The organism is Cohnella massiliensis (genome assembly GCF_900169535.1).
Lineage (GTDB): Bacteria > Bacillota > Bacilli > Paenibacillales > Paenibacillaceae > Cohnella > Cohnella algarum.
In genome coordinates this window covers 910,261-1,371,633 of sequence record NZ_LT821259.1, presented here as the reverse complement: position 1 = coordinate 1,371,633, position 461,373 = coordinate 910,261, and the positions used below count along the sequence as shown (strand labels likewise).

The window sequence follows — 461,373 nt, the reverse complement described above, 5'->3', positions numbered from 1 at the left end:
CACGGCTGAACGGCGGGATTGATATGGGCGCTTCCGCCCGCCGAGGTTTCATCGGCGAGTGCGAGTCCATGCACGCCGCTTTCGAACACGTGCAGCTCGAACGGCACCTTGTGCCGGCTCATCGCCGCGGCGAAATTCAGCGCGTTCGAAACGTACACGAGCCCGTCGTCCGCCGTATGCCAAATGAAAGCGGGCGGCGTCCGCTCCGACACGTGCAGCGCCGGGCTCCAGCGATCCAGCAATCGTTCGTCCGGCTCGGACGTTCCGAACGAGGCGAGGCCGGCGAGCTCCCACACGCTTTTCGTCGTCTCGTCCGCCTCGTTCATCCCGGAGAGCAGCGCCGGGTAATCCGTTAGCGGGTAGCCGAGAACGAGCGCGTTCGGCCGCCAGCGCGAGGCGTCCCCGCCGAATTTTTCCCGCAAAAAGGACTCGTGCCAGTAGACGCCGAGGCTCGCCGCCAAATGGCCTCCCGCCGAAAATCCGCAGACGGCGATCCGGTCCGCGTCGACGAGCCATTCGTCGGCCCGTTCCTTGATCGTCAGGATGGCCTTGACGAGATCGAACAACGGCTGCGGCAGCGCCGAACGGGGATTGCCCTGCGGCAGCTCGGCGAAATCGCTTATCCTTTTGTTGAAATAAGTCGTATAGCGAAGGACGAACGCATGGTAGCCCTGGGCGGCGAACCGCAGCGCGACCGGCTCCGCTTCGCGGTCGGACGTGCGCAAGTAGGCGCCCCCGGGACAGATGACAACGGCCGGCCGTTTTCGGTCCGCCTGGAATTCCGGCGAGTTGTTCAGGACATAAGCATGCAATTGCACGTAGTCCGCGTCGTCCCATAGCGATATTTTTTCGATGATCATGCGGCGCACCTCCGGTTTGTTCCCGCCGTTTCGGCGTTTTTTGCCCCTTTCTATTGTAATCCTCTCGGGCGGCTTGCGCCAACGGCGCGGACGGGCATCCGCGAACGATGCGAACGTCTCGGCCTTGAACGGAGGTGCGGTCCCGACCTTCCCGGATCGCGGTCGAAAGGCTGAAAACGGCGTTTCCGGGGGATCGGATTCTTATCCGCCGCGAAGGCTTCGAGCCTTGACGGCTTTTTGCTTCATCGCCCGGACGATACGCTTCGATTCCGCGTCGACCCGGTTGGACTCGACGATTTTTTGCAGCGCCTTGTTGTAGGTGAAGTCGTCCAGCTCCCCGGCTTCCAGGCAGCTCATCGTCAACTCGGGAAACTTCGCATAGCATTCCGCCAGCGCCCAGGCCACCGCCATTCTCGCGTAGTAGCCCTCGTGGCGGATATGGGCGAGCCGCTGCAGCGCGTCGCCGATATGACGTTCGTCAACGAAGTAATCGAGCAGCATCACGACGCCGAAGCGGATTTCGAATTCCCGATCGGACCGCAAATACGGCTGCAAAAACTCCCATACGCGAGGCTTGTTCGCGCCCGCGAACTTTAACCCGACGCAAAAGCTGTCGCATATGGACCAGTTGTCGATTTTCGGAACAAAATCGGCCACCAGCCGAAGCCGCTCCTCGACGCCGGTTTTCGCATAGCCGATGACCATGCCTTGCAGCATCGTTTCCTCGAAATAGTCGTTGTCCGCGGAGGCGAGATACGACCGCCAATCCCCTTTGGCGATCGCCTTGGCCAGCTTGCGCAGCTCGGGCAGCCGCACGCCCAGCACGTTCCCGATATTCGGGATGAGCGACGCCGAAAAGGTTCGGTAGTTTTCGTCCGCCAGCTCCAGCAGCCGCTCCCGGATCGTCGTTTTCACAGCTTCAGCTCCTCGACCGGTCTTTTCGACTACTATACCTTATTTTTCCGAAAAAAATAAGGACATCCCGCTTTGCGGCGCAAGATGTCCCGGATTGCCTGCCTGCATCGTCCCCCGTTCCCGGCTTCCGCCCTCAAACGAGCGAATACACCCAATAATAAAACTCGTTCCAGGCCCGCGTCTCGCCGGCCTGAACATATTCCAGGCGAACGGCGATTTCGCTTTTCCCCTGCGTATAGGCGCCGGGAATTTCGAACTCGTCCTCCAGCCAGCGCTTGTACGGGTTGCGGTCGGCGTAATACCAGCTTCTCTCCTTGACGAGAACGCCGTCTATGTAAACGTTGGCTTTCTGCCTGCCCGTGATTTGGTCGGACCTTCGGCGCAGCCGGACCCCCTTGTTCTCCGGCGCGATCGAAGCGACGAATTCGCTCCAGCCTTCGACCTCGTGCCCCGTGTCCGAGACAAGCCGATCGTCGTCGTCCCCCTCGTAGCTCGATTCCAGCACGTAGTAGCCGCGGCTTCCCGCCGAGCGGTAGCCGTGGATTCCCTCGGACGCTTTGTTGCCGATGTCGACCTCGTCCGTGAGCGCCATGCCGGGCTCGTCGACCCCGTAATAAAACAGCGCGCCGGAATGCCGGATGTATTGATTGTTGAATTCCCCCGATTCGATTCCGAATCTCAGGCCGGTCCGGAACGGGTACCAGTCCCCGCTGCACAGCCTGACCATCGACCACGGATTGTCCGGAAGCCCGTCATACCCGCTCGACGGATTCATCTCCGGAGGCGTCGGAAACCCCCACCCGTAACAAATCCAGCTTTCCGAGCCGTCGCTCTCGACCTGCGGCGTCGCGATTCCGTCGATATGGACGCGCACGTCGCCCTCGCAGCTGATCTGGCCCGGCCGCCGGGCAAAGGCGGTAATTTGACCCGCGACAAGATGGCCCCTTCCGGCGATGTCGCCGATGATGCTGTCGGACCCGGAGGTCGCCCGCGAAGCATAATAAGGAGTCGAACGAAAATAACCGGCGCTGCCTTCGGGGTAGAGTCCGCCTTGTTCCGAAGCGACCGTCGTTTCCCAACCGGCGAACGAGGCGGAAGTCTCCCCTTTGTTGACCAGCTCGATGCGGGCGCTTCTCCAGTACGGCATCGGGAAAAAGTTGTAATACCCGCCGTCCGGCTTCCGGCCGTGCGACAACAGACCGATCGCGTGCATCCCGAGCTCGTTCCCGAAAAAAACGCCGAGCGGACATTCGATATCGGGCGTCGGATGGCCGTCCCAGGTCGCCCGGATCCACACGTTTTGCGGGTCGAACGGCTGCCCCGCATCCGGCTCCGCAAGGACGGAAACGACGCTGCCCGCCCCCAGCTCGTCCAGTACGGTTGCGGATTGACCGGGCGCAACAACCAGCTCCCGGCGGACGATCGCCTTCGACTCGACGGGCGGCTTCGGATCCGAGCCTACGCGGTTCCACATCCCGAGCAAGCGCTCGTAGCTTTCCCGGCCGGTAAACGTCGCGATTCCGTCGGGCGTGCTGTAACAATGATAGACGACATGCCCCCAGCCGCCGTCGCCTTTGGCTGCCCCTTTCAACCGTAGATCGGACGTAATCTTGCACGATTTCCGGAACGGCATCGGGACGAAGCTGCGCACGACGCGGATCGGTCCTCTGCCGTTGTCGTCCGGCCCGAGGTAAGCGTCGGCGAGGGGCCTGACGAACGGAAACTTTTCGCCGAATTCCGAATGCCGGATTTGAAACCGGGGGGTCTCCTCGTCGTCGAAGTAGAAGCGGAACGTCGGCTCCTCGCTTTCCGGATATCGATGCTGTACGAAATTGTAAATGCAGCCCGGCCCGTCGACGTCGAAAATGACCCATTCGTCGCGGTCCCGGTACAGCCACCAGTCCCAGTCCGCGTTAAATCCCTGCTTGTCGATGCTTCCTTCGTACCGGACCTGAACGCCGTCGCGCAGCAGCGGCAGCAAATCGAAGCGCTCCATGTTCGCCAGCCCTTTGGGCGGATACTCCGGTTTGGAAATCGGATTGGATACGGACACCCGGCAACCCTCCAGCTTCACGTTTTATCGTAGATTTGTTTTTCTTTTTTATCGTTTATTATTATATATTATCGATTAGGAGGAGTGTCAATCCATTTATAAAAGCAAATAATCAAGAAATGACTAAGCCTATTTGCCGTTCCGGCAAAATTCGAAGCATAAGAAACCTTTTTCGATCAAACAAATCGCGTTGCCGCCTTTGCCGTTCAGGAAATCGATCGCTTTCGTCACGCTGGGCACGGCAGGGTTCCCATAGTCATGCCAGCAGATGATGCCGCCTTTCCGGATTACCTTGCGGGCCAGCTCCGTGTCCTGAAGGACGCCGGTTTTCGAATGGTCGCCGTCGATATAAATCAAATCGGCGACCGGCAGCTCCGCCGGCGTCACGTCCCGCGATCCGTTGGGCTTTACGATCAGGCGGACGCGAGGGTCGTTTTTGACCAGCTCGCCGGGCTGCTTCGGAACCTCGCTCTGCTGGACCGGCAACGCGGTGCGGTGGCTCGGCGCGACGTCGATGCCGACATAGTTTTGGATCCACGGGCTGTTGTCGAGAAGGCATTTTGCCGTCTCTCCCCGCTGGATGCCGATCTCGATGACGGTTTTCGGAAAGAAGGTTCGCGAAAAAGCCAGCAGCGGCTCGACGTCCGTTCCCGTATACAGCGGGGGTTTTCCGGAAAAAGCGCCGCTCCCGAACATGCCGAAAAAGGTTTTTCTATGAATAACGTTCAATCGGACTCCTCCTCGATAGCTAGGATAGGACTTCCGATAGTTTATGCGCGCCGCCGCCTCAAGGACTAAACTTGTCCCCGCATGGCCGTCCGAATCCGCGGAAATGTTTCCCGAATACAAGTCGTTCGCAAATTCGCGACCGTGCCGACGGACAAACGGCCTCCGTCCCGAATGAACCCGGGACGAAGGCCGCTCGTTGTTTGTATTCGTTTCGCGTCAGCGCTTCGGCTCGACGACCGGGAACCAGCCCGGACTGTTGACGATGGCTTGCCAGAGCGGATCCGGTACGACGAGCTCGGCCTGGTCGTCCTTCGTCAGCGTCGTCCGAATGTCGTCCTCCCGGCCTTCCTCGACTTTCGCCACCCAGTCGGGCTCCACGATCAGTTCCCGGCCGAGGGCGACGAATTCGACGCCCGACCGCAGCGCTTTTGCCGCTTCATCCGGCGTGCGGATCGAACCGACGCCGATGACGGGCACGCGCCCGGCCGCGCGTTCGACGATCCATTCGATGCGCGGCTTGCTTGCGTCCGCTCCGCGGCGCGGCGCGGACCAGAATTCCTGCAGCGAGACGTGGAGGTAATCGAGCGACTGTTCGGCCAGCGCGTCGATGAGCCGGAACGTCTCGGCCATCGTCAGTCCCGGCTCCTCGGGTTCTTCCGGGGAAAACCGGTAGCCGACGGCGAACGGCCGCTTCGCATGCTCCCGCACCGCAGCTTTCACCGCGTCGACGACGGCGAGCGGAAACGCCAGGCGCTTTTCCGCGTCTCCGCCCCACCGGTCGTTGCGGCGGTTCGTATGCGGCGAGTAGAACTGCTGGATCAAGTAGCCGTTCGCGCCGTGAATTTCGACGCCGTCGAAGCCGGCTTCGATCGCCCGTCGCGCGGCGGCGCCGAAATCCCGGACGATCGCTTCGGCTTCGTCTTCCGTCAGCTCGCGCGGCACCGCCCCGTTTTCGGCCGGCACGGTGCCGGCGCTGACGACGTCGCCGTTCGGGACGAGATTCGGCGGGCAAGCGCGGCCGCCGTGGAAAATCTGGAGCACCGCCTTGGCCCCCTGCTCCCGAATGGCGGACGCCAGCCGCCGCAAGCTCGGGATCATGTCATCGCGGTCGGCCGCGAACTCGCCGGGAAAGCCTTTCCCGTTGGGCGTTACGTACGCGCAGGCGGTAACGACCATGCCGACCCCTTTCGAGCGGCGGGCGTAATAGGCGATTTCCGCATCCGTGACGGTCCCGTCCTCGTTTGAAGAAAAATTCGTCATCGGCGCCATGACGATCCGATTTTGGACGGCGATGCCGCTCCGGAGCGTTATGGGGCTCATCAAAGAACTAAATTTGGCATTCATGGCAGACGGTGTCCTCCCTGTGGTCTTTCTCAAGGTAATGTAAATATAGTTGTTTCAAACCGGCTTACTCATGCGCAAACGTGATGGAGGGAACGAACCTTTAGTTTGTCATGAGAAGGCGAAAACGACTCGGTCATCGCCATCCAATCGAGGGCACCAAACTGTTTCATTCATTCCTACAGTTTCCGTACTGTAATTATATGAGTAACAGATAGAGAATGTCAATCTGCCCGTCAATCGGACGAACCCCTCGCCTCGATCCGATGCCGGCAATCCCGCGCCGCTTACTTCCCTCTCGGCCATCGGAACGAAGGAACCTTGGCGACCATCGTTTGAAACAGTTTTGCCCATTGGGCTTCCCGCAATGCCATCGCCGGATCGCCGCGGTCCGCCATCGCTTCCTTGAGCGCGATTTTGAGCTGCGGAGCGGTAAAGATGCCCTTCAGCGCCTCCGCCAACGGCAGCCGCGGATCCCGCAACGCATAGGATGCGAACGCATGAAATGCCCGGTGCTGCCCGGGCCCGAGCAGCGGGCGCTCCTTGCGGACGATACGCAGGATCGCGCCGTCCACCTGCGGAGGCGGCGCGAAATGGGTACGCGGCACCTCTTTGATCAGCTTCAGCTCGAAGTTCATCCGCCAGGCCAGCACCCGCGGGTCGGCCGTCCGTTCGGCCGTAAAACGCCGGGCGGCGCCGTATTCGATCAGGAGCGCGCCTCCCCGAAACGAAACGCCATCGGATCCCATCAACTTCTCCATTACCGCCGTCGTGATCGAAAACGGAATGTTGGATACGACGCAAAAGGGGCGATTCGGCAGCTTCATCTCCCGGAAGTCCTTTTCCGCCACCGCGATCTTGGCCGATAGCTCCGCCTTTTTCCGCAGCGCTCCGGCGAAAGCCGGATCGTTTTCCACGGCGATCACTCTTCCCGCTTTCCCGGCGAGCGGAAACGTCAAAGCCCCCTTGCCGGCGCCAATATCCAGCACCAGGTCCTCCTGGCGGGGCGAAACGATCCCGATCATGTCTCCGATCGTTTTCGGGTTATGCAGCAGATGCTGGCCGGAGAAGTTCGGCCCGGACTTGCATTTTCTCGCCTTCCGGCGGCGTTTGTTTCCATGTTGCATCTCGTTTTCCTCCCGTTTTTCCTTTTTTTTGAAATGAAAAAAAACCGCAGGCTCGGGGCCTGCGGCGGAAAAACGGAAGGGACGCGCCCTTTTTTCTAAATGCCCAAGTAAAAACGATTTCGTCATCCTGTAAACAGGGCTTATCGTTTTTGTCGGCAACGATTCGGAGGAGGGTTCCGCATGAAACCGATCCTTTCCGAATCGCAAACAAACCTTGCCCGAACGGCAAGATTCGCCCGGAAGGCGTGACGGGTCCGGGAACGTTCCCGTGCGAACGCCGCATATCCGGCGATTCGAAGGGGATGCCGCTCCTTCCATATACGGATGAATGAAAACGCAAAGAAGAGAGGGACGCACCGCCCCCCTCTTGATCGCGCAAAATGGGTATCCTACAATGGGCAGACCGATTCCGTTTGCTCCGCGCGCAGGCAGAGCCTTTGAACGCTATTAAATTAATAGGTCAAAGCGTCGAAACGAAATCTTCCGTAATTAATAACACCCACTGTAGAACAACCCTCCGTTCCTAGAAGTTCTTTTTAGTATAGCATAAACGAGCGCATTGCGAAAGCGGCGTTGCCGCCCTTACCCTTTGACCGCCCCGGCCGCAAGGCCTTCGACGATCCGGTCGCTCAGGAACAGAAACGCGAGCAAAATCGGCAGCATGCTGATCACGAGCGTCGCGCCGATCGCCCCCCAGTCGGTCGTATATTGGCCGATAAAGTTCTGCACTCCGACCGTCAGCGTCTTGAAAGCGTCGGAGCTGATGAACGTATTGACGAAAATAAATTCGTTCCAGTTGTAAATCATGTTGATGATCCCGGTCGTCGCGACGACCGAGCCGGTCATCGGCAGCACGATCCGGAAAAACATCCGGTTCACGGAGCAGCCGTCGATGACCGCCGCTTCCTCCACTTCCTTCGGCAGCGCGTAGTAAAAACCGAGCAGGATCATGATCGTGATCGGCAGATTGAACGCCACGTAGGCCAGGATAAGCGACAGCGGATGGTCGATCAGATGCGCCCGGTTGAACATGCCGAACAGCGGAATGAGCGTCGAGTGAACGGGAATCATCATCGCCGTCATGAACAGCCCCAGCGCGAACGAGCTGCCCTTCCACCTCATCCTCGCGATCGCATAGGTGACGAAGCTTCCGAGCAGAATCGTCGCCGCCGTCGAAACGAGCGTAATCCAGACGCTGTTGAAAAAATAAACGTCGAGGTTGCCCGCGCTCCATACTTTGGCGTAATTTTCCCATTTCGGATCGGCCGGAAGCGCAAGCGGAGGAAGGCCGAACGCTTCCTGGTTGTTTTTGAGCGAAAACAGCAGCAGCCAGACGAGCGGAAACAGCTGAAAAACGGCGACGGCGGTCAGCGCGGCATACAGGAAGGCATACCCGAGCTTGCCGGCCGTTCCCGCTCCGGCCCTCCGATGCAAGGGCTCCGTTTTCGCCGCGATTTCGGACATCGGAACCACCCTCCTACGAATATTCGATTTTATCTTTCGAAGCCGTCAGCTTGCGGATGACCCAGGTAACGACAAGACAGATGACGAGCAGGAAAAAGCCGATCGCGCTGCCGTAGCCGAAGTCGTACGATTTGAACGCCTGGCGGTACATGTAGGACGCCATCACTTCGCTCGCGCCGTTCGGTCCCCCGTCCGTCATCACGTAGATGAGGTCGAAATATTTCAGCGAGCCGACGACCGCAAGGACGACCGTCACTTTGACGACCTCCATGGCGAGCGGAAGCTTGATTTTGCGGGCGATCTGGAAGGCGTTCGCTCCGTCGATTTTCGCCGCTTCGACGAGGGATGACGGAATCTGGACAAGCGCCGCGTAGTAAATGAGAATATAAAAGCCCGCGTACTGCCACAAAATCGGAACGAACAAGGCGTACAGGACGAGCGAGGGCTCGGCCAGCCAGGCGGGAGGATTCGCGACGCCGACGGATTCAAGCAGCCGGTTCAGGATCCCGCTGCTCGGATGAAACACTTTCAGCCACAGCTGCGCGATCGCGACGGAGGACAGCAGCATCGGGATCAAATACATTTTGCGAAACAGGTTGACGCCCCGAAGCTTCGCCGACAGCAGCAGCGCGACGATAAAATAGAGGACGAGGCTCGCGGTCGAAAATACGGCGAGCAGCAGCGAGTGTCCGGCGCTGTCCCAGAACGTGCGGTCCTGAAGCAAAGCCCGGTAATGATCCAGGCCGATAAACGTCATCGCCCCGATCCCGTTCCATTCGTTCAGCCCGTAGTAGCCGGTCAGCGCGATCGGAACGTACACGACGGCGAGAATCAGCAGCAGCGACGGCAGCACATACAGCGCGATGACCCTCTTGTCCGATAAAACTTTGTCCAACGGGGCCGACTCCTTTCTTGACGGCGAGCGCTTGCGCGGCGATACGCCTTCCGCGGCAAGCGCCCGATCCCGCATTCGTCACTTCGCTTCGGATACGGCCGCGTCGTGCTCCTCGGAAAATTGCTCCGGCGTTACCGCTTTGCCGAACAGCGACTGAATCGCGTTCAGATGCGTTTCCGCGGCGGCGGCCGGCATTTGCACGTCGGCGAACAGCGTGATGCTGCTGGCCCGGTTCATCTCGTTGAACAGGTCGACGTAAAGCTGCGGCAGTTGCAGCGCGGACGTATCCACCTTCGTCGCCGGAATGACGCCGGCTCCGGTTACGGACAGCTCGCCCCATTTTTGCACGAAATATTCCACGAACGCTTTCGCTTCGTCCTTCACCTTCGAGTTCTCCGCCACGAACAGTCCGACGCCCGGCCCGCCGACCCAGCTGTCGATATTCCCCTTGCCTCCGTCCGCCGTCGGGAACTTGAAGAAGCCGACGCTGTCGCGGAATTCCTTCGGGATGTCTTCGTTCGTCGTAAAATTCGGAAGCTCCCACGTGCCCATCATGTACATCGCGGCGTTGCCATTCAAAAACTCGGCTTTGCCTTCCTCGTTCGACAAGCCGTTGAAGCCCTTCACGAACGCCCCGGCGTCGACGAGCGCCTGCACCTCCGCGGCCGCCTTGACCAGGCTTTCGTCGCCGAACGAGCCGGAGCCGCCGATCGCGTTCGACAGCGCCTCTTGCCCCGCGAACCGGTCCGCCAAATACATGTACCAAAGCGAGCCGGTCCACCGGTCCTTGTTTCCGAGCGCGATCGGCGCGACGCCGTTGTCCGCGAGCGCGGCGACGACTTGCTTGAACTGCTCGTACGTTTCCGGTACTGCGAGGCTGTATTTTTCGAAGATCGCCTTGTTGTAGTAAACCGGCGTTATGTTGAATTCAAGCGGCAGGCCGTACGTTTTGCCATCGATGGCGTACGCCTCGGTCGTGCCGTTGACGAACTTGCCGCTCAATTCTCCGCCCAGCAAATCGTCCAGCGGCGTAAACAGTCCGCCTTCCACGTAAGGCTGAAGGAAGCCCGCCGCCCAGGTGACGCCGACGTCCGGCAGCTGGTTGGAAGCCGAAAGCACTTTCAATTTGTTTTTGTACTGCTCGTTTTCCAGCACTTCCGGTTTGATCGTCACGTTCGGAAACTCGGTTTCGTATTGTTCGATGATCTGGTTGACGATTTTGTTTTGTCCGGCGGAGATGCCTTCCGGCCACAGGTGCATGAAGCTGATCTCCACTTTGTCGGAACCGCTTTCATTTCCGCCGCTTGCCGTCGCCTCGGCGCTTCCTCCGCTGCCGCTCCCGGAGGCGTTCCCGGCTGCATCGCCGGCCGTGCCGTTGCCGCCGCCGCAGCCGGCCAGGGCAAGGGCCAGGGACAAGGTCAGCAACAGGATGTTCCCGCTTTTTTTGAACACGTTTACAACCCCTTTTCCGCAAACGATAAATTTGGTTTCCACTTCCTCATTCTAGCAACGGCGGGGCTGCGGGATAAGGTCACGGCGGTTAGGAAAAATACTACTTTTATTGGATCGTTTCTTCGGACTCCGCGACGCTCCTCCGGTATTGGCCGGGGCTTGCGCCCTCCAGCGAGCGGAACACCTTGACGAAGTATTTGGCGGTTTGATAGCCCGTCCGCTCCGCGATTTCGTTCACGGAGAGGCGCGTGCCGGCCAGCAGCTCCTTCGCCCTCTGCATTCGCCGCCGCGTCAAATATTCGCTGAACGTAAGTCCCGTCTGCTCCTTGAACAGCACGCTGAAATAGCTCGCGTTCACGTGCAGCAGCTCGGCAAGGTCCCGCAGCGTAATCGGCTCGTGCATATGCTCGCGGATATACCGCACCGCCTCCTGCACTTGCGGCCCGTACGCCCGTTCCTCGCCGGAGACGACGAGCAGCTTCGGATCGACCAGCTTCTCCATCCGTTCGATCCGGTGATGGTCTTCCTCCCGCTTCAGGGCCGTCTCGACCGCCTGGACAAGCCTCTTCTTGTCCAGCGGCTTCAGCAAGTAGTCGACGACCCCGTATTGCAGCGCGCGCCGGGCGTAATCGAATTCCGGATGGCCCGAAATGATCAGGACGACGGGCGGATGCGGAAGCCTGGCCACCCGTTCGACCAGCTCGAGGCCGCCGATTTGCGGCATCCGGACGTCGGTAATGAGCAAATTGGCCTCCTGACGTTCCAGCCATTCGAGCGCCTCCGCGCCGCTTGCCGCGGCGGCGACGCGGCAGCGTCCCGCTCCCCACGCCTCCAGCGCCTTGCGCACGCCTTCCCTCGTTCTCGGTTCGTCGTCGACAACCAGTATCGTTTTCATCCCGTTTTTTCCCTCCCGCGGTGGTCCGGTATTTCAAAAGAAACTTTCGTGCCGACGCCTGGCGCGCTTTCGACGATCAGGCCCTCTCCGGCCGACGCGTAATATAGGCGCAGCCTTTTTTCCACGTTGGCAAGACCGACGCCGCTGCCTTTGGACGAGCGGCCGCCCGCGCCTTGCGCAAGCGACTCCCGCAGCTCGCGGATTCGCTCCGCGTCGATGCCCGGACCGTTGTCCGCCACTTCGACGCGGATAAAGCCCGGCCGGTCCGATGGCTCGGCGCGAACGCCGACCTCTCCGCGGCCGAGCCGCTGCTCGACGCCGTGGAGAATCGCGTTCTCCACGAGCGGCTGAACGAGCAGCTTCGGAATCGGCGTGCGCCGGCTTTCCTCGTCCGCCTCGATGCGCCAGGCCAGCCGGTCCACCATCCGCATGTCCATAATTTTCAAATAGCGCTCCGCGTGGTCCAGCTCGTCTCCGACCGTCACCCATTCCTCCTCATCCGCCCGCGAGATGACGTATCGGAATAACCCGGACATGGCGACGACGATTTCGGCGAGCTCATCATCGCCATTGTCCTCCAGCGCCCAATAGAACGCTTCCAGCGTATTGAACAGAAAATGCGGATTGATTTGCGCCTGCAGCGCCTTCAGCTCCGTCCGGCTTTGCACGATTTCCTTCTCGTAAACGACCTCGATCAGCTCGTTCAGCGAGCCGACCATCTGGTTGTACGTATTGTTCAGTTCGTTGATTTCCATCGCGGAAAACGTGACGGAAATCGGCCTGAGCGTCCCGAGCTTGGCGTTGCGCATCGCCTTGATCAGGTTCAGGATCGGACGGGTAATCATCGTGGACAAAATGAACGTCAGCACCAGAAACAAAACCCCGCCGATCACGACGGCGACGAGCACGACCGTGCGGAGGACGGAAATGCCCTCGGTCGCGTAATCGACTGGCGTCAAAATGACGATCCGCCAGCCCGCCGCTTCGGACCGCCTCTCAATCGCCATGTAGTCCTCGCCGCCCACCCGGACGCTTTCTTCCTCGCCGGACCGTAAAATCCGCTCCGCGTCGGCGCCTTCCGGAAAATCGGAGGCGACGACCTGCCCCGCCCCGTCGAACAGGCCCATCCGTTCCCGATCGGGGCTGTCAACGCTTTCATTTTCGTCCGTCAGCTCGAAGTAGCTTTTCTCGACGCGCACCAGCAAATAGCCCGCATACGCGAACGACCGGTCGACCAGCCGCACGTTGCGGATCGCCACGACGGCGTCCGGGTCGCGGGGGTCGACGCCGAGCCAGGCGAGCCGTCCCTTGCCGGCATCCGCCGCCCGAATCCATGCCTCCGGCACGCGGCCGTTCAGGCTCCCTTCCGTAAGCGGAAAGAGCATCCGGTAATCGGTCGTATACAGCTCGAGCGACCGGATGCCGGTGGCGTACGCCTCGTTTTTCCGGATTTCCTGCTGCATCGACTGCCGCTCCGCAAAGCTCGTTTTGCGGCCGTCGAGCTCCTGCGCCATCCGCTCCTGGATCGTCGCGCTCGTCGCCACCTGCGCCGTGAACGTATCGACCTGCCGCAGCAGCACGTCCAGCTTCCCCGCGGCCTGAACCGCCGTCTGCCGGATGTGCTTTTCCGCGTTGTCGCGCAGCAAGGCGGATACCTGTCCGTAGGTGAAAAAACCGACCGCCCCGAGCACGATCAGCATGACTGCCATAAAGCCGAGAAAAATCTGGTTGCGCAGCGTATTCAACCGCCCGAGCCTGTTCATTGAATCAATCTCCCATTTTCCGTCTTTCGAGACTACTATACACAAGAAGGTCAAAAAAATGAAAGACCTTGACGCACGAACGGGCCGAAAAACGGGCGATAAACCAATAAAAAAGGAATGAACTCGATTTTCTCGGTTCATCCCTTTGCTTGCCATCCGTGACGTCAAGCCGCCGCGACGGCTTTCCGTTTTCCGACTCTCAGCGAAAAGACGAAGCAGAGCAGCAAAACCGCGCAGGCGAGCGCGTACGGGTAGTTGACGTTCAAATCGAACAAAAATCCCGCCACGATCGGCCCCGCGATATTGCCGAGACTCGTAAAGGCCGAGTTAAGGCCGGCAACGTAGCCCTGCTGATCCTCGGCAAGCCTCGACATCTGGGTCCCGATGGCCGGGCGCAAAATATCGATCGCCAGAAATACGATAAACGTAACGGCAAAAATCAACCAGAATTTGTGAACGAACAGCGTCATCAGAATAAACGCGCCGGCAAAGAAAAGACAAACCGAAATGACGCGCTTTTCGCCGAAACGGTTCAAAATCCAGCTGAACGCCGTCAGTTGGACCACGGCGCCGGCGATCGAGCCGAACGTGATGATGAAGGCGATATCTTTGGGCTCGAACCCGAACTTGTGATCGACAAACAGACCGAAAACCGTTTCGAAATTGGCCAAGCCGAAGGACATGACAAAGACGATGATCAAGCTCAAAAAATAAGGCTCCCGGTAAGAACGCGCAAGCTGGGAAAGGAGGCTTTCCCGCGGTTTCGCCGCAGAAGGAGCATCGAACTTCTCTTCTCTCGAAGGCAGCGATTCCCGGAGAACGACCAGCGTGACGAATGCCGCGATCAACCCCGCGACCGCCGCGGCGTAAAAGGGGGCGCGGATGCCGAATTCCGCGATATAGCCGCCGATGCCGGGCCCGATAATAAAGCCCGTCGTAATCGCTGCGTTAATGTACCCCATCCCTGCCGCGCGCTGTTCGTTCGTCGTGATATCCGCCGCGTACGCCATGACGGCCGGCATGATCATGGCGGCGCTGATGCCGCCGAGCATTCGGGAGACGAACAACAGAACCGGCGAGCTGGCCATGCCGAAAAGCGCTTCGGAGAAGGCGAACACGAGCATGCCGATCACGATCATCCGTTTTCTTCCGAACGAATCGGCCATTCGGCCCGCCAACGGGGAAAAGAGAAACTGCGTCAACGAAAACGTGGCGACGAGCAGGCCCATGAGGCTGCCGCCGATCCCCAATTCGTTCATGAACTTCGGCATGATCGGAATAATAAGTCCGATTCCGGTAAAAACCAGAAACAGATTCAACATCAGGATCAGCAGGGCGCCGCGATTTTTCAACAATAATGCCATTTTTTATTCCTCCATGCTTAAACCAAAATACTGAACGATTATTCTAGATGTTGCGAAAAAAAAAGCTATGCCGACGGTTGGGCAACGCCATGCAAAAACACGTCGATCGCCAACCGGTAAGCCTCCAGCGCCTCTTCCCGCTGCATGCTCCTGGTGTGCTGGCTTAACCCGTACAACAGGCTGTCCAGCATGACGGCCATTCCGGTCACGTTCATCGGTTTGAATTCGCCGTTGTCGATCCCCTGCTGCAGCAACTGTTCATTAAACTCGACATAACCCTTGATCAGTTGTTTGATCCGTTCCTCCACCTCCGGGTCTTTCACCGAGTTGTTGAAAAACTCGTCGACGGCTTTGGTCATCGGATGATTCAGCTGTTCGTGCGCCAGATGCTCAGCCATTCCGTACAGCTTGTCGGTGGCGTTCGAAAAGAGCGGCTCCTTGGTCAGCCATTTCTCCTCCCACTCCCGATCCGACTCCTCGATCAAGTGCAGAAACAGCCCTTCCTTGCTCTTGAAATGGTAATAGATGTTCCCCGCGCTGCAGCCGGTCGCCTTCACGATATCCTCAATGGAAGACGCGTTGTAGCCTTTATGGATAAACAGCGCCCTGGAGGCGTCGGCTATTTTTTTCTTCGTTTGCTCGCTTTGCAATTGCTTCTTGTTCAAGAAGCTTCCCCCTTTCCGCCATATTACTGAACGTTCATTCAGTATTATAGCTAATAAAATCGGCCCTGACAAATGCTTGGGCGCCTTATTACGATTTTTTTCGGAACGCTCTGCCCTCCTTGCTGCGGGTTCCATGGCCTTATCGCAAAAAAAGCTCCCCTCCCGAAGGAGAGGAACTTCAAGTGTAATTGGCGCCGGCGCGAACCGGTCAACGGCCGGCGCTTGTTTCGTACTCGCCGAACAACAGCTCTCCGAAACATTCGCTTCGGTGGAAGTCGGGCCGTTCGGAGTCGACCGGCTGCCAGCTTAAATAATGCGGATTCGGGGTCCGGTCGCCGCATTTGTAGAAATTTCCCCGCATGAGGACGCCCGGAGCGGGCCGGAAATCGGGGAACGATCGGCGCAGGAACGCGAACGGGATCCGGAAGGCAAGCTCCCATCGGACGCGTCCGGCGGCGGAATCGGACAGGCCGACCGCCGAGCGAATGCCGAACACGCTTCGGTCGATTTCGACCGGCCGCCGTTCTTCCCCGTTCGCTCCGAGTTGAAGCAGCAGCGCTCCCGCCGCGTTCAGCTCGAAGTTTAAGTAACGCGGATCTTGCCCGGGCAGCGGCTGCAGGAAAAACTCGACGCAGCTGTCCTCGTAGACGGGGGAGCCGTCCGCCATATGCCGAACGGTGGGAGACGCCTCGAATACGCGGAAGTTCACGTTCAGCGCCTCCTCGTCATAAAAGGCGCGAGCCTGCGTCTCGGGCGGATTCTCCGTGCGCAGCCATAGCCGGCGGCCGACGTCGATCGGCGGCAGCCGCTCCCATTCTTCCCCGCTCAAGGGTGCGGCGCCCGCACGAAAAGGCAGCGTATACCGATTGGTCATGAAAGATCCGTTACGGAACCGGAACCCATTCGCCGCGCCGGTCCGCCGATGCTCTTTCCGCCGTCACGATTTCGATGCTGGCCCTCGTGCTCTCCGGCGTTGCCGTATCGAGCGGCAAATCCCGGGCGATCGCTTCGGCGAACGCCTTCAGCTGGTAATAATAGCCTTGGTCGGCCGGAAGCTCGGCGTAATAGCCTGCCCCGTCGTTCGGGTTCACCTTGACGCGGCTGCCGTCGAACTGCGCGTTCCCGCGCTCGAAGTTGACTTTGTAGCCCATCTCGAAGCCGAAATCCCCATTTAACGTCCAATCGACGTGGGAGGAAACGATTTTGTCGTCGCCATAGCGGTAGTGAGTCGAAACAATGTCGTAGCCGCTGCCCGGAATGACGTTCCGCCCGTAGCAGGAGACCGCCTCCGGCTTGCCGAACAGCCAGTTGACCATGTCGGTATCGTGCACGTGCATATCGAGAAGAGCGCCTCCTCCCTGCTCATTCCTCAGCACCCAGGGCCCCCAGGACGGCGTGCCCCCGCCGCGGTAAAAGTAAGCGCTCGTCACGCGGCCGAACTTTTCGCTCGTGACAAGATCCTGCAGATACACATAAGCCGGCCAGAAGCGCAGGCATTGGCCGATCATAAGCCGCTTGCCGTTCGCTTCCGCCGCCGCGATCATCTCGTCGCATTCGGCGGCGTTCATCGCCATCGGCTTTTCGCACAGCACGTGAACGCCGCCGTTCAGGCATTGAACCGTCACATCGCGGTGGAGGAACGTCGGAAGCGTGATGTCGACGAGCGCCAACTCCTCGCGGTCCAGCATCTCCTGCACCGACGTATACTTGCGGAAACGGCCGTAATCGATTTCGTGCTCCGACGCCGTGTCGATATTTCCGCCGCTGCCTCCGCCGTTTAGCTTGGCCTCGTCGACGTCGCACAGCGCCACGACGCGAATGGGCGCGCCTTCCCGCTCCAGCCGCAAATAGTTCTCCAGGTGCGTCCTCCCCATAAATCCGAGCCCGATCAGTCCGATGTTCAGCATCAGCGTACCGTCCTTCCCAAAATCGCGTCCATCGACGCGGACGTATTGTAAACGATTTGCTGCGTATGGTGCGTATAAGGCGGAATCATTTCGGCAATGACGTAGCCGTCGTACCCGATCGCCTCCAGCGCGCGAACGACCTCCGGATAGTCGACGTCGCCCGCCAGCAGGTCGACGAAGCCGTGAAGGCCGCCCGCTTGCCGGCGATAATCCTTGAAATGAACCTTCTTGATCCGCTTGTTCAAAATCGAGATCCAGTGTTCGGGATAACCGGCGTACACGACGTTGCCGACATCGAAGTAAGACCCGACATAGTCGGAGCCGATCGTATCGATAAATCCGCGCATTTCGAGCGGGGAGAGCAGGAATTTGTTCCACACGTTTTCGATGCCGACCGAAACTTTCACCGCTTCCGCTTCCTTCGCCAGAGCCGAGAAAAAGTTCAGGGCGTTCTCATACGCCCGTTCGTAAGGCACGACGGGCGCATTCGGAAGAAAATCGACGCCCACGGCGCCGGGAACGATCAGAACGGTGTCGACGCCGAGCACGGCGGCAAACTCCAGCTGCTTTTTTGCGATATCAAGCGCTTTCTCGCGCACCTGCTTGCTCTCGCTCGTCGGCGGGTAATCCCAATACAGTCCGCTCGCAAGACTGGACAGCTCGATTCCGGCATTGTCGGCGAAACGGCGCAGGGCGAACACGTCTTTGGCCGAGCTTTCCAGTCCGAGCGGTCCCGTCTCGTTCAACGACAGTTCGATCCCGTCGAAACCGGCTTTATTGGCGAGCGCGATGCACTCCTCGATGCCCATCCCTTCCGGAAAAGACCAAATGTTGATTCCCTTTTTCATCGTGGCGGCAGCCTCCTTTAATCGGTTGTCACCGCTTATTATAGAGCCGCCGCCGCCGCCCGCCTTTAGCAAATCGGCCGGACCTTTTGCACAATCGGAATTGGAAATATAATAGAATGCAAATGGAACGAGGGTGCACGTTAGCGAGGGTTTGCGAGGAAAGGAAGGGACCGGCCGATGGAATTCGTTCGCCATACGCTCAAGGAAATGATCGCGGTGCGGAAGCTGATTTCGTTCCATTACTTCGAATTCGCCAAAGGCTACGTGTTCGAGGGCGAACAGCACGACTTCTGGGAGCTGCTGTACGTGGACAAGGGTTCCGTCGAGGTCCGGGCGGACGACCGCACGCACCAGCTCGAACAGGGAACGATCATTTTCCATAAGCCGGGAGAATTTCATACGGTGCGGGTCGGCCAGCAGCATAAGCCGCCCAATTTGTTCGTGCTTTCCTTCGAATGCTCCTCCCCGCATATGGCCCGATTCGAAAACCGGGTCGTTCGGCTCGGCACCCGGGAACGGAACTTGGTGTCGCTCCTGCTTCAGGAAGGCTTCCACTCCTTCGAGCCGCCGTACGACAATTCGCACGTTCACGAGCTGGTCAGCCGCACGGACGCTCCGTTCGCCAGCGAACAGGCGATGCGCAACAGCCTCGAGACGCTGCTGATCGCGCTGGTCCGGCAGCTGGACGACGCCAAACGGCAGGAGGCCCCGTCCTCGCGCAAGCCCGCCTCCTTCCAGACCGAGAAGGCGGAGCAGCAGACGGCCGAACGGATCGTCTCGTTCATGCGGTCGCGCCTCTCCGAGCCGCTTACGCTCGACCGGCTGTGCAAGGAGCATCATCTCGGCAAGAGCCGGTTGAAGGAGATTTTTCACGCGCAGGTCGGGACCGGTCCGATGGATTATTTCAAGCAGCTGAAAATCGAGGAAGCCAAGACGCTGATCCGCGAGCAGCAGTACAACTTCACGGAAATCGCCGCGATGCTCGGCTACAGCAGCATTCATTATTTCTCGCGGGACTTCAAGAAGGCAACCGGCATGCCGCCTTCCGAGTATGCCCGCTCGGCGAGGGCTCGGGTGAAATTATAGGCTTCGTTCCAACCGGCGCAGCTCCTCGATGCGGGCTTCGATCCGCTGCGGAATCTCCGCTTTCAATTGTTCCCAAGTTGCGAACAGGCCCGGATCCATGCGGTATTCCCGGAACTCCATGGAAGGCGCGAAGGCGCGCCTGGTCAATTCCGCGTTGACCAAACGGTCGATTTCTTCGTTCGATTCGTAAATTCCGTCAAAAGGTCCGGTGACGATGAGCCCTCTTTTGGGAGCTTCCGCTTTCGTGCATTCCAGCAAATCCGGAATCAGATAGACACAAGAAACCGGCTCTCAGATCGTTCTGATGAGCCGGTTTTTTTCTTCTATGCAACCTTGGTTAATTCGTTATATTAGTTAAATACCATGCCGCCATCGGTCAAAATGTTCTGGCCGGTAATGTAATCGGAGTTGGACGACGCCAGGAAGGAGACAAGGTTGGCGACATCCTCCGGAGTTTGCGTGCGGCCGAGAGCGATTCCCTCTGCGTACTTCTGGAAGGCTTCTCCCTTTTTGGTGCCCATAAATTTCGTCATTTCTTCGTCGATACGCTCCCACATGGAGGTTCCGACGATACCGGGGCAGTAAGAGTTTACGTTGATCTTAAATTTAGCCAGTTCTTTGGCGGCGGCTTGCGTCAGGCCTTTGACCGCGAACTTGGTGGCGGAGTACGGGCTCAACATTTCGAAGCCTTCCTGGCCGGCGATACTGCATGCGTTAATGATCTTGCCGCCCGTTCCTTGCTTGATCATTTGATTGGCGGCTGCGCGAATGCCGTAAATAACGCCTTTCACATTGATATCCAAGATGCGGTCGACAAGCTTCGGTTCCACTTGGGTAATCGGACCGAGTTGACCTTCGATCCCGGCATTATTAATAAACACGTCCACGCTGCCGAAAGTATCGACCGCTTTCTGAACCAGTGCCTCTTGATCCTCCAACTTGGCGACGTTTCCGACCATGGACGTCACGTTTATGCCTTTGTCCTGGAACTCTTTGACCGCTGCGTTCAATGCCGCTTCGTTAATGTCGCTAAGTACGATCGCAAAGCCGTCTTTGGCCAGACGCTCTGCCAAGCCTTTGCCTATTCCTTGAGCCGATCCCGTAATGACTGCGACTTTTTGTTTGCTCACCGATGTGACCTCCGAAATGTATATTTCTTTCCGATAATATAGGAAACGTTTCCGGAAATAATTATTTCACAGCTCATACCCCCTGTCAAGGTCGCATGCGAACAGGCCTGATCATTCTGAGCGATTCAGACGATTTGGCGATAATTATGTCCAAAATGGGCGTTAATCCATAGGGATTGGTGACGGAATCGTCTTCCTCTCCCGCTCGATGGTATAATAAATGAAAAATCAATCGAAAATGTGTGAAGGAAACGATTCCGAAAAGAGGGAAACGTACATGTCGAATAAGAAAAAAGTAACCATCGAGGACGTTGCCAAGCAGGCGGGAGTCGGAATTGCAACCGTCTCGCGCGCGCTTAATAATAGCGAAGGAATCAGCGAAAGCACCAAAGCCAAAATCATGCAAATCATCAAAGAGATGGGCTTTATTCCGAACACCTCTGCCCAGAGTTTAAAAGTCCGTCAGACCCATCAGATTGCCCTGGCGGTGCCGGACATTCGCAATGCCATTATCCCGGATATTGCCTGGGCCGTCGAACAAGCGGTAAAGCAGCACGGCTATAGGGTCGTCCAGATCAATACGCTAGGCAACGCTCAAACCGAAATCGAAATACTTCGAGAAATCAAGAAACTGCATGTCGACGGGCTCATTATTCTTCCTCTCGCCTACCCCAAGCAGCTCGAGGACCTCATCAACCATACTGGCGTGCCCGTTTCCGTGATCAACTACGGCAAGAAGATGAGCCCGGACCTCAAGGCGGATATCGTCGGCCTCGCTTATTCTGAAGGCAAGCTCGTCATGGAGCATCTGCAGCAGATCGGCCGGACTCGAATCGCTTATGCCGGCGCGCCGAAGAACAAGCTTGAAGAACGTTATTTGGCCTATGAGCAGTCGCTTCAAAGCGTCGATACTTCGCTTGTCTACTTCGGCGAAGATTTCAACTTCGAGACCGGACGGCAAGCTGCGAATTACTTCTATAGCCTGAAGCGAATGCCGGACGCGATTTATGCGGTGAACGACATGGTTGCGATCGGCATCGTCAACCGATTTAAGGAGCTGGGCGTGCGCGTGCCCGAAGACGTGGCCATCGTCGGCATCGACAACAATCTTTGGACGACGGTTACGTCGCCCCAGATCAGCTCCGTGTCCATTATGGGGACCGAAGTCGGGCGTCTTGCCGCCGAGCTTTTGCTGAAGCGCATAGAGGCGCAAGACGCTTCCGAATACGAACGCATCGAATTTGAACCCCGGCTCATCGTTCGCGAGTCCAGCGTCGTCATGAAGAAGTCCACCTGAATCTTTTTTCAATCAACGAAAAAACCGGCCCCAGATCTTCTGGGTATCCGGTTTTTGATTCGGGGGTTGTTTCTTGCGGTCAGATCGGAAATGCCTCTTCTTTCGAAACGCGAATCCTTTCACTGGGGAAAAATTTTTTGAAATAGTTCTCCACCTTGATATGCAAATCTTCGCTGTACCACTTCGATACATCATGCTCTTCGAACAGCCGGGGCATTCCTAACCGCGCGGAACGCTTCCCCCTCGAGCCGTCTCCGATCTGAAGCGTATCGATCCAAATCCGATCGGCGATTCCATCCAACAGCTTCGGGAATTCGGGGGTGAACGGCAAAACGGGAGAAATCGCAGCCTGAGTGAAAATTCCCGCATCGTGCACTTCTTTCAACGCTTGGATCCGCAATCCGATGCCGGGGGCAACGGGAGCAAAAATTCGCTTCATATCTTCCCGGTCGGTTTCGACCGTCATCGAGACGAGCAATTCGCATCTTTCCTTCAACTTCGCGAGCAGATCGATATCCCTTGCGACGAGCGGACCCCGAGTCTGGATTTGCAGCAAATCCGGCGGGCGTTCGATCATCTCCTCCAAAATCCCGCGGGTAAGCTTGACATCCCGTTCAACCGGTTGATAAGGGTCTGTCGCAGAGGACATAAAGATACGAACGGGTTTGTTGTTCCGTCTAAGCTTCATGATTTCTTTACGGTAATTTTCAACCGCGTTTGTTTTTACGTCCAACCATTCTCCCCACGAAGTTTCCTTGAACCTCTGAATCGGCATTTCCCTAACGTAACAATACTTGCAGGCAAACGCGCAGCCGCCGAACGGGTTCAAGGAATGCGTGAAGCCGATATCCAGGTAACCCTTCGCTTCGGTAAGAATGTTCCTGGAAAGGATTTCGTTCCTTACAGGGGGCTTGCTCATCGGTCTTCCCTTCTTTGCACGGGACTAAAAACCTGTCGATCCTTATTGTAATCTATTTTCGTCGAAAACATTAAAGACGATTCCGGGCTCGACTCACTCCTCCAACGAACGGACTGTTTTTCTTAGGAAGGTCGCAAGCGCCCCAATCAAAATGAAGCAACCGGACGCTGCAAGAACAAGAACCATCCCCGCTCCCGAACCCTACCTGTCTTGTAAACCGGGCTCCAGCCAACGATCCACCAATGGTCCCGTAACGATAAAAGAAAGCGGCGCTGTCAAAGCGTATAGTTGCCCGACAGCGGCAAAGACCCTCCCGTGCAAATGGCCGGGAACGTTGACTTGAATGAAGGAACTGAACAGTGCCCCCGTCATCGGCAGCGGCACCATAAGCAACAAAATGGAGACTCCCAGCAGCCAGTCATTCGCCGCGAAACCGAATATAACGAACATGACGGCGGTCAGAAGCGAACCGACGAACATCGGGATCAGGCGCTTGCGGAACGTAAGCCCGCTGATGACGAGCAGCGCGCCGCAAAGCGCCCCCGCATTCATGGCGCCAAGGAGCAAGGAAGTCAACCGGTCGCTGCCGGTTCGGGCGAGCAAATGAGGGATCGCCAGTTCCAGCGGACCGTTAAGCTGCAAATTCCACCATGCCATATATATAACGAGCGCGAGAAGCCCTTTTTGCCGGAAGATGTATGCAAACCCTTGAAACGCTTGCGCCCACAGCCCTTTCGCGTCCGAAGCCCCATCCGCCTCCCGCCTGCGCGTCTCTACGGAAATCGGCAGCAAAAGCGTCCCCGCAACAGCGGCCGCGAACGTCAAAAGATCAATCAGAATGATACCGGGAAGACCAACTGGCGCATAAAGCATGCCCGCCAAAAATGGGGCAAGGACGCTGGCGATCGGAAACATAAGCTCCTTCAGCCCATTGGCCTTATCCAACTCGCCCTCGGCTGCCTGCTCATACGTGACGGCAGCGATCGCCGGGACTTGCACGGCCGCAAACATCCCTTGAAGCGTAACGATCGTGTACAATTGCGAAAGCGGCAAATCCCCATCCGCAATGGCAAACAGCAACCAAAGCGTCCCCGCAGCCTGCCCGCAATCCGCGAAAATAATGAGCTTTTTCCGGTTGAACCGGTCAACCGCGAGCCCCAGCCATACACCTAACAATAACGCCGGCAATTCTTGAAACAGCGGGATGAGCAGCAGCGTCGTAACCGTGTCATATTCCTTTGCGAGCCAAATTCCAACCGCAATGCCGGACAGTCTGCTGCCTAACAAGGAAACGCCCTGCAATAAAAATAACGCGTATAGCGGCCTTTTTCGCCCAAGCACCGTTCAGCTTCTCCCCTTTAGCGCAAACAAAAAAAGCCTTCATAACGACATGAAAGCTTCCGACGGGATCCTCAGGATGCGCGCCTGTTTGCGTTACGTTAGCTTCGTTATGACGAATGTCGAACGACCGCGCAACCAAATAAGCCTCTGCCTTGGCTTACGATTCGACGCGTCGTTCTTATATTAGATTTGTTCAAATCCCGTCATAACGAAAGGTGAGGAGCATTTCGTATCGATTCCCCTTTGCAGTGCAGAACTTATTTACAATTAAATATACTACTCGTTTTGCCAACAGGCAATGCTTTCGGCCGCCGATCCTGGACTGTATTTGACGCAAGAACTTCCTTTGTGTTACATTGTGCATACACAAGATACACAATTTTAAAAGCGGAGGTAACGATATGCTGGCTTTGGATATCCGAAATTTAAATAAAAAATACGTGCATTTTCAGCTAAAAGACGTTTCTTTCCAACTGGAAAAGGGATATATCATGGGATTTATCGGAGCCAACGGAGCCGGAAAAACCACCACCATCAAATCCATATTGAATTTGATTCAAGCGGATAGCGGCGAGATCCGCGTTCTGGGCAAAAGCATGGCCGAGCACGAACTCGAGTTGAAACAGGAAATCGGCTCCGCTTTCGGAAACATCGATTTTTACACCCGCAGCAAAATCAAAACGTTAACGAATGTGGTCAAAACGTTCTATCGCAATTGGGATGATGAAACCTACTACAAGTATCTGAAAAAATTCAACTTGATCGAAGACAAAAAAATAGCCGAATTATCGACCGGAATGAAAGTCAAGTACAGTCTGGCGCTTGCTTTGTCCCACGGCGCAAAACTGCTTGTTCTGGATGAACCGACCAGCGGACTCGATCCGGTTGCCAGAGACGACCTGTTGGACACTTTCCAGGAGCTGGTGCAGGACGGTGAAATCAGCATCCTTTTTTCAACTCATATCACCTCCGACTTGGAAAAGTGCGCCGATTATATTACCTATATCCATAACGGACGAATTATCAACAGTTCCGAAAAAGAAGCATTCAGCGAAGCGTACCGTTTGTTGAATGGCAGCATGGAACAACTGGACTTGGTTAAAAGCCGACTCATTGCCTACAAAACCAATTCTTTCGGCTTTACCGGCTTGATTCATGCGAAAGACTTCGACCCGTCTTCAGGCATAAAATCGACCCTCCCGAATCTGGAAGAAATCATGATCTACTATTCGAAAATGGAGGGTACCTATGTATAGCTTATTGATGAAGGAACTGAAACTCGGCGTCAATCCTTTCTTTTATGTACTGCCCCTTTTGACAGGCGCCTTGATGTTAATCCCGGGATGGCTTTACTTCCTGGTCATCCTGTACTTTTGTTTTATCACCGTGCCGAATATGCTGGGAGGCTATAAAAGCCAGAACGATCTCATGTTCACCAGCATGCTGCCCGTATCGAAAAAAGACATCGTCAAGGCAAGGGTATCCTTTATTGTGATCTTGGAATTGCTGCACTTGGTAATCGCCGCCATCTATGGCATGATCAGCGTTCGTTTATATCCGAATCTGACCTACCTTTTCTTTTCGCCGTCGTTCGGCTTTTGGGGATTATGTTTCGTCATGCTAGCTATATTCAATATCATCTTGATCCCCATGTATTTCAAGACGGCGTATAAATACGGGGCGCCAACGATTGCCTCCACCCTGGCTGCCCTCCTGTTTGCCGGGAGCGCGGAATGGATCGGCATTCAAAACTCGTACGTGTTTGAACTTTTCAAGGGGACGGGCGCCGATCGCATCGCAATACATGCACTGATCCTGGCTGCGGGTATCGCGATATTTGCAATCGCTACGATAATTGCTTATCATATTGCCTACAAACGGTTCTTGAAAGTGGAATTGTAATGAACGTTGCCATTTCGAACACGTCCGAGAAACCTATCTACCAACAGCTCTACGAACAAATCGGCGCGCAAATTCTTAAGGGCGAGTTGGAAAGCGGGTATCCTCTCCCCCCTATCCGACAAGCGGCCACCGAGCTTCGAGTCAGTATTATTACCGTCAAAAAAGCCTGGGAAGAGCTCGAGCGGCTTGGTTTGATCTACACCGTGACCGGCAAAGGATGCTTTGTCAACGATCTCTCGCCCGGCGACAAGCTCCAAAAGCGCAATGAAATCATCTTGCAGCAGATGCTTATCGACGCTTCGTATTACAAATCCTTTGGTCTTACTTTAGAGGAGGTTGTCGAGCTGCTGAAGGAAATTTATTGATGCGATGAATCGCTGGCCAACGGTTGGTGCAGCCGAATAGCCTCTTTCCTGGCGATCCGGATTAATTGCGGCACGAAGCAGCAGAGCCCATAACCCGGCGGCTCCGCTTTTTCTGCTTCATATATTACTTACCCGCGCTCACCCGTTCTGCTTCCAAAACGTACACGATACACGATCCATATTCCCAAAACGGCTAACGTTAAAACGAAGTAAATGTTGCCGTACACATAGGAGTTCTTTTCTTCTACGAATGGATTCAAACTGAACGAAGCACCGTGGTCGACGATTTTGCTGTAAATGCCGGTGGCAATTGCCCCGGACAGAAAATTCAACATCGATAGCAGCCCCATACCGATACCGGTCTGTTCGTTCGGCAGCGTTCTGGAGATCGTATTGGACAATGCGATTTGGAAAAACATCAGCCCGACATTCCCGAATATAAGGAAAACGGCTACTAAGACGGGGGAACCTCCCAACGAAAAAAGATACATCAACGAGAAGCAAACAAAAAGCAGCACGCTCGCAATCGCGAGCAGTGTCGAATTTCCTTTGGCATCAGCAAGTTTCCCTGCTTTACGCCCCAATAACGCCGAGACGGCGGCTCCAGGCACCATGATGAAACCGATCAGCCCGGGGGATAGGTCATGGACGTCTGCCAACAGCTGCGGGGTAAGAAGCAGCAGACAATATCCGACAGAAACGCCCATTACTGCGATCGCGAGTCCTAGGGAATAATCGACGTTCCGAAACAGGGAAGGATTGACGAATGGCGACGTCGCTTTATGAATACGGACAACGAACAGAAGCAACGCTGCCGCGCTCATTGCAGCCGACAGCCCGTTCTCGAACGTAAGGGTTAGCAGTAAACCGGCCACCGTGCACGCAAGAAGTCCTCCGCCGATCCAATCGAGTTTTCCTCCTTTTCCCTGCTCGTCGTTGAGATATTTACGGTAGAAAGGCAGAGTGACGACAAGCAGCAGCGGCAGACAAAACAACCATCGCCAATGAGCGAAGCTGACAAGCGTTGCGGATACGACAGGCCCGATCGTCCCCCCGATCGCAAGCCCGGTTGCCGTAATGCCGAGCGCCCATCCCCGCCTCTCGGCAAAAAAACGTATCGGCACGATCATCGCCATCGCAGGAATGACTGCCGCACCGCATGCCTGCAATATTCTGCCCAGAAGAACCATCCAAAAAGCTCCGGAAACCAGTCCAATTAACGATCCGATACAGAAGAAGAGGATTCCGAACGTGACCAGGCTCTTTAATTTGATTAGATCGGCTAATTTACTATAAATAGCCGAACCGATCGCATAGATAAGAGAATAGATGGCGGATACCCAGCTTACCTGCGCGTAGGTGAGCTGAAACTCCGCGGCCATCTTCGGCAACACGATATTAAACATGGTCGCACTCATGGAAGACAGAATCATGGTGAATGCGAGGGTATAGATCAACTTATCGGATTTCATCGAAATTCCCCTTTCTTTTAGATACACGTTATTTTACAATCAAAAATAGATAATAAATAATACATGTTAATTTATGTTTCGATAACTTCGGGTATATGGATCAGGAGGGACAGCTTTGGAACTGCTGCAGTTACACTATTTTCGAACCGTTGCCGCATTGGAACATATGACCAAAGCAGCTGAACAGCTCCATGTTGCGCAGCCGGCACTTAGCAAAACAATCTCAAGGCTGGAGGAAGATCTTGGCGTTCCGTTGTTCGATCGCGCCAATCGGCAGATTCGGCTGAATCCTTTCGGCAAAGCCTACCTCGCGAAAGTCGAAGCAGCTTTATCTTTGTTGGAAGAGGGAAAAAAAGAAGTGAAGGATATGGCGGGGTTGGAGCGAGGGACAATCAGAATCGCCACGAATGCGCTAAACCGTCTCACGCCTGCGATTTCGGCTTTCCGCGAACGTTATCCGGACATCCGCTTCCGCATCAATCAGATTGCGCCTGCCGAGTCTTACCGCATTGAGATGCTCTTGGAGCAAGGCGACGCGGACCTCGGGTTCGGACCGTTATCGTCCCATAAACCGACCATTCGCGAATGCCCCGTACTGCATACAGAGGTCTATCTTGCCGTGCCCCATGGCCACCGGTTTGAGCGTCTGAGCGACATTGCCTTGGTGCAGGCCGCCGACGAGCCGTTCATCGAATATAAGCCCGGGCATCCGTTTCGTGAGGTTAATGACGCAATCAGCCGTCGAGCGGGAATTCAGCGGACAATCGTCTGTGAAGTAGAGGAGCCTGCCGCACTCGGCAGCCTCGTGCAAGCGGGCCTGGGGGTCGCATTCGTTCCGGGATGCAGAGGCGACGAAGTAACGCAGTACACTTTGCTGCCTATTCAAGGGACGGATAACAGGCGCGCCTTCTCCGTATTGTGGAATGAAGCTCGCTATTTACCTAAAGCCGTGCGTGAATTTCAACGGTTCCTTATCGAGTTCTTTTCTGATCAATAATGGAGAAAGTAAATGAATAGGCCAACCAGAAATTTCTGGTTGACCTAATAATAAAGCCCAGGGTTCAACCCCTGGGCTCATTCACCGGTTCGCTTATCAACTGCACTTGCTGTACCCGCAGTTCGAGCACGTCTTGCACCCCTCGACGTACAGCAGCGAGGCCGAGCCGCAGGACGGGCACAGGTCGGTAGACGTGTAAGCGACCGGCAGCGACCGGCCGGCGTAGCTTGCGACCGGCCCGCTTTCCGCCGCGGCCGCAAGCGGAGGCTCGCTCATGGCCGAGCCTTCGTGCCCCTCCTGCGCCGAGCCGGAGTGCAGCTCCAGCGCCTGGGCGACGGCGTCGGCGATCGATTCGACTCGGTTCGGGCCGAAGCCGACGGCTCCGGTCCCGCCGATGCCCTTCAGGTGCTTGATGAGCAGCTGCACCTTGTTGCCGTGGTCGCCGTACCGCAGGAACAGCGAGCAGACCCGGCCAAGCGCCTCGGCCATTGCGAATACGTCGGAGCCGGCTTTGCCGACGTTGAGGAAAATTTCGCCCGGCGTGCCGTCGATGTCGTTCACCGTAATGTAGGCCATGCCGAACGGCGTGTTGAACTTGTAGGTCGCGCCGCGCAGCACCTTCGGCCGGCTCTTGTACTGCTTGTCGAACACCTTCGCCTGCTGCGGAGTGACCGAGACGTTCAGCGTCCGATCGATTTCGCCGATCGCGGCCTCATCCGACTCAGCCGTCGCGGAAGCTTCCGCGACCGTGCCGCCCGCCGCGCCATGCGCGGTTTCGCTCGCCGAACCGGCAGCAGCGGCAATCGCTCCGCCGCCCTCCGGCGCCTCGGATTTCGGCGCGTCCTTTTCCCCGTCCTTCGTCGTGCTCAGCACCTGCACGTCCCGGCTGCCGTCGCGGTAGATGGTCACGCCCTTGCAGCCGAGCTCGAACGCCAGCTCATACAGCTTGGCGGTTTCTTCCACCGTGAAGTCGGCCGGACAGTTCGCCGTTTTCGAAATCGAGCTGTCGACCCAGCGCTGGATGGCCGCCTGCACGCGGATATGATCCTCGGCCGACAAATCCATCGCGGTCGCGAACCACGGCGGCAGGTCCTCGCCCGGATGCTCGTCCTTCCATTCCTGCGCGATCGGCACGTACTGCTTGTCGAAGCCGAGCCGGCTTTGCCGGAAATATTCGAACGCGAAATACGGCTCGATGCCGGTGGACGTGCCGACCATCGTCCCCGTGGAACCCGTCGGCGCCTGGGTGATGACGGTCACGTTCCGCATGCCTTTCGCCCGCACCGCTTCGGCGACTTCCGGGAACGTGCCGGCCATATTTTTCATGAAGCCGCTTTGCAGGTACTTTTCGGCGTCGAACTCGGGGAACGAGCCCTTCTCCGCCGCGATTTCCGCCGAAGCCAAATACGCTTCCCGCGCGATAAAGCCGTACAGCTTGTCGAGAAAGCCAAGGCTTTCCGGACTGCCGTAACGGATGCGCAGGCGGATCATCAGTTCCGCGAGCCCCATCGTCCCCAGGCCGACGCGGCGCTCCTTCTTCTGGTTCGCTTCATTTTCCGGGAAATGATACGGCGTTTTGTCGATGACGTTGTCCAGGAAGCGGGTCGAGTAGCGAACGACCTCCGCCAGCTCGTCCCAGGCGACGTCGTGCTTGTCGGCGTCGTAAAATTTGGACAGGTTGATCGCCGACAGGTTGCAGACGCCCCACGCGGGAAGGCCCTGTTCCCCGCAGTTGTGCGCGACGAAGCCGTTGGCTAAAAGCGAATGCGTAGCCGGCTCCGTGATATCGTACACGGTCACGGTTTCCCCCGGCGTTACGCTTTCCACCCGCGACACGAACTTTTCCGATTTGCGCGATTTGCGGGCGATGGACTCCAGCGCCTCTTGTTTGCGCCCGAGCATGCGGAACCCGATTTGTTCATGAAACTCGGCAATATTGTTGCCGCTCAGAATCAATTCGTAAAACGTTCCGCTCTCGTAAATCCGATGCTCGCCGGCCTTCGTCGTATATTCGAACCGAGCCTGGGACCGCTTCGTCCGCTCGTAAATCAAGCCGTGAATGCCATAGTTGAGCAGCAGCAGCTGGACGCCTTGGAGCAGCTTTTTCGAAGCGGAAGCGAGGCGTACGGTACGGTGCATCTCATCTCGCGTATACACCGTTCCGTCCGCGCTGAACAGCGCTTGGAGAAAAGCGGTGACGGTCGGCTTGGCCGCCGTGAACAACGCTTCGGGAACTTCTTTGCCGGCCGCTTTCTCTTGCTTCACCCCGAGCGACAGCAGGCGGTCCCGCAATTCTTTTCGCCACCAATACACTTGCTTTGTTCCATTGTCCCGCTCGTACACTTTGGCCTTGACGCCCGCAATCGCTTCGCCAGCCTCCACAAGCCGGCGGACGGCTTCCTCGTCTTCCCCTCCGAACACCATGCCGACGTCGCCTCGCTTCGAAATCCAGCCGTCGCCGGTCAGCCAGCCGAGAAAGTGCCCCCACTCCTCGCCAAGGTCGTCGCTTTCGGCGAACATGCCTTCCCCGGATTGAATGTAGACGTAATCGTCGGGAGTCAACTCCCGCGCTTCCTTCCAACCGTTATCCGTGTAAATGCGGTGATCCGGGGTCACTTTCAGCTCCATGCCGTTTTGAAGCGCGACGTTTACCGTCTCCTTCTCGCCGGTCGGAAATACGACGGCCGAACGCATCCGGACGCCCGGAATTTCGTACGACCGCCCGTTGACGACTTTAACCTGCTCCATGAGCCGGACGTCCGTTCCGACCCGGAAGGCTTCGCCGCCCATTTTCCGGTACAGATCTTCGATGCGCATAAGGCCGAATTCCGTCGTGATTCTCGTGTCCGGATGGAAACACGGATTCGTCGCGATGATCGGATTAAAATACCAGCTGTTCGACATCTCGTTGTAATATTCCATGAACACGACGCCCGGCTCGGCCGACTTCCAGGCGGATTCGATGATTTTGTTCCAGACGTCGCGCGCGCGGACGATCCGGTACGGAACGACCGGCTTGCCGAGCTTTTTCCACTTGTTCAGGTCGCCGTCCCACAGCTTGTCGTACTCGGGATCGGTCGTATCCGGAAAAACGAGCTCCCACTGGAGATCTTCCTTGACCGCCCGCATGAAGGCGTTGCTGACGCAAACGGACAGATTCGCGTTCGTCACCATGCCCGGCGTCTGCTTGACCGTAATAAACTCCTCGACGTCCGGATGCCAGTCGTTGATCATCAGCATGAGCGCGCCCCGCCGGCTTCCGCCCTGCTCGATCAGCCCCGTCGCGTAGCTGAACAGGCCGCCCCACGACACCGAACCGCTGGACGAGCCGTTCACGCCCTGCACGACCGCGCGGCGCGGACGCAGCGAGGACAGGTTAATGCCGACGCCGCCGCCCCGGGCCATGATTTCGGTCATTTCGGTCAGCGTGTGCATGATGCCGCCGCGGCTGTCGTGCGGGGACGGGATGACGTAGCAGTTGAAAAGCGTCAGCTCCTCGCTCGCGCCCGCTCCGGCCGCGATCCGTCCGCCGGGAACGAGCTTCCAGTCGTCCAGCAGCCAGCGGAATTTCCCGTTCCATTCCTTCCGTTTTTCCTCGGTCGCCTCGACCGAAGCCATCGCGCCGGCCAGACGGTCCCACATTTCCTCCGGGGTTTTCTCCACGGTCAGCGTCAGCTTGTCGACGTCGGATTCGACGAGTTCCCCGCTTCGCGTGCGAACCGTCGCTTTCCGGCCGTTGCGGCTTACGACTTCGCCGACTTCCTTCGCGGGAAATTTCGGATCGTCCTTGGTGAGAACGAGCACGACATCGCCCGGCTTCGTTTCGTCGGTATTGGCGTTTTTCCAGGCGTAACGGTCCAAAAAAATTTTTTCGCTGAGTCCCGTAAGGCGCTGCGCGTTCACCGTCGTTTTCATCCGTTGCATCCTCTCCCCGGCGTCCTTCCAAGCTTGCTTCGGGATCCGCTTCCCTGCGGCGGCGGTTTCCCGGGACGCTCCATATTCAATATATTGTGCGTGAAAAACATTGTACCATACCATATCTTGTATTTCTATCGACCGATCGGAGCATTCGTCCGTCCTGTTCCCGGAAGAAAACAAGCAGGGTCCCGAATGCTCCTATTTTCTCCCTTTTCCTTCCGAAGCGGGTTTGAAACGGTTCCGTTTGCTCATACTAAAATCAAAAGAGAAGAAGAGAAAGCCGCATCGCGCGAGAAGAGGAGGACAGCACCTTGCCTATCCAACCTGCCGAAGGGCCCGCCGGATCTCCGGCCCTTTCCGACGTTCCGATCCCCCAGCCGATCGCCGAAAACCGCGGGGTTACCGTTTCGGTTTCGGTCTCCGTCTCCGGTTCCGCTGCCGATCACGCCGGTCTCCCGGACAAAACGGCGCCGGCCCAGCCGCCGCGCAAACTGCACCCGCTTGTCGAACTTCACGTCGACCGTAGCTCGTTCGAGGAATTGGAGCGCCGGATCGAACGCAACGGCCCTTGGGACGACTGGTCGCTGTACCGGATGGCATGGGAGGCCGAGGAAGCGCGCCGCGTGTCCGATTTCCGCGAGCTGCAGTGCATGCGGCTGCTGCCCGGCTTCACCCCGCTCCCCCACCAGACCGAAACGGCGCGCCGCGTCCTGCACGAGATGAGAGGCAGGGCGATATTGGCGGACGAGGTCGGACTCGGCAAAACGATTGAAGCAGGGCTCGTGCTCAAGGAATATCTCGTTCGCGGTCTCGTTCGCCGCGTCCTGATCCTCGTTCCCGCCTCCCTCGTGCTTCAGTGGGTACGGGAGCTGAACGGCAAATTCGGCATTCCGGCGATCGCTCACAAGAAGCTTTATCATTGGAACAACGACATCGTCGTCGCTTCAATGGATACGGCCAAGCGCGACCCGCACCGCGCCTATTTGCGCGACAGCGAATACGACATGCTGATCATCGACGAGGCGCACAAGCTGAAAAACAAAAACACGGGCAACTATCAGTTCGTCAGCGAGCTCCGCAAAAAATATTGCCTGCTGCTGACCGCCACCCCCGTTCAGAACGATTTGTCGGAGCTGTACAACCTGATTACGCTGCTCAAGCCCGGCCAGCTCGGCGGCGAGGGCGAATTCGCCGCCAACTTCGTCGAAGGCCGCCGCCAGGCCAAAAACGAGGACAAGCTGCAAGCCGCGCTTGGCCAGGTCATGATCCGCAACCGCCGCAGCGACGGCGGCGTGGAATTTACGAAGCGCTCTGTCGCGAACGTCCCGCTTCGCCTGTCGGCGGACGAGCAGGCGCTGTACGACGGGGTGACGCAGTACGTCCGCGAGTACGCCAGGTCCGAACGCGGGGATCTGGCCAGCATGCTCTCGCTCGTCACGCTGCAGCGCGAGGTTTGCTCGAGCCGCGACGCCGTCTTTTTGACGCTGATCAATCTGTCCAAAAAAACGCCGCCCGACTCCCCGCTGCACAACCGGATCTGGGAACTGGTCGAGCTTATCCGCAACATCAAGTCGAATTCGAAAGCGGAAGCGACGATGCAGCTCGTCGAAAGCATCGGGGAAAAGGTGATCGTCTTCACCGAATACCGAGCGACGCAGGATTATCTCATCCGCTACTTCCAGGAGCGCGGACTGTCCGCCGTGCCTTACCGCGGAGGCATGAACCGGGGCAAAAAAGACTGGATGATGGACCTGTTCCGCCGCAGGGCGCAGGTGCTGGTTGCCACCGAAGCGGGAGGCGAAGGGATCAACCTGCAGTTTTGCCACCATATCGTCAACTTCGATTTGCCGTGGAATCCGATGCGGGTGGAGCAGCGGATCGGGCGGGTTCACCGGCTCGGCCAGACCGAGGACGTCAAAATTTTCAACCTGTGCACCGTCGGAACGATCGAAGAGCATATCGTGCACCTGCTCCACGAGAAAATCAACATGTTCCAGATGGTCATCGGCGAGCTCGACGAAATCGTGGAACGGATGGAACGCGAGGAATCGCTGGAGCGCAGATTGGCCAAAATGGTGCTCGAATCCGCCGACGAGCGGGACCTTCGCCTGCGGATCGACGGGCTGGGCGATTCGCTGCTCGCGCAGCGCAAATCCTAGAAACGGGAGCCATCGACACATGAACGCGAAGCAAGTGCAGCGCTTTGTAATGTCTTACCTGGAAGCAACGGGCAGCGACATTCTGGAAAAAAGCCCGGCGCACGTCGTCGTCCGGCTTTCGCCCGAAGCGGACCGGGCGCTGACGAACCGGCCGTACTACTGGAGCTTCGTCGACCGCACCGGCGCCGCGCCGGAAACGATGACGTATCGCTGGAGCTTCGGCCACCCCGCCGAAAAGGAAGCCGGCTCCTCGCCCGCGGACCCGCCCGGAAGCCAGCCCCCGGCGGGCGCCGCCATGCCGGCGATGCCGGCTTCCGGCCCGCGCGCGATCCCGGAGGACGTCTACTTCGGCTCGCGGCGGCTCGATCAATTTTTCGAATCCGTGCAAAAGGCCGGCCGCTGCGTCACGATGTTTGAGGAGCCTTCGAAGCGCGCCGCCGTCGGCCCGCTCGGATCGGTCCCTTATACCGCTTGGCTCGGGGCGAATTTCAAGGTCGGCTTCGAATGCGACATGAAGCGCGAGGAGCTGTTCGGCTGGGGCATCTCGCTTGCGACGGGCGTCATCGACGAAACGTTTCTCGATCGGCTTAGCGAAAAGCGCATGACCCCGCGGCTGCCGGCCAACGTGCATTTGCTGCCCAACGGGCTTTCGCTGCGCAAAGCGATGTCCCAATTGGAGCACGCGCTGGAACGCAAGCTGAAAACGTACGATTTCGCCTGGGCGGTCGAAGCCGAGGAACGGAGGGTCGACGAGCTCGACAGGCTCGAATCGTATTACCGGCCGATGATCGAACGCGCGGAGGGCGAGCAGAAGGAAGCGCTCCAGGCTAGACTCAAGCAGCGGGCCGAAGAAATCGACTGGCAGTATCGCCCGCGCGTAAGTATGTCCGTCATCAATTGCGGCATTTTTCATCTTCCCGGAATCGGGTAAAAGGGAAAAACGAGCAGCAATCGACATAACCGTCCCCATTCGGCGAAAAAACGCGGACACCGTTCAACAGCATCGGCGGGGCTTGTCCGCTAACATGGAAAGTAGGGCTTCGGGGCGCAGCCAGCCCCGCAGGCTTGGGGACATGACGTGGCCAGCATGACTCTGAACCCGGTTGATTCGGGCTTTCCCCTGCGATTTGGATAGCGGTCGCATTCATAAGGCGGTTCCGATCTGCGCGGTTCGATTGGCGCTTCGGTTGACGGTTCGATCGGTGGTTCCGATTGACTTTTCGGCGGCAGTTCGGTTAGCGGTTCGATTGGCGGTTCGATTGGCGGTTCGATTGGCGGTTCGATTGGCGGTTCGATTGGCGATTCGATTGACTTTTCGGTCGGCGGTTCGCCTGCCAATTTCCTGCGCGGTTATCGGATGGTGACGGCGCAGGTCAAAACCTGCAAACCCGCATCCTTTTTAAGCATAACGACCGACTAAGCGCAAAATTCCTGCGAAAGTGCAGGCTTTACCGGAGCCTATGCCCATTTTCTGCGTGATCGGCCAGAAAAACCTGCATTTTGGCATCAAAATGCTCCATACGCCCACGATTTGCAGGAAAAGGCTGACAATTGCAGGATTGTTGCGGACGTCGACGGATTCGATTTTTCTAACCAATACGCCGTTTCGCCTTATGAACAAACCTGTTCGTGTTCTCGGCGTCCGGCTCGATTGGGTCTCGTCCAACGAAAAAGCTGTGCTTGACCTTGCCAACAAACTTATTCGTACTCACATCATCGGCTAGATTGATTTCTCCAATGAATACGCTGTGCTTCACCTTACCAGCAAACCTGTTCGTACACTCATCATCGGCTAGATTGGATTTCATCCAACGAAAAAAGCCGCTTTTTCAAACTCGCCGGGCCTGGTTGGATTTTGTCCAACGAAAAACCTGACATAAGCGACTTTTTCGAAAAATCGGTCCGCTTGGTTGGATGATTTCCAGCGTAGGATCGAATTTTGTCCGATTTCCCTTTCCTGATTGGATATTTTCCAACGTAGCCCCTCATTATCGACGTAGGCAGGTGACGTGCAAATGAAAATCAGCAAAATGACGCGCGCCGCAACCGGATGGACGGCCGCCATCGCCCTGCTGTTGGCGGCGAATCTCCCCGCGACGACGGCTTCCGCGGCGGAACTGCCCGCTATAGCGGCTTCCGCGGGGGATCTCCTCGTGACGGCTGAGCCCGCGGCAGCTTTCCCCGCGGCGGCGGCACCCGCGGCTTCTCCCGCGGCGGCGATCCGCACCTCCGCCGCGCTTAGCGTCGCCCCGGCGAGCACTGACGGCGCGCCCGGCGCAGCCGCGGCCGCAAGCCTGGCCGCGGCTTCCTTCCGCTCGCCGCCGGACGTGCGCGCGCTTTCGCTCCGGCCGGCGGCCGAAGGAACGGCAGCGAAGCTTCGGGCCGCGGCGGCGGAATGGATGAACCGGCTGGCGCGGGAGCCGGCGTTCGCGGAATGGAAAGACGCGACGGCGGAAATCGCGCCGCTCGGTCCGGGAACGCATGCATGGCTCGCCACCGTGAGCAATAACGGCAAGCCGGTCGGCTACATGGTCATCTACGCCGCCGAAGACGGATCGTACCGGCTCGGCGAATACGGCGCCGGGCCGCAGCCGTTGTTCGACGCGGCCGCGCTGAGGCGCTCGCTGGAGGAAAACGGGCTCATCACCGCCTCCCAAGCGCGCGCCGAATCATACCGCGCGGTCCGGCATTATTTTCATCCGTTCGCGGCGATGTGGGAAGCGCGCGTCGGAAGCGAGACCTACTGGCTCGACGCCAAGACCGGCGAACTGCTGCCGATCGGCGTCTCGGGCTGGGACGAGCTGCGGCGCAAGCTGACGGCCGACGCAGCCTCTTACGTGCCAGGCGCTTCTCCGGATCCGAAAGCGGCTTCCGGCCGTTTCGTCCTTAACGAAACGTTCGATCCTTACGAACGCCTTCCCTGGCTCATGAACGAAAGTCCGTTCGACGGAGCGGACGACGCCAAAGTGAAAACCCGCTTGGAGCAGAGCGGCCATTTGCGGTTCGTCGTTTCCCCTTTCGGCGAATCGATGCTGTATGCCCAGCCCGTCGTCGGTTATCACCAGTGGTCCCCGCAGCGGCTGGATCTGGCAATCGACATGAACGGGATCCGCTTTATCCCGGCAGATACGCTGAAGAAACTAGGACTGTTTTATCTATAATAAAAAACGCTGTCCGTTATATGAAGAGGGTGTAAGGTGAGCCATTTTTACTAAGCAGCTTACGGAAGGGTGTGCTTGGCGGGTTGAGATGAGTCGCCACGACTCAACCGGATCGACAGCAGGCGGGCGATGGCGGCGAGATGAGTCATTTTTACTCAACTGCTTACGGATGCGTGCGCTTGGCAGGTTGAGATGAGTCGCCACGACTCAACCGGATCGGCAGCGGGCGCGCGATGGCGGCGAGATGAGTCATTTTTACTCAAATACGTACGGATGCGTGCGCTTGGCCAGTTGAGATGAGTCGCCACGACTCAACCGTATCGGCAGCGGGCGCGCGATGGCGGCGAGATGAGTCATTTTTACTCAAATACGTACGGATGCGTGTGCTTGGCGGGTTGAGATGAGTCGCCACGACTCAACCGATCGCGGAGGGGCCGAGCCGTCGGCGAGCGGTGCGCCTGTGCCGCGTAAGCTTGCGTTGAGCGCTTTCACACCGTGAAGAATTAAACTTCCTTAACTGCAAACAAGTTAAACAAGCCGCGGCGCTCCCGATTCACGAACCGGGAACGTGCGGCTTGTTTTTTTTCCGCTCCTGCCACCATAACTGAACGCCTACCGCGAGCAATCCGAACCAGCGGACGCCCCAAGGCTCGCGCGCCTGCTTCCGGCGCTGCTTTTGCTCTTTTTTGCTTTCCGCCGGAGTCGTCAAATATGCCGCAAACCGGTTGGTCAGCAGCTTCAGCCATTCCAATCCGTCGCCCATTCCATCCGCCTCCTTGTCGGCTCACTGCCTATAGGATGCCCCGCCGGAGACGTTTCCAAACGGCCAGAGTTTTACGCGAACCTGCATGAGAGCCACCTTCCCGAGCCAATCTAGAAAAAGCAAACCGCTAACGAAGGAAGGAAAAGCGATGAGGTCGTCCATGAACCGCGCGCTCCGAGCCGCCTTATCGGCGGCGTTTGCGCTCCTGCTTCTGTATTCGCCGGCCGCGGCTGCCGGCGCGAAAGACAGCGTGCCTTCGGCCGGGCTCACGACCGGCGCGAAAGACAGCGTGCCCGCCGCCGGGCCCATGGCCGGCGCAAAAGGCGGCCTGCCCCCGGCCGGGCCCGAGGGCGCAGGCGTCCCCGCGCGCGGGCTTTTGCCGCATTCGCTGCCCGCCGCGGACGTGCTGATCGATGCCGGACACGGCGGCATCGATTCCGGAACGCATTACAAAGAGGTAATGGAAAAGGATATCAACCTTGCCATCGCGCGCAAGCTTTACTTGATTTTGCGCAGCCACGGCGTGCGCGCCGTCCTGAACCGGACCGGCGATTATGCGCTGAGCGACGAAAACCGCTGGCACCGCGCTTCGCGCCACAGCCGGGATTTGTCCCAGCGCGGCAGCTTGACCGAGGAAATCGAGGCGCGAACGTTCGTCAGCATTCACGTCAATTGGTCGCCGAAAGGCAGCAAGCGCGGCCCTCTCGTCATTCACCAGAAAGAAGGCCGAAGCGCCCTGCTCGCTTCGTTCATCCAGCAGTCGCTGAACCGTCAGCAAAACACGAAAAGACTCCCGCAGGCGGGAGGCAAATATTACGTGCTGAACCGGATTCGGGTGCCGAGCGTCATCGTCGAAACGGGCTTCCTGAACCATGCGGGCGACCGGGCGATGCTGACGAGCTCGCACGGGCAAACCCGGGTGGCGGCGGCCATAGCCGAAGGCATTTTCGCTTATCGCTGCGTGACTACTTGAACCAGCCCTTCTCCTTGAACCGAGTGATAGCTTCGATCCGGTTGCTGACGCCCAGCTTGTCCAAAATGACCGAAATGTAGTTTCGCACGGTTCCGGTCGTAATGTACAGCTGGCTGGCGATTTCCTTCGTGTTTTTGCCGTCCGCGATCAGTCCGAGCACCCGCTTCTCCTGCTCGGTGAGCGGATTTTCTTCGCCGTACACCTCGTCCATCAGCTCCGGCGCGAAAATCCGCTGACCGGCCATCACCTGCCGGATCGAATTCGCCAGCTCCTCGCTCGGGCTGTCCTTCAGCAGATAAGCCGAGACGCCGGCTTTCAGCGCCCGGTTGAAGTATCCCGCGCGGGCGAAAGTGGTCAAGATCATCACCTTGCAGCCCGTGCCTTTCAGCTCCTCCGCCGCTTCCAGCCCGCTTTTGACCGGCATTTCGATGTCCATGATGCAGACGTCGGGCCGATGAAGCCGGGCCAGGGCGACGGCTTCCTCGCCGTTGGCGGCCCGGCCGACGACGCGCATATCCTCCTCGAGCTCGAGCAATGAAGCGAGAGCTCCCAGCAGCATCCGCTGATCTTCCGCAATGATCAAGGAAATCATGGCAAATCGTCCTCCTTCCCCGCGCCGGCCTGTCTCGTCAGGTTCGGCACTTTGATGATTAACGCGGCTCCGTTTCCCTGGCTCGATATAATCTCCAGGCTGCCGTTGACGAATTCGAGCCTTTCCGCCATTCCCCGCAAGCCATTGCCGCGGGCGCGGCCCTCTTTCCCGGTAAATCCGATCCCGTCATCCGTTACCCGGATCGTAAGCTCCGTCGGCGAAGGCTCGATATCGACGGAGCAGATGTCGGCGCGGCTGTGCTTGACGACGTTCGTGACCGCTTCCTTGAGACACATGGCCGCAACGTTTTCGTTCAGCATCGATATCGTATTCAAGTAAGGCTCGCCCGTCAGCCTGAATTCGATATGGGCCGCGGACAAAATCTGCTTCACCCGAAAGATTTCGTCGGACAGGCGCGAGCCGCGCATCTCCGTCACCAGCTCCCGGACTTCCTTAAGCGCGGTTCGGGCCGTCTGGCGGACATCCGCCAGCTCCGCCTGCGCGCGCCGCGGGTCCGCGTCGATCAGCTTGCCGGCGAGGTCGATTTTCAGCCCGATAAGCGACAGCTTCTGGCCGAGCGTATCGTGCAAATCCCGCGCGATCCGCTGCCGCTCCTCCTGCTTGACGAGCTCGGCGATCCGCTTGTTCGCGTCCTCCAACTGCACTTGCAGCTGTCCGCGTTTATTCCGGTAATACGTGCTGAACGGCAGCAAAATGACGGCGACGAGGCAGACGAACATAAACGGAAACTGGTTGAGAAACACCTGCTTCGATACGAAAATGCCGAAATTGACGCTGACGAACGTCGACAGCAGATGAATCGAGTACAGCGTAAAGAAACCGACCCTGTTTTGAATGTTGCCGATAAAAAAGGCGAGAAAAATCGAAAAATAAACGTAGCCGTATGCCATCGTCATCACGATCGAAATCACGATCTGGATGCTGGTCCAGAAATAGACCCACCATCCCTTGGTGACGAAGGACATCATGTAGCAGCCGAAAAAAAGAAAAATCATGACGATGCCGATGGCAATTTCGTACGGAGACGACGAGCGCAAAATGAAATAAAACGGCAGAATACAGAACACAACCCAAACATATGGGCTAAGTCCTGTATTCCTCGTGAAAATCTGGTACCATTTCTGCATGACGGCCCACCTTTGTGCCGGATGTCCGCTAGCCGGTCGCTCCTATTTTACCATATCCCGATTCCGCCGGGCCATCGAAGGCATTCGCCCCATAGACCCGGCAGCTCTCGCTTTCGCTATGCGGCGGCGTCGGGCCGGGCCGGACGGTTTCGCCACGCCTTGAAGCTGACGAACGTTTCCGCTTCTTCGTCCCACAGGTGAAACCGGAGCGACTGCAGGCTCGTGCGCAGCGTAATCGTCGTCGCCTTGTGCAGCGGAGGCGTCGCGTTGTGCGCCTCTTCCAAATAATAATTGGGCACCCTCGGATTCAAATGATGCACGTGATGATAGCCGATATTGCCCGTAATCCATTGCAGCGGCTTCGGAAGCTTGTAGAAGGAACTGCCTTCGACGGCGGCTTTCACATAGCTCCATTCGTCGTCATGCTCGTAGTACGATTCCTCGAATTGGTGCTGAACGTAAAACAGCCAAATGCCGAGCGAGCCGGAGACGAAAAAAACCGGCGCCTGCACGAGCAGGAACGCTTCCCAGCCGAGCGCCCACATGAGCAGCGCGTAAAGCGAGACGAGCGCGATATTGGTGACGTACGTGCTGATGCGCTCCTTGCGCCTCGCTCCTTTGCGGTTGAAGCGGTATTGGATCAGAAACAGCGCGATCGGGCCGAGGCCGAACAGGACGACAGGATTCCGGTACAGCCGGTAGGCGAGGCGGCGAATCCGGGAAGCCGCGGCGTACTCGTTCACCGTCATGACCCAAATATCGCCGATGCCCCGCTTTTCCAGATTGCCGCTCGTCGCATGGTGGATCGCGTGGGTGTTTTTCCATTGTTCGTAAGGGCAGAGCGTAATGACGCCGGCGATCGTTCCGACGATATCGTTGGCACGCCGGCTTTTGAAAAACGATTGATGGCAGCAATCGTGAAAAATAATGAACAAACGGATGACGAATCCGGCAGCCGCAATCGCGAAAACGAGCGTCAGCCAGTAGGAGACGGACAGGCTCAGGTAGGCGGCCGTCCACAGCAGCAGCAGCGGCACCGTCGTATTGAACAGCTGGCTCGCGCTTTTTCGCTTGTCGGTTTTCTCGAAAACGGCGACTTCTTTTCTCAAGCTTGCTTGCTTGGCTTTCATCATCGTACGATTCCTCCTCGTCAAAACGCGGGTCCCCGCGTGACGCGTCTATATTCTTATCGTAAGGAATCGGGCGTCGTCGTTGTAGTCATAAACGTCAGGAGACGGGGATGACAAATGTCATGGTTCGCCGGGCGCGCCCGGCAAAAAAAGGGGCCCGAAGGCGCCGGCAGCCGGCCATATCGCTGTCAGCCCGCCGCTTTTCGGACCAGGTCCGGCCCCAATTGCGACAGCGTGACGAACATGACTTTCTTTTGCAGCTGCGGGATGGCCGATTTCAGCGCGTCCGACGTAATGAGCCCGGGAGGGCCGACATGGCCGATGACGACGCATTTTTCGTCCTTTTCCAGCTTTTCCAGCACGACGTCGAGCTGCCGGGCGACGTGCCGGGCCGAATAGACGTCGTCTAGAAACACGTCGTTTCGGATCGTCGGCACGCCCAGCTCCGCGGCCACTTTCGAGACGACGGACCGATGGCTCGTGCGGCTGTCGAGAAAAAACAACCCTTTTTCCTTGCAAACCTGCAGCACGATTCTCATGACCCGCTCGTCCGCCGTCGCCCTGGAGCCCATATGGTTGTTCATGCCGACCGCATGGGGCACGTCCGCGATCGCCTTTTCGACGCGTTCGCGAATTTCCCCGTCGGACAGCGACGTCAAAATCGCGTTCGGGCCGAGCCACTTCGGATTCCCGCGAACCGGCTCCATCGGCATGTGCACGATGACGTCGTGGCCTTTGGCGTGCGCCTCCTCGGCATCGCGCCGGGTCGTCGGAAGAAAGGGCATGACCGCGACCGTCAGGCGAACCGGAAGCTCGAGCATCTGTTCCGTTCCTTTCATGCGGTTGCCGAAGTCGTCGATGACGATGGCGACTTGCCGCGGCGTTTCCGGGAAGCCCGGCAACGCGGGCGATGCCGGCGCAACGCTTGCCGGAAAGACCGTCCCCGCGATCAAAAAGGCCAAACCAAGCGACAGGGCGCGCCGCGAAAGTCCTTTTTTTCTCACCGTATCCACGTTCCTCCCCGGTTTTATTTGGAAGCCGTTCGGTTACATTTTGGCTCGCCGGGCCGCGAAATATTCCCGGGCCGATTTTTCCCGGGGGACGTTCGTGTATAATGGTAACAAGATTACGCGCGCAAGGAGGACGCCCGCCATCGAAGCTCTCATCCGCAAAATCAGATCCGAAGGCATCGTCATCGGCGATCAGGTGCTGAAAGTCGACTCGTTTCTGAACCATCGCGTAGACCCCGTTCTGATGGACGAAATCGGGGAAACGTTCGCCGGCCTCTTCCGCGAAGAGGGTATTACGCAGGTGCTGACCATCGAATCTTCGGGGATCGCCCCGGCCGTCATGACCGCCTTGAAGCTGAACGTTCCGCTCATCTTCGCGCGCAAGCGCAAATCGCTGACGCTGAACCGCGATCTTTTGACCGAAAAAGCCTACTCCTTCACCAAGCGGGAGGAGAACGAAATCACCGTCTCCAGAAATTATTTAAACGAACGCGACAACGTGCTCATCATCGACGACTTCCTGGCCAACGGACAAGCCGCGCTGGCGCTGGCGCGCATCGCGAAGCAGGCCGGCGCCCGGGTCGCCGGCATCGGCATCGTCATCGAAAAGTCGTTCCAATCCGGCCGCGCCGCGCTGCTGGAAGCCGGCTACCGGGTCGAATCGCTCGCGCGCGTCGCCTCTTTGGCGGACGGAGTCGTGACATTCGCGGAAAATCGTTAGGCAGACGAGGACTAGGCATTCATACAAGCGTAGACATTCATCCCTTCGTATATTGTAAAACACCCAGCGAAAGGAGATGAATGTCTTGTCTTCGTGTCCAGAAGATTCCCTCTGCCCGGCGCAAACCGTGTATGATCCGCCCGAAGTCGTCTACGAGGACTACTACCATCCGCAAGTCGTCAACGTCGTTCATCAGGTGGAAGTGATCCGCCGCCACCACTGCGTGCCGGTCCCCCACCACGTCGTATCCGTCACGGCGAAAGACGTTTTTTGCGGTTCGAATCCGCACGACTATCGCGGTTCCTCCCGCTCCCGGTCTTCCGGCCAGCGCAAAAAACGTTAATCCGGTGCGATTTTACGCGGCTCCCGCGCCGAGCCTTCGGGCTTGCACGGGAGCTGTCGTTTTTCGCCCAAAAGTTGACGTTAACGTTAAGGTGAACTAAAATGGATCATGGGAATGAAAGGAGGCAACGGCGCATGACGCAAACGTATAAAATCGACGACGTCGCCAAGGCGTGCGGTTTAACGAAACGAACGATCCGCTATTACGAAGAAATCGGATTGCTCCCGCCCCCCGAACGAAGCGAGGGCGGCATTCGGCTGTATACGCGCGAGCATATCGACCGGCTCAAGCGTCTGATCGACGCGCGCGACGTGCTCGGTTTTTCGCTGCAGGAGCTGCAGCATTATTTGGGCATTATTGAAGAGCTGGAGGACCATCGGAAAGGATACCGGGAGCTGGCCGACGACGGCCGGAAGTTGCGGAAGCTGCTCGAAATCGAACCGGTCGTCCGCCGCCAGCTTGACGTCATCGGAGAGAAGCTGGACAAAATGCTGCGAATGCGTCAGGAAATCGAGGAATTTCACGGGCGCGTCCGGGCCGGGATCGAACGGTTGGGCGGTGCGGAAGCTCAAGAAAAGAAAGATTGAACGCAAAACCCTTTTTAAGGAGAGAACATCATGCCATCCGAATTGGAAACACGACAACATCTTTTCAACCAGCCCAAAGCCGTTTGGGCGGTTTGTTTCGCCAGTATCATCGCGTTTATGGGAATCGGCCTCGTCGATCCGATTCTGCCCGCGATTGCGGCGCAAATGAACGCTTCGCCGAGCCAGGTCACCTCGCTGTTTACGAGCTACAACCTCGTCATGGCGGTCGCGATGCTCATTACCGGCGCCGTATCGTCCCGGCTCGGCATCAAATGGACGCTGCTGGCCGGCATCGTCATCATCGCCGCGTTCGCCGCGCTCGGCGGCGCCTCCGACAGCATCGGCGCGCTGATCGGACTGCGGGGCGGCTGGGGGCTCGGCAACGCCCTGTTCGTCGCCACGGCGCTGTCGGCGATCGTGTCGCTGTCGACGGTGGGCACTGCCAAGGCGATCATCTTGTATGAGGCGGCGATCGGGCTCGGCATTTCCGTAGGTCCTCTGCTCGGCGGCGAACTCGGTTCGATCAGCTGGCGGGGGCCTTTTTTCGGCGTCAGCATCCTGATGGCGCTGGCTTTTTTGCTCCTGCTTTTCATGATGCCGAAGTCGAAGCAGACGGCCAAAAAGAAAACGTCGCTCGCCGATCCGTTCCGCGCCCTGAAGCACCGGAGCCTGCTCATTCTCGGCATCACGGCGCTGCTGTACAACTTCGGATTTTTCACGCTGCTGGCGTACTCGCCGCTCGTCATGGAGGAAGTGATGGGCCTCGACGCCCACGGGCTCGGGTACGTCTTTCTCGGCTGGGGGCTCCTGCTCGCCTTCACTTCCGTCTTCGTCGCCCCCAAGCTGGAGTCGCGGTTCGGAACGGTCAAATCGATGTGCGCCATGCTTGTCCTGTTCGCGGCGACGCTGCTCGCGATGGGCATCTGGACGTCGACCGGCTGGCTGCTCGCGGCCGCGGTCATCGTGGCCGGCGCCTTCCTGGGCAGCAACAACACGCTCATTACGACGGCCGTTATGCAGGCCGCTCCGGTGGAACGGTCGACGGCGTCGGCGGCGTACAGCTTTTTGCGGTTTCTCGGCGGAGCGATCGCGCCGTGGCTCGCGGGGAAGCTCGCGGAGCGATACAACCCGCACGTCCCTTTCCTCGTCGGCGGCGGCTTCGTCCTCGCCTCCGTGCTGTTCATCCTGGCCAACCGCCGGCATTTGCGGCACATCGGCCAAGCGGGCTCCGCGCACTGACAAACGATCGCCCGATCATCCGGCCTCGATTCCGCAAGTAGTGCACCGGGTGCGCTACATGCCCGCCGCCACCGCCGTTTTCCCTCGATGTGGTGCACCGGGTGCGCTACTTGCCCGCCGCCACCGCCGTTTTCCCTCGATGTGGTGCACCGGGTGCGCTACTTGCCCGCCGCCACCACCGTTTTCCCTCGATGTGGTGCACTGGATGCACTACATGCCCGCCGCCACCGCCGTTTTCCCTCGATGTGGTGCACTGGATACACTACATGCCCGCCGCCACCGCCATTTCCCCTCGATGTGGTGCACCGGATGCACTACATGCCCGCCGCCGCCGCCGTTTTCCCTCGATGTGGTGCACTGGATGCACTACATGCCCGCCGCCACCGCCATTTCCCCTCGATGTGGTGCACCGGATGCACTACATGCCCGCCGCTGCCGCCGTTTTCCCTCGATGTGGTGCACTGGATGCACTACATGCCCGCCGCCACCGCCGTTTTCCCTCGATGTGGTGCACCGGGTGCGCTACTTGCCCGCCGCCACCGCCGTTTTCCCTCGATGTGGTGCACTGGATGCACTACATGCCCGCCGCCACCGCCGTTTTCCCTCGATGTGGTGCACCGGGTGCGCTACTTGCCCGCTTGGGAAATCCGCCATGTAGTCCTTCCAGTCCGCTTCTTGCCCGCCAACCCGCCGCTAACTCGCCGTACCACTCGCCATGTTGTCCGCTTGATAGCGGTTGTTAACGCCCAGCAAGCAGGCTCCGAACGCCGCCCACGAAACGACTTCGTCGTCCTAAAGGACAGAGAATGCCGTTTTTATCAAAAAACAGAGCCGCGCTGCTCCCGCCGCGCCGGCTCCGTTCATTTCAACCTAATCGTGCGCCAAAAGCTCCCGCTTCAGCGGCCCGTTGCCGGTCAGCGCCTTGACGAGCAGCCCGGCCGTTTCTTCGATATCGCCGTACGTGTTGACAATCGTGTCGATCGCGGCCTCGTACTCCTTGTGGACGAACGGGTGGAAATGGGAGACGAACACGACCGGCGTCCCCAGCTTCATCCAGCCGCCCATCATGTTCCGCGCCACCTCGTCGTGCAGCCGCACGACGTTGAGGCCGTAGCTCAGCAGGCTGCCGATCGAGCAGACGATCAGATCGAACGCGCCGTCCGCCGCCGCCTCGAACAGGCGGTCGGGTCCCGGATCGATCCACTGCTCGACGCGATCGCTGTAGACGCCGAGCTCGTCTTTCACCCGTGCGAGCATATCGGCGTAGCGCTCGGCGTTGTTCATGATGACGGCGTGCAGCACCCTCGTGTCCCGCTCGATCCGAAGGGGCAGCAGCCCCGCGCGATCCCGCACCGCCGTAATGCTCTCCTGCACGACGCGGACCGCGATTTCCCTGCCGTATGATCGGCGAACGGACGCGGAGCCGCCGCCGGGCGCGGCTTCCGTGTCCGAAGCCGGCTCGGCCGACGGCGCGGCTTCCGTGCCCGAAGCCGGCTCGGCCGACGGCGACAAGCTTCGCCCGCCCGCCGGCTCCCCGTCCGCGGCCGTCAGTCCCAGCTGCTCCTTCAGCGAAAGAACGCGGCACGCTCGATCCTTGAGCGCTTCCAGCGTCAGACGGCCGCTCGCCAGCCGCTTCTCCATCTCCCGGTAAAACCGGTCGTCGACGCGCGGGAACAGCAGCATGTCGCAGCCGTTCTCGATCGTGTCCGCGCAGGCGTCGTAGTAATTCATGAAGCCGACGACCCCGCCCATTTCGATCGCATCCGAGACGATCAGGCCTTCGAAGCCAAGCTCGCCCCGCAGCAGATCGACGAGCAGCCGCTTCGACACCGTCGCCGGCGGATACAGCCCGCGCCCGTCCGGCTCGTCGAACGCCGGCAGCGCGATGTGGCCCGGCATGACCGCCATAGCGCCTTGATCGATCAGCTCCTGAAACGCCCGCCCGGGCCCGCTTCTCCATTGGTCCGCCCCGAGCGGGCACACGGGCGTCGTCAAATGCTGATCCCACGTCGTAAAGCCGTCGCCCGGAAAATGCTTGATCGTCGCCATCATCCCGTTCTCCTGCAGGCCGCGCATGTAGGCTCCGGCCATCCGGATGACATGCTCCGGCGTACGGCCCGCGCTGCGCGAGGCGACGACCGGGCTGTCCGGTTCGACGGCCAAATCCGCCACCGGCGAAAACGTCCAGTTGTAGCCGATTTCCCCGGCTTCCAGCGCCGCGATTTTGCCTGTTTCGTACGCCAGTTCCTCCGAGCCCGTCTGGCTGATGCCCATCATGTGCGGGAACCGGGCGGCGCCGAGCACCATATCTCCCGGGCCGTTTTCCATGTCGCTGACGATCAGCGGCGGGACGGCGCAGCTCGCCTTGAACGCGCGAATCTGTTCGTCCAGCTCGGCGCGCGGCTTCGGGTGGAAAAACATCGCCCCGAACTCCTGCAGGTTGGCGGAGCCGATCCGCCCGAAATTCGGGCAAAGCACCTGGTTCAGCAGCCGGCGAACGTCCCAGCTTTCGACCGTTTCCCGGGCGCGCGGCGATATGGAGATTTTGAATTTCATCCGTGCCTCTCCTTTCATAGGCCGGTTCCGTTGCCCGAACGGCGACCGAACCGAAACTTGTCCAATCCTTATCCATCCGATATTTTCCGTCCACACTGAAAAGCGGGAGCAGCCGAGCCGACCGCATCCCGCCTTGCCTGACATAGGTTTACTGCAGCCCCGCGTCCTTCAGGGCCTGATCGTAAGCGGCGTTGTAGAATTCCGTAATCTGGTCGGCTCCCGCCTTCTTGAACGCGTCGAGCGCCTCCTGCTTGTTCTTCGCGAACTCCTCGTCCGTCTTGGACAGGATGATTTTCGCGGCCGACCGGGCGGCCAGTTCCTTCAGCTGGCTTTCCAGCTTCAGCAAGTCCTCGGTCAGCACCGGCGCGACGACCGTCGCTTCCTGCAAAATTTGCTCCTGGGTTTTGCCCTTGAGCGCCGTGTTCGAGTCGATCAGCTTGCCTTCTTCGATATACTTGGCGAATACGTCGCCCGGCTGGCTGACGCCGTAGTATTCGCTGAAATCCTTCTGCAGCGCGTTCAGGCTCTTCATAATCGCCTCGGAGGTGGAGAACAGGTCGACCGGCGTGTTCGTGGCCGGATCGACGACCGCGGAGCCGAGTGCGATCAGGTTGCGGTCGAGCGCGATGCCCGTCGATTCCCACTGCTGGCCGCCCGCCGTTTTCAGTGCAAACGTTTCTTCCTTGAGCTGCGGCTTGCCGTCCACCATATCCCAGTGCGTGCCTTCGATGCCGCTGTACATCGTCCTTGCGCCTTCGTACGAATACAAGTAGTTCAGGAACTGCATCGCCTTCTCCGGATGCTTCGAGCTCTTGGAAATACTGTAGCTCTTGTCTCCCCAGCCGATCGGATTGACGCCGCCGTTCCAGGCGAACTTGCCGGCCGGAACGACCATGAAGCCCTTGCCGTCTTTGGCGTACTGCGAGTTGAAATCGCCCATCGCCCAGTCGGCCGGTCCGGAGACGAGCTGCCCGGCGGTCGCCTTCGCCATATAGTCGTTGTTTTTCATCGTCAGCGCGTCCGGATCGAGCAGCCCTCTGCGGTTCGCCTTGTTGTAATAGTCCATCGCGAGCCAGTAGTTGGACGACTCGTCGGTCAGGATGTTGATGAAGTCGTCGGCTCCCGCCGCCTTTTGCATAAGGTCGGTGGTGACGGCCGTTTGCGACGTCTGAAAGACGAACGGAACGATATACGGCCACAGGCCCCAGTCCTGCCACATTGAAAACGCCGTACACCTTTTTGCCGTCTTCGGTCGTCGGGTGGTTTTTGACGATTTGCTCGATCACGTTGAGCAGGTCGTCCGTGTTGTTGATTTCGGGAGCGCCGATTTCCTTGTACCAATCCCAGCGCAGCGTCGGTCCGATCGTCAGCGGCTTCACGACGTCGCTCGGCTGCGGCTGCACCTGCGGCGGCAGGAAATACAGCTTGTTCTGGCCTTCGCTCCAGTTTTTGCGGCTGTAGTCGACGAGCGTCGGAACGTTGGCCGTAATGTCCTTGCCGAGCTCTGCCAGCATATCGTCCATCGGGATGACAAGATCGCCTTCGATCAGCTGGCGCCCGTATTTGTTCGGATCGGCGCGGACGATGTCCGGCAGATCCCCGCCGGCGAGCAAAACGTTGAATTTGTTTTCGTCGGCTTCGACATACTCGATCTTGACGCCGACTTTGTCCGCGATCGCTTGCGCGACCGCGCTGTCGGGGTACGTATTCCATTTCGTCCCCGATTCGATGACGAGCAGCCGCAGCGTCACGACCTCATCGGAGCCGCCGCTTGCGGATGCGCTCGCGGAAGCCGAAGCCGAAGCCGTCTCCGAGGCGCCTTGCGAGCTTGCCCCGTTTGTCGGCGAAGCGTTATTGCCGGAGCAAGCGGCCAGCAGCAGCGAGAGCGCGAGCAGAACCGGCGCCGCGGACTTTGCAAACCCTTTCATTTTCATCGTTTTTTCCCCTCCAACGATTGTTTGTATAATTATCGGCAGCGGGCGGGCCGCCAGGCCCGATTCCCGCGCCGGATAATCCTCCGTAAGCGAACGGCTGACCGAATCAAAATCAGCCCTTGACGGCCCCCAGCATGATACCCTTGACGAAGTACCTTTGGAGCAGCGGGTAGACGAGCACGATCGGCAGCGTCACGATCATCGTAATCGTCATCCGGATCGATTCGGGCGTCATCGCGCGGACCGTATCTCCCCGCGTCAGCTCTTGCGTGGACATGTTGGCGATCGCGTTCGACTGGTTGAGAAATTGATAGAGCATCAACTGAAGCGTTTGCAGTTTCGGATTTTCCACAAGGAAAAAGTTGTCGAACCACGTGTTCCATTGCCCGACGGCGGCGAACACGGCGATCGTGGCGATAATCGGCATCGACAGCGGAAAAATAAGCTTCGTGAAAATGGTGATGTAGCCGGCTCCGTCGATTTTGGCCGATTCCTCCAGCGACGCGGGGAGCTGCTCGATGAACGTTTTGACCAGAATGACGTTGAACCCGACCAGGGCGGTTGGCAAAATGTACAGCAAAAAGTTGTTTTGCAGCCCGTACGCCTTCATCGACAGGTACCATGGAATGAAGCCCGCGTTGAAATACATCGTGATGAGGACGAACCGGTAAATCGCGCGCCGGAACGGCAATTCCTGCTTGGTGATCAGATAGGCGAAGAAGGAGCAGCAGACGACGGTCAAAATGGTGCCGAGCACCGTTCTCGACAGCGACACGACCGCCGCGTCCTGCAAACCTTTCAGTGCGAACGTCGACTTGTAGCTTTCCAGCGAAAATCCCGCAGGCCACAAATATACGCCCTTTTGCGCCTCGATGGGATCGCTTAGCGAATAGATCAGAATGTAGTAGAAAGGATAAATCGTCACGATCACGAGCAACGACAAAATCGTATAGTTCGCGACGCTGAACAGCAGATCGGGAAGTTTAAGGCTTCGCTTGGTCATTTTTCATCTCTCCTTGAACTGGGCGCTGCCGTCAAACGATGCTTTCGCCGCGGATCCGTTTGGATAGGCCGTTTACCGTGAACAGCAGCAGGATGCTGATGACCGACTTGAAAATGCCGACGGCGGTCGAATACGAATAGTCGCTTGTCACGAGGCCGAGCCGGTAAACGTACAGGTCCAGCACCTCGATCCGGTCGGCGACCATGATGTTGTTGAACACCAGGTACTGCTCGAAGCCCGCCGACAGCAGGTTGCTGATCGAAAGCAGCAGCAGCACGAGAAACGTCGGCATGACGCTCGGAATCGTAATGTGCCAGATGCACCGGAAGCGTCCGGCCCCGTCGACCTTGGCCGCGTCGTACTGCTCGCCGTCGATGCTGACGATCGCCGCCAGGTAGATGATGGCGCTCCAGCCGACCGATTTCCAGACGAGAAGCAGCGTTTGCACCGTCCATACCCGCTCCGCGTTCCCGAGCACGTTGACCGTCGTCGGGCCGAAGCCGAGCTTTTCGATGATCTGGTTGACCGCGCCGTCGGCGCTGAACATGCTGAACGCGAGCGAGAACACGATGACCCAGCTGATATAGTTCGGCAGAGTCGACGTCGTTTGCACGAGACGTTTGAACCATCCGCTTTTCACTTCCGAGATGAGGATCGCCAGCACGAGCGGGAGCGGCGAGGTTAGGATGGACAGAAAACTGAGCGCCAGCGTGTTCGTGAGCACCCGCGCCATATTCGGATCGCTGAACAGCTCCGCGAAGTTTTCGAGCCCGACGAACGGCGTGCGGCTGAGCGGAATCCCCGGCTTGTAATCGAAAAAAGCGTAAATCCACCCGAACAGCGGCACATAGTGGAAGGCGAACGCCAGCGCGATGAACGGGATCGCCATCAACAGCAGCTTGAGGCCGTCTCGCCGGAACAGCTTCGATTTCTTTTTCAATTCCGGCTGACTGCGCGCGTAGGTGATTTCCATGGTCTTCTCCTTCTTTCTCCGGCTTCTACGCTTCAAGGATACCGCGGCCGAAGGCCCGTCAAAATGAACGATCTACCGAATCCGTTGAAAAAAATCCCCCGGTGTCCGCGCCGAGGTTGAACAATTTTAAGGCGAAGTTGAACGATTATGCAGCCGCGCGCGGAAAGAGCCGAGACGGCCGCCGCGATCGCGCCCCGCCGCATAAGGCCCCGCCTGCCTACCGGATCGCCGGCAGCCGCACGACGACCTCCGCTCCGATCGTCCGCGGGACGAACCGAAGGCCGTATTCCGGGCCGAAATAAAGCCGGATCCGCTTGTTCACGTTGTACAGCCCGATGCCGTTGCCCCCGCCGCCTCCCCCGACGGCGTCTTCCGACCGCTCGCCGGACGCGAGCATCCGGTTCAGGGCTTCGAGCAGCTCGGGGGCGATCCCTTCTCCCGAGTCGCTGACCGCAATGCGCAACTCCCCGTCCTCGCAGGCGGCGAAAATGCCGATATGAATGGAAAAATCCTCAGCCTGCCGCCCGGACGCGATCGCGTTCTCGACAAGCGGCTGCAAAATAAACCGCGGCACCTTGTATTCAAGGTCCCGTTCCGCGACGCTCAATTCGAATTCGACGCCGTTGTTGAACCGCCAGTTGATGATTTTGATGTAATTTTCCAGATAGTTCAGCTCGTCGCGCAGCGTGCACATCGCTTCCTTGCTCGCGAAAGCCGGCCGTAAAATGTTCCCGAGCGCCACGACGCTGCCGACGATGTTGTCGGCCTTGATCATGGAGGCCATCCACCGGATCATGTTGAGCGTGTTGTACAAAAAATGCGGGTTGATCTGGTACTGCAGCGCCTCGATTTCCAGCTCCCGCTTCGCTTCCTGCATCCGGTTGTTCTTGTCGATCAGGTCGACGATGCTGAGCGACATTTCGTTGAACCGCCGGACGACGGTCCCCAGCTCGTTGTTCGGGACCTCCTCGAACGTCACGCCAAGTTCGCCGCGGCTCATGTCCTTCATCTTGGCGGACAGTTTGTGAAGCGGCCGGAAAATTTTGCGCAGCCAGAAATACGAAACGAGGAACATCGCCAGCATGCTGAGCAAAAACACGGCGACCATCGTCCGCTGCGCCTGGAAAATTTGCGCCGAGTACAGGTTGAGCGGGATTTCCTTCATGATGTACCACCCCGCGTCCTGCAGCTTGTAATAGACGACCTGAACCTCCGTGCCGCCTACGACAGTGTCGCGGCTGCCGAAAATTTCCTCCTCGCCGCTCTCGCCCTGCGGGGGCCGGAACGGACTGCGCGTTCCGATCCGCTCGGGACGGCTGCTGGAAATGATGACGCCGTCCGAATCCGTCATATACATATCGCCGCCTTCGGCGTCGAGCTCGACCGCGTAGATCGAGGCCAAATACCGCTCGTCCACGTTAAAAATCAGGGTAGCGCTCGTTTTCGGGTCGTAAATCGCCCGCACGCCTCTCATCAGGCTGACGAGCGTGCCGTCGTTGGCCTCCGTCATGTAGGGGTTGTAGAACGATTTTTTGAGGCCGCCGACGATGATCGGCTCCGGGAACGATTCGAGCGTACGGCGATAAAACGCCGACCCGAAAAAGCTGTTCCCCCAGTCCTCCTTGGGATGGACGAGCGTCGTATCGGCGGTGCCCCCGATGGCGCCTTGGCTTTCCGAGGTCAGGTAGACGGAATGAACGAAGCCGTAGTTGCCGATGAACGTATTGATGCGGGCATGCAGCATGTTCTTGTAGTTCAGGAATTCGAGCTCGCTTTTGTCCGACAGATGGAGCAGCAGCTGCTGCATTTGCTCGTCCTGGAGAAACAGCTTGGACAGCCGGTCGATGTCGGCGAACAGCGCGCGGATGTTGTGATCGAGCTGCTGAAACTGCTGATAGAGCGACCTTTGGTTCTGGTCCTTGATCATGTTTTGCATGATCGAGTACATATAGTAGGAAGCCGCGGACAGCACGATCAGGCTGATGAGCATGAAGACCAGGATGAGCTGCGTCCGCAGGCTCTGAAGCTTGGCCGGCCACTTCATCGCTCGCTCCGGCACCCGGCCAGCCACTGCCTGCGGTACTCGTTGGGATTGAGACCGGTCACTTTTTTGAAAACCTTGCTAAAATACGTGTACTCCGGGGAAAACCCGACCTGAACCGCGATGTCGTACGATTTCAGCTGCGTGCCGGTCAGCAGCTCCTTCGCCCGTTCGATCCGGTACCGGTTCAGATAGTCCACGAACGTAATCTGCAGCTCCTTTTTAAACAGGTTGCTCAAGTAGCCGAAGCTCAGATTGACGTGGTCGGCCACCGTCTGCAGGCTTATATTTTCCGCATAATGGCGCTTGATGAACTGAATCGCCTTCGTAATTTCCCCGCTCATCTGCAATTGGCTCCGGGCCTGCTCGGCCATGTCGGACAAGTAGGCCGAGATCCGGTCGAGCATATCCGGCAGCGAATCGCATTGCTCCAGGTGCTCGGTGATGTTGAACAGCAGCGTTTTTTCGTTTTGCCGATCATCGTAAACGTTCGTCCCGACCCATTGGACAAATTGGAACAGACCGATTTCGATCGCCTTCCGCTCCTCCGTTAAACCGCTTTCAATCAACTCGACAAAACGCTCGTACTCCTTCAGCTTCATCGGCGACAGCAGCGCGCGAAGCGGCTCGAAGTTGCGGATCGCCTCCAGGCGAAGCCGGATCGGTTCCATATCGGCCGGCTGCTGCGGCTCGTGCATGAGGCCGGGGCCGGTCCAAAATTTCCGCTCCAGCGCTCGCCTGGAATCCGCGTGCAGCTTGGGCAGCGAGCCGAAGCCGCTCTGCACGCCGCTGCTGCCGAACGAAACCGAGCCGTTGAAGTAGGTGCGGATCGCTTCGCGGATCTGACCTAAAATGACGGTCGTCTCCCGCTTGATCGCCAGCTCCGAAGGCGTGTCGGGAAAATCGAACAGCAGCAGGTAATGCGTCTCGTCCAGGAAGAACGCCTCGCCCCGCTTGTGGCCGGACATGATCTCGCCCAGCAGATTCAGCAGCGTCATTTTGATCAGATGGCCGTGGCCGTCCTTGAACTTCCGCTTGAGCTCCCCGTAGCGGTCCACTTCCATCGTGCAGGCCACGGTCCGCGAGCCCGTCAGCCGCATGCCGCTCTGCTCGGCGAACCGCTCGAACTCTTCCGCTTTGAGAATGCCGTAAAAAAGGAAGTCCTTCAGCATCTTCTCCTTGATCAGGTCGAGGCTGGCGCCCAGCCCCCTGGAGCCGTCCGGCGAGCCCCCGCCGCCCAGTCGGTCCAGCTCCTCGCGAATGCCGTGCAGCGTCTCCGAGATCTCCTCCTCCGTCATCGTCAGCTTCAGAATGTAGCCCGAGACGCCCATCGCCATCGCCTTCCGGGCCAGCTCGAACTCCTCGAGGCACGACAGGACGACGATTCGGGTCGCCTTGTCGCGCTCGCGGATGTTCGCGATCAACTGCATGCCGTCCATGCGGGGCATTCGGATGTCGGTGATGACGACGTCGGGTTTATCCCGCAAATACCCGTCCCACGCTGCTTGTCCGTCGGGATAGTCAGCGGCGACCTCCATCCCGAACCGGTTCCAGTCGACCGAGCTTTTCAGTCCGATCCGCACGAGCATTTCGTCTTCCACGATCATCACTTTATACATGGCGCACTCCCTCCATCACCAGTATCCAATCGTTACCGCGTCCGCTCGAAGGGGCGTCGAACCGCTGCGTTCCGGCGTTGGGCCGTTCGCCGACCGGGCGGTAAACGCCTTCCCGCGGACAGTACCAGGACACCCTCGCCCGCTCGCCCGCGATCCGGCCCATGACGGCTTCGACGTACAGCCCGTTCGGGCAGTAAATCAGCGCGTAATCGGCGCCCCTCGCAGCCGCCATGTAATTGGATCCGGGCCAGTTGCGCGCGACGAGTCCCTGATCCGGAACGAGCTCGAGCAGGTTGCGGGATTCCAGCAGCGTCCGCAAATGGCGCATCTGCCGCGCGCCGGGACGGTCCAGCGCTTCCTTCCAGCCCATGATGAAAAACGGGCCCGGCTCGGCCATGTCCGCCGACGCATATTTGCCTTCGCACATCGACCATACCGAGTGATGGCCGTACGTATGGCCGAACGCGCCGGACAATACGGCGTAATAGGCCGCCCGGCGCACGTCGGCCTCGTCGAAATACCCCCGCGCCGGGTCGAACCCGACGGGGATGTCCTCGTAGCAGGGCTCGGCGTCGAGCGTCGGCTTGACGGGAAGGCGCTCGTAATCGGCCTGCACCCGCTTGTAGTTGTCGATCTCGGCCTCGCCGTGGCCCGACTGGATCATGTTGAAGTCCAGCCAGCTCTCCTCGTGAAGATGATGGGACGACGACTCCGCCCCCTTCGGGTGGAAGCTGATCAGATGGCTGCCGCCGTCCCCTTCCGCGAGCCCCGCGGCCATCCCCTCTATAACGGCAAAATGCCGTCGCGTAAGCAACGGCCGGTCTCCCCCAAGCACCCAGACGATATTCGCCCGCTCGCGATACCGCGATCCGAGCCATTTTCCGTACGTTCCGGCATTGTCGGGCGTGAATATTTCCGGCCCCTTGCCCCACATTCGGTTAAACTTGTCCCCCCAGGTCGGCAGCAGCGCCACGTACAGCCCGAGCGATGCGGCCGTGTCGACGATATAGTCGAGATGCGCCCAGTACGAATACTCACCCCTCGTATCCGGCCGCGCCGGGTCCGGCAGCCCGTTCGCATCCGTTTCGAGCGGCCTGCCGCCGTAGGCGTTATCCGTCGCGCCTTCGAACTCCGCCAGCGCCACCGTCTGGATTACCGTAAAGCCCTGTTCGGCCCGCTTCTCCAGATACAGCTTCGCGTCCTCCCGGTCAAGCCGGTGCGCCAGCTCCCAAGCGGTATCCCCCAGCCAAAAAAACGGCGTCCCGTCCTCCCGGACGAGAAACCTCCCGTTCTCGCTCACCCGCAGCCTCTGCAATGGTTTCGTCATGCGCTATCCTCCGTTTCGCTTTTTTCTCGGCCTCTTCGCAAGTCTCGCTGCCTTCTCTGCCTTCTCTGCCTTCTCTGCCTTCTCTGCCTTCTCTGCCTTCTCTGCCTTCGCTTCCCTTCGTTCCCTTCGCCATCTTCTCTGCCTTCGTTGGCGTCATTACCCTTCGTTGCCTCAGTTGCCATCGCTGCCATCGTCGTCCCTCGCTGCGCCTTCGTTGGATTTCATCCAACCGGGAGCGGCATTTTCGCTCTTCTCTCAACCTTCGTGGGATTTCATCCAACCAAAAACGAGCTTTTCGCGAAAAATCTCCTCTTCCCCGACTGCTCGTTGGACAAAATCCAACCTAGAGAGCTTTTTTCGCGATTCTCGCTCCGCTGATTGGATAAAATCCAACCTAGCCGGAGAGCGGCAAGGGCTCGTGCGAACTTCACCGCCTCACAGCGAACGCCCGTGCCAAACTCACCGCTCGACACCAAACGCTCGCGCCGTACTCACCGTCCGACATCCATCACCCGGCCAAACTCACCGCCCGGTGGCGAACGCCCGCGCCGGGTTCGCCACCATCAGCTTGCGAATTTGCTCTTCGGTCGCCCCCGCTTCCAGCAGCTTCGGCGTGAAGCTCTCCATAATGTGCGTCAGGCCGATCTCGCCGCCATAAGCCCGAAGCCTCGCCCTCGTCGTATCCAGCCCGAGCAGCAGGCGATCCTCCAGCCCGGCTTCCAGCATGCCGGCGATCCACCTCGCTTCCTCCTCGTCGCCATGATACTTGTACCGTCCGATCGTATCGTATTCGAGGTAAACGCCTCGCCGGGCAAGCCCGAGATGAACGTCGGGACGTTCGTGCTTGCGGTCGAGGTGGCAAACGATGATGCTGCCGGCGGGCACTCCCCTGCTCTCGTAAAAATCGCACAGCCAAACCGCCTGCTCCGGACTTTCGACGTGGCAGAGGATCGGCGTTCCCGTTTCCAAAGAGGCTTTCGCCGCCGCGGCGAACCACCGCTTGTCGGGATCCGCCATCCGCTCGCCGTCGACGGCGGTCTTGATCACGCCCGCCCTGGCAGCGATCCTCGCCGCCGCGGCCGGTTCGCGATCGTCGGTGCCTTCGAACATCCCGTCCCGCAGCTCGGCGATCATGACATCCGCCAGCTCATCTTGCGTCAGGAGGCGAATCCAGTGACCGTCAGGGTAGAAGGCCAGCTTGTGAAATCCGGTGGAAGCGACGATCCGGACGCCGCTTTCCGCCGATACGCGGGCCAGCCACCCGGCCATTCTCCCGCAGCCGAGCGGCTGCGCGTCGACGATCGCCCGGCCCCCGGCCTCCCGGAAGTCCGTCACCTCCCGCAAGGTCAGGCCGTAATCGTCGATGCGCAAATCCGGGTTCAGCGACTGCGGATGGCCCGCCGCCAAAAAAAGGTGCTCGTGGCTGTGACAATAGCCAAGATCGGCCGGATCGACGGGACCTGTCACGGTTTCAACGCAAGGTCGGCCGGCGGCCTTCTCCCGCGTCATGCGTTCCAGCCCCTTGCGCCGACGCCCGCCGTTTCGCTGACGCTGACCGTTTTCGACTCGCCCGGATCCAGCCAGAAAAAGTTGTCCCCCGCCACGAACGGCTCGGCCGAGTCCCGGTACAGCTCCACGCCGACAGCCGGGAACGCCCCGACGTTGACAACGGTCGCCGTGCCGGAGGCGTCGTCGGCCGCAACCTCGAGGGAGGTTTTCGGCAAGCGCATCAGCACGCCTTGGCGGGCGTCGAAATTCAGCCAATAAAACGTCCGGTACAGCGGCGAACCGCCTTCGTCGAGCAGTTCCGAGACGATCAGCGCGGGCGCCCGCTCCGGCGGTGCCGCCTTCAGCTCGAAACTGCCGACCCGGCTCGCCTCCGGCGCGCGGCCTTTGCCGGGAAACGTCTTCTCCGACACGAGCGCAAGCGCCGGATCGTACGCCCGGACGCGGACCGTCCAATCGCCGTCGAGCTCGCCGTTGTCATCCAGCACGTAGACCGGCAGCTCCTGATCCTCCTCCGGGCTGTTCAGCTTGCCGAACCGGACGACCGCGGCGAGCGGGGAGTTGGCGTCCTGCGCGAAGTAGTGGGCCATTTTCGGGGCGCCGTACCAGTCGACCGTCGCCCACGAGACGCCGATGTACACGTCGTTCAGCTTGTACGTGATGTTGCCCGTTTCGTGCGGCCAGCGGGTGCGGGCCTGCTCCATTTTGTGCCGCAGCGACGTCGCCTGCGCCAGCTGCGTGCCGGTCACGAACGCTTCGACCGAATCGCAGCGCGCGAACGACTCCGCGAACTCCGTCAAAATCCGCATCTCGTCGCGCGTATCGAATGCCGGGAGATGGTGGTAAAAGCTTTTGCCCGGCTCCGGCGGCCACTGTTCGAGCTCTTCCTTCGGCATGTAGCGGCGAACCGATTCGAGATTCGGCGCCGAAGCGAGCCCGTATTCGCCCAGAAGCACCGACTCCAGGTTCGCGTAATAGTCGAAGCTGTAAGCCGGCGTCCAACCGTTCCAGACGATATGGTCGTGCGTGCTGCCGCCCCACGGATCGGTCAGGTGAAAAGGCCGCGTCCCGTCCAGCTCCACGCTGAGCCGGCCCATCATATCCATCGAGGCGCTGTCGAGTCCGCTGCCGATCTCGTTGCCGCCGCCCCACATGACGAGCGAAGGATGATTTCGCAGGCGCAGCGTATTCAGCCGCACCGTCTCCTCCAGCGCGTCGGCGGGCTGATGCACGTGGCTGCCCCAGCATGTTGGCCATTCCTGCATGACGAGGATGCCTTTCCGGTCGCACAAATCGTAGAAATCGTCGGTTTCCGGCATCCCGCCGCCCCATGCCCGAAGCAGCTTCACATGCTGGGCGGCCGCCAGCGTCAGAAAATGATCGTATTTTTCCCTGGAAAAATCCATCAGCGCGTCCATCGTGCACCAGCCGCTGCCTTTGGCGAAAAACGGCTTCCCGTTGACGACGAACGTCCAATCGTACCGCTCCGGGTTCGAACCTTCCGGCAGGGGCGCCATTTCGATCGAGCGAATGCCGAACGTCGTCTCCAGGCTGTCGGGAAGTCCGCCGCCTTCCGGCGCGAACGACAGCTTCAGCCGGTAAAGCGGCTGCTCGCCCATATCGAGCGGCCACCAGAGGCGCGGGCTTTCGATCGCGGCCCGAATCCGCAGCTCGCGCCTGCGCTCGCTTTCGCCGACGCGCAGCTCGAACGTTTGCGCGGGACCGTCGAAGTTGTCGGGCTCGATCGTCCCGCGCAGCGTTCCCGACCAGCGGTCCGAGCGGCCCGTCAGGTCCAGGGAGATGTCGACGAGACCTTCGGCGGCGTTCGCGGCGCTCGTCGCGGCGACGAGCGGAGGGCCGATCTCGACTTCGGCCGCTCCCCGAATCCGAACCGGACGCCAAATGCCGACAGCCGGCAGGTTGACGTAATGCCAGCCGTAATTGCAATTGAACACGACCGTTTGGTGCCAGACGTTCCATTCGTTGCCGAGCGGAGCCGGATGCACCTTGACGATCAGCTCGTTTCGTTTCCGCAGCGGCTCCCCGAGCTCGACGTGCGGTCCGCCGAAGGCGCCGTTGTGATAGCCGAGCGGACGGCCGTTGAGCCATACTTCGCAAGCGGGCGATACGCCGTCGAACAGCAGCCTCGGCGCCTGCATCCCCGGCACCGCCTCGAACGTGCGGCGATACCACCACGTCCTGTGGCTGTACGCCTTGGCCAGGGGCGCATTTTCTCCGAACGACGGATCCGGCAGCTTGCCCGCTTCGACCAGCGCCGTATGCACGCTGCCCGGCACTCGCGCCGGAATGGCATCGGTCCAAGCTCCCCCGCCAAGCCGTTCCGCGTCCTCCCCTCCTTCGGCCAGCTCCCAAAGGCCGTCCAGCACGATCGTCGGGGGCGCCTCCGCATGCGGCGCCTTGCCTTTCGTCCATTCCGGCGCAGCGATCGGCCGGTCCAGCGGCGACGGCCCGGGCTTGAACCGCTTTCGTTCGATAACGTCAAGGCTGGAAATTGGTTCGGTCATGTTTCTCTCTCCTTAAGCCTGTTGATAGGCCAAAATCCGTTGCCCGCACTTGCTCGCACTCGCCCGCACTCACCCGTACAGCGGCCCGTACGCCGCGCAAGCCCGGTAATCGGCGCCTTCCGGGTCCTTCGTCCCGAACGCGCTCCACGCGCTCGGCCGGAACATCCGCTTCGTCTCCACGTTGTGCATGTTCACCGGAATTCTGAGCATGCTGGCCAGCGTGATCAAATCCGCCCCGATATGACCATAGCTGACGACGCAGTGGTTCGAGCCCCAATTCTCCATCACCGCGTATACGTCGTCGAATACGGGATCGCCCTCTACCCGCTTCGGCGCGAACCACGTCGTCGGCCACGTCGGCGTCGTCCGCTCGTCCAGCTTCGCGTGCACCTCCGGCGGCAGCTCGACCGTGTAGCCTTCGGCCAGCTGCAGCACCGGGCCGACGCCTTCGACGAGGTTGATCCGCGCCATCGTGACCGGCATGCCGCCCCGCGTCAAAAAGTCGGTCGAATGCCCGCCCCCGGCGAACTGATCCATATACGTCGGCCGCCACGACGTCGCGGCCAAGCAGCGCTCGATCTCGTCTTCGCCGATCTCCCAGTGCGGCTTCAGGACCGGCTTGCCGTCGCGCGTCTGCTCCCCGGTTCCGTCCAGCGCCGCCGGACCGGAGTTAATCAGGTGCAGGATGCCCCCCGCGGCCGCTCCTTCCAGCCGGTGGCCGGTCACCCGCTCGACCGCCTCCGGGCTCCAGAACGTCCGCACGTCGGCGAAAATTTGCGCCGTATTCGTCAAATAGTGGCCGAACAGCATCGTCACCGCGTTCAGGTTGTCGTTTTCCGTGGCGACGATATAGGGCTCCCGCGTCCCGTTCCAGTCGAACGAGCTGTTCAGCACCGCCTCGAGAAAATCCGCGCTCGGAAAATGATCCGTCCACTCCCGCTGCCCCTGAAATCCCGAGGCGATCGCGTTATAGCCGTACGCTTCTTCCTCGAAGCCCATGGCGGCGAGCCGGGGATTTCCGATCATCAGGTCGCGCGCGATGAGCGCCATTTGGACGACCGTCTCCCAATTCCGCTCCTTCCGCTCGTCGGACAGCGCGAGGTCCGCCGGGTTCGGGTCCGGCCCGACGCGGCATTTCTCCCGCACCCAGGCAAGCGCGCGTTCGAATTCCTCGCGGTCGTAGATGCCCTTGTCGATCCGCCGCGTCACTTCGGTCATGTCGACGTACGCGTTTTTCATGCCGAGGTACCGCTGGAAAAACCCGTCGTCGACGATGCAGCCCGCGATGCCCATCGATACCGAGCCGATCGACAGGTACGATTTGCCCTTCAGGAGCGCGACCGCAAGCCCCGCCCGCGCGAACTGCAGCAGCTTGCCGCGCACGTCCTCCGGCACCTCGCGCTCGTTCATGTCCTGGACGTGGCGGCCGTAAATTTTATAAACGGGCAGCCCCTTCTGGTTGTGCGCGGCATGCAGCGCTCCCATATAGACGGCCCCGGGACGTTCCGTGCCGTTGAAGCCCCACACCGCATGCGGCAACAGCGGGTTCGTCTCCATCGTCTCGAGCGGGTAGCACCAGCCCGAGGCGACGGTGACGATCAGGCCGACGCCTTCCTTCGCGAAGCGGTCGGAGCATTCCGCCGCCTCCCGAAAGCCGGAAATGCACGTTTCGTTCACGACGCATTCCACCGGCGAGCCGTCCGGATAGTTCAGCTCCGACGACAGCGCGCGGGCCGCGGCGAGCGCGAGCTCCATCGTCATGTCCTTCGTCGCCGCCTTGACCAGCTTGCGGCGGTCGATAATCGGCCGGATGCCGATTTTCGGAAAGCCGCCTGCGTACCGATGCTTCAAATCTGCCATAAGCTCATCCCCTTTTATTCAAACGCGCAAGCCTCGCTTTTTTCCAAATCGCGTTCTGCCGCCTTCGCTCGCGAAGGGCTGACGGGCAGACCGCGCCGGACAGCCTCTCCGCAGTCCCGGGCGGTCAGCCCGTCAGCCCATGCTGCGCCATTTTTCCGCGAATGAACGCGACGCCCTCCGCAACGAGCGCATCGCCGCTCGGCGCGAGCTGCCGCCATACCCACGTGTTCATGTTGTCGGTGACGTCGACAAACGACTCCAGCGCCGCGTAGCCGTCGTATTTCATTTCCCCGAGCGCGCGGAAGATCGCATCCCAGTCGACCAGCCCGGTCCCGGGAATGCCCCGGTCGTTTTCGCACAAGTGATAGTGAACGAGATCGTGGCCGGCCGCCTTCGTCGCGTCGTAAAAGCTCTTTTCCTCGATGTTCATATGATAGGTGTCCAAATGAATCTTGATATTCGGCTCGCCGATCCGCGCCTTGAGCGACAGCGCCTGCTCGCACGTGTTGACGAGATTCGACTCGTAGCGGTTGACCGGCTCGAGCCCGATTTGGACGCCGAGCTCCCGGGCGTAAACCGCCGCCTCCCGCAATCCTTCCGCCGCCCACTCCCGCTCCTGCTCTGTCGGCCTCGCGTTCGCGTTTTTGACGTGCTCGGAATAGACGACGCCGGACAGGTTCGTTTTGCCGATTTCGGCCGTCGCGCGCACGCAATCCTTCAGATAGGCGATCCCGGCCGCCCGCACGGCGGGGTCGAAGCTCGTAATGTCGGTGCCTTTCAGCAGCACGGTCGACGTTACGGCGTCGATGCCCGCGTCGGCCAGCCTTTTTTTCACCGCGGCCGCGTCGAACGTATCGAGCGTCATAAGCGGAAGTTCGATAAAATCAAGCTCCAGCCGGGCGACCCGGTCGATCAGGTCAAGCGTGGCGTTGCTCCATTGCGAGCACCAGGCGTATGCGTGAATGCCGAGTTTCATCGTAATTCCTCCCCGCATAAATATCGGATGACGTTCCGGGAAGCCATCAGTCCCATATTGTCGACCGCCTGAACCGTCGAAGCGGCGCAGTGCGAGCCGATGACGATGTTGTCCAGCCGCAGCAATCGTTCGTTCTCGGGCGGCTCCCGCTCGAAGACGTCGATGCCCGCTCCCCAAATGCGGCCGGACTGCAGGGCGTCCAGCAGGGCGTCCTCGTCGACGAGGCCGCCGCGCGCCGTATTGACGAGCACGGCGGTCCGCTTCATCCGCTCGAATCGTTCGCGGCCGATCAGATGGCGCGTTTGCTCCGTCAGCGGCACGTGCAGCGTAACGAAATCCGCTTCCGCCAGCAGCGCGTCGACATCCGGCGCGTAAACGACGCCGTATTCCGCTGCGAACGCTTCGTCGCGCACCGCGTCGAAGGCGACGATCCGCATGTCGAAGCCTTTGGCCCTGCGAACGACGGCTTTGCCGATCGCGCCGAGGCCGATCAGCCCGAGCGTCCGGCCGTGGACGTCGACGGTCGTCAGCTTCCGCCAGTTCCGCTCCCGGCACTCGCGGTCGATCGGCACCAGCTTCCGGGCCGCCGCAAGCAGCAGCGCGAACGTGTAATCCGCCACCGCCTCCGTGTTCGCGCCGACGGTCGTCGCCACCGCGATCCCGCGCTCGGCCGCATACGCCAAATCGATGTTGTCGGTGCCGACGCCGTATTTGGCGATGACTTTCAGCTTGTCGGCCTTCTCGAGCACGCCGCGGTCGAGCGGGTCGACGCCGACGATGACGGCGTCCGCGTCGCGGATGCTTGCGATCATTTCCTCGCGGTCCATGATCCGGCCGTGGGGATTGCGGACGACTTCGAGCCCGCTCGTCCGCAGCAGTTCGAACGGTTCGACGCTTGTCTGTCCGAAGGAACGCGGCGTCACCAGCACTTTTTTGGCCCCCATCGCTTCGTCCTCCTCCGTCAGTTCCACTTCGGATTGTCGACGACGGCGGGGCGTCCGTTTTGCTCGATGACGATTTTGCGGAAGCCCTTCGTCTCGATCGATCCGTAATCGTGGCCGGCGTCCGCGCGGAAGACGTAAAACGTAATGAGCGGCTCGGACCCGGTATTGATGCTGCGGTGCGCGTACCGTCCGGGAACGTAGACGGCCCTGCCGGGCGAAAACTCCTGAACGTCCCACTCTCCCTCCGGATTTTCCATCAGCATCAAGCCTCTGCCGCCGATGCAGTAATAGACCTCCGCCGTGTCGAGGATCGTATGAAAATGCCCCTTCGTCATGAAGTACTCGTTTCCGACCTTGCCCGGGGAGACGATGCTCGTCCCAAACGCGAGATTGCCGGCGGCCTCGGGTACGCCGAGATCGTAAAATTCGTACAGCAGCGGATCGCCCTCCCGGAGCAGCCCTTCAAGCGCGGCGTCGTCGGCGTACATGCCGCGCATTTGGGACAGCCGGCGCTTGAGCGAAGGCCTCGTGTCGGACAACCCGTTGTTCAGACTGAAATAGACGGCAAACGGTTGCAAGGGCGCGGAATCCCCCAGCCCGGCGTTTGCCGGTTTCATAGAGACCATCGGGGTCGTCGGGTTCATCGGGGCCCGCCCCGTTTCGTTCGTCATTGGCCCCTCTCCTTTCCGGCTCGGCCCGTCTGCAGGCTCATGGCGATTTCCTCCAGTTGCGAAAAGGTGTCGCGGTCGATTTCAAGATCGAAAACGTCCTGGATGACCTGCGTCCATCCGTGCAGAAAATACACCCAGCCGTCTTCGACATGAAGGCCGCGCCGGCTTCTTTGCGCTTCGGCCTGGCGCTTGAAGGTGAGGTCTCCCCGGTAGTTGAGCTCCCAGACGAGGCATCCTTCGGGAAAAACGGCATCGTCCGTCAGCGGCGAGCCGGGGCGGTCCTTGCCGAGGCCGGTCGCGTTGACGACGAGCGAATGGCTCGGCAGCTCGCGAAGCGTCCGGTCGTTGTCCGCGGGTTCGGGGCAAAGCCGGTATTCGAACTCTGTCTTGGCGTCAAGCTTGCCCAGCAGCCTCCGGGCGGAATCAAGGCGCGGCCGGCTCCGGTTGGTGATGACGATTTTGGCCGGGACGTTCGCTCCGTGCTCCTTTTTCGTCAAATACGAGGCGATGGCCAGCGCGCTGCCGCCGGCGCCCATCACGAGCGCTTCCCCGCCGCGCGACCAGAACCGTTCCGGGATGAACGCTTCCATCGCGAGCCCCCCGGACACGGGATCTTTGGCCGCGCCGAGCAGCCGGCCTCCTTTTTTGTAGATCGAGGACAATTCTTCGAACATCGTCGCGTATGGATCCAATTCGTCGAACAAGTCGCCCGCCGCGCGGTACAGGTCGATTTTGTGGGTCGTCACGAGCGCCCCCAGCGCCAGCGGATCGTTCTTGATAAAGGAGACGGCTTCGCGGTAAGCTTGCGGATCGGCATGAATCGGCAAATCGATCCCTTTGATGCGCGCGTCCAGGCCGAGCGCTTCGGCCCAGAGCGGGAACAGCTTCATAATCGAGGAGCCCGCGGTCGTCACGCCGATAAAATAAAACGTTGGCTTGTCGTTCGGCTCGTAGCTCACGTTGCGATCTTCCTTTCGTCGAGGGTCGTCTTTTTCAGGTTTCCGTACAGCGCCGCCATCCCTTCGACGGCCATCCTGTATTTCTTCGTCAAGCGGTCGTACGCGCCGCGCAGCGACAAGTCGGGCTCATAGCGCCGGTCGTACGCGATAAACGATTCGGCCGTCGCCGCGAGATCCGCATAATGCCCGATGCCGAAGCCCGCGATCGCCGCGACGGCCTGGAGCGCGGAATCGGCGTTTTTGAGCGCGGTTACCGGAAGGCCGAGCGCGTCCGCCTTGATCCGGGCGAACAGGCTTCCTTTGGCGCCTCCTCCGACCGCATGGACGCCGGAGTACGGAATGCCTCCGGACAAGCGTTCCAGCGTGTCCAGGTAGATCCGGTATTCGCAGGCGATCGACTCCATGATCGAGCGGAACATCGCCGCCTTGCCGTGCGACCAGTTGAGCCCGATCCAGCTTCCCCTCAGGTCCGTATCGTTCGGGCATACCCTGCCGCCGAAGTGGGGGACGAACAGCAGCCCGTCGCTTCCCGGCGCGATTTTTTCCGCCAACTCGCTCAGCTTTTCGTACGATAGCGGCTCTCCGCCATCCGCGCTGACCAGCTTCCGGTACCAGGACAGGCACTCGCCGCCTCCGCTTATGTAAGCGTGCGGAGCCCACAAACCCGGCAGCACCGACCGGGCGAAAATGAGCGTTTTCGTTTCCGCGTCCGGGCTGTAGCGATCGACGCAGCCGGCGAGAATCGAGGCGGTGCCCGCGATATCGAGCAGCCTCCCCGGGCGGACGAGCCCGCCCCCGAGCGCGGCGGCCGCGCTGTCGCCGCAGCCGGCGACGATCGGCACGCCTTCGGGCAATCCCGTCTCAAGCGCGTATTGGCCGGACAAGCTTCCGACGACATCCCACGGCCGGACGATGGCGGGAAGTTTGTCCCCGTCCATGCCGAACGCTTCGAGCAGCTCCTGCGACCACCGCATCCCGCTCACGTCCGCAAATCCCGAAAAATGCAAATGCGTGTAATCGATAAAAGCCTCGTCGGCTTTAAGCCCGGCCAGCCGGCCGGCCGCATACGCGCTGGGCACGACGAATTTGGCGATGCGCCGGTAGACGTCCGGCCGCTCCCGCTTCCACCACAGCTTTTTCGGCCCGTGCGCGTACGTCACCGGACTTCCCGTAAGGCGAATGAACCGCTCCTCGCCCCACGCCTTGATTTCCGGCATATGCTTCTCGCACCGCGTATCCAGCCAGGAGTCGTAAGGCGTGACGGCGTTCCAGCTCTCGTCGATTCCGAGGATGCCGGCCATCTGGCCGGCGAGGCCGATCGCGGCGACGCGTCCCGGTTCGACGGAGGCGGCATCGAGCGCTTCCCGGATGCCTTCCGTAACGGACCGGAACATTTCCTCCGGATTTTCCTCCACGCTGCCGCCCGGCCCCCGGATCAGCCGCGAGGGCCGAAACGAGGCGCCGGCGATGCGGCCGGTTTCGTCGACGATCGCCGTTTTCGTGCCTTGCGTGCCAATATCAGCGCTTACAAAGTAACGCATCGTCGCTCAAGCTCCTTTTCAGCGGAAGGCGATCAGCGTCTTGATGCCTTCCGAACTCATGGCTTCGGCCACGGCCTGCTCCATATCGGCGACGGCATAACGGCCCGTGATCAGCCGGTCCGCATCGACGATGCCGTTCGCGATAAACTGCAGCGTCTTCCGAAAATGACGGTTGTTCGCCTTCGTCGATCCGGTGGCGACAATCTGCTTATAATGAATAAGATTCGTGTTGACTTCGACATTTTCCTCGGTCTTCGGCAATCCGCCGAAAAAATTGATTCTTCCGTTCATCGCCGTCAGCTCGACGGCCGTTCGCTGGGATTCCGGCGACGGATTCGCCGTCACGCAAACGTCGACTCCCCTTCCGGCCGTCAGATCCGGGATGCTCTCCTTCAATTTCGACGCTTCGAGCAAAATGAGCGAATCGTCGATGCCGCGGGCAAGCTCGAGCCGTTTCGCGGAGCGATTCGCCAAAAACACCCTTCCGGCCCCGGCCCGCTTCGCCAGCAGCGCGTACATGATGCCGATCGTGCCCGCGCCGATCACGAGCACGTCGTCCCCGAGGCGAATCGGGCATTGGAGAATGCCGTTGTACACGCACGACAACGGTTCGATCAGCGCCGCCTGGTCGAACGTAACCCGGTCGGGAAGCGGAGCGACGTTGCCGAATCGCACCGCCGCCTCCGGGATGACGACATATTCGGCAAAGCCGCCGTCCAGCTGGACGCCGAGCGCCCTGTAGTCCGGACATAGATGCTGATCGCCCTGAACGCACAGATCGCAAATGCCGCAGCCGATGTTCGGCGCGACCGCGACTCTCATGCCGGCTTCGTACCCGCGCACGGACCGCCCGACTTCCGCGATCACGCCGCTGATCTCGTGTCCGAGCGTCCGCGGGCTGTCCGGACCGATGCCGGCGTAGCCGTTTCGGATCATCCGCAAATCGGTTCCGCAAATTCCCGCGCTTTTCACCTGAAGCAAAATTTCTCCGTCCGAGACGGACGGTTTCGGTATTTCGGCCACTCGGACATCGTGAGCGCCATACATTCGCGTCGCCATCATGGTCCGCATCCCACCTGTGTTCATTATCTTTTGTTGTTGTTTATTATTACATTTTGATAATATGATGATATTCGATGAGTGTCAACCGTTTTTCGGAGGAAAATTGTTTTATTATTGTTCTTAAATGATAATAAATGATATAATCGATTCAATCATTTCATTTGGAAGACTGAAACGGAGACGTTGTGATATGAGCGACAAAACTAACGATATTTTGTTCGCGGAGGAGCGGCGGGCCGAAATCGTCCGGCTCGTCAACGAGAGGAAAAAGGTGCTCGTCCCCGATCTGATCGAATTTTTCAAAGTGTCCCCCGCCACCATTCGCGGCGATTTGCGCGATCTGGAGGCGGACGGCCTCATCAAGCGGACGCACGGGGGCGCCATTCCGAGCGACTCCGCCAAAGTCGGCTTCGAGCCGGACACCGCGGCCAAGCATGTCGCCCATTTGGCGGAGAAACGCCTGATCGCGCATAAAGCGGCCGACATGGTCGAAGACGGGGACATCATCATCATCGATACCGGAACGACGACGCTGGAAATGGCCCGGCTGCTCAAGGACAAAACGAACGTTACCGCCATCGTCAACGACATGGAAATCGCCCTGTGCCTGGAAGCGTTTGCCGGCGTCAACGTCGTCGTCATCGGCGGAACGCTGCGCAAAAAATTCCACTGCACGGTCGGTCCCTTCGCCGCCAAGCTGCTGTCCGAGCTGAACGTCGATAAAGCGTTTCTCGGCACGAACGCCTTCAGCGTTCAGAAGGGCTGCACGACGCCGGACATCAACCAGGCGGAGATCAAAAAAATCATGGTCCGGGTCGCCTCCCGGGTAATCGTCCTGTGCGACGGCAGCAAAATCGGCAAAAACTCCTTCGTCCAGTTCGTCGGTCCGGACGAAATCGACGCCTTCGTGACCGACGACCGCGCCGATCGGACGCTGCTGGCCGAAATGGCCGAGCTTGGCCTGGAGGTCGTGGTCGCCGGCAAATAGCGGCAAGCGCTGACGCGATTCGCCCCCTGTCTTCGCCCGGGCGCGCTATTCCCCCACGCGGACGGCCTTGCGGGCCGCGAGCGAAGCGTTGCCGGCCTCGACCGCCATGACGGCCATTTTGCCGTCGCGGCCGGTTACGTACGGCTCGCGGTCTTCCAGGATGCACTTGACGAAGTCGGTATCCTCGGCCAAGTAGGCGTCCTTGAACAGCGAGCGCCAGCTCGTCGTGAACGGCCGGCGGAGCGCCCCGTCCCGGCTCGCCGTCACGATCGTTCGCTCATGCGTCTGCCCGAGAAAAATGACGCCCTCCGTCCCCACGATTTCGGCCCGGCTGTCGTAGCCGTATTGCACGCCCATCGCGCCGTCGACGCTGCCCGCCATGCCGTTGCGGAAACGGGCCGTCAACGCGACGTTGTCGTAAAAATCCGGGAACCGGTCCCGGATTTCCCCGCACCGGTAGTTGCCCCCGACCGCGTACACTTCCTCGATTTCGGAACCGGCAAACCAGCGGATCGTATCGATGTCGTGGCTGCACACCTCGGCCAGCGGCCCGTTGCTTTTGCGGATATCGTACATCCACGGCTGCGGCGTGCTCGGCCCTCGCGTAAGCGATTTCACGAGCACGACCTCGCCGATTGCCCCTTCCTCGATCTGCCTTTTCGCCTCCCGGTAACTGGCGTCGAACCGCCGCATGAACGCGAGCTGCAGCTTGACGCCGGCCGCGCCGCACGCCGCGATCATGTCGTCGCATTCACGCGCGTTCATCGCCATCGGCTTTTCGCACAGCACATGCTTGCCCGCCGCCGCCGCCGCCGCGACGATTTCCCGATGATAGACGGTCGGCGTCACGACGACAACCCCGCGCACCCGCTCGTCGGCGAGCAACTGCCGGTAATCGGTATAAAACGCATCGATCTCAAGCTCCCGCGCCGCCCGCTCGGCGGTTTCGCGGTTCGGATCGGCGACCGCGACAAGGCGTGCGTAAGGGACGCTTTTCCGAAAGTTGACCGCATGAATAAGTCCGGCCCTGCCCGCACCGATAATCCCGATTCCGATTCCCGAATTCCCCATCTCGGACCTCACCCCAAATGATTATTTTCTATCGTTTACTAATTTATATTATCATTTGTGGTGAAGTCAATAAAACTCAACAGCATTCAACAATATTTAATTCCGGTTTCACGCCGCATTTTTCTTTTTCAGCCAAATCGGCACCAAATAAAAGATCAAGAGCATCGCGAAAAAGTAAGTAAAAGCCGGCCACACCTCGATAAAAGCATGAACGACGATCAGGCTCGGTCCAACGTGCTTCGACATCGCGATCATGATCGCCCCGAAGGAAAACGCCAGCGGCTTGGCGTTTTTCAGCCCGAGCAGTTGGCCGAAGCCGGACATGGACAAAAACAGAAGAAGACTGTTTTTCAGAAAAAGGGAGGCCATCCAGAGAGCGATGACGAACGGATCGATATTCTCAAGAAAGTCGCCCAGCCGCACCGTCCGGATCAGTTCGAGCGACGGATACGTCAGCTGGGCGGTCAAATGCTTGCCGAACGTCAAATAGCAAGGAATCAAAACCGTCAGCACCATGACGAGCGATATCGCGCTGGCGGCTGCCATCGTGCGAAACGTTTTTTTCTTGTCCCTGAGGTACGGATAAAGAAACATGACGAACAGCGAGTCCTGGAAATAGGAAGGCGTGCCGACCGTGCCTTGAACGAGCTGCCGCAAATCCCAGTCCCGGATCAAGGCGCCGGCGATCGGCCAGATGTATTCCTTGCTCAGCATGAACGGAACCAGGACGAGCCCGATGACGATAAAAAACAGAAAGCCTTCCGCGCAGCGAAAAATGGACTCGATCCCCGTGCGGGCGGCCAGCGCGCAAACGGCTCCGAACAATGTCAAAATCGCCCATTCCGGCGTGTTGATGAAATACGAGTGAATCAAAAAGTCGCCCAACTCGCGCAAAATGGACGCGCCGACGTTCATCATGTAATAGAAGAGCAACAACATGACGATCGGATGGAGCCATTTGCCGATCAGCGATTTTCCGAAATGGGTAACGAACGCGTCCGGCCGGTAAGAAGCGATTTTAAGGGAACCCGCCAGCCCGAGCAAGGAGATCGCCCAGCCCAAAATAAGGCCGAGCCAGCCCGCATAACCGGACGTCTGAGTCAGGGCGCTGATGACAAACCCCGCGTTGGCGCCGTAATTGCTCAGGACCATAAACATCAGCAACTGGGATTGCGAAATCCGTTCCATGGCCTTCTCTCCCGCAAACTGGCTTTTTTTAGTTTCCCGACATCCACTTCATGACCGGTTCGAAAATGGGGAGCAAGGTAGGGTAAATATAAGGGATCGAATTCGTTTTGTCGCCGTAATACACGAACGCGACATAAACAAACGAGAAGGCGAAAACGCCGAACACGATCCCTTTCGTTCTTTTTTTTCGGGTATGTTTTTTCAAATAGCCCCATTCGACCCAAAAAATCGCGCCGTAGACCAGCACGATAAAGATCATTTACGCTCCTCCTCCCGGTCCCGGATCCAGAACGAATTGCCGACTCCGCCCGGCCTTTCGATGACGATATGGGCGCGGATTTCGAAATCCACGTCGTTCCGGTAGTGCTCGCGCCACCGATCCTTCCATCGATTCCAAATGGAGGGGTAGTACCATTCGACATACCGCCCCAATTGAAACATATCGACTCCGATCGTTTGGGAATAATCGAGCACGGCCAAAATGCGCCGTTCGATGTCCTTTCTCAAACGGGCCTGCAGCTGATCCACTTTTTTCGGGTCCAAAATGTCGATATCGGAGTTGGAGGAAGTGACGTCGTCGACGGCCTCGACATGGATTTGAAATACGATGCGGCCGTTTCGCGCTTTGACTTTAATGCCGGATTCGGCTTTCACGACCATAAAATCGACCAGCTTGCCGTCCGTCGGCGATTCGATCGTCACGAGCGCGTCCCGCATTTGCCCGTTAATCCACATGGCGCCCCTTTGTTGAATCGGATTCAGGCTTCCGACAAGCTTATAATCGGATAAAATACCGGAGCCTGTATTTTTCAGCACGTTCCCGGGCTTCCCTTTTTCGCTGACAAGGCGGCCGGCCGACACGTCGATTTTGCCGATGAGACCGTCTTTCACATCGGGGCCGCCGATCAGCAAGTCCCGGACCGTCGTATTGATCAACGAGCGCCGGGCCGCCAACTCCCGGATAATTTCGGTCGGAAATTGCTCGTAGATCGGGGTCATCATGATGATATTTCGCGCATCTCCTTCGCTAAGAAAAACATACGCCTTGGATTGGAAGGAAGGCTGGCGCATGACGAATTCCAGCAGGGGCTCGATTCCTCTGCGGGCAAACCGTTCGCCGACGATGAGGACCCGCGTATGTCCCCAGTTGATTTGGCGGGAAACCTCGGTTTGCATTTTCCGGTAGGCGGCGGCGATCGTCGGTCCGGTGCGGGTTACCGTCGCATACGGGTTGCCGTCTCCGCCGACATTTCCTTGCTGAATGCGCGTCAGCCGGTTCGGCAGCGGAAAGCCGAGCGTCAGGGTGATTTCGTCTTCTTTTTCCGCGGCATCGACCAGCATGACGGAAACGAACAGCCGGTCGTTCACTTCGACACGCGACCAGCAGCCGCCTAGCAAGAGCATAACGGCAAGCAGGGGCGACACCCGCAAGAGTCGAGCATGCCGCGGAGAACGAATCAACATGTCTAGTCTCCCTCCCAATGATCCGGCAATTGCGGAAGGTTGACCCCCTTTTCCCGCACGCCGGCTTCGGTTCCGTACAGCACCGGTCTTCTGCGCATTTTCCACCACGGCACCCGCACGAATACGTCCTTCAGTCCCTGAAACTGCATGGGCGCAATCGGGGACAGGTACGGCGTTCCGAAGGAGCGCAAGCTTACCAAATGGAGATACAGAAGGAATATGGCCACCATGACGCCGAACAGCCCGAAGCTGGCCGCCATAAACATGATCGGAAAACGAAGGAAGCGGAACGTCAGCCCGAGATCGTAGTGCGGAATAATGAACGAAGCGATGCCGGTTATCGAAACGACGATGACCATCGGCGCCGAGACGATGCCGGCTTCGACCGCCGCCTGCCCGATGATCAAAGCCCCGATGATCGAAATCGTCTGGCCGATCGCCTTCGGGATGCGCAATCCACCCTCGCGCAGGGCCTCGAACATCAGCTCCATGATCAGCGCTTCGACAAAGGCGGGAAACGGCGTTCCCTCCCTCGCGGCCGCCACGGTCGTCAGAAACGAAGGCGGAAGCATCTCGGGGTGAAACGTGCTGATGGCGATGTATACCGACGGGAACAGGAACGAGACGACGAGAAAAATGTAGCGGATCCAGCGAATCCAGGTCGCCGCGATAAACTTCTGATAATAATCCTCCGTCGATTGCAGCAGCATGCTGAGCGTTACCGGCAGCAGAAGCGGAATCGGCGTGCCGTCGACGAGAACCGCGATTCTTCCTTCCAAAACCCCGGCGGCGACGGTGTCGGGTCTTTCGGTGTACTGCAGCTGCGGAAACGGGGAATACGGATTGTCTTCCAAATACTCCTCCAGGTAGCTGGAGCCGAGCACCCCGTCGATCTTGATGCGGCCAAGGCGAAGTTTGACCTCGTCGACGAGCTCTTTTTTGCAAATTCCGTCGAGGTATACGAGCATGACCTTCGTATGCGTGTACTTTCCGAACCGCAGCTCCTCGGTTTTCAAGGCGGGATGCTTGATCTTTCGGCGGATCATCGTCAAATTCGTGTCCAGATCCTCGATAAAAGCCTCGCGCGGTCCCCGGATGACGCTTTCGTTGGCGGATTCCGAAATCGCCCGCTTGTCGATCTTGCGAAGCGGAAACAGGCAAACCTGCTCAAGCCCGTCCAGCAGCAGCGCCAGATGGCCTTCCAAAATCTGCTGAACCGTTTCGTTCATGCTTGCCGTCAGCCTGTAACTCGAAATCGGCACCTCCGGCATCTTCCTGATCCAGGAAAAGGGGCCTTCCGAAGCGTCGCGGTCGATGAGCGCTAGCCCGTTCTCGAGCATCGACTCGAACAGGCTGGAATCGACCATGTTCTGCACGAAAACGACGGCGCCGCTGCGTCCGCCGGCTGTCCGGAACGATTGAAACACGATGTCGGAGTTCCGGTCGAGCACGGTCCGCAGCCAATTCATCCTGGCTTTGAGCGTTCCGGATTCGGGTTCGGGCGCTGCCGGCTCGTAAGCGGCGCGAAGGGTCACCTTCGCCTTCGGTTTTCTTTTGAATCCGTTCAGCCACCACCGCATCGCTCGCGTCCCCCCCAACCCTTCGCAAAACATTAAACTGAGCTTGTCGTTAATGTTTTCCTTTTTCGCCGTTTTGATTCCAGCCCAGGCAAACGCCGGACGGCATCCTTGCAATGACTGGACTTTCCGGGGATCGTGAATATTGGCGACACTCAGAGCACGGCCACTGCGCTCGGTTTTAGGCGCTTGGCTGGGCGAGTGCGGTTACTGGCGCACGGTCGGGTGAGTGCGGTGCTAGGCGCTTGGCCGGGCGAAATGCGTAATTTTTACTCAAATGCATGTGGTTCTTGGCGCTTGGACGGGCGGGATGGGTAAATTTTACTCAACTGCATGTGGTTCTAGGCGCTTGGCCGGGCGAGATGCGTAATTTTTACTCAACTGCATGTGGTGCTAGGCGCTTGGCCGGGCGAAATGCGTAATTTTTACTCAACTGCATGTGGTGCTAGGAGCTTGGCTGGGCGAGATGCGTAATTTTTACTCAACTTGGCACGGTGCTAGGCGCTTGGCTGGGCGGGATGGGTAAATTTACTCAACTGCATGTGGCCGCATGGGCATGGGGGCGAAATTGAGTCGCCATAACTCAACCGGATTCCCGGGGGACGATCCGGATTCCCGAGCGAGAGGGGAGATGTTCGGAGAACTGTTTCGCGCTGCCCGAGCGGCGCGCCCGTGCCCCGCGAGCCAGTCCGGGTCCTTCGCAAAAAAGCCGACGCCCGCAGCCTTCTCGTCGACGGCCGCATGGCGTCGGCATCGTTTTTCCCTTCCTAGCTTATCCGGAACTCCATTTTCGCGACTTTGGCAAGATCGTTCCTAAACGCCTCCAATTCGAAGCTTTCCTCAATATGGTACACGCCCGGGGGGCATTCGTCGCAGTAAACTGATTTTGCGACCCGGACGGCCGTTATTGCGGTGGCTTCCGCTTCGCGCTTACCGTAGAGGAAACATTCGGCCCGTGCGCTTTCGCCTCCCTTCGTTCCCCGAGCGTCGATTTTGACTGCAAACATCGGTTCTCCTATTTTTACGGAAAGAAGACGATTCACCAAACCGTCCCGAATCGTCTTGCTCCGAAGCAAGCGAAGCGCTCCGAGCGTTTTCAGCCCGGCCAGCAGGCCGGTCAGCGGGGCGGAGTCGAACGCTAGGCGGGTGGAAACGGTCGGAACCCGAAGCGTCTGCGGCAAAATATGCTGATCGGCGAAATTGAAGCGATATGCCTTCCGTTTCCCGAGACGCCCGCCGAAATCGGCGGCATAGCCGTCGGTAAAGCTGTCGGCTTCGGCTGGCATGCCTTGTTTCGTGACGGCGAATTTCGCATTCAAGTTGTCGACGGTCCATTCGACGGCCGCTCTTCCGTGCGCGTCCCCAAGTCCGAGCATAACGGAAATGTCGATCGACTCCGTCCGGTCGAGCTGGCGATTCGCCTGGAGCGCAAGCAAATTGGTCAGGCCCGGTGCCAGTCCGACGCTCAGTACGGCCGACGCGCCGCCCTCTTCGGCCAGCGAATGAAGCGGACGGAGCCGGGAAAGAAACCCGTAGTCCGCGGATATATCGATATAATGGACGCCGTGCCGAAGGCACTCGCGTGCGAACGCGGTATCCGTCTGATCCAGGCACATGACGACCAGCTTCGTTTCCGAAAAAAACGACGGATCGGGGGAGCGGGTCAGGTCAATCTGCATCGGCAGGGCCCGGCCTTCCGTTTCCCGGCTCAAAGCTTCGGCCCGTTCCCGGCTTCTCCCGGCCGCATGCACCCGGCCCGGAAATGCCTGGGCCAGTTCCTTGCTGATCATGCCGCTTGCCCGTATCCCCCGATGACGACAATGCGGTTTTTCATGCCTCATTCTCCGATCTTGACGGTTGTGTTTCGACTAAGAGCGAACTTTCGCCCGCTGCAGCCTAAGCGCGTTCAGCACGACCGAGACCGAGCTCAACGCCATCGCCGCGCCGGCCACCCACGGGGCCAGCAGCCCGATGGCGGCCACCGGGATGCCGAGCGTGTTGTACCCGAGCGCCCAGAACAAATTTTGCTTGATGTTGCGCATCGTCTTGCGGCTCATTTCGATCGCGTCCGGGATGCCCGACAGATCGCCGCGCATGAGCGTCACGTCCGCCGCTTCCATCGCGACGTCCGTGCCGGTTCCGACGGCCATGCCGACGTTCGCCGTCGCAAGCGCCGGCGCGTCGTTGATGCCGTCCCCGACCATCGCGACCGTTCGGCCGAGCGCTTGCAGCTTGCGGACTTCCGCCGCCTTCTGCTCCGGCAGCACCTCCGCCCGCACTTCCGCGATGCCGACCTGATCCGCGATCGCCTTCGCCGTCCGCTCGTTGTCCCCCGTGATCATGATGACCTGAATGCCCATTTCGCGGAGCCTGGCGACGGCGGCTTTCGACGTTTCCTTGACCGTATCCGCGACCGCGACGATGCCCGCGAAGCGCCCGTCGACCGCCGCCAGCATCGCGGTCTTGCCCTGCCGCTCCAGCGCCTCCAGCTCTTCGTAAGCGCCGCTTGCGTCCACGTTAAGGCTCTCCATCAGGCGGCGCGTTCCGATCCAGATGCGCTTGCCCTCGATTACGGCCTTGACGCCGAAGCCCGGCAGCGCTTCGAAGGACGCCGCTTCCGGCAGCCCGATGCCGCGCTCCCGGATGCCGGCGACGATCGCCTCCGCAAGCGGATGCTCCGACGCTTTTTCCGCCGCGCCGACGAGGCGGAGAAATTCCGTTTCGTCGCCTGCGGCCCGAACGTCCGTCAGCTCCGGCTTCCCTTTCGTCACGGTTCCGGTTTTGTCCAGCACGACCGTGTCGATTTTATGGGTTTGCTCCAGATGCTCGCCGCCCTTGAACAGGATGCCGAGCTCCGCGGCCCGGCCCGATCCGGCCATGATCGAAGTTGGCGTAGCCAGGCCCAGCGCGCAGGGACAGGCGATGACGAGAATCGCGATCGCGTTCTCGAGCGCTTCCGAAAGATCTCCCGGCGCCGCGAAGAAGTACCACGCGACAAAAGCGGCCGCGGCGATGGCGACGACGATCGGAACGAAGATGCCGGAGATGACGTCCGCGATGCGCTGAATCGGAGCTTTCGAGCCTTGCGCCTCCTCGACGACCCGGATAATTTGCGCGAGCGCCGAATCCTTGCCGACCTTCGTCGCCCGGAAACGCAGCGCGCCGTTTTTGTTGATCGTCGCCCCGAACACGGCGTCCCCGGCTTTTTTGGCGACGGGAAGGCTTTCCCCCGTCAGCATGGATTCGTCCACCGCCGATTCGCCGTCGAGCACTTCGCCGTCCACCGGTATCTTCTCGCCGGGACGCACGAGCACGATATCGCCGCGGACGACTTCCTCCACGGGGACCTGCCGCTCCTCTCCGTCCCGAACGACGACCGCCGTTTTCGCCCGGAGCTTCATCAGCGAACGGATCGCTTCCGACGTGCGGCCTTTGGCAAGCGTTTCGAACCATTTGCCGAGCAGCACGAGGGTAATCAGAATCGCGCTCGTTTCAAAATACAGCGACGGAGCGTGATGGGCGCCTCCTCCGCTTGTCGACCAGTCGATCGTCAAATACACGCTGTAAAAATAGGCGGCCGAGGTGCCCAGCGCGACGAGCACGTCCATGTTCGCGCTTTTGTTCCGAAGCGCCTTGTAGGCCCCGACATAAAACGCTTTTCCGATATAGAACTGCACCGGCGTGGCTAAAACGAGCTGAACCCACGGATTCATCAGCAAATCCGGGATATATATCCACGAGGTGAACGAAAAATGCGCGACCATGCTCCACAGCAGCGGCAGCGAGAGCAGCGCCGACGCGATAAGCTTTCCTTTTTGCCGCCTAAGCTCTTTGTCCCGGCGATCGTCCGGCTTGTCGCCCTCCCGCTCCGCAACCGCCTTGTAGCCGAGCTGTTCGACTTTGCGCTGCATGTCCGCCACGGATACCGCTCCCGGCGCGTACTCGATCCGGGCGGTTTCCATCGCGAAATTGACGGAAGCGCTCGCGACGCCGGGCATTTTGCTTATTCCTTTTTCGATTCGGTTCGCGCAGGCGGCGCAGGTCATTCCTTCGAGCTTGAACCGGGCGATTTCTTTTTCCGCGTCCGCGGCCGAGATCGAGTCCATGTTCGGTTCCATGATGTTTTCCTCCTCGTCTTGCTTCACTCCATATACCCCTATACCCTATATTGAAAACCAAGCAAAAACGCCTTTCGGCGTTTTTCTACTTCATCAGCTTCTGGATCGTCGTCATCAGCTCCGATACGACGTCCTCGTCGCCTTCCTGGATCCGCTCGATGACGCAGCTTTTCATATGGTGCTCCAGCAAAAGCTTTCCTACTCCGTTCAGCGCGGCCTGCACCGAGGCGATCTGGTGAAGGACGTCGTCGCAATACGTATCCTTCTCGATCAGTCCCTTGATGCCGCGCACCTGGCCCTCGATCCGGTTCAGCCGGCTGATCAGGCTGCTCTTGACTTTATCCGAATGGTGACTTTTTCGCGTCGTTCCGCATTCGCTGCCGCACCCCTGCTCGCCATGTTCGCCATGTTCGCCATGTTCGCCATGCCCATGCTTTGCGGCTTCGGCCGCGATTTCGTTTGTTTCGCGTTCGGCCGGTTCCGATTTCGCCATTATGCTCGCCTCCGCTTCGCTTCCATAACGCCTGCCAACGCGAGGGCGTTACGAAGTTTTGTTCGATTCTTGATTCTTACTATATACCCCCCACCCCTATATGTCAAGCTAATCCGAACCGCTATGCGCGCGCCCTTATTTCCGGAACAGGCCAATATTGGAAGCTCCTACTTTGTCCATCATCCTGATCGAGCTTAATTGGACGCGGTGCGGCATCCGGCCCATTCAATCCGAAAACTGCGGGGAGACATTCAGTAAACGACTTTCCGTCAGCATTGCTTTGGCTTTCCGGCGCTCTTGCTCGAAAGGCGATTCGTCCACTCCAACCATTGCGGGTTTTCATACATTATCATGATCGGGCAAGGGCAGACATTAGTAGAGGTGGAATGTTATGAATACGCGAAACATAACCCTATCCGTCATCGGGCTTGGTTATGTCGGCCTTCCGCTGGCCCTTCTGTTTCTGGAGAAGGGGTACAGGGTTATCGGCATTGACAGGGATCCCCGCAAAATCGAAATGCTGAAGCGGGGAGAAAGCTATCTGCCCGATCTGACGGACGAGACCGTTCGCTCCGCGTTGGATCGGGGCTTTGTAATCGCCGCCGATTACGATGCGCTGGCCGGGGCCGAAGCCGTCGTTATTTGCGTTCCCACCCCGCTGGACGAACGGCACGAACCGGATTTGAGCTATTTGATGGAGGCCGCGAGGAAATTGAAAGACAGGCTCCGGAGCGGGCAGCTTGTCGTTCTGGAAAGTTCGACTTACCCGGGAACGACAAGGAAAGCCTTGCTTCCGGTACTCGAGGAATCGGGGCTTGCGGCCGGCAAAGATTTTTATTTGGGATACTCTCCCGAGCGGGTCGATCCGGGCAACCGAACGCATTCGCTGCAAAATATCCCCAAAATCGTGAGCGGTGTCACCAAGCCCTGCCTGGAAAAAGTACGCGAACTTTACGGATCCGTGTTTGCCGACGTGATCGCCGTATCGACGACGGAAGCCGCCGAAATGACCAAGCTGCTTGAAAACGCCTACCGGTTCGTCAACATTTCTTTCATCAACGAACTGGCCATGATTTGCGACCAACTGAAGGTTGACGTTTGGGAAATTATCGACGCGGCAAAGACGAAGCCGTTCGGCTTCTCGGCCTTTTATCCGGGTCCGGGGATAGGCGGCCACTGCATTCCGGTAGATCCCATTTACCTGCAATGGGCCGTCCAGCAGCGCGGCATGGATACGGGCTTCATCGGTTTGTCCAGATCAGTCAATCACCGTATGCCCGCTTATATCGTCGAACAAATTCAAGCCAGGCTGTCTCCGCTGAAGCCAATAAGCGACTCCAGCATTCTTATATACGGAGTCGCTTATAAGCGCAATACGAACGACGTCCGGGATTCCGGGGCGCTGGAAATTTTGAAGCTGCTGAAAAAAACGGGCGCCGACGTCCGGTATCACGATCCCTATGTCCCTTCGATTCGGATTGAAGAGGAGCGCATGGAGAGCGTTCCGCTGACCGACGATAGCCTGGAGTCCTCAGATTGCGTCGTCGTGCTGACCGATCATTCCTGTATTCCCGCAGCACGGATGATGAAACGCGCGTCGCTCATTTACGATACCCGCAACGTATTCGGGGAATCGGCCGGCAAAGCCGCGATTTTCCGATTGGGAGGAGGCCGTTCATGAAAAGGCATCCGCATGTTTTTGTTCGCAAGGATCGGATCCTAAGCCTCGGCATCCCGCCTTGCAAAGAAGACCGGCAGCGAAAACGCTGCAGGTCGTTTTTTTTCGCTGTTGGAAGGCGATTCCTGCAAATCATGCCGGCTAGTAGGAAAAATCGGGTTTGTTCAAGATTCGCGCCGAAATGTCACGTTCAAACGGAAACGTATCCCCGCTCCTTCAAATATTCGATCGTTTTCGCCGCGCTCTCCTCCGCCGTCTCGTGTTCGGTATCGAGGACCAACTCCGGACGGTCCGGCTCCTCGTACGGATCCGAAATCCCGGTGAACGCCGGGATGCTTCCGGCCAGCGCCTTCCGGTACAATCCTTTTACGTCCCGCCGAATGCACTCCTCGAGCGGGCATTTGACATAAACTTCAACGAAAGGGTCGATTTCGCTGCGCAAAAAAGCCCGCATCGAACGATAAGGCGAAATGAACGAAGCCAGCACCACGACGCCGTGGCGCGTCAGCAGCTTGGCGACGTAGGATACGCGCTCGATGTTCCGAATCCGGTCTTCCCGGGAAAAGCCGAGATCCGGACACAGCCGGCTCCGGACTTCATCTCCGTCCAGGCGTTCCACCGGAACGCCCGCTTCGGAAAGCTTCCGCTCGACGAGCCGGCAAATCGTCGTTTTGCCCGCGCCGGACAAGCCGGTCAGCCAAACGGTTGCGCCTTTGCCCAAACGAATCCCTCCTCCTGACCGCTAGATGGATTAGCGGCGAGATCGTCAACGGCTCTCGAGCTCGCCGATCAGCGCCGCGATAGCCGCTCCCCTGCGTTCCCACGAATTGGCCAGCGCGAATCGCCTGCGCTCTTCGCCGTCTCCCGGCGATTCGAGCCGCCTCGATACCGCTTGGACGAATGACGGCCGGTCGGGCGCAATGTCGACGTGCGGCGCCATCAGTCCGCATTCCGGCAAAGCGGCGGACACGACCGGCTTTCCGGCCGCCAAATATTCGTAGGCTTTGACCGGATTCACCGCAAGCGTAAGCGGCGTAACGCGAAACGGGATGACGCAAACGGAAAAGCTCCGGATATAGCCGGGCAGCTCCTCGTGCGGCTTTAGCCCGACGAACCGGACGGAGCCGGCCGTCGGCCCGTATTTCCGTCCGAATTCCGGGCCGACCGCAACGACTTCGGCATCCGGAAGACGAGCCAGCTCGCGCACGAGCGGCACGTCGATCCACGGCGCCCACGCGCCGATGTAACCGATGCGCCGCTTCCCCGGCTCCGATACCGCGGGGTCCGCTTCTGCGCCCGGCGGGCCTGCGTGCAAGTTCATCGCCCGATCGTACCCGTTGCGGACGAGCTCGATCCGCTTGTCCGGATAGCTGCGCGCAAGCCGCTCCTTAAGCCGCGCGGACGAGCAGACGACGGCATCCGCCGCCGCGACCGCTTCTTTTTCGTAACGCAGCCATTCGGCCATCTCGTCCGCGCAATCGTAAACGAGCCAGTCGGGCGCGTAATCCCGCGTGGCTTCGCGAACCCGAAACGGAAGGCTGCACCAGACGCCGATCTTCCCGCGAGCGGAACGGCGGATGGCCGGCCATTGTTCCGATAACCAACGTTCATGATCGTGAACGACATGCAAATCGGGCTCGACCGTCTGAACGGGACGGGCCGCTTGCGTCCGGTTGCAGAAATAAACTTTATGCCCGGCCGCCGCCAACCGCCGCATCAGCTGCTGCGGACGCTGCTTCATCCAATGCCAATCCAGCGTCGGCGGATAGATCACCACGCTCATTTGCCCCAACCTTTCGGAAAACGATGACGTTTTTCGCCGCTCGAACATATCGTATAAAAGCCGTACACTCTATTTGCGCCGGAGGTTTCGATGCTCGTATTCATATTGGACGCCGCGGACGGCAAGCTCGCGCAGCGAACGGAGGACGGCATCGCGGCCGCTTGCGCCGGCTGCCGCTTCGTCCGGGTCGCTGCCGGCGCGGCGGCGACGATGAACCGCGTGCTTACGGATTACGCCGAACCCTTTTTCGCGACGTTTACGGCCGGAGATGCCGTGCAGCCCGAATTTTTCGAGCTCGTTGCGCGATCGCTGCCTTCGCTCGGCCCGAAGGACGCCGGAATCGTCGCGCTTCTAGCCGCGCGGAAGCCGAATCCGGCGGAAGAACCGAGCGCTCCGATCGTTTGGCGCACGGAAGCGGTCCGTTCGTCCGGGGGATTCGCCGAGCCGGACCTGCTGCCTTTCGAGCGGTACGTACTGCTGGAAAAAAAACTGCGGCTCGACCCATTTCATACGTGGAAAACGGTGCCCGCCGACGGCTTTCTTCCGAAGCCGCGGCGAAATTTGGGCTGGCACAAGACCGCGCGGGAATGGCGCGAGCTGAAGCCTCTGCTTTCAGGAACGAATACATCGCCTCTCGAGAACGAGCGGCCCTTGCTGTCGATCGTCCTCTGCACGTACAATAACGCGGACGTTCTGCTTTGGGCCGTACGCAGCGTGCGCGTCCAGACCTTTCGCGATTGGGAACTGATCGTAGCGGACGACGGCTCGACCGACCGCACGCGGCGGATACTTGACGAACATCCGCTGCTTATGGATTCGCGTGTGCGCGTGCTACGAATCGAACGCAACCGCGGCAAGGCGCGCCGCCTTGAATTCGGCTTTATCGGCCGCCAGAGGCCAATGGCTGATGGAACTCGACGCGGACGACTGGCTGGCGCCGGATTGCGCCTCCGCCATTGCGGCTCGCGCCCGGGACGACGACCGGGCGGGCGCCATCTACGCCGACTGCGTCGAATGGCGGGAACTGTCCGGCAAACGACTGGTCTACGCCGGAACCCGAAGCATTGCGGAGCCTCTCGACGCCTGGCGGCTGCTGGAACAGCCCTTTCCGCTCGCGCCGAGAGCTTTTCGCATCGCATTGCTGAGACGGCTGGGAGGATGGCTGGTGACGGATCCGTTCGACGGCCGATTGTACGAAGATTTGCAGATGCTTGCCCGCGTCGTGCAGGAGCGGCCTTTGCTCCGGATTCCCCGAGCCTTATACCACAGGCGTATTCGGTTAACCAGTATAACCCAGCGAAGCAAGGCGAGCTATCCGGCGTGGAAGGCATGGATGCGCGAAACCTTGCTTCGGGAGCGGCCGGATCGTTAGGCCAACACGCGCACGAACTCCGTGTTTGGGATCAGGACGCTGACCGGGCCCGTGACCGACGAATAACTGGAACTGACCGCATTTACCGTCAATACCCCGTTGCCGACTCCCAGAAGCGTGCCTTGGATAAAATCATTCGTCATGAACACCTCGACGCTCCGGCCGATATATTGCGCAATCGCCGTTTCAAAATCCAATTGTTCGCACCTCCCGCGTCAAGCGATAAAATTGATGTTTTCAAAAAGAATAAACACAATGTCGCCCGTCGGCTCCAAAATTTGCACGAAATTCGTCCCGACCGCAACCACCGTTCCGGAAACCGAACCGGCGTCCGTATCGACCGTAATGGTCGTGCCGACCCGGCCCTGCAGCGTCGCGGACAGACCCGCGTATTCCTCGGCAATCGTCCCGACGACGGTTTGGATTTGCTGGATGGCCGCGTTGGCCGTGCCGAGCTGCGAACCGAGCGTGCCGATTTGCGACGACAGTGTGCCGTTTTGGGATTGAAGCGCGCCGATTTCCGAAGCGAGCGACGCGTTCCGGGCTTCGAGCGCTCCGACCCTTTGGGCGAGGCTGCCGGACTGGTTGTTCAGCGCTCCGACTTGTTGGCCCAGCGAGCCAACCTGGGATTGAAGCGTGCCGACTTGCGAAGTCAGCGTCCCGACCTGCGTATTCAACGATCCGACCTGCGTCGTCAGCGCGCCGACTTGCGTCGCGAGCGCGGCGATCTGTCCCTCTTTTGCCTGAAGCGACTCCACCTGATCCCGAAACGCGTCGACCTTGAACGCGAGATGATGGAATTTCTTTCTCAGCGCGCGCAGCGCTTTAAGAAAGAAGGAACGAGACGACTTCACACGCCCGTGAATGACCCGTTTTTTCTTCTTCGGTTTAGGCTTTTTGCAAGCTTTGTCGATTGTCAACCGAAACTCACTCCTCCCAAATCGATTTCCGTAGCAGGTTATGTGGATGATTGTACGATGGCAACTCGTCTATCCGAAGATGAGGAAACAACCCATCCGCAAGCGCACAATTGGCTGCCGCCGTGGACAAACGACCATATGGGAAAACGCCTGTTCACATAAACTGAAGCAGACTCGCGCGCGCGAAAAATGCCGGAGCCGATGGGGAGGTTGCGAAGTTGACCGCTGAACGAACGGATTTTGCGACAAATTATTTAAGCCGTCAACACTATTACAGGACGTTGCTTGCGAGACCGCCGGAGACGACGGCGCTGACGCTGATGAAAATATTGGGGGAAAACACATACAAGGCGATCGTCGTTTACCCGGAAGCCGTCGATTGGGAACCGCAGCAACGGCCGCAGCATTTGCTCCGGGAAATGGCCGCCAGGGGGTATCTCTGCTTTTTCTGCGAAAGCTCCAAGGAACCTTTCGAAGCGCGTCAAATCGAGCCGAATCTGTATGTGCTGCGCCGGGGGGAAGCCGAGCTGCTTTCCGCTCTCCGAAGCCAATCGGTCATCGTTCTGTGCACGTGGATCATGCAAATGGCGCTGGGCGAGCTGTTTCCCCATCGAACCGTCTGGTACGACATCCTGGACGATTTGACGTTTTTCTCCCAATATGACGAAGGCATGCTGCAAAAGCACCGGGAATTGCTGCAAAGAGCCGACGTCGTGACTTATTCCGCGCGCAAGCTCCTTTCCTACGCGGAAAGCAGGGCGGATGCCCTTTACTTGCCGAACGCGGCGCGGCTTGAAGATTTCGCGGACATTCCGGCCGAAGCCCCGGACGATTTGAAACCGATTCTGGCATCGGGCTCCCCGATCATCGGGTATTTCGGCGCGATCGAACCGTGGTTCGACGCGAAGCTGGTCGCCAAGCTGGCGCAAAAACGGCCCGACTGGCAGTTTGTCCTGATCGGCAAAATCGGGATCGATCCCGGAAAGCTCGCGCAAAGCAATATTCATCTGATGGGCTTCAAAATGTACAAGCAAATCAGGCATTACGCCCGTTATTTCCACGCCGCCGTCATCCCTTTCCTCGTGAACGAGGTGACCGACCGCGTGTCGCCCGTCAAATTTTTCGAATATGCCGCTTTGGGACTGCCGGTCGTATCCGCCCCGATCGCGGAAATGACCCCTTACGCTTCCCCATGGATGCGCATCGCGAGCGGAGCGAACGCTTTTTTGGCCGAGCTCGACCACTGCCTGAAGGAGGAAACCGCCCGCCTGGCGAAAACGGAAGCCGTTCGCTTCGCCCGGGAACAGACGTGGGCGAAGCGTCTCGAGAAGGTGGAAGAACGATTGACGGCGGCGGCGAACGCCTGGAAAGCCTATGCCAACTACGATCCGGCGGGAAAAGTGGCGGTCATGGCGACGACGTTTCTCGATTTCGAGGGGGAACGGTTTTATTCCGGCGGCGCTGAGCGGTATTTGATCGACCTGGGCCGATTGTGCGAGCGAATGGGTCTCGGCTTCGTCATTTACCAATACGGAAATTATCCTTGGGTGCGGCGGATTCGCGATATCGATGTCGTGTCGTTGTCCAGAGGAGGCCAGCACGCGAGGGAATTCACCTTTTCCTCCGTTAAAATGTTCAACCGGCTGTTTCGGGAGCAAACCGCCGAACGCGCCCTTCTGGCCGTCTATTCCGCTTATTTCAACTCCTGGCCGCACGGAACGGCTACGCCCAGCATCGGCATCATTCACGGCGTCTGCTGGGATAATCCTGCTGCGAAGTACAAAGACGGCAGCGCGTTCTGGGAAATTAACCGGCGCTTCATCGAAGGTGCCCGGATCTGCGGCGAGCTTGTCTCCGTCGACACCAATTCGGCCAACTGGTTTCAAACGATCGATTACGAGCTGGGCCGGAAAATCAAAGTCATTCCGAACTACGTCGACGCCGAAGCGTTCTCGCCTCGGAAAGGCTTTCTCGAACCCCGCGACCGCACGGTCATCTTGTACCCGCGGCGGCTGTACAAACCGCGCGGCTTGTATATGACGCTGGATGCGGTCGATCGAATTCTGGAAAAGTACCCGTCCGTCGACTTCCATTTCGTCGGCAACGGGGACGCGGCCGACACGGTTCACGTGGAGGAAAAAATCCGCAAATGGGGAAACCGGATCCGGCTTTATTCATTGCCGCTCGAGGAGATGGCAAGCGCCTACCGGCAGGCCGACATCGCGCTGATTCCGACGCTGTTCAGCGAAGGCACGAGCCTTTCTTGCCTGGAGGCGATGGCGTGCGGCAACGCGGTCATCGCGACGCGCATCGGCGGACTGCCCGACCTGGTCATCCACGACTATAACGGGCTGCTGATCGAGCCGAATACCGAAGCTCTCGTCGCGGCGATCGAGGAGCTGCTGAACGCCCCCGTCAAGATGGCCGTGCTGAAACGGCGCGCAGCCGAGGTTGCGAGCGTTTTTTCCAAGCGGCGCTGGGAAAGCAAGTGGTCCGACATCATCCGCCCGATGGTCGAGGCGAGCTCTCGAAAACCCGGGAGTAGCGCCGGAAAAGCGCGTCAAATCGAAATCTACCTGAACGATGTTCCGGCCGGCAACGGGAAGCTGGGAGCGACGATCGTTTCGCTTTTGAGCAGGGGGCATCTCGTTTATTTGCGGCTTAAAACCGTCGCGCCGGCGGCCTTGCTTTCGTTCGGCCGCCTGCAGTGGATGAATTGGAGTACGGCCGTGCATTCGAAACCGGACCTGATTTTGGCGTTAAAGGAGATTCGGGACGATATCGGCCGCCCGGTCGACGGCGTTTTGAATGCGAAGGGGGAATGGGAATGGACGTCATCGTATCCGCGATCGCTTTTCGAACCGGATCCACGTTAGTCCAGCGTTTGTTCAATGCCCGCCCCGCCACCTTGATTTGGGGGGAGCACGGGGGCATCGTCAGCGAATTCGTCAAAATCGGCGTCCTGGCGAAGCATTTTTCGGTTCACGGCAAGGCGGAAAGGGAGGCTTATTTCGCCAGCGGCGAAAATCCGAACACCTGGATCGCCAACATGTCGCCGGACGAACGCGCCGTGGACGAGGCGGTCGTCGCGGCGCTCAGGGCGTGCCTCAAGACGCTGTATGACGACCGGGGCATGAAGCACGATCGCATCGGCTTCAAGGAAGTCCGATACGGGAAAGCCGAAATCGAGCTGCTGAAGGCGTGCTTTCCGAACGCGGTCGTCGTGCTTCTCGTCCGGCATCCGGCTGACGTATGGAAAAGCGAAACCTCCTATTGGTCGGACGACGCCCGCCGGTTCGGGGAAACGTGGAACGCCCGGGCGCTGGAATACGCCTCGCTTTGCGATCCCGCGCGCGGCATCCATCTCGTTCGCTACGAGGACATTGCGGGCCGCGAGGAGCGCACGCTCCGGCTGCTGTCCGAGCTTGCGGACGTTCCGGTCGCGGCGCTCGAAAGCGTGCTCGGCGTCAATCTGAACAGCACCCGCGCCGAGCGATCCGGGAAGGATATCGCGGTTATTGCGGAAACTTGCCGCGAGGGCATGCGGTTGTTCGGCTACGCGTCGGACGAAATTAATCCCCTGCCCCGCGGATAGGATCTTTTGATTTTAGCGGCCCGGGAGACGCTGCCCGAGCCGCTTTTTCCGCATCAATCGAAATCCTTCCCGACCCACTCGTCTTCCGGTATGCCCAGATCCTCGCCGGAGAAACGCTGCTCCCGGAACGGATCGGCGTAGTTGTGGAAGCCGTTGCGTTCCCAGAAGCCCGGGCGGTCCTCCTTCATGAACTCGATGCCGCGAATCCATTTGGCGCTTTTCCAGAAATACAGGTGCGGTACGACGAGGCGCAGCGGCCAGCCGTGCTTGTCCGTCAGCGGTTTGCCGTCGAAATGGTAGGCGAGCAGCACTTCGTCGCCCAGCAGATCTTCCAGCGGCAAATTCGTCTCGTAGTCGTTGTCCCCGTGAATCATGACATACTTCGCTTCCGGCTTGACGTCCGCCAAGCGGAGCAAATCGCGGAATCGCACGCCTTCCCATTCGGTATCGAACTTGGACCAGCGGGTCACGCAGTGGATATCGGCGACGACCCGGGTTTTCGGCAGCGCGAGAATCTCCTCGAAGGTAAACGAACGCGCCTCCGCGACTTCCCCGAATATGCGCAAATCCCACCGCTCCAGATCGTAAACCGGCACTTCGCCTTCGTGAAGGATCGGAAACCGCTCGGTCAGCACTTGGCCCGGCGGCAGTCTGCCCTCGAGCCCCGCCGGCGCTTGCGGCGCCTTCGTTTTTTTGATTCGGTCGGCTTTCATGCTCATCCGTTTCATCCTCCTTGACGGAAGCTTCCGTTCGCTATGCGAGCGTACCTATCGTAACCAAATTCGACGCTTTTCGTCAAATTGTTCACCGTACAACTTGCCGCGGCAGCCCGTGATAGACCGGCTTTTCCGGATTTCCTCCCGACTTGCGAACGTTTGCGCGGTATTGCCCGGGCGTCAATCCCGTCCACTTTTTGAAGGCGTTTTGAAATGCGCTCGGCTCCGAAAAGTGCAGCGCGTAAGCGATATCGCCGACGGAAAGCCCGCCTTGTCGCAAATAGCCTTCGGCCAGCTCCTTCCGTACCCGAACGGATAATTCCTGAAAGGTCGTGTTTTCTTCTTTTAACCGGTTTTGCAGCGTTCTTGCGCTCGTGCCGAAAAATTCGGCCGTATCCTGCAAAGTCGGCAACGAAAAGGGCAAGCTTTTTTTTATCCGGCGCGCGACCTGCTCCGAAAATCGGCTCATGCGGGCCAAGTCGCCGCTTGTTTCCTGCGCCAGGCTTTCGAAAATGGAGAGCAGACGGGAATCGGAATACAGCACCGGCACGTTCAGCAACTCTTTTTTCAAGCGCAACACGTCATCTTCCGCGGCGAAAACGGGATCGATCCCGAACGCCTCCCTGTACGGTCCGATATCCGCCGGCGCCTCATGCGCGAACCGGACTTCCAGCAGCGGGACGTTCACGTTGCTTAATTTTCCGATCAGTTGATAGACCGAACTCGCCATATCCTCGACGCAATGACGGGAAAAGGTTCCCGGGTATTGCAGGACCGGCCGGATATAGGCGTCTTCCCCGCGCGTCTCGCAGATCAGGTTAAACCCGCTGCAAAGGATGTCGTTATACCGCCGGTAAGCGGCGAGTGCGTCGGCTACCGTGCGGGAGTGCATCATCACGTAGCCGAGAATGCCCATGTCCGCAAACTCCATCATCTGCCCCTGGCGCAAGCCGAAAAACTCGTCCCGCGTATACTCCGCGGCCGCCCGAACGATGCGCTCCAGCTCCTCTCCCGCGATGCGCGCCTCCGCGTCTTGCAACATCGCGGGGTCGATCGATGCGTATTCGCAAAAACGGTCCGTATCGGATCCCCTGCGCGCGATCGATTTCATAATCGGGTAGAGCATGGAAACGGCGACTCCCCGGTTTGTCATCCTCGGTTCCTCCTTGCGCGAAATCGCAGCTTTTTTTGCGCTGCCGATCATTTATCCGGGCCTCGCCAGCGCCTTATGATGATTGTATCAAAAGATTCAATGGGGAAACATGAGGAGGAACGCGCAAATGAAAACAAAAATTGTCGTCGTCGCCGGACATCCCGATCCGCAAAGCTTCTGCTCGGCCTTGTCCGATGCCTATATGGAAGGGGCCTCCGGCAGCGGAGCCGAGGTGCGGAAAATCGATTTGAGCCGAATCCGCTTCGATCCGAATTTGCGTTTCGGGTATCGGCAAAGAACGGAGCTGGAGGAAGAACTGATCGAAGCGCAAAAATGGATTCGCTGGGCCGACCACCTCGTATTCGTCTATCCGACATGGTGGGGGGCGATGCCCGCCGTTTTGAAGGGGTTTATCGATCGCGTTTTTTTGCCGGGCTTCGCTTTCAAATACCGGAAGGATTCTCTGCTGTGGGATAAGCTTTTGACCGGAAAGTCCGCCCATCTCATCGTTACGATGGACACTCCGATCTGGTACAATCGGTGGATCTACAGGCGGGCGGGCATTCAGGTTATGAAGCGCAACATTTTGCAGTTTTGCGGAATTTCGCCCGTGCGCGTCACCGAGCTGAGTCCGGTCAAGCCGTCGACCGAGGAATTGAGGCGCAAATGGCTGGATCGGGCGAAGCGGCTCGGTGCCAAAGCGGCCGGCATCAAATGATCCGGAATACGGGGAGATCCTCGACAAAATGAACGGGAAGCTCCGGGAACGCAGCCGCGAGCCGGCCGGCCAAAGCTTTCATGCCGGGCGCTTCGCTTTCCGCGTGGCCCAGCATGACGAGCGCTTTGCCGCGTCCTTGCCGCGCCGCGTCTCTGACGTATTCCGGCGTTTCCCATTCCGGACCTTCCCCGGCCACGATCAGATCCAGCCGTTCGTTCTCGAATAACGGGATCGCCGTCGCGCCTCCGCCCCGGTAGCCGACGAGCACCCCCACTCGCTTGCACAAGGCCGCGAGGTCTCCGGCAACGCGCACGTACGGAATGCCCAGCCTTGTTTTCGCGTATTCCGCGGCTTCCTGCGCGTGCATCGGCGGAATCTCCAAAATCGCGGCGGCCGGCAGCTGCTTTTCCACGTATGCCTGCCAGCCGAGCGCCTCGATCAAGCCTTCCGTAATGCCGTCGGGCTGGCGGCGGTGCGCGTAGTCGTGATAGCGAAAAACGGCGATGCCCGCGTCCTGCAGCAGCTTCGCTTTTTCCCGATAAACCGGGTCGTGCTTAAGCCATTCCTCTTTGCCGCGATGGCTGAAAAAGATTCCCTCATGGGAGACGATCAAATTGGCGCCCAAGGCGATCGCCCTCTCCACGACATGCCAGGTCGCGGCGAATGCGGTGACGATTCCCTTGACGGCCGCGTCCGGATCTCCCGGATCGAGCTTGTCCACGGTCGGATCGATCGGGCCGACATCCGCCGTCAACCATTCCAGCACATCCCGAATCACGATCGAATGCGGCATCGCGATCCTCCTCTCGTTCGTTTACTTTATCCTAGCATGACCGCCTCCGAAGAGCCATGGACAGATCGATCCGATTTTTACCCGAAATGCTCCAGCACGATTTTGCCGATCGTCCGGCCCGACTCCACTTTGGCATGAGCCTTGCGCAACTGATCCGCGCCGATCGGCGTCAGCCTCTCCGTCATCGTCGTGCGAAGCGCTCCCGCATCCGCCAGCCGGGCGACCTCGTTCAACAGCCGGTGCTGCTCGACCATATCCTCCGTCCCGTATTTCGGACGCGTGAACATGAATTCCCATGCAAAGGATGCGCTCTTATCTTTAAGCAGCGTCAAATCCAACGTCTCCTTCGTCTCCACGATGGAGCAGATTTTGCCTTGCGGCGCGATCGCTTCCGCCATGTTCCGCCAATGCTTCTCCGTAGCGTTCAGGCAGAAAATATAGTCGACGGTTTGCCGCCCGATCGCCTGCAGTTGGGGGACGAAGCCTTCGTAATGATTGATGATATGGTCCGCACCCAGCACGGCCGCCCAATCCGCCGACTCCGGGCGCGAAGCCGTTCCGACGACGGTCAGTCCGGCAACTTTCGCGAGCTGAACGGCAATGGAGCCCACGCCGCCCGCGGCGCCGATGATTAAAATCGCCTTGCCGGCATTGTCTTCCTTGCTCCGGGAAATGCCGAGCCGCTCGAACAGCCCTTCCCAAGCGGTGATGGCCGTCAGCGGCAGCGCCGCCGCCTCGGCGAAATCCAGCGACGAGGGCTTCCTTCCGACAATCCGCTCGTCGACGAGATGAAATTCGCTGTTGCCGCCCGGGCGCGTAATGCTTCCCACATAGTAGACTTCGTCGCCCGGTTGAAACAAGACGCATTCCGGCCCCGTTTGCTCGACCACTCCCGCCACGTCCCAGCCCAGCACTTTGGGCGAAGATTCCGTTCTGTTCTTGGGCGCCCTGACCTTCGTATCGACCGGATTGACCGAAACGGCCTTCACTTTGACCAGCAGATCCCTTCCGGTCGGAACGGGCTTCGCAAGCTCGAGGTCGATCAGGCTTTCGGGATGCTCGATCGGAAGATAGTTATACAGGCCTACCGCTTTCATCGTGGTCATGTTATCCACTCCTTCGTCGGATGTCTTGGTTTCTGTTGTCATTCTAAAGAAGAAGTTCTAGAATGAGAAGTACGTACATTCGTGTTGTATTGTATCTATTTGTATACCATTGGATGACTAGGAGGGTTTTCTCATGCGCGATCGGAAAAGCGGTTACGGAATTTGTCCGAACGAGGAGGGCTGTCCGGTGGAATATACGCTCGACGTCATCGGGGGAAAATGGAAGGGCGTGCTGCTGTATCATCTCATCGAAGGGGCCAAAAGGTTCAGCGAACTTCGCAAAATATGTCCGGCCATCACCCAGCGGATGCTGACGCTGCAGTTGCGGGAATTGGAAGAGGACGGCATCGTTCATCGCGAGGTGTACAAGCAGGTTCCGCCTAAGGTCGAATATTCCTTGACGGAATTCGGGCGGACGCTCGTTCCGATTATTTTGCTCATGAAGAAATGGGGAGAAACGTACAAGGCGGAACCGGTCGGACGCAAGGCCGGAGCGCCGGAGCACGTCGAAGCGTAATTCGCATTGGCGAACGGCGGGGGGGCGGGCGCATGCGGCGCGAATGCAGTGCACCCGGTGCGCTACATGGGGCGAGCCCGGGGCCGAATATGCGAATGTAGTGCACCCGTCGCGCTACATGGGTGGAATTCGGCGCTGCGGACGCGCATAGATTGCCGGTCGAGCTGCAATTGGCGCCGGAAATGCCGGAAACCGCCTCGCGCGGCTGTTCGAACTTAGCCCGCGGAACGGTCCCGTTTCTTCGATCGTTTTTTCCCGACAATGACGAGCTTATTCTCTTGCTCCACATACTCCGCGTACGCAATATCGCGAATATCGGCATAACCGCGACTTTTGGCCAACTCCCGAATGCCGTCCTCGGAAATCGCTTTCCCCCGGAACGCTTCCTTCAGGATGTTTCCCGCTTCGATGACCGGGATCGCCGGAGCCCCCTCCGATTTCGGAACGACGCTGATTTTCCCGTTTGGCTCGTAAAGCGCGTATTCGGCCTCGTCCAGCCGAAAGATGCCGTTTTCGCGCAGCATCGACATCAGCTGGTTGAAATGCTTGCACGCACGGAGCAGCTTCAGGTTGACTTCTCCCCGGTCGATGAGGAGCACCGTTCGCCCCTCCGCCAGCCGCCGCATTTGCGTGAAACGGATCGACAGCTTTTCGATGCTGAACGAAAGCAGCGCCCATACGGCCAGCGCGAACAGCAGATGCGCGAGCTTGACCTTGTCGTCGTAAATCGTGCTGCCGACAAGCTCGCCAAGCAGAATGGACGTGAAAAAATCGAGCGGCGTCACCTGGCCCAGTTGCTTTCTGCCGATGACGAACGTAATGAGCCACAAGCCGACGAAGCCGATCAGCAGCTTGACGAGGATCATCCCGAACATCGTAAACCACGCTCCTCTTCCATCCGGTTCGGAAATACGGACGAGCCTTGCCGTAAGAGGAAGTTAACCGAATCGCGAAAAACGTAAACAGGACGCTTGCGCTTACCCTTCGTAGGCCTGACGAAGCGCCTCCATGTCCAGCTTTTTCATTTGAAGCATCGCCTTCATGACCCGATTCGTCGCCGCGGCATCGGGACCGCCGACCAGCTCGGTCAGGTTGGCGGGCACGATTTGCCAGGACACCCCGAACTTGTCCTTCAGCCAGCCGCATACTTGGGCTTTCTCGTCTCCGCCTTCGGACAGCTTGTCCCAGTAATAATCGATCTCTTCCTGCGATTCGCAATGGACGATAAAGGAGATGGCCTCCGTAAAGGCAAATTCGCGGCCTCCGTTTAAGGCAACGAAATGCTGGCCGTCCAGCCTGAAATCCACGGTCATGACTTGCCCTTCCGAAATCCCGTCGGTCTCATGCCTTTCTTGGCCGTATCGGGTGACGTTATCGATGCCGGAATTCTTGAATATCGACGTATAAAACGTTGCCGCTTCCTCCGCCTGATGAGCGAACCACAGATTCGGGGCAATCGTTTGGATTTTGCGTGTCATCGCGTCTCCTCCGTCGGAAAGGAAAGTTTTTTATGCAGTATACCATTCCGGGGAGAGACGCGTTTCTTACCGATTGCGATTATGCCGGGCGTTGAAAAAATCGGCCATTTTGCCGGCAAGCTCGCCCGGCGCCGTCATGACGGCCGAATGGTCCTGGCCGGGCAGCGTGCCGTATTCGCCGCTCGCAAGCAGCTCGCTTAAGGTCCTTGCCGCATCGCGGAAAAACGGCTCGCTATTTTCGCCGACAACGACGATGGCCGGAATCTCCGCATGCCAACGGTCGGTAAAGGGCCGGCCCTGCTGGGTGTCGCCCATGACCGTTCCGTCATAAGCCAACGTATGCGCCATGCTCTCCATGACCTGCCAGGAAGGGTCCGGCCCGGAAACCGGACCGGCCGCCGATTTTCAGTCTGTTTTCAGTCTTCGATCTCCCAAGCCGGGTTCCAGACGATTTCCCACAAATGCCCGTCGGGATCCATAAAATGACCGGAATAGCCGCCCCAGAACGCGTCCTGGGCAGGCGCCACGATTTCGGCTCCCGCTCGTCTTGCCTGCTCCATGATCGCGTCCACTTCTTCCTTGCTGCTCACGTTGTGGCCGATCGTAAATTCGGTGGAGCTGCGCGGAGCGAGAGGAAGATTCGTTTCGTGGGCGAGATCCTTGCGGCTCCAGATCGCGAGCTTCACGCCCGCCTGCAAGTCGAAAAACGCAACCGCTCCATGCTCGAACTCCCGGCCCACGATGCCTTCCGTCGGCAGGCCCAATCCGTCGCGATAAAACGCCAGCGATTTTTCCAGGTCGTCTACTCCCAAGGTAAGGACGGAAATGCGAGGTTTCATGGCTTCGTTTTGCCTCCTTGGTAAATTCGGATTATTGCCATTATCGCCTGTTTAAGGCTGTTCGAATTGAAAAAAACGGACAAGTTCGCTTGGTTCCGTTCTTTTAAAAACCTTCCGACTCACGACCTATCGGCCGGAACGTCGCCGTCTGCGCCCTGACGGTCGGCGTTGCCATCTATACCGACCGTCGCGAAGCAAAAAGCGAAAAAGCGCGTTTTCATTCGCCCGGCACAGACCTGAACGAATGAAAACGAGCCGGCGGCTCCTCCTCATTTTTGCGCAAAGCCCATCTCGGCCGAAATCCGCATCGCCGTTTCTCTCACCCGTTCGCCGACCGACTGGAACTTGATGGCGGGCAAATCCTTGCTCAGCGCCGTCAAGCTGACGGAAGCGACGACCGAACCGGAAGGCCCGTAAACCGGCGCTCCGATGCAGCGGATGCCCTCCTCCATCTGCTCGTCCTCGATCGAATATCCGTGCTCCCGAATGAACCGGATATCCTCCGCCAGGCTTTCGGCCGTTCGCGCGCGCTCGGCCTCCGGCAAATCCGGAATGGCGGCGATCGCCTGGGCGAGTTCCGTTTCCGACATGCCGAAGGCGAGCGCCTTGCCCACGCCGGACGAATGCAGCGGCAGCGCTTGTCCCGCCATCGTCGCGAACCGGACGAAGCCGCTGCCTTCGCTCTTGTCGATGTAAACGGGCTGACGGCTGACCAAAACGGCCAAATGGGCGGTATACGGCGTTCCCTCGACAAGCTTGTCCAAATGCGGCCGGGCGACCTGCTTGATGTCGCTTTGCCGGTAATAATTCATTCCCCAGGACAAAACCCCGTGACCGAGCGCGTATTTGCCGTCGTCCAGCTTCTCGACGAGCGAATGCTTCTCGAGCGTGTTCAAAATGACGAACGCGGTCGATTTCGGAATGCCGAGCTCCGCATGAATGTCGGGGATGCCCATCTTTCCGTTCGCCGCGATCCCGTTCAGGATCGCGATTGCCTTTTCGATCGCCGGAACGGAATAAGGTTTATTTTCTTTGGCCATGTTCGCGCCCCTCGCTTACCGAGCGACGAATCGTTCGATAAATTGGATATAGACCTGCGTCGCAAGCGCAAGCTCCTCGATTTCGACGTACTCGACGTCCCCGTGGGCGGTCGACGCGTCCGGGCCGTGGCAAATGACCGGAATCCCGAGCGCCCTCGCGAAAATGCCGGCGTCCGTCACCGTCTTTTTGCCGACGAGCGGAACGTCGATGCCGCGCACGCTGCCGATGGCCTCCACCATCGCGGCCACCGCCGGGCTTTGCTTGTCGATCCGGTAACCGTCCCTCACCTTCTCGAGCTCCAGTCCGATCCGGATGCCGTTCCGCTCCGCGATCGGGGCCAGCAGCGCGCGAAATTCGGCTTCGACAGCCTCCAGATTTTCCTCCGGTCCGTACCGCCTTACGCCGACCAGTTCCGCCGTCGTCGGAAACTGATTATAAAATTTCCCGCTTTGCACGGAGCCGATAAAGTAAGAGCCGCAGCCGATATCTTCAAAATAAACCCGTTCCAGTTCCTTGTTCTTCGCGTCGAGCGCCAGAACGATTTCGGCGGCGGCGGTCATCGGATGCGGGGTTCCCGCAGGGGTATACAGCTGATGGCTCGTCTCCCCTTCGCGCCGGACCTCGATCCGAAACGTCGCGGAGCCGAGCTGGGCGACCGTGCATTCCTTCGTGGCCGTTTCCATGACGATGCCGGCGTCCGCCTCGAGCGGGACCCGCTCGGTCAGGGCGATCAAATCCTCTCCCCGTCCCCCCGGGCTTTCGTGCAAGCTGCTTGCGACGATCAACAGTTTGACCGGCAGATGCGATCCATGCTCGCGAACGACCCGGACGACCTCGAGAATGCTGGCCAGCGAGCCCTTCATGTCGCACGTGCCGCGACCGTATACCCTGCCGCTTTCGATCTTGGCCGGCCCGTCGTGCCCGAGGGGGACGACATCCATATGTCCGCTGAACAGAACGGTTTTGGCCCGTTCCGCGTGACGGCCGGAAGCAGCCGCTTCGGCATAGGCGGGCGTTTCATAGGCGGCCACGAGAGTCGGATTGCCGGGATAAAACTCGTACCGCGTCAGCTCGCAGCCCGCCTGGCGGAGCATCTCCCCGTACCGGTCCGCCATCGCTTTCGTATTTCCGGTTGCGCTCGGGATGCGCACGAGCTCCAGCGTGTCCCGCACCACATGTTCCGTTTGCGCGTAATTCATTAAGCTGACCATGCTATCGGGTCCCTGCCTTTTCGAATGAAAATTCGCTTTCGATTCCATATGCTGAACGATATTCCATGTTTTAAAATCGAAGTCCCGGATTCAACTTCTTCCCACGATCGGAGGCACGAACCGAGCGTCCTGCTTCGTCGCCGGACGAAGGAAATCGAGGTCGCAGCCTTCGTCGGCCTGCAGCACGTGATCGGTAAACAGCTTCAGATAGCCCCTCGGATGTCTCGCCTTGAACGGCGGAAGCTCCCGGTGCCGCTCGGCGATCGTCTCTTCGGACAGCAGCACGTTGAGCACGCCCCGCTCGACGTCGACCTCGACGAGATCCCCGTTTCGCACGATGGCCAAATTGCCGCCGACGGCCGCCTCGGGCGAAGCGTGCAAAATGACCGTGCCGTAGCTCGTGCCGCTCATTCTGGCGTCGCTGATCCGGACCATATCCTCGACGCCTTGCTTGAGAAGCTTGGTCGGAATCGGAATTTCCCCCCACTCCGGCATGCCGAGCGCCGCAGGTCCGCAATTTCGCAAAATGAGCACGGTCGACGCCTCGACATCCAGGTCGTCGCTCTCGATCTCCCGCAGCAGCTGCTCGTAGCTGTCGAACACGTATGCTTTGCCCCGATGCTTCCACAGCTCCCGCGAGCTGGCCGACAGCTTCAAAATCGCCCCGGCCGGCGCCAGATTGCCTTTCAGCACGCGGATGCCGGACTCCTTCTTGAAAGGCTTGTCCAACGTCGCGATGATGCGCGGGCTTTCCGGCTTGCGCGTGTATACCTCTTTCAGCGGCTTGCCGAGCGCGGTCAGGCAATCGCCGTCGAGCGCCGGCATCAGTTCATGGACGACTCCCGACAGCCCCCCCGCGCGGAAGTATTCGTCCATGCCGTATTCGCCGCTCGGCTGCAGGTTCACGAGGAGCGGAACGCTCTCCGACAGCTCCTGATATTGCTGCAGGTCGATCCGGATTCCGAGCCGGCCGGCGATCGCCGTCAAATGCAGTACCGCGTTGGACGATCCCCCGAGCGCGGCGAGCAGCTTGATCGCGTTGCGGAACGCCGCTTCCGTCATCAGCCTGGAAGGGGTCAGCCCTTCCTTGACCATGTCTACGATCCGGGCGCCCGTTCGCTCGGCCGCGATTCTTCGTCTCGAGTCGGTGGCCGGGATGTCCGACGTCCCGGGGAGCATCATGCCCATCATTTCCGAGACGCTTTTCATCGTGGAGGCGGTTCCCATGACCGGGCAGCCGCCAAACGAGCAGGAAATGCCCTTCTCCAGCTCCTTCATGTCCTCGTCCGACAGCAACCCGGCTTTGTGCATCTCCGTATACTTCCATAAATCCGTTCCGTAGTTGACGGCTTTCCCTTTGAAATAAGCCGTCGACCGGTGGCCGGCCGCGAGCTGCAGCGTCGGAAGGTCGCAGCTCGCGGCTGCCATCAGCTGCGCCGGCGTCGTCTTGTCGCATTCGCACAGCAGCACGATTCCGTCGAGCGGCAGCGAACGGATCATCTCTTCCACGTCCATCGACATCAGATTGCGCAGCGGCAGGTCGGACGGTTTATTGAAATCGGCCGAGGCGGTGATCGTATGCATTTCGACGGGGTAGCCCCCCGCCATCAGCACGCCTTTCTTCACGAATTCGACCAGTTCCTTGTGAGGGGCGTTGCAGCTGTTCAAATCGTTCCAGGAATTAAAAATGCCGATGATCGGCTTGCCCTCGTAAGATTCCGGATCGTGCCCGCAAGCGCGCATCGCGGAAGCGTGCTGGAACCTCGTTTCGAACGAGTCGTGTTGAAACCACTGTTGACTCCGCAATTGCATATTCGGCCGCTCCTTGCCAAGTAAGTATTCGGAATGCGTGATGAACTTAATATATTGAATAGTATTCAAAATACTAAATATGAGCCCAATCTAGCACAGCCGCCATGCGTTGTCAATTGCCGCCGTCGCGTCGAAAGAAGCGCCGTTCACTAACCGGAGATCGTCTGCTCCAGCTCTTTCGCCCGCTCCAGCGCCTCTGCGGCAGCCTGGCGCTCCTCGTCGCCGAGAGCGAGCTGCCGCGCTTTCGACAACAGTTTGCCCGCAAGCGTATAGTCGTCCATGGAGACCGCCGCGTCGGCCCGGAGCACGAGCGCCTTGAAGCGAAGGGCGGCGGATGCTGCGGGTTCGGCCTTCGCAAGCGCGGCGTCCAGCACTTTCGCGGAAGCCGCGGCGTCGAGTTTCGCGTACGCCAACGAATAAGCGGTTTCGAAAGCTCTTGCCAGCTGCGAGTCCGGTTCGCTTTGCAAGCCGCTCGATGGGGAAGCGTCCGGGACTTCGAGCGTTTGTCCGATCATCAGGTGGTTGCCGCCGGGATCGACAAGGTTGAACCTGCGGTCCGCGGCCAGCGTATTCAATTTCGTTATTCTCGGGATGCCTTTGGAGAGGAGTTTTCCGTACGTTTTTTTCAGGTTGCCCGCCATCTCGCGATAGACGTCATCGACATCCGGCACGCGGATGTAGCACATGCCGTAAGATTCGGAAGGATTAAACCCTTTGATCGTAAAAAAGTGCAGCACTATACCTCTGCAGGAGACGCAAGCATACGCATTCGGCCTCGTTTGCCGATACGTGATCTCAAAGCCCAACGCGCGGTAAAAGTCCAGCTGCTCGTCGATGGATCGGCACGGAAGGATGGGGATGGCAAAAGGGGTCGGTCTGCTCTCGGCCATAAAGACGGTTCTCCTTTCGGGAGTTCTCTCCCTGCGAAGTTAACTTGCAGCTTTAGCATACGACATTTATGCAAATGCCAAGGTTCAACCCTTCATCTGTCGTTAAATATAGCTTAGCTTGCGATAATCCGTCATCTGCTTCAAGCTTGCTCCGGAAGGTTTCCGGTTCTTGGACCGAGGCTGCCGACACATTGCCGGTCTTGCCCGGCAATGGGCTGCGCACGGGTTAAGCGAATCAACCTCGAAGCAAGGGGCCACGGAGTCCCGCTCGATCAACGTGCACAAGGCGATGTTTCTGCGCGCATCCTAAAATCAAAGCCCCGGTTTCGGCATAACCGAAACGCAGGGCTTTAATGAATTTTCGTACTCGAATTCAGTTTGCCGGAGGACTCCACTTCATGGCGAGATACGGCGGAAATTCCCCCGTTGTTTCGAAGACCGGCCGCCATCCCCAGGCTGAAACCTCCGAACTTCTCGTATCCGCGTATATACTTCGAATAAAAACGGATCATCCTCCAAGGGCTAAATCAGCTCCGATCTTTGCAGGAGCCTTTGGAACATGACCGCCGCCTCAGCCCGCGTTAAGCGATCCTGAGGAGCGAGCTTCGTTCCGTTTTTGCCGGTGACGATTTCGGCTTGCAGGACATCCGCCGCATCCGGCTTTGCCCAAACGGATACGTCCTCGGTATCGGCGAACGGTTGCAGCAACGCGTCCGCTTCTTGCGGCGGCAGCTTCGCTTTTAACCCGGTTAGCATCATGGCCTTGGCCATGATTGCCATTGCCTGCTCGCGGGTAATTTCATCCTCCGGATGGAACAGACCGTCTCCGTAACCGTTAATCAGCCTGTAGGCATAGGCGGTTTTCACGGCCCCGTTATACCACTCCGTATTGTTCACATCGGCAAAACCCGATTCGCCAGCCTCTATCTTCAGTCCCAAAGCCCGAACCATCATGGCGGCGAACTCCGCGCGCGTTACGTTGTGGTCCGGATTGAAAGAGCCGCTTCCGTTACCGCCAACAACCATTCTCGAGCCCATGTCGTTTACGGCTCTCTTTGCCCAGTGGTCGGCAACATCCGCAAATTCGACCGGATTCCAGACGACTGCATACGTACTGTTGGTCAGACTGTTGATTACCGCGACATACTTCCCGTCCTGCTCTTCAACCTTGGTGGGCACATGACGAACGGTCCCATCCGATTCGATAACGATGCCGGTCGTAATTCTGCTCGGATCGGTACCTGGTGGAACCGTGACGGTCCGTTCAACGTAAGCATTGAAACGGCTGACGTCGACCGTTTGTCCGTTGAGCGTCGCTGTAACGATAAATTCCAACGGCGGAACGACGATGGCGAATCCGTCTCGTACTTCCGCATTCTGAACGATGCTTACCGTAGTTGCCGCCGGCACGGCAATATGAATTTGAATTTTGATTTCCTGAAGTTCTATGGCTTGTCCGAGCTGTTCGGAAATCCGGTCGATCTCGAGGAGCTGCGCGGGCAGCGTGTAAGCTGCGTTATCGGTCTTGATGACGAGCACCGCTTGCCTGCGCTCCATATTTTTGATCATCTGACCGTTAATCTCCCCGATCACCGTATCGAAATCGGATTTTACCGGAATGGTGACGATCGCGCCATTTCCTTCCGATGCAAGCTTCTCCTCCAGTTTTTCCGGATCGACCGTGATCGTCGTGACGGTTCGATTATTGACCGTCGTTGTCGTCGCTCTGCCCGCGTTTTCGATTTTGCCGTTTACGAGAATCTCGACATTTGAATCGGAAGTATCGCTTGTACCTGTTGAAGGCATGTCCGCGACGCCAGCGGACGGCGTCCACGGCGTGACGGACGGGGAAGCGGCCGATTCTTCGCCGCTGCCTGCAGCGTTCAATGCCCTTACCGTAAAGGTGTAAGGCAGGCCATTCGTCAATCCGGTGACGATAATGGGGCTTCCGGTCCCTACTGCCGTGATTCCGCCCGGAAACGCCGTGACCTCGAATCCGGTAATCGGGGTGCCTCCATCGTCGCTCGGAACCGTAAACGTAACGGTTGCTTGTTCGCTGCCTGCCATCGCTTCAACGTTCGTCGGAGCGGACGGAACAGTCATGGGCGTCGCGTTCGCTTCGCGGGACGGCGCACTCAACCCTCCCCTATTGACGGCTTTAACGACAAAATAGTAGGTCGTGCCGTTTTCCAAATCCGGAACGTTGGCATAGGCCTCGTTAACCGTCGCGACCGGTTCGCTGCCGTATTGCCCTGAAGTCGTCCCCATATAGACGTTGTAGAAAGATGCGCTTTCCACGGCTTGCCAGGTCAAGGCGACTTTTCGGTCTTCCCCTCTAGCCGCTAGATTTTGCGGGTTTGCGGGCGCGTTCGGCCGATTGACCGTTTGCGTTACCGTAAACGTCACGTCCGTCATTTTGTCCGCCGTTATGGTGATAGCAGCCGTATATGTTCCGGCAGTCAATCCGTTTTTGGCTTTTACGTTAAAGCTTGTCGCCGGATCGCCGCTGTTCAGCGTTGCCGCCGGCTGCGTAAGTTCAAAGGAGTTTGCGCCGCTGCCGCTTATCGTCGCCGACAGATTCGTCAAGTCTCCCGTGCCCGTGTTAATGATGCTGATCGTCTTCGTCTCCTGGGCCCCGGCTGCATATCCTTCCGTTAACGGCGTCGCCGATTGATCGGGAATCGCGGCGATTAAATACGTGGGCGTAGCCGTTACCGTAATCGTTGCCGTGCCAAACTTACTGCCGTCAAACGTTGATGTTGCGGTAATGGCGTACTTCCCTGGCACAGCATCCGGAACGACCGAAACTTTACCCGTACTGTCAACCGACACTTTTCCGCGAGAGTCGCTGCTCGTCCACATTACCGTTTGAGCTGCTCCGCCCACTACGGTTACCGCCGCCGTCAGTTGTTCGCTTCCTCCTTGCGCAATGACTGCGTCAGTCGGACTTACCGTTACGCTGGTTACAGCCGGTACTTGGGGGGATTTCAATACCCTAACCGTATACGCCTGGTGCGTGCCGTCCGCCGCCGTCACCGTGTACGTCACTGGATTGGTAAAATCCTGAGCGATGCCTGATTTTGGCGACACGCTCGCTCCCGTGTGCGCGATCGTCGGCACCAAATTCGTCAGGTCCGTTCCGTACGGCACCGTCAGCTCGATCTCATGATTTGCTTCGTCCACCGTTCCGACGACCGCAGGCGTCAACTCGTTGAACGCGAACGACGCGATCGCCTTCGCCGGGTTCAGACCCACCGCTACCGTCACCGCGTACGCCTACTGCGTGCCGTCCGCCGCCGTCACCGTGTACGTCACTGGATTGGTAAAATCCTGAGCGATGCCTGATTTTGGCGACACGCTCGCTCCCGTGTGCGCGATCGTCGGCACCAAATTCGTCAGGTCCGTTCCGTACGGCACCGTCAGCTCGATCTCATGATTTGCTTCGTCCACCGTTCCGACGACCGCAGGCGTCAACTCGTTGAACGCGAACGACGCGATCGCCTTCGCCGGGTTCAGACCCACCGCTACCGTCACCGCGTACGCCTGCTGCGTGCCGTCCGCCGCCGTCACCGTGTACGTCACCGGACTCGTAAAGTCCTGCGCAACGCCCGTATTCGGCGACACGCTCGCACCCGTGTGCGAGATGGTCGGCACCAACGAGGTGACATCCGTTCCGTACGGCACCGTCAGCTCGATCTCATGATTTGCTTCGTCCACCGTTCCGACGACCGCAGGCGTCAACCCGTTGAACGCGAACGACGCGATCGCCTTCGCCGGGTTCTGCCCCACCGATACTGTGACCGTGTACGCCTGCTGCGTACCATCTTCCGCCGTGACCGTGTACGTCACCGGACTCGTAAAATCCTGAGCAACGCCCGTATTCGGCGACACGCTCGCACCCGTGTGCGAGATCGTTGGCACCAAATTCGTCAGGTCCGTTCCGTACGGCACCGTCAGCTCGATCTCATGATTTGCTTCGTCCACCGTTCCGACGACCGCAGGCGTCAACCCGTTGAACGCGAACGACGCGATCGCCTTCGCCGGACTTTCCGCGACTTCCGTAGTCAACGATACCACGTTTGAATAACCCGCATTGCTGCCGCCTGTCACTTGCAAGCGAAAATCGTAATCAGATCCCGAAGTTAAACCTGTAACGGTAGCTGCCGTATCATCCGGCGCGATCGGTACTGTAGTACTCGAAGCCGTCCAAGCATCCTGTCCGGCGGGAGACTGCTGAAGGGCCACCTCCGTCGCGCCCTTTACCGTTGTCCATTCAAAAGAAGCGGTTGTTTCCTGCACATCGTTTTTTTTCAACATGGGAGGAGTGTTCAAAGGATCGCTATAGGAAACGGTCCCATCGCCGCTTACCCTGAACGTCACGCTCCCGGTAACGCCGACATCAAAGCTGGTCATGACGATGTCATATCTGGTTCCTTGCTCGAGCTGAATTTGAACGATTTTGGAAAGATAGTTTTGAGCTTCAGAATCAATGTCGTCGTTTCCCGCAATTAAGTTGCTCTGCGGACTTGATTCAATAAATTCGTCTTTATAAAGAAACAGCGTGGTATCCGGGGGGATACTCGATGGAAGGTCCGCGGAAATCACTCCAATGTCGTAAAGGCCGGAAATCGACGGAACAATGCTTTGAACGAAATAGTTTCTTTCATAGGAAGGGTCGGAGGGCTGATTAGGCTCTACGATCGTTCCATCGCTCCATGTATTCGAATCTTCATCAAACATCCATGTGGCGCTGAAAGCTTTAAAATAGATGACTTCGGATTCGCCGTTTTCATAACTGACATCACCCGGCATTTTCGGCCTGATAAACGTGTGGTCCGTGCTTAAAGTTCCGCTGAAATCGGTGTCCGCAGCCCTTGAGACCGAAAGAAACTGCGGCAAAACGCCGAATATGCAGATCAATGCGATCAACGTGCAGGCCATCCATTTACGGAACATTTTCTTCAACTTAAACCCTCCACTAGAAATCCCGGTTGTCGGCGGTTTCATGCGAATCCCCCTTTAGTGCCGATCACGGAATATAACGTGTCATTCCCGTTGATTGACAATGACTGGCCATTGCAAAACGCCCACCCTTGGGGAGCATAATTGCCTGAAAACATGCGGATTTCGCCAATATACTGATCGCTCATTCGATTTCCCCTTCCGATGGCCGCGCTAAAAGCGGACGTTTCGCCAAGTCACATTCAATATACCTACTTCCGCTTAACAAACTCTTAAAAACTAAAGCTCAAGTTCTGCGCCTTTAGTCATATGGCGGGGCAAGACGGAGCAAATCCACTCAACTGAACGCAGCTTTAGGCTTACGGCACGCGGAAAAAGAGCTGCGCCCCTGTCATGAACATCATGACGGGGCGCAGCCCGGCCTAGCGTAATTTTTATATCGTTTCGTCCCCGTTCCCCGTCTCCCGGAAAATCGAGGCTTCGTACGGAGCCAGGAAGCCGTGCGTTCTCGACTTGACATTGCTCAGCGCAAGCCGCCCGTTCTCGGGCATCCGCGCCGGCACCGGCTCTCTGGTGAAGTTGCACAGGACGGTCCACTTCTCGCCGCCGAGGCTGCGAACGTAGCCGCCGATTTGCTCGGAATCCGCGTACAATTCGCAGAAATCGCCGTACACGAGCGCCCGGTTCTCCCTGCGCAAGCGGATCAACCGCTTGTAAAACCACAGTACCGAATCCTCCTCGCGCTCCTGGCGCTCCGCGTTGATTTCCGGATAGTTGGGGTTGATCCTGAGCCACGGCTTGCCGGCCGTAAACCCGGCATTTTTTCCCCCGCTCCATTGCATCGGGGTTCGGCCGTGATCCCGGCTCCGTTTCGCGAGATAAGCCAGCATCTCCTCTTCGGAACGGCCCGACTCAAGCCCTTCCCGATACAAGCGCAGGCTCATAATATCGTCGTAGTCGCCGATGCCGTCCATCGGGCAATTCGTCATGCCCAGCTCCTGCCCCTGATAAATAAACGGCGTCCCCCGCATCAAAAAATAATACGCCGCGAGCATTTGCGCCGATTCGGTCCGATACTCCCCGTCGTCGCCGAATTTGCTGACGGAGCGAACGTGATCGTGGTTTTCCAGATACAGCGCCATCCAGCCGTACTTTTCCGTTTCCCGCTGCCAGCCGGCCAAAGCCCGCTTGAAGTCGGTCAGCCGCCAGGGATGATAAACCGCCTTCGGCCCCGGCTTCATGTCGAGGTCGACGTGATCGAACTGAAACAGCATCGAAAACACGCCGTCCCGTTCGTCCAAATAATCCGGCACCTGCGAGAGCGGCACGCCCGGCGCTTCGGCCACGGTTACCGCATTTCGGGGCTCCAGCACCTCCCGCTTCATCTCCCGCAAAAAATCGAGAATGCCGGGCTGGTTGAGGCTCCCCCCGTTCAGCGAGGCCAGCTCCCGTCCTTCTTCCGCGGGAAGCTGCGGAAATCGCTGGTTTTTTTTGATAAACGTGATCGCATCCACCCGGAATCCGGCGACGCCGCGGTCCATCCACCATTCCATCATCCGGTATACCGCCTGGCGCACCTCGGGGTTTTCCCAGTTCAAATCGGGCTGCTTTCGCGAAAAAGCGTGGAAATAGTACTCGCCGGTCGCCTCGTCATACTCCCATGCCGAGCCGCCGAAGTTGGACTCCCAGTTCGTCGGCGCCTTGCCGTCCGCCCCGGGAGGTTTCCAAATGTACCAGTCCCGTTTCGGATTGTCTCTGGAGCTGCGCGATTCGACGAACCAGGCATGCTCATCCGAGGTATGGTTGGCCACAAGATCCATGACGATGCGGATGCCGCGAGCGGCCGCCTGTCCCAGCAGTTCGTCCATATCCTCCAAGGTGCCGAATTCGTCCAGAATGCGATGATAATCCCGAATATCGTAGCCGTTGTCGTCGTTCGGAGAATCGTACACGGGACAAATCCAGATGACGTCGATGCCGAGATCGCGAAGATAGTCCAGCCTCGAAATGACGCCTTGCAGATCGCCGATGCCGTCCCCGTTCGAATCTTGGAAGCTTCGCGGATATATTTGATAGACAATGCTCTCTTTCCACCAGGCCGGTCCGGTTTCCATCCGTTCTTTTCCTCCCGTTTCGCCTTCGTTATCCGACGTTCGTTCAGGCGGTTTCTTCGCCCGCCCGGTTCAAGCTCCGGGCCAGTTCCCATTTCCGGAGGGAAACGATTCGCAGCGGTCCGTCCCCCACGAAGCGGACGCCCGTCGCTCCCGCGCCCGGATAGATTCGCGCGGTCATCGCGATTTCCCCGTCCTGGGCGAACACCTCGACCGAAGAACGGTCGACGAACACTCTCAGGCGGAGCAAACCGTCCGCCCCGACCATCACCGGAGCGCGCCGGACGCCGCCCGGTCCTTGGCCGGAGCGCTCGCGGTCCAGCAGCAGCTTCCCGCTTTCGCGATCGTAGAGAACGACCGTCTCTTCTCCGGCCGCCGGGTCGACGCGAAGCTTGACTCCCGCGCTTTTCGTCTGCCCGACGTCCAGCAGCAGTTCCAGCTCGAAGCAGTCGCCCGAAATGCCGGGCAGCTCGGTTTCGCCCTCGACCGTCACCCTCTCGCGGACAGTAGGAGAAGAACGCAGGGCGGACAGCTCGGGAACAGGAACCGTAAGCAGCCGCCCGCGCTCGTAACGAAGCTCGCGGGGAAGCGTCATGGCCCCCGCCCATTGCCTCCGCTGTTCCGGCATCTCGCTTTCCCACATCGCCATCCAGGCGATCATGATTCGGCGGCCCTTCCCGTCGAGAAGCGTCTGCGGCGCGTAAAAATCGAACCCGTAGTCGAGCATCGCAAACTCGCCGTGCTCGAACTTTCCGGTTTCGTAGTCGAGACGCCCTTCCAGATAGCCGGCCTGATGCAGGTTCAAATATTTATCCCCGTCCGGCTTCATCCCCTGCGGCGAAAGAACGAGCACGTCCCTTCCGTCCAGAGAGAACAGGTCGGGGCATTCCCACATGTAGCCGTTTCCCTCCCGGCCTCCCGCCATCACGCTTATGAAACGCCAGCTTTTCAAATCCTCCGAGCGGTAGAGCAGCGCTTGCCCCTTGTGGTCCTTCGTGCGGGAACCGAGCACGGCGTAGTACGCGCCGCCATGCCGCCATACCTTCGGGTCCCGGAAATGAAACGGGTGAATGTCGCCCTCCGGCGCCTCCGAGATGACGGGATTTTCCTTCCATTTTTCGAAACGAACGCCGTCCTCGCTGACCGCCAGGCACTGCACCTGCTTCAAATCCGCATCCCGGTCGTCCCCGGTCCAAACATTGCCCGTATAGAGAAGATGGAGCTTGCCGTCCTTCTCGATCGCGCTTCCCGAAAAACAGCCGTCGCGGTCGTAATCGTCCCCGGGCGCGAGCGCGATCGGAAGGCGGCGCCAATGGACGAGATCGGCGCTGGCGACGTGCCCCCAGTGCATATTGTCCCAAATCGGAGAGTAAGGATGATGCTGATAAAACAAATGATATTCCCCGCGGTAAAAACAGAAGCCGTTGGGGTCGTTCATCCAAAAGGCGGGCGGCGCCACGTGGTATCGGGGGCGCCACGGATCCGACGCCGCCCGGTCTCGAACGGTCCGCAGCGACCGTTCGGCCGCCGCTATCCGTTCCTGATGCTGATCGGTCATTTTGCCACACCTCTTGCCTTATTTTACTGCTCCGTCCATGACGCCTTTGATGATGTGCCGCTGCATGGCCAGATAAAAAAGAATGATCGGGATGATCGACAGAACGAGAGCGGCCATCGCTTCGCTGTAGTTGGACGTATATTTGCCGAAGAAATAGAACGTGGACAACGGCAGGGTCCGGTTCGCGTCGGAAAGCAGGACGAGCGAAGGCAGCAGGAAGTCGTTCCAGATCCACAGCACGTCCAAAATCGCGAGCGTCGTCGTTATCGGCGCCAGGATCGGGAAGACGACGCGCACGAACACCTGGATGCGGGTAGCCCCGTCGACGAACGCCGCCAGTTCGAGATCCTTCGGAATCCCTTTGATGAATCCGTGATACATGAACGTGGCCAGCGGAATGCCGAACCCGGCATAGTAAAAGCAAAGCATCCATTTGCTGTTCAGCAGGCCCAGCTCCCCGTAAATCGTGACGAACGGGATCATTAGCGACTGGAACGGAACGATCATGGACGCAACCAGCGCCATGAGCACGCCAGAGCTGAATTTCGATTTCCACCGGACGAGATAATAGGCGAGCATCGCCGCCGTCAAAATGATCAGCGCGACCGACACGACGGTCACGAGCAGTGAATTGCCGAGAGCGTGGAAGAAGTCCATCTTCCGGATCGCGCTGGCGTAATTGTCGAAGTTGAACTCGGCCGGCAGCGAGAGCGGATCGCTTACGACTTTGAGCCGGGTTTTGAACGAGTTGATCAGGATAAGCGCAAACGGAAAAATAAACAGGACGAAAAGCGCCAGGACAAGCAAAAAGGTCGTCAGGCTCCGGATCGTTTTCAGGAGGCGCATCACGATTCGACCTCCAATCGTTTCATCGCGCCCACCTGAAGCAGCGCAATGGCGGCGACGATGACGAAAAGGACGATCGCTTTCGCCTGCCCGACGCCGAAATGCTGAAATTTAAAGGCTTCGTTATAAACATGCATGGCGATCATTTCCGTGGAACGGTACGGACCGCCGCTCGTCAGCGAAAGGTTCGTGTCGTAAACCATGAAGCTGCGCTGCAGCGTCAAAAACAGGCTGATCGTAAACGCCGAAGCCATGAGCGGGATTTTGACCCGGAGCAGCTGGCCCCACCAGGAGGCGCCGTCCAGCGAAGCGGCTTCGAGCAGCGACTTGTCGACGCCCTGGATGCCCGCGATGTATATCAGCATCATGTAGCCGGCATTTTGCCAGACTCCAACGATGATCAGCGCCCAGAGCGCTTTTTGCGGGTCGCCGAGCCAGGAGCTGGACAGCAGGCCGATATCGAGCTCCTTCCCGAAATAAACCATGACGCGGGAGAAGACGAACTGCCAAACGAAACCGAGAATGATGCCTCCGATCAGATTGGGCGTAAAAAATCCGAGCCGGAAAAAGTTTTGTCCCTTCATTCCGCTGGTCACGAGCAGCGCCAGAAGGAACGCGAGCACGTTCGTCAGAACGAGGCTGAAGAACACGTATTTGAGCGTAAGAAGCATTGAATCCCAAAACAGCGGATCGTTAAACGCCGCGGCATAATTAGCAAAGCCGCTGAAGTCCGCCGTGATCGTCCCGCCCGCCGAATCGGTGAACGTCATGTATACGCCGACGAAAAACGGAACGGCCATGACGAGCGCGAATATGAGAAGCGGGATAAAGCCAAAGGTCAGAAAGGATTTGATTTTGTTCGAAAGCGTATCTTCGGTGTACACGGAAGCGAAAACCTCCTACCGGAAGGGGAAGAGGACAAACGCATGGCTTGTCCCGTTCCGGCCGTCCGTTTATTGAACGCTGGCCCAGTAAACGGCCAATTCCTTGGCCAAAGCGGTCCGATCGATGGTGCCGGCCAAATATTTCTGCATGATCGCTCCCATCTTCGGCCAGCCGTCGGCCGGATAGAAGTTGTTCATCCATTCCAGCGTTTGATCGTTATCCATATAAGCGATGACGGATTGCGAAATCATGTCCTCGGGCATGACCGAAAAATTGTCGTATACCGGCACGTAGTTGAACTTGTTGACGTAAGCGTCCTGCCCTTCCGGATCGCTGACAAGCCAGTTCAGGAAGTCCTTGGCGGCCTGCTGCTGCTCCGGAGTCGACGTCGACGCGTCGACTGCCCAGTATTGCGGCACGCCTACGGAAATTTGGGAATTGCCGTAATCGTCCGCATTGTTGCTGATCGGAAGCGGCAGGAACCCGTATTCCGCGCCGGGGTTGGCTTCCTTCAACTGCGGATACGCCCAGTTGCCCATGAACCACAAGCCGACTTCTCCGCCCGCCAACGCCAGCGTGCCATCGTCGTATACCGGCGCAAGCGGCGCATCCTTCGTCGAATTGTATTCCTTCATCAGGTCGATCGTGTCGACCCAGCCGTTAAACACGGCGTTGGATGCGAGATCCGTTTGGCCCGATTTGAGGCTGTCCATAAACGCGTGGCGCTCTTCGGACTGAGGGGATTGCGTCGTGAACAGGATATTCGTCAAATGGGCCCCCAGGGACCAGTCCATCGGGGAGACGTGCAGCGCTTCGACGCCCGAAGCTTTGACCTGATCGAACAACGATTTCAGATCGTCCCGGGTTTTGACGGAGGCCGGGTCGAAGTCGCCGCCGACCGCCTTGTCCAGTACTGCCTTATTGTAGATAAACCCGAACGCCTCGACTGTCGCCGGCATGCCCAGCACCTTCGAATCGTCGGTCACGAAATCGAGCGTTCCCGATTGCGCGTGGCTTACCCAGGGCTGATCCGACAGATCGGCCAGCTTCGATTTCATCTCGGGAAATTCCTGGCCCAGCATCATGACGGTCGGCGCATTGCCGGAAGCGTACAGCGTCGTCAGCCGTTCGTATGCCGTTTGGGTGCCGAGCGGAATAATATTGATATCGACGTTCTTCTCTTCGGCGTATTGACCGACGACTTCTTCGAACTGCTCGGCGATTTCAGGCTTGCCGATCAGGATGGAAAAGCCGGCCCCGCCTCCTCCGGAAGAAGCGCTTTCTTCGCTGCCATTACCGTTGCCGCCGCAAGCCGTAAGTATGGTGCCGAGCACAAGCGTCAAGGCGGCAAGCAGCAGAACCTTTTTCTTCATTTCCAATCCTTCCCCTCACAAAAAGTCTTGATGTTGTAAATGCTTTCAGACTGTATTTTAAAGTCGGACACTTGATATGTCAATCGTTTTCATATAATTATTCATTTTTAATCCAAAAACATGATTAATCCTCGCAAAAAACGCTTAATTTCAGCGTGTTTTCGGTAATTTAAATGTATGTTAAGGTTTTCATATATTGTATTCCCAAAGCCCCTCCCGTTCATGATATAATTAAGAAAATCAAAGGCCGCATGCAAAGGAAGGAAACTGAAGATGTCCAATATCAAGGAAGTAGCGAAAGCAGCCGGAGTCTCGGTGACGACCGTCTCCCGAGTCATTAACAACCGGGGCTACATCAACAAGGACACCAGGCAAAAGGTTGAAGCGGCGATGGCTTCGCTCGACTATCATCCGAACCAGATCGCCCGCGCCCTGCAAAGAAGCCAATCCGATTTGATCGGCATCATCGTGCCCGATTCGAATCACCCCTTCTTCGCGGAACTCATTCATTACGTGGAAACCTATGCCAACGATCTCCAATACAAGATCCTGATCTGCAATTCGCTCGGAAATTCGGAGAAGGAAGCCCGCTACATCAGCATGCTGAGGCAAAACCGGGTGGACGGCATCATCATGTGCGGCCACTCCCTGAATCTGGAGCAGTACAAGAAAGTGAATCTGCCGATCATTTCGTTCGACCGGATTATCTCCTCCAACATTCCGTATGTCGGAGCCGACAATTTTCTCGGAGGAGAGCTTGCGACCGAACACCTGATTTCCCGCGGCTGCCGGAAGCTGCTTCATATTTCCGGCCCGCTCAAGATCGATCTGCTGCCGAACCGTCGCACCGACGCGTTCCGGCTCGTCTGCATGAAGCACGACATTCCGCACCGGGTGATCGAAGGAGAACCGTACAAGCTGACCTTCGAATATTATTGGGACTTCGTCGAACGCGAGGTATCCAAACATTTGCCCGAGTACGACGGCGTATTTTGCAGCAACGACATTTTGGCCTATGCGCTTTACATTTATGCGGTTCAGCACGGCATTCGCGTGCCCGAACAGCTCAAAATCGTCGGCTACGACTACCACAGCTTCACGAGAATGCTTCAAACTCCGAAGCTGACGACGATCCGGCAGCCGATCGAACGAATCGGGAAGGCGCTATGCTCCAACCTGATTCAGCTGATCGAGGGGAACACCGAGTTGAGCAACACGGTCGTGGACGTCGAACTCGTGAAAGGGGAAACGACCTGACCTGGGACGGCCTTCGCCGGAATCAGCTCCGCAGTCCGTTATCCGTTCTGTACACAGCCCAAAAAGAGCCCCCGCCGCCGGCAGGAGCTCTTTTTTGGGCGTTGCGGCCTGGAAACGGCCGCCATCGCCTCTCTCCGATCGCGTCAGTCCCACTCCAGTTCGACCAGAACCGGACCTTCCCCGCCGCGCGTCGTTATGGCCATCACCGAATAAAATGCCGCTTGTTCTTCCGCCGCGGCCGGCACTCCGTCTACGTAGACCGCGGTCGGCTTGGCGTCCGCGCGAAATTCCGTCCTGTCGAACCGAACCGGACGCTCGGCCCGATTCGGCCTATCTACAAAGCCCTCTTCCTCCCGTACACGAAATAAAGCGTGATCGCGGACATGATCATCAGGATGACGGTATAGACCAGCGTCAGCGCCCTCGTGTCGGCCAGCGCCTGCGCGTCCGTGCTGTTTTTGATCACGATGCCGAGCGGCTGGTAAAGCGGATGATACAAAAAGACGGTCAGGTCGTAATCGGCCAAAATGCCGTTGAAGTTCAGCGCCAGCACGGCGAGCGTCGACGGCAGGATGATCGGCAGAAGCACCCGGCGGAACGTGTAGAAGGGCTTCGCTCCCAAATTGCGCGCCGCATCCTCCAGATTGCCGTCAAGGCTGAAAAACGACGCCTTCACCATCCGCAGCGTGAACGGGATGTGCACGATCACGTAACCGAAGAACAGCATCCATGCCGTTCCCACCAGCACCGCGTTCCCGATGACGAGCCGCGGCACATTGAACGTGACGATCAGCCCGATGGCGATCAGCGTGGCCGGCAGCATCCATGGGATGAGCAGCGCGTATTCCAGCGCCGTCGCCCACTTGTTTTTGTATTTGTGCAAAATCCGCGAGGCGGCCAACGCCAGAGCCACGACGGCAACCGACGCCGCCGCGGCGTACGCGACGCTCACCAGGTACGGCTTGAACGCGCTCATGCTCGAAAAGACGAGCGCATAGTTGTCCAGCGTGAAGCTGCCTGCCCCGAGCGTGCCCGTGGCGATGCTGCGCGCGTCGGTGAACGAGAAGACGACGATCAGCACGACCGGAATGACGTAGATGAGGAACAGCACGTAAGCCAGCGCGTGTACGGCGACGTTGCCGATCTTGCTGTCGATCTTCTGCTTGACGAGCTCCGACTTCACTTTCGATACCGACATGAAGTTGCCCTTGCGCTCGAGCCGGATCATGATCGTCAGCAAAATCAGCGTGGCAAGGCCGAGGACGAGCGCCAGCAGCGCCGCCAGATCCCGCGAAGTCATGCTTTTGGAAAAGGTCAAAATCATCGGCGTAATCGTCTGGAACTCGGCGCCGCCCAGAATAAGCGGAGCCGACGTCGCGGAGAGCCCCGTCAGGAACACGAGAATCGTCAGCGCGAACAGGGTCGGCTTGAGCACCGGCAGAACGACCTTGCGTAAAATGGTAAAGGAAGAGGCGCCCATGTTCCTCGCCGCTTCGACCGTCTGAAAATCGATTTTGCGGATCGCATTGCCCAGAAACAGCACATGGTTCGACGTGCAGGCGAACGTCATGACGAACAGCACCGCCCAGTAGCCGTGAAACCACGCCGGATCGAAGGACGGAAACAGGCTCGCCAGCACCCTGGTGATGAAACCGTTTTCACCATAAACGAACTTGTACCCGGAGACGAGCACGACGCCGCCGTAGATCAGCGTGGTAAAATAGCCGAGGCGAAGCCATTTCGCGCCCTTGACGTCGAAATATTCGGTGATGAGCACCAGCGCGATGCCGACGACGTTGACGGTAACGACCAGCGACACGGCCAGCAAAAAGCTGTTGGACAAGCTCGTCATCGCCCGCTTGGACGACAGCAGCTTTTCCACCGGCTCGAGCGAAAAAGAACCGCCCTTAAAGAAAATTTCGTAATAAACGTTCAGGTTCGGGTATATCAGGAAGGCGATGACGAACCATGCGATCAGACCGTACAGGATCAGTGCGGTCGGATGAATCGACTTCAGCCTCTTGCTCCAAGTTTGCGCGCTCAAAGCCCTGCCTCCCGTCCCCCGTATTGCAAAATGTCGCCGGCCCGGATGTACACGTCGACTTCGTCGCCGATCGTCCGCTGCTCGAGCCCGCTCTCCTTCTCGATCGTCTTCAGCAGGCCGCCGCCGGCCATCCGCAGGACGTACTTGCTGTACAGCCCGTAAAATTCGCGCTCGGCGATCGTTCCTTTAAGCTGCGCGGCGTCCGGCCCGGACAGCGGCAGCAGGCTCACCTTCTCGTTGCGGATGTAGGCCGCGCGGTCCGGGGCGATCGCTTCCCGCAGGCGTTCGCTGCTTTGGATCAGCTCCGGCTCGATGCGGTTGATATCGCCGACGAAATTGCACACGAATTCGGTCTGCGACCGGTTGTACACCTCTTGCGGAGTGCCGACCTGCTCGAGGTTGCCGCCGTTGAACACGGCGATGCGGTCGGACAGCGTCAGCGCCTCCTCCTGATCGTGCGTCACGTAAATCGTCGTAATGCCGAACTGCTTTTGCAGATGCTTCAGCTCGTTTCGAAGCTGTACCCGCAGCTTGGCATCCAGGTTCGACAGCGGTTCGTCTAGCGCCAGGATCGCCGGCTTCAGCACGAGCGCCCGCGCGATCGCGACGCGCTGCTGCTGGCCGCCGGACAGTTCGGACACTTTCTTGAACAGCTGGTCGTCCTTCAAATCCACCTTGCGGGCGATTTCGCGCACGTCCCGGTCCGTCTCGGCCTTGGTCGCTTTTCTGACGCGCATGCCGAAGGCGATATTTTCATACACGTTCATGGTCGGAAACAGCGCGTAGCTCTGGAACACCATGCCGATGCCCCGCTTCTCGATCGGGACGTCGGTGATATTCCGGCCTCCCAGCAGAATGCTCCCGCCCGAAGGCGCGATGAATCCGACGAGGCTGCGGAGAATCGTCGTCTTGCCGCAGCCGGAAGGACCGAGGAAGGTGAAAAACTCGCCTTCCTCGATCGTCAGATTCAAATTTTTCACCGCATGGAACGATCCGAAATGAATTTGCACATCGCGAAATGTAATCATCGTTACCTCGTCTTGTTTCGTATTTCGCTGCGGTTACGGCATGATTTGAAGTTCGATCTTCTCGACCCACAAGTCGATGTTTTCCGCGATAAACGCCCAGTCGAACGGCTGCGCCTTCAGATCCGCGAACAGTTCCTTGACGGAATCGTTCGCTTGTTCGGCCGCCTTCGTATTCGCGGGCATCGCGTTGAACTCCGCGGCGAACTCGCCCTGCACTTCGGCGCTGCCCATCCACTCGACGAACCGTTCCGCCGTTTCCTGCTTCTTCGTGCCCTTCACGATCGCCGCATGCTCCACGATCATCGGAACGCCGATTTCCGGGCTCACGATGCCGGCTTTCACGTTATATTGCTCTTCCTTCGCGGCCAGCGTGCCGGAGACGAGCGCTCCGAGCGGCGTCTTCCCGCTCGCCAGGTTCGCGTAAAAATCTTCTCCTTCGACGGCCCGAACGCCGTTGTCGTACAGCTGTTTGATTTCGTTCCAGCCTTCCTCGGAAATGCCGAGATCGCCGTTCGGATCCTGGTACCGGGTCAGAATGCCCGCCACGACGAGCCGCGGCGTATTTTGGCCGAGCAGGGTCGGGGCTTCGTATTTCCCTTTGAACGCGTCGTTCTTGTACAAGTCCGTCCAATCCTTCGGCGCCGTCTCCGGCGTGAACGCGTCGGGATTGTAGCCGAGCAGGATCGCCTGCTTCACGAGCCCGTGATAGTAGCCCTCCGGATCGTTCAGGCCTTCCTCGACTTCCGCAGCCCATTGCGGCACGTACGGAGTCAGCACGTCTTCCTTTTTCAAGTTCTCGTACAGCATGTTGTTCAAGCCGTAGACGACGTCCGCCGTCGGATTGTTCTTCTCCGCGATGAGCCGGTTCGTCAAATCGGCGCCGCCCGCTCCGACGAGTTCGATGTCGAATCCTGCGCTCTTCGCCTTCTCGATCAGCCATTCGCCCCGGCCGTCGGAATTCGCGTTCGTGTAGACGACCAGGCTTTCGTTGGCCGCCGGCGCGGAAGCCGACGCCGATGCGGCAGGGGAGCCCGAAGCGGGCGAAGTCGACGCGTTTCCTCCGTTGCCGTTGCCGCCGCCGCAGGCTGCGACCGTCAGGCTGAGCGTTGCAAACAGTGCCGCCGTGATCCATTTTTTCATGGGGTTACCGCTCCTTTTGTTCATTGAAATTATAGGTGCATGACGAGACCGTCATAAGCCGTAACGATGCCGTACGGGCTGAAAATGGCGTCGAACTCTTCGTGGAGAAGCTTGGAATTGTGGCTGAAATGGGTGACGGCGATTCGCCCTTCGGGCTTCAGAACGCCCAGCCGGCGAAACTCGCTCTGCGCCTCCAGCACCGTCTCCACGCACATGTGGTTGCGGTCCCGGGAGTTGCCGGTATAGCCGTGCGTGCAGTCGAGAATCGCGCCGTCGAGCTCCCGCTCCCGCAGCCATTCCCAGGTCGCCTCCGGAAACCATCCCGAATCGTGCCCGTACAGCAGCTTTTTGCCGCCCTTCTCGAGGACGTACAGCAGGCACGTCTCCATCCGGTCGTGGTCCGCCAGCAGCGGCGTCACCTTCGCGTCGCCGGCATCGAACGTCTCGAACGGGCGCAGCAGATGGAACGCGAACCGTCCCCCTTCGAAGCGGCCGATCGCAGCTCGCGTATTGTGCATGACGGCATCGTTCCCGTAAATGTGCAGCGGATGCTCCAGGCCGTGGGCGATGCCTTCCCGACGGCACTCCAGATCGTACGCGTTAAAGTGGTCGGAATGCGTATGGGTGACGAGCAGATGTTCGATCGCTCCGAAATCGATGCCGTCGCGAAGCGCCTGCATGTACGAATCGGGCGAATAATCGAACTTGATCGTATCGTCGACGATGGCCGAGCTGCGCGTGCGAATGTTCCGCCCGCCGAGCTTGCGAGCCTTGTCGCAAAACTCGCAGCGGCAGAACGCGTTCGGAAACCCTTCCGCCGCCGCCGTGCCGAGAAAATGAATTTTCATCAAAAATTCCCTCTGTCCGTCACTGATTTTCTCTCGATAATTTCCGTTTGAATCTTGACCGTCAGTTGCTTCTCCTTGGACCGGTTTACGCGCTTCATCAACAGTTCGACGGCCGAACGGGCGAGCCGTTCCGTATCCTGCCGGACCGTCGTCAGCGGAACCGGCGTCAGCGCCGACAGCTTGATGTCGGAAAAGCCGACGATCGACAGCTTGTCCGGCACCGGAACGTTCAGGTGCAGCGCCGTGAACAAGGAGGAAATCGCAATGTGGTCGTCCCCGCACATGACCGCCGTCATCTGCGGATTGCCGCCGATGAACTCCGCCTGCTCCGGGTCGCTTTCGCTCGCGCGGCTCGGATCGCAGGGCGTGCTCCGGAAGTGGATGTACTCGTTCTTGACCGGAATGCCGTGATCGAGCAGCGCCTGGATGTAGCCTTGGTACCGTTCCTCCCGGCTCGTGATGTTCTCGATCGCGTTGGACGTATAGCCGATCTCCCGGTGCCCTTTGGCGATCAAATACTGCGCCATCTGGTACGAGCCCTGAAAATGATCGTGGTACACGCAATCGATCTGCACCTCGCGGAAAATGCGGTCGATGATCACGATCGGAATTTGCTCCAGCTTCAGCCGCAGCACCTGGTCGCTGCACGTTTTGCGGCCCTGGGGGAACAGAATCAGGCCGTCGACGCCTCCGTCGACCAGCTTTTGCAGGCAGCGATCCTCGTCGTCCTTGTCCTTGCTGATTTTCAGGATCAGATCGCCGTCATGCTTGCGCACCTCGCCTTCGACGGCCGCGATGATGCGGGACGTGTAATCCGACATGTGGGGCAGGATGAGCGCGATCTGCCGGCCCTTCGCCCACCCGGGCGGGATCGGCGGCCGTCTCTCCGAAACCCTGCCGGCGGCAGGCTCCCCTTGGCCTTCCCGTTTGCCGGCCAGAAACGTTCCCCTTCTCGGCAGGCGATACACCAGGCCTTGCTCGGCCAGCCGCTCCAGCGCCAGCTTGCTCGTCATCCGGCTGACGCCGAACAGCTTCGCGAGCTCCCCTTCCGAAGGAACGGGATCGTGCGGCTGAAGCTTGCGCTCCGCGATAATGGCCATCACCTTGTCGGCGACTTGCAAATACAGCTGCTGCTTCGGTTTCGGAGACGAAGATTCTGGCTTCATGTCATGACATTCCTCGTTCTGTCTTTAGACTTCCGGGCCGGCGCTTGATCTGCGTTGTTTATCTCGAGCTCGATTAATTCGAACTTACTATATGTCACTGACACATTCAATGATATGTCCGTTAAGGGGGTGTTAAAAATGATTAACTCTATGTAAAATCGAGGTTTTTCCGGGATATGACATGCAAAAAGGCATATCAGTAACATGCTTGCGGCGACATTTCACCCGACTGGAAAAGCTTTTATTCGCCAAGCCGGATACCCGGTTCTTGAACGGCCGATCCGTTCGCCAAGCCGGAACCTTATCCGAAACGCTCCGTACAAGTAAGTAAACGTTCGAACGATTCCGGACCAAAGTTTCGTTTGGAAACTGGGCGCAAGTCCGGAGTCATTGCATAAAATTTCTGTTAATGTTACTTTGGTCGCATATATCTTGCAAAGCGGTAAAATAGAATGTATCCGCGCGAAATCTTGAAACCGAGGTATCCTTCAGCCTATGACGATAAACTTGACGGAACGGACAGACATCTGGTACTGCAAAGCGGAGCGGGAAGCCGCACGGTATTTTAAAGAGCTTCAGTCGCAGGTAGCGGACAAAGCGTTCGCGCCGGCCCTGACGAAAGATATCCAAGCGTGGAAAAGGAACCATGTCCGCCGCGATTCGTTCGTCTCTTTTTTCGCCGGCAAAAAGAACGGCCCCGATCCTGCCGATTATCGCAAATATATCGGATGGCTGGACCGGGCGGGCAAATTGGACGATTATTTGGATCGCAGCATCTCCTACATTTATTTGCGCGATTTGGGCAAGGACCTAGCCTCGCCCGAGACGCAAGCCCGAATCGGGCGCGTCGCGGCCGACGTCAAGGCACGGCTGCTTCGGCCCGCGGGAGCCAACCGGAAAGACGGGTCGGAGTTTTTCAGCCTGGCGGCGCTGTACCGATGGGCCCAAAAAGAAGGGATCGAGCAGGCGATCATTTGGGTCGTCGGCAAGCTGAAGAGCGTGGCCGACCATATTCCCGAGGAGATGAACGCGGAGGAAACCCGGAGGAAACTGGCCAAAATCATTCTCGGCGTCGTGCTGCACGTCCTTGACGGGCTGGAAGGCGCAGCGGAACCCGCGGAACGCTCCCGCAGATTGGACGAAGCCGTCCGGTTGGGTTATTTTTACGGCCTGACTTATCCTTTTATCGACGATCTTCTGGATTCCAACGTATTGGACGCCCGGCAGAAGGAGCAGTATTCCCGGATGATCCGCGCCACGCTTGTCCGGGGGACGGTTCCGAAGCTCGGAGACTGGACCGAAAGCCGCGCCGAACTGATCCGTTACATCCACGGCGAGCTTCGCGACGCCTACGAATATATTCGCAATTATCAACGCGCGGACACCCGGGATACGTTTCTGGAGCAATCCTACGTGTTTTTCGAAGCCCAGGAAGCGGACCGGGCAAAAAAGCTTTCGAATCCGTCGTATACGAACGAAGAGCTGTATTTGCCGATCATCATCAAATCCGCATCCTCCCGCTTGATCGTCCGTTCCGTCATCGGCGCTCCGAAGGACGAAGGCTTCGAATCCCGGACGTTCCATTACGGCTTGTACAACCAGCTTGCCGACGATTTCGCGGACATGTTCGAAGACATGCAAAACGGAGCGGTGACCCCTTATACGTATTACCTTAAATACCATCGCGAGCGGCCGGATTTGATCAATCCGTTCGAGCTGTACTGGGCGGTCATTTCCCATTTGATCCGTCACGTGTACAAGTCGGACGCCAAAACCCGCGAAGTCTTGCTGGATCGCGCCGTCAACGGGCTCAAACGCTACAAAAAACGCGCCGGCCCCGAGAAATATAACGAATTGATGGGAATTCTTTTAGGCGAAAACCCGGAATTCAACCGGCTTATCCAGCACGTCGTCGGCAAAGCGGAGGACGTGGACTTCTTCGACAAGCTCGTTCGGGATCAGTGGCTAACCGTCATGAAAAACGAGCGGAAGGAGAAGGAAATCTTTTTCGATCAACTCGAAAAAGCCCGCCAGCGCATCAACGATCTGCTGCGCATTTCCAGGCCCGAGCTGCCGTCCGTGCAGCAGCTGCTTTTCGATACGGCCAATTACAGTCTCGAAGGAAGCGGCAAACGCATTCGCCCGATTCTGGCCTGGGTCATGGGCGTAAACGAATACGGCTTGCAGGCCTCAGCGCTGGCGCCGATATTCCGATCGCTCGAATTCATGCATACGGCGTCCCTCATTTTTGACGACCTGCCGTCGCAGGACAATTCCTCCACGCGCAGGGGACGGCCGACGCTTCACCGGGTGCACGACAGCGCGGTTGCGGAATTGACCGGGCTTTTTCTGATCCAGAAGGCCATGGAAGAGCTGGCTTCGCTGCAGGGCTTCGACAACGGCGCCGTGCTCGCGCTGATTCGGTACTCGTCGCAAAAAGCGAGCGAGATCTGCACGGGGCAGGCGATGGATCTTCAGTCGAAAGGCAAAGCGCTGACGTTGGAGCAGCTGAACCGGATCTGCTTTTACAAAACGGGGCTCGCCTTCGAGGTTTCCCTCGTAAGCCCCGCTATTCTCGCCCAGGCAAGCGAGGCCGAAATCGCGATCCTCAAGAAAATCGCCTATCACGCGGGCATCGCCTTTCAAATCAAAGACGACCTGCTGGACGGAGAAGGCAATGCGCGCCTGCTCGGCAAACCCGTCGGCAAGGACGAGGAAAACAACACCTCGACGTTCGTCACGGTTCTCGGCGCGGAAGGCGCGAGCAAAGCGATGTGGGAACACTACTGCCTGGCCATGGAGGCGCTGGGCGAGCTGCCGCGGAATATCGGTTTTCTGAGGTATTTGCTGGATTACATGATTCATCGGGACCGCTGATCGCGCCGAGGGGAAGCGGCGATGGATCGCCCTCCTGCGGCAAAGCAAAGCCTCGCGGCGAAGCTTGGTTGGATTTTCTCTAATCAAAACCGGCTTTTTCGCGAAACTTTTCGGCTTCGTTGGATTTTGTCCAATCTGGCGAAGCCTTTTCGGCGTTTTCATCCAAATTCCAAGTTTCTCGTTGGATAAAGTCCACTCTAGACAACGATTTCCCCGTTTTCCGTTCCCTTGATTGGACAAAATCCAACATAGACCTCCTTCTGCTTGAATGGTCACCCGCCTCTTCGCCGGCCCCTAAGCTCCACGCACAGCTCGGGACGTCCTCGCGGCGCCGGATCAGTCCCGTTCCGCGACCCAAAACATCCCGATATGAAAAAAGCCTCGCGGTTATCCGAAGATAGCCCTCGAGGCTTTATTCGTTATCGTTCCTTCGGTTCCAGCGCCTTAAGCACCTCGCCCACGCCGTACGAATTGCCGATCGGGCCGTAGCCGAGGGCGAGCTCTCCGTTGATCGCGTAGACATGGTTGTTCTCGACGGCCTTCAGTCGGCTCCATACTTCGCTGTCCTCCCATTGATCGGTCAGAGCGGGCACGGATTTGTCGCCGTAGTTGAAGTAGCCGAGGAACAAATGATCCGGGTCGAGGGCGGCAAGGCCCTCGAGCGATAGCTCCGCGCCCTCCGCGATATCGGCGGATTCGGGCGGCGCGAGCCCCAAACCTTCGTAGTAAGGCGTCAAGTAGTTCATCCCTTGAAGGTAGACCTGCTTCTCCCTCGCTTGGACGAAGGCGACCGTTCCCTCGAGACCGGCCAGCTTCTCTTTGGCCGACTGGAGTTTTGCGTTGTAATCGGAAATATAGCTCTCCGCTACGTCCTCCTGGCCGAGAATCTCCCCGAACTTCGTCACGACCGACGGCCAATCGCCCCATACGTCCGTCGCTTGTTCGTCCAAGATGACGGTCGGCGCGATCTTCTCGAGTTCGGCGACGATATCCTGGTTGATCGCGTTGCCGCCTATAATCAAGTCGGGCCCGTAGGCGAGCAGGGCTTCAAGGTTCACCTTCGTATTTTCCCCTACGATCTCCAGCTCCTGCACCTTGTCGACGTAAGGCTTGTAGCTGTCCGTATGGATGACGGAGGTTTTCTCGCTGAACGGCAGCGCCAGCCCGACGGATTCCAGATTGAACAACAGAAGGGAATCCCCGTAGCCCCAGTGGACGACGGCAACCCGCTGCGGCTGCTCCTCGATCGCGATGTCGCCGTTGGCCGCGGAGATCGTTCTCGGGAACGCGGCGGTCACCGAAGAAGCGGCGCCTTCCCCTGTTCCTTCCGCAGGCGGCGATGCGGATGAAGCAGGCGTTCCGTTCGGCGCCGGGCTGCCCGAGGGCGAAGAATCGGCGTTCGAATTCGCGTTTCCGCATGCGGCGACAAGCAGCATGACGCAGAAGAGGGCCAGCATCGCGGCCCATGAATTGGATCGGTTCGGCATGTCAAGCATCCTTTCTCTACCCCAACTTATTGTTGATAATGTTTCTCATTATCACTCCCATTGATAACATTACCACCATGTCCGCCCTATGGAAATGGAGATTTTCCCGAACTTAAGATGGACTATTTCGCCTTCGTTGCAAGCCGACTTTGCCCGGTGGCAAGCCTTTATGCTTCTTGAAGAGACGGCTGAAGTAATAGGCGTCGGCATAGCCCACGCTCCGGGCGACGGCGGAAACGGGGAACCGGCCCGTGACAAGAAGCTCGTTGGCCCGGTTCATCCGGTACCGGATCAAATAGTCGATCGGGCCCATGCCGGTATATTTCTGAAACAGATAGGAAAAATACTTGGCCTTCATATGGTAGCGTCCGGCGAGCATGTCCAGCGTCAGCGGCTCCATGTAGTGCGTTCGAATGAAGCCGATCGCGTCGTCGATCATCTCGTAGCTTTCCTTGTTCCGGACGAGCCGTTCCGACAGCAGCAAAGTGTTCAGCAGCCGGTAAAACAACGCCTTCTTCTCCAAAAGGCTCATGCTCCCCGGAGAAGACGAAGCCGCGAGCAGCTGCTCGAGCAGCCGAACGAGTTCCGGATCCGAGCCGACGCGGAGCATCGTCACGTCCGTCAGCCTCCGCAAGTCCCCGGATGCCCCGGCTGCGGGCAAGTAATGCACGAGGCCGTATTCGAAGCCCTCGCCCCCGACCTCGATTTCAAGCCGCATGTCCAGGCCGCCAAGAAGCACGGTTCCCGGCTCCAGACGGTAGCGTTCCTTCCCGTTGAAAATGAAGTCGGCCTCTCCCCGCAGCCCCATCACGACCCCGCACATCGTTGTCGGGCGATGGACATGGCCGGCGTAAACCGTGCCTGCCGTCAGTTCCGTGCGATAAACGCCGAACACGTCGAGCGGCACTCTCGCGAATTCCGTCGCCAATTCTTCGTAAGGCAGCGCCATGTCCCCGCCTCCAATTCGTTGATGTTTCCCCCATTCTACCTTACCGAAACGAACCTCGGCAATCTGCCCGTTCCCGGAAACGACTCGCTTCCCGATAGAATCGGCGATCGCAAAAAGGGCCGTCCCCAAGTCCGAAGACTTTGAGACAGCCCTGTCATGTCGGCGCCTTGCGATTCCTCGCGTCTCGAAAATTAACGCTTGGCCGCTTTTACGATTTATAACCGAAATCGGGAATGGAATGCCATCTCTTTCTCAGCTCGTGCGCCGCGGCTTTCGGTTTGCGGTCGCGGGTGAAGACCCCTTTCTTGTTGCCCTGAACCCGAATGATATTTTGGCTCGTATTGAAGTCGGCAAAGTTCCAGACGTGCTCCCCGACGAAATTGGCGCATTCGTCGAACGCTTCATGGTTCGCTTGCAAAAACGCGACCTGGAATTCCTCGGTGAACATGACGGGATCGACATCGTGGAACCCGGCGATCGTATCCGCGCCATACTCCGTCATGAGGATCGGCTTATCCGGACAGCGCTTGGTCCAACCCTCGAATTCCCGGCGCAGCTTGGCTTTGGCCAGCTCCCACTCCCCGCCTTCCACATACCAGCCGTAATAGCGGTTCAAGCACAGAACATCCGCCAAGTCCGATACTTTGCAATGCTCGGGACTTCCCTCCTGCAAGGTCACCACGGTGACGGGGCGCTTTTGCGGGTCGCATTCCTTCGCAAGCCGGAAGAGCGGCTCGAAGTACTCGTACGCCCCGTCCTCCGCCGTCGCGGGTTCGTTGGCGATCGACCACATGACGACGCATGCATGGTTTTTATCCCTCGCGATCAACTCGCGAATCGCCTGCCGGTGGGCCTCATGGGTTTTGATTTCCTCCCACGTGTTCCGCTTCGGGCCGTTCGAGTGAATCGCGATAAAGTTCAAATGCAGGCCGACGGCCGCCACCTCGTCGATGACGACAAGCCCTTCCCGGTCGGCCAACCGCATAAGCTCCTCCGAATACGGATAGTGGGACGTGCGGAACGAGTTGGCGCCGATCCATTTCATCAACCGAAAATCCGTCACGTTGGCCGGTTCGTTAAATCCTCTGCCGTGAATCGGGGAGTCCTCATGCTTGCCGAAGCCTTTGAAATAAAACGGTTTTCCGTTGATGAGGAACTTGCCTTCCTTCACTTCCACGGTCCGGATTCCGAAGGGCAGCTCGTACTCGTCGACCGGCTCGCCGCTTTGCAGCAGCTCGATTTTCAGCCTGTACAAGTACGCGTTCAGCGGTTCCCAGAGCTTCGCATCCGCGACCATCAGGCTACCGCCGGCCCCCTCGCCTTCCGCGACAACCGCCCCGTCCTCATCCAGAATGCTGACACGTGTCTCCGCCTCGCCGCTGAGATCCACCCTATAGCTTACCGCGGCGAAACCGTCAGCCCGCACGTCGGATACGATTTCAACGTCCCGAACGTAGGTCCAGGGCGTCGTATAGATTTTCACCGGCCGGTGAAGTCCCGCATAATTGAAGAAGTCGAAATTCGGACGATTGCGAACAATTCTGCCTAGCCCCTCAACCTCTTGCTCCGTATAGTTGCCGACGGGCAACGTCGATTCGTCCAGCACGTTATAAACGGCAACGGTAAGCCGATTTTTTCCCGCGGTCAGCAGCCCGTTGATTTCCGCCTCGAACGGCGTAAACCCGCCGACATGCCGGGCGGCAAGCGTACCGTTGACGTAAACCTTCGCTTCATGCGTGGCCGAGCCGAACCGGAGAACGATCCGCTCCGAGGAAAGCGCGTTCGGCACGACAAATTCCCGTTCGTACCAAACCCAGCCGACATGATGGCGAATCTCGGCGGTTACGCCTGCATCATTGTATGAAGAAGGAACCGCCATTGGGATGGTGTCGGAGAGCGGCCGTTCAAACCATTTATCGGCGAATCCGTTGCCGGAATCGAGCTTGAAATTCCAAATTCCGTTTAAATCGATGACAGACCGGGAAGCGGTCACAATCGGGTAGAGCATCGGGGTCCCTCCTATTTGGAATCGATGATTTTCTGAATGCGTTCCTGGGCATTTTTAACGGTGGTCTCCAGGTCCTGACCCGACAGCATCATCGCGTCGAATTCCTCCACGAACGCTTTTTCCAGCTCCGCATGGAAAGGCACCGCGACCGCCGCCGTCGTTTGCTTCGTATTTTCAAGGACGTAAAGCAGCGATTCCTTGTCGATCATTTCCGGGGTCTTCGTGCCGGCAATGATGGTGTCGACGATTTCGTTCAAATCCGCTTTTTTCCAGGATGGAAAGTACTTCCCTTGCAGCGCGATTCCTTCCGTCGTATACCACCGGATAAACGCATAGGCTTCCTCCTTGTGCTTCGATTTGCTGTAGATCCCCAACACATCGCCGCTCGCATTGCCCGAAATCGGATCTTCCTTGTTCGCCTTCGGAAGGGGAGCGAACACCGTTTTGAACGTTGCCGGCACCTGCTCCGTCCCCCCGGCCTCCGGAACGAGGAACGAGCCCATCGAAAGCATGCTGGCGTCCTGATTGAAATACTGCGGGCGGTAGTTCAATTTCTGGCTGACGACTTCCGCATACGGCGTTGCGGAGCCTTCCTTCTCCCCTTGCAGCCGAAGCTCCAGCGACTTGCGAACGTACGGCGTATCCGCGTTCGCTTTCGTTCCGTCGTCCGTCGTCAGATTCGCACCGACGGCTTGATTCATATTCTGAATAAAGTACGCTACCGTGGCCCAACTATGGAAATAGGTGCCGTATCTCGTTTTGCCGCCTTCGGTTTTCGTCATCGCCTTGGCATATTGCATGAACTCGTCCCACGTCCAATCCTTCGGAAGCTCGAGCCCCGCCTCCCGGAGATGGTTTTCATTGATGAGCACCAGGGGCATAACGGATTTGCCCGGCAGCCCGTACGTTTTTCCCGCGATCCTTGTGTCCAGCGTATACTCGTCTTCGAGAACGACTCCCTCTTGTTCCAGGTAACCGTCCAGCGGTTCCAGCATGCCGAGCTCCATGCGCTGGTTAAGGAAATTCATATTGCTGAACATGACCACATCCAGCGCTTCCCCGGAGGCGGCGGCGAGATCGAGCTTTTTGTAATATTCGTTGGAATTGTTGTCTTCCGCGGAAACGAACTCCACTTTGATATCCGGGTATTTCTTTTCGAATTCCGCGATGACGACATCCCAGTTGTCGGTTTTCTTCGGATACCAGGTATGAAGCTTGATGGTTGCGATTGCGGCACCCTCCGCCGCGCCGCCGTTCGAGCCGGCCCCCTGGCTGTTTTCCCCCGAACCCGAAGAACATCCCGAACCGATGAGCGCAAGGATTGCGGACGCGACGAGCAAGCGGCTCCACTTTTTTTTCAACATGCGACTACCCCCTGTTTTTGAAAAATAGTTATCCTTTGACACTTCCCGAGGCCACGCCTTCGATGACTTGTTTTTGGCCTGCGACGAAGATGATCAACAACGGTAAAATAGCGGATACGGCTCCCGCCATCATGAGCGAATAAAATTCGCCGTTAAAATCGGCAAATTTGCGGATGCCGAGCTGCAGCGTGAACAACGAATCGGTGCGGAGGAAAATGAGCGGATTCTGATAGTCGTTCCAGGTCCAGATGAACCGGAGAATCATGTAGGTCGCAAGCGCGGGCTTGACCAACGGCAGTCCGATCCGGAAAAAAATCGTCCAGTGATTCGCTCCGTCGATTCTGGCGGACTCGATGATTTCGTTATGGACCCCCATGAAAAACTGCCGCAGCAAAAACGTGCCCAGCACCCCCGAAGCGCCCAGCAGCACGAGGCCAAGGTGGTTATCGAACAGTCCGATCCAGCGAAACATAATAAATTGCGGCACGAGAATCGCCTGATGCGGAATCATGTACGTGGCGAGCACCAGCATAAAGACCGCGTCTCGTCCTTTGAAATGGACCTTTGAAAATCCGTAGGCCGCCATGGCGGAAATGATCAGAGACAACGCGGTCGTCAGCAAGGTCACTTTGATGCTGTTCAAATAATAAAGCCCGAACGGGATGCTGCCCAGCCACACTTGGCTGTAGTTTTCGACGATCTTCCAGGTGCTCGGGATCCATTGAATCGGGTACGTCATCACCTCGAGCTCCGGCTTGAACGACGCCGACAGCATCCAGAGGAACGGCAGGATAAAGAAGATGCCCGCGATGCCCATAAGCGCCGTGATGACGACCCGATTCAGGCGAATGGAATTCATGTGTCAAGACCTCCTAGTAATTGACCCACTTCTTCTGACCGACCCATTGGATCAAGGTCACGAACAAGATCAGAATCAAGAGAACGATGCCCATGGCGGACGCATAGCCGGATTCCAGATTCACGAATGCCGCCTCATACAGGTAGAAGACGATGACGGAGGTCGAACCGGCCGGCCCGCCGTTCGTCAACACCATGATCAGGTCGAAAACCTTGAACGATCCCACAACCCCCGTAATGAGCAGGAAAAAGGTCGTCGGCGAAAGCATGGGCAGCGTAATGTTGAAAAATTGGCGAACCGGCGAAGCGCCGTCCACGTCGGCCGCTTCGTACAGATCCTTGGGAATGCTTTGCAGCCCGGCGAGATAGATAATCATGTTAAAGCCGAGCGAGGTCCAAACCATGATGACCATGACGGCCAGCAGCGCGTAATTCGGATCCGCCAGCCACATCGGCGGATTCTCGATGCCGATCGACCGCAGGAAACCGTTAATCGGGCCGCTGTTCGGGTGGAACAGCACTCTCCACAGCAACGCGATCGCCACGATGCTCGAAATAAACGGCATAAAATAGATGACTTTAAAAACGTTTTTGAAATACGTTCCCTTGTTGATCAAAGCGGCCAACGCCATCGCTATGAACATCGACGCCGGAACGACCGCGATCAGCACGAGGTTGTTTCGCAAGGAGCGATGAAACGCCTCGTCCCGAAACAGATCGATGTAGTTGTCCAATCCGACGAACTTCAGTCCGCCGATGCCCGCGATGAAATTCCAGTCCGTGAAACTGATCGCGCCCGATAGCAGAATCGGAACGACGACCAGCGTCATCGTCAGAACCAGCATCGGCAAAATAAACAAATAACCGGTAACGGTTTCGTAAAGCCTTCGTTTTCGAATCCGTCGGGCAAGATCATTGCCGAATCCCCGTTCAACATTTCCTTCCATTGCCTGCCGCACCCTCGTCACCTCGTTGTCGTTCTCTGTTCCTCTCTCATTATAGGTCCGGCGAATCCGGCAAGCATGAAACGAATTTTTCTAAACGAAAAAGATTTTTGCGATATTTTTTTCCGCATAGCAAAAAATGTTGAATGATTCCTTCCGCGGAATGCTTTAGTATTGCTTTATAATGTAACCGATTACTTCATGGGCGAGGTGGCAAAAAGCGAATGGGGATCCGAACCAACTTAAAGCCTGTGTCCTTGCGGCAGAAACTGATGCTGACTTCGATTGCTTGCCTTGTGCTTCCCGCGATCGGCATGCTGTACACGACCGGAGTCTACTCCAAGATCATTATTCGCGAGCACACGCTGGGAAAAGCCATGCAATCTCTCATGATCGTGCAGTCTCAAGTGGAAGCGATACTGGAGGAAATCGTTTCCATATCCAACTTCGTCCAATTCGATCCGGAAATCAAAACGCTATTGGAAGAGGCGAAAGGCAGCCCGGTCGCCGCGAGGCAGCTGACGACCCGGTTGGAGCAAATCGCCGGCGAGAAGCGGGACCTGCGCCTGACCTTGCTGACGAGGGACGGCCGGGCATATTCCGACTATTCGTTTTACGACTTCGAGCCGCAACGCTTTTTCCGGCAGGACTGGTTTTCGAGGGCGGAACGCCTGACGGCTTACGAGACGTTATTTCTGGGCGGACTGGAAAACTACCTGCCTCCGCTGTACCCGGAACAGAAATATGTGTATATGACCGCGCGGGCATTAACCGAGACGCTCGATCATCCGCCCTTCGCTTACCTGATCGTAAGCCGTACGGAAAACTCCATCCGGGAGCTCTTTGCCGGCATGGAAGAGGACGTGTTTCTGCTGGACGAAAACGATCGAATTCTTTCGAATCGAAATGCCGAATGGATTGGAGACCGGTTCGGGAACGTGCTGCCGCGGGAGGCGCTTTCTTCGCCGGAAATCATTCACGTCGACGGAGAAAATCAATTGTTTCTTTCGCTCCCGCTTCGTTTCGCGGGATGGAGGCTCGTGAGCGTGGCTCCTTACGAGCAGCTTACGGAAAAGTTGAACGGCTTGTATCGAACGATGTTATTTCTGCAAGCCATGTTCGCGATCGGCTTTTTGCTCGCGCTCACCTATTTATTGCGGCGCTTTACGAAGCCGGTTCTGGCGCTCGGGGAAGCGGCGAAAAAAGTCGAATCGGGAGATTTGAACGTTCGTTCCAACATTCGCGGACCTGACGAAATCGGCCGGCTCGGCCGTTCGTTCGACTTTATGCTCGATCGCATCCAGCAAATCCTGGCGCAGGTGAAGATGGAGCAGGAACTGAAGCGGCAGGCGGAAATGGCGCTGCTGCAGGCGCAAGTTCATCCGCATTTTCTTTTTAACGTCCTGAGCTCGATCCGCCTGAAGCTGTTGATGAAGGGCGACGAAGAAACCGCGCTCGTCGTCGGCTCGCTCTCCTCGCTGCTTCGGGCGAGCCTTTCCAAGCAGGATGAATTCGTCGCCCTTTACGCGGAAATCGAAACGGCCAAACAATATACGGACTTAATGAAGTTTGCGATGCGTTTCCCGATCGAGACCCGTTGGGAAATTCATGGGGACCCGTTTTCCGTTGCCGTTCCCCGCTTTATTTTGCAGCCGATCATCGAGAACGCTTATAAGCACGGCTTTGCCCAAAACGGCGGGAGGATCTCGATCAAGACGGAAGCCGCCGGTTCGGCCTTGCGAATAACGGTCGAAGATAACGGCCTGGGCATGACTCCCGAGACGCTCGCGGAATTGGAAAAGCGTCTTAACTATCGAAAGCGGGAACTGATCGAGCAAATGATATCCAACGAACGGGTCTCGCCGTCCGGCATCGGACTTTATAATGTTTACAGCCGATTGAAGCTGGTATACGGGGAGCGGTTTGAAATGAAAATTCAAAGCGTGCGCGGCCGGCGCACGACCGTGGAACTGCTGTTGCCGATCGGGCAAGAGGAGGAGGGCGGCCATCATGTTTAAAGTTCTCGTCGCCGACGATCATTATCCGGTTCTGGATTATTTAAGCGCCGGCATTTCCTGGCCCGCGCTCGGTCTGGAATTGGCGGCGACTTGTTCCAACGGCGGCGAAGCCTGGGAAGCTTGCCGGATCCATCGTCCGGACATTCTCGTAACGGATATCGGAATGCCCGTGATGGACGGATTGGAATTAATCGAAAAGGCGCGCGCGATCAACCCTCGGCTGAAAGCGGTCATCTTGTCCTGCCATGAAGATTTTCACTATGCGCAGCGGGCCGTAAAGCTGAACGTTAGCGATTATATTTTGAAGGAAAGCCTTCGGATCGACCAGGTCGTTGCCGTACTTAGCCGGTTGGCGAACCAATTGACCGAGGAAAAGCGCTCGGAAGACGACCGGCACCAGCTCAAAAACGTGGTTCGGCAAAATCTTTCCGCCATTCGCGCCGGTCTTATCCGCAAATTCCTCGAACAGCCGGTCTGGAACGAAGCGGAATGGGCGAACGAATGGCAAAATCTCGGCATTCAACTCCGAAACGGCGTTCCCTATCTTCCGGTTGCCGCCTGGCCGGAACGGGCCGCCGAATTGGAAATCCGGTTCGGCGGGCCGGTCAACATGCAGTTCGTCATCGATAACGCCTTGCAGGAATTAGTCCGCTACGACGGAAGCTTTCTGTTCGTTCCGAACGAACGACAGTACCTGTTCCTGTTCCCTTTCCCGCATACATTAAAGCGAAATCTTCATGAGGATATTCGAGTCGAACTGCTTCGCGTCCAGCAACAGATGCAGCGGCATCTGCGAGTCGGGATTTCGTTTATTTGCGGCGAAGTCATCCGGGATTTGATTCAATTGAAAAAAGAAATTCAAAAGCTGTTCGACGCGAAAACGTTCCGCTTCTATGCGGGCGAGCGCGTATATGCGAAAATCCGGCCCGTGCAGACGACGCAAGAGGATATCTTCCTCCATTATTCCAAAGCCCTGCAAGCGCTGAAAGACTGCATTCTGGCCGGAGACAACGCCCGGATTGCGTTTGCCGTCAAGGAATGGAAGCAGTTTATCGAAGACAGGGCCTACCCGGTCGAAGCCGTCCAAAGCTGGGTGCTCAAAATAACGATGGAACTCCAGCTCAAGTACGCGGTCATGCAGAACTTCGTCACGAACTTCAACGCCGAGCTGCTTCAGCGGAAAATCGCTTCGATCGAAACGCTGGACCACCTGTTGGAATGGCTTTGCGCGTTTCTCGAGCAAAAATCCGTCGAAATCCGGTCGCTTCGGGAACAAACCGTGCGCAGGGAAATCGCGGAAGCCCAGCGATACGTCCAAACCCATTTGGGCGAGAAGATCGCGATGGAGGAAATGGCCCATCGGTTGAATTTGAACCCGTCTCATTTCAGCCGGATTTTCAAGCAGGAAACCGGGGAAACGTTCGTCGAATTCGTCACCCGCACGAAAATGGAACGGGCGCGGGAGCTGTTGAACCAATCCGATCTGAACGTCGCGGAAATTTCCCAACGGCTCGGCTACGAGCATACGAGTTATTTCATCAAGCTTTTCCGGAATTATGCCGGCATGTCCCCGAACGAATTCCGCAAATCGATTTAGCCTGTCTCCCGGCTCGTCAAGCCGCCGCATCGGCGGTTCGCAAACGGCGGATGGCGAGCGCGGAGACGAGGATGACGTACAGGCTGGTCATGGCGTAAAACAGGCCGATTTCGGCGGCGGGCAAGCTCTGCTGGCTGAGCACCCCCATGCCGATGGTCAGCAGCGAGTGCGGGAAAATCAGGCCGAGCTTGGCCACGTACAGGCCCAACCCGATGAAAACGGCGCTCGCGCCGATGCCGATCGGCACCGCAAAGCTGTGGATCCGCATGGACAACCAAAGCTGAACGGAGCCGATGGCAACGGAGGCCCACCAGCCGCGAACGGCCCAGCCGGCGAGAGCCGCAGGCAATTCGGAGCCGAGGCCGAAGCCGAGGCCCGCGCCGATGTAGAGCAGCGCGAACAAAATTTGTACGAAGCCCAGCAAAACCGCGGTCACCGCCAATTTCGCGATGAAAAGGTGGGCGGCGGGAACGGGAGCGGTAAGGAGCAAATGCCAGTTTTTGTTCGCATGTTCCAGTCTGCATAAATAGGCGCAGAGGATGGCGACAAGGATCGGCAAAAAAAACTCCCCGTAAAACAAGCCGACTTGGGTCCACAAGCTGTACCAGCCGTTTTGCAAAGCGCCCTGGTTGAAGGCATAGTTGGCGCAGCCGATCAGCATGCTGATCGCCGGCAGCGATACGAGAATAAGCCAAATGCGGGAGCGGCGCAGCTTGAGCCATTCCGCCCGGATGGAGCGTGCGAGCATAAAATCCCTCCTGGTTCGGGAAATAGGAAACGGGCTTTGCGCGAATCATATTTCTTGCCGGGAAACGTGGATGCTGCCGGCGATATACGCCGCTGCCCCCATCGCAAGCGCGGCAAGCGCGTGCGAGGGAGAGATGTCGCGCAGCACGTATCTCATCGTCTCGTCGATGTAGCCGAACGTGACCGGGCTTAAGCCCGTGAAGTAGGACCAGATGAGCCCGGCGCGTATTCCGGCGGGGAATAAGTCCGCCGTCATGCCGGCGAAGCCGCCGAGCATGCCGAGCGCCAGCGCGAACGCCTGGTTTTTGACGGCGAGCGACAGCCATTGCTGCAGCGCGACGATCGCCGCGGTGGCGAGCATCGTCCCGGCCGCGTACCGGAGCAGCAGCGCGACCGGCACGGCTTCGGCCCAGCCCCGGGCCATGCCGAATGCCGCGATGCCCGCCGCCTGCAGCGCGACGGCAACCGCCAGAAGCAGGCAAGCCGCAATGTATTTGGCGGCATAGATGCGGCTTCGGGCGACGGCAGCGGACATGAGCAGCTTCCATGTCTGGCCCTTATGCTCCATGTCGCATATGCGGGATACGATAACGGCCGACAAGATGGGCAGGAACAGGCCGTTCATCGAGGCGACCGTGGCAATGGCGGCGGGCCAGCCGGCATTGTCCGGGCGGCGGGCGATCGACATGCTGAGCGACGCGAAAGCCCAGCCCAGCTCCACGGCCAGGAACAGCGCGAACATGAGCGTCAGCCGCTTGCGGCGCAGCTTGTAAAATTCAAGTCGGATCGCGTGCATCACAGACTGCTCTCCTTCCCCGTAAGCTCCAGAAAGATGCTCTCCAGGCTGCGCTTGCGCTCCTCGATGCGGACGACGTCGATGCCGGCGCCGACGAGCGCCCGGTTGCAGTGCGCGACCTGCGCGTCGCTCCATTCGCGAAACGTCAAGTACCCGTCGCCGCCGCCGGATGGCGCCAGCCCTTCGGCGGCCAGCAGCCGCGCCGCTGCTTCGTTGTTTTGCGTTCGCACGGCGATATGGGAACGGCTGCGGCTTTTCAGCTCCTCCATGCTGCCTTGGAAAGCCAGCTGCCCGTCGCTGATGATGCCGACCGACGTGGCTGTCTGCTCGATCTCCGACAGCAAATGGCTCGACAGCAGCACGGTGATGCCGTATTGCTGCGGCAACGACCGGATCAGCTCGCGAATCTCGCCGATGCCGGCCGGATCGAGACCGTTCGTCGGCTCGTCGAGCACGAGCAACTTCGGGAAGGCCATGAGCGCCATGGCGATGCCGAGCCGCTGCTTCATGCCGAGCGAATAATGGCCGACTTTCTTGTCCTTTTGCTTTTCGAGGCGGACGATTCGCAGCGCCTCCGTCACGTTGCGCTCCGGCACGTTGCGCAGCCGCTGCATGACCCGCATATTTTCCAGGCCGGTCAGGTGGTGGTAAGCCGAGGGCGACTCGATCAGCGAGCCCGTCCTGGCGAGGATGGAACGGCGGTGCTTGCGCAGATCCTGGCCGAAGACGAGGATCTGGCCGGATGTCGGCTTCGCGAGGCCGAGCAGCATTTTCAGCGTGGTGGACTTGCCGGCGCCGTTCGGCCCGAGGAAGCCGTAGATTTCCCCTTCGTACACGGTCAGGTCGACCTGGCGGACCCGGTAAGCGTCGCCGTACTTTTTGGACAGTCCGTTTGTGGATATAATCGCGTTCATGTTCCGAATTCACTCCCGTCTGGATGGACCCCTGCGTCGTATGCGTCGTATTTCGAACCCAAGTATGACACGGTGTTCCTACGCCGAGCTGAAGCCTGCCTTACGGCAGCCTTAAATCCGTCCGGGGGCATGGTTCTCGGCCGGCGCGGCCCGGTATAATGGTGACAGAGAAGGAGGGCCGTCCATGATGGAGGAATGGAGAGGAAAAAAGATACTGCTGGCTGACGACGATCCCGACATTCGGCAGATGATCGACGGCTTTTTGCGCAAGGACGGTTTCTTTCGCATCTATCATGCCGCAAGCAGCGAGGAAGCGCTGGCCGTTTGCCGGTCCCAGAAGCCGGATGCCGCCATACTGGACGTCATGCTGCCGGACGGAGACGGGTTTGCCCTGCTGACCGCGATTCGGCGATTTTCGCAGATTCCCGACCTGTTCCTGTCCGCAAGAGGCGAGGATGAAGATCGGCTGCTCGGGCTCGGACTCGGCGCGGACGATTACATGGTCAAGCCGTTCCTGCCGCGCGAGCTGTCGCTTCGGCTATCCGCCGTCTTGCGCCGCGTGTACGCCGCTCCGACGGAGGGGCGGCATCCGGCTTTCCGGCTCGGCGGTTACACGGTCGATTTGGACGGCGCCGCGGTGCGGGGACCGGACGGCGAGCAGCCGTTGACGGCCAAAGAGCGGGCGCTGCTGCTCAAGCTCTATGAAAACCGGGGACGCATCGTCACGAGCGACGCGCTTTGCCAGGCCGTTTGGGGAGATGAGTATGACAGCTATGAAAACACGTTGATGGTGCACATTCGCCGGATTCGCGAGAAAATCGAAGCCGCGCCGTCGGCGCCGCGGTATTTGCTGACCGTCCGAGGGCTCGGCTACAAGCTGGAGGCGGCGGAATGAACATGGACGGAGCGGCCCCTATGGAGACGGAAGAATGAGGTTGGACGGGGCGGCCCCTATCTTGCGGCGGTTCGTCGGCGCGACCCTCTGCATCTCCGTCTTGTTGCTTGCCGTCAATTTCGTCATGCTGGGCGCGTGGCTGTTCAAGGGGATGCGCGGCGGACAACCGCCCGCCGACACCGTACGTCTGACGGCGGAAGGGCTGACGGCGGACGGCGGCGGCTTCGCGCTGAGCGCGGAGGCGGAGCGGCAATTGAAAGCGAGCCGCGCCTGGGCCATGCTGCTGGACGCAAGCGGGACCGCCGTCTGGAGCTACGCGCTGCCGGACGAACTGCCCCGCGTCTACTCGCTTGCCGACGTGGCGCGAATGTCCCGACACTATCTGATGGACTATCCCGTTTTCGTCTGGGAGCACGAAAGCGGGTTGCTCGTCGTCGGTTATCCCAAGGGCAGCATCGCCAAGTACGCCGTCGACTTTCCTGTCTCCTGGCTGCACGAGTTGCCATTCCGCTCCGTCGTCCTGGTCATCGCCAACCTTGCCTTGGCGCTTCTGTTGTCGCTTGCGATCGGCGCGCTGCTCATCCGGTCGATCCGGCCGCTGATCCGCGGAATCCATGCGCTGCCGCACGACCGAGGCGTTGAAATCCAACCGCGCGGCATGCTCGCTTCTCTCGCGAGCAGCATCAACGCCACCTCCGCGCTGCTGCAGCGGAAAAACGCCGCTCTCAAAACGAGAGACGAAGCGCGCTCCAACTGGATCGCCGGCATTTCCCACGATATCCGCACGCCGCTCTCGTTGGTGCTCGGCTATGCGAGCGAGCTGGAGGACAGCGCCGACGTGCCGTCCGAGCAGCGAAGAAAAGCCGGCATTATCCGGCGCCAGGCCGAGAAGCTGCGCTCGCTCGTCAGCGATCTGAACCTGGTATCGATGCTGGAGTACGAGATGCAGCCGCTCGATGTCAAGCCGATCCGCCTCGCGGCGCTGGCGCGCCGGGCAGCGTCGGACGTATTGAACAACGGGCTGGACGAACGGTTCGCGCTCGAGCTGGACGTTCCCGGCGAGCGGACTGTCGCAGCCGGAGATGAGCGACTGCTGCTGCGGGCCGTGCTCAACCTGCTGCACAACAGCATCGATCACAATCCGCAAGGCTGCCGGATCGTGCTGCGGACGAGCGAGTCGCCGGAACGCGGCACCTGCTCCCTGATCGTAGCCGACGACGGCAAGGGAGTCGCGGCCGGCGACCTGTCCGGCTTGCTGGAGCTGCCGTACGCCTCGACGCAGCGGCGCCGCGCGGCGAACGGCCGCGGGCTCGGCTTGCCGATGGTAGCCCGCATCGCCAGGGCGCATGGCGGCGAGCTGCGGCTGGCAAGCAGCCCCGAGCAGGGAATGCAGGCGGAGATCGAGCTGCCGGCCGCCCCGCCTCCGCTTCCGCTGCGGAATCAGGATAAATCTTAATGGGGATGGTCGCTCGTCATAAGAACAAACCGCAAAAAAAAGCAACAAGACTCCGCTTCGGAGTGCTTGTTGCTTCCGGTTCAGTGCTTGCCTAAACGCCGCTCAATGCGACGGATGCATCGCCCGGTGCGACACGATGACGCGGCGGATGAACAAGGCCATCGCCAGCCCGAACAACGTCACGATCAGGGCGAAATGAAACACGTTCTGAGAGCCCGACGCCATCGCGTTCGCCACCTCGGCGGCCTCGTTCGGAGCCGCTGACGCGCCGAGATACCGCTCCATGCCGTGCGTCAAGATGCTGATCGCGACGGCGGTTCCGACCGCGCCCGCCACCTGCTGCAACGTGTTCATGACCGCGGTGCCGTGCGGGTAAAGTTCCGGCGGCAGCTGGTTCAGACCGTTCGTCTGCGCCGGCATGAATACCATCGAAATGCCGATCATGAGGCAAATATGCAGCGAGATCATGAGCGCGACCGAGGAAGCCGGAGTGACGCCGGAGAAAAACCATAACGCGGCCGCCACGACGACAAGCCCGGGCAGGACAAGCCACTTCGGACCGTATTTGTCGAACAGCTTGCCCATGCGAGGCGAAAGGAACCCGTTCAGCGCGCTGCCCGGCAGCAGCATCAGGCCCGCGGCAAATGCCGAAAGTTCCATGCCTTTCTGGAAATACATCGGCAAAATGATCATGCTGGACAAAATGATCATCATGCAGGTAAGCACAAGCAGCAGTCCTACGATAAACATCGGGTACTTAAACACGCGCAAATTCATCATCGGCTCTCGCATGAACAGCTGACGAAGCACGAACAGCGCAAGCGCGGCGAGACCGATGGCGATCGATGCGACGACGACCGGATTCGTCCATCCCTCCTCCCCTTCGCCCGCTTTGCTGAAGCCGAAAACGACGCCTCCAAAGCCGAGCGTAGACAGGAGGACGGACAGCAGGTCGATGCGCGGTTTCGTCACTTCGGTGACGTTCTCCAGATTTTTCAGGCCGACGAGCAAGCCGAACACGAGGAACGGAAGCGACAACCAGAAAATGAAATGCCAAGTCAAATATTCGATCATAATGCCCGCCACGGTCGGCCCGGTCGCCGGAGCGAACATGATGACGAGACCGACGAATCCCATCGCCGCGCCGCGTTTCTCCGGCGGATAGACGACCAGAATCGTATTGAACATGAGCGGAATCAAGAGCCCCATTCCGACCGCCTGCAGGACGCGCGCGATCATCAGCATCTCGAAATTGAACGCGAGCGCCGCGATCAAGGTTCCGATGATGGAACTCGTCACCGAGGCGATGAACAGCTGCCTCGTCGTGAACCATTGCAGGAGCAATCCGGACAGCGGCATCAGAATACCCAGCGTCAGCAGGAACCCCGTCGTCAGCCACTGCGCCGTCGCCACCGAAATTTGGAACACCTCCATCAGATTGCTTATGGCGATGTTGAGCGCCGTTTCGCTGAACATGCCGATAAAGCCGCAGATCAGCAAAGACGCCATGATCGCGCGAGTATTGTACTTTTTCATGAATTCTCTCCCTCTACCCTATCCGTAGGTTTATTTACGCGGAGCTTTTTCTGCACCGCTATCTGTTAATTTAATGGTTACAGTTTAATAAGTCAATAACAACCTTTATTCTTTTTCCTCCGATGTAAGTATATAAGGAATGCGCGGATAACATTTCTCATGGATTGCTGAAATAACGGGAAAAGGCTTGCCGATCTTTTTCACTTTAATTTTCTTTCGCGCACATCTTTGGTTCCCGAAAGCGAATCCGGATCTGGCCGAGGCGGCCGCCCTCCCGGAGTCTTACGTTTGCTTTACCGGATGTCTGGTCTTCTTTGCCGGACGTGAGTTTTGCAGGACGGATACGTTTGCCGCAGTATGCCTGTTGATTGACCAAATTTTGTGGCGTGGACAATGGGGGGCTAGTCCATTCCCGATCGAAAACCGGCATTATCCTCCTCTGCCGGCCCATCGGTTTGATCGACGGATTGTTCGGTTGAAAGGACGGCAAGCAGCGCGCTAACGGATGGCAGAGACCTTATTTCGTCGAAATTCAGGTTTAGGAGAATGTAACGGAACTGGAGTACGCTATTAACGAAAATTCGACGCGTAAACGGGGGAAAATGAGGAAATAAGGGCGCTCAGCTCCATTACATTTTGAAAATGCACGATTTTGTCAAAATAGCGAACCCCATCTCCGTTAGCGGAAGAAAATGAGCCTTAAGCGAGAAGCGATTTGTTGGCTGCCATTTCGTGGTTAATCAACAAGCCTGGCTCCGCAAAGCCGGGACACCGTCTTTCCGGTTGTCGTCGTCAGAGGCAGCCCGTGATTTCGAAGCCAGTCATGACTTCCTCCAATACCGTTATTTCGGATGACGAGCCGATTCCGGCCTCTCCCAAACGAAATAACGGCCTCAACGGGCCGTTATGTCCCTGCGTTGCGGGATATTTCGCCAATAGCAGCCTCGACAGACCACTATTTCGGATGACGAGCCGATTCGGCCTCCCCCAAACGAAATAACGGCCTCAGCGGGCCGTTATGTCCCTGCGTTGCGGGATATTTCGCAATTAGCGGCCTTGACAGACCGCTATTTCGGATGACGAGCCGATTCCGGCCTCCCCCAAACGAAATAACGGCCTCAACGGGGCCGTTATTTCACCGTATTGCGGGATATTTCGCCAATAGCGGCCTTGACAGACCGCTATTTCGGATGACGAGCCGATTCCAGCCTCGATCGACCGTTATTTCGGAATGACGGACCGTATCCAGCCTTCCTCAAACGAAGCTCGCATCGCCTCCGTCAAACTCCGGATTGCGCCGGATTGCCGACCGCAGCAAACGGGTCTGCCAAAGCAAAGTTAAGCAATAAGAACTACACCACTCGGATCCTTTTCGGCGCGCCTTCGTAAATGCAGCTCCCGTCGCGATCGATTCGGCAGTAACCCGGCTCCATGTGCGCGTCGATGCGATGCCCGCGGAACGTATAGCCAATCAATGTCACGCGGCCCTCGGCCGGCGGCCGGGGGAATGCCAGGAGACTGCCGTCGAGCTGCGGCCGCATGCCCGCCATGCCGAATAGGATAGCCTGGACTCCGGCCAAACCCGAAATGTTATTGGCACGCTTGTGGGCAGGCGTCATGGGACGGTCGCAATAATGTTCTTGCGGGAAATAAGGCAAGTGGCTCCCCATCCACAAATGCCGCTTGAGCACATCCCAGGCCAAGTCCGGGTGGCCGGTCTCCCACAACGTTTGCGCCAGAATGGGACCCTCGCCGGCGAAGCTTCCGCCTCCCGACCAATCCGGGTCGTTCAATTCATAGTGCAGCTCGTCTTCGGCGGAAACGCTGGATACGCCATACGGCCCGAGAAACTTCCCATCTTGCAAATGGGACAACAATGCCTTCGCCATCTCCGGAGTGCAAGCCCCCATGCGCAGCGCGTCGTATGCCTGGATCGAATAGACGAGCTCGCGATGTCCGTCCGGGTATACGCTATGAAACCAGCCGGCGGATTCGTCCCACAATTCCTCGCGAATCGCTTCCCGAATCCGGTCCGCTCGCTCCTTCCACCCGGCCGCCCCCTCCATTCCGAAAAATGCCGCCAGCTCGCCCAGCCGCTCGTAACACCACGCCCGTTCGGCGTTCGGGCTGCAAACGACATGTTCGTAGCCGCTGCCGCGCATTTCCAGCAAATGATGCTGCTCCCCGTAATCCAGCAGATCTCCGTGCCGGGACAGACGACGCTCATCCACTTCCAGCACCCGCCGAAGGACGGAAAACCATTCGCGATCGGCCCCATGCTGGCAGAACGTCGACCATGCGAAATGAACGAACGACCACAGACTGTAGGAGTAAGCGAACGGCTTGTCTCCCGTTCCGTCGGGAGCGAAGCTGATGTGCCGGTCGATTCCCCCTTCTTCCATAAAACGCAGGTACTCCATCGATTTGTCCGCGCCGAGCAGCATCGTCAGCACTTGCCCCGCGTAACCCGCGGCATCCCACGGATAGCTGTTGATGCCTCCTCCGTCCATTCCGGATACGGAAGGCAGCGGCTGGATTTTGAAGAGCGGATGCTCCCACAGGCAGATCAGTCCGCTGATCAGCGAACGCCGGTAATAGTCTTCCAGTCCGGGGATATCGCTCTCCAGCCGCGGCACTCTTTCTTCCGCTTGGCGAATTCGCTGCCGCCACCGCACGGTCGTCTCGTCTTCCCGCTCGGCCAGGCTCGGTTCCGCGACATCCGATTCGGCATCGGCTCCGGCGTCGGTCAGCACGACGGCCAATCGACAGACGGCCTCTTCGCCATGATCCGGATGAAAAGCAAGGCCTTCATGCCGCAGCAAGATTCGAACCGCTTCGCTCTCCCAGATCCCGTCGCCCCGGCTTGTCGGCAGTCGTCCCCCGGAAGGGGGGACGAAATTCCATTCGCCGAGCGGGACCTTTCTCACCCGACCGGGATCCAATCGCGGGACGATTCGCAACGGGACGGCTCTTCCGCTGCGGTTTCTCGCCCGGATGACGAGGACGAAGCCGGCGGCTCCGGACAGCGGGACCAACTCGCTGACGACGGAGAATGACAGCGTCTTGCCCTCTCTCCGCCAATGGTAGGTCCCCCTTCGCACGATGCGGTCCGGCCGCCAGACGATTGCGGCCGGCAGCAGGCCGCAATCGTCCTTGCCCAGACTTCCGGCATCGTCGATCAAGCGGTCATCCGCCTCCAGCCGTACGCTCAGAAGCAGCTCGCCTGCCGCATATGGGGGAGAAAAACATCCGATAACGCCCATAACCGTCCCGTGCAGCGGCGACGTCACTCCGAACAGGCTGCCGACGCCGATATGATTGGGAGGCGCCGTGCTTTTGCGAAGATCGAATGCATACCGTTCCAATGGATCGTTCACGTCTAATTCACCTTTCCTTCGCGGGCATCCGGCAGAAGGCCCGGTTACGGTTTGGCCAGATGCGGAATAATCTCCTCGATCATCCTGTCGGCGAATGCCGCGTCGATCTGTCTGCCGGATAATGCCCTTACCATGTTCTCCAGCGCTTTCAAGCCAATAAGCAATTTCCTCCGGTCCGTTTGCCGCATCAGGTAATCGGCCATGGCCAGCAGGCTGTGCAAGACGAGCCTGTTTCGAATCCAGCCCATTTGACCGGCATATTTCAGGACGGACTTCAGTTGGGACAAGTCCATTTGCACTTCCAGCACATACTGCCCGACGGCTTCGTTGCCCGCATGGTCCAAAGCTTCGGCCGCGATGGTATGGCTGCCGATGGACAGCTCCATCGGTTCCAGAACGAACGCCAGGGCGACCGCTTCCCCGTCGAGCGTGGCGTTGCCGCTCGCGATGCCGCTCAACGCATCGGCCAGCGATACGCTCACCTGGATCCGGTCGGTAAGACCGAACGTCGGACCGGGAACGGTTCCCGCGGGGCCGATCGCCGAAGCGGAGATCTCGATCGTCGGAGGCGTCAGGTCGATCTTCACCTGCGTCTGCCGGACGACCTCCTGATTGCCGGCTCGGTCGATGCTGTAATAGCGAATCGTATGCGCGCCTTCGCCGTCGACCGCGATCGTATTGCCTTCGGCAAAAGGCCCATCGTTCAGGCTGTACATCGTCTTCGCCACGCTGCCCCTGTCGTCCGTCGCGGTCAGCGTAATCGTCTGGGCCTGACGGTGCCAGCCCGGCTGCGCATCGTCGACGGTCGTGGGAGGCGTCGTATCGATCGGAACGTTGCGGAACGTAATGTTGCCCGACTTCGCATAGACGCCGAAGTACCCCGATTCCGCGATGCGGCCGTCTCCTTCGTCGAGAAAATCCATGACCGGATATCCGTTGACGCGGAGCGTCAGCCTCACGCCCCCGGCCTCGTTCACGGCCGCCGTCTGCACCAGCATATCCTGGCCGAACGTAAAGTAGCGGTTGGGAATGGCCTCTCCGCCGATTCCGAGCTGTCCTTCGATGAAGCCGAACAGCACGGTTCGCACGCCGGCATTGAATCGCTGAACCTCGATGATGTCCGGCTTGAACGTGATCATATACGCTTCGTTGCCGGCATCGAAGATGCTCAGGTCCGGCTGCCGGTTCCGCAGGCTGATCGAAGGCCAGCCGACAATGCTTTCGATGTTCATGAAGAAGACAAGCTGGTCGTCTCCGTACGTTCTTCCCTGGTACGTGGCGAATCCGCTGGGCGTTACTCCGGGGGTAAACAGCGTTATCGAGTTTTCGTCCCCGGACTTGGTTCCGTGGCCGTCGAGAAGCCAGGCATCGAAATCCGCGATCGCGTCGTTTAGAGCCGTGCCCTCGTAATCGATGACCTGTACGGCGAACGATTCGGTCACGACGGCTCCTTCATAAGCGGCCGTCACGTCGATGATCGACGCGCCGGGGAGATGAGCGGCGAGCCATCCGTCGCCATCGACCGATACGATGTCGGGATCGCGGCTGGCGAATTGCAGCGTCGCGTTCGAAAGGATTTGTCCGTACAGAGAAAGCACGATCGTCTCCAATCGCTTGGACGAGTCCAGCAGGACGTGAACCGGAGTTTCATGGGGACGCGCCGGTTCGATCCGGTCCAACCGGTCGTCGACATATACGTTTACTGTCGCCGTCACGGTCGTGTTTCCTGCCGTGACCGCCACGGTAACCTTCGATTTTCCGGAGCCTGCGGCCGTCAGCTTTCCTTGTCCGTCCACGAGGACGACGCCGGCATCTTCCGATCCGTACTCGATCCGGGTCACGTTGCCGAGGTCGAACGGCTCCCCCTTGGGCGTCAGCACCGCGATCGGCAAATCGAAAAACTCGCCGCTATTCAAATTGACCGTTTCCGGAGCCGCTACCTCGCCTAGCCGCATTTCCCCGATATCCCGGTACTCCGCCTCCAATCCCGATCGCGCGATAATATCCAGCGCTTCCTGCGGCCATTGGCCGTTCGGATAAACGCGGGTATCCGTAATCCGGATATCGACGCCGCTGTTCTGCAAATAGGCCGTCGTGGTGTAGTTGCCGTCCAGCGTGATTTCGCGGATCGAATTCGTCCAGATGTGCAGCCACCGCGGCACGAATTGGTTCTCCCAGAAGGTCGATTTGCGCAGATCGACCACGTTGCGGTCGATTCGCCAAAAGGTCGACCCTTCGTCCGGGTACAGCGCGCCCGATTGATTCATCTGGTTTTTGATATAATTTTCCGCGATGACGTTTGGCGAATCCGCCGTGCCTCCCGTTCCTCCGAGCGTATAGACGGCCCCGCCGTCGTAGAGGCCTGCTCCGAGCAGGTCGTAGATGAAATTGCGCTCGATTCTCACGTTCCGTATGGCCGACGTCGGAATAAATTGCCAGCCGTAGCCGATATGAATGCCGCTGTACGGAATGTTGAATATCTCGTTGTGGCTGATGTCCATATCGACCGGAAATCCGGCCGAAATGGCCGAAGCCGAACGATATTCGACCCCGATGTCGTGAATATAGTTGTTGACGACGTCGTTGTTCTTCATGAGCAGCCGGCTGTCCGGCGGATCGAAGATGGCGGGGTCGTTGCGGGTCGGTTCCCCGATAGTGACCGCCCCGCCCGAAAGATCATAGAACTTGTTGCCGCGGATCATGCTGTTGCGAACGCCTTGAACCATCTTCAAAGCAGTGGAACCGAGCTTGCTGAATTCGTTCCGCTCGAAGACGATGCCGTTCGCTCTTCTGACCGTTATGGCGGCATCGGGAAGGGTGTCGATGCCGTTCGTGCGGATGTGATTGTTCTGGGCGTCCGGGTGGCCTATGCTTCCGTTCGGATGCAGCCAGGTCGTATAAGCAAAGCTCAACCCTTCGAACCGAACGTCCCGGATCGGCGCATCCAGGCTGCTGCCCTCCGCCGTTATCAATTTCTCCAGAACCGGAGCGATAACCTCGGCCGAAGCGAGATCCTCTCCTTCCCTCGGTTTGTAATAGAACGTATCGGTCGTCCGGTCAAGATACCATTCGCCTTCCTCGTCGAGCAGCTCGTAGGCGTTCTCGTAATACCAGGGCGCCTTGGCCGAATGGCTTCCTTTATGCGTAACGTAATACCAGCCGGGCTGCTTCATCTTGATCGTCGCAATCCCGTTCTCCGCGGTGATCGATTCCACGCCCATGCGCGAATTGGTCCACAATGATTTGTATACCATTTCCATATCGGATATGTTCCCCCACTCGGCCAGAAACGTATCCGTCGTCGTATGGCCGACCACGCCGTCGTCCCACGTCGCGTTTGAAAGTCCGCCTGCGCTTCGCGCCCGTATGCCCCGCACGCCGTTGACGTACAATTGGCGGGTTTCGATATCGCCGCCCGCGTAGGCGCGGTAAATGTTCTTCTCCGGATCGTGCAGCGTCCATCCCGTGATCGCCTTGCCGCCGCCGATCACCGCCTTCTCGCCGGAATAAGCCTGATAGACGATGCGGTAGCCGTTCGAGCCCGAATCCCGTTCGTCCAGCGCAAACGTATCGTTCAGCGCGTACGTTCCGCCGCGAAGAATGACCCTCACGTCCCCGATCAGCGGACGCTGAATCGCCCGGACGGCATCGCGAGCCCGCTCCAGCGTCCCGAACGGGGCCGCCTCCGTCCCCGGATTGCCGTCGTCGCCGTCAGGAGACACGTAATAGTCCGCTTGCACGGTTCGCGGAACGACCGTTACGGCGCATTCCGCGCGAAACTCGCCATCGTTCGACACGGCGGCAATGACGGCCGTGCCCGTTCCGACGAGGAACGCTTCCCCTTCCTCGTTGACGACGGCGACGGTTTCGTCGCTCGAACTCCAACGCACGCCCCGATCCGTCGCATTCGCCGGCTGCACGATCGCTTCAAGATCGAGGATGGAATCGACCGGGTGCGTCGCTTCGGCTGCGTTCAATTCGATTCCCGTAACCGGCTGGTAAAAGACTTCGACGGCTGCGGAGGCGCTCAGGCTCCCATCCGCCGACGTTGCCGTGATCGTCGCCTCCCCGGCGCTTTTGCCCGTGACGATTCCGTTCATATCCACCTCGGCGACGCCCGGATCGCTCGAGCTCCATTCGACGCATCGAAAAGCGGCGTTATCCGGCATGATCCTCGCGGTCGCCTGCTGCCGGTTCCCGACGGACAGCCGGAACTCCGCCGGCTCCAGCCCGATCGTTTCGACGGCGCGGTAGTCGTAAGCGGCGATCCAATCCAGATAGATCGCCCCGCTCTCCGTTCGATAGATTCCGAACTGCAATTGTTCGATCCGGGCGACGGGGTTGAGAAACGGAAGCCGCGTTCGGACGATCGACCCGTCGATGAAGAAATTGTAGGTCCCGGCATCGGCGTCAAGCTCGAGCCGGAACTCGTACCAGCGGCCGGGCTCGTAAGGCTGAACCCGCTGCCATGTCGTGCCGACGAGCACCGCTAAATATCCGTCGTTGTAAAACGCGACTTGCGCAACCGACTGCCCGTTCGTTCCGATGACCGATGCGGGGTATGCCATCGCGTTGTTTTGCATCGCCATCGCCCGGACGACGAGCGTCGTTTTGGAGGCGGGCTGCAAAAGGACGTTCCTTGCATAGAAGCTCGAGTCCGTCGGAATCGGCTTGACGATATGCATGGCCTGGCCGGATGTCGACGGAGCTTCGGCGATTACCGCGAAAGCCCCGTCGGTTGTCGTGAACGACCAGCCGGCAGGCGGCGATCCGATCGGCTGGCGGTTGAACGTCTCGTGCAGCAATTCGCCTAGCACGATGTCCGAAGGCTGCACCTGGACGACGCTCGTCGCCCGGATGCCGCCGTCCGATGCCGTGGCCGCGATGACGGCTTCGCCCGAGCTTGCCGCGGTCACGATCCCGTTCGCATCCACTTTCGCCGCGAGCGGATTGCTCGAACTCCATTCGACTGAACGGAACGTCGCGTCCGCCGGCTCGAACGATACGGCCAAGCCCAAGCGATCGCCGACCTCGAGAAGGGTGGAAGCCGGCTGTACCGTCAGTTGTTGCACGGCGCGATAGGGGCTGATGCCGATGCTGTCGTAATACGCGGTGCCGGCGTCGGTCCGGAAAATGCCGATCTGCAATTGCGCGATAACCGCGGACGTTTGAAAGCCGATTCGCGCTTTCGTCAGCACGCCGTCAATCGAAATATCGTAGGTCTGCGAAACCGTATCAAGCGCCAGGGTAAAATCGTACCAGCGGCCTGCTTCGTAGCGCTGGAGAGGGATCCATCTCGTTCCTTCCAAATACGAAATGTAGCCGTTGCTATTGAAGCCGAACTGGACGAGCGCCTGTCCGTTTCCGCCCAGAAGCGAAGGCGCGTAGACGAGCGCATTCGTCTGCATTGCCATGACCCGAACGCTTACGGACGCTTTCTCCAATCCCGACGGAAAAGGGGTCCTCGCATAAAAGCTGACGTCCGTGGCAGCCGCCTTGCTGATCTGCATGCTTTTGCGGGTCGAATCCGGAACTTCCGCCACGATAGCAAACGCCTCTTCCAACTGGGTATACGACCACCCTGCCGGCCGTTCGCCGGTCGCCAACGAATCGAATGTTTCGTTCATGACGTCTCCTCCTTCGTTTCCGGTTCGAGAGACTTGGCGCTAACGGCAACGAGACGCAAGTCGCTGCCGCCAACTCCGCAACGCTCGCCCAACTTTCGGCTTCTAGCTTCTTGCGCTTGCTTTTGCCCTCCTATGATGAAGCGGCATTACGGCATTACCGCATTACCGCGATGCCTTCCAGGCGTCGATCTGCTTCTGCTTCTCAGCGATGATGGCATCCGCCCCGGCCGCCTTCAGCCGGTCCAAAAATTGCGGCAAATACTTTTCCGGATCGACGGAGCCCGTCAGCAATCCCGGAGTATACTCGTCGAGCACCGATTGGGTTTGCGCGATTTCCGCTTTGACCGGTTCGATATCGAAGTTGAATCCGAGCAGCTTGGAACGTTCCGCCCGATTGTTGAGATCGATCGTTTGCTGCCAGACGTCGTCGGGCTGCTCCGGCAGCAGGTACGCGTTAAACTGGTTGCCGAACGACCAGGACTTGTTCGGGAAGTAGCCGCTGTCGGCAATCGGTTCGATGCGGTCGGCGCCTGTCTTCTTGTAATGCTTGTTCTCGATGCCGAAGCTGAGCAAGTTGTACAGTTCCTTGTCCGTGTTCATCAGCTCGATGAGCATCATCGCCCGCTCGGGGTTTTTGGACGTCCGGCTGATCGCTTGCAGCGTAATCGAAATATTCGCCGTCGTGACGAACGGCCGGTCCAGCACGTGCTGCGCGACGTCATTCCCGCCTACAAGCGCTTTCATCTCCGCGTTTCCGCCAGGCTTGATATTGTTCCACATGCTGAGCGACAGGCTTCCGTCGGAGGTGCTGCCGACCTGGGCGGTCGCCACGTCCTTGTTGATATAGCCCTTCTCGTACCAGTCGCGGATCAGCTTGATATGCTCCAGGAAGGACGGCTCGGTATACTGGTTGATGACCTTCAGGCTGTCGTCGCCGATTTTGACGGTTCCGGGCGACATCGGGGACAGGATCGAATCGAAGCCGTAATAAGTCAGCATATCTTTCCAAATGCCCGCCTTCGACATGTAAAACGGCGTGCTGTTGCTGCTCTCTCCGTCTTTCATGCTTTTAAGCAGGGGCTCCAGTTCCTCCAGCTTGTTCACGCCGGTCAGGTCGAACGCATATTTGTCGAGCATCCGCTGCTGCACGACGACGCCGTTTTGCCTGGCCACGATTTGATAGTTCGGGACGCCGTAGATGCGCTTGTCGACCGTGACCGCCTCCCAGAAGTCTTCGGGAATGGACGCGAACGTCTGCGGAGCGTACGTCTTGATCAAATCGTCGAGCGGAATAAACGCCCCTTTGGCCACGCTCCCGTAAAAATCCCCGCCAAGCGAGGAGGAAGCGAAGGCGAGATCGAACGTTTCTCCTGCCGCGATCATCGTTTTGATTTTCGTATCGTATACGCCGCCGTCAATAAAACGAAGCTCCACTTCCGCGTTGATTTTCTCTTTTACGATTTTATTGAACGCTTCCTGAACGGCGGCCCCGTCCGTCTGCGGCGATGCCCTTAGCAGCCAGACCAGCTTCGCAGGAGGCAGCGCATCCGGCGTTTCGCTCGCTCCGGTCTGAACCGGCGTTTGCGTTTCCGCTGCCGGCTTCTCGTTCGACGTGCCGCACCCGGCCAAAGCCGCGAATGCCAACGCCAAGGCAATACCAAGGAACCCCGCCTTTTTTCCGACTTTCATTCCGTTTCCTCCCTGATTTGTATTGCGCACTACCATTCTATTCATCGCGGACTACCCTTTGACCGCTCCATCCGCCAATCCTTTGACAAAGTATTTTTGGAAAAAGGGGAATACGAGCAGCATCGGCCCGGCCACGACAAGCGCCATCGCCATGCGCGCCGCTTCCGACGGGAAGTCGGCGATTTCCACGATGCCCGTATCCAGCGCCGTTCTAAGCAATTCCTGGATATTGGCCATCATGACGTACAGGAGCAATTGCAGCGGATATAAATTCGTACTGTCGATATACAGCAGCCCGAGAAACCAGTCGTTCCAATATCTCAGCACCGTAAGCAATCCGATCGTCGCCAGCGCCGGCTTGCTCATCGGGATGATCAAGGTGAACAAAATGCGTTTTTCGCTGCAACCGTCCACCGTCGCCGCTTCGATGATCTCGTGGGACAGCTGCGAGAAGTAGGTCCGCAGCATAATGATGAACCAGGGAGCGGCGAGATAGGGCAAAATCAACACCCAGAGCGTATCCTTCATCTGAAGATAATTCGAAATGACAATGTAAGTGGGAACGAGTCCTCCGTGAAACAGCATCGTAAAGACGACATAAAACATCAGCTTGCCCCGATGGATGTAATCTCTTCTGGACAATGGATACGCAATCATGGACATGACCAGCAGAGAAAGAAACGTTCCGGTTATCGTGACGAACAACGAAACGCCGTAAGCCCGAAAAATGCGCTCCGACGCCATGAACACATACTCGTACGCCTCCAGATTGATGTCTTGGGGCCAAAACGAATACCCCGTCGCCGCGATTCTCTCCCCGGAGGACAGCGAGATCGAGACCATGAGCGCAATGGGCGCAATGCAGGCGATGGACAGCAGCAACAGCGGGATGTGCGCGATCCATCTGGCCGTTCGGGATCGGGTTCCGGACATGCCGCGTCCCTCCTTTAGATCGACTATGTTAGAATAAAGCGTTTTCTTTGCTGTGTTTCCGAATCAGCACATTGACCAGCACGATGAGCACGAACCCGACGACAGATTGATACAGCCCGACTGCCGAAGCCATGCCGATATCGCCGATCGTTCGCAAAGAACGGTACACATAGGTATCGATGACGTCCGTCGTCGAGTAAAGAATGCCGCTATCCTGCGTGACCATATAGAAGAGCCCGAACTCGGCGTGAAAGATGTTCCCGAGGCTGATCAGGAACATGATAATGACCAAGGGAGCCAGCATCGGCACCGTTAAATACCGGCGCATTTGGCCGTTCGTCGCCCCGTCCACCGCCGCCGCTTCGTAGTAGGTTCGGTCAAACCCCATAATTCCCGCGTAATAGATGATCGCGCCGTGGCCGACATACTTCCAGAAGTGCACCGCCGTCAAAACGAAGGGCCAGACCTGAGGCTCGGAGTACCACGAAACCGCTTCCAATCCTAACCATTCCATGCCTTTGTTCAGGATGCCCAGGTCGATGTTCAAGAACGCGTACACGATCAGGGCGACGACCGGCCACGATAGAAAATAAGGAAAGAACATCGTGGTCTGGTAAAATTGTTTCAGCCATTTTCGATGGACCTCGCTGAGCAGAATCGCCACGGCGACGGAGCCGATCGTGCCGACGACGATAAAGATGAAGTTCAGGCCGATCGTGTTCCTCGTTACTCTCCACGCATCGGCGGAAGTAAAGAAGAATTTGAAATTGTCGAAGGCCGCCCATTCGCTGCCCCACACTCCGAGGTCGTAGCGAAAATTTTTGAACGCGAGCACGATACCGCCCATGGGGAGGTATTGAAACGTAAACAACAGGAGGATGGCCGGCAACGCCAACCATGTGAGCTGTCTGGCCTGTCTTCTTCGATAAACCATCCCTTTCCTTTTAACTTTAACTTTCTCTTTCCCGGCGCCTGCCGGTTTTTCCGCTGCCGCTTCATTCAACATTCAACATTCACCACCATCCCTATAACGAGTGCGGCTCACTACACAATATAGGGAAGCCGGGCGGCGATTTGCCACTTGCAATTTCAAGGATTTATCGCTTTGAGTATGTCAATTTCCCGGAATCCCATGCCGGACGCGTCCGCTTACATCGGACCGGGGCGCTTCATTTGCTCGACGACCGCATGCATGCGGTATTCGTTGGGCGTCACGCCGAACTCGTTTTTGAATGCCTTGTAAAAGCTCGCTTCGTTGTGGAAGCCGGACGAGGCCGCGATTTCCCGAACGCTCTTGTCCGTCGATTTCAGCAGATAACGAACCTTCTCCATGCGGAGATCGAAAATGTATCTCGATATCGATTTCTGCGCCGCTTCCTTGAACAGTTCGCTCAAATGGCCGACCGACAACCTGAACTCCGCCGCGATGGCTTTCGGGCTCAGCTCCTCGTCGGTCAGGTGAAGATGAATGTAGCCGATAACCGATTCGACGATGACCTGATGCTTGGTCGCAACCGATTGGGAGGATTGCCGGACGACCGTCTCGAACAGTTGATCGAAATGGCGCCGGATTTCCTCGAGCGTATCCGACTGCAAAATGACGCCGTGAAACCGGTCCATATCGAGTTCGATTTTTTCGAACCGGCTGCGGTTCATTTCGTGCAACGTTCTGCCGATGGCCAGAGAGAGCTGCAGCAGCGACAGAGAGAGGCGTTGATTGTCGCAGCAGCCCAGCGAAGCGATAAACTGGGCAAACGCCTCCTTCATCGCTTCGGCGTTTTGGGCTTTGATCGCTTCCGTCAGCTTGCGTTCCGCCGTTTCGGGATAGTCGGACTTGTCGTCCCGTTCCGGGATATCGCCGACTTCGATGAGGCAGCCGCTTCCCAGGGACATCTGATATTGCCGAAGCCGCTGGGTGTTTTTGAACAGTTCCGACAGCCTCGAGATATCGCCGGAGGATTGGCCGATGATGGCCGAAATCGTCATCATTCGGCTAACCCGATTGACCAGAGACTGTATCATACGAATCTGCTCCCGCAAATGTTTCATCGCATCCCCCATGCCTTGAACGTCCGTGCCGAGCAAGTAAGCGTACTCGCCGTCGCCTAGATCCGTTTTCGCGCAGGCCGCCCAAGCGCCGAACACCTCGTCGGCGATGTTGAACAACGAAAGCTTTACCAGCTGCCTCTCGGAGTTGGGCATTCTCGCATACAGCCGGGTCTGGTCGAAGGTCAGCAGGACGAGTGCGTAGGATCTGCCCGCCTGGCATATGGCCTCCAGTTCGCGCAGCGCCTCCCCCATGACCGGCGGTTTCGCCGATACGGATTCCGTCAGCAGCGATTTCAGCACATTTTCCTTGATCAGCTCTCGCGTCGACGTTTTATAGACCTCATACTGCCGGATGCTCGAGTGAAACGCCTTTGCGATATAGTCGGTCTCGTCTTTGGCGTCGCTCATTTCTCCGGCAACCGACATGACCTTCTTCACCAGATTGGCGATCGGGGAATAAAAAACGCGCGAAAGCGCCACCGATACGGCAACGGCGGCGAGCATCGCCAATACCGCGTATATAATGGTCTGCCGCCTCGTGTCGAGAATGAAATGAAAAAGACTGTCGTACGGCGCATCGCTGACAAAAGTCCAATCCGTTCCCGGAATGGCATGCGAGGAGATGACCCTCTTCTGCCCGTCCTCGGTCGCGATCGTGCGGCTTTCCTTTCCGCCGGCCGTTTCCGGCTGCCTCGCGATCGGCCACTCGATCGACTCGAAGGGCCGATATCGTTCTCTCGCATCGACGATCACCCGTCCGCTGCCGTCGACGATCATATAATGGGTATCGTCGTCGATCCATTTGAGCAGCTCGCCGCGCAGCCAATCCATCTTCACGTTCAGGATCAGCGCGCCGTCTTCGAGCACGTTGCCGCCCCTTTTCTCGAACATGTAGTAGGTGAAAACGGGGATAAGCGTATCGTTCTCGTTCAGGATCCGGGGAACCGGCTTCAATACGGGCAACGATCCCCCGTCCTTCAGCATGTTCTGCAAATCCCGGTCTTCCTCGGCTCCGATATAATGGTATTGTTGAAGTCGGTGATTGTACAAAACGGCGGAGTGCAGCATCGGGTTGTTGACGATAATGTTGTGAAACGCATGGACGTACTTGATCCGGTCGAAATCGTTCAGTTCCTTGGCCTGCATCAGCAATATGTTGCCCGGCGTGAAATATTGCGTGATGGAGAGAGTTCTTACCGTCTCATTCATATACTCGATGTTGTATGTCAACTGAGCAAGCAGCTTTTGATTGAGTTCGTAGGCGTTGTCAAAGCCGATCTGCTCGAATTTGTCGTACAGTAATTTGGACAAAAGAGCGACCATCAGCAGCATCGCTATCGCCATGTACGCGATCATCTTCATGAACGATTTCGAAATGTTCAGGCGCATCAAGCGGATCATCGAACCGCCTCCCGCTGTTCGGAATGGAAAACCGTATTTGTGGATCGGAATTTAGAGAGAAGCAGCCTCAAAGAAAGCGGAAGCAGCGGAAAATCGTGCAAGGCGGAGTTGGCCGGATCGCGTACTCGTTTGAGTCTATAGTGGATTATAAGGGAAAGGAACGAATTTTAAAACCTGCCAAAAATATTGCGAATTCAAAGTTTTTGGTGTTTTTTGTCCGGTTCGTGCGGCGCGGATGGGATGGTTCGCCTGCAAATTAAAAATACAGGGGAATATGCCGACATATAACCTGTATGGAGATGTCATCCATGAATGAAACAAGGCGTTCTTGGGGGATATGGACCGCAAATTCCAGGATACATCCTTTGAAAACAAGGACTTCTTGACAAGAAATATCGAATATTTCGCGCTCATTCTTGAGAAACGGATCTAGCATTCTTTCCTTGAGGAGTTACCCGAATAATGCGGCATTGAACAGGCATTGCGAAATCCGCCGTTTCGCAACGCCTGTTTTAAAGTCCGCAGTCTCCCTAAGCCGAAGCGGGGAAGCGGTTGGTCTTAAACCCTCGTCATACGTATCGCCATATAGGGTCTTCCTGGCAGCTCGATGCGAAACGCTCCTTCATACGGCTCGGGCAGCCGATCGATCGTCATGTTCCACGTATCGATCATTCAAATCGTCGTCGGAATTCTGGGGCAAATCGAGAATTTGCACGTCCTGATCGGAGGAAACCAGGGAATTCAAGTATTTCCGATGTAAAAATCGACCACCCCGGGGCGCTTCAAGGAATATCGCGGACAGAAAAACGGCAGCCCCGAAGTCCGTCGACTTCGAGACTGCCCCCTGCTGCTTGATTCAAAGCGAAGGACGCTTTGCAGATCGTTTGACCATGCCGAATCCGTTCTTACTCGGGAAGCCGCGGCGCCATTTCGAACACGGACAGCGAGATCAGCCGGAAATCCTCATCGTCGGCCTCCAGCGAGAGCCCGGTCGATTCCGGATCGGGAAAAATCAGGTCGGTGACGACCGCTTGCCCTTCGCAAGCGAATACTTCGACGGAAGCCCGATCGACGAAAATCCTTAGATCGATCCGACCGCCCCGCGGGCGAAGCGCCGCCGTGTGCACGCCCCGGAACTGCTCGTGGAACTCATGCTTTCCGGATCGCGTTCGATCGACATACACTTCTTCGCGATCCGCGTCGACGCCGACGACCGTCTCCTGGTCTCCCCCCATCCTTACCTTGAAGGCAAAGGAGCGGCCGGCTTCGGCTTCGGCGACCAGCTCGTAGCTGTCCAGCCGCAGCGCTTGCAGCGCAGCTTCGGCCTCCCGCCGCGTCGCGCCCGCGAGAGTCAGCACCGGAACGCGGGCGCGTTCCAGTTCCCGGACGGGTCTTTGCGCCAGGATGACGACGCCGTCCCTGTCTTCGAGCGCAAGCTCCCTCGGCACCGTCATCGCTCCGCGGAACATGTCCGCCGGCGTTAAATTCGCGTACTTCCAGTTGCTCATCCAGCCGATCGTCAGACGCCGCCCGTCCTCCGGAGGAATGTCGGACCAGCTGACGCCGGCGTAATGGTCCCGGCCGCCGTCCAGCCAGCGCACCTCCTTGGAGTCCGCGTCCGGCACGAACGAGATCCCGTCGAAATCTCCGGTAAAATACTGCATTCTCGATCCTTCCGGGAAAGCCGGATCGTCGCCGACGCTGACGAGCATCACCCATCGGGTTCGGGCGGGATCCCCGTCTACCGCGAGCGGGAACAGATCGGGGCACTCCCATACCCCGCCGTGAAATCCCAGGCCGTCGCCGAATTCGCTTCCGAACGTCCACGCCTTCAAATCGGGGGAATGATACAGGCAAACCGTCTGCCCGCAAGCCAAAATCATGACCCAGCGCCGGGTCTCCACATGCCAGAACACCTTGGGATCGCGGAAATCGGCATAAACGTCGTGCGCGAGCACCGGATTGCCTTCGTATTTCGTCCAGGTGCGGCCTTTGTCCGCGCTGAAGGCCAGGCATTGCGTCTGAACCGGGGGGGTCCCTTCGGCTTCGCAATGCCGGGTATAGATCGCGACAAGCCCGGGCTCCTCCCCGAAAAAACCGGTCGTATTCCGCCAATCGACCACCGCGCTTCCCGAGAAGATCGTCCCGTTCTCGTCGGGTGCGAGCGCGATGCCGAACTCTTCCCAGTGAACGAGGTCCTTGCTTGCGGCGTGGCCCCAATGCATCGGTCCCCACGTCATTCCGCCGGGGTGGTGCTGATAAAACAGATGATATTCCCCGGCAAAATACACCAGTCCGTTCGGATCGTTCATCCATTTTTCCTTCGGCGAATAATGGTACCTTCCTCTATAGTTTTGCTTGGCGACGGTCGACATCCGGCGTCTCTCCTTTGCTCCCTCGGTCGGGTCTCGTTTTTGTCTTGATTCGTCATTACCGCCGGGGCCGCGGTCATGGATTCGCGGCTCTGTCGTAGCCGGTTTGCTTGATTTCGAGCCATTCCTTCAGCCCCAGCCGGTCAAGCTCCTTCAGATAGCCGTCCCACTGCTCGTCGATCTTCCCGTTCTGATACCATTCGGTCCGCATTCTCAGGACGTAGGCGAACAGATCCGTTTCGATCGTCGTCAGACGCTCCAGCTCTTCGATCGAATGAAAGACGTTCGGCATGGAAAAGTCCGATTGCATATGGGGCGCCATCACTTCCTTGACGATCCGCATGCGCTCCTTGGCGTCGTCCGGCAAGGTGGTGTACTTGCCATAGTAGCTGTCCAGAATCGCGAGCGGACCGCCGACGCTCGTCTTGTCCCGCAGTTCCACCGGAGCGGTCCCGTTCAGCGGCAGATGCTTCAGCATGTTTTTCTCCGCGTCGTATTCGAAGATATTCTGCTGCGTTTCGTCGCCATACGTTCCCCAGTTGTTCTGGACGGATTGGATCGGGTCGTACATTTGGTCGACCCACTTGGCCGTCGTCTCCAGGTTCTTGTTGGCGCTCGTGATGACCATCCGGCCGCGGTGAAAGCCGAGCGCGTTCGTTTGGGCCACGTTGACGCGCCCGTCCGGTCCGGCAAGCGGAGACATCACGGCGTAGCTGTCGTTGTCGCCCGTAATGTTCGCCTTGTCCCACGAGAAGTACACGCCGTACTTTTGGTCTTTTCCTTTGGCGACATACGTGTTCCAGTCTTGCGTAATCGCTTCAACGTCGATCAAACCTTCCTTGTACAGCTCGCCGATATAGCCGACGGCGTTCCTGTACCCTTCTTCGGCGGGCGCAAAGACGACCTTGCCTTCGTTCGTGACGACCGCATGATCCGGATTTTCCCCGAGGCCGAACGAGCCGAAGAGAAAGACCAGATCCTCGGCGCCCGGCTTATTGATAAAGGACAGCGGAATTTCGTCCGCCTGCCCGTTCCCGTTCGGATCCCGGGTCTTGAACGCGATCAGCACATCCTTCAGTTCCTCCGTCGTCTTCGGCATTTCAAGCCCGAGCTTGTCGAGCCATTCGACATTGATCCACGGGACGGCGTCGACCGCCTGAATCCGCTCCTTGCCGCTGCCGAGCTCTTCGATCCAAGGAAAGGCGTAGATGTTCCCGTCCGGCGCGGTAATCATCGACTTGTACTCCGGGGCTTCTTCCAACACCTTCTTGAAGTTGGGCATATGCCGGTCGATCAGGTCGTTCAGCGGAATGATCGCCCCGTCTTTGGCCAGCTTGAGCAGCTCATAGTCGCCGTACCCGGCATCGAAAATCGCGTCGGGAAAATCGCCGCTCGCCATGGCGAGATTCCGCTTTTCCACGAACGCGTCTTTCGTATAGTTGATCCAGTCGATGCGGACGTTCATTTTCTCCTCCAGCCGCTTGTTGATCAGCTTTTCGTTTGGATCCGCCGGCGCGAGCGGCGAGCTTTGGGTCATGAACGTCAGCGTGACTTTGCCGCTTGGGTCCTGGCTGGGCGAACTGCCGCTCTCCTTGCCGCTGCAGGCCGACAGCAGAAGCGCGGAAGCGATGACGGCCGCGGACGCGGATTTGAGGGCGAATCTCGTTTTTCGGTTATTTTCCATGCAGATGGACCTCCCGATCGGTTGTTTTTTTCATAAGCATCTATGTGCGCAGCCGGGCCTTATTTCAGGGATCCGACCATGACGCCTTTTTCGAAATATTTCTGGAAGAACGGGTACATCACGACAAGCGGCAGGCTGGAAATGACGATCGCCGCGTATTTGATAATCTCGGACAGTCGCTTGAGTTCCGCCATCGCGAGCCGGTCGGAAATCATGCCGGGATCGACCTGGTTCTGGATCAGGATCGACCGCAGAACGAGCTGCAGCGGGTGCAATTTCGGGTCGTCCAGGTAGATCATCGCGTCGAAGTAGGCGTTCCACTGCCCGACGAAGGCGTACAGCGCAAGCACGAATACGATCGGCTTGGAAAGCGGGAGGACGATATGGAAAAAAATCTTCGCCTCGGAAGCGCCGTCGACGTTGGCGGCCTCCTTCAGCTCGACCGGCACGCCTCTGAAGAACGTCCGCGCCAGGATGATGTTCCACACATTGACCGATCCGGGAATGATCACCGCCCAGACCGTATCGAGCAGGCCGAGATTTTTGACCAGCAGGTACGTGGGAACGAGCCCGCCTCCGAAAAACATCGTGATCAGGAAAAAGGTCATGAAATACCCGCGTCCTTTCAACCGGCGATCCGACAGCGCGTAGCCCGCGAATACGGATACGGTTACGGTGACGAAGGCGAAGGAGACCGAGTACAGCACGGCGTTTCCGAACCCCCGGACCATGGCCGGATTGCCCAGAATCTTCCGGTAGCCGTCCAGAGACCAGTCCGAGACGTTGAACGACAAGCCGCGGCTCAGCAGCACGGAAGGATCCATGAAGGAAGCCACCGCGATGTACGCGAGCGGAACGACGACGAGCAGGACGGCCGCGGACAGACCGACGGCGTTTACGGCAAGCAGGAGGCGGTCGGTTCGGGAATGTTTGACAGGCATTGGGGTTTTGCTCCTTTCTTCAGTAGAGACCTTCGCCCTCGTTCAGCCTTTTGACGATAAAGTTGACGGCGGCAAGCAAAATGACGTTGATGACGGAATTGAACAGCCCCACGGCGGAGGAATAGGCGTAATCCCCCGACTGCAAGCCCAGCTTGTACACGTAGGTCGGAATGATCTCGGACGCTGGCAAATTCGCGGCCGTCTGCATCAGATAAGCCTTCTCGAACCCGATCGACATGATGCCGCCCGCGGCCAAAATGAACACGATCGCCATGATCGGCCGGATGGTCGGCAGATCGATATGCCGGATTCGCTGCAGCAGGCTGGCGCCGTCCAGATTCGCCGCGTGGTGCAGTTCGGGGTCCACGTTCGCCAGCGCGGCAACGTAAATAATGGAGGACCAGCCGGCCGTCGTCCAAATATCCGATAAAATGTATAGCCACCGGAAATATTCGGGGTTCGACATAAACATGATCGGCTTGTCCGCGAACCAGGCGAGCAGTTGGTTGACAGGCCCGGTCGGCGACAGAAAGATGAACAGCATGCCGACGATGACGACGACGGAGATGAAGTTCGGGGCGTACAAAAAAAGCTGAATGTTCTTCTTGACCCTTGCCTTGCGAATCTGGTTCAACATGAGCGCAAGCAGGATCGGGACGGGAAAACCGAGAACGAGCCCGTACAAGCTTAATTTAAGCGTATTCATAAAAATGACGTCGAAATTCGGCGACGAGAAAAGCTTGTCGAAATGCTTGAGCCCTACCCAATCGCTCCCCCATATCCCCTTGATCGGGTTGAAATCCTTGAAGGCGATGACCGCGCCGTACATCGGGCCGTATTTGAAAATCAAGGTCAGGATCAGGGCCGGCGCCAGAAGCAAATAAAGAAAGCCTACCTTGCTCGTTTGCTGCAATCGGATACCTCCGTTCTCGCTAAGTTTGCATTCACACTTCAGTAAGGGCTTTCAACAACAACAAAATCCGTTCGCGCTTCCCGTTTCGTCCTCCGGTTCAAAACCAATATTAGTAAAGGACAAGCGGCAATGTCAATACATTTTGTAAAAATTTAATTTCACAAATGACAAATTAATAATCGAAGTACTAGTGCAAAATATCGATGATTTTGATAGAAAAATCAACAAAATGCCTATTCCCTTGGGAAATCAGGCGATAGGATCGGAGGTTTGATCAAATTTCGGCTTCATCCGTAAAGACCCTCGAATTTTCCGAATGTCAATTTTCGCCAACTTTTAATTGTTTAAATGTAAATATAATTGTGCATTTGTAAACTTTATATTGCTATTTTGCACGAACTGTTATACATTTGAAGGAGACTAGCGGCATCAGGGAAGACCAGGCACGCAGATCTCATCGAGGTGGAACGATGGCGAAGGAGAAAGTAACGATTCAAGACATCGCCGACGCTTTGGGCATTTCCCGGAATACGGCCTCCAAGGCGCTGAACGGCAACGAGAACATTCCGGCGGAGACCCGCAATAAAGTGATCAAAAAGGCGATCGAATTGAAATACAAGCAATTCGCGTTGATGGAAAGCGAGAACCTGTTGCCCAAAAACTCGGGCAACATCGCGCTGCTGACGGCGAACCTGCCCAATACCTCCCACTTCGGCTCGGCTCTCATCAGCGGCCTGGAGAAAAGAATCAGCGCGGAAGGCTATAATTTGTCCATCCACATCGTCCGGGACATCGACATTGCGTCCCGGTCGCTGCCGAACAACTTCGATCCGTCCAACGTGGACGGGATCGTCTGCATCGAGCTGTTCGACCTGGCGTACAGCAAGCTCGTGACGCAGCTCGGGATTCCGACCATTTTTGTCGACTGCTCGGCCTTCGTTTGCTACCCGGATTTTCCGGCCGACATTCTGCTGATGGAGAACGAGCACAGCATCTATTCGCTGGCCCGGAAGCTGATCGAAAGCGGTTGCGAAAGCTTCGGGTTCGTAGGGGACGTTCAGCATTGCCTCAGCTTTCACGAGAGATGGGTCGGCTTTAACCGCGCGCTGTCCGAGGCGGGCATCAAGCTCGACCTCGACCAATGCATCGTGGACGACGATCGCCTTTTCTTCTCCGAGCCCGATTGGATGGAGGAGCGGCTGGACCGGATGGCCAAGCTCCCCTCGGTCTTTGTGTGCGCCAACGATTTTATCGCCGTCGGCTTAATGAAAGCGCTCAAAAACCGGCAGCTTTCCATTCCGCAGGATACCGTCGTTTGCGGCTTCGACAACGCGCCCGAATCCGTCATCGTGGAGCCTCATCTGACTACCGTCCATATCTATAGCAACGAAATGGGCATCAAGGCTGCGGAGATGCTGCTTTCCCGCATTCAAGATCCGAATCAGCCGTATCAAATTTCCCATATTTACACCCGGCCGATCGTCCGGGAGACGACCCCGAGCATCGCCTGGCCTTGAGCCCCGCCGTTAAAAAGACAGAACAAGCAAAAACGATTTCGTCGTCCTGAAGACAGGGAATGTCGTTTTGATCGGAAACGATTCATTCCGCGCAAAGACGCCCATGCCGCCAACGGCGGCATGGGCGTTGAAAAGATTCATTTCCTGTCGAACTCTTTTGGCCGTCGAGCCCGTTCATGAACTTAAGCGTTGACAGCGCCAAGTCCCACCTTTTTAAGAAGTTCCGTCAAGTCGGTTTTTTCCTCCTTGTTTAAGGGCGATAAAATCCGGGAAATCGCTTCGACGTGCTGAGGGAAAATTTCTTGAAACAGACGCTGCCCTTTGTCGGTTAATACGACATTAGAAATCCGCCGGTCTGTCGGACTGGGGTGCCTCTTTACAAATTCGTTTTTTTCCAGCTTGTCCACAACGTAAGTAATGCTTCCGCTGGGAATGGAAAAGGTTTCGCTGATTTTTTGAATGGTGTGAGGGCCCTTGTTGTAAAGAAGTTCCAGAATCATGAAATTTTCCATGCTTATTCCATATCTTTCGATATCTTTTGCGATTAGATTAAAAACGGTTTTGCTGGCTTTGAGCCAGACGCGGAAAAGCCGCAAATCCGTTTGACTTTTTTCGTCTCCTTGGATCAATTCCACCGCTCCCTCTGTCCGTTCCTTCCTTTCTACGGTTAACTTCGTTTATTGTATAAAGGATAATCGACTTCCGTCGGAACTTCAATCATAAAGATTCTAAGTTCTCGATCCGAAGCATGAAGGGAAATTTCTCCGCTTTGTCCCGTTTGAATGACAATAAAATCTTTATGCATAAAATGGAGAGGCAGATCCGTTTCCGTTGTTAAACATCCGTCGCCTCTGATCGCCAGTCCGGCTAACGTTCGATTTTGCGCAAGACGATGGCTATAGACTGCTCCTTTAGGAATACGGATATCCCACATTCGGGCATCCGTTACGATCTTCATCGGCGAATCGTTTCCCAATATAGTTTTGATCGTCACGCCGTCTTTGACCCCTGCGGGGAATTCCTCGGCGTGATAGTGCGAATAAGTCGGCGTCCTTTTTACCGCTTGGCTTAAATGCGGTTCAAACCAAATTTGAAAGCTTTCCGACGGTTCCTTTAACGCTTCCGCATGGTGCACGCCGGAGCCTGTTTGCATGAGTTGGGCTCCTTCTGCTTCGACGACGCTTTCCGTACCAAGCGTATCGCGGTGATACGTGTTCCCATTAATCACATAAGTGATGATTTCGAATCCCCGATGCGGATGGAAGCCGATTTCCGCGGGCCCCTCCGAATGTCCCCACGCCCAATAAAATAATGGCCCTAACCGGCTTATGAGCGAGCCTTCGCCAGGAAAGCCTATCGGCTTTTGCTCGCGAATCTTTCCGTCGTCGAATTGTCCGTTCGCTTGGTCGCGAGGATGAATGATCTTCATTTGCATCGTTAGCTTCACTTCCTTTGAAAAAGGTTATCCCCATAACGTTTCGAAATGGATCCCAAACACGATCAACCCTAATAGGAGCAAAATGATCGGCATCATCATTTGTCGAACCTGATCTTTGATTTTAAGATGCGTAACGATCGCTCCGATCATCGTGATCACGATAAGTAAGCTGCCCCAAGCTGCCAAAGTTTCATTCCAAATGCCCGCAATCGTCAATCCTCCCGAGACGAGTTCGACTAATCCCGTGAATACTCGAAACCAGCCCGGATAACCGTAATGCTTGAATCCTTCCACCATTTGTTTGGACCCAAACTTCATCATTCCGAACATGATAAAACCTAACCCTAAAATCACTTGCAAAACAATTGAAAAAATGTTCATTCCCCATTCTCCTTTTACTCTAACACAAGATATCCTAATCTTAGGATAATATTATCCTATCATTAGGGTATTTACGTTGTCAACAATCCATGTTCTGTCAACGGGAACGAAAACAGCGGATACGGGATTGTCGACGATGCTTTGCGAAGAAAAAAGAGACCTGCCTCCTTTACGGGATGCGGTCTCTGGTGTTCTCGCCGGTCAAATCGCCTAAGGGTAATTTCTCTTCCCCGCTTCGGTTAATCAATGCTTTTTAAGGATTCAATCATATGGATCCGGTTTACTTTTGTCCGAAGCAGCAAGTTCGACAGGACGGTAAGCAAATAAGCAAGGACAACGGCTACGAGCAGGATCGGCACATTTAATTGATCCGGGATTTGCTGATGGGAGCTCGACAGCGCCTGTACGATCACCCCATATAGATAGCCGCTTATCGGCAAGGCGGCAACGATCGCAAAAGCGGTTAGAATATTATTTTCAAAAAAGATAAGCCGATTGATTTTACTTTTCTGGTAGCCTAATACCTTAAGCGTCGCAAGCTCGCGATTTCGTTCGTAAATGTTGATGTTGGATATCGTGTAGATCGCGCCGAAGGACAGAATAACGGCGCATACGATAAACATGATGAAAATAAAACTGTTTTGCTGCAAAATAAATCGGGCCGATTCCTTCAGATCGTTTTGATCGGCAATCGTTTCTACGCGTTGATCCTGCTCGAAGAAGTCGCGAACGTGGGCAAGATCCGCGGCGCTATCGGCTTTGACCAAAAGCGAGGTTGGGCGGTAGTCGATGCCAAAACTTTTTAAATAAGCGGGAGTGCAGTAAAACGACGGATTCGAGTACTGCGCGGATATGTGCAGCACCTTCATCTCGACCGTTTTATTTTTAAACTCGGGCGCCGTAAACCGGATGTGGACGGTATCCCCTTCCGCGATGCGATATTTGTCGGCATAGGATTGGGGGACCAGTACGCCGTTATTTTCCAAAAACAACTCATTTTCATTCTTGTCAAAAAATTGAATAAGGTCGTTCTCCTTTTCCGTCACGACTAAGGTGGCATTTTCCTGCTCTTTGTCTTTTATGAACGCGATTGGAAAGGAAGTTAAATCATAGCTGTTCCGGATTCCGGAGGGCAGGTTTGGCGAGCCCGTTAATGCCGCCGTTGCATAATCCACTTTTAAATCGTAAGAATAAACTTCTTCCACTTGGTTCGCTACTTTAAGCAATGCCGATTGAGTGCCGAAAGCCGTGATCAATAAAACCGTGCTGATCATCACGCCGATTGAACTCGCTATCGCTTTTGGTTTATTCAAAAAAATATTTCTGATAATGAGTTTGGAACTGTAGGAGAGAGGACGCCAAATTCCCGGCGCTCTTTCGATAAGCAGCTTCTTCATCTTCTTGGGCGGTTTTTGACGCATCGCCTGGGCCGCATTTTCTTTTAATATCGTTCTGCCGCTCAGGTAGCAGGAAAGAATTCCGAATGCGCTGGAGAAGAGGATCGGAGGGATGACGGAGAAGAGGGAAAACGAAAATGAAATGTCGGGCAGCGAATAAGCCCTCGCATTAGACATCGTTACGTAAGGAATGAAAACCAATCCGGCAATGACGGAGCCCAGAATAGATCCTGCGATGCCGATCGCCAAAGGGTATCCCATGTAATGGAGCATGATGCTTCTGTTTTTGACCCCCAAAGCCTTCATGATCCCCACTTGATTTCTTTGAGAATCGATCATCCTCGACATGGTCAGAAACAGAATGATGGCTTCGATGGTAAAGAGCAGCAAAGGAATGACCCTGCTCATCATTTTATTATTGTAAATCGTCTCGGTGATCTTGGAATAGCTGAAGGTCCGCTCTTTGCTTGCTTGGTTTAAATAGGGGAGGTGTCGGGATTGCCGTTCGATGGCTTGACTTAATTGATCGATATCGTAGCCTTCTTGCGCATCGACCATGATTTCATTATAGGCTAAGCCGCCTAACAGGTCCGATGCCGTCACTTCGGCTATATAAGCAAATCCGTGGGTTTTATGGTCCTGGGTTTCGTTCTTTTTTGCATATTCGACGTTTTCGCCCAAACCGCTGATGACGAACGTCACATCGTTTTCATTCACGCTTAAACGGAGCCGATCGCCAACATGAAAAAGATGTTCTTTTGCATAATGGGAATCTAATAAAATCTCCCCTTTCGATGACGGAACGGCGCCTTCTATCAACGTAGGCGTGTTTATTTCATTGTTCGCGGGGATCGAATGAATTTTTAACGAAGCTTTACTGTCTTCAAAAACTTGCACGGCATCGAAGGTGTACCGTCCTTCCAGTTTATCGATCCCTTCGATTTCGCTTAAACCGGCCGCGTCATCTTTGGAAATTTGACTGTAATAAACGTGCAAGTCGCTTAATCGATGATCGTTAAAATAATCCTTCGCATACGCATTGAGGTTGCTGCTGTAAGTGATCAGCCCCGCGTAGAAGAAAGCGCCTACGGCGACAACCAAAACCAGGGCCATAAATTGTCCGAACGATTGTTTCGTATCCCTTGCCAGTTTGAAAAATAATTTCATGCTCACCACTCAATCCCTTCGACGCTTTGTTTTTCCTCATTGATCTGAACGCTTTCGATCCTTCCGCTTTTGACTTTGATAATTTTGTCGGCCATGGGAGTGATAGCGGAATTATGCGTGACCAATACGACGCATTTTTTCGTTTCCTTGTTCAAATCCTGAAGAAGCTTCAACACCGTTTTTCCCGTTTCGTAATCCAAAGCGCCGGTCGGTTCGTCGCAGAGCAGGAGCAAGGGATTTTTGGCAACGGCTCTCGCGATCGCGACTCTTTGCTGTTCTCCTCCGGAGAGCTGGGAAGGGAAGTTTTTGATTCGATTTTTTAACCCAACCTTATTCAGGATTTCTTTAGCGTCCAGATGGTTTTTGCATACTTCGGCGGCAAATTCGACATTTTCCAACGCATTTAAATTCGGAATCAAATTATAAAATTGAAAAACGAAGCCCACTTTTTCGCCGCGATATTGCGTCAGCTTTTTGTCGTTGAATCGGGTTATTTCCTGACCGCCGACGATTACTTGACCGGAAGTCGCCGTATCCATCCCGCCAAGAATATTCAGAATCGTGCTTTTACCGGCACCGCTTGCGCCCAGAACGACGACGAATTCCCCTTCGGATATAGTAAAATCAACGCCATCCAAAGCCCTGATCGGGACTTCCCCTATCCGGTATTCCTTTGCTACGTTTCTGAATTCGATTAACGTTTTCACTTGGCCCATCTCCTTCATGAGTTCGAAATGATCGCTCGCGCATTACCAAGTTGATTATACGTGTAGAAATAAATGGAAGTATCCACCTGCGGGCTATTCCGGCGCTGGACAAAAGTCGGGCTCAAACGGAAGGAAATCCCGGACCATGCGAACAAAAAAATCGAAGTCCCCGTCAAACAGCGGCGGGGACTTCGATATTCATTTTCCGAGCGAATTCGTCGCTTGTTTTCGACGGGTTATTCAACATGAAATCGGAATGTGGATAACTCAAGCCTGTGGATAACCCGTCATTGTCCGCGGAATCCCCGTTTCGATGCGGGTTTTGGGACTGGATTTCGAATCTTCTTGCTTTCAGACGGGAGTGCTAATCGCTTTTGGGCAAACCCAAAGAAGACCCTGATTTTACAGGTTCCAATTTCGTCATGTTGAGGCGATGAATCGATCCGTCATGCCACTGGCTGAACGAGTATGAACCGTTCAGCCAACGCTCTAAGCTTGTGTTGCATGGTGTCGACGATGCCAGCGAGCGTCGGATTCGGCGCAAGCCGGATATGCTGGTATCGGCCGGAACCGACCACATTGGCGGGCACCCGGATCACCGTCCGGCGAATCGTTTGGACTTCGCACCGGTTGAGCGATTCCGGCATCAGCGTCTGTTTGAACCAGACCATCACGTTGTAGGCGATGGCTTTGATCCAGCTGAACAGCAAGTTCCGGAGCAGGGAATGCTGGCTGTTCTGCTCCACCGCATAACCTTCTTTCAATTCATCGATGCGATTCTCGATGTTGGCCCGCTTGTTGTACGAGCGAAGCAGCGGCAAAGGCTTGAGTTCGGCATTCGTGACGATGGCTTGGAAGGAATAGGTCGTAAGCGCCATCGTCAATTGGTCATCGGTCGTACGCTCGGTTTCGTGGGCTTCCCGGTAGATGACGCAGCGCCGTGCTTTCTCCCAGTTGGTGAGGAGAATCGGGATGTCGGCAGCAGCCCAACGATCGTCTTCGGTCGCAAACGTGATGTCCTCTTGTTTTTCCGCCAGCGTTTCCCAGAACGCAGGATGCTGCTGAAGGTAAGAAATGGCCTTCTTCACAGTGGCCTTCTTCGGCAGTTTGAAGATGTACTGCCACCCACGTTCTTCAGCGTACGCCATGACAGTGTCATCGGCAAAGCCGCAGTCGGCCCGGATGCCTTCGATGATCCATTCCGGCGGCAGCATCGCCTCGATTTCTTTAACGAACGAGAGCAGATCCTTCATGCCGTTCGTGTTGCCGGGATTCACTTGCAAGTGGATGAGCTCGCCGCTTCCGGCGATGAAGGCAACCCGGATTTTGTACGAGGGGCGTCCGTGGTAACGCGGATTGTAGCCGTTTGTTGCGCCTTCTTGTTCACCGAATAGCGTGATGACTGTATCGTCGATGTCGATCCAGACCAGACGCTTTTCACCCATCCGAGCATGGCGAGCCAGCAAATCCCGGTTTAAGGCGACAAGCTGAATCAAGTGGCTCCAGGAGAGCTTGCTCAAGAAGCCGCGGAAGGTGCTTTCGTCAGGAAAGCGGTCGATACCGGTAACGATCTGGTAAACTGGATCGGATTGAAGGGCATTCATATGAGAAAAACGCGTGTGGCCGAGCAGCGCGCAGTCCAGCAAATGATCGACAAGCTTAGAGGCCGGGTAGACACAGTTGGCTTTCTGCTCCAGATGGAAGTGATCTTCAATCAGGGCATCCAGACCGATGAGTTCCTTGAATCGAGCGAGGAACTGGAAGTTACCGGCTTCCGTGACGGTGTTGTTGTCGAACGTGACCGGTCTCAACTTCTTCACGATCTGTTTGATTCGGCGACGCTCCGCAAGAATTTCCATTCGGCGTTCGCGGCGTGTTTTTTGTTCTGGCGCATGGTTCGTTGCTTGTGGTACCATGTTGCTAAGGACACTCCCTCTCGTCGGTTATTCTGTGGTGGTTTAACCTTTGACAAGAGGCATGCAGTGTCCTGTTTATTTTGCGAAAAAATTAGCAACTTCTTATGACGGAAAAAACCTGTCACGGCCTGGATCTTTCACTTTTTGACGAGGTTACTTTCCGATTTCATGTTCAAATAACTTGCCGTATAGGCAATAAATTCGGAAACATGGTCAATGAAATCCATCGGTTCAACATGCATTCCGGATTGTTCCATGGCTTGTTTTTGGATCGGGGCGGGCGATGCCAGACCCGTTCTAATTCTCCGAAAAATCTTGTCCGATCGGATGTTCGATCGCGTTCTCTATCGAATGTTCAGCTTATGACAGTTGGCATGAGAAGGGCGCAATTACCGAATCGATCGTCGACGGATTCGCCTTTGCTTAAGCGCTGTAGGACAGGTAAAAAGGCATTGGGTAGCATCACCTGAAACCAGAGTATCCTGACAAACAAAAAAGGCCCTGCTCCGCGCAAAATCGCAGATCAGAAACCTACTGTTGATAAGTATGGTGCGGTCGAGAGGACTCGAACCTCCACGGCTGTTACACCACTAGAACCTGAAATTGGTGTACCGGTTTGGAGGTGAAAGAAAAAAGCGCACCTCCCTTAATCCCTTATGGGACAAGGGATTTCAGGTTTTTTCCAAAACTGTTCCAGCAGCAAAAAATCGCTGCTTTTTCGACGGTTTTTGGCGTGCTCATACGTCCAAATGTTTGATGCGCTTATCGGCCTTGACCGCGCACGTCTTTTCCCTCGCCAATAATTCCGAGAAAAGGATGTTGTCAACGTGTCAAACTCACCTGCAATATCATTTTCAGAAGCCGTCCATTTATTTCTTCAAGATTGCAAATTGCGCAATCTTACCGAAACGACCTACGAGTTTTACAAATTCGGACTTCGTACGCTAGAACAATTTATGGATGAAAACACCCTGGAATTCGCCCGACTGACCCCCTTCGACCTAAGCAATCGCTATATGAATTACTTGTTGGATCGAAAACTTGCCTCAGCTACGATTCGGGGCCGCATTAGTACATGCCAGGTATTTTTTAAATACCTCTGGCAAGAGGGTTACCTGGAGAACAATATTGCCGCCGACCTTAAATTGATTAAAGCTGCGAATCGAGCCATTTTCACCTTTTCTCAAGAGCAAATCGCCACTATTTTGCAGCAACCGGATACGACCACTTTTACTGGCTTACGCGATCATACGATGATGCTGGTGCTCCTGGAAACCGGCATAAGAGTCATGGAACTTACCAACATGAAAGTGGAAGGTATTGATTTCCAAAGCGGAACAATTCGAATTCCATCCGGCAAAGGGCGGAAGCCCCGCGTTGTTCCAATTCAGCGGACATGCTTGAATCAATTGAACCGCTACCTCCGGGAACGTGGAGAACAGCCCTTCAATGATTGCTGGATCACGCTAAACAATACTCCGCTCCGATTGGCGGCTGTCAAACGGATCATGATCGAACACTGCAAAGCTGCACACATTGAAGGAACACGGGGTTCCGCCCATACTTTCCGCCACACCATGGCCAAGACGTATTTGCTAAACGGCGGTGATGCGTTCTCGCTGATGCATATACTTGGCCACACCAACATCGAAATGACCCAACGTTATGTTGACCTTTTCAGTCAGGATTTGCATGAGCAGCATCAGAAAGCAAGCCCGATTGAAGCCATCCTGTCTGACAAAAGTGAAGACAGCGAGGTGGAAGCATGAGACGGCGCAATAATCTCCTGCAATCCGCAGTCGATCCGACGGCAGCAGAACCTTCTTTAAAAGCCATCACGTTCGAACAAGCCGCAAAGTCGTACTTATTGCATAAGCGTTCCCTGAACCTGTCGCCGCGCAGTCTAGAGTTTTATGAGGAAGCTCTTCGCCATTTCGAAAGGACGTTTCGCAACCAAAATATCCAGATGGATTTGCAACGAATGTCTGCACGACAAATCAAGGAACACTACATCGGCTATATGCTGGAACATGGCCTTGCCAGCCACACGATTAACAATCGAATCAGAGCCTGCAAAACCTTCTTCCGGTTCCTGTATGAAGAACGGATAATCAAACAGCCTATTTTTGACCAGTTGCGTTTGATTGCAGCAGAGAAAAAGATGATTCAAACCCTGACGAAGGAGCAAGTACTCGCTCTGCTCAACCAACCTGATCGAAATACATTTACAGGTCTCCGGGACTATACCATTATGATGCTGCTTCTTGAGACGGGTATGCGAATCAGCGAATGTCTGGCTCTTGAACTGGGCGATGTGCTCTTGAAGGATCGCGAACTCATTATTCGAATGGGAAAGGGAAGAAAAGCGCGGCGGGTTCCGATTCAAAAGACGTGCATTCAAATTCTGCAGCAATATATCGCTGCGCGGGGGGAACTTGACACAAAGGCGTTATTTGTAAATGTGGAAGATGAGCGGCTCGGGAAACGAACCATTCAAGAGAACATTAAGGAATATGGAAAAATGGCCGGAATTGAAGGCGTCCGTGTATCCCCGCATGCGTTTAGACATACGATGGCCAGATTCTATATCATCAACGGCGGGGACATCTTTACCTTACAGAAGATTTTGGGACATTCCACTTTGGACATGGTAAGGCATTATGTCGAATTGTTCAGTACGGATATTAAAGATCAACATCAGAAATACAGTCCTGTGGAGAATATGAATTGGGGACGTCGGACACGGTAGTTTAGGATAAAAAGGTCGCAGTATCTCTGATGAAAGTCTGATACGTCAAACCCTCCCCACCTTCGTTCTTTGCAATAGCTATGAGATAATCCTCCTCAGAATCAAATCAGGGGAGGATTTTTCATGTCCAGAGAAGATGTACAAAAGAAATGGGAAGCACGCATCGCCGCTTTCCGTTCCAGCGGAGAAAAAGCAACAAGGTGGTGCAAAACCAATCAGGTGGATCGTCGTCAGCTCTACGCTTGGATGAAAAGACTGAACGGATCATCCGCTGCTGCGGCAGCCAAACCAACCACCTTTATAAATGTTAAGGTTGCTCCCGAAACAGGGCCGGAGCAGCCCGCCTGCCTTCGAATCAGGCTCGGTGCAGCCGTTATTGAAGTTGACACCGGATTTAATCCCGCTTTGCTCCGCGATGTGGTGCAAGCTCTCGAGGCCGTATGCTAAGCGAGTTGACCGCCCAGCAAGTGTATCTGGCTTGCGGCAGCACCGATTTGCGCAAATCCATCGACGGACTTGCCGCTCTCGTCCAGGAAGGGCTTGGGCTGAATCCGTTCTCCCCTTGTTTGTTCGTCTTTTGCAACCGCGAGCGCAACAAGTTAAAGATCCTGTATTGGGAGCACAACGGCTTCTGGCTGTTTTACCGCAGACTTGAGCGCGGCACGTTTCAGTGGCCCAAGCATCATGGCGATCCGGTCACGGTTACTACACGCGAGCTCCGTTGGCTATTGGACGGACTTTCGCTCAGCCAGCGGCAAGCTCATCCGAAAGTGACCGCCGCTACAGTCATTTAGCAATGTATTCCTTACTTAATTCGACATATATACCGGCAGGCATCGCAGTCTTCGTGTCGAAGTCATTACATATGGAAAATCGAGCGGACACCCCAACAATTGAAGCACTAGAGCAGCAGATTGCCGAACTATCCGCCAAGCTCAAATGGTACGAGGAACAGTTCCGCTTGGCGCAGCACAAGCGCTTCGGCGCTTCCAGCGAACAGACGCACCCGGACCAGATGGAGCTGAATCTGTTCAACGAAGCCGAAGTGCTTGCAACGCCTGCGGGAGAACAGCCGCCAATGGAGCAGATCACTTACGCACGGCGCAAAACGTCCGGCAAACGTGAAGCGGACCTTTCCAATCTGCCGGTAGAAACGGTGACGTATACGCTGGAAGAAGGCGAGCAGGTATGTGCATGCTGCGGCGGATCGCTTCATGAGATGAGCACCGAGACGCGTAGCGAAATCGCCGTCGTACCGCCTCAAGTGAAGGTCATTCGCCATGTTCGGCAAGTGTACGCTTGCCGCCGCTGCGAACGCGAAGAAATCCAGACGCCTATCATAACGGCGCCGATACCCAAACCCGTTTACCCGGGAAGCTTGGCCTCGCCGTCCAGCCTGGCGTATGTCATGAGCCAGAAGTACGTGGACGGCTTGCCGCTGTATCGGCAAGAGCAGCAGTTCGCGCGTCTAGGGTACACGCTGTCCCGCCAGACGATGGCGAATTGGATGATCTATGGCGCGGAGCAATGGCTCGCGCCGATCGTCGCGGCCATGAAGGCGTACTTGCTTCGGCAGGAAGCGCTTCATGCGGATGAAACGACGCTGCAGGTGCTGCGCGAACCAGGGAAATCGGCCGAATCGACGTCGTACCTGTGGCTGTATCGCACCGGACGCGGCGTTTCGCCGGCTGTCATCTACGACTACCAGAAGACGCGGGGCGGCGAGCATCCCCGAAACTTCCTGTCTGGTTTCAAAGGTTATCTGCATGTGGACGGCTATCCGGGCTACCATAAAGTCGCCGGTGCAACGTTAGTCGGATGCTGGGCGCATGCAAGACGCAAATACGACGAGGCGCTGAAAGCAGCGCCGCAGGCGAAGGGGCAATCGGAAACAGTGGCTGGTCAGGGACTGGCATACTGCAACGCGCTCTTTGCCATCGAACGCGATCTAAAGGATGCTACGCCTGAAGAACGCCATGCCGAGCGCCAGAAGCGAAGTCTTCCGGTAGTAGAGGCTTATTCGGCGTGGCTTCGCCAGCAGCGATCCCGAACGCTGCCGAAAAGCCTGCTCGGACAAGCGATCGCCTACAGCTTGAACCAATGGGAGAAGCTGACCGCGTTCCTGAAGGATGGACGGCTCGAGATCGATAACAAACGCAGCGAGCGGTCGATTAAACCGTTCGTGATCGGGAGGAAGAACTGGTTGTTCGCCAATACGCCGCGAGGCGCAAAAGCGAGCGCCGCAATCTACAGCGTCATCGAGACGGCAAAGGAAAACGGACTGCATCCGTTTCAGTACTTGAAATACCTGTTCGAACAGTTGCCTCAACTGCCGGATTCACAAGATCTTGAGGCGTTGGAGCCGTTTTTGCCGTGGTCTTCATCGCTGCCGCTGACTTGCCACGTATTTTCATCATGAAATAAACATATTTCTGCCCCCACTGCATTTACAGGTGGGGGCTATTTGACGCTTACTTATAGACTCTGATACTGCGACCATAATACATTACTCAATAATACCATTCAATGATTAATAATTCTCTCGTTATTATCTCGTTACCACGCAATTTTTCAGCAAATTTATAGTACTACAACGAAAGTCCCGACTAAACAAGAATTTAACAAGCTTATCTTTCATTGAAAATATCTGTAAGTCAATATTCAACATCTAATTTCTCTCAAGTAAACTTTGCATTCTCCAAGATCTTACGGCTCTACTTACCGCATTATCTTTGTTACAAACTTTCCATTCATCCCAAAAATCTATTGTACCACTATTAGGCTTATTATTAGGCTCTGCAATCCTAATTCTACTTGGAAGTAAACTTGCATCTCCAACAACAAGTGCTTCTCCAGTATCAAGTACAGGTAATAGTTCTGTAAAACCTCCAAGATTATCTGGCAACAATCTTTTGATAACATTTTGGTCGTCGGCGTTTGATAACCTTAACGCAATAAAATTATTACACTGACTCAATATTGTTTTATTTACCTCAGATGGTCTTTGGCTGATTACAACTAATCCAACACCGTACTTCCTTCCTTCTTTTGCTATTCTTTCAAAATATCTTTGCGAAGAATCGTATGCACCAGAACCATTCACATTTTGAGGTATGTAGAGATGTGCTTCATCACAAAGTAAAGCAACCGGATGTCTATCTGACTTTTCGGTCCATTGTTGAATAGAAAAAATTAAACTCGCTACTCTACCCACAACTAAAGGTAGTATGTCAGAAGGAACTTCTGAGAAGTCAATTATCTTAACTCCACCCTTTTTATCTTGTTGATTATCTCTACCACAAATTAATGCAATTGCCAATTTATCGAGCCACCCTGTCAGTGTCAAGCTAGCGTGGGCAGTCATTTAAGATGCCTGGAACGCGAACCCCGAAGGAACCTCTTCCTTGTAAGCGCTTTGCTTCGTTCTTTCATCAAACACAAGTGATTTGTCAGAATTTTTTGCCGTTATCCGCGAAGTGCTTTGAGTGCCATACCCGTTGTGCTGCTTTGCTTCGGTCCTTGCAGCATGCGAATCATTCCAGCGATACAACCCTTGACCGGTTGCGTCACGTTCTTGAGCAATTGCCGCATGTTTATCGACTGCTGCGGCGTTGCCTGCTTACTCGCTTGTCCTTCAACCGTTCTTACCACCGTGCCCGCTTCTTGAATCCTCATCATCGTCCTCAGCATCGCCCTGACGCCTCGCTCACTCCAACTGTACCCGCCACGCTTCGTCCGCTTGGCGAATATACGCATCTGCGATTCCGCGCTTCCCATCGGGCGCATACCGCTTGTGTCGATCCCCTTCGCCTGGAGTGTTTTTCGGTAGTCGTCCAAATGCTTCTCATGCCGCTTTAGAAATCTTTTATACGGCTTCCAATCCTTCCGGTTCTCTTCCGCTATCTCTTGCTCCGACACCCCTCCGAGGCCCGCCATAAGCGCGGCTGCATCCTGTTTGGCCAAAGACCGTCTCACGGTCTCCCACACCTGCGGCAAATGACCAACAAAGCGTTTCAAATCACGCGCCACATGAAAGCGGTCCAGCATGTACAGACATTGGTGAAAGTAGGATGTACATTCCCCGATCCACGCCGCGCCGTCTCCGTTCACCACAAGCCACGTGTTCTCGTCGATTTCGTAACGCTCCACCAGAAAGTCCCCGAACCCTTCCCAGAAGTCGCCGCCGCTCGTATGCAGGTAATGCTGTTTGTTCTTCAGCTGTACCCGCTTGCCGTTCTTCTCCCAGCCTTCGTGTACGACTGCAATTGCGTTCTCCATCCCGCGCTTTTTGCTCCGCTGCAGCTTCGTGTACAGCCCATCCACTTCCACGAACAGCACGCGGGCAGCGCGCCGTTTCACCGCTGGCATCGGCTGTTGCGCACGCTCCATCAGTTTTTCCCTGATCGCTTGGTGGCTCAGCACATTGTAGCCCAAAAGCTGCTCCAGCCTCTTTGCGCTGTCCCGGTACGACGGTCCTTGGCTTGCGAATGCGATTGCTGTCTCTTCCAAATGCGGACTGACTTTCCCGCGCCCTTCGAATTGCAACAGCTGATCCAGCAGATACACGTGTTTGCCGCTTCTACGGTCACAGTACAATCTCCGCTTAAAGCGCACATTCCCGAACACTGTGTTGACGCTTGTTTCACGCTCGTCCTTTACTCGATAACGCTCTCGGTCCCGTTGCTCCAGGATCTGCTGATCCAGCGCCTCCAGTACCTGCTTCATCGCACGAGCGAATTCCTCCTGCATTTTCCGGAAAATCCATTGCTCAATCTCTTTCATCGTCGGCATTGTTGTGGTAAAGTGGCTCACAGGAGCTTCCTCCTTCTTGGTGTGTTGTGCGCAAACATCACTTTACCAAGGGAGAAGCTCTTTTTCTATATCCGCTTTTTCCAATTCCTACACCCACAGAGATTTTACACTATCAGCCACCCTAGTTCGTTTACTCGCGATGGAGGATTCATCATAAATGCTAGTCTACGATCAGATCTTTTATTTTCTAGTCTTGCAATAAACCTACTTAGTTTACCATGGAACTCACCTTGTTTTTCTCCCCTAGTGCCAGTTACCATCTCTGTATTCAGTCTATTCAATTCACTTAAGACTGAGTCAATACTATACGGAATTGGGCTATCTATAGTAAAATTTGTAATTAATTCCTGTTCACCAACATTCTCTAAATAGCTCAACTTTGCCGAAGTCACCGCTCTTGATAAAACCATTGATTGATTAGGCGCATTTTGATCACTTCTATCCACTAGCATGCTAGTCATATCTTCATAACTTAATAGCCAATACGGAAAATACAGAACTCCATCTTCAATATCTCCATCGGTTAATACCTCAGTTGGCCCTGCAACCTTATAATGTTTTATACCGTCATCGTTTAAGTTTTTATATTCACCATGGAGGTCAAACAATATTGCATTTGAGTTGGGTAATTCAGCAATCTGTTCTATTAATCTAGCGGTTGTCCAAGACTTCCCTGAACCTGTACTGCCCACTATCACCGCATGTCGTTGAAAGAATTTATTTGCATCTAAATATGCGGTAGCATTATCATCTAAAGTATAGTTACCGAGACTTAACGAATTTTCTTGCTCTCCTGTTTGAAATGAAATTGCTTGCATAAATCTTGACAATCTTTCGCCCTCGATTGGATAACATTCCGCATCAATTTCAGGAACAGTCTCAAGTGTTCTTCTAAACACATTAGTTTTCATTAATATTCTGTCAAAGAATGTACCAATTAATGTGATCCTTACTGTATTGTTTTCTTGAATTTCTTCACCATCAGTCTCATTTTCCGTTAGATTTTCAGGATCAGTTGTTTTTCTTATTATTTTATGTATTATCCCAATGAGATGTTGCCCTGCCCTACTGCTTCTCAAAGCAACCAAACGGTTTACTTGCATTTTCCTTAGTACTTCGACATTGTTTACGAGTAAAGTAACGCTGGCAGTATCTACTGCCATAACTTTTCCCAACAATTCATCTTCTGAATATTGAAAAATTGTCATTTCGTTGCCTCCTTACTTACATCACAAGTTTTATTAATTCTTCAAGAGACCAAAATGATAAATCTTCAACAATTTCTTCTGCATCGTGGTACACTATTCTCGTTCCACTATTGAATTCTTCGATACCAATAACATTAGGTGCTGTTGCACTTTTAATAAATCTCATTGCACTTTCTGACAATGACTTTGTGGCGATTAAAATGGGTATCCTTCCCTGTCTCAACCTGTCGTTTAATTTGGGTTGTATATGTCTATCATTAAACCCATATCCCACACACAATATTGAATTTGCTGTTTCAAAGGCTATATCCGCTCTAGCTATGATGCTTCTAAAAGGATCATTATGGGTATGCTCATACTTTCTTATTCCCGGCGTTACCATTAATGGGGTCATTGCAATCTTATCCTCTGATATAATATCTGGTATGCCTACTACATTAACTCCATCCAATAGAAACCAGTCGAGAGAACCATGGACTTTTAAAAGTTCGACTGGTTCAATTAAACGTCGATTAAATCCCTTAAAGGTCTTTTGGTATTCACCTGAAAAGCCCGTGTTAAAATTTAAAAATGCTTGCTCGATGGCATATTCCGCCAAACGATCATAATTAGTAGTAACTACTTTTATTGTTTGGTGAGCTGTTCTACTAAAAAATTGAAGTAGTCTACCGAGCGGTAGATTGATTTCTTTTTTCACGATTGAATTAAAAACTTCTAAATCTTGTCTTAGAATCAACTCTCTTGTACTATTGATTATTTTTTTCTCTAGTCTTTCTGATATGGTAACCCTATGTAAAGCTGTCTCAAGATCAGTACCTGATTCCAGCTCAGATTTGAATTCATTCCATTCTTGATGGTCTTCCAGATCCGGAGTTATGCTTTGCACAAGGTGCGTAGCCAATTGTGACATACCAGCAAAACCATAAGCAGCTGATGCGCCACTACCCAAAACAATTACAGGGACCAAAGATATACATCTTTGAATAAAGCTTAAACTTTTTTCAGATATTTTTGTGCTCAGACGGACCTCCCACTCTTTCTACGTTAATTTCTATTATTCGACGCCCTCCAACAATTACCATTGTAACAATATCAAAGTATTTTGTAAAATAATCATTGCTACTTATAATACGGTTCCCCCTGATTGATCCGCACTGCAAGATAATTCTGTTCTGACAGCATGAGCTACATGAGCTGATGCGAATAAGTTAGCCTCACGAAGCTCACTTCTTGTCGGCGCGTTTTAGCACTGCGTCAGACACCTCAAGCGAACGCCGATCACGAAGGCGATGCTGCTTTCCCTTAGGTGCCGAGCTCCAGTTGTGTGGCGTTCCTCCGACGACCACAGCTCGCCACTGCGGTCGCCCTTGCTGCCGCGCTGAGTAGCTCCGGCGCCTTCTAGTCGGGCACTTGTCAGCGCCACACGTTCGTATGGGCTGGCCGCTTCAATCAACTTACCGACGTCAACGATCCAAACCTGCATCCGCTCAAATCCTCCTGAACATTAAAAATCGACATTTCCCCAACGTATCGCAACCGCCGCACAACACAAATAAGCCCCTACCAACCATCCGAAACCTTTTTATGATCGGGTTAGTATAGGGACGCACAAGAGTATCACATCGATTTATATTTTGTCTTTACATGGGAATGTTTGTTCTTGTTCAGCCGAATGACTAGTGATATAATACCAATTAGAGAGGTGGTGATAATATGTCTGACAAATTAAAACCAGGAACTCCAGCACCAAAGTCTGGCCAATATAGTGTCGTCGGTCCAAGGGGTGGTGACAAAGGAAGAGAAATAACTTCGACCCAAGGGAAGCCTTTGCCTCCGACACAAAAACCAGGGGAAGGTTACAAACTGGTTGACCCCACCAAACATAAAAAATAAATGGAGGCCGACATGTACAGGAGTTATGCCTTCTCATGTACCGCTGTTAAAGAACTAACAAACATTCCTTAAACCATTCACCTTTATGTGGGGAGTGGTTTTTATTTCAAGGTTGAGGTATCATGATTACTTATTTCTGAGTTTTCCCCCGAAATAAATGTGTAAGCGGCGATGCCTTGGCATGCTGAATTTTCTTCTCCGGGTTCCAGAGATTCACATAACGTTTCACCATGTCCTGGGTCGTGTGCCCCAGAATCTCTTGAAGACTAAACGGATCGCCACCATTTAAAATATAAAGCTTCGCAAACGTATGCCGCAGCGTATGAGGACTTACCCGAACATCCTTGATTCCTGCCTTTGCCCCATACTCTTGAATGATATCCTGAACAGTTCGTATTTTCAGCGCTTGACCGTCGATTGTGACAAACAGCCAATCTGAGGCCAACTCTCCTCGAATTTTTATATACTTCATGAGAATCTTGCGAACTTCGTCGCTAAACGGAACATCGCGAGGCCGGCGGCTTTTTCCCAATACGCCGGTTAAAAAACACGATTTCATTTCAACTTGGTTCAATTTCAGGGCTATAACCTCTCCTAACCGCAATCCGGTGTCCAGCATTAAAGCTAACATCGCGTAATCTCGAAAACCTGTAAATTTTTGTTGATCAGGCTGGACCAGAAGCTGCATGATTTGTTCTTCCGTCAGAGAAAAAATCGTCGTCTGTTGCCCGGTTCGCGTCTTCAGCAGAACAGTCGGATTTTTCAAGATCCAGCCTTCTCGCTGGAGAAAGGAAAAGAATCGTTTCAGTGTTTGAATTCGATTATTGATGGTATTCAGCGCATAACCTTTTGTTTCCACCATGTACATCACAAAATGTTTGCGAATTGCCTCTACCGAAACGTCCTCCACACTGGGTGTCAGTCCCTGCTCCACCATCGCTCGTTTGTAACTGTCCAAATTTTCCTTTTCAAATTGGACGGTACGATCAGAAGCGGTTTCCGCCTGCTTCGCCCGAATGTAGATATCGACTGCCTCGTCCCAGCTTAATTTTGCTCCTGATCCTTTGAAGGATTCCATATCAATAACAAGGTTGTTTTTGCGTCTGATCGGCTTGAATGGTTCCTGTGGAAACGAAATCAAATTGCTGCTCATGTCGACTCCTCCCTCCTCATGAAATCGACTTCTCCACGATAGAGATCACGTTGAAATCACTCGCCCGTCGTTTCAACCGATACACTTGCTCCAGCCGTTCGGCCGCCTTCTGCCGCGCCAATGACTCCACTTCGAACCGCTTCTCGGCAACAACCGTAACCCGAAGGCGGAAGCCGTCCGTTTTCAATTCACATTCATAATGTTGGGCCAATGACCTCCTCCTCCCTCATCTGGCACTTGCGCCGCGCGACTTGGAATTTGAACGGCAAGTCAAGCAGTACGCCTGACCTTTGTACACCCGATCGTATATGTCCGGATCGACTTGAATGGTTTTCCCGCATTGTCGACATGTAAACGGAGTGCGCTTCATGCAAATCCCCCGTTCCATTGGCCGCCCCGGAGGACGGTTTTCAATTCCTCGCAATGAAAAAAGAGAAGATTCTTCTCGAACCTTCCCTTGGCGGAACACTTAATGGACATGATCGTACGAGGATGGGCAGGCAGTTCTCACGATTCAACGAAAAGATAAGGTCTTTCCCATTCGTTTACCATCGGCTTGCCTGAAAATAAAAAAAGGATCCGGTAAAGGAACCTTCTTCACAACTATCCATTTGAATCTATACAGCCCCGAAATATTAAATAGTATGCGGCTGGCTGTTCTGATACAGGACATCCGGATCCAAATCGATCTCCCCGGGCCAGACGATCGTTCCGGCATCTTGGTCTACCTTCACTTGTTTAAAAAAGTGTTCGTTTTTTAAAGGCTCAAACACAGGGCCGTGGATGAAGGGACGAATGTCCACGATTCGGCGCTCTCCCGATTCAAATTCAAGCATTAAATGGAAGGATTTCAACGGTTGAACATTGCGGATTCCATGCAACATCAACTCATCACCTCGCTCAGGACAAAGGCGGGATGCGAAACAACGTTTCTCCCGCTTGGGCTCGTTTCCAATTTTCCTGTAATTCCACTGTATGCATTTGCACCCACACTGTCAACCGGCTGGCGACGTTCGGCGGCAAATATCCCGCAATGACGTTTCCCGAAAAGTCCACGGCCGCGTTGTACGCACCCCGGACATGAATATGCGGCGGGGAATGGTCCTGGTAATACATATAGATTTTCATCCCGAGAAATTCGCAAATGATAGGCATGAGTCACACTCCCGCGTGATTCAAGTGTTGGATACTTTTGATCGCAAAGAAGCCGCCCCAAGGGGACGGCTCATTGTTTCCTGCGAAAACAGGCTGGCATATTTGCAAAGCAGCCGCTTTTCGGGCAAAGAAATACCCACCGGATCCAACGGGCATCACTCGGCGATCAAGAATTATGGGGAGTCTCCGCATTTCCGAACCGTTCGCCGTCAGGAATCTGGCTGGTCAATTCATCCAGACAGGCATACATGTGAAATCCGTCCAGAAACCCGCGCACGTACATCTCCTCTTTTTCGACGGACTCCTGAAAGGCCATTTGATCCTCCCATTCGCAAAACATGCGGCGCTGTTCTTCGGAGAATGTCTTATTGAGCTGTTCAAGCAGCTCGGAAGCCTGTTTCCATGCCGCCTTGTGCCTAGGATGCGCATGCATGCGCTGGCCGATCACATCGATTCGGTTGCGGACAGCCTGAATCAACCATGGAGGTACACCATCCACACCCATTTCTCCTTTCCTCGGAAGGTGTGTCGATCTTACCTCTGCTTCGACCGGCGTGGCAAGTCTTTTCTCGCGTAAAGGCTTCTATTTATCGTCTTATCGCCGCGCCTCGAATGACCAGTCGACGCTCTTTCCGTCAAAATGGCGTACCGTTTTCTCCACAACCGCACGGATGCGATTATCGTTCGGCGGGCCGCCGTCCCATCCCCGGTCGTAGTTGGCCAGATTGCGGTTGAATCCGGCAGACCGATCCGGATACACGATTAAACGGCTGATTCTCCCTTCAGCAATCCCGTACTTGGACGGATCCGAAAAAACTTGAGCTTGAACAAAATAACCGTCCACCTCGCCTTCGAACAACCGGCCCATGAACCATGGACCCTTCTCTTGAAATGACATGTTCATCCCTCCCCAATTGAAAAGGACACGATCGTTCACCGACCCGGTCCCTCTTAATCGTAAGGCTGGTTTTCTTTTACCTTGCCGCACTTGTCGCATTTCACCGTACACGTGCGGGGGTAGTTTAACTTTTCAATGCCGCTTAAATGCTTCGGATACTCCTCCACCTTGACGACGAGAAAAATACCGCCGCAAGCGCATTTGAACACACCACTCACCTCCTCCTTTCTGTTTCAAGCTTCTCTGTCATTCCATCCGGAAATCTTGGCCATTTAGCACCCCGCGCAATGCCCGTTCCAATTGCCTGTCCGTGGCATCCATGATAGATTGCGGATTGTATCCTTTGTCCCTCGCAAAAGCGGCAAGATCCCGACGGAAATTTACATCCGAAACACAATGAGACACGACCAGCACGGTGATCCAATCCTTCGGCAAAGAAATTGGGTTCTTCATCGCCCGCCCCCATTTCCGGTCAATGTTTATGGGTAAAACTTCAAAGCCTGCATTTCTTTCAATAGCTTTATTGCAGAGAAAAAATCCGCCAATAATTTCGGATTTCATCCAGTTCCCCGCTATGCCATAGACTTTTTCCGGCACGCGTTTCAAATTGCCATTGCCATTGGTTAAATCGATCACGGCGCACATAAACGGTAACCGGGTTGCCGTATTTATCTTTGGTATGCATTTGAACGACATTCTGACTGATTGGCATCGTTTCGATGAAGCCGGCGCACATAAACGGTAACCCGGTTGCCGTATTTATCTTTGGTATGCATTTGAACGACATTCTGACTGATTGGCATCGTTTCGATGAAGAATAAAAATTGGGACTGGTTCATCGAGTCCCCCCCCCCCCCGTTCGATGGAGTGAATCTTTCCGTCTTGTCATTTTGCAAACAACGCTTCGGTAGCTGCCAGACTCATTGACTACCCGGCGATCCCCGATCGCCCGGCCAATGGGAACGCTATTCATCATACCGTAAATGGCATCGCTGTCGGCGTTCGTGTAAAACAGGCGGCTGGACCGGACAAAAGCATCCGCCGCCGGACGGGATGTCGTACATGCGCATTCCTCCATAGACACGAAAAGAACCCCTGCGTACAGGAGTCCTTTTCGTGTAAAGTGATTAAGAGAAAAATAAACCCGAACTAATGCGTTCCGCCCGTGCCGAAGTCATCGTACGAGGACTGGTCGGCGTGGTAGAACACGATGTCTCCGTCCTTGAGTTGAAACGTCACGCCGTACGGATCGGTGAAGCTGCGCTGGAAGCCTTCCATTTGCCATTGGTTGTCGAGCGGCCCGTAAATGTATTGTAGATGCGGGACGCTTAAGTCTTTGTTGCGAATCGTTTCCAGGTTGAAGTTGACGATAATATAACCGTCTTTCAGGAAGACCGGGGAATTGTCGGTCAACCCGTTTTTTCGCCCGTACGCTGCCAAATTGAATCCTTTCGGCACGACATACGGCGCGGCGGGAAGGCTGTACTCGCCAAACCAGTGCTGCACCGATGCGTTCGCGCGCGCCGCATTCACACCGGCCGGCACATCCGTCGGACCCGTAAAGGTGCGAAGCTGCGGCGGCAGCAGCATGATGTCGTAGCCTCCGACATACGTGGGCTTCCGGGCATCTTTCAAATACTGGTCGACAAACGCCTGCTTCGTGCCGGAACCGCCGCCCAGGCTCCACAAAGTGTCGGCCGTACGGATCAACTCCTGCTGGGACACGTTTCGCAGCCGGGTATCGAGCGTAATCGTCCGCCGCTCCACATCATCGGCGGACCCGATCCGGATAAATTTTTTCGTGCCGGAGTGGTAGTACAGATCGACCTCCTGACGGTTCTTGCCCTTGCTGTCCACAAAATAGAACGTCGGGGTAATCCGGATGCCGTCGCCCGAACCGAACATGTTTCCTTTCGTCATGACTTCGAATTTCACATGATATCCCGTCTTCACCGTCACATTTTTCTTTCCCGCCTCCGGATGGCTTCCCTGACGAACCGGCAGCACAAACGGAGGCTGGTTGCCTCGCGCCGCGCCGTCGATGCCTTTCGTGCCGACCCAATAGACGTTGCCGGTTGGCGTCGCACTGCCCTTCTGCGTCCGGAACACCGTCTCCCAGTTGAAATCGGCGATGTCGGTGATGCGAAAATCGTACAGACGGCCGATCACTTCCACCGGAACGACCTGGGTGGCGACATGATTCGGCACGTCCAGATTGGCATTCATTTGCGTCGTAAAGCCGGATGCCGGGCTGTTCTCGGCAAAGGTGCGGAACAACACGTCATAGTTGCCTTCATCGACCCAAACCGGCAAATAGAACGTCATTTGCGCCTGGCCGACCGGAATCGACGTCCATGTTTCTTTCGGAATAAACGTGGATTTATCTGCGCTGTACACATCGAACGGGAACCATACCTGCTTGTCTTTCGTGTATTTGGCATAATCCCGGTCGCCGTACCCCTTGATCTCCCGGTGCTGTCCGCTGGTCGGCACCGTAACGGTAAACGGCCGGTCCAGGATGAGGGCGGATCGTCCCGCCGTCGATTTCGTTTTCTGGTTGTGGGCCCGATCGTCTGAAATGGCGGCGTAGTTCACCACAGGCGTATGCACGGTCACCGGATTGATGCCGCCAATTGGGAACGTTTTGTTCTCGCCGCCGCGTATGCCTTTGATCAAGGCATACGCGATGGCGCCCGAGCTTGGCTGGCTCGCTTTGTTCGTTTTGGAAGCGTCGATGAGGTAGCCTGCGCCATACAGCACATCCGGACCGATTGTCGGCGGAACCGGAATCGCGTCCGGCGCCGGTCCCTTTTCCTCGACCACCTGGCTGTCCATGATCGTGTTTCCGTTAAAGACCAGCGAGTCGTTTTTTACCTTGATTTTGCCGATCGCCTTCTCCGCTTCGTTTTTCCAATCCTCATCCGGAACGGCAGGTCGGCTGGAACCGCCGGAAATGGTTTGTCCGGGCAGCGTCACATTCGCATAAACGGGATCGGTGATATGCGAATCCAGCGAAGCGTCATGGGCGGCGGACACGGTTGGCGGCGAATACCCATTCGGTTGCAAGGTAACCGTTCCCGAAGGCAAGGCATAATTGGACACCGTTGCTTTTTGAATGCCGTACACTTCAAGATTTTGGATCGTCCAGAAACTATATTTGCGCTCTACCGTGTACGACTTGGTGACGGTTCGGGTGTCCGAACGCGGGACGGCAACGGTGGTCGGATTCCCGTTCGCATCCGGCGGACCGGCATGTATCTCTGTCCAGGTCAGCGTATACGTTTTGCTCACCTGAATCGGATAAGACTTCGTACCGGACATCTCCGTAAACGTGTTGCGATACAAGTACGATTTCGCAGTAGCATTGACATACAGACTTTCCGAAGTGGGAATGCCCTTCAGCACATCGAATTTTTCCGCGCCGCGCGTATCCGCCCGAATGACCGCCGTAACGTTCGGGTCCATCACCTCGGCCTGCCGGGATGCGCCCGGTGTTGCAGGTTCTCCGCCATCCGATTTTCGCACCGTATGGTCCGAAGTGGAATCGCCGGTGTTGCCGTCCGCATCTTTGACGACGACGGTGATCTGCACCGTCACCTTGTCGCCGGATGTAAACGGGATTTTGATCGGAATCGTTTTACTGGCCGATGTGCCGGAGAGCGATCCGGTTTTGTCGCCGGCATTTGCAAGCCTCGCATTTCGGATATCCGTAATCTCGTACGACTTCAGTTCTTTTAATGCCTTGGCTTCAAACACAAAATCCCCGTCGACTTCCGTGACCGTCTGGTCTACCGTCTCCGGCGCTTCGATCCGGGACGCGACGGTTACCGAGGAGGGGATTTTGTAGATGCCGACAAAGTTGGAGCCGCCTGCCGCTACGGTAATCGATCGTTCCCGCAGCTTGGGGTCCCCCTTTTCCTGAATAAACAACTTCTCGTCCGGCTTGTTGTTGTTCGTAATATAGGAACGGACAATTTCGTAGGTTTGGCCGTTTTGGGTAATTTGCTGTTCAAAAGTATGGTCGGCCTCTGCGCCGGCGGCGAACTTGCCTTTGTCGACTTCCTTCAGCTTGGTGCCGTCTTCCTTCTGGTAGATCGCTTTGACCGGATTGTCCTGTTCCTTGTATTCGGCGATAATGTCGGCTCCGCTCAAATATACATGGATATGACGGTCAAGCAGATTTTCCTGCCCCTTGTCCCGGACAAACTTCCTGGTCTCGGGATTGTTTTTGGACACGATATACGACCGGACGATCTCGTATGTTTTGCCGCCGGACTCGAATGTTTCCTTGAACGTATGCTCAATCTCTTCCCCGGCTTTATAATCGCCTTTATGGAAAGTGCAAGCCGGATCCGCAATCACCGTGCCCAATTCGGTTTTGCAGACGATATCGACCGGAAAATCCGGGCTGTCGTACGTCACGGGAACGCCGAAGTAATCATCCAGATCTTCAGGATGCGCCCACGGCTGCGCCTTCTTGATCGCATCCAGCGTGTAATACGGCCCACCGATTTGTTTGCCGTTTTGGGTAACGATCATGATCGCGTAGAGATAAAGCTGGTCGTTCTGCTGAATGCCTTCCAAACCATTGTCAGTCAGTGTCTTCGTGACCCTCGCTTCCGGGACTTCGAAAAACGTAGTAACCGGTGTTCCCGGCGCCGGATTCGACGGATACTGGTCCGTTTGTTCCAGCCCTTCGATCGGCGCCGAACCCTCTCCCGTAGGGTTGCAGTGTTTTCCTTCCGAATCGTACGTACAGACAGACGAATCTTCCCTTCGCACCGTCCAACCGACCGTTTTGTAGCGGATTCCCGACGAGGCCGCCGTACTTATAATGTTAAATGTTATTTTGCCGCTTGTAATCCGAACTTTGGGCACTTCGGCATGAACACGAAAGGAAAGAAAGGACAGCAAAAAAGTGCATGCAAGCAGCATGCACATCCCTATTTTGGTTCCTTTATTCATTTCTATTCTACCTTTCGGATGATAGAATTAAAAAACAAGCTCGCGCCCGGACTTACCTTTAAAGTCGTACCCCAGTCTCCTCCGACGTTTGTATCCATTACAATATCCGAATACCCTTCATACCAAACGCCTTTTTCAAAAGGAGTATCGTTAGGAACCCACATGTCATTTTCCAATTTCATATCACCGGGAAACCAGGTATCGTAAACAAGGGTTTTGTGTTGTTTGAAGTGGTTGAACTTGATTCTGAACTTGGATCGAACGTTAAATCCTCCGAATCCGTCCTGATAAATCATGGACGGCTCCGGATCAAGATAGCCTTCGATCGCGATTTCATTTTCTTTCACCCAGTCCACATATTTTTGGGCCGCTTTCAGTTTCCCGACATTGCCGTCCGACTGCACCTCGGCCAGCTTTTCCGCCCACGTATAATCGATCGTCCTGTAGTCGACATTGAGCCATAACGCTCCGAAAGCTTTTAACCGCCCCATCCAGATATCAATATTTTCTTTCTTGAATTCGGGCCAGTTGGCGTACATGTCAGCCGATACGGTCCTTTCCTTGACATCGGGATGAGAAAACGGATATTTCATTTCGTACATCTCATTCGGCACATCGGCCAAAATATACGGATAGTCCTTCGCGTTTTTCGGCAAGTCGGTGGTGCGAATGAGGCGTCCCCAGGGATCGTACTTGGCCTGCGGATCTTCTTTGGTGGTAATATACACCGTTGACGTCGCTTCGTCCCACTTCACTTCCGCACCCAACACTTCGCTGACAAACCGCAGCGGGACGAATGTTCTGCCGCCGCTCATGATCGCCTGCGTGTCAAAAGTGACTTCTTGATCATTGACGAGCGCCTTGTTCGCGCCGATGGTCAGCAGAATACGCCGATCGCCCCGTTCAATCGGCACGCTCATCGTTTCCGGTTCCCAGCCTACTTTGGCGTTCATTTTTTCAGCCACAAATCGCACGGGCACGAGCGTCCGGTTATTCTCGTCCACAAACGCCTGCGCATCGGGAAACCAAATTTTCTGTCCATCCAGCACCACGCTGACGAAGCTCGGGGCCGTTGCCGCGGCGCCGGACATGCCCGGCATGAGACCGAACAAAATGGCCGACACCAAGCTTGCGATCGCCCACTTACGCACTTCCATCCGCTCCTTTCGCGGTTTTTTCGGGAATATCAGGAAAATTTCGACTGTTTTTGTCTCCATCATATATCTGCATCCCTAACCTGTCCACCCTTATCCCCCACGATTGACACAGCTTAATGGACGGTATCCTTTCGCCGCGGCCGCTTTCTCGCTGGCGAATGTCTCCTCTACCGGATAGGGGTACGAACAGGTATCACGATAATACACCTTCATGCCGTCCTTCATCGCGCCGATGATGACCGGCTTTTTCAACACGCGGCTGCCGCCAAGCGCATAGTTGTTGTACCGCTTGCTGCCCAGCGGGATGCCTTGCACAAAGGCCATGACGCCGACATCATTAATCGTGTTGTTCCATTCTTCGGCGCTGATCGTCGGCAGCGTAAAGGTGTAGGAAATGCCGTGCCTCGAAACGTACCGGTTATACCGGTTGATCCGGTATGCCAGTTCGTTTTGAATCGCGCTCACAATCGTGCTGCGGCGTACTTGCTCGAACAGTTCCGGATCGCGCAGGAGCGGAATCGTGGTCTGTTGCCGGAGTTCCGACCGGAACCCTTCGCGCCAGGTCCGGCTGACCGCTTCATACGCGACCACGTAATCGTCCAACGTGAAGGACAGGCTGTTTCCCAGCGCATCGGCATAGGCGTACGGCTTTTTCGCCCACCATAAGGGCCGCATTTCCGTTTCGCCGGATGCGTTCGTAAATTCTTCTTCCGCATACACATAAAACCCGTCATATCCGATGATCGCAACCGCCGGAATGTAGCGATTCAGCACGCCCTGCGCGATGGGGTCGTCCGTGATGCCGAAGTTCATGTACAAAGTCCGGTAAAACGCGGCGATGGCCTCTTCCTTGTTCACCCGCATCCGTTTGATCGATTCGTATTGCGCTTCCTCCGCCTGGTTGACGTTGATCGGCAGCGACTGCGCCGCGTCGTCCACCGCCGCATCCAGCGCGGCGTCATAGCGCAGTTCCGTGATCATCGCCCGACGCTGCGTCTCGGCATCGATCCGATTGGCGACGAAAAACGGAAGCAAAACGAGCACCCCGACGACCGCCCAGTTAATCATCTTCATTGCGAACAACGCCTCCGTAAGGAATCACGATTTTTTCATTCGGACTGATGGCATTGTTCAAAAAATCGTGCAAAATCGTTCCGTTCGTCCGGTTCGTATTTTTCACCACGACATAAAACGTATCGCCCGCATGCAGCCTGTAGCGGCGAGACGGATCGTCCTTGCCGGCCGCGCTGTCCGGAAACAGCACCGGCAAAATCTGCGCATTGTAGAACATATCGTAGTGCACGTCATATTCGCCCCGGAATGTTTCCGGGCGCGATGGATCGTCGTAGACCGGATCGTACCGTTTTTGTCCGTGCTCCATCTGCACATCGAAAGTGTTTCCCGTCGCATGGATGGCTTGCAGGAAGTCATCGTACATGACCGGGGAAATGTACCCTTTGTCGCGCACCGCATCGACAAACGAAGTCGTCGCCCGCAGCACGACCAGTTCCGACACGTCATCCTGCTGGTCGAACGCGGCGGAAACCGGAAAGATATATAATAGAAGAATCGCCATCAGGACCGCAAACACTTTGAGAAAACTGTTCATCGCGCACCTCGCGACGTGAAGACGATTCGCCGCAACTGCCCGTCCGGACCGCGCTCGTAAACGGGAACATACCGGTCAGTCACGCGAATGCCGGATGCCGCAAGTTGATCCCGCTCGATCGTTGTGGCGTACCCGACGCCGTCCACCACCATTTCCGTTCCGATGTCCCCGATGCGGGCGAGCGATTGCAGCACTTCCGCGCCGGACACGCTGCCGTCTCCGCCAAGCGGGGACAGCGTCTGGTGAACGCTTCGATCCTGCGCGGTCCCGGTTGCAACGGCCGTTTCCAGCGCGGCCGCGCCGCTTTGAAACAGCAGCAGACCCGTGGTGGCCGCCATCGCAAAGACGAGAAAAGCGAAGCTCATGTCGATCATCGTTCGCACGGAATGACCCATGGACTGTCCTCCTTCCCGAAGAAAGAGACATGCCCGATCGCGCGAAGCGAAGGGCATGTCCCCCTTCTCCGTTCTTACTGCTGCCGGAACACGATTCCGCGAATGACGTTGCTGCTGTCCTTGACCAGTTGCGACCGGAATTTGCCGCTCGGGTTCACATAATTCACGTCGGCCTCGTTTACGGTATCATCGAGCCGGCCGGGAGCCGGACCGACAACCGACCCGTACGTAATGCTGTCCAGCGGAACGCCTAAATTGAGGACCTTGCCGTACCACTGACCGGCCGGATTTTTCCCGGTGATGATTTGGATGCCAAACTGATCTTCGCCGCTGAATTTGCGCAGCGCATTGACGACCTGGCTTCCGGAAAGAACCGTGTTGTCGTAGACGGTAAACTGCATCTGCGAAAGCTCCGTCTGCAGGTTGCTGAAATTGCTCTGCGCCGCTTTGGTGGAATCTTGCGCGGAAATAAAAAGGATGACGGCGAGCGTGATGAGAGCGACGGCCAAAAAAATGCCGGCCGCCATCACAATCGCTTTTTGCGCGTTGGACATGGGACACCTCTCCTTGTTCACATGGTTTGAAACACAAAAAGAGCCTTCCAACTTGAAAGGCTCCACCCTTAACGTGACTTGGTTACTGAATTCGCTGAATCTGCTCGTAATACACCGACATTTGATCCAGGCTGACATAAACGAACGGAAAAACGAGATAGCCAAATATGAGGGACATCATCGGCGCAAAGCCGATCATTCTTCCCCATCCCGCTTTCGCTTCGATCAGCCGCTCGTAATCCTGTTTGCGCTGCTCCTGGGCAAAAAGCCGTTCGGATTCCAGATCGTCGAACGCCTGCCGGATCGGAATGTTCTCCACCGCCAGCTGCAATTTTTCCACGGTGCGCACGAACGGCAAAAACGGCGCTTCTTCTTTCAATTGCTCGAGCGCCTGTACCGCACCGTGCTCATAATGCAGCAGGCAATGCTGAATCGGTTCCTTGAACAAGAACGCGAACCGCTCCATCCATTCCAGCAGATGCTCCACCGACATCCGGTCCATTTCCGCCAGCATGCCGATGACGGCATGGAGCTGATCGACTTCATGCTTCATCTCCATCTGCCGCATCCGCCGCTCGAACATCAGCACGCCGACCGGCGCATAGTAGCCGCCCCATCCCGCCAGAAGCGCCAGCAAGATTTCCCACCACTTCAGGTACTCGCCGTTCAAAGCTTCCAGTTTGCGCATGATGCGCTGCGCGGCGGCACGAAGCTGCGCTTCATCCCTGGCAAGTTGCGGATCCTTCCCGAGCTCCGCCATCACCTTCTCATTGGCGCGTTGGTTCATTCCTTTTACATCCGCGATGATCCGCCGGTCAAGCGCTGCCGCTTCCTTCGCTTTTTCTTCTTCCCCTGCAGGCAGCCGCCCGAACATCGTATCCGGCGTTGCTATAGCGTAGAGCACATGGTGTCTGGCAACCCCATGCAGCGCAACAAACAACCCCAGCGCAAGGACAAAAGCCAGTACGCCCAGCGCCACACGCTGCACCAAAAACCACTCCGGCCGAAGCGGCGAATTCGTTTCCTTGAGCAGCATGGCGATGCGCGCAGCTTCCCGCGTGCCGGGCGCCGGGGCCAACCGGTCGACGATCCATCGCATCCATGGCAGCTCGTACGCCTGCCGTTCCAACTTTCGCCGTTTTCTTTTGTGCTCGCCGCCCAGTTCCTGCATTTTACGAAGCAGGATATACGATCCGAGAATGATCAGCAGGATGGCGATTTTCGTCATCCATCCGAGCTTGCCTCCGTAGAAATCGTCCATTGCCGGAAAATAGCGGCTGGCCCAGCTTTCGATCGGCTTCGTAAACAAAAGCGGAATCAGTGCGATGGCGGTCAGTCCCTGCAGCAAATAGCTCAACTTTTCCCGTCGCAAAATGTCCAGATTCAGTTCGGTCGCAAGCCGTCCGAGCGCATGGAGGTACAACGACCCGTTTTGCACGATCTTGTCCCCGTATTCCTTGACCAAATACGAAAGTCCGGCCAGCCCCTTGAGAAAACGGTTCGGAGCGGTTTCATAATATTGCTCGAGCCTTTCTTCCGGATGGCTGGCGGTGAGCACGGAATGGATTTCCAGTCCGTGCAGCGCCATTTCGTACGGCGCGGCATCCGCCGCGTCGTAGATCGCTTCCTCCACCATCCGATGCCGATGGTAATGGTGGCGGATATCGGCCAAAAAATGACGAAGTTGGCGCAGCAGCCGGTTTTCCAGCCGATGGACCATACTGTCGGCCAATATCCCGTGACCGACCCAAACCCCGATGAAGAGCAACAGAAGCGTCGTCGGGTCGCGGATCCATACCATGAAGGGCACTGCGGCCGCAAGCAGTAAGCCCCATGCCGCCAGGGCGATCTTCATCGTCTCGAGCCGCAGTTTCCATTCGTCGTACAGCTGCAGCACCGACAGCCGTCTGCGGATGGTTGTCACGTAGGCGCGAAGCAGCGGCACCCGTTCGCAAGCCGCATACATCCGTTGCAAGCCGCTGTACACGGCCTGTTTGCCGGACGCTTTGCCGGGAAGCCGGAGTTCCTCGTATTCCCGTATCGAGCCCGCTCCCGTATTGCGGCGGGACAGCCATTGGAAGAGGATCACGGATAAGAGAAACAACACGACCGCCGCGCCAAGCAGAGTCGTCAAGAACGATTTACTGTCCATGCCGATCCCCCCAGTTGGCGGCAAGGAATGCCATGAAGGCCGCGCGGTCCGCTTCCGACATATGCTCCGACATTTCCTTCACGTTTCGGTTCGAAAGGGGAAGCGCCGCCTCGTACCGTCCATTCCGGAATTCGACCACATTCCGCTCTTCATACAGCTGCCGGTCCGTCGAACGGCGAAAATATTCGGTCGCCGTTTCCATAAACGCCGCCAGCTTGTCCTCCAGCGTCTCCGCTTCCCTGTAGGAATCGGGATAGCCCATCTCCCGGTCGAGCGGCACGCATTCGGTAATGCGTTCGATATAACGGTGGCCATTGTAATCGCGTTTCCAATGAATGTCGAAGTTGAGCACGCTGATCACCTGCTGCTCGGCGATTTTTTCGTTCCGGAACACGCCGGTTTTGAGCAGCGAATTCCTTAGCGAAAACACCAGATCGCGGAGCGTTTTCGCATGATGCGTAAACAGCGTGAACAAGGACGCGACCTGCGCCATCTGGATCATCCACGCCGCGACCGGATCGGTCGCCACTTCGCCGAGGATGTTCACGGTGCCGTCCGTTTTTTTCTGGATGTCGAGCCCGTCCTGACCGGAGATCGTTTCCGTTTCCCGAAAACTCAGGATGTTGCGATCTTTGTATATTTTCCGCAGGTGAAGCTCGAAGCTCATTTCCTGCACCCGTATCGGATACGTCGCGGGAATGTAACGCACCATCGCCATGAGCAGCGTCGTCTTCCCACTCCCCTGCGCGCCGGTGATTGCGGTGATCCGCGCGCCTTTGACGAGATACTGGATGAGCCGGATCGGCAGCTGCGCATTTTCATCCCGAATGAGCTGCTCAAGCGTCGCATTTTGCACATCGAATTTGCGCACAAAAAACGCCCACGATTCCGAGAACCGGGGGCGCAGCACGACGACGCGGGAACCGTCGGCCATTTCATTGACTTTAAAACCGCTTGCTTCCGACAGCTGTCCGGGATAATTGTGCTTGTATATATTTTGACAGACGCGTTTCAACTCTTGCTCCGATCCGAAGGACAGAAAGCTCAAATGAATGGACTTCCCTTTATAGAAAATCCAGACGCTGTCGTGGGACTTCGGCACTTCCCGCAGCAGCGAATTCGCCTGAAACTCCCATTCTTCTTCCCATACCGAAGGCGGCAAGCCGGAGACGCCGCCCGATACGCCATCGATTTTCATATCCCGGATTTCGTCCACGACGCTGAAGCCTTTGTAGTGCTGGTAGATGCGTTGAACCACGATGTGCAGCTTGTCCTCAAAGTTCAGCCGCCGCGCTTCTTTTTTGTAGATCTCGCGGATCTCTTCGGCGGTGATCCGATACGATTCGGTTTGCCCGTCCTCGATCCCGAGCTTGGGCCGGTCCAAATCGTATTTGCGAATCAGTTCGCCGAGCGCATCGTAGCGGTACCGTTTCTTGTACTGATAGAGTAAAATGTCGAACTGGTCTTGCGGTGAAAGCTCGTAAGGATCGTCAAACGGAAGGATTTGGTTGATGTTCGTTTCATCCAGCTTGTACATTTGAAGGATCAGATCGTACAAAAACTGCTTCACATACACTTTGTCTCTTATATCTCCGGACGTGCAGCCGCGCAGCGCTTTTTTGAGTTCCGCCCGCTTGTTTTTGCGGCGGCGAAATTGTTCTTCGGACAAACCGAGGTCGTGCAGGTTGCTGCTCGTCAAATCGTGCAGCGCCTGTTTCACGTAGTCCGTCATCGCCTCGATCGAATAGACCTGTTCCCCGGCCGGCCTCTCGGGCTTGCGTCCGCTCATCCAAAAATAAAGCAGCGCCGCGACCAGCGACAGAAGGAGGACAATGAAAAGCCCATTTACCAGGTAAATCAACCGTCACTCCCCCTTTCCGCCGAAAAACGGCTTGTTCAGCGCGGCCTGTTCGGCGATCGCCTGCGCCAACGCCCGCACGTTTCGCATGAAATCATGGTTGTCATGATCCCGCGGCGCGTTGCGGTTGCGAAACATAAAGTCGAGCGCGCGGCCCTCTTGTGCGGCATCCATAAAACCGGCGTTATGGGAAACCGGATACAGCGGAAAGCGCAGCTTGCAGCGGCGGGCGACGTTTTTGGCTGTAGACATGGAGCGCCGATCGTACTGGCCGAGAACGAGCAGCCGCTTCTTGCCGTTCAACAAAGGGCTGCTTTCCGGTGAACCGAAAAACCGCTCCAGGACAAAACGGTTTTGATTCAGGCAAACGACCACCGAATCGGCGTTTTGCAAGAGCGCTTGCGTCCATGCGGAGCCCATGCCGCTGCCGCCGTCGATCAGCGTCAGGTCGTAATAGCGCTTGGCCGTATCCAGGAGCGGCGGCAACAGTTGTTTAAGTCCCGGAATGAGCGCTCTGTCCGCTTTGTTCGAACCGGGCAGTAGATCGAGCCGGTCTTTGAGCAGCGGCACGGTGTAATCCCGGATCATCGTCGATGTCAGCTTGCGGTTTTGGGCGAGCCGCACAAGCGCATCGATGCCGGAATCGGTTGCGAATGCTTCGTCCCCGACTTGCGTTCGGCTCCGCACAAACGCCTGCTCGATGGCGGCCCGGCGGCTTTGCAGGTGGCCGAACAAAAGCAGCCGGGCGGAATATTCGAGACCGAGCAGACCGGCGGCGGCGATCAGGTTCGTCGTCGTGCCCGTTTGACCCGGCACCGGACTCCAGAACACGACGTTATGTCCCACGGCGATCCCTCCTTGCCCGCTTCCACGCGGCTTTGATCGTTCGTTCATCCAATCCGGACAGCTGTTTCGCCAGGGACATGACCGTACGCCGGTACGCTCCGGACAACCTTCTCGCATCGATACGGCTATGATGCTGGTCGTCGATTTGGGCGGCAAAATCCCGTTCGTCGTAAGGGATGCGATATACCGGCTCCAGCCACATGGCGGCATTAGGCGCAAGCCCGGCATCGATGTACGACTCCGTTATCGTGGCCTGCATGAAGGGAGACACCAGTTTATAGAACGGCAGCGGCTTCACGGCGGATTCAGCAGGACACAGCCGCTTCATCAGTTCGGCATTTTTATGCATCGCCAGTTTCTCGAAATTGCTGCACCAGACGCGTCTGTCATACGCCGGCAGTTCCTCCCCCTTGACGAACTCGGCATGATCCGTATCGAGCACAAGCACGTCGTAATCGGGCCAATCGCCTTCCGTTTGCTTCATGTAACGATCCAACTGGCCTAAGGTGATGAACCCCCCGGCGACATCGAAGCCTTCGAACTCGGTTACAAAAACGCCCGGACGCTCATCCGAAATCGGCAAATACCCTTGCGTCGATTGCGCCGTTGTCGAATCGACGAGCAGCACCTTTTGTCCGGCAGCAGCGAGCAGTTTGCCAAGCAAGAGCAACAGATGGCTTTTATCCGGCGCTCCGAAAAAGGCGATCTTTTTCATCGCGGCCTCCCTCACGATGCCGGAGCGCCGCTTGACGGCTGACCGAAAATGTCGTCCAACTTGTCTATCTGCGGAGTCTGATCGTCAGGCTTCGAGTTTTCCGGAAGCGGCCCGGCGCCGGGCCCGGAACTTTCCTGCTGCAAAATCGGCGCAGGCGATGACGAAGGATTCGGCGTCATCCCGCTTGTATGACCGTCTGATTGACTGCCCGCCTGCTGCCGCTCCGCCTGATCGTTCTTCCCCGCTTGCTGCACGGCTTGCTGTTGTGCCAATTGTTGCATCGCATTGTTTTGCTGCGTCGTCACGCGCTCGTTTTGCAGCTGCTGCTGAACCGTGACGTTGCCGCTGACAACGCGCATTTTATCCGCGTCGCTCATCGCTTTCAGATGGTTGTCCAGGGTGGCGCGAAGCTGACGGGCGAGCGCCGTTTTCGCTTCTTCCAGCACATTCGGATCGCGTTCCATCAGGTCGAGCACTTTCGGGTTGGACGGGTAGTTGGCCACCGCCGCCTCCTGCATCCCCGGATCGACATAAGGGAGCGCATACAGCCTCGCTCCGTTCAGGTACGCATCGATGATCGCGCTGGAAGCCATCAGGATTTCGGGTTCGTTCATTTCGAGCCAGACGGTCGCGCCCGCAAGTTCCCGGACTTTCTTTTTGCCGAGCACGATAAAATCTTCGCCGGTCGGAAAGCCGATGCGCACATCGACGAGCTGGCCTTTTTGCAGGTTCGTGGGAAGCCCGATGACATTGAACTCCTGCACCCGCAAATCCCGCGGAACGGGCTTGTCCGCAAACAGCATGGAAGCGACGATCGGTGTGTTCGGCTCCAGATCAATTTTGACGATTTTGCCGATCGCCTCCTCCGGCAGTTTCAGGCTGCCCGGGCCGGCCACAACGCTCGGCACCTCCACGCTGCGGACATCCCCGGACTGCAGCGCAGTCCCGGAAGAGACAGTGCGGCTTGCGACGAGAATCCGGGTTTTCGCTGCCTGTTTCAGCGTTTGCAATTGTTCGATTTGCTTTTCATAATGCGCCTGCAGCTGCTCCCGCAACCGTTTCTGCTCTCCCTGCTGCCGAAGGAAAAACACGAATGAGGCAAGCAGCAACGCAAATCCGACGCCGATCGCGGTCAGGACGACCGCTTTTCGGTAACGGTACATCAGTGACACCGGCCATTTCCCCTTTCAAAATCGTAATCCACCGAAAGGCTATTGCTTTTCATAAAACCAGTAGGTGCGCGTGTACAGATCGATTCCTTCTCTGCTCGGGATCCCAACGCTCGCTTTCCCGTTTCCATTCCAACCAAGCCGGTTGGCGGTCGCCACAGCCAGACGATCCGCCTCGCCTTTGTAAATCTCCGCTTGCGTCCCTTCAATCAGAACGTACAATCCGCCGCGGGCATTGATCGGGCATGCTTCTTTCGCTTCCAAAACTTTCATCCGTCTCCTTCCTTTCATCCGACCGGCAAGTGCGTTTGCGCCATTTCGATCAGCCGGGTCGTCCCAAAAACCAGCGCTTCAGTAAGCGACGTCCCGGGTCGGGGCGTTCCGGCTCCAGCCCCATCCAATGATCCGCAAGCTGTTTGATGCGCAGCCGATACGGACTGACCGGCGAACTGGCGATCCAGGTCCCGCTTCGAACCGCTTGGCCGACGGTCGGATCTTCCGGCAATTCCAGCAGCTCCCCCCATGGAAGCTGTTCGCGCCATTGTTCCTTAAGCTCTCGCTCGACCAGCCGATTCCATACCGTAACGATTTCGGGCGAGGGGTGGAGTCGGTCGATGAACGGTTTCATGTTCAGAAGGCTCTCCACACTGGCCGGCTCGTCGGTCGTCATCAGCATGAGCAGGTCGGCTTGCTCCAGCGCCAGCTTGACGCCCGCATCGAAATGGGCCGGAGTATCGATCAGGAGGAGATCCGTTTCCTCTTTCAGAAAGCGCAATACGACCGGCAGTTGCTCCGCTTCCATCCGAAACATTCCCGGCTGACTCGGCGCCGCGACAATCGAAAAGCCCATCTTCACGGAAAGAAGACAGGCCCGGCTTGCTTTCGGATCGTCGATCCGGCAAGCGAGATCGACGATCGTTTTATGCGGTTGGATGCGCAGCATCGAAGCCACGGTACCGTGCATCAGATCCAGATCGAGGACGCAAACCCGGCATCCTTCCTTTGCAAGCAGCGCGGCCAGATGCAAAACAAACGTCGTTTTGCCTACACCGCCTTTGGCCGCATAAACCGCCGCTATCGAAGGAAGTTCCCGGCTTCTTTGGGGAGTGGGGGGCGGCGGGGACTGCGGCCTCACTGGCGTCGCCAACCCGCTCGTCCATCGCGTGGATTCCTCATCCGTTGTGATGGTTTGTCCTTCCGCTTGGCTGTCCCGCGGCTCCCGATCCCCGACTTCCGGGGGCGCCGGCATTGCCGAAACGTTGTCTTGCAAGGGCGTCTTTTCCGGGTAGGCCGCAGGATCTTCATGCACCGCAGAAGTGATCTTGACGGAAGGGCGTTCCGCCAATCGCTGCCGCGCCGCTTTTCGTTGGGACAGCGTTTTGCCCGCATCCGGACGATGGCCCTGTTCGCTCACAGGCTCAGCGTCCGATAACCCCGGATCGCGGATCGAACCCGCCTGCTGCGGCTCCTCCCCGCCAGATGCTTCAGCCGTCGATTCCAACATTCTTCCGTACGATGGAAACGAAGCTGGCGCATCGGTTCCGGCCGGGTCGGACGGACCGCTTTCTTGGAAGCGCAGGAAACGGGCTAAGGCCCGGTCCGGTTCCTCCTTTTCCGTCACTATCCCGGCTGCGCCCAATGCGGCAAGCTCATCCTCCGCAACGTTTTCGTCGCGATCCGACAGCAGCACGATGGGAATCCCTTGACCCTTCAGCAGCCGGACATAGTCCTTCCATCTTCCGACCGCCGTATCGATGACGACAAGATCCGTTTCCCCGGGCATCCGCTCCGAATCATGAACGAATCTGACGTCGCACCCCGACTTTTGCAGCCGCTCGATCCACGCCTTCCGCCGGTGTTGATTGGGACGAAACAACACCACCCGCAAAACCACCGCCTCCTTCCCGCCAACAATGCGCTGGATATGCTTACGGCTCGGCCTCGAATCCCGCGAACACGCCATCCCAGTACCGGTCTTGATGTTCCCGAATCCAGTCGGCTGCCTCGACAAATCCCAGTTTCTCCGCACAGCGGGTAACGCCGGAGATGTCCAGCATATTGACCATTCCCGACGAGCGAACGGCCTTAAGTCCTTCCAACACGTTTTTCGGCACCTTTACCATTGCGGCCCCTTCCTCCCGACAATTTTGTGTCCCTTGTAAAAGACATCCAGCTTGACGCGCTCCGCCAAATAAAGCGCAAACTTTTCCGCTTCCCGGTACGTATCCCGCACGTCCATTTCCTGTACGGATCCGCCATGCTCCAGCACAACCGCAAACTTTTCGCCTTTCGGCTCGATGCGGACCTGATCGTTCACCCGCTGTTCATCCTTTCTTCTCTGCGGTTATCGTCACGGACATTCATGCTCATGACCCTTCCTCCGTTCCGCCGTTCGCGATCTCATAGTTGCGAATCAGCAATTCCTTCGCCGGCTGCCGTCCTTTCGACTGCTTGGCGATCGTGTATCGCGTTTCCACACCTTCGACGACAAACGGCGCGTACCATTCCCGGACCTGCGGATGGTCGTTGATGCTGAGCAGAAACTTGCCGCGAATGGAGCCGAGCAATTCCCGCAATTTCCGGTGATCCTCCTCCGTAAATTTGTAAAGATAGCCGGACAACCCCCAGTACGGCGGATCGCAATAAAAAAAGGCGTCCGGCGAATCGTAACGCGGGATCACCTCCTCGAACGAACGGTTCTCGATATACACGCCGATCAGCCGTTCGTGCGCAACCTTGAACTTTTCCTTGACGTTGGACAAATCGTAAGCCGGTTTGCTCCTTGTGTAGCCCCAATCGTCGGAAACATTGTATTTGCCGCCGAAATGGGAATAGACGCGATAATAGAAATCGTAGGCGCGGGTCACAGGGTCTCGTTCTTCATTCCGCCGCTTCAGGATGCGCTGGAATTCGTCGCGGGCATAAAGCGCCCACTCGAACCTTTGGGCCAGCGTCTCCCAATCCTCCTGGATGACGCGAAAGAAATTCACCAACTCGGAATTCACATCGGCAAATACTTCGACCTTCGACCGTTCTTTCCCGAACAGCACCCAGCCCCCGCCGCCGAATACTTCGGCGTACAATACATGCGGCGGAAAACGGCGGATAATCTGTTCGCGCAGCCGCGATTTACCGCCCTGCCATCGAATCGGGCTTTTAATCAATCGCATTCCCTCCTTCATTCTGCCGCCTTCTCATCCCGGCATGCGAGATGTCGCATGGGTTCATGACAGGCACGCCGGGACCAGCGGTCAACAATCCGGCCAGCAGCAGCTCCGTTACGGTTTGTCCGAAAATATGAACGTTCCCCTGGTCGACATCCAGCAGACGGGCATAGTCCAGCGCATGAGCAAGAGCCTTCTGCGGATCGTTGCAGCTTCCCAAATCGAAAAGATCCTTTCCCGGCAACAGTCCGATGACATGAATGGCTCCCCGAATTTCTTTGACATAAATCTCGATCTTGCGCACATGTTCCCCTCTCTTTCCGAACTGGGCCGGATTCAATGCGGAGTGTCTTTCTTTCGCATTTGATTTTGTCTCCCCGGCGAACCCATGCAGGCGATTCCAGAGTCTGCGTGAAATGCCCGGGCGATTTGCCGCGCCAAACGATAAGCCAGTTGTGGCGGCACAGCGTTTCCGACCTGACGATATTGGGCGCTTAAGCTTCCATAAAAAACAAAAGAATCGGGGAACGATTGAATCCGAGCGCATTCCCGCACCGTAAACCGCCGAGGACGAAGCACATTCGGATGAAAGTGCGCTCCGGCGTAAAATCCGGCTTGCGCTGTAATGGTCGGATTCGGCTTATGCCAAACTCCGGTTTTCTGGCGTCCTTTCAAGTACTTAAACCTCGAAGGAAGCACAGCTTGCAGCGCTTCCTGCGGAATAATACCCCGTTCATCCGCTTGCGAGATCAAGTTCAACACCTGCTCGGAATCGGCTGGAACGGGGCCGTGATTCGGATGCAATCCCGCCGATCGGCTGTGCGCCGTAATGGTATAGGCAGGCCGATCCCACCCGGCCGTCCGGTTTTCCTGCTTGTAGCTCCCTTGATTCCGGACGCTGGAAAACAAGTGACCATGGTGGTTCGGCGGCCACCCCGGATGCGCCAGGTCGACATCTTTTGCCAGATGCGCCGTAATCGTTTTGCTTGGCTGGTCCCATTCCTGAATGTTGCAATCGAACATGGCCACGCCTTTTGCCCGCATTGCGCAGCCGGTTTCGCATGGAAACCGGCGCCGGATTATCGAGAGCATGATTGGCAATCTCTGTTTCTTCGGACAGCGGATCGGGTAAATCGCCTATTGCATCCCGAAGGACCGGGCGGGTCGGATCGGCCTCCGGCCAAGTAAACGAGACGTCAAGATCGCGGCGAAACCCGACGATAAATACCCGTTCCCGTGTTTGCGCCACCCCGTAATGCCAGGCATTGAGCAATTTCCAATCCAGCGTATACCCCGCTTTTGCAAACAGCTCCAGGACGGTGTCAAAATGGACGCGCTGCTTTTTGCTGAGAAGCTCTTTGACATTCTCCATCAGGAGAAAACAAGGCTGGACTTCTTCAAGCAAACGAGCATACTCGTAGGGAAGCCGATTCCGCGGATCGTCCGGATCGTGCTTGCCTGCCACGCTAAACCCTTGACAGGGCGGGCCGCCGATCATGCCGAAAATCGTGTCGCTTCCCGTCCATTTGCGAAGCTCTGCTCCGGTCAGTTGGGATACGTCGGCCTTGACCGCTTTCGTATTCGAATGGTTGCGCTCAAAGGTAAGCAGGGCGGCGGCATCCACGTCAATCCCGACGCGGATATCGAATCCGGCCTGGGCAAATCCGCAGGACAAGCCGCCCGCCCCGCAAAACAGGTCGATGCAAGGCCCAAAAGTCATCAATATTCCCTCGGAAGCAGCGCCGTGGCCACCCAGCGATCGCCGTAATCGTCAAAAATGATCCATATTTTTTCCGGCAAGGCGGCCGGCAGCGTCCCGAGCGTTTTTCCGTCCCCATTGCCAATGAAAACGGTGCTGCCTTTGGGCTCAAACGTGAGAAAGGTGGACTTTGCGCGAAGTTCTTCCGCCTTCCGGAACAAGCTTTCGATGACCGGCTGCGAAAGACCGAGGGCCTTCACACCGCGCGTCATCACTTTTTGAATCGATTTTCCCATCGCTTGACTCCTCCTTCGTTTTTGAACACAAAAAAACGACCCCGCAAGAGATCGCAAGTCCGTTCTTGCCTTTGCATTCAACTGCAATACCTGTAGGAATCCGTCCGTTCGAACCTTCGCCAAAAGTCCGCGGCCTGCGTTTCGTCCGCCAGTTCAACGGCCAGCATTCCTCTTTCGCGGGCGGCGTCCAACTCGCGATAGACGACCGTTCCTCCGCTTTTGGCCACATCCCGCGCATACTGATCCAAATCGCCGTTATGCTCGCATTCGCGGAACCGCAAATGGACGATCATCCTGTCTCACCTCCCGTTTTCCCGGTCAAACCAAAACGATTCCGGATCGACGGATAACCCGTTTTGCGACATGCCCAAATGCAGATGCGGTCCGGTCGATTTTCCCGTACTGCCCACCCAGCCGATCACCTCCCCGCGTGTCACCTGCTGGCCGCGCCGGACGCCGATGCCGGACAAATGCCCGTAAAAGCTCTGGATGTTGCCATCATGCTGCAGGCGAACCAAATTGCCGTATCCGCTGCTGCCTGTGGTCGCCTGGGTTACGGTCCCGTTTTGGATGGCCATGACCGGCGTGCCCCGTTGCGCAGGGATGTCGATCCCGTCATGAAACGCGCCCGGCTCGCCGGTGACCGGATCGGTCCGGTAGCCGTACGGACTGGAAACGGCCGTGTAGCCAACGAGCGGCCACAGCCAGTTTCGGGACAGGATCAACATGGCGGCGTATTCCGCTTCCTTCGCATGAACGAGCGCCACGTCGCTCGGATTTAAAAACCATGCTTCCAGCGCCGCATCCGTCTCAAGCGATGCCGAGCGCAAATAGTTGGCGAGCGAGAAGATGGCATCGTACGGGTTATCCGGGTCGATCTCCCCGTCCCCGTCGCCGTCCACTTGATACGCATCCCATAACAGGCGGGGAAAGCCAAGTCCGCCGATCGAATCGATCCGCCAGGCTTTCTCCGCTCCGAAGTCGGTCGTGATTTTGTGAATCGCGGCGAGCCGCGCCCACAACGCCCGTTCGTTTTCGGCCTGTATATAGATCGGCAAGAGCGGTGCGGGAATATCGAACGTCTGATTGTCCGGAACCGGAATCCCCTCCATCGAAGAATCCGACGAACCGACCAGCGCGCCCAGCAGGACAAAAGCCAGCAGCAAAACGAGCAAAATCATCCCGAGTCCGGCGAATCCCAAACTCCCGACGACCCACCAGACCATCTTCTTCTTTACCGTTCCGCTAATGTCCATCGCGATCCCGCTTCGACGGCGCCCGTTTTTCGCCGGTTTGGATTCGCCGCTTCAAATCGTTGGCCAATACCGCCCCATCGTTTGCCGCGTTCATGGTCGTCTCCTCCCCTCGTGATTCGGTTATGCTTTTTCGTACTCGTGCATCATGACGGAGTCATCCAACACATAGCCGTTGAACGTGATCTCCAGCGCTTTGTCTCTCGCATGGCCGCGTTTCACCATATCCTCCACCACAAAACGGAGCAGCGCATCCTTTTTCACCAAACGCTCCATCTTTGCAGGATCGTACATGGGCTCGTACATGTGCACCCCTCCCTTCCGGATTTCCGTTACTTCAGCCTGTCGATGATTTTTTTCGCCGCAGCTTTCGCTTTCCTGGTCCGCTCCTTCGTGTTCTGCCACGACTGCCTGGCTTCCGTCACATGGTAGACGATCTCCTTCTTTGAGGACTCGTACATTTCATGCGGCGTCGGCGCCTGAAAGATGCCGAGCAATTGCTTCAGGATTTTCTTGCGGAACAAAAAGGCGCAGAAAAACAGCAGCGCCACAAAAATTTGCTGCAGCAGCAAGAGGCCGGAGCCGCGCGCTGCCACATCGGCGACCAGCAGCACAAACCCCATGTAAAAGCCGTAAACGACCTTGGTGCCGAGCGTGCCGATCAGCCAGCCAGCCCAGCGGCGCGCAAACGCAAACCCGCGTTCCGGAAACAGACCGAGCAGCAGCACGACGGGCGCCAGAATGAGAATCGCCAGCGCCATTTCCTGCGCCAAAATGAGGATGAAGGAAACCGTGCCGACAAAAAGAAGCAGCATGAGGGTCGCGGTCAAGGAGAGCGCCGCCACCAAACAGCGGATCGCCGCCGAGCCGCCCATGAACAGCGCCGCCGCCTCCGCATGATCGCCGTGGTCGATTTTCGCGTCGCCCATGACTTTGCGCAAAATATCCCGCTGCACACTGCCGGGCGCATATTGCCGCAGCCAGTGCGACCACGCGTCCCCGGACTGTACGCCGATGGTCACTTCCTCCTCTTCGGCCCGGTCCTGAATCGCCTCCACTTCCCCGGCGGTCATGCGTACCGCGTTCGCGTCCTGCCGGTTAAATTCGCCGATGATCCAGGGCCGGTCCACAAACAGCTTCCACAGCCGGTTCGACGTGGCCAAAAGCTGCTGATCCGCCGCGTTCGCCAGTCCCGCATCCAGCTGCTCTCCGGTTACCCGCTGGTACGGCGCGGCCAGCGTGCCCATCGTCACCTGCGTCAGGTTGTCCATCGTTTGCGATACCGCCCGGATGCTCTGCCCGGCATGGGTGAAAAACCAGTAGCTGCCGATCAGCACGACGATCGAACCGATTACGCCGGACATGAGCCGGGTCGTCTGGTTGTTCCAGTACCCGACTTTCACCATCCAGGCCGCCAGCAGCACGAGCGCCCACGGCAAAAATTTGCCGAACAGGCTCGTCCGCAGCCCGTCCATGATGGGGAGGATAAGCGACAGTTGTTCGTTGATGAGATCGGTGTGAAAACCGAGCTGCATCAGAAAAATGCAGAGCCGCGCAATAAAGGCGCTCAGCATGAACAAGATGTTGGCCATCCAGTTGAGCAACAGCGGAAACGGGTTGTTCAGCTTCGGACGCCATCCGCTCCATTCCACCAGATCATAGCCCAGGTCCCACGTATAGTTGTCGACCGGGTACTGGCGATAGTCGAGCGTCCGGTCGCCGGGTTCGATCCCCATTTCGCTTTCACCCGGCAGCAGTTGATCGAGCATGTCCGCGGGCGCTTCGGCAAAGGCGGTTGCCGGACCGAGCAGAGCAGCCAAACAGGCGAAAATCAGCGTGAGCAAAAACGCGCAGCGGCCTCGGCGTCTCAACGGTTCTCCCTCCTTTCCTTTACAGCGGAATCCGGCGTCGTGTTGAACACCGTGAGCAAATCGTCCGGCGTCGGCTCGATATGCACCCGCCCGATCCGGCCGGTAATGTCTTTCATGTAGCAGTCCCCGGCCTTCAGTTCGCGGAACGCCTGAATCATGTCCTCGTCGTCCGGATCGAGTCCCAGCAGCGTCAGGTTGTCGGCAATCGCCCGCGGATCTTCGGTCCGGAAACAAAAAATGGAGCCGAGATTGTTTCTCGTCTCCTCCTCCGATACGTCGCCCGGGTTTTGCGTCGCGAGCAGCGGCACCACCTGAAATGAACGGCCCATGCGGATAATTTCGTCGATCAGCAGCGCGCCCTCCGGAAACGCGCGCAACATCCACGACTCATCGATGCCGAAAATTTTGAGCTGGTCGTTCGGACTGTAAAACATGTACTCGCGCCCGAGCGCAGCCACCAAATACATGATGCCAAGGCCGAACCGCTCGTTCGGCGTGAGCGCCTGCTGCAGCCGTTCGCTGCGCTTTCTGGGCAGCGGCAATCCGGCCAGCGTAATGACGATAAACCGCGCGCCGCTCACGTTCGCGTTCTCTTCCCCGTCGCGGGCGAAAATAAACTTGCCGAACGGGCTGCGCGAGTACGACAGCAGCCGGTTCACGCAGCGCCGCGCCTCCACCCGGATCGCTTCCACGGGCGAGTCCGCCGCGATTTGCTCCAGTTCCCGCATGAACACGTGCAAGTCCCGTTTGCGCTGTTCGAACGTTCGTTCGACGGCCTCCATGATCGCGTCCGCGCGTTCGTCATTGCGCGTCCCCTCCAATAACAAGCTCAAAAAATCCAGCACGATCCCGTGCGCCCGTTCTTCGCTTTTCGACATACGGAACGGGTTGAACTTCGTCGCCGATTCGGCGGCAAAGTTCAGCCGGAGCATGTTTTCGCGAATGTCCGGGATCAGCGCGAAGCACGCGTCTTCGTTTTTCGGATCGATGGAGAAGACGATGCCGCCCTGATTGTATCCGTGGTAGAACAGCGTCTTCTTCAATACCGATTTGCCCGAACCGAGCGTGCCGACGATGACGATGGCGCCGGAGCGGTTCAGTTCCTTCGACATCGGCCGTTTCAGATCGAGCAGCACCGGAATGCGGTGCAGTGTCCGCCCGATGTAATCCCCTTCGGGATCGCCGATCTCCCGGGAACCGTGCAGCATGCCTGCCGCCAGAAACTTCGGGTCCATCGGAATGCGGTTTTGCTTGTCCATCGGCGAAGCCGGTAAAAAAAGCTGAAAAGCTTTCGCCTGATCGGCCGGAGAACGGACGATGCGAATTTGCCTTGTGGCGTACAATTGCAACAGCTGCGCCGCGCGTTCCTCCAGTTCCTTGCGGGAAGCGGCCGAGACGTTCAGCCAGGTGGACGACCAGACGAGCGGCATTCCCTTTTGCAGTTTGTTCTCCAGCACCCGGCCGCGCTTGCCCGCCCACTCCAGCGTGATCGGCGTTTCTTCCGCCGCTTCCTTGTACTCCCGCCGCTGGTCGCGAAGCACTTTGCGATTTCGCTGCAGTCCCCCTGCCGCCTCGTGCGGCGTCTGCACCTGAAAATGAAGGCTCACTTCGGCCGGAAACGGAAGGTCTTCGAGCGCGTACAGCCACTCGTCGCCGATGGCGTCAATTTCCTCCGGCACGTCGACGACCGAGAAAAACGCCTGAAAGCTTCGCGAGCTTTCTTCTTCCCGATCGTCATGGTACACAATGAACGTCTTCATTTTCTCCTCGCCCACCAAATCGGAGGCCAGCAGGATCGGCAACGATTTTTTCGGGCGCAGCAGCACTTTTTCTCCCCGCACCCGAACCTCACCCATCGTCTCCGGCGTCAGCACGAGTTCCGGTTCCTGCGCCAGCCCACGGAAAAAGCCGCGCCGCAGCAGCCACTCGATCTCTTGCGGACCGCATCGTTCGCCTTGCAAATGATGGTTCACCTGTTGAAATTGCAAGCTTTCGGCAGACTTCGCCATGTGAAGCCGCTCCAGCTCCAGTTCGCCGCGCTGGCGGTACCAGAACTGTTCGGTTACGCTTCGCCCCAGCGCGCCGGCGAGCGCCTTCAGCGTTTCCCCGGTTTTGCGCAGACCGGACAAATCCACTTCCGGAAGCTGCTTTTGCACGGCGGACAGCTGCAAAATGAGATAAAGCGACCGCTGCCACGGACGCCGTTCGGCAAACCGCTGCATGACCGCTTTCACGTATCGCTCATGCTCTTTGCCTTGCCCCGTTCGCCGCCGTTTCCAGCTGCCGGCATCCATCATCCGGGTGACGGACAGCAGTTGGCCGCTGCCGTGGTAGCTGTGCAAAAATTGCTGCATCTGGCCGACCGTGCCCCGCTTTTTCTCCGCGGACTGGTACGCATAGGCTTTAAGCGGAACTCGGTACACCGCCCACGGCTTCAGCAAGGTGTCAAACAGAAGGTTTTGTTCCCAGTACAGAACCGGGCATTTCAAGCCGTTTCACCTCCCTTCCGCGCATGAAGGGTCTTCCCGATCCGGCGATTTCCGCCGGGATTCACGGTTCGTCAAGCTTCCGGAACATGACCTTGCTGCATCCGCTAACCTTCCATATCTCCTTGTGGTTGTCTCTCTTCTCCCGAACCATTTGCAAAGGCGATGCCGTGGTCCAGGTCATCGTTTTCCGTTCCGTCCCTTCGAGCAAGGCAGGCGGTGCAATCGCTCGTCTGGCGGATCTCTTCAGCGGTGCGATCGACAGCTTGCCGCTTCGGCTGCGCCAGCGAATGCGAACCTTCGGGGGAAGGACAAGCATGTGCATCCCCTTCACCGTTCCGAGCAACCGCCCGCTTGCGCCGCGCCATTCCTCCAGGCCGTTTTTCGGCGCCATCCGTTCAAACGGGCGGCAATGCCCCACAATCCGGATGCGGCTTGTCCCTCCCGGCTGGCGGACCGCCTGCCAGCGGACGAACCATTTCGGCCGAATCAGAAAATGAAGAACGTCCCGCAAATACCGCGGCACCGTTTTGCCCGCCGGATCCAGCTTGACCGTGTAATAGGCGGCGGCGATCGGACCCAGCGCCATGATGATCGCGCGGTCAAACGGGAGCACCCAGGCAAGCACCGGAAACACGTAGCAGAAGACGAAAAAAACGACGATATACACGAGCCACATCACAACGCCGTCCTGCCGGATCGGCATCCAGAGGCGAATATCCCCCACGTGGTAAATGAGCGGCCGGACCCGGTACAAAGCGCGGTACGACTCCACTTTTTCGTGCTCGTCCATCCCGGCTTCAGCCCCCCGTCGTATCCGTCAGCCCATCGACGGAGATGCCGAGCGTCTTCAGCACATAGAGCGCAAGGTACTTGGCAATGCCGGGCGCGAACACAAAAATGCCGAGAATGACCGACAGCATAATGTGCGACCAGAGCCGGTTCGTCTCCCCGTTGGCATACATTTTGACGCCCCGGTAAATCGCAATCGTCAGAAAGACGGCTTGCAAAATTCGCTTCAGCACGAGAAGCCCCGTGTTGACGAAATCCCCTTCCATGCTTCCCCCTCCCTCGTTTCGTTTAGTAGCGCGTGCGGATGCTTACACCGAAAGGCCGCTCACAAAAAACTTCCCGTTCTCCTCCGTCACCGTCAGCTTCCACGCTTGCGGCCATCGGAAGCCGGTCGCCGCATCCTGCGCAATAAAGGTAGCCGTGACCGTATACGGACCGCTCCCGGTCGCCTCCAAACGCTCCAGCGACAGAAAGTGAATCCGGCCGGCAAGCGGTACGAGATGTGCTTCGGCAGTGATGTAATTGAGCAGGCTGGCCGCATCCTTCCCTTCGCACATCGCCTTGAGAAAACTTTCGATGGCCGGGCGCATCCGCTGTTTCACTTCGGCCGGAGCAACTGCCTCCCCGCTGCCCGAAGGCGGGACAGCGGGCGGATCATGCAGCGGACGAAGAAGCGGCAGACCGGTGACGACTGCGCCTTTGGAGACTTGCGCCCACACCGGCACCTCGACCTCCCAGTTCACCCGCTCCGGATTTCCGGCGATGACGTGCACCCGCACGATGAAGCGCGATCCGCCGCCGGTAGCCAGCGAAACGAACTCTGCAGCGGTCACTTGCTGCCGCTTCGTTTTTTGTTCGGCCTGCAATGCGGCGATGCGCGCCAGCGCCTCCGGGTTGACGTAAGGTTGCAGCCGTTCAAGCCGTGCCTCGGAGGGCTCCTCGCCGTCCCATTGCATCCATTCGCGGGCAAACCCGACGGCCGTTTCGATCGCCATTTGCCGCTCGGCGATTCGTTCCAGCAAACCCGGCGCCGGATCGGTTTCGCTACGCAGCAGCGTCCCCACGGCTCCCAGACACGAAACGGCCAGCATCGCCCACAGCAGAAGCTTGGGCAGCACGCGAAACGTCATCCGCCTCACCTCCTGATCAGGATCGGGGGCCGATCCCGGGGCTGCTTGCCCCAAAGCGGCTCGGGCGTGTCTGCAAGCGGCGGCAAGAGCGGCATGTCCCGCAAGCGGACCCGCTGTCCGCCGCTGCCGAGCCACCGCGCTTCCTCCGCCCCGTGTCGTTGCCATTCCCGTTCCGCAATCGCCCAAACGTTGGGGAGCCGCGCATAGCGGAACGTCCCTTTTTGCAGCGCCTCCCAAATCTCGATCAGCGTCCGGGGCCTGCTTTCGATTTTCGTTACAAAGAGCACCTGCACGGCGTCCACCTTCGCCCAGATCGTCGGCAGCAGGATCCCGTAATGGAGCATTTTTTCTTTCAGCCGCCACATCGTTTCCGTGCCGGTGTCGTACTCCAGATGAAACGCCAACCGGCCGGCGCCGGGAAACCGGTACATCCCGAAACCGTCCGGCTTGACCGGCGCGCTCTTTTTGCCCGACGGTTTGGTTTGCACGTACCGTTCCGCGGCCGATCGCGGATCGAGCCATTCGATCAAACCTTCGTCCGCACGGGGGAGGCTGGCTCGAATCAACTCCGTAAAAAAAGCGTTCGTGCCATAAAAATGCTCGATTTGCACCGGTCCCGCTTCCCACGCCTTCGCCCGAAACACCGCCTCGTCGCCGGCCAGGCCGGCCGCGCCCCTCGCTCCTTTGACTGTCAGCGTATACCCGACATGGTTCCGTTTCAGAAACGGGAGGGGAACGGAGCGGACCAGCCCTTCCGGCCTGAGCTGGCTCATGATGTTGTGCATCGTCTTCGGCCGGTAATGCAGGCTGATCCCCAGTTGCCCGGCGGTGAGCAGCGTATGGCGGTACAGCATGACGAGCGTTTCCTTTTTGGCTTCGTAGTACATCGGCGGCTCCTCCTTTCCCCCTCGGCATGTGTGAGATATCGTCGGGCACGAGCCGGCGCCCACTTGTCGCGACGCACCGCGCCGGATAGCCGCTTGGGGCATCGGCAATATTCCCTCGATCGTTCCCTCCAGACTGCCCTCGAACTTGCTCTCCAGACCGCCCTCCAACTTGCTTGCTGCGCCGGTCACTTGAAGATGGCCCCGTCTTCGATCGCAACAGTCGTTTCGGACAAGCCGAAACGTCTCATTTCCCGCTCGACGTCCTCGATGGCCCGTCCATCGTTTTGGTCCGAATACGCCCACGCTTCCCGGATCCGGTCTTCATACCGGACCGTCACCAGCTCGTTTTTGACAGTAAACAGCTCCACCCGTCCTTCGTGGCCTTTCGTGCGCACGATGGCGTGCAGTTCGGCCAGGTTCATCAGGTCGGCGTTCGTCACCTGGGGCTTCAGCCAGCGCGACAGTTTGTCCGCATCCGGCCCGCCCAGTTGCAAGAGCATGAGCGTGCCGACGTTGCCGAGAATGGCCTCCAGGATGCGGTCGGACAATTGCGACAAGTATTGCGTGGCCAAAAAAAGCGCGAGACCGAACTTGCGGTCTTCTGCAAGTATTTTCGTCAAAATGTCCGTCGCAAACAGATGGATCTCGTCGGCGAAAAAGAAGTGCGCCCTGGACTTGTGCTGCGGCCGTTTGCGGCAGGTGAAATGGTAATCGATGAAAAACAGGCTGGCCAATATTTTGAGCAAGTCCGGTACGCAGCCCGAGCCGTCGATCAGCACGATGTGGCCGTCATCCATCGCTTGCCGCGTATCGATGCTGCTGCGAAGCTGGCCGAGCATCCGCCGCGAGGTCGGGTACGTTGTCAACGCACCGAGCTTGTTCAGAATCGGACCGAGATGCTCGCCGACGTTTTTGATTTCGGCAAACTCGTGCGTCCAAAAGTGAACGAGGTGCATGTCCAGCTCCGGCAGCAGTTTTTGCCGGTACGCCTCGTTATGGAAAATGTCCACGATGCCCAGCACCGTTTGCGGCGGCACGGACAGGAGGCTGAGCACCGCATTCCGCAAGTAATGTTCAGCCCGTGGCCGCGAACCCGGAAACAATTGCTGCAGCGTCGTGACGAATTCCCCCGTCAGGCTTTCCCGCACTTCGGCATGCGCGGCTTGAAACAGGTTGAAGCCGCGCGGCCGTTCGGTGGCTCCGAGCGGAATGATGTGCAGCTTCGGGTACAGTTCCTTCGGAATGCAGCTGAGCAGCGTTTCGATCGCCCCGCCGTGCGGATCGAGAAACGTAAAGCCCGGCGCCTCATCCGGCTTTCGCTCCAAATCTTCGACCATGCGGCTCATGACCGAGAGCAGCGTCGTCGTTTTCCCCGAGCCGGTCGTCCCGGCGAGAAAGGCATGCTTGAGCATCTGGTTCACCGGCAAACAAATCTCCTGATCCGTTCCCGGCACGTTGCTTTTCCCGATAAACAGTCCTTGGATCAGCCCTACCGGCGCGGGCACGATTTTCGCATGCATCTTTTCCATATGCGCGGCGGCCGGATCGCCGAAAGCGGGAATGCGCAGCCAATAGCCGAGTTCTTCCGATGTAAACAATAGCCGCTTCGACGGCACGCCGGGCGCAAGCGTCGCTTTTTTGCCCCGAACGGGTCGCAGCACGATCCCGTTGCCGCTTCGCATCGATTGCAGCATGTCGTTCATCGCGTGCAATCTCGCTTTCGCGGCAGGAGAACGGATGAGCGCACGAAAGCCCGTCCATAGCCCGATTTCGTCCTCGTCCTGCTTGCTTTGCAAGGAACGCAGCACGTTCTGCTGATGGAGGGTCAGTTCCCGCGGCCTTCGTTTTTCCCTTTGGTTCGTTTGCATTTCCCGCCAGATGGCCCGTAGCGACACCGGCTCATTCGCGGGGGAACGCAGCCAGTTTTCGGCTTTGCGGACGCGGCGTTGCAAAAGCCGCTTGCCCGCCGGCGCAATTGAAAGTTCCAGCCATACCTCTTCGCCGGCTTTCAGTTCGCCACCGCCCATCGCCGCGATCATCTCGCCCACCGGATCCTTTCCTTCGGGACGAATGGCCGCGATCGACAACGCCCCTTTATAAGCCGGACGTCCTTCGGCGACAATCACGTGTTTGCCCGAACCGGCCTGAAACACAGGCGCTTCGACCGGGAGCAAATAGATCCCGTGCACCTGTGTCTGAAACCCGGTGCGAAAACCCAACCAGCGAATGTCGGGGACAGAAAAGTACAATCGTACGCGTCCGGCAGGTCCAACGCACCGGATCACGAAACGAAAGTATAACTGTCCATGCCGAAGACGCTGGAACTTGGGATGACCGAGCTGGCTGATATGCCGGGCAAAACGCGCCGCTTTGGAGAAATCCACCGGCGCGGCGTCCAGGGAGGGCATCACTTCGAACCAGAGCGTTTGCCTGTGCTTGCCTTGTCCCGGCTCGCACCAGCGCGGAAACAAAAAAGAGAGCATCGCGGCTCCCTCCCTTCCTTGCTTTGCGATTGCCGTATTACACCTCACCCTCCCTTCGAAAAAGTATCGGGAAGCCTTTATCCGCGATACTTTCGCAAATAAAAATGACAGGCGATTCCGGAGTGCCGGACGGCCTGTCTCACATTTTTCTACAGTACCAGATTAGCAGGTTTTTGTTTCCTTGTCGTCATACCTGAACCGGTAATTTATTTTACTTCAAGTGGTAGTCGAGTGGTAGTCGAGTGGCAATGGCGTCGCATCGGGAAACACATATCAAGCGATTGCTATTGCTGTTCCCATAAAGGTTCATCGTGCAACCCCAAAATGGAATCGTCTCCGCCCACAAAGCAATAGATCCGTTCCAATATTCGTTTGCGTTTGTCATAATACGTTTTCGATGATACGCCCAGCTTTTCCATGGCGTCTGCATTGGGGAGACGATGTCCGTACCGGTCCGAGACGAATTGCCGTTCTTCCGGTTGAAGCGATCGGATCGCGCCTTCCAGCACCTGGATTTTCAGTTCCAGCAGCGGAATTTCCGTCTCCCGCAACTGCAATCGCCGGATCACTTCGTGCAAGATGGCTTCATTTTTGTGCCCTTTTCCGTAAATGGCAACCTGTTCGAATTTTTTCGCCAATCCCGGAATGTGCTTTAATTGCTCTTTCATCTCAGCCAGCCGGGATTTCCATTCGGGCAGAGCGAGCAGCCAGCCTTCCACTTGTTCATAAGGAACACGGGACATCACCAGCCCCACCCCCGCTGCCGCAAACGCCGATGCACTCTGACATGCCAGTCGTGACGCATTAATTGGGCATAGTAAGCAAGAGGCAATTTCCGTTTTCCCGGTTGGGGATGTTGAAGCGGGCGAATGTGTACTTTGCACGTCGATACGCCGGATGGAGTCTCCTTTACCGAAGCACCAATCATAATCGAATCAAAATCCACGATAAGTTTCGCTCCTTTCATTTTCATGAATGAGCGCGCTCTTTAGTCCGATTGTATCTCCGCTTTCTCCATAGCGTCAGGTCGATCTTTTTATAGAACCTTTCGGGAAAAGGTTCTATTTTTTCTGGAACCCCCTCGGGGTATAGACCCGGAAAATTGATAGTGAAAAGAACAGGAGAGTTGGATTTAAGGAGTATCTTATGGAGGAGAAAATTGCAGGGGAACGATGAAACGTGCAGCACATCAACGGATACGACACTTTCCGGGCAAGCATCGACTTGGATACCTGCGCCGCTGGTACAGTACGATCAGATGATTTCCATATAAATGACAATAGCACCCCACCCGGTTTTGGGCGAAAGTGCTATTGTCGGCTTCCTGTTCCGGAGCAAAAGAACATCCTACAATATTCCTTTCATTTTCGCTTTTCTGGCGGCTTCCTTGCCGGTATGAACCTTTAATTTCCGGATCACCTGGTTCACATGTTTTTTGACGGTGCTTTCGGTAATATGCAGACGATCCCCGATTGCGGAACGGGTATGTCCATCGTGCATGAAACGAAGAACTTCGAATTCCGTTCGCGTTAAGCTTTGCCGCAATTCGTTTCTTTTCATCCGGACAAATTCAGACCGAAGCGCGCCCGCGGCGGAAGCATGGATGGAGGATCGGCCGGCATATGCGGCTCGAACGGCCTCCGGAATATCCTCGATCGCCGTCTTGACAATATAATTGAAAGCTCCGTTGCCAAACGCCTCGGAAATGATCTCGGCTTGATCCATCACCGTAAGCATGATCACTTTCGCCCTGCTGATGGAGACGATTTCGAGCGCCGCATCGAGCCCGTCGGCGGCGTTCCCGTCCAGCACCACATCCAGCAGCACCACATCAATGTCCAGCATGCCGGCAATGCGGATCGCACCCACTTTCGATCGGGCCGTTCCGACCAAAAACAAATCCGGTTCCCGGTTCACCGTTTCCGATATATATTCGTTCCACACCGGATCGTCTTCCACCAACAAAACTTTGATCTTGTTCATCGTATTCCTCCCATCGGTTCCATGGCGACGAATGGCGGAAGACCCGTTGGATGGGAAAATGGAGCGTACATGTCGTGCCGGTTCCGGTTTGACTCTGCACCTCGATCGATCCCTGATGTTGCCGCATCACTTCATGGCTGTAGAACAATCCCATTCCGTCGTTCGCTTCGTTCGATTTGGTGGTGAAACGGGGCTCGAAAATATGCGGCATCGATTCCGGCGCAATGCCGCAACCGGTATCACGAACGATGATGTCCATCGTTTCCGGCGACAGACTCGACGATATTGTCAAACTCCCTCCTTCGGACATCGCTTCGATGGCATTGAAGAATAGGTTTCTCAATACCTCCTGCAAGTGTGCCGGGTCGCAATACAAGACAATCGATTCATCCAGTTCTTTCCGAACAGCAAGTTTTTTGTTGCGGAATTCCCAAGCCAATCTGCACAACGTGTTTTCAACGAGTTCGGATAAAACGCAAGATTGCTCATACAGAACCAGTTGCTGTGAAGGATGACGAAAACGGACGGCGATGGCCATCATCCGCTCCGTCGCATCGATCAGATGCGATGCATCCCGGTAAAGCTCCTGTTGTTTGGTCCGTTGGACAAGAAAAAATATGCGCCTCGCCGCCACCTGCATTTTTCCGAGCTCGCTTTTGAAGGCATGATAGAACATGAATATAGCAGGCGTCTTCCCGTGCAGATCCGGGGAATCCGGATATTTCTCCAATCGCAGTCGAACGCCCAATATGCCATAGCGGACGGAAAACGCGTAAAAGCAAATGCAAGCCGCGGTGATAACGGCACGGTTTGCGTTGATGATCGGATGGAATCGGAGCAAGGGCAGAATGAAGTCGAATAACAGCACGGAACTGGTTGCCGGTACGATTATCCAACAGACCAAACGGTGTTGCTGACGGATCCTCTCGTCCGCTTCACGATAAACCAGCCTCAGACATACCGCGGCTGCCGTCATGTAATAGAGCGCGGCCCAGAACGGCATCGGATGCACATCGTCTTCAAGTCGGGAACCTGCCGAAGACAGAAAAAACATGGCCAGGACCGGTGTAAAGGCAACAGCGATTACGCATCGTTTCCATCTCCTCCGCCGTTGAAACCAACCCGTATAGCTCAAACCGAACATCAAGAGCAGATAAGGCGGCATGTACATGGCCAAGAAGCAAAGCCATCCCTTTACCCACTCCAACCCGTCAGTGATCGGATCGTATGCCAAGGACGCGGCTAAGGGAATGATCTTCTCATCCACTGCGGCAGACAACTCCCCGAATACGGAGAAAAAAGCGACTCCGCCAGCCCAGCGATTCTGCTCGCTTCTCGGTTGGGAAAACAGCAGAATTGCCGTCACCGACCATAATGATAGGACCAGCATAACCACATCAGATCCCTCCCTTGGCGAGGTTTTCCTATTCCCGGCTTCTTCGACGCCGTGGCTTGATTCCAACCGTTCCCAAACGACAAAAAAAGACACGTACCCTAACCGTGCCTTTCCCAAGAAGCCTGTCTTTTTAGGGTAACCCGGCGATCATAGCCTTGCGGCCGCAGACCCGTGGCTTTGCGTCCCCGTCTTTCGAGCGGGTTTGCCATTTTTCCTTCCTACAGCTTCCTATTCATTTGGACAATCAAGCGGATGTGTGCTTTGCTCCCCTCCTTTTTACGCATCAGATTTCATACGCGAGCACGATGTGCAGAGATGAGATGATTCTATTATACTGCAAATCTGTCATAAATGGTAACAGAAAATGGATATATAGGCCCAATCTTCACGGTCATTATCCTTAGTCGATTATCTGACAATAATTCGACGACTTATTACTGCTGTATGACAGCATTTAAATTTGGGTGGCACATGAAGTAAATTTGAGTTATAAGTGAATTTCTTAGTTGTGAGTCATGCCTTGCAAATCAGTACCTTGTTGAAACTCCATGAACATGATGTTCTTCTCGATTTCCACTTGGGTACTGAACGGAATCTGATGAAAATCGCCCAAAATAAAAGCATGCATAAAAGGGGGCATCGGATGGGCCGCCATTGGCCGCAGATATTGCAGGTAATCAAGATAGACCTTGGGCAATACCGTACCTGTTAGGGGGAGCTGCGGCGTATGTTTGCCCATATGAGACAGCGGGGCCGTGATCATGCCATACTTCCAGAAGGCCGGGAAGAACGTAAAGGCATCACCTTTCATTATTTCGTTGCGTCCCCATCCCATTCCCGTTGCTTCGCTTTTTGTTCTTGAAAAGTTCACCGCAATATCTTCCGGTGATTCTCCTCCGAAACGTTCCACGTGTCCTTGTACGATTTTGCGGCAGGCTTCTTCGACTTCGGCAGACACCGTGTTTGTTGATCCTATTATCGAGACGTTTCTCGTTGCTTCGTTCGTCAAAAACCTGGCGGTCCATTCGGGTAAAGAATCCTTATAGGTGTACAAGAAAGGAGTTCCCATATGCGCCGCAAATCCGTATGCCGGCAATGCTTCTACCGACTCTTCAACGGATATTAAAAATGTGTTTTTCGTTACCATCTCCGGCATGGTATCCGGCAATAAACGCTTCCGCCACTCTGCAATATGGATTGACTGCACAACAGGGTCAGAATGATGAAAATGCAAAGTAGTATAACCTCTGCCATGGAGTTGTTGGATAGCCGATGGGTTGAATTCGCCGATTAAAATAACGTGAGGCACATTCTTGCCGGCAGGCTGCAACCGGTTGATTTCATTCCATACCAGCTCCGACAGCGTTCCGTGATTGACAAACAAAATAGGAGCATTAATCGGAAAGTGAATAAGCGACACAGCTGGCACGATCGTACGAAAATCGTCACCGCTGACTAAAATAACTGAATTTGCGCGCCAACTTACCGTCCTGCTGGGATAGATCATTTGAGAAACTGCAATGGACAGCGCCTCCGGATCCGAAAGCGCAATACGTGTCGTATCTGGCGTATGATAAACCATAAAAACACCTCCACATCAGCCTATTCCGACGAATATGCGAATGTGTGCACCATTTTCACGCTATCCATCTAGATATCGAAAAAAAGAACCTTCTCGGCGAAGGTTCTGGAAATAAGGGGGTTTAGACCCCATTATCTATGTGGATGATTCCTGCGCATCATGAAAGGCATAATCACCAAATGAGACAACGGACAGATCAGAATCAGCAAGAAGAGCATGCCATTCCCGGTTGGCCCCGATGCTCTGCCGCTTAGGAGCAAGGCGGCAGCCAAAATAATCGGAAGCACGCAGCATAGGATCATCATCCAGTTGTGAGCCTTGCGGTTATGACCATGATCCGAATGATTGCTGTGATCGCTGTGATTACCGCAGCAACTCATCACTCATCATCCTTTCTGTTGCTTTAATTGTTGAATTTCCTGCAGCATCTGGCCATTTTGCTCCTTTAATGCATTCAGTTCCCGCGTCAATTGGTCCTCATTCCGATCCTTATGATCAGAATGATTACCTCTCATCATGAACATCATCGGAACCATCATAAGTGGGCACAACAGTAATGCAAGCCAAGACCAGTCCATCTTTCCATTCCTCCCTCGAAGAATCATCACTTCTGTTTGTTCCGCAATACATCTTTTATTCGCATAAATTCCTCTTCCGTTATTTCTCCACGCGCATAACGTTCAGCCGCAATCCGGTCCGCTTCTTTTTCACTTTTTCGCAAACCGGTATCGTGATGAATGGCCAACCTCGCGACCAGATAAATGACCCCAATAATAACCAGCAGGTTAACTACCCATCCGATCCAGCCCATTCCAAAGCCATATCCCATCATCATGGCTGTCTCGCTCCTTTCTTATCTTTAGTATAGGGCTTGCTGAACGGGTCACATTTTACGGCATCACGGGCAAGCGGAATGCAAGGGTCGACCAGAGCCATTGCAAAAAAGGCAAAAAGAGAACCCGGAGTCTCTTTTCGAGGTTCATGACCAGCAGTTGCAGCCCGATCACGGTCTTGCTCGTCCTCTGAAGACGCGCTCGAATACGGCCAAGCCCATAACTGCGCTTGCCTTCACCGAACTTGCCTTCCACTGCGTTGCGTGCGGCTGCATCTGCCTTCGCGATCTTCTTCTGCTCCTGCTGATCGGCGGACGGACGCCCCAACTGCGGTCCGCTCAGCCGAATTCCCTTCTCCTTGCAGTAGCGCAAGTTGTCGCGTGTGCGATAAATCTGGTCAGCCAGCACCGCTTTGGGATAATAGCCGAACCTGGCGCGGTAGTGTTCCACTGCATCCTGCAGCGTCTGACCTTCGTTGTAGCTGTCCCAAGACAGATACTCCCGGAAGGCATAGCCGTTCACCAGGCTAATCGCCAGCTTCGCGCCGAACTCGACGTTCGCCCGAGCTTTGCCACGCACGATCGGCCTCACGTGCGGCTGTGCGATACTGACAATCCGATCGGGTACGCTATGCGTTCGCTTGTCGTACATCGCTTGCTGCTGGCGATAGAGCTCTTGAATGACCAGCAGCTCCTTGTACATGCGACGCGGCAGTTGCGTCAGGCCGCCCGTCGTCTCGGCGAGTTCGGCGATGATGCGCAGATCACGGGAGACGAACCGCAACTGCTTGCCGATGGCTTTGCGCATCGTGCGCGGCTTCACGCGCCGCTGCTTGGCAATCGCCAGATAGGCTTTGCGGGAACGCTCTCGGGATGTTCTTGGCTTGCGAGGCTATCCGCGCTGCGGTTCATGCAGAATGTCGATCATTTTCTCCAGCTTTTCCCGGGCCTGATTCAGCAGAGACAGATCCGTCGGGTTGGCGATGACCGCCGTCGCGCAGGTGGCGTCCAGCAACAGTTCACCCTCGTTCGTCAGTTCCATCTGCTCAAGTTGCGGTACTGCGGACTCGTCCGATGCTGCGGCCGCTCCGTTACCGGGCTCATCGCCCTCATTGTCCGATGAATCATTCGCTTCACTCGACTTACGCGCTTCTTCCAGAGCGATCCATTCATTGACTTCATCGAGGATCTCGCCGCCCAGCCGCTTGCGGAAGTGTGTCATGAGCGAATGGTGAAACGGACGGCGGTACTGGTATTCGGGCAGACCGAGGAAGTGCTGCAGATACGGGTTCTCCAGAATCTGACGAAGCGTCTCACGATCATCGGTGCCCAGCCGCTCCTGGATGATTAGGGCGCCGAGCGCGACACGGATCGATACAGCCTTCTGACCCTTGAGGCTCTTTTTAAAGTTCTTCGCATACTTCTCTTCGAGTTTCCACCACGGAATCATTTGGGCGAGCAACACCCAGCGGTTATCTTCTGCGAGTTTCCCGCCGAACGGCAAAAAGAAGTCGCCTGGCAGGATCATCTGGCTCTCGGTTCGCTGATACAATTCGGACGCCTCCAAGTGCAAGGTTTTTCGCGGGTAAGTCCCTGTTTTCCTTGCACTTGAATTCGACAAAAGAGGTCCTAAACCCTTGTGGCTGTTGGACTTTTGATTCGTTCAGCAAGCCCTATGTACACGGTCGTTTGCTCGGACGAGTCAATCGTTGCCTGCGCGCCCTTCATTCCTTCCATGTGGTCGGCCTCAAGCGTAACCGTTGTCCCCGGCTTTAATGGTTCGCTGCCGGCGTCCTTGATATCTTCTTGGATCACCCACTTATGATTCGGTACTTTCTCGCCGCCGGTTGTTGGGGTATAAGTGACCGCATACGCTGTCGTATCATAAGCACCGACTACCGTTGCCTTTGCACCATCCATTCCCGGCATATGTTTGGCGTGGATAACGACTTCATCCCCCACTTTATAGGTCGGATTTTGAGCTTTCTTTAAGCCTTGTGGAACATCAGCAGAACCGGAATGCTCCATATCCATGTTCCCCATGTTGTTACCCATACCCGTATTTGTAGCATCGGCGTTATTAGGCTGATTGGTTGTATTGTTCTGGTTTCCACATGCGCTTAATGCGATCATACTTGCAATACCGAGCAGAACTAACGCTTTTCTCATGGGTGTCACGCACCTTTGCTTAGTTTCCTTGAATCCGCAACTCCATATTTTACCCAAAACCATTTTTGTGCTTACACAGGTCTTAGACCGGGATCATAACCTGCTTCCACGTGTCTCCTGCATCGTTCGTAATATAAAGTAGATTGTTGAAGGTAATAAAAGCAACCGTTTGAGATTGCATCGGGTTCTGTGCAACATATTCAATCATATCTCGATCCTCAAGATCAGGTAGGTTAACCGTCTCATTCTGTAATGTTTCCGGATTCACAAGCGTTAATTGGAAACCGCCCGCCCATAATGTTCCATCGTTATTGAAAAATAAAGATGTTGCTGGGCCGTCAACTCCGATCTTCTTAAAGGTTTGCCCATAATCGGTTGACAAGAAAGCCCCTTTGTTCGTGCCAATTGCAAGAGTCGATTCTTCGGTTGGATGAACCGCTAGCGCCTGTACCTGCCCTTCCAGTCCTGAGCTTTCACTCCGTGTCCAAGTTTGCGCTTGATCAAGCGAGTAATAAAGACCGGTCGAACTCATCTTCCCGTTGGAAGCTGGATTTAGGACGTAAATCGCGTGCGACTTGAATCCAACGCTCATGCCGTGAAAATCCATTTCCCCATACAAAGCCAATTGTTGAAACGACTGTTCTCCAACCGTGCTTTTAATAATTCCAAATGGGTCCTTCAATTTGGAGCCTGGCGCAGGATGACCGCTGCTATAGAATCCATCGTCCGTCGCGGAGAATCCCATGTAGTCGTGGTTCTGTCCTTCTACGGATGACCAATTTCCGTTTTCGTAATACCGAAGGCCTTCATGTGTAGCCAAAACTAATTTGTTACCGTCCGCCGTATAACTCATCCCATGGACATGCGTCATCTCGGCTGCATCAGATTTCGGTAGAGGTTTCACGTCCCGGGCAGTCGCCGCCCAGACAATGCCGCTAATGATTACCCCCAAAGTAGAAAGAATCGTCAACCAGCCTATTCCTTTCGTGACTTTCGACAGTTGATTCAATTTCTCACGGATTTCCTCATTATTAAATTGATCCAAATATTTTTTTTCTTTTCTCAAAATCACATAAGTAATCCATACGATTAAAAAAACGATGCTAATCCCAAGAAAAATAATAAACGAAAAATTCATTGGGAATATCCTCCATTAATCAAGAAGTTATGGTAACTCAAGCGGTTTTATTTGGGTCGTTAAGATAATCTGCGTCCGTCTCGCTCCCCGAAAAACAACTTCAGCCAAAAGCATTCCCCCCGCGACATCGGCGAGTACATGCTGTTTCATAAACAAGGTCGAGAGAATGATCGTAAAGGAAAAAGTATAGATAACAGCCACGTTCAGCCTATTTTTCATTTTACTATTCCAAATCGCCCTCATCATAAGATAGCTTGAAAAGACATGAATACTGGGAAAACAGTTGTACGGTTGGTCACGCCAATAAATAAATCTGACAAGTTGGCTTAGCGGATCATCCCCCGTCACAATCGGTCTCGGGACAGTCGTTTGGAAAACAGAATAAATGAGATAGCTAATAAGCGTCGATACAACGTATGTTCCTATCGACAGGTAATAAACTCTTCGATCTTTCGCATATAAGTATAGCAGACAGGCATAAATATAGAAGATCCATAACGCGTATGGAATTGCAAACACACTCAAGAACGGAATCTTCTGATCCAATGGGGTTGCCAAATGAAATACGGTCGAATGCGGTTTGTTCACCGCTGCATAAATAGTCCCGAGCAATGGAAAGATCAACAGCAAAGCGAGAGCTTGGTGTTTTCGTAATCTTGAGATCAAGTCTTTCCTCATCGCAACCCCATGCCTCTTCGTTTTTTTCTTCGCAACAGGGTTGCAATTAAACACAGAAACAGATTCATCAATAACCAGGTTATCCATATGGCGATCTCCCAGGCCGATCGTCGTTCAGGAGGCTCCGATTTGGTTTCTGCTTCTGCAGTTGCTTTTGAAGTTGGCCTCGGCTCTTGCTCAAGCCTCGATAATTGAACTGTACTTTTAAGGCCGCCGGTTGGCGATTCGATGGTTATGATTCCATTTTCATCCATGGAGACGATCGGTTCTTCACCTTTACGAACGATAACCCAAACCGCATCATTCGCTATAAAAGTTGAAGATGCCTGTTCCGATGCATTCGTTCGTGTCTCGTTTTTGTTCATCACAAGCTTCGTTTCGAAGCCTTCAAATCCATAATCAAGCAATGCCGTCATGTCCGAGAAAGCTTCCGTACTCGACTTGGATTTTAGAAGAACGCCGATGATTTCCGTGTTACCTCGCTTGGCGGAGCCGACCAAAGTATATCCGGCTTGATCCGTAAAGCCGTTTTTAATCCCGTTAGCGCCTTCATAGCTCCATAACAATTTATTGTGATTGACCAAGTTTGACTTCCATTCTTCCCCTTCCCATGGTTTGGTTTTTGTCGAGACGATCTCCCGAAACGTTGGATTTCTCATTGCATATCGAGCAATCAACGCCATATCCGACGCCGTCGTATAATGATCCGGATCATGCAAACCATGGGGATTTTGAAATTGCGTGTTCTCTACACCAATTCGTTCTTTTATAAATCGGTTCATTCGTTTGGCGAATTCCGCTTTACTGCCGTCTATATGTTCCGCAATCGCCGTGGCAGCATCGTTCCCGGAATTCATGAGAAGCCCGTAGATAAGATCGATCATGGGCTTCTGCTCTCCTTCCCCGAGATAGATCCGAGTCCCCTCTTCGTATCGAGCCTCCTTCGATACGGTTACGATTTCATCCGGCTTTGTCGTTTCCAAGGCAATGATCCCGGTAACGATCTTCGTGATACTGGCTGGATATTGGCGTTGATTTTCATTTTTCGAATACAGGACCGATCCCGTTTTCGCATCGATTAATATGGCGGATTCAGCATGAATATCCGGCTTTTTCCATTCTTCCGCTTGAGTCTTTATTGGATATGTGGTGAAAGTCAAAAGTACAAAACTGAATATAACGATCGTTCGAGTCCAAACAACCACTCAATCAAGCTCCTTCTCGTTAAATGCTTAAATGCAGTTTGATATTTTATACTACTTTTTGTAGTATTATAACGGAATCCTGAGGAGGTGAGATGAACCGATGAAGATTTCCAAACATTTGATGGTGGCGATGCTTCTGGCTATTATTTTGGTCGTGGCAGCCGGCTGCGGAAACAGCAGCAACAATACGCCGAGTCCTAGCCCGACGGTGACGAATTCGGACATGAGTTCCATGGATCCAGGGATGAAAATGGACGATACTTCAAAATAAGAAGTAAAATGAATGGACTCGGACAAATGTTGTCCGAGTTCTTTCGTTAGGTGATTCAATACTTAAACAATCAAATACTGCCGGGACATATGCTTTTGAATATAGATGGAGTGCCATAAAGAGAAAATATATAACGTCCAAAGTTTTCGCGAATAATCCCCTGCATCTTCCCTGTGCAACTTCAGCATGTTCCGGACATAATCCATCTGAATCCATTCGGAAATCCCGCTGTCGCTCATTTGTTCTACCATAATGTCACCCAATTCGCTATATAACCAATGCTTCAGAGGAACGGGGAACCCTAATTTGGGCCGGTCCAAAACGTGGGCCGGAACGATTCCTTCCATTGCTCGACGGAGTACGTATTTGGTTGTATGGTTCGAAATCCGATAAGCCGTCGGGATCTTACGAGCCACTTCAAATACTTCCTTGTCAAGAAAGGGAACACGAAGTTCAAGGCCGTGAGCCATGCTCATTTTGTCTGCCTTCAATAAGATGTTGCCTGGAAGCCATAAATTTAAATCGATCAGCTGCATTCGGGTGATATCATCCAAGTGCTGGCTTTGTTCATAAATCGGACGCGTTACTTCCGATGAAGGCTCCCATGAAGGAATCACACCGGGTCTAAACAATGAAACATTTCTTTTTTCAGCCTCATCAAAGATTCTGGCATTCCCGTAGAATCGACTCTCCAACGGGGTAAGCCCCCGCTGCAAATAATTTTTGCCGAAGAATCGAAAAGGAATTTTTCGAAGAATGAGTTCCAACTTGCTGCCCATCTCTTGCGGTATCCACGACATTGGTCTTAACGACAGAGGCTCTCGATATATTCGATAACCCCCGAACAATTCGTCGGCTCCTTCTCCTGACAAAACGACGGTCACTTGGCGTTTGGCCAACTTGGACAATCGATAAACGGCGATAGCCGATGGATCGGCGAGGGGCTCGTCCATATGCCAAACGGCCTTCAATGCATCCGCAAAGAATTGCTGAGGTGAGATCAACTCTTCATGATGCTCGGTTCCCAACGCATTTGCCGTACTTCGCGCGATGTTATTCTCGTTAATTGCTCCATGGAAACCGACTGAAAACGTCCTGGTTTCCTCTGCCTGAGAAAGGTACGATGCAATTGCGGTTGAATCGATTCCGCCGGACAAAAAGCAACCTCTGGCTACATCGCTCTGCCGATGCAAATCCACGGACTCTTTTAACTTGGCTCTTATCTCTTCAATGAACGTTTCAATGGGCCGATCCTCTGGCTCAAATTCCGGCTGCCAATATCGTTTTTTGACCACTTGCCCATTTCCGTTAATGAACATGAAATGACCCGGTTCCAACTTCCGTATCCCTTGGAACATCGTTAGAGGCTGCGGAACATATTGAAAGGTTAAGTAGTGCATCAAACTGTTGGTATCGACAGCAGGTTTTACATCATTTACCGCCAGAATACTTTTAATTTCCGAAGCAAATACATAATGGTACTGATCTTGGAAATAATAAAACGGCTTAATACCGAAAGGGTCTCTTGCAACAAATAAACGTTGTTTTCTGCGATCCCAAATCGCGAAACTGAACATTCCCCGCAAATGGTGCAAACACTCTTCCTCATATTCTTCATAGAGATGAAGGATAACTTCGGAGTCGGACCGGCTGCGGAACGTGTGCCCCTTATTTTCCAATTGATTTCGTAAGGATTTGTAATTATAAATTTCGCCATTAAAAACAAGCCAGAGGCTCTGATCCTCATTGGCCATCGGTTGGCTGCCGTCTTCGAGGTCGATGATCGATAGCCGGTTAAATCCCATCCCCATTCGTTCCATGGTTTTAATCCCGGTTTGATTCGGGCCGCGGTGCATCATTCGATCGGTCATATCTTTCACAAACGAGTAAGAAGGTTCATTGTTGCCGCCGAAAGATAACGTCCAATTGCTGGCGGGATTGCCTGTCCGAGAGTTGCTGAATATAATGACCGTATCACAGAAAAGGAAAAGGATGCCTCCCATGTATGTGGGCCTGCGGGAACAGGCTCACGGGATGCATCCCCCAAACAACATGGTCATTGTATCAAAGTATGAGCTGGATGAGAAGTCACCCGGCGTTTTTTGTTCGATGTGCAGAATTGGTTCCCTCTCCCTGCTGTGGAGAAGCGCTTAGTGTCATTGGCAGTCGGAAGCGGAAGCTCACCAGCGAGGACGGAGATCGCCGCTTGCTCGTCATTCGCCGGCTGCGTTGTACACAATGCCGGAAGATCCACCATGAGCTCCCGGATTGTGTGGTGCCGTACAAACGGTACGAATCGGCATGCGTGGAACAAGTCGTATCGGAACATGCGGCTCCATCTACGGTAGCGGCAGATGACGCGACTTTGCTTCGCTGGAAGAACTGGTTTCGCGAACAGACCACATACCTGCTCGGAGCTCTAAGATCTATCGCCATTCGCTTTCATCAGGACCCTGCGAAGAAGCCGTCCGTCTCTACGCAGACTGCACATCACCCTTTCGGACACTACGTCGGGGACGCCCCCGGCTGGCTGGCGCGAATTGTCCGCCCGGTCGCAAATTCAAATTTGTGGTTACATACCCGTTCTGCATTCTTGTCCGGCAAGATGCTGCGGTAGACTCATCTGGAAGTCTACCAAGCGAGGTGCAGAACAGATGAAAGATCAGAAGAAAGCAGAGGCCGTCGCGTCGGAACGCATGCAGCTCCTGTCACCGCTGCTGGCGGAAGGGCTGGACACCGCCAAAGCCAGCCAGATCAAGCGACAGATATGTGAGCAAACTGGACTCTCCGAGCGGACGCTGCGCCGGTATCTGGCCAAGTATCGCCAAGACGGCTTCGGCGGCCTGAAGCCACGAGGCAAGGGACGCCAGCCGTCAGAGGAGATCATTCCACCAGAAATTGTGGAGCAGGCCATTTTGCTGCGCCGGGAGGTGCCCGGCCGAAGCGTTGCCCAGCTCATTCAGATCCTGGAATGGGAAGGCCGTATAAAACCCGGGCAGATCAAGCGCAGCACGCTGCAGGAAAGATTAGCAGAGCGCGGTTACAGCACGCGCCATATGCGCATGTACGCCGAATCGGGCGTCGCCGCACGGCGGTTCCAAAAGCGCCATCGTAATCGCTTGTGGCACTCGGATATCAAGTATGGCCCGTACTTGCCCATCGGCCCCGGAGGTACCATGAAGCAGGTATTTCTGGTGACGTTTATCGACGACGCGACGCGGTTTGTGCTTCATGGCGAATTCTACCCGGTCATGGACAAGACCATCGTGGAGCACTGCTTCCGCCAAGCCATTCAGAAGTTCGGCGCTCCCGAGGCGGTCTATTTCGACAACGGCAAGCAGTACCGGACCAAATGGATGACGAGGGCATGCTCCAAGCTCGGGATCCGGCTGCTATTCGCGAGGCCCTACTCGCCGGAGGCGACCGGCAAGGTCGAACGGTTTAATCGCGTGGTGGATGCGTTCCTGAGCGAGTCCGCGCTTGAGAAACCGAAAACGCTCGAGCGGCTCAACGAACTGTTTGCCGTATGGCTGTCGGAGTGCTATCAGAACAAGCCGCATTCGGCGCTGGAGAACAAGCGTAGTCCGGAAACGGCGTACCGTAGCGACAAGCAAGCGCTTCGGTTCGTGGATCCGGACGAGCTCGCGAATGCATTCCTGCACTGCGAGACACGCAAGGTCGACAAATCCGGCTGCATCAGCTTCATGGACCGGAAGTACGAGGTCGGCCTGCCGTTCATCGGCTGCACGGTGGATGTGGTGTTCGACCCTGCGGACATCACCGAGCTTACGATCGAGTACGAAGGCCATATACCTTGGCGCGTGCGGGAACTCATCATCGGCGAACGCGCAGGCAAGCGGCCGCAGCTTCCGGAGCATATCGGTCCGCTGCCGGCAGATGCGTCAAGGCTGCTCGCGGCAGCGGAGGATCGCAGCAGGAGTCGCAAAGCGGAGCAGGCGCCGGCCGTGGCTTATCGCCGGATGACCAAGGAGGACGGTCATGTTTGAGTCCTTCTACGGCCTTACCCGCTCACCATTCTCCCGGGACATCTCGACCAGCGAGTTGTACGAATCGGTCACGCTCGAGGAAACGCTCGGGCGTCTGGAGTACGCTGCCCAGCGGCAGTGGTTTGCGGTTGTTACCGGCGATTGCGGCACGGGGAAGACGACGACGATTCGGCGGTTCACCGAAGTGCTGGATCCGGCAAAGTACAAGGTGCTCTACCTATCGGACTCTAAGCTGACGCCGCGGCATTTTTACAAGGGGTTGCTCGAACAACTCGGCTGCGAATCGAAGTTCTACCGCGGCGATGCCAAGCGCCAGCTGCACCGCGAGATTGAGCTTATGCGCGGTATTCATCGATTGCAGCCGGTTGTCGTCGTCGACGAGGCCCATCTGCTGGATCGCGAAATGCTGGAGGAAGTGCGTTTCCTGCTCAATTTCAAGATGGATGCACAGAGCCCTATGGCGCTCATCCTGGTCGGTCAAAGCGAGCTGTGGGATCGCCTGAATATGCAAGCGTATGCGGCGATCCGCCAGCGGATCGACCTGCAGTGCAAGCTGCCGCACTATGATCGTGCCCAGACCGGCGATTACATTAGGCGTCACATGACGTTCGCTGGCGCGGAGCATGACATCTTTACCGACAGCGCGATCGACGACATCTACCGATTCTCGAGCGGCGCCGCAAGGCTGATCAACAAAGTATGTACACATGCACTCATCTACGGCTCACAGAACAAACATCGGATCATTGACGATCATATGGTCAAGCGTGTCATCCAGGGAGAATTATCGTGATTCTCCCTTTTCCTTAAACATCAGGGGACAGATTGACCATCACCAGCAGGACAACTTACACCGTCAACTGGCGGGCATTATGCGTTGGCAGTAACAGTTCATAATTAACGTTAAGCAGCATCACGCCGGCAATTCCACACATGTAATCGTACTCCTCCACTTTCTTCACAATGCTAGTTTGCCTATGATTGTTTGATGGTTTGAATAATGGTCTGTTCTAACGAATCCGGAGATACAATGCCATAATTGATGTTACGGATCGTCCCTTTGGCATCGACAAAGTAAGTGGTAGGGTAAGATCGAACTTGATAAAGCTTGGAGACTTCGCCCTTTCGATCAAGCAGTACCGGAAACGGCAATCCAAACTTTCGAACAAATGCCGCAGCATCGGCAACATTATCGTCTGAAGTTGTATTTACGGCATAGAATTCAATTTGATTTTTATACTTGTCATAGAGACGGACCAAATCAGGCGCCTCCTTTTGACAAGGACCGCACCAGGAAGTCCAAAAATTGACTAACATCGGCTTCCCCTGTTGATCTGCTAATGCATAGGAAGTATCATCAAATCCTTGAAGGGTAAAATCCGGCGCTCGATAGCCTATTTTTGCCGTCTGTTCTTGGTTTGAACGGTTTGGCAGGACGATGGCGACAACGATCAAAATCACTACAATCGCCAAGAGCATCAGTTGCTTTTTCACTTGCCAATTTCCCCTCTCTTCTAAAAGCCGCGAAACCCGCCGTATATTCCGATCAATCGTCGCGTAATCATGCTCATTTGATCGGTATAGAGCAGGACCCCGGTTATGATCATCAGGACTCCGCCTATCTTCATGAATAGCGAGGCATGCCGGTTCAGCCACTTGATTCTGCCAACAAGGAAAGCCATCACCAAAAAGGGCACGGCAAAGCCCATTGAATAAATGGTCGTATACCCAATCGCTTTTGCCGGTTCGCTTACACCCATCGCGAGCACAGCCGCCAGTATTGGCCCAACACAGGGAGTCCAACCGGCAGCATACGTAATCCCGACGAGGAACGAACCAACATAGGAGACCGATTTCTGTTTAAAGATCCACCGCTTCTCCTTCATGATCAGCTTCGGTTTGAAGATCCCCAGCATGATCAGTCCCGTAATGACGATCAAAAGCCCCCCCAATTGTCTAATTAGATCTTGCCGCTCAGCGAACAAGCGGCCAATGAAGCTGGCGGATAAGCCCAGGGAATAAAAAATGATTGAAAATCCGGCGATAAAACATAACGCATGAGGCAGAACACTTCGCTTGACCGTTCCCCGTCCCTCTTGAAGTTCCTTAACGGAAACTCCTGACAGATAGGACAGATAGGTGGGGTATAAAGGCAAACAGCAAGGCGATAAAAAAGATAGTACACCGGCAACAAAAACGACCCCGAACGAAACGTCAGCCGTACCAAGCATAAGTGCCTCCATAGTTACTACATTTCGTAGTAGTAAGATTAAAAACAAAGCGGCTCAAGAACAGCCGCTCGTAACGATGCTGGCCAATAGCATCATAATCAAGGCAGAAAACATGAAAGGTATCGTTTCAAGTAAAGGTATTCTGAAAGTGGTTTTAGGGTCGATTAGTTGCTTTAAACGATAATTAATGGCTTGATCGGCAAAGCCGACACTTGCCGACACTTTAGAAAAAGTGTTAGAGCATTTAAGCAATACACTGGCAAGCTCGTAAGCGGAATTCATTCGTCGAACGGCATACTGATCGGCCTGCAGTTCAACGGATACTTCGACGAAGCGCGCCCACTGTTTAAGAATCGGAATAAAGGGAAGACTCTTCCTCATCATCGTTACCATTAATATCCGAAGAGGGTCAAGCTGCCTGCAGTGACTTCGTTCATGCCATAAAATAGCCTTAAGTTCACGTTCAGAAAAGCGCTCGACTAGTTCAGACGAAATGATGATTCTGGGGCGTAAAAAGCCGGAAGTTACGGCTAACAACCCTTGATGTCGAATGACCACAATCGGAAAACCCATTAATTGGAATGTTCGACTCGTTTGTTCAGTCAAATGTTGGTCTTGGTGCAGAAGGACAAATCGATTCCATTTATTAGCCTGCAAAATTTGCTGCGCAATGATCCAGAATGCTACACCAAAGCTGTAAAATATGGCAATATTTAGACCAACAAATACGGCTTGGTGCAAGATCGTTTGTTCACGAATCGCATTGACGCAATATTGAAGAAGTCCCCACTTGAGGTTATAGCCGCTAATTTCGTGTACAAGGTAAAGGATCATTTGCGACCAAGCGAACAAGCTCACCAACGTCATCAACAGGAAGATGAGATGATGCTTGCGGCTCTTCATGTGTTCTCCCGTTTCCATTCCTGAAGCCTTTTTTCCAACGTTTCAAGCAATTCGGGATCGGCTTGTTCGAAGGCATCCAAAAAATGATTCACCACCAGCGACCCATATTCCTGCACCAATCCATGCGTGACCGCTTTGGTTTGTTCCCGTAGAAACTCTTCTTTGCTTTGAGAAGGTTGATAATAACTGATTCGATTCCGGCCTTTTCCCGTCGTTGATTTCAACAGATGCCCTTTTTCATGCAATCGGTTCAACACGGTCATGACGGCTGTGTAGGATAGCTCCTCATCGAGAGAGGATTGGACTTCTTTCACATTAATATGGCCCGCTTTCCAAACAATATCCATAATTTGAGCCTCTAATGGCCCAAAGAATCGATTTAATCCCTCTTCGTTCAATTTCATTCGTTGTACTTTCATTTCAAGCCCTCCCTCCTCCCATCTTATCACACTTTTCGATCGTCTTCATAACCCGGTATACGCAAGGTTTCCTTTCCGCTCTCTTGGTTTGATGTTACTCCCCAAACCACAAAACCGGCAATGATCACCACAAATACAAGCAGAATAACCCGGGCAATTGTCGGTTTCTCTTCATCCATTATCATCAACCTTTTGATTTTATACTACAAATTGTAGTACCAACACATGCATACGTCAACCGTTCATTCGTGACATTTTGTTGTCTAGTCATCGTCCTCATCACTTCTTCACATTTGCTGTTTAAACTGAAAACATTCAAATTAAGATGAAGGGGTTGGACTGGATTGAAACAAAGATGGAAGTACAAAGTTGGAATTGTCATCGGCGCATTAGCAGTCGTTTTAGCGGGTTGTTCAAGCTCGATGGAAGGAATGGATCACTCCGGCATGAACATGGGAACCGAAAGCGCAGAACCATCATCGAACGCTTCCCTGACGGCTTCGCCGTCAGCCTCTCCTTCCGGCCAAACCGTGAAAACGGAAGTTCTGACGGGGAAAGAATTTAATTTGACAGCCGAAGCAAGCAACCAAGAGATCGCTCCTGGCAAAACATTGCCGGTATGGACGTTCAACAACTCCGTTCCCGGTCCGCAAATTCGCGTTAAGCAAGGGGACACGGTAAAAATCAATTTGAAAAACGAGCTGTCCGTCCCCGTAACGATTCATTGGCACGGCGTTCCCGTCCCTAATGCGATGGACGGCATTCCGGGCGTTACGCAAAACGCCGTTCAACCGGGTCAAACGTTCACCTATGAATTTAAAGCAAATGTTCCGGGAACGTATTGGTATCACTCTCACCAAGACAGCGTCAATCAGTTGGATCGCGGCTTGTACGGGTCCTTTATTGTTGAAGGAAATGACGATGAGAAGGTGGATCGGGATTACACCTTGATGCTCGACGAATGGATTAGCTCCGGAGAAACGATGGATATGTCCGGCGGAATGTCAGGTATGGATATGACTGACGGAGAGGACATGTCCGGTATGGATATGTCCAGCATGGATCACAACGGCATGGATATGGGTAACGACGCTTCTTCATCCTCGGACAGCAGCATGGGCACGATGTCCATGGGAGATGATATGAGCATGTACGACCTGTTCTCGATAAACGGGAAGTCCGGATCCCTTGTCGATCAGTTGCCTGTCAAAGAGGGCGATAAAGTCCGCATTCGGTTAATCAATGCCGGTTATATGTCTCACCAAATTCATTTGCATGGCCATGAATTCAAGATCATTTCGACAGATGGTCAACCGATCAATAATCCAGGGATTATTAAGGACAACGTCATCAACATTGCTCCGGGCGAACGGTATGACATTGAGTTTACGGCGAACAATCCGGGCCAATGGTTGATCGAAGATCATAGCGACAATAAAGCAGCTTCCGGAATGAAAGCCATGATTGTTTATGAAGGAGCTGCCGCGGGTTCCGATAAATCCAACGCTACCGAGAAGCTTGCAGCTGTAGATCTTACTCAATATGGTCAAGCCGGGAAGACGACATTCACCTTGGATCAAAAATACGACGTAGAGTATACGATGAATCTCAATACGGAAATGCAAAACGGGAATATGGTCTATACCATCAACGACAAAACATTTCCGAATACGGATCCGCTTAATGTGAAGAAAGGCGACACGGTGAAAGTGAAGCTTGTCAACAACTCGAAATCAGACGATCACCCGATGCATCTGCACGGACATTTCTTCCAGGTCCTTAGCAAGAACGGAAAGCCGTTGGAAGGCTCGCCTGTATTTAAGGACACGATCAATGTGAAACCTGGCGAAGAGTATGTCGTTGCCTTTAAAGCTGACAACCCGGGCAACTGGATGTTCCACTGCCACGATTTGCACCATGCTTCGGCCGGCATGGTCACGGAACTGAAATATACGGATTATAAGACCGATTTCGTAGCAGATCCGAATGCCGGCAATATGCCTGAATAACTTTCAAAAACGAAGGGAACGGTTTTAACCGCTCCCTTCGTTTTTCTTATGATACGGCTTTCCCGATCTTCTGCAGAACGGTTACGTCATTACCGAATTTACACATGGCATCGCAATCGCATCTCAAGTCCTTGAATAAGATATACGACAAGGTGACGGAGTCGATATGTCGGAATGACGGGCGTAACAATTGAGCTTTGATTTCTTTCTCCCTGCAATCTGGAGCCACTAAGTAAAAAGGAGCGGCTTTGGAAGGGATCGATAGTGATAAGTCGTTTAATCGCAAGATGCCCGAGTATATCGAGGTACTCTTCTCCACTTCAAAACCGCTGACAATTTGATGCGAGTCGTCCAACCACAGAACATCGATCAGCGAGACGGTATCCAAGACAGCATCCGGAATCCCTTTCAACTCCAATTTTTTGATGGACCATTCCCCAAGAGGCTGCTCATTCCATAAACGTTTATGGTCATTGCGTGCAATCCAGACTTGATATCCAAGAGAGCGGCCTAACTTGGCCAAATAATATTGCATCTCCGTATGCGCATGTTCCTCTTGTTCATCTGCTTGAACTTCTTTATGCCGTTTGTCTTTTGCCTTTGACCTTTTTTCGATCTCCCTCTCGATGATTTGAACCGAGTTTTCCTCTATAACCAGCCGATTGGTTCCAATTTCAAACAATAATCCCGCGATCGCGCCCAAATCCTTTGACAACAGGTTTCGATACTCAATATTTTTTGTTACGATCACTTCGCGCATTTCAAGGTATGCATCCCATGAACCCAACTTTTTCTTTTCTGAAAATAAGGCATTAAATCCATTCACGATAGCGGTATTAAAAGGAGGAAACCATGTCGGATGCAAAAAATAGAGAATATTCGCAACGGCAGGTCCCAATCCCTTGATTTGAAGAGCATTCAATTTCCCAATTTCAGCTATAACCTGCTCTTCTGCCGTTGCTTCCATGCACGCCTTCAAAAATCGGCCGAAAGCCTTTTGATTCGGTACATTCTCATAAATATCCGGGATTCGTAATTTCGGTTTCCAATAGAAAGCATGCGCAGCTCCTTCAAACACTTGCTTCTGTTCCGAAATGGCCGCCAGCACGATTTCAAGGCTGGAGCCCTTAAAATCATTTCCGAAGGTGCCGAGTTCGATCTCGAGAATAACTTTAGCCAGGCTCTTGCGGATGGTGCGAAACGCTTTCAGACGGTCATCGTTGTTGAGAAACCACGTATGATAAACCGACTCCGGATCTCGTTTGTATTCCTGAATAATGTCCTCCATTCGAAACCTTCTCCTTTGCCAACGTCCAGATATCTCCAACTAAAGTATAGCACGATAGGGGAATCTTTTTAAATGGCGTTGATCGGCAATTGAACGTAGACAATCGTCCCCCCTTCACTCCCTTTATTGTGGGCCCAAATTTGTCCGGAATGGGCTTCTACGATCGATTTGGCGATCGACAGGCCCAGACCGCTACCGCCGGATTGTCGGCTTCTGGATTTATCGGTACGGTAAAATCGTTCAAATACGTGAGGAATTTCGCGAGTCGGAATGCCGATTCCAGAATCCTCAATCGCTAGCGTGACGCGTTCTTCTCTCTTATGAGCATAGATTCTCACATATCCGCCTACATCCGTAAACTTCAAGGCATTGGAAAGCAGGTTGTTCCAGACCTGAATCATCCGGCTTTCATCCCAAGACACTTGGATATCCGGAATGTCATCAATGCTAAAGTGAATGGACTTCTCCATGAATGCGGCTTGATTGAGCTGAACAATTTTATCGATATGGTCCCGTAGGGAAAAGTTTGTTCGTTGTAGAAGAAAATCCGGGGATGAGAGTTCATTTAATTGTTCCAAGTCGTGCACCAAGTGGATTAATCGATTGATTTCGTCTTGGCAGGATTCCAGTCGTTCGGTTGTCGGTTCCCATATTCCATCCTTCATAGCCGATAGGAAACTTTTCAAGGTCGTTAGAGGCGTTCGCAATTCATGAGCGATGTTCTCGCTCATCGCTGTCCTGAGATCCTGTTGATACTGTAACTGTTCCGCCAGGTAATTTAAAGCTTGACCGAGCTCGGACATCTCATCTTTATTGGTTGACCGGACCCGGGTTTTCAAATCTCCATGAGATATCGCAAGCGCCGCCTGCTTCATCTTTACCAATGGGGATGATATGCGCCGGGCAACATATACGCTTAGCAATCCAGCTAAAATGATCGAGAAGACAATAGTCAACATTACCGACTGAATAATGGCTTGTTCCAAATGTTTGTTTAGCATTCCGTTGCTTTGGCTGTGTGCCGCTTCCTGCCCATAAAGTTGAAAGTGAAAATGGGTGGCATTCACAATGGCGATACTTGCAACAACTAAGATTGCCCCCGACCACAGCATTAAAAGCACGCTAATCCGAAACGAAAGTTTTTTGCTCATCGGAAATTACCCTCCAGAATAGCGGTAGCCAACGCCGTAAACGGTTTGTATGTACGTTGGCTTTTTAGGATCGGTTTCAATCTTTTGGCGAATATTTTTAATATGCTGATCAATGGTTCGCGTATCACCCTCGAAATCCAAGCTATGTATTTTCTCAATCAGTTCTTCCCGGCTAAAGGTCCGACAAGGATGACGAACGAATACCAATAGAAGCTTATATTCCGCTCCTGTCAGGGGAACGGGTTGATCCTTCAATAAAACTTCGTTACGAACAGAATCAACAACCAGCTCTCCATTCTTGGAGACAATCCGGTCTGCCAGTACATCTTCTTCGTTCGTTCGTCTAAGAACTGCACGGATACGTGCCAGTAATTCTGCCGGGTCAAACGGCTTTACGATGTAATCGTCCGCCCCGATTTCTAAACCATGGACTTGTTGTGATTTTGCCGATTTTGCCGTTAACATGATAATCGGAATCGAGCTTCGAGCCCTGATTTGTTGGCACAATACCTCGCCGCTTATATCCGGCAGCATCAAATCCAATAAAATCAAATCAACGGACGTACGCTCAAGGAGCGCCAGAGTTTGATGGCCTGATTCGGCTTCTTCAACTTGATACCCGCCATGTATTAAATAGGAAGTCACGACTTGACGAATTTTAGGTTCATCTTCAACGACCAATATCGTCCTCATTCTTTTCCTCCAATTGATTTCGCCATCGTTAATTATTGCCCTTGCTACGATAAATTGTAGTTTCAACGAATGATGCAGTCAAACGGGAAACAGAACTTGTCCGAAGCCGGCAAGTTCTGTTTCCCGATCTGAGGTCTGACCAACAATTCAAGCAGCGACCATCATATTTTTGCAAATCTCTGCACATTTAAAGCATGCTTCAGCACACTGTTGGCAATGAGCTTCCGAATGTTTTTTGCACTCGGTACCGCATGCTTCACAAATCTTGGCGCACAGTTCGCAAATCTGATGGACATACGGACTGTTTCGCGACATGGCTTCTGCTGCGAACGAACAGATAGCTGCGCACTCGACACCCAATCGAATACACTCTTTCATCATCGCCATATTGTTTTCGTTCAGACAAGCATCGTAACAATGGTTGCACGCCTGCATGCAGCGCAAGCATTCGTCAATACAGGCTTGATAACGTTGGTGCGACATTTTAAGTTCCTCCTTTGTTTTTTTTACTACAAATTGTAGTTATTCCCGGAAATCCAAAATCTATTTGCACCGTTTTCTTGGATACCTTTGGTTACTTCACATATTTGACGAGCGCCATTAGACCTCCCGGTTCGACCGAAGCATTCGTCGTATGGTGCAGCTCATGGCAATGGAATACCCATTCCCCCGGACTATCGGCAATAAAATCAATGTCGAAAGTTTCACCCGGATTGACGGTAACGGTATTCATAATTTGAGGTGAAGTCAGCGGATGACCATCTTTGGCAATGACTCGAAAATCGTGACCGTGCAAATGCATGGGATGTGTCCCATTGCTAATATTCGCAAGCCGAATTCGTATCAATTCTCCTTCCTTTACTTCAATGGGCTGGGTATCGGGAAAAGACTTTCCGTTAATCGTCCAGTAGTTGTAATCCATACCCATAACGGTGCTTCCCGCTTGATTATTCGGCGATTTCGAAGGCATTTCCATCATGCTGTGCAGTTGGCTCGATTTGTCTTTAAGGCCCTGCTCCATCATGCTTCGGATATCGCCTTTTTTCTTTAACGGCTTTGGTTCCCCTTTTGCCATTCCAGACATTTGATCATTGTTATTTGTTGCCGTGCCTCCAGCTTTATCGGGTATATTCCATCCGCCGAAGATCATGGCGTATTCGCGATCATGCTTGAGGGACTCCTTCTGCGGATCAATAATCAACAAACCGTACAAGCCTTTATCGATCTGCTGAATACTGTTGAAGTGGGAGTGGTACATGTACGTGCCGGCATGATTCGCGGTGAATTCATACGTAAAAGTCTCTCCGGGTTTTATGGCTTGCTGAGTGAATGACGGGACGCCATCCATCTTATTCGGAACGTGCAGTCCGTGCCAGTGAATCGAGGTCTCTTCGGGCAAGCTATTTTTAACGATGACCCGAATGGTATCCCCTTCGTTGGCGCGAATAACAGGCCCTGGCACAGTTCCATTAAAAGTATCAGCATCTGTTTGAACGCCTGAAACCAGTTCCCATTTGGCGACTTTGGCTTCCAGCTTATATTCGCGTACTTTACCTGTTGGTTGGACCGAATCCGTTTCAGCCAAAGCTGGCAAACTGCGCAGTTTTTTGGTCGTTAGTATGTCCGGGCTGGCTGCCTGAGCATGCATCGAGCCCTGGTTGGGAGTATTTATTTGTTTCGGGCTAGGTTTTGCATTCAACGAACGGGGTGTCGATTGGCTGCAGCCCGAAGATATAACTGAAGCAACGACAATTAGGAATAGTGGATTCCATTTCATATGCTAACCACTCCTCGATTTTGCTTGCCTGTAGTATGTGGAAACGGAGGAGGATTATGCGTCAGCTCGATCCTAAGATGTCGTTAACCGTAAGCGTCAAATAGCCCCCACCTGTATTCGGGATGGGGGCTGATCTATGCTTTTGTTATGAAAATACGCGACAAGTCAGTGGGAGCGATGTTGACCACGGTAAGAAGGGCTCTAACGCCTCCGGGTCACGAGGATCCTCCAATTGAGGCAACTGCTCGAATAGGTACTTTAGGTACTGAAACGGATGCAGCCCATTCTCCTTGGCCGTCTCGATGATGCTGTAAATTGTGGAGCTTGCTTTAGCACCGCGCGGTGTATTGGCGAACAGCCAATTCTTTCTCCCGATCACGAACGGTTTTATCGACCGTTCGCTTCGGTTGTTATCGATCTCCAACCGCCCGTCCTTTAGAAATACGTTCAGCTTGTCCCACTGATTTAGGCTGTAGGCGATTGCTTGTCCGACCAGACTTTTCGGCAGCGTTCTTGATCGCTGCTGACGAAGCCATGCCGAATAAGCCTCTACGACCGGAAGACTTCGCTTCTGGCGCTCGGCATGACGTTCTTCCGGCGTGACGTCCTTCAGATCGCGTTCGATTGCAAAGAGCGCGTTGCAGTATGCCAGTCCCTGACCGGCCACTGTTTCCGATTGCTTCTTCGATTCGGGCGGTGCTGCTTTGAGCGCCTCGTCGTACTTGCGTCTGGCATGCGCCCAGCATCCGACTAACGTTACACCGGCGACTTTATGGTAGCCCGGGTAGCCATCCACATGCAGATAGCCTTTAAACCCGGATAAGAAGTTCCGGGGATGCTCGCCGCCCCGCGTCTTCTGGTAGTCGTAGATGACAGCCGGCGAAACGCCGCGTCCGGTGCGATACAACCACAGGTACGACGTCGATTCGGCCGATTTCCCTGGTTCGCGCAGCACCTGCAGCGTCGTTTCATCCGCATGGAGCGCTTCCTGCCGAAGCAAGTACGCTTTCATGGCCGCGACGATCGGCGCGAGCCATTGCTCCGCGCCATAGATCATCCAATTCGCCATCGTCTGGCGGGACAGCGTGTACCCTAGACGCGCGAACTGCTGTAGAATAGGCGCAACCCGACCCATCCTTGAGGATAGTTAGACGGTCACGCCCTTCTCCGAACCGGACGTGCGCCTTTCGGCGCATCCGGCTCTCCATCTAAAGTGGCTTTGTGCTGCGCGATTTGCGGTTAGCCCTGTTCTTTACGTTGTTTCCTTTTGTAGCAGGAAATGCATAGCGCAGTCAGGTACTCGTTCCATTCTTCCTCGGAGTGTTCCAGATGTGAACTCGCATCTTGAAAGTATACATGCGTGTGCCTTTGCGTCAGCTTCCGTTTACACTCGGCACAGCGGCCCTTCTGTCGCTTCACCACGTCCGTTCGAAATGAAAACCAGTTGTCCCGTCCGAATAAGCGGTGGAGAAATCGTTTCTTGTGTACATTCAGAAGGTTTTTCAGCTTCCTGTCGCGTTCTAGCTGCGCTCGATCTTCTTTGATATACGGATGTTTTTGGGAACATTGATTGATGTATTCAATCTTGTAGTATTGCAGTCGATCCAGGATGTGCGCGCCCCCGTTCGCTTCATCTTTAAAACCGAAGTTGCGAGCGGCATATTTCCGATATTGGGGGTGATTCTGATTCATGTTATACGGAAACAGATAGGTTCCGGCGACTTGGACTCTGGATTGGCCTGTTCTTTGGGTGAGTCGATGCAGAACCAGCCACCACAAGAAATTGTCAATATCCCTGAATATTTCTTTGGAGTTTCCTCGTCGGAAATATTCGGCGAATCCCCGTATTTTGACGTTTAGCATCTGGATTGCTGTTTCGCCGGGAAGGTGCCGCAGCATTTTAGAATCTCGCGACATGATGCGTTTGAACTTCTGAATCGCTTTACGACTTGGTTTCACCAGCACCATTTGCTTGTCTTGCCGTCTCCATCTTCTGATGTTGAATCCCAGGAAGTCAAAACCGCTGTCAACGTGCGTCACCAGTGTTTTTTCGGCGGACAGTTCCAGTTTCAGGTTGTCCTGCAGGAAGCGCCTGACCTTCTCTTTCAGTCTTTCCGCATCTGCTTGGGTTTTGCACAAGATCACAGCGTCGTCTGCATATCGGATGATGAAACAGGGCAGGTCTGATTTCCTTCGCGCCCAATCCGTTCGGTTTTCATACAGATTGGCAATAAATTGGTCCAGCTCTGTGAGGTAAACGTTCGCCAGAAGGGGACTGCACAGGCTGCCTTGTGGAGTACCCATTTCCGTTTCCTGAAATTCTCCGTTGTGGAGGAGACCGGCATTCAGCATGTTTCGGATGAGTTTCAGCAGCTTTTTGTCATGGATGTTTTTGGCTAACAGACTCATCAGAATATCGTGGTCTACGTTGTCGAAAAAGCCTTTGATGTCCATCTCTATGGCCCAATGGTACTGCTGCTGCTCCGCGAGCCGGCGAATTCTTTCGATGGCATGGTGTGTGCAGCGAAACGGACGGAATCCATAGCTGTGGCGGTACTGTTTGCTTTCATAGATGGGTTCCAGTACACTGCGAACGACATCCTGGGCTACTCGGTCGGCGATCGTGGGTATTCCTAGCGGCCTCTGTTCTTGCGGTTTGTGCGGCTTCGGAATGAATATGCGCCGTACCGGTGATGACGTCAGGTGCCGGAAGATTTCCTTGACCTGTTGCCGTAGGCCCCGTATTTGCTCGTCAGACGTGTAGTCTTTTCTGGTTTTTCCATCGATCCCGGGAGTCTTGGAACCGGAGTTGCTGAGTACTTTGTCGATGGAAAGGTCAATGAGCACATTCCATCGAAGCAACTGGTGCAGTTTGGAAAAAGTACAGTTTTGAATCGCTCGCCGCGCCAAACGTGTTTGCGTTTCGAATCTCTTTCCTCGGTAGAAGGTCGGAGCGAAGGTGGAAATCGCAATCACCCCTTTGTCAGGATGGACAGGGGCTCTACTTTTGCAAATACGCCTCACTTTAGACTGGAACCCTTCGCCGTGTAAGGGGCTTTCCCCCTCTCGGACTACTACGGTTCCTCCGTCCCTGAATGTTCACGTCAACGAAGCGGTCCAGCCCGAGCGGGCCGAACATCCAGGTTCCCACGTTCACTGCATCGAATCTCGCTGCCTTAGGTCGTCACTATACGCGGGGAGAATCTGCATTCTTGCACCTCTGTAGAATACAGCCACCGATTCATCGGGTCGGCAGACCAAAGAGCAATAGTCTGCCGCTTCTACCACCCCATCCGTATCGTCCATCGATTTCGGATGTTTACCGTGACCGCGCTTCTGCCGTGACTTCGTTTGCACTGACCGTAGCAGGTCATCGAGGCTAGCCCTGCCTCTTGGGGAGATGGATTCCCCTCACAGGTACATTGTCGGGTGGGCTTCACACCTCGGATATGCTCGTATCTGACGCATGCCACCCTAGCCTGACCGGGTTGAGGTACCCCTGTCGCTTCCTTTTAAGGAAGCCTTTCTATGCAGCGCCTCGTGGCGCACGTTCTTGCCGATACAGCGGCAAGCCGTCCACGTACTTCTGGCTCATGACATACGCTAAGCTGGACGGCGAAGCCAAGCTTCCTGGGTATACAGGTTTGGGCATTGGCGCCGTTACAATTGGCGTTTGAATGTCTTCACGTTCGCAGCGGCGGCAAGCATACACATGCCGAACATGGCGAACGATCTTCACTTGTGGTGGCACGACGGCGATTTCACTGCGCGTCTCGGTGCTCATCTCGTGCAGCGAGAAGCCGCAGCATTCACATACCTGCTCGCCTTCCGCCAGTTGGTACGTCACCGTTTCTACCGGCAGCTTGGAGAGATCCGCTTCGCGTTTGCCCGTCTGTTTGCGCCGCGCGTACGTGATCTCTTCCATGGGCGGCTGTTCGCCGGCAGGCATTGCGAGCACTTCGGCTTCGTTGAACAGATTCAGCTCCATTTGGTCCGGATGCGTCTGCTCGCTGGAGGCGCCGAAGCGCTTGTGCTGGGCCAGGCGGAACTGTTCCTCGTACCATTTGAGCTTGGTGGATAGTTCGGCAACCTGTCGCTGGAGGGATTCAATTGTGGGGGATTCCGTTCGATTTTCCATACGTTATATTTTCGTCACGATGGAGGCGATGCCTGCCGATACATATGTCGAAACAGGTAAGGAATGGATTGCTAAATGACGGCAGCGGCGGTCACTTTGGGGTGAGCCTGCTGCTGGCTGAGCGAAAGTCCATCCAGCAGCCAGCGGAGCTCGCGGGTAGTGACCGTGACCGGTTCGCCGTGATCCTTGGGCCACTCAAACGTGCCGCGCTCGAGCCGGCGGTAGAACAGCCAGAAACCGTTGTGCTCCCAGTATAAGATTTTTAGTTTGTTACGCTCGCGGTTGCAAAAGACGTACAAGCATGGGGAGAATGGATTTAGCCCGAGTCCCTCTTGGACGAGAGCAGCCAGTCCGTCGATTGATTTTCGTAATGTCAAGATCAAACGAAAATTCCCCAAAAGAATCAATTGAAAGTTCCCCAATTTCATCGGTCAGCTTCTGATTCGCCCGTTGATTCGGGGCGAAACAAGCCGGCCTTTTTCTTCTCCTTAATTCTGTAGCTCTCTCCCTTGATGTTCACGGTGCTCGAGTGGTGAAGAAGGCGGTCGAGGATCGCCGTCGCAAGCACCTTGTCGCCGAAGATGTCTCCCCAAGCGCCGAACGTCTTGTTGGAGGTGAGGATGATGGAGCCGCGCTCATATCGTTCCGAGACAATCTGGAAGAAGAAATGTGCGGCAGTCTCGTCCATCTTCCGATAACCGATCTCGTCAATGATGAGCAGGTCCGGCTTGATGAACACTTTCATCTTCTGCTTAATCGTATTGGTCAGATGCGCCGTCTGCAGCGCCTGTACAAGATCGTGTGCTGTTATGAAGTAAACTGAATAGCGATGTTTAATCGCCTCCAAACCAATCGCCACGGCTAGATGCGTCTTACCGACGCCGGGCGGCCCTAGGAAGATGAGGTTCTCTTGGTGCTCAACGAATCGTAATGTGGACAGATCCCGAATCCGCCGTTCGTCAATCGACGGCTGGAAGACGAAGTCGAACTGGTCCAGCGTCTTTCGGAACGGCAGGTGCGCAAGACGCGTCCGCGTTTGGATGAATCGGTCATGCTTGGCAAGCAATTCTTCCGCCAGGAGATTGTCCAAAAACTCCAAATACGGTATATTCGCTTTAGACGCTTCTTCGGCATGCTGGTGGATGATCTCCGGAATGCGCACCCATCCAAAGTGACGCATGGCAGCTTCCAATCGTTCTTGCAGAATCATTGGAACATCGCCTGTTCCATGAGCGATTCATAGACCGAAAGCGAGCGTTCCAACACTTCTGGTGCGGTTTGCGGTACATAACGAGGCGTGGGCTCTCCAACCGGACGACTCGTGGCTGTACGGATCCCCTCGAAGTGTTTTTTATTGCTGACGACTTGATGTCTGCCTAACGACTTCGGATGTTCGGCAATGAGCTGGCCATTGAAATAGAAACGCAATGTGCCGTTCTTCTCGTCCTGGACTTCGACTGTAGCACCGACGTACGCGAACGGTACCGAGTAACGATTGGCGTCGTAAGACACGTAGCAATCCGCGGCCACCTTACGATGGAGCCGATCCGCGTAAGCGAAGGAGACCTCGGGAAGCGGCCGCAATTCTTCCTCTTCCCACAGCTCTGCCGGCACACGATGCGTAGTGCCGTGTACCCGCTGGTTCGCCACCGTATCGAGCCAGCGGCGTACTTGGTCGTTAAGATCCTGCAGCCCGGTAAAGCTGCGTATGCGCGGCCAAAAGTTCTTTCGCAAGTAACCGACGCCGTTCTCGACCTTGCCTTTCGTACGGGGCCGGTATGGCTTGCAGCGGCGCAGCACGAACCCGTAATGTCGAGCGAACCGCGCAAAGCGCTCGTTCCAGATAACCTCGCCATTGTCGGCTTGACCGCTCACAACGGTCTTCATGTTGTCGTAGAGGCACGTCTCTGTAACGCCGCCGAAGTATTCGAACGCCCTCGTATGGCAGCCCAGAAGTGTCTCCAGCCGTTCATCCTCCGTGAACTCCACATACATCGCCCGCGAGTAACCCAGCACCATGACAAACGCGTACAACCGCTTGTGTCCGTCGTCCAGCGCAACACGGAAATGTCCCCAGTCCACTTGAGCCTGTTGTCCCGGCTGCGTCTCGTAGCGTTCGGTAGCCTTGGACTGTACTGCTGGTCGTAAAGGCTGCATGAACATGCGCAGGATGGTGATGCCGCCGGTGTAACCGCGCTCACGAATCTCATCTCTCGCATTCAGGCATCCCTCCGCCATGCGGCTGCGAATGTAGTCCTTGTAATCGTCAAGCTTCCCCTCAACCGGCTTCCGCTTTGGGTAACTCCCCGGCTCATCTGCCTGCAGCCACTTCCTGACTGTCTTGCGATCTCGACCAAGTTCTTCAGCAATCTGCGTGATATTCATACCGCGTTGCAACATCTCTTTCATCCTGAAAAATTCCCCATTCTTAACCAATCTCGACTCTCCCCTCCGGGGAGTATGTCGGCTAGAGGTGGGGATTTTTCAACTGATGATATTGAGGATTTTACAACTGATCTTTACAGTAAGTCCGTGCTTCCGCAAGCCAAATATACCTGCCGGGTGGTTAGCTCGCTTAGCATACGACCTCCAAAGCTTGACTCACGTCGCGGAGCAAGGCTGGATTAAACCCGGCGTCGACCTCGATAACGGCTGCACCGACCCTAACGCGAAGAGGGCAAGCGGACAAATTGGCTTCCGGCTCAGAAGTGATTCTAGCTTTGACGAACGCAGTAGGCTTGGCAGCAGTAGTATCGGTAGGCGAATCGCTAAGTCTTTTCATCCAAGTGTAGAGCTGACGACGATTTACCTGATTGGCTTCGCACCACCTTGTTGCTTTTTCACCGCTGGAACGGAAAGCAGCGATGCGGGCTTCCCATTTCTTCTGTACATCTTCTCTGGCCATGAAAAATCCTCCCCTGATTTGAATAGCCTCTCGGCATTCGCCGAGGCAGATGGGACAAGGGTTTCCTTGCGCCATCTCGACTTCCTTCCTCCCACTTTCTGTGGGGGGATTTTTTATTTCAACCGGAACCCGAACTGGAAAAAATATTTCGGTTTTCGGCTGTTTCTTTGTCGAAAACACTTGACTTTTTAAAAATCGCTCCAAAATCGCGCGGGAAGGGGTTGAATTTCCCCTTACTACTCGTGATCGGAGTGTTGCCCTTGAAGCCTGCTTTTGTTTCTCATGCCGACTACCAGCGCGTCACCCTGGACCGACTGCGCCAGTATTACACGAACGGCGCTGCCGTGCTCGTACGACGGGATTGGCCTGTCATCTGGAAGTGTCTCATTTCGGACCTTTCCCATACCACGACGTTCCTTCGCGATCGTTACGCGGATCAGGGACCTGCCCCCCGCGACCCGGCTTCCATGCTCCGTTCGTACTTGCTCTTTCTACTCGTCAAACCCGAGATCGGCCTCACCAAATGGGTCGATGAGTTGCACCGTGTCCCACTCTACGCCATCCTCAGCGGCTTCGAACCCGGGGATATACCCGGCGTCGGGACGTTCTACGACTTCCTTTCACGTTTCTGGGATGCCGACGAGGACAACCTGAAACCGAAGAAGAAGCCTGTACGCCGTAAGCCGAAGCGCGGCAAGAAAGGGGAGAAAGCCCCGACCACCTCGCCCGGCAAAGTGGAACGGCTCGTCAAACGCCTGCTCCGTAGCGGCTTGCCGTTCCGGAAGCAGCCTTTTGATCGGCTCTTGGAATTCTTCCAATCTCAGATTGTAGCGGTGTCGGCCAAACTGAGTCTGCTGGGGGACCCACAGGCGCTCGCGATCGCCGGCGATGGCACGCCTGTCGTGACCGCTGCGTTCCCCCGCAGCAAACCGCTGTGTGATTGTCATGCCCGCGGCATAGCGAAATGCCACCACCCTCGCCTGTACTCCCAACCCGACTGCGACCTCGGGTGGGACAGCGCTCGAGAGAAGTACGTGAGCGGATACCACCTGTACATGCTGACTGCTGCTAACAGTCACCATGATCTGCCGCTGTATCCTCGGCTTCAACCCGCCTCGCGCCACGATGCAGTGAGCTTTGTAGTCAGTACCGTGGAATTTTCGCAACGTTTCACCTTGGGCATGGTGGAGAAGATGCTGCTGGATGCCGCTCATGATGCCTCCGCCATTTACGATCTGCTTCAGCACCAAGGCGTTCAGCCGTTCATTGATCTCAATAAACGGGCTACAAAATTTCTGCAAACCGTCAAGGATATGAAGATTTCCCCCAAAGGCATCCCGATCTGCCCGGCGGGCAAGCCCATGAAACCTTACGGCTACGACCATACCCGCAACCGGCAGAAATGGATGTGCCCGATGATGCAGGGCCGAACCACCAACACTTGCGCCACGCCATGCTCCGATGCTAAATACGGCCGCACCTACCACACGTGCGGTAAAGACAACCCGCGGCTGTTTCCGTCGGTGCTTCGCGGCTCCCAAACATGGAAGCTGATCTACAAACGCCGCACCTCGGTCGAGCGCTCCAAAAGCGCGAGAAAGTTGATTACAAGCTCGAAGCTGGCCGCCACCGCTCCACCAAGATGTGGTACATCCGCATCTACGGCATTATGATGTGCCAGCACATTGATGCTTGGTTTGTTCACCGCCACGAGGAGTTGGAGCGGCTACAGCCGCAACTGTTTCAGCATGCTTCTTAATCCCTGAATCGCTTCTTTTCGAAAATGCACCTCATCTTGTTTTGTTTGCCATGCCTATTTTTGAAAGTGACTTTCACATCCAGATTTTCCTGCTCATTTTTCATATCTACAGCCTCTTTTCTGATCCGATCTCCCCCTTAATTCCGAGAGTCTATTTGATTCTGAGGAGGATTATCTCACGGTTACCGCAAGGAACGAAGGTGGGGAAGGTTTGACGCTTACTGTTATAGAACACGTGATGTTCTATTGAGCAGACCCGATGTTCAAGCCAGGAGGACTCAGATCAAATTATTGGGGGATTGCGCGGCGGTATGCGAACTGTGTGCCCAGTTCATGTCTGAGAATAGCTTATTGATGAAATCGATCTGTGAATATTGCGCATATGTTTGTGAAGTCTGCGGAAACGAATGTCTGAAACATCGGGATCAGGAGTCTCAAATGTGCGGACAAATGTGCTTAAAATGCGCAAGGGAATGCCGTGCGATGGCCATGCAAATGAACTAATACAAAAGAACCGTTACCCAACTACATCGCTTGCAGGAGGGTGGCGGTTCGTATTAATTCACTTTTTTCAATCCTACAATCTCTCAATTCAATCGGCGGTTTTCTTCGATCATATCCGCCATTTTGAAGTTTAATTGTTGAACTTCACTTTGCAATGAATGATCGTCCGCATGTGTTGGGGATTTGTTCTTATCTTTGGATCCATGAGTTCCATGAGACATTCCCCGCATGCAGACGATCATCATCAATGGACAAGCTAACAATAGCACTAGCTGCAACCAGTTCAAATGAATCTCCTCCTCATCATTTATCGGGATAGGTTATTCCGTCTATGTTCGTATTCTTCATCGCTTATTTCGCCTTTGGCATAACGTTCTTTCAACACCATCAGAGGCCGATCTTCAATATTGCCATTCCTCATTAATTTTCGAACGACTATATAAACTGTAACGCCGATTGCAATAATCAATAGAAGCAAACCCACCAACATAACTATACACATCATGATCATCATCGAATTATCCATCATCATGGATCCATTCATCATCAAGCTCGACCTCCTTGAACTGAGTTGGGCTCGGTACGGCTCTGCACTTATTGTACCCGAACAATATGATGAAAATATGAGGGTTTCTGAAGTGTGCATTTTATTCTGAACGCGCACTTTCAACATTGAATGCGGACCGCCGTAACTTGAGGACTAACATCACAATGACGCACGCCATGATGATCGTCACGCTTGTCCACTGTCCCGCAGTCCAGTTCAACAAATATCGGGGAGAATCACCTCGTAAGAATTCCAGGCCAAAGCGCCCCGCAGCGTATAACATGTTGTATATGAGAAAGAGATATCCGGTTGGCAATTTTTTTGATTTTAAAGCGATCAGTATGGCGAAAACGACAAAATCCAATTGCCCCTCCCATATCTCGGCCGGCCATAACGGTTGTGAACCGTAGGCGTCGTATGCAAAAGTTCCCTTAGGGTAAACGATGCCAAATCCGGAATTCGTCGGAGAACCATATGCATCTCCGTTGAGAAAACATGCAATTCGGCCAATGCCCTGGCCAAAGATAATCGCTGGTACTAGTATATCCGCAAATTCCAAGAAGGAGATGGATTTTACTCGGGTATAAATGAATCCCGCGATAAGTCCGCCGACAAGCGCCCCTTGTATGGCAAGTCCACCCTCCCATATTTTCACGATCTGCCCAAGATGCTGAGAATAATAAGGCCATTGGAAAAAGAAAACATGCCAAATTCTTGCGCCAATAATTGAACCGATTACCGCATAGAAGAGCACTCCCAACACGTGCCCTTGATATTTGGTTCCACGGGCAAAATAATAAGCAATAGATGCGCCCAACAAGATAGCAACGGCAATTACGACACCATAAGATCGAAGAGCGAAATCGCCGATTCGAAACAATTCAACTCTCATTGAACTCACCACTTTCTCCGTTAGATTCGGATCTCGTTTCACGCTCTGGCACTTTTATCGTCATCATGATGAAACCAATGATAATAACGACAATGGCAATCCATTGATCCATCGTTAAGTTCAGCCATATGGAGGATTTGGGTTTCAGCAAGGAAACGAAAAGCGAAATGATCCCGTAGCCGATAAAACCATGGGAAGCCATCTTGCCTTGACCGATGGACAGTTTAATAATGTGCCATAGGAGCGGTAATAAGAGCAACAATTGATATGCATTAACCGGGTGATACCGGTATTCAGGATCGGATATTGAAATTCCCCAAGGCAACATCGTTCGAAGGCCGTATTGCCAATGGGTTACCAAGTAAATCATCACCGAAGAAATCAACACGATGGATAGAACATCTGACGCTTCTCTCCAGTCGGCCTTACTCCTCCACCATCGATGTAGTAAATACATCATCGCGCCTGCAAAGGCGATTCTCGAACCGAGAGTTGTTCCAGGGTAAAACAATAGCGAGAACGGATTTGTAAGAAGTTGCGGTTCAGAAAATAAAGGGCTTACTTTCCATATCAAGATGCCAATCAATAAGGCGTTGAAAATGATATCCAAATGTTGAAGCGCATGCAGCGATTTTTTTCGGACGACCATTCGAGCGATTGAAAATCCAATAAGCGCGGATACACCATAATAAAACCAATCAGCCCGAATGACAAACGGTCCAATTTGCAGTACGCCTGTCATGACACGCCCCCATGTAGCAATAAAGGTTTCATCATCTGCAGTCCTCCTCTTCCCGGGAAACCACTTTATCGATGTTTAATACTACACAAAGTAGTATTTAAAATCAAAGTTAGAACTGCCGAAGTTATTTTTAATTATTACGGATTGTAGTATTAAAACTCGGATTCGTCAATCCAGGGAATATGAATTTTCGCTGGCATACCAACTGCTTTACCAACTTACCAAAAATTACGCCTTCAAAACTGCAAAGTTAACGTGTTAGCATATGCCTCGCAGCACCCCCCACCAATTCAAAATGGGAACAGGAGGATGTTTGAGGATGAGTTTGAGAATGAAAAGAAAGCTTGCCGTTGGATTTCTTGTGGCAACATTTAGCTTGGGCGTAGGAATTTCGAGTCTAGCGGACCCCGTTAGCGCAGCTCCCGTAACCAACCAAAGCCAGGTAAGTTCCGTAAGACAAAATATTATTAACAAAGGCTTGAAGTACTTGGGAACCCCGTATGAATTCGGTTCGAGCCGCAGCAACACTCGTACGTTCGATTGCTCCGACTTTGTCCGTCAGGCTTACAAGGAAGGGGCAGGTATTACGCTTCCTCCCGATTCGCGAAGCCAAGGCGCATATGTCAAAAACAATGGCTACTATACGACAAACTGGAGAGATCTGAAACCCGGGGACATTATGTTTTTCATGTCTTATAAAGGCAGCAAAGATTCCGATTACAAGGGAATCGACAAGAGCAAAGAGCGTATTACGCACAACGGCATCTATTTGGGGAATGGGAAAATTCTGCAGACGTATTCCGTCAAATCCGGAGGCGTACGAATCGATTCGATCGCAGGGACCCAATGGGAAAAACGCTTCTTGTTTGGAGGAAGCGTCCTTAAATAACGGACAAGCCCGCCAACTCGCGTTGGTGGGCTTGTCCGTTATTCAGGCATAGTTCTTATCGGATGAGTGTTCATCCTCAATCATTGCTGCATAATTCTCACCGCTCGCCACACGTCGTGCGGTAACATAACGTTTCTCATAATACGAATCCGACAATTTGCTTATCGTGACACCTTTACTGCTCGAAGCGTGAGCGAATTTGCCACTCCCTAAATAGATGCCGGCGTGCGAAATTCCTTGCCCGTCCGTATTGAAAAACACGAGATCGCCCGGACGAAGTTCGTCCTTCGCCACCTTGGTCCCAACTTGTGCTTGCGACTTGGAAGTCCGGGGCAGCTGGGTATCAAACTGGTCGAAGATGTAACGAATGAATCCGGAACAGTCGAACCCTTTAACCGTTGTGCCTCCCCACTTGTATGGAGTGCCAACGACATCGTTCACGGCCTTGTTTAGCTCGGGTTCATCGGCAAAAACACTTCCGGCACTTGCAAACAACATGGTGGAACCTAACAACAACGCTGCGATTTGCTTTCTCAAAGCTGTTCTCCCTTCGTTGCCTACGAGGTTAGCTGAGGGTTCGGTAGAAGGTTCCCTATAATCCCTTGTTTTCAGGATTAATACACCCAAGACGGTTCCCCCGTTTTCCGACTTCGGAAATTCGGCAATATGATGATTTATTATTACACAGTGTAGTACAATTCGATTTTTTCTTTCGAAATCCTCCAATTACAAAATTAGAATATTATCATTTATTTTTTGCCTTATTCGTCTTTGTATTCAAATGTTCTACATAATCAAAGTATAAAATACAGACATATGAACATTATCGATCCGGCAGTGACTGCACATAGCTGTCGGACATTCGCAGCAACTGTAACGCATCGTCAAATTGTTTTGGTGTTGCAGCGGTTTCTTGCGCTTGGCCACCGCTAAATTTGTAAGAAATCCCGTCATCATAGCCGTCGACCGGTACAAATACCCCTTTGTCGGTAATCAATGAACCGGATGGCAAATAATAGCGCTCAGGCAATAAATTCGTGGAATGATTCAGCAAATCCTGACCGAAATGGATATTGCCTTTCATTGATATTCCAAGTAAGTTGGAAACTGTAGGAAAGATATCCGTTTGTCCTCCAACTGTAGGGATTATTTGCGGAGAGACGCCAGGAATCGAGATCATCAAAGGAATGTTTAACATGTCCTGAACATCATACTCGCGTCCATAAATTTCTTTCATTAGGTCCTTTTCGCGAGTGCTTAACGTGTATTTGGGAAGACCTAAATGATCTCCATATAGGATGACAACGCTGTTATCCCAAATTCCGGTATCCTTCAACTTCTCAACGAACTGGCCAAGCGCCTTATCCGCATAATTCTGGGCTCGGACATAGTTCCCGACCAGCGTATTTTCGAATCGAGCCGGGAGTTCCATATTGTACTTGCGTTTAGGCAAATTGTACGGATGATGGCCGGACATCGATAAAATTTGAACATAAAACGGGTTGCCGCTTTTCCGCATGTCAAGAAGCTTATCCGTCGTTTTTTGGTACAGCACTTCATCCGATGAACCGAACGCGACAATATCGCTGTTTCCGAAATAATCGTCATCATAATAAGTTTGCCATCCGAGCGCTTGATAAAGATTGTTTCGATTCCAGAAGCGTACGTCATTCGTATGAAATGTCGCTGTCTGATAGCCATTGGCTGCTAATAACTTTGGCATGCTTGGCAGCTGTTTATTGGAGTAGACCATTGTCGCAGCGTCCCATTTCGGCACGTAAAGCGACGTATTGACCACAAATTCGGAATCGGATGTATTACCTTGACCCACTTGTTGAAAGAAATGAGGGAAATATAAAGATTCCCTCACGAGTTTGTTCAAATTCGGAGTTACTTCCTGTCCATTGAGCTTCAGGTTGATTAGAAAGTTCTGAAACGACTCCAATTGGATCAGAATGACGTTTTTCCCTTTCGCTTGCCCCCAATATTGGGGAGTCGTCAAGTCGGGATTGTCGATGTGTTTGAGCTGATCAATAGAAGCTTGGGTAATCTCTTCATAAAGTGACGGTTTATCCTCCATGCTTGCAAACGCTGAATATACTTGGTAATTGAGAATATCCATCGCTTCAGCTTGTCTTAATTCGTTGATAATATCCTTGTTACTCCAAATTCCAAAGAACGAAAGAAAAATCGTTATACCCAACCCAATCCAGACGAATCTGTTTCTTTTCTTGACATTTTTTTTTGCTCCATTCCCGAAATCGACGACTCGCAAGCAACAAAATCAAAAACACTACGATATCGGAAAACAGGAACAAAAACGAAGCGTGCATGAGCGAAAAGACGCTGCCTTTCACTTCCGTTACTTGTCCGATCTGTTTTAGCGTTTGATAGGTCGGAATCACTCCGAAATATTTGTAATAAATCGTAACGGATATATACACTGCTGAAATAAGGAAATCCGCAATTAAATAGGGCTTGCTGAACGAAAGAAAAATCCAGTAGCAGCAAGGGTTTAGCGCCTCTTTTGTCGAATTCAAGTGCAAGGAAAACGGGTTTATCCCGTGAAAAACCGTGCACGTGGAGGCGTCCAGATTGTATCAGCGAACCGAGAGCCAAATGATCTTGCCAGGCGACTTCTTCCTTCCGTTCGGCGGGAAGCTTGCGGAAGATAACCGCTGGGTATTGCTGGCCCAGATGATTCCGTGGTGGAAGCTCGAAGAGAAGTATGCGAAGAACTTTAAGAAGAGCCTCAAGGGTCAAAAGGCCGTATCGATCCGTGTCGCGCTCGGCGCCCTCATTATTCAGGAGCGGCTCGGCACCGACGATCGGGAGACGCTTCGTCAGATTCTGGAGAACCCGTATCTGCAGTACTTCCTCGGTCTGCCGGAATACCAGTACCGCCGTCCGTTTCACCATTCTCTCATGACACACTTCCGCAAGCGGCTGGGCGGCGAGATCCTTGATGAAGTGAATGAGTGGATCGCCCTTGAAGAAGCGCGCAAGTCCAGCGAATCGGATGATTCATCGGACGACAATGAACCTGGCAGCGGAACTGCCGCAGCGTCCGACGAGCCGTCAGAACCGCAGCCGCGGCAGATGGAACTGACGAACGAGGGCGAACTGCTGCTGGATGCGACCTGCGCGCCGGCGGACATCGCCTACCCGACGGATCTGTCTCTTCTGAATCAGGCCAGAGAAAAGCTGGAGAAAATCATCGACATCCTGCATGAACCGGAACGCGGAAAGACTCGCAAGGCAAGAACATACCGGGAGCGTGCCCGCAAAGCCTATCTGGCGATTGCCAAGCAAAGGCGCGTGAAGCCGCGCACGATGCGCAAAGCAATCGGCAAGCAGTTGCGGTTCGTTTCCCGTGATCTGCGCATCATCGCCGAACTTGCCTCCACGGGCGGCCTGACGCGGCTGCCACGCCGCATGTACAAGGAACTTCTGGTCATTCAGGAATTGGTTCGCCAGCAGCAAGCGATGTACGACAAACGTACGCACAGCGTACCGGATCGGATCGTCAGTATCGCGCAGCCGCACGTGAGGCCGATCGTGCGCGGTAAAGCCCGCGCGAACGTCGAGTTCGGGGCGAAGCTGGCGATCAGCGTGGTGAACGGCTACGCATTCCGGGAGCAACTGTCCTGGGACAGCTTCAACGAAGGTCAGACGCTGCAGGCCGCAGTGGAACGCTACCGCGCTCGATTCGGCTATTATCCCAAAGCGGTGCTGGCCGATCAGATTTACCGCACGCGGGACAACTTGCGCTTCTGCAAGGAGAAGGGAATTCGACTGAGCGGACCGCAATTGGGGCGTCCGTCATCCGCCGATCAACAGGAGCAGAAGAAAATCGCCAAAGCGGATGCAGCCGCGCGCAATGCGGTGGAAGGCAAGTTCGGTGAAGGCAAGCGCAGCTATGGGCTTGGCCGTATTCGAGCGCACCTTCAGACGACCAGCGAGACCGTAATCGGGCTGCAACTGCTGGTGATGAACCTCGAAAAGAGACTCCGGGTTCTCTTTTTGCCCGTTTTGCAATGGCTATTGTCGAGGCTCGCAGTTCGTTTGCTCGTGTCACCGTAAAATGTGACCCGTTCAGCAAGCCCTAAATAGGCCAGAAATTTACGCCTCGAAAAGAACCGCTCAATTAAACAAAATAGTGCCCATATCGATGGAATGCCGGCAAACAGCGGAACCCAAGGCTCAGATCCGTTCCAGATGAAGTATCTGACCAAATACAATTTCACAAGCATAAGTAGGGCTTGCTGAACGGGTCACATTTTACGGCATCACGGGCAAGCGGAATGCAAGGGTCGACCAGAGCCATTGCAAAAAAGGCAAAAAGAGAACCCGGAGTCTCTTTTCGAGGTTCATGACCAGCAGTTGCAGCCCGATCACGGTCTCGCTCGTCCTCTGAAGACGCGCTCGAATACGGCCAAGCCCATAACTGCGCTTGCCTTCACCGAACTTGCCTTCCACTGCGTTGCGTGCGGCTGCATCTGCCTTCGCGATCTTCTTCTGCTCCTGCTGATCGGCGGACGGACGCCCCAACTGCGGTCCGCTCAGCCGAATTCCCTTCTCCTTGCAGTAGCGCAAGTTGTCGCGTGTGCGATAAATCTGGTCAGCCAGCACCGCTTTGGGATAATAGCCGAACCTGGCGCGGTAGTGTTCCACTGCATCCTGCAGCGTCTGACCTTCGTTGTAGCTGTCCCAAGACAGATACTCCCGGAAGGCATAGCCGTTCACCAGGCTAATCGCCAGCTTCGCGCCGAACTCGACGTTCGCCCGAGCTTTGCCACGCACGATCGGCCTCACGTGCGGCTGTGCGATACTGACAATCCGATCGGGTACGCTATGCGTTCGCTTGTCGTACATCGCTTGCTGCTGGCGATAGAGCTCTTGAATGACCAGCAGCTCCTTGTACATGCGACGCGGCAGTTGCGTCAGGCCGCCCGTCGTCTCGGCGAGTTCGGCGATGATGCGCAGATCACGGGAGACGAACCGCAACTGCTTGCCGATGGCTTTGCGCATCGTGCGCGGCTTCACGCGCCGCTGCTTGGCAATCGCCAGATAGGCTTTGCGGGAACGCTCTCGGTATGTTCTTGGCTTGCGAGTCTTTCCGCGCTGCGGTTCATGCAGAATGTCGATCATTTTCTCCAGCTTTTCTCTGGCCTGATTCAGAAGAGACAGATCTGTCGGGTAGGCGATGTCCGCCGGCGCGCAGGTGGCGTCCAGCAACAGTTCACCCTCGTTCGTCAGTTCCATCTGCCGAAGTTGCGGTTCTGCGGACTCGTCCGATGCTGCGGCCGCTCCGTTGCCGGGCTCATCGTCGTCATTGTCCGATGAATCATTCGCTTCACTCGACTTACGCGCTTCTTCCAGAGCGATCCATTCATTGACTTCATCGAGGATCTCGCCGCCCAGCCGCTTGCGGAAGTGTGTCATGAGCGAATGGTGAAACGGACGGCGGTACTGGTATTCGGGCAGACCGAGGAAGTACTGCAGATACGGGTTCTCCAGAATCTGACGAAGCGTCTCACGATCATCGGTGCCCAGCCGCTCTGGATGATTAGGGCGCCGAGTGCGACACGGATCGATACAGCCTTCTGACCCTTGAGGCTCTTTTTAAAGTTCTTCGCATACTTCTCTTCGAGTTTCCACCACGGAATCATTTGGGCGAGCAACACCCAGCGGTTATCTTCTGCGAGTTTCCCGCCGAACGGCAAAAAGAAGTCGCCTGGCAGGATCATCTGGCTCTCGGTTCGCTGATACAATTCGGACGCCTCCATGTGCAAGGTTTTTCGCGGGTAAGTCCCTGTTTTCCTTGCACTTGAATTCGACAAAAGAGGTCCTAAACCCTTGTGGCTGTTGGACTTTTGATTCGTTCAGCAAGCCCTAAGTACTGTAAATACAACAAATGGTTTGAAAACTGCCGATCCGATCCATCTTCTGTCAAACATTTTCTTTGTTCGTCCTTCCTGTGCTGATTCTTGTATTAAGGGGCTTCTTGTGATAAACTGAAAAGACCTATTTATTACTACAAATTGTAGTTTAAATGAACTATGAAATCAATTCATGAGGTACGCGATATGACAACCTGGTTGCATCTATTACGACAGAAGTGGTTTATGGTCATCCTTCTGATTGTCAACCTTTTCGGTACCGTTTACGGATATTGGTGGTACGGGGGGCAACTTCGGGAAACCCCCGCCCGTTTTATTCTTTTTGTTCCTGACAGTCCAACGGCGAGTTTATTTTTTGTATTTGTGCTCTTTGCATTTTTACAATCGCAAAAAATATCAGTAAGGGAAACGCCGTTCCGATGGCGAACACGGACGGCAAGATGAGTCCGTACGAGGACTGGATGGCCACCGGCATCAGCCAACCGAAAAACAGCAATACCATGGTAGGACAGAAGCCAAGCGAGAAGGCTACTCCCATTAAATATGCTCCGCCTCTTCCACCTGCTTGTTCAGATATTTTCTGAACGGCGGATGAAAGCCCAAATCCGAAAGATAACCGTCTAAACTTCAGAACTCCTAGAAAAAACAAGCCCATTAGAATAAATAAGGGACCGACCAATTTTCTGGCGTAGACAAAGACGGGAATCGAATCCGTCGAAATGCCCTGCCCGAAGATCCAAAATAGCAATCCGAAAGCGGAGTAGACCGTCATTTTCCCAATTAAATATAAAAGAAGCTCAATCCCTGCCAATTTATCGTTCAAATATTTGTTGCCAAAGTAAGTAATGCTTCCTAAGTTGGCGGTCAATTGACAAGGCGCGACCGAACCGGCAAATCCGAAAAATAGCGCCGCAAGAAAAGCAATCTTGGAGCCAATTGCGATATCGGCAAATGGAATACTTAATACTCTGCTGATTTCACTAAAAAAAGCGTACATCATCTTCAGTTCACCTTCCCAATAGTCACTTGATCATCGCAAACTACTACATTATGTAGTTAATCAGACTAAAAAACAATAGGTCTTTAATAAGGAAGGATTGATGCCACTATGAGGAAAACGTTGTTCGTCATAAACCTGCTGATGTTGGCTGCAATCCTTTCTATTCTTGCTTTAATGGCCTATGGAAAGAAAAATCTTGCTAAAGACTCCACAGTACAAGCAGCAACTGTTGCCGGGAAATCCGTCCCGCAACCTTCTATAGCCAATACTGGTCAAATGATTAAACCTAAACCAAAAAAATCGTCAACTCTTTTATCCGCTCCGCTGATTAAGCAGTTGCCCGAGTTGAGAAATGGATGCGAAATTACAGCGCTGACCATGTTGCTGCAATACGATGGTTTGAACATAGATAAAATGAAATTGGCAACGAAGCTGATTCGCGACAGTACCCCTATTCAATACGGACAGCACAGAAAAATATTGGCATGGGGTGATCCTGACAAGGGATTTGTTGGCGATATTACTGGCAAGACCATTGGATATGGCGTTTACCATAAGCCTCTCTATCAATTGTTGAAGACATACATAGAAACGGCAATCGATTTAAGCGGAAGCTCCTTAAATGAATTGGAACAACAACTATCTGACGGTTTTCCGGTCGTCGTATGGACGACCGTTAGTTATACAGCACCGGCTGATAAAGATTGGGTTACGTGGAAGTCACCGACCGGCACGGTCAAAGCAACTTTTAAAGAACATAGCGTATTGTTGGTCGGGTACGATAAAGATCATGTATATCTAAATGACCCGCTGAGCGGCAAAAAACAAGTGAAAGTCGAGAAAAGCACGTTTCTGTCTGGTTGGACAGCCCTTGGGAAACAAGCGATCTCTTACGAATAGACTGCTTGGAATTTTGTCTGCCCCCGCTCTAATAGACTCAGTTCTATTTTTTCTACCTGTCTCATACAGATTGATAGACAAAAGTGGGCAAGGGGGATTCCAAAAACATGAATCGCATCTCATTTCATAGAGGGTTATTTCTTGTTGTTTTTGCAGCATCTTTCTTTTCCACCATTCTTGTTTTCTCAATTAATCATCATGCTTCCATTCCAATGGCCAAAGCGTCAGGGATTTCCGTTTCTATCGTTCCAGCCGAAGGTTCTCCTATCGACGGAAAGGAATCCTTCGCTCCAAAGAATGAAGAAGTGAAAGTGGAATTAGCAAAGAACATTTCGACTTCTATTTCCAATCCGGCTATTTTCATCTACCATACTCATAACCGGGAGTCGTGGCTGCCCGAATTAGCAAATATTCAAAATGCGGATCAGGCATTCGACCCTAACATTAACGTTACGCTGCTAGGAACAAGGTTAGCGGAAAATCTAAAAAAATACGGGATCGAAGTCGTTCACTCCACTGAAGATTACGTTAGCGAAGTGAAAAGCTTCAATTATGCCCAATCTTATCAGTATTCAAAATTAAGTGTAAAAGAGGCTATGACTCGCAACAATGGAATTCGATTTCTCTTCGACCTTCATCGCGACTCCCAACCCCGGGAAGAGACGACAGTTACATTCAACAATCGAAACTATGCGCAAGTTTATTTTGTTATCGGTACAAACAATCCCAATTGGAAACAAAATATGAAGTTTGCCGAGCAGCTGCAAGAAGGTTTAAACACCCTTGTACCCCAACTTTCGAAAGGGATCTATCGCAAAGATAAATCAAGCGGGAACGGTGAATACAATCAGTCCTTCTCTGGAACCAGCGCATTGATTGAAATTGGCGGAGTGGGCAATACGCTGGAAGAAAGTTATCGCACGATCGATCTATTATCAAAGGTCATTCGTCAAGTGTGGAAAGAAAACACGGAGCAACCTTTACTGGCATCGAATCTATAAAACATTTGTTACTTTCTTACATGCTGATAAACACCGTAAACCACTACTAAAAAAAGAACATAACCCCCTGCTATGGTCAGTATCACTTTGAGGTTGGTATCCTGAATGAATTGATCGCCTAATAACGTTACCATGACCAGAAAAGGAATTTTTCCGGTTACTGTGGCGAGAAGGTATGGAATCCAGGAAATTCGAGTAATCGCCGCAAAAATGTTTACAGCTTGTGTGGGTACAATCGGTAGTAAACGAGCAAATAAAATGGCCATAAAGGCGTTTCGTTCAGCAAATGCTGCGAGCTGCCGAATGCCGTTCACCTTGGCTGCTCTAGATCTCCCTTCTTCCGTGAAAACATGCCGAATTAACCAGAACAGGATCAGCGATGCACTAACCGAGATGGCCACGTTTAGAAGACTGCCGGCTAAAGGGCCATATTTTGCGCCAAAAGCGGCTGCAACGATGCCATACGGAATTGCAGGTACAATGGCAACAATAAGTCCAATCAGCACAATGAATGCATCTTGGTATCCCAATGTGTTCGATTCCATCCATCGGATGAGCGGAGTTCGGAAACCGAGCATTAATCCTGCAGCGAGAATGTAACTCGCGATAAAACCTGCCTTTTTCAAGTTCTTCTTCCACCGCCCCGGATATTTACTACTGATTGTAGTATATAGATATGATAATATCCAGCGGGTACGCCAGAGTATGTTGTTACTCTTCTAATATCTTTCTTTTGGATAATTTTTCTCCAATGTGATGACGTTTCAAAATCACTTTTAATGTCGTGTAAAGCTCGTTCAAATATTTATCCGGTATTTGACTGAGTTGAGTCCATATAATTGTGTAAAATGGTAGACTTCCAAGAACAAAGGGAGCCATAGTCAAATCCCTCAGTTAGAATGATGGTGTCGATGCAACATTCAACAGGAGGAGAATTTGATATGGCTCAATACCAGATTAACTTAGATTCTCAGCTTTTGCATCAACTTTTCTTGGGAAATGCGCAAGATGCCGGTGTCGCAAAGTTGCTGGAATCGGTACTGAACCAAATCTTACAAGCGCAGGTGACCGAACAATTGGATGCGCAGCGTTATGAACGTACTGAACATCGGCGAGGTTATCGCAATGGCACCTATCCCCATCAACTACATACGCGCATCGGCACCATCACGTTGAGTGTACCGCGCATCCGTGGCGGCAAGTTTACGACGGAACTGTTTGCCCGTTACCAGCGCAGCGAACAAGCCTTAATCCTCACCATGATGGAAATGGTCGTTAACGGTGTCTCCACACGAAAAGTCTCTGAGGTCACCGAGGAGCTGTGCGGTACAGAGTTCTCGAAATCGACCGTTTCCGATCTATGCAAACGGCTGGATCCCATTGTGACAGCTTGGAACAACCGTCCGTTGTCGGACAGCCCATTTCCTTTTGTGCTGGTTGATGCACTCTACTTGAAAGTCCGGGAGGAAGGCCGTGTGCGATCCCGCGGCGTCATGCTCGGGATTGGTATCCATACCGACGGACATCGCGAAGTATTAGGCCTCATGCTGGGTGATACCGAGTCTGAAGAAAGCTGGACGGAATTCTTTAGCTGGCTGAAAACACGCGGCCTTCGGGGTGTAGACCTCATTGTCTCCGATGACCACGGCGGCCTGGTACGTTCCATCCGTAAACAGCTGCAAGGTGTGACCTGGCAACGCTGCCAGACTCACTTTATGCGCAATATCTTGGATGCTTCACCCAAAGACCTGAAAGAAGAGATTCATGCGCATGTGAGAGCGATTCTGGAAGCACCAGATCCACAAACTGCTCGTATGCTGCTTAATCAAACAATTGCCGCATACGGTGAGAAAGCGTCTAAGGCGATGCGGATTTTGGAAGCTGGTTTTGATGATGCTACTGCGGTACTGAGCTTGCCTGAAAAGTACCGTAAACGCCTTCGCACCACGAACAGCGTGGAACGCTTGAACGAAGAAATCCGCCGCCGGGAACGAGTAATTCGCATCTTCCCGAACCGGGAGTCCGTCATCCGGTTGATTGGCGCTTTGCTCATGGAACAGGATGAGAAATGGGCTGCCGGTAAGAAATATCTCGATATGGCCGAGTATCACGAATGGCGTGAGAACAGGCCGAAAACGACTGCCAAAGTGACATGAATTATGTAACACAATCTAACTGAGGGAATTTACACATAAATTTGGACTTGATCTTTGACTGGAAAGGGACTGATAAAATAACGATTCGGCTTCCTTGATTTCTACTGCTTTTTGTTTCCCTTTCTCGCTTAGTAAAAGGGTTACGGTTCGGCGATCGGAATCGGAGGTCGATCGAATAACATATTGATCTCTAACGAGAGCATCAACAAGTCTTGAAGGACTTCCACCTTCACATATCAATAACGCCCCAAGTTCTTTTAGAGAAAGTGGTCCAAATTCGCCAATAACCCGAATCGCTTCCGCTTGGGAGCCTGTAACGCCCACTGACTTCAAAATACTCTGGAATTGCCGGCCCCCTTCTCTTTCCATAGCCAGAATCATATATCGAATAGCTTCCAATTTCTTCATCGATCATCATTTCCTTTACTCAGTAAAACATTGGCCATCGGATCATGAACTGCCACCACAGGTGCAAAATGATGCATTCCGGACCATGTCTTCAGCTTTTTAATAGTTTGTAACGATAATGCAGGATGGGAAGCAATGCCATCAACAATACTACCATTTAAATGGTGCTGACTTAAAACTGCATCTCCCGCAAGACAAATCGGCCTGTCCTTATAAACAAGAAGCGACTGATGTCCTCTCGTATGTCCTGGGGTCGGAACCAAAATCATGGACTGGTCTTCAAAAAGATCGAATCCTGTCTCAAAAACACCTGCACCTTTTATCGGGGTAAAATCAATGAGATTATATTTAAAGTTCGGATAGTCAAAGTGTTCTTTATGATAACCGCCAAAAAAAGAAGCGCCGAACCGATGTGCGTCTCTCCATTCTCGTCTCGTGACGAAAAACGTGGCATGGGGAAAAAGGTGAACTCCTCCGATATGATCCGTATGTAAATGACTCAAAATGACGTATTTGATATCTTCGATTTTGAACCCCAATTCAACGATCCGTCTATCAATAGCATCCTCAGGCTTCACATCGTATTCAACAGTATTGGGAGTCCACCATGGAACGTAAGAAGGGTCATGGCAACGCGGATTCTCACCCGTATCGAACAGAACCAGTCCGTTTGAATGTTCAATTAAGAACGCATGGATCGGAATGGTGGTAGCCCAAGACTGTGAATAAAATACCCACAAACGGTTTTTCGAACCTTCAAAATGTTCTTTATGAACGCGCACTCGTCCAACTTCAATGGCATGAATCCTCATAATAAACCTCCCCTTAAAAAAATAGCCTCTCGGCATTCGCCGAGGCAGATGGCGCAAGGAAACCCTTGTCCCATCTGCCTCGGCGAATGCCGAGAGGCTATTCAAATCAGGGGAGGATTTTTCATGTCCAGAGAAGATGTACAAAAGAAATGGGAAGCACGCATCGCCGCTTTCCGTTCCAGCGGAGAAAAAGCAACAAGGTGGTGCAAAACCAATCAAGTGGATCGTCGTCAGCTCTACGCTTGGATGAAAAGACTGAGCGGATCATCCGCTGCTGCGGCAGCCAAACCAACCACCTTTATAAATGCTAAGGTTGCTCCCGAAACAGGGCCGGAGCAGCCCGCCTGCCTTCGAATCAGGCTTGGTGCAGCCGTTATTGAAGTTGACACCGGATTTAATCCCGCTTTGCTCCGCGATGTGGTGCAAGCTCTCGAGGCCGTATGCTAAGCGAGTTGACCGCCCGGCAAGTGTATCTGGCTTGCGGCAGCACGGATTTGCGCAAATCCATCGACGGACTTGCCGCTCTCGTCCAGGAAGGGCTTGGGCTGAATCCGTTCTCCCCTTGTTTGTTCGTCTTTTGCAACCGCGAGCGCAACAAGTTAAAGATCCTGTATTGGGAGCACAACGGCTTCTGGCTGTTTTACCGCAGACTTGAGCGCGGCACGTTTCAGTGGCCCAAGGATCATGGCGATCCGGTCACGGTTACTACACGCGAGCTCCGTTGGCTATTGGACGGACTTTCGCTCAGTCAGCGGCAAGCTCATCCGAAAGTGACCGCCGCTACAGTCATTTAGCAATGTATTCTTTACTTGATTCGACATATATACCGGCAGGCATCGCCTCCATCGTGACGAAAATATAACGTATGGAAAATCGAGCGGACACCCCAACAATTGAAGCACTCCAGCAGCAGATTGCCGAACTATCCGCCAAGCTCAAATGGTACGAGGAACAGTTCCGCTTGGCGCTGCACAAGCGCTTCGGCGCTTCCAGCGAGCAGACGCACCCGGACCAGATGGACCAGGTAGGCCGCGTTGGTAAAATGCGTGCCCTGATCACTATTGATGATTTCCGGCTTGCCATAACGAAAGGCGCGTTTCAGGCAGGTCAAAACAAAGCCCGTCTCCAAGGTGCTGGACAACTCGTAATCGATCACTTTCCGGCTGAACCAATCGAGGATGTTGAACAGATACATGAATCCTTTGCCCATCCGGATGTACGTCAGATCCACACCCCACACTTGATTCGGCCGATCGATGACGAGTCCGCGCAACAGATACGGCCTGCAGTATTTGGCATGCAGCAGCTTGCTCAGGTTCGGCTTCGGATAGATCGCTTCCAAGCCCATGAGCCGCATCAGACGTCGTATCCGTTTCGGATTGACCGCTAACCCTTGCTCACGCAAGACCGCGGTCATACGCCGATATCCGTAGGGATGCTTCGTGTATATCTCATCGATTCGATGCATGAGGCGAATGTTGTCTTCCGCGCTCCTTCGCTGTTGCGCGCGCTCCCGGTACACACTCGTGCGATGGACACTCAGCAATTCCGCCTGACGCTTCACGCTGATGCTCGGATGATTCCGTTCCATCATCGCTTGCCGGGCTTGTAGCGATTCATTTAAGGCCAGATTTTTTTTGAGCCAGTCCACCTCTACCGTGAGTTGGCCGACCAGCTTCTCTAGTGGTCTCTCAAATCTAATAGTATAGGTTGGATGAATATGGTATAGTTATGCCAAAAAGAGGAATCTATAAATGCATCCGATTAAAAACCCTATTCGCCTAACCGTGGAAGAACAAGCAAGCTTACGAGCTTTCGTCTCCAAAGGTAAATCATCCGCTCGTGCCATCAGACGAGCCCAGATCCTGCTGGCTGCCGATGAAAACAGACCGGACGGTCCATTAAAAGAACTGGAGATTGCAGAGCGTACCCAAGTTCATGTCAACACGATCCGTGCCGTTCGAAAAGCCTATGCGGAACAAGGCTGGGAAAGCGCCATCGGCAGGAAAAAACGCGTCACACCTCCGATCGCGCCAAAGGTAACCGGTGGGGTCGAGGCGAAAATCATCGCCCTTAGTTGCAGCACGCCGCCGAGTGGCAGGAGCAGATGGACATTGGAACTACTGGCCGATCGGGCGGTCGAACTGAAATACATCGATAGCATCTCTCACGAGACCGTCAGTCAGGTCTTAAAAAAACGAACTCAAACCCCATCTTCGTAAATGCTGGTGTATCCCTCCTGAGCAGAATGCGGCGTTTGTCGCGGCAATGGAGGATGTACTGGATGCCTATCAGTTGCCTTACGACGCCGACTGTCCCGTCATTTGTATGGACGAAAAACCTTATCAATTGCTCGATGAGGCCAGAGAACCGATTCCGATGAAACCGGCCAAGCCCCTGCGGGAAGACAGCGAGTACATCCGTCATGGAACCTGCAGCATTTTCATCTTCACGGAACCGTTAGCGGGCTGGCGTCATGTTGCGGTGCGCGAACAGCGAACCCGGGTCGACTGGGCGGAGCAAGTCCGGGAACTGCTGGACGTTCATTATCCTAACGTTCCGAAAATCAAATTGGTCATGGACAATTTAAACACCCATTCCATCGCTTCGCTCTACCAGGCGTTCGAGCCTGAAACCGCCCGCCGCTTGGCCAAACGATTGAAGATTCATTACACGCCCAAGCACGGCAGTTGGCTGAATATCGCGGAGATTGAACTCAGCGTGATGACGAGTCAATGTCTAGGACGACGCATCCCTTCCATCTCCGAATTGGCTCATGAACTGTCGGCATGGGAGCGTACCCGAAACCAAAGCCAAAAGGGCGTGGACTGGCAGTTCACTACCGACGAAGCAAGAATCAAACTAAAACGCCTTTACCCACAATTTAAGGATTGATGGGGTACTAGATGCTCTTGTTTGCTTTCGTATTCTTTCTTCAGTTTGTCCGTTTCACTGGCTTTCTTGTCAAACACCGTTGAGGCTCTCTCCAAAAATTCCGCTTTCCACCGGCTGATCATCACCGGATTGAGCTCGTACTTGGCGGCGATTTCGTTCACGGTCTGCATCTCCCGCAGCACTTCAAGAACGACCTTCGTCTTAAATTCTGAGGTAGATCGATTTCGCTTCTCCATGAGTCCATTATAACTTATTTTTCACTCCCTTGTGTCTCAGCTTATGGGAGCATTATAATCCGGGCTACCATAAAGTCGCCGGTGCAACGTTAGTCGGATGCTGGGCGCATGCAAGACGCAAATACGACGAGGCGCTGAAAGCAGCGCCGCAGGCGAAGGGGCAATCGGAAACAGTGGCTGGTCAGGGACTGGCATACTGCAACGCGCTCTTTGCCATCGAACGCGATCTAAAGGATGCTGCGCCGGAAGAACGCCATGCCGAGCGCCAGAAGCGAAGTCTTCCGGTAGTGGAGGCTTATTCGGCGTGGCTTCGCCAGCAGCGATCCCGAACGCTGTCGAAAAGCCTGCTCGGACAAGCAATCGCCTACAGCTTGAACCAGTGGGAGAAGCTGACCGCGTTCCTGAAGGATGGACGGCTCGAGATCGATAACAACCGCAGCGAGCGGTCGATTAAACCGTTCGTGATCGGGAGGAAGAACTGGTTGTTCGCCAATACGCCGCGAGGCGCAAAAGCGAGCGCCGCAATCTACAGCGTCATCGAGACGGCAAAGGAAAACGGACTGCATCCGTTTCAGTACTTGAAATACCTGTTCGAACAGTTGCCTCAACTGCCGGATTCCCAAGATCTCGAGGCGTTGGAGCCGTTTTTGCCGTGGTCTTCATCGCTGCCGCTGACTTGCCACGTATTTTCATCATGAAATAAACATATTTCTGCCCCCACTGCATTTACAGGTGGGGGCTATTTGACGCTTACCTTTCTCCCATGGCCTTACTCCTTTAATGGTAATAAAGCGTCAATTCGAGCACCATTAATGGCGCACTTTAACCCGTTGCAGTCGAAGCGCATTGAGAACGACGGAAACCGAACTTAACGCCATTGCCGCTCCAGCCACCCAAGGTGCCAACAAACCGATCGCGGCGATCGGAATGCCCAACGTGTTATAACCAAGCGCCCAGAACAGATTTTGGCGGATATTACTCATCGTTTTGCGACTCATGTAAATGGCATCCGGAATGCTCGAGAGATCGCCGCGCATGAGCGTCACGTCCGCCGCTTCCATCGCGACATCCGTTCCCGTGCCGATCGCCATGCCGATGTCTGCGGTTGCCAATGCCGGCGCATCGTTGATTCCGTCTCCCACCATGGCGACTTTCTTGCCTTGCGCTTGCAGCTTCTTCACTTCTTCCGCTTTGCCTTCCGGAAGGACTTCGGCCCGTACATGATCGATCCCGACCTGGGCGGCGATGGCTTTGGCCGTCCGTTCGTTGTCACCGGTGATCATAATGACCTGAATTCCCATTTCCTTCAGCCGACTGACGGCAGCTTTCGAAGTTTCCTTGATCGTATCGGCTACCGCCACCAAGCCAGCGTACTTGCCATTGATCGCAACAAGCATGGCCGTCTTCCCTGCTTCCTCCAGGCGTGCCATCGTTTCGTAAGCCGCACCGGCATCGACTGCAAATTTCTCCATCAACCTACGGGTGCCGATGAGCAGCTGCTTTCCTTCGACGGAAGCTTGGATGCCATAACCCGGTATGGCCTCGAAGGCTTCCGTCCTCGGCAATTCGATATTTCTCTCCTTGATGCCGGCAACAATGGCTTCCGCGAGTGGATGTTCTGAATTTATCTCCGCCACACCCACGAACCGGAGAAATTCGGATTCGTCACCTTCCGCTATCACGTCGGTAAGCTCAGGCTTCCCTTTCGTTACCGTGCCTGTTTTGTCCAAAATGATCGTATCAATCTTGTGGGTTTGTTCCAGATGCTCGCCGCCTTTGAACAGAATGCCGAATTCGGCAGCACGTCCGGAGCCGGCCATGATCGAAGTCGGTGTCGCCAAACCGAGCGCGCAAGGACATGCGATGACGAGAACTGCAATCGCTTTTTCCAGAGACCCAGCGAAATCTCCGGGTGTCACCAGGAAGTACCAGATTAAAAAGGCAATAATCGCAATGCCCACAACAATCGGAACGAAAATGCCGGAGATCTGATCCGCGACCCGTTGGATCGGCGCTTTGGATCCTTGGGCCTCTTCAACGACTTTTACGATTTGCGCAAGCGCTGTTTCTTTTCCAACCTTCGTTGCACGAATGCGAAGCATGCCGTTTTTATTGACCGTGGCCCCAATGACCGCATCGCCGACTCTTTTCTCAACGGGAAGGCTTTCACCGGTCAGCATCGATTCATCGACCGAAGACTCCCCTTCCATCACTTGTCCGTCCACCGGAACTTTATCCCCGGGACGAACCAGCACGATATCACCGACCAATACTTCATCCACCGGAAGTGTCAGTTCCTGACCGTCCCGGACAACTAAGGCTGTTCTGGCTTGCAATCCCATTAAAGACTTAATGGCTTCTGATGTACGGCCTTTCGCAAGAGCTTCAAACAATTTGCCCATCACGACCAACGTGATCAAGATTGCGCTCGTCTCATAATACAAGGATGGCTCGTGATGCATGGGACTTCTGTTTAAGTACCAATCCAACGTTAAATAGAAGCTGTAGAAATAAGCGGCGGACGTACCGAGTGAGACAAGGACATCCATATTGGCGCTTCCGTTACGGAGTGCTTTATAAGCTCCCACGTAGAAATGCCGGCCGATATAAAATTGTACCGGAGTCGCCAGAATCCATTGAAACCACGGATTCATAAATAATTCCGGCGTATAGATCCAGGATGTGAAGGAAAAATGCCCAACCATAGTCCACAAAAGCGGGAATGAAAGGATTGCTGAGATGAGCAATTTCCTTCTTTGATAACGGACTTCTTTCTCCCGGTGATCGCCCGTCGCTTCGTTTTCCTGTTTCAAGATCGCTTTATAGCCAAGTTGCTCGACCTTTTTTTTCATATCGGCGACGGACACATCGCCGGGCGAATATTCCACTCGAGCCGTTTCCAAAGCAAAGTTAACAGTGGCATTCGTCACGCCAGGCATTTTGCTTAGACCTTTCTCGATCCGGTTCGCGCATGCTGCGCATGTCATGCCCTCGAGTTGAAAATCGACAATCTCTTTCGCCGTATCATAACCCAATTTTCGGATCGTCTGTTCCATATGATCGACGTTTACTTTTTTCGGATTATAAATGATACTGGCCTTTTCCAATGCAAAATTCACATTTGCAGAGGTAACGCCATCCATCTTGCTTAAACCTTTCTCGATTCGATTGGCACACGCCGCGCATGTCATGCCGGTAATTTGTAAAGTCGCTTGCTTATTTTCACTTGCTGATGCCGTGTCCACAACCATCACCTCAACTTGGAAGAAATCATAATTTTTATGTTATAGCCGTTCCCATATTTTGTTCTGGCTATCATTACAATACCCCTGTACCCTATATATAACGTTTTAAAAAAGGGCCACTTTAGGTGACCCTTTAATTGTGAGGTTAAGCAACGTCATAGCCCTGTTCTTCGATGGCTTCTTTTACAGCGTCCAGTGTTAAGTTGCTTTCATCAAATTCCACGGTAACAGAATGGCCTTGCAAATCAACATGACCCGAAGCACCGATTTCCTTCAGCGCTTTTTCGATGGAATTTACACAGTGTTGGCAAGACATTCCGTTTACTTGCAGTTTAACTTGCATCGTATCTCATTCCTCCATTTTTATAACTACTTCATTAATTTATTTACGGTGACCAGCAGTTCGTCGATCACCTCATGCTCGCCCGCTTGAAGGCGTTCAACAACGCAGCTTTTCATATGTCCTTCAAGCAGCAGTTTGCCAACTCCGTTCAAAGCGGATTGAATGGCAGCAATTTGGTTTAAAACGTCGTCACAATAAGTATCCTTTTCGATCATCCCTTTTACACCTCGAATTTGCCCTTCGATGCGATTTAAACGGGAGATCAAATTGTTTTTTACCTTGTCCGAATGATGGCTTTTTCGTCCGTTCTCTGTAGAACAACAGTCTTGATCGATACCATTCATTTCGTTTGGGTCAGGATTTACCATTCAATCACCTCACATTAGAATAGTACTATACCCCCCTTATGTATGTCAACAGGGCGATTCCACTAATTAATCAGTCTCATTCCGAATGATAAAGAGGGAACCCTCAAGGTTCTTTCTAGAATTAGATACTTTTGTCTACACAAGCGGCCAGCCGCTTCTCGATATCGGAAGCAATGCTCATCAAGGCGTCGGTTTCTACCAGTCCGATCAACGCGGTTGGTTTCGGCATCCCAATCTTGGTCGTACTGTTTTCCACGTACACGGCCAGTTTGCAAGGGAGGAAGTAGCCGACCAAAGCATTTTCAGACAAAACTCGCTTGGCTTCTATGGGTTGCAGACCTCCAGAATCCAATAAGGCATGTCAAAATCGACATTCTTCTCCTGAAGCTTATCCTTCAGATCCAACCGCCATAGGACCCCGAACTTTTCTGCTTTTAGGTTTTCCGTAAGGGCTTCGATCGCTTGTTCAGGCGTTTTGGTTGTTTCAACTGTATAATGGAACATGGCTTAGCAGCCCTCCATTTCAATTTTTCTGTACAACAAGAACGTAATGATCACTGGTTGGGTAATCTGTTGCCAGGACAGTAAATCCCGCTTGCTCAAACAATTCGCCTAACTCTTCGGAACCGATTCGATGATGCAGCGGCGGCCCTTGTTCGGTCTCCTTCTTCTCCCACTCCAGGCATAGACATCGCCCGCCTTGGCGAAGAACTCTGTGAAATTTCGTTAAGTGCCTGATGAAGCGGCTCTGCTTCGTGCAGCACCAGAGAGGGGATTACCCTAACGACTGACTCCGCTTCCAGAGGTATTTGCTCAAGATGGCCTTCGATCAGCCTCACATTCTTTAGTTGCTGCTGCTCCGCCTTGCTGCGAACGACTTCCAACATTCTTGGCTCGACATCAAGCGCGTACACTGTCGCATACGTTCGGCCTGCGGCAGGAATCGTAAAGTACCCAGTCCCTGCTCCAAGATCCAAAATAGTTGCGTTCTCGTTTAAGGCCAGTTTCTCCAGCAAAGGCTCCGGAGGCAAAGCAACCTTGCGTTCGGGACTGTCCAGCTTGGCCATATGCTCGGGGTTAAATCGGCGCTCGTGCATGACGATCTGTCCTCCTTCGATATAAAGGCGGTGCAATAATGTTACTTGCGTACCAGCTTGCCGTTCCAGGCGCTAAGTCCGCCTTGGAGATGGGCAAGACCTTGATAACAGTTTTTCAGCAGGATTCTCGCAGCGTTTTTACTCCGCATACCGCTTCGACAGTAGAGAAGTAACTCCTGATTCTTGGGAATTTCGGAAAGCCGCCCGGACAATTGGGACAGCGGGATATTCTTGGCCCCGGCGATAAATCCTCCTTTAAATTCGTTCGGCTCGCGGACATCGATCACCAAAGGTTTGCCCGGCTTGACCATTTCGTTTTTGAAATCCTCGGCGTTTAGGTTCCGAAGTCCTTTGGTCGGCTTAAAGCGTGAGTAGACGAACCAAACCAAGAGCGCAATTGCGGCGATATTAATGATTGTACCCGTGTTCAATGAATTCACTCCCATTTTTGTTCTCTTCTTTGCATGTTAACTGAAGGAAGTTACCTCGAATCGCGTGCAACTGTCGGAATCCTCGCTTATGCAGAATTCGAGCGGCTTTATTGCTTTGATATCGGCTCGCGGACAAAATCAAGACGTCGTCGCGAGTCGAGAGCTCTTGGTGCCAAACATAGGGCAGTCGTCCGAGCGATATATTGATCGAGCCGGGAAAATGCCGTTCTTGATAGTCGAAAGCATCCCTGACATCGAGAATTTTCATATTCAGGTTATTTCGGGCAGCATCCAACCATTCATGGCCTTGTACATAGCGAAGCCAAGGAACAGGCCAATACACTCGCAGGACCCACAAGATCACGGCTCCTGCAAGGATATACAAGAGTGTTATCATATAAGGAGTCCTTTCTACTGCACTGCAGCAGCCTGATCACTCACTTCAGCTGCCGCAGTAGTTATTAAAACTCGTCAGACCAGCTTATCCGTCCAGGCGTTCAATCCGCCGGTCATATTCACTACGTTGAATCCCTTCTCGCTCAGCAGTTCGCAAGCCAGGCCACTTCGATTGCCGCTGCGGCAGATCACGATAGTCTCTTGCGACGGATCCAGCTCATGCAGTCGTTCGGAAAGCTGTCCAAGCGGAATGTGCTTGGATCCAGCGACATGACCGGCCGCCCATTCCTCGGGTTCGCGAACGTCAAGCATATTCAGCTTCTCTCCACTGTTCAATCTTGCCGCAACTTCCTGCGGCGTCGTTGTTTTCGGAATCTTGAATGCCATACGATATCTCTCCTCATCTTGGTTATGATTAAAACAGTTCCGTTAACGGCTCTTCACCAGCAGCTCGACGGCTTCCCGTACCATTTTGCCGGTATCTTGGTTGCCTGCTGCCTGCTCTGCTAAGATACATTGCTGCAAATTCTCGGCTACAATCTGCGCAATGGCCTTATCCGAAGCGTTGCGGACGGCGGATAGCTGCGCCACGACCTCCTTGCAAGACTTTCCTTCTTCCATTAACCGAAGTACGCCTCGTATCTGCCCTTCAATTCTTCTCAGACGCGTTTTCATCGAATCCGTGTAATTGTATTCCATGTTCACCTGCTCCTCTCTATAAACATACCGGTATAGGTATAGTATAGAGTAAAAAATAAAAGCTTACACCAATTAAATAGGGCTTGCTGAACGAATCAAAAGTCCAACAGCCACAAGGGTTTAGGACCTCTTTTGTCGAATTCAAGTGCAAGGAAAACAGGGACTTACCCGCGAAAAACCTTGCACATGGAGGCGTCCGAATTGTATCAGCGAACCGAGAGCCAGATGATCCTGCCAGGCGACTTCTTTTTGCCGTTCGGCGGGAAACTCGCAGAAGATAACCGCTGGGTGTTGCTCGCCCAAATGATTCCGTGGTGGAAACTCGAAGAGAAGTATGCGAAGAACTTTAAAAAGAGCCTCAAGGGTCAGAAGGCTGTATCGATCCGTGTCGCACTCGGCGCCCTAATCATCCAGAGCGGCTGGGCACCGATGATCGTGAGACGCTTCGTCAGATTCTGGAGAACCCGTATCTGCAGTACTTCCTCGGTCTGCCCGAATACCAGTACCGCCGTCCGTTTCACCATTCGCTCATGACACACTTCCGCAAGCGGCTGGGCGGCGAGATCCTCGATGAAGTCAATGAATGGATCGCTCTGGAAGAAGCGCGTAAGTCGAGTGAAGCGAATGATTCATCGGACAATGACGACGATGAGCCCGGCAACGGAGCGGCCGCAGCATCGGACGAGTCCGCAGAACCGCAACTTCGGCAGATGGAACTGACGAACGAGGGTGAACTGTTGCTGGACGCCACCTGCGCGCCGGCGGACATCGCCTACCCGACAGATCTGTCTCTTCTGAATCAGGCCAGAGAAAAGCTGGAGAAAATGATCGACATTCTGCATGAACCGCAGCGCGGAAAGACTCGCAAGCCAAGAACATACCGAGAGCGTTCCCGCAAAGCCTATCTGGCGATTGCCAAGCAAAGGCGCGTGAAGCCGCGCACGATGCGCAAAGCCATCGGCAAGCAGTTGCGGTTCGTCTCCCGTGATCTGCGCATCATCGCCGAACTCGCCGAGACGACGGGCGGCCTGACGCAACTGCCGCGTCGCATGTACAAGGAGCTGCTGGTCATTCAAGAGCTCTATCGCCAGCAGCAAGCGATGTACGACAAGCGAACGCATAGCGTACCCGATCGGATTGTCAGTATCGCACAGCCGCACGTGAGGCCGATCGTGCGTGGCAAAGCTCGGGCGAACGTCGAGTTCGGCGCGAAGCTGGCGATTAGCCTGGTGAACGGCTATGCCTTCCGGGAGTATCTGTCTTGGGACAGCTACAACGAAGGTCAGACGCTGCAGGATGCAGTGGAACACTACCGCGCCAGGTTCGGCTATTATCCCAAAGCGGTGCTGGCTGACCAGATTTATCGCACACGCGACAACTTGCGCTACTGCAAGGAGAAGGGAATTCGGCTGAGCGGACCGCAGTTGGGGCGTCCGTCCGCCGATCAGCAGGAGCAGAAGAAGATCGCGAAGGCAGATGCAGCCGCACGCAACGCAGTGGAAGGCAAGTTCGGTGAAGGCAAGCGCAGTTATGGGCTTGGCCGTATTCGAGCGCGTCTTCAGAGGACGAGCGAGACCGTGATCGGGCTGCAACTGCTGGTCATGAACCTCGAAAAGAGACTCCGGGTTCTCTTTTTGCCTTTTTTGCAATGGCTCTGGTCGACCCTTACATTCCGCTTGCCCGTGATGCCGTAAAATGTGACCCGTTCAGCAAGCCCCAATTAAATGTATCTTTCTGACACCATGTTAAAACAAAAATAAAAAACCCTTCCGAAGAAGAGTTTTGTTATAAAGGGTGGTGCGGTCGAGAGGACTCGAACCTCCACGGGGGGTTAGCCCACTGGAACCTGAAGTCGGCGTGTCTGGACCGAGACGCGCTAAATTCGGGACCGGGAAAAGCAGATGGAGCAAGGGTTCCTCATGTTGTGGAGACGCACCAGATTATTTGCCCAGTGGATGTCACTCGCCGAATCTGGCGCGGTTGAAAAGCGCATCGACCCTGCAATCGCCTCTGCTGCTTTTCCCTCCATTTTCTCATTGGAGGGTTCTTTCGTATGAGTACTTCGAGTCCAACCATTAATCCCCAAAACCTGCAAAGCTTCAACCAACCTGAATTCCAAGACCTGGTTCAACAATTCCTCCTCGCCGCCTCCTACCGCGGTTTATCCCCTCAAACGCTTACGTATTATTCCTTCCATCTGCTGGGACTGGAACGATTTCTTATATCCCGCCAAATACCGTTCCTCGCCACCAACTGCGTGATGGTCCTTCAGGATTGGCTTCAACAATTGACCAAGCAAGGATATGCCGGGCGTTCTATTCGTGGACGCTTTTATACTTGTCGGCAATTTCTTCGATTCGCATTTCCGGATACAGTTGGAGAAAGCTTCTCCGTAACCATGCCTTCGAATTCACAGGTCAACCCATACGAACCAATCTGCTTCACGGAAGCGGACGTGGAACGCATTCTTCATCAACCAAATCTCCGTCGATTCACTGGACTACGGGACTACACCATGATGCTGTTGTTGCTGGATACCGGTATTCGGCTTACCGAATTAAGCGCCCTGCTTATTTCTGATCTAGACTTTCAGGACGGCTTCATTCACATTGCCAGGGGAAAAGGCAACAAAAGCCGCTTCGTCCCCATTCAAAAAACTTGCGCCGCGGCGCTCCATACGTATCTGCAACTGCGCGGCGAAAAGCAGCATCATGCCTTATGGATTTCGGGTAGGGGGCAACCCCTTCAGCAAGACACGATCAAGCATTTAATTATCAAGCATTGCCGTGGCGCAGGTGTACGCGGTTCCGCCCATGCCTTCCGACGAACGATGGCCAAATCTTTTCTAATGAACGGTGGGAATGCCTACGCTCTGCAAGCCCTTTTAGGTCACAGCAATATCACCATGACCCGCCAATATGTGCCGCTCCAGCCTGCCGATGTGCGTCATCGACACGAAACATGCAGCCCCGTCGAATCGCTTCTCCGTTATGCCCAGAAATGTAAAGAAGAAAGGAAGTTGTCTCGTGAGCAATCCCGTTAAACGTCGTACCAATCGTATATCTGCCCAAACGGACCGATCGTTTTCCGCCAAACCATCCAACGAGGAATTGATCGGTCTCTTCCTTCAGGATTGCCAATTCCGGAACCTTAGCCAACGCTCTATTACTTATTATGACAGCACGTTGCATTACCTGCTGCAGGTATTGGAAGAGCAAAAGCAATGCGCGGACTTTGATCAAATCACTTCCGATACGCTGCAGCGCCATTTCCTCGGCTACATGCTGGAGAAGCAACTGGCCCCGCAAACGATCAACGGTCGTTTAAGCTGCTGCCGGATCTTTTTCCGGTTCTTGCATCGACATGGGCACATTCCAACAAATCCAGCAGCAGTCTTGACGTCTGTCAAAGCTCCCAAAGATGCGATCGCTACGTTTTCTCATGACGAACTTGTGCGGTTGCTGCGACAACCGGATCAATCTACTTTCACCGGTCTTCGCGACTACACCATCCTGTTGCTGTTGCTGGATACAGGCATTCGCATCGGCGAGCTTCTCAATTTGCGCGTGGACGATCTCCATATGCAGGAAATGGAGTTGACGGTCAAGGGAAAGGGTTCAAAAGAACGACGGGTTCCGTTCCAGAAAACTTGCGCCAAAGCGATTCGAGCTTATCTGTCCGAACGCGGAGAACTGCCGATCAGAGCTTTGTTTGTATCGATTGATAATCAGCCGCTGCGAATCCGTTCTTTGCAGGATCGAATCCACGATTATGGCCTGATGGCGAAAATCACGAGCGCGCGGGTTTCTCCACATACCTTCCGCCATACAATGGCGAAAATGTACATTCGCAGTGGCGGCGACCCTTTTTCTTTGCAACTCATTCTTGGCCATTCCTGTTTGGATATGGTTCAGATGTACGTTCGGCTTTTCAGTAACGAGGTGAAAGAACAGCACCAGAAATATAGCCCGGTTGAGTGCATGCAATCACGTCGAAAACGATAATGAAGCGGGGCTGACCCAAGTAGGATCTAACCCTACCGGAATAGCCCCTTTACAAAGATAATGTCCAATTTTATTGCATCAAGAAGTCGGCTTTCAACGGAGAGATGGATACTTATGCTTAACTTGTAGGGAGTGTCTCACTAACTGTGTAAACGGAATAACCTCGCTTTTTTTTGGATACCATAATGTTGCCTTTACTCCTATGCGGGATAGGGCAACGCAGGGGTGCGACCCGAGCAGCATAAGAGGTTTGGCGAGACGGCGATCGAATTCAGTAAATCGCCGTTTTTGTTGTTTTGCCGCCGCCTTGGAAAACCGAAAGCGATCAACCCCGGGGTGGGGGCAACGCCCCACCAATCTAACTGATTTCAACGGAAAAGGCGGCAAAACACGAATCCGTTCCATTCCAGAAAACATGCGCCAAGGTACTGTAAAATTACCTGAGAGAACGCGGCAACGTGCCAAGCGACGCTTTATTCATTACGATTGATAATTTGCCGCTCCAGCTTCGGTCTGTACAAGACTGCATTCGAGATTATGGACTTAGGGCTAAAATTTCCGGTGTTCGGATTTCTCCACACACGTTTCGCCACACCATGGCCAAACTCTATATCCGAAACGGCGGCGACCCGTTTTCGTTGCAACAAATACTAGGCCATTACTCGCTGGATTCGGTACAGATGTATGTGCGACTTTTCAGCAATGAAGTCAAGGAGCAGCATCGGAAATATAGTCCGGTAGAGCATATGCAAGCTCGGAGAAAGTGAGCAATTGAAAAATAGGCAAGTGCCGAGCAGGATACTCTCTGCACTTGCCTATCGGTTTACAGCAATGACTTTTGATAAGGATGGCGAATCAAGAAAATTTCAATTGCATCTTGGTTGTACCGATAAAATACTTTGTATGGATCCGACTTGCCCGGCCTAATAAGCGTCATTCTCATATGGACAGGCATTCCTTTAATCGAAACTCCTCTGCCTGGAAGAAAGACAGACACATCTTGCTTATAAAAATACAACTCAATGATTTCCACCAGATGCTCGGCAATTCCAGGCCAACCATTTTCCTCACGCCAAACATCCAGCTTAATAAGGGATTGTAACGCTGACTGTTTCCAAATTATTCTCATTGCTGACTGCGCCGTGCTAACTGTTCCAGCACTTCCTGCCTGGAAAGAGACGGATTATCCGCATTCATGGCATCCAGCAACAACTTTTCTTCTTCCGGATCCGTGACTTCATAATTCCCTGACTGGCTTATTTCATCAACCTCAAATAGCATAAACTTGCGGCTTCCAATTTGGATATAGGTATCGCCGCTGGTGATGGCGTTGGACAGCTCTTCGTTATTGAGTTTGAGCAGCTTCATGCCAAAGCCCCCTTAAGGAGTCATGAGATAATTATAACACATTGGGGCAGAAGCAAACCATTCCCAACTGGCTTATCGTGTACAGTGACGGTGACGCCGTGCCTTAATCGAAACGATCAGTTCACCGTTGCCAGCCATGACCTGAATTTCCGACAGTTCTTGAACCCATTACCGATTCGGTTCAAGATTGAAACAACACTCAAGGTTACCCCCTCGTGGTTCATCCCGCCTAGTCATGTTCTTACTGGGCAGTGTCGACAAACCGCCTATTAAGTAGACCTCAGCAACGAACTTCAGCGAAGAGGTCAAGCCTTTCTATGCGCTTGTCCAATGATAGCATATTTTGTAAGAGCTCCAATAGGCGAGCAGGCGAAACCAAAGATTTCAAGCCCTCTTGGAACCCCAACCTCTTGCTTGCGATCTGTTTAACGAGGACGCAAAAAAGGCCGTGAGCAGCATGCCTTTCTGCTCCTCATTAACGTCCTGCCACAGCCCCCAAACCCGCGTCCAGCGCGGTTTCTCGGTTCTCCCCTCGCAGCCGTCAGGGCGGGGTAAAACGAAATTCGATTTACGCTCTGTTCTTTCGCCCTAACTCGGGGCGAACGGAGTAATCCGTAAAGCCGACCACATTGCCCCACTCGTCGGCAACCTCAACCACCCAACCGGTCCCGGCCATGAAAGGCGGAGACAAAAGCGTAATTCCGCCGCTTTCCAAAGCCTGTGCCTTCTCCTTGGCATCGGCCACCTCCACCCATAACCTTGGGGCAAACGGGTCCGTAACGCTTTTTCGCTCCCGCTCTTCCCGCAAGACGAGTCCCGGCGTTTCTTCGCCAATCGCAAGGATTGCGATGCCTTTGGCGTCCATTCTGAATTTTAACGCGAATCCTAGCCCTTCCGCGTAATGGGCGATTGCGGAATCCAATTGCCCTACTGACAGTAAAACATTATCAATCCCCAGAAGACGCATCTTGCACCTCTCGCAAAATGTTTTTCTTTTCTTCTTCAGACAGTAAAGTCCACCGGATTCCCCGGATTGCACCCCCGAGCGCCAGGCAAGTATGCGTGCAATCTCGTTCTGGCGCCACAGCCTGCAGTCGGAACCATGCTTCGCCGACGCCCAGCGATTGCAGCGTTTCCAGCGTTTCGATTCCCTCCTTGCGCAGATCGGCGCTCAACTTCGGACCGATATTGACCGCTTGCTGAATATCCATCCTCCGTTAGTCCCCTTTCCGCCGTGGTGCCGCATCGGCCTTCGCAATGGTCCATTCCGTCAAGCCGAACAAATCGACAAGCTCGTCCAGAGCGTCGGCCAAGCGTCGCAACCGCTCCGGATCTTCGGCCACATAACGCAACCGGACCGGTCCGGCGAGCGGCGCCGCGGCGATTAACGCATTTCCCTGCGGCGTGACCCGGATGACTTTCCCCCTTGCGTCTTCTTGATCCGCAAACCGCTCGAGGAGTCCCTTGTTCACCAAGCTGTCAACAGCCTGGCCCAACGTTGCCGGGTGCAAAGAGAGCATCCCGCGCAATTCTTTCATACGCTGCGGGGACCGTTCCGCTGCAATCCGGAGAATGGCCAACTGCAATCCGGAAACATCAAACTCGCTGCGCAGTTCTTTGTTATAGGAGCTGACTGCCTCATCGTACCGGACCCATGCCCGCAAAAGCGATAACGTTTCTTTATTCATGAAATTATTATGGATCCATAATAATTGTTTGTCAATATGCCTCTTGTACGCCATGGTTTCGAAAATTGGTCGTTCGCGGAGTGCTTCATCAACCCGTACATGCGGTTTTCCCGCATACAGCTTGCCGACGCTCTTCACCCTAAGGTCGGGTTGGCCATAACTTATGGTAAAGGTGATTCTGGAGATCTCGAGCTTTTTCGATGATGGAGTTAGCCCTATAACCATGAGCGAAGTGGGGTATTGCGTTGGCACGCGCCCTTCCCTCCGCGGGGTTATATTGTTCTCTCTTCATTCATGCAGAGTCGAAGTCGGGCCATTGTTTCCACCCTGAAAATCGATTCAACACACCAGATCGATTTCGTAATCTTCGGAATCGTCAGCTTCGCCCGTCAGACAGGTAAAGCATGCATTCCATCCTGCAATCGCCGTTCCAATCGCCCAGATCGGTTGACTGCATTGACTGCAGCAAACTCCATCTTGTTTGGCTGCAACCGCCGCTTTCAGGCTGTTGATGATATCCTGTCTGTTTTCCATGGGGTTGTTTTTGAGATAGGATTCAGCGAATTTATCGATCGATATAGGAACCAATTGCATGACCTCCCAGACTTTGGAATGATAAAACGATTACGATTTACGCGCTCAAAAAAATCGGGCGCCGACGTCCTGTCGAGGATTGCCGTCACCCAACCGTACCGTTCGCCTTCCGGCAGTTTCTTGTATACCCGATGCCACTTATTCGGATCGGCAAGCATCGTTTCATCAAGCAGCGCCTCTGTTCCCATTTCTCAGGCACGCTGCGCCTCCTCGATCCTTGTCGGCTGAATCAGGAAAAATCGCTTCATGACAGGATTGTAATGAAGCGTTACCTCCTTCTGCGCATGCCGATGCCGAATGGACACCACATATTCCAGCAGCGGAACCATCACCAGGATGCCGTGGTCCAGACCGACTTCCGTCCGGACACTATACTTGTCCTCGATTTCGAGAAGCTGCTTCTGCTTTTCCAGCCCAACGGACCGGGCTTTGCCCTCCAGTTCCTGTCTTTTCTGCTCGGACAATCCTTTCCGCTCGCTGCGCCTCGTCATCTCCCGCGCAAGGTCTTCGTAATAGTCGGCAATCCGACGGATTTCCCGGTCCAGCTCCTCCTGTCTGACCCGCTGCCTCCTGCCTGTTTCCGCCTGCTGTTTCACATGATCGTAAGCGAGTTTTAATGCGGACGCCAAATCCATCGGACATGTAACCGGAGCGAAATGCACCGGCCTGTCGAGATAAGGAACCAGATGATGATACCGCATCATGTCCTCGCATACCTCCATCCGGTTCAAGTCGACCCAAACCTGCCTGAACTCTTCCTCTCTCTCGTCCGACACGTAGGCGACGCGAAAGGCGAAAGCGGCCCACACGCCGGTTATGGCACGCTCGCTGCTTAGCGAAAAAGCGCCGTTCTCCTTGTCCAGAAAGCGACGGATTTTGTCAAGAGCGCCGGACAGCACGGGCGGATCGATGTCGGCGAACCGGATCGTGCCGATCGCTTGCCGCTGGACGAGAGCGATCATTTGCTCGAACAAATAGCTGCCGAACGTGACGAACTCGGCCTGCGGATTTTCCTCGGCCACTTCAAAATCGAACGCCAGTTCCAGCTCCGTTCTTCCCTGAAACAAATCCCGATGCGTCTCCGGAACCATCACCTGACAGAGCGCATATTCCAGCGGAATGACGATGCCGCCGAGCGCCTCGATCACATCGGTTACGAATTTTTGCAGGTTCATCCCGCTGCCTCCCCCCACAATCCCTCCAAAGCGACGCGTTCTTCGCAGCATATTCCGGGTACTTTTGGAGGGAACCCCGTATTACCCGCTTAAGCAAACAACCTTGCGTCCAGTTCCTTGACCCGCTGCAGCTTCTGCTTGTTCTCAAGCAGCTGCTCGCCGATCTTGTCCATCTCCCGCTCCATCATCGTCTCATCCTCCGAACGTACCCATGCGTTCATCACAATATCGGAAAATTCTTCGCTTTCCTCGATATCACCCAGGATCAAATCGACTTCCCCGACGACAAGCTCGAACATATTGATCTTCCGGTCCAGCACGTGCAGCATATGATGCTCCAGCGTATGCTGCGCCGCCAGGTTATAGACGAACACATCGCGGATTTGTCCGATCCGGTGAATCCGGCCGATCCGCTGTTCGATCGCCATCGGATTCCACGGCAAGTCGAAATTGACCATCCCGTTGCAAAATTGCAGGTTTCGCCCTTCCCCGCCGACCTCCGTACTGACCAATACATCGGCTTCTTCCCGGAAAAAGGCGATTTCCCGCTCTTTATCCTTCCACAGCAAGCCGCCGTGAAACTCGGCCACTCGAAAGCCGCGGTCCCTGAGCGCGCGGGAAAGCACCTCCTGCGTCGAGCGATATTTGGTAAACACGATCATTTTGTCCTTAAACGAGGAGACGATATCGCAGAGCTCGGCGATTTTGGCGCTTTGCGCGTGTTCCTCCCGGGCGATCAACTCCGCGCGCTCGCAGTAATCCTGCAATATCGCCTGCTGCTTGGCATTCAGTTCCTTGTGGGCGGACAGCTTCTGCAACGATGCGGTCAGTGAAGTAAACGTACTCCCCATTTGCTCCTGCATGCTCTTGAGCATAAATCTGGAGAAGACCGGATGGTTGTCCATGTAATGCTTTCGGATAAACCCGCTGAGTTCGGCGTAAAGCCGCTGTTCCTGCTCCGACAGCCGCACCGTTTTCGTATAGGCCTTCCGTTTGGTAAACAGGACGTCGACATTGCTGCGCCGGTTGCGGATCATCACCTCGGCGAGCAGCGCTTTGAGCTTGTCCGCGTTTTTCACCTCGATGCCTTGATTGTCTTCCACAAAATGCTTTCGGAAATGCTGGTAGGTCTTGAGCTGTCCGGGCTTCAGCAGCGTTATCAGATTGTACAGTTCCTCCAGGCTGTTCTGCACCGGTGTCGCCGTCAAGAGCAGCATATACTTCTTTTTCAGGCTGTTGACGAACTGCCAGGCGACGGTGTTGCGGTTCTTGACATGATGCGCCTCATCGACAATGACCAGATCGTATTGCAGTTCGGAGATGATCCGGCTGTGGTTCAAACGTTTGGCCGTTGAGATGGAGGCGATGACCTTGGGGTAGCGGCTCCAGGCGTCCCCGCCCAGTTTGACGAATTCGGGGTCGTCCGACCGAACGAAGTCCTGGTTAAACTTGCGCTTCATCTCCTCGTGCCATTGGTTGATCAGTGAGGGAGGAACCAATACGAGGATTTTGCGGGCCAGCCCCCGCATGATATACTCCATCATGCAGATTCCCGCTTCGACCGTTTTGCCGAGTCCGACCTCATCGCACAAGAGCGCCCTTCCCTTGAGCCGCCCGATGACCGATTTGACGGTCTTCACCTGATATTCGAATGCCTGCAGTTCACGAATATGCGGCAGACAGATCAAATCGTCGGCTTTGGCCACAGCGAATTGCTTCGCGTTTTCGTATAAGTGAAACCATACTTCTTCCTGCCGCTTCAGACCGCGCATCGACCCCAGCACTTCCTCCATACGCTGCTTCCCGGAAATGTTCTCTTCGATGTCATCAAGCAGGCCGCGTGCTGATCGGGGCGGAGCCGTTACCCGTACCCGCCGTTCCGATTCAGCCCCAATGAACAAATAATCCGATTTTTCATAAGGGGAAAAGAAGCCCTTGATGCCCCTGCCCTGCAGCAGCTTCTCCGCCATATTGACCTTCAGCTTGCGCGATACGCCCTCGTCGCCCGCGAATTCGAATTCGACAGCATCGCTATCGCCATTCAACCCGTAAAGAGCGCTGAAAAAATGAACGAGCCCGGAATCCATTTCCATTGCATTCAGTTCCAAAAGCTCACGGGCCGGTTTAAACATATACAGGTTCACGGCATGATTCACGTCCCTCAACATTTGACTCCATTTTACCATGCAACGGACAAACAGGAAACGCAATCAGATCTGCTTTTTCATGAGATGCACTCCCGTACATCTTGCTCAGAAATCATCCTCAACATCTCCCTCAAAGACGATCCCCATGCGGCCAAACCATCGCTTTTCCCGACATTCCGGGCAACGTATCGGATCATCCCAACCGCGTTTTGCAAAATACTTTTGCTCCGAAGCTTCGAACAGGAACCGGCTTCCGCATTCCCGGCATTTGAGCCAAACCGGTTCGTATCTTTCAAGACTCGGCGCTTTCAAATTCAATTGTTTCCGCCAAGCAAGCAAAACGCTTTCTTCTTCACGATTCCACAGCACTTTCAATTCGGGAGCGAGAAACAGGTTCTTGTCAAAACGGAATCCGCGAATGTTGCGCAGATAAGGCGTCTTTCCGCAGTCCAGCGCATCGCAAGGATAGCGGGCGGGACACTCCCGTTTATGACAAATCCGGCCAAGGTACTTTCTGTCCGTGTTAAAAATGAATACTTCCCAGGCGTGCGTGGTAGACGAGATTTGCCGACAAAACCGGGCAAGTTGCGGAAGATCGTCCAGATTGGATAACACAACCGCCAGATCGATATCGCCGGGATAGGGATCGCCTGCCGCCATCGAACCGCATAAAACCACTTCCCGGACCGAGGACAGATTTTTCACCTTGCTTGCAAAACGCTGTGCCGCTTGAATAAAACGAATATTGTCATTCATAACCTTGTTCATTCCTTTTACGAGAATTTGACATGGCCAAATCTACATCCGAAACGGAGGCAGAGACGGATTATCCGCATTGGCATCCAACAATAACATTTCTTCTTCCTGCTCCATGGCTTCGTAATTCCCTGACTGGCTTATCTCGTCGAGGTTACCTCCAGAAATCGACCGTTCTTATGAAACGAAATATTTCGAATCTCATCTTCGGACGCAAGACCGCTAATCAATTCGCACTCGGTTACAACGGAAAAATAAATTTTCTGCTTGTCGACGGCGGCTTGCTTGATCAATTTCACAGGGACGGTTCACCATCGATCAAACCGACAGCAATGTTCGTATCCATTAAATACCCTTGCCCCGCCATCAGTGCCAATCCTCGCGCATTCGTCCGACCTCATCCTTTAATTCTTTGATCCGCTCAGAGGACAAGGCGCCTGCAGACTGAAGCAGATCATCTACACGATAATCGTCGAATTCATCCATTTCTACGGTATCGTGATTGAAATCAATGATCACTCTTGGATGTGTGAGGTTGGTTTAAGCAGTTTTTTTTGCAATTCCTTCGCTGTATCGGAATCCATTTTGTGTGGGAGCATAGGAAGGCACCTCGCTCTTATTTTTAGGATCATTATAACGAACTTCGGCCTGCAAACTTTCGTAGTCGGCAGAAACCAGATTCCATTTCAATTGCATTGCCTTCCCCGTTCGTTCCCGTTTACGAGCTATTTCTGAATCTCCTTTTTCAGGTTTAAGCCTCTGCCGGGTCTTGCTTGCTGCGAATTTTGTTTCACCGTATGGATATATCCTCACGATATCATGTAAAAGGTAAAAATAAAAACCCTTCCGAAGAAGAGTTTGATTGTAAGCATGGTGCGGTCGAGAGGACTCGAACCTCCACGTCATTGCTGACACAGGAACCTGAATCCTGCGCGTCTGCCAATTCCGCCACGACCGCATATAAAATTGTTGCTTGACTCTCGTTTCCCGGAGAGTTATGGTCGACACATCAGCCGCGCCTATGTCGGCCGCGCTAAAGATTTCTTTAGCGTGGTGCGCAAAACTTTTGAGGGAATTTCCGTGATTGGTGCGCCTTTCGCGTGTTTGGCGCAGTGGCCTTTTCGCGAAAGCCCAATCCGTGTGCGGCCTAAGAGCCGATGTACGCGTTAAATTGTTGCCGCGCCAAAACCTGAATCTAGCGCGTCTGCCAATTCCGCCACGACCGCAAGCAACATGATTGATTATAGCGGCATCGGGCGAAAATGTAAAGCGCAAGTTAAATTTGGCTAGTTTCATCGCAACTTCCGAAGGGGCAAAGGGGCGAGAAGGTACCCCCTCCCCCGGTCTTGCGCCGATTCGGCTTACTCCTCCGCCGCCTGCGCCAGCATGCTTTTTACGCCTCGCTCTTATGCGGCTGCAGAGCCGTCGAGCCGAATCCGAACAAAACGGCGGCGAAGACGACCAGTATGCCCGCATGCAGCGCGATTTCGGAAAAACCGAAGCCGGCCGAGCTTTTTTCGATCGCGTCGATCGCCCAGTATTGGGGCACGAAATAAGCGAGCTTTTGCATCCACTCCGGCATCATGGAAACCGGCCAGAAGCAGCCGCCGATCATGCAGGTCGGAACGAGGAGCAGCGAGTTCAGCAGTCCCCCCGACCGGCTGTTGCGGATGACGCCCGCGGCCGCCGTAGCCATGCCGACGCAAGCCAGCAGGAACAGCTCCACGATCAGAAATTGGACGGCGAACGGCAGTCCGAAATCATAGCCGACGACATAACGGGCGAACAGCAGGACGAGCACGACTTGGACGCTTCCCGCGAGAAAGCTGCCGAGGAAATTGCCGAACGTAATTTCCCATGAACGGACGGGAGCCGTGTACGCCCGGGCCATCGTTCGCAGCCTTCGGTCTTCCATCATAAGGTTCACCGTCGACGAAATGTTGATCATGAGAAACACCAGCAGCAGGCCCGTCGCAAAACGGGCGCCGTTATTCGGAACAAGGCCGAGATCGGTCGCGAAAAACGAGATTCGGTTTTTCTCCGCCTGCCGGAGAACCGATTCCAGCGCGGCGTTCCGGTCGTCTCCCGCAACGCCCGAAGCCGCAACCGTCCTCGCCAGATCCGCATACCGTCCGATGGCGGTTTCCGCCTGCAGCCGGATCGCGGCGGAAGCTTCGCTGACGCTCAACTGGAACAGCTCCGCTTCCGGCCGTTCGCCGTTCAGGAGCCGCTCGGTGAAGTCGGCCGGAATCCGGATGCCGGCCGTCGCTTCCCGATCGGCGACGCTTTGCTTCAGCGCGTCGACGGACGCCTCCTCCGACAGCCGGTAGGAGGCGTTTCCCGCGAATTCGCGAACGAGGTATTCGCCCGCGAACCCCCGGTCGCCGTTCGCGTAAGCGATCGTATAGACGTCGCTCCCGCCGCCTCCGACGACCGCAATGAGGACGGTCACGGCCGCGACCGGAAAAACGAGATGAATCAGCAGCCCTTTTTTCCCGTTCAGCATTCGTTTCAACAAGTTCCAAGCCAAATATACGCTGTTCATGAAGGATACCCTGCCTTTCGGTAGACGACGATCGCTCCGGCCATAAACGCGGCGGCGATGACGCCCAGGATCGCGACGGGCTGCCCGTCCGTCCGGCCCAGCATCGAATCGAGAAAGCTTTGGAAGCCCCAATGGCTGACGGTAAATTCCCCGATCCGCCGCAGCAAGCCTTCGGGAAGCCGGATGAATCCCCCGCTGAAAAAGGTCATGAGATTGATGACGATTTGAAAAATAACCAGCATCGGCCCCGAACCTTTCGCAAGCGAAAGGACGATGACCGCGAGACCGAACGAGAACAAGATGATGCACAGGCAAGCCGCCGCGATCGCCGCATACGACGTGCCCCAATCCACGCCCAGCACGAACCGGGTAAACGCGACGATAAATGCCGCCTGCAGGACGGCAAGCAGAAAGCTCCCTCCAAGCTTGCCCGCCAGGATGCGCCAGGCAGGCAGCGGCATCGAATGCAGGCGCGCCAGCGTGTTCCGTTCCTTTTCGAGGGCGAGGTTGATCCCGGTCGTCATGCCGGAATAGAGCAAAAACATGACGAGCATCGCGGCGGCGTAATATTGCATGGCCGAAAAATCGCTGCCCGCCGCAAGCTGCCCGACCTTCACCGCCCCGCCGAACGCGCCGCCCGAAGCCTCCGGGCTGTCCGGGCCCGTTCCCGCCGACGCCTGCGCGGGCAGGCCCTGCGGAGAGCCGGCTCCGAGCGCCAACGCGGCCGCCTGCCCGTCGTTCAGCCGCTCCAGAAGGCTGCCGAACATGGCCGTCGCGGCCAGATTTTTGCGGCTGTCCGCGCCGGAAATCAATTCCCACTGCGCCGCTTCGCCCGCTAGCAGCGCCTCGCCGAAGCCGGCGGGCACGACGACCGCGAAATCCGCCGTCCCCTCCCTCACGCGGCCGACCGCTTCTTCCCGGGTTGCCGCCTTCGTCAGCTCCAGCCGGCTTTCGAGCGCCGGCGACCGGAACGCGTCGTCCAGCAGGCCGCTCGTCTCGCCGCCGTCCTGCCTGACGATCGCCACCTCGACCCGTTCCAGCGTTTCGTCCCGAACCGTAAAGTCCGAATCGAGCGCCGTGCCGAGAATCGCGATCAGCAGCAGCGGCAGAAGAAGCTGCACGATCGCAAAAGCCGGCTGCCTGGCGACCCGGCGGATTTCAAACCCGACAATCGTCCAAAATGTCATGTTCCCGCCCCCTAGTCCCGCAAGCTGCGCCCCGTCAGAGCCAGGAAAAGCGTTTCGAGATCGGGCCCCGACTGCGTCAATGTCCGGATTCGGACCTGATGCTTGGACAAAATAAACAAAATATCCTGCAAATACGTTTGCGATGACGCCAAATAGACGTCCAGCGAATCGTCCCTTTTCGCGACCCGGACGACGCGGGGGTGCTGCCCGAGCTCCTCCACCGCCGCCTCCGGAATGTCCGGGGCCGCGATCGCGAGCTTCTCTTCCCCGGATACCTTGGCCCGAAGCTCCTCCTGCGTGCCGCAGGCGATGAGCCGCCCTTCGTCCATGATGCCGACCCGCGTCGAGATCGCCGCGACTTCTTCCATGTAATGGCTCGTGTAAATGACGGACGAGCCCATTTCGTTCAGCTTTCGCACCGAATCGAGAATATGGTTGCGCGATTGCGGATCGATGCCGACGGTCGGCTCGTCCATGATGATCAGCTTGGGCCGATGCGCGATGGCGCAAGCGATGTTCAAGCGGCGTTTCATTCCGCCGGAGAACGACTTCGGCTTGTCTTTTTTGCGGTCCTGCAGCCCGACGAACGCAAGCGCCTCCTCCGCCCGCTCTTTTAGAAGGGTTCCTTTCAACCCGTATAACCGGGCGAAAAAAACGACATTGTCCCAGGCCGACATATCTTCGTAAATCGCGAGGTCCTGGGGCACGAGCCCGATTCTTCGCTTGGCTTCCAGCGGCTGCTCCCGCACGGAGAAGCCCGCCAGGCGGATCGTGCCGCGATCGGGCTTCAGCAGCCCGGCCAGCATGTTGATCGTCGTGCTTTTCCCCGCCCCGTTCGGTCCGAGCAAGCCGAAAATCTCGCCCTCCCGGATGTCCAGATTCAAATGATCGACCGAAACCTTGCTCCCGTACTTTTTGACGACGCTGTCCAGTTCCACAAGACGCTGCACTCTTTTCCACTCCCCGTTTGCGTTTCATTGGCTTCATTATAGACCGGGCGCCGGCGCAGCGCAGGTGAAATGCGTCACCGGCTTCGCATGACTTAAGTCACGTTATGGTTTTTCTTGCCTTCGTCCTTCGGGCGGCATATGCTATACTTTTGAAAAACGGTCACGATCGACGAGGAAAAAATGGAACGCATGCAGCTTTATCTTCGCAGCCTGCACGTATTCGCGCCCGCCGTCTGCTCCCTGTATTTGGAGCCTTACGATTCGTACGGCTTGTTCACGCTTTTCGTTCTGCTTCAGCTTGGCATCGCCAACCTCGTATCGCGGGCTCCGGAACGCTGGACGCCCGCATTGGTGCTGCTGGAAATCGGGTACGGGGCCTGGATGAACGCCGCCTTCGGCGGAATGATGTATTTGGCGCTGCTGGCGCCGCTGCTCGTCTACGCGACCCGCGCGGCGTTCCCGTTCGCCTGGCCGCTCGCGCTGCTTCATGCCGCGCTCATGAACGCGGGCTTATGGGATCGTCCGGCGTCCGCCATCGCGACGGCCAATCTCGTGTTCGTTTTCGCCGGGCTCCTCCTGCTGCAAGTAAGGCGGGCGAAACGGAGCCAAACGGACGTCGAGGAGCTTTACGACGAACTGCGCCTTAAGCATGCGGAGCTGAACGAAGCGCGGAACCAGATGGTCGAATACGCCAAAAAAATCGAGGAAATTTCGCAGCTCGCCGAGCGGAACCGCATCTCCCGCGACATCCACGACGAGCTCGGCCACAAGCTGATTCGGCTGAAAATGATGTCGGACGCGGTCGTCCGCATTTTGCCGGATCGGCCCGGGCAGGGGCTGCAAATGGCGGTGTCGGTGCGGGACCAGCTCGCCGAAAGCATGGAGCTGCTGCGCAGCACGGTCCTCAAGCTGAAGCCGGAAGAGGGAGCGATGCGCTCGTATTCGCTGACCCGGCTGATCGAAGACATCGGCGAAGAACAAGGGACGAACGTGAGCTTTGCGATCGAAGGGATGCCTTACGCCCTGTATCCGAGCCTGGACTACATCTTGTACCGCAACGCCAAGGAAGCGGTATCGAACGCCATTCGGCACGGCGGGGCCACGGCTTTCGACATTACGCTCGCCTACGAGCCGAAGCGCGTCGTGCTGACCGTCGCGAACAACGGCGCCGTGCCGGACGAAGACCGCCCGTGGGGACTCGGGCTGACCGGCATGAAAGAACGCGCCGAGCTCGTGGGCGGCGAGCTTGCGGTCCGCCGGTCGCCCGGATTTGCGGTGACGACGGCGCTGCCGACCTACCGGACGTCGGCCCAATAACGAGAACGGAAAGAAGGAGTTCGTTTGATTCGCTTGCTCATCGCGGATGACGATCCGTTCATTCGCGAAAGTTTGAAGCTGATTTTGAATCTGGACCCGGAGCTTGAAGTCGCGGATACGTGCACGGACGGAGAGCAAGCGTGGAAAGCCGCAAGGCGGCTGGAAGGGATCGACGTCGTGCTGATGGACATTCGCATGCCGGGCTGCGACGGCGTGGAAGGAACGCGGCGCATCAAGCGGGATTGCCCCCGCGTTCGCGTGCTTATCCTGACGACGTTCGACGACGACGAGTACATCATCGAGGCGCTGCGCGCCGGGGCGAGCGGCTATTTGCTCAAAAATCTTCCCCCCGAGCGCATCGCCCAGGGCATCCGCACCGTCAGCGAAGGCAATTTGCTTATCCACCCGGATATCGCCGAAAAGCTCGCCTCGCTGATCGGGCCCGCGCCGAAGGCGCCTTCCGCGGCGGCGGGACCCGATCCGTTGCAAGTGCGCGGCCTGACCGAAGGCGAACGGGCCGTCGTCGCCAAAATCGCGGAAGGCCTCTCCAACAAAGAAATCGCCCGGGAACTGTTCCTGAGCGAAGGCACGGTCAAAAATATGGTCACGAGCATCCTGGGTAAGCTGGGCCTGCGCGATCGGACGCAAATTGCGATCTTTTATTGGAAAAACCGGCCGGCGGACTGAATCCGCCGGCGGGGGCGCCGTTTTCGCCGCCGCCCCGCGATCACGAGCGTTCGTCCGCCAGCTCGATCCATCGGGTCGCCCAATCCGCCACGTTCTCGAACAGAGGCGACAGCGCCCGTCCTTTATCCGTTAACGAATACTCGATCCGAACCGGGATCTCGGGGTAAACGTCCCGGCGAATGAGTCCTTCCGTCTCCAATTCCTTCAGCCGCTCCGAAAGCACCTTGCCGCTCAAGTTCGGCAGCAGGTTTTCGATTTCGCTGAAACGGCGAGGTCCGGGCATCAGCCGAAAAACGATAAGCGCCGTCCATCGCTTGCTCAGCATTTCCATGGCTTTCTCGAAACGTGGACACATTTCCGAGTTTTCCATCGCGATCATCCTTTCTTCCCTATATTATAAGGCTCCGCAAAATTTTAAACAACATAACGAAATACCACCCGGTTACGAATGGTAATAAGGAGATCTTGGGATAAAATAGCCATAATTGCGAAGCCTAGTCGAGACTACTTACATGGAGTGAATGCGATGAACAAAGCGTTGCGGCCCGTCGTGCTGCTGATCGCCGTCGTGTCCCTTTTGACGGCGGCCGTTTGGATGGAGGTTGCCCCGGTTTCCGCTCGCGGACAACAGCCGTTTAACTTCGGCTTCAAAAAAAGCCGAAACGGCAGTCTCCCCTCGATCGCCCAGGAAGGCTTTATCGACATCCTGAAGCGGCATGAGGCCGTCTTTCTGGGGAACACGAAAGAAAAAGAGCTTTACTTGACCTTCGACAACGGCTACGAGAACGGCTATACGGGCCGAATTCTCGATGTGCTGAAGGAAAAGCAGGTGCCTGCCGCTTTTTTCGTAACGGGGCATTTTGTCCGCGACCAGCCGGAATTGATCAAGCGAATGGCGGCGGAAGGCCATTTGATCGGCAACCATTCGTGGAGCCATCCGGATATGACCCGCTTGTCCGCCGAACAGATTCGCGCCGAATTGGACAAAGTCCGGCAGGAAGTGGCGAATTTGACGGGACGGCAGGAGATGAACTTCATGCGCCCGCCGAGAGGCGTCTTCAGCGAACCGATGCTCGCCGCTTGCCGGCAGCTCGGCTATACGAACGTCTTCTGGTCGGTCGCCTACAAGGATTGGGACGTCAATTCGCAGCGAGGCGGGAGTTACGCCTATGAAAGCGTCATGAGCCAGCTGCACCCGGGCGCCGTCATTTTGCTGCATTCCGTTTCCAGCGACAACGCGAAAGCTTTGGGCGACATCATCGACGCCGCCAAGCGGCAGGGGTACGCGTTCAAAAGCCTGGACCGGCTCGGCGAAAAAAGCTACGTTTGACGGTTCTCGCGGTTTCGGACGCCGAAGTCTGCGTTCATCCCCTACCTGGCGAAGCGGGCGCGATTGGGGTGGCGATGGAGACGGATCGAAGCCAAAAAACTCTACCGTGCCGAAGCCCAAAATGAGCGTGGCCGGAGAGTTCTGGGCGATTAGTCTGGTCTCCATCGTTATACTACGAAATTGGAAGTAAACGAATGGCTTTAACCGAGAATCCGACGCTTCGAGCGCCTTCAAACCAACGGCTTGTGCCTTCTTCCAGAATCCATCATTCAACTTATATAGACGGCACCTACCGCCGTCTTGCAAACATCTTCGACCTGATCTTCTTGGCGAATTCGAGATTGGCCGCTTGAATCTCTTCGGGGAACTCTTCGGGGTGTCTACGCTTCAGTTCCGCCGCATGGCGGCCGCGCCCGGTCTCCTCCAAGCGTTGAATGTAACCCCGCAAATAGCCTTTGGCATGCGCCGGTCCCCCTTCTTTGAGAACCGTCCATAACGGATCGGCATCGTCTCCGCTCCTCAGCATCATGTCGTCGTGCCACTCAGTCAAGCGGTAGACCGCTTCTCGGCATATATCCCGATGCTTAGCGGCAACATTGTGCTGTTCGTACGGGTCCTCGCGCAAGTTGTACAGCATCTCCCTGTCGAACAGGTGAAAGCCGTCATGATAGGTGCGAATATACAGCCAATCCCCGAAGCGGACGCTTCGTTGCGCGACGTGCGCGCATTGCGACAAGACCAGATATTCCCGCCCGGTATCGGCCCCTTCCGTCAGCGTCCTCGCATAACTCGCCCCATCCCATTCCGGCATCGGCTGGGCGCCGAGCAGTTCGGCCAAGGTAGGCGCCAAGTCCAAATGATAATGAAGCCCCTTATCCACCTCCCCGCGCCTGATGCCCGGACCGCGAACGATCATAGGCAAGCGGCAGGTTCCCTGATTTGCGGTGGAGTGCTCGCCGTAAATGCCGAGATGCCCCATATTTTCCCCGTGGTCGGCGGTAATGACGATCAGCAGTTCGTCCAACACTCCCTGCTCCTCCAGACTTGCCAACAACAGCCCGATATGCTCGTCCATATACCGGATGCCTGTATCGTAGCCGTCGATCATCGTTCGCATGTCGTCCATATTTTTAATTTCGCCGGGATTCCGGGGATAGCCGGGCTCGGTTTTGTTATTGTACGTCATCTCGACATGATCGATATTCAGCTCGTGCACGCTGTGAGGCCCTACCTTCTGCAAATGCCGCTCCAGCACCTCTTCGCTCAGCCATTCGGGAAGCGGCTCGTTCTCGAACGGGTTGCCGAAACCTCTCGGCGTCCGGTAAGGCGTATGCGGGTCCCAGAAATTGATATAGAGAAGCCAATTCTCCTGCGAAGCGGCATTGCGGCGAATCCAATCGAGCGCGACGGGAGCGACCCGGTCCGCGGACTCCATTCCGAAACCGCCCGTATCGTAAATCTCATTGAATCCGGCATAGAAGGCGAACGCGGAATGTCGGTAGGCGAACGGGCTGATTAGAACGGTTCTAAGCCCGCCGATGTGCTGTAGGTAAGAAGGCAAAGAGCCCCCGCGGGAGAGCCGGGTCGCAAATTCGCGGCCTGGGCCTTCCAGCTTCATATCGCCCGCCGTACCGCCGTGTCCGACGAGCCCGTTGCGAATGCCGAACTGTCCGCTCATGAGCGCTGTGCGGGAAGGCGCGCACGGGGCGTCGGACGTGTAGTAATTGGTAAAACGAACGCCTTCCCCGGCAATCCGGTCGATGTTCGGAGACGTTTGGCGGTGATAGCCGTAACAGCCCAAATGTTCGGGATTTGTCGAATCCAGATCGAGAATGAGAATCTTCAACTTGGTCGCACTCCTTTTCTCAAATCAGCCTTTGACCGCACCGGCCAGCCCGTTGACGAAGAGACGCTGCAAACTTAAGAACACAATAATGACGGGTACCAGCGTGATGACGCCTCCGGCAGCGATGCCGGACCAATCGACGACATTCTCGCCTTTGAGCGCATACAAGCCGACCGCCACCGTCCGCAGCTCCGGATTGCCGAGCGTCAGCACGAGCGGCATGAGGAACGAGTTCCAGCACCAGATGAACTGCATGACGACAACGCTGCCGACGACCGGCTTGGCGATCGGCAGCATGACAGTCCAGAACGTTCGGAGAAACCCGCATCCGTCGACAACGGCGGCTTCCCCGAGCTCCTTGGGCACCTGCCGGAAAAATCCGGCAAACAGGAGGACGAAGAGAATATTGCCGCCCCCCGCTTCCGCCAAGATGACGCCGAGGAGCGAGTTCAATAGCCCCATGTCTTTGATCAATTGAAAAATCGGGATGATTGCCGACTCGATCGGCACGAACACGCTTGCCGTCAGCACGCTGACGACAGTGGCTTTCCCTCTGAACGAATAGCGGCCGATCGCGTAGCCGCTGACGGCGGAGATCAGCAGCACAAGGAGAATGACGGACGCCGTAATGACGATGGAGTTGACGAAATAAAGCTCGAATCGGCCCGCCTGCCAGGCGCGTTCATAACTGGAGAAATCCAGCCGGGACGGCCACAAGCGGAAGTTGTTGCGGAAAAACTCCGACTCCGTTTTGAACGAGGCGGACAGCATCCAGAGCAGCGGATACAGCCAGACGAACGACAGGCCGATCAGGCCGAGCTGGAGCAGCAAACGAAGAGCTTTCACGACGCATCTTCCTCTCTATTTGGCGCGCCTTAAACGGCCTGCAAAAACATGCTGAACGAGTGCGATCAAAATAATCGCGAATCCAAAAAAGATTCCCGCGGCGGAAGAGTAGCCGAGGCGCGGCAACCCCATCTCGCTGGAAAAGGCATACCGGTATATATACGTAGACACGACATCCGTCTTGTAGAAGGGCCCTCCGCCCGTCATTGTCTGAATCAGATCGAATGCCCGAAGCGCCGCCGCAATGTCCAGCAGCGCGATGACGGCCCCGATCGGCGCGATATGCGGCAGCGTAATATAGCCAAACACTGTCGGACGATTGGCCCCGTCGATGCGGGCGGCTTCCTGCAGTTCTTTGGGTACGAGCTGCAAGGCGGTCAGCCAATAAATCATGTTCATCCCCATATGCTTCCAAACGTACACGACTATGGTAGTCAGCATCGCCCAACGGGCATCCGCCAGCCAATTGACAGGCCGGTTCAACAAATGAAGCTTCAGCAGCAAGCCGTTCAGGGGGCCGTTCGCGCCTAAAATAAACACCATAATAATGCCGATAATGGACGCGGTGGTGACAACCGGAATGAAGAAAATTGTCCGATAGAAGAGCACCCCCTTCAGCCTCGTGTTGTTCAGCAGGAGCGCCAGCAGCAAAGATCCGGCAAGCAGCAGGGGAACCGACCCGGCGGCGAAAACGAAGCTGTTCTTGAACGCGTTCCAAAAATAAGCGTCGCGGGCCAGCTCGAAGAAGTTGGCCAGCCCGACAAACGTCCGCTCGTTGCTTATGCCCGACCAGTCCAACGTGGCGTAATAGAAGCTTGCGACGATGGGCCAGCCTTGAAACAACGCATAGAACAGCAAGTTCGGGGCGAGAAAGATCCAGCACCAGACCGTTATTTTGCGGGCATTGGCCTTCATTGCGCCTTATAATCCTCCAGCGGCTTCCAGTCCGGGAAGACGAAGTCGTCCGCCGATACGTCGGCCCCCTTGCTTTTGGCAGCGTCAATCGCCGCCTGCCACGCCCCGGCAATCCGCTCGGACAATTCCGTCAGCGCCTGCTTCGGATTATCGACCGAACCCAATACGACCGCGGACAGCAATTCCCCCGCATTCGGATGCACGTCCTTGTACTCGGCGAATACGTTGGCCGTCTCCGGATTGCGCACGAGCGGATTCGGAACGATGCGGCCGTACTCCTTCGCCAGTTCGTAATACTGCTTCAACTGCGGCGCCTTCAAATGGTTCTCATTTACCCCTTTCACAACGGAGAAGCCGACTCCGTCCTCGACGTACTTCTCTTGATAAAACCCGCCTGTGTACAGTTCCTTCAGGTACAAGGCCGCCGCCTCGGGATGCTTCGATTGAGCGGAGATGCCGATCCACGGCTGACCGGTCGATAACGGCAGCGAGCCTTGGCGGCTCGATTCCGACAACGGCGGCGCCATGACGCCGTATTCGAGGTCGGGATTTTGCGCATTCCACACCCCGACGTTCCAGGCCCCCTGAATGATGAATCCGGCCTGGCCTTGCGCGAACAACGCCCGGGCTTCCGGCGCGGAGATGGTCGCCGTCTGGGGATGGAAGCTGCCGTCCTGCGCCAAGCCTTGAAACAGCTCGAACAAACGAACGACCGGTTCGCTGTCGTAGCTGGTCTTGCCGGTAACGAGACTGACGGGCGAATTGGCGTTCAATCCGCTGCCTCCCAGAGAAGACCACTCTTGAACGGTGGCGAGCCATCTTCCCGCTTGCTTTCCGCCTTCCACGATGCCGTAGTATTCGCCCTTTCCCGCTTCGGTGATTTTCTTGGCCGCCTCCCGAAAAGCCGAATAGGTGGCCGGGGGACGGTCGGGATCGAGACCGGCTTCTCGGAACAATTTCTTGTTGTAAAACACCAGGGTGCTGGATATCGACTGCCCCTCGGGAAGGGAATATATCTTGCCGCCGATCATCGTCGTCCCTTCCAGGAACGTTCCGTCGATGAACGCGTTTTTGAAATTGTCGTCAATATAAGGGTCCAGAGGCTGAAACCAGCCCTGCGCGACGGCGGTCGACAATTTCATCGTGGAAGGAACGGGGAACAAATCGGGCGCCTCGCCGGCTTTAATCGCGGTCAGCGCAGTATTGTTGAACTGATCGATCGTCAATTGGGTATATTCGATTTGAATATTCGGATGCGCGGCCTCGAATCGCTTGTGGAATTCCTCGCGAATTTTCTTCGAGCTGTCGCTCCAATCCATGACCCGAAGCACGATTTTATCCGAGCCGCCGGCAAGGGTCCGCCGCCTTGTCCTCCCCATTGCCGGCTTGTTCGCTCACCGGCGAGCATGCGCTCAGCAGCAGCAACAGCAACAGAACGGCCGCACCCGGAAGCAAAGAATTCGATTTGATCGTCATTTGCGCAGCACTTCCTTTTCATAAATTCTTACTATTTTACTTTGAATAGTTGTATATTATAAAGGAGCCGACGGATTGTAAATGTACGGATCAACGATCGCGTGTATAAAACACCAGTAAAAAACCGCGGTTTAACCATGGATTGTCAAATTACTTGGGAGGAGCGGAGGGTGGATGTTCCATATTCGCAGTGTACATTTCGACGATTTTATTCCGGGGTGGCGAAGCTACGAGATGCGGTTGCCGTACCATGTATTGGCTTTCGTAACGCAGGGGCAAGTTCTCTATAAATTGAACGGGCGGCATTACCGGCTGGAGCAGGGAGACATCCTTTTTATACCGAAGGGGACGTTGCGGGCTGCCGAAAACGACGAGAACGGCCCGCACCGGAAATTCACCGTTCTGTTCGAAGACGAGACGGCCGATCGCGTCTATATCCCCATCCTGGATAGGCAAGTTGCGCATCACCTTCGCCTCCGGAATTCCGACTACTTGGCAGGACGATTCATGCTGCTATATTACGGGCATAAGGGAGAATGGCCCATAGACCGGATGCTCTTCTTGAATTTGCTTCAAGAAGTGCTGCTGCTCGTCAGCAAGGAAGCGGAGCTTCAAACGATCTCCCCGGCCAAGCTGACGCAAGCCCAAAAAATACGGAACTATCTTCTCGAGAACTACCGCAAATCCATTCAAATAGACGAGCTTGCCGAGTTGATCGGCCGCTCGCCCAATTACACTTCCGCCTTATTCAAAGAAGCGACGGGTCAAACGCCCATCCAATTCGTGCTTCATCTGCGGATTGCGGAAGCTCGCCGGCTGCTGCTCCATTCCGATATGACGGTGGCGGAAATCTCGCATTATCTGGGGTTCTACGATCCCGCCTATTTCTATCGGACGTTTAAAAGGGCGGCGTCCGTCACCCCCTCCGAGTTTCGGGCGAGACACGGGAACGAGAGGTAACAATTTCGCATGTAATGAAAAAAAATGGAGATTCGTTGGGCCGGCTTGGCAACCGGCAGCCGCCGCACATATGCAGGTTTTGCCATCGCGGGCGGACCTGCAGTTAATGATCCGTCGGTTCCGGTTGCCGCGGATAAGCTCCGGCGAACTGTCAGCGATTAAAACAGCGGAGAAATCAGCCGAGCCCACACCTCATACGCGCGCTGCTTCCAATTCCGCCCTTCGAATTCGGCCGGGCTTATGGCCTCGCAATCCTCCAAATCCCGAAAAAAATCCCGCGCCAGGCAACCGACGACATTTCCGTCCCAAAACAACGCGTCGATTTCGAACTGTCCCCAGAAGCTCCGCATGTCCAGGTTCGCGCTGCCCGAGAAGGCCACGTCGTCCGAGATGATGACTTTCGAGTGGATAAAACCTTTTCGATAGCGGTAAAAGCGAATGCCGGACGGCTGCATCTCCCTTACGTAAGACATCGTTCCCGTATACACCAGTTTTTTGTCGGGCTTGCCCGGAAGCACGACGGCGACATCGACGCTTTTGGCGGCGGCCGTCTTGAGCGCCAACATCACCGCCGGATCGGGAATGAAATAGGGCGACTCGATATAAAGCCGCTTCTTTGCCGAAACGATAAAGGAAAAAATCAGCTCGTGAAGCCTTTTCGTCGGATCGCTTCGAATGATCTGCACGAATTCTTTGCCTATGCCGGGCTGATCGGGAAAATAGCCTTCCTCTTCGGGAAACCGCCCCATGACCCGAAGCCAATCCGCCAAAAACGTATATTGCAGCCAAAGCACCGCATCGCCGGCGATGGCGAAATGGGTATCCCGCCAGTAGCCGTATCGCCGGCTTCGTCCGAGATATTCTTCCCCGATGTTCAAACCTCCGAAAAATCCGATTTTCCCGTCCACGACGACGATTTTGCGATGATTGCGGTAATTGAGCCGCCTGCCGAGCAATGCGGAGCGGATGGGAAAAAAGCACCCCGTCTCCACGCCGCCCGCCCGAAGCCGCTTCAGGAACGACTTGTCCAGATGCCGGCTGCCCACGCCGTCGTAGATCAAACGCACCTTCACCCCTTCCCGGGCTTTCCGGACGAGCATCTGTTCGAACCGGTTTCCGAGCCGGTCGCTGCGGACGATGTAAAACAGAATATGAATGTGATGCCGCGCGGACGCGATCGCATCCAGCATCGCTTCGAAAGCCTGATCCCCTTTGCTGAATACCGTCGTTTCATTGCAGGCCGTTACGGGAAAACCGGTCATGCCGCGAAACAGCTTCGCTTGCCGCTGCCATTCGCTTTCGTTTCCCGAATGGGCGCCCGTCCGCTCCAGGCTCCGCTTCATGATGTCTTCCCGGATTCGTTCCAGCCTTTCGAACCCGCTGCCGGCGGCCGATCGGAAACCGGCATATTCTTTTGCGATCAGAAAATAAGCCAGCAAGCCGACGACCGGGACCAGAAACGAAAGCGCAAGCCAGGTCAAGGCTTTATAAGGCCGACGATATTCCGCGACGATGATAAAGGCAAGCTGGACGATAAACAGCGACAACAGCAGCACAACGATCCAGAGCAACAGTTCCGACGGACCTCCTTGGCCGATTCGATTTTCCTTTCGCTTAGTATGTATAGGGGAATTCCCTGATACGCAGGATTTGGGCGGAAGGATTTTGCAAGAAGGAGATTTTTCGAATGAACCAAAACCTTGAACATCGATCGCCGCTCGTCATCGGCATCGATGTCGGTTCGACACCGGTCAAAGCGACTGCGGTCGATCCTGCAACGAACCGGATTTTATGGTCGGACTATCAGCGTCATCACACGAAACAGGCCGAAAAAGTGCTGGAGCTTCTTGTCGCGATCGGCCAAGCGTTCCCGAATCCCAGGCAAGAGGATATTCGCGTATTCATGACCGGCTCCGGCAGCGGACCGATCGCCCCTCACGTCGGCGCCAAGTTCGTGCAGGAAGTGAACGCCGTCACGATGGCCGTCGAGCATCTTCACCCCGATGTCGGCAGCGTCATCGAGCTCGGCGGACAAGACGCGAAAATCATCATTTTTAAAGCGAACGAGGAAACCGGAGACAAGCAGGCGATCACGTCGATGAACGACAAATGCGCTTCCGGCACCGGCGCGACCATCGACAAATGCATCATTAAAGTCGGGATGCCGACGCATGAAGTCGGCAAGCTTCATTTCGGCGGCTCGAAGCTTCATCATGTCGCCGCCAAATGCGGCGTCTTGCCGAAACGGATATTGTCAATTTGGTCAAGAGCGGCATCCCTTCGGCGGAAATCATGTGCTCCCTGGCCGACGCGATCGTCATGCAGAACCTTTCCGTCCTGACTCGCGGGAACACGTTGCGCCACCGGGTGCTGCTGCTCGGCGGCCCCAACACTTACCTGCCGTTCTTGCAGGAATGCTGGCGGCTGCGAATCCCGCAAACGTGGCACGATCGCGGCTACGAGTATCCGCAAGACGTCCCTCTCGAGAGTTAATATTCGTTCCCCCGAATTCCCAATATTATGCCGCCTACGGCGCCGTCATGTACGGGCTTCACGAACCGGCCGACGTCGGCCGCTACGAAGGACTCGAGCGGCTCCGGGATTTTATTGCGCACGGCCGCAAAGCGAAGCTGGGGGAAAATGCCGGCCCCCCGCTTGTCGCGAGCGAATCGGAAATGGAACAATTCCGCCGTGCCTACTGCATCCCCCGATTTGCGCCCGCGACATTCGCTCCGGGCCAGAAAGTGCGGGCGGCGATCGGGCTGGACGGCGGCTCCACCTCTTCCAAAGCGGTGCTCGTCGACGAGGACGGCTCCATTCTGCTCAAGGAGTATCAACTGTCCAAAGGCAATCCCCTCGAAGACACCAAGGAGATGCTGAAACGGATTCGCGACAAGGTGAAGGAGCAAGGGGCCGAACTTGAAATCATCGGCTTCGGAGCGACGGGTTACGCGGCGGACGTGCTGGAAAAAACGCTGAAAGCCGACGTCAACATCGTGGAGACCGTCGCGCACATGATGAGCGCCGTTCATCAGTTCGGAGACGTCGACGTCAACTGCGATATCGGCGGGCAGGACATCAAGGTCCTGTTCATGAAAAACGGCGACTTCCGCAATTTTAGACTGTCCAACCAATGCTCGGCCGGCAACGGCATGCTGCTGCAGGCGATGGCGGACCAGTTCGGCATTCCGACCAGGAATATGCCGAAACGGCGTTCGCGGCCGAGCTAAGCCCGAAATACTCCTACGGCTGCGCCGTTTTTCTCGACGCGGACCGGGTGAATTTTCAGAAGGAAGGTTATTCCAAAGAGGAATTGCTCGCGGGGCTTGCTCTCGTCCTGCCGAAAAACGTCTGGCAATACGTCGTGCAAATCCCCCGGATGGCAGAGCTCGGGCGCGATCGGGGCGGCGATGGAGACGCTGCGCGTCGTCAAACGGCGCGGATATTCGACGTTTCTCGGCCTGGAGGCGGCCATCTATTTGAGCTACGTCTCCCGCAACGACGAATCGACCCGGTGCGGCTTTTGTCCGAACCATTGCAGCCGCACGTTTATCGATTCGAAGACCCCGGACGGACAGACCGCCCGGTACATCTCCGGTTTCAGCTGCGAAAAGGGAACCGTCGAGGACGAAAAGGCGGTCGTGGAGCTCAACAAGCGGCGGCAGGATCTTAAGAAGCACTACCCGAACCTGGTGGAATACGAAGCCCGCCGAATGTTTCAGCATATCTACGATCCGGATCCGATGCCCGGAAACGATCAGTTCGTCCGGGACACGCAGGTTCGCCGCGGTTTGCTCGGCTTGCGAAAAACGTCTTCCCTGCGTTCTTTCGAGCGTTCGCCGAAAGAAGCCGCCGAGCGGCGGGGCCGGATCCGCATCGGCATCCCGAAAGTGCTGAACATCTGGTCGACCGCTCCGTTTTGGCGGACGTATTTCGAGACGCTCGGCATCGATCCGAAAAACATCGTATTCAGCGACAATGCGATGACGGAGGACGAAAGCGACTTTGCCGCCGACCAGGGATGGAAGGCGCTGGATCTGTTCGATGCCGAAATGCAGGAGAAAGGCCGCCAAATCCTGGAGCAGGTCGAGCAGGAAAACCGCTTGGCCATCCTGCTGATCGGACGGCCCTACCATTCCGATCCGGGCCTGAACCACGGCGTGCTTGAGGAGTTTCAGGTGCTGGGCTATCCGGTGCTGTCCATGCGGTCGATTCCGAAGGACGAAGGCTGGCTGCAGCGGTTTTTCCGGGAGGATCTGCAGAGCGGGCGCGTCGAATATGAGCTGGAAGTCTCCGACGTATGGCCGGAAAATTTCAGCGCCAACAGCGTGCAAAAGGTATGGGCGGCCAAATTCGCCGCGCGGCATCCGAATGTGGCCGTTTTGGATCTGTCCAGCTTCAAATGCGGCCACGACGCCCCCACTTACGGGTTGATCGACTCGATCATCTCGGCGGCAGGCACGCCTTATTCGGCGCTTCACGATATCGACGCGAACAAGCCCTCCGGATCGATCAAAATCCGGGTCAAAATGTACGCGCACAGTTTGGGGCTTCACGAAGAACGGCTGCAGGATCTGGCCGACAGTAAAGCCGAGCTGCAGCGGCTGCTGGAACAAAAGCGCGACGAGCTGCTCAAGAAAACGATTTAAGGACCCAAAAGCATAACAGGAGGAATTGGGACAAATGGCATCGAAAGCATTGGAAACGATGGAAGAGGAGCTGCTCCAATTTCGGAAGACAAAGCAAGCACCACGATTCTGTTCGGCGGGCTGACGATGGCCCAGGATTATTTGGTGGAAGGCGCCTTGGCCGGCCTGGGCTACCGGGTGCGCCATCTGGACTGCCCCGACAACGACTCGCTCCGGTTCGGCAAGGAGTTCGGCAACCGCGGACAATGCAACCCGACTTATTTTACGGTCGGAAACCTGATCAAGCATTTGCAATACCTTCGCGATGCGGAAGGGAAATCCAAGGAAGAGATCGTTCGCGACTATTTGTTTGTCACGAGCGGTTCCCGCGGCCCATGCCGCTTCGGCACCTATGTGACCGAGTACCGCAAAGCGCTGCGCGACGCCGGCTTCGACGGCTTCCGCGTCCTGCTGTTTCAACAGACGGACGGGCTCAAGCAGGCGACCGGAGACGAATCGGCGCTCAAGCTGAACGCCGCGTTTTTCCTGGCTTTTCTGAAAGCCGTGCTGCTCGGCGACATCCTGAACGCGCTCGGCTACCGCATCCGCCCTTACGAAGCGGAGCCCGGTTCGACGGACGAGGCGCTCGAGCGCTGCAAGCGGCATTTGCACGCCGCGCTAAGCCGGCGAAAGGCGTTGATTCCGGCGCTTCTCCGGTGCCGCAAGGAATTGCGGGGCGTTCGGGTGAACCGGGCGCAGCCGAAGCCTAAAGTAAGCGTGATCGGAGAATTCTGGGCGATGACGACGGAAGGGGACGGCAACTACCATTTGCAGCGATTTCTCGAAAGCGAGGACGCGGAGGTCGACGTCCAGTCGGTTACGGCCTGGATTCTGTTTTTAATCTGGTCGGGCCGGTACGATACCAGGAAACGGATGAACTTGCGCGAGGCAGACGGCGGACGAAGCGGCCTGCAAGGGAAAAATCCGGTCAAACGGCTGTATTTGCTGGCGCTGGCCGACCGGGCGGTTCGGATTCTGTTTCAGACGTTTGCCCGGCTCATGGGGCTTCGCGGCTATCACTTGCCCGATATGGAAGAAATCGCGAAAGTCGCGCACGAGCACTACAACAACCAGCTTCGCGGCGGCGAGGGGCATATGGAGGTAGGCAAGCTGATCCTGAATGTCGTGAAACGGAAAGCGAACATGACGATCTCCGTCAAGCCGTTCGGCTGCATGCCGTCCTCCGGCGTCTCCGACGGCGTGCAGTCGCTGATTACCGAGAAATATCCCGAAGCGATCTTTCTGCCGGTCGAAACGACCGGCGACGGCGCGGTCAACGTGTACAGCCGAATTCAGATGATGCTGTTCAAGGCGAAGCAAGCCGCAAAAAAAGAATTCGAAGCCGCCCTGGCAAGCAAGGGATATTCGCGGGAGCGGTTGCCGAAAAGCGCGGGGATGACGGATCCGCTTCGCGCAAGCCGCCACGTCGTCGCCTGCACCGCCGCCAATGCAGTGTACGGTTCCCCCCGGCCGATCGGCTCGCTGCCGCTGCGATTCAAAAAACGAAAGGCGGAAACTTCGGGATTCTGAAAAGAGGATTTCGATCATGCAAAAAGCTCCTGATTTGCCGCAAGGGCAAAATCAGGAGCTTGTTCATGATAAAGTTGGTGCGGTCGAGAGGACTCGAACCTCCACGGCTGTTACACCACTAGAACCTGAATCTAGCGCGTCTGCCAATTCCGCCACGACCGCGAATCACAAAAATTATATTATCATGGCGGGACGGGCAAAGTCAACAGCTTTTTTGAAGTTCCAATTTTCAGTCAACGCTCGCTCCTCGCTCATTCGAACGTCGGCCGCGGCGCCGACGCTTCGGCGATCGCGTATTCGCGGCTCAGCTTGACGACGCGGCGGTTCGGGCGGCGAATGAGCATATGGGTATCGTCCCAGGCGACGACGATGCCGGTCACGTCGTTTATTTCCAGCGCATCCCGCACGACGCGCACCTTCGTGCCTTCGACCCGGTACTTGTCCAACGTTTCTTCGCTTACCATGTCGTTCGGATAACCTCCTTGCGGCGCAAATGGAACGAAGACCCGTCTTGCGGACGCCGAACGTCCGGACGGGTCTTCAAGCTATACGTTCAGCAGCGATTCAGCCTACATGCTCGCGCGTATCGTTCGTCTCGTACCAGTAGTCCAGCACCTTGCTGGACATGACGCGACTGCGGACATATTCGATCTGGCGCTCCGTGAAATGATCGGTCCAGGGAATGTCCAACTCGTCGCAGAGCTTGACGACCGTCAGAAGCTCGGACCAAGCTACATACCGTTTGTACCAGAAAAATTGCGGGTGCTCGATCATGTAAGGATACAGATCGTCGAATTCCGTGTGCTTGCAGTCGAGCGCGCGCTCGAAATGGTTCTTGGCATCATCCAGCTTCCTTGCGAAAAATTCAATCGGTTGATCGACGGCTGCCATTTGGTGCTCGCCTCCCCTCTGCAACTTCATTCTTATTATAAATCATATGGCGCCGGAAGGAAAAGAGAATCGGCTATGATTGGGCTTGGAATCGGCAGGAAGGAGGGCTCGCGCCCCGTTACTCGAATTTGATGACGTTGCCTTCGAGGGACGCGATTTTGACGAGCGATTCCACCCGGTATCCCATGTCCCGCAGCGTGCGCCCGCCGGCCTGGAACGTTTTCTCCAGGACGATGCCGATTCCCGCGACGGATGCCCCCGACTGCTCGACGATTTTGAGCAATCCCCGCGCCGCGTCCCCGTTCGCGATAATATCGTCGATAAACAGCACCGAATCCTCAGCGCTCAGCAAGTGCCGGGAAACGATCAAATCCGTCACGATTCCTTTCGTAAAGGAAGGGACGCGTTCGACATACGCGTCGTTGTCGCCGATCAGCGTCTTTTTGCGGCGGGCGAAAACAAGCGGTACGCCAAGCTTATATGCGGTAGCGAAGGCTGCCGGAATTCCCGAGGATTCCACCGTGATCACCTTCGTAATGGTCTCGCCGCGAAAACGGTTCGCGAACTCCTCGCCCATTTCCATCGTGAGCTGAGGATCGACGCCGTGATTCAGAAGCGAGTCGAGCTTCAGCACGTCGGAATTCATGACGGTCGCTTCCCGCAGAATCCTTTCCTTTAGAATATCCATCCGGTTTCCTCCGTCTCTTCTTTTCCGTTTAAAGTACCATATCCGTTACCTCCCGCGCAAGATACCGCCCTCGGAATCGTTCTCGGTTTTTGCCCTCGATTCGGCACGTTCCCCATGACTTTCGATGCGAGCCGGACGATTCGCGATAAGACAAAAGTAGGGAATTTGCCGAATGTCGAATTTTTGTGAAACTTTTCTAAGCCGAACGTAGTCCTAACTAGTAACAGGAAAAAAAGGGGGGGATTCGATGCGCAGAACCGAAAAATTCGGCGGACTTCTAATCGGAGCCGTGTCGGCTTCTTTGTTTCTCGTTTCTTGCAGCGGATCGATCGAGCCGCAAGCCGCCCCGTCCCCTTCCGGCGTTCCGTCGAACGAAATGCCCGCCCAGGATCGCGGGGGCGACGCGGCCTTGTCCGGGCCGCGGCCGCCGCTGCCATTGCCGTCTTCCTCCGGCGAGAGGGAGACCGTTCGCCCGAATCCGCGCGAAACGGGCGAAGCGTCCGCCGACTCCGGAGATGCCGTCCCCGCGTCGGCCTCCTCGGCTAAACCCGAAACGGAGGAGCTGCGGCAGCAAGGCGTCCAGGAAAGCCCCGCAGCGACGCCGGCCGCGCCGGATACCCGTCCGTCGTACGCCGGTCTTTCGCTCGGCATGAGCGTCAATGAAGTCATCGGACAGCTGGGAAGTCCGAACGACCGGTACCCGATCGCCGACCGTTCCGGCAACGTGCAAATGCACGAATACGACGGGCTGACCGTCGGCTACGACGCGTCGGGAGCAGCCGTTTATATCGAGATTACCGCGGCATCGGTGCCGACCGGAATCGAAGGGCTAACCGTCGGACAAGCCGAAGCCCGGGCCGCCGAAGCGCTTGGAATCGACGTTCCGTCCGATTCGAACGTGCTTCAGGCCTCCGCTGCCCAAGGCTGGGTCAAAGCGGACATCGATCCGTCGACGCGAACGGTTTTGTCCGTCAAATGGTTCAAGCAAAACTAGGCGCTCCGCAAATCCTTTTGTCATGCCCGTCCTCTTCCGCTCATACCTTGTTAAAAGAGAATTAGGACAAGGCAGGGTAAGGGGGCGCTGAAGCATGAAAGCATGGTTCCGCAGTTTTCAAATCGCCTTTACGTTTATCGGAACCGTGGTCGGCGCCGGATTCGCAACGGGAAAAGAAGTGCTGCAGTTTTTTACCCGGTTCGGCCATATAGGTGCGCTGCTCATTTTGATATCGACTCTGTTTTTCGTGTGGCTCGGCGCGAAGATGATGCTGCTGTCGGCGAAAATCAAGGCGAGGTCTTACGAGGATTTGAACAAATATCTGTTCGGAGATCGGGCGGGCGCCTGGGTCAGCCATGTCATGCTCGGCATTCTGTTATGCGTCAATTCCGTGATGCTGGCCGGAGCCGGTTCGATTTTCTCGGAACATATCCATATAAGCACCCAAAGCGGGATGCTGCTTACGTCGATCGCCTGCTTTTACCTGGTTCGAAAAGGCATCAACGCCATCATTTCGGTCAATTCGATCATCGTCCCCCTCATGCTGCTGTTCACGCTCTTGATCGTGGCCGACACCCTCAAAGGCCCGGGAATCGACAATTGGATAACGCTCGAAACCGGATTGTCCCCCGTCGCCGCCTGGATGTCCCCGTTCCTGTACGCATCTTTCAATCTGTCGATGTCGCAAGCGGTCCTAGTCCCGCTGGGGTCCCTCGTCGGGGACGCCAAAATCTTGCGCCGAGGCGCCATACTCGGCGGCATCGGAATCGGAACGATGCTGATGGCCGGCCATTTCGCCCTGTCGGCGCGCATGCCGGGCGTTCAGCAATTCGAAATTCCGATGGGCGGCATCGCCCGCGAGCTCGGGCCGTTGATCCATTGGATTTTCGTCTTTCTTATCTTTGCGGAAATCTTCACGACGCTCGTTGCCGACCTGTACGGGCTTACGCTGCAGGTGCAAAGAAGGATCAGCGCATCCCGAACGTGGATTACGCTGTCGCTTCTTCTATTCTGCTTCCTGCTGGGGCAAGTCGGGTTCGGCACGCTGCTGACGACGCTTTATCCGCTGTTCGGGATGCTCTCTCTCGGCTGGCTGCTGCTCATCATACGCAACCGGGATCTTAAGGCCAAGCCTCCGCTCCCGCCCCCAGCCTGATCTCGTCCGGCGAACCGTTACCCTTCCTTGCCGGGCGCCATATCGAGATAAATTTTCTTCAATTCGGAAATGACGCGATTGAGGGAGTACGCCTTCTTGGCCTTGTTCCAGGCGGCTCTCGCCATTTCGTAACGGAAATGCGGATCGACGATCATGTTGTCCAGCGCTTCGGCAAGCGCGTCCGGATCGTTCGGCGGAACGAGCCGGCCGTTCACGCCGTCCTCGATCTGCTCCGAAATCCCCCCGACGTCGGTTCCGACAAGGGCGAGCAAGCACAGCGCGGCCTCCGCGAATACGGAGCCGAACGCCTCCGCGCGCGACGGCAAAACAAACACGTCGAAAAACGGCATCAGCTCTTCCGGATGCAGCATATAGCCGTAAAAGATCGTATCCTCGTAAATGCCGAGCTGCTGAGCCAGCGACTCGAGCTCCTCGCGAATCGGACCGTCGCCGATAATGTGCAGGACGAACGGCCTTCCTCTGCGCCTCAGTTCCGCGCAGGCGCGCAGCAAAATATCGATTCCCTTGGCGGGGACCAGCCGGCATACCGTGACCAGCTGGGTGACCTCGTTGTCGTGCGAAATCGGCTTGAACCTTCTCTCGTCATAGCCGTTCGGCATGACCCTCACCGCTTCCGGCGCGGCCAGAAATTTGCCCATGTACCGGGCGAACGAATGCGACACCGTCATAAGCGCGTCCGTCTTGCGCTCCAATTCGCCGTACAGCGATGTGAGAAACCGATGCTCGGGCCCGCCTTCGGCAATGCGCCCGTTCAAAATGAGCTCCTTCTCGAAGCTGGAGTGAACGGTCATCAAAATCGGGGTATCCGGGTAAATGCGCCTCATCGCGAGCGCGGCCACCGGATGGTGCGCGTGAATCAAATCGTACGAGCCCTTGAGCCGCAGCCTGATCCACCAAATGTAGTCTTTAAGCGTTTGAATATATTTGTCGACGGTCGGGTTGCCCGCGAAATCGCGCCAATCGAACGTTTCGAACTCGATATCCTCCTGGCCCTTGTTGCGAATTCGCTTCGGCAGCGAAAACAATTCCATTTCCCAGCCGATTTTCCGGAACCGCTCGCCGATGTACGGCACCATGGAAGAGACGCCTCCCGGTTGCTCCGGGGGGAAAAAAAGCGCCTGCAGAATATTCATGGGCGACTCCTCCTTTCAACCCGCTACTCGCTCTATTAAAGTTATGATATATTAGAACATATGTTTCTGTAAAGGAAACCGCTGGGGGGCATCTATGAATTCCGCTGCGTTCTGGGAGAACAATTTAAACTTGCTGCATCCGTTCTCTTCGCTCATTTCTTTCATTTTGCTATTTCTGATGTTGTTCATGGCATACCGGCTTCATATGCAAACGCGGCGGCGAACGTATTTGGATTTGCTTGTCGCGCTTGCGCTCTGTCTTGCGCACCAGATTTTCGAACTGGCGATCGCAGTCGGCGGCGGCGAACAGGCGCTTCTCGTTTTCGTTTCCGACGCGCTGAACGTCGCTTCCTTCATCGTCGTCAACTTCTCCATATTTGAACTCTACCACAAAAAACGGTCCCGCACACGCGCTTGGTTCTACTCCTTGCTCGGCATCGGCGCTTCCATCGCCGTCACGGGACTGTTCGCGGGCACGGAATCCCTGGCGCAGCTTTGGGAAAACGGGACGAAAGCGGCCCCGGTTTTCGACATTTACCTGCTCGTCTTGTGCCCGCTGTTCGGGCTCATGTTCGCCCCCCATATCGGCCAGAGAGTCCGTTACGTCGTCAGCCTGGCCATCGCCGCGCTCCTTCATTTGCTGCAGCTGGCAAGCCGTTTTTTCGATCTCGGTTCTTTATTCTATTCATCGTTGTCGGCGCTTTTGCCAATCGCGTATTTTATCTTTTTGTTCATGATTTTGTTCGAGCGCGTCGTCGAAATTTTGCAATCGGCGTATCGTTCGTCAATTACGGACGGCCTTACAAGCCTGTTCAACCGGCGCTTCTTCTCCTCGCAGCTCGAACGCGCCTTGCGCGACGGCCTGCCGGTCGGCGCCATCTTTTGCGATATCGACAACTTCAAAAAGCTTAACGACACCCAGGGGCATCAGCAGGCGGACGTCGTGCTGAAGCAGGCGGCGGCGATTCTGATGGAGGAGACGGAAGATGTCGGGCTCGCCGGCCGCTACGGCGGGGAGGAGCTTGTGGCCTTTGTCTCGGCCGGTGGCGTTTCCCCCGAGAAAGTTGCCGAAGCGATCCGCGCCCGAATCGAGAAGGAAACGATCGTCACGGTCAGCGTGGGCGTAAGCCGCGCCGCCAAAGGCATCACTGCGGAGCAGCTCATGAAGCAGGCCGACGAAGCGATGTACCATTCCAAAAAAACGGGCAAAAACCGGGTCACGGATTTCGCCTCGCTCGTGTAATCCCCTTCCGGTCGTGTATACTGGTACCGACCAGCCATTCGATCGGAGAATTCCGAACGCCTTGAAGGAGAAGACCTGTATGACGCGACTTCCGCAACCTTTCGTCCGGCGCATCCGAGACCTGCTCGGAGAGCGGGAGGCCGGCGAATTTTTGCAAGCTTACGATCGGCCTCGGGCTTACGGCCTGCGCCTGAATCCGGGAAAGCTGAACCCGGACGACATCCGGTTTGCCGGGATTCGGGATCGCTTCGGGCTGCGAAGGGTGCCCTGGTGCGACACCGGCTACTACTACGACGAAAACGCCCGCCCGGGAAAGCACCCCTATCATGCCGCCGGGCTCTTTTACATCCAGGAGCCGTCGGCGATGATCGCCGCGGAGCTGCTCGATCCGCAACCGGGCGAAATCGTGCTCGATCTCGCCGCGGCGCCCGGGGGCAAGACGACCCAGATCGCCGCCCGCATGAAGGGGCGGGGCCTCCTCGTCGCCAACGAAATCCATCCGTCCCGCGCCAAAATTTTGGCCGAAAACGTAGAACGAATGGGCATCGCCAACGCGGTGGTCGTCAATTCCGCCCCGGGACCGCTCGCGGAGCGGTGGCCCGAGGCGTTCGACCGGATCATGCTGGACGCGCCCTGTTCCGGGGAGGGCATGTTCCGGAAGGATCCCGATGCGGCCGCCGAGTGGTCCGAGGAGGCGGTGGCCGGCTGCGCCGCCCGTCAGCGCGACATTTTGCGCGATGCAGCAGCGATGCTGCGGCCGGGCGGACGGCTCGTTTATTCGACTTGCACGTTCAATCGCGAGGAAAACGAACGAACGGTTCGCTGGCTGCTTGGCGAATTTCCGGAATTCGCGCTGCTCAAGGAAGAAAGATTATGGCCGCATCGGGTAGAGGGCGAAGGCCACTATGCCGCCGTGCTCGAGAAGCGTTCGCTCGACCGGGCGCCGCCCGAAAACAAGGGATCGAAATCTCGCGCCCGGAGCGCCGACCGGAAAGCGGCCAAAACCGACAAAGCGGCACCGACCGCCTTGCAGTTGTTCCATGCGTTTGCGAATGCGGCGCTGCCCGGCTTCCGCCTGCCCGCGGACGGCGTCCCCCTGCTGTTCGGGGACTCGCTCTACTGGCTGCCGCAGCCGGAAGGGTCCCCGCTGAGCGTCGCATCGCTGGACGGGCTGCGCACGCCCCGTCCCGGCCTGCACCTGGGCGACGCGGTCAAGGGCCGCTTCGAGCCGTCCCATGCGCTGGCCATGGCGCTGGACGCCTCCGCCGCGGCTTGCGCGGCGGACTATCCGGCCGATTCTCCGGAAGTCGCCGCGTACTTGCGGGGGGAGAGCCTGGCCGCAGGAAGCGAAGTCAAGGGCTGGGGCTTGCTCACGGCCGACGGCTGGCCGCTCGGCTGGTTCAAAGCGAGCGACCGTCAGCTCAAAAACCGGCTTCCCAAAGGGCTGCGCATGCTTTAGCCGATGCCGGTCGGCCCGGATTGCCGTTTGACGGATTTGACGGTTTTATTGGATTGGTTGGAAGAAGTAAATTTTTTGCAGTTCAGCTGTTTCGCCAAGACTTGGCGGTTTTGGCGGTTTTGGCGGTTTTGGCGGTTTTGGCGGTTTTGGCGGTTTTGGCGGTTTTGGCGGTTTTGGCGGTTTTGGCGGTTTTGGCGGTTTTGGCGGTTTTTCCGCTATCGCCCAAAATCAGCCGATCCGGGGTAAATGTCCAATTCGGGACTTCGCCTTCCTCATAGTATAGTGTAGACCGAAGAACGGGACAGTTTGCAAGCGCGGAACGCCCGCTTCGGCAACCAACAACACTTTCTCTTGAAGGAGGAATTTGCATGTCCGGTGTTGTCGGCGGCTACTACGCATCGGCAGCCTTCGTGCTGGTCCTGTTTATCCTGCTCGTCATCATCCTCAAAGCCGGTTACTGATAACCGGCGGAATTTCGCTTTCCGCAAAGCGGAAAAAGGAAGAAGGGGCTGTCTCGAAAGGTCAAAATTGACCTGAGAGGCGGCCTCTTCTGTCTTGAGGCAAGCCTCACGGGGCCGTTATTTGGCCGCAATGCGGGATATTTCGTGAATAAAGGCCTATCGAGGCCGTTATTGGCTCGCATTGCGGATTATTTCGCGAATAACGGCCTCCCGGGGCCGTTAATTCCGCCAACGGGCCGCTTTCGGCATCATTTAAACGAAATAACGGCCTATCGAGGCCGCTATTTACCCGTATTGCTGGAAATTTCGCGAATAACGGTCTCTCGGGGCCGTTATTGGCCCGCATTGCGGAATATTTCGTGAATAACGGCCTATCGGGGCCGTTAATTCCGCCGACGGGCCGTTGCCCGCCTCGTGAACCTGACGCTGGCCCAAGCATTTTTTCCTTCGGCCTCTTGACTCAGCCCGACCCTCGCCCGTAACCGCCCCTTAGACAAGATTGGCGTTTAGCGGACGGCGCCGCCGTTCGCCGGACGAATCACCTTCTCCTCCAGAACGACGGCCACGCCGTCCTCATTGTTGGAGACGGTCGTCTCGTCGGCGGCTTCCTTGACCGGGTCCGGAGAGTTCGCCATCGCGACCCCCAAACCCGCGAAACGAATCATCCCGATATCGTTGTAATAGTTGCCGATCGCGAGCACCTCCTCCGGACGGACGCCGCGCTGGCTTGCCAAATGCGCCAGGGCCGCGCCCTTGGTCGCCTCCTTGTGCTGCACGTCGAAGAAGTAATCCCCGCTCCGCACCGTTTGCAGCTCGTGCTCCCACGACGCCCACTCCTCTTCCATCCGGTCCAGCGCTTCCTTTTCCGCGAAGATCGATACTTTCAGCAGCCCTTCCGGCACGCCGCGGCTTTGCTCCCAGAGGATCGGCTTGACGAGCAACCGCTCGTACATGCCGGCGATTTCATCGGTCATGCTTTCTACGTATAGATCGAATGCCGTGTTCATGTCGAAATGAACGCCCGATTCGCGACAATAGGCCAAATACTTGCCGATTGCGTTCGCTTCGATGACGGACTCCCGGAGCGCTTTGCGCGATTTGCTTTCCACGATGCAAGCGCCGTTGTGGGTGACGAGCGTCCCTTCCAATCCGAGCGAATCCAGAACGGGAAGCGCGCTGTTCGAACCGCGCCCCGTGCAAAGCACGATTTCCGCCCCTCCGGCCGCGGCGGCCCGGACCGCGTCTCTTACGCGCGGGGTCAGCTCGTGTTCGTCGTTCAGCAGCGTCCCGTCAACGTCCAATGCAATTAAACGAAATGTCATCGTTCAAAACCCCTTCCGATACTCGCGAAGCCGCTCCATTTCCGCTTCCGTCAATTCCCGCCATTGCCCCGGTTCGAGAGCCGGGTCGAGCGACAGCGGCCCCATCGCCGACCGACGCAAGTACAACACCCGTTGGCCGACCGCCTCGAACATGCGCTTGACCTGATGAAACTTCCCTTCCTGGATCGTGAGCTCGATCCAGCTAAGCGCGGAGCGATGGCGCTCCGCAAGCTCCAGTTCCGCCCGCCGCAATTCGGGCGTCCGCCGGACCCGCTCCATCGCCTCGGCCATTTCGCGATCTCCGGGCTCGGCTCCGGGCGGAGCGGCCGCAAGCACGCGCAGCCGGGCCGGCAGCGTCACATACCCGTCGTCCAGCGTCACGCCGGCCGCGAACGCTTCCGCGTCCCGCTCCCCCGTCTCCCCCTCGATCAGCGCCCGGTACGTCTTCGGCACGTGCTTTCGCGGAGACAGCAAATCGTGCGCCAGCTTGCCGTCGTTCGTCAGCAGCAGCAAGCCTTCGGTATCCTTGTCCAGCCTGCCGACGGGAAAAGGCGCGCGCGCGCGAAGCTCGTCCGGCAGCAGATCGACGACCGTCCGATCGCGGCGGTCTTCCGTGGCGGAAACGAGTCCGGCCGGCTTGTTCATCATGACGTACACCGTTTCGCGGTATACGACCGGCTCTCCGTCGAGCGCGACCGCATCCTCTTCCGGCCGGATCTGCATGCCGGGATCCTTCGCCGCAACGCCGTTCACCGTGACCGATCCCTGGCGTACCCATTGCTTGACTTCGCTTCGCGAGCCGAAGCCGAGGTTGCCGAGCATTTTATCGAGTCTTATCGTTTTTTTCAACGTCGTTCACTTCTTTCTTCTCCGATCCGGATCGTTTCCTTGCATCTCTTAACTGTACGGGAGGAATCGGAACTTGTCCACTTTTCGGCGAACCTCGTCACTCTTCCTTTGGCACTCTTCCGTCCCCCATCCCCCGTCACCCGTCAACCGTTTCCCGCATGCAAGTCCGCAAGGTCCGCCCTGTTGTATAAATAAAGGAATTCAGCAAATGCGACGGGAGGAGAACGCTCCGCATGTCCAAGGCACAACCTGTTGGCGATTTTATGGCTGCTCAAATCCGGACGCCGAATGACCGCCAAAACCATCGCCGACCGGCTTGAAATGCATGTCCGCACCGTCTACCGCTATATCGACACCCTTTGCGCGAGCGGCGTTCCGATCATCGCCGATTCCGGACATAACGGCGGCTACCGGCTGCTAAGGCCGACGGACGAGACGCTGCTCTTTTTCGACAAGGAGGAACAGAAAGCGCTTGTGCACGCCGCGCAGTTCGCCGAGAAAGCGGGTTATCCGTACGAAGAGGCGTTAACGAGGGCGGTAGCAAAGCTCGCGGAAACGCTGACCGGACCGATTCAAAGCGTTTTCCCTTCGTTGCGGGACGCGCTCCTGCACATGTACCGGATCGACAACGTCTGGCTCAAGGCGCTTTCGTCCTTGCTTTATCCGGATATCGTGGACAAGGTGAGCGAACGGATGGCGCAGGCGCAAAGCTTTGCGCTCGACGAACTGGAGCAAGCCTTCGAAGCGCTGGGGCAGGAATTTCTGGCGCTCGTCGATTCCCTCGAGGACGTCGAAGCCGTCAAGGAATACCCGCATCCGACGTTCGGCACCTTGCGCGCGCCGCATTCGGAAATCGTCGAGCATATCGTCAATCACGGCACCTATCACCGGGGCAATTTGACCGCCATGCTTCGCCAGCTCGGCCATCAAGGCGTCCCGACCGATTACGTCTTTTATCTGTATCAGGTTTAGCGGGCCGTTCATCACGACCGGGATGAACCTTCTCTATTTCGCATCGTAAAAAACCTTCCGTTCGCGGCATCCGAAGGCCGGGAGCGGAAGGTTTTTGCATCTATTACGGGTTGGAGCTTTTGCCCGCGCGCACGAGCGCCTCCTGGATTTCCGCGGACAATTCGGTCAGTCCCCAAATATCCTCCTGCTCCCACAGCTCGTTGAAGCGGAGCTGGAACTGGGCCGCTTCCCGGATCCGGCGGAAAAAATAGAGGCTTTGAATGTCGTTCAGCACTTTGCGGACAATTCCCGACTTCTCTTCGAAGCCCTGCTGGGCCTCGACGATTTCCTGGCGGATGCTTGACATTTCGGTGTCGAGCAGAAAAGCGGCTTCCGCGGCTTTGTAAAGCCGCTCCTTCACGTCCTCGGGCAGCTGCTCGCGATATTTGTAATTGAGCGAATGCTCGATCGTCGCCCAAAAATTCATCGCGAGCGTGCGGATTTGAATTTCCGCAAGCACCGGCATCGAGCCGAGCGAAGTCTGGACCGGGTAAGTGACGATAAGATGATAACTCCGGTATCCGCTTTCTTTCGGATGATTGATATAATCCTTCTCGTAAACGATCGCCAAGTCTCTGCGCTTGCGTATGTGCTCCGCTACCGTGCTGATGTCCTCCACGAATTGGCACATAATCCGAATGCCCGCGATATCCTCGATTCCCGTTTCGATTTGGTCGAGCGGAACCGAAAGCCGTTTCGCCTTTTCCAGAATGCTGGAGATTCGTTTCACCCGGCCGGTCACGAACTCGATCGGAGCGTACTCTTCCCTTGCCTTCAGCTCGGTGCGCAGCGTCTTGAACTTCACTTTCAATTCCTCGACCGCCTGCTGGTACGGGAGCAAAAATTTATTCCAGTCTCTGCCGTCCATGCTGCCTCCTTTCCGCCGCTTTTACCGGTGATCCGCTCCGATCGCTTGGGCAATCCGTTCGAACCCGTCCTTGCGCAGCAGCTCCTTGAGCCCCCGGACAATCTCGCCGACGACGCCGGGGCCTTTGTAGATCATCGCCGTATACACCTCGACGAGGCTTGCACCCGCACGGATTTTATCGTAGGCGTCTTGCGCCGTGAAAATGCCTCCGGAGCCGACAATCGGCAGCTTCCCGCCCGTCATGGCGTAAAGCGTCCGGATCACCTCCGTCGAGCGCTTCGTCAACGGCCGGCCGCTCAAGCCGCCCGTTTCGCCGGCGTTCGCATGCGTGAGCCCGTTCCGCCCGATCGTCGTATTCGTCGCGATGATGCCGTCCATGCCGCTGATCCGGATCGCTTCCGCCATGTAGGCGAGCTGCTCCTCGCTGTTGTCGGGCGCGATTTTGACGACGATCGGCTTCGGCGTCCCTCCGGCTGTCCGCGCCTGGCGATCCCGCTCGTCGCGGACCGCGTCCAGCAGCCCCCGCAATTCGTCCCCGTGCTGCAGAAGCCGCAAGTCCGGCGTATTCGGCGAGCTGATGTTGACGACGAAAAAATCCCCGTGCGGGTACAGCAGCCTCAGGCACTCCCGGTAATCGTCCGCCGCATGCTCGTTGGGCGTCGCTTTGTTTTTCCCGATGTTGACCGCCAGCGGAATTTTCCGGCCTCCGAGACGGGCCAGACGCGCCGCCATCGCTTCGGCCCCTTCGTTGTTGAATCCCATCCGATTGATGAGCGCCTCGTCGGGCGGCAACCGGAACAGCCTCGGCAGATCGTTGCCGGGCTGGCCTTTCGGCGTTACCGTTCCGACTTCCATGAACGAAAGCCCGATGCTCGAAAAGCCGGGAACCGCCTTCGCGTTCTTGTCCAATCCGGCCGCCAGGCCCACGGGATGGGCGAAATGCAGCCCGAACAGGTCGATTTCGAGCTCCGGAGCCCGGCCGACGCCCCAAATTCCCGACAGAAGCGCCGTCGTTCCGGGAATCCGCCCCGCCGCGCCCAGGCCGTCGACGACGAGGTGATGCGCCTTTTCGGCGTCCATGCTGAAAAAAAATGGTTTGACCAACTTATACAACAACCGTCCGACACCCGCTTTGCACCAGAATAAAACCTTCGGGTATCAGTTTAGCCTTTTCTTCGGGAAAAGAAAAGGGAGCTTTGCGCCCGTAAGCCGCCCGGCCGGCCCCAAATCTGGCTTTTTGCGGAGGAACCGTTTACAATATAGATTAAGCATTATTTTATCCGTTATGAAAGGTTTGATATCGATGAGCGCACCGAAAAAGAAACCTTCCGCCATGCCCCAGGCAAAGCAGAAGGAGGAAGTCAACAAAAAGGGATTGATCTGGATCGGCGTAGCCTTCGGCGTCGTCGTCATTGTCGTCGGAACGCTGCTCGCGTTGAACATTTGACGGTTTTCCGCCGCGCTTCGTCATCCCAGCCAATTATAGGTTTTATGAGGGTTTGTCTCGTCCTGCGCCGGCGTTAGCCGGAAGCGTTCCTCGGGAATGCGCAGGGTCGTGGGCAGGCCCTCTTTGACGATGGTGACCTGCGTTCCGAGCGGAACCAAATCGTACAGCTCCTCCAGATCTTCCTTTCCCATTCGCACGCAGCCGAGCGAATCGTCCTTGCCGATGCTGTCCGGCTCGTCCGTGCCGTGGATCGCGTACAGCGTATCGGAGAGCGTCATCCCGCGGCTTCCGAACGCTCCGTCCGAGCGGCCGTTCGGATCGCGTACCTTCTCGGTGATGACGAACGTGCCTTCGGGCGTCTTGTCTCCGCCCAGGCCGACCGGATAGTTCCGGATGAGCACGTTTCCGCTGACGACCGCGAGTCGGTAATTTTTTTTATCGACGATGATTCGTAACGGATGCTCGGTCATCGAAGCGAGCGAACCCGCCGGCATGCCGATCCCTTGCGCCGTCGTTCCGCTGGCGTCGGGCCAGCCGACCGTCTTCGGAATGGCGCCGTCGACCTTCTCCAATTCCTCGCGAAGCTCCGCGAACCAGGCGCCCAAATCTTCCGACCAGCCGGCGACCGCATTGGCCGGATACGCGCCCGCGAGCTCTTCCGGAGACTTCGGCCAGCTTCCCGTCCGCTCCTTGTAATGGAGCATCGCCGAGCGCAGCATCAGCTTGCCTTCCTGCAACGGCTTCCAGTCCGCGACCGCTTGCTGCGGCTCGGTCGGATCCTGGGCCGTGCCGCATGGGCACCACCTCGGATCGTACCAATCGATCGCGGCGGCCGCATCGGAGCGGTACATCGCCACTTTGGCCAGCGGCTTCCCGCTTCCGACCCAGTCGGTCCACTTGCCGAGCGCCGGCGCCTGGACGAGCAGCGACTCCGTGCCCCCGGCCTCCGCGGTCAGCAGCTGGCCGAGGGCCTGCATGCCGTCCGCCTCGGGAGTCGCGGCGCCCGCCACGTAGGCGAAGCCGCCGCTTGGCGGAGCGGTGGCGGCCGGGGGCGCCGGTTCGGGCGCGGCCGGCGTTCCGGACGGCGAAGCCGCTGCCGGGGGCGCTTCGGCCTGCGCTTGCGGGGCCGTCCCGTCGGCTTCCGTCGGAGCCGCCGCCCGCCCGCCCGGCAGCGCGATCGCCGCCGCGACGACGAGCGCTGCGCCGAGTAGCGAAACGGCGCGGCGCAGGCGGCTGCGCCGTGCCGGCTTGGGCGCGGCCTCTCCCTGAACGGAAAGCAGCGGATTCGCCCGCGCCTCGAACGCTTCGTAGATGGGACCGGCCTGGCCGAAGCAGTAGTTGGCTTTCGCTTCCTCGCCGCGCGCGGCGTACTGCTTGCCGAGCAAATACCACGCCATCTGGTTATTTTCATGCTTCAGCAGGTAATCCTTCAAAGGCAACGAATCGGCCACATCCGGCACATTCTCGTAAAACTGCCGGATCTGGTCTTCCAATTGATCGTCTTTTCGCATCCGGAATCCCCCTCCGGTCTCTCGTTTCTCCTATATATCGGCGAAGAGAGAACGGAATTTCAGGCTGCCGGAAAATCCGCGACTTCCGATCTACCCGACGTCCGCTTGTTTGGGACCGATCAGCTCGAACACTTTAATGGGCAGGGATTTGCCCTTGAACATCCGATCCTCGCCCTCTCCGAAGGAAAAAACGTGTTTCGTTTTTTCATAGACGGCTTCGGACACCATCACCTGCCCCGGCTTCGTCTGCGATTCGATCCGCGCCGCGATGTTGACGTTGTCGCCGATCGCCGTGTAATCCACCCGCAAATACGAGCCGATATTGCCGACGACGACGTTGCCGGCGTGAATGCCGATGCCGACGTTCACTTCGCAGCCGTAGCGCTCCGCAATTTGCTCGCGGATCGACTTCATGCCCTCCTGGATTTCGAACGCCGTCTTGACCGCCAGCCGTTCGTGGTCCTCGACGTCGAGCGGCGCATTGAACAAAATCATCGCCGCGTCCCCGATAAATTTGTCGATCGTGCCGCGGTTGTCCAGCGTCGTCCGGGTGATCATGTCGAACATCGTGTTGAGGGTATCGACGAGTTCGGGAGGCGACAGCTTCTCCGAGAGGGGCGTAAACCCGCGAATATCGAGAAACAGGACGGTAATGTTTTTCGAAACGCCGCCCAGCTTGATGTCGATATCCTGCGAGACGATCTGCTTGACGAGATCCGGCGAAATGTAGCGGCCGAATTGCCGCGTGACGAAGCTTTTTTGCGAGCTTTCCAAATACGACTTGAGCGACACGTTCGCGAGATAAGCCAGCGTGACGGCAAGCAGCGCGGTCGTAACCGGAATATGCGTCTTGCCGGCCGCGTACAGAGCCTGCTGCCCGTAAACGATGCCCGCGCCGACGGCCAGGAAGATCAGGATGGAATAGACGTTTTTCGTCCGCCAAGGCAAATAGATGAAAAATAAAAACAGAACGAGGCCGGCCAGCAGAACGAGCCACCCGTCCGCGTAAGAAACGGAGGTGCCGTGCATAAGCTGGTTAACGATGTTGGCATGGACGTAAACGAGACTCATATGCTTCTCGATCGGCGTCGCCCCGGTATCCTGCGCCGACGCGTCGGACAGCCCGGCCGCCGTAAAGCCGACGAGCACGACCGCGTCCTTGAACACGCTCGGGTCGATTTCTCCGTTCAGCACCCGGCTGAACGACACGGTTTGCACGTCTTCGCTGGTCAGCTGGTAGTCGATCGTGATCGTGTTTTTGGCCGCGCGCTTGGAATCGAACAGCTTGTCCGGATCGGTCATATCCTCGTATTTGCTCAGGTCCGCCCCGGCCATTTCGGCAGCCAAAAGCCCGAGCGAAGGGACCGTCTCCCCGTCCCGGGTCCGGATGTTCAGCCACGTCTGCCGGATGACGCCGTCGGGGCTGACGACCCGATTGATATGAGCCAGGCGCGCGTTGTCGGCGAATTCGGGAATCGGCATCTGAATATCGTAGGCGGTAAGAAAATCTCCCTTCGATATCGTCGTCGTGCCGAACACGTCGCCTTCCGTTAGTCCGATAACGGGGAGAATAACGTTGTCATACTGCGCAAGCGCCTCCGAAAAAGCGGCGTCGTTGTCCGGATCCGAGCTCTCGGAAAAAACGATATCGAAGCCGATGGCGGCCGGCTCGAAGCCGGGCTGATTCAGCATATCCAAAAAAGGCGCGTAAATCGCCCGCTCCCAGGGGAACCTCCCCAGCTCGGCCAGCGAGTCGTCATCGATCGCGACGACGATAATATCTTTGGAGGGCAGGGCGGCGGATCTTGCCATATTCGCGTCGAATAGCAAATTATCGATCCGCTGGAGCCATTTTTCCTGATGGACGAAAAAGACGGCAATCAATAAAATCGCGTTAAGTACGATGGTCCACCTTTTCACGCGTTCGCGCAAGCGTTTCCCCACCTTTATGCAGATGCTGACAAGTGTTTTCCATTATATCGCGGTTACGTTAAGAAAACTTAAAAATCGACAAATTTCTCGGGACTCAACAAAAAAGCCCTCTCGGGCCGCACGCCCAAGAGAGCCAGATGACGCAAAATCAGTTATTGAAAGGCGAGTCCGAAATTTTGATCGAATCGGTCGGACAGCCGTCCGCGGCGTCCTGGAGGTCGTCGTACAAGCTTTCCGGGATTTCCGTGTTGCCGTGGTTTCCGTCGCCTTCATATATAACTTCGGCAAGACCCTCGTCGTCGTAATCGTAAATATCGGGGGCCGTTGCGCCGCATGCTCCGCAAGCGATGCATGTATCCTTATCTACGTAAGTGAATTTAGCCATGAATGTAACCTCCTCAAATCAATCCAGCCAAAAAGTTCATAATTTCAATATAATATAAATGCTATACGAGATCAAACAAAAAAAATCAATGGCTTGGATCACATTTCCTTATAAATTCGGGTCTTGAAGAGGGTCCTGTTCGCGCAAAAAATCGGTTTCGAGCGACGTTCCCCGTATTTTTTTGTTGCGAATGAGCGCGGACGGATCGTCCGTCAGCATTCCGGCCGTCAGCACGGCGTTTTCGCCGTATTTGTCGCGAAGCCGGTCCATGACCGTATGAAGCCGTTCCTTGCGCGGAGCTTCGCGGTAGCTGAACAAGTCCAGCTGCACCGGCGTTTCGCTTTTGGCCGACAGCCCTTGGAGCGTAATGCCGAGCAGGCGGATCGGCTCTCCCTCTTTCCAATGGATGTCCATCAGCCTGCAGGCCTCGCGGTAGACTTCTTCGGCGGATTCGATCGGCGCGTTCAAGGTCGTCGCACGCGTAATGGTTTTCATGTCGGGATCGCGAATGACGATTTGCACCGTCGAACAAAGCATCGATTTGCGGCGCAGTCTCCTCGTCGTCTGGTCGGCCAGATTGAGCAAGACCCGGCAATATTCTTCCCTCTTGGTCAAATCGGCGGGAAGCGTCGTCGTATGCCCGACCGATTTCGCGGCTTCCCGGATCGGCTCGACCGGCGAGTCGTCGATTCCGTTCGCCGCGCGCTTCATCCATTCGCCGTAAACGCCGAATTTATCCTTCAACAGCGCGACGTCGGCAGCCGCGAGCTGGCCGATCGTGCGGATGTTCATCTTTTCTAGTTTAACCGCGGTCTTTTTGCCGATACCATACAAAGTTTGACAGGGCTGGCCCCACAGCAAAGCCGGCACCTCGCGTCTTCGCAGCACGGTGATCGCGTTCGGCTTGCGCATGTCGGAAGCCATTTTCGCCAGCAGCTTGTTCGGCGCAACCCCGATGGAGCAAGGAAGGGACAGCTCTTCCCGGATTCGCCGCTGGATCGTTTCCGCGATTTCCATCGGCGTTCCGAATTGGCCGCTGCCCGTAATGTCCAGAAAGCACTCGTCGATGGACACCGCCTCCACTAGGGGCGTATAGCTGCCGGCGATGCGAAGAAAACCCCGGGAATATTTCCGGTACAAATCGAAATCCGGCGCGATGAGCGTAAGCTCCGGACAGGCGCGTTCCGCCTGCCGGACGGTCATCCCGGTGCGGACGCCTTTCGCCCGGGCTTCGTACGAGCTGGTCACGACGATGCCTTTGCGAAGCTCGACGCTGCCCGCCACGGCCGTCGCTTTGCCCGCGTAGCGTTCCGGGTCTTCAGCCGCGTGAACCGAGCAATAAAACGCGTTCATGTCGATATGCAAAATGATTCTCCGTTTCGGCTCGCTCACGCGGCATGACACCTCCGATTCGCTTTACGGCTTTCCTCCATTATAGTCCCGGCATACCTGCCCCGGCAACGAACCGGGCGTTTTCCGGGACGAACCCGGCCCAGGCGCGCGGGACGTTCGCTCTCTACATTTGAGGCAAGGCATGGTATAATAGTTTCACTTGTTTTGAAGGAGGCATCCCGTTTTTCATGTCTACGTCCATCAGCATTTTCGATACGACTCTTCGCGACGGCACGCAAGGCGAAGGCATCAGCCTGACAGCGGAAGACAAGCTTAAAATTGCGGTTAAACTCGACGCGCTCGGCGTTCATTATATTGAAGGCGGAAATCCGGGAAGCAACGGCAAGGACATCGAGTTTTTCAAAAGAGCCCGCGCGATGAACATGCAGGCGAAGCTGACCGCTTTCGGCAGCACCCGGCGCAAAAACAGCACCTGCGAACAGGACGCCAACCTGCGCCATCTGATCGAATCCGGCGCGAAGGCGGCTACCCTGGTCGGCAAGTCGTGGGATTTTCACGTCCATACGGCGCTGCAAACGACCTTGGATGAAAATTTGGCGATGATTTACGAGTCGCTTGCATTCGTGAAGCGCCACGACATGGAAGCGATTTTCGACGCGGAGCACTTTTTCGACGGCTTCAAGGCCAATCCCGAATATGCCCTCTCGGCGCTCCGGAAAGCGAAGGAAGCCGGCACGGACTGGATCGTGCTGTGCGATACGAACGGCGGTACGCTGCCGTCCGAAATTCATGAAATCGTATCGCGCGTCGCGGCCGAAATCCAGGCGCCGATCGGCATTCATACGCACAACGACTGCGAGCTTGCGGTCGCCAATACGCTGGCCGCGGTTTCAGCCGGCGCAAGGCAGGTACAAGGCACGATCAACGGGTACGGCGAACGCTGCGGCAATGCGAATTTGTGCTCGATTTTGCCCACCCTCCAGCTGAAAATGGGGTACGATTGCATAACGAACGAACAGCTTCAATCGCTTACGAGCGTAGCGCGCTACGTTGGGGAAATCGCCAACGTCATGTTGCCCGTCAATCAGCCTTATGTCGGAACGGCCGCTTTTGCCCACAAAGGCGGAATCCACGTGTCCGCCATCATGAAAGATTCCAAAACGTACGAGCATATCGAGCCCGGCCTTGTCGGCAACAAGCAGCGGATTCTCGTCTCCGAGCTCGCCGGCCAGAGCAACATCGTGTCCAAAGCGCAGGAGCTTGGTCTCGATATCGCTTCGCACAGCGACAAATCGCGGGAAATCATCGACCGGGTCAAGGAACTCGAACATCAAGGGTACCAATTCGAAGGCGCGGACGCGTCGCTCGAGCTGCTGTTGCGGGAAGCGTTCGATGACGCGGTCGAAGTGTTCGCGATCGAATCGTTCAAAATCATGGTGGAAAAAACGAACGCCGGCATGACCTCGGAAGCGATCGTGCGATTGCATGTCGGGGACAATCACGTATACACCGTCGCCGAAGGAAACGGCCCGGTCAACGCGCTCGACAACGCGCTGCGCAAGGCGCTCGTCCAATACTTCCCCGGCATCGCCGACATTCACCTGAGCGATTACAAGGTCCGGGTGCTTGACGAAAAGGACGCGACCGCGGCCAAGGTGCGCGTCCTGATCGAGTCGACGGACTTCAAGGACACGTGGAGTACGGTCGGCGTTTCGTCCAACGTCATCGAAGCCAGCTGGGAGGCGCTCGTGGACAGCATCCGGTATGCCCTGCTGGGCATGCCGAAAAGTGCGGCCACCCCCGGTATCCAGCTGGAAGCGCACGGCTTGATCAATCATTAAAAGCACAGCCCCATAACGAAGGCCCCGCGTCGGTTCGACGGGGGCCTTTCGATTATTGCCGCGTTAAGCGTCCACAACTTCCCGAATCATGTCCTCCCACTTTTCCAACGGTTGAATCCCTTCGATCCGTTCGCGCACGACGCCGTTTTTATCGATGATGAAGCTGATCGGGTACGAAAAAACTTTGTACAGGTCGCCGGCTTTGTTGTCCGTATCCATAATGACCGGAAACGTTATTTGCTTCTCTTTCACGAAATCCTTCGCTCCGCGCACCGTATCGTACTTCGTCGCGTTAACGGCGTACAAATCCAGCTTATCCTTGTATTTATCGTAAATCGCCTGCAAGTCCGGAGCTTCCAGATCGCAGGGGCCGCACCACGAAGCCCAGAAATTGATAATGAGCGCCTTGTCCCTCGGCCCTCCGACATCGTACTGCGTTTGCTCGTCTATTGTGGCCAGAGAGAACGAAGGGGCAAGGGAACCCTCCACCGGCTCGACCTTCAGCGCTTCTCCCCCGGCTCCGGAAGTGGCCGCCGCCGAATCGTTCCTGTCGGCCTCTCCGCCCGATTGGTTCCACCACAGGACTGCCGCAACGGCTATGATGACAAGACCCAATATCGCCAAATTTCGTTTCATTCTCATCGTTTCCCTCTTTCGCGAATCCTTGGTTGCCTCTCTATATTACATGATAAGCCGCCCCGATTCCAACCATACCTTTCCTTTCCCGTCCCGGCATGATTCGCGTTTCGCGGGGGTACATTAGACCTGTTCGTTATCGAAACGTCCGAGGAGGAGCCGTATGGCAACCGCAGCATCCAAAAACCGTACCGCCGCCGGCAGCGCCGGATCGATATCGCGCGAACGCCAAAATTCGGGCCAAAAGACGTCGTCCGGCCGGAAATCGAAAACATGGGAGTACATCGCGCTGGCTTCCGTTCCGGTCGTGCTCGTGCTCGGCAACTCGATGATCGTGCCGATTTTGCCCACCTTGCAGCGCGAGCTTGGCATTTCGTCGCTGCAGAGCAGCCTGGTCATTACCTTGTTTTCGTTGACCGCCGCTTTTTTCATTCCGATCGCCGGTTTTTTGTCGGACCGGTTCGGCCGCAAATCCGTCATGATCCCCGCATTGGTCATTTACGGAGGAGCGGGCATCTTATCGGGGTTTGCCGCCGTTTGGCACAGCTACTGGCTTTTGCTCGTTTCGAGAGCCATTCAAGGAATCGGAGCGGCCGGAACGACGCCGATCGTCATGGCTTTGACAGGCGACCTGTATAAGGATGCGGAGGAAAGCCAGGCGCTTGGCCTGATCGAAGCCGCCAACGGCTCGGGCAAGGTCGTCAGTCCCATTATCGGCTCGTTGTTCGCTCTTATCGTCTGGTACGCGGTCTTCTTTTCCTTCTCGGCCTTTTGCCTGCTCGCCTTGATTGCCATCCTGGTTTGGATTAAGGAGCCGAAACGGGAAGCCGAGCCGATGAAGCTCAAGGAGTATACTTCGAAAATCGGCCAAATTTTCCGCCAGCACGGGAGATGGCTGTATGCTTCGTTTTGGGCGGGTACCGCCGCGCTGTTCGTCTTGTTCGGCGTCTTGTTTTATTTGTCCAATACGCTGGAAGAAGCCCCCTACAAGATCGAAGGCGTTCGAAAAGGGTTCATTCTCGCCATTCCTTTGTTCGGGATGGTGACGGCCGCGTACGTGACGGGGCATATTATCAAGAAAAACGGCGTGCTGATCCGCTGGATGATGAATATCGGACTTGTCCTGATGACCGTTTCGCTTGCCCTGACGATTTGGCTGAACCAGAATATTTACGTGTTCATCGGCCTGCTGACGACAAGCAGCATCGGAACCGGCATGCTTCTTCCTTGCCTCACGACGATGATCACGGGCATCGTAGAAAAAACCGAACGGGGCATGCTTACGTCGCTCTACAGCAGCCTGCGGTTTTTCGGGGTCGCGCTCGGACCACCCTTGTTCGGATGGATGATGGGGATATCCGACCGGACGGTGTTTATTTCGGTATCGATCCTGGCCGCCGTTACGCTCGTGCTCGTGTTTTTGTTCGTAAAACCCGCCAAGCAAGTCAAATAAGGAAAGTTGCCGTTCGGCCTCGTCTTCCCTCATACTGGAGGGGAGAGGAGGTTCTTTCCATGACCGCGATCCGCCAAGCGAATATGAGCGAAGCCGCGCGCGAGAAGCTGATCCGCGATTGCCTCGCGCGCGCGCCATACGAAACATGCGGCATCCTGTTGGGCACGATCGAAAACGATCGCCTGTACGCGGACGAACATCGGCTCGTGCGAAACGCAAGCGCGGAGCCCTTCGCGACGTTTCGGTTCGATCCGGCCGATTGGGTTCGCGTTTATTACGACGCACAAAAAAACCAACGAAGCATCGTCGGTATTTTTCATTCCCACCCGCAGGGGTCCCCCACGCCGAGCGCTCTCGATCGGGCGGGTTGGGACGGCTGGGCCACTTATTGGATTGTATCGCTCGCCGACGGGCATGCGAACGTTCATGTTTTCGGTCGCACGCCATGGAACGAATGGACAAAAATCGCGACAAACCCGAAACCCCGGTAAGGTTAATGCCTGCTTAAATAGGCGTACAGGTCGCCGAGAGTCGATACTTGCTTCGCGCGAATAATTTCGAGCAGGCGGAACCACAGCTTGGCGGTCATGACCGAATCGTGAAGCGCATGATGTCGCACCGTAACTTCCACGTGATACGTCTCCAGCAATTCATCGAGCCCGTAGCTCATTCGTTTCGGTTCCAGCCATTTTGCCACCATCATCGTATCCAGCACGCGGTGGGTCAGATTGATTTTGGACGTTTTCCATAAGGCCGCATTCAAAAACTGCTTGTCGTGCCCGCTGCCGTGGGCAATCAGCACGCGCTTGCCGGCAAAATCCATAAAATCGTGCAAGCCTTGCACGAGCTCGGGAGCGTTTTCCGCCATTTCATTCGTAATGCCCGTCAATTCCGTAATATGGCGGGGAACTTTGCGCTTCGGATTGACGAGCGTATAGAACGGTTCGGCATCCTGCAGCTCCCCGCCCTTCGTCAGCACGCCCCCGATCGATAAAATTTCGTCCCCGTTATACGGGTGAAAACCGGTCGTTTCAAGATCGAACACGACGGTTTCCAGCTCGTCCAGCGGCGTGTCCAGCAGCGATTCCTTGCGCTGCTCGCGAGACATCGAACGGATGAACGCCACCTGCTGCGCATGGTTGGAACCGAGCATCGACGCGATCGCCGGGGTAATGCCGCCTTGCTTATACAAGTGCCACATTCGTCCCATCGGACTTTTGGGCTCTTTCATGATGTTCACCTCCCGCCGAAGCGGTCACGAATCCCCTTTTCCAGTTGGCGTTGAAGCTTCCTTCCGAGTCTCAACGCTTTCTTCAAAGGTTTGGTCCATTCCGACGCCAAAAGCTTGACCGGAACTTTGCCGGACCCGATCCATTGGCCGTCTTCCATCTTTGCCATGGACAGCAAACGCAAACGCAAAAATAACGTAAACGCTTCGTTCGCCGCGAGCTGCTCGCGCTCCGTAATCAGCCCGGCATCCGCGAGCGCCCGAATCCGCCCGAGCGTGCTCGTTTCCCGAATGTCGGCTTTGATGGCAAGCAAGCGGAACACGTTCACCATCGGAATATAAGCGCCGTATTTGATGTCAAGGCTGCCCGCCTCTTCCCCGTAGCTTTCGGTCAGCAATTGACCGAAAACGCCGATCAGCACTTTATGCCGCAGCGTATTTTCCATCATGCGGCGCGCGATAACCGGATTGTGCAGCACATCCCGGTAAAATCGGTTTTTCCATTGCGTCGCGAGCGCCTCGTTCCCGTAAACGAAACGGGCGTCCGCCACGATGAGCAAGTAACGCACATGCTCCCAGCTCGGTTCGTCGAACCAGCCGTCGAGCTTTGCTTCCCACCCCGTCATGGACAAGCACCATTCGGGATTCGAGGCGATGACATTCCCCTCGCAAGGAGGATACCCCGCCTCGACGAGCCGTTCGACCGCTACGCGTCCCAACTCCCGAAAATACGGCTCGCAGCGAGCGGCGTCGGCCGTTTCGCCCGGGTCCGCGTAGACGATCGCGCTGTCCTGATCGCTGCTCATCGTCTGCTCGCTCCTCCCGCCGCTGCCGAACAGCACGTAAGCGTAAGGCACGGGCGGATTTCCGAATCCGGTCCGTTCCAACTCGCTTTCGGCAAGTTCGAGCGCGCGGACGATGATGGCGTCGTGCAGCTCGTTCAATTGTTGAATCACTTGTATCCCCGGAGAAGAGGAGAGAACCGCCGACAAGCGGTTCTGCTCCTCTTCCCGAATCGATCTCAGCTCTTCCGGATTTCCGGCGCCGGTGACGTTAAGCAACCGCTCCTGCCTGTGCAGACTGGACATGCGGGCTTTTTCCCTCCTGTTGAACGCCGGTAATCAAGCGATAGGTATTGATCCGAACTTACACCGACGTCGTGCCTGGTTTTTTGATGGCTTCCGGATAGCCGTAGTTGCCGTGCTCGCTAAGGTCCAGACCGAGAATTTCTTGTTCTTCGGAGACGCGCAGGCCGATGACTTGCTTGATGACCCACAGGACGATAAACGAAGCAAGGAAGGCGAAGGCGCCGCAAACGACGACCGATTCGAATTGAACCCACAACTGTTCGCCGCCGCCGCCGTAGAACAGTCCGGGTCTGCCCGTTGCCGTTCTTTCGACAAGCTCCGGAGTCGCAAAGAAACCATTCGCCAGCGTACCCCAAACTCCTGCCGCTCCGTGCACGGACATTGCCGCAATCGGATCGTCGACTTTGATTTTTTCGAAGAAGTTCATGCAGAAGAAGACGAGTACGCCTGCGATCAGGCCGATCACGACGGCTGCCCAAGGCTCTACGAAGGCGCAGGATGCGGTGATGGCGACAAGGCCCGCCAGCGCGCCGTTCAGCGTAACGCCGATATCCGCTTTGCCTTTTACGATCCAGGAGATAAGCAGCGCGGCTACCGCGCCGCCCGCAGCGCCCAGTTGCGTCGTGAACGCGACGTAAGCAAAGAAGCCGTCGCCGATGCCGACCGTGGAACCTGCGTTGAATCCGAACCAGCCAACCCACAGAAGGAGAACGGCCAGGGACGTGTAGACTTGGTTGTGACCGAGAATTTCGTTGGCGGAACCGTCCTTGTTGTATTTGCCGATCCGCGGCTTGAGCAGAATCGTAGCGGCAAGCGCGGCCATCGCGCCGGTCAAGTGCACGACCGTGGAACCTGCGAAGTCTTGCGCGCCGTCCGCGAACAGCCAGCCGCCGCCCCAGATCCAGTGCGCGATAATCGGATAAATAACGCCGGCAAAAATAACCGTGAAGATCAGGTAAACCGACAGTTTGGCGCGTTCGGCGAATCCGCCCCAGGCGATCGACAGCGAGACCGCCGCGAAAGCAAGTTGGAAGACGAAGAACACGGCCGACGGATAGCTGTCTTCCGCGCCGGCCGTAATGGCCGGATTAAAGAAAAAGTTGCCGAGCCCGATAAACTTGTTCAGCCCTTCGCCCGCATCCCCACCGAATGCGAAGCCGTAGCCGACGGCCCAATAGACCAGGGAACAAAGACCTACCGTGAAAATCGTTTTGCCTGCAACGTGACCCGCGTTTTTCATTCGGGTCGAACCGGTCTCTAGCAGGATGAATCCGCCTTGCATAAGCAGGACGAGTATAGCGGCAACCATGATCCACAGTGCGTTTAGTCCCATCGCTGGCGACGGTTCACCATCCGCTGCGAACGCCATCGTCGGGAAAAGCACGAGTAAAGCCGCGATTGCCATTAGACTCTTCTTAACCATTTGCCGACCACTCCCCAAATTGTGATATTTCATAACATTTCAAGAAAGGCTTAGTGCCATTATAGTAAGAAGTTCACGATTTGACAATATGAAATTATGATAATTGTTAATGAAAAACGAAAAATACCTAACATTAGATTCGATTCAAGGCCCGAACGTTAAGAAATAACCTTATTTTCCAATGATTTTTTCACTTGAATAAGGATTTAGTCCTATATCGCATTTTTGTCGTTATTTCACAAAATATAGGCATTTCTCGATTTCTGACATGAATCTTATGTGACTTTTCCTTCCCCGTTTAAATTGCCGTAATTTCGTCAAATGTTCCAAAAGCATCACGTTTGACTGTATGGTTCCGGATCGGTATGATAACAATAGATAAGAATATGGATGTTATTAAGGAAAGAAGGTGGCTGTTGTGCGTCATGGATCGCCCGAAAAGAATCGCAACATGTATCGAATCGGGGAATTGGCCCGACTTGCCGGCATCAGTCCCCGAACCATCGATTATTACACAGGTTTGGGTCTCCTGTCCCCCGTCAAACGTTCCGGAGGAAATTATCGGCTGTACGACGATGAAACTTTGGAGCGAATACGCCGTATTGAACAGTTGAAAGCTCAGAAATTTTCCCTGGAGGAAATTCGGGAGAAATTCGCCGCGTTGAGCCGGGTAACTCCCGACGAGCAAGTGTCGCGCAAGCTGGCGGATTTGCAGAGCCATCTCGTTCAGCTGGAACGGGAAGTCAAGGAGCTGGAACCGGTGCTGGAGCAATTGAAGCCCCAGCAGGCCAAGCGCTTGTACCGGACCCTTTCCCCGCAAACGGCCGCCTGCGTCGAAGCCCTGCTGCTGCTTCTGAGCAAGAGCAACTTGATGTAAGCCGTCCGAGCCAATTTAATGGAGGTATCGACTATGAACTCTAACTGGATGTACATTCCGATTATTCTCGCTTTTCTATTGTCGCTATGGGCGCAATTCCGCGTCAGCGGAACGTTTAACCGCTTTTCGGAAACCCGGGCCAGCAGCGGAATGACCGGTTACGATGCCGCAAGACGAATGCTGGACCGCAACGGCCTGCACGACGTGCCGATCGAGCCCGTACCCGGCAAGCTGTCGGACCACTACGATCCGATCAACCGCGTCGTCCGCTTGTCGGAGCCGGTATATTACGAAAGCTCCATTTCCGCGATCTCCGTCGCTTGCCACGAAGTCGGCCACGCCATTCAGCACAAGGAGCATTATCCGGCGCTCGTGCTTCGCCACCGGATGTTCCCGGTCGTCAACATCGCGTCCGGCATCGCGCCCTTCCTGTTGATCGCCGGCTTCCTGTTCAGCTCGTTTAACCTGATCGGACTGGGCATCATCTTTTTCTCGGCTGCCGTAGCGTTCCAGCTTGTGACGCTGCCCGTCGAGTTCAACGCCAGCTCCAGAGCGCGCAGGCTGATGGTCGCCGAAGGGTTTATCGCCGGCGACGAAGAGCGCGGAGTCGCGAAAGTGCTCAATGCGGCGGCTCTCACCTACGTAGCGGCCGCGCTGGTCTCCCTGCTCGAACTGATCCGGCTGATTCTAATGTTCGTCAACAACCGCGAATAACGAAACGGCAAGGGGCTGTCCCAATGGTCGAACGGACCTAAGGGACGGCCCTTTTTTGCTTAAAGATAGACGAAGCAAAAGAAACCGCTCTTGGGCAAAACGGAAGCGGCGAGCAACCATTCGCCAAGAGAGAATGGAAGTGTCGAGCAGACCGTTATTTCGAATGACCAGCCGCTTCCGGCCTCAACGAAACGAGATAACGGCCTCCGCGGGCCGTTATCTCGTTAATCCTTTAATTTCGGGCATTCGATTGGGACTTGTCGTATTCGCTGCGGAAATATTCCAGGACGAAATGATGGAACAATCGGACGACCGGCGAAGGCTTCTCGCCGGCCCGGCGGATGAGGCCGATCGTTCGCGTCACGCGCGGCTCCTCGATTTTGACGACGGCCGGCATCATCGTTCCGGTGTGATGGAGCGCCATCTCCGGAAGCAAGCTGACGCCCATGCCGGCGGCAACGAGCCCGCGGATCGTGTCCGTTTCTTCTCCTTCAAATCCGATCCGCGGCAAAAATCCCGCCGCCTTGCAGGCCTCCCATACGATCGGACGCAAGGAGTACGGATTGCTGAACAACACGAAGTATTCATCCTTAAGCGCGCGCAAATGAATCGACTTCTCATTGGCGAGCGGATGATTTTGCGGAAGGATGGCGAACAATTCTTCCGTCAGGACGATTTCTCCCGTTACCGATTCGTTCTTTTCCGGGAAGGGAGAAATAAACGCCAAGTCCACCTCCGCTTCGACGATATCGCGAATCAGCGAAGCGTACATCCCCTGGCGGAAACGGAATTTGACCTGGGGATGGACTTTGCGAAAAGCCGCAATGACCTGGGGAATCAGCAGAATGCCGAGGCTGTGCGGAAAGCCGAGACGAATCTCGCCGGCTTCGGGGTCCACGAATTCGTGAATTTCCGTCACCGCGTTGTCCAGGTCCTGCAAAATGCACTCGGCCCGCTTCAGAAACAAATGGCCCACGGGCGTCAATTGCACGTTGCGCCCCCGCTGCATGAACAGCTGAACCCCCAACTCTTCCTCCAGCCGGTGAATTTGGCGGCTTACCGCCGATTGTGCCACGTGCAGTTCTTCAGCCGCTTTTGTCACATGCTGCAGTTTCGCAACGCGGATAAAATACTGCAGTTGTCGCAGTTCCAACTCAAGTCAAACTCCTTCCGCAATGTCCGGGATGAACTCTCGAACTTCCGCCGTCGTCAGCGGGCGATTTTTCCGCCCAATATTTTGTAAAAAACAAATCCCGCCGCAAGCCCCCCTATATGCGCCCAATAGCCGATATTCGGGACAAGGAAGGAATGGATAAGCCCCATGGCCAAAATAGCGTAGACGGTCGTACGGGACGCCTGGTCAAGCATCTGGCGCTGGAACACCGTCATGTACAGATAAGCGCCGTAAATGCCGTAAATCGCGCTGGAAGCCCCCACACCCACCCAAAAACCGGACCCCGCCAGCATAACCGCCGCCAGATTGCCGAACATGCCGGAAACGACGTAAAACAGCGCGAACCGGACATGGCCGAAAATCCGTTCGAGCGGCGGGGCGAACACGAACAGCGCGAACATGTTGAAGAGCAAATGGGACCAGCTTCCGTGAAGGAACAGCGCGGTAATGTAGCGCCACACCTGATTGAGGCCCTCGACGTTCGTCAAAGCGCCGAATTCGATCAGATGAAAGATCCCCGTCCCCCCGGTCGCCGTCAAGACGATAAACATGGCGATGCAGGCCGCGATCAGGAACGTATTCACCGGATAAAGCCGAATGTATTGGCGAAAGCTTTCGTAACGCAGGAAAATCAAATCGATCCGCTCCTTTTCCGACGGCGCCCGGTTTCCATGGAATGGACAACCGCGTTTCTCAACGATTATAATAAATTCGGCAAGCTTATCAAAGTCTGGGTTTTCCAGTCCGAACCCGGCTCTATTCCCTGGAGGAGGTAATTCCGAATATGAGTCAAGAACGCGCAGGCGCAGCAACGTTTAAAGGCAACCCGATTACGCTCATCGGCCCCGAGCTCAAAGCAGGCGATCAGGCACCCGACTTCGTCTTGAACAAAAATCTGCTGGAAACCGTCTCCCTCAAAGATTTCGCGGGCAAAATCAAGCTAATCAGCGTCGTGCCTTCGATCGATACCGGCGTATGCGACGCGCAAACGCGCCGCTTCAACGAAGAGGCTTCCAAGCTCGGCGACGATGTCGTCGTCCTGACGGTCAGCGCCGATCTCCCGTTCGCGCAAGCCCGCTGGTGCGGAGCGGCCGGAGTCGATCGCGTCGTCATGCTGTCCGACTACAAAGACAACAACTTCGGTAAATCATACGGCGTTTTGATCAAAGAGTTTCAACTTGATCTCCGCTCGATTTTCGTTCTCGACAAAAACGATCAAATTACGTACGTCGAAGTGCTGGGCGAAATGACGGAGCACCCGAATTACGAGTCCGCCGTCGCCGCCGTCAAAAGCTTGCTGTAATCGTAAACCCGAAGGAACATAACAAAAGCGAGGCAGGCCGCGCGCCTTCCTCGCTTTATTATCGTATGCCGATTAACGCTTGTAAGCGGCAAGCTTCTTATCGAGCACCGCATAAATCTCCTGTATGACCCGGTAATTGGCGCCAAGATCGCCAAGCGATCCGCGGGAGGCCGAATAGATATCGACGGCCGAATTTCCGGGGCCGGTTCCGACGACCTGGACGGTAATGTCCATCGTACGGCCGGACAGCGTGCGCTTTTCCATGACGATTTCGCCGATGGTCGGCACTTCATGCAAGACGCGGTAGCCTTGCATCTTCTTGAGGATCGAGCCGACCTCTTCCCAAGCGCGGTCCTTGGACAGACGATAATAATGGGATTTCAGTTTCGGATCTTTGGCCCTGTCGCCGGTATGCTCCTGACTTCGAAACAATCCGATGAGTATTCGCTTTAGCAATACACTCTCTCCCTCCGGGTGCCAACTGTGCCAATTCTAATCTTACCACGTCAGTCCCGGGGTGAAAACAGTGAGATGAGAAAACCCGCCTATGCCGTTCGACGTGCAAGTTTCTGAACCCGCTCTCGCAGGTGGGTGTCCGCATCCGAGTTTTTGAAGTCCCCTTTAGGGGGCGTGACAGCCGCTCGGTCATATGAGACTCCCGATGAAACAGCATTGGTTCAAAACAATAAGCGCCGTAACGTACATCGCAGGAAGTACTCCCATTATAACATGCACCGTTCAAAAGTAAACCCGGGACCTGCTGGCATCGCCGACTTATTTGCCCTTCTCCTCTTCGTCTTTCATCTCCGATTCGTCCAGCGGCAGATCGTCTTCCTGGCCTTGCGCCTGCTGCGCTTTCATCTGCATTTTCTGAATCGTATGATAAAAATTGAAGAACGCGACGACCGCGACGATGCTGCCCATGAAAAACGGAATCAAAAAGGTGAACTGGAAAAAGCTCAAATAGATGACGAATGCGCTTATAATCGCCGTCGACAGCGAGCGAAGCGGACGCCCGATCGTCAGGATCAAAGCGTTTTTGAGCAATTGAAACGTTTTCATATGAAAGTGGGACAGAAGCGAGAAAAACTGAAACAATGAAATGAACAGCAGAACCATCAGCGCGAGGAACAGGATCGCCACGACGCCGAACCCTTCCAAATCCCTTAAATACACCTGATAGTCAACGATAAGGATAAAGAACAGGACCGCATACAAAAGCCCCCCAAGCATCGCCTGAAGGTAATTTTGCTTGTAATTGCGGAAAAACGTTTTGAACAGAGGGACGTCCGTCTCCCCCATCACCCATTTCCGGGCGACCGAGAACATGGCCGAGGTCGCCGGAAAAAAAGTGAACGGGAGCAGGATGGCGATCAGGATCATCGTTGAAATAAATTGATCCGTCGTTTCCGATTGCAGCAGCACCAGAAACATATACCAAACCGGCAGGGAACAGACGATCCACAGCACGTTGGTCACGGACAAACGCATAATCCATTCGGAAATTTTGTAAAAACCGCCCATCATGCCCCGCATTTCCATAGGATTTCCTCCTAGATGACGTGATCTCGATTTAATCTGCCGTCGTTACCGCGCCGATGTCAAATGTTGACGAAATCCTCGCTTTGCGAACGTGTATTGCGCGTATCGTCTCGTTGATCGTTGCGTCTGCCGCGGGAACCGCCGTCGCGGAACGTAGACGAGGAGTCATCGCGCCAGCTGCGTCCGCTGTTGCCGCCGCCTTCGCGATACGGTCTGCGGTTGCCGCCGCCGTAGCCTCCGCGATATCCGCCTTGGCCTTGACCGCCGCCTTGCCGCCAGCCGCCGTCGCGATTGCCGCCGCCGGGACCGTTGTATCGGCGCCCTTGACCGCCGTAACCGCCGCCGCCGCGTCCGTCGAATTTGCGTTTCTTCGAGCGGATCGGATCTTCCGGCGTAAGCTCGACGGAGACGTCGTTCTTGTCGCCCGCGAGAAGCTTCATCGCGGCGGAGAGCAGCTGAATCGAATCGTACTGCTCGAGCAATTGCGTCGCCGCCCACTTGAACGAGGACAGGTCCTCCTCGTTGCCGATCGCTTCGATCAGCCGGTCCGCGATGACGCGCTGCTTGCCTTCCATCGCTTCGGCAACCGTCGGCAGCGCCTTCTTGGCGATGCGGATGCGGTTAACGCGCTCGATAAAATGCAGGTGATCCGTCTCGCGCGGCGTGACGAACGTCCAGGAAGTCCCTTCCTTGCCCGCGCGGCCCGTACGGCCGATGCGGTGAACGTAGCTTTCCGGATCTTGCGGCAAATCGAAGTTGATGACGTGGGTAACGCCCGAGATGTCGAGACCGCGCGCAGCGACGTCGGTTGCCACGAGCACGTCGATGCTTCCGTCGCGGAATTTGCGCATGACCGCGTCGCGCTGGTTCTGCGACAGATCCCCGTGCAGCCCGTCAGCCGCGTATCCGCGCTTCATGAGCGCTTCGGACAGCTCCGCCACGCGGCGCTTCGTGCGCCCGAAGACGATCGCCAATTCCGGCGGCTCCATGTCGAGCAGGCGGGAAAGGCCGTCAAACTTCATGCGCTCCTGAACTTCGATGTAGAACTGCTGGATGGAAGCATTCGTCTGGTGCGTCTTGGGAATGACCGAAATATGCTCGGGGTCGCGCAAAAACTGCTGGGCCAGCTTTTGGATGTTCGGAGGCATCGTCGCCGAGAACAGCAGCGTTTGACGCTCTTCCGGAACGAGCTTGAGGATGGATTGAATATCGTCCATAAAGCCCATGTCGAGCATTTCGTCCGCTTCGTCCAGGACGACCGTCTGAACGTCGTCAAGGCGGATCGTCTTCCGGTTAATGTGGTCGAGAAGCCGTCCCGGCGTCCCGATAATGATCTGCGGCTTGCGTCTCAAGCCCCGGATTTGCCGGCCGATGTCCTGGCCGCCGTAAATCGCCAAAGAGCGCAAACCTTTGAACCGTCCGAGCTTTTCGATTTCTTCCGCAACCTGAATGGCAAGCTCGCGGGTAGGCGCCATGATCAGCGTGACGATGCGATCTTCGTTGGCCGCGATGCGGCTGACGAGCGGAATGCCGAAGGCGGCCGTTTTGCCTGTGCCCGTCTGGGCCTGGCCGATCATATCCTTACCGCTTAGAGCGACCGGAATCGCCTGGGCCTGGATGGGAGTCGGTTCTTCGTAACCAAGTTCCGAAATGGCTTGCAGCACGTCGGGCTCCAAACCGAATTGTGAAAATGTACTCAAATTGTTTTCAAACTCCTTCTGTTATGGGCCTTCTTTAAAGCTAATTGCGTCCCAAAAAATATACATTCCATTATAACACACAATCGACATCCAACACCAGCAAAGGTAAAACCGCATGCCTTCCAAAGCGAAGGGAACCCTAAATCCATCGCACATCGAATCGTATCGGCGGAGGAAAATCGTTCCCGATGAAAACCATTTTGCACGAATTGCCGGCTGTCGGACTTATCGTTCTGTGCGCCGCGGTCATCTCCGCCGGGTTCCAGCTGCTGCTTATTCCCCAGGAAATGCTCAGCGGCGGCATATCCGGCGTCGCCATGATCGTCGGTTACGTAACGGGTCTCAACATCGGCTGGCTTTATTTTGCCTTAAACGTCCCCGTTCTATTGTGGGGCTGGAAAGCGCTCGGCAAACGTTTCGTTTTGCTCAGTCTCGTTTCCGTGATTTCCGTTTCGGTGTTCATGCAGCTCATCCCCGTACGCCCCTTTTCGGGGGAGCCCGTCTTATCCGCCGTATTCGGAGGCGTTCTGGTCGGAGCCGGCACCGCCGTTTCGCTTCGTTACGGAGGCTCTACCGGCGGGTTCGACATCATCGCCTCCATCATTTCCCGCTCGCGCAATTTGCCCGTCGGGGCGCTCCTGTTGGCGTTGAACGGAATCGTCGTCGCCGCCCTCGCCCTTTACGCCCGCAACGCGGATGCAGCCCTATATTCTATGCTGTCGATCTTCGCAACGGGAAAAGTAATTGACGCCGTTCACACGCCTCACCGGAAGGTTACGGCGTTCATCGTCACGAACCGGGCGGAGGAGCTCGCCGAAAAGCTCCTGCGAATTCCCCGCGGCGCGACCTTGCTGAAAACGAAAGGCGCGTTTACGAGCGCAGAACGGGATTTGCTGATGACGGTGACGACCCGTTACGAGCTTGCCGATTTGCGAAAGCTGGTCAAGGAAACGGACCCGCAAGCGTTCGTCAACGTCGTTCAGACAGTAGACGTCATCGGAGAGTTTCGGCAAAAACGCTAAGCGAGAACCGAACGGAGCGCCAAAGCGCCGGCACGCGTTCTATAGCATGCGCAATTTTCGGCGAAACGGAAAGGCTGCTTCCCATGGGCGGCGGATCGCCGGGGAGCAGCCTTTTCCTTTTATCCGAGCCGGCCGTTATGCTCAACGACGTAGCCTGCTCCTTTTACGGCACGGCGCTTTTCGATCAGCACAAGCTCGCGCACGTCCTGCTTGCCGACAAAATGCCGCTCGAGATGGACTTCGGCCTGCTCCATCGCTTCGGCGTCGGAATCGCCCATCACGATCATCGTGACGCCGGGCCGATCGCCGAACACTGCCTCCAGCTTGTACAAGTACATATAGGCGTCCCCGTTTCGGGCGACCGCCCGCCCCTATTGGGCGAGGCGAATCGCCAAGTTGTACAGATCCATGTCGATCGCTTTTTTCGTGGATACGACTTTGTCGATGTCCGTGACGACAAGTTCGCCTTTGATGATGCCGCAGGCTTTGGCGGAATCGCCCTCGGCGAGCTTTTGCACGGCGAAGTCGCCCAGCCGGCTGGCCAAAATCCGGTCGTTGTGCGTCGGCGTGCCGCCGCGCTGGATGTGCCCCAGCACCGTCACCCGCGGCTCGATTCCGCTATGCTCCGTGATCTCGCGGGCGATGTCCTCGCCCCGGCCGACGCCTTCGGCCACGATAATGATGCTGTGGCGCTTCCCGTTCTGGAAATTTTCCTTCATCCGCGTCGAAATCTCGCGAATGTCAAACGGGACTTCCGGCACGAGAATCGATTCCGCCCCGCTGGCAAGCCCGGCGTAAAGCGCAATGTCCCCGCAGTGACGGCCCATGACTTCGACGACGGAGGAGCGCTCGTGCGACGTCATCGTGTCGCGCAGCTTGTTGATCGCGTCGACGACGATGCTTACCGCCGTATCGAATCCGATCGTAAAGTCCGTGAACGGAATATCGTTGTCGATCGTCCCCGGCAGGCCCATCGTCTTGATGCCGAGCTTGCTCAGCTTGTTCGCGCCCTGATAGGAGCCGTCCCCGCCGATGACGACGAGGCCGTCGATTCCGTATTTACGAAGCACGTCCGCGCCCCGCTGCTGCCCTTCCGGCGTCATGAATTCCTTGCAGCGGGCCGTCTGCAAAACGGTGCCGCCGCGCTGGATGATGTCGCCCACGCTTCGCAGGTCCATCGGCCGCAGGTCTTCGTTAAGCAGCCCTTGGTATCCCCGTTGAACTCCGTATACTTCCAAGCCGCGGAAAAGCCCGCTCCGCACGACCGCCCTCACGGCCGCGTTCATCCCTTGCGAATCTCCGCCGCTGGTCAATACGGCAATTTTTTTCACTGCGCTCATGAACGATTCCTCCTAGAATTTCGTTGCAAACGGCCGCCGCTTTCGTTCGTGACGCTTGCAAATTTACATGGCCTTGCGAATGAAATGGCTGTTCAACCAGAAAAACAACCTTGTCCACGGACTGCCCTTCATCAAAATTCGGGCCGTGTGCTCGACTCTGCGCTGGCCCCGCACTTTCGGATCGGACAAATACAAGGCGAGCAAGCCTTCCACGATCATGCGGTGAAAGCCGGCAAACGGCAAATGATCGGCGGAAGCTCTTGCGGCCTGCACCATCCGGAGCATTCTGGCGTTGAGCTCGTCCTGATTCTCGTAATAGCTGCAAAAATTCAGGTCGCCGCCCTGTTCGTCCTCCGCCTGGTCGATCAGATAATCAAGCAAAATATGCAGCCCGTTGATGGCCGGAAAATAAGAGTCGCGGATTTCGCCGGCTTGCTTCGCGGTGAGCTTCTCGTCGCTGGCGGCGAGAAACAACATGAACATGCCGAGCGTCGACCCGGTCGCCGCGGCGAATTCGTTCCACAGCAGTTCCGGATAGCGGGGCGCGTGCTGCTGCCACCAGGCGAGCAGCTTGTCCTCCCGCAGCGGCTTGGCGATATGCTTGTACACTTGGAGATCGCCGTACAGGCTCACGAGCTCCCTGACGTCTTTCTGCACGAGGGAGTACGAAGGAAGGCGTTCGATGCAGGCTTGGCAGCGTCTGACGAGCGCTTCCAGGTAGCCGCCGTCGTTCTGCTCGGCGCGGAGCGCGTAATAATTCGTCAAGGGCGCACCGACCGTCACGGCATCCAGCATGCTGCGGTGAAGCAGCCGAAAATCGTCGGCGTCGAGCGACGTGCTGCGATCGCACAAGTTATCCAGGTAGTCGCTGATCGTCTGCAGCGCCACGATGAGCGGGATCAGCACATCCCTTTGCTCCAGGTTCGCGGCGGCGTAAACCGCCCCTCCCTGGCAATGGAACTCCTTATGGGCGATGCTGCCGAGCGCCTGCTTCCGCAATTCGGAGTCCGGAATGCTCTCCGCCATCCTCCGCCATCCTCCGAGATGTTCCTTTACGCCGGGAAGAATGTACTTGTAGACGCGATGCATCAGGGCAAAAGGACCCCGAGGAGAGCGGCCGGCAAGCAACGTTTGATTCATGCGGCGCAACCTCCACCTGCTAGCCTAAGCTCAGCTGTGTTTTCGTCGTTCTTCATCCATATCCTGCTGGGTCCGGTACCAAATATGCAAGTCGTTGATCCTGCTGGCCAGCTCGGCGATCGCGCCGTTCAGGCGGCAGGATTCCTCAAAGTCTTCCTCTTCGTACAGGCCTTCCTGCAGCCTCTTGATTTGCTCCTCGAACGCGAAAATCCGATCGGGGATCGTTCCCCGGATCCGTTCCCACGCCTCGAGAAGAAGCGATTGCCTCGACCGGCTCAAGCTTTCCCATGGAACGGCCAAACAAGGCAGCGTGATGCCCAGCCGTTCGCTTGCCGCGAACTGGCTCTCCACCCAAATTCGATCCTGAAGTTGTCCCATGCTCAACCCCTATTTCCGCATCATTCTTTAATTTATCATTTCGAATGGGCTAAATCCAGTGAAAAAGTATTGAAAACGCCTACTCAATCGTGACGAACCTGCTATAATACACGGGTAGAGATAAGGAGATGAAACGCTTGGGCTCGCAACAGGAAAGCGTCACCTTAAGACGTCTTTTTTTCTTTTTTATTCCGTTGGGCTTATCGGCGCTGCTGATCAACCTGTCGCACGTCATCGTCAACGGCACGCTCGCCCGCGCCGATCATCCGGAGCTGATCCTGGCGGGCTACGCTACGGCGATGAGCCTGCTGTCCGTCACCGAGAAGCCGGCCATCCTCTTTCGGGAAACGTGTTCCGCGCTCGTCCGCGACCGGCTGTCCTTTTCGGCCGTCCGGAAAGTGGCGTTTATCGTTTTCGGCGGATCGCTCGCCTTCGGTTTTATGATCGCGTTCACGCCGGTCGGCTATTGGGTGTTCGGCGGCGCGTACGGAGCGGAGCCGGAAGTGGCCGAATCCGCGGTGAACGTTTACCACGCGCTCATGTTCCTCAGCGTGTTTTCGGGCATACGCTGCTTATATCAAGGCGTTATCATCTACAAAATGCGCACGCGCTGGCTCACGATCGGCATGGTGATCCGCCTTGCGGCCATGTTTCTGATGTCGCAATATATGCTGCACGTTGGCGTGACCCATTCCCGGCAAGGAGCCGTTATTTTCGTATTCGGCATGATCATCGAGGCCGCCGTCAGCTGGTTCGAGGGAAGCAAACTTGCCCGCGGGCTGCCGAAGGAAGAGCCCGATTGCGACATCCGGCGACCGAAGCAGGTGCTTCGTTTCTACAGCCCGCTGTTGTTTTCCTCCCTCATTATCATGTGGGTGTCTCCGGTCATGAACGCCCTGCTGGGCCATACCGATCAGGGCACGCTTGCCATCGCTTCCTTTTCCGTCGCGGCGAGCTTCATGAACATGTTTCTCGGGTTCTTTTCCTATTTTCACCAAATTTCGTTGCAGTTTTATCGAACGCATCCCCTGCTCGTGCGCAAATTCGTCCTGCTGATGGCGTTCATACCGGGAACGCTCATTTCCTTGATGGCGTTTTCGCCGGCGGGTCCCTGGCTGCTCGCGAACGTCATCGGCGTGGAGGACCGGCTGCTGGAATCGTGCGTAAACGCGCTGCGCGCCTTCATCCCGTACGCGTTCGTCTTTCCGTGGCTGGATACGCTGAACGGCGTCATCTTGTCCCAGGGGCAAACGAAGCTCATGTTCGGCTCGCAAACGTCCAACGCGGTGCTGACGCTGATTCTGATCGTCACCCTGACGCTCTCGCTGCCCGGATGGACCGGCGCCCTCGGCGCGCTATCCCAATCCGGCGGCATTCTGGCCGAACTCGCGCTGCTTTACTTTCTGTTCAAACGAACCAACCGGCAGGCAAGGCTCGAAACCGGACTGCGGCCTCCGGCAAGGGGGGCCGGCGCATGAAAAAGCTGCAAACCGATTCCGTTCAGTTGGCCGTCCTGCGCTGCCTTCATTTCGCCAACTATGCGACGATGGCGCTCGTCGTGTCGTTTTTCCCGCTTTATTTCGACGACATCGGCTTCTCGAAGCTGCAAATCGGAGCCGTCTATTCGATCGGACCGATGCTCTCCATTTTTTCGAACCTGCTGGCGGGCATCATCAGCGACAAAACGAAAAGCCTGAAGCTCGTGCTGAACCTTATTTTCGTCGGGCAAATTATAGCGCTCGCCCTGCTGCTTCCCCAGCGGGAATTTGCCGTCGTCGCCGTTTTCATGGGGTTGTTTTATTTTTTCCAAACTCCCGTCAACACGATGATGGACAGCTTGAGCCTGCTTGCCTCCGAACGAATGAACCGGTCGTTCGCTTCGATCCGGATGTTCGGCTCCCTCGGCTATGCGGCATGCGCGGTCGTCTTCGGCTTCATCCTGAAAGCGACTGGCTCCGGCCTGACGTTGTGGATCGGCCTTGCCACCGTATGCTGCTCGCTTGCGCTGGCCATCGGGCTCGGAAACTTCCAAAGCTCGCTCAAAAAATTCGAATTCGGCGGGCTGATCGACATCATCCGAAAAAAGGAAACGCTCGTCTTCTTCCTGCTCGTGGGCCTCGTTTCCGTCGCCCATCGCATCAACGAAGGCTTTCTCGCCGTCGCAATGCGCGAACTGGGCGCCAGCGACTCGCTGATCGGCACGGCCTGGCTCGCTTCCGCCGTCAGCGAAATCCCGATGTTTTTCCTGCTGGCGAAATACGGCCATCGGTTTCGCGAGCTTCCGCTGCTGGCGTTCGCCAGCGTCTTCTACATGATTCGGATGGGGCTGCTCGGAATCATCGAGGAACCGTGGCTGTTCGTGCTCGTCCAAATGATGCACAGCATTACGTTCGGCATTTATTACATTACGGCGCTCCGCTATCTGCAATCGATCGTGCCGGACGAATTCCGCTCGTCGGGCCAAGCGCTGTACGCCGTCGTCTGGACCGGCCTGTCGGGGCTGGCCGCGGGTACGATCGGCGGCTGGATCTACGACGCCTTCGGGCAGCCGGCGGTCTTCCGGACGGCCGCGCTGTTCGCCTTGACCGCGGCGGTCGGTTTTTTGGCGGTGCACTTCATGCGGGGCAGACATTCGTAACGGCAAAAAAAAGGCTCTCCCGGCTAATCGACGATGGCGGGAGAGCCTTTTTTCTATTTCTTCATTTGTCCGTATATGTTAACCTGTTTCCGCCTGAACGCCTGCCCAATTGGCGACTTCGATCGGCTTTACTTGAATCCGCGAAATGCGCAGGTTGTCGGTTTCCTCGACGACGAACAGAAATCCGCCTTCCACTTCGACCGTCTGACGCTTCGACGGAGGGATTTCGATTTGCGAATACATCCAGCCGCCGATCGTATCGTAGTTGTCCGTCGGAATGTCGAGGCCGAAATAACTGTTCACCTCTTCGATCAGCATCATGCCGCTGATCGAATACGATTGGTCGTCCTTCTTTTCCAGGTCGGGACGCTCTTCGTCGAATTCGTCCTGGATTTCGCCGACGATTTCTTCCATAATATCCTCGAGCGTGACCAGGCCGGACGTTCCGCCGTATTCGTCGATCAAAATCGCGATCTGGGATTTTTTCTTCTGCATCAGCTTCAGCAGCGTGCTGATCGGCATGCTTTCCGGAACGGTCAGCATCGGCCGAAGCAAATCGCCGATATCGCGAACGGAGCCGTCGGTCGCTTTAAGCAGATCCTTGATGTGTACGAAGCCGATGATGTTATCCTTGTCGCCGTCGCAAAGCGGGTAACGGGTATGCATTTCCTTTAGCGCGATCGTTTTGTTTTCCTCGAAGGAAAGATTCGTATACAGGCAAATCATGTCCGTCCGGGGAATCATGATTTCGTGCGCGTTCGTTTCCGCGAATTCGAAAATATTGTCCACAAGCGTAAGCTCCGTGTTGTCGATCAATCCGCTTTCATGGCTTTCTTTCATCAAAATCCGGATTTCCTCTTCGGTGCGGGCCGAAGAAATTTCGCTTGCGGGCTCGATGCCGAACAGCTTCAAAATCGATCTGGATATGCCGTCCAAAAGCCATAAATACGGGCTCATCAATTTGCGGAAAACGATAAGCGGCGCCGCCGCGAGCTGCGTGATCTTCTCGGCTTGACGAACCGCCATCGTCCTGGGCGCAAGTTCCCCGAGAACGATATGCAGGGCCGCAACGATCAAAAAGGCGAAAACGATGGACAACGCTTGAATCCAGCCGTCCGATAAGCCTAACCAGTGAAGCGCGGGCGCAAGCACGCTCGCGATGACCGGTCCTCCGAGCCACCCGAGTCCAAGGGACGCCAGCGTGATGCCAAGCCGGCAAGCAAACAAATACGCGTCGAGTTTGTCCGCCAGGCGCGAGACGAATTTGGCTTTCGAATTCCCTTCCTGCGCAAGGGTATCGATTCGGGCGCCGCGAACTTTGACCATCGCAAACTCCATGGATACGAAGAAGCCGTTCAGGAAAACCAATATAAACACCAAGATTAGATCTACCGTTAACGGAAACGGGTCACTGTCCAAGCGCTTCCTATCCCCCCATTCGTCGGAGGATAGGTACACCTCCTTTGATGAAAAAATAGCCTCTCGGAATTAAAAACTCCGCACCGGCTTTGGCCCTTTGGCCAAGGTCTTTTATTGTTTCACCCCCAAAACAGGAGTGCGAACAAACATTCCTCTTGACATTTTCGAAACACCCCAATAATCGCCGAGAAGGCATTTTCTGCCTATCTCTTGAGAAATTGGGTGATCGTTTTGAAAGTTGTTTCTCGTTCTCACCAGGACTACTTGACTTTCGTAAGCAACCAACTTCGAAAGGAGTACGGCACACCGGAAGCGCTACTGTTTTTGCAGCACTTTTACAACGACCTGATCTTCTGGATCACGGCCATCGATCTGTCCGCCACCGCTTCCTTGATGCGTTCGGCTTACTCCTCCAATCCGAAAGGACGCAAGCCTCACGATCCCGCCGACATGCTCCGCTGCTTGCTCCTTATGACCAAGCTCGGGCTGAGCGTCGATGACGGAGTCGTCGCGCTGCGAACGACGCCGGTCTATGCCATTCTCTGCGGCTTTAAACCTGGTGAGACGCCGGGTGTCGGAACGTTCTACGACTTTTTCCCCCGGCTTTGGCGGGCATCCACTCCGCATAAGACCGGGCGCGTCAAACGCCGCTTGAAGAAGCCGCGGAAGAAGGGCAAAAAGAACGAAAAGCAAGAGCCCAAAAACCCCAAGATTACGGAGAAACTCGTCTCCCGCATCCTGCGCGAGGGCAAAATCCACTACGCCCCCAAGGAGCACGACCTGCTGCAACAGTTGTTCCAATCCCTGTTTGTCCTGCCTTCTGCGGCAAAAGGATTGCTTGGCGATACGAGCGCTTTCCGCGTCATCGGCGACGGATCTCCGGTTGAAACCGGCGCGCGTTCGTACGGCAAGTTCCTTTGCGATTGCCGCAAGTCGGGCAACTGGAAATGCTCCTGCAAACGGCAATTTTCCGATCCGGATGCCGATTGGGGCTGGGACAGCTATCGCGAGAAATATTACTACGGGCGTACGCTCTACATGTTCACCGCAGCCGACAGTCCTTACAATTTGCCCGTGTACCCGCGATTGTTTCGCGCCAGCCAACATGACTCGGTGTCATGGATCTGCGGCTACCGCGAGCTGCGTCACTGGTACTCGGACTGGAAGGTGGGAGAGGCGCTCCTGGATTCCGCCCACGACGCCCTCCCGATCTATACCATGCTGGAACATGATGATGTTTCCGCCATCATCGACCTGAATCACAGGCGTTCCGGGCATACGGTATACAATGAAATGAAAATTGGCTCCGATGGCGTTCCTGTCTGCCCCATTGGACGCAAGATGGTCTGCTGGGGCAAGTGTTCGGGGCGACAGCGCATCAAATGGCGCTGTCCCGCCAAAGTCGGCAAATGGGAATGCCCGACTCCCTGCTCGCCTTCCGATTATGGAAGAACCTTCTACACATCCACCGCGGATAACCCGCGCCTTTTTCCGCGCATCCGCCGCGACAGCAAGGAATGGAGAAAGCGTTATGCGCTGCGAACCGGCGTCGAACGCTGCATCAAGCGCCAGAAAGTCGATTACAGGCTGGAAGCTTCGCGCGGGCGCAGTTCCCGCCACTGGAACATTCGCGTGTACTTGATCGCCATGTGCCAGCATGCCGACGCGTGGCTGGAAGAAGCGAAGAAGCAGAAGCAGATCGCGTCTGTTGAACAATGGCTCAAAGAATTAACAGCCGCTTGATGCAAATTGGTTTGCATAGCATTTTTTAAAAAATGCCCTTTTGAGGGTTCTTTGGCATGCACATTCTTGAAATCAGCTTTCATACCTGCCATTTCATCGACATATCCGCCTCATTCACCCCTCATTCGGACTCAGAACCCTGCTTTATTTCCGAGCCTCTATGAAAAAAGATAAATGATGGAAAAAGCACACAGCTTTACTTTAGCTTAGACGTTTTGCGATGAACCGTCAACGAACGGATCGCCCCGCAAACGGCCGTAGTATCCATCTGTATTCGCGGTAATCCCCGTCCTATGCCGGTTTTTCGGACGGTACGGCTCGAAACGGCCCAAATCGTTCGACGAGCCGCCTATCTTGCCCTGTTTTGCCGGCGCCGGCGCTCCTGGTTTTGGCGGATTTTATCTTCCATTCCTTGCTCCGTCGCCTCGTAGAAGATGGTTCCGTGCAGCTTGTCCGGCAAATATTGCTGTTCGACATAGTGCCCGGGATAGTCGTGCGGATACCGGTAACCGACATGCCCCAGCTTCTGCGCGCCGCTGTAGTGGGCGTCCCTCAGGTGCATAGGCCCCTCGGAGGTTCCCGCCGTGTCCATGGCTTCCATCATCCGGCCGATCGTCGCGGCGATCGAGTTGGACTTGGGACTTTCAACCGCGAACAGGATCGCCTGCGCGATAATGTACTTGGCCTCCGGCCAGCCGATCCGGTGGTACGCTTCCATCGCGCTGACCGCTTGCACCATCGCTTGCGGATTGGCAAGGCCGATATCCTCGCTGCAAGCGACCGTCAACCGGCGGAGGAAGGTCATCGGATCCATGCCGAGCCTCTCGACCGCGTACAGGAACCAGTAGAGGGCAGCGTCGCTGGAGCCCCTCACGCTCTTATGAAAAGCGGACAGCACATCGTACTGCGTCGATTCGTCCGCTTGAACTTGCGGCTGGCGAATCGATTCCTCCGCGATTTCCAACGTAACGCGAACCGTCCCGTCTTCGCGGGAAGGCGTCGTGACCGCCGCCAGTTCGAGCGCCGTCAGCGCCCTGCGGATATCGCCGTTCGCCATCGCGGCAATGTGCAGCAGCGCTTCTTCGTCGACCTCCAGCTTCATGAAGCCGAGGCCTTTGACCGGATCCGCGAGCGCTCTTCGCATCGCGATCAGCGAATGCTCCTTCGTAAGCGCATGCAGCCTGAACAGCGTGGAACGGGAGAGCAAAGCCCCGTTGATCGAATGGTACGGATTTTCCGTCGTCGCGCCGATAAACACGATAATTCCCTTCTCGACGGCCGGCAGAAGGGCGTCTTGCCTGGCGCTGTTGAAGCGGTGAACTTCGTCGAGGAACAAAATCGTTTTGCGGCCGTACAGATTTTTATTGTCTTCGGCCCGATCGATCACTTCCCGCACGTCTTTGACCGAAGCGTCGACGGCATTCAACCGGACATAGTCCCCTTCCGTTTTTTTCGAAATAATATGAGCGAGCGTCGTTTTCCCCGAGCCCGGGGGTCCGAACAACAAAATCGAGGACACCGTATCGCCCTCGATCGCCCTCCGCAGCAGCTTGCCCGGACCTACGATATGCTCTTGGCCGATATATTCATCCAGCGTCTCCGGCCGCATCCGGTCGGCAAGACGTCTGGAGCGCGGCTCGGTTTCCGCGCCGATGCTGAACAAATCCATCGCTTATCCCGCCTTTCCTGTACTCTCCATCATACCAGATTCGGAGGCGGGCGTTCCAACCCGGGCGAAGAAGCCGCGCCATCGCTACAAACGCGAAAGGGCGGATGCGACGATCGCTCTTCGTTCCCGGATATAGTTGCGGATGACGTTCGGTTCTCCCAAAAACTGCTCGTACGGCCACTGCTGCAAACGATCCCTTCGGACGTACGGCGATATTGAGCCATGCATTTCCGCCGCCGCGCGCATGATGGTTTTTTCGGTAAACGTTTCGTCCAGCGCCTTCCGCAAAATCCGCTTGTAGCGCAGCATATAGGGACGGTGCTTCAACACCTTTTCGGTCAAATGATTGTAGCCGGCAATATCGACGAGGTCGCTCTCGACCGCCCTGCCGTAGCAGTTGCGCCCCCACGTTCCTTCGTAATCCCAGGGGACGATGCGCCACTTCCCGCTTGCATGGTGCCGGTACAAGGAATAATTTTGCTCGAACCCGTCGAAATTGCCGGTAAGGACGGCGCCGGCGAGCCACTTCAAGTAATTGTCGACATCCAGATTCCGGTCGAGGTAAGCCGCCAGCCGGCTTTCCGGGGTGCGGTGGATGCCGCGTATGAACGAAGCGAGCCTTGCTTTTTCGTCTTTTTCGCCGAATCGGTATTCGTACCCGGATAACTGCGAAGCGGAGTCCCGCACCCCGAAATCCGCCCGATTGTTGACCGCGTAAAAAAGCGATCGGGCTCCGATCCCTCTCCGTCGGAAAAAACCTCGCTCCACCGCTTCGATTTCCAAATAGACGCCGAGGGAAATGCCGTTTCGGACGAGCAGCACATGCTTCGTTCGCGGGCTGGGCACGCCAAGCCGTTCCAAAAACCAAAAGGAAAGCGCGTTCCGGATCATCGAAGGGTCGTCGAACTCCGCGTTGTAATGAAACGTTTGGCCTTTGCGGACCACCTCGTAGGAGCGCTTGGGGTACCCCCGCGTATGACCGCCGCGATAACGAATTTTCACCGGCGTCGTCCTGCCGTTCGTATGAAGCGCCGCTTGAACGTACCGATCCCTCCACAGATTCATCTCCAGCTGTTCGCTTTCGGCTTCTCCGATCGCGAGCGATCTTACGGGAATATGCATAACGACTCCGCCTTTCGTCATGGAAGCCACGGATACTCGCCTTGTTCAGCGTATGTCCCCGGGAAAAAAGCGGAAACGGCAGCTGTCACGGTTCGATTGCAAGAAAAAAGCCGACCGGTTTGCGAGGTCGGCCTTTTGATCGTTTCCGAAGCAACGGATCATTCATCGATGACTTCGGTTACCGAATGATCGTGACGACGTCCGCATCCGCATGGGCCTAGCGAGAGCGGACCCCACATCTGGCGCTGAACGCCGGCGTAGTACGTTCCCGTGCGGTGTCCCGCCGTGCGATTGCCCATCGTGCGATTGCCTCTTGTCTTATTGCCCGTTCCGCGATTTCCTCCTATCCGGTTCGCCGGCTTGCGATGGCTTTTACGGTGCTTTTTGCAGCCGCTTGCCTTTAAATTGCGGGCGCCTGCCTTTCGATTCGCGCCTCCTTTTTTTCTGCTGAAAACGCCCCAGGATTGATCGTTCACCCTTTCCACCTCCATATCGCGTGATAATCCAATCTATGAACGATCTTGTCCCACTGATAGAGACAAGCGTCATCCGGGCCGCAAAAAAGGCATCTTCTCTCTAGCTTTTGCGGAATCGCGAGATTCGGCGCACGGGTCCGAACCCGCGGCGATGGGCCGCTCCCGGCCTCGTTAAACGACGTAGCGGGAGATTCGGGCGAGTGACTGGAGCCGCAGGGCGCCGGCGAACTTTTGGGTGAAGACGGGAGGCAATGGAGTGCCATGAACGAAATGGGGGACTTTTCAAGCAAAAAGGGCGACCCAAACGGCTGGAATGGCTTGCCGAAAGGGTGCGCCCTCATCTTTGTGCGAGACATTAGATCGGGAAATCGGGGATTCGGATCGCGATCCTAAGCCGTCGGTCGGCTTCCGCGCTCCAGCAGCTCGCGAACGGCGACGCTGACCATAATCAGCCCCGCCACCGGCGGCACGAACGCGTTGCTGGCGGGCGGCTGCTGGGCCTTGCGAATTTCCTTGGGCGCCGTCTCGGGCACGATGCGCTGCGTGACGTCGTCGCGCGGCTTGAGCGGCTCCTCTTTGGAGAAGACAACCTTGACTCCTTTTTTGATGCCTTCCTTGCGAAGCTTCTGGCGAACGACGCGCGCGATCGGATCGACCGTCGTTTTCGAAATGTCGGCCACTTCGAAACGGGTCGGATCCATTTTATTCGCGGCGCCCATGCTCGAAATGATCGGTATTTTTCGCTCGAGGCACTGCTTGATCAAATGGATTTTGTAGGAAATCGTATCGGAAGCGTCCAGCACGTAATCCAGCGGAAACTTGAACAGCTCTTCGTACGTCTCCTCCGTATAAAACATGCGCAATGCGATCGCGTCGCAATCCGGATTGATCAGCTTGATGCGGTCGCGCATAAGCTCCGCTTTCGGCTGGCCGACCGTCGTCGTCAGGGCATGGATCTGCCGGTTAATGTTCGTAATGTCGACGACGTCCTTGTCGATCATCACGATCCGGCCGACGCCGGATCGGGCCAGCGCTTCCGCGGCGATGGAACCGACGCCGCCGATGCCCAGTACGGCGACGGTGCTCCCTTTCAAAATCTCCAACCCTTCCGGTCCGATGGCAAGTTCCGTTCTGGAGAATTGGTGCAGCATTTGGATGATTCCCCTTCCTTGTCGGCGAATGCCGCTGCAAATTGCCGAAGCCCAGCCTTTTCGGCCGTTGTCCGGCAGCGCGGTCCGATGGCCGTTGTCCGGCAGCGCGGTCCGATGGCCGTTGTCCGGCAGCGCGGTCCGACGGCGCAGTCCGGCGGCCTGTCGGCCGCCATCCTGAACCCGGCCGCTCAACTCCTGCGGCGCAGCTTCGCCCTTCGCTTGACGCGGCCGTCGGGCCGGCAGTTTAGCCTTGCGGCTGCTCCTGGTCGGCCGGCTCCTTGGCGTCAGCCGGAGCTTCGGCCTTGGCTTGCGCCGCCAGCGCCTTCGCGGACAAGCGGATATGCAGTTCTTCCAGCTGACGCGGCGCGACGGTCGACGGCGCGTCGGTGAGCAGGTCGGTCGCGCTCGCCGTTTTCGGGAAGGCGATCGTCTCGCGCAAGTTCGTCCGGCCGGCCAGCAGCATGATGAGCCGGTCGAGTCCGAAGGCGATGCCGCCGTGCGGAGGCGTGCCGTACTCGAAAGCGTCGAGGAAGAAGCCGAATTTCTCCTTCGCTTCTTCAAGCGTGAAGCCGAGCGCGTTGAACATTTTCTCCTGGACATCGCGGCGGTAAATCCGCATCGAGCCGCCGCCGACTTCGTAGCCGTTCAGGACGATATCGTACGCTTGCGCGCGGATTGCGCCCGGATCGGTGTCGAACAGGGGCAAATCCTCGTCCCGCGGACGGGTAAACGGATGGTGCAGCGCCACCCAGCGTTTGGCCTCCTCGTCCCACTCGACGAGCGGGAAGTCGACGACCCACAGGAATTTGAATTTGCTGCTGTCGATCAGGCCGAGGTCGCGTCCGACTTTCAGCCGCAGGTTGCCCATGACGTCCGCGGCGGTTTTCAGCTTGTCCGCGGAGAAGCAGAGCAGGTCGCCTTCTTCGACGTTCAAGCGTTCGGTGAGCGCCGCGATTTCCTCCGGCTTGAAAAACTTGACGATCGGCCCCTTCCACTCGCCGTCCTTGACCGTAATCCACGCGATGCCTTTGCCGCCGTAGCGGACCGCGAAAGGCTGCAGGTCGTCCAGCTCCTTGCGGCTCCAGCTCGCGCAGCCTTTGGCGTTCAGCGCCTTGACGACGCCGCCGGAACCGGCGACCGATGCGAACACCTTGACGTCGCTGTTTTTGACGATATCCGTGACGTCTTCGATTTCGAGACCGAACCGCAGGTCCGGCTTGTCGGAGCCGTATTTGTGAATCGCGTCGCGGTAGGTCAGCCGCTGGAACGGGGTTTCGATGTCGACGCCGATCGTTTCGCGGAACAGCTTCGCCATCAGCTGCTCCATCATCGTCAGCAGTTGATCCTGAGACAGGAACGACGTTTCGATGTCGACCTGCGTAAACTCGGGCTGGCGGTCGGCGCGCAGGTCTTCGTCGCGGAAGCAGCGGGCCACTTGGTAGTAACGCTCGAGCCCCCCGATCATCAAAAGCTGCTTGAACAGCTGCGGCGATTGCGGCAGCGCGAAAAATTCGCCCGGATGCACCCGGCTCGGCACGAGATAATCGCGCGCGCCTTCCGGCGTGCTCTTCGTCAAAATCGGCGTCTCGACGTCGAGGAACCCGTTTTCGTCCAGAAAATCGCGAAACACCTTCGTCGCTTTCGAACGAAGCCGGAGCGTCTGGTACATTTCCGGACGGCGCAAGTCGAGGTAGCGGTACCGAAGGCGCAGCGCTTCGTCCACTTCGACGCCGTCTTCGATCGGGAACGGAGGCGTCTTGGCCGCGTTGACGATTTCGACCTCCTGAACGCGGACTTCGATTTCGCCCGTCGCGAGATTCGGGTTGTACGTCTCGGGGTCGCGGTCGACGACCTCCCCTTTTATCGCAAGCACATATTCGTTGCGCGCGCGGCTGGCAACGGCAAGCGCGTCGGCGGAAAACTCCGGATTAAAGACGATTTGCACGATGCCGCTGCGGTCCCGCAGGTCGATGAACAAAATCCCCCCGAAATCCCGCCAGCCTTGCACCCAGCCGTTCAAAACGACGGTTTCCCCGACGTTCTTTTTCGTTAACGTTCCGCAATCGCGATCTTTAAGCATCATGTTCATTCTTCCCCTTTTTTGCTAGTAATCAAAGCTTGCACGTGCTCGGCCAGCCCCGCGAGCGGCACTTGCCGCTGCTCCTGGGTCGCCAGGTCCTTCAGCGAGATTTCGCCTTTGTCCAGCTCGTCGTCGCCGAGAATCGCCGCATAAGCCGCGCCGGCCCGATCCGCCGCCTTGAACTGCGTTTTCGGCTTCCGCCCCATATAATCGCGATCCGCGGCGAGCCCCGCGTCCCGCAGGCGCTGCACGACGCCGGCCGCTTCGCGTTCGGCGCGTTCGCCCAGCGCGATGACGTACACGTCCACCTGCGCTTCGGCTTCCGGCTTTACGCCCTGATGCTCGAGCAGCAGCAGCGTCCGTTCCAGACCGACCGCCAGGCCCACGCCCGGCCGGTCTTCGCCCCCGACCTCGGCGACAAGGCCGTTATAGCGCCCGCCGCCGCCGATCGTATCGATCGCGCCGATTCCTTGGGCTTTATACTCGAACGCCGTGTGGGTGTAGTAGTCCAAACCGCGCACGAGCCGATGATTGATCCGGTACGGCACGTTCATCGCGTCCAGACATTCCCGCACCCGGGCAAAGTGGCCGGCGCACGCTTCGTCCAAGCTGTCCAGAATGGAAGGCGCGTCCGCGAATTTCGGCTGGTCGACTTTGCAATCGAGCACCCGCAGCGGATTGCGCTCCATCCGCGTCTGGCAGTCCTTGCACAGGCTGTCCTTGATCGGCCGCAAAAACCCGAGCAGCTTCTCGCGGAACTCGGCGCGTACGGCCGGAGTGCCGACCGAGTTGATTTCCACCGAAATGTCTTTAAGGCCAAGCTCGCGATAAAACGCATACCCAAGGGAAATGACTTCCGCATCGAGCGCCGGATCGTCCGAACCGATCGCCTCGATGCCGAACTGATGAAACTGCCGGTATCGGCCCGCCTGGGCCCGCTCATAGCGGTACATCGGCCCGATGTAGTACAGCTTGGAAATGTCGGGCTCTCCGTACAGCTTGTTCTCGACGTACGACCGCACGACGCCCGCGGTTCCTTCCGGCCGAAGCGTCATGCTCCGCCCGCCGCGGTCGTCGAAGGTGTACATCTCTTTCTCGACGATATCCGTCGTTTCCCCGACTCCCCGCTGAAACAGCTCGGTCGCTTCGAACATCGGCGTGCGAATTTCCCGGAACCGGTACCTTCTGCAAATTTCTCTCGCCGTCTTTTCCACGTATTGCCACGCTTCGACGCTGCCGGGAAGCACGTCCTGCGTGCCCGGCGGTTTTTGAAATGCCATTTCGCATCCCCTTTCTCTCTTGCCGTTCCAGCCCGCAACGCAAATCGAAACGACCTCGTCGTCCGCAAGGGAAAATGCCGAACAAAAAAGGCTCCCGTCCCTCAGCCGCATTGCTGCCGCTCAAGGGACGAGAGCCTGTTCATGCTCCCGCGGTGCCACCCGTCATTCGAACGCCCGCGAACGGAAATCCGCCGCGCTGCGCTCGCGCTTCTCCGGTTAACGCCCGGCTACGCCTCGACACTACTGAACCGAGGCTCTTCATGCAGAGCGTTCGGCGTTCGCATCGGGTTCTCGGGGAGGTCGTTCGTCCGGTCGTAAACGGAAAGCTTGCAGCCAAGGCTTCCCTCTCTGAAGATCCGGTTCCGGAGTACTCGTTCCCGTCGTCGAATTGATGGCTGGATCCAATTATTCCTCATTTTAATATGATGCTACACGGCATGTCAAGTTATCCCCTCATACCCGGCAGGTCCGAAAAAAAGAAAATAACCTGCCGCTTACTGCGACAGGTCCAATTGAATTTATATTGAAAAAAGGGGGTCGAGAATTATAATAACCCGATTATTTTAAGGATTAATGAAAATCAAATTACATTTTCATTACAAAAAAGGAAGCGTTCTCTTTGTCCCCGGCGCGCAATGTTCGGATTTTCCGAACGATCCGCTAGCCCCTGCCGCCGGGAGGATGCCGCCTGCCGAGCGCGCCTCCGAATCCCGGGCTCCCCCCGGGCTCGTCCGCAAATTCGGCCCCGGCCTGCAAGGCCAGCGCTTCCCGGCGTTCCGCCGCCGTTCCTTCCCTCGCCCAACGCAACAGTTTCGCTTCTTTGCCGGATTGCCGCACCTGTCGTCACCCTTTCGCAAGGTTATCCGACAGTAGTGTTGCCTGCGCGCCGATTTTCCATCCGCATTCCGGTTCCGGCTCCGGACCGAAGCTAACTTCGGCTGTCGACGATCAGCGTCACCGGCCCGTCGTTGACGAGGGAGACCTCCATGTCCGCCCCGAAAACGCCGGTACGCACCTCGAGCCCTTTGGCGCGAAGCCGTTCGTTAAACCGTTCGTAAAGCTCGTTTGCCTTCTCCGGCCGCGCGGCGGAGGCGAAGCTGGGCCGGCGGCCGCTCCGGCAATCGCCGTAAAGCGTGAATTGCGAAACCGAAAGTATCGCTCCCCCGGCATCCATGACCGAGTCGTTCATTTTGCCGCTGCCGTCTTCGAAAATCCGCAAGCCCGACACCTTTTCGGCCATCCACCCGATATCCCGCTCTTCGTCCTCTTGTCCGATGCCGACGAGCAGCAAAAGCCCGGTCCCGATTTCCCCGACCGTCTCCCCGCCGACCCGCACGCTTGCCCGGCTTACCCGTTGCGCTACCACTTTCACGAAATTAGAACCTCCCGAGAGCCTTACTGCATCAACCGCTGGACCGAGAAAATGTCTTTCACGCGCTTGATTTTCTCGACGACCGATTGCAGATGATCCTTGTTGCGGATGAGGATCGTCAAGTGCATGATCGCCACCTTGTTCCGGTCCGAACGCCCCGAAACGGCGGCAATGTTCGTTTTGCTCTCCGACACGGCCTGCAGCACCTCGTTCAGCAGCCCGCGGCGGTCGTGGCCGAGAATTTCGATCTCGACGCTGTAATTCGCTTCGGTCGTCTCTTCCCATTCGACCTCGATGACCCGCGCCGCTTCCTCGCCTTCGGCCGCGACCGGTATGTTGGAGCAGTCCGCCCGATGCACGGACACGCCGCGGCCGCGCGTAATGTAGCCGACGATATCGTCGCCCGGAACCGGGCTGCAGCACCGCGCAAAGCGGACGAGCAAATTGTCCACGCCTTTGACGGATACGCCGCTCGACGGCCTCGGCTTCCGCTCCGCCGGCTGCGGCTTCATTTCCTTCACGTCGGAGGAAAGCTGGATCTGGCTTGCTTCTTCGGCTTCCTTGCGCAATTTCTCCGTCAGCTTCGTAATGACCTGCGCGGCGGTAATGCCGGAGAACCCGATGGCGGACATCATATCCTCGATGTCGTTGAACGTGAACTTTTTCGCGGTTTCCGTCAGTTTGTCGTCCGTCATCCACTCGGCAGGCTCGAGGCCGATGCGCTTCAGCTCGCGCTCGAGCAAATCCCATCCCTTGCGCACGCTCTCCTCGCGCTTTTCCTTCTTGAACCATTGCCGGATTTTGCTGCGGGCATGGGACGATTTGGCGATTTTGATCCAGTCCTGGCTCGGACCGTAGGAGTGCTTGGACGTCAAAATTTCGACGATGTCGCCCGTCTTCAGCTTATGGTCGAGCGGCACGATTCTGCCGTTCACCTTCGCTCCGATCGTTCGGTTCCCGACTTCGGTATGAACCCGATAGGCGAAATCGAGCGGAACGGAGCCGGCCGGCAACTCGAACACTTCGCCTTTCGGCGTGAACACGAACACGAGATCGGTGAAAAAGTCCATTTTCAGCGATTCCATGAATTCGGCCGCGTCGCGCGTATCCTGCTGCAGCTCGATGATTTCGCGGAAAAAATTCATTTTATCCTCGAACGAGCCCTGCACCGCTCCCGTTTCCTTGCCTTCCTTGTACGCCCAGTGGGCGGCGATGCCGTACTCGCTCGTCCGGTGCATCTCCCACGTGCGGATCTGGACCTCGGTCGGCTCGCCCGTCGGGCCGACGACCGTCGTATGCAGCGATTGGTACATGTTCGCTTTCGGCATCGCGATATAATCCTTGAACCGTCCGGGCATCGGCTTCCATAGCGTATGAATGATGCCTAGCGTCGCATAGCAATCCTTCACGTTGTCGACGAGAATGCGGATCGCCAGCAGGTCGTAGATTTCGTTGAACTGCTTGTTGCGGGTGGTCATCTTTTTGAAGACGCTGTAAATATGCTTCGGCCGGCCGGAAATGTCTCCCTGGATGCCCATTTCCTCGAGCTTCTCGCGGATGCGGCCGATGAGATCGGCGATATACTGCTCGCGCTCCGTGCGCTTTTTTTTCATCAGGTTGGCGATTCGGTAATATTGCTGGGGATTCAAATAGCGCAGGGCAATGTCTTCCATCTCCCACTTGAACGCGCTGATCCCGAGCCGATGCGCGATCGGGCAGTAGATTTCGAGCGTTTCGTGAGCGATGCGCCGTTGGCTTTCTTCGGATTGATATTTAAGAGTCCGCATGTTGTGCAGGCGGTCGGCCAGCTTGATCAAAATAACGCGGATATCGCTCGCCATCGCGACGAACATTTTCCGATAATTTTCGTTCTGCTGCTCTTCCTTGGAACGAAACTGGATTCTTTCGAGCTTCGTCAGCCCGTCCACCAAACCCGCGATCGTCTCGCCGAACCGCTCCTTCAAATCGTTCAGCGTAACCGTCGTATCCTCGACTACGTCATGCAGCAAGGCGGCCACGACCGTGACGACGTCCATTTGCATTTGAACCATAATTTCGGCAACGGCTACAGGATGCAATATATAAGGCTCGCCCGACTTCCGAGTCTGACCGTGATGCGCCTTGTCGGCAAACTCGTAAGCTTCGCGGACGCGCTGCAAGTCCTGGTCTTTCATGTATGCGGACGCTAATTCGAGCAAATGCTCCATGCCCATGTCCATTTCCTTTCCTTTTTGACGACAGGCGCCGCCCAGTCCTATGAAGTATTCCTTCCATTATGCCTCTCCGCGGCGGCAATCGTCAACCTGGGGGCGGATTCCGTCAGTGTCAAGCTAGCGTGGGCAGTCATTTAAGATGCCTGGAACGCGAACCCCGAAGGAACCTCTTCCTTGTAAGCGCTTTGCTTCGTTCTTTCATCAAACACAAGTGATTTGTCAGAATTTTTTGCCGTTATCCGCGAAGTGCTTTGAGTGCCATACCCGTTGTGCTGCTTTGCTTCGGTCCTTGCAGCATGCGAATCATTCCAGCGATACAACCCTTGACCGGTTGCGTCACGTTCTTGAGCAATTGCCGCATGTTTATCGACTGCTGCGGCGTTGCCTGCTTACTCGCTTGTCCTTCAACCGTTCTTACCACCGTGCCCGCTTCTTGAATCCTCATCATCGTCCTCAGCATCGCCCTGACGCCTCGCTCACTCCAACTGTACCCGCCACGCTTCGTCCGCTTGGCGAATATACGCATCTGCGATTCCGCGCTTCCCATCGGGCGCATACCGCTTGTGTCGATCCCCTTCGCCTGGAGTGTTTTTCGGTAGTCGTCCAAATGCTTCTCATGCCGCTTTAGAAATCTTTTATACGGCTTCCAATCCTTCCGGTTCTCTTCCCCTATCTCTTGCCCCACAACGCTTACCAGGACCGCCATAAGCGCGGCTGCATCCTGTTTGGCCAAAGACCGTCTCACGGTCTCCCACACCTGCGGCAAATGACCAACAAAGCGTTTCAAATCACGCGCCACATGAAAGCGGTCCAGCATGTACAGACATTGGTGAAAGTAGGATGTACATTCCCCGATCCACGCCGCGCCGTCTCCGTTCACCACAAGCCACGTGTTCTCGTCGATTTCGTAACGCTCCACCAGAAAGTCCCCGAACCCTTCCCAGAAGTCGCCGCCGCTCGTATGCAGGTAATGCTGTTTGTTCTTCAGCTGTACCCGCTTGCCGTTCTTCTCCCAGCCTTCGTGTACGACTGCAATTGCGTTCTCCATCCCGCGCTTTTTGCTCCGCTGCAGCTTCGTGTACAGCCCATCCACTTCCACGAACAGCACGCGGGCAGCGCGCCGTTTCACCGCTGGCATCGGCTGTTGCGCACGCTCCATCAGTTTTTCCCTGATCGCTTGGTGGCTCAGCACATTGTAGCCCAAAAGCTGCTCCAGCCTCTTTGCGCTGTCCCGGTACGACGGTCCTTGGCTTGCGAATGCGATTGCTGTCTCTTCCAAATGCGGACTGACTTTCCCGCGCCCTTCGAATTGCAACAGCTGATCCAGCAGATACACGTGTTTGCCGCTTCTACGGTCACAGTACAATCTCCGCTTAAAGCGCACATTCCCGAACACTGTGTTGACGCTTGTTTCACGCTCGTCCTTTACTCGATAACGCTCTCGGTCCCGTTGCTCCAGGATCTGCTGATCCAGCGCCTCCAGTACCTGCTTCATCGCACGAGCGAATTCCTCCTGCATTTTCCGGAAAATCCATTGCTCAATCTCTTTCATCGTCGGCATTGTTGTGGTAAAGTGGCTCACAGGAGCTTCCTCCTTCTTGGTGTGTTGTGCGCAAACATCACTTTACCAAGGGAGAAGCTCTTTTTCTATATCCGCTTTTTCCAATTCCTACACCCACAGAGATTTTACACTATCGCGGATTCCTCGGAACCTGGGCGCGCGGATAAGGAGGCGGATACACGATCGGCAATTCGAACGAAAACAGCGAACCTTCGCCCGGCTTGCTTTCGACTTTTGCCGTCGTTCCATGCTGTTCCAGCACGTTTTTGACAATGGACAGGCCGAGACCGCTGCCCGAGCGGGCGGATCTCGCTTTGTCGGACTTATAGAACCGTTCCCAAATCCGCTCCAGATTTTCCGACGGAATGCCGACGCCGTAATCCCGGACGCCGACAACCGCCGTCTTCTCTTTCCGTTCGATCGAGACTTCGATGGACCGGCCGTCCGGCGAGAACTGAATGGCGTTCAGCAGCAAATTGGACAGCACCTGATCGATCCGGTCCGGGTCGGCATACACCCAAACGTCTTCCGGCCCGGCATCCAGTTCGAAAGACAGGGAACGGCGGCGAAAATCCGGTTCAAGCGCGGCAAGCAGCCGGCGAACCCACTCCGTCAAATTGTAAGGAGCCGGCAAAAGCCCGGTTTGTCCGGCCTCCATCCTCGCCACTTCCAGCAAATCGTTGACGAGCCGGTTCATGCGCTGCGTTTGCTCGCGGATGAGCCCCAGGTAGGCGCCGCGTTTTTCCTCCGGAATGGCCCCGTCGATCATCGCCTCCACGTAGCCGCCGATCGACGTGAGCGGCGAGCGCAGATCGTGGGACACGTTGGCGAGAAACTCCCTGCGCATCCGGTCGAGACTGGCGAGTTCGCCCGACATTTCATTGAGCGAGACGGCCAGCTCTCCGATTTCGTCCCGCGGCTTTTCCTTCACCCGAACGTCGAACCGGCCCTTGGCGATAAGGCGGGCGGCCTCGCTCATGTTGCGCAGGCGAGCGGTCATGCCTCTGGACACCGCGAACACGATAATGACGGCCGTAATGAGCATGGATATAAAAATGTTCCGGTACAAGCCGTTGAACATGTTGATCTCCTGCCGGCGAACTCCGGACATCAAAACGACCGATCGGGCCGCAAGGTCGCTCGGACCGTTGATCGGCGTTACCGACCAGCGCAAATTCTCGTTTCCTTCCAGCGTCCGATCCGTAATGACGACGCCCTGGTCGAGCAGCGGCTGCAGTTGCTCCCGGTAGGCGGACAAATACTCGCCGTCCGGCCGCCCGGTATCGAGCAGCACGCCGCCCGAGCCGTCCACTACGTAAATGACTCTCCCGGGCGGGCCCGCCGTTGCCTGAAGCGCGGAGCGAAGCACGTTTTCGTCCCAATCTTCCCGGTATGCGGTGCGAACGAGCGCGGCGATCACGCTCAATTGGTCCCGCTCGAAGCGTTCGTTTCCGCTGCGCAGCTCCGAACGGACGAACCAGGTCGAGATGGCGGCCGTCACGCCGAACGAAATGAGCAACACGGCAAAAAAGGCAAGCAGCAGCTTGACGGTGATGCCATTCCACCGGATCATGCTCCGCTCACCTCGAATTTGTATCCAACCCCCCGTATCGTTTCGATGCGGCAGTGGTCCGACGTCCCGATTTTTTCGCGAATCCGTTTGATGTGCACGTCGACGGTGCGGGGGTCGCCTTCGAAATCGTATCCCCATACCCGGTCGATCAGCTGCTCGCGCGTAAGCACCCGATTCGGCATGGATGCAAGCAGATGAAGCAGCTCCATTTCCTTCGGCGGCAGCGTCATCTCCGTTTCCCCGCACTGCACGACGTAGCGGTCCAGGTCGATCGTCAGATCGGGCAAGCGCACGGGCTCCCTGGCAAACCCCGGCTTCGTCCGCCGCATGACCGCCTTGATGCGAGCCATCAGCTCCTTCGGGTCGAACGGCTTCACCATATAGTCGTCCGCTCCGAGCTCGAAGCTTTTGAGCTTGTCGTAGCTTTCCCCCTTGCCCGTCAGCACGATGATCGGCGTATCCCGTACCGTCCGAATGCGGCGGCAAACGCTCCAGCCGTCGGTTCCGGGCAGCATCAAATCCAAAATGACGAGGTCCGGCGGGAAAGCGACGAACTGATCGATTCCGTCCTCTCCGTCGTGAGCGACGGAAAAGTGGAAGCTCTCGCGTTTCAAATATAATCCGATCAAATCGCTAATATAAGGATCGTCCTCGATTACCAGGATGTTGGCGATGGCCATGCTTGGTAAAAACTCCTTTTCCCGCTGATCTGAATTAATGGCGAAGGGCTTCGACCGGATTCAGCCTGGACGCCCTTCTGGCCGGAAGAAACCCGAAAAGAACGCCCACGCCCATCGAAAACGCAACGGCCAAAACCATAATGTCCGCGGACGGAGAAGCGGGCGAATCCATCAGCTTGCCGGCAAAGTTCGAGCCGCTGGCTCCCACGATCACGCCGACGACGCCTCCGAGCCCCCCGATCATGGCCGCCTCGACGAGGAACTGGAACAAAATATCCCGCTGCTTCGCTCCCAGCGATTTCCGGATGCCGATTTCCCGCGTTCGTTCCGTTACCGAAACGAGCATCATGTTCATGATCCCGATGCCCCCGACAAGCAGGGAAATGGCGGCCACGTACGTCAGCATCGTCGACATCGACGTCGATACTTCCGTAATCGTCTCCAGCAGGTCGGCCTGGTTGAACACCGTATAGCTGTCTTCGTCCCCGCGGAAAAACGTCTGCAGATTGTACTCCAGCATCGTCTGGACAAAATCGACCTGGTTTTCGCTATCCGCCTGTACGTAAATGGTGCGGATCGCGTCCGTTTTCAGGCTGACGCGGGCCGTTTGCAGCGGAATGATGACGATGTTGTCGTTGGAGCCGGTGGAGGACGAGCCTTTCGATTCCAGCAAGCCTACGATTTTGTAGGGCGTCCCGTTCAGGGTAATTTGCTCGCCGACCGGGTTCGACATGCCGAGCTCTTCCGCCACTTCGGAGCCGACGACCGCTACCTTTTGGGAAAACGCCCCGTCGATGTCCTTGATGAACCGGCCCTGCGCGACCGAATAATCCCTGACGTCGGCGAACGACGGGGTGGAGGCGGTAACGGAAGCGGAATACGTCGTCGTCCCGTATTTTGCCGTCGCGCTGCCGGTAATGACCGGAGCGTACGCCTCCACGCCGTCGATATCGGCGATCGTTTCCGCATCTTCGAGCGAAATGCTCGTCACCGAGCCTCTTCCGACGACGTTGGCGGTCAGCATGTTCGTGCCGAGCCCCTGCATCTGGCTTTTCACCTGTTCGGCCGTGCCGTTGCCGATCGCGACCATGATCGTAACCGAAGCGATGCCGATCATGATCCCGAGCACGGTGAGCAGCGTCCGCATTTTCTGCGTGTAGACGCTGTGCCACGCCATTTTGATGCCTTGCGACAGCTTCATGAGGCTTCCGTCCTTTCCTCCGTTAGTCTGCCGTCGGAAATGCGCACGACCCGCTTCGCTTGCGCGGCCACGTTCGGGTCGTGCGTGATGAGCACGATCGTGTTTCCGTCACGATTGAGCTCTTTCAACAGCTCGATCACTTCCCGGCTTGTCTTGCTGTCCAGCGCGCCCGTCGGCTCGTCGGCCAGCAGGAGGGGCGGCCTTCCGGCAAGCGCGCGCGCGATCGCCACGCGCTGCTGCTGGCCGCCGGACAGCTGGTTGGGCAAATGGAACAGCTTTTCCCCAAGGCCTACTTTTTCCAGCGCTTCCTTGCAGCGCTCCCGCCGCTCCCGGGCCGACATGCCCCGATACACGAGCGGCAGCTCGACGTTGTCGATGACGCGCAGCTTCGGTAGCAGATGGTATTGCTGAAAGATGAAGCCGATTTTATGGTTGCGGATTTTGGCCAGCTTGTTGTCGCTCAGCTTCTCGACCTCGGCGCCGTCCAGAAAATAAGTGCCGCTCGTCGGCTGGTCGAGACAGCCGAGCACGTTCATCAGCGTGGATTTTCCGGAGCCCGACGGTCCGATGATCGCTACGAATTCGCCTTTGTTCACCGTGACCGAAACCCCGTCAAGCGCGAAAAACGTTTCCCCGGCCAGCTCGTATTGCTTGCAAATATTCTCCATTCGAATAAGGCATGGTTGTTCGCTTTTCTCGTTCATCTTATTGACCTCCGCGCGCGAAACCGCCGCCTCCGCCCCCGCCGGGGAAGCCGCCGCCTCCGCCGGAGAAGCCCGCGCCGCCGGCCGGGAACACGGTCGCGCCTCCCATGCCTCCCATGCCGCCCATCATTCCCGTCTGGGTCGTGCTCGTCGAACTGACGATTTGAATGAGGACGGTATCTCCTTCGCTCAGGCCGGAAAGCACTTCGACATACGAATCGGTCGTAATTCCTACCGTGATTTCCTTCAGCGTAAATTCGCCGTTTTGCTGGTTCATGCCGCCCATTCCCGCACCGCGGCCGCCCCCGCCGAAACCTGCCGGCGCTCCGCCAGGCACGGCTCCGCCCTCGGGCGCTCCGCTGGGCGCAGCTCCGTCCTCCGGCGCTCCGCTGGGCACGGCACCTTCCTCGGACGCTCCGCTTGCCGCGGTTCTTTCCGACTGCGCGACGTTTTGCGCCGCCGATCCGTCCCCGGACGCCTGCTCTTCGGCGCCCGTACCGCCTTGACCGGCCGCTGCGGCCGCCCGGTCCGGCATCTCGTCCGCTTCTGCGGATTCGCCGGAATCCGTGCCGGAATTAGTGCCGGCCGAAGCCGTCCCGTCGTTCGGCACGCGGACGAAATAGCGGCCGCCCATCGTTTCGACCGCGTCGACCGGCACCATCAGCGCGTCGTCTTTTTGCTCGATGATGATTTCGACCGATCCCGACATCCCCGGCAGCACGTTCTCGATTTCATTCAGCGTGACGATGACCGGAAACGTGGAAACGCCGTTGGAAGCCGTGCCGTTTTTGGAAATTTCCGTCACCGTGCCGGTAATTTGCTGATCGCTCAGAGCGTCAAGCGTCAGGTTGGCGGTTTGGCCGACTTTCAGCTTCGTAATATCCAGCTCGTCGGCGGATATCGTCATTTGCAGCTTGTCGTAGTTCACGATCGTGAAAGCTTCCAAACGGGCCGCAACGTCGTCCCCCGGCTTGATGTTGACGGCCGTTACCGTTCCGTCGATCGGCGCGACGAGCGGATCCGGCGCTTTGGCTTTTTCCTGATAGTCCTGAATTTCAAGCTCGGTTTGTTGAATGTTCAACTGCGCGCTTCGAATGCTCATTTCCGCGGCATCCAGCTCCGATTGCTCGGCCCCGGAAATTTGCAGGCTTTTCCACTTCTCTTGCGCGGTTTCGAGCGTCATCTTCTGCTGTTCGAGCGTAAGCTGCGCCTTGCTGAGCGAAAGGCTGACATCCTCCCCTTCGAACGTTGCGAGGACGTCGCCCTTTTTGACGACATCGTTTTCCGCGACCAGCACTTCCGCGACCGTTGCCGCTTCCGACACCAAAGCCGTATCGGTCTCGGACACTTCGACCGAACCGGAGCCGGCGACGCTTTGCGTGATCGTCCCTTTCGTCACTCTCGATTGCGTGTATGTAATGCCGCTCGACGCTTCCGCCGTATTGTTTTCCCGGTACCACCAGTAGCCTCCGCCCCCTGCGCCCGCAAGCAGCGCGACGACCGCGATCCATGTGATCCACTTTTTAATTCGATGTTTCTTCACCTTTTGAACCTCCCGCTCTTGGCCTGCTATGTACGACAACATAATTGGATACTAGCACCATCAAATGAACGGAAGATGAACGGGTCCTTAAGGCCAGATGAAAACTTTTCAAGCATTTCCGGTTTGCCGAATCCGAATCAAGCGGGGAAAAACCGGAAGTACGTTCCACGGGACGCAAAGCTTCGTCGGCTTTAGCGGGATTGCGCGAGGGGCGGCAGCATGCAGATGGATGACAGACTTCCTGGCGAGGATTGCGGGGGGAATGAGTGAGGATGCGCAGGAATGCGTAGATGGAGCGGGATCGCTCGGTGATAGGCATGATTCCATAGGATCGAGCGGGTTGCGCAGGGTTTGGCGAAGCTTGGTTGGATTTTATCCAGCCAAAATCGGCTTTTTCGCGAATCTTTCTGGCTTCGTTGGATTTTGTCCAATCTGGCAAGGCCTTTTCCGCATTTTCGCCCCAATTCCAGGTTCCTCGTTGGATAAAATCCACTCTAGCTCACGATTTCCCCGTTATCCGCTCCCTTGATTGGACAATATCCAACATAGGCTTCCCTCCGCCTGAACGGCCTCCCTCAACGGCCTTCCCTCAAAGGTCTTCCCTCCGCATGAGAGGTCTCCCTCTTCCCCCTAATTTTCCGCAAAACTCTTTAGCGAGGCGAATAACTTAAACATTCCGGTAGACAAAAAAACAACCGCCCGCTCCGGAATGGCCCGGAACGGGCGGCTTGACGGCGCGTTGCGCCGAGATCAAGGCAAACCTTAATACTGCACGAGCGATACGATGTTCGGGATGTCGGCCAGCTTCTCCCGGCCGTCCAGATAGCTCAGTTCGATCAGAAACGCGGCGCCGACGACGTCCGCGCCCAATTGCCGCAGCAATCCGCTCGTCGTGGCGATCGTGCCGCCGGTGGCCAGCAGGTCGTCGGCGATGAGCACCTTTTGCCCGGGTTGAATGCCGTCCTTGTGAACGGCCAGCTTGTCCTTGCCGTATTCCAGATCGTAACCCGCTTCGATCGTTTCGCCGGGCAGCTTGCCGCTTTTGCGGATCGGCACGAAGCCGACGCCGAGCGCGAGCGCGAGCGGAGCGCCGATAACGAAGCCGCGCGCCTCGGGACCGGCGACAACGTCGATGTCCATCCCGGATACCTGCTCCTTCAGCGCGTCGATCGCGGCCCGGTACGCTTCTCCGTCTTTAAGCAGCGTCGTGATGTCCTTGAAGCGGATGCCGGGCTGGGGGAAATCGGGAATGACCCGGATGTATTCCTTAAAATCCATGAATTTAAAATCTCCTTTGCGATTTCGCTTGTATGATAGCATTATACACCGGATCGAGAAGTCAAGCTATGCGCGAATTTCGGCAATTTTGCGGATTCGGTCGGCAAGCTCCCGCGAGCCGAGCGAGCCCAGCGCGGCGAGCTCGCCGTATTCCTTCTCCCGGCGGTAACGCGGCGATTGATCCAGTTCGCGGCGGGGAGGAGAAGCGTGAACAGTCACGTTCGATCGGTCGACGGTCAAAAATCCGAGCTCGGCGAACACATCCTGCATCATCCGTACGACGGAAAGCGGCCAGCCGACCGCTTCGGAAACTTGGCGCAGAAATCCGTCCGGGCCGTCGATCCATTTCGCTTGCTTTCGAAACAGCGTATAAACCCGGCCGAACTGCTGGCGGTCCGGAAACGCCCGAATCCGCGCGCCGGAGCCGGCGGGAGCAGCGTAGATGTACACCGCCTCGATCGGGCGGCGTTCCGCGGACAGCGCGGACTTTAAGCCTTCCGCGTCCTCGCGGCTTTGCGGCAACCCGGCCAAAACGAGCCGCACGGCGTCCTGCTGCCGCTTCTCCGTTTCGCTGCCGATGTCGGCTTCCGAAGCCGCGGCCGCGGACGGTTCCGAACCTGACGCTTCCCCGGCGGCGGCTTCGCCCGCCGTCCATTCCCGATAAAGCGCGTAAACCGCCCCCGTCCTGCCCGCTTCCTCGGCGGCGAGCAGTTCCCGCTTGGCTTCGGCGGAAGCGCAAAGCACGAGGCAGCGGCCTTCTTCCTTCGCCCGCAGCCGAACCCCTTGCACGAAATCGCGTTCCTTGCGGCAGTCGTAAACCGGGAAAGCGTCGAAGCGCCAATCCTGCAGCACGAGTTGAACCCGGCTCCGCCCGTTCCATTCGTTTACCGAAAGCTCGCCCAGCAAATCCACCGATACGTCGGGCAGCAGGCGGCCGGCCTCCTCCCCCATGCCGAAACCGACGGTTTCGAGGCGCCTTCCTTCCGCTTCGGCAACCAGGCGCAGATGCTTCCCCTCTTTGCCGATGGCGCGGGCTTCCGTCACGAAGGCGCCCCTAACGGCAAGGCGGGGAGCGGGGTTCGCGTTCCCGAAAGGCTCGAGCCGCTTCAGCGCTTCGGCCGCTTCGAGCGTCAGCTCCGCGGCGCCGCACACGAGGTCGGCCTTCTTTTTCGGCGTCCAATCGTCCGGCAGGATCCGCTCCCGGGCCAGTCTGGACATCTCGCGCTCCAGATCGGCCAGATGCTCCCGGCGCATGGTCAGTCCCGCCGCCGCCTGGTGCCCGCCGAAATGCTCCATCCATTCGGCGCATTCGGTTAGCGCCGCGTACAAATCGAAGCCGTCGATCGACCGCGCCGAGCCCTTGCAAAGACCGGTCGCCTCGTCCTCGGCCAATATTATCGCCGGTTTGTAGTGCCGCTCCACCATCTTGGCCGCCACGAGGCCGGCGATGCCGGCGTTCCATCCGCGTCCGGCGATCGCGATGACTTCCGGCGCGCGGCCTGAAAGCTCCTGCACCCTCTCCTGCCACATGTGCTCAGCCGCCTCCACCGTCTCGTCGACGAGCCGCTGCCGCTCCACGTTCAATTCGTCGAGCCGGAGAGCGAGTTCTCCCGCCTCGTTCTCGTCTTCCGTCACGAGCAGCCGCACCGCGCCGTCCGCCCTCTCCAATCTTCCGCCCGCGTTAAGGCGAGGCGCCAGCCCGAAAGCGATGCGTCCGCTCGACAGTTGTCCCGGTTCGGCTCCGGAAATGGAAGCGAGCGCGCGCACCCCCGGCGTCGGCGCCGCGTTCATCCGCTCGAGGCCCAAGCGAACGAGCGCCCGATTCTCCCCGACAAGCGGCATCAGGTCTGCGACCGTTCCGATCGCCGCGACGTCGGCAAGCTCCGGCTCCATCCGTCCGAGCAGCGCATGGGCCAGCTTGAATGCGACGCCGGCGCCGGAGAGGCCCTTGAACGGATAGCCGCAATCGGCCTGCTTCGGATTGACGAGCGCGACCGCCTCCGGCAAAACCGCCGGCGGCTCGTGATGATCGGTCACGACGACGTCGATCCCGAGGCTGCCCGCGTAAGCGATTTGTTCCACGGCGCTGATTCCGTTGTCCACCGTCACGATCAGGGTTACCCCGTTTTCCTTCGCCCGGTCGACGGCCGGAAGATTCAAGCCGTAGCCTTCCAGGCTCCGATGGGGGATATATGTATCGAATTGCCCGTTCAGCCGGCGGAGCAAACGGATCATGAGCGCCGTCGACGTTACGCCGTCGGCGTCGTAATCCCCGTACACGAGAATGCGCTCGCCGTCCCGCAGCGCCCGCCGGATTCGCTCCACCGCTTTGTCCATATGTTTCATGCCGAACGGATCGTGAAATTCATCCGTTCCTTCCCCCAAAAAAGCCGCGGCCGCCTCGGGCGAAGATAAGCCCCGGGATACGAGCAGGCGGGCGACCAGCAATGGCAGCTTCAACTTGCGGGCCAGCTCCGCGGCCCGGTCCTCGTCCGTCGTTCCCAAATCCCACCGGTAGTTCCTTTTCACCTTGATTTGTCCTCCTGACAACAACACCGCCGGCTCCGTGCGGCCGTCGCGACGTCAACTCTCGTCTGCATTCGGTTGCCGCGCCGGTTTCCGGCGGTGCTTTCAATCGCGTTACTGCATAAGAATCGGCAGCTCTTCTTCGTGATGATTGGATTTGTACGGGTAGCCCGGATCGAAAGGCTCGACCTGAATGCTTGCGTCCGATACGTGAAGGAATCGTTTCATCAGCTGCCTCCGCACCCTCATGGCGATATCGTGACCTTCGAATACCGAAATGCGCGGGTTCACCCGGATGACGGCTTCGACGATGACGTAATGACCGCATTCGCGGGCTTTCAGCCGATCGACAGTCACGACGCCGTCGACCCGCTGGATCGCTTCAAGCATCGCCAGGTGATCCGACTCGCCCAGCTCCCGGCCTTCCGAAGGACGCGTAACCTTGATCACGAGCTGGCTGCCCATCCGCAGGACGAACACCGCGATGACCGCCCCCGCGGCCGGATCCAGCATGTAGAGAACGGGCATATCGAACAGCTGCCCGGCCATGGCCCCGGCCGTGCCGACGATCGCCGTCAGCGAGGCGAAAATATCGGACCGTTGATCGCCTCGTGCCGGTTCGAACCGGATCCCGAGCTTGGCCTCGTGTCTTTTCTTGTATCGCACGAGTCCTTCCCGTACGACGATCCCGGCGACGATGACCGCGACGGCGCTCCAACCGGGAGCTTCCGTCACGCCTCTGACCATGGAACGCAGCGACGTCAGCCCGATTTCCAGCCCCGCCACAAGCAGAAGCGCGGACAGGATGACGCCGGATACCCTTTCCGCCGCCCTGCGCTCGGAAGCCGAGTCGTGGCGGGTAGGCTTTGCGCCATTGCGATAGGACATGCAGGAAAGCGCCGCCCCGGAAAAATCCGCGGCCGAATGGCAAGCGTCGGCGACCAGCGCTTTGCTGCCCGTCAAATATCCGGCCGCGCCCTTGGCAAGGGTTAACCCGAACAGACCCAGCATCGATACGAAAGCCCCGTGTTCGGCGGGTTGCGAACGCTGTTTCGCCATATGGTTTGCCTCCCCTTAGTCGAAGTCGATCGGTTACGGCGCGTTTTGGACTTTTGCGGGCTTGCGCTGCTTCGCGTTGCGGCGGAGCAAATACCAAAGCGGACTGGCGATGAAAATGGACGAGTAGGCGCCGCTGATCAAGCCGAAAATCATGGCGAGCGAGAACATTTTGATCGATTCGCTGCCGAACGCGAACAGACAGATCGCCGCGAACGCGACGGTAAGCACGGTATTGATCGAGCGGGTCAGCGTCTGGCTGACGCTCGTGTTGACGAGTTGAATAAGATCTTCGTGCGATTTGATTTTGGCGAAACGCAGGTTCTCGCGGATCCGGTCGAAAATAACGACCGTGTCGTTGATCGAATAGCCGATAACCGTCAAAACAGCCAGAATGAAGGGCAGATTGACTTCGAGACGGAAGACCGAGAACAGCGTGATGACGAAAAAGGCGTCGTAAACCAAGGCGACGACAGCCGAAACCGCAAACCGCCATTCGAAGCGGATGGTGATGTAGAGCAAAATGCCGATGCTGGCTACCAGAATTCCGATCAGGGCGTTTCTTTCTTGTTCTTTTGCGATTTCCACGTCGACGATATTGATTTCAAACGAGGCATTCTCGTCGAACTTACTGCGAAAATCCGATTGCAGTTTTTGCTGTTGGGCCTCGTCGAGCACGGCTTCGAAGCGGATCGACAGCCGGTTGTCTCCGGTCGTCAGCGTATATCCGCCCAGCTCCTCGGCGTCAAGAAACGTCCTGACTTCGCTCGCGTCGTACGATTTGGTCACCGCAACGTCGACCGAAGAGCCCGATTTGAAATCGATGCCGTAATTGAGTCCGAAGATTAATAGCGAAACGATCCCGATGACGGTCGTGACGATCGAGGCGATAAAGAAACCTTTGCTCTTGCGGACGAAATCGATGTTTCTGAAATTATAGCGCACGGATTTCACTCTCCTTTACGCCATAATAAGACGGTTTGTCGAAACGACCGCTCCGGACGAGCAGATGCAGCAGGAAACGCGGCAGAAACAGGTTCGTGACAATATTGATGACGATGCTCCACAGCTGAACGACTGCAAAACCTTTGACCGCCCCTTGCCCCATATAAAACAGGACGGCCGCAGCGATGATCCCCGTAATGTGCGCGTCGATTACGGTACGGAAGCTGTGCTTGTTTCCGGCCCGAAGGGACGAGGCCACGCTTTTGCCGGAACGAAGCTCGTCCTTGATCCGCTCGGCGGTAATGATGTTCGTATCGACCGCGACCCCGACCCCGAGGATGAACGCCGCGATGCCCGGAAGCGTTAGCGTCGCATCGATGAGCCAGAATACGACGAGCAGCAGCCAAACGAACACGATCAGGCAAATGCTGGCGATGACGCCGGGCAGCCGGTAAAAAATAAGCATGAAAAGCAAAATGGCAACGGAAGCGATTATGCCCGCGATCGCCGTCTCTTCCAGCGATTTCTGGCCGAGCGTCGCGCCGACGCTTTGCGTGTATTTCTCGGTAAGCTTCAGCGGCAAGGCGCCCAGATTGATGATTTCCGCCAGGTCCTGCGCCTCCGACAGCGTGCGCTGGCCGGTAATGACGGCATTGCCGTCCGTCAGCGGCTGATTAACGACAGGATCCGACAACAGTTCCCCATCCAGAAAAATCGCCAGGTTCTTGCCGACCAAGCGGGTGGAAATTTCGGCGAAATCTTCTTTGTCTTTCACCTGGATTGCGATCATCGGATTGTTGAATTCGTCGAATTGGACTTTGGCCGCGCCTTCCACGAAATCGCTGCCGTCCAGCTCGACCTTGCAATAGTCCGTCGCGCTCGTGCAGCCGTCGGCGCTGCGGAATTGGAGCTCCGCGGGTTTCTTCATCAGCTCGCGAACTTTGGCCTCGTCTGCGATGCCGGCGATTTTGACGCGGATGCGGTTGCTGCCCTCCGTCGTTACTTCCGGCTCGGCCACGCCCGTCTGGTCCGCGCGTTTGGCCAAGCTGTGAGCCGTTTGGGTCAGCGATTCCTTGGTGACCGTCCCGCCCTCCGTCAGAGGCTCCGCCTCGTACAGAATTTCAAATCCGCCTTTCAAGTCGAGCCCCAGCTTCGTCGAATTCAGCAGTCCCGGGCTCGTCCAAGCGATAAGCCCGAAACAGACGACTACGACGAACACAAATGCGAGCAGTCGTTTCATTTTGTACTGGCGTCCCCTTTCAATCTCAATGTTCCTATTATACCTACCGGCCAAAATGGAAGTCAATTTGGGCCGTCTCCGGGGCGGTCTCACAAAAAAAGGCAGCCGCGGAAAATCCCGTCGGCCGCCTTGTCCGTATGATGGGCGCATCGTGCCGCGCTTCCCGATCGTTATCGGAATTCTCCGCGATAGATGCGCAGCGTGATGAAATTCATAAATTGCGTAACCCGCAGCGACAGAATGTCGCTGACGATTTGATGGAGCGAGGGCGTCCCGGTCTTATGATACTTGTCGCTGACGCATTCCCACACTTCTTCGGCTTTCACTTCTTCGTAGCCGAGAAGCCGGAATTCGTCCGCCTTGCTTTCGCAAAGCTGCTTGACGATACGGTTCAATTCCGGGTCCCCGATCTGCGTTTCGGAATTATTTCCGTTCATGGCCGCTTCCTCCCTCTTTCCCGGCGCGATGCCGGAACCTTAGTTCATTATTCGCCCCCGTCCGGCCGATATCCTGCCGCCGGCGAAAATTGGCAGCGCGATTTTTTTCCCGGACGGACAAGCGCGAGGAATGAGCGGACAACTCCCGCATATGCATGTACCAAGTAACCTAACGGGGAGTCGAGGTGGGCTATGTCTGCACGCAAGCAAACGTTTATCCAAGGCGCGATGATTTTGCTCGCCGCCGGGCTGATCAACCGGCTGCTCGGCTTCGTCCCCCGGATCGCGCTGCCGCGCATCATCGGCGCCGAAGGCGTCGGTCTTACGCAGCTCGTGCTTCCGTTCATGACGGTCGTCCTGACCGTCATCATCGGCGGGCTGCCGCTTGCGGTCGCCAAGATGGTGGCGGAAGCCGACACGCAGGGCAGATCCGCCCAGGTCAGGCGAATCGTCCGGGTCGCGATGACGATCGCGGTGACGCTGAGCATCAGCGTGGCGGCCGCCTGCCTTGCGCTTTCGGATTGGATCGCCTATGAAATGATGACGGATTCCCGCGTCCGGAGCGTGTTTCTCGTCATGGTCCCCATATTGCCGCTCATTGCGGTTTCGTCGGTTTGGCGGGGATACTTTCAAGGCAAGCAAAACATGCTGCCGACGGCTTTCGCCTCGACCATTGAAACGATCGTTCGCATCGTTCTCACTCTGCTGTTCGCCTACATGTTCTTGCCGATGGGCTTGGAAGCCGCCGCCGCGGGCGCGATGCTCGGCATGGGCGCGGGCGAATTGGCCGGGCTGCTCGTGCTGGCGTATCAGCTGTACCGCGACCGCAAATCGGACGCGGAATCGATTCCCGCCGGGGACGCCCCCGATCGACCGCCGCCCGGCGGGACCGGCAACGGAGCGGAGCGCTCGCTCCTGCGCCGCATGCTCGGCATCACCGTTCCGGTTACCGGAAGCCGGCTGATCGGTTCGATGTCCTACTTGCTGGAATCGATCCTGACCACGCGGGCGCTCGTCGTCGCCGGACTGTCCGTCGCGGCCGCCACCGCGCAGTACGGGGCTTTGCAGGGCATGGTTCTGCCGCTGCTGATGCTTCCGGGCGCTCTGACGTATTCGCTGGCTGTCTCTCTCGTCCCCGCGTTGTCCGAAGCGGCGGCGCAAGGCGACTGGTCCGGCATCCAGAAGCGCCTTCACCAGTCGATGCGGCTTGCGGTCGTTACCGGGGCGCCGTTCGTCGCGCTGCTCGGGCTGTTTGCCCACCCTATCTGCTCGATTCTGTACGATGACGACTCGATGGCGGATATGCTGCGTTGGCTGGCTCCGGTCGCGGTGTTTTTGTACATGCAGGCACCGCTTCAAGCGGCGCTTCAGGCGCTTAACCGCCCCGGCACCGCGCTGTTCAACACGTTTGTCGGGGCCGTCATCAAGCTTGCCCTGATCGTTCAGCTCGCGGCCTTGCCCGAGTTCGGGATCAAGGGGGCGGTCATCGCCAGCTCCGTCAATATGGGCCTCGTCACGCTGCTGCATTGGATCAGCGTCGCGCGCCTGACCGGCTTCCGCTTGCTGCCGCTGGATTTCATCAAGGTGCTGGCGGCGATGACGCTGATGGGAGCGCTGGCCCTGTGGATTTGGAACACGCGCCTGCTTCCGTGGGATTTGTTGAATTTGGGCGCGGCTTTTCTCGGCTCGGTTTGCCTTTATTTGCTCGTTCTGATCGCGCTCGGGTTGATCGATCGCCACGACGTTTCGCGCGTGCCGATTGTCGGACGGCTGTTCCGTTGATTCGCGGTCCGTCCGGTTTTACGAACGATTGGCGGATTTGCGGCCGATGTAAAGTTTGGCGTTGTGGTCGATGCTGCAAAAAAACACGTCGTCAAAGGACCGAATGCCTCGGGAACGAAGCTCCTTTTTTAGCCAGAAACGGTTTTTCCCGAGCTTCTCCAGGTTTTCGTCCAGCACCTCGCCGTCCATGATCAGCGCGATCGGCAGCAATTCGTAACGGACTTTGGGAACGGTCGGTTCCGTCTCCTTGTCGCCGCCTTGTCCGCCGGCTGTGCCGGATTTTTTGTCCTTCGGAATGACGGACAGTTTCCCGTCGGATTCGAGAACCGCAAGCTCCACTTGCTCCACGCTGTCCACTTGATTTTCCCTGAGCTGGGTCATGAGGTCGTCCAAATTGTAGCGCTGGCTTCTCATTTCCCATGCGTTCAAGTGCCCGTTGCGGATCAGCACGCTCGGTTTGCCGTCGAACCATTCGCGAATGCGCCGGTTTTTTAACGTTACAAACGCAATCAGCAATTGAATGACAACCAGCAGGATGATCGGAATGACCGTTACTTTCATCGAACGGTCCGGATTTTCGATGGAAATGACCGCAATTTCCGCGATCATGATGGAAATGACCATATCGAATACCGACAGCTTGCCGATTTCCCGTTTCCCCATCAGCCTCAGCATGACAAATACGAAGACGTACATTATAACCGTGCGAAGAAGGATGGTCGCCAGTTCCATTTTCCGTCCTCCTATTCCTGATGCAGGTTGTAGTTTCACCGAGGCTACTTCCGCTCATTCGCCCGGCGCGGACGGAATTTATGGCATTTCGGTACTAGCCCGGAAGTCCAAGCCATAAGCTGGTACTAAACGATATGTGACAGGAGGGTACACGTATGAACCGCTTCCCGAAAGTGGCCGGAAACCGGATCGCTTCTCCCCTCGTTTCCGGGCTTCTCTGGTCGGTCATTTGGCTTGCGGCAGGGACTTTGCTGATTTCGCTGCTGCTTTATGCCACATCCCTGAACGAATCGGACCTCGTCAAATGGGTATTCGGCATTCACGGATTCGCTTCGCTGTGCGGCGGGTTCACGGCAGCGAGAAAATCGGGGGAAAAAGGATGGCGGATCGGCTTGATTACCGGACTGTTCTACGCGGTGCTCGTCCTGCTCGCCAGCTTTCTCGCCAACGATCTCGGCTGGAGCCTGCGCATCCCGATGATGGCCGGCATCGCCGCGCTTGCCGGGGCGGTCGGAGGAATGCTTGGCGTCAATACGGGCGGGCCTACGCCGGCTTCGAAAAGATAGCGGAGATGTTGCCGGCCGAACAAGCCGGGGAGCAAGAAACGGCGGCGCGGGGATCTCTCCCCGCGCCGCCGTTTCGCTTGCTGACCGCTATGTTGCCGCGAATTATTCGGCGCCTTCGGCAGGTGTGTCGGCCCGAGCCGTAACGTTGTTGATCGCGGAACGATCGAACGTCAGCTTGGTCACGTCGTTTACCTTCAGGACGACCTTATCGTCGGTAATCTCCTGGATGGAGCCGTGAAGGCCGCCGATCGTCGTGACTTTGTCGCCTTTCTTAAGGGCGCGCAGCATGTTGTTGCGCTCCTTCGTCTTCTTCTGTTGCGGACGAATCAGCAAGAAATAGAAAATGACGAACATGAGCACGAAAGGCAGAAGCGTCATCAGCAGGCCGCCTCCGCCTGCGTTGGTTTCACCGCTCAACCACATTGTAGTTCCCCCCTTTCTTTAAAAACCGCTCTCGTTGCGAGCCATGCCGTATTTTTCGAAAAATTCGTCCCGAAAATCTCCAAGCCGATCCTCCCGAATCGCCTGCCGGACCTGTTCCATCAACGAAACGAGGAAGTGCAGGTTATGAATCGTCGTCAGGCGGAGACCGAACATCTCGTCCGCCCTGACCAAATGGCGTATGTAAGCCCGGGAATAATTTCGGCAAGCGTAACAGGAGCATTCCGGGTCGATCGGACCGAAATCGCTGGCGTGCTTCGCATTTTTGATTACGAGTCGCCCCTGGCTGGTCATCATCGTCCCGTTGCGGGCGATTCGGGTCGGCAGGACGCAGTCGAACATGTCGATTCCGCGCATGCTGCCTTCCACCAGGCAATCCGGCGAACCCACGCCCATCAAATAGCGGGGCTTGTCCGACGGCAACAGCGGCACCGTCTCCTCCAACACCTCGTACATCAACGGTTTCGGCTCTCCCACGCTTAGTCCACCAATAGCATACCCCGGAAAATCAAGGGAAGTCAAATCGCGCGCGCTCTGCTTTCGCAAATCGGCATACATTCCCCCCTGAACGATCGCAAACAGCGCTTGATCGTGCGGTCTCGCGTGCGCTTTCAGGCACCGTTCCGCCCATCGGGTCGTTCTTTCCATCGAAGGCTTGACATACTCGTACTCCGCCGGATAAGGGGCGCACTCGTCAAACGCCATCATGATGTCGGGGCCGAGAGCATTCTGGATTTCCATCGCGACTTCGGGCGAAATGAACAGCTTGTCTCCGTTCAGATGCGAACGGAACTCCACGCCTTCTTCGCGGATTTTCCGCATTTCGCTTAACGAAAATACCTGAAACCCGCCGCTGTCGGTCAAAATCGCCCGATCCCAGTTCATGAACTTGTGCAAGCCTCCCGCTTCGCGGATCAGCTCGTGGCCGGGACGGAGGAACAGGTGGTACGTATTGCTTAAAATAATTTGCGCGCCCAACGTCTTCAATTCTTCCGGGCTCATGCCCTTAACCGTCGCCTGCGTGCCGACCGGCATGAACGTCGGGGTGTCGATGACGCCGTGCGGCGTATGAACGCGCCCGAGGCGGGCGCCGGTTTGCGCGCACGTTTTGATTAACTCGTAACGGATCGCTGCCATTTTGACCGAATGTCCTCCCTCAAGTAATAAACATGGCGTCGCCAAAGCTGAAAAAGCGGTATTCCCGGTCAACGGCTTCCTTATAAGCGTTCAAGATAAATTCGCGTCCGGCAAGCGCGCTTACCAGCATGACCAGGGTTGAGCGGGGGAGATGGAAATTCGTCAACAGCGCCGACACGAGCCGGAACTCGTACCCCGGATAAATGAAAATATCCGTCCAACCGCTGCACGCTTCGACAGGCTTGTCTTGAAACCGTTGTCCGATCGTTTCCAGCGTCCGCGCCGACGTCGTTCCGACGGCGACGATGCGGCCTCCGTCCCGGCGGGTCCGGTTGATCAGCTCGGCGCTTTGCTCGGAAACGTTGTACCACTCGGCATGCATCTCGTGCTCCCGGACGTTCTCCACGGACACGGGCCGGAACGTGCCGAGGCCCACATGAAGCGTGATCGGACACAAATTGACGCCCATCTCCCGCAATTCGTCCAGAAACGACTCGGTAAAATGCAGCCCCGCCGTCGGCGCGGCGGCCGAGCCTTCATGCCGGGCGTAGACGGTCTGATACCGATCGCGGTCTTCCAATCTTTCCTTAATATACGGAGGAAGGGGCATTTGCCCGAGTCGCTCCAGCAGTTCGTTGAAAATGCCTTCGTACTGAAACCGGAGCCTGCGGGCGCCCATGTCTCCTTCGGCTTCGACAAAAGCGGCGAGCAGCGGCTTGCCGCCCGGCGCTTCGGCTCCGAACCGCAGTTCGGTTCCTTGGCGAATCTTTTTCCCGGGTTTGACCAGCGTCTCCCACACGTCGCCTTCGAGCCGCTTGAGCAGCAGCACTTCCGCCTTGGCGCCCGTATCCGCCTTGAAGCCGAGAAGCCGGGCCGGGAGCACCTTCGTATCGTTCAGGACGAGCGTGTCTCCCGGACGCAAATACTGTTTTAAATCCGGAAAAGACTTATGCTCGACCGTCCCGTCCTCCCGATGCAGCACAAGCAGCCGGGACGAAGTCCGCTCCTTGAGGGGAGTCTGGGCAATCAGCCGCTCGGGCAAGTCAAAATCAAAATCGCCGACATTCATTCGCCGCCATCCTTCTCGATCGTCGCATTATTATAGTAGTATTTCAGAATCGCCTGGTAGTCATACCCTTGATCGGCCAGCCCTTTGGCTCCCCATTGGGACATGCCGAGGCCGTGGCCGAAGCCTTTGCCCGTAATGACGAATTGCGGATCGGCCGTCGCCGCCCGAAGCTCCCCGCTTCCGCTTAAAACAAACAGGTTGTCCTTGCTTCCTCCGCCGATCGTCGCTGCCGCTCCGTCCGCGCCCAACACCTGAAGCGAACCGGAGACTTCCGGGTACTGCCGCACTTCGCCGTCCGCGCCGGCAATCGCAAACCTTCCGGTTTCTTCGATGTCGATCAGCGTGCTCTTCGTGCCAAGCGCCCCGCGCCAATTGTCCGGCGCCCCGACGTCGACCGTCTTTCCGTTTGCTTTGATTTCGGTTACACGGCCGGAAGGGCCCTTCCCCGTTATCTCCAACGTTTGCAGAGTGCCTTGAATTCGCGTCGCTTCGGTCGCGCGCTTGTTGATCGAGGTTTTAAGCTCTTCGGCGGTAAACGGCCCCTCGATCCAGCTGTAATTCGTATACTCGGGCACTTTATCCAACGGCACGACGAGCATTCCCGCGCTTAACCGCTTGATCGGCTCGTTCGTTTCCGCAGGTCCCGGCCGGAACGCGACGTCGCTTCCCGTAACTTTGAGCAGCGGGAGCTCCGCGGCGTTTTTTTGGCCGCTGTCCGCCAGCAGGTCGCTGCGGATATACCCGACTTCGCCGGTCGAAAGCGCCGCTTTGTACCAGTCGAGCTTTCCCTCTTGCGGCCCCGAGTCCGGACTTTGGACCGCGGTGGAAAGAAACGAGTTGTCCCCGCGCCAAATTTCCGTTTTGTTGTCGGCCGTGATGCCGCCTGCATTCGAGGAGAATACCGCGTTGACGATTTTGCCTCCGGAGACGATGACTTCGCCGGAAGTCGCCTCCACCGCCGCGATCGCTTCTTCCGTTTCGGCGGAAATGCCGTTGTACGCCTGGCTGACCGTCGTATCCACGACGTGGGCGATTTGAAAATTCATGCCCAGCGAAAGCGCGTAGGATCGCGCCGCGACGGCCTGCGCCTTTTGCGCTTCGGCGGGCCAGCCGGCATAGATTTCGGAGGCGACGACGGAATACAGGTATTGATCGAGATCGACCTCGTTGACGACGGCCAGGCTTCCGTTAAGGATGCGGACTTCCATGCTGCCGCGATACGTCCGTTTGTTCCGCTCGGCCAATTGAATCCCGTTCTCGCCGGACGGATCCGCCCGCAGCATGGCTTCGGCCGAAAGAGCGTAAGTCGGCGCCGTCGCGCCGGCCGCATCGGTCAGATCCTGACGCAGCACGACATAGGGCTCGCTCGCATCCGGGGCGCGCGCCGCAAGTCCCGCGGCCGCGACCGTCTGCTGCAGCTTGGTCAGCTGGCTTTGGTCGGCGGCTTGTCCTGCCCGGACGACGTAAACCGGCTTGCCGCCGCTCAGCTTGCGGGCGACGAACGCCTCCACATTCGCGTTGCCGAATTGCACGGCGGCGTTCTGCGCTTCGAATTCGCTGGCGTAAGGCCCCGCTTCGAGCGCCAAAGGTCCGCCGACGGCGGCGGTCGTCAGCGATTCGACGCCGCCGGCGACTCCCGCGCCCGTCCATTTGGACAATGCGGACGCTGCCTGCGCGGCTGTCGAAAAGCCGCCCTCCGCGACCTGATAGACGGTCTTTCCCTGCTTGCTGAGCTTTGTCACGTATGCGCCGGCCGTCGATGCCTGCATCTTTTTGAGGACGGAGATCGCGGCGCTTGGATCCGCCGTCTCCAGCACGATCGCCCGGTATCCGTCCGGAGCGACCTTAACCGTCTGGCCCGGCGATACGGCGCTGATCGGCGCATTCCCTTGTCCGCTTGCGAAGACCAGGGCCATTCCATCCGCGGAGGACAGCGAGGCGACCGAAATCAGCGATTTGTATTTGCTTCCGATATCCGCAAAAATCGCGACGCGGATCGTATCCGGCACGTCCGCAGCGCCGTAGGCGATAGCGGCCGGCGCAAGCGATAGGGAGGCCAGCAGCGCGCCGAGCGCGGCCGTCCGCTTGAGCGGGCTCCATAACCGAAATGTCATGTTGGTCTTCCTCCGTCAATTAAGTTGCGTTCGATCGGCGCGCAATTGTTCGTCTGCATGTTCGCCGTTGTCGCAAAAGCCGATGAATCAGCGGCCGGCAAGCGGGTTGAACCGCTCTGAGATCCCGCGGGCCGCACTTCGTATCGCATCGCCGCTCATCCTTGCCCTTCCGGGACCGGAAGGCCCAAATGCCGATAGGCGGACGGCGTCACGACCCGTCCCCGAGGCGTCCGCTGCAAAAATCCGATCTGCATCAAATAGGGCTCGTACACGTCCTCGATCGTCTGGCCCTCTTCCCCGATGGAGGCGGCGATCGTATCCAGGCCGACCGGTCCTCCGCGATAGTTGGCAATCATGCCCTGCAGCAGCTTATGGTCGATCGCGTCGAGTCCCATCGGATCGACCTGGATCCGCTCGAGCGCTTCGCGGGCGATTGGCTCCGTAATGATGCCGTCTCCGCGCACTTGCGCATAATCTCGGACCCGCTTCAGCAAACGGTTCGCGATCCGCGGCGTTCCGCGCGAGCGCCGGGCGATCTCGGACGAAGCTTCGCCGACGATGCCGACGTTCAGCAGGTCGGACGTTCGGGAGACGATGTAAGACAACTCGTCCACCGTATAAAATTCGAGACGGCTGACGACGCCGAACCGGTCGCGCAAAGGCGCCGACAACAGGCCCGCCCGCGTCGTCGCGCCGATCAGCGTGAATTTCGGCAGGTCGAGCCGCACCGAGCGCGCGCTCGGACCTTTGCCGATGATGAAATCGAGCGCGAAATCTTCCATCGCCGGATACAGCACTTCTTCGACCGTCCGGTGCAGCCGGTGAATTTCGTCGATGAACAGCACGTCGTTTTCCTGCAAATTCGTTAAAATCGCGGCGAGATCGCCCGGCCGTTCGATGGCCGGTCCGCTGGTCGTCCGAATGCTGACGCCCAGCTCGTTGGCGATAATATTCGAGAGCGTCGTTTTGCCGAGTCCCGGAGGCCCGTACAACAGCACATGGTCCAGCGCTTCCTTGCGCATTTTGGCCGCTTCGATGTAAATCTTCAAATTTTCCTTCGCTTGCGATTGGCCGATGTACTCCGCCAAATACCGGGGACGCAAGCTGAATTCGACCGCCTGGTCCTCCATCATCAAATGAGCGGTGACAATCCGGTCTTCCACCCGTTAAGTCCCCCTCTGCCTCGTTATCCCTGGAACAATTGCTGCAACGCCTGCTTCATGAGCGCTTCAGGCGACTCGTCGGCCTTGATCCTGTCTTTGAGAACGTGCCACGCCCGATCCAGTTCGGCGTCGCGATAGCCGAGGCCCGCAAGCGCCTCGCGGGCGACCGCCCAGGCGGAATCGTTCCCGGCCTCGTCCGTCCTGCCCGTCGCGGGAACGCCCGCTGCGGCGGCAAACGCAAGGCCGTCCTGAACGGCGCCGAGCTTGTCCTTCAAATCCAATATCATCCGCTGCGCCGTTTTTTTGCCGATGCCGGGCAGCTTGGTCAAAAAGCTTAAATTTTCCTGCTGAATCGCCGCCGCAAGGGCGTCCGGACTTCCGCCGGACAAAATGCCCAGCGCCACTCGCGGCCCGATGCCGGAAACGTCCAGCAGCTTGCGGAACATGGCCTGCTCCTCGCGCGTCGCAAAGCCGAACAGCTGAATGGCGTCTTCCCGCACGTGGTGGTGGATGAACAGCATCGTGCTCTCTTCGTTGCGCCCGAGCGCATACGGGTTCGGCGTAAACACCCGGTAACCGACGTCCCTGACGTCGAGCACGACATACTCCGGTTCCACATGGACGATTCGCCCCCGCAGAAAATCGATCATCAACGCTTCACTCCGTTCATGCGTTCGTTCAAATTAAGGGAATGCGCGTGGCAGATCGCCACGGCGAGCGCGTCCGCGACGTCGTCCGGCTTCGGTACGGCGGAAAGCTTGAGCAGCCTTTTCACCATTTCCTGGACCTGCTTCTTCTCCGCTCCGCCATAACCGACGACGGATTGCTTCACCTGCATCGGCGTGTATTCTCCGACCGGGATGCCGCGCTGCGCCGCCGCCAGAAGAAATACGCCCCGCGCTTGCCCGACGGAGAACGCGTTGGTCACGTTTTTGCTGAAAAACAACTTTTCGACCGCGATCGTTTGAGGCTCGTATTTGTCCAACAATGCGCAAGAAGCTTCGTATATTTGAACCAATCTTTGCTCCGGCAACGTGTTCGCTTCCGTCTGAATGCTGCCATACTGAACGGGCACAAGCCGGTGACCGATTTTGTCCACGAACCCGAACCCCATAATCGCAATGCCTGGGTCGATGCCCAATACCCGCATGAGGGTTCCCCGCTCTCTGTCTTTGCCTATGTAACGTATTCTAGTAACACGCAATATTAAATTCGTCTATTCGTAGATTATATCAAATGAAAGCAAGAATGAGAACAAAGAGCCGAACATCCTTTCGATCCGGAGGCTCATAACAGGATTGAGCAGGGGAACGCAGGATTGCAGTAGGGTTGAGCGGGATGACTCTGAGGCTCGGCGAAGCTTGGCTGGATTTTATCCAACCAAAATCGGCTTTTTCGCGAAACTTTTCGGCTTCGTTGGATTTTGTCCAATCTGGCAAGGCCTTTTCGGTGCTTTCGTCCAAATTCAAGCTCCTCATTGGATAAAATCCACTCTAGACAACGGTTTCCGCGTTTTCCGCTCCCTTGATTGGACAAAATCCAACGTAAGCTCTCTCCGCAGAATCGGTCCCCTTCCGCCGTCCCCTAAGCTTCCACAAAACGCTTTCGCGAGGGGGAAGAACGTAAACGTTCGGATGATGCAAAAAAACCGTACCTGCAGCAGACACGGTGCCTGCATGAGGTACGGCAGTCGTAACCGGATAACGTCCGACAAGCGCCGAACGGTTGGGACGCTGGTGGTCCCCGCGAATAGAGCCGGAATCGCCATCCTTGGTTCGTTTCTTGCCTAGCGGACTCTATGGACCTGCACGTAGTGATCCACCGTGTCCACGATCCGAATGGTCGCCCGGTCCGTTTTGACGACTCCGTTGCTGTAGGTGACGGCAAACGTGAAGGTATATTCTCCTTCTTCAAGATCGACTAACGGGAAGCCGGCGTCCTCGCTTCGCAAGGTGCCGTTCCATAACGAGAGCCGGGGCGGATTCGTTCCGGACAACTCTTTCTTTAATCCCGAGCCGGCATCCGCTGTCACGCGGACCGGCTTAGTCGCGGACGCGCCCGTATCCGTCACGACGGCATCCAGCACGAACGCTTCTCCCGCCCAGAACCAATCGGCGGGCCTCTGGGCATCGGGATGCTTCGCGTTATAATTCAGGCGGTTCGCTTCCCATTCCTCCGTATGCGACACCCTTCCCGCAATCTCCAATGGCAGCACCGACAACGTCTTGGTAGCCGTAACGAATTCTTTGCCGTCGGATACGACCAGCTTGATCGTCCAAACGCCGACCGTCTCCATGCGAAGGGTCGGGCCTGTTGTCGGGTAAGGATAAGTCCAATGGTAATCGAAAACTTGAGCCGGTCCGGCCGGGGGCGCAATCGAGTACGTAATCGCAAGCGGATCCCGATCGGGGTCGTCGACCGCCGTTCGGAATGCAACCGTATCCCCCTCGTAGATCAATGTCGGATTCCAGCTGAAATCCCCGGTCGGCGGCTTGTTCGTGTCGATAAAGAAATATTTCGGCGCGCTCCAATCCGACCAGTCGTAACCGTCATGTACGCGAACTTGGACGTAAAGCAGCGTTTCTTCCGGCAAATCTGCCGTCGGAACCCAACTTGGCACTCCACCTGCTCTCGCTCCGGTGTCCAAAGCGACCACGCCCCCGCTGTTGGAGCGGACGACCTGCAGCTGATATTGCGTTTGCGGATCTCCATCGGGATCGCTATACGTCCAATGGAACGTCGGACGCAGGATATCGTAAACTGTCGGGTTATTCGCATTTGTGCTGGCCGGTTCGATCACGTTAGCGGAAGGCTTGCGGTTTACGACCGAGACGTTATTCGTCGCTTCGCCGTACAGCCCGTAGCTGTTAATGATCACCTGACGGATCTGGAACGTGCCCATGCTGTTGAACGTCTTCGTCCATTGTGTCCGCGAATCGCTCTGCAACGTTTCCGACCCGCCGGCCAAATTTTTAATCCAGTATTGATGCGCCAAGTTTTCCCGTGGCCCATCCTGCGGATCGCTCGCCGTTGAGTTAATCAAAAACGGCGTTCCCCGATACCCAACAACGGGATCGACCGTGAACCCAGGATTCGGCGGCAACACCGGAGAACCGGAAGCGACGATCAGATCGGAGTCCCAATCGCTCCATGCGCCGTACTCGTCCTTGACGGACAACTCCACGATGTAGCTGCCGGCGGTCAACCGGTGGGGCTGCGCGTACACATACGTCATCGAATTAGCGTTCCGGTACCGGTATTTCCGCTCAATGACGCCGCGCGTCGCCGCGTAGTTGATGCCGGTGTTCTCGGTCGAATACTGGCCGTTACTCGGATCATACCGGTCCGGATCGTATGACCGGTCCACATATGAAATCGTATGGTCCGGATTCAAAATCACGTCCTGATCCGCAATCGGTGCCCGGTGCACCCGGATTTTACCCGTGACCTCGTTCGATTCCTTGCGGTACGCGTCAAACGCGTTGTCCGGATACCGATGCTCCGGATGCGGATCGTCCTTCGTTTTAAACGTGAACGTGTACTCGCCCGGCCATGCGAACGACGTGATCGGATTGACAAAACGCTGCCCTCCGCTGTTCCACACGCCAACCGGCTGCAGGAACACATAGGGATTATGCGTGTACTTCCATTCCTCAAACGCGGTCAGTCGCGGATCGCCTTCCGGATCGTTATAGATGACGTCATACGTAATCGTCTCTCCAACCAGCACGACGCCCTCGATTGTTCCCGTTTGATTTCGGCCCGCATAGAAACCCGCGCTGATGAACGACACGTCCTCATGGCCGCGGCTGATGACGCCGAATCGGCCGGTCGGCCAGCCGGTTTCCGTAATGTTGGCCTGCCAAAGCTTATTCACGTACACGTCGAATCCGCTGCCGGTCGGGATCATCATGACCTCGTACGTGTTTCCGGAAACGATCGGATAGGCTTTGCTGAATACCGTGTGCGCCGATCCGCCGACCGTTTTCTTCACGCGCAGCTGGCCGTCTTCGAACTCGATGCTGTAATAGTTGTAGTCGTCCTGTACCCGGTACAGATACCCAACGCCTTTGCCCGTCGCGTTGTTCGGCATGAAATTGGCGCGAACCGTATTTCCGACGGGAACCGAGGCCCCGATCGCGATGTCCGGCGTCGGCTCGCCGGCCTCAAACAACTTCGGCTTCGAAAGCGATCCGGACGTTCTCAGCAAGTAAAGCTGATGTCCGCTCGCGTCGCCTCTCTGCTCGATCAAAAAGCTTTGATCGTCATGCGGATAAATATAGGCGGGCATAAACGGCAGCGCTGGCGTTGCGCCGCTCGCCATCACCCCGAACGTATCCGGATTGTACGATGCATAATGCACCTGATAGCCCGAGCCATTGTAATACATGCCGAACAGCGTCACGACATTATCGGAGCCGATAAACATTTTATCGACGCTGCCCTGGAACAAATTCCCGAACGGGTAAAGCGATTGAAGCAGCTGTCCGTCTGCATTGTAGACATGAACGACCGGGATTCGACTTGAGTTTTGCGTGCTGATCCAAATCCGATGGGCCGAATCTTTCCCCAAAATTTCCACAATTCCGCTGTTGTCGGGAATCGATATTGGCGTTTTGAAAGCCATCCCGGACAACGTATGCCGCTGAATCGAGTAGGAGCCATAATAATTATGAATACCGTAGCTCGTGCCCTCCGCATCGAACCCCAAAAACGTGTAGGGGCTATTGCTCTGAGTGCCGCTTGCAGGGTTCCCCAAATCAAAAGCGACCGAGAAGTCCCCCGTATTCCGGCTGAACTGATTATTTGTCCAGTAACCGTTTTTGTTCTCGAACGAGATCGCCCGGCCGAACCGCTGAGACACGCCGAGAATTGAACTTGGCACGCTGCCGTCTGTAATCGGGGCGGAGGCCACCCATTGACCGTAAAAGTTGTACTTGTTATTTTCGACGAAAATGCCATCCGGAAGTCCGGCAGCGGTATGAATCCCCGAATAAGACCCTGCGTCGTACACTATCCGGTGTTTTTCGGCCCCCGTATCCCGGTCCAAGGCAATAAGGTTGTATTTTTGGGGATTCCCGGGATCCATGACACCGACATAGACCGTATTGTTATGAATAAGGAGTTGACCGTCCGAACTGCCATAATGAATTCTCCCGCCTACCTCCCCCCGAGCAAAGCTAAGATTGTTTCCTAAATATTTCGACCATACAAGTCCGAACGATTTGTTATAAACGTAGAGTGAGCCCGTATAATCGGATCTTCTGGTTTCAATGTAGGTATACTTCTCGTCCTCCCTAATGGCGATGATGGCCTGGCCGGCCAATTGCGGAGGCGTTACCGTCTGGAAGGATGCGTTATTGTTTTGAAGCCCGGCAAAGGGAGCCTGATTCAAATTTTCTTCCAAACCTAACGAGTTAATCCCGTAGTAGTAGGTTGATCCCTGGAAAAAGTATCCGGCCTTCACTTGATTGTTCCGGTCATACAGCTGGTAAAACGGGAATTGAACGACTTGTCCAATGTTGCTGAGTTTAATGGTCGTCTTCGTCTTTAATATCCCGTTCTCCAGTTTCCAGTTGTTCTTGTTTCCGACCGCTCTCGTGTTCAGATTGACGAAGCGCCCGGTTGCGTAGAGATCCGACATGAGATAGGAAAACGTCTCGGGCGGATCCGTGATGCTGCCGCTCGTTTTCACGTCGATCGCCGGTGCCAGGTTTTTGATGTCGGCCGTCCGCTGCGCCTCCGGCTGCGAGTCCGAGTTTCCGCACTTGCCATAATCCTCGCAAACCGATTCGCGGAACAAATACTTGCCGACCCGCGTCGGCTTGAACGCATAGGAATCCACATTGGCCGTCGAATACGTCTGCCAGGCGTCGTTATCGAAGCCGTCGTTATTCGCATCGTACTTGTACTGGAACACGCGGGAGACGATCTTGTCGCCGTCCGGACTGTAAGCATTGCTTTTGACCGTCAGCGTTCCGAGCCGGGTTTCCTCCGGAGGCACCGAAAGCGTGACGATCGGAGGCTCGTCCGGAATGACCGTAATGTCATGCGTCGTCACGTCGGACCAGCGGCCTTCGTCGTCCTGAACCTTTAGCGTCACCGTTTCCGTGCCGGGAACTGGGTACTTATCTTGCTTGTTGGTCCAAACATAGTCCACAATGTCCCTGCCGATCGGACTGTAGGATCGGCTGCCGTCAATCGGAGAAGGCAGCGGTCGATTCTCTTTCACGACCGTCGGTGCATCGATAATCGCGATTGGCTTCGGATCAATGACGTTCAGCGTGGCCGAAGCCGTCGCCCGTTCGCCGTGCGAGTCCTCAACGGTCACGTACACCGTATGGGAGCCGATTCGATTCGCCGTGATGCCGCTAAACGATGAACTGGTTAAATTCATATTGTACTGCGAAGGCAGGCCGGCAAGCCATTCGGTGCTTTTGGTGAAGTCCCATCCGACAACCTCGACCCAATCGTCCGGATAGTCCGGATCGCTGATCGAGGTGATTTGGAGACTGACCACATCTCCCACATTTGCGTTTGGTTTGGACCAAGCGGCTTGAACAACCGGAGGGTGATTCACGTCCGGTTCCGGCGTCCCCCCGCCGCCCGAACTTTCATAGAAAAAGGTGACCCAGGATTCGGCCGATCCCTCGTACAGATTAACGGTGATCGATCCTTTGATGTTATTGAGCGCATCTGAATACCCGTTTCGACTTTGGTTCCGGCCGAGCAAAGTTCCGTGCGAATTGTTAGAGCTTATCGTTTCATTTGCTGGGAGCGAATCGACGTAAATTGACTTCTCCTCTACCTTGCTGAAACTGCCCGTTGAGCTTGTCCGAACCATGTGCCGGACATGAATCGTGCCCTCCACGTCATCCGGTGGCGGCGTCGGCGTAGGAGGCGGAGTGCCACCGCCGCCGCCATTTGGTTTGTAATAAAGGTGTAGTACGTAAGAATTATAAGTTCCGTCGTACGTGAATGCTGGTGGATTGCCCGATACGGCATTAGACAAAGAGGGCGATTTGTCGTCTTGCATTGTTTTGTCGTAGCCAAAATACGTGTAATTCTCATGAGCGGGTGGCGTCTTGCCGCTATAGGTGCTTCCTCTCACCATGACTTGATCATAGTTTCCGAAAATCGAATCAAGGCTGTTTCCGTTCGTATCCCAATATTTCACAATAAACTTAGGCGTTACTTTGATCTTCAGGAGCATGGGGAAATAGACCGTCAACGATTTCTTGTTCGTCCCTACATCGACATATTGTGGAGCAGCAGCGCCAATAACGGATGAATCGGTCAGTTTTAGGGTGAAGCTTACCGATGAAGTATTCAAGCCTTGTTTGGACGATTCTATGATGTTGGTCCCGTAACTTGAGCTAATATTTTCGGAATAGTTCTCCCACGCATCTACACGGGATTGTTTCCATACAGCTTGCCAATCGGGTGAAGTCGTATTGTAAAGTGCTCCTGTATAAGCAGAAACCTCGACGTCCTCAACTAATTTATTGTAAGGAAGATCAAAACTGTAATTGAAGGACACGCCGCCCGCAGCCCCAGCGGTTGTTCCCGGATTTACCGGCCACCAGGAGCCGTCGTCCCGAGTCTGCGTCGTATAGCTGAACATAGCAACGGCGTAAAAAATATTGCCGGAATTGGTTGTCATGTCCCCGATACTGTAGCCAGAAACATAGGACAAGGTGCTTGCCGCGTTTGCTCTCTGTACATTGTGAAAAGGTACTGGCGAAGTGATTCCCGAAAGGATCGCAAATACCAAAAGAAGGGAAAGATAGGCTTTCTTTTTCTTCATTCGGATGCCTAACCTCCGTTAACTTTTATAATAGGGATTCTGGATGAATACGTAATTTTTGCTGTCATAAAGAAGCTGAATGTACTTCACGTCGCTGATTTGGAGTTTGTTCCAATCCGGATCTCCATACAATTCATCTCCCGAATTCAATAACGGGTAGTATTCGATGTAGCTACCATCTGTATCTTTGGCAGACAGGTTAGGATTCTTTGCTCGACCTCTCGGAATTCCATCATCAGTAAGCAACCGGATGCGGATATGAGAAGTCCCTGAGTAGTGAATTTTGATATACTTCTTGCCCTCAATCGAAACGATGGAGAAGCCATAGAAAATCGAATCCCAAGAATCGGGCTTAGAAGGATCTTTCTTAAAGCCATAAGGAATCATGATGGGCAATTGGCTTTCTTTTATATCCCAAACCTCGGTTCGTGGAACCCCGGAAGAAGTAAGTACATTTGGGTGCTTACTGAAAAGATAGGTGTACTCTTCAACAGCCGCGCCCTTAATAACGTCGTCCACAACCGGCACATCCTTCTTCCCAATCCATACGTACTGATCTACACCATTCCACTCCACGGACTGCCCAAGCGCCTCCGAGACGAACCGCAGCGGCACGAGCGTCCGGTTGTTCTTCACGACGGCCGCCGAGTCGAACGTTACCGCCTTGCCGTCCACCGTTGCCGTTTTGCTTCCAATGATCAAAACGATCGTCTTCCCGTCCTGGGAAATCGTGATCTTGTTATTGGCATAGTCCACCTTCGCGCCAAGGTTTTCCGAAACGACGCGAATCGGCACCAGCACCCGCTGATTGGCATCGGCCTGCGGCCAGACGTCAGGAAACGCAAGACGTTTCCCGTCCAGCAGCACGTTTATGTTCGGAATCCCGTACGAAATAGACGAAGCTGCCCCCGCCGCAGGCACCGTCAGAAAGAACGTCAACAGCAGGCTCAGCGTAAATACGAATTTCCTTTTCATCCCATATCTCTCCCTTAATCGTCAACTATTTGTTTCCAATTATACCAAACGCATGCGCCCATATCGCCTGAAAAATCGACATTTATTGCGCTTCTTGCGCTTCGGAAACAGGCCGGCCTATTCAGTTCTCAATGTACGAATGCAACGCACGCCAAGGACGGACCCGAAAACGGCAAACAAAAAGAAGCACCCAAAGACGCCGTCGGGCGGTCTTCAGGTGCTTCCTGAACGATTTCAATATTTTGGTTACCCTTATTATAAAAAGGGATGCCGAAATTCGTCAAGCAAAATGCGATTTTAACCGATTAATGTTCCGTTCCGTTCACCGGCGTCATCACATCGGCCGTTTTTTGCCGGGCAAAGTCGCTGAACGTCGACAGCACGCTGTTGAATTCATCGCGGTCGGTCACGCGAATGCCTTGCGCCAATTCCTTTAGCCGCTCCTTGGACAAGCTGCTTTCAAGCGAACCGACATCGAGTTGGAAAAAAGTCCGAATCGCGTTTTCCTTCCGCGGCGGACCGTCGTACAGAGACAGATTGCCGTCTTCATCCATGCCGATCGTCGCCGTTTTGCGGCAAGCGGGCGAAAGATCGTCGACGGATTCCTCCATCACGACTCGTCCGCTTTGATCAAAAGAAGCGCTCCATTCCCGATGCGCTTTCAGCAGCTCGATCGTTTCCAGCGTCGTATGCCGCCCGAGCTTTCGAGATTCTTCTCCGCACAAGTAGACGCGATGCAAAACGATTTCCACTTCGCCTTCCCGTTTGGCTAACACCGCCATCGTCTGACCTCTAGGCGTCGTTTCGTCCTCGTACAAGGAGGGGGAGTTGTCCGACCAAGCCGGCAAATCGCCTCCATGACCGGGAGCTATGGCCGTCCAACCGCTCACGTATTGATACGAAAGATAGGCGCCGGCGAGGGTTGCCGCAAGGACAGCCCCCGCCCACATGCCCAAAGACCAAATCGGCCTGCGTTGACGTTTCAGACGCTTCTTTAAATTTTTCAGCCTTATGCCGAACACGGCGAATCCCCTTCTTTGCTGCTTTTATCCCTATTCTGCCCGGGGATTCCGTCATTATTCGCTAGTTGTTACCACTTGATCCAGGGTTGGCTCTTTTTCCTTCGTTGTTTAGGTTTCGATTCGGCCGCCTTCGATTTGACTTTCAGCTTTACGGTTTTCTTTTTGGCCGCGGTTGTCGCGGCGGGAGCCTCACCCTGTTCCTTCGAGACGGGACTTGGCTCCTCCACCGGACGGTCGCAATCGTCGTTCAAGCCCCCCAGCGGCGGCAAGGAAGGAATCGGCGGAATGCCGGAAAGCGGCTCATAAGCAACCGGATAGCCGTGACCGCCATAACTACCATAACTGCCGTAACCTCCATAGCCGCCATAGCCGCCATGCGGCGCGGCAAACGCCGGAGACACATTCGGGCCGGCAAACTCGGGAGCCGCGTTCGGCGCGATGGAAGCCGGAGAAAGGTTGGACGCAACCGAAACCGGGGATACGTTCGGCGATGCGAACGCCGGCGAGATGTTCGACGCGACCGAACCCGGAGATACATTGGACGCAAACAAAGCCGGAGAGACGTTTGGCGCAAACGAAGAAGGAGAAACATTAGGCGCAACCGAAGCCGGGGATACGTTCGGCGACGCGAACGCCGGCGAGATGTTCGATGCGACCGAAGCCGGAGATATGTTCGAAGCCGCCCCCATCGTCAATGCTCCCGGCCAGTTTTCTCCTGCCGCCGGTGCGACTGTACCGGGGAAATAGGATGTCCCCGCCCCCCCGACGGCGGCGTTCGGGCCGGCATGATCCGGATACCCGCCAAATGAAAACGGCGAGCTCATGGAGCCGGCGACCGGATAACCTCCGTTTGGCATCAACGAGGCCGGAGATACGGCCGGTCCCGTCCAGATCGGCGCTCCTTTGCATGGGTCGCATCCCCCTTTCGGCCACTGCGCAGCCGGGGACACGTTGGACGGGAATACGCCGGACGGGGACACGTTGGACAAGGCGGCATTTCCCGGAGAAACGTTCGCCGGCACCGCGCCGGGAGAAACGAACGGAGCCTCATGACCCGGATCGTAGCCTCCGCCGTATCCGCTATGGCCGTAAGGGTCGGTCCATCCGCCCTGCGTGCCGTAACCGCCATACGGATTTGCCGCTTCCGCCCCGACAGGGAAAGAAGAAGGTCCGAATGCGGCATTTTCGCTTGCGGGCGACACCTGCGCATGATCGTGCTCCCAGCCGTAGCCGAAGCTGCTTGGAGAAGCGAATGCGTCCGTTCCCCATCCGTAACCGTGTCCGAAGCCGCCTACGTTGTCCGGGCACGGCACATCCTGTACCGGAGCCGTGACTTCATAAGCCGGAACCGGAAAAGGCTTGAACAAATCGCCGTGCGGCTCGAAGTCGATTTTGGCCGATTGCCCTTCGAATACAGGCGCCGGAGCGGGGGAAACGTTCGGCTGGAGGTTGGGCTGGAGGTTGGGCTGGATATTAGGCTGAAGGTTGGGCTCGACATTCGCAAGAAGATTGGAAGGCGCGGTGAGGATGTCGGACTCGAGCGGCTTCTGCGAAGCTTTGGCCGGGGCCGGCGCGTGTTGGATCGGTTTCTCGGTTTTCCCGCCGGCTTCGGGCTTGACCTTGGCTTCCGGTTTCGCTCCGGTTTCGGGTTTCGCCCCGGTCTCCGTTTTCACCCCCGTCTCCGGCTTCGCTTCCGGTCCCGGTTTCACCCCCGCCTCCGGCTTCGCTCCGGTATCGGGCTTGACCCCCGTGCCGGCTTTGCCGCCGGTTCCCGGTATGACGCCCGTTTCGGCTTGCGCCTGCACTCCGGGGACGACGCCCGTGTTTTTCTTGCCCGGAGGCCACCAATTGCCTCCCGGATTCGCGGCTCCGCCGCCGATGACCGTCCCGCCTCCGGATTCCGCCATCGCTTGGCTTTGGCCGACCTTCGGGATGTTGACGACCTCTCCCGTCAGCAGAACGTTCGGATTTTTCAGTTGCGGATTCGCCTTGATAAGCGACTCCAGCGGAACGCCCCAAGCCTTGGACAGCTTCCACAGCGTATCGCCCTGTTGTACCGTATGCTGATGCATAATTTCGAACGTCGGCTGGGCAGGCATCGGAATTTTGACTTTCATGCCTGCGTCGATTTCCTCCGGGTTCGAAATTTCCGGATTCGCCGCAATCAGCTCCTCCAGAGATACGTTGTACTTTTTGGCGATGAAATACAACGTATCTCCTTTTTTCACCATATGGATTTTCACGCCGTTCCCTCCTGAGCGCATGATCGTTCACGTGCGGGCGAATGCCCTGGCACCACCATTACATCCTATGCAGGAGATGGGCGTTTGACATCTATGCGCGAATAAAAGTTCCGGGCGCATCCCAACGCGAAAAAAAACCGGAAGCCCCCGCTCGGGCCCCCGGTTGCCGCTTGCCATTTTGATTTAAAATGCCTGTACGCCTTCTACCGTCACGATTTTGCGGAATTCCTCCAGCAGCTTCGTCGTGATCGGACCGGCATGGCCGACGCCGATGACGCGGCCGTCCACTTCCCGAACGGGAATGACTTCGGCGGCGGTTCCGGTGAAAAACACCTCGTCCGCGGTGTACACGTCGTGCAGCGTGAACGGCTCCTCCTTGAGCGGATAGCCGAGCTTGCCGCACAGCTCCATGATCGCGCCCCGCGTGATGCCCTCCAGCGCCCCGACGTAGCAAGGCGGCGTGTAGACAGTTCCGCGTTTGACGATAAAGATGTTGTCGCTCGAACCTTCCGCCACGTAGCCTTGGGAGTTCAGCATGATCGCTTCCCCGACGCCCGCCAGGTTGGACTGGATTTTAACCAGCACGTTGTTCAGGTAGTTGAGCGACTTGATTTTCGGATTCAGCGCGTCGGGCAGATTGCGGCGGGGACTGACGGAAACGGAACGCAAGCCTTCGCGGTACGCTTCTTCGGGATAAATCGAAAGCTGCTCGACGATAATGATGACCCACGCCGCCGGACACCGCAGCGGATCAAGGCCCAAATTGCCGGGGCCGCGGGATACGACCAGCCGAATGTAGCCGTTTCTCATGTCGTTTTTGCGGATCGTCTCGACGAGCGCCTCCTGCATCTCCTCGTAGGAAAGCGGGATGTTCAGCATGATCGATTTGGCGGAATCGTACAGCCGGTCAAGGTGCTCCTTGCAGCGGAAAATGTTGCCTTCGTAGATCCGAATGCCTTCGAAAATGCCGTCCCCGTACAAAAATCCGTGATCGAAAACGGATATTTTCGCGTCTTCCTTCGTCACAAAACTGCCGTTCAAATAGATCCATTGCTCTGCCATCTTGTTCGACCCTCCGGAATTGGCAATTTGCTATGCTTCTTCGTAAGGATAGCTCGGGTACGAGCCCAATATGCGAACCTGGCAGCCGATCGCCTCGATTTCGGCGAGGGCCGCAGGGAGAAGCACGGTGTCCAGCGACATCTCGATATCGATAAAAAAGTAGTAGTTGCCCAGCTTCTTTTTCGTCGGGCGGGATTCGATCCGGGACAGATTGATCCGCCGCCAGGCGAACGCCGACAGCACCTGGTGCAGCGCGCCCGGATAGTCCTCCGGCAGCGTGATCAGGATGCTCGTCTTCCGCAGCGGCGCGGTATCGTCCTCGAAGGACCGCGGACCGACAAGCAAAAACCGGGTATAGTTGTTGTCGTGATCCGTCACGCCTTCTTCCAGCACATCCAAACCGTATTCGGCGGCGGCCGTTTTCGTGCCGATCGCGCACCAGCCGCGGTCCGGGTTTTCGGAAACGGTCCGAATCGCCTCCGCCGTGCTGCTGAGCGTCTCCAGCTCGGCATGCGGCAGGCGGGAGCGGAGAAAATCGTAGCACTGCGCCATCGCGACCGGATGGCTGAACACTTTTTGGATGCTTGCCGGGTTCCAGCCGCCTCCCTCGCCGCCTTTAAATTCATGCAGGCGGCCTACGAGATTTTGCACGGCGGGAAACACCCATTCCGCCCGAATCGGGAGATCGACTTCATGCACCAGCCAGTCGGTGTGAAGGCTGACGGAGCCGTCGATCGTGTTTTCGATCGGAATGACGCTCCAATCGGTATCTCCCCGGTCCGTCGATTTGAAGACGTCGGCGATCATTTTATGATAAACCAGCTCGACCGGCCGATTGCGAAAAAAATATCGCGCCGCTTCGTCCGAAAAGCTTCCTTTCGGAAGCGCGGCGACGGTCGGCTTCGATGAAGCGCTCACTTGCTTGCCTCCGTTTCCGGGGCCGGCAGCACCTGCTGCGGCTCCTTCCCAAAATCGGGATCATCCGATCCGATCGTCCGGATCTCCGGTCCCTTAAGGCTGATGTCCAGCCAACGGATCTCCACCTCGATGCCCTCGCGGGCCATCGCCTCGGTCACGAAGCGCTCCAGCTCCCCGTGACGGTCGGGAGCCGCCTCCGCGAGCGCGAGCAGCGTCGGGCCCGCGCCCGAAAGCACCGCCCCGAAAGCGCCATGCTCCGGCGCTTCGCGCAAAATCGTCTCCATGCCGGGGACGAGCGCCGCGCGGAACGGCTGATGCAGCCGGTCGCGCATCGCGTGGCGCAAGACGTCCAGCCGTCCCGTCGCCAGCGCCGCCGTAAGCAGCGAGCTGTGGCTCACGTTGAAGACGGCGTCGCCGAGCGTCAGCCGCTCCGGCAGCACGCCGCGGGCCTTTTTCGTCGAGAGCTCGAACGCCGGAATGACGACCATCGCCGCAAGGCCCCGCGGCGGATCGAACCGCACCGCTTCGGCGCGCTCGCCGTCCCAGGCGGCCGCGACGATGCCGCCGAACAGCGAAGCTCCGACGTTGTCCGGATGCTTCTCGATTTCCGTCGCCATCTGAAACAGCCGATCGTCGGACAGCTTGCCGCCGATCAGCGCGTTCGCGGCGACAAGCCCGCCTACGATCGCGGACGCGCTGCTGCCGAGCCCCCGGGTCAGCGGAATGTCGCTGCGGATCGCGATATGCAGCTCGGGCAGCTTCGCGCCCGCTTTTTCGAACACGGACTGCGCCACCTGATACACGATATTGGACTTGTCCGTCGCGACGCCGTCAAGGCCTTCGCCCAGGAGCGTTATCGTCGTCTCCTCGCCCGCGGCGCAAGGGCGCATGTCCACCCACGCGTACAAGGAAAGCGCCATCCCGAGCGTATCGAACCCGGGCCCCAGATTGGCCGTGCTGGCCGGAACCCGGACAACGACGCGGTCGCGGACGGCCGAATCGCTTCCGGAAACCAATGTATCGTTCGGATAACGCATATGAAAACTCCTTTAAATGTCATGTTGTGCGGGCACGAATGCCTTTCGGGCACGAAAGTTTTCGGGCATGAACGCCTGTGCGAGCGCGTTGCAAATGCCTTAACGAGCCTCTTCGCTTCAGCCCTCGACGCGGTATACGCTCTTGATTTCCCGGATGAAGGATAACGCCCCGAACGCCTTCAGCACGTCGCTCAGCGCCGCTTTGCTGACGCTGTGGGTCGTGATGATCAGCTCCGCACCGCCCGCTTCGGCGGTAACCGGCTGCATGACCGACTCGATGCTGACGTCGAACTTGGAAAACACCTGGGCGATTTGCGCCAGCACGCCTGCCCGATCCTCCACGTTCAGCAGCATGAAATATTTGGAGGCGATCTGTTCGTCGCTTTTCAGCTTCTTTTCTTTGTACGCGATTGCCGCCTGGCGTCCGTTGATGCCCAGCTTCGCGTTTTTGACGACGGCGACAAGATCGGCGACGACCGAAGTCGCCGTCGGCATCTCGCCCGCTCCCGGGCCGTAAAACATCGTTTCGCCGACCGCTTCGCCGTACACATACACCGCGTTGAACACGCCGTTCACCGAAGCGATCGGGTGGCTGCGCTTCACCATCGTCGGCTGCACGCTGACGCTGATGTAGTCGTCCTGCCGTTCGGCGATGCCGAGCAGCTTCACCTCGTAGCCCAACTGCTGGGCGTAGCGGATATCCTCCTGCGACACCGAGCTGATGCCTTTGACGTCGACGTCTTCGAGCGACACGTTGGCGCGAAAGCCGAGCGTCGACAAAATCGTCATTTTGCGGGCGGCATCGAGCCCTTCCACGTCGGACGTCGGGTCGGCTTCGGCGTAGCCGAGCGCCTGGGCTTCCTTCAGCACGTCGCCGTACGCCGCGCCTTCCTGGCTCATTTTCGTCAAAATATAGTTGGTCGTCCCGTTGACGATGCCCATGATTTTCGTAATCCGGTCCGAGGAAAAGCCTTCGATCAGCGTCCGGATAATCGGAATGCCGCCGGCCACGCTCGCTTCGTACAGCACGTCGCAGCCCTTCTCGTGGGCCTTCGCCAAAATCTCCTGGCCGTGCAGCGCCATCAGGTCCTTGTTGGCGGTGACGACGTGCTTGCCGCGGTCGAGCGCCTCCAGGATCAGCTTCCTCGTTTCTTCGATTCCGCCCATGACCTCGACGACGACGTCGATATTCGGATCGCGAACGATTTCCCACGGATCCTCCGTCAGCTTGGACGGCTCCACCGCGATGCTTCTCGATTTAAAGCGGTCCTTCACCAAAATTTTCTCGATCGAGATCGGGGATCCCGTCTGGCTTTGCAAATCGTCCTGGTGCCCTTGCACGATGCGAACGACGCCGGTGCCGACGGTCCCAAGACCGAGCAAGCCGACTTTTACCGGTTTGATCATGTGTACGTTTCCTCCTCGGGTAAGCCAGCGATTTCAGGCTTCATTCCTTTTTAAATATAACGGATCGCCGCGGCCGAAATCAGCTTCGGCCCACGACCGTCGCGCGCCGGACGCCGTCCAGCGATTTCAGCTTGTCGATCAATTCGCCCAGCGTTCCGGCCAGCTGCGAAGCGTCAATCGTCACGACCACGTTGGCAAGGCCCTGCAGCGGGATCGATTGCGAGATCGTCATCACGTTGCCGTCGTTCACCGCGAGCGTGCCGAGCACCTTCGACAGCACGCCGGAGCGGTGCTCCAAATCCATCGACAGCGTCGCGATGCGTTCGCGGGCCGTCTGCTCAAGCGGATATACGCCGTCCTTGTACTTGTAGAACGCGCTGCGGCTAAGGCCGACGCGTTCCGCCGCCTCGTGGACGGTGGCCGCTTCTCCGCGTCTCAGCAGCGCCTTTGCCTGCTCCGTTTTCAAAATGCCCTCCGGCAGCAGATCCTCGCGGACAACGAAATAACGCTCGGCCATTTTCCGTCCTCCCAGAAAAGACGAATGTCTGTTCATAGTGGACATTATACCGAAATCGGCGCTTTCCGGCAATAGGCTCGGAAACAAAAAAAGCCCGAACGCCGCAAAGGCGCCGGACCTGAAAGCTTTACTCGTCTTCGAACAAATACGCGTCCTTGCCGCCTTCGAAAAATTCGAACTCGAAGTCGCCGACCCGAATCGTGTCTCCGTCCCGGGCGCCGCGTTTGCGAAGCTCCGCGTCGACGCCGATATTGCGAAGAATGCGGGCGAACCGCATGACCGCTTCGTACGAACCGAACTGGGTCCGCTTCAGCAGCTTTTCGATCGATTCGCTTTCCACGACGTAGACTTCGTTGTCGCGGGAAATCGTAAATTCATGTTGATCGGGCTTGCGCTCCATCCGGTAAACGACGTTGTCCGCCGCTTCGGCAGCTTCGTCGTCCGCCGTCTCGGCTGCGTCCGGCAGCGATTCGAGCAGCTCGGCCGCCTTGTACAGCAATTCATTGACGCCCTGACGCGTAATCGAGGAAATCGGCATGATCAACGTGCCGGGACGGGCGGCTTCGACTTTTTCGCGAAATGGCGCCAGATGCTCCTCGGCCTCGGGAATGTCCATCTTGTTGGCCGCCACGATCTGCGGCCGATCGGCGAGCTTTTCGTTGTACAGCTTCAGCTCGTCGTTGATTTTCACCCAGTCGTCGAACGGGTCGCGCCCTTCCATCGCGGACATGTCCACGACGTGGATAATGACCCTCGTCCGCTCGACGTGGCGGAGAAATTCATGGCCCAGGCCTACGCCGGCATGCGCGCCTTCGATCAGCCCGGGAAGATCCGCCATGACAAAGCTGCGATCGTCGTCCAGCTCGACGACGCCGAGATTCGGCGTGATCGTCGTAAAGTGGTAGGCGCCGATTTTCGGGCGGGCGCCCGACACGACCGACAGGAGCGTCGATTTGCCGACGCTCGGAAAGCCGACGAGCCCGACGTCCGCCATCACCTTCAGCTCCAGCACGACCCACCGCTCCTGGCCTTCCTCGCCGTTTTCCGCGATGGCGGGCGCCGTGTTGGCCGGGCTCTTGAACCGAATGTTGCCCCGTCCGCCGCGGCCGCCCTTGGCGATGACCACTTCCTGATCGTGCCGGGTCATATCCGCGATCAGCTCGCCCGTGTCGTCATCGTACACGACGGTTCCGGGCGGCACCCGCACGATCAGATCCTCGGCGTTGGCGCCGTGCTGGGATTTGTTTCGCCCTTTCTCCCCGCGCTTCGCCTTGAAGTGCTTCTGGTACCGAAAGTCCATCAGCGTCCGAAGACCCTCGTCGACGCGAAACACGACGCTGCCGCCGTTGCCGCCGTCGCCCCCCGCGGGGCCGCCTTCCGGGACGTAAAGCTCGCGGCGGAACGCGACGAGCCCGTCCCCGCCGTCTCCGCCTTTTACAAATATTTTCGCCTTGTCTACAAACATGATGAATTCACTCCGTTATGCAGGCTGATCGATTCGTTCGTTAGGCGGAAAAGCGACGGTCCAGCGCAGGCGGCCGGCCTCTTCGCCGCCCCCGGCCTCCGAAGCTTCCTTGACGCTCCCGAAGCCGTCCAAAGCCCGCTCCATTTCTTGCGGGACGATGTCCCTCGCCGGCACTTCCCCGTCGAATTCCATGGACAATCGCGCCCGCCGCCCGTCCGCGCCGAAGTAAAGCCAAAGCGTGGGCGGCTCCTCGCGAGGGACCGCGGCATGAATTCGAACGACGTTCACCAGGGCGGCCACCGCGCCGGTGAGCTTGTCCGGGTCCGGACCCGCGAGCTCCGGCTTCCAGCCTTCCTCGATTTCCGCCTCCAGGCGAATCGTATGGCCCGCCGCGCGAAAAGACAGCAAGTAGACGGCCAGCCCCGGAATCCCGATCCGCGAAATGCGGCTGTCCTTCTCCATGCGCAATCTTATTCTGTCCACGACGTCAATGGCTTTATCGTATTTTTTCAACTTCAGGTAGCCGTACAAAATTTGCACTTCGTTCATCCAATCGTGCCGGTGCTGGCCCAGCATCTCGACGGCTGCGCGCTGGGTATGGGCGATCAGCCGATCGTGCCGGCGCCGGTCTTGCCGGCGGTCGGCGGCGACGAACAGAAGCGCGGCCAGGGCGCTCCACAGCACAAAAACGATCAAGGGCCACCATGCTTCCCGCCAGACGAACACCGCGGCGCCCGGAAGGAGATGTGAGACGGCCAGAGCTGCCGCCCACGCGATCCGATGGTTTGACATTATGCGACTTCCCCGCTTCGGTCATTTGAACCAAAAACCCCGGCTCACGCGGTGGCCGGGGTTCTGGGTGAGAATTATTAGCCTTCAAGAGCTGCGGCAACAGGCGCTTGTTCGGCAGGGTATACGCTGACTTTCTTGCGGTCGCGTCCCCAACGTTCGAACTTGACGACGCCTTCGACTTTCGCGAACAGCGTGTCGTCTTTGCCGATGCCGACGTTGTTGCCCGGGTGGATCTTCGTGCCGCGTTGGCGCACCAGGATGCTGCCCGCGGTGACGGCTTGACCGTCGGCGCGTTTCGCGCCGAGACGCTTCGAACGGCTATCGCGGCCGTTCTTCGTGGAGCCTACGCCCTTCTTCGAGGCGAACAACTGAAGATTCAGCTTCAACATGGATCTCAACCTCCTTTATTCGCTATTTTTTCTTTTATTTTCACGTACTTGCCGTATTCGTCCGCGATGGACTGCAACGCGACAAGCATGCCTTCCAGCAGCAGTTGCACTTGGCCGTTCCGTTCTTCGTCTTCTCCCGCCGGAGCGGTCGCCGACAAAAAACCGGAAACAACCTCCGCGTCGGGAACAAGCCCCGTCAGCTTCTCAATCGCATTGACCGCTCCGATCGTCACGGCCGATACGCCAGCGCAAACGATATCTCGTCCGGGGTCCGCGTATTTGGCGTGGCCGGTTACGGCAAAGCGTTCTATCCGACCGTCAGCCTTGCGAAAGATATTCACCGTAATCATCGGGCTCTACCAGCTTAAGCCTTGATCGATTCGATGGTCACTTTCGTGTACGGTTGACGATGACCTTGCTTTTTGCGGATGTTTTTCTTCGGTTTATACTTGAAGACGATGATCTTCTCGCCTTTGACGTGCTTCTCGACTTTAGCCGTTACGGATGCTCCGGAAACGAGCGGGGATCCGGTCACGAAGCCGTTGTCGCCGGATACGGCGAGAACGCGGTCGAACGTCACGCTGTCGCCTTCGTTAGCCGCCAGCTTCTCCACGAACAGAACGTCGCCGGCTTGCACTTTGTATTGCTTGCCGCCGGTTTCAATAATCGCGTACATTTGTGCACCTCCTCATGTCCAAGACTCGCCTCGATGGGTGCCGGACGCCGCGGCGAAGCGAGCTTCGCGGGCAATCCCGGTCTTCCGAACCCGTGGAGTGCGGTTACAGCATGCAATTCCACTAGAGCACTTTGCACGCACTATAGAATTCTACCACAGACCCTGCGCAATTACAACAAAAAGCTTAGCGAATGAAGATTTTCCCTTTGCCTTTGCAGGAAACGCACGTCTCGTAAAAAAACGATTCGACGTTGGCGCGCGCTTTTTTCCGGGTGAGCTCCAAAAGCCCGAGCCGCGTCCAGCCGAGCACCTGGCATTTCGTCCGGTCCCGTTTCATCGCGGCTTCGAGCTGCCGGACGACCTCGTCGCGGTGCCGCTCGGTTTCCATATCGATAAAATCGACGATGACGATGCCGCCGACGTCGCGCAGCCGAAGCAGGCGGGCGATTTCGACCGCCGCCTCCGCGTTCGTGCGGAATACCGTTTCTTCGAGGTCGACCGTGCCGGTGAATTTCCCCGTGTTGACATCGATGACCGTCAGCGCTTCGGTCTGGTCCCAGACGAGGTAGCCGCCGCTTTCCAGCCAAATCCGGTGCTGGAACGCCTTCTCGAGCTGCTCGTTGATGCCGAACTTGTCGTACAAGGCAACCGGATCGCGGTACAGCCGGAGCCGGTCTTCGAGCCCGGAGGCGGTCTTCAGCAAAAAGGAACGCGCATGGCGGAAAGCGTGCTCGTCATCGATGATGAGCTCTTCCGTATCCGGCGTAAACACGTCGCGGATCAAACGCTGCACGAGACCGAAATCCCGGTGCAGCTCGCTGGGCGGGGCGGCCGTTTCCGCCGCTTCGACGATCCCCTCCCAAATGCCGCGCAGCTCGTCCAAATCCTTCGCGAGCGAGTCCGCGCTTTCGCCTTCCGCGTTGGTGCGCAAAATGACGCCCTCTCCCGGCTTGCGCAGCTCCTCGGCCATATGCTTCAGCCGGACTCGTTCCTGCTCGTGCTCGATTTTTTTCGAAACGCCGACGTAATCCGCATACGGCATGTAGACAAGCGACCGACCGGGCAGCGAGAAATGCGTCGTCACTCGCGCCCCCTTGCCGCCGAGCGGCTCTTTCATCACCTGAACGATCCGCTCGTCCCCGACTTTAAGCAGATCCGCGATCGGCGGCTTTACTTTGGGCTGCTTGTCGAGGTGGGGATGCAGCACGTCGTCGACGTACAGGAACGCGTTTTTGGGCAGGCCGATATCGACGAAAGCCGCCTGCATGCCGGGAAGCACGTTGACGACCCGGCCTTTGTAAAAATTGCCGACCAGCGAAGAGCTCTCGGAACGCTCGACGCTGAATTCGGTCAGTTTTCCGTCTTCGACAAGGGCGGACTGCGTGATGTTGCGCGAACAATGAACGAGCAGCTGTTTCATGCCTGCCCCCCTCTCCCAAACCCGTTTCTCCTATTTTACCTGAAAAAGCGCAAGTCCGCATGCCCGTTTGTCAGCGTGCCGATAAAGCCGTCGATCATCGTCCCTTCCGGTACGACCCGGGCGATTTTTCCCCGGCTCATTACATAAACGAGGTGATAGCGCTCCTTCATCAGGAGATGGACGACAGAAGAGAGCGGCCGGTGCTCGGCGACGACGATCGGCTGCGCGAGCGTGCCTCCGTCGATCCGGCTTTCGAACCGTTTGGCGCGGTGAACGAGAAACCGAAGGAACACGTACGGAACGTTTTTTAAATACATCCAGTTCGAAGCGCATAAAAACAGGCCGATCAGCAGCAGGTTGAGCTGCAGAAGACCGCCTCGGAGCAGCGGATACACGGACAGCAGGACGACGAACGCGCTTAAACCCACGCTGCCTCTCGCCGTCCATAGCAGCGTCTTGTGGTACGGCAGCCGCAGGCTCATCCACGCCTGAACCATTCTTCCGCCGTCCAGCGGCAGGATCGGCGCCAGGTTGAACAGGGCGATCGTCGCGTTCGCCTTCAGGAAGTCGTCCACCCATAACGCGTCGACCAGCCCCGCTTGTCCCGCGACCCACGCCCCGCCGGCCAATATCGCGTTCTGCAGCGGCCCCGCAACCGCGACCCACACTTCCTCCTTCACCGGAGTCGTCCCCGCGCCTTCCGTCTCCATGACGCCGCCGAACGGAAGGAGCTTCACTTCTCGGACCGCCCAGCCGAAGCGAAGCGCCATGATCAAATGGCCGAGCTCGTGTACGAGCACGATGCCGAACAGCGTCGCCGCCTCCAAAAACCGTCCCGTCAGGACGGAGCCGATCATCAGGAGGACGAACAGAGGGTGCAGCTTGAACGAAATGCCCCGCCATTTAATCAAACGGCACCACTTCCGCCGGGTCGAGCGTTTTTCCGTTTTGCTTGATCGCAAAAAACAGCGTGCCTTCGCCCGCAAGGCTGCCGTCGCCCGTCCGTCCCGTCCCGAGCTCGCCGAGTTTTTGCCCCGCCTCCACCCAATCGCCCGGCTTCACCTCCGGGTCGATGACGTTCCCGTACACGGTGACGACGCGGTTGGCATGCTGCACCGATATCGTCGCCGCCCCCTCCTCGTCGGCCGTCACTTGCGTCACCCTTCCGGTATGCACCGCCGCTACCGGGCTGCCTTCCTCGGCCGCGATCCGCACGCCGTCTCCGCCTTCGCCGAACGTTTCGACCAAACGGCCGGCAAGCGGCGGCACGACCGCATCCCGGCTCCACTCCGCGCTTACGGGCCGCGATTGTTCCTGATGCCGGAAACTCGGCAAAAACGAAGGCGAACCTCCGAACGTGTTTCCATACCAGGTCTCGACCGCCCGGAAATCCATGTCGCGCGTCACCGCGTCCAGCGCCCACTCTTTCGCCTCGGCGCTTCCGGGAAGCTCCAGCCGCAAGCCCGCCCAAGCCGCCGCCAACAGGACCCCTGCGATCGCCGTTCGAATGAGCAGCCCTTTCATAAACCTTCCTAACGGATGATTAGGCCCTTTTCCGTAGGAAGAGTCGTTTTTATCCGTTTTCGCGCGTGCGCTCTCGCCGGGTTGGCTTCGCAAACCGGTAAGCCCGCTCGGCTCCCAATCGCCGCCGTTCAACCGGCGCTGCCTTTCCTTCCACCATCTTTCCGGATCGGCTTCGTCATGATTTTGACGTCTTCGTTCCCCGACGTTCTTCCGAGATTGCATCGAAATCGCCCCTTGTCCGCAAAAATGGTTTGTACCACGATATGGCGGACAAGCGAGCTTTAGACCAACGCAAAAAAAATACGCCCCCTCCCCGCCGGCGGCGGTTCGGGAAGGCGCAGACGGTCTGCGGTCAGTTGTCGTCCATCGAATATTTTTCCTGATGGGCCTTAATGCTGAAGACGAGGCCGATACAGATCATGTTCAGGATAAGCGACGTGCCCCCGTAGCTGATGAACGGAAGCGTAATCCCGGTAATCGGCATAATGCCGATCATCATTCCGATGTTCTGGAAAATTTGGAACACCATCATCGAAGCGATGCCGATAATAATGAACGACCCTCGCAAATCGTAGCACTGGTAAGCGATCAGGATCATTCGGTAGATAAAGATAAAATAAAGCAAAAGCAAAATGGCCGCGCCCTGGAACCCGAACTCCTCGCCGATGACGACGAAGATGGAATCCGAGTAGGTGTAGGGGATGAATTTCCGGTTTTTCGATTCGCCCTGCATGTACCCGTCGCCGGTCAAGCCGCCGGATCCGATCGCGATTTTGGCGTATTCGGACTGTCTTCGCTCGTCCGCCGAAGCCTGTTCCGGATGGATGTACGTATTGATGCGCTCGTACCAGTGGGATTTCTCGTGAGTGGAGAGAAATTCCTTGATTTCCGTATTGAACACGTTGAACAGCGTCACGAACAGCACGAGACCGGCCGCGACGGCGCCGAGTCCGATCAGCACGTACGTGTAGCGGACGTTTCCGATCCACAGCATGCCGAGCACGATAAAAATATAAATGATTGCGTTCCCGAGGTCCGGCTGAATCATAACGAGCGCGAACGGCACGATCGAGACTCCCGCAATGGAGAGAACGTCGGTGCGGAACCGAAGCGGATCCCCCTGACGCCTGCCCATGACGGCGGCTACGGCGATGATCAGGAAAAGCTTCATCAGTTCCGCCGGCTGAAACGTCAGCCCTCCCCCGAGATCGAACCAGCCGCGGGCCCCGTTGCGGGAAATCCCGAAGAAATAGACGAGAATCAGCGTCAAAATGCCGATCGCATACCAGACGTACCAGGTCTTTAAAAGAAGCTTGTAGTCGAACAGCGTGATCAAAAGAAGAACGACAAACCCGACGCCGTAAAAAATCATCGTCTTCACGTCGGAGTTGGCGAAGTTGGCGGCGTCGTTGATCGTCGCGCTGCGGACGACAAGCGTGCTGATCGCCATGAAGGCGAACAGGATGAGCAGCATCGGCCAATCGATATTTTTCAGTCGGTTCAGCAAGCGGAATCAACCCATTCCGAAAAACTTCTTGACCCGCCCGAACATGCCGCTTTTCTCTTCCAAATGCATGAGGGGAACCGTCTCCCCGAGAATGCGCCTGGCGATGTTGCGGTAAGCGATGGCCGCGCGGGAAGCGGGATTCATTACCGTAGGCTCGCCATGATTGGCGCCTTTGATGACGTTCTCGTCATCCGGCACGATTCCGATCAGGTCGATGGCGAGCACCTGGCAAATATCGTCGACCTCCAGCATGTCGCCGCTTTTGAGCATATTCGGGCGAATCCGATTAATGACGAGCTTGGGCGAGGCAATGCCTTTTTTCTCCAGTAGGCCGATAATCCGGTCCGCGTCGCGAACCGCGGCGTTTTCCGGGGTCGTGACGACGATCGCCTCGTCCGCGCCCGCGACCGCGTTCTGAAAGCCCTGTTCGATGCCGGCCGGACAGTCGATGATCACATAGTCGAAATCCGGCTTCAGTTCCTCGATCAGCTTGCGGACCTGTTCGGGGGATACGTCGTTTTTGTCTTTCGTTTGCGCGGCCGGAAGCATGTACAGCTCATCGAACCGCTTGTCCTTCACAAGCGCCTGGTTCAACCGGCAGCGCCCTTCCACGACGTCGATCAGATCGTAGATGATCCGGTTTTCGAGTCCCATGACGACATCCAAGTTGCGAAGGCCGATGTCCGTATCGACCATGCATACTTTTTTGCCCATTAGCGCCAGTGCCGTTCCCAGATTCGCCGACGTCGTCGTTTTGCCGACGCCGCCTTTGCCTGAAGTTACGACGATCGCTGCTCCCATCGTTTTACACTCCTTTGAAATGCAAGACTTGTTTGCGGTGGTGGTGCAAATGCGTCAGCTTGTCCATTTCCATCACACCGTCGCGCAAATAAGCATATTCCATCCAAGGTTCGGACGAAGTCCATTCTTCGGGCGGCCGGCTGATGACGTCCGCTATGCGAAGCTGCGTCGGCGTCATGCGCGACGCCGCGATGATCGCGCCGGTACCGTCCGGATAACCGGCGTGGGCGATTCCTCTAAGCGCTCCCATAATATAAATATCGCCGGTGCAGCGCACGGTGCCGCCCGGATTGACGTCGCCTATCAGCAGCAGATCGCCGACCAGCTCGATCGTCTGGCCCGAACGGACGATGGCGGCGATCGTGTGCATTTCGTTTCCGGGGGCTGCCTCTTCTTCCGTTTCCGCGTCGCTTTCGATGCTCTGGACCAGGAAATTGCCCTGTCTTCTGATAGCGGAACGAATCCGCTCCTTGTCTTCTTCGCCTAACTTGCGGGAACCGAGTTTGACGGTAATATGCACGATCGGCCCCGCCAGCTGCTGCTCGTGCTTGTCCAGCTTGGCTTGAAGCTCGTCCAACAGGGACACGAAGTCGCACTGGTCGTCAAGCAGGAAGACGAGCCCTTCTTTGACGCCTTTGATCGTAATCGCCGATTTGCCGTTCAATTTTACTCGCTCCTCCCTACGTTACCAATTCTGCCAGACCGGCCCGAATTCCTGCACGCTCCCCCGTCAGGCTCCGTTTTCGTCGGCGGAAGAGGCGATGTTTTTGACGAGCCATCTGCGAACCGGAATATATAGCAGAAGCGCGAGCAGCACCGAAATCAAAAGAGTAGGCACCATGTGCCAGTAGACCGCGAACGCGAACGTTACGTTAACCAATTGAAACAGCTCGTAAATGCCGAAAATCGCCAAATCGAGAATCGCGCTCCCGAGAGCGACGCAGCCGAGCGTAAGTCCGAGCGTGCGGGAACGACGTTCCGGAATAAGGCCGAACAGATAGCCGAGCAAAGCCATCGTAAAGCCGTAAGCTCCGATCAACTGGCCGTAGAACAGAATGTCCTCCAGAAGGCCAAAGCCGAGCCCGAAGAAAAAGGCCCGGTGCCGGTTCCCGAATAAAGCGACGAAGATCGTCATAAGGAATGGCAGATGAGGAAGCAGACGGTCGCTCCACCCCGGCGGTACGAGCCAGGGAAGAACGGAGGTCTGAAGCAGCAATAGCAGCAGCGTCGCCAATATCGTCCAATTCAGCCGCAGCTTCACGGAGCGTCCACATCCGGAGTCACCACGACGAACACATCGTTCAAGTGGTCAAACTTGGCGGCCGGCTCCACCTGAGCCGTTTGCGTAAGTCCGAAATCCCCGACCTGGCTGCTGACGACCGTGCCGATAATCAGCCCTTTGGGCAGCACGTTGCCGCTGCCGGACGTAATGATGATGTCGCCTTCCTTCACGACGTCGTTTTCGTCGATTTTGCTCATTTGCAGCACGTTTTTTTCCTTGTCGAAGTCCACGATGCCGAACGCCTCGTCCTCGCGGCCGAATACCGTCGCGGCAATCGAGATGGAATCCGTCGACGTCGCGCTCATTTCCGTAATCGGCGTCACCGTGGACGTGAACTCGGAAACGCGGCTGACGAGTCCGACGAGGCCGTCCACCGTCGTTACCGCCATTTTTTCCTTGATTCCGTCATGAGAGCCGAGATTGATCTTGATTGTCGGATCGTATGGATTAGAGCTGTTGGCTACCACCTGGGCTATCAAATACCGGTAATTGTTGTACAGTTCCTTCTGTCTTTCGGTAAAATTAAGCGCCTCTTGCAGGTACTCGTTCTGTTTCTCGATCAGATTGTAACGGATCTTGTCTTCCGTGTAGCGGGCAACGGTCTGCCGGAGCTCCTCGTTTTCCTTATACACGTCGGAAAGCCGGCTGAGGTCGCGAAAAAAATCCGCCACCGCCCCAACCGGCCGATAAAGCGCGCCTTGAAGGGTTCCGAATGCGTCGTTGATGAATTTCTCGGGCCAGGTCATCTTCTGCCTTCCGAACGTGTAGCCGAGAAGAGAGACGACCAGAATGACCCCGATCATCAAAATGAACAGACGCTTGTTGCGCATAATCTTAAAAATAGCCGTTCACCCGCTTTCCTTTCACCGGGCACTGCCTGACAACGATCAACGGCCGGATCGCCCGTTTCTCGTTTTGAATAGATGAATGTTCTCCAAGGCCCGCCCCGTCCCGATTGCGACGCAATCGAGCGGATTCTCGGCCACGATGACCGGCATTCCCGTTTCCCGGGCGAGCATTTTGTCCAGATTGCGCAGCAAACCGCCGCCTCCGGTCAGGACGATTCCGCGGTCCATAATATCGGCGGAAAGCTCGGGAGGACATTTCTCCAGCGTCACTTTGACCGCTTCGACGATGGCGTTAACCGTGTCGCCCAGCGCTTCCGTAATTTCGTCCGACGTAATGGCGAGCGTCTTCGGCAAGCCGCTGACGAGGTCGCGGCCGCGAATCTCGATCGATTCGACCCGTTCGAGCGGCAGCGCGGAGCCGATTTCCATTTTCAGCTGTTCGCTTGTCCGCTCCCCGATCATCAAGTTGTACAGGCGCTTGATGTATTGGATGATCGCCTCGTCCATCTCGTCTCCGGCCACCCGAATGGAACGGCTCGTCACGATGCCGCCCAGGGAGATGACCGCGACTTCGGTCGTGCCGCCGCCGATATCGACGACCATGCTGCCGGTCGGTTCCCAAACGGGCAGATCGGCGCCGATCGCGGCCGCGAACGGCTCTTCGATCGTGTAGGCTTCGCGGGCTCCGGCTTGCTTCGTCGCGTCTTCCACGGCCCGCTTCTCGACGGCGGTGATGCCGGACGGCACGCAGACCATGACGTTCGGATGCCGCGGAAACAAGGAGCGTTCCTTCTGCGCGCGGCGAATGAAATACTTGATCATCGTGGCCGTCGTTTCAAAATCGGCAATAACGCCATCCTTCATCGGACGAATGGCGCGGATGTTGCCGGGGGTGCGGCCGATCATTTTTTTGGCGGCTTCGCCCACGGCTTCGATTTTTTTCGTATCGGTACGAAGGGCGACCACGGAAGGCTCCCTCACGACAATTCCTTTTCCTTTGACATAAACGAGCGTGTTAGCGGTACCGAGGTCGATCCCCAGATCGCGAGTGAAACCACCGAACATATAGTTTAAACCTCCTGTTGGGACAATCCTATATATTATATTACATGCAGCCCGTCTCCTTCAAACTGATATAGCGATTGTCACCTATTACCAGGTGATCCAACAATTCGATGCCGATTAGCTCGCCCGCTTCCGTCAATCGGCGCGTCAGCAAAATGTCCTCCTGGCTCGGCGTCGGGTCGCCGCTCGGATGGTTGTGCGCGCACAAAATCGAGGCGCTGCTCCGCTGGATCGCGGCCCGGAACACTTCACGCGGATGCACGACCGAGGCGTTCAGGCTGCCGACCGACAGCGTTTTGCGGCCGATGACGTGATTTTTGGTGTTGAGGAACAAGCAAACGAAATGCTCCTCCCGCAGATGCCTCATTTCCTCCATCAGCAGATCGGCCGCGTCTTGCGGCCTCGTGATCCGAACCGTGTCCGGCATCTTCGATCGCGCGATCCGCCGTCCGAGCTCGATCGACGCTTGGAGCTGCAGGGCTTTCGCCGGGCCGATTCCCCGGATATGCGTGAAATCCTCCCAATTGCGTTCGGCAAGGTTCTTAAGGCCTCCGCAATCGTGCAGCATTCGCTGGGCCAGGTGGATGGCCGATTCGTCGCGGGTTCCGGTGCGAAGCAAGATCGCCAGCAGCTCGGCCGTGCTTAGCGCGGCGGGACCGTGCGCTTGCATGCGTTCGCGAGGTCGTTCGCCGGGGGGAAGTTCGCGCAGCAAATAGACGGATGGGTTCATTCGGATCCTCTTCTCGCTAGTCCGCGTCGGCCGCGGGTTTCGGCTAAACGTCGTCGGGCAATCGTTACGGAAATCGCAGGCCGAACGGCTCCAGCATGTCCGCGACAAGCGAAACCGGAAGCCCGACGACATTGAAGTAGCACCCCTCGATTCCTTCGACCAGCAAGGAACCGATTCCTTGAATGCCGTAGGCTCCAGCCTTGTAGTGCTTAATGGTTCTTTTGACGTTTTTACCGAATTCAATATCTTAAGCGGCGTTACATTCGATTGAATATCAGTTGCTACAGTAGAAATAAAGGATTTTGTTACTGCTCCGGCTTTATATGTAACGGTAGCCTTAGCTTTACCTCCACCACCAGAACCGTCTGGATCATCATCTCCTCCATCGTAATTTAATAATTGCTCAATATTGGCTTTCAAATATATTGTAGGTTCCCCATCTTTACTGACGATTATTTTATCGATCAGAATCTCGAGGTCTTTACGATTCAGTATTTCCTTAGCTATAATATCATCAAAAACTTGGAGAGCAGATACTGCCCCTTCTTTGAAACTGCTCGTTCTTTCCCTAACAGCGGTCAATTCCTCAATCTGTTTCGAGACGATATTGATCTGTTGACGTTTATCAGCTTCTATTTCAGCATAATTCTCGGATATGAGTTCCTCCATATCTGGATTCTTCGCAATATCCTTAATCCGTTGTGACATAGTCACTCTAAGTTCATTAGTAAGTTCCTGGAGTTCTTTATTTAGCCTCTTCAGGGAAAGTTCAAAGTTATCTTCTCGCTCAACATGATCTTTAAGTTTGGCATCGAATCCTTCGATGGCACTACTTAACTTTTCTCGAAGTACGGTAAGATGCGCTTTTATCGCAAGAACAAGTGTACGATCTAAGATATAGTGCGTTGCACAGCCTAGTTTTCCAACTCTCCTGTATGTTCCACATATGTAGGACTTATGTTTACCCTCCTTGTTAAGAGCAACCATCCCATGACCACAGTCAGCGCATTTTAGAAACCCCGAGAAAAGATTAATGTGTTTATAACCAGTGCCTCTATAGTTTTCATCAAGACGTTTATTGGCAATCCGTTGCGCTAATTCAAAATCCTCTTTGCTTACAATAGCTTCATGATTGTTTTCAAAAACATACTGCTTATCTGGTTCAACCTTCGACGCTCTCCCGTTGATTTCTGTTAGTTGAAATCTTCCCTGTCGAAGTGTCCCAATATAGAAATCGTTTCTGACAATCCGTTGAACCATTCTTTGAACCCAATTGGTCGTTACATCCTTCTTGTAGACTTTACCGGCATTTTCTTTATCCCTTTTTGCAACCATTGAAGGAGTTGGAATATTATTTTCGGTCAAGTAGATGCAAATCTTTCTATAACCATATCCCTGCAAATACATTTCAAATATTTTTCTAACAACCCATTCTGTATCTTCGTCAATAATAATCTTTTCACGATTAAGAGGGTCTCTCTTATAGCCATATGGAACGGAAGCAATATACTTCCCTTCCTTCATTTTCGTCTTGATGTTATCTTTTATTTTCCGACTAATATCTTTGACGTATCTCTCATTATACCACGTTTTTATCCCTAGTATCGAATCATCATCTGTTTCAGAATCATAGTTATCACTAATCAGTATTAACCTAACACCCTGACGTTTCATGTCTTCAAGAAAAAGCAAGGTTAATGCATTATGTCTACCGATACGAGATAAGTCCTTGACTGCCAAAATAACTTTATACCCGTTCTCGATTGCTATGTTAATTTCCTTTAACATGCGGTTAAAATCAGGTCTGTCAAAAGTATACCCACTAACATTATCGTCTTCAAACATTACAATATTGGAGACTAAGTCTTTAAACTTTTCAACAAAATAATCTTTAATCATTTTTTGCTGAGCGATAATTGTTGCATAGTTCGACTTATCTTCGTCACGACTAATTCGTGAATACCCAAAATAAAGAGTTCTAATCCTAGACGGATTAGAACTCATCGCTTGATCTTTTGAACTCACGCTATGCTGAACCATTGTTCTATACACCTCATCACAACTATTGTAGTGCTTATTGTACCTCAGCTAACCATGTCGGTTCAACACTTTGTTGTGAGAGGGCATTATCTAGAATCAGTTTTTCAAGACCGGATTTCATATCTTCTATACCAGAGATAAATGTTACAATCTTAAACTTCTTGGATTTCGCAACTTTCTTCAAAACAGCATATTCCTCAGAATCTTTTTGATTTTCGGTCATCCAAACAAAGACCAACCTATTCCCTTTATCGACTTTGACTTTCAAACTTCTGGTTTCATCTGAGAATTTAGTTGACATGCTAATCACGACCCCTTAAGGCAATTTGGAGTGATAACCCCATGCCTTTTCGCGGATACCTCTTAATTACAAAAACAAACAGCCTATTTAAGTGTTCAAACTCCCATTCACATATCTAGAACCTCGAACGACAATTTCTAGAAGCACAAATAAGCCTAATCCTTTGTCACAATGACGAAAGATCGGCTCTCTTTAACAAAATACAATACCTAATTTCAAATATCAGGTCACCAAGACCAAATTACCCCTAACCACTGTGACCTCGATTCGACTAAACGTAAATGTTTCCTGAGAGTCGTCGGTCACATATGCACGTAAGATACCTTGTTGAGCTTCAAAAATGAGATCATCGATGTAATTTTGAATCGTCTCTTGCCGCGTGGCTCCTTCTAAATCGCCTTCAGCAAGAGCTTCTTCATAAAGATCAAGTGGGACACAAAGATAGCATATTTTAGAGACTAATTTATCGAATACGTAAGAAGGTAACTCCCCGTCGAGGATTTGTTGTTTACCTTGCATGTCAAGAGCAAGCAAAATGTGATAAACGAGTTGCCCTTGACTCAATAAATCAAATATGACCTCCTTATCCTGATCTGTCGATTCCACTTGGAAAATTTTGTTGTAATGAACATAAACCGTCCTTTGCACATTACCCCGCTTGAATGCATCAATGATACTGTCTTTCATTTTGAAAACTTTCATCAAGTCTTCGGCAAGTCTTTGACTTCGAGTTATAAAAGGCAACACTTTCCCGTTCCCAAATATCCTCTGATCAATTTTTCCATGATCATCCGCCATGTCCAAAACCCCTTCACAAGAATTCCAACCTTAAACCCAGTAGGGAAATAGTTGGTTACTCTATGTAAAAAAGCTCTGGTTTTCACTCTGAATTTGAAGGGATTCTCGATTCTTTTCAAAAATTTATCTGCAGAAATTTCATTATGTACATAAAAATGAGCATGATCCCCATAGATAGCTCATCTTTTAAGTTCCAAATAAAAAAAGCCGGATGCAACATCCGACTGGTAGATTATTAATTCACTATGGTAGAAATAACTCATATAGTTATTTCGATATGAAATAGGTCTCAAATCGTTTAAAATGTCTGACGAAACTTCTTAAACTGAAGTCCAGTATTGTATCACTTCCATCATTGAACTCCCCAATGACTTGAATTACATCAATGTCGGGACGAAGTTTGGAAAGTATATCTTCACAATCATCATATGTTCTCATTAAATAAGCAAGTTCTCTTGCTGCTGACTCCATATCAGCACGTTCCTTTTCACTAGCGTCATAATAACCGCCCCCTACACCTCTAACTACCAAATCAATAAAATTTTTACCAGTTTGATCTTCAATATAATGAAAGACAATTTTGAATAACTCAGCTACAGTCTTTTCAACATCAATATCAAATGACATACTAACGTGAAGATCACTATCATTGCTTTTATTTCGTGCAACATCCAAGGATAGTTCTGCTTTTTTCTCCGATCCATTTTTTCGCCTAGCTTCTTCAACAAAAGACTCAAAGGTTTTTATAATGTTCCCCGTATCATTACGCTGTTCAAAAAACTCTCCAATATAAGACTGTTCAATATCCGATGAACGATCTTTGATTACTCTGTACTGCTTCGTATCGCCTTTAGGATTTACAGAAAAAGTAATCATATCAACACCTCGCTTCACAATGTCTAAATATTCCACAATTCTTCACGGAAAAACATATTCCTCTTATATTCATAAATGATATGGTATAATTCCAGGTAAGCACTATTGGCGGGAGGAAGTATAGATGTCCATTCACATAAATGACATATTACCAATCAAAATTACAGAAGTAAAAACAGAAGCAGAGTTACTCCTGATATTTGAAGTTTGGAAATATATCAAACATATCGTCAACTCAAATGTATCCTTTACCAACGTTACAATCTCAACTAGACTGTATGCAACTTCACATTACAAGTTTATTTTTGAAAATGGCTTAAAGTTTGATAAAGTTCCTGACTCTAGCATATCAATAAAAGAAATTGAAGATTACTTCTGTCCAAAGAACAAGTTCCTTTTCGATATTGCGTTTAAAACCATAAATGATGAAATTGTTACCTACGATTACAATTACGACCCTGATAAAAACCGAATTCTTCACAGCGATGATCGCTCTACAGCCTATGTCAGTCTTGTTGCTAGGTTATTAGTAGAAGATTTCTTAAATCATCGAAAGAAACCAAGGAAGCTTATCATTGATCACTATGGCTACCAACACACCGAGGACGAGTATGTAGAGCTTTTTATTTTGCAAAACTATGGTAATCGTATATTAGAAGATATAATCGAAATAAGATACCCCCATAATAGCAAACCACAAGCTGAATGGGTAAGTTACATATACCATCAAAGAAGAATAGGAAATTTTATCGAGAAATCCGATGTTGAAGCTAAACATAAGTACTTAGTGGATAACTTCATTCAAGGTGATGTAGTTCTACTTTATACATTCGAAAAAGGGAGAAACAAGATAAAAAAACTAAAAACTTGTTATCCCGCGATAATAGACAACTTTAATGAAACTCAGATCAGCTTGATCTACTACTCTCCAATTGAAACAACTGATACACATATTTGCAGACTCCTAGATAACAACCTTGACCCATCTGAGCATACAATTAAGTTGGAGCCAAGAACAGCTAATGAACTGCAACTTGAAGATGTAGGAATTGATCATTTATATTCAAATGAAAGCAATTATATACTTAGACCAATAGATCAGGAGGGTAACCCCATAGATAACGATGGAACAATACAATATTTCAAAATCGGTAATCACTGTCAAAAAATTTGGCTAAATACCATCGAAACCATTTATGCAGTATTTAAAGACCATAATATACAAGCATTTAACGAAGTACGATTTAAGAATATCTACTTCAAAGATAGAACCCCTATATATGATCAAATCAGAGCAACCAACCGAAGGTAACCAATACTGGGTTACCTTCGGTTGTTAACTAATTGCTTTTTTGGAAATGCTCCAAGTAACCGAACTTCTCGCGAAATTTTGGGAACACTTTTGCTTTACCATTATCCCATTTGAAGATTTCTTGTGGTGAAACAGAATCTTTAACACGCGTAAACTCAGGATTTGGTAATTTAGTACTTTTTGTTGGGTAACCCTTTACACTATCCAAATCCAATCTTATTTGAGAAGCATGATTATAAATTGAGCAGACCCCTAAGTACTCGTCTCTCATTAACAAAAACATAAACTCAACCAGTGTAAGGTTAAATTTTTCGTGAGCTTTTACATGTCGATATTTAACATCCGGATAGAAAACCCTATCTTTCAACTTGTTAAGCTCCCACTCTTTGTTATCAATTACTGGAACGGATAAATCTTCGTCTGAGACTAACGTAAATCCAACTAAAATAGGATAAAACTCCCCCTCAAGTCGATAGCCCTCATATGTTGGATATTTTAACTCATTTATTACAAATAACTTCCCTGAGCTACATCCGAGTTTATCGAAACGGCTTTTGAACTCAGATCTCATCGCCCTTAAAAGTTGGTAATTTGTTGTTTTATATTTCCCATCCCGTAACTTTGAAACAAATTGCCCCATCTCTGAATTGATACCGAGATAATGTTGAAAAACCAATATTTTTTCAGAGTCAGTGTTGAACTCTATGTACTGATTGCGGAAATTATTGTCTTGTTTGTCCTTAGGGATTAAGTCCCAAAAGCGCTCATACCCCGGCTTCACCTTGTACTTACCCTCGAACGTTTCTTCATCAATTATGTCTATATTAGCCTTTATAGCCCCATATCTTCTCTTAAAGCTAATATAAGGCGTAGGGATCATTTCTTTACCTTCACTATTGGTGACACGCCCAACATATCTATCATTTTTCACTTCAATTACGTTTGTCGATTTAACAGAGAGATATGCTCCCCTTGGATCACCATTTGCCTCACAATACCCTGCGTACTCATCTCTAATGATCAGGTACATGAACTCGTAAAGAGTAAGGATAAAGGGTTGACCTGCTTCCACAGACTCATACTTAATGTCAGACTTTTCAATACCTGTTACATTATTAAGTTTAACATCGATTCTCGGAATTAATATTTGTTCATCGGATACCAGTTCAACTGCAATTGGTTTGACATCATTAACATACTTTCTGCTCTTACCTTTATGTTTAGTTCGAGTAGCGAACATAGACTCCAACCCTAATAACTTGTTGTAGTGTAGAGTTCCACTCTTACTAGCCAATTGTTCATATTCTTTCCTAGATAGTTTTTCTATCTCGTCGTAACCTTCAGCACGAACAGCTTTATTTTTATCCGTCATCTCAAATACGGCATTACCTTTTTTAGAAATACGAACTTTTGTATCCAGCATCTCCGAAACTATTTCGTCTTTCAATTGGTTATATTTTTCTTGACCAATGTCACCACTTAAAAACTGTTCTCGCAGCATTATAAGATTAGGAATTAAAGTGGCTTTATAAGGAACATCACTAAGTCTCCTGGCATCATCAAGAGTCAACACTTCAGCGTCAACTAACCCTCTCAGTTCACGATTTAATTGGTTGTACTCCAATGTTTTTTCCAGTTCACGACTGAATTTGTTAATTTGCAACTCTTTAGCTAATGGCTTATTCTCCACAAATCAGCACTCCTTCCTCAGTTAATCAATATTGGCTGTCTATCAAAAGGTCTAGGGTCTTAAGTTTATTATAGATATTCGACAAAAAACACCGTTGTCCTTCTATGAACTTAATTCTCGACATTACTCCACTAAGAAATCCTCGTAAACACATCGACAAATGGATTGAAGTAACTACAACTTTCGACCCTTTTTTCCGAAGAAAATATTAGATGCCTGTTTCGAGAGAGAGAGGGGGTAATTCTATATGGATATCCGCGCAGAGTTTGGACAGAGAGTCAGGGAACTTCGAGCCAGAAGTGGCATGTCGCAAGAGATACTGGCTCATCGAGCGGGGCTTGATCGGACATACATCAGTAGTGTGGAACGTGGGGAACGGAATATCAGCATCGTCAACATCGAAAAGATCGCCGCGGCGCTTCAAGTGTCGGTTGCATATATGTTCTCCAATGAGAGATTTTCTGCAACCCCTGCCTACCAACAGAAAGACCTTAGTGTTCCACTAAAAGAGCGATTTAAGTATCAAGTGGATAGCGAAAAGAGGATCTTGGCTTTTCAAGTGCATGGACTACTTTCAGGTGAACACGTGGATTACATGTCAAGAACGCTTCTAGGAATTTGCAACGCTTTTGGGAAAGAAGAATTAAACGTCCTTGTTGACCATCGAGATATGAAGGCATCCGATGGCGAACCCGTTGTTTATTCGCCGGAAGTCGCAGAAAAAGCCGTAACATTCCAACGGGAGCTTCTGAAATACAGTAAGCGGGTCGTAGCTTTGTGCAATTCGGAATTTATGGTGCAAAACCTGAACCATGTGGCAACACAAAGCGGAATAATCCATAAAGCTACTCATATCTTTGGGCGAGATAAAGAAATGGTCGGAAGGGCATATGAACTTCTAGGTATCAATGGCAATGAGTTAATAAAAGCCAAAGCGCAGTAGAAAAAACAGGGAAAGCCGTTATTTTCCCTGTCTACCGCTTCCTAAAATCGATTCCCCCAATGCCCTCAACACCCCCAATTATTATCCTGATCGCTTTACCATCCTTTCGAGCTCTTCATAAAAATACTGGCAAGCGACTTCCTCCATCAAGAAGTCTTTCTCGTTGGTTCTGATCCCTTTCTCATTGTAATACACGAGCCATCGGTTATTCTTACGTTCCAGACACAGCCGCTCATTATAAAGTCCACCATCCAAACTGTAACTATCCTCGGGAACGCGTTCTTCCTTCAACCGGAGTCGAAGCTCTTCTCGGGTCAACTTTATCACTTCCTCGTTACTTTAGCGTTTTCCTGATGATTTCAACAATGTCCAAGAAAATCCTGCTTTGATCGGGAATTTGAGTGGGATGAGTAGGTAAATCTTAAAGATGATTACCCCTTTGAGGGGGTTCAAATTTACTAGGAAAATCGCCAATCAGTGTTTCAATTGCGATTTACCAGTCTGTTTGTCAATGCTTAACTTCAAATAAAAAGAGACACTGCGTGATGAGCATTTGCAATGTCTCTTTCGTGGTAACAGATCAATCGTTCTTGTATTTCGGATCAAAATTCAATTGCTCTGAGCAACGGCATTGGCGAAGGATTCCATACTTTGAACCATAAGATCCGTTCGGCGTTGAATGACCTCTTTGTTAGCCGTTTTTCTACTTAGGGTCTCACCGAACTCAGAGTCCTTGTCGTATTCATCAATCAGGAATTTTTGCGCCCACAGTCCAAAATCAGTCGCAGACAAGTTCAATACTTGAGCCTTCCTCGCGGCGATAAAAAGAGATGGGACAACGGATTTCTTCAGGCTCTTAAACATTTTTGATGTCCAATCTTGGAAGCCCTCCATCATATACTCGGAGAGCTTTTCGATCTCAGCTACAATCTTAGTGTCAATTGGCGTTTTCCCGATTTCTCGCATATACAACTTCATATCTTTGCCGGAGAAGGACATGTCCCGTCCAGAAAGAAGGGCGACGACCTGAACAGCTGTTTTCCGATCAACATATCCCTCGATATCAGCCTTGGTAAAATTGACGTTTCGGAACAATTCAGAATCCGTAATATGTTTCAACACCGAACGATTATCTTCTCCGAGCAAAACCTGAGATTGCTCGATGTCAGATAACGGCTTGGTCTGGTTAACGCGGTAGAAGATTTCCTCTACATCCTCAAGTGAATATGACTCATCGAAAATTGTAACAGCAAAGCTATACCCCATCACTGCTTGCTGAAGATCTTCCGGCAACCCACTAAACTTCAAACCTGAAACAGATTGTTCTCCTACCAAAGGAATATCATCGGTCAAAGCGAAGCCATCATCAATGAATAAAAACAAAGTGTTCAAACGCTGGAGACAATCAACTGCATAATAAATGTTTTTCGTCTTGCTTCTTGAATTACTTTCGAGACTATCACCATTTTTCCAAACCAACAGATTCGGAATGTAGCCATCGGTCAAGACAGTGTGCATTAAGAGACTTTGCCAACTACGATCCTTCCGGCGAACGTATCGACGTTGGAAGGGGAGGTCGAAATTGATTTGATCCTTCATCTTGACTAATTGATACGTTGTCCACTGAACTGTTGATCTTGCCAAAATTATCCCACCTTTGAGAGGAACTTTAATCAAAAGACTACTTTTTATTTTACCACTTAATCCGAGCTATCGTATATTGCGTCAATAGCCACCCAAACGGGAGATCGAGAAATTAAATAGAATGATACGCTTTGTAGAAGCTGATCCCTTGCTTGACCCCACTGAAAAACATAAACTCCTTAACGAATAATGACTTCCTGTCCATCACTTCCTGCAGGGCAGTTAATAGTTCAAGCTGGTCATCAGACAAGGATTTTTTCAGATCTGCTATAAGCTGCTGCTCAAGATTTCGATCTTCCTCAGGTACGTCTTTTTCCCGATTGGCTAAAACGATCAACCTCATCTCATTTGAAAGTGCCGAACCAATACAAGCAGGTAAACCGATGTCCTCCGTCAAGGTCTTCTGAGTTACATTCCGATAGCGACATTCCAAGAAGAATACCCTCCTTTTAACCAATGCTCTCGCATTGCTTGGCAAACTTGATCCCGATCCTGGCTCCGGCTAAGTAAACCCCTTCATACCTTCGAGACATGTTGTCCTGATTCACCTTGCGCCAGATCTCCAGTTGCTCGAATTGGGATGCAGTAAAGCTGTCTTTTAACTGCTTCATAATCTCCGACTGATGTCCATCCAGATGGACAAATTCATCGGTAGACTGGGCATCAAGCTCAATATATCGACTATCCTCAAGGGACTGCCTGATTAATGAAGGCAATTCGTCTGGATTTTGAGCTTCTTTGGATGGCGACCAAGGCAAAGAATCAGGACTATTCAGAGCAGATACGTGACCGGCTTTTGGGAAACCATTTTCGTGCAATTTTAACCCCTCCTTTGCAATTGTGCTTGTAAGTTACCGTAATTGCTTGGAAATTGCAAGGAACTTCAAGGATGATCGAGAAGGCGAGAAGGGGGAGGGCAAAAGAAAAGCCGTTCGATACCCCTGATTAGGTAAAGAACGGCTTCGATTGGATTAACGAGATGCTTGCTCTTTGATGTACTTTACCAGCGCGGCGGGCGGTTGCTTCATCATTTCAAGAAGCTCATTCAACTTCGTAAGGGAGGTCGGGTTAACCCACGCCAACTGCTCACCATCAATATCATTTAGAATGGTGACATTAAACTTATCACCTTCATCTTGATGATCAATGCAAACATCAAGGTCACCCTTTTCAAAACGAATGCTTGTGTAGAAGCCAGAACTCTTTGTATAGCTGCCATACTGTCCGTTGTGATATCCGTTGAAAACTGGATTGATGTAGTTCTCCCTCGCCAAGTCCGATACCCACTTGTTTACCAAAAATAAAATGTCTTCATTTGAAAGTGCAATCATAACATCGCCTCCTGATTTTGATTACACCATTAGTAAATCAGATGGCGATCCGGCTCCAAAAAGAAAAATGGTCGACCTCCAAATGAGAAGTCGACCTCTTAAATTTTCCTATGACTTATTCTGATCATCTACTTTATTCGGACTTGCACTTTCATCATCCATTGTCACTTGTTGAGGTTTACTTTCTGAACTAGCGAAATCCTTTGTTACAGGCGGCTTCTCATTACTAGTAGAAGTAACTGCTTCATTAGGTTTAGAAAGACTAGGCTGCTCTGGCTTCGTACTATCTCCTTTACCCCACATAGATTTCCAATCCAAACCACAGGATTCCCTAACAAAAGAAAGAATGTTTCGGGCGACCTTAAATCTCTCATCAGATATACCATAGCCGAATACTTTCATCAATTCTTCTTCTGAATATTCCTTACCTTTTAATCCTTGCTCGAAAAGAAGGAAGTCAAGATGCTGTGGCATCGTTAGATATATACTCGGACGAGCTAATGCTCTTTCGATTAAGCCGATCAAACTGGCTGTATATGGTGGAGGATCTATCGGACCGAACTCAACACTTTTAGGTGCTACTGATTTAGGCACTGATGATCTGATAATTTCATTCGCTAAGTCTCTCGCAGTACTAATTAAATCATTAGCGGTTCTCGGGTCTAAATCTCCATATGTAAGTTTAGATGTAATATGATCACGCCGAGCTTTTTCTGGCAACCCCAATACATCGGAACAAATCCAAAGGATTTGAAGCCCTACCAAGACGGTCAACTCACACGCAAGAAATTTCAGAGTATCTCGATGATCTTTATTGTGGTTACCAGCATGATCAAGACCTCGAGCAACGGTATTCAAAAACTCCAAGCAAATATTAATAGCAACGTAAGGATTCTCATGTAAATAAAGCTTCCTTGTATTAGACAGAATATTATTTATTGTTGAATTGGATTTCGCTACTTTTTGAAGAATACTTTCATATCTACTATAGAAGTCACAATCAGCTAGACCGAATGCATGTCTCTCGTCAGTATATTCCTCCAAAATATCACTGGTAAGTACCTTTACGCCTCCAGTGGATGCAAAACGAATGATTTCCCATTGAGTCTTATTTAAAGCAACAAATACATTATTCGCTTTTACGAATTCACCAAGACCTTTTGCCCAAAAGATACGCTCATAAGGCTTCGATCTGGCTTTATTCTTACAATCACAGATTATTCTGTGTCCCTGAAAAGGATTGGTGAAAATTATACCCAAGACATCAATATCCGTTGCGTCATGATTTGAAATTCCGTATTGAAGGGGAATCCCCCGCCTAGTTAAATAACCTTGGCATTGAAACATACTTGAAACCTGATACTCGAAACCAAAACCTTTCTTAGCCGATTTATCATCATTGGTCACCTATAAACACCTCCTGTCCTTAAAGTAGAAAGCATTTTACTTCTCAATGCTTCAACTGGAGCCGTTGACTTTGCAATGATCTGGTTCTTTCTTGTTTCTGGAATTACGCATCTACTTGGTTGTTCTTTAAGCAGATCACCAATATTTGATTCTGCCTCCAAAGCAACTTTGTTGTAAGTTATCATTTGCCGAACCAGTTCCCCGACCTCACGCTGTCTTAATTTCATATAGAATCCATATGGCTCTGCTGGGGTCGTTTGAATTACCCCATCCATCTCCAACAACGCATAATCCTCACCGATTGCAGTTGCTGGTCCAACCCATTCTCCACGTAGTAATTTGTTTACTATATTCAGCATCTTCTCTATAGTTGAAATCCTTCCTCTTCCAAACGAGGACTTGGTTTGTCCGAATCTCAGACAGCTCAACAAAATTTTCGCTTTATGAAACACATCCTCGGAAAGCGAAAAGCTGCCAACCCCTTGACCTCTTAATTGCGGAGTTGTCAGGAAGGTTGCCGCGCCAATTGCTGATTCAACAGTTACCCCATCAAGCAACCCTACACCTTCCATCATTTCGACAATATGCGGTTTAATCGTTGATGGTATATCTTCGATTAGGAACCCTGGAGTCTCCGAGACTAATCGCTGGACTTCCATTACCATGTCACGTTCGTCACTATCCAGAGCAGATAAAGCTTTTGCTACTCGCTGTGGATCTCCATTAAAGGAATATTCGTTATACAATACTTGATCGGAGCCTTCGCCACTCGCTTTCACAAGACCAAATGTCTTCTGAAGTTCAATTGTTGTGGCTGCACTTTCTTCCGAAACCCCATTCTTCGTTAAATACTCTTTAAGTTCATCAGGGACTCTAGGTAACTCAAAAGTATGATTCAACCCTATTAAACTAGCTTGCTCCTCTACCTGCGGCTCGAGCTTATCATATATTGTGGAGACGGTTTCCAAAGCTTCTTTACCCGAGAAGCAATATATCTCTATCTCTTTGGGTTTTCCCATTTCATCGACTATGTAATCGACTTTTCCTGCTTGCCGCAAGTAATCCAAGTAAGTGGTAAGTTCGCCTCCCGAGATACTTGACTGGCGTGCGAAAATTCTTGCATGTTGGTAGGGCACAATTTCTTGCTTGTCTGCGACCAATCTACCAAGCAAAGCACCAGCTTTTCCCGCTTGTTCAGTAGCCTCAAAATACGTAAGCTCAGTTGTATTTTGCTTAATCTCCGCTAAATGTTTGATTGTATTTACAATCCATGTCCCCTTCGTCAACTTGTCCACGATTCAACACACTCCACTAATATTTTACAAGATCAATTCGACGCCTTCCGACTTATTTCCTCTTTTACCTCCTAGAAACAGAGAAGCCCATGCTCGAGAGTTACCCCATTGCATGAGCATAATAAATAACATCATTTAATGAATACGATATAGACCTTGTTTACCGTTAGCGGCTGATCTTCCTCGTAAATCGTTACCTTATCCATCAGATCAGCTGATAAATTCTTAATAAGGTGCTGCGTGGCGGATAAAGTATGGTCTCCAAAGTCATAGATCACCAAAAATTTATAAGCTTCGGTCGGGTCAAGCGACTTCACTTTGGTTTTGCCTGTAAGCAACCCCTTGATATCATCAATGATACCCGTTTTCTGTTTGGAACCAAATACGTAGCCGTTATTGATCGGTTTATTACATTTGATCTCGGCTACGATCTTTATATCTCCGATGACCATTAGATCATAGCCATTATTGCTTGGCTTGGTGTTAAGCACCTGATCCAAGTAAACCTGATATTTCTCCTTAACGGAAGGGAATCGGTCGCTAAGCCAGTCAAGGAAGCGGATCGTTGTCTTGTAAGTAAGGATGTTATGTATGTCTTTCAGAGTGGTCTTGATGTCCTCGAAATCCTCAACTGATAGCCTGGAATAGTAATCGTCGTTACTGCCGGTTATTTTGTCCGCGATGAATCGGTTGAAGCGTTCTTTCAGTTCGGTTTCACGGTTATATGGCTGGCTCATGAATAACAACCCCCGATGATCAAATTAAAATCATTATACAAGAGATGCAAAATCCCTGTAAGTAATTGGGGATTGTGACTGAAGTGTTGTGAGTCGTAGTATAGTTAAAAAAGATCGACCCCTATTGAGATCGATCTTTAAAAACGTTTGACTTGCCACCAATACCGTTTCCTGATATCAAACGAACATCTGCTGCAACAAACCATTTTTCAACTGTATGAGGAATTCGACTTTCGATTCTTCCTTAGAGATTTTTTCTTCTAAGGTAAACAGAAACGAAGCAATCTTATTCTGTTCTTCAAGCGAAGGCAGTGGGATCTCGAGACTTCTAACCGAATCCCATTCTGTTCTCGGCATCTTGGAACCTGACGATATATTCGCTGCCTGTTGAAAGGTGTCACTTTGAATTATAAAATACAAAAATTCATTAGTAATTCTAGGACTTGTTGATGTCAAAACCCAAATTTCTGATGAGCAAACCCCATCAAATGTTGCATACCAATACTTCTTAAGGTACGGGCGTAGTTTTCCAAACAAAACAGAGCCTTTAGAAAACTCATTCTTAGTACTTTGTTGCTCGTGTGATAAGAAATATCCGTTGATTTGACCTCTTTCACCAACAATATTCTCTAATTCAATACACGGCACGTTCAACTTGCTTTGTGGATTGATCTTTTTTGAACTGTTTGTGGCAACTTGCTCGAACAGTTCAATGTCCCATTCAGGAAAATCCTGTCCATTCTCATCTTTGAACCGGAGTTCCTGCGAAAAAATCTTCTGTAGTATGCCCTTCTTGAACAACTCCAGTTGCTCAATTTTCTTCTGTTGCATCTCAATCTTCTGATCGAGAAGGGAGAAAAATGAAGAGATTTTCTCTTGTTCTGGTAAACTAGGTATTTTTATCGTCAAATTCTTCAGCTTATTAAAAGACAGGACTAACTGTGATGTTCCAACAATTTCTCTTACAATCTGCCTTGAGAGAAAATTATTTAAATAAATCCATACAAAGTACGGAGCTGCTCCATTGACATAAAACACTGGATAAAAATAACTCACAATCCCTTTATCGATCAAAGTGTTCCTATTAAAAACAAACCGACCATCATCACTTCTTGAGCGATAAGTAAAATACCCGTATGGAATGACATGGTATCCTATATTATCCTCCGTTGTAACTTGCCCATTAAAATGCTCAGTTTGTAATACCAAGCCTGCTCTAGAAGAGGTTAGGACTGGATACTGATTTTTTATCAGTGTCTTTTCTGTATACTCTACCAAGTACTCACTTAAGGGTCTCTCTTCCCAATTAGGATACACTTCCCCATTTTCTCTTGTAAATCTGAGTGGGGGACAATATTTGAGCGAATTCAACTTCTAAACCCCCAATTCCTTCAGATACTTCACAAGCTCTGAATCAATCTTGTTAATCTCATCATCAATTTCCTTAAGTCGAGCTTGAACCGCTTGAATATCGACCGTTTCTTCTTCCTCAAACGTATCGACATAACGAGGAATGTTTAGGTTAAAGTCATTTGATCTGACTTCGTCTAGACTAGCGGCATAAGAATACTTTTCGATGGTCTGACGAGTCTTATAGGTCTCAACGATCTTCTCTACATCTTCATCACGAAGACGATTTTGGTTCTTTCCTCTCTCGAAATCATGGGACGCATCGATGAACAGAATATTGTCATTCGCTTCTCGACACTTTTTGAACACAAGTATGCACGTTGGGATTGTTGTTCCAAAGAAGATGTTGGCTGGCAAGCCGATCACCGCATCCAAGTAGTTCTTTTCTTCAATCAGGTACTTACGGATAACCCCTTCTGCCGCGCCGCGGAACAATACCCCGTGGGGGAGAACAACTGCCATCGTTCCGTTATCATCAAGGTGATGAATCATATGTTGAACAAAAGCAAAATCCGCTTTAGATGCAGGAGCCAACTTACCATAGGCACTAAAGCGCTCGTCTTGCAGAAACTTTTCATCTGCACTCCATTTTGCAGAGTAGGGGGGATTTGCCACTACTGCTTCGAAGCGCATATCAATGTGCCGTGGATCTTCCAAACTATCGGCATTCTGAATATCGAAGTTATGATAAGACACATCATGCAGGAGCATGTTCATACGTGCCAAGTTGTACGTAGTGGAGGTTTTCTCTTGCCCGTAAAACTTCCGAACTTTGGCTTCCTTGGCAACCCGCAAGAGCAATGATCCCGAACCGCAAGTTGGGTCATAGACATTCCTCAAGTCCTTCTTACCAAGCGTCACTATCTTGGCAATAATTTTTGAAACTTGCGGTGGGGTGTAGAATTCGCCAGCTTTTTTACCCGCATGAGCTGCAAACTGACCAATTAAATACTCATATGCATCCCCTAAAATATCAATATCCGCATCATCATGTGTGAAAGGTATACTATTGATATTAACCATTACTTTTGCAATAACTTTGGAACGAGACTTCACATCACGACCCAATTTTGAAGATGATAAGTCCATATCTTCAAACAGATTACGGAATTCTTCCTGGCTTTCCGCTCCTAAGGTTGATTCGGTTACAGCAGTGACTGCTTTCTGTAACATTTCAATATCGAACTTACCTTGTTCTCCCTTAGCAATTTCCTCAATCATGCTTGAAAACAGATAGTCGGGTTCGATAACATAACCAATCTCCCGAATAAGTTGATCCTTTAATCCTTCACGATAAGCTTGATCCTTCCAAGCATCTTTATAAGAAATGTTATCTTCCTCGAGCAATTTGTTAGCCCGATCCTCCGTTTTCTCTGACAAGAAACGATAAAAGATCAAACCGAGAATATAGTCCTTAAATTCGTAAGCTTCAAGTTGACCTCGGAGGTCGTTCGCCATGTCCCAAAGCTTCTTATGTAATTCGCCCTGTTGATATCGCTGTAACTCAGTCGTTGTCATTTGCTTACCTCCTCCTTTAGATACCCCATTAATATTTGTTTGATATACTGCTGTTCCCATACGATTCTCTCCTGAAGTAGACGATTTTTTCGATGTAATAACCTGTGGACGCTACCAATCTTCACTTGATCGTCCATAGGTGGCAAAATAATTTCCAAAGTCCTAAGCATTTGAATCGACAAAGCTGCGATACTGGAACCTTGAGTGGCAATCTTCAATTGCTTGCGACAATCTGGATGTTCATTTATAAACCATTCCAGATAGTCAGGATGTAATTCACTTGTAGGCTCGATGATGGCAAAGTTAGAGGGGATTAGCTTGCCGACATGCTCCTGTTGCAATGCTACTGCTCGTTGTCCAGTCAAGCTAATTAAAACCAACCCCTCTTTGGCGAGCGGTAAAGACCCCAAGCGATCCTTAGCTACATGAACATCTTGCTGATTTTCTGATGATGTGGGATCGGGACTTAACCACTCATTCATTTCCTTCATCGTGTAGACCGGAAGCTTAACTGCATCCATTGAAGGTGATGTCTGGATACGCGCTAAAAATGCTCCTTGCACAACCGATGCACATTGTTCTAAATACAAACCAGCCCTCCCCTTTGCTATTTCGTTAAATAGCATTAATTCCAACATCTCCATAATAATAAAAAACAGCAGGAAAGGCAATCCTTTTCCTGCTATTTTTATAAATAGCACTACGAAAAGCGTTTGGTGTGCTCGGTGATGAACTCAATGATCCGTTGAATCATTGCTCGTTTTTGAAGGAAAGGCAACTTGACGGCATCACTTATTTCTTGTTGGTTAACAAGTCCACCATATTCATATTCTTGCACGAAGCTCTGGATCGCTTCGGGCGATAACCCCACTTCACCAGCGAATGCCTCGATTTCCTTCATTCGTTCTTCTTGTTCAAACGCATTATAGTTATCGTCTACCGAATCAGCATTGGTTAAGGTCGGTACGACCTTCCGCAAGAACTCCTTCAGTAAGTTCGCCTTGAGACGGAGCTGCTCATTGTCCGCCCGATCAATCTCATCTTCAATGTCCTTTATTGACTTGTCCCGTTCTTCCTGATTGTCGAAATCGATGTTGCGGATCAGATTCATGATGTAGCTGACATTGATCCGATCGGTATGCATCAACTCAATCAGGAAGTCAACGTTTGCCAAGATCGATTCCTTATCCCCGCCGCGCTTGACTTCCTCGTAGATACGGAGGTACTTACTTTTGTAGTCCTGGTACTCCTGCTCATGAATACCTAATCGAGCTGGATCGAATTCAAACTCGGTGAAAGTTTGGAGACGAGTCAGGTACTTAGTAAGATCGCGGAAGCTGACCACAAACTCCTGTTTTTCTTCCTCCCGCTCCAGACTGTCTACTGCCGCTGGCGTAGTGGCGAGGGCTTTTACTTTCGCCAATGCTGCCCTAAACATTTGAAGGTACTCTTCATAGCTTTTCATCAGGACATCGTCAACATTGTCCGTCTTCGAGAACAACTTGATCGCTTCGTCGGTATCTTCCTTCAAGTTACGGAAACAGACGATATTTCCGTAGGGCTTGGTCGCTTTCTCTGTCCGATTGGTACGAGAGAAGGCTTGAATCAAGTTGTGATACTTCAAAAAGCGATCCATGTAGAGGATGTTCAAGGTCTTGCTGTCGAATCCTGTCAAAAAGATATTAACCACCAACAGAATATCGATTTGGGCGGTCTTGACCCGTCTTGAGACATCAGCAAAATACCCCTGATACTTATCCGTAGAGAAATTGGTGCCGAACATGGCATTGTAGTCTTTAATGATACGTTCAAGGCTATCTCGCGAGTGCTCATCTTGTCCGTCACCCTCACTATCCTCGTTCTGCCCATAGGTGAAGATAGCTGCAATCTTGAAATTGTGCGACAGCGATTTAAAGGTGTCGTAATACTTGATCAGCATCGGGATGCTGTCTACAGTGAACAAGCCGGTGTAGCCTTTACTGCGGGACTTACGGTCGTGGTGCGCGATAATATTCTCGGCAATCATTCGGATACGATCATCATGCATCCAAACTTCGTCAGTCAAAATGCCTTTTACGCGGGTCTGATCCTTCTCGTCAATCGAGACTTCAACTGTTTGAATGTAATCCACCGAAAACCCCAAGACATTACCATCATGAATCGCATCTTTAATCAGATACGTATGTAGACATTTTTCAAAAATATCGGCAGTTACCCGACCGTCCTGACTTTTATTTACCTCGAACAAAGGTGTCCCCGTGAAGCCAAAATACTGCGCCTCTTTAAAATGATTGTCAACGAGTCTTTTCATCTTACCAAATTGACTCCGGTGACATTCATCAATGATGAAAACGACCCGCTCTTGCTGATAGGGCTTCATGATCTGCTCATATCGCGGATTTTTTATGGCGTTCGCCATCTTTTGAATTGTAGTAACGATCAACGGTTTGGTTAAGTCCGAAATTTGTGCGACCAGTTTTTCCGTATCATCCGTCATGTCCACCGAATCGGGTTCAAACTTGTTAAACTCCGCCAAGGTCTGGCTATCCAAATCCTTACGGTCAACGAGAAAGAATACTTTCTTAATGTGTGGTTCATTGGCAAGGATTTGACTCGCCTTAAATGATGTCAACGTCTTACCGCTACCAGTGGTATGCCAGATGTAACCATTATTCTTGGTTTCTAAGGCACGCTTAATAAGTGCTTCGACAGCATAGACCTGATATGGTCGCATGACCATCAACAGTTTCTCGGTCTCATTAATTACCATGTATCGGGCAATCATCTTCGCCATGTGGCATCTTTCTAAAAAGCTGGCGGCAAAATCGCTTAAATTGGTGATGCGATTATTCTCTGCATCCGACCAGAAGAAAGTATGCGAAAACAGAATGTCGCCATCGGAGTTGGCAAAATATTTCGTATCAACCCCATTACTAACGACAAACATCTGCAGATAGCGATATAACCCCTTGAAGGAGTGTTTCCGATACCGTTGAATCTGGTTGAACGCCTCTTTGAAGTCTAAGCCGCGGCGCTTTAACTCGATTTGAACCACAGGTAAACCGTTAATGAAGATTGTTACATCATAACGGTTCTTATACTTCCCTTCGACTGTGGTCTGATTGGTGACCTGAAAGATGTTCCTGCACCAATCACGAGTATTCATCAGTTCGAGGTAAACCTCAGTTCCATCATCACGTTGGAATACTTGCTTATCTCTAAGAATCTTTGCGGAATCAAAAATGCTTTTACCGTCAACCTGGGTCAAGAAACGGCTGAACTCGGCATCGGTCAGTGGCTGACCGTTCAATTTCTTCTCGTTAAATCTGTTCAGTTGCTGCCTGAAGTTTTCGAGAAGTGAAACGTAATCATTTATGGTTACTCGCTCGTAGCCTTGACGAACAAGCTGCTCAATCAAATTTTTCTCTAGCTGGGCTTCCGATTGATAGGACAAAATGCAGAACCTCCTTAGATAACTTATACTCCTCATACATTGGTTTCTTATATTATTCTACAATGTTCTATCGTTATCCTTCTAAAGACCCAGATTGATCTAGAACAACCGAAACAACATCTTCAATTGATACCCTGCAAGGTTAATCACCATTTCAAGTTATTACAACAAAAACCGGCATAAGTGCCGGTTTGGGTGATCCCAATTTTCAATTTACAAGTATTAATGGATGCAACAAACCTCTTATCTTTCATGGGAGTTCCTCTTTTTCTACTTAGCCTTCTTACGCAGTAGATGCTGACGGTTTATTGTCGTTTCGAGCATCGATTAAGACGATGTTTTTTGACCCATGTAACCCTAATTCTTTCAGTATTCTATCAACTTTCTTAAACTCATGCTCGGTGAAATATATAATCACTTTAATCGACTTGCCAGTCTCGTTTGCTTTTTCATAAATAGAAACTTGGTTCTTCAAGTTTCTTCTTAACTGAGAATTGCTTGCCAATTTGAACTCAACCAAGGTCTTATCTTTGCTTCCTCGGGAAATCTTAAAATCAACTGGACCCCTTCCGTTATTGACTTCTCTATTTACATCAGAGACGGTTGCAAACCAAGTTAATCTATACAGTATTTGTAGGTCTTCCTCTTTCTTAATTGGCAAACCATTTGAATAAAATATCCTATACCCATCATTATTCTCAATAACATTTTTCAAATAGATTACTCTTTGCAAGGACTCTTCAAATGTATTCCCTGATGTTCGATAAAAATCAGTCTCCGAATTTAATAAATGTATTAACTGCTTAAACTGCTCAACATAGAATGTCGCCGACTCTTTCACTTTCTCGAGGCTACTTGCCTCTGCCTCATCTCCGCGTTGTTCTTTGAATTTAATATAGTAATCAATAAACTCAGGATATTCAACAATTACTTTGCTAACAGCATAGCTACGGTCTTTAGCAGAATGCTTCTTAGGTAATATCATATAGAAATAATTATTTATTTGTTCCCGAAGCTGCTCATTATCTATACATTCTGGAATCAATGTAAAGTCTTTTACAATATCAGACTTATTGATCCACGTATCATCTTTAGTTAGTATGTCGACAGGGGTTAGAAGCACATAGTCATTATTAAAATAAGGTAAGGTGAAAAAATCTCTCTCCCATGTTTCAGTCTCATAATTAAACCTAACGTTCTGAACATGGACTCTTCTCGTAAATTTCGGTTTCAAATGCTTCAAAGCAAAAGCCTGAGTATACCCCAAAAGATACTCATGTATTAATCTCGTGGTAAAGTCGCTAATATTATCGCGACCTACGTTTTCCTTTATAATACATAATTTTTCAAGATGACTACCCTGTGTAATCTTCTCTTTACCGAAATCAGAAAATAGATTTCCTAGATTTTCATGGAGCGCAACTGCAAAATCTCTACCTAAGCCACTTCCTCCATTTCCATTACGACAGAATCCAAACCAGTTCTGCTTAATCTCGGGAAACATATACCATGCCCGTAAAAGCCCATCGGAAATCATTCCACTCTGTGCTTTATCCCTAAGAAATCTTAAATACTTTAGAATATTGTTATGTAACATCTGGTATTCTTTCTTCGGACTATTAAATAATAGAAACGGGTCAATGAATAAAGGTAAATCATTAATAAGCGAAATATCAAATGCACCATAATTCTCAAGGACACTTGGTTTTATTTCAAAAAAGTCAGAAAAATATACCTTTAATTTCATCGAACCGACCCCCAGTAACAGTCAACAATCTTTTCTAATATGTTCGTCAATTAGTGACATAATTCCTGCAAGATCAAATGTCAGTTAGGTCAAATTGATAAATGTTACTTGATGATCCGATACATTGACAGGTCATACTGAGAATCAGTCAGGGAGGACACTAATCTTTCTCCATTGTTATCGAATGCGATCTCCTCAAGGTTTTGGTTCGAAAGAAACGCTCCCTCAATGTTGCTGATCTCCCCTGACTTAATTCTTTGGGATAGTTGCTGTGCGAGGTATTGAGACAGTGAATTTTGTTCATTAGTTCCCTGACCGCCGACTTTATACCCCAAGTCTTTAACGATTTCTGGATGTCGCTTTTTTACTTCGATAGCCAATTGATATGCCGTTATAAATGGGATGCCAAAGTGATGATCGGGTTTACTCTGATAAGTTATTTCAGAAAGAATATCTACAATTTTGGTTTCAATGTCGTGTTCTTTCCATATACTCACAATATTAACCCCCATAACTGCCATAAAGAATTGTATCCACTTTATCGATACGTTCCTTCAATAATCCGAGATCGACTGACATTTCATCAGGCAGAGTAGATGAATAATCAAGCCTCCAGAAATAACGGAAGTGGAATGATCTCGGGTCGACTTGTTGAAACTCTTCGATTACAGAGTCAATAAGCTCACGACCCTCTTTTGTAGTTTCATCCTTGATTTTCTTTCTCACCTTTTCCCATATCTTCGATAAATCGTGATCCATCTTGGTGCTTTTATCATAAATCTTCACATAAAGATTTTTCAGAACAAGCTCTAAATACTGACGATAAAGAAATACAATAGGGAACACATAAGCATCGGCTAAACTGATCCCTAAAACCTTATCAACAAGATCGTCCGCTGCATCTTTATACCCCGAGATGTATCCGAATTGCTTCAATCCCTCAATACCTAACTCTTTCTCAACATTGCTTTGCCAGCCAATATTGACCATATTAGTTCCAGTACGAAATTTATCCTTAAATATCTTCTTGCTCATCTTCAATCACCTCCGATCTACAAAATGGCTTTCAACTTGCGTTGGAAATCTGACGTGAAAACATTTTTACTGACAGCATCAGCAAACAGCATCAGGAGTTCGTTCTCATTAATATCAAGCGGTCTTAAGATCAATCGTTCGTTATCATTTTTGTTCTTCTTGTAGTAGGCGAAGCGAATCTCATCTTCACCACTTGTCTTTACAGTTATCCGTTCGATGGTGCAAATGAATTCACCAAGCTCCAGCCGTCCCTGCTTCAAGAGATCGCAATAATCAGTACTCTTTAATATCTCCGTCTTTTCCTGTGTTTCTTTATGCAGGTCGATTACCCCAAATTCAACTAAGAGCTTCGATAAAGCCAAGTTGATTAGGGAATTCTTACTCATTTTCGTCTTGTCGGCAAGGTTAGTCAGTGCATCATCAATGTCCTGGGATAGAGACAAGTTCAGTCGAGTTTTTTCATCCATCTTTAACACCTCATATCAATGTCGTTTTCACTTATGGTGTCATTTTAACACATTCTGCAAAAGTGAGTCAATGCCCCGAACTGAAAAATGGTGCAATTGTGCCTTGCTTAATGCTAACCATCATCGATAGGTATCTCAGTTCCATCTTTGTTAACACTCCAGCGGTTGTCCTTATTACGAACGATGGCAAAACCGTTCTCGAAGTCCCTGATGATCTCGTCAAATTGAGAGGGGATGATCAGCTTGCCCTTCAAGTCGATGAACCCCCCCCCCCACTTGCCATCGAAATTCTGTACAGCCGCTAAGCCATTATGAAAGTAACCCGCGTTGGCGTACTGGAGTGGGATGACTTCATCTCCGTTCAGATCAATGTAGCCGTATCCTGTGGGAAGGTTTGCGTCTCTAACCAAAGCAAAACCTTCATGGAAACCGCTTACCGATTGATACCCCCGAGAGAAGGGAACGACGAAATTACCGGCTTGGTCGAGGATGCCGACTAGACCTTCCTTGTTTTCAGTGCGGATCAGACCGTGTTCGATTGGAATGAAGTACTGGCACTCGCAGGGGATGATCTCATTTCCTTGATCATCGATTAGTCCGTAGAAATCTTGACCAAATCCATACTTGTTGATCCGGAGTTGCTTAATGACCGTTATGCTTGGCTTAAACTTGACGGACGTTTGTACGGGATACTTGGGATTGTTCAAATAAATCTTCCTCCTTCAGCTATTAACGGCTCTATAAAGTAATGCGGCTTTCAAACTTCAAAGGAGCTGCTCCTCACATAACCTCCACATTTCACAAAGATTGGGAAGGAGTTCCATGAAGATAGTTTTCGCTTCGTCAAACGTATCCATCGACCAAGGCTCGATGTCGGGCAGAACTTTCAGGTAATTTTTGAACTTGTATCGAACGGAATTCTTGACTTCATAGGCAGATGCGATGGCAGTTCCTTCATCGAGGAAAACTACTGGGATGTACAGGTGGCTTGCAAGACCTTCAAAGAAAGAGCGACCGATACCCCCATCTGCATGGTAATTCAACCACGACTCGAAATACCAATTGCCTCCGACTTTCACCATCAGGACAAAGAGATACACATCGTTAAGAGCAAAAGCGGCAACTCGAATGTTGATCTGCGGCTTAGAACCAAAGCAATCACGCATAGTTCTGTCGGTCTTAATAAAAACGGCAGGTCTCCAATTGATGCCTCCGTCCGTCGATACCATGTCCAGTGCCATTGATCCGGGCGGCACATGCTCGAATAAGTCGATAATGTTATTGCCTTGCCATTTGTTACCTGAATCTTTAGCATTGTCATAACCTCCAATTAAATGATTGCTGAATCTACTTATATTGCTATACCTCTTAAAAATTGTCCGTAAGTGGATTTCAACTCCTTCAACAAACAAAAAATCTCTCAAATCCAATCACTGAAGAGATCCTGAAACATTCACTCATTTCCTTATGTGCCGATTTAAAGTACATCTCCTATCAATACCCCTATAAGAAAAACAAAAGATGGTGCCGCTTGGACACCATCTCAATTCTTAGATTGAATTTGTATACTTTCCACCGCTTCTCCTCCAAGGTTACACGCCGAAACTAAGGCTACTTGCATTAAAAACACCAATCAGTTAGTGGGACTCAACTGATGAATAAAGGAAAAATACGTTTCAAAGCTCATGCGGAATTTTAGACGTATCTGGTGGGGGCACATACCCAACCTTATTATTAATCAGGTTGCATATGCGATCAAATGAGTTGCCTGGATTTTTACCAGATAGAAACGAATATACACTGTGGTTGCCATCTTTATTAATATATGAAATACTTAGTGTCTTGTATTCTCGTTTGACACCAAAACCTCCGCCTGCACGAATCCAATCGCTATGTTTATGTACGGATGCGCTTTGTATCTTCTCTAATCGAATAATCTCAATGTCATCGATCGTTACACGGTCTGGATAAACATAAAGAATCCGCTTCTGCTCTCCATGACTATACCCGCTAACACAATCTAAAAATCCCTTTTGCTTTTGTCTGATATAGACAAATACAAAAAATCCTGCTACAGCTAAAACCAAAATCACCCAAAATGCGGGATAAAACATAAGTTGCAATAATACAATTAACAGCGGAATACTACATAACAGCAGAAGGAAAATCAAATATGGATGCACTAACCAAGCCCCTCCTAACCACCAACACCTTTTGGAATTACCGTAAACAGAACATTTCCTCGTCTCTTTTACTTAAACAAAACTTCCAGCATCGCAATTTCGTCCTCGCTAACGGACTTACCCCAATATTCTTCAACTAATTGGTCTACTGTCATAAAACTGTCCTCACTGAAATCGAGATGATAGTAGTAATTACCTATATAACCACTGTAACTTGATTCCTTACCGACGCTATACTTCAAAGGAAGATTAAACATCTTATACTGCCCTTCTCGAATTTCTTGGAACGTGGACTGAATGTCTTCATACATTAATTTTTGCATTGCTTTTCCTACTGCAGTAAAACGGTCACTTTGCATATTCTCTTGGTATCTACTTTCGATCATCTGTTCAATGTAGTCTGTGCCAGTCTTAAATTGAATCTTTGAAAAGACTAGATACAGGTTTTTCAGAATAACACTAGGCAGATTATTCGTTGTCTTTCCTATATACTCAATGCGTCGAAAACCATATTCAGTATTTTCAATTTGTCTCACAATTTCCCCTTTAAAATATTCGGAAAAATGTTCAGAAACAGTTTGATACCTATGCAATAAAATATTCATAGAGTTTGGGTCAAACAATTGCAAATCCTTATAAATCTCAACAGACTTAAATAAATCACCTTTCAATAAATACAATACCCCATTGATATATTGAACTGCCTTCTTTTCTTCAAGCAGTAGTTTTGATCTTTTACAGAACCGCTGAATAAACTCCTCATTAAACTTAATATACTCATCAAGCAATCCAGCTTTATTAATTTCAATCTCGTTGCGGAGAATATACGAATGATAAAAATCTCTCAGCAAGTCATAATGTTGCTTTTCATTTCTATTGTTCTCGATTCTCGACTTAAGGTACTTGTATTTATCCAACTCAAACTCATCAATCTCGTCAAATCTTTTACGTATACTCGATACAGCAATGTCAGCTGTTCCACAGTATTGATTCAATAATATTGCTAGTTGAGAGCCATCGATTAGTTCTATGTTTTTGTTATCCGCAAACTCAACTGCTTTGTCGGAGAACGTCGAGTTGGTAATAATAATGCCCTTATTGGCATTTTGGCTTAATACAACCCCATATAAATCTCTAACTGTAGGTTCCCCAATAGCTGCATTCCAGCGTTTACACTGCACTAGATACTTCCCTTTAATAATCGGTTGATCTGAATATGCTATTATATCAACGCCACCGTCACCTGACAGCGAGGTCATTTCCACCAAAAACCCCATACTTCTTAATAATTGGGTAATGAGTCTTTCAAAATCATAACCATCCATCGTATGTATGCTCAAATTAAAAAATCACCCTTTATACCAAAATCATTAATCTTCCACATTCAGACTTATACTTTAATATTACCATATTTGTCTTAGGTTGAGTGAAATGAGTGGGTAGAATGGTCAAGTGGGGCATTAAAGCCGAGATACCCCCTTGGAGAGTAATACAAATAAAAATCACACCTCAGGGAAGTGTGATTGGGATTACCATGTCGTTTAATTTGCCCGATATCTATTCACATACACCGAAAACTGGGATATAAGCTTATTGGGAAGGACTCATTCAAACGCAGTAGCTATTACATTCATAAAATTAATTCCTGCTAACATCTCGCTCGAATGAGGAAACAAGCAAAGTGTTAGGATTGATAGACCTACAGCACACACTACTATTAGAGTGAACACTTTCTTATTATTCCCAAAATTCATTATTTTTACTCGATTAATCATTGCAAATTCAGAAATATCCAACAGAAATCCTAGAAAGCATAATGAAGCCATAATTATTGAAAGACTACTGAAGAAAAGAATTACTTCCCATAATGGATAGTTCCACATCATCTCATTTTCCTCCAACCCTATTCTCGACTTGCATTCAAGTGTCGTACTGAACTGGTCTATCCGTAGAGGTTTTACTTCTTCTTGGCACTAAATGTTATCGTTAGTACTTAGACTTCTTCTCAGCTAATGTATATTTGCTCTTTATCCAACTCCAAAAATAATTTCTTCTCCATCTGATATACAAAATATCAGCTTGACTATCTGCAAGGCATTGCTGCTCTAAATATTCCCACTACCATATCCAAACTAGCCAAAAACGCATTGATCATCCACATCTCCTCCAAACTTTGACTTTTTATTTTTCCCTTCGCTGTTTGTAAGAAATATCAAATGCTAACTGCAAAAATTGAGTTTAACTCCCAATTGTATTGATATGAAATTAATGAGCTAAGCTGTCGAATACCGATAAAATATCCGTTCAGCAAAATATAACTGCACATTATTTCAAAATCTCGAGTTCACCCCAATTCAAAGAAACAGAGTGCTCAGCCAGCCCGAACACTCTGCAAGAACGCACCCAACTCAATGGGAACATGATGATATGGGGTTGAAATCCCTTTAAGGTTAAACTCTTTACTGCGTTTCGTTAAAAGATACCTTGTTTGAACAACATCCCGATAAACCTGTGGGTGAACTTTGATTTTTGGATTATACTTCAGAGCCGTGTAGTGGTCGCATAGATTATGCAAGTCGATAAAGAGCGCACTCATGTTGATCGTAACCCCTTGTTCAAGGCAGAAGTTATAAAAGTGAGCAAAGTCGTTTTTTGACTTAAGGCAATTCTGTAGGAATACTAATAAGTCGCCACCCAGTTCCAAATAGACTAAATTACTTTGAGCGGAATCCATTAAGTCGATTTCTGGTAGCAGCTCACTATATTGACCAACTACAGTGCGAACATGCTTCATAGTAGGTTTGTTGATAATAAGCGCCACCAAGAAATGATCGGGTCTTCTCAGAATAGTTGATTCAGTCGACATAAGCTTCAACTCCTAATCATCATCATTTAGAAATGCTTCTTCGAATCGATAGATCGGGCATGAGCTACATTGAAAAAACATCATCAGCGAATTGGGCTGCATAACCTTTTTACAACATATTGAGCCGCAGGAACGCATCAACTCCGATAATTTCTCGAAATGACCGTTGGCTTTGAAAGTCATCAGATCAAGTGATTTATGAATCTTATCGATCTCTGATTTAAGCTCCGATAAATCTTGGGGAGCGCATAATCCATGCTCAACCCCGATTACCTGTAACGACTCCACTTTCGCTATTGCCATTTGAAAGGATTGCCTCACTTCCTTAATTTCCATGTTACCTTTTGCCAATGCCTACACCACCCTTAAGGACACATCTACCTCACCGGCTAACATCGATGAGTAATAACCCCTTACTTCGGAGATCAATTGATGACTCCAGATCTCCAAAATGCAGAACACCTTGGAAATGACCTAAGCCGGCATCTCGAATCAGACGACCCCATTGAGTTCTCGAACCGGCTCGGTCGATATAGGAGTCGATGATGACGATGTTTTCTGTAGAGTACTTGAACTGGAATACCTTCTTGAGCATGGCTGCGATTTCTCGGTCAGAATCAGCTTTATCGGTTGAATCAGACCAGAGATAGACCGCCGCGGCGAAGGTAACTCCGTATTTTTCAAGTTCTTCATAAACATTCACGTCACCAAACCCATTGGTCGATCTTGCAACCACGCTCTCACTCGAATTCAATACCTTCAACAGCATCGCGCAATTCCTGTAGGGAAGGTTGAATGTATCGCCTGGTCGTCTGAATATTGGAGTGACCGAGCAAAGTAGCTGCCGCTTCAATCCCTCGTTCATTAGCAACTTGTTTACCGTAGGTATGGCGAAGCTGATGCACTGTAAATTTGATTTGGGTCAGGTCGGACAGTTTCTCGATCATGTGCTGGATCGCCCGAACAGACAGTTGTTGGCTGCGTTGAGAATAGAATAAGAAGGGCGAGTTCCCCCCATGATGAGCTAACCACTTCTGCAGGATATCGCGGGTTTTAACATTGAACGGCACATGCCGATACTTCCCACCTTTACCGCTCCGTACAACAATCAACCCCGAATCCATCACTACATCGGTCAGCCTTAGCCCTGACAGCTCCTCCACCCGTAATCCACAATTGACGAGGACAGCAACGACCGCTTTATACATAGCCTTTCGCTTTTCACCAGTACGCTCAAGCATTTCAATCGCGTGTAGGATCTGGTTTACTTCGTGTCGCGTGAGCCAACGGTAATCATTTTGGGAAGCAATCGGCTTTAGCTTAATAGCACTGATCGGATCGGATCTAAAGTTGACCCCCTTACCCTTTACGAATACAAACAAGGACTTCAGAGCTATTAAGTTTTGATTTATCGTGTTAGGAGCCAGTTGTTTGCCCGTCCTGCGATCAGTCCTTGATTCAAGAAACGATTTGAAGTCCCGAACAACCGTTTGTGAGACGTCTTCGATATCCGAAACGTTACCCCACGAAGAATCCAACCAGATCATAAACCGCTTAAAGCACATGGCGTAACCTTTGACCGTATTTTCCGACTTACCTTCAGCGACTAGGTGTTCGAGATAATGAGCGACCGCTTCATGGATTTTCAAGACCTTTCACCTCCTCGGATAACGTTATACGACAAGATTGCGAACCATGATGTACGACGAGTTCTTTTTGAATTGAACCCCAAACTGCGACCGATTTTTACGAACTCGTCGCATAATGATAATTGTATGACGAGTTGTAATGGTGTCCGTTTTGCTCAAATAATGAACCTGAAACCGACAGGGAGAACGACCGCTACAGAGCCGACTGAGCTGAAAGAAGGAGAAGTGTGCTTTTGACACCTCCTGTTTGCGGCTGCTTCAACTGTGTTGCTAAGTGGGGATGCGGTATGGCTTTATATTGAAAGGAGAAGGGATTAGGAAAGGTTAAACAAAACCCCGATGATGGGGAGTAGGATTATTACCAACCGCCATACCGCATCCTTACTAGAAGTATTCTTAATCTAAAACTGACTGCCAAAGTAGAAAAAGCTCTCCGTCATTCGAGCAACTATTTTTCGCAGGAATAAATAAAAGGCAGTATTGAACTCGACCAGCGAATTCGATACTGCCAGATTTAAGTCGTTATTGATTAGCGCAGATTCAAGATCATTTCCTTATTACTCGCTACAGTCTGCTCGAAGAAATGCTTTGCAAACTTGATTTCCCGGTCGGTCTTCGCTTTCATAATTTCCATAACCGCCTTGTGAGCAAGCGATCTCATTACTCCGTCAATACGATAAAGAACCATCTGAAGTTGATTGGTAGGTATACCCATGTGACGAGCCGCTGATCTTAACCCCGATAAATAGCCATGTTCATGGTACTCCCGACAAAATACTTCGAAACATTTTTTCATCTCATCAGGCAAGTTGTTTTTGAATCCACCTTGCAGAAAAGGGTAGGTGTGGTCAATCGCAGACCCCATGAATGCCAAGATATAATCGATTGCACGAAATCTCGCCTCAGCTACCTCTTTATCATATTGCGAAGGGAATACCTTACCTTTAGCTCTAGCTTCAGCATGGCATTTGTTGAAACAGTTCTCTAAATAGAGAAGGAACCTCATTTGAACCAGTCCTTTCTGTCTTGATAATCAACAAAATAGAAGGGCGACCCCATCGAGAATTTTCAACGGCGACAAGGATAGCCCTGAACGAGTTTCTACTATAGTAATGTAAACAAAATAGCGAGCAGGGGAAGTGTGTTTATAACGCGCCAATGGGTAGTTTTATGGACACGTTACCGGCAGAGCATTTTCGTTCAAGATGAAAGAGAGCTTATCCCATTTAAGCGTGAAACGGCTTGTAATCGATTTTCCCCTGTAAACCGAACCGCTGATACAATAAAATCGATTGTAGAGCCAAGTAGGAACGGAAACGATTGGGGAGTGGGTAGAGTGGGTAAGCTCGTTAACCCCGTATGGTTTCCTTTTCTTTAACTCTCCGAAGTCTTGGAATTCTACCACCTGATACATAGACGCCATCTTGACGAATACGATAAATATACTCCGCCCCAATTCTAAACCGATCCCATAATGCCTTGATTCCTGATTTCTTGGCTACCTCGACTTGCTCAGGTGTGAGGATACAAAACTTATTATTCATATTCGGCATTGGATAACCAGTCTGAGCTACAATTTGATGAGTGCGCTCTGTCCGCATTTGGACAAGCTCATTAAAGATTTGCTCAATGCTCTTACCTTTAGAGAATAAACCCCTCAATGTTACACCAAGATCAGCAAGGTAACCATCCTCAGAAACCCAAAATCCTTTACCATTGACTCTACTATCGATGACGATAGCTCTGGTACTCATTCAGATCGCCTCACTTTTGTTCTATTTTTGTGTACACCTATCATGAAAAATCTCTTGCTCAAGCTCCAAAAATGGTTTGTACTCTTGACTAAAAAGAACTAAACAGATATGCCGCGAAATTTTCAAAGTAAACACAAAAACGGCAGTATACAGACTCGAACTGAGTTTCTATACTGCCGTTTTTATTAACATATCAACCGCATTCAATACTCTTGCCTAAGTCACCCCTGATTAACTTCAATGATTGACTTTGTGATGAGTTCATCTTGACTAATCGTCCCCGACTCTAACCCGATCATGACCATAACCACTACCGTGTATTTTCCTGGGGGAACCGGCTCTCCCTCGTTATCCTGCAGGTTCCATACTTCATCAAAAACTAATCGTCCGGATTTCTTTAACTCGCGTCCAATCAAGCTTGTGTAAACGCTTTGTTGTAAGACCATCTGTAAACTTCTTCATCTTGGTCGTTATATACCCAAATGTCATACTGTTGTCCCGAGCCATGATTAATCTGTAGGTCTTTACCCGAGATGTTCTTGAGCGAGAAATGGATGTCGATTTCCCCGTCAGCCTTGACCGTGTCCATCGTGGTTTCAAATAATCCCTGCATCGGCTCCTTTTTCTCCAGTAACTCCTTTTCAAGCTGCGGATCAAGTCTAATTTCTCGAATTTCGGGTTTCAATTCATACTTCTGCTCATCAATATTCTGAATGGACTCGTTTATCTTGACTTGGACTTTCGGATTCTCCTCAGCCGGTGTGTATAAGGCTCGACCCCATTTCCCGAAATACAGGAGATCATCGCTGTCCAATGGACTTCCGTATGAGTAAATATTGAAGGTCGCATTCTCGCCTTCACCTTTTTTAGTGTAAACCCCATTTTGACAGTCGAGGTAACCGAGCTTCATGCCTGGTTCTAAATCCGTACTACCTATGGTTTTCAATGTGTAGGTTTGCTGTCCCCATGTAAAGGAACTTGGCGGTTCCTTACAAGATGCAGCATCCTCGTGCATAGCATTTGGTGTATGCTGAATGTCGCTGCACCCCATTAACCCAAATGTCAGACTGAGTAATAAAACGATATGCTTAGATATCGACATCCTCATTTGAACACCTCATCCTTCTACGTCAAAATAAGTCTACTCACCAACCCCTAATGGAACTGACGAGAACAACTTGGAAAATGTTACATCCTTCATCTAAATAAAAACGGTAATACCGGACTCGAAATTTGAGTACGATATTACCGTTTTGCTACATTAATATTTTAACAAAAAGCCTCCAATATTATCTAGCTCAACTAGCTTCCTTCTTAAACCAACCCTCACCCCATATATAATGACCTTCCTTACTCCGAACATATCGACCTGCCTGAAGGATTTCATCAGCTACTTTAAGCTTGAGACTTCCCCTAGGATAGAAAAGTAGCCCTTTACTGTAATTTTCACCATCACTCGGCTTATTAAAGAAATAAACAGGGATCTCATCATTACCTCGTAACACATTATAATTTTGTGCCAATCCAATTATCTGTTCCTTAGTTAATGCTTTCTCAAATCCATACGCTACTAAAGTACTGCCAAAATCATTTGCTATATCTTCAAGTTCTTTACGTGAGTAATCACCTTTATCAGGTAACCGATGAAAATTAGACACGGAATTCACGCGAATTTCTGCGTCCGCATGACCGAACACATGATCAAATGATTCGTCACTAAAAGCTCTTCGACATGATAATATAACAGCATTCTGCTTAGAAACCCCAAGCGTCTGATATAACCAATCAACCCCAAATAAAGCGACATTATTTTTGATTGTACTATCTTTACTAGAAGTAATCAGTGCGTAATTTACAGGAACCACTTCACCTGAGTTATTAACTTTCACACCTTGCCAAATATGCATTGCAAATTCCTCCTTATATTTGAGTTGCAAACTATGTAATTTTGATCACCCCGCAACTCCAAAAGTTATTTTATATGCCACATATCACTCGAAAGTTCAGAAAGATTGCCTTTAATCTGATTGGAAAAATTGAACATATTCAATCATCGTTGTCAAAACCTGCTGGCTTACGGCATCGATTTTTGAAAATCAATACCCTCGATGCCCTGAATACCCCTCAAGCAAACATCTGCGGAAATTCTTTACGAACTGCTTCAAAGCAATGGTCGCATACAATTAAATTCTTCTCGCCAAACCCGATGAACTTTGCTCGAACTTGATACGTAATATCCGGCTTAGGTTCGGAAGGCAGGAAACTTTGACTACATACCCCACACGATCCGTGTAGCCTCATGTAACATTCAATGCAAAGTGCCCCCAGATCATAAGTTAAATGGTTAAACAACTTCTCGGCTTCATTGGAACAGAAAGAACAACAATTCATTTAATAAACCTCCAATTTGCATTGAAACGAAAAAAAAACCGCAGACCTCGCCCGTCATAGGCAATGATCTGCGGTACTTCCGCTTCAACTTGATTATTCAATTAGCTTAAATATACTTGAATGTCCGACATTATGCAATCATTTTCCAGAGTATGTCCGCGTCTACGATTTATGATCAGGTAAAGTACTAATAACTGCGAAAAATCTTAGTATACTGTACGTATTATCTTTTCAAAATAATCAAAGTTACTTTACGTTAAACAACCTTTTTATGGTGATAAATGCCTGCTGCTTTTGATAATTTGAGTATGGGCTAAACTTATTCCCCCCTGTACTGCCCATAACCGCCGCATGATTGGTATTGTCCTCAACAGCGGAAACGAAACTTACCGCGTCCTTTGCCCAATCTGCTATTGATTCGCTGTCACTAAATACTGAGCTATTTATATTTTCAGGAATACCAAGGACTTTGGCAGTCCTCGCCAACATCACAGCTGCTTCTTGACGAGTAATAAGTCCATTTGGGTCAAAAATGCCTTTACTTTTACCGCTCACTATACCTAAAGCATTTGATGCCAATAATATATTATCCTGGGTATCGTCAAAAGCATTTGAGTTAATTGTTACACCTCTCTCTTGAAGTAAAGTATCGATTGACTTACCTGTCTTAACAGTTAACAGGTTAAGAGCTAACTTACTAAACTCGGCTCGTGTTATATTGTTTTTATATCCATATTTCATTTCTATAGGAACTAAGTTTAATGAGATAGCTTCTTCGATTTCAGATTTAGCCCAAACATCCGGCTTATCGAGTGGATTCATTAGAATTTTCCTCGTAGAAGCTCCTCGACTATCATCCACTCTGACTGAAACTAATGCTATACCATCCTTAAAACTACTTGCACTCGTAAATTGTGGCTTTATAATTTCTTTCCCCGACTTATCGATATACCCATATCCTTTACCCTCTACATAAACACGCGCCAATCCTTCACTGAAAGATTTAACCTCATTATATTTAGGCTTAACGATTACTTCCCCCGTACTATCCATGAATCCATAAAGATCATTTATTCCATCTTTCGTGATGATCGCCATACCTTCCCTGAAATCATCAAAATATTCATATTCAGGGTTAGGTTTAATTACCTCTTTTCCTGACTTGTCAATAAAGCTATATTTATTCGTTCCAAACTTTCTTATATGAGCAAGTCCATCATTGAAGCTTGATGCCTCAGCAAACTGCGACTTGATAACAACTTTGCCGTCTTTATCTATATATCCCCATTTGTCATCCAACTTTACTGCGGCTAGTCCTTCATTAAAATCAAGTGCTAAATCATATTTAAACGGGATTACCTCATCACCACGATAATTGATAAATCCCCATTTTCCGCTCTTTTTCACAGCAGCTAGACCATCTTTAAAGCCACCATAGCCAAATTCACTGACTATAATACCCCTTATGGAATTACTGATTTCTTCAAATTGCGGTCTAACCCTTACATCCCCATCTTTATCGATGAATCCCCACTTACCATCTTTTTTGAATGCTGCTAAACCTTCTTGAAAATTCATAACATTATCGGCTTCAATTACTATTACCTCATTGCCCTTAGTGTCAATATACGCCCACTTTTTGGGTTTGCTACTAACTTCAACTCTGGATAGCCCTTCACTAAAATGAATATGATCACTTCTCCCGAATGCATCCATAACAAACTTATTCTTAAATATAAGATTGCCATCTCGATCAACTAAACTGGCTTGTCGACCATATTTTGCATCACCGATCCACGCAAATCCATCAATAAAGCTAAACTCCCCATATAAAATAGCAGATTTAAACCCAAAGTCTGCTTTAATATCAACGAAATCAAGTGGTTGTTCAGCAGCCTTTGAAACAGGTAAATATCCAGAAAAGACAATTAAAATAAACAATATCGTGCTTATTAATTTCTTCATTTCTTTCTCCCCTTATAAATAAGATTAGCAAACGATCATTGAGTCAGATGCCGAAACACCTGACTTCAACCCCTTGGTACTTCATCTTTAACTTTAGCTTAGTTCTTAGTTTCATCGATCAAGAGACGCTTTTTCACTAACTCGTACTCTTCCACAGTAATGAGCTTTTGTTGTAGCAACTCTGCATATTTTTTCAACTCATCAGCTACTCCTAACTTGGAGTTCACTGGAGAAACTGATTGAGCTGCGGCAACCTGTGATTGCGCCAGTTCTAAAATACTGTCTTTTGCTATTCTTATTTGTTTTTGAAAGTCATCAATCTCCGACTTATCATACAACTTAATATCGAACGCAATTTTTCCTCCTGCGAAGGAAATCTCAAATAGGTTTGTGCGCTTCAAGATATACATAGTTAATGCAACGCTAGTCGCAACTAAACACGACAAAGTGATAAAGAATAAACGTATGTTATCCTGATCTAAATTGGCGTTTACGATAATCATCGAAATTGCCGCTAGTAATGTCACCCCCGCTGATATTAGCAAATACATTGGATTGACCCTCGTATATCCTGTTCCAGTTACATCCTTGAGATCGACAATTCGTTCTTCAAACGATCTCTTGAGTTTACCCTTTTCTTTATAGAAACACTTACCTTTAAAATAAACCCGCTTATTACTTATCATAGAAAATCCGCTTGTAATAACACCATCTACAAGAAAGTTAATGAGATAACCGTTCCCGAGGGATGAAATATAGCGTTCGGTCGGTTCTACAAAAATAGCTCCAAACTTCTTCTTGTCATCGTCCGATAAGTTGATACCACGATTTGTCTTCCTGTCCATCCTAACCGTAATAAAGGTGATGATCGGTGCTGCAAATATCAATAACAATACGATAATTGAAGGTGCTGCATCTTCTAGTGCGCTTGACTCTCCATAACCTGGGGCATGAACTGTAAATAAACTCGGTAAAACCAGAAGCAGAATTACCCCTACTAAAGAACAGATAACAATTGTGATTACCTTTCTATTCATCACATACAACTCCTAGTTTCATTTATAACTGTATATTTGTAATTATAATATTAGGTATTATTATACGCCAATTATTATTTATAATAAAAAGTTCGCGTATTCGCTACGATTAGGGAAACGACTGCTAGGAGCTGTTTCCCTAATGAAATTGAAAGATGCGCGAGAAAAGAAACGACTTACACAAGAGTATGTGAGTCGTGCAGTTAATATATCCTTAAAACACTATCAAAACATCGAACACGGAATCACAATGCCAACAGTCAACATCGCTCTTCATATTTGCGAAGTCCTTAATGTTGACCCAAGAGAGATTGATGAGTGGAAAGATAGACGTCCCTCCGTGTAAAGTGATCGCAAATAACCATTGTAATATTAAACAAAATTCTGTCTTTGGTCTGTCGATTTTAAGTCACATTGCCCAGTAGAGACTTTAGGTGCGCAAATATTTGGAATCTCTAAACATCGCCTGACCCTTCATATGAAGATGCATTTCCGACAAAATTCTTATTTAGAATTCCTGTTCCAAAAGGGTTGTTGTAACTTTAGCGTAAACAAGAAGGTAATTACAGATCTAAAGCAAATCAAAAAAAAAGGCGACCCCAAGTTTATCGGGGAAGCCTTACCGAGTTTCTTCTTATATAATGTTAGGGAGCTTATACGAAAATCATTGGGTTGATAGGGTAAGAAAAAGAACCAGAAGCAATTTCAGAAAAGGCAGACTGTTCTTTCCCTTCATCCCACTCATTGTTGTCAGTTACTTTACTTGATTGAAATTAAGAAAAAATCCAAAACGGGAAGAAAGTCCAATAGTCATCAACAAACATCACAACAATAACTCCCATAACCGTTCCAACCCCTACGGACAATACATAATCCGATTTCCTTTTTATCCATCCTAAGGACAAACCAATTGCTAATGCTAGTGGTATGAATGTCAGACCCACTGTTAGTTGTCCTATCGAAAACCCTGCTATAAAACTGAAAATATATATTCCTATAGCGGTAATCCAGTAATAGCGGTGTTTCCCACTGATAGCAATAATTAAAGACACCATCGCAACAGCTAAAGCGGAAAATGCAATTATAGAAAAGATAAGCATTTTATCCCCTCCATTTTGGATGTTACCATTACCAGCCACTCATTGCTTACTCCAAATATTCTTATACAGGTCGGTCATGGTTAGTTTGACCATGCCAACACCTTCTACGGGCTCTTCATTCGGATCATCCTTGAGAAAGAAGCTGAATGAAAAACAGTCGCCATCCTTGTAATTCATTCCGCATTGTCCCGTTGGTTGAGCATCGTAGGTTTTGCCCTTATACTCGGCGGTCATCTTAGCAGGTGTTGACATGGTGAAGGAATGATCGTTGATCGTCTCATGATGAACCCCCGAAATATGTGTGGCTCCAGAAAGAGAGTACTGTCCGCTTGATCTGAATCCGATATCATAGCCGCCATTCTGTGTATGTTGGAGCCATGAGACGTAGATTCGATGGTCGCCATCAGTGTAGATGTCCTTGCCAATGTTGCTATCAAAATCAGACAGGTTAACCTCCAGTGAATACTTGCCATCGATTAAGTGACCTGACTTATCAGTAAAGTCCCTCGTATTGTTGGCAATATGAGCCATACCACTCGTCCATAAGCCGATTAACCCCGATTACCAGAGAACAGCGATCACCACAGCTGCGAGAAGTGCTGTGATGAAGAATACCATTTTAGCTTTCATGTCAATCGAGACCCCCTCATTTCATTCTAACATAAAAAGAGACAGCCATTTGCCTGCTGTCTCGGATACCGTTCTATAAATTCATACATCATCAGGATCGGCATTATTACTGTTACTGGACAAATAAAAGATGTTGCTGATTAACTTTACCGTCCGGAACTTGTTGTTCAAATTCATGGACTTCTCACGAGTTATGACAATAACCTCTTGGCGAATTGACGGATCAGCTGCTTCCGCCTCTTTACTCTGGTCTGAAATAATTGCCTTATAAACTTGTCGACCCGACATAAAGAACACAGGACAAACACTTATAAAATCCGTCTTAACGTATATGACAATCACGATCACTACAATAGCCAATGTCACCATCAAATTTATAGCCGAAGCTTGATCTATAGATATCAATGGCAACAGCAAGGTCATTAAAAAGAATGAATAGTCATTTACACTTAAACGTTCATACTTCCTGACCGAGACACTCTTACCTATTTCCTTATCCTTTAATTGGCGATCATAGTCACTGAAAAGCCACATGGCAACCAAGCGATAGATGAGCAGTGATATGACGATTATCCCCGCAATAACGATTACGTCAAAGACCGTCTTATCAATATGCTTGGCTAACCACTTCGCCCATTCCGTTTTCTTAAAGAAATCGTTACTGTCAACGAATCTATAGACCATGATTAGGACTAAGGGAAGGTATGCTGTCGCCCATAAAATGACCTGTTCACGCTTACCCCACATTTTACTCTCCCTCCCAGAGAGGACAATCATACCCCCTAAGAATTATTCTTCGTAAGCAATCGCCACCTTGAAGTCTTCAGATACGAATGACTTTACGATTTTATCAGCAAAGAAGTGCAATAACGCCCTGGGGGAAGCACCCTCTTTAAAAATAATCTTACGGTTATCCAGATCAATATATTCGAACAATTCCCAAATCATGCTGTACTTCTTCTTATACCGTTCCTGCTCAGCTTGATCCTCAGGAAGGTTCGCTTTGATTTGCGACAGCTCATTACATCTAGCCTCGAAATTAGTCTGAATAGCCGTTAAGGTGTCACGTTTAATTTGAGCTAGTCCCCGTGAGTGGATGTACTTTTTACAGGATTCCTCGAATTTCCCTTTGTTTGAATTCTCACCGTCAAAGAACGGCATTGAAATAATCTCAGTCAGATTCCGATCTCGCTGCTCATTAATATGATCTCGGTAATCAAATGCGAACTCGAAATGTCGGACGTTAATAATGAAGATAAAATCTCCGACAATAAAGAAGTCGATGTTACCCCCTAGATCGATCATAGTATCCTCAGTAAAAATAAATTGATTGGCATTTTTAATTGCCCATATCTTCTTACTTGAGGTACGCATACTATTTTTCTTAACCCCGCGATAATAGCAAAAATACGCATCTTGCTCACCTAAGGTTAGCTTTACCATTTGAAAGCTTGTATGCTTTTCAGGATACTCAGGATCTGGAGTGCGCAAGGCTGTGGTCAGCTTTCTAACTTTATCTAAAAGACCCAGATTCTCAGACAACTCAAACCTTGCTATACGGTCATTTATCTTGATTTCATGGTTATAGTTCCCGACTAGAAAAACCTTACTTTCGGTATCGTCAACTTCCTTTAACCCCTGCAAGGTTTTGATGATACTTTTCTTGACCCACTTTATAACATCTGGCGCAAGTTGGATACCCGAGGATTGATAGAAAGAATCAGATTCCTTCTGCACCCTTACAAGGTGAAAAGACAAATCTACTCCATTCAAGGCTTCGTCCGTCAACGCCAAATTGCTGAGTCTATTAATGATATTATCATTGTGGTTTATATCCATTTCATATCGCCTCCCACTCATCAATAATTCGACAAAAGGAAAGGATTTCCTCTATTGCAGTTGCCGAATCGTGTTGAACTGTGGAAGGCGCATATGGGAATGGGAAGAGCTTAGTTACCCCTGATAGCAGAGGAAATGTCACTGTATACAACTCTTACGAATTCCTTTGCATCAGAATAAAGTTGTAGAGCTATTTCAAGTGGTGGTTGACCTGTTTTATGCGCATTATAAACAACCGTCGCTATCCCACTGAGCAATAGAAATAAGAAAATTACTCCAATAAATTTAGATATTTTCATAATCCCATTATCATACAAGGCGTGGAATAGACCCTTGATCGGAGCGACGATAAAGACTCTGACTGCCCAAGGCTCTCTAGACTTGGTACTTGATTGGTGAGGGGCTGCTGGCTTACCGTCTATTGTCAGTCTTCCGACATTGTCCTTTGGCTTAACATATTCAGCCTCCAACTTCTCAACATCATCGAACGGAAGTAGCGGAGCTTCAACCGATTCTCCTTCAATGTCAAGGAAGCCTATTGACTCAGCAGAGTGGATCGAGTGGGTAGACTGATTGACCGTGATTTTGTGAGAACTGATATGAGATCTCGTGTCCTCGAACAGCTTGGCACTTTTACTAATCTGTTCCTTCAAAGCATCAATTGACGAACTATCTGGCTCCAAAATCGTCGGTTCCTCCGCCGCGGCGGTGATAATGCTTAAATTTGGCTTGATCTCATCAGTCGGAGAAATAACTTGATCGGATTTAAGATTGACTTCATCCTGATGGAGCGAAGCTGGTTCAGGATCTTGAGTAGCTTGTTCAGATTCGGGCTGTGGTTCATCTACATGTGCTGGCTCGACTGGTTCGGAAAGAATCGGTGGTTCAGGATCATCAATAGGTGTAAGGCGAATTGTCGGGTCGACCTCAGTACCGATGCCGATGTTGACAGTGGTGCCATCATCGAAGAAGTGGAACGAAACATCCTCATCCTCTTCGGAAAACTTATCTCGTGCAACGATTCTTTGTCTTTCCGTTATTAGCTGTCTCATTACATTACTCATTACTTCTTCACCTTCCTCTCCTGCTAAGTATTTAAATTCTCGAAATTCAACTGCAAAAATAATAAAGTGTCGTTGTATTGAAAAAGCACCTCGCGATCTACGAGGTGCTTCCAAAATTAATCTTCACTAATTGTAACGTCAATATGAGCTTGACCGTCAGTTAAACTTACTGGCAACTTCTCGTCACCGTGTTTCAAGAGCAAATCAACTTCTCTAAAAGATGCCGGATTTTTGAACTTGATCCGAACCTTCGATGCTTCTAAGCCAGATAGATCGATAATCGTCTCCGGCTTAGCCTTCACCCGCAATTTCTTGATAATAATACCTTCTCCATCATCGTCACCCGAAATATCGTAGATCACCACATTCTTACGCCGGAAATAAAGAATGACTACGATGATCAATAAAGGAGCAGTCGCAATCGGGATGATCGGCAGCTTACTTTTCGGCTCAATCGGCTCCGGTTCCTGTGGGATTTGTGGGATATAGTCCTTTGGCTCGACAGGTTCGATGATAAAGTCGATCCGTCTCGTATTTTCCGATTCATTTAATTCAATTACCGTTCTTATCTCGCTTGCATCCTTTAACGATTCGGTCCTGGAATCCTTTTTTTCGCTGCCCTGATAAACAACAATCTCAACCTTTCCAAGTTCCTCATTGGTGAAAGGATTCTTCAAGATGACGGTATGTTGACCAAGCTCCGCATTCTCAAATTTATACTCCCCATTGGCATTCGTATACGTGACGCGCGGATTAGAATGCAGTTCAACTTGTATACCTTTCATCGGATTGCCGTCTTTGTCCAAGACAACCCCAAAGACCGTTCCATATTGCTTTAGCTTTTGATACCTGAACTCGACAACCAACTGGCGATTCTTTTGCTCAATCATTACACTTTGGACAGAAGGCTTCAAAGGAGTATACCCCTCTATAGCGGGAGCAGAAATCTCATGCTTGCCGAGTGGTAAATCCCGCAGAATCTCTTCTGTCAAGACTTCATCCGTTTCAACGTCAATCGCAACAATACGAACCTGATCCAATTTTGGAGCCTTTTCAACTTTCGACACATCATTTGAAACCTGAACATCCTCTGATGAACCTTCATCACTTACCGGCTCTTGAACGATAACAGGTTCATTTTCTACAGGTTCGTCAGCAATTGGATCTTCGACAACCGGCTTTTCATTGCTAATAGGTTCCTCCGGCTGCTCAACAACAGGAGGTTCGGCTGGAACTTCAACTACAGGCGGATCAGCAGGTTCTTCAACCACTGGTGGTGTAGGTGGTTCCTGAACTACTGGTGGATAGATTACAGGCGGTTCAACTGGATCATCATCTGCAGGTGGCGTAATAACCTTCTCTCTGTAGAAGTAAGTGATCTTTTGAATTGGTTCGGCAACGGTCAGAACGACCTTTTTCAGGGCTTCGCCCACAAGTTCGTAGACCCCGATTACTGCATCGGCAAGATACGAGTGCTCTCCAAGCTCTAAATCCATTAAGACCTCATCGTCTCGAATCTTTTCATTCGTTACTGAATCTCTAAACTCAACTTTAAGTTCGCCTCTAGTTACTGGCGGTAGAGCGATCGGCTCGAAATATGCTGTGGCAGTTTTATTCTTATCCATTTTAATGGTGATTTCAGCATCCGAATATTCTTGCCCATCGACTATCCACTTCACAAATACATATCCCTCAGATGGATCAGCATTTAAAGTGACTTCTACATCTTTGTCGTACTTCAACTCTCCGTTACTGGAGCCTGGTGTCGTCGCTCCTTCACCGACCTGATTCACTGTTAAAGTAAACTGATTCGGTGCGTTTGGTGTTATCA

The 461,373-nt window shown here is 54.6% G+C and carries 416 protein-coding genes, 2 tRNA genes, 1 other RNA gene, 17 pseudogenes and 2 riboswitches (2 of these 438 cut by a window edge); of the genes and pseudogenes, 89 read left to right on the top strand and 347 right to left on the bottom strand.

Annotation, left to right across the window (positions count from 1 at the left end):
* From B7E11_RS20045 to B7E11_RS19970, 16 genes are all read right to left on the bottom strand, one after another.
* A protein-coding gene (locus B7E11_RS20045) for an alpha/beta hydrolase (RefSeq protein WP_080837990.1) crosses the window boundary here: on the bottom strand, positions 1–860 show its 5' portion. 43 nt of this gene lie to the left of the window's left edge; only the first 860 of its 903 coding nucleotides appear in the window; its start codon is at positions 858–860; the stop codon falls past the left edge of the window.
* A 201-nt stretch (positions 861–1,061) separates the two neighbouring features.
* The gene (locus tag B7E11_RS20040) at positions 1,062–1,775 is read right to left on the bottom strand and encodes a DNA alkylation repair protein (protein ID WP_080837987.1); all 714 of its coding nucleotides are present in this window, start codon (positions 1,773–1,775) and stop codon (positions 1,062–1,064) included.
* 133 nt (positions 1,776–1,908) lie between these two features.
* Positions 1,909–3,828 carry a DUF2961 domain-containing protein gene (locus B7E11_RS20035; RefSeq protein ID WP_080837984.1) on the bottom strand — a complete coding sequence of 640 codons (1,920 nt, stop codon included), beginning with the start codon at positions 3,826–3,828 and terminating at the stop codon, positions 1,909–1,911.
* 129 nt (positions 3,829–3,957) lie between these two features.
* Positions 3,958–4,557 carry a class I SAM-dependent methyltransferase gene (locus tag B7E11_RS20030; RefSeq protein WP_080837982.1) on the bottom strand — a complete coding sequence of 200 codons (600 nt, stop codon included), beginning with the start codon at positions 4,555–4,557 and terminating at the stop codon, positions 3,958–3,960.
* 216 nt (positions 4,558–4,773) lie between these two features.
* Positions 4,774–5,901 (bottom strand): NADH-dependent flavin oxidoreductase, encoded by a 1,128-nt coding sequence (locus tag B7E11_RS20025; RefSeq protein WP_080837978.1) that lies wholly within the window; start codon positions 5,899–5,901, stop codon positions 4,774–4,776.
* A gap of 284 nt (positions 5,902–6,185) precedes the next feature.
* On the bottom strand, positions 6,186–7,025 hold the full coding sequence (gene erm, locus B7E11_RS20020) for a 23S ribosomal RNA methyltransferase Erm (protein WP_139787264.1): 840 nt from the start codon (positions 7,023–7,025) through the stop codon (positions 6,186–6,188).
* A gap of 582 nt (positions 7,026–7,607) precedes the next feature.
* Positions 7,608–8,489: a carbohydrate ABC transporter permease gene (locus B7E11_RS20015; protein WP_080837974.1), complete on the bottom strand. Its 882-nt coding sequence runs from the start codon at positions 8,487–8,489 to the stop codon at positions 7,608–7,610.
* Positions 8,490–8,502: 13 nt separating this feature from the next.
* Positions 8,503–9,384 (bottom strand): carbohydrate ABC transporter permease, encoded by an 882-nt coding sequence (locus B7E11_RS20010; protein WP_080840907.1) that lies wholly within the window; start codon positions 9,382–9,384, stop codon positions 8,503–8,505.
* Positions 9,385–9,462: 78 nt separating this feature from the next.
* Entirely contained in the window at positions 9,463–10,836 is a 1,374-nt protein-coding gene (locus B7E11_RS20005) for an extracellular solute-binding protein (protein ID WP_080840906.1), read from the bottom strand.
* A 106-nt stretch (positions 10,837–10,942) separates the two neighbouring features.
* The gene (locus tag B7E11_RS20000; protein ID WP_080837972.1) at positions 10,943–11,731 is read right to left on the bottom strand and encodes a response regulator transcription factor; all 789 of its coding nucleotides are present in this window, start codon (positions 11,729–11,731) and stop codon (positions 10,943–10,945) included.
* Entirely contained in the window at positions 11,728–13,494 is a 1,767-nt protein-coding gene (locus tag B7E11_RS19995; RefSeq protein WP_080837969.1) for a cache domain-containing sensor histidine kinase, read from the bottom strand. The genes B7E11_RS20000 and B7E11_RS19995 overlap by 4 nt, the downstream gene beginning before the upstream one ends.
* Positions 13,495–13,658: 164 nt before the next feature.
* Entirely contained in the window at positions 13,659–14,858 is a 1,200-nt protein-coding gene (locus B7E11_RS19990) for an MFS transporter (RefSeq protein WP_080837966.1), read from the bottom strand.
* A 65-nt stretch (positions 14,859–14,923) separates the two neighbouring features.
* The gene (locus B7E11_RS19985; protein ID WP_080837963.1) at positions 14,924–15,523 is read right to left on the bottom strand and encodes a TetR/AcrR family transcriptional regulator; all 600 of its coding nucleotides are present in this window, start codon (positions 15,521–15,523) and stop codon (positions 14,924–14,926) included.
* 208 nt (positions 15,524–15,731) lie between these two features.
* Positions 15,732–16,352, bottom strand: a complete 621-nt coding sequence (locus B7E11_RS19980; RefSeq protein ID WP_176220831.1) for a carbohydrate-binding family 9-like protein — start codon at positions 16,350–16,352, stop codon at positions 15,732–15,734.
* A gap of 55 nt (positions 16,353–16,407) precedes the next feature.
* Positions 16,408–17,430 carry a Gfo/Idh/MocA family protein gene (locus B7E11_RS19975; RefSeq protein WP_080837959.1) on the bottom strand — a complete coding sequence of 341 codons (1,023 nt, stop codon included), beginning with the start codon at positions 17,428–17,430 and terminating at the stop codon, positions 16,408–16,410.
* On the bottom strand, positions 17,430–18,278 hold the full coding sequence (locus B7E11_RS19970) for a sugar phosphate isomerase/epimerase family protein (protein WP_080837958.1): 849 nt from the start codon (positions 18,276–18,278) through the stop codon (positions 17,430–17,432). Before B7E11_RS19970 ends, B7E11_RS19975 begins: the two co-directional genes overlap by 1 nt.
* Positions 18,279–18,455: 177 nt before the next feature.
* Here B7E11_RS19970 and B7E11_RS19965 point away from each other — a divergent pair, with 177 nt between their 5' ends.
* Entirely contained in the window at positions 18,456–19,364 is a 909-nt protein-coding gene (locus B7E11_RS19965) for an AraC family transcriptional regulator (protein WP_080837955.1), read from the top strand.
* Here B7E11_RS19965 and B7E11_RS19960 read toward each other — a convergent pair.
* Together B7E11_RS19960 and B7E11_RS19955 are read right to left on the bottom strand one after the other, a co-directional pair.
* Positions 19,359–19,622 (bottom strand): hypothetical protein, encoded by a 264-nt coding sequence (locus B7E11_RS19960; protein WP_080837951.1) that lies wholly within the window; start codon positions 19,620–19,622, stop codon positions 19,359–19,361. The genes B7E11_RS19965 and B7E11_RS19960 overlap by 6 nt on opposite strands.
* A gap of 92 nt (positions 19,623–19,714) precedes the next feature.
* Positions 19,715–20,494, bottom strand: a complete 780-nt coding sequence (locus B7E11_RS19955) for an acetoin reductase (protein WP_080837948.1) — start codon at positions 20,492–20,494, stop codon at positions 19,715–19,717.
* Between the two features lie 277 nt (positions 20,495–20,771).
* Here B7E11_RS19955 and B7E11_RS19950 point away from each other — a divergent pair, with 277 nt between their 5' ends.
* A complete protein-coding gene (locus tag B7E11_RS19950) occupies positions 20,772–21,791 on the top strand; it encodes a LacI family DNA-binding transcriptional regulator (RefSeq protein WP_080840905.1) in 1,020 nt (339 codons plus the stop codon).
* Positions 21,792–21,870: 79 nt separating this feature from the next.
* On the opposite strand, the gene B7E11_RS19945 is transcribed toward B7E11_RS19950, so the two are convergent.
* Positions 21,871–22,710: an SPL family radical SAM protein gene (locus B7E11_RS19945; protein ID WP_080837944.1), complete on the bottom strand. Its 840-nt coding sequence runs from the start codon at positions 22,708–22,710 to the stop codon at positions 21,871–21,873.
* Between the two features lie 201 nt (positions 22,711–22,911).
* Positions 22,912–24,051: an MFS transporter gene (locus B7E11_RS19940; protein WP_080837939.1), complete on the bottom strand. Its 1,140-nt coding sequence runs from the start codon at positions 24,049–24,051 to the stop codon at positions 22,912–22,914.
* Between the two features lie 401 nt (positions 24,052–24,452).
* Here B7E11_RS19940 and B7E11_RS19935 point away from each other — a divergent pair, with 401 nt between their 5' ends.
* Genes B7E11_RS19935 through B7E11_RS19925 form a run of 3 tightly spaced genes read left to right on the top strand, consistent with a single transcriptional unit; the run spans position 24,453 to position 26,318 of the window.
* Positions 24,453–25,307, top strand: a complete 855-nt coding sequence (locus tag B7E11_RS19935) for an ABC transporter ATP-binding protein (RefSeq protein ID WP_080837937.1) — start codon at positions 24,453–24,455, stop codon at positions 25,305–25,307.
* The gene (locus B7E11_RS19930; RefSeq protein WP_080837934.1) at positions 25,300–25,953 is read left to right on the top strand and encodes an ABC-2 transporter permease; all 654 of its coding nucleotides are present in this window, start codon (positions 25,300–25,302) and stop codon (positions 25,951–25,953) included. The genes B7E11_RS19935 and B7E11_RS19930 overlap by 8 nt, the downstream gene beginning before the upstream one ends.
* Entirely contained in the window at positions 25,953–26,318 is a 366-nt protein-coding gene (locus B7E11_RS19925; protein WP_080837933.1) for a GntR family transcriptional regulator, read from the top strand. Before B7E11_RS19930 ends, B7E11_RS19925 begins: the two co-directional genes overlap by 1 nt.
* A 128-nt stretch (positions 26,319–26,446) precedes the next feature.
* Here the strand turns inward: B7E11_RS19925 and B7E11_RS19920 are convergent, their stop codons facing one another.
* A complete protein-coding gene (locus B7E11_RS19920) occupies positions 26,447–27,790 on the bottom strand; it encodes an MFS transporter (protein WP_080837930.1) in 1,344 nt (447 codons plus the stop codon).
* A gap of 115 nt (positions 27,791–27,905) precedes the next feature.
* Between B7E11_RS19920 and B7E11_RS19915 the strand changes: the two genes are divergently transcribed.
* The gene (locus B7E11_RS19915; protein ID WP_080837926.1) at positions 27,906–28,787 is read left to right on the top strand and encodes a LysR family transcriptional regulator; all 882 of its coding nucleotides are present in this window, start codon (positions 27,906–27,908) and stop codon (positions 28,785–28,787) included.
* A gap of 96 nt (positions 28,788–28,883) precedes the next feature.
* On the opposite strand, the gene B7E11_RS19910 is transcribed toward B7E11_RS19915, so the two are convergent.
* The gene (locus B7E11_RS19910) at positions 28,884–32,702 is read right to left on the bottom strand and encodes an LAGLIDADG family homing endonuclease (protein ID WP_080840904.1); all 3,819 of its coding nucleotides are present in this window, start codon (positions 32,700–32,702) and stop codon (positions 28,884–28,886) included.
* A gap of 494 nt (positions 32,703–33,196) precedes the next feature.
* Between B7E11_RS19910 and B7E11_RS19905 the strand changes: the two genes are divergently transcribed.
* Complete coding sequence (locus tag B7E11_RS19905; protein WP_245809859.1) at positions 33,197–34,864, top strand: DEAD/DEAH box helicase; 1,668 nt, start codon at positions 33,197–33,199, stop codon at positions 34,862–34,864.
* A 19-nt stretch (positions 34,865–34,883) separates the two neighbouring features.
* Positions 34,884–35,795, top strand: coding sequence for a YqhG family protein (locus B7E11_RS19900; RefSeq protein WP_080837923.1), 912 nt, complete (start codon positions 34,884–34,886; stop codon positions 35,793–35,795).
* 468 nt (positions 35,796–36,263) lie between these two features.
* On the opposite strand, the gene B7E11_RS29120 is transcribed toward B7E11_RS19900, so the two are convergent.
* The gene (locus tag B7E11_RS29120) at positions 36,264–36,461 is read right to left on the bottom strand and encodes a hypothetical protein (protein WP_139787263.1); all 198 of its coding nucleotides are present in this window, start codon (positions 36,459–36,461) and stop codon (positions 36,264–36,266) included.
* A gap of 418 nt (positions 36,462–36,879) precedes the next feature.
* Here B7E11_RS29120 and B7E11_RS19890 point away from each other — a divergent pair, with 418 nt between their 5' ends.
* A complete protein-coding gene (locus B7E11_RS19890) occupies positions 36,880–38,025 on the top strand; it encodes a hypothetical protein (protein ID WP_080837919.1) in 1,146 nt (381 codons plus the stop codon).
* Positions 38,026–38,578: 553 nt separating this feature from the next.
* Here B7E11_RS19890 and B7E11_RS19885 read toward each other — a convergent pair.
* The gene (locus B7E11_RS19885; RefSeq protein WP_080837916.1) at positions 38,579–38,788 is read right to left on the bottom strand and encodes a YqzE family protein; all 210 of its coding nucleotides are present in this window, start codon (positions 38,786–38,788) and stop codon (positions 38,579–38,581) included.
* Between the two features lie 148 nt (positions 38,789–38,936).
* On the opposite strand from B7E11_RS19885, the gene B7E11_RS19880 reads away from it, so the two are divergent.
* Positions 38,937–39,761: an N-acetylmuramoyl-L-alanine amidase family protein gene (locus B7E11_RS19880; protein ID WP_240353410.1), complete on the top strand. Its 825-nt coding sequence runs from the start codon at positions 38,937–38,939 to the stop codon at positions 39,759–39,761.
* Here B7E11_RS19880 and B7E11_RS19875 read toward each other — a convergent pair.
* From B7E11_RS19875 to B7E11_RS19860, 4 genes are all read right to left on the bottom strand, one after another.
* On the bottom strand, positions 39,754–40,353 hold the full coding sequence (locus B7E11_RS19875) for a response regulator transcription factor (RefSeq protein ID WP_080837915.1): 600 nt from the start codon (positions 40,351–40,353) through the stop codon (positions 39,754–39,756). The two genes, B7E11_RS19880 and B7E11_RS19875, sit on opposite strands and share 8 nt — an antisense overlap.
* Entirely contained in the window at positions 40,350–41,501 is a 1,152-nt protein-coding gene (locus B7E11_RS19870; RefSeq protein WP_080837912.1) for a sensor histidine kinase, read from the bottom strand. The genes B7E11_RS19875 and B7E11_RS19870 overlap by 4 nt, the downstream gene beginning before the upstream one ends.
* A 116-nt stretch (positions 41,502–41,617) precedes the next feature.
* Positions 41,618–42,634: a Delta(5) desaturase DesA gene (gene desA, locus B7E11_RS19865; protein WP_080837909.1), complete on the bottom strand. Its 1,017-nt coding sequence runs from the start codon at positions 42,632–42,634 to the stop codon at positions 41,618–41,620.
* Positions 42,635–42,819: 185 nt separating this feature from the next.
* Positions 42,820–43,635, bottom strand: a complete 816-nt coding sequence (locus B7E11_RS19860; RefSeq protein WP_245809777.1) for a divergent polysaccharide deacetylase family protein — start codon at positions 43,633–43,635, stop codon at positions 42,820–42,822.
* 148 nt (positions 43,636–43,783) lie between these two features.
* On the opposite strand from B7E11_RS19860, the gene B7E11_RS19855 reads away from it, so the two are divergent.
* From B7E11_RS19855 to B7E11_RS19840, 4 genes are all read left to right on the top strand, one after another.
* Positions 43,784–44,362 carry a xanthine phosphoribosyltransferase gene (locus tag B7E11_RS19855; protein WP_080840901.1) on the top strand — a complete coding sequence of 193 codons (579 nt, stop codon included), beginning with the start codon at positions 43,784–43,786 and terminating at the stop codon, positions 44,360–44,362.
* Positions 44,363–44,447: 85 nt separating this feature from the next.
* On the top strand, positions 44,448–44,705 hold the full coding sequence (locus tag B7E11_RS19850; protein WP_176220829.1) for a hypothetical protein: 258 nt from the start codon (positions 44,448–44,450) through the stop codon (positions 44,703–44,705).
* 134 nt (positions 44,706–44,839) lie between these two features.
* A complete protein-coding gene (locus B7E11_RS19845) occupies positions 44,840–45,292 on the top strand; it encodes a MerR family transcriptional regulator (RefSeq protein ID WP_080837898.1) in 453 nt (150 codons plus the stop codon).
* 30 nt (positions 45,293–45,322) lie between these two features.
* Positions 45,323–46,531 carry an MFS transporter gene (locus tag B7E11_RS19840; protein WP_080837895.1) on the top strand — a complete coding sequence of 403 codons (1,209 nt, stop codon included), beginning with the start codon at positions 45,323–45,325 and terminating at the stop codon, positions 46,529–46,531.
* An 870-nt stretch (positions 46,532–47,401) separates the two neighbouring features.
* Here the strand turns inward: B7E11_RS19840 and B7E11_RS19835 are convergent.
* Entirely contained in the window at positions 47,402–49,087 is a 1,686-nt protein-coding gene (locus tag B7E11_RS19835; RefSeq protein WP_176220828.1) for a glycoside hydrolase family 3 protein, read from the bottom strand.
* A 148-nt stretch (positions 49,088–49,235) separates the two neighbouring features.
* The gene (locus tag B7E11_RS30410; RefSeq protein ID WP_245809776.1) at positions 49,236–50,306 is read right to left on the bottom strand and encodes an extracellular solute-binding protein; all 1,071 of its coding nucleotides are present in this window, start codon (positions 50,304–50,306) and stop codon (positions 49,236–49,238) included.
* 83 nt (positions 50,307–50,389) lie between these two features.
* Here B7E11_RS30410 and B7E11_RS30405 point away from each other — a divergent pair, with 83 nt between their 5' ends.
* Both B7E11_RS30405 and B7E11_RS30400 read left to right on the top strand, forming a co-directional pair.
* Complete coding sequence (locus tag B7E11_RS30405) at positions 50,390–50,548, top strand: hypothetical protein (RefSeq protein ID WP_245809775.1); 159 nt, start codon at positions 50,390–50,392, stop codon at positions 50,546–50,548.
* A gap of 123 nt (positions 50,549–50,671) precedes the next feature.
* On the top strand, positions 50,672–51,100 hold the full coding sequence (locus tag B7E11_RS30400) for a hypothetical protein (protein WP_245809774.1): 429 nt from the start codon (positions 50,672–50,674) through the stop codon (positions 51,098–51,100).
* Between the two features lie 33 nt (positions 51,101–51,133).
* Here B7E11_RS30400 and B7E11_RS19825 read toward each other — a convergent pair whose 3' ends face one another.
* The 14 genes from B7E11_RS19825 to B7E11_RS19755 form a co-directional block, all read right to left on the bottom strand.
* Positions 51,134–52,024, bottom strand: a complete 891-nt coding sequence (locus B7E11_RS19825; protein WP_080837888.1) for a carbohydrate ABC transporter permease — start codon at positions 52,022–52,024, stop codon at positions 51,134–51,136.
* Between the two features lie 31 nt (positions 52,025–52,055).
* Positions 52,056–52,997 (bottom strand): ABC transporter permease, encoded by a 942-nt coding sequence (locus B7E11_RS19820; protein ID WP_080837885.1) that lies wholly within the window; start codon positions 52,995–52,997, stop codon positions 52,056–52,058.
* Between the two features lie 217 nt (positions 52,998–53,214).
* Positions 53,215–55,068 (bottom strand): cache domain-containing sensor histidine kinase, encoded by a 1,854-nt coding sequence (locus B7E11_RS19815; protein ID WP_245809773.1) that lies wholly within the window; start codon positions 55,066–55,068, stop codon positions 53,215–53,217.
* On the bottom strand, positions 55,038–56,657 hold the full coding sequence (locus B7E11_RS19810; RefSeq protein ID WP_080837880.1) for a response regulator transcription factor: 1,620 nt from the start codon (positions 56,655–56,657) through the stop codon (positions 55,038–55,040). The genes B7E11_RS19815 and B7E11_RS19810 overlap by 31 nt, the downstream gene beginning before the upstream one ends.
* Positions 56,650–57,984: a glycoside hydrolase family 140 protein gene (locus B7E11_RS19805; RefSeq protein WP_080837877.1), complete on the bottom strand. Its 1,335-nt coding sequence runs from the start codon at positions 57,982–57,984 to the stop codon at positions 56,650–56,652. The genes B7E11_RS19810 and B7E11_RS19805 overlap by 8 nt, the downstream gene beginning before the upstream one ends.
* A 522-nt stretch (positions 57,985–58,506) precedes the next feature.
* Positions 58,507–59,493: a phosphotriesterase family protein gene (locus tag B7E11_RS19795; protein WP_080837873.1), complete on the bottom strand. Its 987-nt coding sequence runs from the start codon at positions 59,491–59,493 to the stop codon at positions 58,507–58,509.
* Positions 59,490–62,015, bottom strand: coding sequence for a glycoside hydrolase family 2 protein (locus tag B7E11_RS19790; RefSeq protein ID WP_080837870.1), 2,526 nt, complete (start codon positions 62,013–62,015; stop codon positions 59,490–59,492). The genes B7E11_RS19795 and B7E11_RS19790 overlap by 4 nt, the downstream gene beginning before the upstream one ends.
* A 69-nt stretch (positions 62,016–62,084) precedes the next feature.
* A complete protein-coding gene (locus B7E11_RS19785) occupies positions 62,085–63,875 on the bottom strand; it encodes an L-fucose isomerase (protein WP_080837867.1) in 1,791 nt (596 codons plus the stop codon).
* Between the two features lie 124 nt (positions 63,876–63,999).
* Positions 64,000–64,851 carry a sugar phosphate isomerase/epimerase family protein gene (locus tag B7E11_RS19780; protein ID WP_080837862.1) on the bottom strand — a complete coding sequence of 284 codons (852 nt, stop codon included), beginning with the start codon at positions 64,849–64,851 and terminating at the stop codon, positions 64,000–64,002.
* Positions 64,848–65,795: a phosphoglycerate dehydrogenase gene (locus B7E11_RS19775; RefSeq protein ID WP_080837860.1), complete on the bottom strand. Its 948-nt coding sequence runs from the start codon at positions 65,793–65,795 to the stop codon at positions 64,848–64,850. The genes B7E11_RS19780 and B7E11_RS19775 overlap by 4 nt, the downstream gene beginning before the upstream one ends.
* A 17-nt stretch (positions 65,796–65,812) precedes the next feature.
* On the bottom strand, positions 65,813–66,466 hold the full coding sequence (locus B7E11_RS19770) for a glucose-6-phosphate isomerase (RefSeq protein ID WP_240353414.1): 654 nt from the start codon (positions 66,464–66,466) through the stop codon (positions 65,813–65,815).
* On the bottom strand, positions 66,463–67,425 hold the full coding sequence (locus B7E11_RS19765; protein ID WP_080837858.1) for a shikimate dehydrogenase family protein: 963 nt from the start codon (positions 67,423–67,425) through the stop codon (positions 66,463–66,465). Before B7E11_RS19765 ends, B7E11_RS19770 begins: the two co-directional genes overlap by 4 nt.
* Positions 67,422–68,966 (bottom strand): xylulokinase, encoded by a 1,545-nt coding sequence (locus B7E11_RS19760; protein ID WP_080837856.1) that lies wholly within the window; start codon positions 68,964–68,966, stop codon positions 67,422–67,424. The genes B7E11_RS19765 and B7E11_RS19760 overlap by 4 nt, the downstream gene beginning before the upstream one ends.
* Positions 68,967–68,984: 18 nt before the next feature.
* Positions 68,985–70,025: an alcohol dehydrogenase catalytic domain-containing protein gene (locus B7E11_RS19755; RefSeq protein ID WP_245809772.1), complete on the bottom strand. Its 1,041-nt coding sequence runs from the start codon at positions 70,023–70,025 to the stop codon at positions 68,985–68,987.
* A gap of 193 nt (positions 70,026–70,218) precedes the next feature.
* Between B7E11_RS19755 and B7E11_RS19750 the strand changes: the two genes are divergently transcribed.
* Positions 70,219–71,016, top strand: a complete 798-nt coding sequence (locus tag B7E11_RS19750) for a DeoR/GlpR family DNA-binding transcription regulator (RefSeq protein ID WP_080837849.1) — start codon at positions 70,219–70,221, stop codon at positions 71,014–71,016.
* Positions 71,017–71,061: 45 nt separating this feature from the next.
* On the opposite strand, the gene B7E11_RS19745 is transcribed toward B7E11_RS19750, so the two are convergent.
* From B7E11_RS19745 to B7E11_RS19710, 8 genes are all read right to left on the bottom strand, one after another.
* Positions 71,062–72,087: a Gfo/Idh/MocA family oxidoreductase gene (locus B7E11_RS19745; protein ID WP_080837846.1), complete on the bottom strand. Its 1,026-nt coding sequence runs from the start codon at positions 72,085–72,087 to the stop codon at positions 71,062–71,064.
* A gap of 108 nt (positions 72,088–72,195) precedes the next feature.
* Entirely contained in the window at positions 72,196–73,275 is a 1,080-nt protein-coding gene (locus B7E11_RS19740) for a GerAB/ArcD/ProY family transporter (RefSeq protein WP_080837844.1), read from the bottom strand.
* A 28-nt stretch (positions 73,276–73,303) separates the two neighbouring features.
* Complete coding sequence (locus tag B7E11_RS19735; RefSeq protein WP_080837841.1) at positions 73,304–73,534, bottom strand: hypothetical protein; 231 nt, start codon at positions 73,532–73,534, stop codon at positions 73,304–73,306.
* Positions 73,531–74,739, bottom strand: a complete 1,209-nt coding sequence (locus tag B7E11_RS19730) for a Ger(x)C family spore germination protein (RefSeq protein WP_080837838.1) — start codon at positions 74,737–74,739, stop codon at positions 73,531–73,533. The genes B7E11_RS19735 and B7E11_RS19730 overlap by 4 nt, the downstream gene beginning before the upstream one ends.
* A 2-nt stretch (positions 74,740–74,741) precedes the next feature.
* Positions 74,742–76,319 (bottom strand): spore germination protein, encoded by a 1,578-nt coding sequence (locus tag B7E11_RS19725; RefSeq protein ID WP_080840899.1) that lies wholly within the window; start codon positions 76,317–76,319, stop codon positions 74,742–74,744.
* 764 nt (positions 76,320–77,083) lie between these two features.
* Positions 77,084–78,106: a saccharopine dehydrogenase family protein gene (locus B7E11_RS19720; RefSeq protein WP_245809771.1), complete on the bottom strand. Its 1,023-nt coding sequence runs from the start codon at positions 78,104–78,106 to the stop codon at positions 77,084–77,086.
* Positions 78,107–78,184: 78 nt separating this feature from the next.
* On the bottom strand, positions 78,185–80,434 hold the full coding sequence (locus B7E11_RS19715; RefSeq protein WP_139787262.1) for a heavy metal translocating P-type ATPase: 2,250 nt from the start codon (positions 80,432–80,434) through the stop codon (positions 78,185–78,187).
* An 85-nt stretch (positions 80,435–80,519) separates the two neighbouring features.
* Complete coding sequence (locus B7E11_RS19710; RefSeq protein ID WP_080837835.1) at positions 80,520–80,927, bottom strand: metal-sensitive transcriptional regulator; 408 nt, start codon at positions 80,925–80,927, stop codon at positions 80,520–80,522.
* Positions 80,928–81,318: 391 nt separating this feature from the next.
* Between B7E11_RS19710 and B7E11_RS19705 the strand changes: the two genes are divergently transcribed.
* Positions 81,319–82,608 (top strand): nucleotide sugar dehydrogenase, encoded by a 1,290-nt coding sequence (locus B7E11_RS19705; RefSeq protein WP_080837833.1) that lies wholly within the window; start codon positions 81,319–81,321, stop codon positions 82,606–82,608.
* 187 nt (positions 82,609–82,795) lie between these two features.
* On the opposite strand, the gene cysC is transcribed toward B7E11_RS19705, so the two are convergent.
* On the bottom strand, positions 82,796–83,326 hold the full coding sequence (cysC, locus tag B7E11_RS19700; protein ID WP_205432485.1) for an adenylyl-sulfate kinase: 531 nt from the start codon (positions 83,324–83,326) through the stop codon (positions 82,796–82,798).
* 45 nt (positions 83,327–83,371) lie between these two features.
* Positions 83,372–84,388, bottom strand: a complete 1,017-nt coding sequence (locus B7E11_RS19695; protein WP_080837827.1) for a glycosyltransferase — start codon at positions 84,386–84,388, stop codon at positions 83,372–83,374.
* A 90-nt stretch (positions 84,389–84,478) separates the two neighbouring features.
* Here B7E11_RS19695 and B7E11_RS31030 point away from each other — a divergent pair.
* Both B7E11_RS31030 and B7E11_RS19685 read left to right on the top strand, forming a co-directional pair.
* Positions 84,479–85,210, top strand: a pseudogene (locus B7E11_RS31030) (glycosyltransferase family 2 protein); the annotation flags it as partial.
* Positions 85,209–85,760, top strand: coding sequence for a glycosyltransferase (locus B7E11_RS19685; protein WP_425430080.1), 552 nt, complete (start codon positions 85,209–85,211; stop codon positions 85,758–85,760). The pseudogene B7E11_RS31030 and the gene B7E11_RS19685, both read left to right, overlap by 2 nt.
* Here B7E11_RS19685 and B7E11_RS19680 read toward each other — a convergent pair.
* Positions 85,757–85,957: a hypothetical protein gene (locus B7E11_RS19680; protein WP_080837822.1), complete on the bottom strand. Its 201-nt coding sequence runs from the start codon at positions 85,955–85,957 to the stop codon at positions 85,757–85,759. The two genes, B7E11_RS19685 and B7E11_RS19680, sit on opposite strands and share 4 nt — an antisense overlap.
* 18 nt (positions 85,958–85,975) lie before the next feature.
* Positions 85,976–86,680 (bottom strand): GumC domain-containing protein, encoded by a 705-nt coding sequence (locus B7E11_RS19675; RefSeq protein ID WP_080837820.1) that lies wholly within the window; start codon positions 86,678–86,680, stop codon positions 85,976–85,978.
* Positions 86,681–86,898: 218 nt separating this feature from the next.
* Here B7E11_RS19675 and B7E11_RS19670 point away from each other — a divergent pair, with 218 nt between their 5' ends.
* Complete coding sequence (locus B7E11_RS19670) at positions 86,899–89,556, top strand: glycosyltransferase (protein ID WP_080837818.1); 2,658 nt, start codon at positions 86,899–86,901, stop codon at positions 89,554–89,556.
* Positions 89,508–90,275, top strand: a complete 768-nt coding sequence (locus B7E11_RS19665) for a sulfotransferase (protein ID WP_176220827.1) — start codon at positions 89,508–89,510, stop codon at positions 90,273–90,275. The genes B7E11_RS19670 and B7E11_RS19665 overlap by 49 nt, the downstream gene beginning before the upstream one ends.
* 53 nt (positions 90,276–90,328) lie before the next feature.
* Here B7E11_RS19665 and B7E11_RS19660 read toward each other — a convergent pair whose 3' ends face one another.
* Together B7E11_RS19660 and B7E11_RS19655 are read right to left on the bottom strand one after the other, a co-directional pair.
* Positions 90,329–90,994, bottom strand: a complete 666-nt coding sequence (locus B7E11_RS19660) for a sulfite oxidase-like oxidoreductase (RefSeq protein ID WP_080837812.1) — start codon at positions 90,992–90,994, stop codon at positions 90,329–90,331.
* An 85-nt stretch (positions 90,995–91,079) separates the two neighbouring features.
* The gene (locus B7E11_RS19655) at positions 91,080–92,144 is read right to left on the bottom strand and encodes an AraC family transcriptional regulator (RefSeq protein WP_080840897.1); all 1,065 of its coding nucleotides are present in this window, start codon (positions 92,142–92,144) and stop codon (positions 91,080–91,082) included.
* 127 nt (positions 92,145–92,271) lie between these two features.
* Here B7E11_RS19655 and B7E11_RS19650 point away from each other — a divergent pair, with 127 nt between their 5' ends.
* The gene (locus B7E11_RS19650) at positions 92,272–92,862 is read left to right on the top strand and encodes an NAD(P)H-dependent oxidoreductase (protein WP_080837809.1); all 591 of its coding nucleotides are present in this window, start codon (positions 92,272–92,274) and stop codon (positions 92,860–92,862) included.
* Here the strand turns inward: B7E11_RS19650 and B7E11_RS19645 are convergent.
* Both B7E11_RS19645 and B7E11_RS19640 read right to left on the bottom strand, forming a co-directional pair.
* Complete coding sequence (locus B7E11_RS19645; protein WP_080837805.1) at positions 92,855–93,655, bottom strand: Nif3-like dinuclear metal center hexameric protein; 801 nt, start codon at positions 93,653–93,655, stop codon at positions 92,855–92,857. The genes B7E11_RS19650 and B7E11_RS19645 overlap by 8 nt on opposite strands.
* A 77-nt stretch (positions 93,656–93,732) precedes the next feature.
* A complete protein-coding gene (locus tag B7E11_RS19640; RefSeq protein WP_080837803.1) occupies positions 93,733–94,761 on the bottom strand; it encodes a zinc-binding alcohol dehydrogenase family protein in 1,029 nt (342 codons plus the stop codon).
* A 133-nt stretch (positions 94,762–94,894) separates the two neighbouring features.
* On the opposite strand from B7E11_RS19640, the gene B7E11_RS19635 reads away from it, so the two are divergent.
* Positions 94,895–95,278, top strand: a complete 384-nt coding sequence (locus tag B7E11_RS19635; protein ID WP_080837800.1) for a winged helix-turn-helix transcriptional regulator — start codon at positions 94,895–94,897, stop codon at positions 95,276–95,278.
* A gap of 215 nt (positions 95,279–95,493) precedes the next feature.
* Here the strand turns inward: B7E11_RS19635 and B7E11_RS19630 are convergent, their stop codons facing one another.
* The 16 genes and pseudogenes from B7E11_RS19630 to B7E11_RS19555 form a co-directional block, all read right to left on the bottom strand.
* A complete protein-coding gene (locus tag B7E11_RS19630) occupies positions 95,494–96,153 on the bottom strand; it encodes a DUF421 domain-containing protein (protein ID WP_080837797.1) in 660 nt (219 codons plus the stop codon).
* A 102-nt stretch (positions 96,154–96,255) separates the two neighbouring features.
* A complete protein-coding gene (locus B7E11_RS19625) occupies positions 96,256–96,756 on the bottom strand; it encodes a VOC family protein (protein WP_080837796.1) in 501 nt (166 codons plus the stop codon).
* Positions 96,757–96,822: 66 nt separating this feature from the next.
* Positions 96,823–97,104 carry an alpha/beta fold hydrolase gene (locus B7E11_RS19620; protein ID WP_080837793.1) on the bottom strand — a complete coding sequence of 94 codons (282 nt, stop codon included), beginning with the start codon at positions 97,102–97,104 and terminating at the stop codon, positions 96,823–96,825.
* Positions 97,105–97,172: 68 nt separating this feature from the next.
* Positions 97,173–97,595 carry a VOC family protein gene (locus tag B7E11_RS19615; RefSeq protein WP_080837790.1) on the bottom strand — a complete coding sequence of 141 codons (423 nt, stop codon included), beginning with the start codon at positions 97,593–97,595 and terminating at the stop codon, positions 97,173–97,175.
* Positions 97,596–97,864: 269 nt separating this feature from the next.
* Positions 97,865–98,635 (bottom strand): IclR family transcriptional regulator, encoded by a 771-nt coding sequence (locus tag B7E11_RS19610; RefSeq protein ID WP_080837787.1) that lies wholly within the window; start codon positions 98,633–98,635, stop codon positions 97,865–97,867.
* 15 nt (positions 98,636–98,650) lie between these two features.
* Positions 98,651–99,847 (bottom strand): M20 family metallopeptidase, encoded by a 1,197-nt coding sequence (locus tag B7E11_RS19605; protein ID WP_176220826.1) that lies wholly within the window; start codon positions 99,845–99,847, stop codon positions 98,651–98,653.
* Positions 99,848–99,937: 90 nt separating this feature from the next.
* Positions 99,938–101,659, bottom strand: coding sequence for a dihydroxy-acid dehydratase (locus B7E11_RS19600; RefSeq protein ID WP_080837782.1), 1,722 nt, complete (start codon positions 101,657–101,659; stop codon positions 99,938–99,940).
* Positions 101,660–101,808: 149 nt separating this feature from the next.
* A complete protein-coding gene (locus B7E11_RS19595; protein ID WP_080837779.1) occupies positions 101,809–102,549 on the bottom strand; it encodes a bleomycin resistance protein in 741 nt (246 codons plus the stop codon).
* A gap of 522 nt (positions 102,550–103,071) precedes the next feature.
* Entirely contained in the window at positions 103,072–105,816 is a 2,745-nt protein-coding gene (locus tag B7E11_RS19590) for an S-layer homology domain-containing protein (protein ID WP_080837776.1), read from the bottom strand.
* A gap of 9 nt (positions 105,817–105,825) precedes the next feature.
* The gene (locus tag B7E11_RS19585) at positions 105,826–107,505 is read right to left on the bottom strand and encodes a DUF5018 domain-containing protein (protein ID WP_245809858.1); all 1,680 of its coding nucleotides are present in this window, start codon (positions 107,503–107,505) and stop codon (positions 105,826–105,828) included.
* Between the two features lie 56 nt (positions 107,506–107,561).
* Positions 107,562–107,699 (bottom strand): annotated as a pseudogene (locus B7E11_RS19580) (phage tail protein); the annotation flags it as partial.
* A 246-nt stretch (positions 107,700–107,945) separates the two neighbouring features.
* The gene (locus B7E11_RS19575; protein WP_080837767.1) at positions 107,946–109,625 is read right to left on the bottom strand and encodes a glycoside hydrolase family 13 protein; all 1,680 of its coding nucleotides are present in this window, start codon (positions 109,623–109,625) and stop codon (positions 107,946–107,948) included.
* Between the two features lie 43 nt (positions 109,626–109,668).
* Positions 109,669–111,180 (bottom strand): glycoside hydrolase family 32 protein, encoded by a 1,512-nt coding sequence (locus B7E11_RS19570; RefSeq protein WP_080837764.1) that lies wholly within the window; start codon positions 111,178–111,180, stop codon positions 109,669–109,671.
* 18 nt (positions 111,181–111,198) lie between these two features.
* Positions 111,199–112,026 carry a carbohydrate ABC transporter permease gene (locus tag B7E11_RS19565; RefSeq protein WP_080837761.1) on the bottom strand — a complete coding sequence of 276 codons (828 nt, stop codon included), beginning with the start codon at positions 112,024–112,026 and terminating at the stop codon, positions 111,199–111,201.
* Entirely contained in the window at positions 112,026–112,910 is an 885-nt protein-coding gene (locus B7E11_RS19560) for a carbohydrate ABC transporter permease (protein ID WP_080837757.1), read from the bottom strand. The genes B7E11_RS19565 and B7E11_RS19560 overlap by 1 nt, the downstream gene beginning before the upstream one ends.
* Before the next feature lie 69 nt (positions 112,911–112,979).
* Complete coding sequence (locus B7E11_RS19555; RefSeq protein ID WP_080837754.1) at positions 112,980–114,284, bottom strand: ABC transporter substrate-binding protein; 1,305 nt, start codon at positions 114,282–114,284, stop codon at positions 112,980–112,982.
* A gap of 273 nt (positions 114,285–114,557) precedes the next feature.
* Here B7E11_RS19555 and B7E11_RS19550 point away from each other — a divergent pair, with 273 nt between their 5' ends.
* Positions 114,558–115,541, top strand: coding sequence for a LacI family DNA-binding transcriptional regulator (locus B7E11_RS19550; RefSeq protein ID WP_080837750.1), 984 nt, complete (start codon positions 114,558–114,560; stop codon positions 115,539–115,541).
* Between the two features lie 334 nt (positions 115,542–115,875).
* Here B7E11_RS19550 and B7E11_RS19545 read toward each other — a convergent pair whose 3' ends face one another.
* From B7E11_RS19545 to B7E11_RS19525, 5 genes are read right to left on the bottom strand one after another with little or no spacing between them, the layout of a single operon-like run.
* Positions 115,876–117,585 carry an ABC transporter permease gene (locus tag B7E11_RS19545; RefSeq protein ID WP_080837748.1) on the bottom strand — a complete coding sequence of 570 codons (1,710 nt, stop codon included), beginning with the start codon at positions 117,583–117,585 and terminating at the stop codon, positions 115,876–115,878.
* Complete coding sequence (locus B7E11_RS19540; RefSeq protein WP_080837745.1) at positions 117,582–118,613, bottom strand: ABC transporter ATP-binding protein; 1,032 nt, start codon at positions 118,611–118,613, stop codon at positions 117,582–117,584. Before B7E11_RS19540 ends, B7E11_RS19545 begins: the two co-directional genes overlap by 4 nt.
* A 33-nt stretch (positions 118,614–118,646) precedes the next feature.
* A complete protein-coding gene (locus B7E11_RS19535) occupies positions 118,647–119,753 on the bottom strand; it encodes an extracellular solute-binding protein (protein ID WP_080837743.1) in 1,107 nt (368 codons plus the stop codon).
* A 29-nt stretch (positions 119,754–119,782) separates the two neighbouring features.
* On the bottom strand, positions 119,783–120,601 hold the full coding sequence (locus B7E11_RS19530) for an MBL fold metallo-hydrolase (protein ID WP_080837741.1): 819 nt from the start codon (positions 120,599–120,601) through the stop codon (positions 119,783–119,785).
* On the bottom strand, positions 120,601–121,767 hold the full coding sequence (locus B7E11_RS19525; protein WP_080837738.1) for a GntR family transcriptional regulator: 1,167 nt from the start codon (positions 121,765–121,767) through the stop codon (positions 120,601–120,603). The genes B7E11_RS19530 and B7E11_RS19525 overlap by 1 nt, the downstream gene beginning before the upstream one ends.
* Positions 121,768–122,262: 495 nt before the next feature.
* Here B7E11_RS19525 and B7E11_RS19520 point away from each other — a divergent pair, with 495 nt between their 5' ends.
* Positions 122,263–124,644: a polyprenyl synthetase family protein gene (locus B7E11_RS19520; RefSeq protein ID WP_080837736.1), complete on the top strand. Its 2,382-nt coding sequence runs from the start codon at positions 122,263–122,265 to the stop codon at positions 124,642–124,644.
* Between the two features lie 79 nt (positions 124,645–124,723).
* On the opposite strand, the gene B7E11_RS29695 is transcribed toward B7E11_RS19520, so the two are convergent.
* From B7E11_RS29695 to B7E11_RS19490, 7 genes are all read right to left on the bottom strand, one after another.
* Positions 124,724–124,891 (bottom strand): hypothetical protein, encoded by a 168-nt coding sequence (locus tag B7E11_RS29695; protein ID WP_176220824.1) that lies wholly within the window; start codon positions 124,889–124,891, stop codon positions 124,724–124,726.
* A gap of 172 nt (positions 124,892–125,063) precedes the next feature.
* Positions 125,064–126,131, bottom strand: coding sequence for an ABC transporter substrate-binding protein (locus B7E11_RS19515; RefSeq protein ID WP_080837733.1), 1,068 nt, complete (start codon positions 126,129–126,131; stop codon positions 125,064–125,066).
* A 112-nt stretch (positions 126,132–126,243) separates the two neighbouring features.
* A complete protein-coding gene (locus B7E11_RS19510) occupies positions 126,244–127,080 on the bottom strand; it encodes a helix-turn-helix transcriptional regulator (protein WP_080837730.1) in 837 nt (278 codons plus the stop codon).
* Between the two features lie 208 nt (positions 127,081–127,288).
* Entirely contained in the window at positions 127,289–129,088 is a 1,800-nt protein-coding gene (gene uidA / locus B7E11_RS19505; RefSeq protein WP_080837728.1) for a beta-glucuronidase, read from the bottom strand.
* Between the two features lie 11 nt (positions 129,089–129,099).
* Entirely contained in the window at positions 129,100–130,452 is a 1,353-nt protein-coding gene (locus B7E11_RS19500) for an ABC transporter substrate-binding protein (RefSeq protein WP_080837725.1), read from the bottom strand.
* 28 nt (positions 130,453–130,480) lie between these two features.
* Positions 130,481–131,311 (bottom strand): carbohydrate ABC transporter permease, encoded by an 831-nt coding sequence (locus B7E11_RS19495; RefSeq protein WP_080837723.1) that lies wholly within the window; start codon positions 131,309–131,311, stop codon positions 130,481–130,483.
* Between the two features lie 13 nt (positions 131,312–131,324).
* Entirely contained in the window at positions 131,325–132,257 is a 933-nt protein-coding gene (locus B7E11_RS19490; RefSeq protein ID WP_080837720.1) for a carbohydrate ABC transporter permease, read from the bottom strand.
* Between the two features lie 221 nt (positions 132,258–132,478).
* On the opposite strand from B7E11_RS19490, the gene B7E11_RS19485 reads away from it, so the two are divergent.
* Both B7E11_RS19485 and B7E11_RS19480 read left to right on the top strand, forming a co-directional pair.
* A complete protein-coding gene (locus tag B7E11_RS19485) occupies positions 132,479–134,272 on the top strand; it encodes a sensor histidine kinase (RefSeq protein ID WP_080837717.1) in 1,794 nt (597 codons plus the stop codon).
* A complete protein-coding gene (locus tag B7E11_RS19480; RefSeq protein ID WP_080837715.1) occupies positions 134,265–135,869 on the top strand; it encodes a response regulator transcription factor in 1,605 nt (534 codons plus the stop codon). The genes B7E11_RS19485 and B7E11_RS19480 overlap by 8 nt, the downstream gene beginning before the upstream one ends.
* 16 nt (positions 135,870–135,885) lie before the next feature.
* Here the strand turns inward: B7E11_RS19480 and B7E11_RS19475 are convergent, their stop codons facing one another.
* Genes B7E11_RS19475 through B7E11_RS19465 form a run of 3 tightly spaced genes read right to left on the bottom strand, consistent with a single transcriptional unit; the run spans position 135,886 to position 138,326 of the window.
* A complete protein-coding gene (locus tag B7E11_RS19475) occupies positions 135,886–136,617 on the bottom strand; it encodes an ABC transporter permease (RefSeq protein WP_080837711.1) in 732 nt (243 codons plus the stop codon).
* Positions 136,618–136,662: 45 nt separating this feature from the next.
* Positions 136,663–137,412, bottom strand: coding sequence for an ABC transporter permease (locus tag B7E11_RS19470; RefSeq protein ID WP_080837708.1), 750 nt, complete (start codon positions 137,410–137,412; stop codon positions 136,663–136,665).
* Positions 137,412–138,326 (bottom strand): ABC transporter ATP-binding protein, encoded by a 915-nt coding sequence (locus B7E11_RS19465; protein WP_080837705.1) that lies wholly within the window; start codon positions 138,324–138,326, stop codon positions 137,412–137,414. The genes B7E11_RS19470 and B7E11_RS19465 overlap by 1 nt, the downstream gene beginning before the upstream one ends.
* A 187-nt stretch (positions 138,327–138,513) precedes the next feature.
* Here B7E11_RS19465 and B7E11_RS19460 point away from each other — a divergent pair, with 187 nt between their 5' ends.
* A complete protein-coding gene (locus B7E11_RS19460) occupies positions 138,514–139,221 on the top strand; it encodes a response regulator transcription factor (protein WP_080840896.1) in 708 nt (235 codons plus the stop codon).
* 40 nt (positions 139,222–139,261) lie between these two features.
* On the top strand, positions 139,262–140,677 hold the full coding sequence (locus B7E11_RS19455) for a sensor histidine kinase (protein ID WP_080840895.1): 1,416 nt from the start codon (positions 139,262–139,264) through the stop codon (positions 140,675–140,677).
* Positions 140,678–140,779: 102 nt separating this feature from the next.
* Here the strand turns inward: B7E11_RS19455 and B7E11_RS19450 are convergent, their stop codons facing one another.
* The 8 genes from B7E11_RS19450 to B7E11_RS29690 form a co-directional block, all read right to left on the bottom strand.
* Positions 140,780–142,213: a DHA2 family efflux MFS transporter permease subunit gene (locus B7E11_RS19450; protein WP_080837702.1), complete on the bottom strand. Its 1,434-nt coding sequence runs from the start codon at positions 142,211–142,213 to the stop codon at positions 140,780–140,782.
* A 1,352-nt stretch (positions 142,214–143,565) separates the two neighbouring features.
* Positions 143,566–145,590 (bottom strand): MGH1-like glycoside hydrolase domain-containing protein, encoded by a 2,025-nt coding sequence (locus tag B7E11_RS19445; RefSeq protein ID WP_080837700.1) that lies wholly within the window; start codon positions 145,588–145,590, stop codon positions 143,566–143,568.
* 44 nt (positions 145,591–145,634) lie between these two features.
* Positions 145,635–151,217 (bottom strand): Ig-like domain-containing protein, encoded by a 5,583-nt coding sequence (locus tag B7E11_RS19440; protein ID WP_080837697.1) that lies wholly within the window; start codon positions 151,215–151,217, stop codon positions 145,635–145,637.
* A 162-nt stretch (positions 151,218–151,379) separates the two neighbouring features.
* A complete protein-coding gene (locus B7E11_RS19435; protein WP_176220823.1) occupies positions 151,380–152,906 on the bottom strand; it encodes an ABC transporter substrate-binding protein in 1,527 nt (508 codons plus the stop codon).
* A 51-nt stretch (positions 152,907–152,957) separates the two neighbouring features.
* Entirely contained in the window at positions 152,958–153,839 is an 882-nt protein-coding gene (locus B7E11_RS19430) for a carbohydrate ABC transporter permease (protein WP_080837692.1), read from the bottom strand.
* A 28-nt stretch (positions 153,840–153,867) separates the two neighbouring features.
* Complete coding sequence (locus tag B7E11_RS19425) at positions 153,868–154,773, bottom strand: ABC transporter permease (RefSeq protein ID WP_205432552.1); 906 nt, start codon at positions 154,771–154,773, stop codon at positions 153,868–153,870.
* Between the two features lie 215 nt (positions 154,774–154,988).
* A complete protein-coding gene (locus tag B7E11_RS19420; protein ID WP_080837686.1) occupies positions 154,989–157,289 on the bottom strand; it encodes an AraC family transcriptional regulator in 2,301 nt (766 codons plus the stop codon).
* Positions 157,290–157,847: 558 nt separating this feature from the next.
* Complete coding sequence (locus B7E11_RS29690) at positions 157,848–157,928, bottom strand: DUF5605 domain-containing protein (protein WP_245809857.1); 81 nt, start codon at positions 157,926–157,928, stop codon at positions 157,848–157,850.
* On the opposite strand from B7E11_RS29690, the gene B7E11_RS30395 reads away from it, so the two are divergent.
* A complete protein-coding gene (locus B7E11_RS30395; protein ID WP_245809874.1) occupies positions 157,897–158,049 on the top strand; it encodes a hypothetical protein in 153 nt (50 codons plus the stop codon). The genes B7E11_RS29690 and B7E11_RS30395 overlap by 32 nt on opposite strands.
* A 145-nt stretch (positions 158,050–158,194) precedes the next feature.
* Here the strand turns inward: B7E11_RS30395 and B7E11_RS19415 are convergent, their stop codons facing one another.
* The 4 genes from B7E11_RS19415 to B7E11_RS19400 form a co-directional block, all read right to left on the bottom strand.
* A complete protein-coding gene (locus tag B7E11_RS19415; RefSeq protein WP_080837683.1) occupies positions 158,195–159,664 on the bottom strand; it encodes a glycoside hydrolase family 32 protein in 1,470 nt (489 codons plus the stop codon).
* Between the two features lie 73 nt (positions 159,665–159,737).
* Positions 159,738–161,345, bottom strand: coding sequence for an ABC transporter substrate-binding protein (locus B7E11_RS19410; protein WP_080837680.1), 1,608 nt, complete (start codon positions 161,343–161,345; stop codon positions 159,738–159,740).
* 59 nt (positions 161,346–161,404) lie between these two features.
* Complete coding sequence (locus B7E11_RS19405; protein WP_080837677.1) at positions 161,405–162,286, bottom strand: carbohydrate ABC transporter permease; 882 nt, start codon at positions 162,284–162,286, stop codon at positions 161,405–161,407.
* Positions 162,287–162,305: 19 nt separating this feature from the next.
* Positions 162,306–163,199 carry an ABC transporter permease gene (locus tag B7E11_RS19400; protein WP_240353419.1) on the bottom strand — a complete coding sequence of 298 codons (894 nt, stop codon included), beginning with the start codon at positions 163,197–163,199 and terminating at the stop codon, positions 162,306–162,308.
* 470 nt (positions 163,200–163,669) lie between these two features.
* On the opposite strand from B7E11_RS19400, the gene B7E11_RS19395 reads away from it, so the two are divergent.
* The gene (locus B7E11_RS19395) at positions 163,670–164,716 is read left to right on the top strand and encodes a LacI family DNA-binding transcriptional regulator (protein WP_080837673.1); all 1,047 of its coding nucleotides are present in this window, start codon (positions 163,670–163,672) and stop codon (positions 164,714–164,716) included.
* 182 nt (positions 164,717–164,898) lie between these two features.
* Here the strand turns inward: B7E11_RS19395 and B7E11_RS19390 are convergent, their stop codons facing one another.
* The 6 genes from B7E11_RS19390 to B7E11_RS19365 all read right to left on the bottom strand — a co-directional run bounded on the left by B7E11_RS19390 (position 164,899) and on the right by B7E11_RS19365 (position 171,722).
* A complete protein-coding gene (locus tag B7E11_RS19390; RefSeq protein ID WP_080837671.1) occupies positions 164,899–165,345 on the bottom strand; it encodes a MarR family winged helix-turn-helix transcriptional regulator in 447 nt (148 codons plus the stop codon).
* Positions 165,346–165,383: 38 nt separating this feature from the next.
* Positions 165,384–166,151, bottom strand: coding sequence for a pirin family protein (locus tag B7E11_RS19385; RefSeq protein ID WP_080837669.1), 768 nt, complete (start codon positions 166,149–166,151; stop codon positions 165,384–165,386).
* Positions 166,152–166,178: 27 nt separating this feature from the next.
* Complete coding sequence (locus tag B7E11_RS19380) at positions 166,179–166,535, bottom strand: DoxX family protein (RefSeq protein ID WP_080837666.1); 357 nt, start codon at positions 166,533–166,535, stop codon at positions 166,179–166,181.
* A gap of 239 nt (positions 166,536–166,774) precedes the next feature.
* Positions 166,775–169,099, bottom strand: coding sequence for an ABC transporter permease (locus B7E11_RS19375; protein WP_080837663.1), 2,325 nt, complete (start codon positions 169,097–169,099; stop codon positions 166,775–166,777).
* A gap of 2 nt (positions 169,100–169,101) precedes the next feature.
* Positions 169,102–169,806: an ATP-binding cassette domain-containing protein gene (locus B7E11_RS19370; protein ID WP_080837660.1), complete on the bottom strand. Its 705-nt coding sequence runs from the start codon at positions 169,804–169,806 to the stop codon at positions 169,102–169,104.
* A gap of 446 nt (positions 169,807–170,252) precedes the next feature.
* A complete protein-coding gene (locus tag B7E11_RS19365; RefSeq protein ID WP_080837657.1) occupies positions 170,253–171,722 on the bottom strand; it encodes an IS1380 family transposase in 1,470 nt (489 codons plus the stop codon).
* A gap of 827 nt (positions 171,723–172,549) precedes the next feature.
* Between B7E11_RS19365 and B7E11_RS19360 the strand changes: the two genes are divergently transcribed.
* From B7E11_RS19360 to tnpC (B7E11_RS19340), 5 genes are all read left to right on the top strand, one after another.
* On the top strand, positions 172,550–173,491 hold the full coding sequence (locus B7E11_RS19360) for a tyrosine-type recombinase/integrase (RefSeq protein WP_080837653.1): 942 nt from the start codon (positions 172,550–172,552) through the stop codon (positions 173,489–173,491).
* Positions 173,488–174,471: a tyrosine-type recombinase/integrase gene (locus B7E11_RS19355; RefSeq protein ID WP_080837649.1), complete on the top strand. Its 984-nt coding sequence runs from the start codon at positions 173,488–173,490 to the stop codon at positions 174,469–174,471. The genes B7E11_RS19360 and B7E11_RS19355 overlap by 4 nt, the downstream gene beginning before the upstream one ends.
* Before the next feature lie 123 nt (positions 174,472–174,594).
* On the top strand, positions 174,595–174,918 hold the full coding sequence (tnpA, locus tag B7E11_RS19350) for an IS66 family insertion sequence element accessory protein TnpA (protein WP_080837646.1): 324 nt from the start codon (positions 174,595–174,597) through the stop codon (positions 174,916–174,918).
* The gene (gene tnpB, locus B7E11_RS19345; RefSeq protein WP_080837644.1) at positions 174,912–175,265 is read left to right on the top strand and encodes an IS66 family insertion sequence element accessory protein TnpB; all 354 of its coding nucleotides are present in this window, start codon (positions 174,912–174,914) and stop codon (positions 175,263–175,265) included. The genes tnpA (B7E11_RS19350) and tnpB (B7E11_RS19345) overlap by 7 nt, the downstream gene beginning before the upstream one ends.
* A gap of 71 nt (positions 175,266–175,336) precedes the next feature.
* Positions 175,337–176,890, top strand: coding sequence for an IS66 family transposase (tnpC, locus tag B7E11_RS19340; protein WP_080837642.1), 1,554 nt, complete (start codon positions 175,337–175,339; stop codon positions 176,888–176,890).
* A 249-nt stretch (positions 176,891–177,139) separates the two neighbouring features.
* Here tnpC (B7E11_RS19340) and B7E11_RS19335 read toward each other — a convergent pair whose 3' ends face one another.
* From B7E11_RS19335 to B7E11_RS19075, 54 genes and pseudogenes are all read right to left on the bottom strand, one after another.
* Positions 177,140–177,790, bottom strand: coding sequence for an ATP-binding protein (locus tag B7E11_RS19335; RefSeq protein WP_213084145.1), 651 nt, complete (start codon positions 177,788–177,790; stop codon positions 177,140–177,142).
* A 146-nt stretch (positions 177,791–177,936) separates the two neighbouring features.
* Positions 177,937–179,283: an ISLre2-like element ISTco1 family transposase gene (locus tag B7E11_RS19330; RefSeq protein ID WP_080837639.1), complete on the bottom strand. Its 1,347-nt coding sequence runs from the start codon at positions 179,281–179,283 to the stop codon at positions 177,937–177,939.
* Between the two features lie 104 nt (positions 179,284–179,387).
* Positions 179,388–180,491: an ATP-binding protein gene (locus tag B7E11_RS19325; RefSeq protein WP_080837637.1), complete on the bottom strand. Its 1,104-nt coding sequence runs from the start codon at positions 180,489–180,491 to the stop codon at positions 179,388–179,390.
* Positions 180,492–180,507: 16 nt separating this feature from the next.
* Positions 180,508–181,458, bottom strand: a complete 951-nt coding sequence (locus B7E11_RS19320) for an SIR2 family protein (protein ID WP_080837634.1) — start codon at positions 181,456–181,458, stop codon at positions 180,508–180,510.
* Positions 181,459–181,734: 276 nt separating this feature from the next.
* Positions 181,735–181,974: a hypothetical protein gene (locus tag B7E11_RS19315; RefSeq protein WP_080837631.1), complete on the bottom strand. Its 240-nt coding sequence runs from the start codon at positions 181,972–181,974 to the stop codon at positions 181,735–181,737.
* A gap of 540 nt (positions 181,975–182,514) precedes the next feature.
* On the bottom strand, positions 182,515–183,537 hold the full coding sequence (locus tag B7E11_RS19305) for a tyrosine-type recombinase/integrase (RefSeq protein WP_080837624.1): 1,023 nt from the start codon (positions 183,535–183,537) through the stop codon (positions 182,515–182,517).
* 16 nt (positions 183,538–183,553) lie between these two features.
* The gene (locus B7E11_RS19300) at positions 183,554–183,748 is read right to left on the bottom strand and encodes a hypothetical protein (RefSeq protein WP_080837622.1); all 195 of its coding nucleotides are present in this window, start codon (positions 183,746–183,748) and stop codon (positions 183,554–183,556) included.
* Positions 183,749–184,172: 424 nt separating this feature from the next.
* Complete coding sequence (locus B7E11_RS19295) at positions 184,173–184,421, bottom strand: DUF2442 domain-containing protein (protein WP_080837618.1); 249 nt, start codon at positions 184,419–184,421, stop codon at positions 184,173–184,175.
* Positions 184,422–184,437: 16 nt separating this feature from the next.
* Complete coding sequence (locus B7E11_RS31025) at positions 184,438–184,665, bottom strand: DUF4160 domain-containing protein (RefSeq protein ID WP_425430079.1); 228 nt, start codon at positions 184,663–184,665, stop codon at positions 184,438–184,440.
* 193 nt (positions 184,666–184,858) lie between these two features.
* Positions 184,859–185,191, bottom strand: a complete 333-nt coding sequence (locus tag B7E11_RS19285; protein ID WP_139787259.1) for a DUF6809 family protein — start codon at positions 185,189–185,191, stop codon at positions 184,859–184,861.
* 96 nt (positions 185,192–185,287) lie between these two features.
* Positions 185,288–185,590 carry a DUF7678 domain-containing protein gene (locus B7E11_RS19280; protein WP_080837611.1) on the bottom strand — a complete coding sequence of 101 codons (303 nt, stop codon included), beginning with the start codon at positions 185,588–185,590 and terminating at the stop codon, positions 185,288–185,290.
* 53 nt (positions 185,591–185,643) lie between these two features.
* Complete coding sequence (locus B7E11_RS29685) at positions 185,644–185,799, bottom strand: hypothetical protein (protein ID WP_176220820.1); 156 nt, start codon at positions 185,797–185,799, stop codon at positions 185,644–185,646.
* Between the two features lie 37 nt (positions 185,800–185,836).
* The gene (locus B7E11_RS30390) at positions 185,837–186,235 is read right to left on the bottom strand and encodes a hypothetical protein (protein ID WP_245809770.1); all 399 of its coding nucleotides are present in this window, start codon (positions 186,233–186,235) and stop codon (positions 185,837–185,839) included.
* Positions 186,236–186,739: 504 nt separating this feature from the next.
* The gene (locus tag B7E11_RS19270) at positions 186,740–190,555 is read right to left on the bottom strand and encodes a DUF5704 domain-containing protein (RefSeq protein WP_245809769.1); all 3,816 of its coding nucleotides are present in this window, start codon (positions 190,553–190,555) and stop codon (positions 186,740–186,742) included.
* Between the two features lie 2 nt (positions 190,556–190,557).
* A complete protein-coding gene (locus B7E11_RS19265; RefSeq protein ID WP_245809768.1) occupies positions 190,558–191,775 on the bottom strand; it encodes a copper amine oxidase N-terminal domain-containing protein in 1,218 nt (405 codons plus the stop codon).
* A gap of 27 nt (positions 191,776–191,802) precedes the next feature.
* Positions 191,803–192,786, bottom strand: coding sequence for a hypothetical protein (locus B7E11_RS19260; RefSeq protein ID WP_080837608.1), 984 nt, complete (start codon positions 192,784–192,786; stop codon positions 191,803–191,805).
* On the bottom strand, positions 192,773–193,321 hold the full coding sequence (locus tag B7E11_RS19255) for a hypothetical protein (protein ID WP_080837607.1): 549 nt from the start codon (positions 193,319–193,321) through the stop codon (positions 192,773–192,775). Before B7E11_RS19255 ends, B7E11_RS19260 begins: the two co-directional genes overlap by 14 nt.
* Complete coding sequence (locus B7E11_RS19250; protein ID WP_080837603.1) at positions 193,318–193,716, bottom strand: hypothetical protein; 399 nt, start codon at positions 193,714–193,716, stop codon at positions 193,318–193,320. The genes B7E11_RS19255 and B7E11_RS19250 overlap by 4 nt, the downstream gene beginning before the upstream one ends.
* Positions 193,717–193,790: 74 nt before the next feature.
* A complete protein-coding gene (locus B7E11_RS19245; RefSeq protein ID WP_080837601.1) occupies positions 193,791–194,270 on the bottom strand; it encodes an ABC transporter permease in 480 nt (159 codons plus the stop codon).
* An 82-nt stretch (positions 194,271–194,352) separates the two neighbouring features.
* Positions 194,353–196,422: a hypothetical protein gene (locus tag B7E11_RS19240; protein WP_080837598.1), complete on the bottom strand. Its 2,070-nt coding sequence runs from the start codon at positions 196,420–196,422 to the stop codon at positions 194,353–194,355.
* Positions 196,412–198,283 (bottom strand): ATPase, T2SS/T4P/T4SS family, encoded by a 1,872-nt coding sequence (locus B7E11_RS19235; protein WP_176220819.1) that lies wholly within the window; start codon positions 198,281–198,283, stop codon positions 196,412–196,414. Before B7E11_RS19235 ends, B7E11_RS19240 begins: the two co-directional genes overlap by 11 nt.
* Before the next feature lie 3 nt (positions 198,284–198,286).
* Positions 198,287–199,126 (bottom strand): CpaE/TadZ family protein, encoded by an 840-nt coding sequence (locus tag B7E11_RS19230; protein ID WP_080837596.1) that lies wholly within the window; start codon positions 199,124–199,126, stop codon positions 198,287–198,289.
* Complete coding sequence (locus tag B7E11_RS19225) at positions 199,116–199,841, bottom strand: hypothetical protein (RefSeq protein WP_080837593.1); 726 nt, start codon at positions 199,839–199,841, stop codon at positions 199,116–199,118. The genes B7E11_RS19230 and B7E11_RS19225 overlap by 11 nt, the downstream gene beginning before the upstream one ends.
* A gap of 11 nt (positions 199,842–199,852) precedes the next feature.
* Complete coding sequence (locus B7E11_RS19220; RefSeq protein WP_080837590.1) at positions 199,853–201,004, bottom strand: SAF domain-containing protein; 1,152 nt, start codon at positions 201,002–201,004, stop codon at positions 199,853–199,855.
* Positions 201,005–201,052: 48 nt separating this feature from the next.
* Positions 201,053–201,283 (bottom strand): hypothetical protein, encoded by a 231-nt coding sequence (locus B7E11_RS19215; RefSeq protein ID WP_080837587.1) that lies wholly within the window; start codon positions 201,281–201,283, stop codon positions 201,053–201,055.
* Positions 201,284–201,332: 49 nt separating this feature from the next.
* Positions 201,333–202,892, bottom strand: a complete 1,560-nt coding sequence (locus B7E11_RS19210) for an AAA family ATPase (RefSeq protein ID WP_245809856.1) — start codon at positions 202,890–202,892, stop codon at positions 201,333–201,335.
* A 46-nt stretch (positions 202,893–202,938) separates the two neighbouring features.
* Positions 202,939–203,133 (bottom strand): DUF5049 domain-containing protein, encoded by a 195-nt coding sequence (locus B7E11_RS19205; RefSeq protein WP_080837580.1) that lies wholly within the window; start codon positions 203,131–203,133, stop codon positions 202,939–202,941.
* Positions 203,127–203,327, bottom strand: a complete 201-nt coding sequence (locus B7E11_RS19200) for a hypothetical protein (RefSeq protein WP_080837578.1) — start codon at positions 203,325–203,327, stop codon at positions 203,127–203,129. The genes B7E11_RS19205 and B7E11_RS19200 overlap by 7 nt, the downstream gene beginning before the upstream one ends.
* Positions 203,328–203,376: 49 nt before the next feature.
* Positions 203,377–204,174 (bottom strand): DNA adenine methylase, encoded by a 798-nt coding sequence (locus B7E11_RS19195; protein WP_080837576.1) that lies wholly within the window; start codon positions 204,172–204,174, stop codon positions 203,377–203,379.
* Positions 204,167–204,478, bottom strand: a complete 312-nt coding sequence (locus B7E11_RS19190) for a hypothetical protein (RefSeq protein WP_139787257.1) — start codon at positions 204,476–204,478, stop codon at positions 204,167–204,169. The genes B7E11_RS19195 and B7E11_RS19190 overlap by 8 nt, the downstream gene beginning before the upstream one ends.
* A gap of 32 nt (positions 204,479–204,510) precedes the next feature.
* Entirely contained in the window at positions 204,511–204,927 is a 417-nt protein-coding gene (locus B7E11_RS30810) for a DNA cytosine methyltransferase (RefSeq protein WP_342744481.1), read from the bottom strand.
* On the bottom strand, positions 204,908–205,894 hold the full coding sequence (locus B7E11_RS19185) for a DNA cytosine methyltransferase (protein WP_139787256.1): 987 nt from the start codon (positions 205,892–205,894) through the stop codon (positions 204,908–204,910). The genes B7E11_RS30810 and B7E11_RS19185 overlap by 20 nt, the downstream gene beginning before the upstream one ends.
* Complete coding sequence (locus B7E11_RS19180) at positions 205,894–206,169, bottom strand: hypothetical protein (protein WP_080837570.1); 276 nt, start codon at positions 206,167–206,169, stop codon at positions 205,894–205,896. Before B7E11_RS19180 ends, B7E11_RS19185 begins: the two co-directional genes overlap by 1 nt.
* A 77-nt stretch (positions 206,170–206,246) precedes the next feature.
* Positions 206,247–206,462 (bottom strand): hypothetical protein, encoded by a 216-nt coding sequence (locus tag B7E11_RS19175; protein WP_080837567.1) that lies wholly within the window; start codon positions 206,460–206,462, stop codon positions 206,247–206,249.
* 6 nt (positions 206,463–206,468) lie between these two features.
* Positions 206,469–207,425, bottom strand: coding sequence for a M23 family metallopeptidase (locus tag B7E11_RS19170; RefSeq protein WP_080837564.1), 957 nt, complete (start codon positions 207,423–207,425; stop codon positions 206,469–206,471).
* Between the two features lie 120 nt (positions 207,426–207,545).
* A complete protein-coding gene (locus tag B7E11_RS19165) occupies positions 207,546–207,728 on the bottom strand; it encodes a hypothetical protein (RefSeq protein ID WP_080837561.1) in 183 nt (60 codons plus the stop codon).
* A gap of 26 nt (positions 207,729–207,754) precedes the next feature.
* A complete protein-coding gene (locus tag B7E11_RS19160; protein WP_080837558.1) occupies positions 207,755–209,293 on the bottom strand; it encodes a hypothetical protein in 1,539 nt (512 codons plus the stop codon).
* Positions 209,290–211,782 carry an ATP-binding protein gene (locus B7E11_RS19155; protein ID WP_080837555.1) on the bottom strand — a complete coding sequence of 831 codons (2,493 nt, stop codon included), beginning with the start codon at positions 211,780–211,782 and terminating at the stop codon, positions 209,290–209,292. The genes B7E11_RS19160 and B7E11_RS19155 overlap by 4 nt, the downstream gene beginning before the upstream one ends.
* A 61-nt stretch (positions 211,783–211,843) precedes the next feature.
* Entirely contained in the window at positions 211,844–212,572 is a 729-nt protein-coding gene (locus B7E11_RS19150) for a TcpE family conjugal transfer membrane protein (protein WP_080837552.1), read from the bottom strand.
* A gap of 7 nt (positions 212,573–212,579) precedes the next feature.
* Entirely contained in the window at positions 212,580–212,837 is a 258-nt protein-coding gene (locus B7E11_RS19145) for a hypothetical protein (protein ID WP_080837549.1), read from the bottom strand.
* Positions 212,838–212,879: 42 nt separating this feature from the next.
* Positions 212,880–213,701 (bottom strand): conjugal transfer protein, encoded by an 822-nt coding sequence (locus B7E11_RS19140; RefSeq protein ID WP_080837547.1) that lies wholly within the window; start codon positions 213,699–213,701, stop codon positions 212,880–212,882.
* A gap of 5 nt (positions 213,702–213,706) precedes the next feature.
* A complete protein-coding gene (locus tag B7E11_RS19135) occupies positions 213,707–214,588 on the bottom strand; it encodes a replication-relaxation family protein (RefSeq protein WP_080837544.1) in 882 nt (293 codons plus the stop codon).
* Positions 214,589–214,773: 185 nt separating this feature from the next.
* Positions 214,774–217,071, bottom strand: a complete 2,298-nt coding sequence (locus B7E11_RS19130; protein WP_080837541.1) for a type IV secretory system conjugative DNA transfer family protein — start codon at positions 217,069–217,071, stop codon at positions 214,774–214,776.
* A gap of 284 nt (positions 217,072–217,355) precedes the next feature.
* The gene (locus tag B7E11_RS19125; protein WP_245809767.1) at positions 217,356–217,814 is read right to left on the bottom strand and encodes a hypothetical protein; all 459 of its coding nucleotides are present in this window, start codon (positions 217,812–217,814) and stop codon (positions 217,356–217,358) included.
* Positions 217,815–218,418: 604 nt separating this feature from the next.
* Positions 218,419–219,015 (bottom strand): LuxR C-terminal-related transcriptional regulator, encoded by a 597-nt coding sequence (locus B7E11_RS19120; RefSeq protein ID WP_245809855.1) that lies wholly within the window; start codon positions 219,013–219,015, stop codon positions 218,419–218,421.
* Complete coding sequence (locus B7E11_RS30380; protein ID WP_245809854.1) at positions 218,903–220,444, bottom strand: sensor histidine kinase; 1,542 nt, start codon at positions 220,442–220,444, stop codon at positions 218,903–218,905. Before B7E11_RS30380 ends, B7E11_RS19120 begins: the two co-directional genes overlap by 113 nt.
* Positions 220,445–220,581: 137 nt before the next feature.
* A riboswitch (cyclic di-GMP riboswitch) is annotated at positions 220,582–220,667 on the bottom strand.
* Between the two features lie 285 nt (positions 220,668–220,952).
* Positions 220,953–222,032 carry a hypothetical protein gene (locus B7E11_RS19110; RefSeq protein ID WP_080837530.1) on the bottom strand — a complete coding sequence of 360 codons (1,080 nt, stop codon included), beginning with the start codon at positions 222,030–222,032 and terminating at the stop codon, positions 220,953–220,955.
* 386 nt (positions 222,033–222,418) lie between these two features.
* Complete coding sequence (locus B7E11_RS19105; protein ID WP_080837527.1) at positions 222,419–222,610, bottom strand: DUF2933 domain-containing protein; 192 nt, start codon at positions 222,608–222,610, stop codon at positions 222,419–222,421.
* A gap of 26 nt (positions 222,611–222,636) precedes the next feature.
* Positions 222,637–222,867 carry an SHOCT domain-containing protein gene (locus tag B7E11_RS19100; protein ID WP_080837524.1) on the bottom strand — a complete coding sequence of 77 codons (231 nt, stop codon included), beginning with the start codon at positions 222,865–222,867 and terminating at the stop codon, positions 222,637–222,639.
* Between the two features lie 55 nt (positions 222,868–222,922).
* Positions 222,923–224,416 (bottom strand): annotated as a pseudogene (locus tag B7E11_RS19095) (IS5 family transposase).
* Positions 224,417–224,493: 77 nt separating this feature from the next.
* Positions 224,494–225,033 (bottom strand): YdhK family protein, encoded by a 540-nt coding sequence (locus B7E11_RS19090; protein ID WP_080837522.1) that lies wholly within the window; start codon positions 225,031–225,033, stop codon positions 224,494–224,496.
* An 82-nt stretch (positions 225,034–225,115) separates the two neighbouring features.
* On the bottom strand, positions 225,116–226,171 hold the full coding sequence (locus B7E11_RS19085) for a F510_1955 family glycosylhydrolase (RefSeq protein ID WP_080837520.1): 1,056 nt from the start codon (positions 226,169–226,171) through the stop codon (positions 225,116–225,118).
* 27 nt (positions 226,172–226,198) lie between these two features.
* Entirely contained in the window at positions 226,199–226,849 is a 651-nt protein-coding gene (locus B7E11_RS19080) for a phosphatase PAP2 family protein (RefSeq protein ID WP_213084144.1), read from the bottom strand.
* The gene (locus B7E11_RS19075; protein WP_139787255.1) at positions 226,846–228,054 is read right to left on the bottom strand and encodes a D-alanyl-D-alanine carboxypeptidase family protein; all 1,209 of its coding nucleotides are present in this window, start codon (positions 228,052–228,054) and stop codon (positions 226,846–226,848) included. The genes B7E11_RS19080 and B7E11_RS19075 overlap by 4 nt, the downstream gene beginning before the upstream one ends.
* A 100-nt stretch (positions 228,055–228,154) precedes the next feature.
* On the opposite strand from B7E11_RS19075, the gene B7E11_RS29680 reads away from it, so the two are divergent.
* Positions 228,155–228,325: a hypothetical protein gene (locus B7E11_RS29680; RefSeq protein ID WP_176220817.1), complete on the top strand. Its 171-nt coding sequence runs from the start codon at positions 228,155–228,157 to the stop codon at positions 228,323–228,325.
* A gap of 62 nt (positions 228,326–228,387) precedes the next feature.
* On the opposite strand, the gene asnB is transcribed toward B7E11_RS29680, so the two are convergent.
* Positions 228,388–230,328 carry an asparagine synthase (glutamine-hydrolyzing) gene (gene asnB, locus B7E11_RS19070; RefSeq protein WP_080837517.1) on the bottom strand — a complete coding sequence of 647 codons (1,941 nt, stop codon included), beginning with the start codon at positions 230,326–230,328 and terminating at the stop codon, positions 228,388–228,390.
* Between the two features lie 2 nt (positions 230,329–230,330).
* Here asnB and B7E11_RS30375 point away from each other — a divergent pair, with 2 nt between their 5' ends.
* Genes B7E11_RS30375 through B7E11_RS19050 form a run of 3 tightly spaced genes read left to right on the top strand, consistent with a single transcriptional unit; the run spans position 230,331 to position 233,125 of the window.
* Positions 230,331–230,942 (top strand): DUF6431 domain-containing protein, encoded by a 612-nt coding sequence (locus tag B7E11_RS30375; protein ID WP_338026234.1) that lies wholly within the window; start codon positions 230,331–230,333, stop codon positions 230,940–230,942.
* Between the two features lie 37 nt (positions 230,943–230,979).
* Positions 230,980–232,332, top strand: a complete 1,353-nt coding sequence (locus tag B7E11_RS19055) for a DDE-type integrase/transposase/recombinase (RefSeq protein ID WP_080832320.1) — start codon at positions 230,980–230,982, stop codon at positions 232,330–232,332.
* The gene (locus tag B7E11_RS19050; protein ID WP_080832321.1) at positions 232,325–233,125 is read left to right on the top strand and encodes an ExeA family protein; all 801 of its coding nucleotides are present in this window, start codon (positions 232,325–232,327) and stop codon (positions 233,123–233,125) included. Before B7E11_RS19055 ends, B7E11_RS19050 begins: the two co-directional genes overlap by 8 nt.
* 182 nt (positions 233,126–233,307) lie before the next feature.
* Here B7E11_RS19050 and B7E11_RS19045 read toward each other — a convergent pair whose 3' ends face one another.
* Genes B7E11_RS19045 through B7E11_RS29675 form a run of 5 tightly spaced genes read right to left on the bottom strand, consistent with a single transcriptional unit; the run spans position 233,308 to position 236,064 of the window.
* Positions 233,308–233,826, bottom strand: coding sequence for a TlpA family protein disulfide reductase (locus tag B7E11_RS19045; RefSeq protein ID WP_080837513.1), 519 nt, complete (start codon positions 233,824–233,826; stop codon positions 233,308–233,310).
* 20 nt (positions 233,827–233,846) lie between these two features.
* The gene (locus tag B7E11_RS19040; RefSeq protein ID WP_080837508.1) at positions 233,847–234,563 is read right to left on the bottom strand and encodes a cytochrome c biogenesis CcdA family protein; all 717 of its coding nucleotides are present in this window, start codon (positions 234,561–234,563) and stop codon (positions 233,847–233,849) included.
* Between the two features lie 54 nt (positions 234,564–234,617).
* Entirely contained in the window at positions 234,618–235,484 is an 867-nt protein-coding gene (locus B7E11_RS19035) for a M56 family metallopeptidase (protein WP_080837506.1), read from the bottom strand.
* Positions 235,463–235,885: a BlaI/MecI/CopY family transcriptional regulator gene (locus B7E11_RS19030; RefSeq protein WP_080837504.1), complete on the bottom strand. Its 423-nt coding sequence runs from the start codon at positions 235,883–235,885 to the stop codon at positions 235,463–235,465. Before B7E11_RS19030 ends, B7E11_RS19035 begins: the two co-directional genes overlap by 22 nt.
* Positions 235,886–235,911: 26 nt before the next feature.
* Positions 235,912–236,064, bottom strand: coding sequence for a hypothetical protein (locus B7E11_RS29675; RefSeq protein ID WP_176220816.1), 153 nt, complete (start codon positions 236,062–236,064; stop codon positions 235,912–235,914).
* A gap of 243 nt (positions 236,065–236,307) precedes the next feature.
* On the opposite strand from B7E11_RS29675, the gene B7E11_RS19025 reads away from it, so the two are divergent.
* A complete protein-coding gene (locus B7E11_RS19025; protein ID WP_080840888.1) occupies positions 236,308–237,894 on the top strand; it encodes a multicopper oxidase family protein in 1,587 nt (528 codons plus the stop codon).
* A gap of 46 nt (positions 237,895–237,940) precedes the next feature.
* On the opposite strand, the gene B7E11_RS19020 is transcribed toward B7E11_RS19025, so the two are convergent.
* The 12 genes and pseudogenes from B7E11_RS19020 to tnpA (B7E11_RS18965) all read right to left on the bottom strand — a co-directional run bounded on the left by B7E11_RS19020 (position 237,941) and on the right by tnpA (B7E11_RS18965) (position 249,846).
* Positions 237,941–239,182 (bottom strand): hypothetical protein, encoded by a 1,242-nt coding sequence (locus B7E11_RS19020; RefSeq protein ID WP_080837501.1) that lies wholly within the window; start codon positions 239,180–239,182, stop codon positions 237,941–237,943.
* A gap of 68 nt (positions 239,183–239,250) precedes the next feature.
* On the bottom strand, positions 239,251–240,333 hold the full coding sequence (locus B7E11_RS19015) for a sensor histidine kinase (protein ID WP_080837498.1): 1,083 nt from the start codon (positions 240,331–240,333) through the stop codon (positions 239,251–239,253).
* A gap of 6 nt (positions 240,334–240,339) precedes the next feature.
* On the bottom strand, positions 240,340–241,026 hold the full coding sequence (locus tag B7E11_RS19010; RefSeq protein ID WP_080837496.1) for a response regulator transcription factor: 687 nt from the start codon (positions 241,024–241,026) through the stop codon (positions 240,340–240,342).
* 147 nt (positions 241,027–241,173) lie between these two features.
* Complete coding sequence (locus B7E11_RS19005) at positions 241,174–241,509, bottom strand: four-helix bundle copper-binding protein (protein WP_080837495.1); 336 nt, start codon at positions 241,507–241,509, stop codon at positions 241,174–241,176.
* A 91-nt stretch (positions 241,510–241,600) separates the two neighbouring features.
* Complete coding sequence (locus B7E11_RS19000; RefSeq protein WP_080837492.1) at positions 241,601–242,803, bottom strand: multicopper oxidase family protein; 1,203 nt, start codon at positions 242,801–242,803, stop codon at positions 241,601–241,603.
* Between the two features lie 145 nt (positions 242,804–242,948).
* Positions 242,949–243,914, bottom strand: a pseudogene (gene tnpC / locus B7E11_RS18995) (IS66 family transposase); the annotation flags it as partial.
* A gap of 128 nt (positions 243,915–244,042) precedes the next feature.
* Entirely contained in the window at positions 244,043–245,779 is a 1,737-nt protein-coding gene (gene ltrA, locus B7E11_RS18990) for a group II intron reverse transcriptase/maturase (RefSeq protein WP_176220815.1), read from the bottom strand.
* Between the two features lie 571 nt (positions 245,780–246,350).
* A pseudogene (locus B7E11_RS18985) lies at positions 246,351–246,941 on the bottom strand (transposase); the annotation flags it as partial.
* A 71-nt stretch (positions 246,942–247,012) separates the two neighbouring features.
* Positions 247,013–247,369 (bottom strand): IS66 family insertion sequence element accessory protein TnpB, encoded by a 357-nt coding sequence (tnpB, locus tag B7E11_RS18980; RefSeq protein WP_080837486.1) that lies wholly within the window; start codon positions 247,367–247,369, stop codon positions 247,013–247,015.
* Positions 247,366–248,151 carry an IS21-like element helper ATPase IstB gene (gene istB / locus B7E11_RS18975; protein WP_080837483.1) on the bottom strand — a complete coding sequence of 262 codons (786 nt, stop codon included), beginning with the start codon at positions 248,149–248,151 and terminating at the stop codon, positions 247,366–247,368. Before istB ends, tnpB (B7E11_RS18980) begins: the two co-directional genes overlap by 4 nt.
* Entirely contained in the window at positions 248,148–249,350 is a 1,203-nt protein-coding gene (istA, locus tag B7E11_RS18970) for an IS21 family transposase (protein WP_245809766.1), read from the bottom strand. The genes istB and istA overlap by 4 nt, the downstream gene beginning before the upstream one ends.
* A 166-nt stretch (positions 249,351–249,516) precedes the next feature.
* Positions 249,517–249,846: an IS66 family insertion sequence element accessory protein TnpA gene (gene tnpA, locus B7E11_RS18965; protein WP_139787254.1), complete on the bottom strand. Its 330-nt coding sequence runs from the start codon at positions 249,844–249,846 to the stop codon at positions 249,517–249,519.
* A 260-nt stretch (positions 249,847–250,106) separates the two neighbouring features.
* Here tnpA (B7E11_RS18965) and B7E11_RS18960 point away from each other — a divergent pair, with 260 nt between their 5' ends.
* Together B7E11_RS18960 and B7E11_RS31130 are read left to right on the top strand one after the other, a co-directional pair.
* Positions 250,107–251,519 (top strand): transposase, encoded by a 1,413-nt coding sequence (locus B7E11_RS18960; protein ID WP_245809765.1) that lies wholly within the window; start codon positions 250,107–250,109, stop codon positions 251,517–251,519.
* Positions 251,520–251,836: 317 nt separating this feature from the next.
* Positions 251,837–252,109, top strand: a pseudogene (locus tag B7E11_RS31130) (four-helix bundle copper-binding protein); the annotation flags it as partial.
* Positions 252,110–252,192: 83 nt separating this feature from the next.
* On the opposite strand, the gene B7E11_RS18955 reads toward B7E11_RS31130, so the two are convergent.
* The 4 genes from B7E11_RS18955 to B7E11_RS18940 all read right to left on the bottom strand — a co-directional run bounded on the left by B7E11_RS18955 (position 252,193) and on the right by B7E11_RS18940 (position 254,290).
* A complete protein-coding gene (locus B7E11_RS18955) occupies positions 252,193–252,396 on the bottom strand; it encodes a DUF2933 domain-containing protein (RefSeq protein ID WP_080837476.1) in 204 nt (67 codons plus the stop codon).
* A gap of 20 nt (positions 252,397–252,416) precedes the next feature.
* Positions 252,417–252,656 (bottom strand): SHOCT domain-containing protein, encoded by a 240-nt coding sequence (locus B7E11_RS18950; RefSeq protein ID WP_080837473.1) that lies wholly within the window; start codon positions 252,654–252,656, stop codon positions 252,417–252,419.
* A 100-nt stretch (positions 252,657–252,756) separates the two neighbouring features.
* On the bottom strand, positions 252,757–253,548 hold the full coding sequence (lgt, locus tag B7E11_RS18945; protein WP_080837470.1) for a prolipoprotein diacylglyceryl transferase: 792 nt from the start codon (positions 253,546–253,548) through the stop codon (positions 252,757–252,759).
* Positions 253,538–254,290 (bottom strand): prolipoprotein diacylglyceryl transferase family protein, encoded by a 753-nt coding sequence (locus tag B7E11_RS18940; protein ID WP_080837467.1) that lies wholly within the window; start codon positions 254,288–254,290, stop codon positions 253,538–253,540. The genes lgt and B7E11_RS18940 overlap by 11 nt, the downstream gene beginning before the upstream one ends.
* A gap of 319 nt (positions 254,291–254,609) precedes the next feature.
* Here B7E11_RS18940 and B7E11_RS18935 point away from each other — a divergent pair, with 319 nt between their 5' ends.
* Complete coding sequence (locus B7E11_RS18935; RefSeq protein ID WP_176220814.1) at positions 254,610–255,179, top strand: C40 family peptidase; 570 nt, start codon at positions 254,610–254,612, stop codon at positions 255,177–255,179.
* Between the two features lie 42 nt (positions 255,180–255,221).
* On the opposite strand, the gene B7E11_RS18930 is transcribed toward B7E11_RS18935, so the two are convergent.
* A complete protein-coding gene (locus tag B7E11_RS18930) occupies positions 255,222–255,677 on the bottom strand; it encodes a C40 family peptidase (protein WP_080840886.1) in 456 nt (151 codons plus the stop codon).
* A 41-nt stretch (positions 255,678–255,718) separates the two neighbouring features.
* Positions 255,719–255,853, bottom strand: a riboswitch (cyclic di-AMP (ydaO/yuaA leader).
* Between the two features lie 149 nt (positions 255,854–256,002).
* A complete protein-coding gene (locus tag B7E11_RS18925; protein ID WP_139787253.1) occupies positions 256,003–257,454 on the bottom strand; it encodes an LTA synthase family protein in 1,452 nt (483 codons plus the stop codon).
* 320 nt (positions 257,455–257,774) lie between these two features.
* Between B7E11_RS18925 and B7E11_RS18915 the strand changes: the two genes are divergently transcribed.
* On the top strand, positions 257,775–259,262 hold the full coding sequence (locus B7E11_RS18915) for an IS5 family transposase (RefSeq protein WP_080837459.1): 1,488 nt from the start codon (positions 257,775–257,777) through the stop codon (positions 259,260–259,262).
* 198 nt (positions 259,263–259,460) lie between these two features.
* On the opposite strand, the pseudogene B7E11_RS18910 reads toward B7E11_RS18915, so the two are convergent.
* Positions 259,461–260,953, bottom strand: a pseudogene (locus tag B7E11_RS18910) (IS5 family transposase).
* Between the two features lie 315 nt (positions 260,954–261,268).
* Here B7E11_RS18910 and B7E11_RS18905 point away from each other — a divergent pair.
* Positions 261,269–261,463: pseudogene (locus B7E11_RS18905) on the top strand (DUF1405 domain-containing protein); the annotation flags it as partial.
* Here B7E11_RS18905 and B7E11_RS30370 read toward each other — a convergent pair.
* Positions 261,396–262,079 (bottom strand): urease accessory protein UreH domain-containing protein, encoded by a 684-nt coding sequence (locus tag B7E11_RS30370; RefSeq protein ID WP_245809853.1) that lies wholly within the window; start codon positions 262,077–262,079, stop codon positions 261,396–261,398. The pseudogene B7E11_RS18905 and the gene B7E11_RS30370 sit on opposite strands and share 68 nt — an antisense overlap.
* A gap of 111 nt (positions 262,080–262,190) precedes the next feature.
* Between B7E11_RS30370 and B7E11_RS18895 the strand changes: the two genes are divergently transcribed.
* Positions 262,191–262,982: a C39 family peptidase gene (locus B7E11_RS18895; RefSeq protein WP_080837453.1), complete on the top strand. Its 792-nt coding sequence runs from the start codon at positions 262,191–262,193 to the stop codon at positions 262,980–262,982.
* A 107-nt stretch (positions 262,983–263,089) separates the two neighbouring features.
* Positions 263,090–263,983, top strand: coding sequence for a stage II sporulation protein P (locus B7E11_RS18890; protein ID WP_080837451.1), 894 nt, complete (start codon positions 263,090–263,092; stop codon positions 263,981–263,983).
* A gap of 8 nt (positions 263,984–263,991) precedes the next feature.
* Here B7E11_RS18890 and B7E11_RS18885 read toward each other — a convergent pair whose 3' ends face one another.
* Positions 263,992–264,609, bottom strand: a complete 618-nt coding sequence (locus tag B7E11_RS18885) for a TVP38/TMEM64 family protein (RefSeq protein WP_080837448.1) — start codon at positions 264,607–264,609, stop codon at positions 263,992–263,994.
* A 315-nt stretch (positions 264,610–264,924) separates the two neighbouring features.
* Here B7E11_RS18885 and B7E11_RS18880 point away from each other — a divergent pair, with 315 nt between their 5' ends.
* The gene (locus tag B7E11_RS18880; protein WP_080837443.1) at positions 264,925–266,139 is read left to right on the top strand and encodes an IS256 family transposase; all 1,215 of its coding nucleotides are present in this window, start codon (positions 264,925–264,927) and stop codon (positions 266,137–266,139) included.
* Positions 266,140–266,154: 15 nt separating this feature from the next.
* Here the strand turns inward: B7E11_RS18880 and B7E11_RS18875 are convergent, their stop codons facing one another.
* Complete coding sequence (locus B7E11_RS18875; RefSeq protein WP_080837440.1) at positions 266,155–266,547, bottom strand: MarR family winged helix-turn-helix transcriptional regulator; 393 nt, start codon at positions 266,545–266,547, stop codon at positions 266,155–266,157.
* Positions 266,544–267,359: an N-acyl homoserine lactonase family protein gene (locus B7E11_RS18870; protein WP_176220813.1), complete on the bottom strand. Its 816-nt coding sequence runs from the start codon at positions 267,357–267,359 to the stop codon at positions 266,544–266,546. Before B7E11_RS18870 ends, B7E11_RS18875 begins: the two co-directional genes overlap by 4 nt.
* A gap of 123 nt (positions 267,360–267,482) precedes the next feature.
* Here B7E11_RS18870 and tnpA (B7E11_RS18865) point away from each other — a divergent pair, with 123 nt between their 5' ends.
* From tnpA (B7E11_RS18865) to B7E11_RS30365, 3 genes and pseudogenes are all read left to right on the top strand, one after another.
* Positions 267,483–267,806 (top strand): IS66 family insertion sequence element accessory protein TnpA, encoded by a 324-nt coding sequence (tnpA, locus tag B7E11_RS18865; protein ID WP_080837434.1) that lies wholly within the window; start codon positions 267,483–267,485, stop codon positions 267,804–267,806.
* Positions 267,800–268,153, top strand: coding sequence for an IS66 family insertion sequence element accessory protein TnpB (gene tnpB, locus B7E11_RS18860; protein WP_080837431.1), 354 nt, complete (start codon positions 267,800–267,802; stop codon positions 268,151–268,153). Before tnpA (B7E11_RS18865) ends, tnpB (B7E11_RS18860) begins: the two co-directional genes overlap by 7 nt.
* Before the next feature lie 71 nt (positions 268,154–268,224).
* A pseudogene (locus tag B7E11_RS30365) lies at positions 268,225–268,362 on the top strand (hypothetical protein); the annotation flags it as partial.
* Positions 268,363–268,392: 30 nt separating this feature from the next.
* Here B7E11_RS30365 and B7E11_RS18855 read toward each other — a convergent pair.
* Positions 268,393–269,061 (bottom strand): annotated as a pseudogene (locus tag B7E11_RS18855) (IS3 family transposase); the annotation flags it as partial.
* A 52-nt stretch (positions 269,062–269,113) separates the two neighbouring features.
* On the opposite strand from B7E11_RS18855, the gene B7E11_RS29105 reads away from it, so the two are divergent.
* A protein-coding gene (locus B7E11_RS29105) for an IS630 family transposase (protein WP_139787251.1) occupies positions 269,114–270,254 on the top strand; the annotation gives its coding sequence in 2 pieces (ribosomal slippage) (positions 269,114–269,553 and positions 269,552–270,254; 1,143 coding nt in all).
* Here the strand turns inward: B7E11_RS29105 and B7E11_RS18840 are convergent.
* Positions 270,233–270,490, bottom strand: a complete 258-nt coding sequence (locus B7E11_RS18840; protein WP_080837423.1) for a transposase — start codon at positions 270,488–270,490, stop codon at positions 270,233–270,235. The two genes, B7E11_RS29105 and B7E11_RS18840, sit on opposite strands and share 22 nt — an antisense overlap.
* 65 nt (positions 270,491–270,555) lie before the next feature.
* Between B7E11_RS18840 and tnpC (B7E11_RS18835) the strand changes: the two are divergent.
* Positions 270,556–271,188: pseudogene (gene tnpC, locus B7E11_RS18835) on the top strand (IS66 family transposase); the annotation flags it as partial.
* A gap of 111 nt (positions 271,189–271,299) precedes the next feature.
* Here tnpC (B7E11_RS18835) and B7E11_RS18830 read toward each other — a convergent pair.
* From B7E11_RS18830 to B7E11_RS18790, 9 genes and pseudogenes are all read right to left on the bottom strand, one after another.
* Complete coding sequence (locus B7E11_RS18830; RefSeq protein ID WP_281256513.1) at positions 271,300–273,735, bottom strand: heavy metal translocating P-type ATPase; 2,436 nt, start codon at positions 273,733–273,735, stop codon at positions 271,300–271,302.
* Between the two features lie 145 nt (positions 273,736–273,880).
* Positions 273,881–274,078, bottom strand: coding sequence for a copper ion binding protein (locus tag B7E11_RS18825; protein ID WP_080837418.1), 198 nt, complete (start codon positions 274,076–274,078; stop codon positions 273,881–273,883).
* Positions 274,079–274,104: 26 nt separating this feature from the next.
* On the bottom strand, positions 274,105–274,422 hold the full coding sequence (locus B7E11_RS18820; protein ID WP_080840885.1) for a metal-sensitive transcriptional regulator: 318 nt from the start codon (positions 274,420–274,422) through the stop codon (positions 274,105–274,107).
* A gap of 145 nt (positions 274,423–274,567) precedes the next feature.
* A pseudogene (locus B7E11_RS18815) lies at positions 274,568–274,950 on the bottom strand (DUF302 domain-containing protein).
* Positions 274,951–275,045: 95 nt separating this feature from the next.
* Positions 275,046–275,543: a class I SAM-dependent methyltransferase gene (locus B7E11_RS18810; protein WP_245809764.1), complete on the bottom strand. Its 498-nt coding sequence runs from the start codon at positions 275,541–275,543 to the stop codon at positions 275,046–275,048.
* Between the two features lie 41 nt (positions 275,544–275,584).
* On the bottom strand, positions 275,585–275,983 hold the full coding sequence (locus B7E11_RS18805; protein ID WP_342744493.1) for a rhodanese-like domain-containing protein: 399 nt from the start codon (positions 275,981–275,983) through the stop codon (positions 275,585–275,587).
* A complete protein-coding gene (locus B7E11_RS31020) occupies positions 275,952–276,371 on the bottom strand; it encodes a rhodanese-like domain-containing protein (protein WP_080837412.1) in 420 nt (139 codons plus the stop codon). Before B7E11_RS31020 ends, B7E11_RS18805 begins: the two co-directional genes overlap by 32 nt.
* A gap of 74 nt (positions 276,372–276,445) precedes the next feature.
* Positions 276,446–276,757, bottom strand: a complete 312-nt coding sequence (locus tag B7E11_RS18795) for a rhodanese-like domain-containing protein (RefSeq protein ID WP_080837409.1) — start codon at positions 276,755–276,757, stop codon at positions 276,446–276,448.
* A 42-nt stretch (positions 276,758–276,799) separates the two neighbouring features.
* Positions 276,800–277,069: a metal-sensitive transcriptional regulator gene (locus tag B7E11_RS18790; protein ID WP_080837406.1), complete on the bottom strand. Its 270-nt coding sequence runs from the start codon at positions 277,067–277,069 to the stop codon at positions 276,800–276,802.
* A gap of 201 nt (positions 277,070–277,270) precedes the next feature.
* On the opposite strand from B7E11_RS18790, the pseudogene B7E11_RS18785 reads away from it, so the two are divergent.
* The 4 genes and pseudogenes from B7E11_RS18785 (at position 277,271) to B7E11_RS18770 (ending at position 281,840) form a co-directional block, all read left to right on the top strand.
* Positions 277,271–278,763, top strand: a pseudogene (locus B7E11_RS18785) (IS5 family transposase).
* 359 nt (positions 278,764–279,122) lie between these two features.
* Positions 279,123–280,112, top strand: a complete 990-nt coding sequence (locus B7E11_RS18780; protein ID WP_080837400.1) for a tyrosine-type recombinase/integrase — start codon at positions 279,123–279,125, stop codon at positions 280,110–280,112.
* Positions 280,096–281,073 carry a tyrosine-type recombinase/integrase gene (locus B7E11_RS18775; protein ID WP_176220811.1) on the top strand — a complete coding sequence of 326 codons (978 nt, stop codon included), beginning with the start codon at positions 280,096–280,098 and terminating at the stop codon, positions 281,071–281,073. Before B7E11_RS18780 ends, B7E11_RS18775 begins: the two co-directional genes overlap by 17 nt.
* A 458-nt stretch (positions 281,074–281,531) precedes the next feature.
* A complete protein-coding gene (locus tag B7E11_RS18770; RefSeq protein WP_245809763.1) occupies positions 281,532–281,840 on the top strand; it encodes a tyrosine-type recombinase/integrase in 309 nt (102 codons plus the stop codon).
* 56 nt (positions 281,841–281,896) lie between these two features.
* Here the strand turns inward: B7E11_RS18770 and B7E11_RS18765 are convergent, their stop codons facing one another.
* From B7E11_RS18765 to B7E11_RS18725, 9 genes are all read right to left on the bottom strand, one after another.
* Positions 281,897–282,202 carry a type II toxin-antitoxin system RelE/ParE family toxin gene (locus B7E11_RS18765; RefSeq protein WP_080837389.1) on the bottom strand — a complete coding sequence of 102 codons (306 nt, stop codon included), beginning with the start codon at positions 282,200–282,202 and terminating at the stop codon, positions 281,897–281,899.
* Positions 282,199–282,441, bottom strand: a complete 243-nt coding sequence (locus tag B7E11_RS18760; protein ID WP_080837386.1) for a hypothetical protein — start codon at positions 282,439–282,441, stop codon at positions 282,199–282,201. The genes B7E11_RS18765 and B7E11_RS18760 overlap by 4 nt, the downstream gene beginning before the upstream one ends.
* A 568-nt stretch (positions 282,442–283,009) precedes the next feature.
* The gene (locus B7E11_RS18755) at positions 283,010–283,408 is read right to left on the bottom strand and encodes a VOC family protein (RefSeq protein WP_080837383.1); all 399 of its coding nucleotides are present in this window, start codon (positions 283,406–283,408) and stop codon (positions 283,010–283,012) included.
* A complete protein-coding gene (locus B7E11_RS18750; RefSeq protein WP_080837380.1) occupies positions 283,389–283,652 on the bottom strand; it encodes a TfoX/Sxy family DNA transformation protein in 264 nt (87 codons plus the stop codon). The genes B7E11_RS18755 and B7E11_RS18750 overlap by 20 nt, the downstream gene beginning before the upstream one ends.
* Before the next feature lie 6 nt (positions 283,653–283,658).
* Positions 283,659–284,381, bottom strand: coding sequence for a MarR family winged helix-turn-helix transcriptional regulator (locus B7E11_RS18745; protein ID WP_080837377.1), 723 nt, complete (start codon positions 284,379–284,381; stop codon positions 283,659–283,661).
* Between the two features lie 87 nt (positions 284,382–284,468).
* Positions 284,469–284,723: a hypothetical protein gene (locus B7E11_RS18740; protein ID WP_245809762.1), complete on the bottom strand. Its 255-nt coding sequence runs from the start codon at positions 284,721–284,723 to the stop codon at positions 284,469–284,471.
* Between the two features lie 191 nt (positions 284,724–284,914).
* Positions 284,915–285,898, bottom strand: a complete 984-nt coding sequence (locus B7E11_RS18735; RefSeq protein WP_080837370.1) for a hypothetical protein — start codon at positions 285,896–285,898, stop codon at positions 284,915–284,917.
* 89 nt (positions 285,899–285,987) lie between these two features.
* Positions 285,988–287,991: a DEAD/DEAH box helicase gene (locus tag B7E11_RS18730; protein WP_245809761.1), complete on the bottom strand. Its 2,004-nt coding sequence runs from the start codon at positions 287,989–287,991 to the stop codon at positions 285,988–285,990.
* A 159-nt stretch (positions 287,992–288,150) separates the two neighbouring features.
* Positions 288,151–288,801, bottom strand: a complete 651-nt coding sequence (locus B7E11_RS18725; protein ID WP_080837363.1) for a zinc-ribbon domain containing protein — start codon at positions 288,799–288,801, stop codon at positions 288,151–288,153.
* Between the two features lie 32 nt (positions 288,802–288,833).
* Between B7E11_RS18725 and B7E11_RS29670 the strand changes: the two genes are divergently transcribed.
* On the top strand, positions 288,834–289,217 hold the full coding sequence (locus tag B7E11_RS29670; protein WP_176220810.1) for a hypothetical protein: 384 nt from the start codon (positions 288,834–288,836) through the stop codon (positions 289,215–289,217).
* A gap of 124 nt (positions 289,218–289,341) precedes the next feature.
* Here the strand turns inward: B7E11_RS29670 and B7E11_RS29665 are convergent, their stop codons facing one another.
* The 5 genes from B7E11_RS29665 to B7E11_RS18700 form a co-directional block, all read right to left on the bottom strand.
* A complete protein-coding gene (locus B7E11_RS29665) occupies positions 289,342–289,491 on the bottom strand; it encodes a hypothetical protein (RefSeq protein WP_176220809.1) in 150 nt (49 codons plus the stop codon).
* 181 nt (positions 289,492–289,672) lie between these two features.
* A tRNA-Leu gene (locus B7E11_RS18715) sits at positions 289,673–289,759 on the bottom strand.
* Positions 289,760–290,194: 435 nt separating this feature from the next.
* Positions 290,195–291,346, bottom strand: a complete 1,152-nt coding sequence (locus B7E11_RS18710; protein ID WP_080837360.1) for an ABC transporter permease — start codon at positions 291,344–291,346, stop codon at positions 290,195–290,197.
* Positions 291,343–292,533 (bottom strand): ABC transporter permease, encoded by a 1,191-nt coding sequence (locus tag B7E11_RS18705; RefSeq protein WP_080837357.1) that lies wholly within the window; start codon positions 292,531–292,533, stop codon positions 291,343–291,345. Before B7E11_RS18705 ends, B7E11_RS18710 begins: the two co-directional genes overlap by 4 nt.
* A gap of 11 nt (positions 292,534–292,544) precedes the next feature.
* The gene (locus tag B7E11_RS18700) at positions 292,545–293,483 is read right to left on the bottom strand and encodes an ABC transporter ATP-binding protein (protein WP_080837353.1); all 939 of its coding nucleotides are present in this window, start codon (positions 293,481–293,483) and stop codon (positions 292,545–292,547) included.
* A gap of 180 nt (positions 293,484–293,663) precedes the next feature.
* Here B7E11_RS18700 and B7E11_RS18695 point away from each other — a divergent pair, with 180 nt between their 5' ends.
* Together B7E11_RS18695 and B7E11_RS18690 are read left to right on the top strand one after the other, a co-directional pair.
* A complete protein-coding gene (locus B7E11_RS18695; RefSeq protein ID WP_080837351.1) occupies positions 293,664–294,800 on the top strand; it encodes a sensor histidine kinase in 1,137 nt (378 codons plus the stop codon).
* 24 nt (positions 294,801–294,824) lie between these two features.
* Positions 294,825–295,487 (top strand): response regulator transcription factor, encoded by a 663-nt coding sequence (locus B7E11_RS18690; protein WP_080837348.1) that lies wholly within the window; start codon positions 294,825–294,827, stop codon positions 295,485–295,487.
* A gap of 40 nt (positions 295,488–295,527) precedes the next feature.
* Here B7E11_RS18690 and B7E11_RS18685 read toward each other — a convergent pair whose 3' ends face one another.
* Positions 295,528–295,857: a winged helix-turn-helix transcriptional regulator gene (locus B7E11_RS18685; protein ID WP_080840884.1), complete on the bottom strand. Its 330-nt coding sequence runs from the start codon at positions 295,855–295,857 to the stop codon at positions 295,528–295,530.
* A 156-nt stretch (positions 295,858–296,013) separates the two neighbouring features.
* On the opposite strand from B7E11_RS18685, the gene pdaA reads away from it, so the two are divergent.
* Positions 296,014–296,817, top strand: coding sequence for a delta-lactam-biosynthetic de-N-acetylase (pdaA, locus tag B7E11_RS18680; protein WP_080837345.1), 804 nt, complete (start codon positions 296,014–296,016; stop codon positions 296,815–296,817).
* A gap of 289 nt (positions 296,818–297,106) precedes the next feature.
* Here pdaA and B7E11_RS18675 read toward each other — a convergent pair whose 3' ends face one another.
* Genes B7E11_RS18675 through B7E11_RS29660 form a run of 5 tightly spaced genes read right to left on the bottom strand, consistent with a single transcriptional unit; the run spans position 297,107 to position 301,900 of the window.
* On the bottom strand, positions 297,107–298,663 hold the full coding sequence (locus tag B7E11_RS18675) for a sulfatase family protein (protein ID WP_080837343.1): 1,557 nt from the start codon (positions 298,661–298,663) through the stop codon (positions 297,107–297,109).
* A 24-nt stretch (positions 298,664–298,687) separates the two neighbouring features.
* Positions 298,688–299,509, bottom strand: coding sequence for a carbohydrate ABC transporter permease (locus B7E11_RS18670; RefSeq protein ID WP_245809760.1), 822 nt, complete (start codon positions 299,507–299,509; stop codon positions 298,688–298,690).
* A 15-nt stretch (positions 299,510–299,524) separates the two neighbouring features.
* The gene (locus B7E11_RS18665) at positions 299,525–300,424 is read right to left on the bottom strand and encodes a carbohydrate ABC transporter permease (protein ID WP_080837341.1); all 900 of its coding nucleotides are present in this window, start codon (positions 300,422–300,424) and stop codon (positions 299,525–299,527) included.
* Positions 300,421–301,755, bottom strand: coding sequence for an ABC transporter substrate-binding protein (locus tag B7E11_RS18660; protein ID WP_176220808.1), 1,335 nt, complete (start codon positions 301,753–301,755; stop codon positions 300,421–300,423). The genes B7E11_RS18665 and B7E11_RS18660 overlap by 4 nt, the downstream gene beginning before the upstream one ends.
* A gap of 4 nt (positions 301,756–301,759) precedes the next feature.
* Positions 301,760–301,900: a hypothetical protein gene (locus B7E11_RS29660; protein ID WP_176220807.1), complete on the bottom strand. Its 141-nt coding sequence runs from the start codon at positions 301,898–301,900 to the stop codon at positions 301,760–301,762.
* 174 nt (positions 301,901–302,074) lie between these two features.
* Here B7E11_RS29660 and B7E11_RS18655 point away from each other — a divergent pair, with 174 nt between their 5' ends.
* Positions 302,075–302,860 (top strand): helix-turn-helix transcriptional regulator, encoded by a 786-nt coding sequence (locus tag B7E11_RS18655; RefSeq protein WP_080837327.1) that lies wholly within the window; start codon positions 302,075–302,077, stop codon positions 302,858–302,860.
* 158 nt (positions 302,861–303,018) lie between these two features.
* Here the strand turns inward: B7E11_RS18655 and cls are convergent, their stop codons facing one another.
* On the bottom strand, positions 303,019–304,431 hold the full coding sequence (cls, locus tag B7E11_RS18650; RefSeq protein WP_176220806.1) for a cardiolipin synthase: 1,413 nt from the start codon (positions 304,429–304,431) through the stop codon (positions 303,019–303,021).
* A gap of 116 nt (positions 304,432–304,547) precedes the next feature.
* Between cls and B7E11_RS18645 the strand changes: the two are divergent.
* Positions 304,548–307,509, top strand: a pseudogene (locus B7E11_RS18645) (BadF/BadG/BcrA/BcrD ATPase family protein).
* Positions 307,510–307,635: 126 nt separating this feature from the next.
* The gene (locus tag B7E11_RS18640; RefSeq protein ID WP_080837322.1) at positions 307,636–309,078 is read left to right on the top strand and encodes a 2-hydroxyglutaryl-CoA dehydratase; all 1,443 of its coding nucleotides are present in this window, start codon (positions 307,636–307,638) and stop codon (positions 309,076–309,078) included.
* Between the two features lie 75 nt (positions 309,079–309,153).
* Here the strand turns inward: B7E11_RS18640 and B7E11_RS18635 are convergent.
* The 4 genes from B7E11_RS18635 to B7E11_RS18620 all read right to left on the bottom strand — a co-directional run bounded on the left by B7E11_RS18635 (position 309,154) and on the right by B7E11_RS18620 (position 310,657).
* Positions 309,154–309,240 (bottom strand) — tRNA-Leu (locus B7E11_RS18635).
* Positions 309,241–309,329: 89 nt separating this feature from the next.
* Complete coding sequence (locus B7E11_RS18630; protein ID WP_080837319.1) at positions 309,330–309,542, bottom strand: hypothetical protein; 213 nt, start codon at positions 309,540–309,542, stop codon at positions 309,330–309,332.
* 100 nt (positions 309,543–309,642) lie between these two features.
* A complete protein-coding gene (locus B7E11_RS18625; protein WP_080837317.1) occupies positions 309,643–309,969 on the bottom strand; it encodes a hypothetical protein in 327 nt (108 codons plus the stop codon).
* Positions 309,970–310,087: 118 nt separating this feature from the next.
* Positions 310,088–310,657: a xanthine phosphoribosyltransferase gene (locus B7E11_RS18620; protein ID WP_080837314.1), complete on the bottom strand. Its 570-nt coding sequence runs from the start codon at positions 310,655–310,657 to the stop codon at positions 310,088–310,090.
* Positions 310,658–310,904: 247 nt separating this feature from the next.
* On the opposite strand from B7E11_RS18620, the gene B7E11_RS18615 reads away from it, so the two are divergent.
* Positions 310,905–311,651: a hypothetical protein gene (locus B7E11_RS18615; RefSeq protein WP_080837311.1), complete on the top strand. Its 747-nt coding sequence runs from the start codon at positions 310,905–310,907 to the stop codon at positions 311,649–311,651.
* A gap of 94 nt (positions 311,652–311,745) precedes the next feature.
* Positions 311,746–312,807 (top strand): YkvI family membrane protein, encoded by a 1,062-nt coding sequence (locus B7E11_RS18610; protein WP_080837306.1) that lies wholly within the window; start codon positions 311,746–311,748, stop codon positions 312,805–312,807.
* A gap of 17 nt (positions 312,808–312,824) precedes the next feature.
* Here the strand turns inward: B7E11_RS18610 and B7E11_RS18605 are convergent, their stop codons facing one another.
* Positions 312,825–313,961: a glycosyltransferase family 4 protein gene (locus B7E11_RS18605; RefSeq protein ID WP_080837303.1), complete on the bottom strand. Its 1,137-nt coding sequence runs from the start codon at positions 313,959–313,961 to the stop codon at positions 312,825–312,827.
* A 94-nt stretch (positions 313,962–314,055) separates the two neighbouring features.
* On the opposite strand from B7E11_RS18605, the gene B7E11_RS18600 reads away from it, so the two are divergent.
* From B7E11_RS18600 to B7E11_RS29100, 3 genes are all read left to right on the top strand, one after another.
* Positions 314,056–315,204, top strand: a complete 1,149-nt coding sequence (locus tag B7E11_RS18600) for a GGDEF domain-containing protein (protein ID WP_080837300.1) — start codon at positions 314,056–314,058, stop codon at positions 315,202–315,204.
* Positions 315,205–315,283: 79 nt separating this feature from the next.
* Complete coding sequence (locus B7E11_RS18595) at positions 315,284–316,663, top strand: RsmB/NOP family class I SAM-dependent RNA methyltransferase (RefSeq protein ID WP_080837297.1); 1,380 nt, start codon at positions 315,284–315,286, stop codon at positions 316,661–316,663.
* Between the two features lie 368 nt (positions 316,664–317,031).
* On the top strand, positions 317,032–317,124 hold the full coding sequence (locus B7E11_RS29100; protein WP_136368515.1) for a sporulation protein YjcZ: 93 nt from the start codon (positions 317,032–317,034) through the stop codon (positions 317,122–317,124).
* A gap of 506 nt (positions 317,125–317,630) precedes the next feature.
* On the opposite strand, the gene B7E11_RS18590 is transcribed toward B7E11_RS29100, so the two are convergent.
* The gene (locus tag B7E11_RS18590; RefSeq protein WP_080837296.1) at positions 317,631–318,446 is read right to left on the bottom strand and encodes a Cof-type HAD-IIB family hydrolase; all 816 of its coding nucleotides are present in this window, start codon (positions 318,444–318,446) and stop codon (positions 317,631–317,633) included.
* Between the two features lie 3 nt (positions 318,447–318,449).
* Positions 318,450–319,295, bottom strand: a complete 846-nt coding sequence (locus tag B7E11_RS18585; RefSeq protein WP_080837293.1) for a pseudouridine synthase — start codon at positions 319,293–319,295, stop codon at positions 318,450–318,452.
* 249 nt (positions 319,296–319,544) lie between these two features.
* Here B7E11_RS18585 and B7E11_RS31015 point away from each other — a divergent pair.
* Both B7E11_RS31015 and B7E11_RS31010 read left to right on the top strand, forming a co-directional pair.
* Positions 319,545–319,844: pseudogene (locus B7E11_RS31015) on the top strand (helix-turn-helix transcriptional regulator); the annotation flags it as partial.
* Between the two features lie 42 nt (positions 319,845–319,886).
* A complete protein-coding gene (locus B7E11_RS31010) occupies positions 319,887–320,267 on the top strand; it encodes a DinB family protein (protein WP_425430078.1) in 381 nt (126 codons plus the stop codon).
* A 103-nt stretch (positions 320,268–320,370) separates the two neighbouring features.
* Here the strand turns inward: B7E11_RS31010 and yjbM are convergent, their stop codons facing one another.
* Both yjbM and B7E11_RS18570 read right to left on the bottom strand, forming a co-directional pair.
* Positions 320,371–321,174 (bottom strand): GTP diphosphokinase, encoded by an 804-nt coding sequence (gene yjbM, locus B7E11_RS18575; RefSeq protein WP_080837291.1) that lies wholly within the window; start codon positions 321,172–321,174, stop codon positions 320,371–320,373.
* A 21-nt stretch (positions 321,175–321,195) separates the two neighbouring features.
* Positions 321,196–322,290 carry a quinone-dependent dihydroorotate dehydrogenase gene (locus tag B7E11_RS18570; RefSeq protein ID WP_080837288.1) on the bottom strand — a complete coding sequence of 365 codons (1,095 nt, stop codon included), beginning with the start codon at positions 322,288–322,290 and terminating at the stop codon, positions 321,196–321,198.
* A gap of 187 nt (positions 322,291–322,477) precedes the next feature.
* Between B7E11_RS18570 and B7E11_RS29655 the strand changes: the two genes are divergently transcribed.
* The gene (locus B7E11_RS29655) at positions 322,478–322,621 is read left to right on the top strand and encodes a hypothetical protein (protein ID WP_176220805.1); all 144 of its coding nucleotides are present in this window, start codon (positions 322,478–322,480) and stop codon (positions 322,619–322,621) included.
* 20 nt (positions 322,622–322,641) lie between these two features.
* Here B7E11_RS29655 and B7E11_RS18565 read toward each other — a convergent pair whose 3' ends face one another.
* From B7E11_RS18565 to B7E11_RS18550, 4 genes are all read right to left on the bottom strand, one after another.
* Positions 322,642–324,132: a L,D-transpeptidase gene (locus tag B7E11_RS18565; RefSeq protein ID WP_080837284.1), complete on the bottom strand. Its 1,491-nt coding sequence runs from the start codon at positions 324,130–324,132 to the stop codon at positions 322,642–322,644.
* A 90-nt stretch (positions 324,133–324,222) separates the two neighbouring features.
* Complete coding sequence (locus B7E11_RS18560) at positions 324,223–326,064, bottom strand: CHASE2 domain-containing protein (RefSeq protein ID WP_139787249.1); 1,842 nt, start codon at positions 326,062–326,064, stop codon at positions 324,223–324,225.
* A 148-nt stretch (positions 326,065–326,212) separates the two neighbouring features.
* The gene (locus B7E11_RS18555) at positions 326,213–326,449 is read right to left on the bottom strand and encodes a ferredoxin (protein WP_080837279.1); all 237 of its coding nucleotides are present in this window, start codon (positions 326,447–326,449) and stop codon (positions 326,213–326,215) included.
* 108 nt (positions 326,450–326,557) lie between these two features.
* Positions 326,558–327,841, bottom strand: a complete 1,284-nt coding sequence (locus B7E11_RS18550) for a DNA polymerase IV (RefSeq protein WP_080837277.1) — start codon at positions 327,839–327,841, stop codon at positions 326,558–326,560.
* Between the two features lie 188 nt (positions 327,842–328,029).
* Here B7E11_RS18550 and cimA point away from each other — a divergent pair, with 188 nt between their 5' ends.
* Positions 328,030–329,643 (top strand): citramalate synthase, encoded by a 1,614-nt coding sequence (cimA, locus tag B7E11_RS18545; protein WP_080837274.1) that lies wholly within the window; start codon positions 328,030–328,032, stop codon positions 329,641–329,643.
* A 63-nt stretch (positions 329,644–329,706) separates the two neighbouring features.
* On the opposite strand, the gene B7E11_RS18540 is transcribed toward cimA, so the two are convergent.
* Positions 329,707–330,285, bottom strand: coding sequence for a TlpA family protein disulfide reductase (locus tag B7E11_RS18540; protein WP_080837272.1), 579 nt, complete (start codon positions 330,283–330,285; stop codon positions 329,707–329,709).
* Positions 330,286–330,442: 157 nt separating this feature from the next.
* Here B7E11_RS18540 and B7E11_RS18535 point away from each other — a divergent pair, with 157 nt between their 5' ends.
* Together B7E11_RS18535 and B7E11_RS18530 are read left to right on the top strand one after the other, a co-directional pair.
* Positions 330,443–331,732: an MFS transporter gene (locus B7E11_RS18535; RefSeq protein WP_080837269.1), complete on the top strand. Its 1,290-nt coding sequence runs from the start codon at positions 330,443–330,445 to the stop codon at positions 331,730–331,732.
* 59 nt (positions 331,733–331,791) lie between these two features.
* Entirely contained in the window at positions 331,792–332,223 is a 432-nt protein-coding gene (locus B7E11_RS18530) for a M67 family metallopeptidase (RefSeq protein ID WP_080837267.1), read from the top strand.
* 2 nt (positions 332,224–332,225) lie between these two features.
* On the opposite strand, the gene B7E11_RS18525 is transcribed toward B7E11_RS18530, so the two are convergent.
* From B7E11_RS18525 to B7E11_RS18515, 3 genes are read right to left on the bottom strand one after another with little or no spacing between them, the layout of a single operon-like run.
* Complete coding sequence (locus B7E11_RS18525; RefSeq protein ID WP_080837265.1) at positions 332,226–332,963, bottom strand: exonuclease domain-containing protein; 738 nt, start codon at positions 332,961–332,963, stop codon at positions 332,226–332,228.
* Between the two features lie 5 nt (positions 332,964–332,968).
* Positions 332,969–334,048: a DUF294 nucleotidyltransferase-like domain-containing protein gene (locus B7E11_RS18520; RefSeq protein WP_080837260.1), complete on the bottom strand. Its 1,080-nt coding sequence runs from the start codon at positions 334,046–334,048 to the stop codon at positions 332,969–332,971.
* A 58-nt stretch (positions 334,049–334,106) separates the two neighbouring features.
* Positions 334,107–335,471 carry an ammonium transporter gene (locus tag B7E11_RS18515; RefSeq protein WP_080837258.1) on the bottom strand — a complete coding sequence of 455 codons (1,365 nt, stop codon included), beginning with the start codon at positions 335,469–335,471 and terminating at the stop codon, positions 334,107–334,109.
* 451 nt (positions 335,472–335,922) lie between these two features.
* Here B7E11_RS18515 and B7E11_RS18510 point away from each other — a divergent pair, with 451 nt between their 5' ends.
* Entirely contained in the window at positions 335,923–336,348 is a 426-nt protein-coding gene (locus tag B7E11_RS18510) for a MerR family transcriptional regulator (RefSeq protein WP_080840881.1), read from the top strand.
* 33 nt (positions 336,349–336,381) lie between these two features.
* The gene (locus B7E11_RS18505) at positions 336,382–337,062 is read left to right on the top strand and encodes a zinc metallopeptidase (RefSeq protein ID WP_080837256.1); all 681 of its coding nucleotides are present in this window, start codon (positions 336,382–336,384) and stop codon (positions 337,060–337,062) included.
* Between the two features lie 232 nt (positions 337,063–337,294).
* Here B7E11_RS18505 and gltC read toward each other — a convergent pair whose 3' ends face one another.
* Both gltC and B7E11_RS18495 read right to left on the bottom strand, forming a co-directional pair.
* Positions 337,295–338,215, bottom strand: coding sequence for a glutamate biosynthesis transcriptional regulator GltC (gltC, locus tag B7E11_RS18500; protein WP_080837252.1), 921 nt, complete (start codon positions 338,213–338,215; stop codon positions 337,295–337,297).
* Positions 338,216–338,271: 56 nt separating this feature from the next.
* Positions 338,272–338,871 carry a rhomboid family intramembrane serine protease gene (locus B7E11_RS18495; RefSeq protein WP_080837251.1) on the bottom strand — a complete coding sequence of 200 codons (600 nt, stop codon included), beginning with the start codon at positions 338,869–338,871 and terminating at the stop codon, positions 338,272–338,274.
* Between the two features lie 149 nt (positions 338,872–339,020).
* On the opposite strand from B7E11_RS18495, the gene tpx reads away from it, so the two are divergent.
* On the top strand, positions 339,021–339,539 hold the full coding sequence (gene tpx / locus B7E11_RS18490) for a thiol peroxidase (RefSeq protein ID WP_080837249.1): 519 nt from the start codon (positions 339,021–339,023) through the stop codon (positions 339,537–339,539).
* 72 nt (positions 339,540–339,611) lie between these two features.
* Here the strand turns inward: tpx and B7E11_RS18485 are convergent, their stop codons facing one another.
* The 4 genes from B7E11_RS18485 to cshA all read right to left on the bottom strand — a co-directional run bounded on the left by B7E11_RS18485 (position 339,612) and on the right by cshA (position 342,781).
* A complete protein-coding gene (locus B7E11_RS18485; RefSeq protein WP_080837246.1) occupies positions 339,612–339,995 on the bottom strand; it encodes a DUF1499 domain-containing protein in 384 nt (127 codons plus the stop codon).
* 78 nt (positions 339,996–340,073) lie between these two features.
* Positions 340,074–340,255: non-coding RNA, 6S RNA (gene ssrS / locus B7E11_RS18480), on the bottom strand.
* A 58-nt stretch (positions 340,256–340,313) separates the two neighbouring features.
* Entirely contained in the window at positions 340,314–341,081 is a 768-nt protein-coding gene (locus B7E11_RS18475; RefSeq protein WP_080837243.1) for a YesL family protein, read from the bottom strand.
* Between the two features lie 59 nt (positions 341,082–341,140).
* The gene (gene cshA / locus B7E11_RS18470) at positions 341,141–342,781 is read right to left on the bottom strand and encodes a degradosome RNA helicase CshA (RefSeq protein ID WP_080837240.1); all 1,641 of its coding nucleotides are present in this window, start codon (positions 342,779–342,781) and stop codon (positions 341,141–341,143) included.
* A gap of 188 nt (positions 342,782–342,969) precedes the next feature.
* Here cshA and B7E11_RS18465 point away from each other — a divergent pair, with 188 nt between their 5' ends.
* Positions 342,970–343,803 (top strand): YitT family protein, encoded by an 834-nt coding sequence (locus tag B7E11_RS18465; RefSeq protein ID WP_080837236.1) that lies wholly within the window; start codon positions 342,970–342,972, stop codon positions 343,801–343,803.
* Between the two features lie 119 nt (positions 343,804–343,922).
* Here B7E11_RS18465 and B7E11_RS18460 read toward each other — a convergent pair whose 3' ends face one another.
* From B7E11_RS18460 to B7E11_RS18445, 4 genes are all read right to left on the bottom strand, one after another.
* Positions 343,923–344,141, bottom strand: coding sequence for a DUF3906 family protein (locus tag B7E11_RS18460; protein ID WP_080837233.1), 219 nt, complete (start codon positions 344,139–344,141; stop codon positions 343,923–343,925).
* 33 nt (positions 344,142–344,174) lie between these two features.
* The gene (pfkA, locus tag B7E11_RS18455) at positions 344,175–345,143 is read right to left on the bottom strand and encodes a 6-phosphofructokinase (protein WP_080837231.1); all 969 of its coding nucleotides are present in this window, start codon (positions 345,141–345,143) and stop codon (positions 344,175–344,177) included.
* Positions 345,144–345,206: 63 nt separating this feature from the next.
* Positions 345,207–346,283 (bottom strand): tetraprenyl-beta-curcumene synthase family protein, encoded by a 1,077-nt coding sequence (locus B7E11_RS18450; protein ID WP_080837228.1) that lies wholly within the window; start codon positions 346,281–346,283, stop codon positions 345,207–345,209.
* 30 nt (positions 346,284–346,313) lie between these two features.
* Complete coding sequence (locus B7E11_RS18445; protein WP_080837226.1) at positions 346,314–346,661, bottom strand: hypothetical protein; 348 nt, start codon at positions 346,659–346,661, stop codon at positions 346,314–346,316.
* A 137-nt stretch (positions 346,662–346,798) separates the two neighbouring features.
* Here B7E11_RS18445 and B7E11_RS18440 point away from each other — a divergent pair, with 137 nt between their 5' ends.
* Positions 346,799–348,139 (top strand): multi antimicrobial extrusion protein MatE, encoded by a 1,341-nt coding sequence (locus tag B7E11_RS18440; protein WP_080837223.1) that lies wholly within the window; start codon positions 346,799–346,801, stop codon positions 348,137–348,139.
* On the top strand, positions 348,136–349,299 hold the full coding sequence (locus B7E11_RS18435) for an MFS transporter (protein ID WP_080837221.1): 1,164 nt from the start codon (positions 348,136–348,138) through the stop codon (positions 349,297–349,299). Before B7E11_RS18440 ends, B7E11_RS18435 begins: the two co-directional genes overlap by 4 nt.
* Positions 349,300–349,377: 78 nt before the next feature.
* On the opposite strand, the gene B7E11_RS18430 is transcribed toward B7E11_RS18435, so the two are convergent.
* Positions 349,378–350,679 carry a hemolysin family protein gene (locus B7E11_RS18430; protein WP_080837219.1) on the bottom strand — a complete coding sequence of 434 codons (1,302 nt, stop codon included), beginning with the start codon at positions 350,677–350,679 and terminating at the stop codon, positions 349,378–349,380.
* Positions 350,680–350,940: 261 nt separating this feature from the next.
* On the opposite strand from B7E11_RS18430, the gene B7E11_RS18425 reads away from it, so the two are divergent.
* Positions 350,941–352,461 (top strand): transposase, encoded by a 1,521-nt coding sequence (locus B7E11_RS18425; RefSeq protein WP_080831714.1) that lies wholly within the window; start codon positions 350,941–350,943, stop codon positions 352,459–352,461.
* A 349-nt stretch (positions 352,462–352,810) separates the two neighbouring features.
* Here the strand turns inward: B7E11_RS18425 and B7E11_RS18420 are convergent, their stop codons facing one another.
* The 21 genes from B7E11_RS18420 to B7E11_RS18325 all read right to left on the bottom strand — a co-directional run bounded on the left by B7E11_RS18420 (position 352,811) and on the right by B7E11_RS18325 (position 378,568).
* Entirely contained in the window at positions 352,811–354,130 is a 1,320-nt protein-coding gene (locus tag B7E11_RS18420) for a replication-associated recombination protein A (RefSeq protein WP_080837217.1), read from the bottom strand.
* Between the two features lie 84 nt (positions 354,131–354,214).
* Complete coding sequence (locus B7E11_RS18415) at positions 354,215–355,252, bottom strand: CotH kinase family protein (protein WP_080840880.1); 1,038 nt, start codon at positions 355,250–355,252, stop codon at positions 354,215–354,217.
* A gap of 865 nt (positions 355,253–356,117) precedes the next feature.
* A complete protein-coding gene (locus B7E11_RS18405; RefSeq protein ID WP_080840879.1) occupies positions 356,118–356,879 on the bottom strand; it encodes a tRNA threonylcarbamoyladenosine dehydratase in 762 nt (253 codons plus the stop codon).
* A 244-nt stretch (positions 356,880–357,123) separates the two neighbouring features.
* Positions 357,124–358,962, bottom strand: coding sequence for an aspartate--tRNA ligase (aspS, locus tag B7E11_RS18400; RefSeq protein ID WP_080837214.1), 1,839 nt, complete (start codon positions 358,960–358,962; stop codon positions 357,124–357,126).
* Positions 358,963–358,964: 2 nt separating this feature from the next.
* A complete protein-coding gene (hisS, locus tag B7E11_RS18395) occupies positions 358,965–360,239 on the bottom strand; it encodes a histidine--tRNA ligase (protein WP_080840878.1) in 1,275 nt (424 codons plus the stop codon).
* A gap of 660 nt (positions 360,240–360,899) precedes the next feature.
* Positions 360,900–361,076 (bottom strand): hypothetical protein, encoded by a 177-nt coding sequence (locus B7E11_RS29650; RefSeq protein ID WP_176220804.1) that lies wholly within the window; start codon positions 361,074–361,076, stop codon positions 360,900–360,902.
* 91 nt (positions 361,077–361,167) lie between these two features.
* A complete protein-coding gene (gene dtd, locus B7E11_RS18390) occupies positions 361,168–361,611 on the bottom strand; it encodes a D-aminoacyl-tRNA deacylase (RefSeq protein ID WP_080837212.1) in 444 nt (147 codons plus the stop codon).
* A 23-nt stretch (positions 361,612–361,634) separates the two neighbouring features.
* Positions 361,635–363,824 (bottom strand): RelA/SpoT family protein, encoded by a 2,190-nt coding sequence (locus B7E11_RS18385; protein WP_080837210.1) that lies wholly within the window; start codon positions 363,822–363,824, stop codon positions 361,635–361,637.
* A gap of 235 nt (positions 363,825–364,059) precedes the next feature.
* Positions 364,060–365,406, bottom strand: coding sequence for an ISLre2 family transposase (locus B7E11_RS18380; protein ID WP_080837208.1), 1,347 nt, complete (start codon positions 365,404–365,406; stop codon positions 364,060–364,062).
* A 109-nt stretch (positions 365,407–365,515) separates the two neighbouring features.
* The gene (locus B7E11_RS18375; protein WP_080837206.1) at positions 365,516–366,958 is read right to left on the bottom strand and encodes a sensor histidine kinase; all 1,443 of its coding nucleotides are present in this window, start codon (positions 366,956–366,958) and stop codon (positions 365,516–365,518) included.
* Positions 366,955–367,638, bottom strand: a complete 684-nt coding sequence (locus B7E11_RS18370) for a response regulator transcription factor (protein WP_080837204.1) — start codon at positions 367,636–367,638, stop codon at positions 366,955–366,957. Before B7E11_RS18370 ends, B7E11_RS18375 begins: the two co-directional genes overlap by 4 nt.
* A gap of 34 nt (positions 367,639–367,672) precedes the next feature.
* A complete protein-coding gene (locus B7E11_RS18365) occupies positions 367,673–368,839 on the bottom strand; it encodes an ABC transporter permease (RefSeq protein WP_080837202.1) in 1,167 nt (388 codons plus the stop codon).
* Positions 368,836–369,543 carry an ABC transporter ATP-binding protein gene (locus tag B7E11_RS18360; RefSeq protein ID WP_080837201.1) on the bottom strand — a complete coding sequence of 236 codons (708 nt, stop codon included), beginning with the start codon at positions 369,541–369,543 and terminating at the stop codon, positions 368,836–368,838. The genes B7E11_RS18365 and B7E11_RS18360 overlap by 4 nt, the downstream gene beginning before the upstream one ends.
* Position 369,544: 1 nt before the next feature.
* Complete coding sequence (locus B7E11_RS30680) at positions 369,545–371,086, bottom strand: efflux RND transporter periplasmic adaptor subunit (RefSeq protein WP_176220803.1); 1,542 nt, start codon at positions 371,084–371,086, stop codon at positions 369,545–369,547.
* Positions 371,067–371,579 (bottom strand): hypothetical protein, encoded by a 513-nt coding sequence (locus B7E11_RS29095; RefSeq protein ID WP_139787247.1) that lies wholly within the window; start codon positions 371,577–371,579, stop codon positions 371,067–371,069. The genes B7E11_RS30680 and B7E11_RS29095 overlap by 20 nt, the downstream gene beginning before the upstream one ends.
* Positions 371,580–371,848: 269 nt before the next feature.
* A complete protein-coding gene (locus tag B7E11_RS18350) occupies positions 371,849–372,364 on the bottom strand; it encodes an adenine phosphoribosyltransferase (protein ID WP_080837198.1) in 516 nt (171 codons plus the stop codon).
* Between the two features lie 66 nt (positions 372,365–372,430).
* Positions 372,431–374,893 (bottom strand): single-stranded-DNA-specific exonuclease RecJ, encoded by a 2,463-nt coding sequence (gene recJ / locus B7E11_RS18345; RefSeq protein WP_176220802.1) that lies wholly within the window; start codon positions 374,891–374,893, stop codon positions 372,431–372,433.
* A gap of 111 nt (positions 374,894–375,004) precedes the next feature.
* Positions 375,005–375,949, bottom strand: coding sequence for a cation diffusion facilitator family transporter (locus B7E11_RS18340; protein WP_080837194.1), 945 nt, complete (start codon positions 375,947–375,949; stop codon positions 375,005–375,007).
* A gap of 33 nt (positions 375,950–375,982) precedes the next feature.
* A complete protein-coding gene (gene secF / locus B7E11_RS18335; RefSeq protein WP_080837193.1) occupies positions 375,983–376,891 on the bottom strand; it encodes a protein translocase subunit SecF in 909 nt (302 codons plus the stop codon).
* Positions 376,881–378,131: a protein translocase subunit SecD gene (gene secD / locus B7E11_RS18330; RefSeq protein ID WP_080837192.1), complete on the bottom strand. Its 1,251-nt coding sequence runs from the start codon at positions 378,129–378,131 to the stop codon at positions 376,881–376,883. Before secD ends, secF begins: the two co-directional genes overlap by 11 nt.
* Before the next feature lie 170 nt (positions 378,132–378,301).
* Positions 378,302–378,568 carry a post-transcriptional regulator gene (locus B7E11_RS18325; RefSeq protein ID WP_080837189.1) on the bottom strand — a complete coding sequence of 89 codons (267 nt, stop codon included), beginning with the start codon at positions 378,566–378,568 and terminating at the stop codon, positions 378,302–378,304.
* A 192-nt stretch (positions 378,569–378,760) separates the two neighbouring features.
* Here B7E11_RS18325 and spoVB point away from each other — a divergent pair, with 192 nt between their 5' ends.
* Entirely contained in the window at positions 378,761–380,350 is a 1,590-nt protein-coding gene (spoVB, locus tag B7E11_RS18320; RefSeq protein WP_080837187.1) for a stage V sporulation protein B, read from the top strand.
* Positions 380,351–380,368: 18 nt separating this feature from the next.
* Here spoVB and B7E11_RS18315 read toward each other — a convergent pair whose 3' ends face one another.
* The gene (locus B7E11_RS18315; RefSeq protein ID WP_080837185.1) at positions 380,369–381,082 is read right to left on the bottom strand and encodes a DUF421 domain-containing protein; all 714 of its coding nucleotides are present in this window, start codon (positions 381,080–381,082) and stop codon (positions 380,369–380,371) included.
* Positions 381,083–381,237: 155 nt separating this feature from the next.
* Here B7E11_RS18315 and B7E11_RS18310 point away from each other — a divergent pair, with 155 nt between their 5' ends.
* Positions 381,238–381,648, top strand: a complete 411-nt coding sequence (locus B7E11_RS18310) for a TIGR04086 family membrane protein (protein WP_080837183.1) — start codon at positions 381,238–381,240, stop codon at positions 381,646–381,648.
* A gap of 102 nt (positions 381,649–381,750) precedes the next feature.
* On the opposite strand, the gene yajC is transcribed toward B7E11_RS18310, so the two are convergent.
* The 37 genes and pseudogenes from yajC to B7E11_RS18120 all read right to left on the bottom strand — a co-directional run bounded on the left by yajC (position 381,751) and on the right by B7E11_RS18120 (position 421,074).
* The gene (gene yajC, locus B7E11_RS18305; protein ID WP_080837180.1) at positions 381,751–382,071 is read right to left on the bottom strand and encodes a preprotein translocase subunit YajC; all 321 of its coding nucleotides are present in this window, start codon (positions 382,069–382,071) and stop codon (positions 381,751–381,753) included.
* Between the two features lie 18 nt (positions 382,072–382,089).
* Positions 382,090–383,226 carry a tRNA guanosine(34) transglycosylase Tgt gene (gene tgt, locus B7E11_RS18300; protein WP_080837178.1) on the bottom strand — a complete coding sequence of 379 codons (1,137 nt, stop codon included), beginning with the start codon at positions 383,224–383,226 and terminating at the stop codon, positions 382,090–382,092.
* A 19-nt stretch (positions 383,227–383,245) separates the two neighbouring features.
* Positions 383,246–384,295: a tRNA preQ1(34) S-adenosylmethionine ribosyltransferase-isomerase QueA gene (gene queA / locus B7E11_RS18295; protein ID WP_080837176.1), complete on the bottom strand. Its 1,050-nt coding sequence runs from the start codon at positions 384,293–384,295 to the stop codon at positions 383,246–383,248.
* Positions 384,292–386,409, bottom strand: a complete 2,118-nt coding sequence (locus B7E11_RS18290; RefSeq protein ID WP_080837174.1) for a SpoIID/LytB domain-containing protein — start codon at positions 386,407–386,409, stop codon at positions 384,292–384,294. Before B7E11_RS18290 ends, queA begins: the two co-directional genes overlap by 4 nt.
* 155 nt (positions 386,410–386,564) lie before the next feature.
* Positions 386,565–387,572 carry a Holliday junction branch migration DNA helicase RuvB gene (gene ruvB, locus B7E11_RS18285; protein ID WP_080837172.1) on the bottom strand — a complete coding sequence of 336 codons (1,008 nt, stop codon included), beginning with the start codon at positions 387,570–387,572 and terminating at the stop codon, positions 386,565–386,567.
* A 23-nt stretch (positions 387,573–387,595) separates the two neighbouring features.
* The gene (gene ruvA / locus B7E11_RS18280; protein WP_080837170.1) at positions 387,596–388,222 is read right to left on the bottom strand and encodes a Holliday junction branch migration protein RuvA; all 627 of its coding nucleotides are present in this window, start codon (positions 388,220–388,222) and stop codon (positions 387,596–387,598) included.
* Complete coding sequence (ruvC, locus tag B7E11_RS18275; RefSeq protein ID WP_080837168.1) at positions 388,222–388,722, bottom strand: crossover junction endodeoxyribonuclease RuvC; 501 nt, start codon at positions 388,720–388,722, stop codon at positions 388,222–388,224. The genes ruvA and ruvC overlap by 1 nt, the downstream gene beginning before the upstream one ends.
* Positions 388,723–388,804: 82 nt before the next feature.
* Complete coding sequence (locus B7E11_RS29090) at positions 388,805–389,035, bottom strand: hypothetical protein (protein ID WP_139787246.1); 231 nt, start codon at positions 389,033–389,035, stop codon at positions 388,805–388,807.
* Positions 389,036–389,358: 323 nt separating this feature from the next.
* Complete coding sequence (locus B7E11_RS18265) at positions 389,359–394,092, bottom strand: glycoside hydrolase family 78 protein (protein WP_080837165.1); 4,734 nt, start codon at positions 394,090–394,092, stop codon at positions 389,359–389,361.
* Between the two features lie 1,305 nt (positions 394,093–395,397).
* A complete protein-coding gene (locus tag B7E11_RS18260) occupies positions 395,398–396,354 on the bottom strand; it encodes a copper amine oxidase N-terminal domain-containing protein (RefSeq protein ID WP_080837162.1) in 957 nt (318 codons plus the stop codon).
* 305 nt (positions 396,355–396,659) lie between these two features.
* Positions 396,660–397,376, bottom strand: a complete 717-nt coding sequence (locus B7E11_RS18255) for a BofC C-terminal domain-containing protein (RefSeq protein ID WP_080837161.1) — start codon at positions 397,374–397,376, stop codon at positions 396,660–396,662.
* Positions 397,377–397,444: 68 nt separating this feature from the next.
* Complete coding sequence (locus B7E11_RS29085) at positions 397,445–399,619, bottom strand: LysM peptidoglycan-binding domain-containing protein (RefSeq protein ID WP_139787245.1); 2,175 nt, start codon at positions 399,617–399,619, stop codon at positions 397,445–397,447.
* A 183-nt stretch (positions 399,620–399,802) separates the two neighbouring features.
* Positions 399,803–400,681: a branched-chain-amino-acid transaminase gene (gene ilvE, locus B7E11_RS18245; protein WP_080837159.1), complete on the bottom strand. Its 879-nt coding sequence runs from the start codon at positions 400,679–400,681 to the stop codon at positions 399,803–399,805.
* 30 nt (positions 400,682–400,711) lie between these two features.
* Positions 400,712–401,599 carry a prephenate dehydratase gene (gene pheA / locus B7E11_RS18240; RefSeq protein ID WP_080837157.1) on the bottom strand — a complete coding sequence of 296 codons (888 nt, stop codon included), beginning with the start codon at positions 401,597–401,599 and terminating at the stop codon, positions 400,712–400,714.
* Positions 401,596–402,636, bottom strand: a complete 1,041-nt coding sequence (gene thrB / locus B7E11_RS18235) for a homoserine kinase (protein ID WP_080837155.1) — start codon at positions 402,634–402,636, stop codon at positions 401,596–401,598. Before thrB ends, pheA begins: the two co-directional genes overlap by 4 nt.
* A gap of 117 nt (positions 402,637–402,753) precedes the next feature.
* Entirely contained in the window at positions 402,754–404,040 is a 1,287-nt protein-coding gene (locus B7E11_RS18230) for a homoserine dehydrogenase (RefSeq protein ID WP_080840877.1), read from the bottom strand.
* 82 nt (positions 404,041–404,122) lie between these two features.
* Positions 404,123–404,560, bottom strand: a complete 438-nt coding sequence (locus B7E11_RS18225) for an ACT domain-containing protein (RefSeq protein WP_080837154.1) — start codon at positions 404,558–404,560, stop codon at positions 404,123–404,125.
* A gap of 127 nt (positions 404,561–404,687) precedes the next feature.
* Positions 404,688–406,025 carry a GTPase ObgE gene (gene obgE, locus B7E11_RS18220; RefSeq protein ID WP_080837152.1) on the bottom strand — a complete coding sequence of 446 codons (1,338 nt, stop codon included), beginning with the start codon at positions 406,023–406,025 and terminating at the stop codon, positions 404,688–404,690.
* A gap of 15 nt (positions 406,026–406,040) precedes the next feature.
* Entirely contained in the window at positions 406,041–406,817 is a 777-nt protein-coding gene (locus tag B7E11_RS18215; protein WP_080837151.1) for a Spo0B domain-containing protein, read from the bottom strand.
* A 77-nt stretch (positions 406,818–406,894) separates the two neighbouring features.
* The gene (gene rpmA / locus B7E11_RS18210) at positions 406,895–407,206 is read right to left on the bottom strand and encodes a 50S ribosomal protein L27 (protein WP_080837150.1); all 312 of its coding nucleotides are present in this window, start codon (positions 407,204–407,206) and stop codon (positions 406,895–406,897) included.
* Positions 407,207–407,211: 5 nt separating this feature from the next.
* Complete coding sequence (locus B7E11_RS18205) at positions 407,212–407,556, bottom strand: ribosomal-processing cysteine protease Prp (RefSeq protein WP_080837148.1); 345 nt, start codon at positions 407,554–407,556, stop codon at positions 407,212–407,214.
* 14 nt (positions 407,557–407,570) lie between these two features.
* On the bottom strand, positions 407,571–407,882 hold the full coding sequence (gene rplU, locus B7E11_RS18200) for a 50S ribosomal protein L21 (RefSeq protein WP_080837147.1): 312 nt from the start codon (positions 407,880–407,882) through the stop codon (positions 407,571–407,573).
* 184 nt (positions 407,883–408,066) lie between these two features.
* Positions 408,067–409,302: an Rne/Rng family ribonuclease gene (locus B7E11_RS18195; protein WP_080837145.1), complete on the bottom strand. Its 1,236-nt coding sequence runs from the start codon at positions 409,300–409,302 to the stop codon at positions 408,067–408,069.
* 35 nt (positions 409,303–409,337) lie between these two features.
* Entirely contained in the window at positions 409,338–410,213 is an 876-nt protein-coding gene (locus B7E11_RS18190; protein ID WP_080837143.1) for a M50 family metallopeptidase, read from the bottom strand.
* Positions 410,206–411,048: a M23 family metallopeptidase gene (locus B7E11_RS18185; RefSeq protein ID WP_080837141.1), complete on the bottom strand. Its 843-nt coding sequence runs from the start codon at positions 411,046–411,048 to the stop codon at positions 410,206–410,208. The genes B7E11_RS18190 and B7E11_RS18185 overlap by 8 nt, the downstream gene beginning before the upstream one ends.
* Positions 411,049–411,178: 130 nt before the next feature.
* Positions 411,179–412,333 (bottom strand): FtsW/RodA/SpoVE family cell cycle protein, encoded by a 1,155-nt coding sequence (locus tag B7E11_RS18180; protein ID WP_080837139.1) that lies wholly within the window; start codon positions 412,331–412,333, stop codon positions 411,179–411,181.
* 6 nt (positions 412,334–412,339) lie between these two features.
* On the bottom strand, positions 412,340–413,134 hold the full coding sequence (gene minD, locus B7E11_RS18175; protein ID WP_080837138.1) for a septum site-determining protein MinD: 795 nt from the start codon (positions 413,132–413,134) through the stop codon (positions 412,340–412,342).
* Between the two features lie 4 nt (positions 413,135–413,138).
* A complete protein-coding gene (locus B7E11_RS18170) occupies positions 413,139–413,798 on the bottom strand; it encodes a septum site-determining protein MinC (protein ID WP_080837136.1) in 660 nt (219 codons plus the stop codon).
* 66 nt (positions 413,799–413,864) lie between these two features.
* Positions 413,865–414,395, bottom strand: coding sequence for a rod shape-determining protein MreD (gene mreD / locus B7E11_RS18165; protein WP_080837133.1), 531 nt, complete (start codon positions 414,393–414,395; stop codon positions 413,865–413,867).
* Positions 414,392–415,246, bottom strand: a complete 855-nt coding sequence (gene mreC / locus B7E11_RS18160; protein WP_080837131.1) for a rod shape-determining protein MreC — start codon at positions 415,244–415,246, stop codon at positions 414,392–414,394. The genes mreD and mreC overlap by 4 nt, the downstream gene beginning before the upstream one ends.
* Positions 415,247–415,303: 57 nt before the next feature.
* Positions 415,304–416,329, bottom strand: coding sequence for a rod shape-determining protein (locus B7E11_RS18155; RefSeq protein WP_080837129.1), 1,026 nt, complete (start codon positions 416,327–416,329; stop codon positions 415,304–415,306).
* Positions 416,330–416,369: 40 nt separating this feature from the next.
* A complete protein-coding gene (gene radC / locus B7E11_RS18150; protein ID WP_080837127.1) occupies positions 416,370–417,059 on the bottom strand; it encodes a RadC family protein in 690 nt (229 codons plus the stop codon).
* A gap of 64 nt (positions 417,060–417,123) precedes the next feature.
* Positions 417,124–417,261 (bottom strand): annotated as a pseudogene (locus tag B7E11_RS29080) (Maf family protein); the annotation flags it as partial.
* A 668-nt stretch (positions 417,262–417,929) separates the two neighbouring features.
* Positions 417,930–419,063: pseudogene (locus B7E11_RS30345) on the bottom strand (recombinase family protein); the annotation flags it as partial.
* A 70-nt stretch (positions 419,064–419,133) separates the two neighbouring features.
* Positions 419,134–419,400: a hypothetical protein gene (locus B7E11_RS18130; RefSeq protein WP_080837125.1), complete on the bottom strand. Its 267-nt coding sequence runs from the start codon at positions 419,398–419,400 to the stop codon at positions 419,134–419,136.
* Positions 419,401–419,622: 222 nt separating this feature from the next.
* A complete protein-coding gene (locus B7E11_RS18125; protein ID WP_080837123.1) occupies positions 419,623–420,198 on the bottom strand; it encodes a hypothetical protein in 576 nt (191 codons plus the stop codon).
* 267 nt (positions 420,199–420,465) lie between these two features.
* A complete protein-coding gene (locus B7E11_RS18120) occupies positions 420,466–421,074 on the bottom strand; it encodes a hypothetical protein (protein WP_080837121.1) in 609 nt (202 codons plus the stop codon).
* Between the two features lie 124 nt (positions 421,075–421,198).
* On the opposite strand from B7E11_RS18120, the gene B7E11_RS18115 reads away from it, so the two are divergent.
* A complete protein-coding gene (locus tag B7E11_RS18115; protein WP_080837119.1) occupies positions 421,199–422,386 on the top strand; it encodes a hypothetical protein in 1,188 nt (395 codons plus the stop codon).
* Between the two features lie 28 nt (positions 422,387–422,414).
* Here B7E11_RS18115 and B7E11_RS18110 read toward each other — a convergent pair whose 3' ends face one another.
* Positions 422,415–424,076, bottom strand: a complete 1,662-nt coding sequence (locus B7E11_RS18110; RefSeq protein WP_080837118.1) for a hypothetical protein — start codon at positions 424,074–424,076, stop codon at positions 422,415–422,417.
* A gap of 247 nt (positions 424,077–424,323) precedes the next feature.
* Here B7E11_RS18110 and B7E11_RS18105 point away from each other — a divergent pair, with 247 nt between their 5' ends.
* A complete protein-coding gene (locus B7E11_RS18105) occupies positions 424,324–425,019 on the top strand; it encodes a helix-turn-helix domain-containing protein (protein WP_080837116.1) in 696 nt (231 codons plus the stop codon).
* 609 nt (positions 425,020–425,628) lie between these two features.
* Here B7E11_RS18105 and B7E11_RS18095 read toward each other — a convergent pair.
* From B7E11_RS18095 to B7E11_RS17955, 29 genes are all read right to left on the bottom strand, one after another.
* On the bottom strand, positions 425,629–426,663 hold the full coding sequence (locus B7E11_RS18095) for a DUF262 domain-containing protein (RefSeq protein WP_080837111.1): 1,035 nt from the start codon (positions 426,661–426,663) through the stop codon (positions 425,629–425,631).
* A 112-nt stretch (positions 426,664–426,775) separates the two neighbouring features.
* On the bottom strand, positions 426,776–427,096 hold the full coding sequence (locus B7E11_RS18090) for a hypothetical protein (protein WP_080837109.1): 321 nt from the start codon (positions 427,094–427,096) through the stop codon (positions 426,776–426,778).
* Positions 427,097–427,112: 16 nt separating this feature from the next.
* Positions 427,113–427,481, bottom strand: coding sequence for a hypothetical protein (locus B7E11_RS18085; RefSeq protein ID WP_080837107.1), 369 nt, complete (start codon positions 427,479–427,481; stop codon positions 427,113–427,115).
* Between the two features lie 153 nt (positions 427,482–427,634).
* Positions 427,635–427,994 carry a hypothetical protein gene (locus B7E11_RS18080; protein WP_080837105.1) on the bottom strand — a complete coding sequence of 120 codons (360 nt, stop codon included), beginning with the start codon at positions 427,992–427,994 and terminating at the stop codon, positions 427,635–427,637.
* A gap of 108 nt (positions 427,995–428,102) precedes the next feature.
* The gene (locus tag B7E11_RS18075; protein ID WP_080837103.1) at positions 428,103–429,401 is read right to left on the bottom strand and encodes a hypothetical protein; all 1,299 of its coding nucleotides are present in this window, start codon (positions 429,399–429,401) and stop codon (positions 428,103–428,105) included.
* Complete coding sequence (locus B7E11_RS18070; RefSeq protein ID WP_080837099.1) at positions 429,398–430,696, bottom strand: hypothetical protein; 1,299 nt, start codon at positions 430,694–430,696, stop codon at positions 429,398–429,400. The genes B7E11_RS18075 and B7E11_RS18070 overlap by 4 nt, the downstream gene beginning before the upstream one ends.
* Before the next feature lie 131 nt (positions 430,697–430,827).
* Positions 430,828–431,433, bottom strand: a complete 606-nt coding sequence (locus B7E11_RS18065) for a hypothetical protein (RefSeq protein WP_080837098.1) — start codon at positions 431,431–431,433, stop codon at positions 430,828–430,830.
* Between the two features lie 177 nt (positions 431,434–431,610).
* Complete coding sequence (locus B7E11_RS18060) at positions 431,611–432,804, bottom strand: restriction endonuclease subunit S (RefSeq protein WP_139787244.1); 1,194 nt, start codon at positions 432,802–432,804, stop codon at positions 431,611–431,613.
* A gap of 3 nt (positions 432,805–432,807) precedes the next feature.
* A complete protein-coding gene (locus tag B7E11_RS18055) occupies positions 432,808–434,361 on the bottom strand; it encodes a type I restriction-modification system subunit M (protein WP_080837093.1) in 1,554 nt (517 codons plus the stop codon).
* Positions 434,358–435,032, bottom strand: a complete 675-nt coding sequence (locus B7E11_RS18050) for a restriction endonuclease subunit S domain-containing protein (protein WP_080837091.1) — start codon at positions 435,030–435,032, stop codon at positions 434,358–434,360. Before B7E11_RS18050 ends, B7E11_RS18055 begins: the two co-directional genes overlap by 4 nt.
* 29 nt (positions 435,033–435,061) lie before the next feature.
* A complete protein-coding gene (locus tag B7E11_RS18045) occupies positions 435,062–437,815 on the bottom strand; it encodes a type I restriction endonuclease subunit R (protein WP_080837089.1) in 2,754 nt (917 codons plus the stop codon).
* Between the two features lie 283 nt (positions 437,816–438,098).
* Positions 438,099–439,562 carry a hypothetical protein gene (locus B7E11_RS18040; RefSeq protein WP_080837087.1) on the bottom strand — a complete coding sequence of 488 codons (1,464 nt, stop codon included), beginning with the start codon at positions 439,560–439,562 and terminating at the stop codon, positions 438,099–438,101.
* 104 nt (positions 439,563–439,666) lie between these two features.
* Positions 439,667–440,059, bottom strand: coding sequence for a hypothetical protein (locus tag B7E11_RS18035; RefSeq protein ID WP_139787243.1), 393 nt, complete (start codon positions 440,057–440,059; stop codon positions 439,667–439,669).
* A gap of 4 nt (positions 440,060–440,063) precedes the next feature.
* On the bottom strand, positions 440,064–440,597 hold the full coding sequence (locus B7E11_RS18030) for a hypothetical protein (protein ID WP_080837084.1): 534 nt from the start codon (positions 440,595–440,597) through the stop codon (positions 440,064–440,066).
* A gap of 17 nt (positions 440,598–440,614) precedes the next feature.
* Positions 440,615–441,064, bottom strand: coding sequence for a hypothetical protein (locus tag B7E11_RS18025; protein WP_080837081.1), 450 nt, complete (start codon positions 441,062–441,064; stop codon positions 440,615–440,617).
* Between the two features lie 113 nt (positions 441,065–441,177).
* A complete protein-coding gene (locus B7E11_RS18020) occupies positions 441,178–441,771 on the bottom strand; it encodes a WG repeat-containing protein (protein WP_080837079.1) in 594 nt (197 codons plus the stop codon).
* Between the two features lie 57 nt (positions 441,772–441,828).
* Positions 441,829–442,494 carry a hypothetical protein gene (locus B7E11_RS18015; protein ID WP_080837077.1) on the bottom strand — a complete coding sequence of 222 codons (666 nt, stop codon included), beginning with the start codon at positions 442,492–442,494 and terminating at the stop codon, positions 441,829–441,831.
* Between the two features lie 246 nt (positions 442,495–442,740).
* The gene (locus B7E11_RS29075) at positions 442,741–443,247 is read right to left on the bottom strand and encodes a hypothetical protein (protein WP_139787242.1); all 507 of its coding nucleotides are present in this window, start codon (positions 443,245–443,247) and stop codon (positions 442,741–442,743) included.
* A 68-nt stretch (positions 443,248–443,315) separates the two neighbouring features.
* A complete protein-coding gene (locus B7E11_RS18010; protein WP_139787241.1) occupies positions 443,316–444,572 on the bottom strand; it encodes a restriction endonuclease in 1,257 nt (418 codons plus the stop codon).
* Between the two features lie 1,046 nt (positions 444,573–445,618).
* The gene (locus B7E11_RS18000; protein WP_080837069.1) at positions 445,619–446,113 is read right to left on the bottom strand and encodes a hypothetical protein; all 495 of its coding nucleotides are present in this window, start codon (positions 446,111–446,113) and stop codon (positions 445,619–445,621) included.
* A 12-nt stretch (positions 446,114–446,125) separates the two neighbouring features.
* On the bottom strand, positions 446,126–446,464 hold the full coding sequence (locus B7E11_RS17995) for a hypothetical protein (RefSeq protein WP_080837067.1): 339 nt from the start codon (positions 446,462–446,464) through the stop codon (positions 446,126–446,128).
* A gap of 31 nt (positions 446,465–446,495) precedes the next feature.
* Positions 446,496–446,882, bottom strand: coding sequence for a hypothetical protein (locus B7E11_RS17990; protein WP_080837065.1), 387 nt, complete (start codon positions 446,880–446,882; stop codon positions 446,496–446,498).
* Complete coding sequence (locus B7E11_RS17985) at positions 446,854–447,762, bottom strand: tyrosine-type recombinase/integrase (protein ID WP_080837063.1); 909 nt, start codon at positions 447,760–447,762, stop codon at positions 446,854–446,856. The genes B7E11_RS17990 and B7E11_RS17985 overlap by 29 nt, the downstream gene beginning before the upstream one ends.
* A gap of 529 nt (positions 447,763–448,291) precedes the next feature.
* Positions 448,292–448,768 (bottom strand): hypothetical protein, encoded by a 477-nt coding sequence (locus tag B7E11_RS17980; protein ID WP_080837061.1) that lies wholly within the window; start codon positions 448,766–448,768, stop codon positions 448,292–448,294.
* A 343-nt stretch (positions 448,769–449,111) separates the two neighbouring features.
* A complete protein-coding gene (locus B7E11_RS17975) occupies positions 449,112–449,516 on the bottom strand; it encodes a hypothetical protein (RefSeq protein ID WP_080837059.1) in 405 nt (134 codons plus the stop codon).
* A gap of 412 nt (positions 449,517–449,928) precedes the next feature.
* A complete protein-coding gene (locus B7E11_RS17970) occupies positions 449,929–450,624 on the bottom strand; it encodes a BsuPI-related putative proteinase inhibitor (protein ID WP_080837057.1) in 696 nt (231 codons plus the stop codon).
* A gap of 190 nt (positions 450,625–450,814) precedes the next feature.
* Positions 450,815–451,423, bottom strand: coding sequence for a hypothetical protein (locus B7E11_RS17965; protein WP_080837056.1), 609 nt, complete (start codon positions 451,421–451,423; stop codon positions 450,815–450,817).
* Between the two features lie 730 nt (positions 451,424–452,153).
* Entirely contained in the window at positions 452,154–453,872 is a 1,719-nt protein-coding gene (locus tag B7E11_RS17960) for a WG repeat-containing protein (RefSeq protein ID WP_080837054.1), read from the bottom strand.
* A 98-nt stretch (positions 453,873–453,970) separates the two neighbouring features.
* A complete protein-coding gene (locus tag B7E11_RS17955) occupies positions 453,971–454,909 on the bottom strand; it encodes an SHOCT domain-containing protein (RefSeq protein WP_080837052.1) in 939 nt (312 codons plus the stop codon).
* A 142-nt stretch (positions 454,910–455,051) separates the two neighbouring features.
* Between B7E11_RS17955 and B7E11_RS17950 the strand changes: the two genes are divergently transcribed.
* The gene (locus tag B7E11_RS17950; protein ID WP_080837050.1) at positions 455,052–455,255 is read left to right on the top strand and encodes a helix-turn-helix domain-containing protein; all 204 of its coding nucleotides are present in this window, start codon (positions 455,052–455,054) and stop codon (positions 455,253–455,255) included.
* A 427-nt stretch (positions 455,256–455,682) separates the two neighbouring features.
* Here the strand turns inward: B7E11_RS17950 and B7E11_RS17945 are convergent, their stop codons facing one another.
* The 6 genes from B7E11_RS17945 to B7E11_RS17920 all read right to left on the bottom strand — a co-directional run.
* Complete coding sequence (locus B7E11_RS17945) at positions 455,683–456,048, bottom strand: hypothetical protein (protein WP_245809664.1); 366 nt, start codon at positions 456,046–456,048, stop codon at positions 455,683–455,685.
* A complete protein-coding gene (locus B7E11_RS17940) occupies positions 456,049–456,540 on the bottom strand; it encodes a hypothetical protein (protein WP_213084130.1) in 492 nt (163 codons plus the stop codon). It lies immediately after the preceding gene.
* Between the two features lie 180 nt (positions 456,541–456,720).
* The gene (locus B7E11_RS17935; protein WP_080833653.1) at positions 456,721–457,386 is read right to left on the bottom strand and encodes a hypothetical protein; all 666 of its coding nucleotides are present in this window, start codon (positions 457,384–457,386) and stop codon (positions 456,721–456,723) included.
* Between the two features lie 42 nt (positions 457,387–457,428).
* The gene (locus B7E11_RS17930; RefSeq protein WP_176220668.1) at positions 457,429–458,478 is read right to left on the bottom strand and encodes a Kiwa anti-phage protein KwaB-like domain-containing protein; all 1,050 of its coding nucleotides are present in this window, start codon (positions 458,476–458,478) and stop codon (positions 457,429–457,431) included.
* Positions 458,479–458,588: 110 nt separating this feature from the next.
* Positions 458,589–459,656 (bottom strand): hypothetical protein, encoded by a 1,068-nt coding sequence (locus tag B7E11_RS17925; protein ID WP_139787240.1) that lies wholly within the window; start codon positions 459,654–459,656, stop codon positions 458,589–458,591.
* Positions 459,657–459,658: 2 nt separating this feature from the next.
* On the bottom strand, positions 459,659–461,373 hold the 3' end of the coding sequence (locus tag B7E11_RS17920; protein ID WP_176220801.1) for a leucine-rich repeat protein. The gene runs 2,713 nt beyond the window's last position; 1,715 of the gene's 4,428 nt are visible here — the last part of the coding sequence; the start codon falls outside the window, past its right edge; its stop codon occupies positions 459,659–459,661.

Bases quoted from the DNA above. Each gene is read 5' to 3' on its own strand.
- B7E11_RS19995 (WP_080837969.1), bottom strand. From the start codon at position 13,494: ATGAACAGGCTCGGGCGGTTGAATACGCTGCGCAACCAGATTTTTCTC.
- B7E11_RS19715 (WP_139787262.1), bottom strand. From the start codon at position 80,434: ATGGAACCGAACATGGACTCGATCTCGGCCGCGGACGCGGAAAAAGAA.
- B7E11_RS18615 (WP_080837311.1), top strand. From the start codon at position 310,905: ATGCGCAGAACCGAAAAATTCGGCGGACTTCTAATCGGAGCCGTGTCG.
- B7E11_RS30390 (WP_245809770.1), bottom strand. From the start codon at position 186,235: ATGTGCGCCGTGATCGATTTAACCAATGGCAATGGCAATTTGAAACGC.
- B7E11_RS30400 (WP_245809774.1), top strand. From the start codon at position 50,672: ATGTCCGGCAGATCCCCGCCGGCGAGCAAAACGTTGAATTTGTTTTCG.
- B7E11_RS29670 (WP_176220810.1), top strand. From the start codon at position 288,834: ATGGCCAAATCTACATCCGAAACGGAGGCAGAGACGGATTATCCGCAT.
- thrB (WP_080837155.1), bottom strand. From the start codon at position 402,636: ATGCGTTATCCGAACGATACATTGGTTTCCGGAAGCGATTCGGCCGTC.
- B7E11_RS19735 (WP_080837841.1), bottom strand. From the start codon at position 73,534: ATGATCTTTATCGTGCTGGTCTACGGCGCGATTTTTTGGGTCGAATGG.
- B7E11_RS18420 (WP_080837217.1), bottom strand. From the start codon at position 354,130: ATGGATTTGTTCAGCATCGGCGCGGAAACCGAGCCGCGCTCCAGACGT.
- B7E11_RS19875 (WP_080837915.1), bottom strand. From the start codon at position 40,353: ATGATTTCCTTGATCATTGCGGAAGATCAGCGGATGCTGCTGGGAGCT.
- B7E11_RS19665 (WP_176220827.1), top strand. From the start codon at position 89,508: ATGGACGTCATCGTATCCGCGATCGCTTTTCGAACCGGATCCACGTTA.
- B7E11_RS18610 (WP_080837306.1), top strand. From the start codon at position 311,746: ATGAAAGCATGGTTCCGCAGTTTTCAAATCGCCTTTACGTTTATCGGA.
- B7E11_RS18260 (WP_080837162.1), bottom strand. From the start codon at position 396,354: ATGAAAAGGAAATTCGTATTTACGCTGAGCCTGCTGTTGACGTTCTTT.
- B7E11_RS19810 (WP_080837880.1), bottom strand. From the start codon at position 56,657: ATGTATAAAGTGATGATCGTGGAAGACGAAATGCTCGTGCGGATCGGA.
- B7E11_RS19945 (WP_080837944.1), bottom strand. From the start codon at position 22,710: ATGAGCAAGCCCCCTGTAAGGAACGAAATCCTTTCCAGGAACATTCTT.
- B7E11_RS19010 (WP_080837496.1), bottom strand. From the start codon at position 241,026: ATGAGGACGATATTGGTCGTTGAAGATGAACCTAAAATTCGTCAAGTC.
- B7E11_RS17970 (WP_080837057.1), bottom strand. From the start codon at position 450,624: ATGAGGATGTCGATATCTAAGCATATCGTTTTATTACTCAGTCTGACA.
- B7E11_RS19785 (WP_080837867.1), bottom strand. From the start codon at position 63,875: ATGGCAGATTTGAAGCATCGGTACGCAGGCGGCTTTCCGAAAATCGGC.
- B7E11_RS19825 (WP_080837888.1), bottom strand. From the start codon at position 52,024: ATGACCAAGCGAAGCCTTAAACTTCCCGATCTGCTGTTCAGCGTCGCG.
- B7E11_RS19250 (WP_080837603.1), bottom strand. From the start codon at position 193,716: ATGGGTCATTCCGTGCGAACGATGATCGACATGAGCTTCGCTTTTCTC.
- B7E11_RS18505 (WP_080837256.1), top strand. From the start codon at position 336,382: ATGAACTCTAACTGGATGTACATTCCGATTATTCTCGCTTTTCTATTG.
- B7E11_RS19485 (WP_080837717.1), top strand. From the start codon at position 132,479: ATGGGGATCCGAACCAACTTAAAGCCTGTGTCCTTGCGGCAGAAACTG.
- B7E11_RS19145 (WP_080837549.1), bottom strand. From the start codon at position 212,837: ATGGAAGGGGATTTCGTCAACACGGGGCTTCTCGTGCTGAAGCGAATT.
- B7E11_RS18665 (WP_080837341.1), bottom strand. From the start codon at position 300,424: ATGAAGGCCAATGCCCGCAAAATAACGGTCTGGTGCTGGATCTTTCTC.
- B7E11_RS18590 (WP_080837296.1), bottom strand. From the start codon at position 318,446: ATGACATTTCGTTTAATTGCATTGGACGTTGACGGGACGCTGCTGAAC.
- B7E11_RS19920 (WP_080837930.1), bottom strand. From the start codon at position 27,790: ATGAAATCCGATAAGTTGATCTATACCCTCGCATTCACCATGATTCTG.
- B7E11_RS18880 (WP_080837443.1), top strand. From the start codon at position 264,925: ATGGCTCAATACCAGATTAACTTAGATTCTCAGCTTTTGCATCAACTT.
- B7E11_RS18450 (WP_080837228.1), bottom strand. From the start codon at position 346,283: ATGAATCAAACGTTGCTTGCCGGCCGCTCTCCTCGGGGTCCTTTTGCC.
- B7E11_RS19135 (WP_080837544.1), bottom strand. From the start codon at position 214,588: ATGTACTACGAAGCCAAAAAGGAAACGCTCGTCATGCTGTACCGCCAT.
- B7E11_RS19600 (WP_080837782.1), bottom strand. From the start codon at position 101,659: ATGCAATTGCGGAGTCAACAGTGGTTTCAACACGACTCGTTCGAAACG.
- B7E11_RS29660 (WP_176220807.1), bottom strand. From the start codon at position 301,900: ATGACGATCAAATCGAATTCTTTGCTTCCGGGTGCGGCCGTTCTGTTG.
- B7E11_RS19660 (WP_080837812.1), bottom strand. From the start codon at position 90,994: ATGAGCATGAAAGCCGACCGAATCAAAAAAACGAAGGCGCCGCAAGCG.
- B7E11_RS18065 (WP_080837098.1), bottom strand. From the start codon at position 431,433: ATGAGCCAGCCATATAACCGTGAAACCGAACTGAAAGAACGCTTCAAC.
- B7E11_RS30395 (WP_245809874.1), top strand. From the start codon at position 157,897: ATGCGAAACGCTCCTTCATACGGCTCGGGCAGCCGATCGATCGTCATG.
- B7E11_RS19705 (WP_080837833.1), top strand. From the start codon at position 81,319: ATGAATACGCGAAACATAACCCTATCCGTCATCGGGCTTGGTTATGTC.
- B7E11_RS19220 (WP_080837590.1), bottom strand. From the start codon at position 201,004: ATGTACCGTTACCGAAAAGCGGTCGTCCTGACCGCGATCGGCGTCGGA.
- B7E11_RS19795 (WP_080837873.1), bottom strand. From the start codon at position 59,493: ATGACGCGGGAGAAGGCCGCCGGCCGACCTTGCGTTGAAACCGTGACA.
- B7E11_RS19890 (WP_080837919.1), top strand. From the start codon at position 36,880: ATGAAAATCAGCAAAATGACGCGCGCCGCAACCGGATGGACGGCCGCC.
- B7E11_RS18370 (WP_080837204.1), bottom strand. From the start codon at position 367,638: ATGGCCATCGCCAACATCCTGGTAATCGAGGACGATCCTTATATTAGC.
- B7E11_RS19365 (WP_080837657.1), bottom strand. From the start codon at position 171,722: ATGGTACCACAAGCAACGAACCATGCGCCAGAACAAAAAACACGCCGC.
- B7E11_RS18375 (WP_080837206.1), bottom strand. From the start codon at position 366,958: ATGATCCGGTGGAATGGCATCACCGTCAAGCTGCTGCTTGCCTTTTTT.
- B7E11_RS19410 (WP_080837680.1), bottom strand. From the start codon at position 161,345: ATGGAAAATAACCGAAAAACGAGATTCGCCCTCAAATCCGCGTCCGCG.
- istB (WP_080837483.1), bottom strand. From the start codon at position 248,151: ATGATTCTGCAAGAACGATTGGAAGCTGCCATGCGTCACTTTGGATGG.
- B7E11_RS18125 (WP_080837123.1), bottom strand. From the start codon at position 420,198: ATGGCGGATGATCATGGAAAAATTGATCAGAGGATATTTGGGAACGGG.
- yajC (WP_080837180.1), bottom strand. From the start codon at position 382,071: ATGTGGTTGAGCGGTGAAACCAACGCAGGCGGAGGCGGCCTGCTGATG.
- B7E11_RS18555 (WP_080837279.1), bottom strand. From the start codon at position 326,449: ATGGCTAAATTCACTTACGTAGATAAGGATACATGCATCGCTTGCGGA.
- B7E11_RS19620 (WP_080837793.1), bottom strand. From the start codon at position 97,104: ATGGCGCATACGTTGGCTTATGACGGAACGGTCATGGGCGACACCCAG.
- B7E11_RS18760 (WP_080837386.1), bottom strand. From the start codon at position 282,441: ATGAAGCTGCTCAAACTCAATAACGAAGAGCTGTCCAACGCCATCACC.
- B7E11_RS19245 (WP_080837601.1), bottom strand. From the start codon at position 194,270: ATGTCCAACGCGCAAAAAGCGATTGTGATGGCGGCCGGCATTTTTTTG.
- B7E11_RS18515 (WP_080837258.1), bottom strand. From the start codon at position 335,471: ATGGTTAAGAAGAGTCTAATGGCAATCGCGGCTTTACTCGTGCTTTTC.
- hisS (WP_080840878.1), bottom strand. From the start codon at position 360,239: ATGGCATTTCAAAAACCGCCGGGCACGCAGGACGTGCTTCCCGGCAGC.
- B7E11_RS17965 (WP_080837056.1), bottom strand. From the start codon at position 451,423: ATGCATATTTGGCAAGGTGTGAAAGTTAATAACTCAGGTGAAGTGGTT.
- B7E11_RS19020 (WP_080837501.1), bottom strand. From the start codon at position 239,182: ATGGAGGACATTATTCAGGAATACAAACGAGATCCGGAGTCGGTTTAT.
- B7E11_RS18000 (WP_080837069.1), bottom strand. From the start codon at position 446,113: ATGTCGACTGAATCAACTATTCTGAGAAGACCCGATCATTTCTTGGTG.
- B7E11_RS19530 (WP_080837741.1), bottom strand. From the start codon at position 120,601: ATGAAAATTCATTTTCTCGGCACGGCGGCGGCGGAAGGGTTTCCGAAC.
- B7E11_RS19270 (WP_245809769.1), bottom strand. From the start codon at position 190,555: ATGAATAAAGGAACCAAAATAGGGATGTGCATGCTGCTTGCATGCACT.
- B7E11_RS18895 (WP_080837453.1), top strand. From the start codon at position 262,191: ATGAGGAAAACGTTGTTCGTCATAAACCTGCTGATGTTGGCTGCAATC.
- B7E11_RS19450 (WP_080837702.1), bottom strand. From the start codon at position 142,213: ATGAAAAAGTACAATACTCGCGCGATCATGGCGTCTTTGCTGATCTGC.
- B7E11_RS29655 (WP_176220805.1), top strand. From the start codon at position 322,478: ATGAGCGCACCGAAAAAGAAACCTTCCGCCATGCCCCAGGCAAAGCAG.
- B7E11_RS19435 (WP_176220823.1), bottom strand. From the start codon at position 152,906: ATGAAAGTCGGAAAAAAGGCGGGGTTCCTTGGTATTGCCTTGGCGTTG.
- B7E11_RS19840 (WP_080837895.1), top strand. From the start codon at position 45,323: ATGCCATCCGAATTGGAAACACGACAACATCTTTTCAACCAGCCCAAA.
- B7E11_RS18530 (WP_080837267.1), top strand. From the start codon at position 331,792: ATGACCGCGATCCGCCAAGCGAATATGAGCGAAGCCGCGCGCGAGAAG.
- B7E11_RS18595 (WP_080837297.1), top strand. From the start codon at position 315,284: ATGACGCGACTTCCGCAACCTTTCGTCCGGCGCATCCGAGACCTGCTC.
- B7E11_RS19085 (WP_080837520.1), bottom strand. From the start codon at position 226,171: ATGAATTTTTCGTTTATTATTTTTCTTGGGATTAGCATCGTTTTTTTA.
- B7E11_RS31025 (WP_425430079.1), bottom strand. From the start codon at position 184,665: ATGAAAATCTATATGTATTACCAGGACCATTCCCCGCCGCATATTCAT.
- B7E11_RS17940 (WP_213084130.1), bottom strand. From the start codon at position 456,540: ATGGCTCATATTGCCAACAATACGAGGGACTTTACTGATAAGTCAGGT.
- B7E11_RS19950 (WP_080840905.1), top strand. From the start codon at position 20,772: ATGTCGAATAAGAAAAAAGTAACCATCGAGGACGTTGCCAAGCAGGCG.
- B7E11_RS19805 (WP_080837877.1), bottom strand. From the start codon at position 57,984: ATGACGAAACCATTGCAGAGGCTGCGGGTGAGCGAGAACGGGAGGTTT.
- B7E11_RS19645 (WP_080837805.1), bottom strand. From the start codon at position 93,655: ATGCCGCATTCGATCGTGATTCGGGATGTGCTGGAATGGTTGACGGCG.
- tnpA (WP_080837434.1), top strand. From the start codon at position 267,483: ATGTCCAGAGAAGATGTACAAAAGAAATGGGAAGCACGCATCGCCGCT.
- B7E11_RS19150 (WP_080837552.1), bottom strand. From the start codon at position 212,572: ATGGACGAGCACGAAAAAGTGGAGTCGTACCGCGCTTTGTACCGGGTC.
- B7E11_RS19280 (WP_080837611.1), bottom strand. From the start codon at position 185,590: ATGTCATTTCAAGAGAAGGGTCCATGGTTCATGGGCCGGTTGTTCGAA.
- B7E11_RS18365 (WP_080837202.1), bottom strand. From the start codon at position 368,839: ATGAAGCTGTCGCAAGGCATCAAAATGGCGTGGCACAGCGTCTACACG.
- B7E11_RS18360 (WP_080837201.1), bottom strand. From the start codon at position 369,543: ATGAACGAGAAAAGCGAACAACCATGCCTTATTCGAATGGAGAATATT.
- B7E11_RS30370 (WP_245809853.1), bottom strand. From the start codon at position 262,079: ATGTACGCTTTTTTTAGTGAAATCAGCAGAGTATTAAGTATTCCATTT.
- B7E11_RS19315 (WP_080837631.1), bottom strand. From the start codon at position 181,974: ATGCAGGTTTGGATCGTTGACGTCGGTAAGTTGATTGAAGCGGCCAGC.
- B7E11_RS29680 (WP_176220817.1), top strand. From the start codon at position 228,155: ATGAAGATTTCCAAACATTTGATGGTGGCGATGCTTCTGGCTATTATT.
- B7E11_RS19910 (WP_080840904.1), bottom strand. From the start codon at position 32,702: ATGAAAACGACGGTGAACGCGCAGCGCCTTACGGGACTCAGCGAAAAA.
- B7E11_RS18315 (WP_080837185.1), bottom strand. From the start codon at position 381,082: ATGGAACTGGCGACCATCCTTCTTCGCACGGTTATAATGTACGTCTTC.
- B7E11_RS19305 (WP_080837624.1), bottom strand. From the start codon at position 183,537: ATGAGCAGCAATTTGATTTCGTTTCCACAGGAACCATTCAAGCCGATC.
- B7E11_RS19650 (WP_080837809.1), top strand. From the start codon at position 92,272: ATGAAAACAAAAATTGTCGTCGTCGCCGGACATCCCGATCCGCAAAGC.
- B7E11_RS18795 (WP_080837409.1), bottom strand. From the start codon at position 276,757: ATGGCATTCAAGATTCCGAAAACAACGACGCCGCAGGAAGTTGCGGCA.
- B7E11_RS18010 (WP_139787241.1), bottom strand. From the start codon at position 444,572: ATGGATGGTTATGATTTTGAAAGACTCATTACCCAATTATTAAGAAGT.
- aspS (WP_080837214.1), bottom strand. From the start codon at position 358,962: ATGATGCTTAAAGATCGCGATTGCGGAACGTTAACGAAAAAGAACGTC.
- B7E11_RS19935 (WP_080837937.1), top strand. From the start codon at position 24,453: ATGCTGGCTTTGGATATCCGAAATTTAAATAAAAAATACGTGCATTTT.
- B7E11_RS18655 (WP_080837327.1), top strand. From the start codon at position 302,075: ATGTTCCATATTCGCAGTGTACATTTCGACGATTTTATTCCGGGGTGG.
- B7E11_RS17955 (WP_080837052.1), bottom strand. From the start codon at position 454,909: ATGAATAGAAAGGTAATCACAATTGTTATCTGTTCTTTAGTAGGGGTA.
- B7E11_RS18930 (WP_080840886.1), bottom strand. From the start codon at position 255,677: ATGTTGTTTGCAAGTGCCGGAAGTGTTTTTGCCGATGAACCCGAGCTA.
- B7E11_RS18205 (WP_080837148.1), bottom strand. From the start codon at position 407,556: ATGATTACGGTGAATATCTTTCGCAAGGCTGACGGTCGGATAGAACGC.
- B7E11_RS18750 (WP_080837380.1), bottom strand. From the start codon at position 283,652: ATGGATATTCAGCAAGCGGTCAATATCGGTCCGAAGTTGAGCGCCGAT.
- B7E11_RS19655 (WP_080840897.1), bottom strand. From the start codon at position 92,144: ATGACAAACCGGGGAGTCGCCGTTTCCATGCTCTACCCGATTATGAAA.
- B7E11_RS19870 (WP_080837912.1), bottom strand. From the start codon at position 41,501: ATGCAGAAATGGTACCAGATTTTCACGAGGAATACAGGACTTAGCCCA.
- B7E11_RS19610 (WP_080837787.1), bottom strand. From the start codon at position 98,635: ATGGCCAAAGAAAATAAACCTTATTCCGTTCCGGCGATCGAAAAGGCA.
- B7E11_RS19635 (WP_080837800.1), top strand. From the start codon at position 94,895: ATGCGCGATCGGAAAAGCGGTTACGGAATTTGTCCGAACGAGGAGGGC.
- B7E11_RS19745 (WP_080837846.1), bottom strand. From the start codon at position 72,087: ATGGGGAATTCGGGAATCGGAATCGGGATTATCGGTGCGGGCAGGGCC.
- B7E11_RS18620 (WP_080837314.1), bottom strand. From the start codon at position 310,657: ATGGATATTCTAAAGGAAAGGATTCTGCGGGAAGCGACCGTCATGAAT.
- B7E11_RS18445 (WP_080837226.1), bottom strand. From the start codon at position 346,661: ATGGGACAACTTCAGGATCGAATTTGGGTGGAGAGCCAGTTCGCGGCA.
- B7E11_RS18155 (WP_080837129.1), bottom strand. From the start codon at position 416,329: ATGTTCGGTGGTTTCACTCGCGATCTGGGGATCGACCTCGGTACCGCT.
- B7E11_RS17930 (WP_176220668.1), bottom strand. From the start codon at position 458,478: ATGGATATAAACCACAATGATAATATCATTAATAGACTCAGCAATTTG.
- B7E11_RS18705 (WP_080837357.1), bottom strand. From the start codon at position 292,533: ATGACATTTTGGACGATTGTCGGGTTTGAAATCCGCCGGGTCGCCAGG.
- B7E11_RS19585 (WP_245809858.1), bottom strand. From the start codon at position 107,505: ATGTTCCGTAAATGGATGGCCTGCACGTTGATCGCATTGATCTGCATA.
- B7E11_RS19500 (WP_080837725.1), bottom strand. From the start codon at position 130,452: ATGTTGAAAAAAAAGTGGAGCCGCTTGCTCGTCGCGTCCGCAATCCTT.
- B7E11_RS19180 (WP_080837570.1), bottom strand. From the start codon at position 206,169: ATGGGAAAATCGATTCAAAAAGTGATGACGCGCGGTGTGAAGGCCCTC.
- B7E11_RS19880 (WP_240353410.1), top strand. From the start codon at position 38,937: ATGAGGTCGTCCATGAACCGCGCGCTCCGAGCCGCCTTATCGGCGGCG.
- secD (WP_080837192.1), bottom strand. From the start codon at position 378,131: ATGAAACGACTGCTCGCATTTGTGTTCGTCGTAGTCGTCTGTTTCGGG.
- B7E11_RS18030 (WP_080837084.1), bottom strand. From the start codon at position 440,597: ATGAGCAAGAAGATATTTAAGGATAAATTTCGTACTGGAACTAATATG.
- B7E11_RS18385 (WP_080837210.1), bottom strand. From the start codon at position 363,824: ATGGGCATGGAGCATTTGCTCGAATTAGCGTCCGCATACATGAAAGAC.
- pfkA (WP_080837231.1), bottom strand. From the start codon at position 345,143: ATGAGCGCAGTGAAAAAAATTGCCGTATTGACCAGCGGCGGAGATTCG.
- B7E11_RS19170 (WP_080837564.1), bottom strand. From the start codon at position 207,425: ATGGACATTAGCGGAACGGTAAAGAAGAAGATGGTCTGGTGGGTCGTC.
- B7E11_RS19015 (WP_080837498.1), bottom strand. From the start codon at position 240,333: ATGAGCAAAAAACTTTCGTTTCGGATTAGCGTGCTTTTAATGCTGTGG.
- B7E11_RS19205 (WP_080837580.1), bottom strand. From the start codon at position 203,133: ATGGTAAAGGTGCCGAAAAACGTGTTGGAAGGACTTAAGGCCGTTCGC.
- B7E11_RS19770 (WP_240353414.1), bottom strand. From the start codon at position 66,466: ATGACGAACGAAACGGGGCGGGCCCCGATGAACCCGACGACCCCGATG.
- B7E11_RS19725 (WP_080840899.1), bottom strand. From the start codon at position 76,319: ATGCGGTGGTGGCTGAACGGATTCAAAAGAAAACCGAAGGCGAAGGTG.
- B7E11_RS18415 (WP_080840880.1), bottom strand. From the start codon at position 355,252: ATGCATATTCCCGTAAGATCGCTCGCGATCGGAGAAGCCGAAAGCGAA.
- B7E11_RS19405 (WP_080837677.1), bottom strand. From the start codon at position 162,286: ATGCCTGTCAAACATTCCCGAACCGACCGCCTCCTGCTTGCCGTAAAC.
- asnB (WP_080837517.1), bottom strand. From the start codon at position 230,328: ATGGGAGGCATCCTTTTCCTTTTCTGTGATACGGTCATTATATTCAGC.
- B7E11_RS19605 (WP_176220826.1), bottom strand. From the start codon at position 99,847: ATGGTCAGCTTAATGAATTACGCGCAAACGGAACATGTGGTGCGGGAC.
- tnpB (WP_080837644.1), top strand. From the start codon at position 174,912: ATGCTAAGCGAGTTGACCGCCCAGCAAGTGTATCTGGCTTGCGGCAGC.
- B7E11_RS18600 (WP_080837300.1), top strand. From the start codon at position 314,056: ATGAATTCCGCTGCGTTCTGGGAGAACAATTTAAACTTGCTGCATCCG.
- B7E11_RS19295 (WP_080837618.1), bottom strand. From the start codon at position 184,421: ATGTTGCATGGAATCCGCAATGTTCAACCGTTGAAATCCTTCCATTTA.
- B7E11_RS29100 (WP_136368515.1), top strand. From the start codon at position 317,032: ATGTCCGGTGTTGTCGGCGGCTACTACGCATCGGCAGCCTTCGTGCTG.
- B7E11_RS19185 (WP_139787256.1), bottom strand. From the start codon at position 205,894: ATGACTTTTGGGCCTTGCATCGACCTGTTTTGCGGGGCGGGCGGCTTG.
- B7E11_RS19630 (WP_080837797.1), bottom strand. From the start codon at position 96,153: ATGTTCGGGATGATCCTCGTCAAGCTGCTGATCGGCTTCGTCGGCTTG.
- B7E11_RS19470 (WP_080837708.1), bottom strand. From the start codon at position 137,412: ATGCACGCGATCCGACTTGAATTTTACAAGCTGCGCCGCAAGCGGCTG.
- B7E11_RS20015 (WP_080837974.1), bottom strand. From the start codon at position 8,489: ATGTCCGAAATCGCGGCGAAAACGGAGCCCTTGCATCGGAGGGCCGGA.
- B7E11_RS17980 (WP_080837061.1), bottom strand. From the start codon at position 448,768: ATGAGGTTCCTTCTCTATTTAGAGAACTGTTTCAACAAATGCCATGCT.
- B7E11_RS19720 (WP_245809771.1), bottom strand. From the start codon at position 78,106: ATGATCAGCAAGGAACTGGCCCAGGCATTTCCGGGCCGGGTGCATGCG.
- B7E11_RS18685 (WP_080840884.1), bottom strand. From the start codon at position 295,857: ATGGAAAACTCGGAAATGTGTCCACGTTTCGAGAAAGCCATGGAAATG.
- B7E11_RS19240 (WP_080837598.1), bottom strand. From the start codon at position 196,422: ATGGACAGTAAATCGTTCTTGACGACTCTGCTTGGCGCGGCGGTCGTG.
- B7E11_RS19730 (WP_080837838.1), bottom strand. From the start codon at position 74,739: ATGTTGATTCGTTCTCCGCGGCATGCTCGACTCTTGCGGGTGTCGCCC.
- B7E11_RS18120 (WP_080837121.1), bottom strand. From the start codon at position 421,074: ATGATTACTTTTTCTGTAAATCCTAAAGGCGATACGAAGCAGTACAGA.
- B7E11_RS18510 (WP_080840881.1), top strand. From the start codon at position 335,923: ATGTATCGAATCGGGGAATTGGCCCGACTTGCCGGCATCAGTCCCCGA.
- B7E11_RS17935 (WP_080833653.1), bottom strand. From the start codon at position 457,386: ATGTGGGGTAAGCGTGAACAGGTCATTTTATGGGCGACAGCATACCTT.
- desA (WP_080837909.1), bottom strand. From the start codon at position 42,634: ATGATGAAAGCCAAGCAAGCAAGCTTGAGAAAAGAAGTCGCCGTTTTC.
- B7E11_RS18475 (WP_080837243.1), bottom strand. From the start codon at position 341,081: ATGGAAATGCGGGGCATGATGGGCGGTTTTTACAAAATTTCCGAATGG.
- B7E11_RS18105 (WP_080837116.1), top strand. From the start codon at position 424,324: ATGGATATCCGCGCAGAGTTTGGACAGAGAGTCAGGGAACTTCGAGCC.
- B7E11_RS17990 (WP_080837065.1), bottom strand. From the start codon at position 446,882: ATGCTGTTGAAGGTATTGAATTCGAGTGAGAGCGTGGTTGCAAGATCG.
- B7E11_RS19790 (WP_080837870.1), bottom strand. From the start codon at position 62,015: ATGACCGAACCAATTTCCAGCCTTGACGTTATCGAACGAAAGCGGTTC.
- B7E11_RS19495 (WP_080837723.1), bottom strand. From the start codon at position 131,311: ATGAATTCCATTCGCCTGAATCGGGTCGTCATCACGGCGCTTATGGGC.
- B7E11_RS18525 (WP_080837265.1), bottom strand. From the start codon at position 332,963: ATGAAAGAGCCCAAAAGTCCGATGGGACGAATGTGGCACTTGTATAAG.
- B7E11_RS19430 (WP_080837692.1), bottom strand. From the start codon at position 153,839: ATGTCCGGAACCCGATCCCGAACGGCCAGATGGATCGCGCACATCCCG.
- B7E11_RS18875 (WP_080837440.1), bottom strand. From the start codon at position 266,547: ATGAAGAAATTGGAAGCTATTCGATATATGATTCTGGCTATGGAAAGA.
- B7E11_RS19975 (WP_080837959.1), bottom strand. From the start codon at position 17,430: ATGCTGAACATCGGACTGATCGGGCTCGGATTTATGGGGAGGACGCAC.
- B7E11_RS18325 (WP_080837189.1), bottom strand. From the start codon at position 378,568: ATGAACGGAAATAATTCCGAAACGCAGATCGGGGACCCGGAATTGAAC.
- B7E11_RS19570 (WP_080837764.1), bottom strand. From the start codon at position 111,180: ATGACCGATCAGCATCAGGAACGGATAGCGGCGGCCGAACGGTCGCTG.
- B7E11_RS19930 (WP_080837934.1), top strand. From the start codon at position 25,300: ATGTATAGCTTATTGATGAAGGAACTGAAACTCGGCGTCAATCCTTTC.
- B7E11_RS18740 (WP_245809762.1), bottom strand. From the start codon at position 284,723: ATGCAATTGGTTCCTATATCGATCGATAAATTCGCTGAATCCTATCTC.
- B7E11_RS18350 (WP_080837198.1), bottom strand. From the start codon at position 372,364: ATGGATTTTAAGGAATACATCCGGGTCATTCCCGATTTCCCCCAGCCC.
- B7E11_RS19750 (WP_080837849.1), top strand. From the start codon at position 70,219: ATGAGCGACAAAACTAACGATATTTTGTTCGCGGAGGAGCGGCGGGCC.
- obgE (WP_080837152.1), bottom strand. From the start codon at position 406,025: ATGTTTGTAGACAAGGCGAAAATATTTGTAAAAGGCGGAGACGGCGGG.
- B7E11_RS19355 (WP_080837649.1), top strand. From the start codon at position 173,488: ATGAGACGGCGCAATAATCTCCTGCAATCCGCAGTCGATCCGACGGCA.
- B7E11_RS18080 (WP_080837105.1), bottom strand. From the start codon at position 427,994: ATGATTGCACTTTCAAATGAAGACATTTTATTTTTGGTAAACAAGTGG.
- B7E11_RS19425 (WP_205432552.1), bottom strand. From the start codon at position 154,773: ATGGTTTATCGAAGAAGACAGGCCAGACAGCTCACATGGTTGGCGTTG.
- rpmA (WP_080837150.1), bottom strand. From the start codon at position 407,206: ATGTTGAAGCTGAATCTTCAGTTGTTCGCCTCGAAGAAGGGCGTAGGC.
- B7E11_RS18185 (WP_080837141.1), bottom strand. From the start codon at position 411,048: ATGCAATCTCGGAAGAACGTCGGGGAACGAAGACGTCAAAATCATGAC.
- B7E11_RS19225 (WP_080837593.1), bottom strand. From the start codon at position 199,841: ATGAAAAAGATCGCCTTTTTCGGAGCGCCGGATAAAAGCCATCTGTTG.
- B7E11_RS19925 (WP_080837933.1), top strand. From the start codon at position 25,953: ATGAACGTTGCCATTTCGAACACGTCCGAGAAACCTATCTACCAACAG.
- uidA (WP_080837728.1), bottom strand. From the start codon at position 129,088: ATGCTCTACCCGATTGTGACCGCTTCCCGGTCTGTCATCGATTTAAAC.
- pdaA (WP_080837345.1), top strand. From the start codon at position 296,014: ATGAACAAAGCGTTGCGGCCCGTCGTGCTGCTGATCGCCGTCGTGTCC.
- B7E11_RS18640 (WP_080837322.1), top strand. From the start codon at position 307,636: ATGGCCCAGGATTATTTGGTGGAAGGCGCCTTGGCCGGCCTGGGCTAC.
- B7E11_RS18940 (WP_080837467.1), bottom strand. From the start codon at position 254,290: ATGACAGGCGTACTGCAAATTGGACCGTTTGTCATTCGGGCTGATTGG.
- B7E11_RS18630 (WP_080837319.1), bottom strand. From the start codon at position 309,542: ATGGTAAGCGAAGAAACGTTGGACAAGTACCGGGTCGAAGGCACGAAG.
- B7E11_RS18820 (WP_080840885.1), bottom strand. From the start codon at position 274,422: ATGAATGGTATCGATCAAGACTGTTGTTCTACAGAGAACGGACGAAAA.
- B7E11_RS19475 (WP_080837711.1), bottom strand. From the start codon at position 136,617: ATGCTCGCACGCTCCATCCGGGCGGAATGGCTCAAGCTGCGCCGCTCC.
- B7E11_RS19615 (WP_080837790.1), bottom strand. From the start codon at position 97,595: ATGAAACCTCGCATTTCCGTCCTTACCTTGGGAGTAGACGACCTGGAA.
- B7E11_RS19640 (WP_080837803.1), bottom strand. From the start codon at position 94,761: ATGACCACGATGAAAGCGGTAGGCCTGTATAACTATCTTCCGATCGAG.
- B7E11_RS18735 (WP_080837370.1), bottom strand. From the start codon at position 285,898: ATGAACCTGCAAAAATTCGTAACCGATGTGATCGAGGCGCTCGGCGGC.
- tnpA (WP_139787254.1), bottom strand. From the start codon at position 249,846: ATGGCCAGAGAAGATGTACAGAAGAAATGGGAAGCCCGCATCGCTGCT.
- B7E11_RS17960 (WP_080837054.1), bottom strand. From the start codon at position 453,872: ATGAAGAAATTAATAAGCACGATATTGTTTATTTTAATTGTCTTTTCT.
- B7E11_RS20025 (WP_080837978.1), bottom strand. From the start codon at position 5,901: ATGAATGCCAAATTTAGTTCTTTGATGAGCCCCATAACGCTCCGGAGC.
- B7E11_RS19760 (WP_080837856.1), bottom strand. From the start codon at position 68,966: ATGCGTTACTTTGTAAGCGCTGATATTGGCACGCAAGGCACGAAAACG.
- B7E11_RS19845 (WP_080837898.1), top strand. From the start codon at position 44,840: ATGACGCAAACGTATAAAATCGACGACGTCGCCAAGGCGTGCGGTTTA.
- B7E11_RS19520 (WP_080837736.1), top strand. From the start codon at position 122,263: ATGACGATAAACTTGACGGAACGGACAGACATCTGGTACTGCAAAGCG.
- B7E11_RS30375 (WP_338026234.1), top strand. From the start codon at position 230,331: ATGTGGGCCTGCGGGAACAGGCTCACGGGATGCATCCCCCAAACAACA.
- B7E11_RS17975 (WP_080837059.1), bottom strand. From the start codon at position 449,516: ATGAGTACCAGAGCTATCGTCATCGATAGTAGAGTCAATGGTAAAGGA.
- B7E11_RS18840 (WP_080837423.1), bottom strand. From the start codon at position 270,490: ATGGAGAAGCGAAATCGATCTACCTCAGAATTTAAGACGAAGGTCGTT.
- queA (WP_080837176.1), bottom strand. From the start codon at position 384,295: ATGAATGTCGGCGATTTTGATTTTGACTTGCCCGAGCGGCTGATTGCC.
- B7E11_RS19040 (WP_080837508.1), bottom strand. From the start codon at position 234,563: ATGCTTGGTACGGCTGACGTTTCGTTCGGGGTCGTTTTTGTTGCCGGT.
- B7E11_RS19465 (WP_080837705.1), bottom strand. From the start codon at position 138,326: ATGAACGCGATTATATCCACAAACGGACTGTCCAAAAAGTACGGCGAC.
- B7E11_RS18710 (WP_080837360.1), bottom strand. From the start codon at position 291,346: ATGAACAGCGTATATTTGGCTTGGAACTTGTTGAAACGAATGCTGAAC.
- B7E11_RS19885 (WP_080837916.1), bottom strand. From the start codon at position 38,788: ATGGGCGACGGATTGGAATGGCTGAAGCTGCTGACCAACCGGTTTGCG.
- B7E11_RS19820 (WP_080837885.1), bottom strand. From the start codon at position 52,997: ATGGAAATCACCTACGCGCGCAGTCAGCCGGAATTGAAAAAGAAATCG.
- ruvC (WP_080837168.1), bottom strand. From the start codon at position 388,722: ATGCGGGTATTGGGCATCGACCCAGGCATTGCGATTATGGGGTTCGGG.
- B7E11_RS18535 (WP_080837269.1), top strand. From the start codon at position 330,443: ATGGCAACCGCAGCATCCAAAAACCGTACCGCCGCCGGCAGCGCCGGA.
- B7E11_RS19000 (WP_080837492.1), bottom strand. From the start codon at position 242,803: ATGAAATGGAATCCACTATTCCTAATTGTCGTTGCTTCAGTTATATCT.
- B7E11_RS18695 (WP_080837351.1), top strand. From the start codon at position 293,664: ATGGAACGCATGCAGCTTTATCTTCGCAGCCTGCACGTATTCGCGCCC.
- B7E11_RS19005 (WP_080837495.1), bottom strand. From the start codon at position 241,509: ATGTCGCACCAACGTTATCAAGCCTGTATTGACGAATGCTTGCGCTGC.
- ilvE (WP_080837159.1), bottom strand. From the start codon at position 400,681: ATGGCAGAGCAATGGATCTATTTGAACGGCAGTTTTGTGACGAAGGAA.
- B7E11_RS19595 (WP_080837779.1), bottom strand. From the start codon at position 102,549: ATGGCCGAGAGCAGACCGACCCCTTTTGCCATCCCCATCCTTCCGTGC.
- B7E11_RS31020 (WP_080837412.1), bottom strand. From the start codon at position 276,371: ATGATAACACTCTTGTATATCCTTGCAGGAGCCGTGATCTTGTGGGTC.
- B7E11_RS18810 (WP_245809764.1), bottom strand. From the start codon at position 275,543: ATGCACGAGCGCCGATTTAACCCCGAGCATATGGCCAAGCTGGACAGT.
- B7E11_RS18950 (WP_080837473.1), bottom strand. From the start codon at position 252,656: ATGATGAATGGATCCATGATGATGGATAATTCGATGATGATCATGATG.
- B7E11_RS18790 (WP_080837406.1), bottom strand. From the start codon at position 277,069: ATGGAATACAATTACACGGATTCGATGAAAACGCGTCTGAGAAGAATT.
- B7E11_RS19140 (WP_080837547.1), bottom strand. From the start codon at position 213,701: ATGACGTTTCGCGTGCTGCCCAAGCTTCTGCTGTGGGCGATGCTGGCC.
- B7E11_RS18215 (WP_080837151.1), bottom strand. From the start codon at position 406,817: ATGTCAAACCATCGGATCGCGTGGGCGGCAGCTCTGGCCGTCTCACAT.
- B7E11_RS19375 (WP_080837663.1), bottom strand. From the start codon at position 169,099: ATGAAATTATTTTTCAAACTGGCAAGGGATACGAAACAATCGTTCGGA.
- B7E11_RS18890 (WP_080837451.1), top strand. From the start codon at position 263,090: ATGAATCGCATCTCATTTCATAGAGGGTTATTTCTTGTTGTTTTTGCA.
- B7E11_RS19165 (WP_080837561.1), bottom strand. From the start codon at position 207,728: ATGTACGAGCCCATGTACGATCCTGCAAAGATGGAGCGTTTGGTGAAA.
- tnpC (WP_080837642.1), top strand. From the start codon at position 175,337: ATGGAAAATCGAGCGGACACCCCAACAATTGAAGCACTAGAGCAGCAG.
- mreC (WP_080837131.1), bottom strand. From the start codon at position 415,246: ATGCGCAACAAGCGTCTGTTCATTTTGATGATCGGGGTCATTCTGGTC.
- B7E11_RS19440 (WP_080837697.1), bottom strand. From the start codon at position 151,217: ATGAACGAAACATTCGATTCGTTGGCGACCGGCGAACGGCCGGCAGGG.
- B7E11_RS18935 (WP_176220814.1), top strand. From the start codon at position 254,610: ATGAGTTTGAGAATGAAAAGAAAGCTTGCCGTTGGATTTCTTGTGGCA.
- B7E11_RS19130 (WP_080837541.1), bottom strand. From the start codon at position 217,071: ATGCTCTCTTTTTTGTTTCCGCGCTGGTGCGAGCCGGGACAAGGCAAG.
- B7E11_RS19835 (WP_176220828.1), bottom strand. From the start codon at position 49,087: ATGAAATTCAAAATCTCCATATCGCCGCGCGCCCGGGAAACGGTCGAA.
- tnpB (WP_080837486.1), bottom strand. From the start codon at position 247,369: ATGAAATTGGGGAACTTTCAATTGATTCTTTTGGGGAATTTTCGTTTG.
- B7E11_RS18025 (WP_080837081.1), bottom strand. From the start codon at position 441,064: ATGGATGAAAAAACTCGACTGAACTTGTCTCTATCCCAGGACATTGAT.
- B7E11_RS19055 (WP_080832320.1), top strand. From the start codon at position 230,980: ATGAAAGATCAGAAGAAAGCAGAGGCCGTCGCGTCGGAACGCATGCAG.
- B7E11_RS18055 (WP_080837093.1), bottom strand. From the start codon at position 434,361: ATGACAACGACTGAGTTACAGCGATATCAACAGGGCGAATTACATAAG.
- B7E11_RS18540 (WP_080837272.1), bottom strand. From the start codon at position 330,285: ATGAGAATGAAACGAAATTTGGCGATATTGGGTCTTGTCATCATAGCC.
- rplU (WP_080837147.1), bottom strand. From the start codon at position 407,882: ATGTACGCGATTATTGAAACCGGCGGCAAGCAATACAAAGTGCAAGCC.
- B7E11_RS18520 (WP_080837260.1), bottom strand. From the start codon at position 334,048: ATGTCCAGTCTGCACAGGCAGGAGCGGTTGCTTAACGTCACCGGCGCC.
- B7E11_RS19035 (WP_080837506.1), bottom strand. From the start codon at position 235,484: ATGGAAACGGGAGAACACATGAAGAGCCGCAAGCATCATCTCATCTTC.
- B7E11_RS19755 (WP_245809772.1), bottom strand. From the start codon at position 70,025: ATGGCGACGCGAATGTATGGCGCTCACGATGTCCGAGTGGCCGAAATA.
- B7E11_RS19265 (WP_245809768.1), bottom strand. From the start codon at position 191,775: ATGATGGAGACAAAAACAGTCGAAATTTTCCTGATATTCCCGAAAAAA.
- B7E11_RS19255 (WP_080837607.1), bottom strand. From the start codon at position 193,321: ATGAACAGTTTTCTCAAAGTGTTTGCGGTCCTGATGGCGATTCTTCTA.
- B7E11_RS18195 (WP_080837145.1), bottom strand. From the start codon at position 409,302: ATGAAACAGCTGCTCGTTCATTGTTCGCGCAACATCACGCAGTCCGCC.
- B7E11_RS30380 (WP_245809854.1), bottom strand. From the start codon at position 220,444: ATGCTGGTCCTATCATTATGGTCGGTGACGGCAATTCTGCTGTTTTCC.
- B7E11_RS19695 (WP_080837827.1), bottom strand. From the start codon at position 84,388: ATGAGCGTGGTGATCTATCCGCCGACGCTGGATTGGCATTGGATGAAG.
- B7E11_RS19105 (WP_080837527.1), bottom strand. From the start codon at position 222,610: ATGGACTGGTCTTGGCTTGCATTACTGTTGTGCCCACTTATGATGGTT.
- B7E11_RS19260 (WP_080837608.1), bottom strand. From the start codon at position 192,786: ATGAAGATGATTAACTGGGCGGTCGTCGGGGTGCTCGTTTTGCTTCCG.
- B7E11_RS18225 (WP_080837154.1), bottom strand. From the start codon at position 404,560: ATGGCCGAGCGTTATTTCGTTGTCCGCGAGGATCTGCTGCCGGAGGGC.
- B7E11_RS19415 (WP_080837683.1), bottom strand. From the start codon at position 159,664: ATGTCGACCGTCGCCAAGCAAAACTATAGAGGAAGGTACCATTATTCG.
- B7E11_RS18310 (WP_080837183.1), top strand. From the start codon at position 381,238: ATGAACCGCTTCCCGAAAGTGGCCGGAAACCGGATCGCTTCTCCCCTC.
- B7E11_RS17950 (WP_080837050.1), top strand. From the start codon at position 455,052: ATGAAATTGAAAGATGCGCGAGAAAAGAAACGACTTACACAAGAGTAT.
- radC (WP_080837127.1), bottom strand. From the start codon at position 417,059: ATGAACCCATCCGTCTATTTGCTGCGCGAACTTCCCCCCGGCGAACGA.
- B7E11_RS19970 (WP_080837958.1), bottom strand. From the start codon at position 18,278: ATGAAAAAGGGAATCAACATTTGGTCTTTTCCGGAAGGGATGGGCATC.
- B7E11_RS19900 (WP_080837923.1), top strand. From the start codon at position 34,884: ATGAACGCGAAGCAAGTGCAGCGCTTTGTAATGTCTTACCTGGAAGCA.
- B7E11_RS19540 (WP_080837745.1), bottom strand. From the start codon at position 118,613: ATGATTACATTTCGCGATGTGCAAATTCATTTCGGATCGTTCCATGCG.
- B7E11_RS18465 (WP_080837236.1), top strand. From the start codon at position 342,970: ATGAAAACCATTTTGCACGAATTGCCGGCTGTCGGACTTATCGTTCTG.
- B7E11_RS18870 (WP_176220813.1), bottom strand. From the start codon at position 267,359: ATGAGGATTCATGCCATTGAAGTTGGACGAGTGCGCGTTCATAAAGAA.
- B7E11_RS19775 (WP_080837860.1), bottom strand. From the start codon at position 65,795: ATGGGGGCCAAAAAAGTGCTGGTGACGCCGCGTTCCTTCGGACAGACA.
- B7E11_RS18780 (WP_080837400.1), top strand. From the start codon at position 279,123: ATGAGTACTTCGAGTCCAACCATTAATCCCCAAAACCTGCAAAGCTTC.
- B7E11_RS30410 (WP_245809776.1), bottom strand. From the start codon at position 50,306: ATGTGGCAGGACTGGGGCCTGTGGCCGTATATCGTTCCGTTCGTCTTT.
- B7E11_RS19090 (WP_080837522.1), bottom strand. From the start codon at position 225,033: ATGAGAAAAGCGTTAGTTCTGCTCGGTATTGCAAGTATGATCGCATTA.
- B7E11_RS18765 (WP_080837389.1), bottom strand. From the start codon at position 282,202: ATGAGAATAATTTGGAAACAGTCAGCGTTACAATCCCTTATTAAGCTG.
- B7E11_RS19215 (WP_080837587.1), bottom strand. From the start codon at position 201,283: ATGAAAGTTTTGGAAGCGAAAGAAGCATGCCCGATCAATGCCCGCGGC.
- B7E11_RS18725 (WP_080837363.1), bottom strand. From the start codon at position 288,801: ATGAATGACAATATTCGTTTTATTCAAGCGGCACAGCGTTTTGCAAGC.
- B7E11_RS19575 (WP_080837767.1), bottom strand. From the start codon at position 109,625: ATGGAAACCGGACCGGCCTGGTGGAAAGAGAGCATTGTCTATCAAATA.
- B7E11_RS19395 (WP_080837673.1), top strand. From the start codon at position 163,670: ATGGCGAAGGAGAAAGTAACGATTCAAGACATCGCCGACGCTTTGGGC.
- B7E11_RS18625 (WP_080837317.1), bottom strand. From the start codon at position 309,969: ATGGCAGCCGTCGATCAACCGATTGAATTTTTCGCAAGGAAGCTGGAT.
- B7E11_RS19710 (WP_080837835.1), bottom strand. From the start codon at position 80,927: ATGGCGAAATCGGAACCGGCCGAACGCGAAACAAACGAAATCGCGGCC.
- cimA (WP_080837274.1), top strand. From the start codon at position 328,030: ATGTCTACGTCCATCAGCATTTTCGATACGACTCTTCGCGACGGCACG.
- B7E11_RS18435 (WP_080837221.1), top strand. From the start codon at position 348,136: ATGAAAAAGCTGCAAACCGATTCCGTTCAGTTGGCCGTCCTGCGCTGC.
- lgt (WP_080837470.1), bottom strand. From the start codon at position 253,548: ATGAGAGTTGAATTGTTTCGAATCGGCGATTTCGCTCTTCGATCTTAT.
- B7E11_RS18130 (WP_080837125.1), bottom strand. From the start codon at position 419,400: ATGTCAACTAAATTCTCAGATGAAACCAGAAGTTTGAAAGTCAAAGTC.
- B7E11_RS18115 (WP_080837119.1), top strand. From the start codon at position 421,199: ATGTCCATTCACATAAATGACATATTACCAATCAAAATTACAGAAGTA.
- tnpB (WP_080837431.1), top strand. From the start codon at position 267,800: ATGCTAAGCGAGTTGACCGCCCGGCAAGTGTATCTGGCTTGCGGCAGC.
- B7E11_RS19740 (WP_080837844.1), bottom strand. From the start codon at position 73,275: ATGGAACGGATTTCGCAATCCCAGTTGCTGATGTTTATGGTCCTGAGC.
- B7E11_RS20000 (WP_080837972.1), bottom strand. From the start codon at position 11,731: ATGAAAACGATACTGGTTGTCGACGACGAACCGAGAACGAGGGAAGGC.
- B7E11_RS18730 (WP_245809761.1), bottom strand. From the start codon at position 287,991: ATGGAAATGGATTCCGGGCTCGTTCATTTTTTCAGCGCTCTTTACGGG.
- B7E11_RS19420 (WP_080837686.1), bottom strand. From the start codon at position 157,289: ATGATCCGCTTGATGCGCCTGAACATTTCGAAATCGTTCATGAAGATG.
- B7E11_RS18340 (WP_080837194.1), bottom strand. From the start codon at position 375,949: ATGGCGAAACAGCGTTCGCAACCCGCCGAACACGGGGCTTTCGTATCG.
- B7E11_RS18565 (WP_080837284.1), bottom strand. From the start codon at position 324,132: ATGCGAAAAGACGATCAATTGGAAGACCAGATCCGGCAGTTTTACGAG.
- B7E11_RS19515 (WP_080837733.1), bottom strand. From the start codon at position 126,131: ATGCCGAACCGATCCAATTCATGGGCCGCGATGCTGGCCCTCTTCTGC.
- istA (WP_245809766.1), bottom strand. From the start codon at position 249,350: ATGAAAGAGATGTTGCAACGCGGTATGAATATCACGCAGATTGCTGAA.
- B7E11_RS19990 (WP_080837966.1), bottom strand. From the start codon at position 14,858: ATGGCATTATTGTTGAAAAATCGCGGCGCCCTGCTGATCCTGATGTTG.
- yjbM (WP_080837291.1), bottom strand. From the start codon at position 321,174: ATGGACGGCAGAGACTGGAATAAATTTTTGCTCCCGTACCAGCAGGCG.
- B7E11_RS19030 (WP_080837504.1), bottom strand. From the start codon at position 235,885: ATGAAAGTACAACGAATGAAATTGAACGAAGAGGGATTAAATCGATTC.
- B7E11_RS19625 (WP_080837796.1), bottom strand. From the start codon at position 96,756: ATGACACGCAAAATCCAAACGATTGCCCCGAATCTGTGGTTCGCTCAT.
- ruvA (WP_080837170.1), bottom strand. From the start codon at position 388,222: ATGATCGATTTTCTGCGGGGGCGAATCGTCCATGTGGAACCGGAGTAT.
- tgt (WP_080837178.1), bottom strand. From the start codon at position 383,226: ATGGCAGCGATCCGTTACGAGTTAATCAAAACGTGCGCGCAAACCGGC.
- tnpA (WP_080837646.1), top strand. From the start codon at position 174,595: ATGTCCAGAGAAGATGTACAAAAGAAATGGGAAGCACGCATCGCCGCT.
- B7E11_RS19490 (WP_080837720.1), bottom strand. From the start codon at position 132,257: ATGGAAGGAAATGTTGAACGGGGATTCGGCAATGATCTTGCCCGACGG.
- B7E11_RS19565 (WP_080837761.1), bottom strand. From the start codon at position 112,026: ATGCGCCTCCTGAAAACGATCCGGAGCCTGACGACCTTTTTGCTTGTC.
- tpx (WP_080837249.1), top strand. From the start codon at position 339,021: ATGAGTCAAGAACGCGCAGGCGCAGCAACGTTTAAAGGCAACCCGATT.
- B7E11_RS19175 (WP_080837567.1), bottom strand. From the start codon at position 206,462: ATGATCGTCCATTTGCGGTTCCGCGAATGCGAGCATAACGGCGATTTG.
- erm (WP_139787264.1), bottom strand. From the start codon at position 7,025: ATGCAACATGGAAACAAACGCCGCCGGAAGGCGAGAAAATGCAAGTCC.
- B7E11_RS19510 (WP_080837730.1), bottom strand. From the start codon at position 127,080: ATGGCGCTGCCTTACGAAGAATTGGCGACGGAATTCGCGAGAGTGCCG.
- B7E11_RS19080 (WP_213084144.1), bottom strand. From the start codon at position 226,849: ATGAGGAAAGACTTGATCTCAAGATTACGAAAACACCAAGCTCTCGCT.
- spoVB (WP_080837187.1), top strand. From the start codon at position 378,761: ATGTCTGCACGCAAGCAAACGTTTATCCAAGGCGCGATGATTTTGCTC.
- B7E11_RS19555 (WP_080837754.1), bottom strand. From the start codon at position 114,284: ATGAAGAAAAAGGTTCTGCTGCTTGCCGCCTTGACGCTTGTGCTCGGC.
- B7E11_RS19025 (WP_080840888.1), top strand. From the start codon at position 236,308: ATGGAAGGAATGGATCACTCCGGCATGAACATGGGAACCGAAAGCGCA.
- minD (WP_080837138.1), bottom strand. From the start codon at position 413,134: ATGGGAGCAGCGATCGTCGTAACTTCAGGCAAAGGCGGCGTCGGCAAA.
- B7E11_RS18825 (WP_080837418.1), bottom strand. From the start codon at position 274,078: ATGCAAGTTAAACTGCAAGTAAACGGAATGTCTTGCCAACACTGTGTA.
- B7E11_RS19050 (WP_080832321.1), top strand. From the start codon at position 232,325: ATGTTTGAGTCCTTCTACGGCCTTACCCGCTCACCATTCTCCCGGGAC.
- B7E11_RS19480 (WP_080837715.1), top strand. From the start codon at position 134,265: ATGTTTAAAGTTCTCGTCGCCGACGATCATTATCCGGTTCTGGATTAT.
- B7E11_RS18405 (WP_080840879.1), bottom strand. From the start codon at position 356,879: ATGCTGCACCAATTCTCCAGAACGGAACTTGCCATCGGACCGGAAGGG.
- B7E11_RS19125 (WP_245809767.1), bottom strand. From the start codon at position 217,814: ATGTCCCGTGTTCCTTATGAACAAGTGGAAGGCTGGCTGCTCGCTCTG.
- B7E11_RS19965 (WP_080837955.1), top strand. From the start codon at position 18,456: ATGGAATTCGTTCGCCATACGCTCAAGGAAATGATCGCGGTGCGGAAG.
- B7E11_RS29675 (WP_176220816.1), bottom strand. From the start codon at position 236,064: ATGGATGAAGAGAAACCGACAATTGCCCGGGTTATTCTGCTTGTATTT.
- B7E11_RS19460 (WP_080840896.1), top strand. From the start codon at position 138,514: ATGGAGGAATGGAGAGGAAAAAAGATACTGCTGGCTGACGACGATCCC.
- B7E11_RS19380 (WP_080837666.1), bottom strand. From the start codon at position 166,535: ATGAACATTTTTTCAATTGTTTTGCAAGTGATTTTAGGGTTAGGTTTT.
- B7E11_RS19385 (WP_080837669.1), bottom strand. From the start codon at position 166,151: ATGCAAATGAAGATCATTCATCCTCGCGACCAAGCGAACGGACAATTC.
- B7E11_RS19525 (WP_080837738.1), bottom strand. From the start codon at position 121,767: ATGAAGCCAGAATCTTCGTCTCCGAAACCGAAGCAGCAGCTGTATTTG.
- B7E11_RS18290 (WP_080837174.1), bottom strand. From the start codon at position 386,409: ATGACATTTCGGTTATGGAGCCCGCTCAAGCGGACGGCCGCGCTCGGC.
- B7E11_RS18040 (WP_080837087.1), bottom strand. From the start codon at position 439,562: ATGAAATTAAAGGTATATTTTTCTGACTTTTTTGAAATAAAACCAAGT.
- B7E11_RS19325 (WP_080837637.1), bottom strand. From the start codon at position 180,491: ATGACAATTTTTCAATATTCAGAAGATGAATTGTTGGGAAAAGTTATG.
- B7E11_RS18460 (WP_080837233.1), bottom strand. From the start codon at position 344,141: ATGTACTTGTACAAGCTGGAGGCAGTGTTCGGCGATCGGCCCGGCGTC.
- B7E11_RS19100 (WP_080837524.1), bottom strand. From the start codon at position 222,867: ATGATGATGGGATATGGCTTTGGAATGGGCTGGATCGGATGGGTAGTT.
- B7E11_RS19535 (WP_080837743.1), bottom strand. From the start codon at position 119,753: ATGAAAAAATGGATCACGGCGGCACTGTTTGCAACGCTCAGCCTGACG.
- B7E11_RS18605 (WP_080837303.1), bottom strand. From the start codon at position 313,961: ATGAATATTCTGCAGGCGCTTTTTTTCCCCCCGGAGCAACCGGGAGGC.
- B7E11_RS19780 (WP_080837862.1), bottom strand. From the start codon at position 64,851: ATGAAACTCGGCATTCACGCATACGCCTGGTGCTCGCAATGGAGCAAC.
- B7E11_RS18755 (WP_080837383.1), bottom strand. From the start codon at position 283,408: ATGCGTCTTCTGGGGATTGATAATGTTTTACTGTCAGTAGGGCAATTG.
- B7E11_RS19110 (WP_080837530.1), bottom strand. From the start codon at position 222,032: ATGGTTTATCATACGCCAGATACGACACGTATTGCGCTTTCGGATCCG.
- B7E11_RS19550 (WP_080837750.1), top strand. From the start codon at position 114,558: ATGTCCAATATCAAGGAAGTAGCGAAAGCAGCCGGAGTCTCGGTGACG.